Here is a 461,373-nt window from a genome sequence, read left to right as displayed (position 1 = left end):
CGGCGGCGTACATCTGACCCTGACCGGCGAGCCGTTCCGCGTCGCCGGTGGCAACGCGCTGCCCTTCACGGCGGCCCGGGACGCGGCCACCGCCCGCCGGGTGCACGAACTGCTGGCGGCGCCCGGGACTTCAGGCGACTGACGTCAGGCTCACGGCGTGCCGTTGGCCAGCACCGCGCGGACCTCGGTGACCAGGGCCGCAGCTGTTTCCACGGCGGCCGGGTCCAGTGCGGTCAGGGCGGCGGACACCCGGGCGGCGAAATCCGTGGGCGTTCGCGGCAGCGCGGCGGCCGCCGCCAGCGCACCCTTCTCGTTGACGCACCAGACACGGTGGTGCGCGTGCAGAGACTGGACCAGGACGCCGAACGCCCGGGACAGACAGAGCGAGCCGTGCAGGACGTCGCCGCTGCGCGCCGACTTCCGGGCCGCCGCCACCGAGAATCCGGCCTCCCAGGCAGCTTCCGACAGGGCCCTGCGAAGGGGTTCGGGATAGCGAAGTGTCTGCGCCCGCAGTGCGGTCAGCTCTCCGGCCGGATCGGCCAGTACGCGGCCGAGTGCCACCTCTCCGGGGTACGCGGGGGACCAGAAGCCGAGCGGATGGCCCGGCTGGATCCCCACCTCGTACCGGCCTTCGCGGCAGTCCGCCCATACGCGTTCGACCCGGTCGAGGTCACGCAGGATCCAGTCCACCGCCACACCGCCGACAGTGAGCCAGGCCCCGCCGTCGACCCAGGGACCCCACCCTCCGGGCGCCGCCACCTCGACCGGGCGGTCGGCGATGTCGCAGGCGAGCTCGGTGAGCGCGGAGAGGTCGGGGCGGCCCCGGTAGTAGAGGCCCAGGTCCCAGTCCGAGTCAGGGCGGTGCGTGCCCCGCGCCCTGCTGCCGCCGAGGGCGATTGCCCGGATGCCGGGAACACCGCAGAGCCTTTCGGCCATGGTCGCGACGGATGTGTCCACCGGCCGGACGCTACCCCCGGCAGGGCTGTCGGCGCGCGGGAATATCCTGGGGCATCTGCCGTCGGCTGACAAAGGAGTCCGAAGGTGCCGTCGATGCTCGATGCCGTCGTCGTGGGGGCGGGACCCAATGGCCTGACCGCTGCCGTGGAACTGGCCCGCCGTGGGTTCGCCGTCGAGATCTTCGAGGCCCGCGACACCGTGGGAGGCGGCGCGCGGACGGAAGAGCTGACGCTGCCCGGATTCCGGCACGACCCGTGCTCGGCGGTTCATCCGCTGGGCGTCGGATCCCCGGTCTTCAAGACAATGCCGCTGCGGCGCTACGGGCTCGAGTGGCTGCACCCCGAGCTGCCCCTGGCGCACCCCTTCGACGACGGGACGGCCGCGGTACTCGCCCGCTCGGTCGCCGAGACCGCCGCCTCCTTCGGGCCGCGCGACGCGGGAGCCTACCGGCGGCTTCTCGCGCCGTACCTCGGCAAGTGGGACACCCTGGCAAGGGACTTCATGTCCCTGCCGCTGACCGCCCTGCCGCGTGATCCGGTGACCCTTGCCCGATTCGGACTGAACGGACTTCCGCCGTCCACCTGGCTGCTGAAGCGGTTCCGTGACGACCGGGCGCGGGCGCTGTTCGCCGGGCTCGTGGCGCATGTCATCGCCCCGCTGACCGGCCTCGCCACCAGCGCCGTCGGCCTGATGTTCGCGCTGGCGGCGCACGAGGGCGGCTGGCCGATGCCGCGCGGCGGTTCGCAGTCCATCTCCGACGCGCTGGCCGGCTGGCTTCGCGATCTGGGCGGCGTCGTGCACACCGGATACGAGGTCAAGCGGCTCGACGACCTGCCGCCGGCCCGCGCGTACATCTTCGACACCTCACCGACGGCGGTCGCGCGGATGGCGGGCCTCGGCCGGGTCTATGACGGATACCGGTACGGGGCGAGCGTCTTCAAGATCGATTACGCGCTGGACGGGCCGGTGCCGTGGACCGCCCAGGAAGCCCGGCGGGCGGGTACCGTCCAACTGGGCTCCGGCAGCCGGGAGATCGCCACGGCGCTGCGCCAGGCATCGGGCGGAAGCGCCCCGGATACGCCGTTCCTGATCAGCGCCCAGCCGAGCCTGGTGGACCCGTCCCGGGCCCCCGGTGGCAAGCACGTCTTCTGGACGTACGGCCATGTCCCGCACCGCTGGGAAGGGGATCTCACCGAGGCGGTCGAGCGACAGCTCGAACGGTTCGCGCCCGGCTTCCGTGACCGGGTGCTCGCCCGGGCCACCGCAGGGCCGGCCGAGCTCTTCGCCAGGAACGCGAACTATGTCGGCGGCGATATCGCCTGCGGTGCGGCGTCGGGGCTGCAGTTGCTGCTGAGGCCCAAGTTGTCCTTGTTTCCGTACACCACGTCCCATCCGGCTGTGTACATCTGTTCGGCAGCGACCCCGCCGGGCCCCGGCGTCCATGGCATGTCGGGGCATAATGCGGCGAAGGCCGTATGGCGTCGGCTGCGCCAGGCATGATGGCTGTATGACCGCCATCACCCTGGTGCAGGGAGACATCACAGGCCAACAGGTCGACGCCATCGTGAACGCCGCCAATTCCAGCCTGCTCGGTGGCGGAGGCGTCGACGGTGCGATCCACCGCCGGGGGGGCCCGGACATCCTCGCGGCCTGCCGTGAACTCCGGGCCTCGCACTACGGGAAAGGGCTGCCGACCGGCCAGGCCGTCGCCACCATCGCGGGGCAGCTGGACGCCCGGTGGGTGATCCACACGGTCGGCCCCGTCTGGTCCGGCAACGAGGACCGTTCCGCACTGCTGGTGTCCTGTTACCGCGAGGCGCTGCGGGTGGCCGGGGAGCTGGGGGCGAAGACCGTGGCCTTCCCCGCCATTTCCACCGGGATCTTCGGATGGCCGATGGACGACGGAGCACGGATCGCGGTGCGCACGGTCAGGGAGACGGCCACGGATTCGGTCGAAGAGGTGCGGTTCGTGCTCTTCGACGACTACGCCTACGGTGAATTCGCGGAGGCCCTGGCCGCTCAAGGCTGATGTCGGATTCTCGCCAGCCGAAACCGCCGCCATGCCCAATGCTTGAACCATGCACACCGACACCGAGCGTTGCGTACGTGCCGTCCAGTCGAAGGACGCCCGCTTCGACGGCTGGTTCTTCACGGCCGTCCTGACGACCAGGATCTACTGCAGGCCCAGCTGCCCGGTCGTGCCGCCCAAGGCCGAGAACATGACCTTCTACCCCAGCGCGGCCGCCTGCCAGCAGGCCGGTTTCCGCGCCTGCAAGCGCTGTCGGCCCGACACCAGCCCAGGCTCACCGGAGTGGAACGCCCGAGCTGATGTGGTGGCCCGGGCGATGCGGCTGATCAGGGACGGCGTGGTGGACCGCGACGGAGTGCCGGGCCTGGCGGCCAGACTCGGCTACTCGACCCGCCAGATCGAACGGCAGCTGCTCACCGAACTCGGTGCGGGCCCTCTCGCCCTGGCCCGGGCACAGCGCGCCCAGACGGCGCGCATCCTGATCGAGACCACGGACCTGCCCATGGCGGACGCGGCGTTCGCAGCCGGTTTCTCCTCGATCCGCACCTTCAACGAGACCGTCCGTGAGGTCTTCGCGCTCGCGCCGAGCGAACTGCGCAGCCGGGCCGCACGCGGCAGGCAGCCGCACACTCCGGGCGCGATCTCGCTCCGGCTGCCGTTCCGGGCACCGCTCAATCCCGACAACCTCTTCGGACACCTCGTGGCGACGGGCGTCCCCGGAGTGGAGGAATGGCGGGACGGCGCGTACCGCCGGACGCTCTCCCTCCCCTACGGCCACGGCATCGCCGAGCTCACCCCGCGTCCCGACCACATCGGCGCCGTGCTCTCACTGACCGATCTGCGCGATCTCACCCATGCCATCAGCCGCTGCCGCTGGCTGCTCGACCTCGACGCCGACCCGGTCGCCGTCGACGGTCAGTTGCGCGAAGACCCACTGCTGGCCCCGCTGGTCGACAAGGCACCAGGGCGACGGGTGCCGCGCACCGCCGACGCGGAGGAATTCGCGGTACGGGCGGTGCTCGGCCAGCAGGTCTCCACCGCGGCCGCACGTACCCACGCGGCCCGGCTCGTCACCGCCCACGGGGTGCCCGTCGACGACCCGAGAGGGGGTCTCACCCATCTCTTCCCAGCACCACGGGCGCTGGCGGACCTGGACCCGGAGACGCTGGCACTGCCGCGCAGCAGACGCACCACTCTCACCACCCTCGTCGGGTCCCTTGCCGACGGAACCCTGAAGCTCGGCTTCGACAGTGACTGGGACGAAGCCCGCAGCAGGCTCATCGCCCTGCCCGGGTTCGGGCCCTGGACGGTCGAAGCGATCGCGATGCGCGCGCTCGGTGACCCCGACGCCTTCCTCCCCACCGACCTCGGTGTGCGCCGCGCGGCCGCCGGACTCGGCCTGCCGTCGACACCGGCCGCCCTCACCGGCTGCGCCGCGCCCTGGCGGCCGTGGCGCGCCTACGCGGTCCAGTACCTGTGGGCCACCGACACCCACCCCATCAACAACCTGCCCGTGTAAGGAAAATGACTCATGCCCGTCAGGCAGCACACCGTCATCGACAGCCCGTACGGCCCCCTGACCCTGGTCGGGACAGACAGCGCGCTGAGCGGTCTCTACATGACCGAACAGCGGCACCGGCCGCCCGACGAGACGTTCGGCGACCCGGATCCCCGCCCCTTCGGCGCGGTCATCAGCCAGTTGGCCGCCTACTTCGACGGCGAGCTGCGGGAGTTCACCGTGCCGCTCGAACTCCACGGCACCCCGTTCCAGGGCAGCGTCTGGCAGCAGCTCCAGGAGATCCCGTACGGCCAGACCCGCTCCTACGGAGACCTTGCCGACCGTCTCGGAAAGCCCGGCGCCTCACGTGCCGTGGGCCTGGCCAACGGCAAGAACCCGGTGGGGATCATCGTCCCGTGCCACCGCGTGATCGGCTCCACCGGCAGTCTCACCGGATACGGCGGCGGGCTCGACCGCAAGCAACGACTGCTGGCTTTCGAGAACGGAGCGTTCACCGGGCCCGCCGGAGGCGATGTCCTCTTCTGACAGCCCGCGGGACGGCCGGGCGGTGCGCCGGAAGGCGCCCCGCCCCTGTCCGGTGAGTGAGAGGGGACGCGGCCGCGCCGGCCGGTCAGCCGTGTTCGTACCTCTTCAGCAACCGGGGCAGCGCCGTACCGATGGGTTCGCGCACCACCTCTGCCGCCAGCTCGTCGTACGGCGTCGGTTCGGCGTTGACGATGATCAGCCGGGCTCCTGCATCCGCCGCGATCCCTGCCAGGGACGCGGCGGGCTGCACCTGGAGGCTGGTGCCGACCGCGATGAAGACCTCACAGGCCTTGGCGATACCGATCGACTCACCCAGCACCTGTTGATCGAGACGCTGCCCGAACATGACCGTCGTCGACTTGAGGACGCCGCCGCACTGGAGGCACGGCGGATCGTCCTCACCGGCCGCCACCCGTCCGAGCGCCTCCTCCATGGATGAGCGGGCCCCGCATCCGGTGCACACCACCGCCCGCGCCGACCCGTGCAGCTCCAGCACCTTGCGCGGGCTGAGACCGGCCAGCTGGTGCAGCCCGTCCACGTTCTGCGTGATCACCCGCACCGGGACGCCGGCCTGCTCGAGTCCGGCGATGGCGCGATGTGCGGTGTTCGGCTCCGCGTGCCAGGTCTCGCTGTCACGGCGCATCAGCCAGGAGCGGCGGCGGATGTCCGGATCGGCCATGTAGTAGTCGTAGGTGACCAGCTTCTCGGCCTCGGGATCGCGCCGCCACAGGCCGTTGGGGCCGCGGTAGTCGGGGATGCCGGAGTCCGTGGAGATCCCGGCGCCGCTGAGGATGGCGACGAGTGTCCTGTTCATGAACATGAAGGTACGGCGCTCGCCTGCTCGGAGCGACCGGATATCCGGGCGCGGGCGATGCGGCTGGTTCCGCTGCTTCGTCGGGATCCACATCCACTTGTCCACCGCGTGGGGGACGGGTTCTCGCGCCGGGAGCCCTGCCGCACGCCGAACCGGGCGTCCGAGGGCGGTCACGAATCCGGTGGGTGCGATCGCAAGGCGGAGGTGACACCGCACGTGCAACTGTTCGGGGTCGGCGGGAGTCTAGCGATCGAAGGGCTGTTCTCCTGTGAAACACCGTCCGTTCGCCCGCGTCCCAACAGAGGGTTCTCTCCATGCCGATGCCCCCGCACAACCGTCGCGCCTTCCGTGCCGCCGCCGCCCTCGGCGCCGCCGGCCTGATCGCACTGGCCGCGGCTCCCGCCGCCTTCGCCGATGAAAGCGCACCCGAATTGGTCATCGGAGGCGTCGAGCCGATCGACGGGGTGAAACCGGGGAGCATCTTCGATGCGCCGGTCACCGTGGCGAACAAGGGCACCGGAGTCGCCGACAAGGTGTGGGTCACCTACTCCGTCACCCGGGGACTCGACTTCGCGGAGGTTCCCTCCAACTGCCGCACACAGCATGTCCGGCCCTATGACGAGATGCCCGAGCGGTGGACCATGGTGTGCGCGTTCGCCCAAGCGGTGGAGCCGGGCGTCGGCTACACGCCCGAGAGACCTCTCCGTGTCAAGGTATTGGACCGCGCGCTCCACGACGAGCTGCGCCTTCGTGTCGGGGAGGACGAGCCGGGGGCAGACGACAACGGCACTCCGCCGGTGGCGGGAACCGCACCGGCGGTGAAACTGGTCGAGGGACAGGCCGGGGGCGAGGGGTCCGCGCACGTCGTCGATGTCCCCGTCACCTCGGTCAACACGGCCGACTACCAGGTGACCGGTGCCGCGTTGAAGGGGAGCGTCGGCGACACGGTGACGATGGGGGTGAAGTTCACCAACGCCGGGCCTGCCTGGGTCATGCCCAGGGCGGGGGACCGGGTCGTCAGTGTGAGGATCACGCTTCCCACCGGAACGTCGGTCGTCAAGCGCGGTCAGTTCTGCCAGGCCAAGGGTAAGGCGTATGTCTGCGGCATGCGGTCGCTCAATGACGGCAGCCACGAGACCTACACCTTCGAGCTGAAGATCGAGAAGCGGGTGGCGCACGCCAAGGGCTCGGTGGCGCTGAGCACCGAAGAACGGCCGTTCGACCCCAACAAGGCCAACGACAGGGCCGACATCACGCTGGATGTCACGGGTGCGGGGCCGAGCGGCTCGACCAGTGGCTCGGGCGGCTCGGCGGGCGGCTCGACCAACGGACCGGACGGCTCGGCCGGCGGGTCGTCGTCGACCGGCGACGACGGGACGACGACGAACGGCGGCACTCTCGCAGAGACCGGGGCCTCGGTGCTGCCGCTCACGGGTGCGGCTGCCGCGGTCGTGGTCACGGGGGTGGGCACGCTCCTCGTCGTGCGCCGCCGCCGAACGCAGAGCCTGAGCTGACGGGTCGTCCGACGCGTGGGATACCACCCGCCCCGGGCCGCTGGTCCGGGACCTCCGCACTGTCTTGATCGGTGGCGCCTCAGGCGGTTCCCGGATCCGAGCCGAACTTGCTGAAAGGCGGGCCTTCGAGCTGGGTGACGTATGGGAGGCCGTTGCGGGTGCGGAAGTAGCGGCGTCCGCCCGTGGGGCAGCCGGGGGTTCTGATCCACGGCCTAACGGCGGTCGCCCCGGCCCAGGGCGTCCTCCAGCCAGTCGAAGACGACCTCGCGGTGCTGTGGCGGAGCCATGGGCGAGCAGTGCAGCTGGGCACCGGCGGCCGCCCGCATCAGCCGGTACTCCTTGCGGCTGCGCAGCAGCTCGAAGAACTGGCGTGGCTGACCCGGATGGAAGGTCTCGTCGTCGTAGTCCAGGACCAGCGTGGGACACGGGACGCTGATCCGGCTCGGGCTGCCGGGCCCCGGTGCCCCGCATTTCGGCGCCTTCACGCAGGCGGGGCCGGTTGCCGGGCCCGGCTGCTCCTTCTGCAACGACGCGGCAGCGGATAGGGTCGGGGCGGCGCGACTGCCTGTTCGAAAGCAAGGGATAGCAAGGTGACGGACGGAGCAGTATCTGAAGCCCCACGGGTGCTCGTGGCGGCGGACAAGTTCAAGGGATCACTCACGGCGGTACAGGTCGCCGAGAGGGTTACGGCCGGACTGCGGAGGGTCGCTCCCGAAGTGCAGGTGGAGACACTGCCCGTCGCAGACGGCGGCGACGGCACGGTCGCAGCCGCGGTGGCGGCGGGTTTCGAGCGCCGCCAGGTACGGGTCACCGGTCCGCTCGGTGAGCAGCGGGACGCGGTCTTCGCACTGCGGGGCACCGTCGCTGTCGTGGAGATGGCAGAGGCGTCCGGCCTCCAGCATCTCCCCGAAGGAGTGTTCGCTCCGCTCACGGCGACGACCTACGGGTCGGGTGAGTTGCTGGGCGCCGCGCTCGACGCGGGAGCCCGCAGCATTGTCTTCGGTGTCGGCGGCAGCGCCACCACCGACGGCGGAGCCGGGATGCTGGCCGCACTCGGAGCCCGCTTCCTGGATGCGGACGGCCGGCCGGTGGGACCGGGGGGCGGAGGGTTGCGTGACCTTGTCTCCGCCGATCTCTCCGGGCTGGACGCACGGATCGCCGAGACGGAGATCGTGCTGGCCAGCGATGTGGACAACCCTCTGACCGGGCCCAAGGGGGCCCCGGCGGTGTACGGCCCGCAGAAGGGCGCCGATCCCGGTCAGGTGGCTGCGCTGGACGCGGCACTCGCGCATTTCGCCGTCGTGCTCGAGAAGACCGTCGGAGCGAAGGCGGCCGACGCCGCACGGGCACCGGGCGCGGGGGCGGCCGGAGGCATCGGCTACGGCGCTCTGGTGGGCCTCGGAGCGAGCTTCCGGGCCGGCATCGAGGTGATGCTCGATGTGCTGGGCTTCGCCCCCGCGGTGGCCCGGGCGACCCTGGTCATCACCGGTGAGGGCTCGCTCGATGAGCAGACCCTGCACGGCAAGGCCCCTGCCGGTGTCGCAGCGGCGGCCCGCGCGGCGGGCAAGGAGGTCGTCGCGGTCTGCGGCCGTCTGCTGCTCCCGGCCGACGCACTGAACAGGGCGGGAATCCGCCGTGCGTATGCCCTCACCGAACTGGAACCCGACACGGCACGCTGCATTGCCGAGGCGGGCCCGCTCCTCGAGCAGGTCGCGGAGAACATCGCGCGTGATTTCCTGCGCTGAGGCGCTGACCTGCTGTGGGGCCGGTCCCGGTCATCCGGGACCGGCCCCACATGTCAGACGGAGGCGGTCTCCAGGGCATCGGCGGCATCGGCTGCCGGTGCCTTTCCGGCTTTCTGGGTGCGCGGCGAGTGCGCCGCGGTCAGACCGAACAGCGACACCGCCACGACTGCTACGAAGGCCGCGCCCGCGATGGCGAAGCTCAGCGTGAACTGGCTCTCCGCGGGCAGCGGGGGCACCCCGGCCGGCAGGTGGGCGACGGACTTCGACGCCAGCAGGGAGGTGATCACGGCGCTGGCGATGGCGCTGCCGACCGAGCGGGAGATGGAGTTGATGCCGTTGGCGATCCCGGTCTGGTGCGGCGGAACCCCGGCCACGATGAGCGCGGGCATGGAAGCGTATCCGAAGCTGATCGCCAGGCCGATCACCATGCCTGCAGTGATCACCGAAGCGGTGGTGTCATGGGCCAGGGTCAGCCAGGTGAAGCCGATCACCCCGAAGCAGGCCCCCGCCGCGAGAGTGAAGCGCGCTCCGATCCGGCGTACCAGCAGCCCGCCGAACTGTGCGCCGACGAGTGAGACCAGCGTGGTGGGCAGCAGATAGACCACCGACGCGCCGAGCACCGAGGCCCCGAAGCCGTAACCGGTGATCTTCTCGGGCATCTGTACCAGGTACGAGACCCCGATGAACTGGGAGAACATCGCGAAGCCCAGCAGCAGGCCGGCCAGGTTGGTGAAGAGAACGGGGCGGTGGGCGAACATCTTCATGTCCACCATCGGTTCACCGACCCGGAGCTCGGTGAACACCCACACCGCCGTCATGGCGACGGCGCCGACGAACGCGCCGAGCGTTCGTCCGGAGGTCCAGCCCCACTCGTGGCCCTGCGAGATGGGCAGCAGCAGCAGGACCAGCAGGGCAGCGAGGGCGAGCGCGCCCAGCCAGTCGGTGCGTCCGCCCGACTTCGCACGGGAGGCGGGCACGGCGAACAGCACGCCGGCCAGCGCCACCACAGCGAGTCCCACGGCCAGCCAGAACACCCGGTGATAGTCGGGGTCCGCCCCCTGGGTGAGGAGCCCGGCGCCGACCAGAGCGAGTCCGCTGCCGAAGGCCAGCGTGCCACTCACCAGCGCCATGGCTCCGTGCAGCTTCTCCGGCTTGATCTCCTCACGCAGTACGGACAGGGCGAGCGGGAAGATCGCGGTGGCCGCTCCCTGCATCACCCGGCCGACGAGGAGCCAGGTCAGGGATGTCGTGGTGGCGGCGAGCACCGAACCGGCGATCATGACGAGGAGTACGCCGACGAGGGTGGGCTTCTTGCCGTGCTGGTCGCCGAAACGGCCGAGCAGTGGGGTGAAGACGGCAGCAGAGAGCAGCGTGGCCGTGGTCACCCAGCTGATGTTCGCGGTGCTGGTGCCGAGATCGGTCTGCATGATCCCCAGGATCGGGACGACCAGGGTCTGCATCATCGAGACCACCATGGCGGCGAGCCCGAGCACCAGGACGACCGCGGTCTGTCCGGGCTTCCCGGCGGGCCGCGGGGCCACCGCGTGCTGTGCGTCAGTCACGGAAACTCTTCCCACTACTTGAGGACCTTGATGCTTGAGAACTTCAAGCAATGGGGAGACCGTAAACATCAATGTTTGAGATCGTCAACTTTCCTGGAGTAAGGTGCATCACATGCCAGGAAATCCCAGGGCCGGCACGGCCCAGCTCATGGAGCTCCTCTCGGTGTCCCTGGGCGTCTACTACGGCGACTTCACCGTCGCCGCCGCCACCGAAGGCCTCACGGCCAGCCAGGGCAAGACGCTCACGGTGCTGCGCCGCGGGCCTTCCGCGATGCGGGCCCTCGCCACGACCCTCTCCTGCGACGCCTCCAACATGACCGGAATCATCGACAGGCTGGAGAAGCGCGGCCTCGTGCGCCGCGAGCCCAGTCCCACCGACCGGCGGGTCAAGAATGTGGTGCTCACCGACGAGGGCGAGCGCATCATCGACGCGATCCGCGCGAAGATGCACCTCACGCTGGACGGCCTGGCCACGCTCGACGAGGACGACCGCGCCACGCTGGCCGGACTCCTGGAGCGTGTCTTCGCGGCGGCGCCGGCCGCTATCCCCCCGACGAGCCGCTAGGCCGGTTCCGGCAGGGAAAACCGAGGGCCCCGAGTGCTCAGCACTCGGGGCCCTCGGTTGTGCTCGGATGCGCTACGGCAGTTGCGCCGTACGCGCCTCCCGGCGGTTGCCCCGGAAGGTGTTCACCCGGCGCGCGGTGGCGAAGAGCGGGATGACCGCGCCCATGACCACCTGGAGCGCGCAGCCGGTCTGCAGCAGCAGCTGTCCGCCCGGCGCGTCGAACGCCCAGGCGGCGAGCAGCCCCATGGCGCCCACGATCCAGCTGAGCATCCCCACCGCGAGGATGCCCCGCGGCTTCGGGTACTCGACCCGGCTCACCATCAGCCACGCGACGCCGATGACGGCCAGCAGCGTCGGCACGAACGGCAGCTCGAGCAGCACGATCGAGACGACCGTCAGGGCCCCGAAGGGGCTCGGCATGCCCTGGAACATGCCGTCCTTCAAGGTCACGCAGGAGAACCGCGCAAGCCTCAGCACCACCGCCAGCAGCACCACGATCGCAGCCACGGCGGCAACCCGCTGATGGGCGTCGTCCGCGACCATTCCGTACACCAGTACGAAATACGCCGGGGCGAGCCCGAAGCTGATCAGGTCGGAGAGGTTGTCCAGCTCCGCGCCCATCGGCGAGCTGCGGAGCTTGCGCGCCACGAGCCCGTCACAGAGGTCGAAGATGGCTGCCATCAGCATCAGGATCACCGCGGTCGCGGCTGAGTGCCGCGCCATGCCCGTCTCCTGGCTGCCCTGGAGATGCGGGATGAGGATCCCGGTGGTGGTGAAGTACACCGCCATGAAACCGCACGTGGCGTTACCGAGAGTGAGGGTGTCCGCTATCGACAACCGCAGTGAGAGCGGCATGTCCTCGGCGTCGTCCTCGTCCTCGGCCCCGGGGACCCAGCCGGTCTGCGTGTCCGGATCAATCACGGTCAATTCGAGTCACCCCCGCGGTGGTGGTCTGGCCGACCTCGACCGCGACATCGATACCTTCCGGAAGGTAGATGTCGACACGGGAGCCGAAGCGGATCAGGCCGATCCGCTCGCCCTGGTCCACCTTCGTACCCTGCGGGAGATACGGCACGATGCGCCGTGCCACGGCGCCGGCGATCTGCACCATCTCGATGTCGCCGAGCTCGGTGTCGAAGTGCCAGACAACGCGCTCGTTGTTCTCGCTCTCCTTGTTGAACGCCGGGACGAAACCGCCGGGGATGTGCTCGACCGACGTCACCGTGCCGGCCAGTGGCGCACGGTTCACGTGGACGTTCAGCGGGCTCATGAAGATCGCGACGCGGGTGCGCCCGTCCTTCCACGGCATGACGCTCTGCACAACACCGTCGGCCGGGGAGATGACCCGGCCCTGCGCGATCTCGCGCTCGGGATCACGGAAGAACCACAGCATGCCCGCCGCGAGAGCGGTGGTGGGCACGGCGGCAGCCGCCCAGCGGCCGGATCTGCGGGCCCGGGCCAGGCTGAGAGCGGCTGTCGCGACAGTCGGCAGAAGCCACGGCGATGCTCCGCGCGCGAGACGGACGCGGCCGCGTGGTGCAGAGGTTTGGCTGTGGGGCATGAATGACCTTCGTAGCGGATGATGCCGCGCAGTAACGGGGGACGGCGGCTTTCGGGCGATGCTATCGGTTGTGGACCACAACTGGGCAAGCCAGGAAGCCGAGTCGGCAGACTGAAGATGATAACTGGGTGTGATCTTCTTCGCTGCTATACCGCCCTGAATCGGACAATCAGCCCTGGAATCGGTACTCTTCGAGGAGTCGTCGGCCAATGATCATTTTCTGGATCTCGGCGGTACCTTCGCCGATCAGCAGCATCGGGGCCTCGCGGTAGAGCCGCTCGATCTCGTACTCCTTGGAGAACCCGTATCCACCGTGGATTCGGAAGGCGTCCTCCACCACCTCTTTGCAGTACTCGGAGGCCAGGTACTTGGCCATCCCTGCTTCGAGGTCGTTTCGTTCCCCGGAGTCCTTTTTGCGTGCCGCATTGACCATCATTGCATGCGCGGCTTCCACCTTGGTAGCCATTTCGGACAGCTTGAACTGAATGGCCTGGTGCTGGGCGATCTGCTTACCGAAGGTGTGCCGCTGCTGTGCGTAACCAATACCCAGTTCGAAGGCACGTTGCGCGACGCCGCAGCCACGAGCTGCCACATTGACGCGGCCGACCTCCACTCCGTCCATCATTTGGTAAAACCCTCGGCCCGTAACACCACCAAGTACGCGATTGGCCGGAATTCGCAGTCCATCCATGATCAGCTCGGTGGTGTCAACCCCCTTGTAGCCCATCTTGTCGATCTTGCCGGGGATGGTGAGACCGGGGCGGACCTCGCCGAAGCCCGGCTCCTTCTCGACCAGGAAGGTCGTCATCGACTTGTGCGGGGCCGTTCCCTCGGGGTGACCCTCGTCACTGCGGCACAGCACGGCGACCAGTGAGGAGGTGCCGCCGTTGGTCAGCCACATCTTCTGGCCGTTGAGTACGTACTCCTCGCCGTCCTTCACACCCTTGGACGTGATCGCCGAGACGTCCGAGCCGAGCGCGGGCTCCGACATCGAGAAGGCGCCCCGGACCTCGCCGAGCGCCATGCGCGGCAGGAAGGTGTCCTTCTGCTCCTGCGTGCCGTGCTGCTTGAGCATGTACGCCACGATGAAGTGGGTGTTGATGATGCCGGACACCGACATCCACCCGCGGGCGATCTCCTCGACGCAGAGCGCGTATGTGAGAAGGGACTCACCCAGGCCCCCGTACTCCTCGGGGATCATCAGCCCGAACAGGCCGAGCTCCTTGAGGCCCTCGACGATCTGGGCCGGGTACTCGTCGCGGTGCTCCAGCTCGGTCGCGACCGGCAGGATCTCCTTGTCGACGAAGTCCCGGACAGTGGCCAGGATTTCCTGCTGGACATCGGTGAGACCGTGGGTCTGGGCGAGTCGGCTCATGACTGCTTCTCCTGTGACTTCACGCAGTGGGTTGCACGCGGTGGGACTTCTGGGACGCCCTAACTGGCGGGTGTCGGACGGCCGGGCTGCTCGCCCCCGCGCTCCTTGATGTACGCCTCGGTCGGGACCATCACCTTGCGGCGGAACACACAGACGACGGTGCCGTCCTGCTTGTAGCCCTTGGTCTCCACGTACACGATTCCCCGGTCGCTCTTGGAGCGTGACGGAGTCTTGTCGATGACGGTCGTCTCGCCGTAGATGGTGTCGCCGTGGAAGGTCGGCGCGATGTGCTTCAGCGATTCGACCTCGAGGTTGGCGATGGCCTTGCCCGAGACGTCCGGCACCGACATGCCGAGCAGCAGGGAGTAGATGTAGTTCCCCACCACGACGTTCTTGCCGAAATCGGTGGTCTTCTCCGCATAGTTGCTGTCCATGTGGAGGGGATGGTGATTCATGGTCAGCAGGCAGAAAAGATGATCGTCGTATTCCGTGACGGTCTTTCCCGGCCAGTGCTTGTAGACCGCGCCGACCTCGAACTCCTCGTAGGTACGTCCGAACTGCATCGCTTATGCCTCCGGGGCTTCGAACTTGGACGTGCGCTGCATACCGGCGGCCCGGCCCTTGCCGGAGATGACCAGGGCCATCTTGCGGCTGGCCTCGTCGATCATCTCGTCGCCGAGCATCGCGGAGCCCTTCTTCCCGCCCGCCTCGGAGGTGCACCAGTCGTACGCGTCGAGAATCATCTCGGCGTGGTCGTAGTCCTCCTGGGACGGCGAGAAGATCTCGTTCGATGCGTCGACCTGTCCCGGGTGCAGCACCCATTTGCCGTCGAAGCCGAGCGCCGCCGCCCGCTTGGCGACCTCGCGGTAGCCGTCGACGTTCCGGATCTGCAGGTAGGGCCCGTCGATCGCCTGGAGGTCGTAGGTACGGGCCGCCATCAGGATCTTCATCAGGATGTAGTGGTACGCGTCGGCGCCGTAGCCGGGCGGCTGCTCGCCCACTACCAGGGTCTTCATGTTGATCGACGCCATGAAGTCGGCCGGGCCGAAGATGATGGTCTCGGTACGGCGCGAGGCCGCCGCGATCTCATTGACGTTGACCAGGCCCTTGGCGTTCTCGATCTGCGCCTCGATGCCGATCTTCCCGACCTCGAAGCCCATGGTCTTCTCGATCTGGGTGAGCAGCAGATCGAGAGCGACGACCTGCTGGGCGTCCTGGACCTTGGGCAGCATGATGCAGTCGAGATTCTGGCCGGCGCCCTCGACGACCGTGATGACGTCGCGGTAGGTCCAGTGCGTGGTCCAGTCGTTGACCCGTACGACCCGGGTCTTGCCCGTCCAGTCTCCCTGGTTCAGCGCCTCGACGATGGTGTGCCGTGCGCCTTCCTTCGCGAGCGGGGCGCAGGCGTCCTCCAGATCGAGGAAGACCTGGTCGGCCGGGAGACCCTGGGCCTTCTCGAGGAAGCGCGGGTTGGATCCGGGTACGGCGAGACAGGAGCGCCGCGGGCGCAGACGGTTCACGGCGGCTACGGGCTCTACGGGCGCGGTCATGCGGGGACCTCCAGAGGGTCGAGCTTGTTCGCTTTCCGGATCACTTCGACGATACGACCGATGATCTCAGTGATACCGAAGTCCTTCGGGGTGAAGACGGCGGCGACGCCGGCCTCCTTGAGCGCGGTGGCGTCGGCGTTGGGAATGATCCCCCCGACGATCACCGGAATGTCGGAAGCGCCCGCCTCGCGGAGGCGTTCCAGCACGTCCGGCACCAGTTCGGCGTGGGATCCGGAGAGGATCGACAGGCCCACGCAGTGCACGTCCTCGGCGAGCGCGGCACCGACAATCTCCTCCGGTGTCAGCCGAATGCCCTGGTAGACCACTTCGAAGCCGGCGTCACGGGCGCGTACCGCGATCTGCTCGGCGCCGTTGGAGTGCCCGTCCAGGCCGGGCTTGCCGACGAGGAGCCGGAGCCGCCCGCTGCCGAGTTCGCCGGCCGTGCGGGTCACCGCGGCCCGTACGGCGGCGAGTGGCGTGCCCTCCTCCGCGGTGACCGCCACCGGGGCGCTGCTCACCCCGGTGGGCGCACGGAACTCGCCGAAGACATCGCGCAACGCCCAGGACCACTCACCTGTGGTGACACCCGCACGGGCGCAGGAGACGGTCGCCTCGAAGAGGTTGCCGTCGCCCGCCGCGGTCGCCTTCAGGACGGCCAGGGCCTCTTGCGCGCGGGCCTCGTCCCGGTTGTCGCGCCAGGTGTGCAGCGCGGCCACGACCCGTGCTTCGTTCGCCGGGTCGACCGTCATGATCGCCGTGTCGAGGTCGGCGGTGAGCGGGTTGGGCTCCGTGGACTCGTAGCAGTTGACGCCGACGATCTTCTCGTCGCCGGCCTCGATACGGGCCCGTCGCTCGGCATGGGACGAGACCAGCTCGGACTTGAGATAGCCCGACTCGACGGCGGCCATCGCGCCGCCCATCTGCTGGATGCGGTCGATCTCCGCCAGGGACTCCTCGACCAGCGAAGCGACCTTGGCCTCGATGACGTGTGACCCGTCGAAGATGTCCTCGTACTCCAGCAGGTCGCTCTCCATCGCGAGGACCTGCTGGATGCGCAGCGACCACTGCTGGTCCCAGGGGCGGGGGAGCCCCAGCGCCTCGTTCCAGGCGGGCAGCTGCACGGCACGCGCACGGGCGTCCTTGGAGAGCGTGACGGCCAGCATCTCCAGCACGATGCGCTGGACGTTGTTCTCCGGCTGGGCCTCGGTCAGACCGAGCGAGTTGACCTGGACGCCGTAGCGGAACCGGCGGTGCTTGGGGTCACTGATGCCGTACCGCTCACGCGTCACCTGGTCCCAGATGCGGCCGAAGGCGCGCATCTTGCACATTTCCTCGACGAAGCGGACGCCCGCGTTGACGAAGAAGGAGATCCTGGCCACGACCGCGTCGAACTTCTCGGGCGGCACCTGTCCCGAGTCGCGGACCGCGTCCAGCACGGCGATCGCCGTGGACATCGCGTACGCGATCTCCTGGACCGGCGTGGCGCCCGCCTCCTGCAGGTGGTAGCTGCAGATGTTGATCGGGTTCCACTTGGGGATGCCGGCCACCGTGTACGTGATCATGTCGGTGGTCAGCCGGAGGCTCGGTCCCGGCGGGAACACATGGGTCCCGCGCGACAGATACTCCTTGACGATGTCGTTCTGCGTCGTCCCCTGGAGCTTGCCGGGGTCCGCGCCCTGCTCCTCGGCCACCACCTGATACAGCGCCAGCAGCCACATGGCGGTGGCGTTGATGGTCATGGAGGTGTTCATCTGTTCCAGCGGGATGTCCTGGAACAGCCGCCGCATGTCACCGAGATGGGACACCGGGACCCCGACCCGGCCCACCTCGCCGCGGGCGAGGACATGGTCGGGGTCGTAGCCGGTCTGGGTCGGCAGGTCGAAGGCGACCGAGAGACCCGTCTGGCCCTTGGCGAGGTTGCGCCGGTACAGCTCGTTGGACGCCTCGGCCGTGGAATGGCCGGCGTACGTCCGCATGAGCCAGGGACGGTCCTTGTGCCGTTCAGTCATCGGGGAGACCTCAGACGTTCCGGAAGCGGTTGATGGCGTCGATGTGCTTCTCGCGCAGCTCCGGGTCACGCACGCCCAGACCTTCCTCGGGCGAGAGCGCCAGCACGCCGACCTTGCCCTGGTGGACGTTGCGGTGGACGTCGTGGGCGGCCTGGCCGGTGTCGTCGAGCGAGTACACCTTGGACAGCGTCGGGTGGATCTTGCCCTTGGCCACCAGGCGGTTGGCCTCCCACGCCTCGCGGTAGTTGGCGAAGTGCGAGCCCACGATCCTCTTCAGCGACATCCACAGGTAGCGGTTGTCGTACTCGTGGTTGTAGCCGGACGTCGAGGCGCAGGTGACGATCGTGCCGCCCTTGCGGGTGACGTAGACGGAGGCTCCGAAGGTCTCGCGGCCGGGGTGCTCGAAGACGATGTCCACGTCCTCGCCGCCGGTCAGCTCACGGATGCGCTTGCCGAACCGCTTCCACTCGCGCGGGTCCTGGTTGTGCTCGTCCTTCCAGAACTTGTAGCCCTCCGCATTGCGGTCGATGACCGCATCCGCGCCCATCTTCCGGCAGATGTCCGCCTTCTGGTCGCTCGAGACGACACAGATCGGGTTGGCGCCGCCGGCCAGTGCGAACTGGGTGGCGTACGAGCCGAGGCCGCCACTGGCGCCCCAGATCAGCACGTTGTCACCCTGCTTCATGCCCGCGCCGTTGCGCGAGACCAGCTGGCGGTAGGCGGTGGAGTTGACCAGTCCGGGCGCCGCCGCCTCCTCCCAGCTGAGGTGGCCCGGCTTGGGCATCAACTGGTTGGACTTGACGAGAGCGATCTCGGCGAGGCCGCCGAAGTTGGTCTCGAAGCCCCAGATGCGCTGCTCGGGGTCGAGCATCGTGTCGTTGTGGCCGTCCGAGCTCTCCAGCTCGACCGAGAGACAGTGCGCCACGACCTCGTCGCCCGGCTTCCAGGCGTTGACGCCAGGCCCGGTGCGCAGCACGACGCCCGCCAGGTCGGAGCCGATGACGTGGTACGGCAGGTCGTGGCGCTTGGTGAGGTCGCTGAGCCGTCCGTAGCGCTCCAGGAAACCGAAGGTCGACACGGGCTCGAAGATCGAGGTCCAGACCGAGTTGTAGTTCACCGAGCTGGCCATGACGGCCACCAGGGCCTCGCCGGGCCCGAGCTCCGGCACCGGCACGTCCTCGACGTGGAGCGACTTGCGGGGGTCCTTGTCACGGCTGGCGACGCCGGCGAACATCTCGGCCTCGTCCTTGTGCACGGTCACCGCGCGGTAGGACTCGGGGAGGGCCAGGGCGGCGAAGTCCTCGGCCGTGGCGGCGGAGCCGCTGTCTGTGTTTGTCCGCGACTGGATCGCGTCCAGGATTTCCTTCACGGTTCTGCCTCCGGCGGGTGGGGGCTCCCTCGCTCGCGGTGGTATCCCCCTCCGGTTCTGGGCCGGGAGCGGGAGACGCCGGGAGCTCGGGGAAGCGCTGACGGAACGCTCCGGGGGGAGCGTCGATGCTGATGTGGAGGTGTGCCGTCGGTTCGGCGGAAAACGGGAATCGGCCGCGCCGTGGTGGGGCGCGTGGAGTGCCTGTGACGCAGGCGCCCGGGCGCGAAGACACGTGGTCTTCGGGGACAGCCGGCGTACGAAAGGTTTCTGCACGCCGGCCGCCCGGACACCTTCAACGTATGGCACCCCGTGCCAAGCCGCAAGACACTGAGTGCCAACAAATTCGCGCAGTTGTCATCCGGTGGTCACGCATGAGCAAAAACGGCCGCCCCTGGGGGGCGGCCGTCGCGTTGAGGAGTCAGGTGGATGCGGTCAGTGCCTGCGCAGTGCCTGCTCGATGGTGCGCATGACCTCGTCGAGCGGGGCGTCGGTACGCGCCACCGTCACCAGCACCTCGCCGTTGCTCTTCGCGGTCGCGGCCGGCCTGTGCTCAGCAGTGCGGCCGGCGCCTATCCCGGTGCCGAACGTGTCCCTGACGATGGCGAAGGCGTGGTCGAGCTGGGTCTCCACGTCGCCCTGGCCGTCGGCCCGCAGCCAGCGGCGCAGCACATGGTTGTGCGCGGTGACCACCGCGGACGCCGCCACTTCGGCGAGCAGCGGGTCGTCATTGCCGTCGTGCTGGTCGTGCTCGTCGAAGTGGCCCAGCAGATAGCGGGTGAACAGCCGCTCGTAACGGGCCACCGAAGCGATCTCGGCCTCGCGGAGGGTCGGTACCTCACGGGTCAGTTGGTAGCGGGCCACCGAGACCGCGGGAGACGACGCGTACATCCGCATGACCTCTTTGATGCCCCGGCACACCGTGTCCAGCGGGTGCTCGTGCTGGGGTGCCGCGTTGAGCACCGCCTCGGCCCTGACCAGGGTGTCGTCGTGGTCCGGGAAAATGGCCTCTTCCTTGGACCGGAAGTGGCGGAAGAAGGTCCGGCGGGCCACTCCGGCCCGCGCCGCGATCTCGTCGACGGTGGTCGCCTCGTACCCCTTGGCGGCGAACAGCTCCATCGCGGCCGACGCCAGCTCCCGGCGCATCTTCAGCCGCTGTGCGGCGGCGCGGCTGCCCGCCGCGGTCTCCGGGGCGTCCGGCGACGCCTTCTTGCGGACGGGGCGCCGTGCGGGGCCACTGGGCTGGGGCATGGTCCGAACGTACTGCATCTGCGCAGCAGGATGCGCCTGCGGGGGCGAGCCGCTGCCGGGTTCCAGCAGCCCGCCCCAGTCCCCGCGCGGATCAGCGCCGGGCATACTCGCGGAATCCGCGCCCGGTCTTGCGGCCGAGGCAGCCCGCCGCGACAAGGTGTTCGAGCAGTGGGGCCGGAGCCAGACCCGGGTCGCGGAACTCGCGGTGCAGCACCCGCTCGATGGCCAGCGAGACATCGAGCCCGACCACGTCGAGCAGCTCGAAGGGGCCCATCGGGTATCCGCCGCCCAGCTTCATCGCGGCGTCGATGTCGTCGAGGGTCGCGTAGTGCTCCTCGACCATCTTGATCGCGTTGTTGAGGTACGGGAAGAGCAGCGCGTTCACGATGAACCCGGCCCGGTCACCGCAGTCCACGGGGTGCTTGCGGACCTTGGCGCAGACCTCGCGCACCGTGGCGTGGACGTCGTCCGACGTGAGGACGGTGCGCACCACCTCGACCAGCTTCATCGCGGGCGCCGGGTTGAAGAAATGCATCCCGATGACGTCCTGGGGACGTGTGGTGGCGCGCGCACAGGCGATGACCGGCAGCGATGACGTCGTGGTGGCGAGTACCGCGCCCTCCTTGCACACCTTGTCGAGCGTCTCGAAGAGCTGCTGCTTGACGGCCAGGTCCTCGGCGACCGCCTCGACGGCCAGATCGACATCGGCGAAGGCGTCCAGCGAACCGGCCGGAGTGATCCGGGCCAGTGTCTCGTCGCGGGCCTCCGCGGTGATCCTGCCCTTGTCGACAGAGCGGGAAAGCGACTTGGCGATACGGGACTTGGCGGTTTCGGCCTTCTCCGGACTGCGGGCTGCGAGCACCACCTGGTAACCGGCCTTGGCGAACACCTCGGCGATGCCCGACGCCATGGTCCCCGACCCCGCGACACCCACCGATTCGACCCGGCGTCCGGTGACGGTCCCCTCGCCGTCGAGCGGGGTGAGGGCGTCGGCGACCACGGTCGCGCTCTCCGGCGCGTCGTACGTGTAGAAGCCGCGGCCGGTCTTGCGGCCGTGCAGCCCGGCATCGCTGAGCTGCTTGAGGATCGGCGCGGGTGCGTGCAGCCGGTCCTTCGAAGCGGAGTACATCGCCTCGAGGACGGTACGGGCGGTGTCCGTGCCGATCAGGTCGAGCAGCGCGAGCGGTCCCATCGGGAGACCGCAGCCGAGCCGCATCGCCGCGTCGATGTCCTCCCGGGAGGCGTACTTGGCCTCGTACATCGCGGCTGCCTGGTTGAGATAGCCGAAGAGCAGCCCGTCGGCGACGAAACCGGGGCGGTCGCCGACCGCGACGGGCTCCTTGCCGAGCTCTCGCGCGAGAGCGGTGACCGCTTCGATGGCCGGCGGCGCGGTGAGCACCGAGGAGACGACCTCGACCAGCTTCATGGCCGGCGCCGGGTTGAAGAAGTGGAGGCCGAGGACCCGCTCGGGGTGCGCGGTGTCCGCGGCAAGACGGGTCACCGAGAGAGCGTTGGTCCCCGTGGCCAGGATCGCCGTGGGCCGCACGATCGCGTCGAGTGCCCGGAAGATCTGCTGCTTGGTCTCGTAGGACTCCGGCGCGACCTCGATGACGAGATCGGCGTCGGCCGCCGCCTGCAGATCGGAGAAGGTACGGAACCGCGCGAGGATGTTCTGCCGTTCCTGCTCGGAGAAGCGCTCGCGCAGCACGGAACGGGCGGTGGATGCCTCCAGGGTGGTGACGGCGTGCCGCGTCGCCGCGGCGCTGATGTCGATACCGATGACCTCGCGTCCGGCGTGGGCCAGGACCTCGGCGATGCCGGTGCCCATGGTGCCGAGGCCGACCACGGCGATGGTGTGGAGAGGGGTGTCCATCACGGGACTCCAGGGATGAGTGACGACTGAGGGGCGCACGGAGCGCGGCCGTACCCGGGGGTACGCCGGGGCGGTCCGGGCGTGAGGTGTCGTGGTGAAAGGGCCGACGGGCCCGGTCCCGGGGCCACGTCGTACAGGCAGTACTGAACCGACGAACACTCGTGGCGGCTGCGTCACCAGGCCGCCCTGAGGGTGGTGCCAGCGGGGAGTGACCCGCTCACTTGAGAGTAACTGGCGAGTAACGAGCGCGCCAGACCTGGCCGGCTGTGATCTGGATCGCTCCCGGACACGCCCCGGTCCGCCGCTCTAGGCTCTCCGCATGGACGAAGAGTTACGGTCGCTCACGGACCGGCTGCACGATGAATCGCACGGTTCGGACGAGTACCGGCGGCTGACCACCACCGAGGACATCGAGGAACTGGCGACGGTTCTCACCGCGGCCGGGCAGCCCCTCTGGGCGCGCGAGTGCGCCGCGTTCCGGCTCGGCTGCGCCGGGGACCGCAGGGCCTTCGAGACTCTGGTGCTGCTGCTCAATCACCGGGACCCGGAGCGCTGTGTCTCCGCGGCGCATGCCCTTGCCGCACTGAACGACCCGCGCACCGCGCGCGCCGCGGCGGCCCTGGCGACAAACAGTCTGCGGACCGCCTACGCGCTGCATCCGGTGCGGCTCCTGGCGCAGCTGCGGGCGCCCGAGTCGGTGCCCGCGCTGATCCGCACGCTGGAGCGGCTGCTCGCGCCGGACGACCCGTACTGGCGGGTGGCTCTGGGGTGTGTGGACGGTCTGGGGGTGCTCGGTGATCCGCGGGCCCGGCCGGTGCTCGAAGCCGCCCTCGGTCATCCGCGGTTGGCCGCCGCAGCGTCGGAGGCGCTGATCCGCATCGCGTAGCGCACCTCGGGCACGGACGCACAGCCCACGCCGAAGGACGCTTCGGCGCCGTCGGGCAGAAAGCCGGCCTTCTCGTAGAAGCGCCGTGCCCGGTGGTTCTCCGCGAGCACCCACAGACGCAGGACCCGATGGCCCAGGCCGGAGGCACGGGCGATCATCTCGGCCATCAGCGCGCGGCCCGCACCGGTGGAGAGGTGCTCGGGCAGCACGTAGAGGGCGTACACCTCGCCGCCGCCGGTGTGCCGGACATCGGCGCGATGCGGCCCGCAGCAGGCCCAGCCGATCACCGAACCGTCCCGCTCGGCGACCACACTGACGGACCGTCCGGCATCGTCGGCGAAGCGTGCGCGGCGCAGGACCGCGTCCTGCGCCGCGTCCATGACGTCGAGATGGGACTGCGGTACGAGCCCGGCGTAAGCGTGCTGCCAGCCCCGGACCCGCACGTTCGCCACAGCCTCGCAGTCGTCGACCGTCATGTCCCTGATGTGCGTGGGCGGATGTGCCGGGCCACCCTGCCCGAGCCGCGTCGTCATGCGGCCATCATCGCCACCCCGTACCCGGCGGCGGTCCGCCGGGCGGCTCAGAGCAGGGTGAGCTGGGTGGGCTCGGCGAGCTCCGGCTCCCGAGGTACCGGGACGCGGCGCGGGGTGCCGCGCTGCGCCGGGCCGATGCCGTATTCGGCCGCCAGCTGATGCACGTGGCCGGTGATCCGCCGCTGGTACCACTTCGGCGCGTACGCCCCCTCGGCATACAGCCGTTCGTAGCGCCGCACAAGATGCGGATGATGGTGCCCGAGCCAGGCCATGAACCACTCCCTCGCTCCCGGCCGCAGATGCAGCACCAGCGGTGTCACCGAGGTCGCCCCGGCGGCCGCGATGGCCCGGACCGTCGCACGCAACTGGTCCGGATGGTCGCCGATGAAGGGGATCACCGGGGCCATCAGCACGCCGCATCCGATGCCGGCCTCGGTGAGGGTCCGCACGGCATCGAGCCGTCGCCCGGGTGAGGGGGTGCCAGGCTCGACGGTGCGCCAGAGAGTCTCGTCCACGAAACCGACCGAGACGCAGACGCCGACGTCGGTGACCTCGGCCGCCTGCCGCAGCAGTTCGAGGTCCCGCAGGATCAGAGTCCCCTTGGTCAGGATGGAGAAGGGGTTCGCCCGGTCACGGAGCGCCGTGATGATGCCGGGCATCAGCTGGTAACGGCCCTCGGCGCGCTGGTAGCAGTCGACGTTGGTCCCCATCGCGATATGCGCGCCCTGCCACTGCCGGGAGCCGAGCTTGCTGCGCAGCAGCTCAGGGGCGTTGATCTTGACGACGATCTGCGAGTCGAAGCCCAGCCCGGTGTCGAGGTCCAGATAGCTGTGGGTGCGGCGGGCGAAACAGTAGACGCACGCGTGACTGCATCCGCGGTACGGGTTGACCGTCCATTCGAACGGCATGCGTGAGGCGCCGGGTACCCGGTTCACGATCGACCGGGCGCGCACCTCGTGGAAGGTGATCCCGCGGAACTCGGGGGTGTCGAACGTGCGGGTGGTCACCGCGTCCGCACCGAAGAGCGCGGGGTTCCCCCGGGGTGCGGCGTCCCCGTCGTTCCCGGCGTTCTCCGTCAGCTGGTCCCAGCGCATGGTGCCTCCTAGGTAGCACGGTACCCGTGAATAGAACACCTGTTCCCATCGCTTGTGCAACCCGGATTTCCGTGCCGCCACCCGAGGTGATTGGCTCATCACGCGGTTCATCACACCGACCGAAGAACGACAGCTGGAGGAACTGGTATGGCGCAGGTAGAGGCCACCACGGAGCGGATCATCGCGGCGGATGCGGAGACGGTGTTCGACGCGCTGGCCGACTACAGCGGTACGCGGGCCGAGCTGCTGCCCGAGCACTTCAGCGAGTACGAGGTCAGGGAGGGCGGCGACGGCGCGGGCACTCTCGTGCACTGGAAGCTCCAGGCCACCAGCAAGCGCATCCGCGACTGCCTGCTCGACGTGTCCGAGCCCACGGACGGACAGCTCGTCGAGAAGGACCGCAACTCATCGATGGTCACCACCTGGACCGTCACCCCCGCCGGGGAGGGGAAGTCCAAGGTGGTGGTCTCCACCGTCTGGAACGGCGCCGGCGGCATCGGCGGATTCTTCGAGAGGACCTTCGCGCCCAAGGGGCTCGGCCGCATCTACGACGCGGTCCTGGACAAGCTCGCCGCCCGGGTCGCGGGATGACCGTCCGCCGGCTCTTCGCCGGGTGCCGGGGGGAGTTCATGCTCACCGGTTCGAGTGGTTTTTCGTACGGCGTAGTTGTACGCCGTAGGGGCTCCCACCGGCACTGAAGCCCCCGGCGTGCGCCTGGCGCGCCAATCGTCGCGCTTGCACCCCTTGTCGCCGAATGCGAGAAAAGGGCGGCGCAGGCGCGACGAGGGGAGCAGTACGTGGGTGGGATCACTCTGGTGCAGGACGGGCCGCCGCAGAGGCCGCGGACCGGGACGGAACAGGTCGCAGCCACCGCCACGTTGCCGCCGGTGGAGCAGGGCGAACTCGACCCGCGCCGGGTGCGGATGGTCTTCGTCGGCCTGATGCTGACTCTGCTGCTCGCGGCCCTGGACCAGATGATCGTGGCCACCGCGCTGCCCAAGATCGTCGGCGAGCTGCACGGCCTGGACAGGATGTCCTGGGCGGTCACCGCCTATCTCCTCGCCTCCACCATCGGCCTGCCCGTCTACGGCAAGCTCGGCGATCTCTTCGGGCGCAAGAGCATCTTCCTCTTCGCGATCGTCGTGTTCATCTGCGGTTCGGCGCTGGCCGGCTGGTCCAGGACCATGGATGAGCTGATCGCCTTCCGGGCGGTCCAGGGTGTCGGCGGCGGCGGTCTCATGATCGGCGTACAGGCGATCATCGCGGACGTGGTGCCGCCGCGGGAGCGCGGCCGGTTCATGGGGCTGATCGGCGCGGCCTTCGGACTCGCCTCCGTCGCGGGCCCGTTGATCGGCGGATTCTTCACCGACCACGCGTCCTGGCGCTGGTGCTTCTACATCAACGTCCCGTTCGGACTGGTCACCCTGGCCGTGATCGCCCTCGTACTGAAGCTTCCCCGGCCCACCGCCAAGCCACGCCTCGACGTGCTCGGCGCGATGCTGCTCGCCTCCGCGTCAACCTGCCTCGTTCTGCTGACCAGTTGGGGCGGCACCGAGTACCCGTGGGGCTCGCGGACCATCATCGGGCTGGGAGCGGGCGCGCTCGTGTCAGCCCTGCTCTTCGTCGTCGTCGAGCACTTCGCGCCCGAACCGATCATCCCGCTGAGGCTGTTCCGCGACTCCGTCTTCAACGTGACCGCGCTGGTCGGCGCGGTCGTGGGCGTGGCGCTCTTCGGCGCTGCCAGCTATCTGCCGACGTTTCTGCAGATGGTCGACGGGGCCAGCGCCACCGAATCGGGGCTGCTGATGCTGCCGATGATGGGTGGCGTTGTCGTCGCGTCCGTCGTATCCGGGCAGCTGATCAGCCGCACCGGACGCTACAAGCTGTATCCGGTGGCAGGCAGCGCGGTCTCGGCGGTCGGCATGTGGCTGCTGTCGCGGCTGCAGACGGACACCCCGCGGCTCGAGTACAGCATCTGGATGGCCGTCCTCGGCACGGGCATCGGCCTGATCATGCCGGTCCTGGTGCTGGCCGTGCAGAATTCCGTACCCCCCGGTGACCTCGGCACGGCGACCAGCGCCAACAACTACTTCAGGCAGATCGGCGGCAGCGTCGGAGCGGCAGTCTTCGGCACGCTCTTCGCCGGCCGCCTCACCGACGCCCTCGCGCGGAGGATCCCGGCCGGCGCGCACCTGCCCGACCCCGAGTCGATCACCCCGCAGCTGGTTCACGCGATGCCGCCGGCGGTGCGCGACGGCTACATCCAGGCCTACACGGATGCGATGCCGCGGATCTTCCTCTACCTCGTGCCGGTGCTTCTGCTCGGCCTGTTCTTCGCCTTCTTCCTCAAGGAGAAACCGCTGGTGTCCCACAACGCCCCCGCAGCCGCACCCGATACCTCCGTTCCCGCGGCGCGTGTTCCAGCAGCACCGTCCCAGCTCTCCGGTGTACCGGTCTGCGGGACGGTCCAGCACCATGACGGCTCCACCGTGCCGCGCGCCGCGCTCACCCTGATCGACATCACCGGACGCCAGATCGGGCGGGGTGCGAGCGGTGAGGACGGGCGGTACGCGCTGAGCGTGCCGGGGCCCGGCTCGTACGTCCTGATCGCTGCGGCCGGCGGGCACCAGCCGCAGGCCGTCAGCGTCACCGTCGGAGAGCGGCCGGTCGACCTCGACGTCGTGCTCGGCGGCGCCGGGCGGCTGGCCGGGTCGGTGGTCAACGCCGACGGGACACCCGTGCGCGACGCGGCCGTAACCCTCACCGACGTGCGCGGCGAGGTCGTGGCGAGCACCCGGAGCGGGCGCGAGGGCAGCTATGTCATCTCGGAGCTGGTGGCGGGCGAGTACACCCTGGCCGGAAGTGCCCCGGCCTTCCGTCCCGCCGCACTACCGGTCAGCGTGCAGGCGGCGCGTGAGACACGGCAGGACATCGAACTGGCAGGAGGGGCGCTGCTGCGCGGAACGGTACGCGCGAGCGGCGGCCGACCGGTCGAGGACGCGCGGGTCACGCTGCTCGACGCAGCGGGCAATGTCGTGGACACCCTTACCACCGGTCCGGACGGCACGTTCCGATTCGTTGATCTGTCGTCCGGCGAATACACCGTGATCGCTGCGGGATACCCGCCCGTGGCCACGGTTCTCCAGGTCGCCGGTGGCGGCCGTACGGAGCGTGATCTGCAGCTGGGGCACGAAGACTGACGGACCGTCCGGTCCCGCGTCGCGGTGCGCGCCGGGCGCACCACCCATGCGAGCCGATTCCGGCGATGCCCCGCGTGCGCGGGGCCCGGGGCCTTACGGTGGGGTTACTAACCGCAGAACCTTGCGGCCGGGAAGGAGCCTTCCACCCATGAACCTTGGTGTACCGCCGCAGAGGGCACCACAGTCGCGGGACGCCGCGGCTGGCCGCGTGCCGCTCGCCGTGGTCGTCGTCGACGCGGAAGGACTTGTGTCCCACTGGTCGACCGGTGCCCGGCGACTCTTCGGTGTCAGCAGGGAGGAAGCGGTCGGCTGCGCGGCAAGTGAACTCCTCCCGGTATCCGGGGCGTTGGCACAGGACGTGGTGCAGGGGGCGGACGGCGCCTACTCCGATTTCGGCCCCGAACTCGACACCTCGCTGAGCGGCAGCATCGCCTATCCGGCGGCGGGCCGGGCCCGGGTCGACGAGCCGCGGGGCGGCCGTATCGACGTGCTGTGGTGGGCGTACCCGCTGGTCGGTCCCGGTCCCGAGCGGCTGCTGGTGCTCGCCGCCGACGCCGCTCAGCTCAGGGGGAGCGAGGGGGGCGGTGGTCCGGACGCCGAGACCGTCGCCCCGGCGTTCGCGCTGCACACCGACTTTCCGGGCTACCAGGACCTGGCCGGGCGCTTGCCCGAGATCCTGCCGAACATGAGCGTCCACGAGGCGACCGGGATCGTCTCGCAGGTCCTCGAACTCGGCTATCCAATCCTGGAGTTCAGTCAGCGCGACCGCGTTCCGGTCACTCCGGACTGGGGGGTGCCGCGGCGCGCGGCCCGTCGATGGGCCACGAGTGGCGGGGGCCAGGGCGACGAGGGTTCCCGTCCACTCGCGGCGCCGCGTCCGGAGCTCGACCTCGAATACGCCGCGGTCCGTGAGCGACTGGAATTCCTCAACGAGGTGAGCGGCCGGATCGGCACCTCCCTCGATCTGGAACGCACCATCCGTGAAGTGACAAGCGCTGCCGTGCCACGGTTCACCGACTTCGCGGGTACCCATCTGCGCGCCGCCGTGCTGGCAGGTGAGGGTTTCCCCGACGGGCCGCCGGATGTGACCACCGTCTGGCACCGGGTGTGGGTCGAGCACAACGACGAACCGGGCCGCTGGGACGACACCGTGCCGGTCGGTGAGGCCATCGCCTTTCCCGAGCACACGCCCTTCTTCCAGTGCATGGTCACGGGTGAGCCGGTCCTCGTCCCTCATGTCGGTGAAGAGCTGAGTGCCCGGATCTCCGGCGAGTTCGAGAAGCGGGACCTGCGCCCGCTGATCAACAACCGGTCTCTGCTGATTGTGCCGTTGAAGGCCCGCGACGTGGTCCTGGGCTTCATGGTGCTGATGCGCCGGCCGGGCCGCGAGCCCTTTGACGACATCGACCGAACCACCGGCGCCGAACTCGCCGCACGGGCCGGGCTCGTGCTCGACAACGCCCGTATGTACACCTATCAGGAGAACGTCGCGGAGACGCTCCAGGACAGCATGCTGCCTCAGGTCGAAGCGCGGATGGCCGGCTGTGACATCGCCACGCGCTATCTGCCCGGGGCCCGGCTCGGCAGGGTCGGCGGGGACTGGTTCGACTCCGTGAAACTCCCCGGCTCGCGGACCGCGCTCGTGGTTGGCGACGTCATGGGCCACGGGCTCAACTCCGCAGCGATGATGGGCCAGTTGCGCACCGCGGTTTTGACCATGGCGACCATGGAGATGCCTCCGTCCCAGCTGCTGCGCAATCTCGACGACCTGGCGCAGCGGCTCGGTGAGCAGTATCTGGCCACCTGTCTCTACGCCGTCTACGACCCGATCCGTTCCGAGATCCAGATCGCCAACGCCGGGCACATCCCGCCCGTGCTGGTCCGCGCGGAGGATGGCAGGGCCGAACTCATCGAGCTTCCGACCGGGGCACCGATCGGGGTCGGCGGTGTCGCCTTCGAGACCGCGACCGTCCGGGTGCGACCGGGCGACCGCCTGGTGCTCTGTACCGATGGCCTGGTCGAGGTACGCGGCCAGGACATCGGAGATGGGCTGGCCGCGCTCTGCGCCTCCGCCGCCCATCCGGCGGCCTCGATGGACGACGCCTGCGACGCGATCATCCGGGCGCTGAACCCCAGCGATGGCCGCAAGGACGACGTGGCCCTCCTGATGGCCAGGGTGAACGGCATTCCGGAGGAGGACGTCGCGGAGTGGCAACTGGAACTCGACCCGCGTGAGGTGTCACGGGCCAGGCGGCTGGTGCGCGACCGGCTGCTCCGGTGGGGGCGCCCGGACTCGGCGGAGACGGCCGAGCTGATGGTCAGTGAACTCGTCACCAACGCCGTGAAGAACGGCCGTACCCAGCAGATCCGGCTGCGGCTGGTGCGGACCGATGCGCTCCTCTGTGAGGTCAGCGACGACGAACCGGCTCCGGCGGCGCTGCTCAACGCATCGGCGGACGACGAGTTCGGCCGTGGGCTGCTGGTGGTGAGCAGCCTTGCCCGTGCCTGGGGCACCAGCACCAATGCGCACGGCAAGACCGTCTGGTTCGAGCAGGCACTCGGCCACGTAGCGCGACCTGGGTCGAACACCTGGTGAAAGCAGGGTGGTCCTGAGGACGGAGTCCGCTCCCGCTCTTGCTTTCGGCCCGTCCCGGACGGTAGTCCGTTCTTGAGCAAATCGCTTTGAGCGGGCCGGACTTGGGAGTGCCGATGGACGTGTCACAGCAGTATCGCCAGGCATGGGAAGGCTTCTGGTCGGCCACTTCGGACACACCCGGCGAGGCGATCTGGGACTGCGACGCCTCGCTCTCGTCGGGTCCGCACTGTGAACTGCTGCTGCCCTACGCGGACATTTCGCTGCCCGTGGTCGACCTCGGCTGCGGCAATGGCACTCAGACCCGGTACCTCTCCACCGTTTTCGCCCGCGCCATGGGGGTCGACCTCTCGCATGCGGCGATCGAGCACGCGCGCCGCGCGGACCCCGCGGGGGTCGCCGATTTCGAGCAGCTCAACCTTGCCGACGGGGATGCGGTGAAGGACCTGCATCGCAGGATCGGCGACACCAATGTCTACATGCGCGCCGTGATCCACCAGAGCGAGCATGCGGCCCGCCCCGCCGTCGCCGCCGCCGTGGCGGAGCTTGTCGGGGAGAAGGGCCGTGCGTTCGTCGTCGAGCTGACCCCCGCGTCGCGGGATGTCCTCCAGCAGGCGGCACAGGCCCCGGACGGCCCGCCCGAGAAGCTGCGCCGGATCTTCGACCACGGTCTCAAACCGGCCGGCGCCACCGACGAGGAGGTGCCCGAGCTGCTCGAGAGTGCGGGGCTGACGATTCTGGCGAGCGGTGACACCGTGCTGCCGCAGACCGAGCAGATGCCTGACGGCAGCCGGATCGACCTGCCGGCCAGGTGGTTCGTACTGGCCGCCGCCTCCTGAGACTCCCGACGGCACTGCGGCACGGGACGCCGGAGTGACGCGCCGGCACCGGAGTGATTCACCGGAGCGACACGCCGAGGAGTGGCCGGAGCGGCATGCCGGATGCGAGTTGCCGGAACGCGGGGCCGGTACGGCCCGCCGCGACGACGCGCCGTACGGACACTGCGCAGCCGGTCGCCTGCACCGAAAGGGCAGCCATCGCACAGGGAGAAGGCACTGGTCGTAGGCCATAGGAGGTGAGTTAGAGGTCTAGACCAGCGATAGTTATCCACAGGCCTGGTAGCGCCGTTGCGCAACGCGTACGGTTTCGTCGCATGAAGATCCTCATCAGCGCCGACATGGAGGGCGCAACAGGTGTGACCTGGCCCGGCGATGTTTTGCCGGGCACGGCGCAGTGGGAGCGCTGCCGGTCGCTCTTCACCTCCGATGTGAATGCGGCCGCGCTCGGTTTCTTCGATGGAGGCGCCGATGAGGTGCTCATCAACGAGGCCCACTGGTCGATGCGCAACCTGCTCATCGAGCGGCTCGATGAGCGAGTCCAGCTGCTCACCGGGCGGCACAAGGCGCTCTCCATGGTCGAAGGCGTGCAGCACGGCGATGTGGACGGCATCGCCTTCGTCGGTTACCACACGGGTGCCGGCATGGAGGGCGTGCTCGCCCACACCTACCTCGCCAACTCGATCACCGGCGTCTGGCTGAACGGCGCCAGGGCCGGCGAAGGCCTTCTCAACGCCCATGTCGTCGCGGAATACGGTGTCCCCGTGGTGCTCGTCACCGGCGACGACCTGACCTGCGAGGACGCGTTGGGATGGGCGCCGCAGGCCCGTATGGTCGCGGTGAAGGACCATGTTTCGCGGTATGCGGCGGTGTGCCGCACCCCCGCGCGCACCGCATCGGACATCAGAGCGGCAGCCGCGGAGGCCGCGCCGTTGGCAGTCCGGTACGAACCGGTGACCGGTGAGCAGTTCACCGTGGAGCTGGAGTTCGACGCCGAGCATCTGGCCGGTGCCGCGACGGTGGTTCCGGGAGTCGACAGGACCGGTGAACGGCGTGTCGCCTACACCACCGGGACGATGTATGAGGGCATTCGCACCTTCAAGGCGATCACGACGATCGTCTCGTCCGCAGTGGAGGAACAGTATGGCTGACGACAGGCCCGCCGAAGCAGCCGCGCCGGATGCCCTGGCGTTCGACGAGGTCGTGGACTTCACCTCGGAGCTCATCCGGATCGACACCACGAACCGGGGCGGCGGCGACTGCCGGGAGCGGCCGGCGGCGGAGTACGTCGCGGAGCGGCTGGCCGGTGCCGGAATCGAACCGACTCTTCTGGAGCGCGCCCAGGGACGTACCAATGTGGTGGCGCGGATCGAGGGGACCGATCCGTCGGCCGACGCGTTGCTTGTCCACGGCCATCTCGACGTCGTACCCGCCGAGCCCGATGACTGGACCGTGCACCCTTTCTCCGGGGAGGTCAGGGATGGTGTCGTATGGGGGCGCGGTGCCATCGACATGAAGAACATGGACGCGATGGTTCTCGCGGTCGTCCGGGCCTGGGCACGGGACGGGGTCCGCCCCCGGCGGGACATCGTCATCGCCTATACGGCGGACGAGGAGGCCAGCGCCGTCGACGGATCGGGCTTTCTTGCCGACAGGCACCCCGGTCTCTTCGAGGGGTGTACCGAGGGCATCAGTGAGTCCGGTGCCTTCACGTTCCACGCCGGGCCCGGAATATCCATCTACCCGATCGCGGCGGGGGAGCGCGGCACCGCCTGGCTGAAACTGACCGCGCACGGCAGAGCCGGCCACGGATCCAAGGTCAACCGTGACAACGCCGTGAGCAGGCTTGCCGGGGCGATCGCCAGGATCGGCGAGCATCAGTGGCCGGTGCGGCTCACCGCCACCGTCCGGGCAGCGCTCAGCGAGACTGCCGCGCTGTACGGCATCGACGTGGACACCGGGGCCGCCGATTTCGACGTCGACGCACTGCTCGCCAAACTCGGCCCGGCAGCTTCCCTGATCGAGGCGACTGTGCGCAACAGCGCCAACCCGACGATGCTCACAGCCGGTTACAAGATCAATGTGATCCCAGGACACGCGACCGCCTACGTCGACGGGCGGACGCTGCCCGGCGGCGAGCAGGAGTTCCGGGAGACGCTCGACCGGCTCACCGGCCCCGGTGTCGACTGGGAGTTCGACCACGGCGAGGTGGCACTCCAGGCCCCGGTGGACTCCCCGACCTACGCCAAGCTCCGCGCCGCCATCGAGCGCTTCGCCCCCGAAGGGCATGTGGTGCCCTACTGCATGTCGGGTGGCACGGACGCCAAGCAGTTCTCCCGGCTCGGGATCACCGGCTACGGATTCTCGCCGCTGAGGCTCCCGCCCGGTTTCGACTACCAGGCCCTCTTCCACGGCGTCGACGAGCGGGTCCCGGTGGACGCGCTGCACTTCGGTGTTCAGGTCCTCGATCACTATCTGCGAACCGCATAGGGGAGTTGGGAGCATGGCGCCCACCGGGCCTTACGGAACCTGGCCATCGCCGATCGACGCCGCGCTCGCGGCATCGCACGACGGCAGGCCCGAATACATCGGAGTGGTCGGCGAGGAGGTCTGGTGGACCGAGCCGCGCCCGGACGAAGGCGGCCGCCGCGCCCTGGTGCGGCGGCGCGCCGACGGCGCGGAGGAATCGGTCCTGCCCGCCCCGTGGAACGTCCGCAGCAGGGTCATCGAGTACGGCGGGCACCCCTGGGCCGGCACGGCACACACCGACGGCGGACCACTCGTGGTCTTCGTGCACTTCGCCGACCAGCGGCTCTACGCCTGCGAGCCGGACAAGGGCGGAGAGCCGAGGCCGCTCACCCCGGTTTCGTCCGTGGGCGGCGGGCTCCGCTGGGTGGATCCCACCATCCACCCCGATCGTGGCGAAGTCTGGTGCGTCCTCGAGGAGTTCACCGGGGATTCGCCGACCGCCGTGCGGCGCCTGATCGTGGCCGTGCCGCTGGACGGTTCCGCAGCCGGCGACCGCGCGGCGGTCCGCGAGCTCTCCGACACCACGCACCGCTTCGTGACCGGCCCGCGGCTCTCACCGGACGGGCGCCGCGCGGTGTGGCTCGGCTGGGACCACCCCCGGATGCCCTGGGATGGCACTGACGTGATGCTGGCCGATGTCGGTGTGGACGGCACGCTCCGGGCGGCCCGCCAGTGCGCCGGGGGGCCCGACGAGTCGGTCGCCCAGGCCGGGTGGACCGCGGACGGGCAACTGCTGTTCGCATCGGACCGCACCGGCTGGTGGAATCTCTACCGCGTGGAGCCGGACGGAGGGACCAGGGCGCTCTGTGCCCGCGACGAGGAGTTCGGCGGAGCGCTCTGGAAAATCGGTCAGAAATGGTTCGAACCGCTGGACAACGGCCTGGTCGCTGTCGTGCACGGAAAGGGCGCCGCGGCCCTCGGCGTACTCGACCCGGAGACCGGCGAGCTGGTCGACGCGCCAGGTCCCTGGACCGAGTGGGCGCCGAGTCTGTCGGCGGCAGGCTCCCGGGTGTTCGGCGTGGCGGCCGGACCTCGCCGTGCGGCCGAGATCGTCGAGCTCGACACCCGCACCGGTCACACCCGGGTGGTCGGCTCCGCCCACCGGGACGTGGTGGATCCCGCGCACTACCCCGAGCCCCAGGTCCGTACGTTCACGGGTCCGCAGGGCCGCGAGATCCACGCCCATGTGTATCCACCGCACAGTCCGGACCACTCCGCCCCCGATGGTGAGCTGCCGCCCTATGTGATGTGGGCGCACGGAGGTCCGACCGGCCGCACTCCTCTGGTACTCGACCTGGAAATCGCCTACTTCACCTCGCGGGGCATCGGCGTCGCCGAGGTCGAGTACGGCGGCTCGACGGGATACGGAAGGGAATACCGCAACCGGCTACGCGGTCAGTGGGGGCTGGTCGACGTCGAGGACTGCGCGGCTGTCGCCCTCGCTCTCGCGTCCGAAGGCACCGCGGACCCGGCCAGGTTGGCGATCCGCGGCGGCAGCGCTGGTGGCTGGACGACCGCGGCATCACTGGTCTCCACGGACGTCTACGCCTGCGGCACCATCATCTACCCGATCCTCGATCTGACGGACTGGGCATCGGACGACGGCACCCACGACTTCGAGTCCCGGTATCTGGAGAGCCTCATCGGGCCACTGGCGGAAGTCCCCGAGCGCTACCGCGAGCGGTCACCCGCGCAGCATCCGGAGCAGATCACCGCACCGTTTCTGCTGCTTCAGGGCCTCGACGACGTGATCTGCCCGCCCGCGCAGTGCGAACACTTCCTGGCGCGGATGGCCGGCCGGAGGGTGCCGCACGCGTATCTCACCTTCGAGGGCGAGGGTCACGGCTTCCGCAGAGCCGACACCATGATCCGCGCCCTGGAAGCCGAACTCTCCCTGTACGCGCAGACCTTCAGGATCGCGCGCTCCGACATCCCGACTCTGGAGCTGGACGCATGACGCTGACCCCATTGACCCGGCCGGCCCGACTGAGGCCGGGATCCAGAGTGGCCGTCGTGGCGTCCAGCGGCCCTGTGCCGGAGGACCGGCTCGCCGCAGGCCTCGACATCCTGCGCGGGTGGGACCTCGACCCCGTGGTGCTGCCCCATGTGCTCGACCGCCACCCGCAGTTCCGCTATCTCGCGGGCGCGGACGAGGCACGCGCCCGCGACTTCGAGCAGGCCTGGTGCGACCCGGCGGTCTCCGCGGTCTTCTGTGCGCGCGGCGGATACGGCGCGCAGCGCATGGTCGATCTGCTCGACTGGACCGCGCTGCGTGCGGCGGGTCCCAAGGTGTTTGTCGGCTACAGCGATGTGACCACGCTGCATGAGGCGTTCGCCGTCCGGATGGGCCTCGCCACCCTGCACGGCCCGATGGTGGCAGCGCTTGCCTTCCTCAAGGACACCAGCACCCAGGAGTCCCTGCGGGCCACTCTCTTCGAGCCCGATTCGGTGCGGACCCTCGGTCTGGCGACGGCCCGCACCCTGGTCCCGGGCCGGGCGGCCGGTGTCACCCTCGGCGGCTGTGTCTCACTGCTGGCCGCCGACCTCGGTACCCCGCTGGCCCGCCCATCGGCGGGCGGCCTGCTGCTGATCGAGGACATCGGGGAGGAGGCGTACCGCATCGACCGGATCCTCACCCAGCTGATCCGCTCGCACTGGCTGGACGGCGTCACGGGGATCGCCCTCGGTTCCTGGCAGGACTGCGGTCCCTACGACGAAGTGCGGGCGGTACTGCTCGACCGGCTCGGCGGGCTGGGTGTACCGGTGGTGGAGGAGCTCGGCTTCGGCCACTGCACCACCGCGGAGACCGTGCCGATGGGGGTCCCCGCCGTACTGGACGCGGATGCCGGCACACTCACGCTCGACGTGCCCGCGCTGAGCTGACCGCTCACGACGCATCAGCCGCATCAGCCGGACCGGGTGCGCCGGCCGGGTCGCGAGCGCCGGCCGGGCCGGCTGCATCAACCGGATTGGGTGCGCCGGGGCACCACGGAGGTGCCGGGGCGCGCTGGGTAATCTGGCCGGATGTCAGCGACGACCGCATATCTCGCCGAGGGCGCCCGTGTGGGGGTACGCCACTTCTCCTATCAGGACGCGGAGGAATTCACCGCACGTGCGCGGGAGAGCAAGCTGCTGCACCGCCCGTGGCTCTTCCCTCCGGCCGACACCGAGAACTACGCGGTGTACGCCCGGCGGCTGATCGAGGACCCGACCAAGGCCGGATTCCTGGTATGCGAACGCGAAGGCGCCGAACCAGGCCGTATCGCCGGTTTCATCAACATCAACAACATGGTCGAGGGTGCTTTTCTGAGTGGAGCGCTCGGATACGGCGCCTTCGCGCACACGGTCGGCCGGGGCCTGATGGGCGAAGGCCTTGCCCTCGTGACGCGCCATGCTTTCGGTCCACTGCGGCTGCACCGGCTCGAGGTGAACATCCAGCCGGCCAACGCTGCCTCGATCGCTCTGGTGCGGCGGGCCGGGTTCCGCCTCGAGGGGTATTCGCCGGACTTCCTCTTCATCGACGGGGCCTGGCGGGATCACGAACGCTGGGCCATCACCGCCGAGATGGTGGAAGGCAGCCGTCCGGCGTCCAGGGCCTGAGCCCGTGCCGGTCAGTGGCGCTTCTCATCAGTGGCGCCCCTTACGGTTGATCTTCATCGTGTCGAGATCCGTCACAGTCGAACGCAGCGCGCCGAAGCCGTGACCGAGCCGGGCGAGCTCGGTGCTCGCCCGGTCCTCGGCGATCGCGCCGGCCATCTCGTCACCGTCCTCAGCGCCGGAGACGACCACGTAGCGGTACGAGAAGTGCTTGAGAGTACGGTCGTAGGTGAGGGACCCCTGCTCGGTGAACTGCATCTGCGTCAGCCCGTGGTCGTCCACCTCCGACAGCAGCCGGGTGCGTGACACGTCCGTCAGCCTCTCCCAGGTCCCCCGCACGATCACCCGATAGGTGTGCTGCGTGGCCATCCGTCCCGCCCTTCACTCCGCCGTGCGCCCTCCAGGACCAGGGTACGGGGCGAGTGCAGGGCGTAGGCGTCGCGCGGCGGGGGAGGCCTTTGCGTAATCCTGGCCCGAAGGCCCCCTGGTCAGACCCGCATCACCGGTGTTCCATGGTCATCGGGGGGTGCCGGGCGGACGGCGGTCCCGGCGAGTGAGTGAGGTTGCTTTGGCCACGACTGTGCGACGTGCCGTACTGACCCTGCCCGCCGCTCCTTTGGGACCGGAGAATCCGCTGCCCGCCCTGCGGCCGCTGGACGAGGTGCATACCGTGGACGCCGGGGACCGGGCCGGGATGCCGCGTGACATGGCGCGCCAGATCGGGTGGGAACCGCTGCGTACGCTGCTGCCGGCGCGGATCCTCGACGGATACGGACGGCGTCGCACCCCGACCGGGATCGACACGGTCGTGATCGAGAACGACCGGCTGCGGGCCACCGTACTGCCGGGTCTCGGCGGCCGTATCCACTCTCTGTTCCACAAGCCGACCGGGCGGGAACTCCTCTACCGCAACCCGGTCCTGCAGCCGGCCGACTTCGCCCTCAACGGTGCCTGGTTCTCCGGTGGCATCGAGTGGAACATCGGTGCGACCGGCCACACGGCGCTCAGCTGCGCCCCGCTGCACACCGCGCTGGTTCAGGCCCCCGACGGCGGGGAGATGCTGCGTCTGTGGGAGTGGGAGCGACTGCGTGATCTGCCGTTCCAGGTGGACCTGTGGCTGCCCGGGGACTCCGACTTCCTCCATGTCGGCGTACGCATCCGCAATCCGCACGAGCAGACCGTGCCCACCTACTGGTGGTCCAACACCGCCGTACCCGAGGAGGGCACGACCCGCGTGCTCGCCCCGGCCGATGAGGCCTGGCACTTCGGATACGAGCGCAGTCTGCGCCGGGTACCGGTGCCGGAGTGGGACGGCACCGACCGCACCTATCCGCTGCGCGGCGAATATCCGGCCGACTACTTCTACGAAGTCCCCCGCCAGGCAAGGAAGTGGATCGCGTCGCTCGACGCGGACGGCGGCGGCCTCGTCCAGACCTCCACCGACCAGCTGTCCGGCCGCAAACTCTTCCTGTGGGGTTCCGGGACCGGCGGCCGCCGCTGGCAGCAGTGGCTGACCGAGCCGGGCAGCCCCGGGTACGCGGAGATCCAGGCCGGCCTCGCCCGCACCCAGCTGGAGCACGTGCCTCTTGAGGGCGGTGCCGAATTCAGCTGGCTGGAGGCGTACGGGCCGCTCGACGCCGACGCTGCGGCCGTGCACGGCGACGACTGGGCCGCCGCCCGGCACGAGGTGCAGAGCAGGCTGGAAAGCGCGCTGCCCCGTGCGCGGGTCGAGGCCGCGTACGAGGAGTGGCGCCCTTTCGCCGACATCGAGCCGCACACGACGCTCTTCACCGGTTCCGGCTGGGGCGCGCTGGAAGTCCTGCGCGGCGGACACAAACTCCCCGGCACCCCCTTCGAGGAGTCCACGATCGGGGACGAGCAGCGGCCGTGGCTCCAGCTGTACCGCTCCGGTGCTTTCCCTGTCCCTCGCCGTGTCACCCCGCCCGGACCTTCGCTGGTGGCAAGACACTGGCGGGACATGCTGGAGACGGCGCCCGCCGAGCCCCTCACCGAATACCACCTGGGAGTCGCCCAGTGGCACGAGGGTGATCGCGCCCAGGCGGTCCGCAGCTGGGAGCGCGGTTTGGAACTGGCCCCGTCACGCTGGCCGCTGCTGCGCTGTCTGGCCGTGGCAGACCTGTGCGACGGCCACGGCCGGCGCGCCGCGGACCGCTATGCGGAGGCTTTCGACGACCTCTGCTACGAGCTGCGTGATGGCGAGCAGTGGACGGCGGTGACGGCAGCTCTGGGCCGCGAGGCGATCGGGGCACTCCTCGCGGTGAAGCGCACCGCCGATGCCCGCGCGGTGTGGAACAGGCTGCGCCCTCCGGTCAGACAGCGTGGCCGTTTCCGGCTCATCGAGGCCCAGTTGCTCATCGCGGAGGGCACCGGGGAAGAGGCACGCGTGATCTTCGACGGGGGCTTCGAGGTCGCGGACCTACGGGAGGGCGCGGAGATCCTCAACGAGGTCTGGGCCGCGCTCGGTACGGACGAACCGCTGCCGGATGTCTACGAATACCGGATGCGCCCCGGGCCCTGACGCCCTCATGGCCCGCCGAAGTGCACGGCAGGAAGCGCCCGGGAGGAGCCGCGCCCGGCGGCCCCGGGCTGTCACCGGCACCTCAGGCGCGGGCGCTCCAGCCGGGGTCGCGCCCCAGCAGAGCGAGAATGCGCTCCAGCGGGGCGGCCTGCGCCGCAGTACGGAGGCCCGGCGCGAAGGCCGCGCCCGGCGATTCGCGTGCGGAGTCGTCGGGTACCGCCTCGGCGATGGGGAGCCCCGCCGCCAGGATCTCCTGGTCGAAGTCGACCGGGACGCCCGCCGCCACCGCCACGTCCCAGCCGTGCACGACGCAGTCGATGTAGTGGAAGCCGATCGCGATCCGGCCGGGAAGCGTGATGCCGTCGCGGACCTCCGGTAGCCAGAAGGCGCGGTCGAGGGCTCCCTCCTCGGCGAAGGCGGCTGTGACCTCACGAGCCGACGCGGCGAACAGGCCCGCCGGGTCCGAGCCCACCGGGCGGTCGGCGAACACCGACGCGTCGCTCGTCTCTCCCCGCGCCACTGCGGCGAATCCATGGTTCTGGCCCGTCATATGCGCGAGCAGCTGCGCCAGATCCCAGCCCGCGCAGGGTGTCGCCCGGGTGAGCTGAGCGGGGCGGACCGTGCTCACGACGGCCGTGGTGACGGCCATCACCCGACGGTGCAGGGCGATGAGTCCGGTCATGCTCCGACGGCCTTCCTGTCGACGTACTCGAACACCGAGCCGTCGGGGTGTACCGCGATCAGATTGCGGCCCACCGGAGTGGGCACCGGTCCTGCGATGACTTTCGCACCGACATCGGTGAGCGTGGCCAGAGCCTCGTCGACATCCCGCACCGCGATGGTCGCCTTGACCTTGCGGAGAATCGCGAGTTCCGACTCGGGGCCGCTCATCAGCAGGAAGGCGCCCACGGCGGCGACCGATACCCCACCGCGCTCGAAGCGCAACGCCTTCGCACCGGTGAGGCGTTCGTAGAAGAACACCGAAGTCTCGAGGTCGTCGACGCAGATGCGCAGCGTGGTTCCCAGGATCTCCATGGCAGCGAGCCTAGTTGGGATGGGCGGGCCATGAGATCGAAATCCCCGGGCCCGCCTCTGCGCCGCTGACCTCCCCGCGCGGCGAACCCGCCCCCGGCGCCGCGGGCCGCCGTACGCCGGCGGCCACCCCGTGCGGGGGCGGGCCGCTCCGGGCCGGGGCGGTCACCGCTCAGGCCCCGGGCTGCTCAGACGCGGCAGAGGATCTCGCCGTGCGGGACCATGAACCACGCGTCGTCCCGTGCGCCCCACTCCCGCCAGGCGGCAGCGATCGCCTCCAGCTGTTCCACGGTCGCGTGTCCCCCTTCCACCGCCAGGCCGGCGTAGCCGGAAGCCGTGGTGCGTTCCGCCCACAGACCGCTCCACCAGGCGCGCTCCTCCGTGGTGGCGAACACCCAGTTCGTGGCCGTCGATGTGATGTCCCGCAGTCCTGCCTGCCGGGCCCAGGACAACAGCCTCCGCCCAGCGTCCGGCTCGCCGCCGTTGGCACGGGCGACCCGGTGGTAGAGCTCCAGCCATTCGTCCAGTACCGGGGACTCCGGTGACCAGGTGAACGCCCCGTAGTCGCTGTCACGAACCGCGATGATGCCGCCCGGCTTGGTGACCCTGCGCATCTCGCGCAGTGCCTGGACGGGGTCGCCCACGTGCTGGAGCACCTGGTGCGCGTGGACGACGCAGAAACTCGCGTCCGGGTAGTCCAGCGCATGGATGTCGGCCACCGCGAAGTCGGTGTTGGCCAGGGACCGTTCCGCGGCCAGGGCGCGCGCCTGTTCGACGATGCCGGGTGCCATGTCCACTCCGGTGACCCGCCCCTCGGGGACGAGCGCGGCCAGATCCGCCGTGATGGTGCCGGGGCCGCAGCCGATGTCCAGGATCCGCATGTGGGGCTTGAGCGAATCCAGCAGATACCCGGCGGAGTTGGCGGCGGTTCGCCAGTTGTGCGAGCGCAGCACCGAGGCATGGTGGCCGTGTGTGTAGACGGCCGTCTCTCTCGCCATGACAGGTCTCCCTCGTTCGACATCAGCTCATCCGAAGTGGTGTCACCACCCTAGATGTTCATGTCGGAATATGAGATAGCGATCTCAAGATATGGACGCAGAATGGGCCCGGCTCACCCGCGGGTTTTGCCCGGTAGGTCGCGGGCACCCGGAAAGTCCGAGCGGCCCGGTGGGTACCGGGCCGGAGCCGGAGCGCGCCGCACAGCCGGGTACCTGCCGCCATGCCGGGGAATCCGGCGCGCGTCGCGCCCGCCGGAGCACCGCAGAGCTGCCGGACCGGGAAAGGTTGAGACATGAGCGAGACCGACACAGCAGAACTGACCGAACTGGGGCGGCAGCTCCGCGTCGACGCGGTACGGGCCGCGGACGCGGCAGGCTCCGGACACCCCACGTCGTCCATGTCCGCCGCCGACCTGGCTGCCGTACTGCTCTCCCGGCATCTGCGGTACGACTTCGGTCATCCCGACAGCCCGGGCAATGACCGCTTCGTCCTCTCGAAGGGGCATGCCTCGCCGCTGCTGTACGCGATGTATCTGGCGGCGGGTGCTGTCGATGACGACGAACTGCTCACCTTCCGCAAGAAGGGCAGCCGTCTCGAGGGCCACCCGACACCCCGCATTCCCTGGGTGGATGTGGCGACCGGCTCGCTGGGGCAAGGGCTTCCGATCGGTGTGGGCATGGCGCTGGCGGGCAAGCATCTCGACCGGATTCCCTATCGTGTATGGGTGCTGAGCGGGGACAGCGAGATGGCCGAGGGCTCGGTCTGGGAGGCTGCCGAGCACGCCGGGTTCGAGGGCCTCGACAACCTCACCCTGATCGTCGACGTCAACCGCCTCGGACAGCGCGGGCCCACCCGCCATCAGCGCGACCTGGAGGCGTACGGCCGCAGGCTCCGTGCGTTCGGCTGGCACACGGTCGAGATCGACGGACACGACATCGAGGCCATCGACTCCGCGTACGAGGAAGTACGAGCCGTCACCGGCCGGCCGACCGCGATCATCGCCGGCACCCGCAAGGGGAGTGGTGTCGCGGACGTCGAGGACCGCGAGGGGATGCACGGCAAGCCGCTGCCCGACGCGGCAGCCGCCATCGAGGAACTGGGCGGCCGGCGCACCGCCCGGGTCGATGTGCACAAGCCTCCGGAGGCCACCGTGGCGGCCGTCAGCGGTCTCGGACGCCTCTCCCTGCCGCGCTGGGAGAAGGGCGAAGAGGTCGCCACCCGGAACGCCTTCGGGGAGGCGGTCACCGCCCTCGGCTCGGCGCGCGGCGACGTCGTGGTGCTGGACGGGGAGGTGGGCGATTCGACCCGTGCCGAATTCTTCTCCAAGGAGCACCCCGGCCGCTATTTCGAGTGCTACATCGCCGAACAGCAACTGGCCGCCGCGGCGGTCGGCATGCAGGCGCGCGGATATCTGCCGTTCGCGTGCAGTTTCGCCTCGTTCCTCACCCGCGCCCACGACTTCTTCCGGATGGCGGCCATCAGCGGCGCGGACATGAACGTTGTCGGTTCCCATGTGGGGGTGGCCATCGGTCAGGACGGCCCGTCGCAGATGGGAGTCGAGGATCTGGCCATGTTCCGCTCGGTGCACGGCAGCACCGTCCTGTATCCCAGCGATGCCAACCAGACCGCGAAGCTGGTGGCGGCGATGGCCGGAGCCGAGGGCATCCGCTACCTCCGTACCAACCGCGGTGAGAGCCCCGTCATCTACGGCCCGGACGAGGAGTTCCCGATCGGCGGCAGCAAGGTGCTGCGCTCGGGTGCGGATGACGTGGTGACACTGATCGGTGCGGGCCAGACGCTGCACGAGTGCCTTGGTGCGGCGGACATCCTGGCTCAGGAAGGCATCACGGTGCGCGTCGTCGACCTGTACTCGGTCAAGCCGGTCGATGCCGAAGCGTTGCGGACAGCGGCGGACCTGACCGGTTGTCTGGTGACGGTCGAGGACCACCACCCCGAGGGCGGACTGGGTGACGCGGTGGCCGAAGCGTTCTCGGACGGCAGGCCGGTCCCGCGCCTGGTCAGGCTCGCCGTGACGAACATGCCGGGCTCGGCGTCCCCCGAAGAACAGCTCAACGCGGCGGGCATCGACGCCGCGACGGTGGCCGCGGCGGTCCGGCTGCTGGTGGAGGAAGCGGTGGTCGGCTGACGGAGGCCACCCGGCCCGGCCCTTCCCACGCGGTCCCGGTCTCCGGGAAGGGCCGGGTGGAACGTGTCACCTGCGCGGTCGCCCGCGCTTCGTCCGCCTGCGCCGTGCTCGTCACCGGATCCGTCCGGGGCCGCTTGCGGCGGCTCACGGCATGCGCCGTGTGCCTGGAGCGAGTACCGGCCTGCTGCGCCTTCGTGCGGGATCCCGACAGGAACAACATCGAGGCCCTGCACCGGGAGTTCCCTGAGACGTCCGGGGATTCCGCCGGTCCTCAGCGGGTACCCGCGCATCCATGACCACCAGCAACGCACCCCGCGTGCGCGCAGGTAGCCGTACCGCGACGGTCCGCCGTCCAGAGAAGATCCTCCTCCCCGACCTCCCGCACGGCGGCGCCGGCGGACGTCCGGGAAGTACTGGCCCGGGCCCGCTCCGGGCCTCGGGCCGGGCTTCCCTCGCACGGCAGCGCAGGGCCGGCTCGGCGCCGGCCCGAGGCGGTGAACGGGTATGAGCAGCCAACCGTCCGAGGACAGGAATTCCGACAGCAGTATGAAGCCCGACAGCAGCAACCATCCCGACGACAGCCAGGGTCCCGGAGACGGCAACACCCCCGAAGAGGTTTCCCCCGCCAAGAGTTCCCCCGGGGACGGCTCCGACGGCGAGGATCCCGGCAAGGGTTCCGACGGCGAGAGCACCGATCAGAAGACCAAGGTGACCGTGCTGGTGGCGCTCGCCGCCAACCTCGTCATCGCCCTGGCCAAGGCGATCGGCGGTGTCTTCGCCGGCTCGCCCGCTCTGCTCTCGGAGGCCGCGCACTCCGTCGCCGACAGCCTGAACGAGGTGTTCCTGCTCTTCGCGCTGCGCCGCAGCAAGCGGCCCGCCGACCGCCGGCACCCCTTCGGCTACGGCAAGGAGCGCTTCTTCTGGGCCCTGCTCGCCGCTGTCGGCATCTTCGTCATGGGCGGTTGCTTCTCGTTCCTCCAGGGCATCGAGGCGCTTCGCGGCGGCAACGAGCAGGAGACCACCACGGGGTACATCGTGGGCCTGATCGTGCTGGGTGTGGCGCTGATCGCCGAGGGCACCTCGCTTCTGCGGGCCGTCATCCAGGTACGCGGGCAGGGTGGGCTCGGCAAGGACCCCGCCCTGCGCACCGTGATCGCCGAGGACAGCACAGCGGTGCTCGGCGTTCTGCTGGCCATGGGCGGGATGGCCCTGCACATGGTCACCAAGCAGATCGTCTGGGAGGCCTCCGCGTCCATCGGGATCGGCCTGCTGCTGGTGTATGTCGCCTACCGGCTCGGCAAGGACGCCAGGGACCAGCTGATCGGTGAGGCAGCCGATCCCGAACTCCGCGACCGGATCGAAGACATGCTCAACGAGCAGCCGGAGATCGATGTGGTGTCCTCGCTGCTCACCATGCGGCTCGGTATGGACTCGACGCTGGTGGCCGCCAGGATCGACCTGGTGCCCGGTCTGGAGAGCGAGCAGCTGGAGCTCGTCTCGATGCGGATCAAGTCCGCCATCGCGAAGACCTGGCCGGAAGCCGACCAGGTCTATCTCGATGTGACGGACGCGGCTAGAGCGGCAGCGGGCGATACACCGTGAGAGCCTCGTCGGCCTTGTCGATCCACAGCTCGGACGGTGCCTCGGTGACCTCGCCGTCGAACGCGAGCGGGGTGCCCGGTGCGAGTCCCGCTATGCGCACCCGCCGCAGCCGTTCAGCGGCGTGCACGGGGGAGCGCGACAAGGGCCCGGCGAGGGCGGCGGCCAGCAGCCGGAGGCCGGGCAGCCGGCCTCCGTGCACCACGCGTACGTCGAGCAGGCCGTCCGCGAGATCGAAGCGCCGGCCGGGCGTGGGCCCCATCCGCTGGTACATGCCGTTACCGGCGAACAGCAGCCACAGGGCGCGGTCGTGCCCGCGGAACTCGGCCCTCAGCGGCCGCTCGGAGCTCAGCACCTTCGCGGCCGCCAGTACGCCCGCGGGCCAGCCGCCGATCCGCGGTGACCAGCGTTCCCGGATCCGTACCAGCTCGGGATATACGCCGAGGCTGAAGGTGTTGAGGAAATAGCCGGGCTCACCCGCCGGTCCGCCGGGCCCGGGGGTGAAACGGCCCAGGTCGACCTTGACCGCATCACCGGAAGCCAGCGCCCGGCAGGTGTCGTGCACCTCCTCGATGCCCAGGTCGTAGGCGAAGTGGTTGAGTGTGCCGCCGGGAAAGACAGCCAGCGGGACACCGTGGCGAGAGGCGATGACGGCGGCCCGGTTGACCGTTCCGTCGCCGCCGCAGATCCCCAGTGCCTGGCCGGCCTGCGCGGCCTTCTCCAGCGCGGGGAGCAGCTCATCAGGGTCGCACTCCACCACATCGGCCAGCGGCAGTGCGTCGCGTACCAGGGCCGTCTTGGCGGCAGCACTCCCCGATGCCCTGTTGACCACCACGACCAGATCCTGACCGCCGGGAAGCTTCGGGGCGTCCGTGTGCGGCCGGCCGGGTGCGGGCAGCTGATCCCGTGTCGGGACGAGTCCCCTTACGGCGAAGGCGGCACCCACCCCGAGGGCCGCCCCGATCAGAACATCGCTCGGGTAGTGCACACCGGTGTAGACCCGCGAGGCCGCGACGCCAACCGCGAGCGGCGCGACCGCCGCACCCCAGCTTCTGGATTCCAGTGCCACTCCGGTGGCGAACGCGGCGGCGGAGGCGGCGTGCCCCGAGGGGAACGACGTGGTGACCGGCTGCCGCTTGAGCTGTCTCATCACCGGCACGGCGTCGAGTATCGGCCGGGTCCTGCGGACCGACCGCTTGCCGATCGTGTTCACCACCGCGGAGGCCATCGCCAGCGAGGCCACCCCGCGCACCGCTGCCCGCCTGGCACGTGTCGAACCGCCCATGGCGGCGATCCCGGCGGCGGCGCCGAACCACAGCACGCCGTGATTGGCGCTGCGGCTGAGCCTGGGCAGAACGGGGCCCGCACCCGGCCAGTGCCGGGTCGCGGCCGTGTGGAACAGGGCTCTGTCCCGGGTGCCGAGCCAGCCGGCCAGCCGCCGGTACTGTCCGGGGCCGGCGGGGGGAACAGCGGATGACATGGGGATCCAGCCTCTCCTCGGTCGGTACGCGGCCGGGCCGGCCCTCCCGCCACAGGAGCGAAGTGATCCGGCGCCGATGACCGATCGTCGTACCCCGTCCCCACCGGTACATGCTTTTGGTCACCCCCGGCGCGTCACCACGTGTCCGGCAATGGCGGGGAAGCGCGCCGCACGGGGTGGCGGGGTGCGGGGTGCGGGACGGCGTACGCCCCGTGCGAACCGGGGACCGGGGCCGTCGCACACGGGGCGCCCCGGTCCCGGGGCGCCCGGGGACCGTCCGTGCTATGCCTCGGTGACGCTCAGAGCCACGTCCTGTACGGAGGCATAGGCGCGCTCCGGTGGCAGGGCGGTGACCAGCCGCACCATCCGGTCGGGCGCGTGGTGCTCGTCCAGCGAGCGCAACAGGTCACCGCGACCGGCCGGGAAGGTGGCCCGGGTCAGATGGCGGGCGAGTTCGAACCGGACTTCCTCGAAGGTTCCGGTCGCTCCCGTCGCCAGCTGGGGATCGTCGTCCGCGACGGGCTCCGGATCGTTCCACTCCTCGGTGCGGGTCGAGTGCCCGGACCGCAGCATTCCCTGGAGTTCGTGCTTCATCTCGTCGTCCCTGCGGCGGCTGAGACGGTCGCTTCCTCGCTGCATGAGGTGTACCTCCAACGTTCGGGTGTCCCCGGCACGTACCCGAGTGGAGAGGCGCAAACATACGATTCCGCCGGCAGTTGTGCCGGCCGCCCGGTACGCGGGAATCCGGTGGGCAGGGGCGGAACGGAGGCCGGTGCGCGTCCGAACCGCCGTCGGGCTGCGGAAGCGGACCGACCGGCCACGGCGTTCCGGGAGCCGGCCGTGCTCACCGGCTTGGCCGAACAGACCGTGTGCCCGCCCCGGCACGCTGAGAGGTGGGCGTCGCTCTCCCGACCGGGCACCGGGACGAGCGTCCTGCCGGCCGGACCACGGGAGGTGGCGAACGCGGCGCTGCCCAGCGACGACGCGGCCGAACTGCTGCGGTCGCTCGCCCGGCCTGCCATCCGCAACCTGAGCAAGGTCCGCGAGCGATCGCCAGGACCCGCGGTCGTGGCCTGCGGAACGCAGCGCCGTGTCCCGGGAAAGGAGCTCCGCGCCACCGGCCCGCGGCCGGGTCGCCAGGTGTCCGAGCCCCCCGGGCGCGGGTATTCACGGTCGCCCACTCGGACAATCCTACGTATAAAGGTCTCGATGGATCGAAGCGCGGTGGAGGTGGCGCCATGCAGAGGACGGTTCCGGAGAGCCACGGCCCTGTGCGCTACGGGCCGCCCGCTCCCGGCCCCGGTCTCCCGGTCCTTCCCGAACTCCAGGAGGTGTTCGCCGCCGCGTCGTCCCGCATCGGGCCGGAGCCGCCCGGTGGCGGTACCGCGCTGCGGCAGGCTGCCGCGGGGTACTGGACCCGGCGCGGGCTGCGCTGCGGACCGGACGACGTGATAGCGGCCGCCGGCATCCAGACACTGCTCTTCGCGCTGCTCGCGGCCGATGACGGCGACGTGCTGGTGCCCCGCCCGTGCCCCGCCTGGTGGACTCCGCAGGCGCGGCTCCTGGGGCGGCCCGCCTACCATGTGCCGACCCCGGCGGAGTGCGGCGGCGTCCCGGATCCGTACGCCCTGCTGGAGACGGTGCGCAGGGTGCGGGCCGAAGGCGGCACCCCCGGGCTGCTGCTGCTCTCGGTCGCCGACGACCCCACGGCCACCGTCGCGCCTCCCGAGGTGGTGCACGAGGCATGTGAGGCCGCGGTCTCCGAGGGGCTGCACCTCATCAGCGACGAGACCTGGAGCGGCACCACTCACAGGCCGCACGAGACCGTGCTGCTCAGCCCGGCCGAGATGTGCCCGGACGATGTCACGGTCACCGTGGATCTGGCGGGTTCGATCACCCCGTCGGCCTGGCCGGTCGCCGTGGCCCGCTTCCCGGACACCCCTGACGGCGCGGCCCGGCGCGCGAGAGCACTCGACATCCTCACCGCACTGGGCTCCGTGGTGGCCGGCCCGGTGGCGGCGGCGGCCACCCACGCGCTGGGGGAACCACCGGCGGTGCGGGACCTCGCACGGCGGGCCGCCGTGCTGTACGCCCGGGTCGCGGGGGCCGCGCACCACTCGGTGCTGGCAGCGGGGGCACTCGCCCGTCCTCCGCAGGCCGGCCGGCACTTCTACGCCGACCTGGGCCCGCTGCGGCCGGGACTGGAGGAGCGGGGCGTCACCGACTCGCTGGAACTGGAGAACTACCTGGGCGAACGCATCGGGGCACCCACACCCGGCGGACACCGGTTCGGAGACGACCCGTACGCGCTGCGCGTGCGGTTCGCCACCGGCCCGCTGCTCGGAGCGACCCAGGAGCAGCGCCTGGAGTCCCTCAACTCGACGGAACCACTCGAACTGCCCCATGTGGCAGGCGCGTTGAGCAGGTTCGCCACGGCCCTGGACCAACTGCGGTGACCTTCGCACCGCCACCGGATGGAGCCCATCGATGACGGAACAGACAGAGCGCTCCCTCGCCGGCGCGGAGCCGCCCGCCGCCCGGCCCGAACCCGGCATCCGGACCAGGCCCCGGGCCGAGCCCCGGCCGTCCGGCGGGCCCCGGACCGACACCGTGCCCGGCGGCCCGGCGGACCCCGGCGTCCCCCGGCTCCCCGGCGGGACCCGCCGCTGGCCGAAGTCGTTCGCCGACCGGCTGACCGCGCCGCTGCCCGGCGTCGGGGCGATCGCGCGGCTGGCCAGGGAAGGCTCCATGCGTCCGCGGCCGCACGGGCTGCGCGACATCCCGCTGCTGCCCTACGAGCCCGCTCCGCTTCCTGCCGTGGACGCCGATACGGTCTCCGTCACCTGGGCGGGCCACGCCAGCTGGGTGGTGCGCATCGGTGGCCTCACGGTCCTCACCGACCCCGTCTGGTCGCGCAGAATCCTCGGCACCCCTGCCAGGATCACCCCGGTCGGGGTCCGCTGGGATGATCTGCCACCCATCGACGCGGTGGTCATCAGTCACAACCACTACGACCACCTCGACGCGCCGACGCTCCGGAGGCTGCCGCGCGACACCCCGCTCTTCGTGCCGGCCGGTCTGGCCCGCTGGTGCCGGCGCCGCCGCTTCACCCGGGTCACCGAACTCGACTGGTGGGAGTCGGCCGAGACGGGCGGTGTCCGTTTCGAATTCGTCCCCGCCCACCACTGGTCGAAGCGAACCCTCACCGACACCTGCCGCTCCCTCTGGGGTGGCTGGGTGCTCAGCGACCGCGGCGGACAGCGCGTCTACTTCGCGGGCGACACCGGATACGGCCACTGGTTCACCGAGATCGGGCGCCGCCACCCCGGAATCGATCTGGCGTTGCTGCCCATCGGTGCCTACGCACCGCGGTGGATGCTCGGTCCCGTGCACACCGACCCCGAGGAGGCCGTCGCGGCCTGCGCGGATCTGGGGGCCCGCCGGATGGCACCCATGCACTGGGGCACCTTCCTGCTCTCGGCGGAGCCGGTGCTCGAACCGCTGCACCGGGTCAGGGCGGCGTGGGAGCTCGCCGGGCGCCCGCGCGAGAATCTCTGGGATCTGCCGGTCGGCGGCTCCAGGATTCTGCAGGACGACGCCTCAAGGGTGCTCAGACACCAGCCCTGAGCCTGCGCCACACCGCCGGCGCCCCGCTCACCAGCAGGGTCAGCGCCACCGCGACGACCACGCCCTTCCAGGGTTCGTCGAAGAGCGAGCCGCCCAGGATGCCGATGAGCTGATACGCCGCTGCCCAGGCGAGACAGGCCGTGACATCCCCTCGGGCGAACTGCCGCAGCGGCATCTCGCCCAGCAGGCACGCCAGCATCACCGGAATCCGGCCGGCCGGGACCAGCCGGGAGAGCACCAGGACGGTCCTGCTGTGGTTGCCGAGTTTCTCCTCCGCCTGCGCGAGACGAGCCTGCGGTACCCGCTTGCGGAGCGCCTCCAGCCAGCGGGAGCCGTTCCTGGAGTGCACTCCGCGGCGGCCGAGCCAGTACAGGGCCATGTCCCCGATGAAGGCGGCGGATGACGCCACCAGGAACACCAGGAGCAGCGCGAAGGGCTCGCTCTGGTGGAAGGCGACCACCGCCGCCGTGCTCACCAGGGCCCCTGTCGGCACCACGGGTACCAGGGATCCCAGGGCGACCAGGAGAAAGAGGGTGGGGTAGCCGACGGCACGCTGGGTGGACTCCATGGGCACCTGGCCCACGAGTTCACTGATCACTTGGCCACCTCGGGCCGCACCTGTTCACCGTGGGCGAGCCGGTGCACGGACACCTCGGGCGCCAGCTGCGCGGCCTGCCGAACGAACTCGGCGCCCGGTGTGTGGAATTCATGCGGACGGATCCCGTCCATCCCGACCGGCCAGTACGTGCCGTAGTGCACCGGGACGGCCGACCGGGGCCGCAGCAGCGCCAGCGCCTGCGCGGCCCGCCGTGCGTCAAGGTGCTCCTGGCCGAGGAAGGGGCCCCAGCCGCCGACCGGCAGCAGCGCCACATCGACCTCGCCGACGGCATCCGCCATCGTGTCGAAGAGCCCGGTGTCCCCGGCGAAGTAGGTCCTCGCCTCGCCGCTGACGACGTAGCCGAGCGCGGGGGCGCGCTGCGGCCCCACCGGCAGCCGCCGGCCGTCGTGATGCGCGGGCACCGCCCGTACCAGCAGATCCGCGACGCGTACCTCGTCTCCGGGGGCCACCTCGGTGACGTCAAGGCCGAGCCGGCGCAGACCCGGCACGGCGCGGCTCGCCCCGCGGGGTGCGATCAGCCGGGTGCCGGGTGCCAGCCGGGCCAGCGAGGGGAGATGCAGATGGTCGGCATGCAGATGCGAGACCAGAACCGCCTGGGCGTCGGTGGCGCTCCGCGGCGGAACCGCTCCGCGGCGCCGCCGCAGATGCGCGAGTCTGCGGGCGAAGAGGGGATCGGTCAGCACCCGGACCCCGGAGTCCTCGACCGTACAGGTGGCATGACCCCACCAGGTCACATCGACCGTCACCCGCCGCCTCCTCGTTTTCTGCCCGTACCGCCGTTTGCCGTACGAGCCTATGTGCCCGCCTGCCCGGGCCGCGGCGTGGTCACCTTCCGGCGCTGTGAAAAACTGGCGCAGGGCCCGCCAGGGGTTCCGTTCGGACGGAAGGTGGCACAGGAGTGGCCTCAGGGCGGTGGCGCAGGGCGGGCAGCGCCCTGTTCCGGGTGATCGTGGTGTGGGTGGTCTCGGCGCTGACCATGCTGGTGCTGGCCGGGATCCTGCCGGACTTCCAGCTGGAGTCCGGCAGCGGAGACAGCGCCACCCGGGTCGCGATGACCGCGGGATGGGGCGCCGCCGCTTTCGGTCTGCTGACCGTTCTGGTCTGGCCACTCGTGGTGAGGGCACTGCTGCTGGTGCCCGCCCTGCTTCTCGGGCTGCTGGTCTTCTTCCTCAACGGCTCCCTGCTGCTGCTCGCGCTGCGGCTGATCCCGGACGGGCGCGGAGAATCCAATCCGGAGACCGCGATCGTGGTCGCCGCCGTGATGTCCGCTGTCGCCTCCGCCACCTCCACGTCCCTCGCGGTACGTGACGACGAGGCCTACCGGCGACGACTCTCGCGCCTCGCCGACCGGCGGCGGCGCAGGCGCGGCGACGCCGGCCGGACGGGCGGTCCGCACGGCACCGTCTTCCTCCAGCTCGACGGCGTCGGGCATGCGGTGCTGGTGCGGGCGATGGCAGAGGGACTCATGCCCACGGTTGCCGAGTGGCTGGCATCCACCCACCGCCTCGATGCCTGGCGCACCGACTGGTCCAGCCAGACCGGCGCAAGCCAGCTGGGTATCCTGCACGGTTCCAACCACGACATCCCGGCCTTCCGCTGGTACGAGAAGGACACCGGGAACCTGATGGTCTGCAACCGTCCGGCGAGCGCGGCGGTTCTGCAGCGACGAGCGATCGAACGCACCGGTGACGGCGGGCTGCTGACCGTGGACGGCGCAAGCCGCGGCAATCTCTTCAGCGGCGGCGCCGACCAGCTCGCGCTGGTGCTGTCCATGGCGGCGCGGCGCGGCAGACGCAACCGCTCACGGGCCGGCTACTTCGCGTACTTCTCCGACCCGGCCAACGCCGTGCGTACCGCGATGTCGTTCGTCGCCGAGGTCTGCCGGGAGATCGGACAGTCCTCAGGGGCCCGCGCGCGTAAGGAAGAGCCGCGGGTCAAGCGCGGCGGGCTCTACCCGTTCATCCGGGCCTTCGCGACGGTCGTGGAGCGCGACGTGGTGGTCTCCGCGGTGATCGGTGACATGTTCGCCGGGCGTACCGCCGTCTATGCCGATCTGGTGGCCTACGACGAAGTGGCACACCACAGCGGGCCGCAGAGCCGGGACGCGGCGAAGGTGCTCGAGCGCCTGGACCGTTCACTGGCGCTGATGGCGAAGGTCGCGGAACACGCTCCGCGCCCGTACCGGATCGTGCTGCTCTCCGATCACGGGCAGAGTCCCGGCCGGACCTTCGAGGGCGCGTACGGGCTCACGTTGAAGGAGTTGGTACGGGAAGGCTGCGGGCTCTCGGTGCCGCACAAGCCAGTCCGTACCGGAAGCGGTTCCGAGGCGCGCGGCGCCGTGCGCGTGGTCCTGCACCGGCCGATGCCGGACGGCGACGAGTCACTTCCGCTGCCCGGATCCGACCCGGTGGTGCTCGCCTCCGGCAATCTGGGCCTGATCTCCTTTCCGGACGTGCCGGAACGTATGACGCGCGAACAGCTCGACCGCCGTCATCCGGCCCTGCTGCCCACGCTGGCAGGCCACCCGGGCATCGGATTCCTGCTCGTCGGCAGCGAGGAGCACGGCTCGGTGGTGCTGGGTCCTGACGGGGCAGAGGTTCCGGTCGCGGAACTCACCGACGGCACAGGTCCGCTCGCGCCCTTCGGCGCGGGCGCTGCCGACGCCGTCCGGCGCACCGATACCTTCCCGCATGTCGCCGACATCATGGTCAACTCGATGTACGACCCGGACACCGGTGAAGTGCGCGCCTTCGAGGGGCAGATCGGTTCGCACGGCGGGCTCGGCGGAGACCAGTCACGCCCCTTCCTGCTCTCTCCGCGCGATCTCGGCGCACCGGCGCCCGTGGGCGTCGAGCTGACCGGTGCTGAGCAGGTGCACACCGTGCTGCGACGCTGGCTCACCGCATGCGAGGGGCCGCAGGTACCGCTCGGCACGCAGAAGGCCGGCACGCAGAAGGCCGGCACGCCGGCGGACGGTGGCCCGGCATCCGGCCCGCCGGCGACCGTCCCGGTGACGGACGGCAGGGCGGCGAACGGTGAGGTGCCGGACCTGGCCGGCTGAACCGGCCGCGGCGCGCACCCGGGGTGCTTCCCCCTGGGCACACGCCGCGTCCGGCACAGGACCCACCTGTCCGGTGCCGGATGGAGCGTCCCCGCTCCTCACAGCACGGGGGCCGTCCTTCCGGACGCGGTGACGGGCCCCGCAGCGCTCAGCCGGTGATGATCGCCGGGTCGCTCACCCCGGGCATCCCGTTCTCCACATGCCCGGCGAGCCGGCGCAGGTAGGTGCTGTCCCGGTCGGACACCACGGTCAGGTCGTACCAGCGCTTGGTGGACCTCAGGTCGACGCGGTGCACCACGCTCCGGCCTTTGCGCACAGTGAAGGTCTCGCTGTGCCCGCCGTACGCGTTGGTCACCGTGAGGTGGCAGTCGGAGCTACCGGAATTGGTCATGGTCAGCTCGACGCAGCCGCTGCCCGTCCCGTCGTGACGGGCGCTCACCTCGGGGCCGGCCGTGGACCCCGGGCCCCGGAACGTACGCAGAAAGCCGTTGGGCCCGGACACGGACAGGTCGTACGACCCCTTCGAGTAGGCCGTGTTCCAGGTGTCGGAGATCTTCTTGCCGGCCTCGGTGGTGTACGACCACGGCCCGTCCGAACGGTTCGCCGATGTCACGATGAAGCACGCACCGGCCGCGGGCCCCGCGCCGAACGTGAGGGTGAACCGTCCGGTGGAGGGCGCCGCGGCACCGTCGACCTGCGGAGCGTAGGGCAGCGGCCGGGTGGGCCTGGATCCGGTCTCCTGCTTCGGCAGGGCGGGGTCGGCGGGCGCCTTGGGCACGTAGCTGTCGTGCCGGTCGCGGTCCGGGGGCCGGTAGCCCGCGGTGTCCGGAAGCGGCACATGTCCGGTGTCCTTCAGGCCGAAGTCGAAGGCCGATGTGAGGTCACCGCAGATGGCGCGCCGCCAGGGCGAGATGTTGGGTTCGCGGACACCGAAGCGGCGCTCCATGAACCGCAGGATGGATGTGTGGTCGAAGAGTTCGGAATCGACGAAGCCTCCGGTGCTCCAGGGCGACACCACGATCATCGGCACCCGCTGGCCGAGGCCGTAGGGCCCCGCCGCATAGGCGGGGCTGCCCGGGAACCAGTCGAGCGAGGTGTCCACGGTCGAGGCGCCGCGGTCCGCCGAGGCGGGAGGGAACGGCGGCAGCACATGGTCGAAGTAGCCGTCGTTCTCGTCGTACGTGACGAAGAGCGCCGTTTTGCTCCACACCTCCGGATTGGACGTGAGCGCGTCGAGCACTTGGGAGACGTACCAGGCGCCGTAGTTCGCGGGCCAGTTGGGATGTTCGGAGAACGCCTCGGGTGCCGCGATCCAGGAGACCTGCGGGAGGGTACCGGCCTTCACATCCGCGGTGAGGATGTCGAAGTAGCCGTCGCCGCCGGCGGCGTCGGTGCCGGTGCGGGCCTTGTCGTAGAGCGGGTCACCGGGCTTCGCGTTGCGGTACTTGTTGAAGTACAGGAGCGAGTTGTCGCCGTAGTTGCCCCGGTAGGCGTCGTCGATCCAGCCCCAGGAGCCCGCCGCGTCGAGACCGTCACCGGTGTCCTGGTAGATCTTCCAGGAGATGCCGGCCTGCTGGAGACGTTCGGGGTAGGTCGTCCAGTCGTACCCCGCCTCGGCGTTGCCGAGGACAGGGCCGCCGCCCTTGCCGTCGTTGCCGACATGCCCCGACCACATGTAGTAGCGGTTGGGGTCGGTGGCTCCCATGAACGAGGAGTGATAGGCGTCGCAGACGGTGAAGGCGTCGGCGAGTGCGTAGTGGAACGGAATGTCCTGCCGGTTCAGGTGGGCCATGGTGCCCGCGGACTTGGCGGGAATCCACTGGTCGTACTTGCCGTTGTTCCAGGCCCTGTGCCCGCCGGCCCAGTCGTGATCGAGACCGGCGATGAACTGCATTCCGAGGTCTTCGGCGTCCGGGTGGTAGGGCAATACGTCCTTGGTGCCGTCCGACTGGTACCAGACCGGCTTGCCGCCGGCCGGTGCCACGGGGCGTGGGTCACCGAAGCCGCGAACGCCCTTCATCGAGCCGAAGTAATGGTCGAAGGAACGGTTCTCCTGCATCAGGACGACGATGTGCTCGATGTCGTCGACCGTGCCCGAGCGGCGCTCGGCGGGGATGGCGGCGGCGCGGGCGATGCTGTCCGACAGGGCTGAGAAGCCCGCGGTCGCGCCCGCGATCTGGAGGAAGCGGCGCCGGTTGAGCTGAGGCATGAGTGTGGGGACCTCTCGCGAAGTGAAAGCAGGAGCCAGCCGAGTGTTTCCAGATGAGTGCGTGAAAGGGAAGGGGTAGTGACGTCCGGGTGAATCCGTGCGGCACCCGCGACGAACAACCCGCCCGGTTCAGGCCGGGTTTTCCGGTGGCCGGTCACCGTGACCCGGACCGGTCGGATCGTCCGGGTCCGAGAGGACCGCAGGCCCCCAGGTGTCCGGCAGCGCCGCCGGTATCCCGGGGCCCGCATGAGGGAGCCGGCGACGGCGTCCGCACACGGGGCTTGAAATCCACGGCATGAAACCACTGCCCCAGGGCATCCGAAGATCGACACCCGTCCGAACACATTTCCCCGAGGAGATCACCGTGCTGCTCGCCCATCCCGTCATCATGCGGAATCTCGTCGAGCGCTACGAGGCCCTTTCCGTCCTGCACGCCGGGAGCGGCGCTCCCACCGCCCGACGGGAACTGGACGACGTCGCTTATCTGCTGTGCATAGCCACCGGAACGAGTGATGTCGACGCGGCGCTGATCGCCGCCGCCTGCGATCTGCCCGGGGCCCGGACCGCGGACGACTCGGTCATCGGCGACCAGCTGCCGGCCGGCCGCCCGCGTTGCGAGCCCGCACGGGGCGCGGGAGGGTCATGACAGCGAGCACGAGGAGGCCCGACCCATGCCCATCGCCACGGTGAACCCTGCGAACGGTGAGACGCTCAAGACGTTCGACGCGCTGGGACCCCAGGACATCGAGCACCGGCTTGCGATCGCCGATGCCACGTTCCGGCAGTACCGCACCACGGACTTCTCCGAGCGGGCTGCGCTGCTGAACCGCGCGGCCGACCTGCTGGAGCAGGAGCAGACGGACATCGCGCGCACCATGACCACCGAGATGGGTAAGCCCCTCGCAGCCGCTCGTGCGGAAGCCGCCAAGTGCGCGAAGACGATGCGCTGGTACGCACGGCATGCCGGGGATCTCCTCGCCGACGAACATCCGGCGGACGCGGACGCCCAGGACTCCGGCGCCGTCCGTGCCTTCGTCCGCTATCGGCCGCTCGGTGTGGTGCTGGCCGTGATGCCGTGGAACTTCCCGCTCTGGCAGGTCGTACGGTTCGCTGCGCCGGCCCTGATGGCGGGCAACGTGGGCCTGCTGAAGCACGCGTCGAACGTCCCGCAGACCGCGCTCTACCTGGGCGATCTCTTCCGGCGGGCGGGATTCCCCGAAGGCTGCTTCCAGACTCTGCTGGTGGGTTCCGACGCGATCGAGTCCATTCTGCGCGACCCAAGGGTGGCAGCCGCGACCCTCACCGGCAGCGAACCTGCCGGCCGGTCGGTCGCCGCCATCGCGGCCGACGAGGTCAAGAAGACGGTGCTGGAACTGGGCGGCAGCGACCCGTACATCGTCATGCCGTCCGCGGATGTGGAGCGGGCGGCCGCCGTCGCGGTGACGGCCCGCACCCAGAACAACGGACAGTCATGCATCGCGGCGAAGCGTTTCATCGCCCATTCGGACGTCTACGACACCTTCCTCGACCGCTTCACCACCCGGATGGCGGAACTGACCGTCGGGGACCCGATGGAGGAGTCCACCGATGTCGGCCCGCTCGCCAGCGAGCAGGGCCGCGCCGACCTGGAGGAGCTGGTGGACGACGCCGTCCGTCTCGGAGCCACCGCGCTCTGCGGCGGCGGGAGGCCGCCGGGCTTCGACCGCGGGTGGTACTACGCGCCCACCGTGCTGATCGGGATCACCGACGAGATGCGCATCCACCGCGAGGAGGCCTTCGGGCCCGTGGCCACGGTCTACCGGGTGGACAGCATCGACGAGGCGGTGGAGCTCGCCAATGACACGCCGTTCGGGCTGAGTTCCAACGTCTGGACCCGGGACGACGCCGAAACGGCCAGGTTCGTCAGGGACCTGGCGGCCGGCGGGGTCTTCTTCAACGGGATGACCGCCTCCCACCCCGCGCTGCCCTTCGGCGGCGTCAAGCGCTCCGGCTACGGCCGCGAACTCTCCGGCCACGGCATCCGCGAGTTCTGCAACATCACCACGGTCTGGTACGGGGCCGAACCGGCCGGCTCCTGACGGGGGACGGCAGGGTCAGCGAGCCGATCAGCCGGACACCGCAACGAACACAGCAAGGAAAGTGAGCACGATGGCCGACACCGCCAACCCCAACACCCTGGTCAAGGTGGCTCTCACCGGGCACTCGCACGACGACGCCGCCGCTGTCTTCGAAGCACTCCGCGCGGCCTTCCCCTCCGACCGCGCCGCGTCCGACGTACCGCAGTCTGAGGCCGACGATGCCCGGCCGACCGTCTGGACGGCAAGTTACGAGGTGCGGGAGGCCCCCCAGGGCGAACCGGCGGCCACCAGCCTGAAGGGCAGCGTCACGGCCACGGTGCAGGGCGGCTACCGGGCGGTCGACGTGCTGCGTGGCGTCCTGGAAGGTGCGTTCAGCGTGCAGGAGAAGGGGACCGCGTCCGGCGACCAGGAGAAGGAGACGGAACTCGTGCTGGAGAGCCGGTGACGGGCCTTCACACCCGTTTGGGCAGCCGCACCACGGTGAGGAAGAAATCGTCGATCTGGCGTACCGCCGAGAGAAACTGCTCAAGGTCCACCGGTTTGGTGACGTAGGCGTTGGCGTGGAGCTTGTAGCTGCGCAGGATGTCCTCCTCCGCCGACGACGTGGTCAGCACGACGACCGGGATGTCGCAGAGTTCCGGATCAGTCTTGATCCGCTCGAGCACCTGGCGGCCGTCGTACTTGGGCAGATTCAGATCGAGCAGAACCAGGTCGGGACGCGGCGCGCCGGTGTGGGCGCCACGCCGGTAGAAGAAGTCGAGAGCCTCCTCACCGTCGCGGACCACATGGAGGGTGTTGCGGATCTTGTTGTCCGCGAACGCCTCGCGCGTCATCAGTTCGTCGCCCGGATCGTCCTCGACGAGAAGAACCTCGATGGATTCCATCGGCATGGTCATGCTGTCTCTCCCTGCGATGATGCGGCGACTCGTACGACGGCTACCGGGGCGGGCAGCGCGACCCCGGCCTCGGCCGGGGCGGCGGGGGCCACCGGCAGGGTGAAATGAATGCGCGTGCCCGCGGTGACGCTGTCGTCCAGCCAGATCCTGCCGCCGTGGAACTCGACGATCTTCCGGCACAGAGCTAGCCCGATGCCGGTGCCCTCGTACTCGTCGCGGGCATGCAGACGCTGGAAGATCACAAAGACCTTCTCGGAGAACTCGGGTGGGACGCCGATGCCGTTGTCGGACACCGTGGCGTGCCATTCGTCGCCCTCACGGGTGCAGCCGACGGTCACCACACACGGCTCGTCCCGCCGGCGGAACTTGATGGCGTTGCCGATCAGGTTCTGCCAGAGCATGGTGAGGGCGGTGGGGTCCCCGGTGACCTCGGGAAGCGTGTCCTGGCGGACGACCGTGGCCCCGGACTCCTCGGTGACAGTCGCGAGATTTGCCAGTGCCCGCTCCAGCGGAGCGTCCAGAGGAACCTGCTTCCAGCCGTCGAGGACACGTCCGACCCGCGAGAAGGTGAGCAGATCGTTGATCAGGACCTGCATGCGCTTCGCGCCGTCCACGGCGAAGTCGATGTACTGCTTCCCCCGGGCGTCGAGCTCCGAGCCGTAGCGCTTCTCCAGCAGCTGACAGAACGAGGCCACCTTGCGCAGGGGTTCCTGGAGATCGTGCGAGGCGACATAGGCGAACTGTTCCAGCTCCGAGTTGGACCGCCGCAGTTCCTCGGCCTGTTCGCCCAGCAGGGCTTCACGTTCCTGCGATTCGGCGAGCGCCTCGACCAGCCGCAGGCGCATGTCCTCGACTGCCGCTCCGACGGCCCGGACATCGGACGGGCCCCCCGCAGTGATCCTCCGGTCGAAGGTTCCGCTGCGCACATCGTCGGACGAGGTGCGCAGCGCGTTCAGCGGCCTGCCCACCATCCGGTGCAGCAGCACGCTGAGCGCGAGCGCCATCAGGGCGAAGGCGACCACCAGGGCGATGAGCACCCGGTTCTGGGTCCTGCGCGACTCGGTGAGCTGCTGCCGGGTGTGCACCCTGGCCGTCTCGACATGCTGCTGCTGGAGTGCCAGATCGGTCCGCAGTTCGTCGAAGGCGGTCTTGCTCTGCTGGACCAGCGCCCTGGAACCTGCCCCGGGCCCGTCCTTGCGTACCGCGGCGATCAGCGGTTCGGCCTGCGCGCGACGCCAGTTCTGCGCGGCGAGCCGGATGCGGTCCAGGTCCTGGCCGAAGGGGCGACCGGGGCCCAGGACCCTGCTGATGTCCGCGTGATAGGTCCGCTCGTCGCGCTGGCCCTGCTCGTACGGCGCGAGGAACGATTCGTCACCGCTGAGTGCGTATCCGCGCGCTCCGGTCTCCTGGTCGAGCAGGGACTTCTGCAGCTGGAAAGAGGCGGAGCGGGCCGGCTGGATCCGGTCGACGAGATCGGACGTGTGGTCGTTGGTGCGGGTCATGAAGACCGCGCCGACCGCGGTGCAGCCGCACACCAGCACCACGAATCCGGCGAGAATCAGATGGACCCAGTTCTGCACCGACAGTCCGGTCCTGAAATCCTGCCGTGCCGTGGGGTGTCGTGTTGTTGCGATGTCACTCATGGTGCGTCGATCCCCATCCCAGATGCAGCACGGCCACGTCGTCCGCGAGGCCCCCGTAGGGTGCGGCGCCCTCGGTCGCGCCGTGGACCAGGGCGTCGACGAACGCGTCGGCCGACAGCCCCCCGTGTCTTCGGGCGAGTTCCAGAAGACCTGTCTCACCCAGCCGGGAATCGGTTCCGGTCCTTCCTTCGAACAGTCCGTCGGTGAAGAGCACGATATGGCCGTTGCCCGGCAACGGGATCTCGGTCTCGGTCCACTGAGCGGCGCCGGGCAGCAGCCCCAGGGCCATGCCACCTGCCGGTTCGTCCCAGGTCACTTCGGTGCCATGGCGCATCATGAACCCGGGGTGCCCGGCCCGGGTGACACGCACATGCCCACCGCCGGGCGGCAGTGCAAGCGAGGTGACGGTGGCGAAGATGCGCGGATCGGACCTCTCGGCGACCAGGATCTCCTCGAGGAGCCGGATCTGCTCCAGGTGTTCCATCCCGCAGAGAACGGCGGTGCGCCATGCGACCCGCAGGCACACTCCCAGGGCGGCCTCCGCGGCGCCGTGCCCTGAGACGTCGCCTATCACCGCGTGTACCGTCCGGTCCGCCGTCTGCACCACGTCATAGAAGTCACCGCTCAGCAACCCGTGCGCCCGGCCCGGTGTGTAGCGCGCCACCACCTCGAAGTCCCGTCCGCGCAGCAGAGGCACCGGGAGCAGGCCGCGCTCCAGCCGGGCGTTCTCCTCGGCGATCAGCCGGTTCGCCTGGAGAGCGGCAGCCGACCGCTCGACCTGCTTGCGCTGGAGGGCATACCGGACCGCCCGGCTCAGCGACTCCGGATCGAGCCTGCCTTTGACCAGGTAGTCCTGTGCGCCGGTGGCGACGGCAGCGAGCCCCGCCTCGGACTCGGAAAGCCCGGTGAGTACGACGATGGCCGCGTCCGGAGCCGTGCGCACGATACGGGTGACCGCTTCCAGCCCCTGCACGTCCGGCAGATGCAGATCGAGCAGCACACAGACCGGCGTGGGACAGGTACTCAGGAAGGTCTGGGCCTCAGCGAGCGACTTGCACCAGTTGACGCGGGAATCCAGATTGCTGTCGATGAGCATTTCCTCGACGAGCAGCGCGTCGCCGGCGTCGTCCTCGACCAGCAGCATGACAGCGTCGGCATCCTCAACGGCGCCTCCGTCTGTGGTCAGGAGCTCTTGGCGAGTCCTTGTCGCAGGCACCGCGGGACGCGCCGAGGCTGTCACGGACGTCTCGTACACACTCCACCCCTCACCCCGACGGCGCGGGTTTCAGGGCGCCGTACCGGCGCGAAGTCTATGCGACCCGGGCAGCGGTGATGCCCGAAGGGGCGGCCTCCGGCCGTCGCCCGGCCCGGGGCGGCCGGTCGCGGCTGCCCCGGGCGGGCGCCTGCCGTACGCCGGAGCGCGGCGCCGTACGGGAGGGTGTACGGGGACGGATGGAGGCGTGCTCCCCGGGTAGGCGACCGGCGAAGAAGCCGAGCGGGGACGGGGCTGCCACGTGACCATGGATGACGCGCCCAGCCACGGACGCGACGAGACCGAGGAGGAGCGGGCCGACCGGAAGTGGACGGATCTGCTCCAGGAACTGCGGGTCGCGCAGACCGGTGTGCAGATCCTCTTCGGCTTCCTGCTCACCGTGGTCTTCCAGCAGCGGTTCACCGGACTCTCCGGGACGGACCGCGGCATCTACACGGTGACGGTCGTGCTGGGCGCGGCCACGACGGGCGCCCTCATCGCACCGGTCTCGCTGCACCGGCTCCTCACCGGCCGGCAGCTCAAACCCCAGGCCGTCGTCTGGGCATCCCGGCTGACCCTGCTCGGGCTCGCGCTGCTGCTGTGCACGATGGCGTGTTCGCTGCTCCTGGTCCTCCGGGTCGCCCTGCACAACACCACCGCGCTGTGGCTCGTCGGCGTCATGGTCGGCTGGTTCGTGGTGTGCTGGGGCGTCATCCCCCTCTGGGCGCGGCATATGAGCCGCGATCAGGACGGGTGTGAGAGATAGCGGGGAAACCGGGGCTGCTCGAACACGAGCTGGAGGCCGTGGTCCGAGCGCCGGCGGTCACCAGTGCGGCCGTCGGCCCGGTACCCCTCAAGACCCGGGGCCACCAAGCCGGATGTGCGGGCCGCTGGTGTCGCAGCAATGGTTGGGACAGCATGCGGCGCATGGACTTGATGCCTCTGCTTTCCACGCTGACCGGTGCTTCCATCGGCATCGCTGCCACCCTGATCGCCGATCGCAGCAGATGGCGGCGCGAGGAAGCACGTCACGCTCTGGAAGTGCGGCGCGCCGCGTACGGCGAGTACGCCTCCGCCCTCAAGGACGCGGGGGAGGAGATACGGGCCGTCGCGCTGGGCGATCACAGGTCCGAGTCGGCGCGTGATGCGGCGGTGCGCGAAGTCTTCCGTGGGACCGGATTGCACACGGCGAGCGAGCAGCTCTGACTTGTGGGCCCGCCGCTCGTCGTTGCGGCCGGGAACGAGGCGTTCCACAGCCTGCGCCGGATGCGCGACGCCTATGCCCGCGGGGTCGAGGTGGGCTCCGCCGAGGACGTGGCCTTCGTCCGGCAGCGCCGCACGGCCATGGCCGAGATGCGCCGCCGTATGCGTGAGGATCTGGGCATCGGGCCCCTCGGAATCGAATGACGTCACCGCGCGTGCCCACCGCCACGACGACCACCCGGCGATCTGTGCGCTCTCGGCACCGGCAGCCGCACCGGCCGGCGGCCGCCTCGCAGCTCAGCGAGGCGGCGCACCGGGTGCGCCCGCTACGGCTTCATGGACTGCAGATAGCTCACCGTCGCCGGATCCGCCGGCAGGAACGTTTCGATGGCCAGCTCGGCCACCGTCACATCCATCGGGGTGTTGAAGGTGGAGATGGAGGACACGAAGGACAGCACCCGTCCGTCGTGTTCGATCCGCAGAGGAAGCGCGAAGCACGGGTAGGGGGCCGGATCCTGCCGGTCGTCCGGATCGTGGGACCCGGCAAGCGGGTATCCGCTGACCTCTTCGTACAGGCGGCGCAGCGGCTCGGAGCGCGCCAGCGCGACCTGGCGTTCCATCTGGTGCAGCAGATGACCGCGCCACTCCCGGAGATTGCGGATGCGCGGGGCGAGCCCGGACGGATGCAGGGTCAGCCGCATCGCGTTGAGCGGCGGGGTGAGCAGCTGCCCGGGTACCCCTTCCAGCAGCATGGCGATCCCGCGGTTGGCGGCGACCACGTTGTACATCCCGTCGACCACCAGCGCCGGATACGGTTCGTAGCCCTGCAGCAGCTGCTGGATTCCCTCGTGCAGTGCGCCCATCGAGGGGTCGTCGAGAAGCGTTTCGGCGTATCGGGGGGCATAGCCGGCCGCCAGCAGCAGCGCGTTGCGCTCGCGCACCGGGACGTCGAGGTGTTCGGCGAGGCGCAGGATCATCTCCTCGCTGGGGCGGGAGCGGCCGGTCTCGACGAAGCTGATGTGGCGGGCGGACGACTCGGCACGCAGAGCCAGCTCCAACTGGCTGATCCGGCGCTGCCGGCGCCAGCCGCGCAGCAGTGTCCCTACCCCTGTGTCGAGCGCGACAGTTGTCATACCCAGACCGTAACCTCGCAGTCACCGCTACCTGGAAGGAGCCCCGCAATGCCCGCTGCGCCGCTGTCGCGGAAGGACATCGAGGACCGGCTGCACGAGCTGCCCGGCTGGTCACTGGAAGGGGACAGGATCGCCCGTTCCTACCGGTTGCCCCATCACTTCGGGGCCACCGCGCTGGTCGTCCACATCGCCCAGATCCAGGAAGAGCTCGGCCACCACTCCGATCTGATGCTCGGCTACAACACGGTCCGGCTGACCGTGAACTCGCACGACGCCGGCGGAGCGGTGACCGAGAAGGACTTCGAGCTGGCCCGGCGGGTGGAGGAAATCGCGCCCGGGCACAGGGCCGGCTGAGCGGCCGTCGCCGTCGGACACGCGGCAGGCCCCCTCCGCCCGCCACCGGGCACCGCGGACGGCGCGAGGGCACGGATGCCCCGGCGCACCGTCCGCGGTGTTGTCCGACGGGCCGGGGTGGTCACGCGCCGAGGCTCATCGTGGCCGGGTCGGCGCCCAGTCGCTTGCCCTCGTCCAGCGCGGCGATCGCCGCCAGGTCGTCGGCGTCCAGCTCGAATCCGAAGACGTCGAAGTTCTCCCTGATCCTGGAAGGTGTCACGGACTTGGGGATCACGACGTTCCCGGTCTGCAGATGCCAGCGCAGCACGACCTGGGCAGCGCTCCGGTCGTGCTTGCGGGCAATCGCGAGGATCGTCGGAACATCCAGCAGTCCCTTGCCCTGGCCGAGCGGCGACCACGCCTCGGTGTGAATGCCGCGCTCGGTGTGGAAGGCGCGGGACTCGGCCTGCTGAAGCTGCGGGTGCAGTTCGATCTGGTTCACGGCCGGAACCACGGACGTCTCGCCCAGCAGCCGCTCCAGATGCCCGGGAAGGAAGTTGGAGACGCCGATCGCCTTGGCGCGGCCGTCGGCGTAGATCTTCTCGAAGGCCTTGTAGGTGTCCACGTAGGCGTCCTTGGACGGCACCGGCCAGTGGATCAGATACAGGTCGACGTGGTCGAGGCCGAGCTTGGCCAGCGAGGTGTCGAAGGCGCGCAGCGTGGAGTCGTAACCCTGTTCCGCGTTCCACAGCTTTGTCGTGACGAAGAGCTCGTCACGGGCGATCCCCGAGGCCGCGAGGGCCTTGCCTGTGCCCTCTTCGTTGCCGTAGATCGCAGCGGTGTCGATGCTGCGGTAGCCGGCCTCCAGAGCGGTGCCGACGGCCTCGGTGGCCTCGGCGTCGGCGATCTGCCAGACACCGAAGCCCAGCTGAGGCATCCGGACGCCGTTGTTGAGGGTGATGAAGGGGACCTTGCTCACGAGCGGTCGGCTCCTATGCGTGTCGGTTTCAAACGTGTTGGCTGATTCGTCCAGGGTGAACGATCAAGCGGCCCGCCGAATTCCCGCTCCCGCGTACGGGTCCGGTTGCCGCCTCAGTGATACAGGGCTTCGACCTCGTCGCTGTAGGCCGTCTCGATCGCCTTGCGCTTGAGCTTGAGCGACGGGGTGAGCAGCCCGTGCTCCTCGGAGAACTGATGCGCCAGGATCCGGAACGTGCGGATCGACTCGGCCTGCGACACCAGGGTGTTGGCCGCGACCACCGCCCGTCTCACCTCTGTCTCCAGATCGGGGTCGCGGACCAGTGCGGCCGGAGCCATCGACGGCTTGCCGTGCATCGAGAGCCAGTGCTCGACCGCTTCCTGGTCGAGAGTGACGAGTGCCGCGATGTAGGGCCGGTCGTTGCCGACAGCCAGACACTGGGCGATGAGCGGATGGGCTCTCACCCGCTCCTCCAGCGCCGCCGGTGAGACGCTCTTGCCGCCGGACGTCACCAGGATCTCCTTCTTGCGCCCGGTGATGGTGAGGTAGCCGTCCTCGTCGAGGGAGCCCAGATCGCCCGTCGCGAGCCAGCCGTCGTTGAGTACGGCGTCGGTGGCCTTGGGGGAGTTGAGGTACCCGGCGAACACGTTCTGGCCGTACACCCACACTTCCCCGTCGTCGGCGATATGCACCGTGGAGCCGGGGATCGGCTGGCCGACGGTCCCGTAGCGGGTGCGCTCGGGAGGGTTGGCTGTCGCTGCCGCCGAGGACTCGGTGAGTCCGTAGCCCTCGTAGATGGTGACGCCGGCGCCCTCGAAGAAGAGTCCGAGGCGCCGGTCCATCCCCGAGCCGCCGGACATCGCGTGCCGCACCCGGCCGCCCAGGGCATCCCGCACCTTCGAGTACACGACCTTCTCGAAGAACTGGTGCTGCATCCGCAGCCCCGCCGACGGCCCGGGGCCCATGCCGAACGCCTTGTGCTCCATGGCTTCCGCGTAGCGCACGGCCACATCGACCGCCTTCTCGAAGGGCCCGGACTTCCCGTCGGCCTCGGCCTTGCGCCGGGCCGCGTTGAAGACCTTCTCGAAGATGTAGGGCACCGCGAGGATGAAGGTGGGCCGGAAGGCCGCCAGGTCGGGCAGCAGGGCCCGGGCGGCGAGCTCGGGCTGGTGACCGAGTTTCACCCGGCCACGGACCGTGGCGACCTCGACCATGCGTCCGAAGACATGTGCCAGCGGAAGGAAGAGCAGCGTCGACGCCTCGTCGCCGCGCTTGGAGTGGAACACCGGCTCCCAGCGGGAGATCATGGTGTCGCCCTCGTACATCAGGTTGGCGTGGGTGATCACACAGCCCTTGGGACGTCCGGTGGTGCCCGACGTGTAGATCACGGTGGCAACGGAATCGGGGGTCACCGCCCGGCGGTGGCGGTGCACCACCTCGTCGTCGACCTGGGCGCCCGCCGCGAACAGTTCATCGAGGACACCCGCGTCCAGCTGCCACAGACGCCGCAGGTTGGGCAGCCGGTCGATCACCGAACCGATGGTCATGGCGTGGTCCTCGTGCTCCACCATGCACGCGGTGACCTCCGAGTCGTAGAGCATCCAGAAGACCTGCTCGGCGGAGGACGTCGGGTAGACCGGTATGGGCTGGGCGCCCACGGCCCACAGGGCGAAGTCGAAGAGGGTCCACTCGTAGCGCGTGCGGCACATGATCGCCACGCGGTCGCCGAAGCGCACACCGTCGGCGAGCAGGCCCTTGGCCAGGGCCAGCACCTCGTCGCGGAACTCGCCGGACGACACGTCGTGCCAGCGCCCGTCCTTCTTCCGGCCGAGGGCGGGCCGGTGTGGATCATCTTCGGCGTGATCGAACACGACGTCCGCCAGTCCGCCGACCTGGGGCGCCGTCACCATGGGTGGGACAGTGAACTCGCGCAAGTGACCTGCTCCTATGTGACGCTCCGCACAGCGCCGTGACGCTACCTCACGGTGAGGTTCGGCGGGAGAGGGCTCGGAGGGTCGGGGATGTGGCGAATTGACAGGTGTCGTCGGGTGAAATGTACCCGCATGGGCACGCCCCGGGCGCTCCTCTGACCGAACAGTAAGTTCCGGGAGCCGGAATCTCCACTGAATCTGTACGGAGAAGGCACGGCTGCCGCTCAACCCCTGTGACCTGCGCGTGACCGGTACAGGCCAACTTTTGGCCGGACGGCCGTGAGGGTGCCCGCGCGCTTCCGTGCGGACACCCTCTGTGACCCGGCTGTGCGTGGCCTGTGCGGCCGGCCCGGTCCGGGAGTTCCGGCCCTTTCCGCGACACCTGGCGCGGGCACTCACCTACGAGGAGCGCCGCCGCGCGGCGCCGTAGCAGGCGGCCCCGCGACCCGCGGCCGCTTCATGCCTGGCGGTGCAATCGGTCGGCCCCCGCCAGAATCGCCGAGGCCAGCGCGTCGGCCGCCTCCTGTGCCCGTCCTCCCTCCCGTCCGTGCAGCAGCACGAAGTCCACGTCGCCCAGGTCCGGGAGCCCCGCCCTGGCCGGGATCTGGCTGAGCCCGGGCGGGATCAGCCCCCGGGTGTGAGCCATGACGCCGAGCCCTGCCCGCGCAGCCGCGATCAGACCGCTCAGGCTGGTACTCGTGCAGGAGATGCGATAGGGGCGACCGTCTTTTTCGAGTACTTCGAGGGCGCGTGCGCGGGTGATCCCAGGAGGCGGGAAGAGGATCAGCGGGAGCGGCCGTTCGGGGTCGATGTGCAGCCGGGGGGCGCCGATCCAGGTGAGGGCGGAGCGCCACACGAGTTCCCCGTGGCTGCGGTCGGTGCGCCGCTTCGCGAGGACCAGATCGAGCCCGCCCGCGGCGAGCTGCTCGTGCAGCGTGCCCGACAGCCCCACGGTGAGCTCCAGGTCCACCTCGGGGTGTTCGGTGCGGTAGGACTCCAGGATCTCCGGCAACCGGGTCAGTACGAAGTCCTCCGACGCGCCGAAGCGCAGCCTGCCGCGGGGGCGCGACCCGGCGAAGAAGGCAGCCGCCCGTTCGTGCGCGCCGAGGATCGTACGGGCGAATCCCAGCATCGCCTCACCGTCCTCCGTGAGTTCCACGCTGTGGGTGTCCCGGGTGAAGAGCGTGCGGCCGGTCGCGTCCTCGAGGCGGCGGACGTGCTGGCTCACCGTGGACTGCCGCAGGCCGAGTCGCTGCGCGGCCTGGGTGAAGCTCAAGGTCTGCGACACGGTGAGGAAGGTGCGGAGTTGTGCCGGGTCGTACATGCTCCGAGGTTATAGCGTTCCGTGATATCAGTCAGAGTGGTATGCAGGATTCCCGATCATGGGCGCAGCGTGGACGATGGAGAGGGCACGAGCCGACTTCCGAGAGCAAGTGGAGCACATGAGCCGCCGCACGCTGCAGTTCCCGTCCTGGCTGCCGATCGACCCGTACATCCTGGCTCTGATCGGGACGGTGATGGTGGCGGCGCTGCTGCCGGCCCGCGGCACGGCCGCCGACGTGGCCGGAGGCGCGTCCACGGGGGCGGTGGCCCTGCTCTTCTTCCTCTACGGCGCGAGGCTCTCCACCGGCGAGGCGATGGAGGGACTGAAGCACTGGCGGCTCCACCTCACCGTCATGATCTGTACGTTCGTGGCGTTCCCCTTGCTCGGCCTCGCCGCCAGAGGGGTCGTCCCGGTGATCCTCACGCCCCAGCTTTACCACGGTCTGCTGTTTCTCTGTCTGGTGCCTTCGACGATCCAGTCGTCGATCGCCTTCACCTCCATCGCGCGCGGCAACGTGCCCGCTGCGATCTGCGCGGGCTCCTTCTCGTCGCTGGCGGGCATCGTTCTCACTCCGGTGCTTGCCGCCATGGTTCTCGGCAGCAGTGGTGGCGGGTTCTCGGCCGACTCCTTGCTGAAGATCGTGCTGCAGCTGCTGGCGCCCTTCCTGGCGGGCCAGTTGCTGCGGCGCTGGGTGAGCGGCTTCCTGACGAAGAACAAGAAGGTGCTGGGCTACGTCGACCGGGGCTCGATCCTGCTGGTCGTCTACACGGCGTTCAGCGAGGGTATGGTGCGCGGGATCTGGCATCAGGTCAGCTTCGTGCGGCTGCTGGGGCTGCTGGCGGTGGAGGCCGTGTTGCTGGCCGTGATGCTGTCGTTCACCTGGTACGGGGCCAAGCGGCTCGGGTTCGGCAGGGGTGACCGGATCGCGATCCAGTTCGCCGGTTCGAAGAAGAGCCTGGCGGCCGGACTGCCCATGGCGAGCGTGCTGTTCGGCGCGCAGGCCTCGCTGGCTGTGCTGCCGCTGATGCTGTTCCACCAGATGCAGCTGATGGTGTGCGCGGTGATCGCCAAGCGGCGGTCGCGCGATCCGCTTCCCGCGGAGGACGCCCGGATCTCCGTCACCCACGACGGCGGGTCGTCGGCCGAACCCGAGGCCGCTGTGCGGTGACCAGAGCGACCTTGCCCAGACCGGCGCGCGACTCGATGAGTTCATGTGCAACCGCGGCGCGGTAGTCAAAGAGCTGCGGGCCGGAGAGCTCGCGACCGGGCTGAGCGGCGCGGCCGGCTCAGGCCCGGCGCGGCGACGCCAGCAGATATGCCGAACCCGCCCGCCGGTCCGCATGCGCCGACGTCTGCCAGCCTGCCAGCTCCAGTGCCCCGGAGTACGCCCCGGAATCGGGTCCGTCCACCCGGACCGCCTCGGGCTGGACGGATTCGCTCACCAGATAGCCCCGGCAGTGACCTGCTTCCAGAGCAAGTGCCGCGGCCTGGGTCAGATGCGTGCGTTCCCACGGGCACGGACGCTCTTCCGACCGGTCGGGATTGGTGACCCGCCGCATCTCGATCAGGCCCTGCCAGGCGCTGCGGACCTCGCGCTCGCGCTCAGGGTCTCCGGCGGGATCGTCCTCGCTGCCGGTCCTGGCGCTGAACACCCCGGACGGCTCCGACGGTTCTGACGGTGCCGGGGACGGCACCAACTGGACCGGTTCGGAGGCAAGTTGCTCGCGCAGCCGCTGACCGGCCGGGGTCAGGTAGTGCCGGTGCGGAGGCCGTGGGTGGCGCAGCGCCAGACCTGCGGCCACCAGGGCGGCAAGGGCCGTGGAGGGTCCCTGGAGCAGCCCCGATTCCGGGTCGGCGGTGCGTACCACCCGGCGCTGGGATGCGGGCGGCTGATGCGTCATGTTCTCGACCGTACTGCCGGCATACGGCTCTCGTGGAGGGATGGTGCTGCGATGTGTGCACCGAACCCCGGCCCCGGTTCCAGTCCCATGCTGTGACCTTATGGCTTGTCGGCGCGGTCGGACCCCGTCGGACCGGGCCGGGTCCGACAGGATCCGGCGGGTGCAGGGGAAGCGGAGACCGGCACGGGCCCGGGGCCGGCCGGCGCAGGGGGCGCTCCCCGCCGGCCGGTCCGCCGACCCGTGCCGCGGGGCGCGTCAGACCCCGGTGTGCAGGGCGACCCGCTCGTCGCCCGCGTACACGTTCATGGAGGACCCGCGCAGAAAACCGACCAGCGTGAGACCGGTCTCGGCGGCGAGATCGACGGCCAGGGAGGACGGTGCCGAGACAGCGGCGAGAACGGGGATGCCGGCCATCACGGCCTTCTGGGCGAGCTCGAAGGACGCACGCCCCGAGACCAGCAGAATGGCCTGGGAGAGCGGGAGCCGGTCGTTCTGCAGGGCCCGGCCCACCAGTTTGTCCACCGCGTTGTGCCGGCCGACGTCCTCGCGGATGTCCAGCAGCTCACCGTCGGGGGTGAAGAGCGCCGCCGCGTGCAGGCCACCGGTACGGTCGAAGACCTGTTGCGCGGCCCGTAGCCGGTCGGGGAGGACGGCAAGCAGTTCCGGCTCGACGCGGACCGGGGGATTGTCGGCGATCGGGAATCGAGCTGTGGTCCTGACCGCGTCCAGGCTCGCCTTGCCGCACAGACCGCACGAGGACGTGGTGTAGACGTTGCGCTCCAGGGTGATGTCCGGCAGCTCCACGCCCGGAGCGAGCTTCACATCGACGACGTTGTAGGTGTTCGAGCCGTCCGCGGTGGCCCCCGCGCAGTAGACGATCGACTGCAGCTCGTCAGCCGATCCGAGCACACCCTCACTGACCAGGAAGCCCGCCGCGAGCGCGAAGTCGTCACCCGGAGTGCGCATGGTGATGGCGAGCGCCTTGCCGCCCAGCCGGATCTCCAGCGGCTCCTCGGCCACCAGGGTGTCCGGCCGGGTCGTCACCGCCCCGTCCCTGATGCGGATGACGCGGCGGCGTTCGGTGACCCGTCCCATAGGAATCAGTCCCACCCTTCGGTCAGTGCTGCTGTACGTGCTGGAAGCCGAATCGGCCCTTGATGCAGAGATTGCCGTGCGTCACCGGGTTGTCGTGCGGTGAGGTGACCTTGACGATCTCATTCTCCTGGACATGGAGGGTGAGGTTGCAGCCCACCCCGCAGTAGGCGCAGACAGTGGTGGTCTCGGTCTGCGCCGACTCGTTCCAGGTGCCTGCGTCGCGCATGTCGAACTCCGACTTGAAGCTGAGCGCTCCGGTCGGGCAGACCTCGATGCAGTTGCCGCAGAACACACAGGCGGAATCGGTGAGCGGAGCGTCGTGTTCGGTGGAGATGCGGGCGTCGAACCCCCGGCCGGCCACCGATATCGCGAAGCTGTTCTGCCACTGCTCACCACAGGCATCCACGCACTTGTAGCACTGGATGCACTTGTCGTAGTCGCGGACGTAGAGATCATTGTCGATTTTCGGCGCCTCGTTCAGCCGCGCCGCACCGGCTCCGAACCGGCCCGGCTCGGCCTGGTACTCCTTGATCCACTCAGCGGCTCGCGGCGTGGTCGACAGATCCGTCGACGAGGCGAGCAGTTCGAGGACGATCTTCCGGCTGTGCCGGGCGCGCCGGGTGTCGGTCCGCACGTCCATGCCCGCCTCGGCCCGGCGCGAACAGGCGGGGGCGAGAGTGCGGGCCCCCGCCACCTCCACGACACACACCCGGCAGGCGTTCTTGGGTGTGAGAGTGTCGCCCTCACAGAGCGTCGGCACGTCCTTGCCCGCCGCCCGGCAGGCGTCGAGAATCGTGGATCCCTCCGGAACCCGGGTCTCCCGGCCGTCGAGGGTGAACTCGATGAGCCGCCGGGGCGGCTGAAGCGGTACGGCGGTCATGTGGTGCTCCTCTCAGGATCTGCTGCTGCGTAGACACCCAGCCGGTCTATGGCCGACTCGACGGCATTCCAGGCGGTCTGTCCCAGACCGCAGATCGACGCGTCCTTCATGGCGCTGCCCACCTCGCGCAGCAGCGCGACGTCGTCGGCGGCCTCGGCGCCCCTCCGATCGAGGATCCGGTGCAGTGCCTCCTCCTGGCGGACGGTCCCGATCCGGCAGGGCACACACTGACCGCAGGACTCGTCACGGAAGAACTCGGCGATGCGGAGCAGGATCCGGGGCAGCTCGACGCTGTCGTCGATCACCAGGACCACCCCCGAGCCGAGCGTGGTACCCGCAGCGCGGGTCCCTTCGAAGGTGAGCGGGATGTCCGTCTCGTCGGGCCGTACGAACCCGCCCGCGGCACCGCCGAGCAGCACGGCCCGTATCGACTCCGGCCGGCCGGCCAGTTCGAGCAGCTCGTCGAGTGCCGCGCCGAACGGCAGCTCGTAGACCCCTGGCCGCCGCACACTCCCCGAGACACAGAAGAGTTTCGGCCCCGTCGACGTCCCGGTCCCGACAGCGGCGTACGCCTCCGCGCCCATCGTGAGGACAGGCAGCACGTTGATCAGCGTCTCGACGTTGTTGGCCGCCGTCGGCTTCCCGAAGAGTCCCTTCTCCACCGGGAACGGTGGCTTGGAGCGCGGTTCTCCGCGATATCCCTCGATCGAGTTGAAGAGGGCGGTCTCCTCGCCGCAGATGTACGCGCCCGCACCGCGCCGCAGTTCGATGTCGAAGGCATAACCGTGGCCCAGCACGTTCTCGCCGAGGAAACCACGGGATCTGGCCTGGGCGATGGCGTGTTCCAGCCTCGCCACCGCGCGGGGGTACTCGCCCCGGATGTAGAGGTAGCCCTGATGGGCACCGACGGCGTACCCCGCGATGGTCATGGACTCGACCAGCGCATAGGGGTCGCCCTCCATCACCACCCGGTCCTTGAAGGTGCCCGGCTCGGACTCGTCCGCGTTGCAGACCAGGTAATGCGGGTGGTCCGGCTGGGACGCGGTGGCCTGCCACTTGCGCCCGGTCGGGAACGCCGCGCCCCCGCGTCCGAGCAGACCTGCCTCGGTGACCTCCCGGATCACCTCGGCAGGCCCGATGCCGAAGGCCCGGCGCAGTGCGGCGTAACCGCCGTGGGCGCGGTAGTCGTCGAGCGATGCCGGGTCGACGACGCCGACCCGCTTCAGCAGCGTCAGATCCGGCCGGCCGGCCTGTGGCACCGCCATGGCGGCGGGAGGTTCGCCGGGTGCCGCTTCCGGGGCGGTGGCAGCGGAGGCGACGGTGCCGGCGGTCGCGGGGGCGACCACCGCGGAAGTCCGGCGCCGTACCACCTCGGCGGCTGCCTTCCGCGGCCCGCTGTGGAGCGGGGAGGGTGCGCGGCCCGCCGCGGACGCCGGCTCACCGGCCTGCAGCACCAGCGCCGCCGGAGCCCGCTCGCACAACCCGAGACAGGGACTCTGCTGCCAGGTCACATCCCCCTCGGTGGCCCCGGCAGCACCCAGCCGTTCCTCCAGGTCCGCGCACAGGGCTGCCGACCCGCGCACCGCACAAGCCAGATCCGTGCAGACATGAACGACTCTCGCGGGACGCGGTGCGACCGCGAACATCGCGTAGAAGGTCGCGACCCCGTAGGCATCCGCCGGCGGAATCGTGAGCCGGCGGCACAGATAGTCAAGGGCGCCCTCGCTGATCCACCCCACCCGGTCGTTGATCGCGTGCAGCCCCGGCAGCAGCTGGTCGCGCCGCTCCCGTGCGTCCCGCCCACCGCGGGCCCACCGCAGGTCCGTTTCGCTGCGGTCGTCCGCACCTTCCCAGGGCGACGAGGCAGGGCCGAGCAGTGCGTCGACCGCCGCCCTCTCCTGGTCCGTCGGCTTGCCGTCACCGAAGTGCAGGTCCACTGCGTCAGCTCCTCACGGCCGCGACAGGCAGCTTTTCGATCCGAATCGCCGATGCCTTGAACTCGGCGGTCCCCGCGATCGGACAGTTCGCCTCGATCGTGAGCTGGTTGGTGTCGACCTCGTCGGGAAAGTGCATGGTCATGAAGGCGAGCCCGGGACGCAGCCCGGGGTCGATCCACACCGGGGCGACCACCGACCCGCGCCGGGAGGTGATCCGCACCTCCTCTCCGGCCTTGACCCCGTGGGCGGCCGCGTCCTCCGGACAGAGTTCGATGTACTCGCCCCGCCGCAGCGGTGAGGCGAAACTGCCGCTCTGCACACCGGTGTTGTACGAGTCGAGCCGACGGCCCGTGGTCAGGCGGATGGGGAAGCCCTCGTCGGTCATATCGACCGGTGGGTCGTGCTTCACGATGCCGAAGGGAGCGAGCCGGCCGCGTCGTGCCGGATCGGCGTCCCACAACCGGCCGTGCAGGAAGCTCGGTTCGATCCGATCGGTGTCGGGACACGGCCAGCGGATCCCCTGATGCTCTTCCAGACGCTCATACGTCATGCCCCAGTGCTCCGGGGACACCGAACGCAGTTCGTCCCAGACGGACTGGGCACCGCCGTACTTCCAGTCGTGACCGAGCCGGACGGCGATATCGCAGATGATCTCGATGTCCTCGCGCGCCTCACCCGGCGGATCCACCGCCTTGCGCACCCGCTGCACCCGCCGTTCGCTGCTGGTCGTGGTGCCGTCCGTCTCGCACCAGGCGGCGGTCGCCGGCAGCACCACATCGGCCAGTTCGGCGGTCTTCGTCAGGAAGATGTCCTGCACGACCAGGCAGTCGAGCCGCTTCAGCCGCTCCACGGCCTGCTCGCTGTCGGCCTCGGACTGCGCCGGGTTCTCGCCGATGCAGTAGACGGCCCGGAGATCGCCACTCTCCATCGCCTCGAACATATGGGTGAGGTTGAGGCCGTACGCCGGCTGGATGACGGTGTTCCAGGCGGCCTCGAACTTGGTGCGCACCGCAGGCTCCAGGAGGTCCTGGAAGCCCGGCAGCCGGTCGGGGATGGCCCCCATGTCGCCGCCGCCCTGGACGTTGTTCTGACCGCGCAGCGGCTGGACGCCGGAGCCGTATCGCCCGACATGCCCGGTGAGCAGCGCGAGGTTGATCAGGGCCCGCACATTGTCGGTGCCGTTGTGGTGTTCGGTGATGCCGAGTGTCCAGCAGAGCTGGGCCCGTTCGGCGCGTGCGTAGGAGTGCGCCAGATCGCGGATCGCCTCGGCGGGTACGCCGGTGACCTTCTCGGCGGCCGACAGGGTCCAGGGCTCCACGTCTGCCGCGTAGTCGTCGAAGCCGGTGGTCGCCCGTTCGATGAACGGCATGTTGTGCAGTCCGGAGTGGATGATCTCGCGGCCCACCGCGTGCGCCAGTGGGATGTCGGTGCCGACGTTCAGCCCCATCCAGCTCTCGGCCCACTCGGCGGTGGAAGTGCGCCGCGGATCGACGGCGTACATCCGGGCGCCGTTCCTGATCCCCTTCAGCACATGGTGGAAGAAGATCGGGTGCGCGAACCGGGCGTTGGAACCCCACATCAGGATCAGGTCGGTCTGCTCGACCTCTTCGTAGGAAGAGGTGCCGCCACCCGATCCGAAGGCGGCCGAAAGCCCGGCGACGCTGGGGGCGTGACAGGTGCGGTTGCAGGAGTCGACGTTGTTGGTTCCCATCACGACGCGGGCGAACTTCTGTGCCACGTAGTTCATCTCATTGGTGGCCCGGGAGCAGGAGAACATCCCGAAGGCCCCGCTCGCGGCGCTGAAGCCCGCCGCTGCCCTGCTGAGCGCTTCGTCCCAACTGGCCCTGCACAGCACGCCCTCGTCGTTTCGGACCAGTGGGTGGGTGAGCCGGGCGTATGTCTTCGGCGTTCTGTCTCGCTTCTTCACGCTTGCGCTCCTCATGGTGATGATCAGCGCTCATTGCATACAGTATTCTGTAGTCGGTCCCTGAACGGAAGCCTCGCGCCAGAGGTTTGGGAATCAGGCGGCCGCGGACATCGAGCGGCCCAGCAGATCGGCGATCGCGTGCACGGTCCGCAGGGTCGGCACCGGCACATCCGTGACCCCGGCGAGTTCCACCACCGCGGCCAGCAGGACGTCGAGTTCGAGCGGCTTGCCCTTCTCCAGGTCCTGGAGCGTGGACGTCTTGTGCTCGCCGACGCGCTCGGCGCCGGCCAGTCGCTTCTCGACGGTGATGGCGGGACGGCTGCCCAGGGCGGCCGCGACCTGAAGTGTCTCGTTCATCATCACTTCGATGACCTGCCGGGTGTCACGGTGTACGCACATCTGGCGCATGGTCGCCCGGGTGAGTGCGCTCAGCGGGTTGAAGGAGATGTTGCCGAGCAGCTTGATCCAGATGTCGTCGCGCAGATCGCCCTCGACCGGGCACCTGAGCCCTCCGGCCTCCATGGCCTCGCTGAACCCGGTGCAGCGCCGGGAGACAGTGCGGTCCGGTTCGCCGATCGAGAACCGGGTCCCTTCGAGGTGCCGGACCACTCCGGGCCCGGCGAGTTCGGTGGCCGCGTAGACGACACAGCCGATGGCACGTTCGGGCGGCAGTACGGCACTGACCGCCCCGCCCGGGTCGACGCTCTCGATGCGCCGGCCCTCGTGCGGTCCGCCGTACCGGTGGAAGTACCACCAGGGGATGCCGTTCTGCGCGGCGATCACCGCGGTGTGCTGCCCGAGCAGCGGCTGGACCAGCGGCCCGCACGCCGCATAGGAGTTGGCTTTGAGGCCCAGGAAGACGTAGTCGACCGGACCGATGTCGGACGGGTCGTCGGTGGCGTGCGCCAGGGAGGTGAAGTCGCCGCGGGGGCTGAGCACCTGCACTCCGTGCCGCCTCATGGCCGCCAGATGGGGTCCGCGGGCTATCAGATGGACGTCGGCTCCTGCGCGGTGCAGCGCGGCTCCGACATAGGCGCCGATTGCTCCGGCGCCGAGAACTGCGACCTTCACGAGGGCTCTCCGTTCGGTCGAGGGTACCGATGGAAACCGAATGAATCCGGCGAACCGGAAGAAACGGGAAAGCAGTCGCACTCTGTCGACAAAATATTGTCTACAGTATGGAGCCTTGCTCGACAAGGGTGGGCGCAGCCCCTTCCGTTCGCCGGGCTTCTTCCGGCTCTGCATTCCGGCCTGTGATGTAAAGCCTCCAAGAGGAACGCCCGAATCTTGGTGCTTTACGTGCCGTCGTACCCATCGGTTGCTGACAAGACTGGAGAGCTCCAGCCATCAGCAGCAGAGGGGTCCCGGTATGACCGGTACACGCATCGCCGCACTCGGCCACTACCAGCCTGCCAAGGTGCTGACCAACCACGACCTCGCAGCTCTGGTCGACACCAGTGACGAGTGGATCCGCTCCCGGGTGGGCATCAGGACCCGCCATGTCGCAGGCCCGGAGGAGCCGGTCGACGAGCTCGCCGCGCAGGCCGGAGCCAAGGCCCTGGCATCGGCTGGTGTCGTTCCCGGCGACATCGACCTCGTCCTGGTGGCGACGTCGACGGCGATCGACCGCTCCCCGAACATGGCGGCCCGGGTGGCCGCCAAACTGGGTATGGGCTCGCCCGCCACCATGGACGTCAACGTGGTCTGCTCCGGCTTCACCCATGCGCTGGCCGTCGCCGACCACGCGGTGCGGGCCGGGTCCGCCGGGCGCGCGCTTGTCATCGGCGCGGACAAGATGGCGGAGATCACCGACTGGACCGACCGGTCGACCTGCGTCCTGGTGGGTGACGGGGCGGGCGCCGCCGTCGTCGAGGCATCCGAGGAGGAGGGCATCGGACCTGTGCTGTGGGGCTCGGTGCCGGAGATGGGGCACGCGGTACGGATCGAGGGCACACCGCCGCGCTTCGCCCAGGAGGGGCAGTCCGTGTACCGCTGGGCCACCACCCAGCTGCCGCCCATCGCCCGCAAGGTCTGCGAGAAGGCCGGTGTCACCCCCGAGGAACTCGCGGCCGTGGTGCTCCACCAGGCGAATCTGCGGATCATCGAGCCGGTGGCCGCGAAGATCGGTGCGGTGAACGCCGTGGTCGCCCGGGATGTCGTCGACTCGGGGAACACGTCGGCCGCCAGCATTCCGATGGCGCTGTCCAAGCTGGTGGAACGCCGCGAGATCCCCTCGGGCGCCCCCGTCCTGCTCTTCGGTTTCGGCGGGAACCTCTCGTACGCGGGACAGGTCGTTCGCTGCCCCTGACGCGCCCCGTGGGAACCAGCCGCGTGCCCCCAGGTGATGCGGGCAACATCACCTCGCGGCATACTGGCCATTGTGCTCGGTAGACTGTAGACGATAGCCAATTGCTCTACTGTCTTATGCCGAGGCGCCGTTGGCTTCCCCGAGGGGCCAGGAGGGGGACCGTCATGTTGTCCACAGGACTGCCGCAGGGAGCCGTACCGAAGCTGGAGCGGCCCGGACCACTGCGTGAGCGGGTGTACGAAGCGCTGCTCGAACTCATAACGACACGGGCGCTGGTGCCGGGCCAGCATCTCGTCGAGAGCGAACTCGCCGGCCACCTCGGAGTCTCCCGGCAGCCGGTGCGCGAGGCGCTGCAGCGGCTGAACACCGAGGGCTGGGTCGATCTGCGGCCCGCCCAGGGCGCGTTCGTCCATGAGCCCACCGAGCAGGAAGCCGACCAGCTGCTCTCGGTGCGTACCCTGCTGGAGGCGGAGGCCGCGCGGCTCGCGGCGGCCAACTCGGGCACCGCGGGAATCGCCGCGCTGGAGGATCTCTGCGCCAAGGGGGAGCAGGCGGTCACCGACGACGATGTGGACTTGGCGGTCGCGACCAACGCCGAGTTCCATGCCAAGGTCATGGCTCTCGCCGGCAACGTCGTTCTGGCGGAGCTGGCCGGGCAGGTGGACCGCAGGGTGCGCTGGTACTACCAGCCGGTCGCCAGGCAGCGAGGCAGGCAGTCCTGGATCGAGCACCGGGAGCTCATCGCGGCGATCTCGGCCCGCGACGAGCAGGCCGCGACAGCGATCATGCGGGCGCACACGGAGCACACTCGCACGACCTATCACCAGCGTGAGAAGGACTGATCACCAGCTGAGGAGGACTGAGCCCGCGGCGGGCGGCTCAGCGGAAGGCTCCGGCGTGGGTCTCGGCCCACTGCCGGAAGCTACGTGGCGTGCGACCGGTGAGCTCTGCGACGGCCGGCAGAACCGGTGACTCGTCCAGGGTGCCTTCCGCGTAGAAGCTGAAGAACGCGTCCACGTATTCCTGCGGCATCTGTGCGGACATCTCCGCCCTCGCCTCGTCGTCGGACAGCCCGTCGAAGTGCAGCTCGCGGCCGAGCGACTCACCGAGAATGCGCAGCCGGTCGCCGGGCAGCAGCGAATCGGGCCCGGACAGGGCGTAGGCGTGCCCCTCGTGATCCGAACCGGTCAGCGCGAGGGCCGCGACCGCCGCGATGTCGTACGGATCGATGTTCGCGACCCGCACGCCGGGAAAGGCATCGCGCACCGTGTCCCCGTTCCTCAACTGCGGGATCCAGCGCAGAGTGTTGGACATGAACCCGGCCGGGCGCAGGAAGGTCCAGGGCAGACCGGACTCCCGCACGGCCGTCTCCGACTCGATCATGTAGCGGGCGACGGCATTGGAGAGGTCGCCGCCCGGCACCGAGCTGCTGGAGAGCAGGACCACCCGCTCGACACCCGCCTCGCGGATTCGTCGCAGGGTCTCCGGCATGTTGTCGTATCCGGGGAGCAGGAACACCGCGCGCACATCGTCCAGTTGGGATGCCACGCTCACCGGGTCATTGAGATCACCGGCGGTCGAGCGGCTGAACTCCCGTACCTTCTCACCCGATCCGGTCAGCTGCCGGACAAGCTCGGAGCCGACATTGCCGGTGGCTCCGGTTACCAGAATCATAGGTTGCCCCTCGGTCGCTGTGCCGGCTCCGTATCCGCCTCATGTGTCCGGCATCGTCATTATTACGGGCTGTTGTCATCTCTGCGCCCGCGCTTTCGGCGACACGCTCGGCTGCGGTGGGCAGGACCACGGCAGCGGCCCTCCACGCGGCTCGAACAGAGCCGTGGGAGGGCCGCTTGCATGTCATCGTGCGGGCATCGGGTGCCGGACGGAGATCAGACCACTTCTCGGCTGACCGGCATCGGGTTCGGTGCGATGTCCAGCCTCCGCGGCCGTCCCGGCTGCCGCAGGAGCAGAGCGAGTGCCGCAGCCGCCATGGACACGCCACCGGCCAGCGCGTACGCACCGTTGTATCCCCAGGCGTCGACGACCATCGATCCCAGACCGCCGCCGAACAGCCCGCTGACGAGCTTTCCGCTGTAGACCAGCCCGTAGTTGGTGGCGTTGTAGTTCTCTCCGAAGTAGTCCGGTGTCATGGCCGCGAACATCGGATAGAACGCTCCGCCACCGAATCCGGAGAGGAAGGCGAAGAACAGGAACAGCCACTCGCTGTGCAGATCGCCTGCCCAGATCACACCGAACTGGGCGAGACCCAGGACGACGATCACGAAGAACAGGGTCAGCTTGCGACCCCAGAGGTCGGAGAGCCAGCCGACCACCGCGCGTCCGACGCCGTTGACGACGGCCATGACACCCATCGACGAGGCGGCGACCAGCGGCCCGAAGCCGACCTCCTTGGCGAAGTCCACCTGGAAGGAGATTCCGAAGATCGAGACACCGGCGGTCATGACCACGGTGATCCACATCAGCGGGAGCATCCCGCTCCGGACGGCCTCCTTCGGCGTGAACTGCTTCACCGCGGGTGGGTTCTTCGCCAGGCTCCTGGCGCTTTTCGTGTTGCCGGCGAAGCTCAGCGGGTCGATCTCCGACGGCCACCAGTTCTTCGGCGGGTCCCGGAAGAACCAGCCGCAGATCAGCACCGCGATGAGGACGTACACACCGATGAGGTCGAGCACCTCGTCGAAGTTCCCGGTGTCGAATGCGTAGTTGAAGATGAATATGAAGGGCAGCGAGCCGTATGCGAAACCGCCGTTCACGAAGCCCGTCTTCGCGCCACGCCGTTCCGGGAACCATTTGCCGACCATGTTGATACAGGTCGCGTAGATGAGCCCGGAGCCGAGGCCGCCTATGACACCGAATCCGCAGATCGCCAGAAACACATCGTCGAGATGGGCGAGTGCCACGAACCCGACGAGACAGAGCGCCGCCCCGAGGAACATGGCCCTGCGGGCGGTGAGTATCCCCTTCTCCCGCATCCAGCCGGCCGGGAAGGCGATACCCGCCTGGAAGAAGACCCAGACACTCAGGATCCAGAAGGTGTTGCTCTGCGTCCAGCCATGAGCATCGGAGAGAGTGTCTTCCGCCGAACCGTACGCGTACTCCGACACGCTGATGGCCATCATCGCGACCCACGGCAGATACACCATGAACTTGCGGGAGCGGCCCAGGAGATCCCGGTCCGTCTCCCCGACCCGGTAGACCCGGCCCTTGCTGTCCGTCACTTCCCGGTAGGCGACCGAACCGGTCGCCGACCGCTCGTTCTCTGTACTCATTCGTGGTCCCCTTGGTTTCGAAAGAACTGGCCAGCGCCCCCTGTCCAAACCTTTCGCTCAGAGGAGCCGGGGTCAGCCGAGCACCCCGGCGGCTCGCGCCCATCGGTACTTCGCGCCGAGCACTTCAACCGGCTTCTCCGTCGTGTACGGATAGGCCACGACACCCCGCTCGAAGAGGTACTGGCAGGCCTCCTCCACCTCCACATCCCCTGCCAGGGATGCCACCACCGGCTTCTCGATACCGCGCTCCCGGAACTCCGCCACCACGCGCGCCGTCAGCTCCGCGAACACCATCGGGGGAGTGACGATCGTGTGCCAGTAGCCCAGAACCAGGGCATGGATCCGGGGGTCCTCCAGGCCCAGCCGGATCGTCGCCTCGTAGGTCGACGGCGGCTCACCGCCAGTGATGTCGATGGGATTCCCCGCCGCTCCGAAGGGCGGGATGAACGCCTTGAACGCCGCGTCGAGATCGGCCGGGATCTCCATCAGGGAGAGCCCGTTGTCGACGATCGCGTCGGACAGCAGCACACCGGACCCGCCGGCCCCGGTGATGACGACGACGTTGTCGCCCTTCGGGGCGGGCAGTACCGGCAGTGACCGCGCGTACTCCAGCATGTCGTTCAGCCCTGGTGCGCGGATGACCCCCGCCTGCCTCAGGATGTCGTCGTACACCGCGTCGTCGCCGGCCAGGGCGCCGGTGTGCGATCCGGCGGCCCTCGCGCCCGCACCGGTACGGCCCGCCTTGAGGACCACGACCGGCTTCTTCGGAACGGTCGCCCGCGCCGCGTCGACGAAGGCCCGTCCGTCCTTGAGGTCCTCCAGATGCATCGCGATGCACTCGGTGTGGGGATCCTCCCCGAACCAGGTGAGCAGGTCGTCCTCGTCGAGATCCGACTTGTTGCCCAGCCCCACGATGGCGGAGACCCCGGTCTTCGTCGTCCGTGCGAAGCCGAGGATCGCCATCCCGATGCCCCCGGACTGCGAGGTCAGCGCGACACCGCCCTTGACGTCGTACGGGGTGCAGAAGGTCGCACACAGGTCCTGCCACGTCGAGTAGTAGCCGTAGATGTTGGGACCGAGAATCCGTACCCCGTACCGTTCGGCGATCGCCACGATCTCTTCCTGCAGGGCCTGTTCGCCCGTCTCCGCGAAACCGGAGGGGATCAGCACGGCGTTCGGTATGCCCTTGCGGCCGGTCTCCTCGAGAGCGGCGGCGACGAACTTCGCGGGGATGGCGAAGACCGCCACATCCGGCTCGCCGGGGACATCCATCACGCTCTTGTACGCCTTACGGCCGAGTATGTCATCGGCCCTGGGGTTCACCGGGTGGATCTCTCCGGGGAATCCGCCGTCCACGAGGTTGCGCATCACCGAATTGCCGATCTTCCCGGCCTCGTTGGACGCGCCGATCACGGCGACCGAACGGGGCTCCATCAGCCGCCGCATAGAGGTGAGGATCTCGGCCCTGCTGTACGTACGACGGGGCTTCACGGGCTGCGGGTCGAGGAGGATCCGCACATCCGCCGCCATCACGCCGTCCGCCGAAGCGAAGACCGGGTTGAGGTCGATCTCGGCGATCTCCGGGAAGTCGGCGGCCAGCCGGGACACGCCGACGATCAGCTCGGCCAGCGCCGTGCGGTCGACGGCCGCGCCGCCGCGCACCCCGCGGAGGATCTCTGCCGCCCGGATCGAGTCGAGCATGGAGAGCGCGTCGTCGCGGGAGGCGGGTGCGAGCCGGAAGGTGATGTCCTTCACCACCTCCACGAGTACTCCGCCGATGCCGAAGGCCACGACCTTGCCGAAGGTCGGGTCGGTGACCGTTCCCACGAGCACCTCGGTGCCGGCCGGCACCATCTGCTGGACCTGGACCCCCTTGATCTCGGCGGCCGGATCGTAGGCACGGGCGTTGGAGACGATCGAGGTGAAGGCGGCCCGCACGGCGGCGGCCGTCGCGAGTCCGGTGCGGACTCCGCCGGCGTCCGTCTTGTGCACGATCTGCGGAGAGACGATCTTGAGCGCCACCGGGAAGCCGATACGGTCGGCGAGGGCCACCGCCTCGTCGGCGCACTCGGCCAGAGCCTCGGCCGGAACGGGAACGGCATACGCGTCCGCGATCAGCTTGGCCTCGGGGGCCGTCAGCGCTTTCCGGCCCTTGGCCAGGGCGGCGTCGAGCACTGCCCGTACGACCGCTTTGTTCTGCTGCGTCATCAGATGACCCCGTTCGTCTTCAGCAGTCGCAGTTCCTCGTCGCCCAGGCCGAGTTCGCCGACGTACACCTCGGCGTTGTGCTCCCCGAGCAGCGGGGAAGTGCGCACATCCACGGGGGAGTCGGAGAGCTTCAAGGGGGAACCGACCGTGGTGAAGGTGCCTCGTTCGGGGTGCTCGACCTCGACGACGATCCCGTTGGCCGCGAGTGACGCGTCCTCGATGATCTCCTTGGTGGAGAGGATCGGTCCGCAGGGCACGTTGTGGGCGTTCAGCTGCTCGAGGACCTGCCATTTGGGCAAGGTCGACGTCCACTCCTCGATCAGCTGGAACATCTTGCCCAGCTTGGGGAGGCGGGACTCCGGGGTGGCCCAGTCGGGGTCGTCGGCCAGTTCGGGCCGGCCGATCAGTTCGCTGACCGGCTTCCAGCCGACCGGCTGGACGATCACATAGACGTAGTCATTGGGCCCGCCGGGCGCGCACCTGACCGCCCAGCCCGGCTGGCCGCCACCGCTCGCGTTGCCGCTGCGCGGCACCTCGTCGCCGAAGTCCTCGTTCGGATACTCCGCCAACGGACCGTGTGCCAGGCGTTGCTGGTCGCGGAGCTTCACCCGGCAGAGGTTCAGCACAGCGTGCTGCATGGCGACATTCACACGCTGCCCACGGCCGGTGCTCTCGCGCTGGAAGAGCGCTGCGAGAATCCCCGCGACCAGATGGACCCCGGTGCCCGAGTCGCCGATCTGCGCACCGGTGGCGAGCGGGGGGCCGTCCTCGAAGCCGGTCGATGTCATCGAGCCGCCCATTGCCTGGGCGACCACCTCGTACGCCTTGAAATTGGTGTACGGGCCCTGCCCGAAGCCCTTGATCGAGGCATACACCAGCCGGGGATTGATCTCCTGGATCACCTCCCAGGTGAAGCCCATCCGGTCGACGGCGCCGGGGCCGAAGTTCTCCACCATCACATCCGACCGGCGGATCAGCTCGGTCAGGATCTCCTTGCCGCGCTCCGACTTCGTATTGAGGGTGATGCTGCGCTTGTTGCAGTTGAGCATCGTGAAGTAGAGCGAGTCGACGTCGGGCAGGTCCCGCAGCTGCTTACGGGTGATGTCGCCGTGCGGTGCTTCGAGTTTGACGACGTCGGCGCCGAGCCAGGCGAGCAGCTGGGTGGCCGAAGGACCGGACTGGACATGGGTCATGTCGAGGACACGTACGCCCTCAAGAGCCTTGGTCATGACAGGGGCTCCCTACTTGTACATGGTCTGGTTCATGGTTCCGGGGGCGTACGCGTCCGGGTCGACCCAGACGTTGATCAGCGAGGGCTTGCCCGACTCGCGGGCGCGCCGCAGGGCCGGGCCGATGTCGGACGGGTCGCGGACTTCCTCGCCGTAACCCCCGAGCATCTGGGCGAACTTGTCGTAGTGCACATCGCCGAGGGTGTTGCCGATCCGCTCCCGTTCCGGGCCGTACTTCTGTGCCTGGCCGTAACGGATCTGGTTCATCGAGGAGTTGTTGCCGATGATCCCGACGAAGGGGAGGTCGTAGCGCACCAGCGTCTCGAAGTCCCAGCCGGTGAGCGAGAAGGCCCCGTCGCCGAAGAGAGCGACGACCTCCTTGTCCGGGCGGGCCTTCTTGGCGGCGAGTACGAAGGGGATGCCGACGCCGAGCGTGCCCAGCGGGCCCGGGTCCATCCAATGGCCCGGTGAGCGGGGCTGCACCACCTGTCCGGAGAACGTGACGATGTCGCCCCCGTCGCCGATGTAGAGGGAGTCCTCGGTGAGGAACTCATTGATCTCGCTCACCAGCCGGTACGGGTGGATCGGCGAGGCGTCCGACTTCAGTGCGGGCAACCGCTTCTCGATCGCGGTCTGCTCGGCCGCGCGCAACTCGTCGAGCCAGGCCTTCCGTTTGACCGCGCCGCCGTTGAGCCGGCCGCTCGCGGCTTCGGTGACGGACTTGAGGATCAGTCCGGCGTCACCCACCAGTCCCAGGTCGATGTCACGGTTCTTGCCGACCGTGCGGTAGTCGAGGTCGATCTGGACCACGGTGGCGTCAGGCGAGAGCCGCTTCCCGTATCCCATCCGGAAGTCGAAGGGGGTGCCGACGATGATGATCAGGTCGGCGTTGGAGAAGGCGTAGCGCCGGGAGAGCTGGAAGTGGTGCGGGTCGCCGGGCGGAAGCGTCCCGCGTCCGGCGCCGTTCATGTAGGCCGGGACGTTGAGGGTTCGTACGAGCTCGATGGCGGAGTCGGTGGCACGGGTCGTCCATACCTGGCTGCCGAGCAGGATGGCCGGTTTCTCGGCGTGCACCAGCAGATCCGCGAGCTTCTCGATGGACGCGGGATCGCCGGCCGAGCGGGTCGAGGCCCGGTACCGGCCGGCCTGCGGGACGCGGGCCTGCTCCACGGGCACCTTGGCGTCGAGCACATCGCGGGGGATCTCCAGGAAGGAGGGCCCCGGGGCGCCGTTGTAGCACTCGCGGAAGGCCATCGACACCAGGTCGGCTGCGCGCGCGGTGTGCGGCACGGTGGCCGCGAACTTCGTGATCGGCGACATCATGTCGACGTGCGGGAGGTCCTGGAGCGACCCCATCCTGTGCTGGCTGAGCGCGCCCTGGCCGCCGATCAGCAGCATGGGCGACTCCGCCCGGAAGGCGTTGGCCACACCGGTCACCGCGTCGGTGGTGCCGGGGCCCGCGGTGACCACGGCGCAGCCCGGTTTGCCGGTGATCCGTGCGTAGCCGTCGGCGGCATGGGCGGCGACCTGTTCGTGACGGACATCGACGACCTCGATGCCCTCGTCCACACAGCCGTCGTAGATGTCGATGATGTGGCCGCCGCAGAGGGTGTAGACGACTTCCACACCTTCGGCCTTGAGCGCCTTGGCGACCAAGTGCCCACCGGAAATGAGGTCCTGGCTGGGGTCGGGCATAGCGAAGTCCGTTCCCTTCGTAGGGGTGCTGGAGTTCTGTCGCGGTAGATTGCATACAGTCGACGAATACTGTATGAACCTTGTTATCCCGCATCCGGTGGGTGGTGTCCAGGGGGCGTACGGCACTTTCCTTCACAGCGAGGAAGGCAGGGACTCGTCATGGATCTGTTCGAGCACCAGGCAAGGGAACTCTTCAAGGCCCACGGCATCGCGGTGCCGGACGCCGCAGTGGTCGAAGCTCCCCGCGAGGCACGGGCGGCGGCTGAACTCCTCGGCGGTCGGGTCGTCGTCAAGGCGCAGGTGAAGACCGGCGGCCGCGGTAAGGCGGGCGGAGTCAGGATGGCGGCCGACCCGCTGTCGGCAGAACTGATTACCCGTCAGATGTTGGGGACGGACATCAAGGGCCACACCGTCCGCTCCGTGATGCTGGCCCAGCCGGTCGGCATCGAGGCCGAGTTCTACGTCGGCTACGTCCTCGACCGTGCGGCGGGCACCTTCCTCGCCATCGCGTCCGCCGAAGGCGGCATGGACATCGAGGAGGTCGCGGCCACCCGTCCGGAGGCGGTGACCCGCATCCACATCGACCCAGCGGAGGGGGTCACCGAAGCGAAGGCGGCCCGGATCGCCGAAGCGGCGAACCTCCCGTCCGGGACCGGCCCGGTACTCCAGCGGCTCTGGCAGGTGCTGACCAGAGAGGATGCCCTGCTGGTCGAGGTCAACCCGCTCGTCCGCACCGTGGACGGCCGGCTCCTCGCCCTCGACGGCAAGGTCACCCTGGACGACAACGCGGGCTTCCGCCAGCCGCGCCGGGGCGCCGGCCGCACCGATCCGCACGGCGACCCGCTGGAGGCCGCGGCCGCGGCCAAGGGGCTCAACTACGTCAAACTCGACGGCCGGGTGGGGGTCATCGGCAACGGCGCGGGACTGGTGATGTCCACCCTGGATGTGGTCGCGGGCTGCGGTGCGGCACCGGCGAACTTCCTCGACATCGGCGGAGGCGCGTCCGCCCAGGTGATGGCGGACGGGCTCGGCATCATCCTGTCCGATCCCGACGTCCGCTCCGTTCTCGTCAACGTCTTCGGCGGAATCACCGCATGCGACGCCGTCGCCGACGGCATCGTCCAGGCCCTGGAGGCGGTCCAACTGACCAAACCGCTCGTCGTGCGCCTCGACGGAAACAACGCCGAGCAGGGCCGGGCCATCCTCGAAGGCCGTGCCCATCCCCTCGTCCAGCAGGTCGACACGATGGACGGTGCTGCCCGCCGGGCCGCCGTCCTCGCCGAGCAGGGAGTCTGAGATGGCCATCTTCCTCACCGCGCGGAGCAAGGTCATCGTCCAGGGCATGACCGGCGGCGAAGGCTTGAAGCACACCCGGCGGATGCTCGCGGCGGGCACCGACGTCGTCGGCGGGGTCAACCCGCGCAAGGCCGGCCGCGCGGTCGCCTTCGACGACCGGACCGTCCCCGTCTTCGGTTCGGTGCGTGACGCCGTCCGGGCCACCGGCGCCGACGTCAGCGTCGTCTTCGTCCCGCCGCCCTTCGCCGGAGCCGCGGTCATCGAAGCGGCCGACGCGGGGATCGGACTCTGCGTGGTCATCACCGAGGGCATCCCGGTGCACGACGCCGTGGTCTTCCGGGCCCACGCCGCGGCCCGGGGCACCCGCGTCATCGGCCCCAACTGCCCGGGTCTGATCAGCCCCGGGCAGTCCAACGCCGGCATCATCCCCGCCGGCACGGCCGGCAGGCCGGGCCGGATCGGCCTGGTATCCAAATCCGGCACGCTCACCTATCAGCTGATGTACGAACTCCGCGAAACCGGCTTCTCGTCGGCGGTCGGCATCGGAGGCGACCCGGTCGTCGGCACCACCCACATCGACTGCCTCACGGCCTTCGAGGACGACCCCGACACGGATCTGATCGTCCTGATCGGCGAGATCGGTGGAGACGCCGAAGAACGCGCCGCCGCCCATATCGCGCAGCACATCACCAAACCCGTCGTCGCCTACATCGCGGGCTTCACCGCCCCCGAAGGCAAGACCATGGGGCACGCCGGAGCGATCGTCTCCGGCTCATCGGGCACCGCGCAGGCCAAGAAGGACGCACTCGAAGCGGCCGGCGTGCGCGTCGGCTCGACACCGACCGGGACGGCCGAACTCGTACGCGGACAGCTCGCGGCCCGGCGTGACGTCGCTCATACTTGAGGGCGGGTGCGTATCGGAACCGCTCCGGCCTCACTAGCTTCACCGTACGGCCGCCGCCCGGTGCGAGGGCGGCATGCCGTGCACCTGGAAAGCCACCACCTGCCCCGCCCCACACGAGCGGAGACCCAACGATGGCACCCACCCTCATCCTGAAACCCGGAACCTCCTGGTCGGACGCCTGGCAGCGCTGCCGGGCGATCGCCCCCGAAGCGTTCAGGGACGACCGTGTGCTGAACCTCTGGAACGGCCAGTGGCAGGCCGACGGCCGCGCCCTGCCCGCGACCAGCCCGGTCGACGGCAGCCCCATCGCCGGCCCGCCGCGCCTCGACACACGCACGGCCCAGCAGGCGGTCCGGGCATCCCTCGATCAGCACCGTGCCTGGCGGCACGTCCCGCTGCCCGAACGCGAAGCCCGTGTATCCGCCACGCTCGACGCCCTCACCGAACACCGCGAACTGCTCGCGCTGCTGCTCGTCTGGGAAATCGGCAAGCCCTGGCGGCTGGCCCAGGCCGATGTGGACCGGGCGATCGACGGAGTCCGCTGGTACGTGGACAACATCGGGCGGATGGTCGAAGGCCGTACACCCCTCGAAGGCCCGGTCTCCAACATCGCCAGCTGGAACTACCCCATGTCGGTGCTGGTCCACGCGATGCTGGTGCAGGCACTCGCCGGAAACGCCGTCATCGCCAAGGCGCCCACCGACGGCGGGGTCGCCTGCCTCACGCTGGCCTCCGCCCTCGCCGTACGTGAGGGCATCCCGGTCACCTTGGTCAGCGGCAGCGGAGGCGAGCTCTCCGAGGCGCTGGTCCGCTCCACGGAGATCGGCTGTGTCTCCTTCGTCGGCGGGCGCGACACCGGCGCGCGGATCGCCACGGCCGTCGCCGACCTCGGAAAGCGCCACATCCTCGAGCAGGAAGGTCTGAACACCTGGGGGATCTGGAACTACACCGACTGGTCCGCACTGTCGGCCGTCATTCCCAAGCTCTTCGACTACGGAAAGCAGCGCTGCACGGCCTACCCGCGCTTCGTCGTGCAACGCAGCGCCTTCGACGAGTTCCTCGCCGCCTATCTCCCCGCCGTCCGCTCACTGCGCACCGGACACCCGCTCGCGGTCGAGCAGCCGGCGGACGACCTGCCGAAACTGGATTTCGGCCCGCTGATCAATGCGGCCAAGGCCAAGGAGCTGGGTGACCAGGTGGCCGAGGCGATCGACCGCGGCGCGGTGCCGTTGCACCGCGGATCCAGCGCCGACGCCCTGTTCCTGCCGGGCCAGGACACCTCGGCCTACCTCCAGCCCGTCACCCTGCTGAATCCGCCCCCGTCGTCCCCGCTGCACCATGCGGAACCCTTCGGCCCTGTCGACACCATCGTCCTGGTTGACACCGAGGCGGAGCTGCTGGCCGCCATGAACGCATCGAACGGGGCGCTCGTCGCCACTCTGTCGACCGACGACGAGGAGACATACGAGCGGCTCGCCCCGCAGATCCGCGCCTTCAAGATCGGTCGCTCCAAGCCCCGTTCGCGCGGTGACCGTGAAGAGCTCTTCGGTGGCTTCGGCGCATCGTGGCGTGGCGCCTTCGTGGGCGGCGAACTGCTTGTCCGGGCGGTCACCGATGGCCCCGGGGACGAGCGGTTGCCGGGCAACTTCCCGGACTACCACCTGATGCCATGACCGGGCAGGAGCCCACCACGGTGTCGTCGCTCGGCGCAGCCGTGCGGTAGCGCACAGTGGTCCGTGGTGTGTGCGGGGTCCCCGGACTGCCGCACACACCACGCGAGCTGCCCCGCACCCGCCACTGACCACGGGAAACGCAGGTGAGACCCACCGCAAACCCCTGGTATTGTTGTCCTTGTCGCCGCGGGCAGATCAGACGTGGCCGACACACACCTGGTCCGGGTGGCGGAATGGCAGACGCGCTAGCTTGAGGTGCTAGTGCCCTTTATCGGGCGTGGGGGTTCAAGTCCCCCCTCGGACACCATGGAACGACATCGATGCGGGCCGGGAATCATCCCGGCCCGCATCGGTCGTTCAGAAGGTCGGCGGCGGGTTGACCGCGGACTTGCCGATACCGGTGCCGGGTACCTGCCATTTCCTGAAGATCTTCGCGTAGTCGCCGTTGGCGATGAGCTTGTTCACGGCCGCGCTCAGTGCCCCGGCGACCGGTGATTTCCGTGCGGTGACGAACCCGACCGGGGTGGTGCTGATCTCGCCGAGGTACTTGGTGTCGGGCACCTGCCTGGCGTCGTACCTGAGCCCCAGGGTCGGCCCGAACATCACATCCACCTTGCCGTTGGCCAGCCCCAGGAAGATCGGCGCGGCGTCCGCGAAGTACTGCACCCGGTACGGCTTCTTCCCGGCCGCGGCGCACTTGGAGGCGCCGTCGGTGAGAATCTGCTGGAAGGTCGACCCGGGGGTGGTGGCGACGGTCAGCCCGCACAGGTCGGTGAGCCCGGTGACCTTGTTGATTTTGATGTCCTTGGATCCGAGGAAGGACTGGCCGTCATTGAGGTACGTCGCGAAGTCCACCACCTTCTCGCGGGCCCTGGTGACACCGAAGTTGTCCTGGCCCACGTCGTACTTGCCGTTCTGTACGCCGGGGATGACGGTGGCGAACGTCCCGTTCTGCACCCTCCAGCTGATGCCGAGCACCTTGGCCACCGCGTTGCGCAGATCGACGTCCAGGCCCACCTTTGTGCCGTCGGGGGTCTCGCCGCCGTGCGGCAGGCCCGCGGTTCCCGGGTTGAAGGTGGTGCCCAGGGTGAGTGTGCCGCTCCTGCGCACACCGGCGGGCAGCTTCGCCTTCAGCGCGGGATCGGTTACCACCGAGGAAACGACGTCCTCGGTCGGGATGGCCGGGGACTTCGCGGCGGCGCCGGGTTTCGCGGCTACGCCCGCCGCGGCCGTGCCGGAGGAATCGCCGCAGGCGGCGAGCAGGGCCAGCCCCGCCGTCGCGGCGACGGTGGTGACAGCCAGGCGCCGGATGCGGTGGGCGAGGACTCTTACGTTGATCACGTGGTGCCTTTCGGAGGGCGGGGAGGGGTGGTGGTGGGTCACAGAACTGCCGAGAGGAAGGCCCGGGCCCTCTCGTGACGGGGGTTGGCCAGCATGTCGGCCGGGGCGCCCGTCTCGATGATGCGGCCGCCGTCGAGCAGCACCATCGTGTCGGCGACCTCCCGCGCGAAGCCCATCTCATGCGTGACCACGACCATCGTCATCCCGCTGAGTGCCAGGTCCTTCATCACCGTGAGGACCTCGCCGACGAGTTCGGGGTCCAGGGCGCTCGTCGGCTCGTCGAACAGCAGCAGTTGGGGCTCCATGGCGAGAGCACGGGCAATCGCCACGCGCTGCTGCTGGCCGCCGGACATCTGGCGCGGGTAGGAGTCCTCCCGCCCGGAGAGGCCGACCCGGTCGAGGAGTTCGCGCGCATGGGCGACCGCCTGCTTCCTGGGCGTGCCCCGTACGGCGACCGGTGCCTCCGTGATGTTCTCCAGCACGGTCAGATGCGGGAAGAGGTTGAACTGCTGGAAGACCATCCCGACCCGGGCCCGCTGCTGAGTGACCGCCTTGGGACGCAGCTCGTGCAGTCTGCCTCCGCTGTACCGGAAGCCCACGATCTCGCCACCGACCTCGACGAAACCGCCGTCCGGCCTCTCCAGATGATTGACGCAGCGCAGCAGGGTGGACTTCCCGGAGCCCGAAGGGCCAAGCAGGACGGTCACTTCACCCTCGTTCACGTCCAGATCGACACCGTCGAGGACGACGTTCGTGCCGTAGCTCTTGCGCAGCCCGCGGATCCTGACCAGGCTCTGTCCGGTGCCGCTCATGACAGCCCCGCCAGGTTCGCCTTGGTGGTGGCGAACAACGGGATGTTGTCCCGGGTGATCCGCCAGAGACCGCGGCCGCCACGACCGCCGCCGGCCCGCGCGCTGCCGCGGGCGTAGTGCCGTTCGACGTAGTACTGGCCTACGGACAGCAGCGTGGTGAGGACGATGTACCAGAAGGTGGCCACCAGCAGCAGCGGCATGATCAGGAAGTTCTGGTTGTAGATCAACTGGGCGGAGTACAGCAGGTCCTGAACGGCGATGATGCTGACGATCGATGTGGCCTTCAACAGTCCGATGAGCATGTTCCCGGACGCGGGGATGATCGCGGGCATGGCCTGCGGCAGCACGATCCGGCGGAAAATCCGGCCTCCGCCCAGGCCGAGGGCCTGAGCCGCCTCCGCCTGGCCCCGGTCGACAGCGAGGATGCCGCCCCGGACGATCTCCGCGGAGAAGGCGGCCACATCGATGGTGAGTGCCACGTACGCGGCGAGGACTCCGCTGAAGAGGTGCGCCGTGCGGAAGGTGACGAACTCATGGCCGAACGGGATGCCCAGCGACAACCGCGGGTAGAGGGAGGCGAGTTCGTACCAGAAGAGCAGCTGTACCAGTGGGGGCACCGACCGGATCAGCCAGACATAACCGAAGCTCAGCGTCCGCAGGATGCGGTTGCCCGACAGGCGCATCGCCGCGATCCCGATGCCGAGCAGATAGCCGCTGACCATGACCGCCGCAGTGAGCCAGAGCGTGAGCTCCAGGCCGTGCACGATCGATCCGCGCAGGAAGTAGCTCCCCACCACGCCCCACTGAAACCGCTCGTTGCCGACCAGGGTGTGCACGAACATCGCACACAGCACCAGCAGGGCCAGGGCGGACACCCATTGCCCGGGACGGCGCAGCGGTACCAGCTTCGCGGCGAGCAGCTGCTTGTCCGACTGCCCCTGAACCAGTGGGCGTTCGGACCCCGCGCGGGGCGGTGGAGCTCCGTCGGGTACCGCTTCGGGCGGGTCTTCCACCGGTTTGCGCAGGGATGTTTCCGGAGTAGCCATGGTGTGTGCTTCCCGTTTGGTAGGGGCGCGCGGCAGCGCGGTGCAGCGGTTGCGGGCCATGCCGCAGCGACGGGCCGGCGACCATGGAGCATCGCGAATCGGCTCGGTATGACTGGCTTGGCTGTAGAGGACCGAGGGGCGCTCCGGTCGTATCGGGCACGCCCCGGGGCGCGGCTGACCGGACCTCAGCGCCGTTCGGCGCCGTTACGGTTGGCGGTCAGCGGGCCGGGGTTGCGCCCGGACACAGCGCGCTGCTCACCCGCAGCAGATCCACATGGCGCCGGCTCACCCGCAGCTGGAAGGACCCGCCAGGGCATCGGTTGGTGCCGCAGCGTCGTGCTCGCATCTCCGCCCCCTCGATCTGGTCCGGCCTCTCGGGGCCCGCACTTACAGGACATCCGTCCTGCCCGGTCGTCACCTGGAGCACCCCACCACGGACGAGGGTTGCCGGTCAGCAAGCCAGGGCTTGACGCTGACACTCGTAACCGGCCACCACCGTAATTGCCGGGTGACGTGCAGACAATCCCTCTGGGTGTGACGGGCGTCGCTCGACGGCCTGCCGGTACGGTCCGGGGGATGCCGGGGATTGTGCCGGGCGCGGATGCGGAGTTACCGTGCTGCCAGGTTATGAGCGACAGCGAAAAGCCCTGGCTTGCTGTCCGGCAACCCTCCCGCGCGGCGGGGTGCTCCAGGTGACGACCGGGCGGAGCCGACGACGGCTCCCGCAAGCGCGAGCTCGGACCGGTGTCGGGCGATCGAGACGGAGGTGACGGCAGTGCGGCGAGTCTCCGACATGCCCGTCATCACCAAGGTCCGCAGGCGTGCCACCACGACGTACTCCAGGCGCCACATCGACCTGCAGCGTGTCGCGGGTGCGCTGTGTCCGGCGTACGCGACCGCCGCGCACTGCGGTATCTGATCCCGCTGCCCCGAACCCTCTGAGGCCGCACCACAGAACCCGGCCCGGTCCCGGTACCGGCGCTCGGCGTCGGTGTGTCTGCCTCCGAGTCCGTGGGGCATTCCCGTCCGACAGCTCTGCCCACCCCGTGAAGGGCCACCCCCGCGAAGGCCCGGCGCGGCCGCGGCGCTCCGCACAGCAACCGTCCGAGCAGGAAGCGGTACCGCCCATGTCCCGATCACCTTCAGCCCCTCTCCACCTGGCCGTTGCCCTGGACGGAGCGGGGTGGCATCCCGCGGCCTGGCGGGAGTCCGGTGCCCGCCCCCGAGAGCTGTTCACGGCGAGGTACTGGGCCGACCTGGTCACCGAGGCCGAGGCCGGTCTGCTCGACTTCGTGACCATCGAGGACTCACTCAGCCTGCAGTCCTCCCGCTACAACGAGCCGGACACGCGCACCGACCAGGTGCGCGGCCGGCTGGACGCCGTGCTGGTCGCGGCCAGGGTGGCACCGCTGACCCGGCACATCGGTCTCGTCCCGACCACCGTGGTGACCCACACCGAGCCGTTCCATGTCTCGAAGGCGATCGCCACCCTCGACCATGTCAGCACCGGACGGGCCGGCGTGCGGGTGAAGGTGTCCGCGCGGGGCGACGAGCCCCCGCACTTCGGGCGCCGCACACTGCCCCGGCTGCCGGCCGGAGGATGGGAAGAGCCGGCCGGGCAGGCACTGATCAAGGAGCTGTTCGCCGAGGCGGGCGACTACGTGGAGGTGCTGCGCAGGCTCTGGGACAGCTGGGAGGACGACGCTGAGATCCGCGACGCCGGCACCGGCCGGTTCATCGACCGGCACAAGGTGCACTACATCGACTTCGAGGGTGCGAGGTTCAGTGTGAAGGGGCCGTCCATCACCCCTCGCCCGCCGCAGGGACAGCCGGTCGTCGCAGCGTTGGCGCACCGCGCCGAACCGTTCCGGCTGGTCGCCGGATCCGCTGACATCGGCTTCGTCACCCCGCACGACAACACGGAAGCCGCGGCCGTCGTGGCCGAGATCCGGGCCGCTCAGGACGGAGCGGGGCGTGCTGAGGCGACGGTGCGTCTCTTCGGCGACCTGGTGGTCCTCCTCGACGACGATCCGGCGGCCGCCACCGAGCGCAGGGCCCGGCTCGACGAGCGTGCCGGCGCCGCGTACAGCAGCGACGCCGAGATCTTCACCGGCACACCGGGCGCACTGGCCGATCTGCTCCTGGACAGAGCGCGGACCGGGCTTTCCGGATTCCGGCTGCGGCCCGCCGCGCTGCCCCAGGACCTGGAGCAGATCACCCGCCGCCTGGTCCCGGAACTGCAGCGCCGAGGCGCCTTCCGTACCGCATACGAAGCGGACACCCTGCGCGGGCTGCTCGGTCTGTCACGCCCCGTCAGCCGCTACGCAGCGGCCTGACGTCCGCCCCGCAGCCGACGCCCGCAGAGACGAAGGACGCACCCCGATGAGCAGGCCCGTCAAGCAGATCCATCTCGCCGCCCATTTCCCCGGCGTGAACAACAGCACGGTCTGGAGCGACCCGGCAGCCGGAAGCCAGATCGACTTCAGCTCCTTCACCCATCTGGCCCGTACCGCCGAGCGTGCCAAGTTCGACTTCATCTTCCTTGCCGAAGGGCTGCGGCTGCGCGAGCAGAACGGGGAGATCTACGACCTGGACGTCGTAGGAAGGCCGGACACCTTCACCGTGCTCAGCGCGCTGGCCGCGGTCACCGACAGACTCGGACTCGCCGGGACCATCAACTCCACTTTCAACGAACCCTACGAGGTGGCACGGCAGTTCGCCTCGCTCGACCATCTGTCCGCCGGCCGGGCCGCCTGGAACGTGGTGACCTCCTGGGACGAGTTCACCGGGCAGAACTTCCGCCGCGGCGGCTTTCTCGCGCAGGAGGACCGCTACGAGCGGGCCAGCCAGTTCCTGGCTGCGACCTGGGAGCTGTTCGACTCCTGGCACGGCGACGAGATCGTCGCGGACAAGGAGTCCGGGGTCTTCATCGCGGACCCGGCGCCGGGCAGGTTCGACCACCAGGTCAGCCAGTTCGACATCAGCGGGCACTTCAATGTCCCGCGCAGCCCCCAGGGCCGGCCGGTCATCTTCCAGGCCGGGGACTCCGAAGAGGGCAGGGAGTTCGCCGCGTCGGCGGCCGACGCCATCTTCACCCGGCACGGCACCCTCGAAGCGGGACAGGCCTTCTACGCGGACGTCAAGGGGCGCCTCGCCCGCCATGGCCGCACCCACGACCAGCTGAAGATCCTTCCCGGCGTCACCTTCGTGCTCGGCGACACCGACGCGGATGCCCAGGAACGAGCGGAGGTGATACGACGTCAGCAGGTCAGCGGCCAGACCGCGATCAAGTTCCTGGAGCAGCTCTGGAACCGCGATCTGAGCTCCTGCGACCCCGACGGGCCGCTGCCCGAGGTCGACCCACTGGTCGGGGAGAACACCATCGCCCGCGGCCGGGCCAGTGTACGCATGCACCGCGATCCACTCGCCACCGCAGCACAGTGGCGGGCGCTGGCCGATGCGAAACAGCTGTCGATCCGCGAGCTCATCATTGAAGTGACGGGGCGTCAGTCCTTTATCGGCAGCCCGGCCACGGTCGCGGAGTCCCTCAACGAGTTTGTGCAGAGCGACGCGAGCGACGGGTTCATCCTCACCCCGCACCTGACCCCGGGTGGCCTGGACGAGTTCGCCGATACCGTTGTGCCGCTGCTGCAGGAACGAGGGGTGTTCCGCACCGATTACGTGGGTGGAACCCTGCGCGACCACCTCGGGCTCGGAGCGCTCGGCGCCACGCGGTCCCACCGGAGGGCGCAGGCATGAGGTTTCTGGCCATCACGCTGATCGTGCACGCCCCCGACCCCGTCACCGGTGGGCGGAAGTCCACCCAGGACCGCTTCCGGGAGGTGATCGACGATGCCCTGCTCGCCGAGGAACTGGGCTTCGACGGCTTCGGTGTGGGCGAGCGCCACGAGCGACCGTTCATCTCCTCCGCGCCGCCCGTGGTGCTCAGCCACATAGCGGCTCTCACGCGGCGCATACGGCTGTTCACCGCAGTGACCACCCTGAGCCTCCTCGACCCGGTACGCGCCTACGAGGACTACGCCACTCTCGACCATCTCTCCCGCGGCCGGCTCGAACTGATCATCGGCAAGGGCAACGGCACTGCCCAGCGCGAGCTGTTCCGGGTGACCCCGGACGACCAGTGGGAACGCAACGCCGAGTCCTACGAGCTCTTCCGGCAGATATGGCGGAACGACAGAGTCACCGCGTCGCCCGTGTTCCGCCCGGAACTCAAGGACGCCGAGGTCCTGCCCCGGCCCTACCAACAGCCGATCAGGGTCTGGCACGGCAGTGCGACCAGCCGCGAGTCGGTGGATCTGGCGGCACGCTACGGCGACCCGCTGTTCTCCGCGAACGTGACCAATCCGATCGAGCCGTACGCCGAACTCGTCCGCCACTACCGGCAGCAGTGGGAGCGCTACGGCCACGACCCGGCACTGGCCACCGTCGGTGCCGGATCTGCGGGCTTCTTCGCCGCCCGCACGACACAGGAGGCCATCGCGGCCTACCGCCCGGTGTTCGAGGGGAACGTGGCGTTCCAGAGGCAGCTCGGAGCCCAGCCGGTCTTCGCCACACTGGAAGACTTCGTCGAGCGCAGCTCCGCACTGATCGGCAGCCCGCAACAGATCATCGACAAGGTGCACCGCTACCACGAGCAGTTCGGCCACAGCGTGCTCCATCTGCAGGCCGACGCCGGTGGTCTCACCCCCACCCAGCACCGCGGGAGCCTGGAGCTGTTCCAGTCCGGCATCGCCCCCACGCTGCGCCGCGACATCCCCGATCCGCCGTGGGCCTGGGGACCGGCCGCATCCGATGAGAGCTCCGCCCCCGCGACGGGCCCGGCGCTCACCGACCACTGACAAGGAGCGCCATCATGTCCGACACCCCGCTCGCGGTACTCGACCTCGTACCGGTCTCCTCCGGGTCCACTGCTGCTCAGGCGCTGGGCAACAGCGTGGATCTGGCCCAGCAGGCCGAACGGTTCGGCTATGCCCGTTACTGGTTTGCCGAACACCACCTCAATCCCGGGGTGGCGGGCACATCCCCCGCGGTCGTACTCGCCCTGACAGCGGCCGCCACGTCGACCATCCGGCTCGGCGCCGGCGCGGTACAGCTCGGGCACCGCACCGCGCTGTCCACCGTCGAGGAGTTCGGTCTGCTCGACGCCGTGCACCCGGGCCGCTTCGATCTGGGCCTCGGCCGTTCCGCCGGCAGACCCCCGGCCGGCCGGGAGCCGGCTCCGGATGCCGCCTCCACCGTCGTCGACGGCAGGGCACCGAACGGGCTGAGAATCCCGGCCCCGTTCTCCTTCGAGCGTCTGCTGAGCTCTCCGCGCTTCGCCCTGCACAAGAACCTGCTCCAGCAGCCGAAGGCGGAAGCACCTCCCTACGAGGAGCAGATCGCCGACATCCTCGCCCTGCTGGCCGGTACCTACGCCACCGACGAAGGCGTCGAGGCCCACCTGGTCCCCGGCGAGGGCGCAGACGTTCAGGTCTGGATACTCGGCAGCAGCGCCGGGATCAGCGCGAGGACCGCAGGCGCCAACGGCCTCCGCTTCGCCGCGAACTACCACGTCACTCCGGCCACCGTGCTGGAGGCGGCCGAAGGCTACCGTGCCGCGTTCAAGCCATCGGCCGAGCTCGACCGCCCGTACGTCAGCGTCTCGGCCGATGTGGTCGTCGCCGATGACGAGGCCACTGCGCGCGAACTGGCCACCGGCTACGGCCTGTGGGTGCGCAGTATCCGCAGTGGCGAGGGCGCCATCCCCTTCCCCACCCCCGAGGAGGCCCGTGCTCACACCTGGACGGCGGAGGACCGGGCGCTGGTCGCGGACCGCACCGAAACCCAGTTCGTCGGTTCGGCGGGGCAGGTCGCCGATCAGCTGGAAACCCTGCGTGATGCCACCGGCGCCGACGAGCTGATCATCACCACCATCACCCACGATCATGCCGACCGGGTCCGCAGTTACCAGCTGCTGGCCGAGGAATGGAGGCGGCGATGACCGTTGTCACGGGCGTCGGGCGGGTACCGCGGGAGCGTGCGCACACCGCGCCGCTCCACGCCGGGTTCGAGGCCGATGCGCTGGACCCCGCCGAACTGCGCAGGGTTTTCGGAGCATTCCCGACCGGAGTCACCGCGATCGCTGCGCTGGTCGACGGCGCCCCGGCCGGTCTCGCAGCGAGTTCCTTCACCTCGGTATCCCTGAGTCCTCCGCTGGTCTCGGTATGCATCGCGCACGACTCGACCACCTGGCCCCTGCTCCGCGACCGCCCCCGGCTGGGAGTCAGCGTGCTGGGCGTCCACCAGGAAGACGCCGGCCGGCAGCTGGCCGCGCGCGGCGGTGACAGGTTCGCCGGGCTCGACTGGCGTGCCACCCCCGAGGGGGCGGTGCTGGTGGGTGGCGCGAGTGCCTGGTTCGACTGCGGCGTCGAGCAGCATGTCCTCGCCGGCGACCACGACATCGTCCTGCTGCGGATCCACGAACTGGACGCCGATCACTCGGTGGGACCCCGGATCTTCCACGCCGGCGGATTCCGCGGTCTCGAGCCGGCGCTCGCAGAACAGGCGCCGGGCGAACACCGCCCCGCCGGCACCACAGCGAACGACAAGGAGTCGACATGACCGTCCAGGAGACCGGTACGGACACCGGCAGGCACCTCGGCACAGACCTCGACAGGGCGCAGTTCGTGCAGCAGTGGGAGCAGTGGCACGACGAGCAGGAGCGGCATCTGACCGCCCCGCACGGATTCCTCGCCGTCACCAGCCTGCGGTGGCTGGACAGCGAGCCCGCCCGCTTCCCCGACGCCCCCGGCGCCTGGTCCAGCACCGATGAGGGCGTGGTGGTGCACCTGGACGAAGGCGAGGAACTGACCGTGGACGGCACTCCGGTGCACGGGCGCCACAGTTTCGGAATCCTTCCCGAGCGGGCCAGTGTGTCGGCGGTGACGGGCGACGCGGTGATCGAGGTCGCCAAGCGGGGCGGGCACGACATCGTGCGCCGCCGCCACCCGGACAGCAAGCTGCTGGCCGACCACACCCGAGCCCCGGCGTACGCCCCTGACCCGCGCTGGGCACTCCCGGGCCGCTATCTGCCGTTCGACGAGCCCCGCCCGGTGACGGTGGGTGCCGCTGTCGAAGGGCTCCAGCATGTGTACGACGCCCCGGGGCAGGTCGAGTTCGAACTGGGCGGACACACCCATGCGCTCACGGCGTTCGGCGGTCGGGACCCCGGCAGCCTGCTGGTGCTTTTCACCGACGCCACCTCCGGAGTGACGACCTACGCGGCCAACCGCTCCGTTTCGATCGCCGCACCCGACGCGCACGGAGGGGTGGTCATCGACTTCAACCGGGCGGTCAACCTGCCCTGCGCCTATACCGATCTGGCCACCTGCCCGCTGCCGCCGGCCGAGAACAGGCTGCCGGTCGCCGTCGAGGCCGGGGAGCGGATTCCGTACGAGAGGCTCGGCGGCGAGCAGGCCGCGAACAGCTGAGAGAGTGGGCGGCGCTGCGGGGGCCATGGTGCCCGCAGCCCCGGAGCCACGGCTGCCCCGTCCTCAGTGTGGAGGCAGGGCGGCCCGGACGGCTCACTCATTCGGTACGTAGTAAGGGGATCAGGATGCCGGTCTATGAATCGGTTGTGGACGCGATCGGCGGGACGCCCCTGTTCCGGCTTTCCCACCTGGGTGAGGGGATCGCCGCACCCATTTACGCGAAGGCGGAGTTCCTGAGTATCGGCGGGAGCGTCAAGGACCGCGCCGCGCTGTCCATGGTGGAGGCGGCCGAGCGCGAAGGGCTGCTGGGGCCGGGCGGCACGATCATCGAGGCGACATCGGGGAACACCGGCATCGGGCTGGCCATCCTGGGCCGGCAGCGCGGCTACCGCGTGGTCGTGGGGGTGTCCGACAGGTCCGCCAAGGAGAAGAGCGACATCCTCAAGGCCTACGGCGCCGAGGTCGTGCTGGCTCCGACGTCCCTCTCCAAGGAGCACCCCGACCACCTCTTCCATGTGGTGCGCCGGCTCGCCGAGGAGATTCCGGGAGCCTGGCTGGCGAATCAGTACGACAACCCGGCCAACCCCGACGCACATGTGCGCACCACGGGCCCGGAGATCTGGGAGCAGACCGAGGGCCGGGTCACGCACTTCATCGCGGGCGTGGGCACCGGCGGGACCATCAGTGGTACCGGCACCCACCTCAAACAGGTCTCCGGGGGGAAGGTCACCGTGGTCGGGGCCGACCCGGAGGCGTCGGTCTACAGCGGCGGGGACGGCAGCCCCTATTTCGTGGAGAGCATCGGCCACTTCGTCCATCCGGACACCCCCGAGGACATCTGGCCGGAGTCCTACCAGCGCGACGTGGTGGACCGCTTCGAGCGGATCCCGGACCGGGAGTCGCTGCTCACCGCCCGGCGGATGGCACGCGAGGAGGGGCTCCTGGTCGGCCCGTCGTCAGGGACGGCGGTGGCCGCGGCCCTGCGGGTCGCGCGTGAGCTGGGCCCGGACGACCTTGTCGTCGTTCTGCTCCCCGACTCGGGTCGTTCCTACCTCTCCAAGGCGCTGAGCGACGACTGGCTGAGGAACTGGGGCTTCCTGGAGGAGCCGCGCAGCCCTGACGACGACGAGCCGACCGTACGCTCCGTACTCGCCGGCACCGCGTCCCTGCCCGGCAGCCTGGTCACCGTCCCGGCCTCCGCCTCGCTCGGCGAGGCCCTGTCGATCCTGCGGGGCGGCGGCGCCACTGCCGCACCTGTTGTCGTCGTGCGCCCGGAACGCCCCTACGGGGTCAGTGCCACCGAGATCACCGGTTCCGTCACATCCGCATCTATCGAAGCCGCGCTCACCTCTGGGAAGGGCACGCCGGACGGTCCGGCACTCGACTGGTTCGGCGAAGCTCTGCCGACCGTCGGTGTGGGCCAGCCGCTGTCGGTCGCACTCGACGCGCTGGGCCCGGATGCACCGGCCGCGCTGGTGCTCGTTGACGGTCGGGCGGTCGCCTCGGTGCGCCGGGAGGAATTGCAGGCGGCCCATGAATCCTGCAGTCCGGCTCCCGCCGTTTCCCGCTGACACCGCGCCGAGCGATCACTGAGGACGGTCCGTCTCGCCGCGCGGACGGCGCAGACACAGCCGGCGCCGAACCGGGGGTGATCCCGGATCGGCGCCGGCTGCCCTCCGTCATCACGGCCGGCTGCCGACAGGCGACAGGGATGACCGCGGGTCCCGGATCACTTCGTTCGTCGGCCGGCTCTCATCCCTACCCCTGCGCAGAGCAGGCCGAGCAGGATGGTGAGGCCGCCGATGACCGCGTTGTTCCAGATGATCCCGCGGTCCGGATTGCTTCCCACGATCCACGGAGCGATGATCATCCACACGCCGATCACGCTCATGGCCCCGCCGAGCCCCATCATCCTCCCCGGGGCGATGGTGATGGCGAGAGCCATCAGGCCAATCGCGATTCCCATGATCAGATTGTGCGTTGCGAGCGCCGACTGATTGCCCGTGAAATGCAGTATCCAGGGTGACGCCGCGCAGTACAGCCCGACGAGGAACACCGGCGCCTCCACGGGCATCACCCGGCCCCCACCGAGCATCTGCGCGTACCTAGCCTGCATCTCCGGAACATCCGGGTGACTGCCGAGATCCCCAGTGGCGTGGGGGTGGCTGCCGAGATCTCCCCTGCTGTGCGAGACGTCGGCCATATGACTCGCCTCCTTCTCTTCGCAAGTCCAACCGCATTACGCGGCCTTTTCGTCATGCAATGACCAGTTTGCGCCTATTTTTATCTTTTGTGTAGGTCGGGCGGTGGCTCGATTTCCGTGTGCACCCGATGACGGTCCGTCGCTGTTCCGCGGAGGACGGGGTGGGGCACAGGGCGGGGCCGCTCACCGGTCCGCGCCATTGCGGGGCCGGACCCGGATCGGCGTTGCCCCGGCCGATGATTCTTCACGCCGGCCGGAGTCGGACCTCCCGTACGCACTCTCACAGAGGTGGACCGATGACCGATCTGAACGACACCCTGAAGACGCGTTCCGGCGATGGATCCGGGCCGGGAGCGGTGGGCCTGGTGGCTCGCGGTGACCAGCTCGAGGTACGGGCCGTCGGTTCGGCCGATGCCGACGGCACGACCCCGATGGCCAGGGATTCGATCTTCCGCGTCGCTTCGCTCACGAAGCCCGTCGTGGCCGCGGCGGTCATGATGCTGGTCGAGGACGGCCGGATCGCGCTCGACGACGCTGTCGAACGCTGGCTGCCCGAACTGGCCTCACCCGAGGTCGTCCGTACGCCGTCCGGCGCGGTCGGCGACGTGGTTCCCGCCGCCCGCCCCATCACCGTGCTCGATCTGCTCACCTCCCTTGCCGGATACGGCTTCTCGTCCGATTTCTCGCTGCCGGCGACGGGGCTGCTGTTCAGCGAACTGAAGCAGGGCCCGCCGCAGCCGCAGCACGTCCAGGAGCCGGACGCATGGATGGCGGCGCTGTCCCGGATTCCTTTGCTGCATCAGCCCGGTGACACCTGGCTGTACAACACCTGTTCCGACATCCAGGGCGTGCTGATCGCCAGGGTCTCGGGGCGTTCGCTTCCCGAGTTCCTGGCGGAGCGGCTGTTCGAGCCGCTGGGCATGACCGACACCGGATTCGACGTACCGGCAGGGAAACTCGACCGGTTCACCCACTACTACCGGACCGGCCCTGACAGCGGCCTCCAGCTCGTCGACGCGCCCGACGGACAGTGGAGCAGCGTGCCGGCCTTCCCGTCCGGCGCCGGCGGTCTGGTCTCGACCGTCGACGACTGGCACGCCTTCGCCCGGATGCTGCTCGCCGGCGGCACATCCGGCAACCGTCACCTGCTGTCGCCGGGCTCGGTGAAGCAGATGACCACCGACCACCTGACCCCGTCCCAGCGCCGGGCCGGCACGCTGTTCCTCGAGGGACAGGGCTGGGGATTCGGCGGCTCGGTCGACGTCGCGGAGACCAACCCCTGGAACGTGCCGGGGCGCTACGGATGGATCGGCGGAACGGGGACGGCGGCCCACATCATTCCCGCCACCGGAACGGCGACCATCCTGATGAGCCAGCTGGAACTGACCGGACCGACGCCGCCCGCGAGGATGCGCGACTTCTGGCGGTACGCCGCGGGTGCGTGAGGTGCATGCGAGCGGATTTCGGCGACCGTCGATGACGTGTCCATGCTTGTGCGGGTGGCGGCCTTCCTCTCGGTCACGTTGACCTGCCGGGCGCCGAAGCGTCACGGCGACCCCGACGGCGCCAGCGGTAGACGTCGCGCGCGGTTTCGGAACGCTGCCGGCTTCGCCGGTGGCGGTGGACGCCGGCCGGCGCGCCGACGAAGGCGCGCGGGGCACCGCGGCGGTCGCAGCAGCGGTCGGTCACCAGTCCGGACAGCGGCCCAACCAGTGGGGATCCCAACCCTCGGTGTATCCGGCACCGCTGGGCAGGCCGGTCGCCTCGGTCAGCAGATCACGGGCCAAGGTGTCCCGAACCCAGGCCAGTTCGTGACGGCTCACCAGGCCGAGCGCCCTTGTGACTGCCGCGCACGCAGGCCCGGATGCCGCCCTCGGCGGTGAAACAGGCAACCTGGGTACAGACTCCGGCGCGCAGCGTGCCGGCAGCCGGCAGGTCGCCCCGTGCGCCGCCCAGCGTCTCCCGAGCGCCATCCCGTGCATCAAGCCCGCGCAGCCGTGACTCGGTCCGTGCGGCGATGCGCCTTGCCTGGTGCTTGTTCATGTCGGTCACGTCGGTGTGCTCTCACTCGGGGCCCGGTGCTGCTGCTCCACGCCGGTGGGGGACACGAAGAGTGGTGTGACTCCAGCCGGCCGGAGCGTTCCGGTCTCCGTCCCTTTCACCGTCGCGGCCGGAAGCCGCGCACCTTTCTGTGTCCGGCCTCGCCCCAAGGAGTTCGGGTGCCGGGAGACCGGTCCGGTGTCCTGGCGGCCGTCGACCGCGGAATGCCCGGTTCGTACGTGCGGAAGTCCGCCTTCGAGTGCCGGCTTCCCGTCAGTCGGCCCCGGTTCGTTGGCCGTCGGGATGCCCTGACACACCGTGCCCACCCCGAAGGTGTACGTTCCGGCTCCGCATGGCATCGTTGGGCGCTCACGTGCCCGCGGCATGCCCGCGGTGGAAGCCCAGGGGGGTACCTGGATGAAGCTCTGCTTCCTCGTCGAGGAGCAGTACCGGCATGACGGTATGCCCCTCGACGTGGTCCGAAAGCTCACCGCGTGGGGTCATCGGGTCGACGTGGTGCGGCCGGGGGGCTCACTGCTGCGGATCTCGGAGACGGTGCGGGCAGGGACGCACGACGCCTGGGTGCTCAAGACCGTTTCCGGTGGGCCGGGGCTGACTCTGCTCGAGGCGGCGGCCGCCGTCGGTCTGACGACCGTGAACGATGTGCGGTCGATCCGCTCGGTGCGTGACAAGGCGCTCGCCGCGGTCATCGCCCGGCAGCACGGGCTGCCGGTCCCGGTGACCTACACGGCGCCGCGGGCCGCGTTGTTCGCCGACGTCCCGGGGGACATGTTCCCGCTGGTCGTGAAACCCGCCGAGGGAAGTGCGGGCCGTGGGGTGCGGCTGGTGGCGAGCCCGGAAAAGCTTGACGAAGTAGACGAGGAGCTGGCGGGCGAAGGGCGCCTGATCGCCCAGCCGTACGTGTCCAACCCGGGGTCCGACCTGAAGGTCTACTGCCTGGCGGGTGAACTGCACGCGACGGTACGCCGTTCACCGCTCCATCCTGACCAGCCGGTCGACGAGAGGAGTGTGCCGCTGCCCGCCGAAGTGGCTTCGGTCGCCGCTCAGGTCGGCGCGGTCTTCGGGCTCGACCTGTACGGCATCGATGTGGTGCTCGGCCCCGACGGCCCCGTGATCGTCGACATCAACGACTTCCCCAGCTTCCGTCGCGTGCCCGATTCGGTGTCCCGGGTGGCCGGCGCCATTCTCGATCTGGCGAAGGCGGGCAGCACCCCTCGCGCCGGCCTGGTGGTCCCGGCGCCCCGGCGTTCCGCGGCCACGGGCTCCGACGCGAGCGCGCTGATGTCCACGGCGGGCGGCACTGCCACATGAGGGTGACCGTGCTGACCGACAAGCCGGGCCACCCCCTGCTCGCCGCGACGGCGTCCGTACTGGTCGGGGCGGGGCACCAGGTGGAGTTCCTGGACCCCGGCGCCCCCGCTCCCGGCGCCCCTGCCGGTGGGGAGGACGACGGGGTTGCCGACGTCTACCTCCTCAAAGCGCACACTCCGGAGGCGCTGGCGCTGGCCCGCGGCCTCGAAGAGCGCGGAGCCCTGGTGGTGAACTCAGCAGGGGCGACCGAGTTGTGCCAGGACCGGAACCGGATCGCCATGACGGCCGAGGCGAACGGTCTGCCGATGCCCCGTACCAAGCTGCTGGACTCGTTGTCCGGGCTGCTGCCGGATTCGGGCGGGCCGTCCTTCGGCTACCCCTTCATGGTCAAGAGCCGTCACAGCCGGCGCGGCGACCTGGTGGCTCGGGTGGATCACCCCGCCGCCCTGCGCGAACTCGCCGTGGCCTGGCACGACGAGCCCGTGGTGGCACAGGAGTTCATCGCGAACAGCGGCTGGGACCACAAGGTGTGGGTGATTGCCGGGCAGGTGTTCGCCGGGGTGCGCCAGGCCCCGGTGGGGGCCCCACCGACCGGCGCGCTGTCCGCACCCGTGGTGCGCGAGCTCCCCGGCGAGTGGGCGGCTCTCGCCCTGCACGTCGGCGAGGTCTTCGGCCTGGACGTCTACGGTGTCGATCTGCTCGACCGGGAAGGCGATCCCGTCGTCGTCGACATCAACGCCTTCCCCGGCATCCGTGGTCCCGAGGGGGCACCCGAGGCTCTGGCAGCACTGATTCTGACGGTGCGTCAGCGCAGTGTGGCGTAGACGATGAGGTTGTTCACCGGGTGCCCTTGAGCGTCGAATGAGCCGTCGCAGGTGACGAGACGCAGGGCGCGGTCGTTCGTCCTGCCGTAGACCTTCTCGGTGGGGAACGCCTTCTTGCTGACGCTCTCGGTGCCGGTGACGGTGAAGTGGGCGTTCTTCCCCTGCTCGTTGCGGATCACGATGTCCGCGCCCCTGCCGATCTTCTTGAGGTCGTGGAAGACGGCACTGCCGAAGCGTGTGTCGTTGTGGCCGATGAGCACGGCGGCTCCACGCGCGCCGGGGGCCGGGCTGCCGGTGTACCAGCCGGCGGTCATGCCCTTGTCGGCAGGCGGGACTTCGACGGTGCCGTCCTTGTTCAGGCCCAGCCGCATCAGGGAACTGGATATGCCGATGGAGGGGATGGAGAGGGTTCGGGGAGCTGCGGGGTGGTCGGCGGCGGGACCGGCCGCCCGACCGGCTGCGGGGGAGGAGCCGGCCGGCGCGCCCGAACCGGCGGACGAAGCACCGGAGGAATGCACGGACTTGCCGGAGCCGGAGGTCTTGGCCGTACCGGACGAGCAGCCGGTGAGCGCGGCGAGGGCGAGGCAGCCGACGACCGGTAGTGCGGTGAATCGCCGCATCGGGTGGTGCGTACGGGACACGTGGGCTCCAGGGTGGCTTGCTTACGGACGCGGGGCGAGCAGAGAGCGAGCAGGCAGTGGCGCCACCCCGTCGCGCGGGGTGGCGCCACTGCCACAGGTGTGATCAGTTGCCGCGATGGGCGGCGGTGCGGCGCCGTACGACGACGGTGACCGCGCCCGCGAGGACGACAGCAGCGGCGGCGGACCCGGCGAGAGCCGTGGTGCCGCCGCTGTCCCCGGCCGGGCGCTCACCGGCGGCGACGCCGCCCCGAGGTGCGGGGGCCGGTGTGGCACCGGTCCGCACGGACGGGGCCGTCCTCGCAGGTGTGGGTCGCGCGGAGGGCTCGTCGCCGGCGGCCACGCCGCCCCGGGGGGTCGCAGCACGCGCGGTGGCCGGCGCGGGGGTCGGCGAGTCGCTGTCAGCCCTGGACGGCGCTGCCACCCGGCTCTTTCCGGGCGTGGACACGGGCTTGGGGGTGTCGGAGGCGAACGCCGCGCCGACCGGGGCGAGTACCGCGCCGGTCGCGACGGCGGCGAGCACAGCGGTACGCAGGGAAACACGGTGGGACATAGATGACTCCAGTTCCAGCTCGGCCTGGGTGATGCCTGGGTGCTCGTACGCACCAGGCGCCGGGCATGCCGGAAGACTGGCAATCAGTTATGAAGAAGCTGTCAGAACGCTGTGGTCATCGCATCAGCGCGTTGCTTCCGTCCCCGTGGTGCCGGTGCCGCTCGTCGCCGTAGGACCGGCCGGCAGCCGGAGCGTGAAGACCGAGCCCTTCCCCTCGGTGCTCACCGCGCTCGCCGTGCCCCCGTGTGCCTCGGCGAGTTTGCGGACGATCGCCAGACCGAGACCGCTGCCGCCGGTGCGGCGGTTGCGGGACTTCTCGGCACGCCAGAAGCGGTCGAAGACATGAGGGAGGTCCCCGGCCGGAATACCCGTCCCGGTGTCGGCGACCTCGATCACCACCTCGTCACCGGTGCCGTGGGCGCGCAGCGCCACGAGCCCGCCCTCAGGGGTGTGGCGTACCGCGTTGGAGACCAGGTTGCCGACCGCCTGCCGCAGTCGTACCGGGTCGGCGGCCGCTATCGGAACGGGTGCGCCGGGCTCCGCCGCGGTGACCGTCAGCGTGACACCTGCTGTCTCAGCCCTGGCCTGGTGGGCCGAAGCGACCTGTCCGAGCAGGTCCCCGATCCGTACCGGTTGCGGATGCAGGCGCAGCGCGCCCGCGTCGGCCGCTGCCAGGTCCTGGAGGTCGTCGATGATGTGCTGCAGTTGCACGGCCTCCTCCAGCAGTGAGGAGACGAAGGCCGGATCCGGATCCGCGAGACCGTCCTGCGCCGCCTCGAGCCAGCCGCGGATATTGCTCAGCGGGGTACGCAGCTCATGGGCGACGTCGCTGACCATCGCCTTGCGCTGCTCCTCCAGCCGGGCCCGGTGCGCGGACATGTCGTTGAAGGTGGTCGCCAGCCGGCCGATCTCGTCGTCCGCTGTGACCCGCACAGGTGTCGAGTCCTCGCCGTCGCGCATCCGTTGAGCGGCCCCGGTGAGCGCCTGCAGCGGTCGTACCAGCCTGGCGCCGGCCAGGATCGACGCGCCGACCGTGAGAGCCAGGACGAGAGCGGCCACCCCCGCGATACGGGCCGTGTTCGCCGGAGACAGATTGAACCCGGGAACGGTGGTGTCGCCCGCGTCGCCGATGAACAGCAGCGCGGGCGAGGCGACATACGAGCTGAGCTGTTCGCGGCGTGCGGTGCCTACACAGGACGCGGCGGCCCTGTCCGCCTCGCTGCTTCGGGCTGTTGCGGCGGGAGCCGGCGCGTAGGTGGGCACGGGGACGGGCGTCGCGACGCCCGTCGGTTGGTCGATGCCCCGGACCGGCTTCTGCTCAGCGGCGGAGCCCCACGACAGGTTCAGGTCCAGCTGGACACCCGGGCGGCCCTGGCGGTCCAGGCAGGCGTCGACCAGATGATTGAGCGAGGTGAGCGCCTTCTTCTCGGTGCGGGTGGGCCGGTCCAGGGCGTCGGTGCTGCACCGGGTGCCCTGGATGCGCTGCGGATCGTTGCCCGCCACCTGGATTCGGGGCCGTCCGCTCGGTGCCAGGACCACGTCGGACGCGATGCCGTAACCACTGAGGCAGGACACACTCCGGTCCGCCGCATGGCGCAGAGTGGTGCGTTCCGCCGTGGGCAGCCTGAACGGTCCGACCGCCCTCGGATCGACCCGGTCGGCGGCGGCGCCGGTGTCGGCGGCCCCCGACGACAGAGCGGAGTCCACCGAGAGGGGGTCGACGACCGCCGATGGCTGGGGCGGCAGCGCGGGCGGGGACGCGTGGGTGTCGGAGTCGGCGACCGGCAGTCCGCCCTGGGTGGTCAGCGCGATCCTGCGGCCGGACCGGTGCGCCAGCGCGCGCACGGTCCCACCGACACCGTCCCAGCGGGGGTGGCCGGCCGCGTAACCGAGCAGGGTGTTGTAGATCCGCGTGTCCGCGGTGAGGTTCTGACCCTGTTCCTGCTTGATGGCACCGGAAGTGGTCTGTACTGCGAGCCAGGCGGTTGCCGCCACGGAACAGGCCGCCACCAGCGCGGAAACGGCAAGGAGCCGCCCGAAAAGGCTCTTGTGGAGCGGTACCCGTGCGCCGCTCGTGGAGCGTCCTCTACCGCGATGCAAGCCGGGCACCCCCGGACGGGTCGGTCAGTTTGTAGCCGACGCCGAAGACGGTGAGCAGCCGGGTGGGCCGCCTCGGCGCCGCCTCGATCTTCTTGCGCAGATTCATGATGTGCACGTCGACCGTGCGGTTGCCTATGTACCGGTCGAAGCCGTGCAGTTCCTCGAGGAGCTGCTGCCGGGTGAAGACCCGGTCCGGTTCGGCGGCCATCGCGGCCAGCAGCCGGAACTCACCCGGGGTGCAGTCCACTTGCACGCCGCCGACCGACACCAGATGCCGCTGCGGATCGATCGCCAGCGCACCCACCGACAGGACGGCGGCCGTCGCCGGACTCGGCTCCACCGGGGGCCGCTGGGCGCGACGCAGCAGCGTACGCACCCGGGCCATCAACTCCCGCGGGCTGTAAGGCTTCGTCATGTAGTCGTCGGCCCCGAGGTCGAGACCGAGCAGCAGATCGTCCTCGGTGGAGCGGGCCGTCAGCATCAGCACCGGAAGTTCCCTGGACTCGGGCCGGGGTTCGGCACGCAGTACCCGGATCACGTCCAGGCCGTCCGCCCGCGGCATCATCACATCCAGGACCAGGAGGTCGGGTGACCGGTGCCGTACCGCTTCGAGCGCGGCAAGCCCGTCGCCGACGACCGTGACCGTGTGACCTTCGCGTTCAAGGTAGCGGCGTACCAGTTCGGCCTGCTTCTCGTCGTCCTCGGCGACGACCACATCTGCGCACACCCGGCCGATCGTAGATGAGCCGGCCCTACGGCCCCTTACCGCAGGGGTCGTACGGCCCGTAGCAGCTCCTGGACGCGGGCCCCGCCAGCCGGCCGGTCGGCTTCGGGCATGGCTCAGGGGCGAACACGCTGTTGCCCGGCGCGGCAGCACCGCCGACGGGGCAGGGCCGCGTGCCGCGGAGTCTTCGTCCGACGTGCGCCCCGGCACTGTGCGGCGCGAGGTGCGCGGCAGCCCTTCACGGCCCGACTTCGGCGAGCCGGCGGGTCAGGTAGTCGCGTTCGGCATCGCTGGTGGCCAGTTCGGCCGCCTGCCGGTAGGCCTGCGCCGCCTCGTCCCGCCGGTCCAGACGGCGCAGCAGGTCGGCACGGACCGCCGCGACCAGGTGGTAGCCGGCGAGCGTCCCCTTCGCGGACAGATCGTCGACGAGCGCGAGGCCGGCGGCAGGGCCTTCCGCCATCGCGACAGCCACCGCCCGGTTCAGCATGACGACCGGGGACGGCATCACCTCGGCGAGCCTGCGGTAGAGGTGCGCGATCGCGGCCCAGTCGGTCTCGGCCTCCGAACCGGCGGTTGCGTGGTACGCGGCAATGACGGCCTGCAACTGGTAGGGCCCCACGTCTGCGTGGTCGAGTGCGGACTCCAGCAAGACGACCCCTTCGTCGACTTCGCCGCGGTGCCAGCGCGACCGGTCCTGATCGGCCAGGGCGACGAGCCGGCCGGTGCCGTCCTCTCGGGCGTCGCGGCGGGCATGGTGCAGCAGCATCAGCGCGTGCAGCCCCAGCACTTCGGGCTGCGCAGGCATGAGCATGCCCAGCAGCCGCGCCAGCCGGATCGCCTCGGCACAGAGGTCGGGGCGCAGCGGGTCCGGGCCGCCTGCTGCTGTGTAGCCCTCGTTGAACAGCAGATACAGCACCGCAAGGACCCCCGGCAGCCGCTGCGGCAACAGCTCTGCGGGCGGGACCCGGTAGGGGATGCCCGCGTTCCTGATCTTGCCCTTCGCACGGACCAGCCGCTTGGCCATGGTGGGTTCGGAGACCAGACAGGCCCGTGCGATCTCGGCGGTGGTCAGGCCGGCGAGCGTCCGCAGGGTCAGTGCCACCCGTGCTTCGAGCGGGAGTGCCGGGTGACAGCACGTGAAGATGAGCCGGAGGCGGTCGTCGCCGATGCCGCTCGGATCGGCGGGCACGCCGGCCGGGCCGGCCCTCATGCCGTCCATGGCCAACTCCCGCAGTTTGACGGACTCGACGCTGCGCCGCCGCAGCCGGTCGAGTGCCCGGTTACGTGCGGTGGTGACGATCCACGCACCCGGCCGCGCCGGAATGCCGTCGCCCGGCCACCGTGCCAGGGCCTGTGCGAACGCGTCCTGCGCACACTCCTCCGCCAGGTCCCAGTCACCGGTGGTACGGATCAAGGTCGCCACCACACGTCCCCACTCCGCGCGGAAGGCCGTCTCGACCGCCTCCTCGACGCTCATCCCCGGAACGGCCGGATCTCGATCACCCCGCCCAGGGCCACCGGATGCCGGGCCGCGATGGCGATGGCCCCGTCCAGATCCGCGCACTCGATGATGTCGTAGCCGGCGATGACCTCTTTCGTCTCGGCGAACGGCCCGTCGCCGAGCAGCACCTCGCCGCCGCGTACCCGCACGGTCGTGGCATCGTGATACGGGCGCAGTTCGTCGCCGTCCAGCCGGACGCCGGCCGCGTCGAGTTCGTCGGCCCACGGCATCGGCGCGTCCTGGTCGACCCGCTCCCGCGCGTCGCGCTCGACGAGGGCGCGGTCCACACAGACGAACAGCATGAACTTCATCGCTCGGTACCTCCGGTCATGGCCCGCAGGGTCATCGTCATGTTGCGGCGCAGCTGCGCCAGCCGCCCCGTGAGCACATCCTTGTCCGGGTTGTCGGCAGCACTCTCGCGCAAGCCGGTCAACCCGGGCCCATGGGTAAACGTATGCCTCACCCGGGTGTCTTCGCCTGCCGCTCGCAGCTCGTACCGCCAGACCGATCCGGGACGGTCGACGGCACCCGTGTCGTCGAGCACCACCCAGGCGAAGACGTAGGGACGTTCCGCCTCGGTCACCACGCACTCCACCGTCGCGGCGAACCCGTCGGCGTATTCGTTGCGCGCTGTGAAACGGTCTCCCGCGCGCGGTGTGCCACCCGCCCGTTCCGTCCATGCCGCCCGGACGCACTCCGGGCTCCATTCCCCGATCCGGGTCACATCGCTGATCAGATCCCAGGCCCGCGCCGGGGACAGGCCGACGGTCAGTTCCACCTCGGTCCCGGCGCCTGCGACGAGGTCGTCCATGGTCATCTCCGTTCGTAGTCGTGTCCACACTGCCCCTACGACGAACGGCAGGCCACGGGATGGACACCTGCCGTCGCACGGATCAGCCAGAAGGCTCCGGACACCTGCAAGGACGACCGCTTTACGCTGGGCTCAGACGAAAGGGGGAAAGGGACGTGGACTCGTACCTGAGCCTGCCGGAGGTGGAGGCGCTGGCGCGCACTGCGCATGCTCAGCAGACCGACAAGGCCGGTGAGCCGTATGCCGTGCACCTCGCCGCCGTGGCGGACGGTGTGGCCGCACGCGGAGGGTCGCAGGACCAGATCGCCGCCGCCTGGCTCCATGACGCCGTCGAGGACGGGGCGCTGTCCCGGGAATGGCTGGACCGGGCCCCGCTGCCGGACGCCGTCAAGGATCTGGTGCTGGCCATGACGAAGCGCGCGGGGGAGGGGCCCGAGGCTTACGCGGCTCGCATCCGCGCCGTACCCGGCGCACTGCTGATCAAGGAAGCCGATATCGCGCACAACGCCGATCCGCGGCGACTGGACGTGCTGGACCCGGCCACCAGGGAGCGGCTGACCGCGAAGTACGCCCGGATGCGGCTGTTGCTGGGGCTCGCCGGCGGCTGATGCCCGTGCCGGCCGGACGGGCGCCCCCGGGCGCGGGCCGGCCGGAGCAGGCCTGCCGGGGGCGGTGCCGCACGGATCAGAACGGGAGGTTGAGCCAGGGGCTCGCCGGGTCCGTCATCAGGATGCGGTGCGGGGTCAGGGCCGAGGAGTACATGTGGCCGAACGACTCCTCGTCGAAGCGGAGGACCCGGCCGAGCATGTACCCGGCCGAGAACTCCTGCCACGACGTATAGGTCCTGCGGCACAACTCCCCGGCCCGGACCGTCACTTCCGCGACCTCGGCCTGCTCGGCGAAGCGGGCGCCCAGGCCCCAGCGGGCGTAGTTGACCGCACGGCCGTAGTCGTAGCCCAGCGCCGAGGTGACGAAGCCGTCCGGCGGCAGGATCCCGTCGGCGCGGAAGCGGGCCTCGTAGCGGACGATCTGCCCGATCACGGCGACAACCTCACGGATCTCGGGTTCGCCGGCCCCGCGTGCGCTCAGAGCATCGACGGCCACCCCCTGCCAGACCTGCGGGTCGGTGTGCGCACCGGGATGACTGACGGCGAGTTCGCGGCGCACCGTGAGTGCGAACTCCGGTTCCGGCGGGCTGTTGCGGCCCTGCAGCAGGTAGGACAACTGTGCCTGCCAGCCGGCCCGGTCGGTGGTGCCCCAGGAGTCGCGCAGCACCTCGGCATCGTCGAGGTAGTCGACACAGACGTCCCCGATGTCGTTCCAGAACACCTGGCGGTGCACGGCCAGATGCGTGCCGCAGGCAAGGCCGTGGGCGAGCGGGCCGTGCAGGGGACCGGTGTACTTCGTGATCAGCGCGTCGTCGTCGTGGCCGCGTTGCGGAACGTCTTTCTTGACCGCCTTCCACTTACGGCGCAGGCGGCGGGCGTCCGGGAAGCAGGCTTCGGTGGGTGTCCCAGGATTGACGAGCAGGCCGTTGTGGTCTCCACCCCACCACTCCTCGGCCGGGAGCGGCAGCGGCAGCGGGCAGGCGACGACGTGGGGGCGGCGGGGAAGCAGTTCGCCGCGGGTGAAGACGGCGAAGTACTCCTTGCCGTCAGGCGCGCGATGAGGGAGCCAGTCGGTCACCCGCTTCTTGCTGTCGACCTTCTCCCGGAGCGCGTACCCGAGTGTGTCGGCGCCCAGCAGGACGCGCAGGTATCCGTCCCAGTCGCCCCGTGACTTTGCTTCGAAGAGTGCCCGCTCGACATCTGTCGGCGGTATCCAGGCGGGTGTGGCGCCTGCTGATCCTGTGGTCGGTGTCCCCATGAGAGGTAGATCGTAATGAAGCAACCCGACGCAGTGAGCCCTGGCCCCGGAAAGGGACGCCCTCACGTTCTGTGCGCCCAGGGCGTCTACCGGGTGTGAGGGGCGGTTCGGGCCTCCTCAGCACAGCAGGAAGGAGAGCGCCGCCATGACAAGCACGGCTGCATCCACGGCCACGGCCCGGCAAAGGTTCCGAAGATCGTTCTCAGAGGTGATGCGTTCAAGCGGCGCCTTTGGCGGCTGCTTGAGGACATTCCCCACGGCGAGGCCCGGACCTGCGGCGACTTGGCGCGGCAGCTCGGAGATCCGGCGCGCGTCCGGGGGGCCGGCGCGGCGGACGGACGCAATCCGTCGTCCGCGATCGTTCCGTGTCACCGTGCGGTGGGAGCCGACGGCAGCCCGGTCGGCCGCGCGGGCGCTCTGGACCGCAAGCTCTTCGTCCTGGTTCGAAGAGCCGCCCAGGACGAAGAAAGCACGGCGTTTCCGAAGCAGAGCCTCACGTTCCGGGCCGCTGAGACGTTTACAGGATGTGACCATGCAACCTTTCGAGCAGATCGTGACCGACCACGGGCCGGTGGTCCTGCGCGTATGTCGTGCCGTGCTGGGGCCGCAGGACGCGGAGGACGCCTGGTCGGAGACGTTTCTGGCCGCCCTGAAGGCGTATCCCGACCTGCCTCAGGACGCGAACGTCGAGGCGTGGCTGGTGACGATCGCCCACCGCAAGGCCATCGATGTGACTCGAGCCGCCGCGCGCAGGCCTGTGCCGGTGGACGAGCTGCCGGAGCGTCCCTCTCGCAGCGGACGGCCCGAGGACTGGGACGGCGACCTCTGGAACGTGCTGCAGCAGCTGACGTCCCGCCAGCGTCAGGTCGTCGCCTACCACTACCTCGCCGGCCTTCCCTACAAGGAGATCGCTGTGATCTGCGGCGGCAGCGTGGAAGCCGCGCGCAGAGCGGCGGCCGACGGGATCAAGGCGCTGCGCACCATGTATCCCGCGGCCGACGACACAAGCGGCGAATCCGCAGTCGCGGCTGCTGATGACCACAGAAAACTCGAGTCCAGATCGACCGACCGGAGGGGAGCACCCCGATGATGACCGCATCCGAACCAGAGGTCGGGCGCCTGTTCGCGCCGCTTCCCGACCAGGACGAGCAGGCGATGCAGCGTCTGCACTCCCGGCTCGCGGGCCACGCGCAGCGCGAGGGTGTGCTCGACGTCGCCTACACCACGCTGGACACCCCCGTCGGGAACCTGCTGCTCGCCGCCACTGATCAGGGCCTGGTCAGGGTCGCCTACGCCGTGCAGGACCATGAGCTGGTCCTGGAACAGCTGGCCACCGGCATCAGCCCCCGCATCCTGCGGGCACCGGCCCGCCTGGACGAGGTACGACGGCAGATCGATGAGTACTTCGGTGGACAGCGCACCCGCTTCGAGCTTCTGCTCGACTGGCGCCTGTCGAAGGGCTTCCGCCGCGAGGTCCTTCACCACCTGCCCGACATCACCTACGGGCACACCGAGAGCTACGCCCAGGTGGCCGCCGCGTCCGGCAGCCCCAGAGCGGTCCGGGCGGTGGGCACCGCCTGCGCCACCAATCCGCTGCCGGTCGTCGTGCCGTGCCATCGAGTGGTGCGCTCCGACGGTACGGCGGGCGGTTATGCGGGCGGTACGGAAGCCAAACACGCCCTGTTGGCCTTGGAGGCAGCAGCATGACCACCACGGAACAGAGAGCCACGGCAGATGTGTACGCCCGCCGGGTCGCCGCAGCCGACTGGGAGGCGGTCACCGAAGAGGTCGACGCTTACGGGTGCGCTCTGCTGCCACAGTTGCTGACGCCGCGTCAGTGCGCCGAACTGGCCGGAATGCACGAGGACACGGAACGATTCCGTTCCACCGTCGATATGCGGCGCCACCGGTTCGGCAGCGGCGAGTACCGCTACTTCGGCCACCCGCTCCCCGAAGTGGTGCAACGGCTGCGTGACGAGCTGTATCCACGGCTGCTGCCCATCGCCCGCGACTGGTACCGGCGGCTCGGCCGCGACGCCGAATGGCCGGACACCCTCGACGAATGGCTGAGGATCTGCCACGACGCCGGACAGGTGCGGCCCACCCCGATCCTGCTCCGCTACGAGACCGGTGACTGGAATGCCCTCCACCGGGACATCTTCGGCGAGAAGGTCTTCCCGCTGCAGGTCGTCATCAATCTGAACGCCCCGGGCGAGGACCACACCGGCGGTGAGTTCCTGCTGGTCGAGCAGCGCCCCCGAGCCCAGTCCAGAGGTACGGCGACTCTCATCCCGCAGGGTCATGGGCTGGTGTTCACCACGCGGGACCGGCCAGTGATGTCACGGCGCGGCTGGTCGGCGTCACCGGTACGGCACGGGGTATCGGCGATCAGGTCCGGCCGCCGACACACCCTGGGCCTGGTCTTCCACGACGCGGCATGACACCGGCTTCGCGACGGGCGGCGACGGAGAGGAGAAGGACAATGCCGGACGACGACACACCGGCGGGCAGCTGGTCGCCGAAGGCCCGGCGCACGGCCCCCGGCGCGCCGCCCCGGGCGCTGACGGTCGCGGAGTGTTCCGCGCTGATGCGGCTTGCCGTGTCGCGGCGGCCCCGGCCGGTCACGGTCGTGCTCGGCTCGTCCCGCGACGGAGTGTCCCGTCGGGCCGCCGGGCAGCTGGCGTTGGCCTGGGAGGAGCAGGGCGGTGAGGTGCTGGACACCGTGCACTGGCCCGAGCAGGCCGCTTCCTGGCTGCGGCAGGCCCGGCGGTTCACGGCCGGACAGCCCGACCTGTGGATCGTGACCGGTACGCCCGCCGGATGGGTGCAGATGGGGCGCCGGCTCGCGCTGTCCACCGACTGGGCTCCGGCCCGCACCCTGGCCACCGCTTCGCTCGCCACCGACGAGCTGATCGCCTGCGGGGGCATCGGGACCTTCGATCAGCTGCGCGGAGTCCGCCGCGACGGAAGCGGCTGGGAGATCGTGCGTACGCTGTTCGTCGACCGGCCCGCCATGCCGTGAACTGCCCGAAGGCGGGGACCGTGTGCTCGGCGGACGGCAGGCGGCGCTCTCTCCCGTGATGGCTGTTGCCGGGGGCTGCCCGCACCGGACGGCCCCCGGCAACGCCGGGCGGCTAGGTGCGGGGCCGGTGCCCGTGTTCCTGCTTCGGGAACCGCTGGTCGGCGCCGGGCAGGGTCGGCTTCGGCAGGGTGGCCACCTCTTCCTTCGCCTGATCCAGCTGCTCTGCCGTGTCGTCGGGCAGGCGGGGCGGACGGCGGTGGGTGTCGGAGAAGCGGAAGGCCGATGTCAGGTCGCCGAAGGTGCGGCGGCGCCACTGGCTGATGTTGGTCTCCCGGATGCCCGTGAAGCGCTCCAGGAACTGGAGCACCGAGGTGTGGTCGAAGGCCTCGCCGGCGACCCAGCCTCCCACAGTCCAGGGTGACACGATGATCGAGGGGACCCGGAAGCCGCCACCGATGGGCAGGCCCTGGACGAACTCGTCGACCGCGCCCGCCTTCGGGGTCGGCGGAGCCACATGGTCGAACAGGCCGTCGTTCTCGTCATAGTTGAGAATGAAGGCGGTCTTGGCCCACACCTTCGGGTTGGAGGCTATGGCCTCGATCTTCTGCGCCACGAAGTCCGCCCCGGCCGCGGGGAGGTAGTCGGGGTGCTCGGACTGGTAACTGGTGGGCATGATCCAGGAGACGGCCGGCAGCCGGTCGTTGCGGGCGTCGTCCTCGAAGGTGCCCTCGGGCTGCGGGCGTACGCCTCGCTCGTAGAGCTCATCGCCCGGCTTGGCGTCCTTGAAGGACTGGAAGTTCTCCAGCATGTTGCAGCCGTAGTCGTCGTCCTGCTGGTAGACCTTCCAGCTGATACCCGCAGCCTGCAGGCGTTCGGCGTAGGTCATCCACTGATACGGCTTGGGCGCGGTGTTGTTGAGGATGGGGCCGCCCTTGGTTCCGCCCGGATCTATGGTGCCGGTCATCCAGTAGAGACGGTTCGGCCAGGTGGGGCCGAAGACCGAACAGAAGTAGTTGTCGCAGATGGTGAACGTCTCGGCCAGGGCGAACTGGAAGGGGATGTCCTCGCGGGTGTAATAGCCCATCACATACGGTCCGTTGACGCCGTCCGCCTTGCGGTGCGCCGGCAGCCATTGGTCCATCCTGCCGTTGTTCCATGCTTGGTGCTGCACCGACCAGGCATGGCTGGTCGACGGAATGGCCTGGGCGCTCGTGGTGTGGGTGTCCAGGTGGAACGGCAGCAGATAGCCGTTGGGGTTCACCGTGTCGGGCTGGTAGAAGACCGAACGGCCGTTGTCGAGCTTCAAGGCGTCGGGGTCACTGAAGCCGCGTACGCCGGAGAGCGTGCCGAAATAGTGGTCGAAGGACCGGTTCTCCTGCATCAGCAGGACGACGTGTTCGATGTCGCGCATCGAGCCGTGACGCGGCGGGCCCGCCGCTACGGCCTTCTGCACGCTGGGCGGGAGCAGCGACAGGGCTGCCGCTCCGCCCACGGCGCCCGCCGCTGATCCAAGGAGTCTGCGTCGCGTCAAATCGGCCATGAGCGTCTCCTTCTCGAGCTCGTTTCGGCCCGGGTGCCGGGCCGATCCGCACTCTTCAGGGCGGACGGTGTGTGGCGGAGGATGGATTTGATGAACATGCGGCCAATGGGCAGCAAGCGCTTCACCAAGGGCCTGAGCCGGTCGGGGGCAGTTGCGGACGCCGAGCGGCGAAGACGTCAACGAGAGATCACATTCCGTAGCTTCGCCGGAGTTGTGATCATCTATGCACTGCTGTCGGTCGTTTGTGATCACTGAAAAGACACGGAGAGTTCTCAAAGGCAGGAGAAGCGTCACCACGCTTCCTTATAGTGGGCACGCGTTGATCGTCCGGCCGCAACGCGTGAAGCCGTCGCCTCAGGAGTCCGAACGATGACGAGTCCAACTTCCTCCACGCCCACGTCCGGTGGCGGCTGCCCGGTGCGTATCGGGTCCGAAGCGGTGCCGCTCAGCGGGCCCGGATTTCACGTCGACCCCACCGGCCTCTACCGCGACATGCGTCGCGATCACGGTCCGGTGGTCCCGGTCGAACTGCCGGGTGGATTTCCCGCCTGGCTGGTCATCGGCTACCGAGAAGTCCACCAGGTCACCAGCAACCCCGAGTTGTACCCCCGGGACGTCGGGCTCTGGAACCAGTGGGAGCACATCCCCGACGACTGGCCGCTGCTGCCGATGGTCGGGCAGCCGATGCCGTCGATCTACTTCACCGCCGGGGCCGAACACCGTCGGCACTCCGCGATGGTCGTCCCTGCTCTGGAGAACGTCGATCCCTTCGAACTGCGCAGCCACTGCGAACAGTTGGCCGACCGGCTGATCGACGGGTTCTGCGACCGGGGTAACGCCGACCTGGTCGCCGACTTCGCGGTGCTGCTGCCGGTGCTGGTACTCGCCCGGCTGGTCGGCTTCCCGGACGGCGAAGGGCCGCAGATCGCCCGGGTGCTGAACGCCCTGGCCGATGGTGGGCCCGGCGCGCAGGAGGCTCACCGGCGGTTCGGCGAGCACATGCAGAACCTGCTGGCGGTCAAACGCGCCGTGCCGGGCAACGACATCGCTTCCTGGATGCTCGCGCACAAGGAGCCGTTCACCGACGAGGAATACGTCCTTGACCTGATGGCCGTCACCGCCGCCGGTCATCTGCCCACCGCCGACTGGATCGGCAACTCGATCCGGCTGATGCTCACCGACGACCAGTTCGCCGCCGCACTCTCCGGCGGCCTGCACAGTGTCCCCGAGGCGATGAACGAGGTCCTCTGGGAGGACACCCCGACCCAGATCCTCGCAGGGCGCTGGGCGGCCCGGGACACCCGGCTCGGCGAACGGACCGTCAGGTCCGGTGACATGCTGCTGCTCGGTCTGGGAGCGGCCAACACGGACCCCCTCATCCGGCAGCAGCTTTCGCTCACCGGCCTGCCGGGACAAGGCGGCAACAGCGCGCACATGTCGTTCAGCCACGGCGAATACCGGTGCCCCTTCCCGGCCCAGGAGATCGCCGAGACCATCGCCCGCACCGGCATCGAGGTGCTGCTCGACAGACTGCCCGATCTCGATCTGGCGGTGCCCGCCGATGAGCTGGTCCGGCGCCAGTCCTCCTTCCTGCGGGGGATGACATCGTTGCCGGTCCGATTCACGCCCGTACGCATGACAGGAGATCTCTCGTGAACTGTCCTCATGCCGCCGCCGCCCCCGCCACCGGCCCGGGTACCGGGACGCTCGTCATCGACCCGATGGTCCAGGATCTGGCCGGCGAGACCGCGCAGCTCGTCGCCGGCGGCCCGCTGGCCAGGATCGAACTTCTCGGTGTACCGGCCTGGACCATCACCAGGCACGCGGAGGCACGCGCACTGCTCACCGACGCGCGCCTGGTGAAGGACCTCGACGCGTGGGGACTCTGGCGCAGCGGGGTGGTGACCCGGGCATGGCCGCTCATCGGCATGATCGATGCGGGGCGTTCCATGTTCACCGTGGACGGACCCGCCCACCGCCGCCTGCGCACCAAGACCGCGCAGGCGCTGACTCCCCGCAGACTCGAGGAGATGCGCCCGGCCATCGAGCAGCTGACCGATGAGCTTCTGGACACGCTGGCCGAGCGTGGCGCCGACGGTGTCGTGGACCTCAAGTCGGTCTTCGCGCAGCCGCTGCCGATGCGGGTGGTCGGCAGCCTGATGGGGGTGGACCGGACCGATCACCCCCGCCTCGAGAAGGCGTACAAGGCCTTCTTCTCGATGCTCACCCCGCACGAGGAGCGCATCGCGCTGCTGGAGGAACTCGACGTCTTCTACACCGAATTGGTGCGTGAGAAGACGGCGAGACCCACCGACGACCTGACCAGCGCGCTGATACTCGCCGACGAGGGCGGGGAGCCGCTCACCGAGGAGGAGGTGGTGGGCAATCTGAAGGCGATGGTGGCGGCCGGGCACGAGACCACCATCGGGTTGATCATCAACGCGGTGCAGGCGCTGCTGACCCACCCGGATCAACTGCGCAAGGTGCTGGACGGCGACATCCCGTGGGAAACGGTGATCGAGGAGACCCTGCGCTGGGACACTCCCACCACCCATCTGCTGATGCGGTTCGCCACCGAGGACATCCGGGTGGGTGACGGTGTCATCCCGAAGGGCGATGGTGTGGTCATCTCCTACCGGGCCATCGGTCACGACACCGGCCAGCACGGCCCGGAGGCGGGGGAGTTCGACGTCACCCGGAAGACCCCGATCCGTCATATGACCTTCGGCCACGGCCCGCACATCTGTCCCGGCGCCGGCCTGTCGCGGGTGGAGGCCGGGATAGCCCTGCCCGCGCTGTTCGCACGATTCCCGCGGCTGAGGCTCGCCGTGCCGGACGAGGAGATCCGCAATCTTCCGGTGATGACCCAGAACGACAAGGAGTCCTTCCCCGTTCTGCTGCACGGCTGAGGCGCACCGGATGTCCGGTGCCACCCGGCGGTGGGTGGCACCGGACACCGTCGCCGTTCAGCGCTCGGACGGTTCGCGCGGGGCGCGCCAAATCCGGGTGCACACACGGCGCCGGTGTGTGAGGATCCCCGTATGCAGATCACCCGAAAGGCCCATGGGGCGTAACAGCCCGGCGCGGGTCCGCTCCGCGCGGACGCCGATACGCCCCGCCACCCGTACGGTTGCCGACCATCTCGACGCGGCCGCGCAGCGCGATGTCATGGCTCTCGAACGGTCCTCGCTGGGACCGGGGGCCGTTGCTCTCGCCCTGCGGAGCTGGAAGAAACACGTGCACGGCCCCGCGCGGCAGGTGAGCGTGGTGGCCGACGGCTGCCCCTGCTGTCACGCCGGATACAGCCGGGACGTACTGGAAACCGCCCTGCGCGCGCTGCCCCGCGGGAGCGCACGGCAGCTCAGGGCGCTCGTCCAGCCACTCGACGAGACGTTCCTCGCGCGGACCTGGCCCGACCCGACGGCACCACTGGACCGGCCCTGGTGGGAACGCCGCTCCTAGGGTCCTTTCGTCTGGATCAGGGTACGCAGGCCCGGCAGGATCCAGACGAGAGGCACTGGGCGCGCAACTCGGGCCGCGCACGCACAGAACCCGCCAGGACGGGGGTCCGGCGGGCTCTGTGCGTTGCGTGGGGCGCGGGCCGATCACCGGCCCGGGAGTCCCGGACGGGCCGTCAGTTCACCGGGGCGGTGGACCGCGCGGCCGTGCCGTCCCGGCCGCGCTCCGCTGCGGCGTCCGGTACGAGCAGCCGCTCCGCGAGATGCCCGAAGACCAGCCCGAAGGACATCCACAGGACCAGCTGAATGGCGAGTGCCGACAGGCGGAACTGCCAGAGCAGCGTGGCGGGGAAGTTCTTCGGCACCTCGTTGATCGCGGGCAGGAACGCGTACGCGAGACCGACGGCCACCAGGAAGGCGGCTGAGGCGACGACCGTTGCGTTCCAGTTGCCCAGACGCGGTGCGAGCCGTCTGCCGAGGATCACCGCGGCGACGGACAGCAGCACGCTGAGCACGATCATCAGGAAGTACAGAGTGGTGCGCTTGCCGATGGTGCCGGGGTCGCCGACGGACGGCGGATTGGCCGGGTACTTCAGGAAGGGCACGGCATAGACGGCCACCAGTGCGCCCGCCGAGATGAGCGCGGCTGTCGCCCTCGGACCGAATCCACCGATCCGGCCGAGTGCGAAACAGAACGCCAGAGCGGCGATACCGCCCACCGCCACACCGAAGATCAGGACGCCGGTCGCCAGCCCGGCTGTGGACTGCAGCGAGCGGCTCACCACTTCCATTTCGTGCTCATGGCTGTGGGCGTCCTCGAAGGCGATGGCGGAGTCCACCCGTGGCTCACCGAGCAGATAGGCGGTCACCAGGGCCAGCAGACCGGCCACGAGGCCGGCCAGCATGCCGCGTACGAGCAGCGCCCGTACAGAGATGGAGTTCATGAGGCTGGTCCCCCGGACGTCAGTGGCAGGGGAAACCGAGCAGATGGCGGCCGTCGTGCACCCATTCGTGTACATCCGTACCGGAGATGAGCGAGGTGGCACCCTGCTCGGCCCCGACGAAGTACAGCAGAACGAGCATGAGGATCCCGAAGAAGGCCGCCCAGGGGGCAATGGCCTTGAGGGAGATGGGGGTGATGGCCGGAGTGGCAGAGGTGCTCGCGCTAGGAGCAACGGAGTTTGCCATGGCAGAACCTCCTGGGGAACACGCGTCCCGATCGTGGTGCCTGAGACGAAGGTGCTGGGTCTGACTTCCCGAGAGGTACGGGTTCACAGTGGCGCGACCGTGCCGGATTTGCACCGGACTTCCGTCACACCGTCGTCATGTCCACGTGACCGTACCGCTTGACGGTCCGCTCCGCTACGGTGCCCGGCCGCCGGGACCCCGCGGCACGAGGCCTCAACTTCCATGATCTGCTGGGTTTATCGGGGCCCTACGACGCGATGGGCGCAGGCATGACAGTACGAGTGATGTTGGTCTCACCGGCCCGGAACGCCGCACTGCGTGAGGTCAGATTCGATGACGAGGGACCGCTGGACGAGGCGGGTGCCCGCAGGGCCGGGGAGGCTGCCGGTGCGCTCCCGGGGGCCGACCGGTATCTCAGTGCCCCGGCCGTGCGCTGTCGGCAGACCGCCACTGCGCTGGGACTGCCGGCGGCGCCGGAACCCGCGCTGAGCGGCTGGGACTTGGGCCACTGGCGGGGCAGGACCCTGCAGGAGCTGAGCGAGGAGGAGCCGGAAGCGGTGGCCGCGTGGCTGTCGGACCCGTTGGCGGCGCCGCACGGCGGTGAGTCGCTGGACGGGCTGCGGGAGCGGATCGGCGGCTGGCTGGAAGGTCTGGAGGCGGCAGGCGGGCGCTTGCTCGTCGTCGCCGACCCCGCGGTGGTGCGGATCGCCGTGGTGCATGCCCTCGCACTCGGCACCGAGGCGTTCTGGCGGCTGGATGTCGCCCCGCTCACCCTGACCGAGCTCAGCGGCCGGGCCGGGCGGTGGAACCTGCGATGCGGACGCCCGCTGGAGACCTGAATCACTCCGGATGCGCACCGTGCGCCGCCTCTGCGGGAATCATCGCCGTTCATGACACGCTGAACACCTCGTACCACATCAACACGGGCAGGGGCAGGACGTCATGGGTGAGCTGATTCTCGTACGCCACGGAGAGACCAGCTGGAGCCGCACGATGAAACACACCAGCTGGACGGATCTCCCGCTGACCGGGTTCGGTGAGGACCAGGCCCGCGCGGTCGCTCCTCTGCTTGCCCGGCGGCGTATCGCGCTCACTCTCACCAGCGGCCTCTCCCGAGCCCTGCGTACCGCCGAGCTGGCCGGGCTCAGCCCGGCGTTCCTCGACCCGGACCTGCACGAGTGGGACTACGGCGCGTACGAGGGCATCACCACTGCGGAGATCCACCGGGACCGTCCGGACTGGGACCTGTGGACCGACGGTGTCGCCCCCGGTCCGGCGGAGCACCCCGGTGAGAGCCCCCAGCAGGTCGGTGAACGTGCCGACCGGGCGCTGAAGACCATCGACACGGCCCTGCGCGACGCCGACCTCGACGGCCGGGGCGGCGATGTCGTCGTGGTCGGTCACGCACACTTCCTGCGGGTCCTGACCGCGCGGCGGCTCGGTCTGCCGGCCTCCGCCGGAGCGCTCTTCCGCCTGGACACCGCATCGGTGAGCCGGATCGGAACCGAGCACGACCGCCCGGTCATCGCCGCGTGGAACGAGACCCCCGCTGTCACGGCGTGACGGCGTTCACCCCCGCCGTGGTCTCCACCTCGAGCAGCGAAGCGCTCTGCCGTTCGGCCTCGAAGGCCGCATGGCCGCCGCGCAGTCCGAAGAGCCGCTTGCCGAGCAAGATGTACAGCACCGCGAGAATGTTGATCGTGAGGGTGGCGATCTTCAGCCAGCTGACCTTCTCGGTCAGCTCATAGACCTCGAGCGGCAGGAAGACGGCGGTCGCCACCACGGTCAGGTACTCGGCCCAGCGCTTCGCGCGCCACAGCCCCACACCCTCGACGATCTCGATGAGCGCGTAGACCACCAGCAGCACCGCCACCAGCACCAGCGTGGAGTGCTTGTACCCGAAGGTCTTCTGGATCGTCCCGACGACGGGGGAGTGGTCCAGGTCGTAGTGGAAGTGGCGGAACACCGGGCGCAAGACGTCGAGGTTTTCGTCGAACAGCCTGCGCACCGAGTCCTGGCTGTTGCTGAACTTCCACACGGCGACCGCGACCAGCACGATGAACACCCCGCGCAGCGCCCGCTCCACGGCGAGGAAGCGCAGAATGAATATGTCGCGCAGCACCTTGCCCCGCGGCACCAGCGGGGCCTGGTCCGCCGGCCCGGAACCATGCGGGTCACCGAGCGCGAAATCTCCGCACCGCAGACAGCGCCAGGCCTCGCCGAGACCCGTCGCGGCGCGCAGTCTCTCCCGCAACTCCGGTTCCTGCGGGGCATACGTGACGTGCCCCCGCCGTGCGCACGTCCGCCGGTCCCAGTCGATCTTCATTCTTGGTTCCCCTGTGATTACCCGGACACCGCCTCGCGCGGATGGCCGCACAGCATGGTAGGCGCCGGGCAGCGGGCCGCGAACGGCGAGTCCGTGACGTCCCGGGGGGTGACGCCTGAAGTCCGTGGAAGGCGAGGGGCACATCCGTCACGCGGGCAGCGTCGTCCTCATGTCACGCAGGACAGGAGAGGAAGATTACCGCCAACTCCACCTGGGCATGGGAACTTCTGCTCAACGGTGAACCGGTCCCTCCGGACCGCCCCGCAGCGTGGACCTGCCGGGATACTCTCGAAATCCGTTTAGGCAGCAGGGGAGGAACGATGGGGTCCCGGATGGCACGCCCGGATACTGTGCCCCTGCTGGAGCGGGAGAGCGCAATCGCGCCGGCCGCGGAAGCGGTCGAAGCGCTGTGCGGGGAGGAGGCCGCGGGAGGTCTGCTCATCTACAGCGGCGAGGCGGGCCTGGGCAAGACCGCGATGCTCGACGCGGTGCGCGAACTCGCGGCGGGCCGGTGCACGGTGTGGTCGACCCGCGGTGGTGAGGCGCTCACCTCCGTCCCCTTCCATTCGGTTCGTCAACTCCTGCAGCCCGCCCTGACGGTGCGCACCCCCGAGCAGTGCGGGGATCTGCTCGGCGACCGGTACGACATCGTGGGACCGGCCCTGGGCATCGCCCCGCCCAGTGCGCAGCACACCGACCCGCAGGGTGTCCGGGACAGTCTTGACGCGGTGGTCGCACGGCTCGCCGCCGTGTACCACCCGCTGGTCCTGGTGGTGGACGACGCACACTGGTGCGATCTGGAGACACTTGCCTGGCTGGCCGCCTTCGCCCAGCGCCCGGGTTTTCCGGTGCTCATCGTCCTCGCCTACCGCACCGGGGAAGCCGTCGGCGACACCGTGGAATACCTCCGCAGGCTCGAATCCGCCGCGGCCCAGTGCGTTTCGCTGCGGGCGCTCACCCCTGACGCGATCGCCCGGCTCTCGAGGACGGCCCTCGGTGAGCACGCGGACGATCCCTTCTGCCGTGAGGTCTGGGCCGTCACCGGGGGCAATGCCTACGAAACCGTGGAACTGCTCGCCAGGGTGCGCGATGACGCGCTCGATCCGGTGGAGGACTCCGCGGGTGCGCTGCGGGCCCTCGGTGCGTCCGCACGCGGCTCGGGCCTGATCGCGCGGCTGGAGGATCTCGGCACGGCAGCCACCCGGTTCGCCTGGGCTGCGGGGATCCTCGGCACCGACATCTCGTTGCGGCTTGCTGCCTCCCTGGCGGGGATGCCGCCCGCCGAGGCCGCCGAGTGTGCGGAGCGGCTCCGCGCCGCCCGCATTCTCACCGGCACCGACCCGATGGAGTTCGTCCATCCGCTGATCGCCGGCGCGGTCTACCGCGCCGTGCCCGCGGCCACCCGGACGGCGATGCACGGCAGGGCGGCCTGGGCGGTCACCATGGCGGGCAGGGGCGCCGCGGCGGCCGCCCGCCACCTGCTGCAGGTCCATCCCGATGACGACCCCGAACTCGTGCAGCAGCTGAGGGAGGCGGCGGCGGAGCATCTCGCGGTCGGTGCACCGGACGCGGCCAGGCGCTGTCTTGAACGAGCCCTCACCGAGCCGCCGCTGCCGACGGTGCGCGCCCACGTGCTGTACGAACTCGGCTGCGCCACCCTGCTGACCTCACCGGCCACCACGGTCGGTCATCTCAGGGCGGCGCTCGCGCAGCCGGGTCTGGACGGGGACGTACGGGTGGACGCGGTCTTCCGGCTCTCCCAGGCGCTGACCCACAACAATCAGCCCAGGGAGGCGTCCCAGGTGGCTGCCGCCGAGGCCGAGCGGACCGAACCCGGGCCCGCCCGCCGCCGGCTGCAGAGCGCGCATTTCCTCTGGGAAGGTGTGCAGGCCGTCGAGGAGGACGGTCCGGGGCGCTCCCGCCGTCTCGCCGCCATGGCCGACGGGCTCAGCGGCGCGGACGATTCCGAGCGGATCCTGCTCATCCTGCGGGCCTTCGACGCCACCGCCCGGGGCGAGAGCGCCGAGGAGATCGTCGAAATATGCGACCGTGCCCTGGTCAACGGCGGGCTGGCGCCCGGCACCGGCTGGACCAGTGCCGAGTGGGGGTTCGAGCCCGCGGCGCTGCTCGGCCTCTCGTACGCCTTCGCCGACCGGCTCGACCGGGCCGAGAGCCTTTTCGCGGGAGCACTGCGCTCGTTCCGCACGGCCGGCTGGAGCGGTGGTCATCTGTCCTTCGCCAACGCCCTCATCGGCTATGTCCAGCGCCGGCGCGGCCGGCTCGTGGAGGCCGAGAACTACCTCCGGGAGAGCCTGCGTCTCGCCGAGCGGGTGGGCAACGGCATGCCGCTGAACTGGGACGCAGCCTGCATGCTCATCGACACCCTGCTCGCCAGGGGGCGGGTGGACGCGGCGGTCGAAGTCGCCGACCGTTACGGATTCGCCCCTCCCTATCCGGCTCCGATCGTGATTCCCGACGCGCCGTCCGTCCGGGGGCGGCTGCTGCTGGCGCAGGGACGTACCAAAGAAGCCGTGGCCGAACTCGAGTCCGCGGGCGAGATACTGAAGGTGCGCGGCCGTCACAACGGGATCATGGCTCCGTGGGCCGGAGATCTGGTGCGGGCTCTGGCTGTTGAGGACCGTCCCCGTGCCGTCGAGCTGGTGGCGTACGTGCGCGATCGCGCGGAGCGGTTCGGCACGGACACCGCCATCGGTGAAGCGCTGCGGATCGCCGCTGTGCTGGAGACCGGGCAGCGGGCGGTGGAACTGCTCGGCGGGGCGGTGGCTTATCTCGAAGCGTCGCCGTGTGCCTATGAACACGCTCTCGCCCGGGTGGAGTTCGCGATCGCGGCGCGCTCAGGGCCCGATCTGCAGCGCGGGCTGGCACTCGCCGATGCCTGCGGCGCCGACGGCCTCGTGGCCCGGGCCAGGTGGGCGGCCGAGTCGGCCGGACCGCTGGGCTGACGCCGATCTGCCCTCATCCGGGGCCAGTTGACACGTATGTTCGGTCACTCCGTGTGTTTGAACGGCGGCTGACTGTGTAAAACCGGCGAGTCTATTCCTCCCGGACGCCTGCCGCACAGGGTTGGGAGAATATGCCGTCGCGGTGATCTGATCGGGCTACGCTCGCTCATTGTGAGTTGAGATGACATGTATTCATGCACTTGTTCCCACATGTCTTGATAGTTCGATTCTCCCCACCGTCAACTGCCAGAGGGATCACATGGTTCGCGTTGAGGCGCCTCCAACCGATCGGACAGCGCCGCTGGTTCGCGCGCTGCTGCTCTCCGTCGTATCGACGTCGGCAGCCACCGCCGTCGGTGCGATCGCGGTGAACCGAGCCGCCCGGATACCACTTGTGTGGGCCGGAGCGGTGGCGACCCTGGTGGTCGCCCTGCTCGTCGTCGAACTGGCCCGCCGCGGGGCGGCGTCCCGCACGCTGCACCGGGTGTACGGCGAGCGACTGTCCTTCCTGGAGCGCCGGCTCGCCGCGCACGACGCGGAGACCGTGAGGCTCGCCAAGGAGCTCATGCCGGCGGCGATCCACCGTCTCAAGCACGGTGAGTCGCCGCAGGAGGTCATGCGGATCCTGGTCGACGACAACGAGATGTACCGCGACCTGCCGTCCGCGCAGCGCGAGATCCTCTCCTCCCTGCTGGAGATCGTGGACGACGAGGAATCGCAGCGCGAGGGAGCGCAGTTCGCCTTCGTCGGCATCGCCCGCAGGGTCCAGGCCATCGTCCACCAGCAGGCCGCTGAACTGCGGGCGATGGAGGAGGACCACGGGCGGCAGCCCGAGGTCTTCGACGACCTGCTCCGCCTCGACCACGGCAACGCCCTGATCGGCCGTCTCGCGGACAGCATCTCGGTGCTCGGAGGTGCCCGCCCGGGACGCCAGTGGCCCAAGCCCGTACCGCTGTTCAGCGTGTTGCGCGGCGCGATGTCCCGGATCCTGGAGTACCCGAGGGTCGATCTGCACTCCATCGCCAAGGTCGCCATCGTCGGACCGGCCGTGGAACCGCTCATCCACGCCTGCGCGGAACTCCTCGACAACGCGACCAGGTACTCGCCGCCGCAGACCCGCGTCCATGTCACCGCCGTCGAGGTGCAGACCGGAATCGCCATCGAGATCGAGGACGGTGGCGTCAGCCTCAGTGAGGAGGCCCGTAAGCGCGCCGAGGGCATGCTGGCCAAGGCGCAGGCCGGAGTCGACCTGAACGACCTGGGGGAGTCGCCCCGCCTCGGCATGGCGGTCGTCGGCCGGCTCAGCCAGATGTACAACCTCAAGGTCGCCCTGCGGCAGTCCGCTTACGGCGGCGTCCGTGCGGTCCTGATCGTCCCCCGCGAAATGATCACCACGGGCCCCGCTCCCGGTATCGCTCACGGGATCGGCGCTGCCGGACAGCCCCGCACCGGTGACACCGGTATCGGCGCGTTCGCGGACCGCATCCCCTCGCGGGCGCCCCGCAAGGCCGCCGCACCGCAGAAACCGAAGAGCCCGGTGCCCGTTGCGCTGTCGATGGAGGACGACGTACCGGTGGTGACCGAGTGGACCCCGAACGGACTGCCGCAGCGTCGCAGCCGTCTCCGCACCTCCTTCGGTTCCGGGGATGTGCCCCCGCTGGTACCCGCACAGGCGCCCGAGTCCGATCCGTACACGCCGCCCGCGCCGGAGCCCGCGGAGAAGAAGGAGGAGCCGCAGCCCGGGATCTGGCTCGAAGCATTCACCAAGGCGGCCAACGGTGTGCCGCAAGAGCCTTCGGCCGCCGGAGAGCCCGGCGACTCCAGGGACAAGGGGGACCTGACGTGATTCAGCAGCTGGGCAGCATGGACTGGATGCTCAAGGAGCTCGCCGACGGTGTCCCCGGGATCCAGCAGATCGTGGTGCTCTCCGCGGACGGCCTGCGCATTGCCCGGCACGGTGGCGATCCGGACGGCGCCGACCGGCTCGCCGCAGCCTGCGCCGGGCTGCAGAGTCTCGCCGCGGCCGTGGCCACCGAAATCCCGGGCAGCGACGGCAAGATGCGGCTCGTGGTCATCGAGATCACCGGCGGCTTCTTCTATCTGATGGCGGCGGGCATCGGCTCGTATCTCGCGGTGCTCACCGACGAACGGGTGGACGCGGGACTGGTGGGAGCACAGATGCGCGACATGGTGGTGCGGATCGGAGCCCATCTGGCCAGCCCGCCCCGGCATGACGGGAAGGCCGGATGACGTCCCCGCCCCGACGAGAACGCCGCAAGAGCGATCCCGACTCGGGGGACCCGGAACGGCTCTACGTCATCACCGGTGGCCCGGACGGGGCCGAGCGCGCGTCGCTCGACCTGGTCACCATCGTGGTGGCCCGGGCCGACCCCTCCCCGACAGTGCAGCCGGAACAGGCCGCGATCGTACGGCTGTGCAAGTCGCCGTTGTCCGTGGCCGAGATCTCCGCCTATCTGCGACTGCCCTTCAGCGTGGTGACCGCGCTGCTGACCGATCTCCTCGCGGCCGAACTGGTCGAGTCGCGCGCGCCCATCGTCCGCGCCGCGCTTCCCGACCGGGCCCTTCTCGAAGCGGTGATGCATGGACTCCAGAAGCTCTGACACGATCGCCGGCCCCCGGAGCGAAGACGTTCTGCCCGACACCGCCACAGCCGCAGTCAAGATCGTGATTGTGGGCGGTTTCGGGGTCGGCAAGACGACGATGGTGCGTTCGGTGAGCGAGATCCGCCCGCTGACCACCGAGGAGACCATGACCCAGGCCGGGGTCGGGGTCGACGACAACTCCGGTGTGGAGAGCAAGACCGCCACCACCGTGGCGATGGACTTCGGGCGCATCAGCATCAGCGAGCAACTGGTGCTCTACCTCTTCGGCACACCCGGCCAGGAACGCTTCTGGTTCCTGTGGAACGGCCTGTTCGAGGGAGCGCTGGGAGCCGTCGTACTGGTCGACACCCGCAGGCTCGAGGTCAGCTTCGATGTGATCGGCCGCCTGGAGGAGCGGGGCGTGCCCTTCGTCGTCGCAGTCAACACCTTCCCCGACGCACCCCACCACCGGCTCGAGGCGCTGCGGACCGCACTTGACCTGCCCGAGGACGTCCCCATCGTGAACTGCGACGCCCGGCAGCGCGCGTCCAGCAGGGACACCTTGATGACCCTCATGCGCTATCTGCACTCCCTCGCCATGCGACGAGCCTGAGCGGGTGTCCGGCCCACAGGGCGCCGGACACCCGGGCCGTCCCCGTCCGTACGTAATTGGAGTGACCGTGACATCCCCCTTCGACCACCCGCTCGACACCGGCGGCGAGGCCGTTCCGCCGCCGCAGTGCCCGGCCCATGGGCTCGCCGGCACCGCAGGCCACGAGACCGGCGGTATCGGCGCCGGCGGGCTGCGCCGGCTGTTCGGTGCCGAGGCCGAGAACGACCCGATGGGTCTCTACGAGAAGCTGCGCGCCGAACACGGCCCGGTGGCGCCCGTGCTGCTGCACGGCGATGTCCCGGCCTGGCTGGTGCTCGGCCACGGCGAGAACCTCTACATGACCCGCACCCCCTCCCTCTTCTCCCGTGATTCACGCCGCTGGCGCGCCCTGCAGGACGGCACCGCGCCCGCCGACCACCCGCTGGCTCCGGTCTTCACGTGGCAGCCCATCTGTTCCTTCGCCGACGGCGCCGACCACGAGCGGCTGCGCGGCGCGGTCACCGATGCCATCGCGCGCATCGACACCCGCAGTACCCGTCGCTTCATCAACCGCTTCAGCAACCGGCTGGTGAACGACTTCTGCCAGGAGGGCCGGGCCGACCTGGTCAGCAGCTTCGCCGAGCATCTGCCGATGATGGTGATGTGCCAGCTCATCGGAATGCCGGAGGCGTACAGCGAGGCGCTGGTGCAGGCGGCCCGCGACATGATCAAGGGCACCGAGACCGCGATCGCCAGCAACGCCTTCGTGATGTCCTCGATCACCCGGCTGGTGACCGAGCGCCGCGGAGCGCCCCGCGACGACTTCGCCTCCCGCCTGATCGAGCACCCGGCGGGGCTCAGCGACGACGAGGTGAGCCAGCATCTGCGGCTCGTGCTCATCGCCGCATACGAGACCACCGCGAATCTGATCGCCAATGTGCTCCGTATGGTCCTCACCGACCCGCGGTTCAGGGCCCAGCTCAGCGGTGGCCATATGACGGTTCCCGAAGCGGTGGAGCAGACCCTCTGGGACGAGCCGCCGTTCACCACCATCTTCGGCCGCTGGGCGGTCGGTGACACCGAGCTCGGCGGCCAGCAGATCAAGTCGGGCGACGCTCTGATCGTGGGGATCGCACCCGCCAATATCGACCCCGTGGTGCGCCCCGACCCCCAGGCCTCCATGCAGGGCAACCGCGCCCATCTGGCCTTCAGCGGCGGGGCACACGAGTGCCCCGGGCAGGACATCGGGCGCGCCATTGCCGATGTCGGGGTCGACGCCCTGCTGATGCGGCTTCCCGATGTCGAGCTTGCCGTGGAGGAGCACGAGCTGCGCTGGACCAGCTCACTGATGTCACGTCATCTGACGGAGCTGCCGGTGCGCTTCGCCCAGCGCCCTCCGCAGGACGTCATGGTGGCACCCTCTCCCGCGGCGCTGCCGGCGCCGCGTACCGAGTGGGAGGTCACCACTCCCGCGGCGGCAGGGACGGCTGCCGCCCCCCGTCCGGTGGCGGCCCCGGCTCCGCAGGCGCCGCCTCCGCCCGCCCAGGCCCCGGCCGTGATTCCCGCTCAGCGCAGGGGATCGGCGCCGGCCCGGCTGTGGCGGTCACTGACCAGCTGGTGGCGGGGCTACTGACCTGACCATGCCGTCCGCCGTGGGCGACGGCATCGGAAGCGGGATCCCGGCAGGGACGGGCGGGATCCCGCTCAGGCGCGGGGGAGTGGCCGGACACTCTCCCGGATCACGATATGGGTGCCGAGCAGATGCCGCTCGGGGCCGGTGAGCTGGGCACCGTCCAGGGCCAGCCGGACCGCGGTGCGCCCCAGTTCCTCGGCCGGGATGTGGACCGTGGTGAGCCGGGGGGTCACATCCCTGGCGACCTGATCGTCGTTGTAACCCACCACCGAGATGTCATCGGGGACCCTGAGCCCGTGCTCCTGCAGGGCACGCACTGCGGCCGCCGCGCTCTCGTCGTCACCCGCGACGATCGCGGTGAAGTCCGGCCGTCCGCCGCTCTCGTCGAGCAGTGCCCCGACGATGTCGTATCCGGCTCCCCGGCCGAAGTGTGTCCCGTACACCCGGGCCGCCCCGGGGGGCAGACCGTGTTCGGCGAGTGCCCGCCGATAGCCGCTGACCCGCGCCTCGCCCGTGGTGTGGCCCGGTTCGAATCCCAGCAGCACGATGTCCCGGTGCCCCGCGCCGAGCAGATAGCTGGTGATGGCGTGCGCACCCGCCTCGTTGTCGTACTCGACGACGATCGCCGGAACATCGGGTGATGGCGCGGGCCGGCCGCACAGCACCAGCCGTGATCCCGCCGCTGCCAGGGACTGCGCGTACCGCGACATCCGGGCCCGGTACTCGTCGTCCTCGGCCACACCCCCGACCAGCACCACGGCTTCCGCGGCCTGTTCGCGCATCATCTGCACGACGGCCAGCTCCCGGGCCGGATCGCCGCCGGTCGTGCAGACCAGGCAGAGCCGGTCGCGCTTGGCGCTCTCCTCCTCCACGCCCTGCGCGACCTTTGCGTAGAAGGGGCTGGTGACCTGGGAGATCAGTACCGCGACGGTCTTGCGGCCGGCACCGGCGAGCGCGCGCGCATGCGGGTTGATGACGTAGTCGAGGTCCTTGACGGCCCGCAATACCTTGGTCCGCGCTCCGGCGGACGTCGCGTAGTTCCCCGCGAGGACCCGGGAGACGGTCGCGACCGAGACCCCGGCACGCGCCGCCACATCGCGGATGGTGACCCGCTCCCCCACCGGCACTCCCCTTGTCGTTCCATGTGTCCGGGCGTCGGCCGGGCGGCGGCGCTGTCGGCTGCCGCCCGGGGACCATACTGCCCTACCCGCTGATCAGTGGACCGCCGCGTACTCCTTCGCGAGCTCGTCGGCTGCCTGAGCGCCGCCCGCATCGCGCCACTTCCTGTAGATGGCGTCCCATTCGGAGAGCTTCCTGCGGCCGGTGATCACAGCCGATGTGCCGTCCTTGAGCATCTGGTCCAGCACCACGCCCTTCCTGGTGAGGGTGTCCGACTGCAGTCCCGCCCGGTCGTTGGGCTTCATCATCGGCATCACCTTCTGCTGCCAGGCGTGCACCCGGGAGGTGAGATCGGGCGCGCCCGGCAGGAAGAGCACGGTGGGCGCGTCGCAGAGGTAGGCGAACGGCACGTTCACCTTGTTCTCCACGAGCCCCAGCGAGGTCGCGATCGGGTTGTTCGCCTTGTCGCGCTCGAAGTGGGTTCCCTCGACGCCGTAGTGCATCAGCTGGTACTCCTCGGAACCGAACGGCGAAGCCAGCCAGTCGAGCACCCGCAGAAGCAGCTTGATGCGGCCCTTCGGCGCCTTCTTCAGGAAGGTACCGCCGAAGTAACCCGTGCTCTGCTGGTAGTTGGCCGGCCGGCCGGGCACGGAGTACGGGGGCAGCACATCGAGGGTGTACGCATCCTTGATGCCCTGCTGGGCGGGGAGCAGCGAAGCGAAGCCGTCCGCCATGGAGAGCACGGTGCCGTTGTAGAAGAGCGTCTTGATGTCGACGGTGGAGGTGGACGTGGAGTCGGGGTAGAAGTCGCCGTCCCGGTTCGTCGCGACCAGATACTCGAGCATGTCCTTGAACTGGTCGGTGCCCCACATGTCGGTGGCTCTGCCGTTCTTGATCTCCCAGTCGTTGGGCGCACCGTGCCACAGGGCATGGGTCTTGTGCCCGAAGAGGGTGCCGGACGAGGACCCCAGCGCGTACTTTCCGGGCCTGTTGGCGTGCTTGGCCACATGAGCGAATTCCGCTGCCGGCATCCCTGGTGTGTAGCCCGCCGCCTCGAACGCCTCCTGGTTGAAGAAGATCGTCTCTGCCGGCTTGGGCCGTTCGATCGGTACGCCGTAGATCCTGCCCGAGATCCGGCCGACGCCCTGCCAGGCGTAGGTGGGGATGTTGGCGAGGTTGGGGTACTCCCTGACCGCGTCGCCGGAGAGCAGATCCGACAGATCGGCGCAGCGCGACTGGACGAACTGGGCCTGGCGGGGCACCGAATGGCCGCCGCCGATATTGATGATGTCGGGGAGTTCGTCCCCGGCCACCACGGTCGCCATCTTCGCGTCGAAGTCCGCATCGGGAACGACGGTGAACTCGACATCCACGCCCAGGGCTTCGTTCATCGCGGCCCAGTACCTGTTCTGCGACGCGGGTTTGGGCGGAGTTCCGTAGGTGATCGTCAGGACCCTGATCTTCTCGCCGCTGCCGGGCTTCGCCGTCGTGGCCTTGACGAGCTTGTCCGGATAGGTGGTGTAGCCGGCCTGCACTCCGGCCGCCGTCGCGGGCAGGTCGGGCCGGGACACGGCCGCGGGTACGTAGTCCGGCCAGGGCGCCAGCTTGACGCCCTTGTTGCTGACCGATCCGCCACCGCTCGAGTCGGTGGAGCACGCGGTGAGCATCGACGGTGCCGCGAGGGCCGCTCCGCCGGCGGCGATGGAACGCAGCATGGTGCGGCGCGAGATGGGAGAGGACATGACGAGGTAACCCTTCGAGTCGGCTCTGCGGGCAGGTGATCGAACGGGGAGCGTGTGTCAGCTCTTGATGGCGCCGGTCAGCACGCCCTTGGTGAAGTACTTCTGCAGGAACGGGTAGACGATCAGGATCGGGACGGTCGCGATCACCAGTACCGCCATCTGTGTGGTCTGAGGTGCCGAGACCATGCCGGCCTCGCTCATTCCGGTGTCGGCGATCTGGGCCCCGCCCAATACATAGGTGCGCAGTACCTGCTGGAGCGGCCAGTGGCCGGAGTCCAGATAGATCGAGGCATGGAACCAGGCGTTCCAGTAGCTCACCGCGTAGAAGAGTCCGACCACCGCGAGAGCGGCCCTGGACAACGGAAGCGCGATCCGCCACAAGGTCTGCCAGTCGCCGGCGCCATCCAGCCTGGCGGCCTCGTACAGCTCTTCGGGAATCCCCTGGAAGAAGCCGCGCAGCACCACCAGATTGAAGACATTGATCAGCACCGGCGCGATCAGGGCGGTGTAGGTGTCCAGCATGCCCATCCCTTTGACCAGCAGGAAGGCGGGAATCATGCCGGGCGGGAAGAGAAAGGTGAACAGCACGAGCAGCAGTACGGGTTTGGCGCCGAAGACTCCGGGCCTGCTGAGCGCGTACGCCAGGAAGGTGGTGCAGGCGAGCGAGAACAGGGTGCCGGCCAGAGTGACGCCGATACTCACGCCGAGTGCCCTGGTGACGATGCCGCCCTGCAGGATCTGCTGGTAGGCGCGGACGGTGGGGTCGGTCGGCCAGAGGACCCAGCCGCCGTTGTCCACCACCTCCTTGTTGGAGGCCAGACTGGTCGAGATGATGACGAGGAAGGGGACGAGGACCAGGGTGACCAGGACGACGACGGCCAGCGCTTTGCCGGCCCGGGTGAGTGGCCTCGGCTTCTCCATCCAGGCCGGACGCAGGGCAGCACTCATGAGTAGATCCCCTGCTCTCCGAGCCGGTGGGCGACCTTGTTGGCCGCGTAGACGAGAAGTGCGCCGACGACACCCTTGAACAAGCCGGCCGCGGCGGCATAGCCGGTGTCGCCACCGACCAGGCCCTGCCAGAAGACGAAGGTGTCGAGGATCTCCCCGGCCTCCGGGCCGACCGACTGCCGTTGCAGCAGCATCTGTTCGAAGCCGACGGAGAGAATGTCGCCGATCCGCATGATCAGCAGCAGCACCACGACCGGCCGGATCGATGGCAGCGTGATGTGCCAGAAGCGCCGCCAGGGCCCCGCTCCGTCGATGGCGGCCGCCTCGTACTGCTGCTCGTCCACCTGCATCAGCGCAGCCAGGAAGATGATCGTGCCCCAGCCCGAGTCCTTCCAGACGACCTGGGCGACGACCAGCGGTCTGTAGGCGTCGGGATTGCCGATGATGTCGACCGAGTGCACCCCTGCATCGCCGAGCACCGTGTTCAACAGGCCGGTGGCACCCAGGACTTGCTGAAACAGCGCGACCACGATGACCCAGGACAGAAAGTGCGGAAGATAGACCACGGACTGCACGAACCGGCGCGTCAGCTCGGATGTGAGGCTGTGCAGCAGCAGGGCGATGGCCAGGGGCACCGGAAAGAAGAAGACCAGCTGAAGCACGGCGATGGCCACGGTGTTCCAGGTGGCGTGCCAGAACGCCCCGTCGGAGAACAGCCTGCTGAAGTTGTCGAAGCCCACCCAGGGACTGGTCCAGAGGCCGTCGAAGGGAATGTACTCCTTGAACGCCACCACATTTCCGGCAAAGGCGCCGTAGTGGAAGACGAGGAAGTAAGCGAGCCCTGGGACCATCAGGAGAACCGGAGTGCGACTGCTGTGGAACCGCTTCCACCACCCAAGGACGGGTCGTTGCGGGCCTTCTGACGGCTCTGTGGGCTCAGCGAGTGGCGCCACCGCCCCACCGCCGGTCCGGTCCTCTGTCACCGTCGGCACGGCAACCCTCCCGTCGTTGGATTGAGTGCGAGGAATCTAAAACGGTTACATGGACCGGTCAAGCCTCTGGCGCCCTGGAATCCTTGACCCTTGGGGAAGTACGGCCGTAACCTCGGTAACTATTGTGGAAACGGTTACTATCCGTACTACGGAAAGGCGGCAAGCGTGGCCGACAGACCGACGGCGGCACTGGCCATGGGGCCCGAGGTCGCCGAGGCGGTGCTTCCGCCCGATCTGCGGGACCGGCTGGCCCGAAGTGTCGATCTCGTACCCCTGCCGCTCACCGCTTCGCTCACCTGCGGCGATGCACGGGACGCGCTGGCCGGTACCCAACTCCTCATCACCGGTTGGGGCTGTCCCCCGCTCACCGCGGAGGTGCTGGCGGGTGCGCCCCGGCTGCGGGCAGTCGTCCACGCGGCGGGCTCGGTCAAGTACCTCGTCACGGAAGCGGTGTGGCAACGGAAGCTGCTGGTCTCATCGGCGGCGGACGCAAACGCCGGTCCGGTGGCGGACTTCACTCTGGCCGCCATCACCCTCGGCTCCAAACGAGCCCTGACGAGCGCTGCCCGGTATGCGACAGGCTGGCCCGGATTCACCGAACGAGAGGGTGCGGACGGCCGCACCATCGGCGTCATCGGCGCCTCGCACATCGGCCGGCGGGTGATCGAACGGCTCGTCGCGTCGGATGCCGGGTACCGCGTGCTGCTCACCGACCCCTACGTCGGAACGGCGGAAGCCGCTGAGCTGGGCGCTGAGCTGGTGCCGCTGCGGGAGCTCTGCAGCAGCAGCTCGGTGGTCAGCGTGCACGCCCCACAACTGCCGGAGACGCGCCATCTGTTGAGTGCCGACATGCTGGCGCTCATCCCGGACGGCGGCACGGTGATCAACACGGCCCGCGGCAGTCTCGTCGACACCGAGGCGCTGGCCCGCGTCTGCGCTTCGGGCCGCCTCGATGCCTTTCTCGATGTCACGGACCCGGAGCCGCTGCCCACGGATCACCCCTTGCTTCGTCTGTCCAATGTGCTGGTCACCCCCCATGTCGCGGGTGCCCAGGGCAGCGAGGTGCGCAGGCTCGGGCGGTACGCGGTGGAGGAGGCCGAACGCTTCGCCCGCGGGGAGCCTCTGCGTGGCGGGCTCGGGCGGGCCGAACTGACCCGGCTCGCCTGAGGGGCGGGTTCATGGCCGGAACTGTTGGAAGAGGGCGGGACAGTCGCGCCCGTGGCCTCGTTCGCCCACTGGGAGACGGGCCCGGTGGGGTCGGCCCGCCGTGAATACGCTTTCCCCGGCAGGCGGGGTCGCTCGCCGGGGGCGGTCCTCGGCGCCACTCGCAACTCCCCGGCTGCGTTGACTCTTTGAAGTCCGACGGTGGTCACGAGCCCTTGACGCAACAGTTCTTCACGGGTTAACTCGGGCCCTGAATTAAGTCCGGACCAATGCCCCGGGGTGTCGTTCGTCCCGTTCCTGACGGGTTCGCGAAAAACGAAACGCCCATAACGGGCCGCAGACCTTCCCTCCCCCCACAGCAGGAAGGCTTCTCATGAGTCACGCACTCAGTCATGGCCGCAGGCCGCTGAGCCGTCGCCTCCGCCCTGTCGCCACAGCCGTCGCGGTGGCGGCTGTGGCTGGTGGAACCGCTTTCACAGCACAGGCCGAACCGTCCGCTGCCACGCCCCCCACCCTGGCCGCGGCACCCCAGGCCGTGGCGCCCTATCTCTACAACGGCTGGGGCAACCCGCCCGACCCGGCCGAGGTGCAGCAGGCCACCGGCGTCAGCTGGTTCACCCTCGCGTTCGTGCTCAGTGACGGCACCTGCGATCCCAAGTGGGACGGGTCCCGGCCGCTCACCGGCGACGTCGACCAGCGGACCGTGGACACCGTACGCAAGGGCGGCGGCGATGTCGTTCCGTCATTCGGTGGAGCCAGCGGCAACAAGCTCGAGGAATCCTGCGCCGACTCGGACGCACTGGCGGGCGCCTATCAGAAGGTGATCGACGCCTATGGCCTCAAGGCGATCGACATCGACATCGAAGGGGATGCCTACAACAGCGCCGTCATCCAGCAGAAGACCATCGACGCGCTGAAGAAGGTCAAGGCGGACAACGCGGGACTGGTCACCTACGTGACCTTCCCCAGCGATCAGGGCGGCCCCGACGACAGCATGATCGGGCGTGCGGCGGATTCGGGGCTCGAGGTGGACGGCTGGACGATCATGCCATTCGACTTCGGCGGTGCCGGGCAGAACATGGCCGACTTGACCGAGCAGGCAACGGACGGTCTGAAGAACACCGTGAAGAGCGCCTACGGCTACAGCGACGACGACGCCTACCGGCACAGCGGGCTCTCCTCGATGAACGGCATCACGGACAACCAGGAGACCGTCACCACCGGCGACTTCGAGTCGATCCTCGCCTATGCGAGCGAGCACCACCTCGCCCGTCTGTCCTTCTGGTCCGTCAACCGTGACCGGCCCTGCCCCGGCGCCTATCCGAACGACGACACGTGCTCGGGCGTCGACCAGGACGCATGGCAGTTCACCAAGATCTTCGCCCGGTACCAGGGCTGAGAGGGGGCATCCATGAATCCCGAACAGCCCGCAGCCACGGGCGGCCACCGGGCGCGCCGCCGCCGCAGCCGGCCGGCCCCGGTGGCCGCCGCGTTCCTCCTCGCGGCCGGCGCACTCGGAGTGATCTCGGTCCAGAACGCCGACGCGGGCCAGCCTTCCCCCGACTCACGCGTCACGTCCTCCGCATCGGACCCGGACTTCGGTCCCAATGTCGATGTGTTCGACCCGTCGATGTCCCGGGAGGACATCCAGGGGCGGCTGGACTCCGTCTTCAGGGAACAGGAGAAGAACCAGTTCGGTGCGGCGCGCCATGCCGAACTCTTCAAGCCCGGCACCTACGACGCCGACGCCAACGTGGGCTTCTACACCCAGGTGGCGGGACTGGGTCTCTCACCCGACGACACGAACATCAACGGCGCGGTGCACGCGGAGGCCGACTGGTTCCAGGGCAACGCCACCCAGAACTTCTGGCGCGACGCCGAGAATCTGTCCGTGACCCCGAGCGGTGGCGCCGACCGCTGGGCCGTTTCGCAGGCCGCCCCGTACCGGCGCATGCATCTCAAGGGTGACCTCCAGCTGGACGACAGTGGCTGGTCGAGCGGCGGTCTGCTCGCCGACTCGAAGATCGACGGGCAGGTGAACTCCGGTTCGCAGCAGCAGTGGCTCTCCCGGAACACCGAGTGGGGAAGCTGGAAGGGCTCCAACTGGAACATGGTCTTCGTCGGCGCGAAGAACGCACCGCGGGGGGACTTCCCCGATCCGCCGTACACCACCGTCGACAAGGCCCCGGTGACCCGCGAGAAGCCGTTCCTCTACGTCGACGACGCGGGCGACTACCAGGTGTTCGTCCCCGCCCGGCGCACGGACAGCAGCGGCACCAGCTGGTCGGGCGGCGCCCCGGCCGGTACGTCGCTGCCCATCGCCGACTTCTTCATCGTCAAACCCGGAGCCACCGCGGCCCAGCTGAACTCGGCGCTCGCGGACGGCAAGAACCTCCTCGTCACCCCGGGCGTGTACCACCTCGACCGGACCCTGAAGGTGACCAGGCCGGACACCGTGGTGCTGGGCCTCGGCCTGGCCACCCTCGTACCGGACAACGGCATCACCGCGGTGTCCGTCGACGATGTCGACGGTGTCCAGCTCGCCGGGCTGCTCATCGACGCGGGGAGCACCAACTCCGCCACGCTGATGGAGATCGGTCCCGCCGGCGCCGGCGCCGACCACTCGGGGGACCCCACGTCGCTGCACGATGTGTTCTTCCGGATCGGCGGAGCCGGTGTGGGAAAGGCCACCAGAAGCCTGGTGGTCAACAGCTCGGATGTCATCGGGGACCACACCTGGATCTGGCGTGCGGACCATGGCGACGGAGTCGGCTGGAACACCAACACCGCGGATACCGGGCTGGTGGTGAACGGTGACGACGTCACCATGTACGGCCTGTTCGTCGAGCACTTCCAGAAGAACCAGACGATCTGGAACGGCAACGGAGGCCGGACGTACTTCTACCAGAACGAGATGCCCTACGACCCGCCTGACCAGGCGTCCTGGATGAACGGCGCCGGCAAGGGCTACGCGGCCTACAAGGTGGGCGACTCGGTCACCGGTCATGAGGCGTGGGGGCTGGGAAGCTACTGCTTCTTCAGCACGAACAGTGCGGTGGCGGCAGAGCACGCCTTCGAGGTTCCGGACACCCCGGGTGTGAAGTTCCACGACATGGTGACGGTCTCACTGGGTGGAACGGGCACCATCGACCACGTGATCAACTCCACCGGCGGCCCGTCGGACGCGGCCGGCAATGTGGCGAACCTGGTGAACTACCCCTAGGGACCGGCCCGGGTGGGCATCGCGGGCCGCGGTCTCAGCGGAACAGCGGTTCCCCTGGTGGAGCCGGCGTGGGCCTCAGGGCCGGCGCCGGCTCCTGCGCTTTCGCCGGCGGGGCCGATCCGTGATCCGCGGCGGGCGCGGCAGCCGTCGCCCTGGTGAGCAGGACCACGCCCCGGGCAGCGGCGGCGGCGCCCAGCAGGGCGAGCACCAGACCGGTCGCCCCGCCGTGCAGCCGTTCACCGAGCAGAGCCAGGCCGATCGCCGAGGCGGCGAGCGGGTTGGCGAGGGTGACCATGGCGAGAGGTGCGCCCAGACCGCCACGGTAGGCGTACTGCGAGAGCAGCAGACCGCCCGCGGCGCAGGCAGCCACCAGCAGGGCCACCACCGCCGTCCGCCAGTCGAGCGGCGGACCCGATGCGCGGTCGGTCACCGACACCGTCACTGTCTGGGTGAGCGCCGAAGCGACCCCGGACACGAGGCCGGAGGCCGCTCCGAACCGCAGGCCGGAGCGGCCTCCGGGCATCGCGGTACGCCGGACCAGTGCAAGGACCAGAACGAGGGACACCGCAGCGATCGCGAGGACCCTGGGCAGCGAGAGGGTCCGGTGCGGAGCCGCGCCTCCGGTCGTCAGCAGCAGCGCGCAGAGCCCCAGCAGGGTCAGCGCGGTGCCGCGCCATTCGACGCGGGCGACATGGCGTCCGGCCAGGTAGGCGCCCAGTGGGACCGCCGCAACCAGGGTGAGTGCGCCGAGCGGCTGCACCAGCGTGAGCGACCCGTACTTCAGCGCCGCCACGTGCAGCAGCGCCGCGGCCGCGTTGAGACCCACCGACGACCACCAGGCAGCGCTGCCGAGCATCCGCAGCAGGCCGGCCTGCGGCTCGGTGCGGGAGGCGAGGCGCTCCTGTGCGACAGCGGCCGTGGCGTAGCCGACGGCCGACAACAGCGAGAGTCCTACGGCTATGACCGAGGCGTTCATCGGCCGGCTCCCCGGCCGGTGAGCTCACCCGCGGGCTGGGGAAGAGGCAGCTCGCGGACCAGGGGCGGGCGGTCGGAGGTGTCCGGCTCCCTTGCGGCAGGCTCAGTTCGGGGATCCATCACCCGGCCCCTTTGCGTTCGTCACAGTGTTTCCGAGTCGAGGTCTGGATCACGACTCATCGATACGCCAGTGTACCGATACGCCGACGTATCGGAACACCATCGTATCGGTACACTGGCGTATCGGTACGCTGGATTATCGATGCTGCTCGTCACACCGAAAGGGAGAGCTCATGCCGCCCCAGGAGTCCGCGATGTCGTCCTCGCGTTCCAAGATCACGCCGGAGCGGGAGCGGGAGTTCTTCGAGGCCGTCATCGAGCTGCTTCGCGAGGGCGGCTACGACGCTCTGACCATGGAGGGTGTCGCTTCCCGCTCGCGGTGCGGCAAGTCCACCCTCTACCGCCAGTGGGGGAGCAAACCCCAGCTGGTGGCATGTGCGCTGCGCGGCACCCGGGGTGGAAGCGTCACGAGCATCGACACCGGTACTCTCGCGGGAGATCTGCGGGAGACGGCCCGGGCGCTGGGCGCGCACTCGGGACGTGACACGCCGTTGATGCACGCGCTCAGTCACGCGGCTCTGCAGAACGAGGAACTCCACGAAGCGCTGCGCGAAGGCCTGACCGAACCCATCGCCGCGGCCATCGACGCGATGGTCACCAGAGCGGTGGAACGCGGTGAGATGGCAGCCGACAATCCGGCACGGGAGTTCGTCGCGGCGCAGCTCATGGGTGCGATGCGGGCACGCCCCATGCTCGACGGCCAGTATGCCGACGCGGAGTACCTGCTGCGCTTCCTCGAGTGCGCGGTCCTCCCCGCCCTGAGACCGGCCGGCACCTGAGGACTCCCCGCGAACCGGCGGGCGTCGTCGAGCGGATGACGACGGCCCGCCTGCGCCGCACCGTGGGGACGGGGGCGGCGCGCTCCTCCGCCCGGAACCGGCCGACCGCCGGTTCCGGGCGGCGAGCGGCGGAGCTCCCGCGGGCCGGTCTCCGGCAGCACGAAGATCACGGCCGGGCGGCGGACAGGTCATCGCCGCGGGCGGCGGGCGCTGCCCGGTGTGCGGTGCTGCTCCGGGGTGTGGCGCCGCGGCTCACGGGTAGCGTCGTGGCACGGCGCGGCGGGGTCACGGTTCATGAGGCCGCGCGCCGCAGCATCGACCGTGAAGCAGCTGCCGGCCGCCACCGGAGCGCGATGGCCCGGCTGCGCCCCACCGATGGGAGTGTGCACCGATCATGACGTCCGAGACGTCCGGCACCCGGAAGGCCCTCGTTGTCCGCGGCGGCTGGGAAGGCCACCAGCCCGTGAGGACCACCGGCCTCTTCATATCCTTTCTCCGCGACCGCGGCTTCGCCATCGATGTCAGCGACAGTCTGGACGTGTACGCCGATGCCGAACGGCTGGCCGCCACCGACCTCGTCGTGCAGTGCTGGTCCATGGGGGAGATCACCCGTGAGCAGAGCGAAGGGATTGCCGCCGCCGTCCGCGCCGGAACCGGTCTGGCGGGCTGGCACGGCGGAATCATCGACGCCTTCCGTGGTGACGTCGGCTACCACCGGCTGACCGGCGGCCAGTTCCTGGCGCACCCGCCCGGCTACCTCGACCATGAGGTGAATGTGGTGGCCGGGCAGTCCTGTCACCCCGTCGTCGCGGGGCTCGACGACTTTAGTGTCCACACCGAGCAGTACTGGGTGTCCACCGATCCGCTGATCGATGTGCTGGCGACCACGCACTTCCGGGCAGGCGAGGAGCGCGACAGGCCCGTCACCATGCCCGCCGTCTGGACCAGGAACTGGGGCGAGGGCCGGGTGTTCGTCTCCACCATCGGCCACAAGCCGGACGACTTCGACGTGCCCCAGGTGCGGACACTCACCGAAAGGGGGCTCCTGTGGGCGAGCCGCTGAGGATCGGCATGGCCGGCGCGGGGAAGATCAGTGGTGCGTACCTGGACACCCTGGAACACCTCGACAGCGTTCGGGAGGTGCACGGCACCGACGGTTCACTGCCGGTACCCGGCCCCAACGGGTTCGAAGGGCAGGTGGAGTACCACGGCGCCGGCGGCGGGTGGGGCGTGCTGCCCGTCTCGGCAGGCCGCCGGGGAGCGGGCCGCGGAACCGGACTCGCCGATCTCGCCGAAGCACTGACCGACGGCAGGCCTCACCGGGCACCGGCGGAACTGGCCCGTCATGTCCTCGATGTGCTGCTGACCCTGCTCGACTCCGCGCACCGGGGCGGCGCGCTGCCGGTCGCCAGCGGCTGCGCCCAGCCGGAAGCGGTGTCCCTGAGCTGACTCCGCTCCCCGCGCCCGCAGCCGGTATCGTCCGCCCGGCCGGGTCGCACCGCTGGGTGCCGCTCGTTCTAGGATCGGTCGATGGTCACGGGGAACGAGCACGAAGCGATCGGCACCAGCAGGCCCGGCGGGCGCGGGGGAGCGGCGAAGAGCGCGAAGATGAAGGACGTGGCCGCGCTCGCCGGCGTCTCGCCCAAGACCGTCTCCAATGTCATCAACGGTTTTGTGCATGTCACGCCGGAGACCCGCGAGCGGGTGCAGCAGGCCATCAGGACCCTCGGCTACCGTCCCAACACGAGCGCCCGCAATCTGCGCCGCGGCCGCACCGGAATGATCGGCCTGGTCCTGCCGGAACTGAACATCCCTTACTTCGCCGAGCTCGCCGAGCACTTCCTCACCACGGCGGAGGAGCACGGCAGAACGTTGCTCATCGAGCAGACCCTGGGGGACCGTACCCGGGAGGCGGCGGTGATCGACGGTCTCGGCGACCAGGTCGTCGACGGGATCGTGCTCAGCCCCCTGGGACTGCACGGCCAGGCGCTGGCGGGACGCGTCGACACGATGCCGCTCGTCCTGATCGGCGAGCGCCCCAGCGGCGGCCTCACCGACCATGTGGCCATCGACAACGTGACCGCAGCCCGGGAGGCGGTGGCGCACCTCATCGCGGGAGGCCGCAGCCGGATCGCAGCCATCGGGGCGCAGCTCGAACCGGATGTCGGCACCCCACTGCTCCGGATGACCGGCTACCACCAGGCACTTCATGACGCCGGACTGCCGATCGACACACGCCTCGAGATCGAGACGCACCGCTATCACCGGGCGGACGGTGCGAAGGCGATGAACGCCCTGCTGGACGCGGGTGATCCGCCGGACGCCGTCTTCTGCTTCAACGACGCGCTGGCTCTCGGAGCGCTGCGCACCCTGTACGAACGAGGGCTGCGGGTTCCCCAGGACATCGCGGTGATGGGCTTCGACGATGTGGACGCCGGCCGTTTCGCGATCCCGAGTCTGAGCACCGTCGCGCCCGACAAGGCGGCCGTCGCCCGGCATGCGGTCCAGCTGCTGCTGGACCGCATCGACGCACCGGAGACGGCGGCGCGCGAGATCACCATCGGGCATGAACTCCGTGTCAGGGAGAGCACGGGCGGATGACCGCCCGCTGTGCGCGAGTGTCCCCCGCGCTGCCGGGAGGGCCCCCGGGTCAGTCCGGCAGCGCGGCGACCGCGTCGTCGGCCGACGTCCGCCACAGCGTGGTGACCGGGTCGTACACCGCGATCCCCGGGGCGGGGGCGCCGATTCCGGAGGCGGTGAAGACCCTGCCGGCGTGGGCGGGACTCGCCGCTACGGCCAGGCTCGGTACGTAATGGGCGGGAGCGGTGGTGTCGTCCGTGCGCAGGGCCGCGTAGAGAGTCCGGCCGGCGTTGATGACATGCGGTCCGCTTTCCACGGGCGGCGCTGGATTGGCCGATCCGTCCAGGCCGGCGAACGTCACCGTCGGAAACCGGTCGATGGTGCAGTTCTGCTTGCCGCGGTTGGTGACCGTGAGGAGTACGACACTCCTCGCGATGGGTGGGAGGGTGTGGGCCCGGTACCCGAGGGAGTCCGCCGCGCATTCGGGAAGGGCGTGCGGGGACGCGGCGACGGCCGGGGGGACCGGCGCGCAGACGAGGGCGGCGGCGAGGACAAGTGGGCGCATAGTTCGCATAGGTCCCCCATATCCACCACGACCGCCGATTACGCCTCCAAGCGCCCACCGTGCCCGTCCGTGTGTCGTGGTGTCAGGTCCAGCCGGAACCCGATCGGCTGGACCTGCCGCGGTCGGGATCGGCCGGCGGGACGAGGACCGGAGATGGCCCCACGGACGCGTCGCGAAGCGTACGCCGGTGCCCGCCGGGGATGGTGGGTCACCCCTCGACCCGCCGCGCGGGACCTCGCGACGGGACAGCGACCCCTCACTGACCGCCCAGGCCGGTCGTCGCCACCGACTTGACGATCTGCCGCTGGAAGAGCATGAAGACGATCAGCAGCGGAATGCCGGCCAGGATCGATGCCGCAGATGTCTGCGCGTACATGAGCCCCGAGGAGTCCTTGATCGTCGACAGGCCCACCGGCAGCGTCATCAGGCCCGGGTCGCTGGTGCTGATGAACGGCCACAGGAAGTTGTTCCAGGTGGTGATGAAGACAAAGATCGCCACGGCCGCCAGAATCGGGCGGGACAGCGGCAGCACCACACTGGCGAACACCCGCCAGCTGCCCGCACCGTCGATACGGGCCGCCTCCTCCAGTTCGCGGGGCACCGAGTCGAAGAACTTCTTCAGGATGTACACCATCGCCGGCGCCACCGCCTGCGGGAGGATCACCGCGGCGTAGGTGTCGACCAGGTTCATGGACAGCATCTGCCGGAACAGCGGCACGATCAGAATCTGCGGCGGAACCATGATCGATGCGAGAGTGGCGGCGAAGAGCGCACGGCGCCCGCGAAAGAGCGTGCGGGAGAAGGCGTATGCCGCCATCGCGGAGATCAGCACTGTCAGCGCCGTCACAGCGAGGGCGATCAGCAGGCTGTTCAGCGCCCAGACCGGGATGTTGCCCTGGTCGAAGATCTTCCGGTAGGCGTCGAGGCTGAAACCGCCGTCAGGGAACCAGCCGGTGTCCGAGCTGGCGTCGACCTCGGTCTTCAGTGAGGTGTCGATGGCCCAGGCGAACGGGAGCAGCCATGCGGCGGCCATCAGGACCAGGGCCAGTGAGGTGAGAATCCGCGTGGTGGGCCCGGTGCCCAGAGTGGGGTGCCAGCCCTGCGTGCCGCCGCGGCGGCGGGCGACCTCGCGCGGCATGGTGCTCCGCGGTGGTGTACCGGTCGTGGGTGCGAGTGTGTCCGGTGCCATGACCCGTCAGTCCTCCCTGCGCGAAAAGATCTTGAGTTGGGCGATCGAGAGGATGATGACGATCGCGAAGAAGACGTAGGACACCGCTGATGCGTAGCCCAGGCGGTAGTTGGCGAAGCCCGTGTCGTAGATGTACTCGATGATCGGTTTCGTCGAGTTGTCCGGACCGCCCTTGGTGAGCAGATAGATCTGGTCGAAGACCTTCAGGGACGCCAGCACCTGAAGTACCGCGATCAGCGCGGTGGTGCGCCGCAGCTGGGGCAGAGTGATCGACCACAGCCTGCGCCACGCACCTGCCCCGTCGATGGCCGCCGCTTCGTACAGGTGGTCGGGAACGGCCTGCAACGCCGCCAGATACAGCAGGAAGTTGAAGCCCACCGTCCACCAGAGGGTCAGCAGAGCGATGGACCACATCGCGTACTTCTCGTCGACCAGCCAGCCGATCCCGTCGATGCCGACGGCCTTCAGCATCGAGTTGAGGAGCCCGAGGTCGGGCTGGAACAACAGGGACCACACCTGGGTGACCACGGCGACTGGCAGCAGATAGGGCGCGAAGAACGACAGCCGCCACACCCATTGCCCCGGCATTCCGGTATGCACGAGCAGGGCCATCACGAGGGCCACCACGACCAGCGGGACGGACGTCAGCACGGTGAACCAGACCGTGTTCTCGAGGCTCGACCACACCTCGGGGTCGGTCAGCGCCTCGGCGTAGTTGTCCAGGCCGGCGAAGGTGTTGTCGCCGTGTCCGGTCAGGCTGGAGTCGGTGAAACTCATCCACAGGCCGTAGCCGATCGGCAGGACCAGAAAGAGCCCGAAGAAGACCAGGAAGGGAAGTACGAAGGGCCAGCCCGACGAGCCGGGGGCACCCCGGCGGGACGGACGGGCGGTGCCGGACCGTGCGGAGGCGCGCAGGGGAATGCGGAGGGAACTCATGGCGATCGCTCCTTGTCTCGCGCGATCAGGCCGGATTCGGCTTGGACAGAAGGGTGTTGATCTCGGAGACCATCTTCCTCACGGCCTTCTCGGGAGCCGCTCCGGAGATGAGCGTCAGCTGCAGGGCCTGGCACATCCGGTTCTGGAAGTCCGACCCCGCTCCGGTGAACCAGGCCTTCGGGTCGAGGGCGGGCTGGTTCGCCGCCTGGGCGTATTCGTGCTGCGGATGCAGCTGTGCGTACGCCTTCGACGCGGTGACCGGCAGATAGGCCGGAATGTGGCCGCCGCCCGCCCACGCCAGGCTCGACTTGAGCAGTTCGGCGGCGAACCGGTGTGCCTGACGTCGCTTCGCGGGATCGACGTGGTTCTGCCGGGGCAGCACGAGGGAGTGGCTGTCGGCCGCCCCCGCGGGCTTGTCGAAGATGGTGGGGAAGGGTGCGGCGCCGAGCTTGTCCTTCTTGGCGGTCCTGAAGGTGTTGAGATCCCACTCACCGTTGAAGATCGCCGGGGACTGCCCGTTGGCGAAGTCCGCGATGGCGGTGGAGATTTCCATGGTGCGGCAGTCGGGACGTATGAGCTCCGCCATGAAGCGCACCACGTCGACCGCCCGGTCGATGTCGATGCCGGCACGCGCACCGGTGAGATCGAAGGCCCCGCCCGTCTGGCTGAACAGGGTCCAGAACATCCGCCAGGCGTTGGCGCCGTCGTTGACGTGGCCGAAGACGGGCCCGAGCTTGCCGGTGTCCTTGCGGAGCTTCTTCGCCACTTCCAGACAGTGGGCCGGCGACTCGAAGGGAAGCGGCTGCCCGTCGGTCCGCAACAGCCCGGATCTGTCCATCATGTCGCGGTCGTAGAACATGATGAAGGGGTGGGTGTCGAGGGGGACGGCGAACGGTTTCCCCTCGTACAGACCGCGCTTGAAGACCGTCGGATTGATGTCCTGCCGGCGGACGCCGAATTCGGCCAGCAGGTCCATGTCCCAGGGTTCGAGCAGACCACCCGGCGCGTATCCGGGCAGCCGGGTGAGGTGCATGACCGCGATGTCGGGAGCCCGGCCGCCGACCGAGGCCATGGCGAGTTTGGTGTAGTACGGCGGTCCCCAGTCCAGCACGGTGGTGTTGACCCTGAGATCCGGAACCCGTTGCTCGATCTTCCGGGTCATGTCCTTCATCAGGTTGCCGTCCGGGCCGGCGAAGAGATTCCAGTACTGGATCTCGTCGGCGCTCGCGACGCTCGCGGCCGGCGAACCGCACGCGCCGAGCGCGGGAAGCAGTGCCCCCGCGCCGGCGCCGCGCAGCAGCGCGCGCCTCGACAGCGGGCTCATCGCCGCCGCTCCTCGTAGGCCGCCGGCCGTTGCTGGGCCGCGCGCAACCGGTCGGTGTCCAGCTTCGGGGTGCGGTCGAAGTGGTAGACACCGTTCTGTTCCTGGAAGACATCGGTGAGCTGGGTGTAGCAGTAGCCGAACATGTCGGGGTCGTCGAGCAGTACTCCGGTCAGTCCTGCGAAGCGCTGCTGGAACTCCTCCTCGGTGCGCGGACGCTGACCGTAGCCCCAGGAGACCCCGCGGTCGTCACCCGAAGAGGCCGCCGCCTCCTCCTGATTCCACCAGATCCCGCCGAACTCGCTGCAGAAATAGGGCTGTCCGCGGTACGGAACCGACCAGTCGGCCGCGCCGGGCCCCTGGTCCTGCGGGTTGATGAACGGCTCGTCCTTCGCCAGTCCGGCCATCTGGGTGCGGAACGCGGCCGGGTCCTGCTCGTAGTTGTGGGAGTCGTAGACGTCGGTCTCCACCACCCGGTGTGCGTAGCCGGAGGCGTCGATGACCGGCCGGGAGGTGTCGGCGGCCTTGGTGGCGAGGAACATCGCCCGGGTGACGTCGTCCAGCACGGTGGGCCGGTCGTGCAGTTCCTGATGGGTCTCGTTGAGCGGGCACCAGCCGACGATCGACGGATGCGAGTAGTCGCGCTCCACCGCCTCCAGCCACTGAGCCGTGTAACCGGCGGTGGGCCGCTGGTTGTCCTGTGTGGTGCGTCCTTCGCTGCAGCCCCAGTCGCCGAACTCGCCCCAGACGAGATAGCCGAGCCGGTCGGCGTGGTGCAGGAACCGCTCCTCGAAGACCTTCTGGTGCAGCCGCGCGCCGTTGAACCCCGCGGCGAACGCCAGCTCGATGTCCTTCACCAGCGCGGCGTCGTCGGGAGCGGTCATCAGCCCGTCCGGGTACCAGCCCTGGTCGAGTACCAGCCGCTGGAAGACCGGCCGGCCGTTGAGCAGCAGCCGCTTGCCGTCCACGGCGACCGAGCGCAGTCCCGCGGTGCAGACCGCGGAGTCGATCATGGCGCCTTCGCCGTCCAGCAGATCGATGTCCAGGGTGTAGAGGTGCGGATCCTCGGGCGACCACGGCCGGCGACGGTCGTCGGGTATCGCGAGGAAGATCCTCGGCGCCATGTCGAGGCCGGCCGGGACCGAGCTCTCGACCACGGTGCCGGCGTCGTCGCGGAGCCGCGCCCTGAGGCGGTGCCCGGGACGGTTGGCGGTGAGCGGGATCTCCAGATGGAAGCTGCCCGATCCCAGATCGGGGGTGATGCGCGGGCGACGCAGATGCGTCGCGGCGACCGGCTCCATCCAGACGGTCTGCCAGATCCCTGTCGTCCTGGTGTAGTGGCAGGCGCTGTTGGCGTACTCGTAGGACTGCTTGCCGCGCGCCTGCGGCCCGTGCCTGGCGTCGCGGGCCCGTACGACGATCACCGCTTCGCCGTCCCGCTGCGCTGCGAGGTCGCCCAGGTCCACGGTGAACGAGGTGAAACCTCCGCTGTGCCTGCCCGCCTCGACTCCGTCGACCCAGACGGTCGCGTCGTGATCGACGGCGCCGAAGTGCAGCAGTACATGGCGTCCGGACCAGCCGGCCGGGACCCGGACCGTACGGCGATACCAGACCGCGGCGTGGAAATCGGTGTCGCCGATACCCGAGAGTTCGGACTCGGGACAGAAGGGCACCTGGATCTCGCCCTCCAGTTCGGCGTGCACCAGCCCCCGCTCCAGACCGCTGTCGCCAGGATCGAAGGCGAATTGCCAGCTGCCGTTGAGATTCAGCCAGTCCTGCCGGACGAACCCGGGACGGGGATACTCAGGTCGCGGGACTCCGTTCGGCTGTGCGGATGTGTGGTGGGCGTGAGGCAGGGACATCGCATCTCCGGTGCGGGAGGGGTGAGTGGTCACATGTCAACACCGGATTACATCGATGTAAAGACCTCCGGCGCAGTGGATTCCGCCGAAGTGGGAGTAGGTGGCCGGCCAGGTGCAGGGCCCGCGCCCGGCCGCTGCGGACCGAGTGGCCGGGGCTCAGGCCTGTCCGCGCCTGTTCGGCCGCGCGGCCCGGCGGCCTTGGGGGTGTGCAGGTCCTGGGGGTGGCCGGCCCCGGCCCTCGCTGCCGCGGTGCACAATGCAGGCATGTCCCGAAGCGCTTCCCGGCCGCGACACCCGCAGCGATCCCGCACCCGGCAGGGGTCCCACCGCCCGCCGGCATCGACCGCGCCCTGCCCCTGTGGGCTGCCTGCCGGATACGGCGAGTGCTGTGGCCGATTCCATACGGGAAGGGCCGCTGCCCCCACGGCCGAGGCGCTGATGCGTTCGCGCTTCAGCGCGTTCGCCGTGGAGGACGCCGACTACCTTCTGCGGAGCTGGCACCCGGACACACGGCCGCCCCGTATCGAGTTCGACACGGGGCAGCGGTGGCAGCGGCTGGAGATCCTGGACACCACCGGGGGAAGCCCCTTCCACACCAGTGGCACCGTCACCTTCCGTGCCCACTGGACCAACCGGGGAGAGTCCGGAGAGCTCGGGGAGCGCAGCAGGTTCGAGCGTCACGAAGGGGCCTGGGTGTACGTCGACGGTGTCGTCGAGGAGTGAGTGGCACGTGGGGGCCGGGCCTGCGCCCCCGTCAGCAGGTGAAGTCGACCTGCTTGAAGGTGACGTAGTGGTCGGCGGTGTAGTAGTCCTCGGCGGTCTGCTCGCCGGTGATGATCCGCCGGGCGCCCCGGGTCGAGCTGCCCGGGGTCTTGACCGTGTACTCGTGGTAGTAGCCGGTGGACTGGGAAGGCAGCACACCTTCCCGGTTCTGGAAGACGACCCCGTCCTGGTCGTAGGGGAAGGGCCCGCCGGATTCGATGAGGTCCAGGGTGTCGTGGGCCTGTGAGGGCAGGGCGCCGTAACAGATGGTGCCACTCACGGTGGCGTGGGCTTCGGTCGCGAGGAGCACGGTAGGCGTGACGACGATCGCGGTGGCGACGCCGACGGCGGCAACACGGGTGCGCAACGCGCGTAGAGTGATTCGCATGCGTTCAGGATGAGGGCGTGGAGAGCTTGGCGGTAGTGATGTGACGAACCGTCACTTCCGTTTTACCCAGGCGTATATGACCCTCACAGGACCTTTACGCTTTACGCGTGCATCCGGTGGTCGCAGTGTGCCGTACGGCGGTGCGAGTCATGGTGTGGCACATCCTCTTCCCTTCACCGGCAGGCTCTGTGACCGCCTGCGACTCGAACACGGCCGGGCGCACCGGGTGGACCAGGAGCCGCCGCGGCCGGGTCCCGTGACGCCCCTGCGGCACGGGCGCCTGCTTCGATAGGCTCGGCGCCGTAAGAAACGGGTAAAGGCAGGCCAGGGGGAATTGTGACGGACCACCAGCAGGATCCGCTACGCGCCGGCGGCAGGGACGCTTCGGCGGCGGATCCGGACGTGTTCCAGCCGCTCACCGAGGAGGACCCGCGAACGGTCGCCGGCTATCTGCTCAGCGCCAGGCTCGGCGCCGGCGGCATGGGCAAGGTGTACCTCTCGTACACGCCGGGCGGACGGCCCGTCGCGATCAAGGTGATCCGTCCCGAGTTCGCCGAGGACCCCGAGTTCCGCCGCCGGTTCCAGCAGGAAGTGCGGGCCGCGCAGCGGGTGCAGGGGCTCTACACCGCGCCTGTCATCGACAGTGACACCGAGGGCCCCCACCCCTGGCTGGCCACCGCCTATGTGCAGGGGCCCTCGCTGCACGCGGCGGTCGCCGGACACGGCGCGATGCCCGCGGCGACCGTGCTGCTGCTGATGGCCGGGATCGCCGAGGCGCTTCAGGTCATCCATCACGCGGGCATCGTCCACCGCGACCTCAAACCGTCCAACGTGCTGCTCGCGGCCGACGGACCGCGGGTCATCGACTTCGGCATCGCCCGCGCGGCGGACACCACCGCGCTCACCGGCACCGGCGTCAGTGTGGGAACCCCGTCCTTCATGGCCCCGGAGCAGGCGTCAGGAACGAGCTGCACCGCGGCTACCGATGTCTTCGCGCTGGGCCAGATCGCGGCCTTCGCCGCGACGGGTGCAGCCGCCTTCGGTGACGGGCCCTCGCACGCGGTGCTCTACCGGATCGTGCACGAGGATCCCGACCTCTCCCAACTCCCTGACGAACTGCGGGAGATCGTCACCGACTGCCTCCGCAAGGACCCGGCACAGCGGCCGTCCCCCGCACGGATCATCGAGCTGTGCGGTCAGGCGTCCCAGGACCCGGCGCTGCGCCGCCCGGACGGATGGCTGCCGTCCTCGTATGCCGCCGATCTGACCCAGGCCGCTGCCCCGACTCCGCCCCCGCAGCCGGCTCATCCGCCGACGCAGACGGCACCGCACATGCCGCCGGTCCAGCAGCCGACGCAGACGGCACCGCACATGCCGCCGGTCCAGCAGCCGACGCAGACGGCACCGCACATGCCGCCGGTCCAGCAGCCGGTGCATACGGCATACCCGCAGTCCGTCCGTCCGCCCGCAGCGGGCGGTTACGCCTACCCGCCGGCCTCCGGGGCACCCGGCGGCTATCCGGTCCAGCCCGCTGCCGGGGCCCCCGGCAGCTATCCGTACCGCCCGGGCGCCGGGAGCCCCGGCGGATTCCCGGCGCCGCAGGCTCCCCATCAGCAGCCCCGGACGAAGAACCGGGCCTGGCTCGTCGTCGCGGGTGTGGCCGCAGCGGCGCTCATCGGCGGTGGTGCGTACCTGGCGGGCCAGCACGGTGAGGACAAGGACTCGCAGGGATCCCGGAACAGCGCGAGCGATACGCCGCGGTCCGGCGGCACGCACTCGGGTACAGGTGCCGCGGGGAAGAGCAGGACCCCGGCAGCGCCGAAGGCGGCCGTGTACAAGGACCTCAGCATTCCGGCCGGCTACACGGTCACCTTCGCCGACGAGCCGCCCCGCCCCGAGGATCTGGACGTGAACTACGAGGGCGACTTCGGTTACTCGGACGACCTCGTCAACGGGGAGAGCGTCACCACCAACCAGTCCAAGAACACCATGGCACTCCTGGAGTCCGGCGAGCCTGGTTCGCTGGCAGGCTGCCGCGCCAACACCCGCTACACCACGTCCATCTCCAAGGACAAGCTAGGGAAGGGGTCCCGGATCTGTGTGAAGACCGGCTCCGGGCACTACGGCCTGGTCACCGTGCACAGTTTCGCGACGCGGGACTCGCCTAGCCAGTTCGTCAGCGTGGACCTCACCGTATGGCGTAACGCGGCCACCTCCTGAAAACCGCAGCCGCCCCGGGTGTGCCCTGTCGCCGCAAGGCGTGAAGCTCCGCTGTGCCCCCGCTTAAGAAATCCTCGATGGACTTGAGCGGCCGGCGCTCGGCAGATTGGTGACCTGCCCGCCGAACGTCACCGTCACGTCTGGAGCCGCCACGATGAAGGCCCTTGTCAAGCAGCATGCCGAGCCGGGGCTGTGGCTCATGGATGTACCCGAGCCGGAGACCGGCCCGGGCGACGTGCTGATCAAGGTGGCCCGCACCGGCATCTGCGGCACGGACCTCCATATCCGTTCCTGGGACGGCTGGGCCCAGCAGTCGGTCTCGACTCCGCTGGTCCTCGGCCACGAGTTCGTCGGGGAGGTCGCGGCGGTCGGCACCGGTGTCACCGGGATCGCGGTCGGCGACCTGGTCAGCGGTGAGGGCCACCTGGTCTGCGGGAAGTGCCGCAACTGTCTGGCCGGACGCAGGCACCTGTGCCGCTCGACCGTCGGGCTCGGTGTGGGCCGCGACGGGGCGTTCGCCGAGTACGTCGCACTGCCCGCTTCGAACGTCTGGGTGCACCGGGCGCAGGTCGATCTGGACATCGCCGCGATCTTCGACCCGTTCGGCAACGCGGTGCACACCGCACTCTCCTTCCCGCTGGTCGGTGAGGACGTACTGATCACGGGCGCCGGCCCCATCGGCATCATGGCGGCAGCCGTGGCGAAGCACGCGGGTGCCCGCAACGTGGTGATCACCGACGTCAGTCCGTACCGCCTGGACCTGGCCCGCAAGGCCGGCGCGACCCTCGCGCTCAATGTCGCCGAGCATCCCGTCGCGGAGGCGCAGCGCCGTCTCGGCCTCAAGGAGGGCTTCGACATCGGCCTGGAGATGTCCGGCCGCCCCGAGGCCATGCGCGACATGGTGGACAACATGACCCACGGCGGCCGGATCGCCATGCTGGGTCTGCCCGCCGAGGAGTTCGCCGTCGACTGGGCGAAGATCGTCACTTCGATGATCACGGTCAAGGGGATCTACGGACGTGAGATGTTCGAGACCTGGTACGCGATGACCGTTCTGCTCGAGGGCGGCCTCGACCTCAGCCCCGTCATCACCGGGAAGTACGCCTACCAGGACTTCGACGCCGCCTTCGACGAGGCGGCCGGCGGCCAATGCGGCAAGATCATCCTCGACTGGACGGCCTGACCCTCCCCACCTCCTAGGAGCCCCGATGTACGAGTCCGTCCGCGACGATCTGCGCACCGCTCTCGACGAGATCCGTGACGCCGGTCTGTTCAAGCCCGAGCGTGTCATCTCCACCCCGCAGAGCGCGTCGGTCGGCGTCGCGACCGGCGAGGTGCTGAACTTCTGCGCCAACAACTACCTCGGCCTGGCCGACCACCCCGATGTCGTCGCCGCCGCCAAGGACGCCCTGGACCGCTGGGGCTACGGCATGGCGTCCGTGCGTTTCATCTGCGGTACGCAGGACGTCCACAAGGAGCTGGAGCAGCGCCTGGCGGTCTTCCTCGGCCAGGAGGACACGATCCTCTACTCCTCCTGCTTCGACGCGAACGGCGGAGTCTTCGAGACCCTGCTCGACGCCGAGGACGCCGTCATCTCGGACGCTCTCAACCACGCGTCGATCATCGACGGCATCCGGCTCTCCAAGGCCAGGCGCCATCGCTACGCCAACCGCGACCTGGCCGACCTCGAACAGCAGCTCAAGGACACCCAGGACGCCCGGCGCAGGCTCATCGTCACCGACGGCGTGTTCTCGATGGACGGATACGTCGCCCCGCTCGCCGAGATCTGCGACCTGGCCGACCGCTACGACGCCATGGTGATGGTGGACGACTCGCATGCGGTGGGCTTCGTCGGCTCCGGTGGGCGCGGCACCCCCGAGCTGCACGGCGTGATGGACCGCGTCGACATCATCACCGGCACCCTCGGCAAGGCGCTGGGCGGAGCGTCGGGAGGGTATGTCGCCGCCCGTTCCGAGATCGTTGCCCTGCTGCGTCAGCGCTCGCGCCCCTACCTCTTCTCGAACTCACTCGCTCCGGTGATCGCTGCGGCCTCTCTCAAGGTTCTCGACCTCATCGAGTCCGCGGGTGAGCTGCGGGAACGTCTGGACGCGAACACCCGGCTGTTCCGTACGAGGATGACCGAGGCCGGCTTCGAGATCCTGCCCGGCGAGCACGCCATCGCCCCCGTGATGATCGGTGACGCCGCCGAAGCGGCCAGGATGGCCGAACTGTTGCTGGAGCGGGGTGTGTATGTGATCGGCTTCTCCTACCCGGTGGTGCCGATGGGACGGGCCCGGATCCGCGTCCAGCTCTCCGCTGCACACTCCACCGCCGACGTCGAGCGGGCCGTGGCCGCCTTCATCGACGCGAGGGCCTGCGCCTGACCGTCATGGGCGGGGCGGCCCGCGGGAGCCGGCCGGACCTGCCCTGCGCGACAATGGCAGGGTGATCGACCCTCGCCGCCTGCGCATTCTGCGGGCCGTGGCGGACCACCGAACGGTGACCGCCGCGGCCGCAGCGCTCTATCTGACCCCCTCGGCCGTCTCCCAGCAGCTTGCCGCGCTGGAGCAGGAGACAGGGCACGCCCTGCTGACCCGCAGCGGCCGGGGTGTGCGGCTGACGGCTGCCGGGGAGATCCTCCTCTCCCATGCGCACGCCGTGCTCGCTCAGCTCGAACGGGCCGAGGCCGAGCTCGCCGCCTACGCGGGCGGCGCGGCCGGCGAGGTCACCGTCGCCGCCTTCGCGACCGGCATCGCGGAGGTGCTGGCCCCCGCCATCCGTGACCTCGCCGGGCGCAGCCCCCGCATCCGGGTGCGGGTCAGGGACTCCGAGGGCGACGAGAGCCTGACCCTGGTCCTCGACGGGGAGGCCGACATGGCGCTGGCCGTCGAATACCGGGGCGCGCCCCGCGAGGGCGATGTGCGCCTGGCCAGGGTCCCGCTGTACGCGGAGCCGTTCGACGCGGTGCTTCCCGACGGGCACCCGCTGAGCCACCATCCGCACATCGAGCTGGCCGGTCTCGCCGCCGACGACTGGATCGGCCCCTATCCCGGCAACCCCTGCCACGACGTGGTGCTGCTGGCCTGCGAGCAGGCCGGGTTCGAACCGCTTCTGGTGCACTCGTCCGACGACTTCCGCGCCGTTGTGGCGCTCGCGGGTGCGGGCGCGGGAGTGGCCCTGGTGCCGCGGTCGGCGCTGCGCGGGATGGAGCTGAAGGACACCGTGGTGCGCCCGGTTGAGGGCCCTGCCCCGACCCGGCGGGTATTCGCCGCGGTGCGCCGCGGGGCCGAGCTCCATCCGCTGATCCGGCCCGTGCTCGAGGCACTGGCCGGTGCGGCGGCCGGGCTCCCCACCGGCTGACACCGTCCCGGGCCGCCTCATCCGCCTGCGCAGGGGTTCCGCCGGGAGGAAGCGCCGGTGCCACGCCAGTGGTGATCGAGAGTGCCGCGGGACGCCGGCATGGAAAGCGGTTGCTGCATGGCCTCAGCCAATCCTGTGGCTGTGCGGCGGGCAAGCCTGTTTGCGGATATCCGGCTCCGGCGTGTCCGCTCCGGACCGGAGCGACGTACGGCGCGGACACCGTCAGGGGTGTCCGCGCCGCCGTTCGTCCGAGACCGGGGCCGGCCGAGTACCGGAAGGGATCAGAGCGCCGGGTAGGCGTTCTTCAGGAGCTGCTGGAACTGAGCGGAGAACCAGTGGCCCGCCAGCGGCGCGTTGGGCAGGGCTCCGGACATGCTGTTTCCGTTGCGTGCGTTACCGGTGTACGTCGGGTCGCACATGCGGTCGAAGCCCTTGCCCTCGTCATTGGAGATGGCGGAGCTCGCGCCGTCGGACTCGCCCGGCGGCTTGACCCAGACGTAGGCGTCGATGCCTGCGGCGGGAGCAGCCTTCGGCCGCTCGCCTATGCCCGCACCCGACTGGTTGCACCAGTTGCCGAGGTGGATGCGCTTGTCCGTACGGCTGCCGTCGACGTACCCGTCCAGGGTCGTCTTCGCCGCAGGCGCGGTGGGACGGGCGGATCCGCCCCAGCCGTTGCGGGATGTGTCGATCAGTGCGCCGATCTTGGAGTCGAATCCGACGCTGACCAGTTCGGTGCGGAAGGCCTGAGCGAAGGACTGCTCATCGACGTAGCGGTTCCAGTCGACCCACTTGGACTGGCGCACCGACGTGCCGTTGACCGCGTCGTTGATGGTGAAGTACGGCTCCGTGGTGGCACCGTAGTTGGCGGTGTTGGCGATGATCCCCTGGACGTCGGCGACCGTGGCGCCCGATGCGGTGGCCGCCTGGTGGAGTATCTGGGCGGTCGAGTTGAAGTTGTCGTCCCAGCCGATCCAGCCGTGGTGGCCGACATCGAGGTAGTTGTAGACGTTGCCGACGGCGCCGAGCTTGTTCAGGGCGTAACCGACACCGGTGATGTAGTTGCCGTTCGCCTTCATGGTGTCGCACTGGGGGGTACCGGTCGGGCGGTCACTGGTGTTGGTGACCAGGTTGGGCAGCGAGTCCGGCTCGATGGTCGTGACGATCCTCAGGTTCGCGTACGCCGGGTCCTTGAGTACGGCCGCGATCGGGTCGATGTACTCGCTCTTGTAACGGTCGATCTCGGTCGCGCCCAGCTCACCGTTGGAGGCGAGCGCCGCACAGTCACGGCCGGGGAGGTCGTAGATGACCAGCTGTACGACGAACGGTTTGCCGCTCGCCTGCTTCACGGCCGCGTCGAGGTGGTCGCGCAGGCCCATGCCGCCGTTCACGCCCTTGATCGCGGCGATGCGGTCGAGCCAGACGGCCGTCGGCTGGCTGGATATCTTGCTGCCACCCGGTTCCGCCGCCGCAAGGGCCGACCACTCCGGGTTCACATAGACCCCCGCACCCACATAGGGGTTGTCGACGAGACTGCCCGAAGTGGGCGGGTCCGTCGGCGGGTCGGTGGGCGGATCCGTCGGGCCGGTCGCGCCGTTGCAGGTGGTGCCGTTCACGGCGTACGACGTCGGAGCGGCATTGGTCCCGCTGTAGGAGAACTGGGCGCCGGCGCCGGCCGTGGCGCCCGCGGCGATCGACTTGTTCCAGTCGATTCCCTTGGCGGTGACGGTGGAACCCGACTGCGACCAGGTGGCGTTCCACCCGTTGGTCAGCTTCTGGTTGCCCGTGTAGTTGTACGTGAGCGTCCAGCTGTCGAGCGCGGCCGTCCCGGAGTTGGTCACCGCCACGTTCGCGGTGAAGCCGGAACCCCAGTCATTGGTGGTGTAGGTGACGTTGCACGCCACCGAGGCGGCATGCGCGGTGCCGCTCATCCCGGTCGCGGTGGCCAGGCCCGCGGCGACCAGCGCGCAGGCGGAGATCAATGCCGTACGCGTACGGCGTGGTGGGGCAGTTGTGCGGCTCATCGAAAGGGAACCTCTCATCGGAGGGAGCGCAGATGATCGCGCAACCCGGTGCCGTAGGGGGTGGGGGTGCCGTCGTAACTGCTGATCAGCGAAGGGCCGGTGGAGCAGTCCCAGGTGTTCCAGGTCCAGCCCAGATACGAGGCGTCGTGCGCGTCGAGCCAGGACATGACCTGGTCGACGTAGCCGTGCGAGCAGGTGTTCTCGCCGATCTCACCCGCCACGAACGGAACTTTGGAGATCACCGGCGTCAGCTGTTCGTTCCAGCAGCTCGCCGATGAGCAGGTGTTGAAGTTGTACGAGTGCCACGCGGCGGCCGTGTTGCCCGCCGGGTCGGCCGGCTCATGGGAGACCCACTGGCGCAGGTCGTTGGCGTAGGCGACGCCCGGGATCAGGACGAGGTTCTGGGCGCCCGCTGCTCGTACCGCGTCCACCAGGTCCTGCATACCGGCCACCTCGTAGCCGATACCGGGGCAGGTCCCGCCGTCGCGCCAGCATGTCCACGCCTGGTCGAGTGTGGTGGTGGCGCGGTCCGGATAGGGCTCGTTGAACAGGTCGAAAGCCACCGCGGGGTCGTCTTTGAAGGTGCCGGCCACCGACTTCCAGAAGGAAGGGGAGTACTGCGCGTCGGGCATCGGCTTCTGGCAGCTTGCGTGTACGTCGGCACAGCCCGACGAGTTGCCGGTGTAGGTGCCGTAGGTCCAGTGGAGCTCCACGATCGGAGTGATCCCGTGGGCCTCGAGGCGGGAGACGTAGTCCTTGACCGCACTGACGTAGTTGGCGCCCGCGTACGCGGGATCGATGTCGGCGGTGCCGAGCCAGCACTCCTCGTTCAGCGGAATCCGGACGGTGTTCACCTTCCAGTCGGCGATGGCCGCCACGGAGGCGTCGTCGACCGGGCCGTCGAAGATGCCGCGGCCCTGGACACACATGAACTCGCCCCCGGAGCGGTTGACTCCGTACAGATGACGTTCCGCGCCCTTCGCGTCCACCAGCTTGTTGCCGGAGGCGTGCAGCGCCGGCGCGGTGCCGGGGTCGGCCGGCGGCTGCGAAGGATCGGTGCCGGTGGGGCTTGGGCTGGGGGAGCTGCCCGGATCCTTGTCGCAGGTGACACCGTTCAGTTCGAACGTGGTGGGTGCCGGATCCGAACCCTTCCCGGAGGCGATGAACCCGGCGTCGACACTGCCGCCGGTCGGCAGCGCGCCGTTCCAGCTTTCGTTGGACGCGGTGACGGTTCTGCCCGACTGGGACCACTTGGCGCTCCAGCCCTGTGTCACCTTCTGGGTACCGGCGAAATCGAACTTCAGCGACCAGCTGCTGGTGGGGGCGCCGTTGTTGATGATCTTTACGCCGGCCTGGAAGCCGCTGTCCCAGGAGTTGGTGACGGAGTACTCGACCGAGCAGGCAGGGGTGGCGCCGGACGCGGTGAGCGGGGGAAGCAGTACGGCAGCCGCTGCGACGGCGAACGCGCCGGCAGCGGCGATCACAGGTAATCGTGGTGGGCTCATGGAGCGCGTCCTTACAATCCGTCATGCGCCTTTTGTGGCACATGTCACGAGTGGAAGCGCTCCCACTGGTTGATCGGGAGAGTAACCATAACCGGCTGTGCATGACAAGAGATGGAGCGAACTCCGCCCAGAACCCGCAGGAAGGGCTTCACTGTTCGTATTTCTCCCGCCCTCTTGACAGTTCTTTGGTGCGCCGTCACCTTGGGAGCGCTCCCACTGGTTCAGGAGTTGTCAGGACACTGTCTGCCCTCTGTACGTCATGGAGAGGAGCTCACGCCCCCGAACTGCCGCTGCCGGTCAGGACGGAATCCGGTCTGGGGGCCGTCGGCGTGCCGGCGGGCCCAGGAGCCCGCCGGGCACGGTCGTCACCGCCGACCGGTCACCGGTCTCCGGAGGGGGCCGGTGCGGAGAAGACGAACGAGAATTCTGCCGGCGCCGCCTGCAGCTGGTACTGCGGGAGCACTCCGGGGCCGCAGGACTGTGAGCCGATGCCCTGCTGGGCGTGGTCGAGGTTGATCCAGAGCGGGCCGTCCGGTGTGAGGTCCGGGAGATGCTGCGCCGCATCGAGCTGTTCGTTCGTCCAGCGGCGGGCGGTGAACCAGAATTCGGGTTCGCCCTCCACCCGCACACCGCCGGTCTCGACCCAGCGGACGTCCGCGCGAGCGCCGTTCTCCTGGGGGCGCAGATAGGGCGTCTGCAGATCGCCGACCGGTGCGCTCCACCGTCCGATTCTCGAAGCGGCACGGGTATCGGGATACGCCTCGCCGGGACCGCCTCCGTACCAGGTCGCGGCGTCGGCCGTGCCCGGAAGCGCGAAGCGGATGCCGAGCCGGGGGAGTGGTATCTGCCAGTCGCCCTCCGGTGTCACGGACACGGTGAGCCGCAGACGGCTCTCGTCGGCGGTCCAGCGATAGGCCGTCACCAGTGCGATGTCCCGTGCGGCAGGCGCCACCCGGGTCCGCACGGTCAGCGCGTCCCGCGTTGTCGCGACCGAGTCCAGCCGGTGCTGCATGCGGTGCAGGCCGGCCTTCCGCCAGAGCGCGCCGTAACGCGGGTCGCCCTGCCACTCCGCCCCGTCGTCGTTGTCCGTGGGGGCCCGCCACACGTCGAGACGCAGATCCCGGATGCCGACAGGGCCGACCGACCGCAGCTCGCCGGTGCGCGCGTCGAACGAGCCCGGGCCGAGCGTGATCGACCGCTCGCCGCGATGCGGCCGGCTGCCCGTCGCTGTGGCCACGGGTGGACGGGCGGCGCCGGGGAGCTGGGCCCAGGCGACTTCGTGCCGGCTGCCGTCGGCGGCCAGGGCTCGCACGGTCCACCGGGTCTCGGCGCTCCGGCCCGGGTTCGGAGCGACAGGCAGCGCCATTTCGGTGTGCTCGCCGGGCGCGAGCGCCGGTACGTCGAGTACCCCCTGCGCGACTGTCTCCCCCTCCACCTGGTACGACCATGTGAAGGAGAGGTGCGACAGGTCGAGGAAGTCGTACCGGTTGGTGATACGGACGGTGCCACGACCGCCGTCACCCTCGATCCTGACCGGCTCGATGACCTTCTTGTACTCGATGAGGCCGGGCGACGGCGTGCGGTCGGGGAAGAGCAGCCCGTCACAGACGAAATTGGAGTCGTGCAGTTCCTCCCCGAAGTCGCCGCCGTACGCGTAACCGAGCGTCGGATGAGCGAGGCCGTGGTCGATCCACTCCCAGATGAAACCGCCCTGATTACGCTCGTACGCCTCGAACAGCTGCTGGTACTCGGTGAGACCACCGGGTCCGTTGCCCATCGCGTGCCCGTACTCACAGAGAATGAACGGCAGCCGGTGCCGCTCCCGCGGTCCTTCGTCCGTACGCCGGCCGATGGCTTCGACCTCGGCGTGCGAGGCGTACATCCGCGAGTACATGTCGGTGCCGGCGCATGAGGGGTCGCCCTCGTAGTGGATCAGCCGGTCCGGGTCCCGGTCGCGTATCCACCGGGCCATGGCGCCGAGGCCACTGCCGATGCCGCATTCATTGCCCAGGGACCAGATGATGACCGACGGATGGTTCTTGTCCCGCTCGACCATCCGGGCGGCGCGGTCGAGCAGGGCCGGGGTCCAGCGCTCGTCGTCGACCGGGTTGTCCCGCCACTCCTGCTCGACGAATCCGTGGGTCTCCAGATCGCACTCGTCGATCACCCACAGCCCGAGCTCGTCGCAGAGTTCCAGAAAGGCGGGGTGCGGCGGATAGTGGCTGGTGCGGACGGCGTTGATGTTGTGCTGCTTCATCAGCAGCACGTCGGCGCGCATCGTCTCCTGGTCCAGGGTGCGGCCCGTCCGGGGGTGGAACTCATGGCGGTTGACCCCACGGAAGAGAATCCGCTGCCCGTTGACCTTGATGATCCCGTCGTCGACGAGGACGGTACGGAAACCGATGCGCAGCGGTATCCGCTCGCCCTCCGTGGCGAGCTCGCCGTCGTAGAGCCGGGGCCGCTCCGCGGTCCACGGTTCGACCGGCAGGGTCACCGCGGTCCCCGTCGCCTGATCGATGCCCAGTTCGGGCACGGTCACCCGGCCCGGCACCGCGCTGTCGATCCGCAGGGTCCCCTCGCCGGTGCGGTGGCCGTACCCGGCATGCACGAAGAAGTCCCCCGCCGCACCCTCGGGACGGTGCAGCAAGGTGACATCGCGGAAGATTCCGGGCATCCACCACTGGTCCTGGTCCTCCAGGTACGAACCCGACGACCACTGATGGACCCGCACGGCGAGGACGTTGCCCTCGGGGCGCAGCAGGGCCCCGACCGCGAACTCGTGCGGAAGCCTGCTGCCCTTGAACTCGCCGAGCTCCACGCCGTTCAGCCAGATCCGGGCGCAGGACTCGACACCGTCGAAACGCAGTACGGCGTCCCCGGAGGACGGCCACCGCGACGGCAGATCGAAGGATCGAAGATGGTCCCCGGTCGGGTTCTCGGTCGGCACGCGCGGCGGATCCACCGGGAAGGGGTAGAGGTGGTTGGTGTAGATCGGCGCGCCATGACCCTGCAGCACCCAGTGCCCGGGTACGGCGATCTCGTCCCACGCCCCGGTGTCGTACCCCGGTGCGGCGAACGACTCGTCGTGGGTGTCCGCGGCCGGCGCGAGCCGGAAGCGCCAACTACCGTTCAGGGTCAGGCTGAAGGCGTCGGATTCCTGGTACCGGGCGCGCGGCGGAAGTGCGCCGGTGCCGGGTGCCACGTCTTCGTGGTAGGTGGTGCTCATGGCTCTCCTCGGGGAAGTCCTGGCCCTGGGGCGCGTCAGCGCCGGACCGCTCTCCTGGTGTTCTGCCGTGCGGCGGCGAGTGCCCCTTCGAGTGCGAAGGTCGCGGCACCCAGACTCACCGGGTCGGAGGAGATCGGGCTCAGCACGATCTCGGCCGCGGCGAACGGCCGGGCCGGGGTGCGGGCGGCCACGGCCGTGCGCACCCCGTCGAGCAGGGGCGTGCCGAGCGCGGCGGCGACCCAGCTGCTGAGCACGATCACTTCCGGATTGAGCAGCTGGATCAGGTCAGCCACGGCTGCCCCGAGATAGCGGGCCGTCTCCCGGATCACCTGCGCCGCCACCGGGTCGCCGCCCTCCAGCGCGGATGCCAGCGCGAGGATGGTCGCCGTCTGGTCGTCCGGGTGCAGCAGCGGGCTGGCGGGGCTGATGTCCCGCAGCTGCTGCATGATGCCGGGCGCGCCCGCATAGGCCTCGACGCAGCCGCGGTTGCCGCAGTGGCAGAGCCGTCCGTCGAGCACCAGGGTGGTGTGCCCCCACTCTCCCGCGGAGTTGGTGGCTCCCCGGTGCAACGTGCCGCCGATGGCGATTCCGGCGCCCACTCCGGTGCCCAGGTTGACGACAACCGCGTCGGAGCTGCCGCGTGCCGCGCCGAACCAGAGCTCGGCGACCGTACAGGCATGCAGCGGGTTGTCGAGGTGGAGCGGGTAGGAGATGTGCTCGGCCAGCAGGCTCAGCAGGGGCACCTCGTGCCAGCCCCAGTTGGCCGCGTACACCACCGAGCCCGTCGCACGGTCCACCTGGCCCGGCATGCTGATTCCGGCGCCCAGCACCTGCCCGGGCTCGGTCCCGGACTGCTCCACGACCGATGCGATGCCCGCGGCGACATGGGCGACCACGTGCTCAGGCCGTTTGGCGCCGGGTTTCAGCACCACCGCCGCCTGCGCCAGCACGGTCAGCGTGAGGTCGAAGATCTCGACATGGACGTAGGTCTCGGCGATATCGACACCGATCAGCGCGCCCCGGGAAGGAGCGACCGCGACGAGCCCGCGCGGCCGGCCGCCGTCGGAGTCCTCGAAGCCGACGTCGGTGAGCAGGCCGAGTTCGAGGAGTTCGCCGACCAGAGTGGCGACGGTCGCCAGGCTGAGCCCGGTGACCGTCGCCAGTTCCTGCCGGGACACCGGGGACGAGGCGATGATCTGCCGCAGTACCCGGTAGCGGTTGGCCGTACGGATGTCGCGGGATGTGCCTGTGATGACAGCCCCCAGCCCTTCGGCAACACGACGGAAGGTCAGGCTATGACGCGCACCGTGTGATCGGCAAGGGGTTAGTAAAGGGGTTGTCGAAAGTATCCGGGGAAGGCCGCGCCGTCGGTCAGGGTGGCTCAGACGCCGCGAAGGACCGGGGCCAGGAACGCGTTGGTGAACTTGCCCGTCGGGTCGAGTTCCCTGGCCAGCTCACGGAAGTCGGCCAGCTTCGGGTAGCGGCCGGGCAGTACGCCGGCGGGTACGGTGAAGAGCTTTCCCCAGTGCGGGCGGGCAGCGAACGGGGCGAGCCGTTCCTCGAGAAGCCCGAGCACCGGCAGTACGGCCCCGGTGTCCTTGAGCCACGTGAAGTGGAACGCGACCGTGTCGTGTCCGTAGGCGGGGCTCAGCCACAGATCGTCTCCCGCGACCGTCCGCACCTCGCAGATCTGGAGCACCGGCGCCACGGCGTCGCGGATCGCGTCGACGGCGTGCAGCGCGGCCAGTGTGTGCCGGCGGTCCATCAGATACTCCGACTGCAGCTCCTCGCCCGCGCTCGGCGTGAACTCGGCCCGGAAGTGCGGCAGTCGCTCGTGCCACGGGCCCGGCACACCCTGCTGCTGGGTGCAGTGCACGGGTGACATCCCCGGCACGGGGTGCAGCGGGCCCGCCGCCTCGGGCGCCCAGGGGAAATCCGGCTCCTGGCCGGCGGCGTACTTGAGCCACACCTGACCGAAGCGCGGGCCGCGCCAGTCCGTGAAGAGGCTGACACTGTAGGCGGCCGATGTCACCGCCTCGACATGCTCGTCGAGCACCGACAGGGGCAGCCCGGTGTACGCGCGCTGCGCCAGCTCGAAGCCGGGCACCAGGTCCAGGGTGAGCGAGGTGACGACGCCGAGCGCGCCGAGCGACACGACGGCTCCGGCGAAGCGGTCGCCGTCCAGCTCCCGGCTCAGTGTCAGCAGCTCTCCGTCTGCGGTGATCAGATCGAGTTCGCGCACGGCGGTGGCGAGACTGCCGTTGGCCACCCCGGAGCCGTGCGTACCGGTGGCCACCGAACCGGCGACGGAGATGTGCGGCAGCGAAGCCATGTTGCGCAGTGCCAGGCCCTGCGCGTGCACCTGCCGGGCGAGCTCGGCGTACCGCACCCCCGCCGCGACACGGACTGTCGAAGCGGCTCGGTCGACGTCGATCTCGGACGGCAGGGACGCCACCGAGACCAGCGTGCCGTCCGTGTCGGCTATCCGGTTGAACGAGTGGCCGCTGCCCAGCACTCGTACCCGCGAGCCCGCCCTGACGAGCCGCTGGAGCTCCTCGACCGTGGCGGGCCTGTCCAGATGTTGTGCTGTGAAGGCGATGTTCCCCGCCCAGTTCGTCAACATTCCGGGAATGCTAGCGCCGTGGCGGGCGCCCCTGAGGAACGGGCCCTCAGTGCCGCCCCGTCTCGCCCTGGGCCGCTTCGATACCGGTGTGCAGATCCGTCGCCGCGTCCAGTGCACCGGCCGCCGAAAGGGCGAGACAGGCCAGCAGAGCCCCGGCCACCGCCCGGGCGAGGTGTCCCTGCCGTCCGGGCTTGCCCACGCCGGTCGGCCGGTGGGTCAGCAGCGCGGCGACCCGGCGCGGGACAGGCCCCGCAGTCGCGGCCAGGACGACGCTCGGTCGGCAGGCAGGCACACCGTCATGGGCGGCGAGCGCTGCGCGGCCGATGGCGCGCGCCGCCAGCGAACGGTCCCCGACCGCCCCGGCGGCCGCCTCGTCCGCGCACCGCTCCAGCGCGTACCCCAGCGGCATCCGAAGCCCTCGCAGCGCCGGGTGGCAGAGCGCGGCGAGTTCGGCCACCGCGAGGAAGAGATGATGACGGCCTGCGAGATGGGCGCGCTCATGGGCGAACAGGGCCTCGCGCTCTGCGGGGTCGAGAGCCTGGAGCATCCCCGTGGTCACGACGATCCTGCCCGGCCGGCCCGGCAGGGCGTACGCGTCGGGGCCATCGTCCCGCAGGACGGCCAGCTCGCCGGTGTGCGCGGCGGCGCCCACCAGCCGTCGCGCCTCGTGGAGCTCGGCGCGCTGGCGCAGCACGGTCCGTACCAGCGCGATGACACAGACACCGATCAGGGTGGCGGCGGCCACCGCTGCGATGACGGGGAGCGGACCGCCCCCGGACGGCGGACGGATCAGCCGGCCGAGCGCGGCGACCGGCGGCAGCCGCAGCGCGCCGGCCGTCACCAGCAGCCCCAGGGCCGCGGTCGAGCAGACACCGAGAAAGAGGGCGGTCGCGGCCAGCAGCCGTACCGCGTGCCGCGGAGCCGGCAGCTCGGCCAGCTGCCGGGCCGCGGGCACCGCGAGAAACGGCATCAGCAGAGGGACCCAGACCGCGTAGATCACTTCTCCTGTTCCCCCAGGAGGGTGCGCAGCAGCTGCTCGTCATCGGAGCTGAGCCGGGAGACGAAACGGGCGAGGACGGTGGAGCGGTCCTCCTCCTTCTCCAGCTCGGTGTGCATCCGGCGGGCGGTGAGACCGGGGGAGTCCTCGGTCGGCGTGTACGCGAAACCGCGCCCGGAGCGGGTCCGGGCCACCCAGCCCTTGTCGTACAGGCGGCTCAGGATCGTGGTGACGGTGGTGCGGGCGAGCTGCCTGCCGAGCGTGCGCTGCACATCGGCGGGGGTCAGCGGCCCGCCTGCTGCCCACAGCGCCGCCAGCACACTCGCCTCGAGCTCGCCGGACGGCCGGCGTTCGGGGGGCACCTCGGGCATCTGAGCGTCCTTCCGGGTATGTCGTCCACGGAAATGTAGACCGGCGTCCCGGGATGTCACAAACATGCGGTCCTGATCCGTCCCGTGGTCATGAAGATCGCCATTGTGGGCGGAACGGGGACGCTCGGCCGCCCCGTCGCCGAAGAACTGAGCTCGCGCGGACACGGAGTGCGGGTGCTCAGCCGCCGTTCCCAGGAGTACCGGGTCGACCTCGTCACGGGAGAAGGTCTCGAAGCCGGGCTCAAGGGCTGTGACGTCGTGGTCGACGCCACCAACAGTGCGTCGGCCTCGGCGAGGAAGTCGGCTCGGACTCTCGTCGGGGGGTCGCGCCGTCTGCTGGCCGCTGAAGAGGCCGCAGGTGTGGGCCACCACGTGTGTGTCTCGATCGTCGGTTGTGACCGGATGCCGATGGGCTACTACCGGGTGAAGACCGAACAGGAGCGAGTGGTGGAGCAGGGGCGCGTCCCCTGGACCATCGTGCGGGCCACCCAGTTCCATGGCTTCGTCGCTTCGGGTTTCGCGGCCGCCGCGCGGTGGGGGGTGATCCCGGTGCCGAAGGGCAGATTGCAGACCGTCGCGGTCGAAGAGGTGGCACGGGCGGTGGCCGGGGTGGCCGAGCGGCCGCCGCGCCGCGACCGGGTCGAGGTGGCAGGACCTGTGATCGGCGAGGTGGGTGACCTGGCCCGCGCCTGGCGGACGTCGGCCGGGAAGCGGCCACTGCTGCTGCCCGTACCGCTGCCCGGCGGTTTCGGCAGGGCGTTCCGCTCGGGGGCGGCCACGTCGGCGCATCCCGATGTGCGGGGCACCGTGTCGTTCGAGGACTGGCTGAAGGGCTGAGACTCCGGCGGAAGGCTGAGCCCCCGGGCTTGAGGGCTGAGCCCCCCGGCTCAAGGGCCCCGGTCGCTTGCGCTGCCGAGGCCGCTGGGCTCCCGTTTCAGGGATCCTCGGTCCCGGGCGCCGACCCGCGGCGCGGGCACCGGACCCCCGCGTGGCCCCGCTTCGCCGGCTTACGCGGCGAAGCCCCGGCCGTGTCCGACGTGCGGTACCGCCCGGGCACGGCCGGGGACGGAGGCGCTCAGCGGATCTGCCGGCCGGAGATCGCCCGCGCGATGACCAGACGCTGGATCTCGCTCGTGCCCTCGAAAATTGTGTAGATCTTCGCGTCGCGGTACATCCGTTCGACCGGGTGATCACGGCTGTAGCCCGCACCGCCGAGTATCTGCACAGCCTTCTCCGATGCGGCGACGGCCAGTTCGCCGGCCCGCAGCTTGGACATCGAGCCCTGGCCCGCGTCGAAGGTCTTGTCGTTACGGGCCATCCAGGCGGCCTGCCAGATCAGCAGCCGTACGGACTCGATCTCGGTCCGCAGATCCGCAAGGGCGAAGGCGATGGACTGGTTCTCGATGACGGGACGGCCGAAGGCATACCGGTCACCCGCGTATTCCAGGGCGTACTCATAGGCCGCCCGGGCGATCCCGAGCGCCTGGGCGCCCACCGTGGGGCGGCTGACCTCGAACGTCGCCATGGCCGCCTGGCCCTTCGCCCGGCCGCCCTCGCGGGCACGGGAGAGCCGGCGGTCCAGTCTTTCCCTGCCGCCCAGTAGGCAGTGACCGGGCACACGCACGTCGTCGAGAAACACATCGGCGGTGTGCGAGGCACGCAGTCCCAGCTTCTTGATCTTGCGGTTGCCGGCCAGGCCGTTGGTGTGGGGCGGCACGATGAACGCGGCCTGGCCGCGAGATCCCAGCTCGGGGTCGACCGATGCGACGACCACATGGATGTCCGCGATGCCGCCGTTGGTGATCCATGCCTTCTGGCCGTTGATCACCCACTCGTCGCTCGCCTCGTCGTAGCGGGCGCGGGTGCGCATGGCCGAGACATCGGACCCGGCCTGGGGCTCCGACACGCAGAAGGCCGCGAGCCGGGGGTCGTCCTGGTCGCCGAAACACTGCGGGACCCACTCCGCGAGCTGGTCCGGGGTGCCGGACGAGAAGATCCCGGCCACCGCAAGTGAGGTGCCGAAGAGCGCCATGCCGATGCCCGCGTCACCCCAGAAGAGTTCCTCGTTGGCGATCTGGAGGGAGAGTCCGCTGGGGTCGCCGTACATGTCGGCGAGGGACTCGAATCCGTAGAGGCCGATCTTGGCGGCCTCTTTGATGACCGGCCAGGGTGTCTCTTCACGCTCGTCCCACTCGGCGGCGGCAGGGCGCACCACCTCGGCGGCGAAGCCGTGCACCCAATCCTTCAAGTCGCGCTGTTCCTCGGTGAGTTCGAGGGAAAAGCCGCTCATGTCCGCGGTCTCCCCTCAGGCCTTGGGAATGTCGAAGTACCGGGTCAGCCCGGAGGCCAGGCCCACATCGCCGGCGATCTTGACCTTGCGCAGCATGAACAGGGTCACGGGGCTGGCGTTGCCGGACACGAGCTTGAGGAAGTCGGCGTCACCCATCACGAGCGTGAGTCTCGGCTCGCCGTCGGTGCGGCCTTCGGTGACGGTGCATGCGCCGCCCGAGATCGTGGTCTCGTAGACCACGTCGCTCTCACCGGTGATCTTCCAGCGGATCACAGCTTCGAGGGCACCCGCGCTCTCCGGGCGGAACTGCCGCTCCATCCGGCCGAAGACCTCTTTGAGGATGTGCCGGCGCAGATCCCCGCGGGTGACCTCGTTGATCTCCTTCGCCGACATGCTCTTGACGATTCCCGCGAACTCCTGTGGGGAGACGGACGCGAAGTCCAGCCCGGCCAGCCTGTCGCTGATGTTGTCCGCCACGCGTACATCCTTACTCTGAAGTAAGCTTACTTTGCAGTAAGATATGGGGTGGCGGGCGCGGCTGGCAAGCGGGAGCGCGTCAGCGGTCCGGGTTCTCCAAGGCCGTCGCACGCAGGACCAGTTCCGTGGCGAACCGGCGGTCGGGGTCGCTCAACTGGTCCCCGAAGATGCCTTCCAGGGTCCGCAGGCGGTAGCGGACGGTCTGGGGGTGCACGTCAAGAAGCTCACCCATGCGCGCCGCGGTGCCCCTGGTCGCCATCCAGATGCGTAACGTGTCGACGAGCCGTTCGCGCCGGGAGGGTGTGAGGCCGACGAGCGGGGCGAGTTCGCGGTGGGCCAACTGTTGCAGGAGGGCGGGGTCGGACCGCAGCCACAGGGTGACGAGGTGGTCTTCGCAGTACAGCGTTCCGGTCTGCGCGACAGCGCCGGATTCGGCGAGTTCGAGCAGTTGGCGTGCCCAGCGGATCGAGTCGGATGCGACACCGATCGGGACGGTCAGGCCGACGCAGGCCCAGGTTCCCGACAGGGAGGTGTCCAGCATGAGGCGCCGTTCGTCGTCCACCGCGCCCGGTATGAGCAGATGGGGCTGGGGATCATTCATATCGGCGATGACATCGCCTGCGAAAGCCCCCGCGGATACGGCCGATCTGCTGGGCAGTGCCACCATGGTGACCGATTCCGGCAGGGGCCAAGCAGCCTGGTCCGCGAGGTCCGCGATGGACGTCCGGGAGACCGGTGAGCCTGCGAGAATGAGGTGCAGGAGCCGTCGGCGCAGGGCTGCGGTGCGCTCGCCCGCCGCCGGGGACTCCACATCCAGATATCCTTCGCGGGTCACGGATTCCAATTGGTCCACATAGGCGAAGAGCGCGTCCGCGAAGCTCAGCATCAGTGCGGGGGAGAGGTTGTAGCGGCGGCCGACTCTCTTTGCCCGCCGGAGTGCCACTCTTGCCCCGAGGCGGTAGGCGCCCTGGAGTGTGTCCAGACTGCGGCCCTCGTAGGCCTCGAATCTGCCGAACCTCCGGCACATCTCGTCGCGGACCGTGGAGGACGCCGTGGGGGATGCGACCTGATCGACGAAGACGGTGAGGTTCTGCTCCACGCCGACCCGGATCGACTCCCGGTAGGGCCCGCTCAATAAGCGGGCGTACTCGGGATATGCCCTGGTCACCTCCGCCGCTATCTCCTTTATGAGACTGGGTAGTTCGGGACGCATGATCGCCGCGAACTCCTGCGGGAGAGGGCTGAGCGGTTCGTCCGCATCCGGTGAGTGTGCCGGTCCGGGCATGGTGTCTCCCCCTCGTTCCAGTACCCCGTGGGCCTGCGGTCCTGCGTCCGGTAAGCGCTCTCACGGTCGCCGGACGTCATGGGGTGCGGCTGCTGAAGATAGACCAGGGTGTGGGCGGAGCGCAGTACCCCGTACGCGGAGGGTCGCCACGTCCCAGCGCCGCGGTACTGCGGTGCGCAGGGAGGCCGAGTGCTCACTTCGGGATAAGACTCGGCGGTGATCTGCTAGTTGGAGGACAAGAAAGTAACCGCCGGTAAGACGTTGGTCCTAAATTCGCCAACTGCTATTGCGGCGTCGGGTTACCCGCTCGTAACGTCGCCATTGCAAGGTGCTCGACCGGGTGGCCGGAGTAATTCGGCACCGCGTTCCATGAAGTGAGCCGCTATGGCCGGATCGCCGTCTCTTTACGGGCGTTGCGCCGGCCTATCAGGTACGCCCCAACTTCCCGGAGGGAAATTCCCCGTGCGCAAGCTCGCAAGAAATGCCGCCACCGTCGCCGTCGCCATGGTCGCGGCAGCCGGATTCGCCGCCACCTCGGCCTCGGCCACCACCACGGCCACCTGGACGGTCTCCGGTGGTCCGAACTTCACCGGTACCGCGGGAAAGACCACGCTCACCGACACCAAGACCGGCACCCAGCTGAACTGTGTCTCGTCGTCGGCCACCGGCACCGCGAAGACCGGCTCGGGACTCTCCGGCACCGGTCTCGCGGACATCAAGACCATCAGCTTCACCACCTGCTCAGGGCCGCTCGGCATCAAGTTCACCGTCACACCGAACAAGCTGCCTTGGAAGCTCAACGCCGTCTCGTACAACGCCTCCACGGGGGTCACCACGGGTACCATCACCGGGATTTCCGCCAAGCTCAGTGGCGCCACCTGCAATGCCGACATCGACGGACCGAGCGGTGCCAACACCGGATCGGGCTCGGTGAACGCCACCTACACCAACTCCACCCACACGCTCGCGGTCAGCGGTGGAAACCTGCGTCCCTACAACGCCACCGGGTGCCTCGGCCTCATCAACAACGGTGACGCCACGACATTCGTGTCCTCGTACGTCGTCTCGCCGGCCCTGACGGTGACTTCGCCGTAACTTGTTCCCGCCCATCGCCGGACACCGGCGCCCGGTCCCCTGGGCTCCGGTTCGCCGGCCCGGGAATCCACATCGGACCTCCTTCCCCGCGAGGCTTCCCTTCAGGGGCTCCGTGGCCCCGGCCCCCCAGGGCCGCGGAGCCCCGCTGTCACGCGCGGTATACGCACCGGGAGACAAGGTGCGCTGCGGGTACTTGTCATCTCCTGACAATTCCTTGGGCTGTTCGTGCTCCCGGTGCCTATCACTTGTGTACTGCATGATTGCGAACGTAGAGTCCGCGTCCCGGTACCGCAGTGATTCTCTGAGCTCGTCGGCGTGTGCGCCGAATTGACTCATCTCCCCTTGGGAGTCAGCTATTTGCGTACAAGGAGACGTGCGATGAGATGGGCCATTGGCGGGCGAGGCATCGCACGTATCGCCGCCCTTGGGCTTTGTGCCCTGGTGGCCGGTTTCCTGCCCATGGGCGTATCGCATGCAAAGGACCAGCAAGTGAAGGCGGAGCTTTCCTATCTCTGCCAGTTCCCCTCCGGCGCACAGCGAATCGACGTTGAATTCATCGGCAGCTTTCCGGAATCCGGTGTGGCGGGCCAGGCCATTCAGCCGGGTGAGGTGACGATCGGCATCTCCCTTCCGCAGACGGTGCTCGGCCGTCTTGTACCGCTGGACTCCGACGCCGTCACCGGATCGGCCACGCTGACGGCGGGCGTCTCACAGGGCACCGATCAGGCGGTGGCCGCATGGGCGGATCTGGCTGCGGAACGGACCGTGATCCCCGAAAGCGACGACCTGGCGGTCGAGTTCGCGGGCCAGGTCCCTTCGGTGACCGTTCCGGCAGCGGGCCCGGTGGTCTTCCGGGCCGGCGCGCTCGCCTTCGAACTGGCTCCCATCCGGTCCGCGACCCCCAGCCCGACGGCGAGCCACGGTGCGCCGCCGGCCCCGCCGGCCCCGCCGGCAGCCGCCGAGCCAGTCCGGGTGAAGTGCTCCGTCGCGGTGGAGCAGGACCTGACGCTTGCCAGGGTCCCGGTGTCCGGGGAGAGCACGCTGCCCGTGCCCTCGCCCTCCGCGACGGCCGGCGGCAAGAACGCCCGCCCGGCTCCCAGGGACGCCATCCGCGTCGCACCGAGCCCGTCCGCCACACGGACCGACTGCCCGCCGTCCCCGACCGGTTCCCTGGACGTGTCCCGGCTCCCGCACCCCTCGCCGCCCCCCTTCGAAGTGCCGGACCTCGTGCCGCAGCCGCTGTGCGCGTACGCGGACGGATACACCAACGTGAAGAAGCTGGGCGAGGCCGCACTGGTCAATGACCCCTACGACGACCCCGGCATCACCAACCTCCTCACCGGCGTCCGCGTCACACTCGACTACACCCACGGCAACATCGAGGCGGACACGGTCGGCGATCTGAAAGTCGCGCCGGGCAGGTCCACGTTTCTGGCCTTCGGCTTCATGCCCACCAGCGCGAAGATGCAGTTCATCACCGACGAGCCGCTCACCATCTACTCGACGAGCCGCTTCCAGGAGCCTTTCGACGTACCGGTGGTGACCACGCTCGGCACCCACATCGGTCTGCGGATCTATGACGTCAAGGTCAATGGCGTCCCGCTCGACGTGGGAAGCAAATGCCGTACGAGCAAGCCGATCGACCTTGTCCTCAGGGGAACTTCCGATGCGCAGAGCGGAGATGTCGACGGGATTCCCGACTATGAGATCGACACGGGCGGTGCCCTCTTCGGGAAGGTCGACATTCCGTCCTTCACCGGCTGCGGAACCGGCAGTGACCTGGACCCCATATTCACCTCGGCGATCAGCGGTCCGGACAACGAGATCAAGATGATCCAGGGCGCCCCCTGTTTCATAGGGAATCCCGACAAGCCGGGGTGCAGCCCCATCGAAGTCCCGAAGCCACAGCGCTGATTCATACGTCGTCCGCACAACCCCGGGAGGTGTGATGGGAATTGAAGTGAAGGTCGAAGGACTGACCAAGACATTCGGCCGGCAGACGGTCTGGGAGGACGTGACGCTCACTCTGCCGCCCGGAGAGGTGAGCGTGATGCTCGGGCCGTCCGGCACCGGAAAGACTGTCTTCCTGAAGTCGCTGATCGGGCTGATGAAGCCCGAGCGGGGCAGCGTCCTCATCAACGGTGTCGACATGGTGAACAGCCCTGAGCGTGACATTTACGAGACACGCAAGCTCTTCGGACTGATGTTCCAGGACGGGGCGCTCTTCGGCTCGATGACGCTCTTCGACAACATCGCCTTCCCGCTGCGCGAACACACGCGGAAGAAGGAGTCCGAGATCCGCGCCATCGTCATGGAGCGGATGGACATGGTCGGCCTCGTCGGAGCCGAGGACAAGCTGCCCGGTGAGATATCGGGCGGGATGCGCAAGCGGGCCGGCCTGGCCCGCGCACTGGTACTCGATCCGCAGATCATCCTCTGCGACGAGCCGGACTCCGGACTTGATCCCGTCCGCACCGCGTACATCTCCCAGCTGTTGATCGACCTCAACGCACAGTTCGACGCGACGATGCTGATCGTCACCCACAACCTCGACATCGCTGCCACCGTGCCCGACAACATGGGAATGCTCTTCTGCCGCAGCCTGGTCACCTTCGGGCCACGCGAGGTGCTGCTCACCAGCGAGGAACCGGTGGTGGAGCAATTCCTCAGCGGGCGGCGGGAAGGCCCCATCGGGATGGCCGAGGAGAAGGACGCCGCCACTCTCGCGAAGGAGCTGCGGGAGGGCCGCGGCCCCGACCGCGCCCGACCGCGCACCATCGCGCCGCAGCTCGAGCCCTCGCCGGGTCTGCCCTCACGCCAGGCCGTCCGAAGACGGCGGGAGCGGGTCCTCTCCATGATGAGCGAGCTGCCACCGGCGGCGCGCTCCGCCATCGAGCGCAGTGACGCTCCCACCGGTGGCGGTGTGCAGACATGACCGCACAACTGCCGGTGCGGCCGTCCGGGCCGGCGCGGCCGGAGCGGCTGTCCGGACGCTCCGTGCCGAAGCGGCCGTCGCGCGCGCTCGCACCGCTGCGGGAGACCGGCAAGCTCTTCGCTCTGGGCGCCGCGGTGAGCCGGGCCGTCTTCCGGAGACCCTTCCAGGTACGCGAGTTCATCGAACAGTTCTGGTTCATCGCCAGCGTCACGATCCTGCCCGCCGCGCTGGTCTCGATCCCCTTCGGAGCGGTGATCGCCCTCCAGGTGGGCTCACTGACCGAGCAGCTCGGCGCTCAGTCCTTCACCGGCGGGGCGAGCGTCCTCGCCATCATCCAGCAGGCCAGCCCACTGATCGTCGCCCTGCTGATCGCGGGCGCCGGCGGTTCCGCGATCTGCGCGGACCTCGGCTCGCGCAAGATCCGTGAGGAACTGGACGCCATGGAAGTCATGGGCATCTCACCGGTCCAGCGGCTGGTCGTCCCACGGGTGCTGGCAACCATGTTCGTCGCCGTACTGCTCAACGGCATGGTGTCGGTGGTCGGCACGCTCGGCGGATACTTCTTCAACGTCATCATGCAGGGCGGCACTCCGGGTGCCTACCTCGCCAGCTTCTCCGCCCTCGCGCAGCTGCCCGATCTCTACGTCAGCGAGTTCAAGGCGCTGATCTTCGGCTCTCTCGCCGGCATCGTGGCCGCATACCGCGGTCTGAACCCCAGGGGCGGGCCCAAGGGAGTCGGCGACGCGGTCAACCAATCGGTCGTCATCACCTTCATGCTGCTTTTCTTCGTGAACATGGTGATCACGGCGATCTATCTCCAGATCGTCCCCGCGAAGGGGGCCTGAGCGATGTCGATGCTCGGCTGGCTGGACCGTTCCGGCGACCAGCTCACCTTCTACGTGAAGGCGCTGCTCTGGATTCCGCGCACGCTGGCCCGCTACCGCAGGGAGGTGCAGCGCCTGCTCGCCGAGGTCGTCTTCGGCAGCGGGGGCCTGGGTGTCGTCGGCGGCACCATCGGCGTGATGATCGCGATGACCCTCTTCACCGGCACGGTCGTCGGCCTTCAGGGTTACGCCGCGCTGAACCAGATCGGCACCGCTGCCTTCACCGGCTTCATCTCCGCGTACTTCAACACGCGCGAGATCGCGCCACTGGTTGCCGGACTGGCGCTCTCGGCGACCGTCGGCGCCGGATTCACCGCCCAACTGGGTGCGATGCGCATCAACGAGGAGGTCGACGCGCTCGACGCCATGGGCGTGCGCTCCATGCCGTATCTCGTCACCACCCGGATCATCGCCGGAGTGGTCGCGATCATCCCGCTCTACGCCATGGGCCTGCTCAGCTCCTACGTCTCCTCACGCCTGGTCACGGTGTTCTTCAACGGACAGTCCGCCGGTACCTACGACCACTACTTCGATCTCTTCCTCTCCCCGGACGACGTCGTCCTCTCGGTGCTCAAGGCGCTCATCTTCAGCGTGATGGTGATCCTTGCCCACTGCTACTACGGCTTCCGCGCCGAGGGCGGACCGGCCGGCGTGGGGGTGGCCGTGGGACGGTCCGTGCGCAGTGCCATCGTGCTGATCAGCCTCACCGACTTCTTCCTGTCCCTCGCCATCTGGGGAGCGACCACGACGGTGAAGGTGGCCGGATGAGCGCCCGTACGGTACGCCGCCGGTGCGCCGGCGTCGTCTTCGTCCTCGTCCCCGCCCTGCTGGCGTGGCTCGCCGTCGCGGTCTACCAGAAGGACTTCACCGACTCGTCCGCCATCACCGTGGAGGCGGACAGTGTCGGCAACGAGATGCACCCGCATGCCGAGGTCACACTGCGCGGTGTCGTGGTCGGCGAGGTCAGGTCCATCAGTTCGGACGGCACCGGTGCCCGGCTGACACTCGCCATCGAGCCGGACAAGCTCCGGGCGGTGCCGTCCGGCGTCACGGCCCAGATGCTGCCGACCACCTTGTTCGGCGAACGGTTCGTGGCCCTCGTCCCCCCGGCCGGCGCTTCCGCTCGGACGCTGAAGCCGGGCGACACCATCCCGCAGGACCGGTCGCACAACGCCATCGAGCTGGAACAGGTCCTCGACCATGTCCTCCCGCTGCTCACCGCCGTGAAGCCGGAGAAACTCTCCGCCACTCTCACCAGCGTCGCCCAGGCACTGAACGGACGGGGCGCCGAGCTCGGCGAAACGTTCGCCGCCCTCGACGCGCATCTGAAGAAGCTCAACCCCGAACTCCCCGCACTCAACCGCGACATCGCCGAGCTGGTGAAGGTGAGCACGGTGTACGGCGACGCCGCCCCCGACATCCTCACCGCGCTGACCGACCTCACCACGACCGGCTCCACCATCACCGATGAGCAGACCCGGCTCGCCGGTCTCTACGGCACGACCACCCGGACCGCACAGGACATCACGGCCTTCCTGCGGCAGAACAAGGACAACATCATCCGGCTCTCCGCGTCCGGCCGTCCCACCCTGGAACTCCTCGCCGAATACGCACCCTCCTTCCCCTGCACACTGCGCACGCTCGCGGGCTTCGTCCCCGTCATGGACAAGGCACTCGGCAAGGGCACCGACGAGCCGGGCCTGCATGTCAGCGTCACGACCGTCCCCTCGCTGGGCAAGTACGTACCCGGCAAGGACACACCGGCGTACAGCGCGAGCGGCGGACCGCACTGCTACTCCGTGCCGTACCTCGGCAGGGCCGCGCCCACGGCCGTCACGACCACGGCGCGGGACGACAGTCTCGGGCTGCCCAACTCGCCGCAGGAAAACTCACTCGTGAACGAACTGCTGGCACCGGCCATGAAGGCACAGCCGCAGTCGCTGCCCGACTGGAGCAGCCTGCTGGCCGGCCCGCTCTTCCGCGGTGCGGAGGTGAAGCTCAAGTGAAGCGCCGCAGTATCACAGGACCGCTCGTGAAGTCCCTTGTCTTCATCGTGGTGACCTCACTGGCCACCACCGTTCTCGCTCTCAGCATCGCCAACACCGGCGTCGGTGACACCGTTTCGTACCGGGCCCGCTTCACCGACGTCACCGGACTCACGGACGGGGACAGCGTGCGGATCGCGGGGGTGAAGGTCGGTCAGGTCGACTCCGTCAGGGTCGCCGGCCGGCGCACCGCCGAAGTGAGCTTCTCGGTCGAGAAGGGCCGCAGTCTGCCGGCCTCGGTGAACGCCTCCATCAAATACCTCAACATGGTGGGCCAGCGCTATGTGGACCTGGACCAGGGGAGCGGGCCCGTCGGACGCACTTTCCGCCCGGGCTCGACCATCCCGCTCTCCAGGACCACCCCGGCGCTCGATCTCACACAGCTGTTCAACGGTTTCCAGCCGCTCTTCCAGGGGCTGGATCCGACCGAGGTGAATCAGCTCGCCGGATCCATCGTCCAGGTACTCCAGGGCGAGGGCGGCACCGTCGACAGCCTGCTGGAGCACGTCGGGTCACTGACCACCACAGTCGCGGGCAAGGACAGGGTCATCGGCCAGGTGATCAAGAACCTCAACACGGTTCTCACGACGGTCAACAGCCGTGAGGCGGGCTTCAACGACCTGGTCGTCACCCTCCAGCAACTGGTGTCGGGGTTCTCCAAGGACCGTAAACCGCTGGGTGAGGCGATCACCGCACTCGGCGGACTCACCACCGTCACCGCAGGACTGTTCCAGGACGGCAGACAGCCGCTGAAGCAGGACATCGCCCAACTCGGCAAGGTGTCGGCGAACTTGGGCGACAACAAGCCGGAGCTGGAGAACTTCCTGCTGAGGACACCCGTCAAGATGCAGGCCATCACCCGCATCGCCAGCTACGGATCGTGGCTCAACCTCTACCTCTGCGAGGCCAGGGTGTCCGGCGTGACCACATCGGACGGCAGCAAGCCGCCCACCGGCCTGCCGATCGCCGATGCGAGGTGCCACGGATGAACCACCCCCGCTTCCGGCTGCCCTCCGTCAGACCCATGCGCGACCGCAGCCCGGTGGCCGTCAGTCTGGTGGGCCTGCTGATCATCGCGTTGCTCGCGTTCGGCGCCTATCGCGCGGACTCCCTGCCCTTCGTGGGCGGGGGCACGGCGTACACCGCGAATTTCAGCGAGTCAGCGGGGCTGAAGGACGGCGACGAAGTACGGATCGCCGGCGTCAAGGTCGGCAAGGTCACTTCGGTCACCCTCGACGGCGCCAAGGTGAAGGTGGAATTCAAGGTCAAGGACGCCTGGGTCGGCGACTCCAGTACCGCGGCCATCGCCATCAAGACCCTGCTCGGTGAGAAGTACCTCGCGCTCGACCCCCTCGGCACCACCCGGCAGGATCCGTCCCGTCGTATCCCGCTCAGCCGCACCACCTCTCCCTACGACGTGACGCAGGCCTTCAACGGGCTCGGCGAGACGCTCGGGGACATCGACACCAAGCAGCTCGCAAAGAGCTTCGCGACCATATCGGCGACGTTCAAGAACTCCCCGCCCGATGTGCGCACCGCGGCCACCGGACTGTCCGCACTGTCCAGAACGGTCTCCGAACGGGACACCGAACTGGCGAAACTGCTCAAGGGCAGCAAGCAGCTGACCAAGACCATCGCGGACAAGAAGGACAGCTTCCAGACACTCCTGCGGGACGGCAACCTGCTGCTCGGGGAGATACAGAGCCGCCGGGACTCCATCCACCTGCTGCTGACGGGCACCAGGAATCTGGGCACCGAACTCGGCGGCCTGGTCGCCGACAACAACGCACAACTGAAGCCGACTCTGACCGCGCTCAACAACGTCACCGCGGTCCTGCTGCAGAACCGCAAGAGCCTCGACCACGCGCTGTCGCTGGCCGGACCCTACTACCGGCTCGTGGGCAACACCCTGGGCAACGGCCGCTGGCTCGACACCTACGTATGCGGGCTCGTCCCCAGGAACTATCTGCCCTCAGGCACGCTCCCGAAGACCGGATGCGTGCCGCCCAAGGCCACAGGTGGCAGCCGATGAAGAAGTCCCAGCGCATCGTCGCGATCGGAGCCGGCGTCGCCGTGGTCGCCGCGGTGACCACCTCCGGCGTCATCGCTCTCGACAACTCGGACAGCACCCGCATCACCGCCTACTTCGACCAGGCGACCGGCGTGTATCCGGGGTCCGATCTGCGCATACTCGGCGTGAAGGTGGGCGAGGTCGACTCCGTACGGCCGGCCGGCGACGTCGTCAGGGTGACCCTGCTGCTCGACAAGGGTGTGAAGGTGCCCGCGGACGCGCGCGCCGTCGTCGTCGCGCCGAGCGTGGTATCGGACCGTTACGTCCAGCTCGCACCGGCCTACACCGGCGGGCCGCGGCTGAAGGACCGGACGGTGCTGCCCGCCGCCCGCAACGCCACCCCCGTCGAGGTCGACCAGCTGTACGCCAGCATCACCCGGCTCTCCACCGCTCTGGGCCCCAAGGGCGCCAACTCCCAAGGTGCCCTGTCCGATCTGCTCAGGACCGGGGCAGCCAACCTCGGCGGAAACGGCAAGGCGATCGGCGACTCCATCGAGCAACTGGGCAAGGCGAGCAAGACCCTCGACGGCAGCAGCAAGAACCTGTTCTCCACGCTGTCCTCCCTCGAGACCTTCACCAGAATGCTCAAGGACAACGACGGGGACGTCCGCTCGACCGAGACGCAGCTGGCCGCGGTGACCGGGTTTCTCGACGACGACAAGAAGAACCTCGGAGCGGCGCTCAAGGAACTGGGCACCGCCCTCGCCCAGGTGAAGTCCTTCATCTCGAAGAACCGCGGCAGCCTGAAGAAGAGCATCCACCAACTCGTGCCGATCACACAGTCGCTGGTGGATCAGCGGGCCTCACTCGCCGAAGCGCTGGACACCGCTCCGCTCGCCGCGGGAAACGTGCTCAACGCCTACGACCCGGTGCACCGGACTCTCGACGGGCGGGCGAACATCAACGAACTCAGCTCGGGCGTCGACCTCACCATGCCGTCGAGCGCGGGCTCCCTGAACGGACTGGTCCCCGCGCAACCCTCCCGGCTGAAGGCGCTCCCCACGCTGCCGCTGCCCGCGGCCGGCCAGGTCTACGGCTCCCCGCCGAAGTCCGCGAAGGCGGACCGGAAGCAGAAGGAGTCCGGCCGATGAGGCGCGCCGTCCCCGTGAGCACCCGCATGACGGCCGTCGCGCTTGCCGCCGGATGCTCTCTGCTGCTGAGCGGCTGCTCGGCACCCTCGTTCTCCGTCGAGGACATCCCGCTGCCCGGAGGCGCCGACCTCGGTCCGCACCCGTACCGGATCACCGCCGAATTCAACGACGTACTGAGCCTCGTCCCCCAGGCCGCCGTCAAGGTCAACGACGTCGCGGTCGGCAGGGTCACGAAGATCTCGCTCTCCCCGGACAACTGGTCGGCGAGGGTGACCATGCGCGTCAACGGCAAGGTGCGGCTGCCACGGAACGCGTACGCCCATCTCGAACAGTCCAGTCTGCTCGGCGAGAAGTACATCCAGCTCTCCGCACCCGCCAAGGAGACCGCCGCCGTCGGCCGGCTCCACGACGGACAGACCATCCCGATCACGCGGACCAACCGTAACCCCGAGGTCGAAGAGGTCTTCGGCGCGCTCTCACTGCTGCTCAACGGTGGCGGCATCAGCCAGCTCAAGACCATCAGCCATGAACTCAACCAGACGCTCGGTGGCCGCGAGCCCAAGATCCGCTCCATGCTGCAGCGCGTCAACACGCTGGTGACGAGCCTCGACAACCACAGGAGCGACATCACCGCCGCCCTGGACGGCGTCAACCGGCTCTCGGCCACACTCGCCACCCGCAGAACCGAGGTCGGGAAGGTACTCACCGGACTCAGCCCCGGCATGAAGGTGCTGGAAAAACAGCGGGGCTCGCTGCTCACCATGCTCAAGGCACTCGACACGCTGTCAGGTGTCGCGGTCGACACCGTCAACCGGAGCAAGGAGGACATGGTCGCCGACCTGAAGGCACTGTCTCCCACGCTCAGGGCCCTCGCCGACTCGGGGCAGGACCTGCCCGACTCCCTCCAGGTACTGCTCACCTACCCCTTCACGGACGAGGTGCTGCGCGGGGTGAAGGGCGACTACCTCAATGTCTACCTCGACACGACGGCGGCACCCGGCACGCAGATCATTCCGGCGATCGACCCGGCCCCGGCGGGCGCGCTGCCCCCGGACAGCGCGCCGCTGCCGCTGCCCGCGATCACCGCACCGTCCGCGCTGTCCACGAGCGGAGGCCACTGATGCTGACCCGCGCCACCCGGCTGAAGAACATCGCCTTCCTGCTGATCGGTGTCGTCGTCCTCGCGTACCTCGGTGTCCGCTATGCCGATCTGGGCCATCTGATCGGTCTGCGGGGCTACTACGTCGTGCGTGTCCAACTGCCCCAGACAGGAGGACTGTTTCCTCACTCCGACGTCACCTACCGGGGAGTGTCGGTGGGCCGGGTGGGTCCGATCAGGCTGACCGCCGACGGAGTCGAGGCCGAACTGCACATCGACAACTCGGCTCCCGTCATCCCGGCCGACCTCACAGCCGTCGTGGCCAATCTCTCCGCGGTCGGGGAGCAGTACATAGATCTGCGCCCCACGCATGACGGCAGCCCCTATCTGGAGGACGGATCCCGGATCGACGCGGCCGACACCACCACTCCGGCACCCGTCACTGACGTCCTCACCAGCGTCGACGACCTCGCGTCATCGGTGGACCCGGAGTCTCTGCGCACCGTGGTCGACGAGTTCGGCTCGGCCCTCGGCGGCCGGGGCGAAGACCTGCAGGTGCTGCTGGACACCAGCAGTGACTTCATCGACTCCGCGGACAAGGCGCTGCCCACCGACACCCGGCTCATCACCGACAGCGAGACGGTGCTGCGCACCCAGTCGGACGAGGGCGACGCCTTCACGTCCTTCGCGCACGGAGCCAAGGGCCTGGCCGGACAGCTGACGAAATCCGACACCGATCTGCGCGAACTGATCGCCACGGCCCCCGAGGCGGCCACCCAGGTCAGCGGGTTGCTCAGGGACCTCGACCCGGACCTCAGCGTGCTGATCGCCAACCTCCTCACCACGTCCGACGTCGCGGTGACCCGACAACGGGGCACCGAGGAACTGCTGGTGAAGCTGCCCGCCGTGGCGGCTGCCGGATCCACCGCGGTCACCGCCAAGGGGGCCCGCTTCGGCATGGCGGTCACCTTCTTCGAACCGCTGCCCTGTACGGACGGTTACGGCGGTACCAAGTACCGCAACGGGCTCGACACCAGCGACACAGCGGAGCTCAACACCGCGGCCCACTGCGCATCACCGCCCAGCAGCGGAAAAGAGGTACGCGGCTCGGCCAACGCGCCGGGCGGGGGCCAAGTCCCCGGAGCGGCGGCACCGGGCTCGCTGCTGCTGGGAAGTGAGGCGGGCGGCACGCTCCCGGGAGTACTCGGCCAGCCGGCGCTGCCCGCGGACGGCCCCACCGACCTGAGCGGCCTGCTCGGACTGGGAGGCAGGAGTGAGTAACAGCCGGATCCGGTCGGTGGCGTGGGCGGCGGTTGCCGCGGCAGCGCTGTTCTGTCTGTTCGCCGGGTGGGTGTACGGGCAGGCCCGCGCCGACGACTCACTGCGATACGCGACCGCACGGGACGCGGCGCTGACGGCGGGACGCACCCGGGTCGCACAGCTGAACACCCTCGACGCCGAGCACGCCGACGCGGGCCTGGCTCAGTGGCTGGACGCCTCCACCGGAGCGCTCCACGACAAGCTGGCCGGCACCAGGACAGCGGACCGAGCCGCGTTCACGAAGGCGGGGACGACAGCGCGTGGCACCGTGACCGACGCCGCCCTCACCGCACTCGACGAGCGGGCGGGAACGGCGGCGCTGATCGCCACCGTACGGATCGACATCACACCCCGTACCGGTACGCCCACATCCGACCGGAAGCGCTTCGAGGCGAAGCTCACCAGGACGGCGGACGGTTGGAAGATCGCAGCGCTCGGCGCGGTGCAGGTCGGAAAGGACAGCGCGTGAGCACGGTCGAGGACGCCGCGGAGACCGACAGCGCCACGGCAGATGAGGTGCGGCACGGCGATGACCCGGCTCCAGCGGCGGGCGCAGCGTCCCGGTCGGGCCGGCGTGGTCTCATCACGCTGCTCGTGTGCGCCGTCGTGCTGACCCTCGCCGGATCCGGCCTTCTCGTCCGCGCACACCAGCTGAGCGCATCACCGGCGGCGTCCAACGACGCGCTGACCGACACCGAGGCCACGACCCGGGTGATCGGCGACGTCAGCAGTGCGCTGGGAAAGGTGCTCTCCTACACGCCCCAGGACACGGATGTCACCGCGCAGGCGGCGCGTGAGTTGCTCGCGGGGAGGGCCGCCCGGCAGTACGCGGCCCTCTTCGGACAGGTGGGAGCGCGGGCGAAGGCACAGCACCTGACGCTGACCACCCAGGTCGTCCGGGCCGCTGTGACCCGGTTGACGGATCGCGACGCGCGTCTCCTCGTATTCCTCGACCAGGTGGCGCAACGCAAGGGCAAGCCGGCCGGAGCGGTGCCCGCGCAGCTGTCCGTGTCGGCCGAACTGCGTTCCGGCGGCTGGCTGATCACCGACATCACGGCCCGTTAGAGGAGATCGAACATGGTACGGACACCGAAGAACCCACTCACGGCGACGGCCATCGCGATGACCGTCCTGGCGGTGGGATGCGCGGGCTGGGGCGGCTGGTCCTGGTACGGCGCCGCACATGACGGTTCGGCCTCCTACGCCGTCGCACGGGACACGGTACTGGCCGCCGGGGAGCAGGCGGTGCAGAACGTGAACACCCTCGACCACCGGCGCCTGTCGCAGGGCCTCGACAGCTGGGAGGCCTCGACAACCGGGGACCTGCACAAACAACTCGCGGACGGACGTGGGCAGTTCGAGAAGCAGATTCAGCAGGCGAAGACGGTGTCCACCGCGAAGGTCCTCTCCGGCGCGGTGACCGAACTGGACGCGCGAGCGGGCAGGGCCGCGGTGATGGTGGCGCTGCGGATCACCGTCACCCCGGACAAGGGCAAACCCGTGGCCAAGGAGAGCCGGTTGCAGGGTGAGCTCACCCGGACTTCAGCGGGCTGGAAGCTCAGCGCTCTGGGCCAGGCGCCGGCCGGCGACCCCGCGACCGACTGATCCCGCGACCACCGAGAGGAGCTGAACAGATGTCGACGACCCGTCACCTGATCAACCGTCAGCGGCGTCTCGCCGCAGTGGCGCCCGCGCGGGTGCGGCCGAGCAGCGAGGCACAGGCGGCCGGCGATCTGCCCGGGGCGGAACGGCCTCGGAAGGAGCCCGACAGGCCGATGAAGGGGGAGGGACGGCTGAAGGGCAGGGAGCGTGCGCAGCTTGCGGACCGTCCGGAAACCGCAGGACCGGATGCCGGGGAGCCGGAAGGCGACGCGCGCGGCGCCGGGCGCCGGGTGCGGCTCATCGGGGGAGCCCGGTTGCCCGCGGCGCTGTGTGTCCTCACCGTCCTGCTCGGGGCCTTCGCGGCCTGGGCGGGCACGCATGCGGCCGATCTGCGGGACAACTCGTCGGCGGACAACACGGCGCTGACCGACGTCGCCCGCACGACAGAGGTCAAGGGCCAGGTCACGCAGGCCGTCAATGCCCTGTTCTCCTACGACTACGCCGACACGGCCAAGGCCGACAAGGCGGCGAAGTCGCTCCTGACCGGCAAGGCCGTACGACAGCACCGGGACATGCTCAAGGACGTACGAGCCCAGGCGGCCGAGCAGAAGCTCGTCCTGACCACCACGGTCACCGAGAGCGGCGTGCAGCTCATCGACGGCAACCGGGCGAGAGTGCTCGTCTTCGCGGACCAGAGCAACACCCGGACCGCCGCCAAGGACGACCGGACGGCTTACGCGGGAGCGATGTTCGCCGTGGACGCGGTCCGGACCGGCGGCAGCTGGAAGATCGCGAACATCGACACCTTCGCCTGACCAGGAGCGTGGCTCATGAGATATGCGGGACGGATACGACGAGGCCTGGCAGGCAGCGCGGTGGCGGCCGCGGCGATGACAGCGCTCACCGCCTCCCAGGCGCCCGGGCTCGCCGGGCACGAGCACCGGGCTTCTGCCGAAGGGCGGATGCGGTCGCCGGACGGGACCACCGCGCAGGCCGAAGGACCCACCGACGACTCGTACCACACCGAGATCCCGCCCCTCGCCACCCCGCCCGCACCGCACACCCCCGCCGACACCGCCGGCAGCGGACCCGTCTGGGCGGAGTCGGGTATCCCTGCCACCGTGCTCGCCGCGTACCGGCACGCGGAGGCGGAGCTGCGGCGCAGCGACCGCGACTGCCACCTGCCGTGGGAAGTGCTCGCCGCGATCGGCAAGGTCGAATCGGGTCAGGCGCGCGGTGGCGCGGTCGACGCGCACGGCACGACTCTCTCGCCGATTCTCGGGCCGGTCCTCGACGGCGCGGGCTTCGCCCGCATCTCCGACACGGACGGCGGGGCGTACGACGGGGACACCAGGTACGACCGTGCGGTCGGCCCCATGCAGTTCATCCCGTCCACCTGGGCGACCTGGGGGACCGACGGCAACGGCGACGGCCGCAAGGACCCCAGCAACGTGTTCGACGCGGCGCTCGCTGCCGGACAGTACCTCTGTGCGGGCCACAGGGATCTAGCAGCCCGGGGCGGCCTGGACCGGGCGGTCCTGAGCTACAACCATTCCGATGCCTACCTGCGGCTGGTGCTCTCCTGGCTCGCCTTCTACCGGCACGGAACGCATGAAGTCCCGGACGGTGAGGGGGTGCTGCCCACCAGCCCGGGGGCAGGAGGCCCGGCAGCCAAGCCGGACGACGCGTCCCGCGACAGTGGGCACGGCGACGCCGGGCACGGCGATGGCGGCATCGTCATCGGCCCCGCCCCTTCCCGCAGTCCTTCGGCCAGTGCTTCCCCGAGCGCGTCCGCCGGCGGAACCACGCCCACCCCGTCCGGCAGCGCTTCGGCAGGACCGAGCGACTCCCCGACATCGGACCCCTCGTCGCAGCCGTCGGCCTCGTCATCGCCTGGACCCGGCACCAGCAGCACTCCGCCGGAGTGCCCGGCACCGTCCGCATCGGCTTCCGCTTCACCGGACCCGGGTCCGACCGGTGTCCCGGACGACGACTGCGTCCCCGTCCCGGGGGAGAGCGGCACCCCGTCGGCGGATTCCACGGCTCCCTGACGCTGCTGCCGCAGCGCCCGTCGGCCGCGCGGGGCACGCGGCCGGACCGGACACCATCCCGGCCCGGAGGAGCAGGGCCGTGCCCGCCCCGGCCGCACTCTGCCGCTCTGTACAGGGCGCCACTGCCGGATGCTACATATTGTCCGGTCACGGGGACCCGGGTTTCGGTGAGTCTGGTGGGCATGCTGCGCAACTACATCAACGGTGAATTCAGGGAGGCGGCCGACGGCCGCACTCTCGATGTGATCGACCCCTGCACGGGCGAGGTGTACGACACCTCCGCGCTCTCGGGCGCCGCGGACGTCGACGCCGCCATGGAGGCCGCGGCCGCCGCGTTCCCCGCGTGGCGCGACGCGACCCCCGCCGCCCGGCAGAAGGTTCTGCTGCGCGTCGCCGACGTCTTCGAGGACCGGGCGGCCGAGCTGATCACTGCCGAGTCCCGGGACACCGGCAAGCCCCTTGCGCAGATGGCGGACGACGAGATCCCGCCGGTCGTCGACCAGATCCGTTTCTTCGCGGGCGCGGCCCGGCTGCTGGAAGGCCGTTCGGCCGGCGAGTACCTGGAGGGCCTGACGTCGATCATCCGGCGTGAGCCGGTGGGTGTCGTCGCCCAGGTCGCGCCGTGGAACTATCCGCTGATGATGGCGGTGTGGAAGTTCGCCCCGGCCCTCGCGGCGGGCAACACCGTGGTGCTCAAGCCGTCCGACACCACCCCCGCCTCGACCGTCCTGGTGGCCGGGATCATCGGTGAGGTGCTTGCCGAACTCGGCCACCCCGCAGGGGTGTTCAACGTGGTCTGCGGTGACCGTGAGACGGGCCGTCTGATGGTCGAGCACCCCACCCCGGCGATGGCGGCGATCACCGGCTCGGTCAGGGCCGGCATGCAGGTCGCCGCCTCGGCGGCCAAGGACGTCAAGCGGGTCCACCTGGAGCTGGGAGGCAAGGCGCCGGCCGTCGTCTTCGGCGACGCGGATCTGGCCGGGGCTGCCGAAGGCATCGCTGCCGCCGGCTACTTCAACTCCGGACAGGACTGCACGGCAGCGACCCGGGTGCTTGTGCACGAGTCGGTCCACGACGCGTTCATGACGGAGCTCGTCAAGGCGGCGACCGGGACCGTGACCGGCCTTCCCGAGGACCCCCGGACGGTCTACGGTCCGCTCAACAACGCGGGCCAGTTGTCCCAGGTGTCCGGATTCATCGACCGCCTCCCCGGCCACGCGAAGATCGAGGCCGGGGGCCACCGGGTCGGTGACCAGGGGTACTTCTACGCGCCCACCGTTGTCTCCGGTCTCCGGCAGGACGACGAGATCATCCAGAACGAGGTCTTCGGCCCGGTCATCACCGTCCAGTCCTTCACCACGGAGGACCAGGCGGTGGAGTACGCGAACGGTGTCGACTTCGCGCTGGCCTCATCCGTGTGGACCAAGGACCACGCCCGCGCCATGCGGATGTCGAAGAGGCTGGACTTCGGCTGTGTGTGGATCAACACTCATGGGGCCCTTGCGGCGGAGATGCCGCACGGCGGGTTCAAGCTGTCGGGCTACGGCAAGGACCTCTCCGCGTACGGGTTCGAGGACTACACACGTGTCAAGCACGTGATGACCGCACTCTGACCCGGTCCGACCGCCCGGAGGCCCTCCCCGTCCGGGGGAGGGCCTCCGTGTTCCCGGATCCGGTCCCGGTCGTGCCCGCGGTGCGGGATCCCTACGCCAATGGGGTCACCCGGCTACCCGGTCGGTCGTACGGCGGCACCGGCTCCTGGCCCGGCTGTCAGTGCCCGGTGCAAGACTCGCGAAACAGGTGAACGGGTCCCGGACAGAGGAGCACGCCATGCTCAGCACGCCGTTTGTTGCAGGCTCACCGAACTGGATCGATCTCGGCACCCCCGACCGGGACAGGGCCAACGCCTTCTACCGGGCTCTCTTCGGCTGGGAGTTCGAGTCCGCGGGGGAGAAGTTCGGCGGCTACGGCACATACACGCTCGACGGCAGAAAGGCCGGCGCGGTGATGCAGGTCGAGCAGGCCACGTCGGCCTGGGGGATCTACTTCCAGACAGCGGACGCCGACGCCACGGTGAAGGCCGTCGAGCGGGCCGGCGGGACCCTGGCGTACGGGCCGCACGACGTCGGCTCGCTGGGCCGCATGACCGGGTTCACCGACCCGGCCGGTGCGCGCTTCGCGACCTGGGAGCCGAAGGACCACAAGGGCCTCGACGTGATCAACGCCCCGGGCTCGTTCTGCTGGGCGGAGCTCCACACCACGGATGTGCCCGCGGCAGCGGCCTTCTACCGTTCGGTCTTCGGCTGGGAGATCAACTCGGCGCCGTTCCAAGGCGGTGTCTACACCATGGCCGCACCGGCCGGCGCCGGCGAGGAGGCGAATTTCGCCGGCTTCGTCCGGACCGAGGGGGCGGGGGAGCAAGCGGAGCCGTACTGGCTGCCCTACTTCGAGACCGACGATGTCGACGTGGCGGTGGCGAAGGTGCGGCAGTTGGGGGGCAGCGTCCAGATGGTGCCCGTCGACCTGGACGGCGTGGGCCGTATCGCCAGAGCGGCAGACCCATCGGGCGCCCCGTTCGCCCTGATCAAGGACGCCTAGCCCGCCGTGTGAGGCGGCCGCAGGATGGGGGCGAGCTCCGGTGGACCGTCCGTTCATCGTTCGTTGAACGGACATTGATCGCTGCACGGCAGGGTGTTCCCCATGTCGATCACCATCATCAACGACCCTGAGCTCGCCTGGCAGGAGCGGGCTCTGTGCGCCCAGACGGGGCCGGAGTTCTTCTTTCCTGATCCCGGCAGCTCCACCCGCGAGGCGAAGAGACTCTGCGGAATCTGTGAGGAGCGAGTGGCCTGCCTGGAGTACGCACTCGCCAAGGACGAGCGATTCGGTGTCTGGGGCGGTCTCTCCGAGAAGGAGAGGCTCAGTCTCAGACGTCGGCAGGGCTGATATCCGGGTTGCCCTCTGGCGCCGGCATCCGATCACCGCCATTCTGATGCTGCGTCATGCCGAGCGTCTGGAGGCAAGTTGAGTGGCACCGGAACTGCATACGACTATGTGATCGTGGGCGCCGGTTCGGCGGGATGCGTGCTCGCTGCCCGGCTCTCCGAGGATCCCGGTGTACGTGTGGCGCTCCTCGAGTCGGGTGGCCGCGACCGCAAGCCGGAGATCCGGATCCCGGCCGCCTTCCCCAAGCTCTTCAAGTCGCCGTACGACTGGGACTTCAGCACGGTGAAGCAGGCGGCCCTCGGCGGTCGCGAGCTGTACTGGCCGCGCGGCCGTACCCTCGGCGGCTCGTCGTCCATGAACGCCATGATGTGGGTCCGCGGCCACCGTGATGACTACGACGCATGGGGTGAGGCGGCGGGTCCGGAGTGGGGTTACGACAGGCTCCTCCCTTATTTCCGGCGCGCGGAACACTGGACGGGCCCGCGCCCCGCCGGGTCCGTCTACGGCACCGGAGGCCCTCTCCATATCTCGCCGCCCCGGGACCCGAATCCGCTGACGGGCGCCTTCATCGAGGCATGCACAGCCGCCGGGCTTCCTGAGCTTCCCGAGCTCAACACCCCCGACCACAGCGGTTGCGCCGTCACACCCCTCAACCAGCGGGGCGGGCGCCGCTGGAGTGCGGCGGCGGGGTATCTGAAACCGGCGAGGCGTCGCAGGAACCTCGACGTCTTCACTGGTGCCACGGTGCACCGCATCACGTTCGACGGTGTCCGGGCCACCGGGGTCGTGGCCGCCGGGGCAGCCGGCAGGCTGACGGCCGGGCGGGAAGTGATTCTCAGCGCGGGCGCGATCGGCTCTCCGCAACTGCTGCTGAGCAATGGCATCGGGGACCCCGACCTGCTGCGGGAGTCGGATATCGAGGTGCGCGTCGCGTCACCCGACGTGGGCCGTCACCTCCAGGACCATCTGGCGTACGCGGTGACGATGCACTGTCCACGGCCGGTCACCCTCACCGGCGCGGACTCGCTCGCCAACCTGGGCCGGTTCCTGCTGACCCGCCGGGGTCCGCTCACCTCGAACATCGCCGAGGCCGTGGCCTTCGTGCGCAGCTCGCCCGGACTGGCGGCGCCGGACATCGAACTGATCTTCGCCCCGGCTCCCTTTGTCAATCACGGGCTCGAGGTGCCCACGGAGCACGGCGTCACCATCGGAGTGGTTCTGCTGCAGCCGCAGAGCAGGGGACGGATCACCCTGTCGGGACCGGATGCCGGATCCGGTCCCCGCATCGACCCCGGATATCTGGAATCGGCGGCAGATCTGCGCTGTCTGACCGCCGGGGTACGCAGGGCGGAGGAGCTGTTCGCGGGCCCGGAGCTGGCGCAGCACGTCGACGGGCCGATGGCGGCGTATCCCGGCACGGTCGGCGACGCCCGTCTCGCCGAGTCGATCCGGTCGGGCGCGGAGACGCTGTACCACCCGGTGGGCACCTGCCGGATGGGCGCCGACCCGGCAGCGGTGACGGATCCGCGGCTCCGGGTGAGGGGTGTGGACGGGCTGCGCGTGGTGGATGCCTCGGTGATGCCCTCGATCACCAGGGGGCACACTCACGCACCGACCGTCGCCATCGCGGAGCGGGCCGCCGAGCTGATCCGCGAGGACGCCGGCCACTGACGGCGTGCGAGCGCGTGCCGCAGCGGGCAGGGGGTGGCACCAGGGACCCGGGCAGAGGCCATGGCGCCGCAGGGCATCTGGGCTGTCCCGCAGGAGCACTGGGCCGCCACCCCGGCCGATGTCCGCGATGCGGCACCCGCCGGGGTGGCGGCATACGAGTGGCGGCGCGGGGCGCCGGCGGCGGAGACTCGCGAATACCTACGAGGCGGCGGCGCGCCGGGCAGCCATCCGCGCCTTGCGGGCCGCCAGCTTCTCGTCGAACTTGGCGGCCTCCGCGTCCAGGCCGCCCATGTACAGGCCCAGCTCTTCCTGCGCCTTCAGGCCCTCCGGGCCGAGACCCTCGATCTCCAGGACCTTGAGGTAACGCAGTACCGGCTGGAGTACGTCGTCGTGGTGGATCCGCATGTTGTAGATCTCACCGATGGCCATCTGGGCGGCGGCCCGCTCGAAGCCGGGCATCCCGTGGCCGGGCATCCGGAAGTCGACGACCACGTCACGTACCGACTGCATGGTCAGATCGGGGGCGATCTCGAAAGCCGCGCCGAGCAGATTGCGGTAGAAGACCATGTGCAGGTTCTCGTCGGTCGCGATACGCGACAGCATCCGGTCGCAGACGGGGTCGCCGGACTGGTGGCCGGTGTTCCGGTGCGAGACGCGGGTGGCGAGCTCCTGGAAGGCCACATACGCCACGGAGTGCAGCATCGAGTGGCGGTTGTCCGACTCGAAGCCCTCGGCCATGTGCGCCATCCGGAACTGCTCCAGCTTGTCCGGGTCGACGGCCCGCGAGGTCAGCAGGTAGTCCCGCATCACGATGCCGTGGCGGCCCTCCTCGGCGGTCCAGCGGTGTACCCAGGTGCCCCACGCACCGTCCCGTCCGAAGAGGGAGGCGATCTCGTGGTGGTAGCTGGGGAGGTTGTCCTCGGTCAGCAGGTTCACGACCAGCGCGGTCTTGCCGATGTCGGTGACCTTCGACTGCTCCGGCTCCCACGCCTTTCCGTCGTCGAAAAGACCGGGGAAGTTGCGGCCGTCACTGAACGGCACGTACTCGTGCGGCATCCAGTCCTTGGCGACCTTGAGATGGCGGTTGAGTTCCTTCTCCACCACCTCTTCCAGCGCATACAGCAGTCGGGCGTCGGTCCACGCTTCCGAACTGCCGAGGTGGGGAGAGGTGATCGTCACGGGTGCTCCTGGGGACGGGAGTGTTACCTACGGATTCGTAGGTTACGTGTCCGTAGGTTAAGGCGGCAGTAAGGCTGCGCCAACCCCCGTTTCCGAAATGTACCGCTACGCTCCGTTATGCGTACAGGTCACGCAGGCGTACGGAGAGACAAGTCACGCAGCCTTCGAGCTTCTCGTACTCGCTGATGTCCACCGGACACGGTTCATAACCCAGATCCGCGAACAGTTCGGCGGTCTTCGGTGCGCTGGCCGCCATCAGCAGTTTGGCGCCCCCCAGCAGGACCACATGTGCTCCCGACTCCTCCGGCACCGGCAGAAACCCCGGAAACACCGACGGCGTGTCCACGAGTGGTTCGTACCCGATCACGGTGGCGTCGGGCAGCGCGGTGACCGCCGATTTGAGATGCAGCACCTTGGCCGTGGGCACGGCGACGACTCGCGCGCCGAGCGGCTCGAAGGCGGCTCGCAGCTGCTGGATGCCGGCCGCGTTGGTCCGGCCGCCGCGCCCCACGTAGAGCGTGTCGCCGATCTTGAGCACATCGCCGCCGTCCAGGGTGCCCGGCTCCCACACCCAGTTGACCGAGCAGCCGAGCCCCGCCAGAGCCTGTTCGACCGCGATGGTCTCCGGTCTGCGGGACTCCGCGCCCGAGCGGGCGATGAGCGCCACGTTCCGGAACATCACCACGGTGTCCTCGACGAACACGCCGTCCGGACAGTCCTCGGCGGGCGCGGCTTCCAGAGTCTCCCAGCCGTTCGAGCGCAGGACCTCCGCATACCGGCCCCACTGTTCCAGGGCCAGTGCGTAGTCGACCGGTGTGCGCTCGATATGCGTGACCAGGCCTTCTGCGAGGCGCGGACTCGGCCGGCGGATCAAAGCTCTTCTGCTGGGCACGAACAGGTCTCCAGGTCGGGGCGGCACGAGCGGCCATGAAGGCCGCGCCCATCATGGCCCGCATCGCTGCCGAGCGGAATCCCCGGTCACCCCCGGTCCTCCTCGCCTCCGGTCACCGTCATCGGGTCACTGCCGAGCGTCAGCCACCGGGTGATACCGATCGACTCCAGGAACGGCTGATCGTGACCGGCCACGATCAGTGCCCCCTCGTACGACTCGAGGGCGGCCGAGAGCTGCCGGACACTGGCCATGTCCAGGTTGTTGGTCGGCTCGTCGAGCATCAGCAGCTGCGGCGCGGGCTCCGCGAGCAGCAGCGCGGCAAGTGCCGCTCGGAAGCGCTCGCCGCCGGACAGCGTCCCGGCCGGCTGATCGGCGCGGGTCCCCTTGAACAGAAAGCGGGCGAGCCGTGCCCGGATGAGGTTGTTGCTCGCCTCCGGCGCGTTGCGCGCGACGTTCTCCACCACGCTCAGCGCATCGTCGAGGACATCGAGACGCTGCGGAAGGAACCGGAGCGGGACATGGACCAATGCCTCCCCCGATACCGGCTCCAGCCGCCCCGCGATCGTCCGCAGCAGCGTCGTCTTGCCCGCGCCGTTGCGGCCGACCAGAGCGATCCGCTCCGGTCCGCGCACGGTGAACTCCCCTTCGAGGCCATTCCCGTACGGCAACCGGAGATCCCGCAGGGTCAGTACGCTCCGGCCGGGATGCACCCTGGTGTGCGGCAGTTCGATCCTGATCTCGTCGTCGTCCCGCACCGCGTCCACCGCCTCGTGGAGGCGGTCCTTCGCCTCGCCGAGCTTCTCGGCGTGCATGATGCGATGCTTTCCCGCGGACTCCTGGGCGGCACGTTTGCGTGCGCCCATCACGATCTTCGGCTCACGCTTGTTGTCCGACATCTTCTGTCCGTAGCGCTTGCGGCGGGCCAGTTTGATCTGCGCTTCGGCCAGTTCACGTTTCTGTTTCTGCACATCGGCCTCGGCCACCCGCACCATGCGCTCGGCGGCCTCCCGCTCCACGGCGAGCGCCTCCTCGTACGCCGAGAGCCTCCCGCCGTACCAGCGGACCTCGCCGTCGCGCAGATCGGCGATCTGGTCGACCCTTTCCAGAAGTTCGCGGTCGTGGCTCACCACCATCATGACTCCGGACCACCCGTCGACCGCCGAGTAGAGCCGCCTGCGGGCGTACAGGTCGAGGTTGTTGGTCGGCTCGTCGAGCAGGAGGACGTCCGGCCGGGTCAGCAGCAACGCGGCCAGCCGCAGCAGCACGGACTCACCGCCCGACACCTCGCCCACGGTCCGGTCCAGGCCGATGGTGCCGAGCCCGAGCTGACCGAGGACGGCGTGTGCGCGTTCCTCGACGTCCCAGTCGTCGCCGACCGCGGTGAAGTGCTCCTCGCGTACATCGCCGGCCTCGATCGCGTGCAGCGCGGCGCGCGTGCGGGCGATACCCAGGGCCTGGTCCACCCGGAGCCCGGTGTCGAGCACCAGATTCTGCGGGAGGTACCCGATCACGCCGGTGCTGCGCACCGTTCCCGCTGACGGGGCGAGCTCACCGGCGATCAGCTTCAGCAGTGTCGACTTGCCGGAGCCGTTGACCCCGATCAGACCGGAGCGGCCCGCCCCGACCGCGAGCTGGAAGTCCTCGAACACGGACGTTCCGTCCGGCCAGGAGAAGGAAAGCGCGGTGCAGGAGATGTGCGAGGAGGGATGGGTTGACATACGGGTCTCCCGGTTGCTGGGAACGGCAGGGGGCAACGGGTGGAGACACCGCCGGGGCGCAGCGAACGCCCTGGTCCGGGAGGACAGCTCGAATACCGAGGTCACACGCGGTGCGCGCAGGTGTGGTCACTGCACGGCACGGTGTCTCAAGACCTCAGTAGCGCAATGTCCTACTCCGATCAACGACAACAGGGCCATCACAGAGTAGAACCGTCTCGGGGCGGTTGCCAGCCTATTTACTTCCGTGCCGTGCGGTCAGCGGCCGTCGCGCAGCAGTTCGGCGACGCTCCGGTCGAGATCCAGGACACTCTGTTCGTGCCCGGCGGGTACGAGTGCCTCGGTCTTCTCGAGGAAGTGGCGCAGTTCGGCGGTGTGGATGTGCACCATCGCGATGCCCTCGCGGGCGTGGAACTCCAGGACGGTCCGTTCGTAGCCGAACGGGCGGATCCGTACGTCGCCCATACCGGCCGGTGCCGAGACGCCGGCCGCCAGCAGCTCGCGGGCGAAGGCCCAGGAGACCTCGACGCCTTCGAGCGTGGCCTGCGGCGGGAAGTCCACACTGACCGCGAAGGGGTCCTTGACGTCGTAGCGCAGGGTGGTGGGGACGGTCTCCATTCGGGGTGCGGACGCGACCAGGCGAGCCTCGACGGCTTGTTCGACGGCGTACGGCATGGTCTGGCACCCTCCAAACGGTTCGGCAGGTAAGCCTGCTCCTGGAAGGTGAGACGAACTCACGCGCACATCCGTGCACCCGGCAGGGGTGATGTCCGTCACTCCGCCGACGTCATGAGGTGTCGAAGCGCTTCGACACCTACCTGGACAGCGGACGGCTGGACGTCTAGTGTCGGCATTCTGTTGCATGTCATACACGCACACTGATGTTCGAAGCGCTTCGCTGATCGTCTCTTGGAGAGCCGAATGGTCACCCTTGCCGAAGTCGCCCGGCACGCCGGAGTCTCCGCCAGCACGGTGAGCTACGTTCTCAGCGGGAAACGATCCATCTCCACTCCCACCCGTGAACGCGTCGAGCTGAGCATCCGGGAGCTCGGTTACCACCCCAACGCGGGTGCCCGCGCGCTCGCCAGCAGCCGCTCCAACATCATCGCGCTGATGGTGCCGCTGCGCACCGACATATATGTGCCGGTGATGATGGAGATCGCCATCGCCGTGGCCACCACGGCCCGCGCGCACGGCTTCGACGTCCTGCTGCTGACGGGGGAGGAGGGCCCGGAAGCGGTACGGAGGATCGCCGGCAGTTCGCTCGCGGACGCCATGATCCTCATGGATGTGCAGCTGCATGACGAACGACTCCCCCTGCTGCGTGAGTCCGAACGCCCGGGAGTGCTTATCGGACTGCCCGCCGACACGACCGGTCTCACCTGCGTGGATCTCGATTTCGCGGCCACCGGCACACTCTGTGTGGAGCATCTGGCCGGCCTCGGTCACCGCGAGCTCGCGGTGATCGGCGAGGCTGCCGCGGTGTATGAGCGGCACACCGGCTTCGCCGAACGGACCGTGGAAGGGATCCGCTCGCGCGCCCGTGATCTCGGCGTACGGGTGCTGCACCGGCCCTGTGAGGGCGGCTTTGCGGCGATGGCGGGGACCCTGGCGCGGATTTTCGACGAACGCCCCGGCACCACCGGCTTCATCGTGCAGAACGAGGCCGCGGTCGAGCCGCTGCTCAATCTGCTCAGACAACAGGGCAGGGCGATCCCCGAGGATGTCTCGGTCGTGGCGATCTGCCCCGAGCAGGTCGCCGTCCAGGCATCGGTGAGCGTCACATCCGTCGCCATTCCCGCCCAGGAGATGGGCAGACGAGCCGTCGAGCAGATCGTCGCCAAGCTCCAGGGCCGGGCCGCGGACGAAATCGAGCTGCTGAAGCCGGAGCTCACCATCCGCGCCAGTTCCGGCCCGGCGCCCGCGGCGGGCTGAGCGGCCGGTGCGGGAGGCGTGGCCGCCTGCCGGGACGGGCGGGCCGCGCCTCCCGCGGTCGCTCAGCCCGACGAGACGCTGAAGCCGTTGGTCGTGAAGTTCAGACCACCCGGTGACGACGTGATCTCATAGCCGAACTGCACATCGCCGATGGTCTCGTTGCCGATGTACCCCTTGGTGTCCTTGAGCCACTTGAGTACCGACAGAATGTTGACCGATCCCGCCGTGGAGTCCGAGGTACGCAGGAACGAGTACACGTTGTTGGCGCCGTTGCTCCCCACATACACCGTCCAGGTGTCCGAGCCGAGCGTCACCGTGCCGACGGAGCTGCCGAGCGGGCCCACTGCACCGTTGTAGTTGACCCACAGCATGATCTCGTTGGCGTAGTCGTCGTCCCAGATGTCGTACGAGGTGTTGTAGGCGCCGGATGACGGGACGGTGACGTTGTAGGTGCTGGTGAGGGAGGCCAGCGAGGAGATCGCTTTGCCGATCACCTTCTTGGCGTTGGGATACGCCTTGATGCCACCGGTGTTCGGGTGGTCGGCCGAGACGCCCCAGTTGGCGGACGAGTTGGCCCAGATGGTCTGGGTGCCGGCGCCCGAACCCCAGATGTCGTTGTAGAGGGTGTAGCCGTCCGGTGTGGTGTAGGAGCCCCACTGGTCGGACGAGGACCAGACGGCTGCCTGCGCCGGGGCGGCGGCGAAACCGATCAGCGCGGCCAGGGCTGCCAAGGGGGCGGCCAGGAGTGTGCCGGGAGTACGACGTGCCATGGGTGTTCCTTCCATGGTGGGGGGAAACTACTGCGGCCCCAGGCTGAGGACGCAGTCCACGCCGGCCGTCAGGTCCAGCAGGACCTCCGGGGTGCCGGCGGGGGGTTCGGTGGGAAGCGGCCCTGTGACCGTCAGACCTTCGCCGACGCGCAGATCCACCCGTACGGTCCGGCTGGGGCGGAGCACGGCTGTCGCCCGTCCGTCGCACCAGGTCAGATCGGCGGATGCGCCGAACCTGGTGCACACACCGCGGAGTTCGCCCTCCCGAAGCTCCGGGGGGAGCGCGGGAAGGAGTACGAGCCGGGACGGTGTGGACTGCAGCAGCATCTCGACGAGTACCGCGGGCAGGGCATGCGCGGCATCGGCGTTGAAGACGTCACGTGCCGGATAGTGCGAGCTCATCAGCGAGTCGTGGAAGAAGTCGCCGCCGAGCACCGCGCCCAGTGCGCGGGCGACCGCGCCGGCATCGCGCAGCCTGGCGGCGATCAGGGCGCGGTGCAGATGGCCGTGGGCGGAGTCGTTCTCGGGGCCACGCAGCTCGAGCGCCCGGCGCGCGGCGCCGGCGAGCGCGGGAGTGTCGTAGGGGTTGATCTCGTCCAGCGGCCAGACGGGATAGAGGTGGCTGAGATGACGGTGGTGGTAGTTCTCCGCCAGACCCGGCCAGGCCCACTCGGCAAGCGCCCCGTCCTCGTTCACCCGGTAGTCCGGGAGATTCCCGGCGATGGCGCGCCATCGCCCGGCGTCGGGATGGCCGGGGGCGTGCGCTGCGGCCGTGGTCAGGGCGTGCCGGGCCGCCGCGATGTCCATGGTGGCGTTCACCGTGCCCCAGCTCGCGTTCGCCGGACGGTTCTCCGGTGAGTAGGAGGGGGCGATCACTATCCGGCCGTCCCGTCCGGTGCGGCTGAGGAAGTCCTGGTAGAACAGCGCCACTTCGGTGAGTGCGCCGAGGAGGCGGGGATCGGTGATGCCGGTGGTCTGCGCCTGTTCGACGAGCGGGACCAGCAGCCAGTCCGCGCCCGCCGACCACAGATGCAGGGGGTAGGTGCGCTGGAAGTGCCGGGTGTGCCCGCTCTCGCCGTCGGTGTGCGAGGGCGCGACGACCCCTCGCGCCCCGAAGAGTGCACGCGCGTTGTCGCGCCAGTCCGCCAGCTGGCCATACACCAGGGCGGCATGGGCTTCGGTGACCTCGGGCAGCGCGGCAGGGGCGGCCGACGCGATCTGGAGGTTGAGATTGGCGTTCGTGGTGAAGGCGCCCGACCAGGCGGTGTCCCAGTCGCCGGTCCACAGCCCGGTCAGCCGCGGCGGAAGGACCCCGCTCGACGAGAGCAGATGGTAGCGGCCGGCCGCGAAGAGACGCGCGAGCAGCGCGGGACGTCCCGGCAGCCGCAACAACTCGGAACCGGGCAAGCGCTGTTCGTCGCCGACCGGTCCGAGACGGAGTGTGACGCGGCGGTACGCCGGCCGGTGCAGCGCCTCATGGCGGCTCAGCAGCCGCTGATAGACATCCCACGCGGCCGGAACGGCTCCGCCGGGCTCGTCCCCGGTGAGCAGGGCACGCAGTGCGGCGGCTGCGTCCGCGGTGTCCTCCGGGTCCGCTCCAGCGGGATCACGTCGCACCCGGGTGAGCAGCAACAGGCCCTGGGCGCCGTCGAAGCGGATGCCGTCGCCCGCGAAGGCGGCGGAGCCACCCTCCGCCAGCACCACGGTGACCCCGGTGAACGCGGTGCCGCTTCCCGGGTAGCCGGCCCGCAGCGTGAGCCGGCCGCCCTCCCGGGTCAGCGCCGTGCTCCGCCCGACCGCCAGCCGGGGCGGGACGCCCGGCAGGCGGTGGTCGAGAGTGAGGGCGGCCGACATCGCCGGGCTCCTGAGGTACTGGACGATCACGTCATCGGCGCGTGACACGAACACCCGGCTGACCTGCGGCCCGCACTCCGCACCGACCACGCCGGTCGAGAAGTCGACCTGACGGCGATAGCCGGTTGCCTGCCGGACAGCCTGCCGGATGCGCACCTGAAAGGCCGGATGGAAGGGCTGCACCCAGTGCAGCGGATGTTCCGCGCCGAAGCGCTCCGCCGCGGTGGTGTCCCCGCTGAGCAGGGCGTCCTGGAGCCGCCCGAGCCCGTCGGCGAGTTCCGGCGGACCCAGGCCCTCGCTCCCGTTGGGACGTACCAGCGAGTGATGACTGACGATCACCCGGTCGTCGGCCGGGTCTCCGTACACCATGGCGCCGTGCCTGCCGTTGCCGCTGAGGAAGGCATCCTGCCATCGGGTGGCGGGGCGGGGCTCCCAGGTGCCGTGAATCACCGGACGTCCTCCCGCAGAACCGCGGCGCCGTAGCGGCCGAGCTCCAACGAACCTTCCACCGCCGCGCCGGAGAGCAGATCGCGGTGGCGGCCGGGAACCGGCACGGTGACGGTCTGCCTGCCGTGGTGCAGCAGGAAGAGCAGCTCACCCCTGCGGACCGCCTCGACCCCGGCGGGCAGGCCGGTCAGCACCGGCCGGGCCTCCGCGTCGGCGGCCACGCGTGCCAGGAGATCGCGGAGCGCGCCGGGTTCGGGCAGCGTCGAGAGGTACCAGGCACGGCCGTTGCGCAGGACGGCGGGGAGACCGTCCAGTTCGCCTTCCTGGTACCTCGCCACGGTCTCGGCACCGCCGGGCTCCAGCTCCTCCGACCAGAGCGTGCCGCGGAAGCCCTCGCATTCCACGGTGGAGCCCGCGTCGAGCGGCCACCACTCCTGGAGGGTGGAGATGCCGAAGAGTTCACGCAGCCGGACGTCCATTCCGCCCGCCCTGATCCGGTCGTCCTGGTCGGCCGCTCCGGTGTGGAAACCGCTGACGAGGGTGCCCCCGCCCCTCACATACGCCACCAGGTTGTCGATCGCGGCGTCGGTGAGCAGATACAGATGCGGGATCACCACCAGCCGGTACCTGCCCAGCTCGTGTGCCGGATGGGCGAAGTCCGTGGTGAGTCCCGCCTCCCACAGGGCGCGGTGCCAGGCACGCACCACGTCGGGGTACTCGACCTCGGTGGAGATCCGGCCGTCCTGCTGGTCCGCCCACCAGGACTCCCAGTCGTGCAGCACCGCCACATCGGACGGGGTGTCGGTGCCCGCCACCGCCTCCGAGAGCCTCCCGAGTTCGGCGCCGAGCTGCTTGACCTCCTGGTAGGTGCGGCCCTGCTCGCCCGCATGGGTGAGCATCGCGGAGTGGAACTTCTCCGCGCCCTGCCGGGACTGCCGCCACTGGAAGTAGCAGATGGCGTCCGCACCGTGCGCCACCGACTGCAGCGACCAGAGGCGGTTGAGGCCGCGCGGTTTGGGGTGGTTGACGCCCCGCCAGTTGACCGGGCCCGCCGCCTGCTCCATCAGCATCCAGGGGCCGCGCGCCTGGGAGCGGGTCATGTCGCCGATCATCGCGTTGTACTGGGCGCCCCAGGCATCGGCCGGATCCGGATAGATGTCGACCGAGACGACATCCTCCTGCTCGGCCCACTTCCAGGCGTCCTGGCCGGTCCAGAACGGCATGAAGTTGGTGGTGACCGGGACCCGAGGGGTGTGCCGGGAGACGATGTCCCGCTCCGCGAGGTAGCACTCCATCAGGGCGTCGGATGTGAAGCGTCTGAAATCGAGCATCTGACCGGGGTTGCGCATGTACTGGGCGCGGCGGGGCGGGATGATCTCGGCCCAGTCGTCATAGCGCTGGCTCCAGAACGCGGTGCCCCAGGCCTCGTTGAGTGCATCGAGCGAGCCGTACCTCGCCCCCAGCCAGCGGCGGAAGTGACCTGCGGTCTCGTCGCACCAGCAGAAGGTGCAGTACTCGTTGTTGATGTGCCACATCCGCAGTGCCGGGTGTGCTGCGTAGCGCGCCGCGAGATCCTCGGTGAGAGCGGCCGCGTAGCGGCGGTACACGGGGCTGCTGGCACAGAACTGCTGGCGGGATCCGTACCAGACGGTCTGTCCGTTCTCGTCGCGTGGCAGGGTCTCGGGGTGGCGGGCGCCCATCCAGGGGGGCGGGGACGCGGTCGGGGTGGCGAGCACCACCGACATCCGGTGGTCGTGCATGAGATCCATCAGCCGGTCCAGCCAGCCGAACTCCCGTGCACCCGGGCGTGGTTCGAGTGCGGCCCAGCTGAAGACGCCGAGTGTCACGGAGTTGACGCCTGCCTCCGCCATCAGACGGATGTCATCGGGCCAGATCTCCTCGGGCCACTGCTCGGGGTTGTAGTCGCCGCCGAACAGGATCCGGTGGCCGTAGGTGTCGTACAGCGAGGTCATGGCCGCTCCCACTCAGGGTCTGCGTACTGGATGCCGCGGCCGTTGGTGCCGAGATAGACCCGGCCGTGGATGCGTGGGTCGCCGGAGATCGCGGCCCCGGTCCAGCCCCACTGGTGTGCGTCGTCGTTGATGCGCAGCCAGCTCGCTCCGGCGTCGTCGGAGCGGTGGACGGCGGTGATGGTCTCGGTGGAACCGACCTGGAAGATCGCTGGGTAGCCGGCGCTTTCCGCTGCCTTGCCGAAGCCGACGACGTACGAGGCCCAGCAGCTGCCGATCCTGGTGAAGGTGACACCGCCGTCGGTGGAGCGGTGGAGGCCGTTCCATTTCGCGGAGAGCCAGAGGTCGCCGGAGCGTCCCGGAGCGGCGGCGATGCGGAACTGGTTGTCGCCGGAGGGGAGCCCGGTGGCTCCCGCGGTGAAGGTGGCCCCGCAGTCGGTGCTGAGGAACACGGTGCCGGTGCCGGTGTCGTACGCATGGAAGCGGGAGGGGTCGACAGGGTCGGCCAGGGGGGTGGCGCCCCTGGGGAAGGACGGTACCTCGGCCCAGGAGGCGCCGCCGTCGGTCGAGCGGTGTGCCGCGTACGTGGTTCCGTCCCAGTGGATGAAGGACCACAGCAGGGTGGATCCGTCGGCGCTGACCGCGATGGGACCGGGGGCGGCCGCCGCGATCTCCGGCTGGGCCGCGAACGGCCGCCAGGTACGGCCGCCGTCGTCCGAGCAGGCGCCGTTGCTGCCGGACGACCACCCGGTGCGCACGGTGTACGAGGGCTTCAGAGCGGCGAACGCGAGTCCGGTGGCGGTGCCGAAGACCGGGTTGGACGCCATGCCCAGGGAGGGGGACGAGGTGAGTGACTCGTGGTACATCACACCGATGTCACCGAGCCCGCTGAGCAGATGGGCCCTGCCCGCGGGCGGCGAGACCAGCAGGACCACCGCGGACTCCTCGAGGCCGCGGATCTGCGGGGTCCAGCGGATGAGATCGTGAGTGGCGTAGAGGGTCGCGCCGGTTCCGTACACGATGTGTTCCGAGTCGTGGGGATCGATGCCGGCCGTCTGGATCCACCAGCCGAACTTCGCTGTGGTACCCCAGTTGAGGTAGGGCGTCCGGGAGACATCGAGGACGGCCGTGTCCTTGAGCGAGGTCCAGTTGCGGCCGCCGTCGGTCGAGCGGAAGAGCGTGTCGGTGTCCGACCACCGGTTGTTGGTCGAGACCACCAGGGTGCCCGGACGCCGCGCGTCGACGGACACTCCGCCGTAGCCGAAGGTGTCGGCGGCCCCGCCGGCCGTGACGCCGCCCGGCTGCACCGGCGTCACCTCTGTCCACCGGCCCGTCAGGGTGTTCAGCCGGTGCACCGAACCCGTGGTCTGGTCGTTGGGCCCCGCGGTGTCGGCGTAGGTGACATAGAGAGCGTGTGTCGCACGGTCGTACGCGGCACGCACCGGCACCTTCGCGGACTCCCCCGACGGCTGTCCTGGGACGGCCGCCCAGCCGGAGCCCGATCTGCGGTAGAGGGCGGTGCCGCCGTCGCCCCAGCCCGCGTACAGGGTGCGCCCGGCAGCGACGACAAGGGTGACTCCCTGTCCTGACGCGCCCTGGACGGCCGGGAAACCGGTGGCGGCCGCCCAGGTGTTCCCGCGGTCGGCCGAGGTGAGCAGTCCGTCGTGCCGGGTGCCGAGCCACAGGGTGTCACTGTCGCCGGGATCGACGAGCAGCCGCTCGCCGGTGCCCCTGCCGTTCTCGTTGGCGCCGAGCGCGGCCGGAAGCGCGTTACGGGTCCACGTCGCCCCCCGGTCGCCGGAGCACAGGACCGCGCCGTTCCCCGACGTGGTGTAGGTACCCACCGCGAGGTAGAGCCGGTCCGGATGGGCCTCGTCGACCGCGATGGCCTCCACCCCCATCAGGTTCCAGTCGTCCCAGCCGGTGCGGTCGTTGAGCGGGACCCACTGTGAGGTCCACTGTTCCCAGCGGTAGGCGCCGCCGATGTCCGTCCTGGCGTAGGCGAGTCCCTTCACACGGGGATGGAAGAGCACTCCGGTGATGAATCCGGTGCCACCGATCACCGCGGTGCGCCAGCGGTGCGGTTGTGCGGCGCTCCCGGCGGTGGCCGGGGAGCCGGACGCGGTCCTGGCCGAGGCGGCGGCAGCCGGTGCGCCGGGCAGCACAGCGGCGGCGGCTACCCCGGCACCTGCGAGGACGGTGCGCCGACGCGGCGTACGTGGGGCTTCGGTCATGACGATCGCCTTCCGGTGGGGCGCGCAATGGACACGAGCGGGCAGCCCGCCGGCCCCGACGGCCGGGAGAGCGGACACGGGAGAGCAGTGGATACGAGGAGCGGACGGACCACGGCGGAGCGGATGGGCTGCGAGGTGTGCGTCAGCCCTTGACGGCGCCGGTGAGCATGCCCTTCTGGAAGTGCTTCTGGACGAAGGGCGAGAGCACGGCGATGGGGATCAGCGCGAGCACCATGACGGCCATCTGGACGGCGAGGCTGTTGATGGTTCCGCTGCTCACGGCGGAGCCCATGGCGCCAGGCGGAACCTGATGCTGAAGCACCAGCTGCCTGAGGATCATCTGCAGCGGGTACTTCTCGCTGTCCTGGATGTAGAGCATCGCGTTGAACCACTGGCTCCAGTAACCGACCGCGTAGAAGAGGGCGATGACGGCGAGCACGGCGCGCGAGAGCGGCATCACGATCTGGATCAGAATGCGCCATTCGCCGGCCCCGTCGATGCGGGCGGCCTCGATGAGTTCCGGAGCGGTGTCCATGAAGAATCCGCGCAGTACCAGGATGTTGAAGACGCTGATCGCGCTCGGCAGGATCATCGACCAGTAACTGTCCGACAGCCCGATCCCGGTGACCAGCAGATAGGTGGGTATCAGCCCGGCGCCGAAGAACATGGTCGCCATCAGTGTGAGGAGAAGAGGACGGTGTGCGAAGGAGTCCCTGCGGCTGAGGCCGTAGGCGCACAGCACCGACACCACCATGCTGACCGCCGTACCGACAGCCGTGAGACCGAGGCTGACCAGTGTCGCGCGGGTTACGGCACCGCCGCTGAGCAGTTCCCGGTAGGCGACGAAGGTCACGGACTTCGGCCAGACGACCAGGCCGCCCGCCGCGTTGATCGCCCTGGTGTCCGAGAGGCTCGTGACGATCACCACCCACAGGGGTACGACCACCATGGCGCATATCGCGGTCAGCCCGAGTCCCTTGAAGGCGAGGCCCGCCTTGGTGGGTTCCTCCTCCCACACAGGGCGAGGTTCCATACGCAGAGCCCTCTGCAGCGGGGTTTCCTTCGGTTGCTGATCCATCAGTGTCGCGGTCATTTCTTGGCGTACACCCCCTGCTCGCCCATCATGTGGGCGGCCTTGTTCGCGGCCAGCACCATCAGCACGCTGAAGACGCCCTTGAAGATTCCGGCCGCGGCCGCGTAGCCGAAGTCGCCGGTCTTGATGCCCGTCCACCAGATGTAGGTGTCGAGGACTTCGGATGCGGAGGCTCCGACCTGGTCGCGCTGGAGCAGGATCTGCTCGAAGTCGAGATTGAGCGCGCTGCCCACCCGCAGGACCAGCAGAAGGGCGATCACCGGGCGCAGCGCGGGCAGCGTGACGTGCCACATCCGGCGCCACCGGTTAGCTCCGTCCACCGCGGCCGCTTCGTAGAGATCCGTGTTGACGGCGGCGAGTGCGGCGAGGAAGACGATCACACCCCAGCCCGCGTCCTTCCACACCGACTGGGCGGTGACCAGGAACTTGAAGAAGCCCGGATCCGTCATCAGGTCGAAACCGCCGTGTCCGTGATCCCGAAGCCACTGGGCGACCAGCCCGGCACCGCCGAACATCTGCTGGAAGACGGTGACCACCAGAACCCAGGAGAAGAAGTGCGGGAGATAGACGATGCCCTGCACCCAGGCGCGCACCCGGGTGCTCATCACGGTGTTGAGCAGCAGTGCGATCAGAATCGGGACCGGGAAGAAGAGGAGCAGCTGGGTCGCGAAGATGATCAGGGTGTTGAGCAGCACTTCCCAGAAGCGGTAGTCGTCGAAGATCCGCTGGAAGTTCTCGAGACCGACGAAGGGGCTGCCCGTCATGCCCGCGCCGTAGACGTCGTAGTCCTGGAACGCCACCACGTTCCCGAGCAGCGGGATGTAGTTGAAGACCAGCAGCAGACCGATGGCCGGCAGGGTCATGAGGATCAGCGTCCGGTCCCGCAGGAACCGCCGTCGACGGGTGATACCGCCCTGTGTCACCGGCCGGCGGTTCCGCGCCCGCGCACGCTCCCGCCGGGTCCGTCCGCTACGGCCGCCGGCGCCGGCCGCGGTCCGTGGCGGTGGTACCGCGACGTCTGCGTCCGGTTCGCCCGCCGTGCCGTTCAAAACGGTGGTCCGTGCCTTCACCGTGCGGTCTCCATGGTCGAACTCCATCCCCTCGCCGGCCGGCCCGTCAGCGACCGGCGGCCCGTCCCTGTTGTGCGGTCAGCTGCCGGAGCCGTTCTTCTCGAGAATGTCCTGGTACCAGGCGCGCAGCCGGTCCCCGCCGCTCTTCTTCCAGGTGTTCACCGCCTCCTCGAGGTCGCTGACCTTCTTGCGGCCACGGGTGATGTCCTTGCGCAGGTCGTCGAACGGTGTGTAGAGCGAGGCGTAGCGCTGGGGCTCGACGATCTGCATGCCGAAGAAGAGCGGCTTCTTCACATGGGGGGCCTGACGGGCCATCCAGCCTGCCGCGTCCTTGGCCAGCTGGGGCTGGTCGGGGTAGGCGATGGCGGGCGGCGGGGAGACGAGGTAGAGGAAGGTGGCGGGCTGGGCCTCCTGGACACCCTGCTTGGTGTACGTCGGGGTGCCGTCCTTGATCGTGTAGTGGGTGCCCTCGACGCCGAAGTTGGTGAGCATGAACTCCCGGGTGCCGAACGGCGCTGCCGCGTAGTCGGCGATCGCCAGGATTTCCTCGATCTTCGCCCTGGGCAGTCTCTTGTTGATGAAGGTGAAGATCCCGGCCGGGTCGTCCTGCCACAGAACGGGGCTGCCACCGTCGGGGCTGAAGAAGTCCAGGGCCTGCATCTCGAACTTCGGGTTGGCCGCTGCCTGCTCGGTGACCATGGTCTTCCAGCCGCCGGTGCCGTCGTTGTACATCACGACGTGGCCGCTGGTGAACCGGATCTTGGCGTCGGCGTCCTTGTTGGCCTCGGCGTCCGGGTGGACCAGTCCGGCGTCGTGCAGTTTCCGTCCGAAGGCGAGGGCTTCGCGGTACTCGGCCGTCTCGATCTTGTGGACGAGTTTGCCGTCCTTGAGCTGCCAGTAGTGCGGGGAGTCGGGGAGCACACCGAACATCTTCTGGATACATGTCCAGAGATCGTCGAACGCCCAGACCTTCTTCCTGGCGTCGGTGTACTCCTTGCCGAAGGCGTACAGCTCGTCCGCGCTGGCGGGAAGCGCGGTGGAGCCGATCAGATCCTTGCGGCAGAAGATGGCGTTGCCGATGATCGGCGTCGGCATGGGCAGCCCGCGCAGCTTGCCCCCGAAGACCGAGTACTCCCAGGCGCCGGTGGGGATGTTCGCCAGGTTCGGGTACTTCTTGACGGCGTCACCCGCGAGGTAGGGGCCGAGGTCGGCGAACCGGGAGACGATCGCGTTGCGGATCTGCCCCTGCATGTTCCAGCCGGGGATGGTGACAACATCCGGTATGTCGCTGCCCGCCAGGACCGCACCGATCTTGTCCTGGTAGGAGTTTCCGTCCTGCGGGTCGAAGTTCAGCGTCGCACCGACGGCCTTGTTCACCGCCCGGTAGTACGCGTTGTTCTTCTTCGGCACGGTGCCCCACAGCGGGGTCATGAGCCGGAACGCGGAGCCCTTGCCGGGGACCGACTCGACCGAAGTGGCCAGCGGGGCGGGCAACTTGGTGTAGCCGGGGCTTGAGCCGTTGACGGCCGGGATGTCCGGGGTGGCGGGGTTGTTCGCGACGTAGTCCGGTTCGAGCTTCTTCAGTGCCTTGCCCGATGTGGCCCCCTCCTTGTCCTTGCTCGCGCTGCCGCCGCAGGCAGCGAGCAAGGGCATCCCACCGGCCGCGGCGGCCGCGGCGACCGCTGTGGAAGCGAGGAAGCTTCTCCGGCTCGGGGCGGAGGAGGAATTCTGCGTCATTGCGTGAACCCTTCGTGGCGCACCGGGACGACACGCGGCGGGGGCGGGTCGTTCGGCTCGTGTGTCTGAGGCGGGTGTGTCCGGGTGTGGCAGACGGTTACGAGGCGGACGGCGAGGGCGGCGGGGGTGCCCGCAGAGGCGCCGCTTCGTGGCGCAGCTTTGTCGAAGCGCTTCGATGTTGCTGTGACATTAAGTGAAGGGGTCCGGACGCACAAGAGTTGTTTTCAAGAAAGCTCGGAGGTATTCCGGGCGTGTTTCGGCGCAGGGCTGTGCATGGGGCACCAGTTGTGCCCCCCGGGTGTCTTGACACCCGGCCGTGTCGCCGCCCAGCATCGAAGCGCTTCGAAGGCTCAACCTCCCACCTTTCCAAGGGGAATCGCACGTGACCGAGCACCAGCCGCCCTTCCGTGACCCGCAGTTCCCGCACAGCAAGCGCATCGACGATCTGCTCGCGCGGTTCACACTCGATGAGCGGATCGCGATGCTGCATCAGTTCACGCCCCCCGTCGAGCGACTCGGCGTGCGCGCCTTCCGTACCGGGCAGGAGGCCCTGCACGGGGTGGCCTGGATGGGGCCGGCCACGGTCTTCCCGCAGGCCGTGGGGCTCGGTGCGAGCTGGAACGAGGACCTGGTGCGCCGGGTGGGCGAGGCGGTGGGCACCGAGGTTCGTGCCATGCGCGCCCGGGACGAGCGGGTCGGGCTCAATGTATGGGCGCCGACAGTGAATCTGTTGCGCAACCCGCTCTGGGGGAGGGGTGAGGAGGGGTACTCCGAGGACCCGTCCCTCACATCGGCGGTCGCCGTCGCCTACACCCGGGGGCTGCGCGGCGACCATCCTCTGTACTGGCGCACAGCGCCCGTACTCAAGCACTGGCTCGCGCACAACAACGAGACCGACCGGGACACCGCATCGGCATCGGTGCGCCCGCGGGTGCTCCACGAGTACGACCTCAGGGCGTTCCGCGATGCGGTACTGGCCGGCTCGGTGGCCGGTGTCATGCCGGCGTACAACCTCGTCAACGGGCGGCCCAACCATGTGTCCCCCTACATCCGCGAGCAGCTGCGCTCCTGGACCGACCGGCATCTCGTGGTCTGCTCCGATGCGGGCGCGCCGTCGAACCTCGTCGACTCCGAGCACTACTTCGACACCCATGAGGAAGCCACGGCCGCCGCTCTCAAGGCCGGGGTGGACAGCTTCACCGACCACGGCACCGACTCCTCGGTCATCACCGGCCGGCTCCGCGGCGCCCTCGATCAGGGACTGATCACCGAGTCCGACATCGACACCGCCGTGCGCAGACAACTCGCCATGCGCTTCGCGCTGGGGGAGTTCGACCCCGAATCCGACCCCTATGCCGGAACCGGCCCGGACCAGGGCTTCGACACCCCCGCGCACCGTGCGCTCGCCCTCGAGGCCGCGGAGCAGTGCGCCGTACTGCTGAAGAACGACGGCCTGCTGCCACTCGCCGGCGGACAGCGGATCGCGGTGGTCGGCCTCCTCGCCGACGAGTGCAAACTCGACTGGTACAGCGGCGCACTCATCCACCGCTCCACACCCGTGGAGGGGCTGCGGGCCCGCTTCGGTGCCGACGTGGTGATCCACGCCGACGGCGCCGACCGGGTCCGGCTGAGGACCGCGGCCGGCTGGCTCCAGGTACCCGCCTGCGACACCGCGAACGAGGTGTCCGGAGCCGATGAGGGCGCGCTCGATCCGGCGCTGCTCGCGGGCCGAACCGATCTGCCTCCGCTGACCTGCGGTGACCGGCCTTCCGAGCTGGCGCTCGTCGACTGGGGCGGTGGTGTGCTCACCTTGCGGGCTGCCGACGGACGCTGTCTCTCGGTGGCGGACGACGGATTCGTCCGGGCCTCCGCCGATCAGCCCGGGGGCTGGATCGTGCAGGAGACGTTCACGCTGGAGGAGCATGGCGGCGGCCACCTCCTCAAGCACACCGGGACCGGGCGTTACGTCTCTGTCGCCACCGGGGCGGCAAGGGTTGCCGACGACGGCGATGTTTTCGGCATCGAGACGGTCGAGAGCGGTACCGATGCGGTGGCACGGGCAGCGGCGGACGCGGACGTGGTGATCGTGGTCGCGGGGAACGACCCGCACATCAACGGCCGGGAGACCGAGGACCGCACCACGCTGGCCCTCCCGCCACAGCAGGACCGCCTCTGGCGTACCGCTCACGCGGCGAATCCGCGCACCGTGCTGGTGCTCTGCTCGTCCTATCCCTACGCGGTGCCGGACGCGGACGCCCGACTGCCCGCTCTGCTGTGGACCGCACACGGCGGTCAGGCGGCGGGCACGGCGCTGGCACGGCTGCTGTCAGGCGACGTCTCCCCGGCCGGGCGGCTGCCGCAGACCTGGTACGCGTCGGACGCGGAGCTGCCTGACCTGCTGGACTACGACATCATCGGCTCGCGCCAGACCTACCTGTACTACCGGGGCACGCCGCTCTACGCGTTCGGGCACGGGCTCTCCTACACGTCCTTCGCCTATTCGCCTGTGCGCGCCAGGTGCGAAAGCGACATGGTGCGAGCCGAGTTCACCGTCACCAACACGGGCTCCGTGCCGTCCGACGAGGTGGCACAGCTCTACGCCCGCGCCGTGCGGCCCTCCGTGGTACGCCCTGCCCGGGAGCTCGTCGCCCACCGCAGGGTCCGGCTCGCGCCGGGCGCCTCGGAGCGGCTCGCGTTCGAGTTCCCGGTCTCCCTGCTCGGCCACTGGGATGTGGCGCACGGACACTGGACGGTCGAACCGGGGACGTACGAACTCATGGCCGGTGCATCGAGCGCCGACATCCGTTCCACGGCTGCCCTGACCCTGGCCGGAGACCCGGCCGGACCGCGGGACGTGCTGGCCCACGGGCTGGCGGCGGCCGACTACGACGAACAGCACGCCACGGAGATCGTGGACCGCGCCAGGGCAGCCGGCGACGCGGTGACACCGGTGCACGGGGCCGAGGGCGAACTCGTCTTCCGGCGGTGCGACTTCGGAACCCGGGCAACGGGCGTCACCGTCGAGGCGTCCGGGCGGGGTGCCGTCGAGCTCACGCTGCCGGGCAGCACGGTGACGTTCCCCGTCACGACGGGCGGCGTCTACGCGTACATGACTGCGGCAGCGGAGTTCGAGGCGTCCGGTGTGCACGATGTACGTGTGAGGCTGCGCGGGCCCGTGAGGTGTGCGCGTTTCGATTTCTCCGGCTGAGAGCCGGGAGAGAGCGGAGAGGCCCGGCACAGGACGTCCCGTCCCGGTGCCTGGCCTCTCCGCCTGCCCTGGCCCTCAGCCGGCCCCGGCGGTTACCCGGCTGTCACCGTCACCGTGCCTGTTCCCTCCGCGGTGGCCCCCTCCCACTCCACCCGGTAGGGACGATCCGTCCCCTCCGCGCCGGCCCGCAGGGCACTCCCCTCCCGTGTGATGCGGAACCGCACAGCAACCGCCCCCGAGTGATCCGGAACCGTGACCTCGGTGACTCCCGCGGGTTCGAAGGCCCGCAGTGTCAGTCCGGTCAGCCAGTCCCCGTCCGGCCGCTGGTCGTCCCCGCTCCACGGCAGCACCGTGCCGGGCCGTACGTACAGCGGCAGGCTGTCGAAGCCGTGCGTCTCGTGGCGCCACACCGGACCGGTGACCTTCTCGCCGGTCAGCAGGTGGGTCCAGGTCCCCTCGGGCACGTAGTACTCCACGTCGCCGTCCGCTGTGAAGACCGGCGCCACCAGGAGGTCGGGACCGAGCATGTACTGGCGGTCCAGCGGGCGTGTGTTGGGGTCTTCGGGGAATTCGAGCAGCATCGGACGCATCACCGGGACACCGGTCCGGTGCGCTTCGGCCGCCACCCCGTACAGATACGGCATCAGCCGGTGTTTGAGCAGCGTGAACTGCCGTGCCACGTCGACCGCTTCCTCCCCGAACTCCCACGGCACGCGGTAGGAGACATTGCCGTGCAGCCTGCTGTGCGACGAGAGCAGACCGAAGGCCAGCCAGCGCTTGAAGACCTCGGGGTCGGGTGTTCCCTCGAATCCGCCGATGTCGTGGCTCCAGAAGCCGAAGCCGGACAGCGAGAGCGAGAGTCCGCCGCGCAGCGACTCGGCCATCGCGTTGAAGGACGCGAAACAGTCGCCGCCCCAGTGGACGGGGAACTGCTGACCGCCCGCCGTCGCCGAACGCGCGAACACCAGCGCCTCACCGTCACCGCGCTCCTTCTCCAGGAGGTCGAACACCGTGCGGTTGTACAGCTGGGCGTAGTAGTTGTGCATCCGCTCCGGATCCGAACCGTCGTGCCAGACCACATCGGTCGGGATGCGCTCCCCGAAGTCCGTCTTGAAGCAGTCCACCCCCTGGTCCAGCAGGACGCGCAGCTTCCCGGCGAACCATTCGCGGGCCGCGGGGTTGGTGAAGTCCACCAGCGCCATGCCCGGCTGCCACAGATCCCACTGCCAGATGTCGCCGTTGGGCCGCTTGACCAGATAACCCCGCTCGGCCACCTCCGCGAACAGCGCCGACTTCTGCGCGATGTACGGATTGATCCACATGCTGATCCTCAGCCCGCGTTCCTTGAGCCTGGCGAGCATGCCCTCGGGGTCGGGGAACACCTCCGGGTCCCAGGCGAAGTCCGACCACTGGTATTCGCGCATCCAGAAGCAGTCGAAGTGGAAGACGGAGAGCGGGATTCCGCGTTCCTCCATGCCGTCGACGAAGGAGGTGACGGTCGCCTCGTCGTACGAAGTGCAGAAGGAGGTGGTCAGCCACAGCCCGAACGACCAGGCCGGCGGCAGTGCGGGCCGGCCGGTGAGCGCGGTGTAGCGGCGGAGAATGTCCTTGGGTGTCGGACCCGCGACGACGTAGTACTCCAGTGACTGGTCCTCGACGCTGAACTGCACCTGTCCGACCGACTCCGAGCCGACCTCGAAGGAGACCTTCCCCGGGTGGTTGACGAAGACTCCGTAGCCCCGTGATGACACGTAGAAGGGGATGTTCTTGTAGGCCTGTTCGCTGCTGGTGCCGCCGTCCGCCTGCCAGATGTCCACCGACTGGCCGTTCTTGACGAACGGGGTGAAGCGTTCGCCGAGGCCGTAGATGTTCTCGCCGGCGCTCAGCGCGAGCTGCGCGGCCATGTGGTGCGTGCCGTCCGGGACGGTCGCGAAGGCGGTACCGCGGGACTCGACGCCGGTGAGCCGGCGGCCGTCCGCGTCCAGGAACCGCAGCCCCCAGGGCCCGTCGGTGTCGAGCCGCACGGTCAGCGGGCCGCTGGTCAGCTCGGTGGCCGAGCCCTCGCGGCGGGTGCGGGCGGCCGCCGTGGTGTCGGCCCCGACCAGCTCGAATTCCGGCCCGCGGTGAGTCTTCCCGGCATGGTGGATGGTGCGTACGCCGATCACGCCCTCGGCGGGGGAGAAGCACTCGACGGTGATCAGGGGGGAGTTGAGCGTGTCGCCGCGATCCACGACGCGCTTGACCGCGGCGTACGCGGTGATCCGGTCGGCACCGACCTGGAGATCTCGCACTTCGGTCGCGTACGAGGCGCGCACGCCCTCGCGCATGAGCCAGAAGCCATCTGTGAACTTCATAGAGGTTCCTTGCGTGGTGCAGAAGCGGATCGGTCACAGGAGGCCGGGCCCGGGAGAGGCGGGCCGCACCGGTGGCGGCAGCCGCTCCTCTCCGGAACGCCGGTCCGGAACTCCTGGATGTGCGCAACACAAATTACGCGATGTCGAAGCGCTTCGATAGAGGGATGCGTGATCACCCCTGCTGCTTCACCACGGGCTTCCACAGCACCGCGCTCGGGGCGGCAGGTGTCAGGGTGATGTCCCCGTTCCAGCCGGCGAAGGACGCCTGGGGCAGGTAGTCCCGGCCGAGGAGGAAGGCACGGGTGACAGCCGTGACGTGGAGTGCGGCGCCCGTCTCGGTGACGGGGGTGCGGAGCGCGGTGATCTCCGCGATGTCCCCCGCCGCCGTGCCCGGCGGGAGCTCGACGGTGGTGGCCGCTGTGCCGTCGCGGTTGACCGAGGACGTCGGGACGCCGTGGTCCGAGCGGTAGAGCGTGTCGTCGCCGCGCAGCCGGACGCCGATGCTGAGCCCTACGCTGCCGGTGTCGGCGGCGGGGACGGCCGAGTGGGCGACCGCGATGCAGAGGTAGTTGCGCTGGTCCCCGACCTCCACGGTGGACGGGTCGCCCGGGGACTCGATCTTTCCCTCGCGGATCATCTCCTGCGCCATCACGGGGTACGTCCATGCGTTGACGTCCATCATGTGCTCGCGCGGCTGACCGGCGGGCAGGGTCTGTTCGGGGGATAGCGAGAACCGCATCGGGTCGTCGACCCTGTCGCACATGTTGTTGTTCGACGTGCACGTTTCGAGGAGCGGGCGCCCGCCCTCGTAGGACCCTGCGAACGGCAGGGTCTGGTGGTCGGGGGCCTGGTAGACACCGGTACCGGGGACGGACCGGCCGTGTGCGTCGATCTCGGTGCGGTACACCCACTCGATGTCGGTGGTGCGGCCCCAGCGGGACATCAGGGCCGGGGTGTCCGTGCCGCCGTCCTCGTTGCTCCAGATCACCGAGTACTGAAGCACCCGGTGACCGGGTGTGGTGGACGGCAGGAACTCGTGCCACATGAACAGCGGCGTATCGGTGGTGGCGCTCTGGAACTCCGTACCGAGTGCCGGAATGTTGCGGCCGTAGAGGACGGGGGCGTTGCGCAGGACCGTGTCGTCCGCGCCGTGGTGGGCGACGGAGACCGAGAACGCGCCGATCCGGGCGGATACGGCACCGGCCGGGGAGCGGTCCGCGGCGAAGGCCAGACGCAGGGTGTGATGTCCCGCGCGCAGGTGCCGTGGCCGTCGACCCGGAGGGACACCACCGCGGACTCGCTGCCGACGGTCTGCCAGGAGACACCGGGTGCCGCGGATTCGACGCCGAGCAGAGTCTCCCCGGAGCGGGAGGTGGTGAAGAGGACCGTACGGCCGGGCCCGCCGCGGCGCACGGTGACGGCGTGCCCGACAGCCGGGCCCGCCGGTCCGGCGGAGGCTCCCGCAGCGGTGGACGCTTGGGCCGGGCCCGCTATGCCGAGCGCGGCGGCCGCAGCCAGCGCGGCGGTGGCGGCCGCGACCGCCGGACCGGCCCGGCGGACGGCGCGCTTTCCTCCGTGTGCACTCATAGGTGTCCCAGCCCCTCTTCCGGTTCGCTGTCCCTCAGGTCCGTGCGGTGCTCAGGAGACTGCTGTCGTCCCCTGAACGGCAGTATGCGTGCGCACATCTGCCCGGAAAACCGTTCACACACAGCTGATTGACGTCACGTCAGGTATCAGGGACCCGGCTCGGTGTGCCGAGGAGCGGGGACGCCCGGCCCGGTGAGGCGCAGGGAGGGCAGACAGCGGTCAGCCTGCCCGGCGCTCCGTGTGCGCAATGGGGTCGGCCAGTACCTCCTGGACGATCAGCGCCGCAGCACCGCGGGCAGCGTCGCCGGCCACGGACGAGGCGCGCAGCCGGCCGCTGCCCCGGGACCAGAGTCCGGAGACCACCCGGCTGGTGAGTTCCCGGTCGGCGGCCGGCGAAAGCCACGGCATCAGGCCGCGGTAGATCCCGCCGAGCACCACGGCATCGGGGTCGAGGAGATTCACCGCCCCGGACAGCACCCGTCCGAGCATCAGGCCGGCCTCCTCGACGGCGGCGACCGTGCGCCCGTCGCCGTCCCGCGCCCGCCGCTCCAGCTCGGAGACCCCGGAGACCCCGGTGTTCTCGTCGATGCCGGCGGCCCGCAGCAGCGCGGACTGGCCCGCGTACTGCTCCAGACAGCCGCGTGAGCCGCAACGGCACTCCGGACCTGTCGCGTCCACCACCACATGCCCGATCTCACCGGCGAATCCATGGGCCCCGCGCAGCAGTTCGCCGTCGAGCACCAGCGCCCCGCCGACACCGATCTCGCCCGTCAGATAGAGAAAGCTGCGGATCCGTTCGAGGCCGCCGAACCACAGCTCGGCGAGCGCGGCGAGATTGGCCTCGTTCTCCGAACTCACCGGCAGCGCTCGGTGGTCGGGGCGGAGAGTGGAGAGCGCCTGGGCGAAGAGGCCTTCGGCAGCCACCCGGTTCCAGCCGAGGTTGGGAGCCTGCCTGACGGTCCCACCGGAGACCAGTCCTGGCAGCGCCAGCTGCACTCCGACAGGGCGCAGTTCCTGCTCACGGGCCGACTCCAGAGCGCGCGCGGCCACCCGGGCCGCACGGGCCAGCACATCGGCCGGCGGTGCGCCGCGGTTGTCGAGATGCTCGGTGAGCCGTACCCGGTCGGTGCCCGCCAGATCGACCACGCACACCGAGACGTAGTCGATGTTGATCTCGACCCCGATGCCCGCGGCTCCGGTCCTGGCGGGTTTCAGTACCGTGCCCGGGCGGCCTGCCTGGCCGCTGAACGTCTTGCCCGTCTCGGCGAGGAAGCCGCTCTCCAGCAATTGCTCCACCAGCGAGGACACGGCCGCGCGGGTCAGCCCCACCCGTCCCGCCACGCCGGCCCGGGTCGCTTCGCCCTGGTCACGGACGGCGCGCAGCACCAGGCTGAGATTGTGCCGCCGCACGGTGTCCTTGTCGGCCTTGGGCCCGAGCGGAGTGAGGTTGTTCTTCATATCGCCGCTGAGCCTATGCGACACCGCGCGCGGGGTGCTGTTCCGCCGGTGGCGACGGCCGCCGGCAGAACAGCACGTCCGGACTGTGCGTCCGGACGGCCCGTCATCGGACGTGTGCCACCCGGAACGTCAGTCCCGCGGCCCGCAGCCGGGCCAGCAGCGCATCGCCCATCGCCATGGCCGTGGTGACCTGTCCGGCCGTCGGCGGCAGCTCGTCGAAGGCCAGGCTCAGCGCGGACTCGGAGAGCATCTTCGCGGTCTCGTCGTAGCCCGGATCGCCCCCGGACACCTCGGTGAACACCCGCCGCCCGCCGCCCTCACCGACGAAGCGGGTGATGAACCAGCTGTTGCCGCGCCGCTCCGCACTGGGTCCCTGGCCCGGCTCCACCCTGCCCATCAGCCAGGATCGGGCCGGCGGCACCTGAGCCACCGCCAGGGCCGCGCCCGCGCCGGCCACCCCGCCGAGCGCCATCGGCAGGGTCTTCACCGCCGCGTAGTGGCGGTAGCGGAAGTCCGGTCCGTACCGCGGGAGCGCGACGGCGGAGCGGGCCACCACCTGGGGATCGAGCGTCGGCAGGGGCAGAGCCCAGACACCGGTCTCCCTGCTGAAGTGCGGCGTGCCCATCGGAGCCCGTGCCCGTCGGCCCACCAGACGGGGCTCGTACAGCCGCCGCTCCCGGGCGGCGCGCATCGTCTGGGGGCCGCGTCCCATCGCGGTCAGCGCGGAGGCGAAGGTCCCGCCGGAGAAGGCCGCGTTGGTACGGACGAAGCCGTCCACGTTCAGGGGCGCTCCCTCGGGGAGCTGCTGCACCGTGAAGAGGACCCCGATATCCGTGGGCACGGAGTCGAAGCCGCAGGAGTGGACCAGCCGGGCACCTGTCTCGCGGGCCCGGGCGTCGTAACGCACGTACATGGCGTCGACGAACTCCGGCTCGCCGGTCAGATCCACGTAGTCGGTGCCGGCTTCCGCGCAGGCGGCCACCAGACCCTCGCCGTACCAGATGAATGGACCGACGGTGCTCGCGACGACCCTCGCCGACTCGGCGAGCGCACGCAGCGAGTCCGGGTCACCGGAGTCGGCGTGGACGAGGGGGAGCGTCGAGCAGGCCGGTTCGATGGCGGCGAGCCGCTCCCGCAGTGCCTCCAGCTTCGCGGTGTCGCGCCCGGCCAGGGCCCAGGAGCAGTCCTCGGGTGCGTTTCTGGCGAGATACTCCGCGGTCAGTGTGCCCGCGTAGCCCGTCGCTCCGAAGAGCACGATGTCGTACGGCCTCTTCAACTTGCTCCTCCGCCGTGGGTGCCGCGCCATTGTTGGTGGCTGAGGTTAGCGTGACTAGGGCTGAACCGTACGGACCGGGAGGCCCGGATGACTGGAGTGCCCACAGCAGCCCTGAAGAAGTGGGAAAAGGTGCGGCAATTCGCACTGGCGCTGCCGGGGGCGTCGGAGGAGTTCCCCTGGGGCGAGACCGTGGTCAAGGTCAACAAGAAGATCTTCGTCTTTCTCGGTGTCACCGACGGGAGCTCTCCGCTCGGCGTCGGCGCCAAGCTCACGGGGGCGCAAGCGCATGCACACGCCTTGTCGTCGCCGGGCGCCGCGCCGTCCGGGTACGGGCTCGGCGCCGCGGGGTGGGTGCGGGTGCCGCTCGACCGGAAGGGGGCGCCGTCCGCGGCGGTGCTCTGCGACTGGGTCGAGGAGAGCTACCGGGTCGTCGCCACCAGGAGGCTGATCGCCGAGCTGGACGCCTGCCGGGCATCCTCCGGCTGAACACGGCGCCCGTGAGGTGTCTAAGCAAACGCTCAGCCAAAAGGCTTGTGCGGAGTGGAACACGTTCTTAACATCATTGATGTCACATCGGTTGTGTCACGGCGCTGGGGGCTTGATGACGGCGACAGGAAGCGGCCCGCTGGCCGGGGTGCGCGTGGTCGAACTGGCGGGCATCGGTCCCGGCCCGTTCGCCGCGATGCTCCTCGCCGACCTCGGCGCCGACGTCGTACGGGTCGACCGGCCCGGTGGTGCGGGACTGGGAATCGATCCGCAGCACGACCTCACCAACCGCAACAAGCGCTCCGTCGTCATCGACCTGAAGGCCCCGGACGGAGCAGCGAGGGTCCTGCGTCTTGTGGAGCGTGCCGACATCCTGATCGAGGGCTACCGGCCGGGGGTCGCGGAGCGGCTCGGGGTCGGGCCGCGGGAGTGCCACGCGCGCAATCCGGACCTGGTGTACGGGCGGATGACCGGCTGGGGGCAGGACGGCCCGTTGGCCCAGCGCGCCGGCCACGACATCGGATACATCGCGGTCACCGGCACCCTCGGCATGATCGGAAAGCCCGACGAACCGCCCGCGGTCCCGGCCAACCTGGTCGGTGACTACGCGGGCGGCTCGCTGTATCTGGTGGTCGGCGTGCTCGCCGCGCTGCAGCACGCACGCGCTGACGGAGGTACCGGGCAGGTCGTGGACGCGGCCATCGTGGACGGCGCGGCGCATCTGGGCACGATGATCCACGGAATGATGGCGGCCGGCGGCTGGCAGGACCGCCGCGGGGTGAACCTGCTCGACGGGGGCTGCCCCTTCTACGGCAGTTACCGGACGTCGGACGGTGCGTACATGGCCGTGGGCGCCCTCGAGGAGCGGTTCTACGACGAGTTCACCGAACTGCTCGGCATCACGGAACAGGCTCCGGCGCGCCACGACCCGGCGCGCTGGCCGGAGCTCCGGGCCGCCATCGCCGCACGGTTCGGGACCGGGACGCGCGCCCACTGGACTGCGGTCTTCGACGGCTCCGACGCATGTGTGGCGCCGGTTCTCTCTCTCCGCGAGGCCGCCGCCCATCCGCACATGGCCGCACGCGGGACCTTCGTCGAACACAGCGGGATGACCCAGCCGGCTCCCGCGCCCCGGTTCTCCGTGACACCGGGATCCGTGCGCCGGGGCCCGGCCAGGCCGGGCGCCGACACCGCGGAGGTGGCCCGCGACTGGGGGGTGCCCGGCATCGCCGAGCCGCAGAACTCCGAGCCGCAGATGTCCGAGCTGCCGAAGTCCGGGCCGCGGACCTCCGCGTCACAGCAGTCCGAGCCGCGGATCACTCATGACCGCAGGGCCGGACCTCATCAGAGGGGGAACCGTTGAAGCGCCGGATCTTCACCGCAGAGCACGAGGCGTTCCGCGAGACCGTCCGAACCTTTCTCGCCAAGGAAGTACTGCCGCACTACGAGCAGTGGGAGAAGGACGGGATCGTCTCCCGGGCGGCCTGGTCGGCGGCCGGCCGGCAGGGGCTCCTCGGTCTTGCCGTGCCCGAGGAGTACGGAGGTGGAGGGAATCCCGACTTCCGGTACAGCGCAGTCATCGCGGAGGAGTTCACCCGTGCGGGTGTGGCCGGGCTCGCGCTCGGGCTGCACAACGACATCGTCGGCCCGTATCTGACCGGCCTTGCCACCGACGAGCAGAAGCGGCGCTGGCTCCCCGGGTTCTGCAGCGGCGAGATCATCACGGCGATAGCGATGACCGAGCCCGGAGCGGGCTCCGATCTTCAGGGAATCCGCACGACGGCCGAGGACAAGGGCGATCACTGGATCCTCAACGGTTCCAAGACGTTCATCTCCAACGGCATCCTCGCCGATCTGGTGATCGTCGTCGCCAGGACATCACCCGAAGGCGGCGCGAAGGGGCTGTCGCTGCTGGTCGTCGAGCGTGGCGCGGAGGGGTTCGAGCGCGGGCGCAATCTGGACAAGATCGGCCAGAAGTCGCAGGACACGGCAGAGCTGTTCTTCAACGACGTACGCCTCCCGAAGGAGAATCTGCTCGGTGAGCGGGACGGCGCGTTCATCCATCTGATGACCAACCTCGCTCAGGAGCGCATGGGCATCGCGGTCGCCGGGATCGCGGCGGCCGAACACCTCCTGGACATCACCATGGAGTACGTCAAGGAGCGCGAGGCCTTCGGACGTCCGTTGTCGAAGCTTCAGCACATCCGGTTCGAGATCGCCGAGATGGCGACCGAGTGTGCGGTCACCCGGACCTTCCTCGATCGCTGCATCGTCGACCACTCGGCGGGCGAACTGGATGCCGTCCATGCCTCCATGGCGAAGTGGTGGGCCACCGAACTACAGAAGCGCGTCGCCGACCGTTGTCTGCAACTTCACGGCGGCTATGGATACATGACCGAGTACCCGGTCGCGAAGGCCTTCACCGATGGACGTATCCAGACAATCTATGGCGGTACGACCGAGATCATGAAGGAGATCATCGGCCGGTCCCTGCTGGCCTGACCCTCATCCGAATTCCGAAAGGCTGCTGTCTTGAGTACCGAAGCGTTTGTGTACGACGCGATCCGCACCCCGCGCGGGCGCGGAAAGGCCAATGGCGCCCTGCACGGCACCAAGCCGATCGACCTGGTCGTGGGACTGATCCATGAGATGCGCCGCAGGTTCCCCGACCTGGACCCGGCCGCCATCGACGACATCGTGCTCGGTGTGGTCAGCCCGATCGGTGACCAGGGCTCCGACATCGCCCGTACGGCCGCTGTCGCCGCCGGACTCCCGGACACCGTCGCCGGCGTCCAGGAGAACCGCTTCTGCGCGTCGGGCCTCGAGGCCGTCAACCTCGCGGCGGCCAAGGTGCGTTCGGGATGGGAGGACCTCATCCTGGCCGGGGGCGTCGAGTCGATGTCCCGGGTCGCGATGGGTTCCGACGGCGGCGCCTGGGCCATGGACCCGATGACCAACTGGGACACCGGATTCGCCCCCCAGGGCGTCGGCGCCGACCTCATCGCCACCCTCGAGGGGTTCTCCCGGCACGACGTCGACTCCTATGCCGCGCTCTCCCAGGAGCGGGCAGCCGAAGCCTGGAAGGCCGGCCGTTTCGAGCGCTCCGTCGTCCCGGTCCTGGACCGCAACGGTCTGGTCGTGCTCGACCACGACGAACACATGCGGCCGGGCACGACCGCCGAATCGCTTGCCGGACTGAAGCCCTCGTTCGCCGCGATCGGTGAGATGGGCGGATTCGACGCGGTGGCGCTGCAGAAGTATCACTGGGTCGAGAAGATCGACCACGTCCACCACGCCGGAAACTCCTCCGGCATCGTGGACGGAGCGTCGCTGGTCGCCATCGGTTCCGCCGGGATCGGCGAACGGTACGGACTCGCACCGCGGGCCCGTATCGTCTCGGCCGCTGTCTCCGGCTCCGAGCCCACCATCATGCTGACCGGACCCGCGCCCGCCAGCCGCAAGGCCCTCGCCAAGGCGGGTCTGACGATCGACGACATCGACCTGGTGGAGATCAACGAGGCCTTCGCCGGGGTCGTGCTGCGCTTCACCAAGGACATGGGACTCCCGCTCGACAAGGTCAACGTCAACGGCGGTGCCATCGCCCTCGGTCATCCGCTGGGAGCGACCGGCGCGATGATCCTCGGCACCCTCATCGACGAACTGGAGCGCCGCGACCAGCGGTACGGCCTGGCCACGCTCTGCGTCGGCGGCGGCATGGGTGTCGCCACCGTCATCGAGCGTCTCTGACCGCGTCCCTTCCCTTTCGGCCCTCACGGAGCAGCCACACCATGAGCGAGAACACCACCATCCGCTGGGAACAGGACGAGACCGGCGTCGTCACCCTGGTACTCGACGATCCCAGCCAGTCCGCCAACACCATGAACCAGGCCTTCAAGGAGTCGATCGCGGCGGTCGCCGACCGCGCCGAGGCAGAGAAGGACTCGATCCGCGGCATCATCTACACCTCCGCCAAGAAGACGTTCTTCGCCGGCGGCGACCTCAAGGACATGATGAAGGTCGGCCCCGAGAACGCCCAGCAGGCGTTCGACACGGGCACGGCCATCAAGAACTCCCTGCGCCGCATCGAGACGCTGGGCAAGCCGGTCGTCGCTGCCATCAACGGCGCCGCTCTGGGCGGCGGCTACGAGATCGCCCTGGCCAGCCACCACCGGGTGGCGCTCGACACGCCCGGCTCGAAGATCGGCCTGCCGGAGGTCACCCTCGGCCTGCTGCCGGCCGGCGGCGGCGTCACACGCACCGTACGCCTCATGGGCATCGCGGACGCCCTGCTCAAGGTGCTCCTCCAGGGCACCCAGTACTCCCCGCAGCGCGCGCTGGAGAACGGCCTGGTCCACGAGGTCGCCGGCACGACAGAGGACATGCTCGCCAAGGCGCACGCGTTCATCGACGCCCACCCGGAATCCCAGCAGCCCTGGGACGTCAAGGGCTACAAGATCCCCGGCGGCACCCCGTCGAACCCGCGCTTCGCGGCCAACCTGCCGGCGTTCCCCGCCAACTTGAAGAAGCAGCTGCAGGGCGCGCCCTATCCGGCGCCGCGCAACATCCTGGCCGCGGCGGTGGAGGGTTCGCAGGTCGACTTCGAGACCGCGCTGACCATCGAGGCCCGGTACTTCACCGAACTGGTCACCGGCCAGACGGCGAAGAACATGATCCAGGCGTTCTTCTTCGACCTTCAGGCCGTCAACTCCGGCGCCAATCGCCCCCAGGGCATCGAAGCCCGTCCGGTGCGCAAGGTGGCCGTGCTCGGCGCCGGGATGATGGGCGCCGGAATCGCGTACTCCTGCGCCCGCGCGGGGATCGAGGTCGTCCTCAAGGACGTGTCGGCCGATGCCGCGCAGAAGGGCAAGGCGTACTCGGAGAAGCTGCTCGAGAAGGCGCTCTCCCGGGGCCGCACCACCGAGGCCAAGCGGGACGCGCTGCTCGCTCGCATCACCCCCACCTCGGACCCGGCCGATCTCGCGGGCTGCGACGCGGTGATCGAGGCGGTCTTCGAGGACGTGGCGCTCAAGCGCAAGGTGTTCCAGGAGATCGAAGACGTCATCGAGCCGGACGCACTGCTCTGCTCCAACACCTCCACCCTGCCCATCACGCTGCTTTCCGAAGGGGTCTCGCGACAGGCAGACTTCATCGGTCTGCACTTCTTCTCGCCGGTGGACAAGATGCCGCTCGTCGAGATCATCAAGGGCGGCAGCACCGGCGACGAGGCGCTGGCGCGCGCCTTCGACCTGGTACGCCAGATCAACAAGACGCCGATCGTCGTGAACGACTCACGGGGCTTCTTCACCTCACGGGTCATCGGCCAATTCATCAACGAGGGTGTCGCGATGGTCGGCGAGGGCGTCGACCCCGCGTCGGTCGAGCAGGCCGCGGCGCAGGCCGGATACCCCGCCAAGGTGCTCTCGCTGATGGACGAGCTGACGCTCACCCTGCCGCGCAAGATCAGGGGTGAGGCGAAGCGCGCCGTCGAGGAGGGGGGCGGCACCTGGGCCGGGCATCCTTCGGACGCGGTGATCGACCGGATGGTCGACGAGTTCGGCCGGACCGGGCGCAGCGGGGGAGCGGGCTTCTACGAGTACGTGGAGGGCAAGCGGGCCGGACTCTGGCCCGGGCTGCGCGAGCACTTCACCCGGAGCGGCGTGGATGTCCCCTTCACCGACATGCAGGAGCGGATGCTCTTCTCGGAGGCGCTGGACACCGTCCGCTGCTTCGAGGAAGGCGTCCTCACCTCGGTCGCCGACGCCAACATCGGCTCCATCCTCGGTATCGGATTCCCGGGCTGGACCGGTGGTGTCATCCAGTACATCAACGGCTACGAGGGCGGGCTGCCCGGATTCGTGGCCCGCGCCCGTGAGCTGGCGCAGCGGTACGGGACGCGTTTCGAGCCGCCGGCGCTGCTGGTGGAGAAGGCCGGGAAGGGCGAGCGGTTCAGCGACAGCTGAACCCCTGCCGGGCCGCCTCGCTGTTCCGCGGATTTCAGCGAGGCGGCTCAGGTGCTGCGGGTCCGTCCACATACCGGGCGCGCAGCTCCTCCTTCAGTGACCGCTGAAAGGCGGTCACCAGGGCCTGCACCACCATCGGCTGCATATGGGCGGACAGCGACTTCATCGCCTCCACCGCATCCGGGTCCTGCTCGCGCTCCCGGTACGGCCCCCACACCTGGTCCTGGAAGAGCCGGGTCAGCTCCTTCGCGGCGGCCCGGGTGTGCTGGAGCATCACGGTGCGGGCGGCCAGGATCGTCTCCTGCGCGATGGGTACGTCCAGCAACTGGACGCCGAGGGCCAGCAGCCCGGTGTCGACCCGGAACCCGTCCGGTTCGCCGGCCACCCGCTCCAGTACGTTCATCGCGGCCAGCCGGTCGACGTCCCCCTCGGACAGCGACCGCCCGGCCCGGCGCTCCAGATCGGCGCGGGTGGCATCGTCCGCGCCCTCGGGCGCCCAGGACGCCACCACGGCACGGTGGATCGCCAGATCGTGCGCGCTCAGGTCCTCCGGCAACTGCTGCAGATAGCGCTCGATGGCCGCGAGCGTCATCCCGTGATGCTGCAACTCCTCGATGAGAGCGAGCCGGGAGAGATGGGCCGGACCGTACAGGCCGACGCGCCGCGGACCGATCACCGGCGGGTGCAGCAGGCCGCGGCTGCTGTAGAAGCGGACGGTCCGCACGGTCACCCCGGCGCGCGCGGCAAGCTCGTCGACGGTGAGGGCTGCCTCCTCGGTCTCCGTCCCCATGACAGTGCCTCGTCTTCCCGAACTCGATGCGGCCTATCCGGTGCAACAGTATTGCTGTCTCACCACCTCTGTGAAACCCTCCCGGCGCCTGATTCGGACGCCGCCCGCCAGCGGTCGCATACTGGAACCCGGGTGAACCGGGCAACAGACCGAATTCCCGCGAGCCACGGGGAGTGCGCGCATGAGCAGTCGTGACACCGGACCCGACCCGGCGCCGCCTCCGCCCGGCGGAGTGCTGTGGAGCGAGGTCGGCGACATCCGGGTGCTGCTCACCCTGCCCGCCGCCCTGACCATGCAGGTCGCGCACCCGGCTGTGGGCGCCGGAGTCGATGACTACTCGGTCTTCCGCACCGACCCCTGGGGGCGAGGCGAACGCTCGCTGCGTTCGATGCAGCTCTGGGTGTACGGAGGTGACGTGGCCGCTGCCGAGGGCCGCCGGCTCCGGCGGCTGCACCGGACGATCCAGGGCACCGACACCCGTGGCCGCCGCTACCACGCGCTCGCCGGACACACGTACGCATGGGTCCATGCCACCGGCTTTCCGGTCTTCCTTCAGGGCAGGAAGTACCTCGGCCGCCCCTACACCGAGGCGCAGGAGAGGCAGCTCTATGCCGAATGGCTCCAGGTCGGCCGGATACTCGGCATCAGTGACCGGGACATGCCGCAGAGCATCGAGGAATTCTGGCCCTACTACCGGAAAATGCTGGCCGACGAGATCGAGGCCACCCCGGTGGTCAGAGAACTGACCGACCTCGACACTCCGGTACCGCCCCCGGACCGGGGCCCGGCCCCGGTCCGGCTGCTGCTGCGGGTGCTGTGGCCCGTACTGCTGCCGCCGATGGCCCGGTTCCGGCGGTTCGTCACCGCCGGTCTGATGCCACCGGACGCACGCGAGGCCATCGGCCTGGAGTGGACATCCTCCCAGGAGCGCGCCCTGCGCCGCTTCGGCCTCCTGGTCAGAGCCGTGGTGCCGCTGCTGCCCGAGCGGCTGCGTTACCTGCCCCTGGCCCGTGAGGCCCGCGCACACGACCGGATCAGGCGCTTGCCCGTCTGACCAGCTCCGTCGGCATGATGACGGAGTCCGGCGGTGAGACGCTCTCCCGGTCGAGACCCCGGATCAGGACCTTGACCATCAGCCGTCCCATTCCCTCGATGTCCTGATGGACCGTGGTGAGCGGCGGATCGGTGGCCTCGGCGACATTGACCATGTCGTCGAAGCCGACGACCGCCACATCGTCCGGCACCCGCCGTCCGTGGTCGCGCAACGTCCGCAGGGCGCCCGATGCCATCAGATCGTTGGCGGCGAACACACCGTCCACGTCCGGGTGGTGCTCGAGGAGTTCGGCCATCGCCCTGGCACCGCTCTCCGCCGTGAAGGCGCCCTGGACGGTGAGCCCCGGGTCGACATCGAGCAGTACGTCCCGGTAGCCGTCGAGCCGGTCGATGCCGGATGTCTGGTCCTGCGGGCCGGCGATGTGCGCGATGCGCCGTCGCCCGAGCGAGACCAGATGCCGAACGGCCTCGCGGGCTCCGCCACGGTTGTCGCAGTCGACGTAGGGCACCGCGAGGTCCGACCCGGGGCCGGCCCACACCGGGCGGCCGCCGAACACGGTCGGGATGCCGGCCTTGTGCGTGACCGCGGGCAGCGGATCCTCGGTGTGCAGCGAGAACGCCAGGGCCCCGTCGACGTGACCGCCCGCCAGATAGCGGCCGATGCGGTCGTAGTCCCCGCTGCCCTCCACCAGGAGCAGCACCAACTGGGAGTCGTGCGCGGTCAGCTCTCGGCTGATCCCACGCAGCTGGAGCGAGAAGAACGGATCCGAGAAGATCCGGATCTCCGGCTCGGCGATGATCACTGCCACGGCGCCGTTTCGCCTGGTGACCAGCGTTCTCGCAGCGTGGTTGGGCACATATCCGAGTTCGTCCACGGCCTGGTGGACCCGGTCGACGAGCGGTCGGCGGACGCCGTCGCCCCCGTTGACGACCCGCGAGGCCGTGGCCCGGGACACACCGGCACGGGCTGCGACGGCCTCCAGAGTGGGCCGGGAGCCAGGTATCGAATCGGGCAACTGAGGCTCCTCGTCGGCGTGGCTGCTTTTGGCGGTGCGCGGCATCGCTGCGTGGAGTCAGCGTAACCACCGGCCACCCGCACAGAAAGCCGCGCCGCACCCCGGTGACGGGTGCGGCGCGGCCGGCGTGCCCGGGTCAGTGCCGGTGGGTGGAGTGCGTCCGGGCGATCTGCTGCCAGGACCGCGGGCGCACCGGCCGGACACCGGCGCCTGCGATCCGTACCTGCGCCGCTGTCGGGGCGGCCGGTTTGGCGGCCGTGAAGAGCCAGGTGTCGAAGAACGAGGCCAGCGGGGTGCCCGAGACCTGTTCGGCGTACTTCTCGAAGTCGGGGACCGATGCGTTGCCGTAGGCGTGCCCGGCGGGCCAGCCCTTGAGAATCCTGAAGAACGCGGTGTCACCGATCTTGTTGCGCAGAGCCTGAAGGGCGAGCGCGCCCCGGTCGTAGACGGCGGCGTCGAATTGGTTGTCGGCGCCGGGGTCGCCCGGTTTCACCGTCCAGAACGCGTCGCCGGCCGGATGCGACGCGTACACGTAGTCGGCGAGCTCCTGTGCGGTGCCCTGGCCCTCGCTGTCCGACCAGAGCCACTGGGCGTAGCTGGCGAAGCCCTCGTTGAGCCAGATGTCCTTCCAGCCCTTGACGGACACGTCGTCGCCGTACCACTGATGGGCGAGCTCATGGACGATCAGCGAGACGTTCGAGCCGTTGGCGAACTGTTTGGGGCTGTAGAAAGGCCGGGTCTGCGTCTCCAGCGCGTACCCGGTGGTGGTGTTCGGTACGTAGCCGCCGAGAGCGCTGAAGGGGTAGGGGCCGAAGTATCCGCTCAGCCAGTCCGCGACCTCACCTGTCCGCTCCACGCTTGCCCGTGCCGCGCCGTCGTTGTCGCCGAGGTCCTTGCTGTAGGCGTTGACGATGGGCACACCTGCCGTGGTGCTCCCGGTGGTGATGTCGAACCTGCCCACCGCCAGCGTGGTCAGATAGGTCGCCTGCGGCTTGTTGTCCCGCCAGTTGAACGTAGTGCGGCCCAGCTTCGAACTCTGCGACTGCAGAACGCCGTTACTGATCGCCTGGGTACCGTCGGGCACGCTCACCGAGACGTCGTAGGTGGCCTTGTCGAGCGGGTGGTCGTTGCTCGGATACCACCACCATGCGGATTCGGGCTCGTCCGCGGCGACCGCTCCGTCAGGGGTGCGGTGCCAGGTGGAGAATCCGTACGCAGATCTGGTCGAGGGGACACCGCTGTAGCGCACGACCACGGTGACCTGGGAGCCCTTGGTGAGCGGCTTGGCAGGGGTGATCTCCAGCTCGTGCTGGCCGGATGTGGCAAAGGACGCCTTGGCGCCGTTGACCCGTACCTCGCTCACATCGAGCAGAAAGTCCAGATCGAAGCGCGAAAGGTCCTCGGTGGTGGTGGCGAGGAGGGTCGCCGTGCCGTTCAGGAGGTCTGTCGACGGCTCGTACCGCAGCTTCAGGTCGTAGTGCGATACGTCGTATCCGCCGTTGCCGTAGGCCGGGTAGTAGGGATCGCCGATGCCCGGGGCCCCGGGCGCGAAACCGGCTGCCGATGCCGGGATCGCCAGCATGAGCGAGGCCGCGAGTGCGCCGGGGGCGATGAGTCTGCGGTGCACGGAAGCTCCAAGTCGTGGGGGTCGTGGATCTCTTCGACCCTATTCAGCCCACCATCCCCTGGCATGTCCACGGTCACTGCTGTCACAGGATCGCCATTCGGCCGTCATACGCCCCGGCCTGCCGGAGCGTTCCGGCCAACTCTGTCTCCTCCTCACCCTGTTGCCCGGAGGGCGGAGGGGGTAGCTTCCGCCTCACGGAGATGCGCAGGACCGGTTCCGGGCGTGTCCGACTCCCTGGAGAACCCGATGCCGTCCCGTATTCGTCCGGCCGTCATGGGTATCGCCGCAGCGGCCCTCGTGCTGCCCCTGATCACCGCCCCGGCCCGCGCCACGGCGGATGTGCCGCGTACCGGATTCGAGGCCGGCCACGGCGCGCACTGGACCTCCGCGCGGGAAGAGAGCCGGTTTCTGGACGTGGTGGCCCACTCGGGTGAGCGGGCGGACGTCCGGCGTATCGGTTCGACCCGGCTCGGCCGGCCACTGAGACTCGTGCGGATCGGCGCTCGTCACGCCCGGAACGTCATGCTGCTGATCTGCGGCCAGCACGGCAACGAGCCGGCCGGCCGCGAGGCCTGTCTGATCACGGTCCGCGATCTGGTCCGCGCCGACGACCGTGCCACGCTCACCTTTCTGCGCCACACCACCGTGCTCGTCGTGCCGACCGCCAATCCGGACGGCAGCGCGGCCGGCACCCGCGGGAACTCGGACGGGATCGACATCAACCGCGACCACCTCGCACTGAGAACGACCGAGGCGCGGGCTGTGGCCACCGTGATCCGTGACCAACAGCCCGATGTCATCTACGACATGCACGAGTACGAAGCCACCGCGCCCTACTACGACGATGACCTGATGACGCTCTGGCCGCGCAACCTCAACACCTACCCGGCCGTCCGTGACGAGGCGTACCAGCTCTCCGAGGGGTTCGTCAGACCCGCCGCCGCAGCAGCCGGTTTCACCAGTGGCCACTACGGCATCTGGACCGACCAGATGACGGGACGGCCCGTCAGACAGACCGCCGGGGACGGCCAGGAGGGCATTCTCCGCAACATGGCAGGCATCAAGAACGCGGTGGGGCTGCTCGTCGAGTCCCGGACGGACGCTCCGGACGGTACCGGGGCGTCCCCGGATCCGGCCTCCCGTCTGCGGCATCGCGTGGCAGTCCAACTGGCAGCACTGAAGGGGGCCTTGCGCTATGCCGACCGGCGCCGCGGCCGACTCGACGCGGTGACCGACGCGGCGCGCGCCGCAGGCCTGGACGACCGGGGGCCGGTGTATCTCGCAGGCGCGGACAACGATCCGCCCGATGCGGCGCAGATCCTGGCCGACCCGCCCTGCGGATACCGGCTCACGGCGGCGCAGTACACCCGTGTACAGGACGTACTGGATCTGCAGGGCATCACGGTGCGGCGCACGGCCGACGGCGCGGTCGTGGCACTGCGACAGCCCGAGAGGGCGCTCGTACCGCTGCTGCTCGACCCGCGTGCCGGCCATCCGCTGACGGCGGCCCGGCCGTACCACGGCTGCTGACCCCGGGGGAGTCCGCCAGGGCGCGGCCGCACCTCTTCGTGCCGGCGCGCTGCCCGCCACGGCGCGGGCCAGGAACCCACGGTACGGACCGGCTTATGGGCCTCCGCCGTCGCACCCGCCCGCCCTGGCTCAGGCCGTGTGTGAGATGCCCCGGCTGCGCTCCGGCGTCCGGCACGCACACGCGCTGGTTACCGCATGGGCCGGATTTATCCCGTATGTGCGCGATCCTCCGCCGTGCGATGGCACACGCCGGACGCCGCGGGGCCCGTCCCCCGGGCGGACGCCCCTACTTCTCGGGCACGACCTAGGATCAGTCTCCTCATGACTGCAACCCTCGTCGCCAAGAATCTCGCCGCCGGCCACGGCGACCGCTCGCTCTTCGCCGGCCTCGACCTCGTGGTCGCGCCCGGGGACGTGATCGGGCTCGTCGGTGTCAACGGCGCCGGCAAGTCCACACTCCTTCGCCTGCTCGCCGGTCTGGACACCCCCGAGGACGGCGAACTGAGGCTGTCGCCGCCCACCGCCACCGTCGGCCACCTCCCGCAGGAACCGGAACGGCGGGAGGGCGAGACGGTACGGGATTTCCTGGCCCGGCGTACCGGCGTCTCCGCAGCCCAGACGGCCATGGACGAGGCCACCCAGGGGCTCGTCGACGGGGCCCCGGGCGCCGACGACGCGTATGCCACCACGCTGGAGCGATGGCTGGACCTGGGTGGCGCCGACCTCGATGAGCGGGCCGATGAGGTGGCAGCGTCCCTCGGCCTGGCCGTCGGTCTCGACCAGCCGATGACCTCGCTTTCGGGCGGCCAGGCGGCGAGAGCGGGTCTCGCCTCGCTGCTGCTCTCGCGCTATGACGTCTTCCTGCTCGACGAGCCGACGAACGATCTCGACCTGGATGGCCTGGAGCGGCTGGAGCGTTTCGTCGCCGGCCTGCGAGCCGGCACGGTCGTCATCAGCCACGACCGGGAATTCCTGACCCGCACGGTCACCAAGGTGCTGGAGCTGGACCTGGCGCAGCAGCGGATCACGCTGTACGGAGGCGGCTACACGGGATATCTGGAGGAGCGCGAGATCGCCCGCCGGCATGCCCGTGAGGAGTTCGACGAGTACGCCGACAAGAGGTCCGCGCTGGAGGGCCGCGCCCAGATGCAGCGCGGCTGGATGGACAAGGGCGTCAAGAACGCCCGCCGCAAGGCGACCGACAACGACAAGATCGGCCGTAAGTTCCGCAGCGAGGCGAGCGAGAAGCAGGCGGCGAAGGCCCGGCAGACCCAGCGCATGATCGAACGCCTCGACACGGTGGAGGAGCCCCGCAAGGAGTGGGAGCTCCGTATGGAGATCGCCGCGGCTCCCCGTGCGGGCGCGGTGGTGGCCACCTTGCGCGACGCGACCGTCAGCCGCGGTGATTTCACCTTCGGCCCGGCGCATCTGCAGATCGACTGGGCGGACCGGGTCGCCATCACCGGAGCCAACGGGGCGGGCAAGTCCACACTGCTCGGTGCTCTTCTCGGCCGTATCCCGCTCGACACCGGCCATGCTGCCCTCGGGCCCGGCGTGGTGGTCGGCGAGGTCGACCAGGCGCGTGGCCTCTTCCACGGCACGGAGACCTTGCTGGCCGCGTTCTGCGCGGCGGTCCCCGAGACCGAACCCGCGGAGGTCAGGACGCTGCTGGCGAAGTTCGGCCTGAAGGCCGCCCACGTGCTTCGCCCGGCGACGACGCTCTCACCCGGCGAGCGCACCCGTGCGGCCCTCGCCCTCCTCCAGGGCAGGGGCGTCAATCTGCTGGTTCTGGACGAGCCGACGAACCATCTGGACCTGGCGGCCATCGAGCAGCTGGAGTCCGCGATGGACAGCTACGAGGGCACCCTGCTGCTCGTCACCCACGATCGGCGGATGCTGGACGCGGTCCGCACCACGCGGCGTATCGAGGTGGCGGACGGCAAGGTGACCGAACTCTGACCTGATGGCGGTGCCGGGCTGCCGGGTGACAGCGGCGCCCCCGGGAGCCATCGCTACGGAGGGGGCGTCGCCCCGCCGTCACCCGCGAGGGTGGGGCGGGCACGGTGTCACCAGGCCTTGGGGGCCGGTGGGGGGACCACTGCCGGACGATCGTCGCAGGTGATGGTGTTGGGGAGCTCCCACGGGGCGAGCCAGGGCCCGGTCGTGCCGCCGCCATCGTTCCCGCCGAGGTCGGTGAGCGAGAACTCGGAGCCGGCCGGCGTGAAGTGGAACGACCCGCAGTTGTTGACCCCGACCGCTCCGACATTGCGGGCATCGACGTTCTCGAAGGTGGCGGATCCGGCCGTCCGGCCGCTGACCACCGAAGTGCCCGTGCCGTCGACCGTGATGTCCTTGAAACGGACACCGGTGACCGAGTAGAGATCCCGCACCGGGAAATCGCTGACCAGCATGATCGCGTTGTAGGTGTTGTCCAGGAAGTTGTCCCCGGTCACCTGGATGTCCGCGGCGATGTTCTTCTCGAGGGCGTAGAACCAGATGGCACCGAGGCCGATGTTCCAGTTCAGTTCGTAGGTGCCCGCGCGGACCGTGGTGTTGTCGGTGATCCGCAGGCGGCCGGTGAACGCCTGCGAGCCGAATCGGGAGCCCACCTGGATTGCGCTGCCCTCGCGGACCGGATCGGCGATGAGATTTCCGGAGACGGTGTTGTCGGTGCCTCCGTAGAGAGCGATGCCGTTGGCGAGCACCGGAGTCTGCACGGTGTTGTTCTCGATCGTGTTGTCCGCGTCCTCGGTCTTCTCCGACCACAGGGCGATGGCGTCGTCGCCCGAGTTGCGGACGAGGTTGTCGGAAATGAGTGAACCGCTCACGCCGGTATGGAAGTTGATGCCGTCAGCGATCTGGTCGGCAATCACGTTGCCGGTGATCCTCAGATTCTTCATGGGGCCGTCGAACCACATGCCGACCTTGGTGTGCTGGATGTACAGGCCGTCGATGGTGGAGTCGCTGAGCGAGCCGCCGATGCCGTTCACCTGGTCGGTGTCGATGCGCTCACGCACGTCCCCCTGAATCGCGAAGCCGGACAGGTGGACCTGCGAACTGCCTCCCGCGGCAGCGTCCTTGCCGTAGAAGCCGACGCCCGAGTGGACCGATCCGTCGGGTGCCGGGGTGCTGAGAGAGACCTGGTGGCCCTTGATGACCGTGTACCAGTTTCCCGCTCCCTCGATGGACACATGGTCGACGACGATGTGGCGGTTCACCTGAAAGGTTCCCGGCGGGATGTACACCCTGAGGTGCTTGCGCTTCGCGAAGCCGATCGCCCTGTCGAACGCGCCGGCCGAGTCGCGCCTGCCGGTCGGGTCGGCCCCGAAGGCCAGCACATTCGCGGCCGCGGCATCGATGTGCGGGCGCCCCACGAGCTGTGCGTCGAGCAGGTCGACGGTCGTCGTCGCGGCGCCGGCGGGGACCGTCAGGCGCACCTTGTCACCCGCACGGTACGTACGGCCCAGCAGCAGCCGCTGCTCGTCGTAGAAGTGGTTCGGGCGCAGCGGCTTGGCGAACGCCGGTGCGGGAGTGGTGTTCCGCGGGACGCAGCCGCATTCGGTGACCCAGTAGTCGGGATGCAGCAGATCCGCGCCAGGATCGTTGGAGAACGGATACTGGTTGTAGAGCCAGGCGTACTTCGACGTCAGTGTCATGGCCTTCTTGGCCTTGCCGTTCACCGTGACGTCGAGTGGCGACGTGATCCCGCCGCCGGATACCGCGTCCGGAATGCTGTAGCGCACACTGATCGCATCGGCCGGGTCCGCCAGCGTGAACTCGACGTACTGGCCCGGCACCAGGGTGACCGCCGAACGGCCGGATGCCTCCGCCGGGAGGCTGTAGGCGTCCCGGCCGGGCCCGATGACCGTCCCATTCGTCGCGGCGCTCTCCGCCTCCTGTTCCTCGAAGCCGGTGCGGGCACCCCGTCCCGCCACCAGCGCGGGGTCGAGGGCGGCGCGGGTCACGACCGGGCCCGTGGCGGCTTGCACAGCCGTGCCGGCCAGGGCGGTGCTGCCGAGTGCCGCGCTCAGCCCCATGGTGGCGGCGGCTACCGCCGCGACCGCGGCGGCGGATCTTCGCGGCGGTCTGCCGGACCGCTTCGCCACAACTCCGGTGATGTTCGGGAACATCGGAACTCGTTTCTCTTGGGAGGACGAACCCCGGAGACGTTCGATGTGGGGCCGACGCCACAAGGGTGAGCCGACAGTAGGAGCGCGCACCCTCTTCTCACAAGGTGCATGCGAAGTATTTTCGTGTCGCTGACGTACAACTGCATTTTAATGTCGTGTTTTTGCACGAGTGGAGGCGGCGCACCGTGATGAGGCGGCACACAAACGGGTGCGGCGGCCGACAGAACCTGCCTGTCGGCCGCCGCACCCGGTGAAGCGGTGTCAGCCGCGCCTGCCCCCGCCCGGCTTCGGGTCGGTCAGACCGGCCCGCCGGAGGGCGTCCGCCATCGCGCTGTTCGCGGGAGCCGGAGCGGAGGACTGCCGTCCGCCACCTCCGCCGCCGCGCTGGGCACGGCCGCCGCCCTGCCGCGGCTGCGGAGGTCTGCCGCCCTGACCGCGCTCCCGCCGCTCTCCGGCGGCCGGCTTCGCCGCAGCCTCGTCGTCCAGGCGCAGGGTCAGCGAGATCCGCTTCCGCGGGATGTCGACGTCCATCACCTTCACCTTGACGATGTCACCCGGCTTCACCACGTCCCGCGGATCCTTGACGAAGGTCCTGGACAGCGCGGAGACATGTACGAGGCCGTCCTGGTGCACGCCGATGTCGACGAACGCCCCGAAGGCCGCGACATTGGTGACGACACCTTCCAGGACCATCCCGGGTGTCAGGTCGCCGAGCTTCTCCACGCCTTCCTTGAAGGTGGCTGTCCTGAACGCGGGCCGCGGGTCGCGCCCCGGCTTCTCCAGCTCCCGCAGAATGTCGGTGACCGTGGGCAGACCGAAGGTCTCGTTCACGAAATCGGCCGGATCCAGCGACCGCACCAGCACCGCATTGCCGACCAGTGAGCCTGCGCCCGCGGTCTTCGCCATCGCCCGCACCACGGGATACGCCTCGGGGTGCACGCTGGATGCGTCCAGCGGGTCTTCGCCGTCCCTGATCCGCAGGAAGCCCGCGCACTGTTCGTACGCCTTCGGCCCCAGCCGTGCCACATCCTTGAGCGCCTTGCGGGACCGGAAGGGGCCGTTGGCGTCCCGGTGCGCCACGATGTTCTCGGCGAGCCCCGAACCGATGCCGGAAACTCGCGAAAGCAGCGGCGCTGACGCGGTGTTGACGTCCACCCCCACGCCGTTCACGCAGTCCTCGACGACCGCGTCGAGCGAACGGGACAGCTTCACCTCGGAGAGGTCGTGCTGATACTGGCCGACCCCGATCGACTTGGGGTCGATCTTGACCAGCTCGGCGAGAGGATCCTGCAGCCGGCGGGCGATCGATACCGCCCCGCGCAGCGTGACATCCATGTCCGGCAGTTCCTGGGAGGCGAAGGCGGACGCCGAGTACACCGAGGCACCCGCCTCCGAAACCATCACCTTCGTCAGCTTCAGCTCGGGGTGTGCGGCACACAGCTCACCGGCGAGCTTGTCGGTCTCCCGGGACGCGGTGCCGTTGCCGATGGCGATCAGATCGACCGCGTGCTCCTTCGCCAGCCGTGCCAGCTTGGCGAGCGACTCGTCCCAGCGGTTCGCCGGGACGTGCGGATGGATCACATCGGTCGCCACGACCTTGCCGGTCGCGTCGACGACAGCGACCTTGACCCCGGTGCGGAATCCCGGGTCCAGCCCGAGAGTGGCCCGCGTCCCTGCCGGCGCGGCGAGCAGCAGATCGCGCAGATTCGACGCGAAGACCCTGACGGCCTCGTCCTCGGCGGCGGTGCGCAGCCGCAGCCGCAGATCGATGCCCAGATGGACCAGGATCCTGGTCCGCCACGACCAGCGGACCGTCTCCGCCAGCCAGGTGTCGCCAGGTCTGCCGCGGTCGGTCACCCCGAAGCGCCGGGCGATCATGCCCTCGTACACCGACGGGCCGGGGGCTTCCGAAGGCTCCTCGGGCTCCATGACGAGCTCGAGGACGTCCTCCTTCTCGCCCCGCAGCATGGCGAGCACCCGGTGGGAGGGCAGCGCGCTGAACGGCTCGCCGAAGTCGAAGTAGTCGGCGAACTTGGCGCCCGCCTCCTCCTTGCCGCGCCGCACCTTCGACGTGAGCCGCCCGCGTGACCACATCCGCTCGCGCAGCTCACCGGTGAGGTCGGCGTCCTCACCGAAGCGCTCGGCGAGAATGGAACGCGCACCCTCCAGGGCGGCGGCAGGGTCAGCCACCCCTTTCTCCGGGTCGACGAACCCCGCGGCGGCCGACAGCGGCTCCGCCGAAGGGTCGGACAGCAGACCGTTGGCAAGGGGCTCGAGGCCTGCCTCGCGGGCGATCTGAGCCTTGGTCCGACGCTTCGGCTTGAACGGCAGATAGATGTCCTCGAGCCGCGCCTTGGTCTCGGCGGCCCGGATCTGCGCCTCCAGAGGGGCGTCCAGCTTGCCCTGTTCCCGTACGGACTCCAGAACCGCGGCCCGCCGGTCCTCAAGCTCTCGCAGATAGCGCAGCCGTTCCTCGATGGTGCGCAGCTGCGCATCGTCGAGCATCTCGGTCGCTTCCTTGCGGTAACGCGCGACGAACGGGACGGTGGAGCCGCCGTCGAGCAGCTCCACGGCGGCCTTCACCTGCCGTTCCCGGACGCCGAGTTCCTCGGCAATCCTGCCTTCGATGGAAGCTGGGGTGGTCGTCGTGGTCACGATCCGGTACCGCCTTCTCGCTGAGCTTGAACCAGCATTGTGGCAGGCGGCACGGACAGTCGGCGGATCACACCCCGTGGCCCCTCGCGGAACTCGAGGCTCCGCCGAAGAGCCGGGCGACCGCCCGGAACGGCAGGGTGACGACGGTGGCGATCGCGCCACCGATCTGACGCAGTACATCTGCTATGGCGCTCAGCACACAAGCTCCCTTCCTCGCTTCCGGATTCGCAACGGGCTCCATGCCCGGCGCAACCCCTTACGCAGGTCGCCTTGCCGCACCGGGCGCTCGCAAACACGCGGAGCGTTCCGAGTGCGGTCAGCCGCTCAGATCTCCCGGGAACGCGCCTGCGCTCGCGGCCGTGACGAGGAAGCCCCGGCCCAGTTCGGTGAGCCGCTCCACACCCTCCGCGCCCAGGTGCTCGTACGGCGCGCTGTCGAGGCGGTCGGTGTCCGCCTCGACATCCTGGCGCAGCTGGGCCCCGGCTTCCGTCAGACCGCTCTCGGCGTCCAGCAGCCCCCGCCCGCGCAGCCGTTCCGCCGCGGCGTCCCAGTCCGTCCTGCGCCAGCCCCGGGTGGCGAGGATCCACCGCGGCGCCATCCCCTTGCCGGTCGCCGTGTGGCTGACCAGTGCCTCCAGCGGATCGAGCCCGGCGGCGAGGAGCACCGCCAGATGGCCGTCGCCCCGGTGCTCACGGAGCAGGGTCGCGGCGTGCCAGAAGGCCAGGTGCGGCTGCTCGGGCACTGGGAGATCGGCATGCGCGGCGTACAGCGGCCGGGCGTGCCGTGAGCAGGCCTCCGCCGCGCGCAGCGCCAGTCGGGCCGCTTCCGCCATCTCGTCGGAGGCGACTGCGTCGTCGCCGAGCAGCCTGCGCAGGGTGGCATCGACCGCCCGCAGCCGTGCGTCGAGCACGGTCTGCGGTGAGGCCGTCTCCCATACGGCGGGGAGGTGCCGGGCGATCAGCTCGGGGTTGAAGTTGTAGAAGGTGGCGGCGACGGTGCCGGGCCCCACAGCCCCCATCGCAGCTCCCCGCCCGGCGAAGTAGGCGGCCTGCGGATCGTCGATTCCCACCCCGGCGAGCTGCTGCGTGAAGTCGGGGGAGAAGTACAACGTGGAGTGCAGGGGATTGACGGAGTTGTGGCAGCGGCGGCCGGCGCGCGGCTGGAGGGAGGTCATGGCCACATGTTACCGACTGGTCGGTACGCATGGGAAGGCCGGTGTTGATGGCAGGAAAGGTGGGTTGTTCGTCATTGCGGCCATGAGTGGCATCGTCAAGGATGACCGTTATGACCCAGCGATCCGTGCTGGTCGTCCTCTTCGACGATCTGCAGAGCCTCGACGTCAGCGGCCCAGTGGAGGTCTTCTCCGGAGCCGGCCGCCTCCGCGGGGACACCTACCGGATCCGCACCGCGTCACTCGACGGCGCCCCCGTGCGCACGTCCAGCGGGCTCACCCTTGTGCCCGACTGCGCCCTGGCCGACGCCGTGACGCCGCACACCTTGCTCGTGCCCGGCGGCCCCGGGACCCGTCGTCCCGATCCCCTGCTGATCGAGTGGCTGCGCCTGTACGCACCGCCGGCAACGCGCATCGTCTCGGTGTGCACCGGGGCGTTGCTGCTCGCCGCGGCGGGGCTGCTGGACGGCCGGCGGGCCACCACCCACTGGTCGGTCTGCGGCCACATGGCCAGGACGTTTCCGGCCGTGCACGTCGACCCGGACCCGATCTTCGTGAGGGACGGGAAGTTCGCCACGTCGGCCGGGGTCACCGCAGGGATAGATCTGGCGCTGGCGCTGGTCGAGGAGGACTGCGGCAGGGACACCGCGCTGGCCGTCGCCCGGCATCTCGTGGTCTTCCTCAGACGTCCCGGGAACCAGGCCCAGTTCAGTGCCCAGCTCGCCGCACAGACCGCCCGCCGTGAGCCGCTGCGAACGATCCAGCAGTGGATCACCGAGCACCCGGGAGACGACCTGTCGGTGGAATCGCTGGCCGGCCGGGCCCGCCTCTCACCCCGTCACTTCGCCCGTGCGTTCCGGTCGGAGACCGGGACGACCCCGGGCCGCTACGTGGAACAGGTGCGCCTGGAGCACGCCAGACGCCTCCTGGAGGACACCACCGGCGGAATCGAGGAGATCTCCCGCGCCTGCGGCTACGGCACCCCGGAGGCGATGCGCCGGGCCTTCGTGAAGTCACTCGCCACCGCGCCGGCGGAATACCGCCGCCGCTTCCGTTCGGGCACTCCGCCCACCGACCGGCACGCCGCTATCTGAAAGGCAGCCCATGCAGACAGCCATCGTCCTCTTCGACCGGTTCACCGCACTGGACGCGGTAGGCCCCTACGAGATGCTCTGCCGGATCCCCGGCGCCGAGACGGTATTCGTCGCGGAGCGGCCCGGCCCGGTGCGCAACGACAGCGGCAGTCTCGCCCTCGTCGCGGACCGGGCGCTCGGCGACGTGAGACACCCCGACATCGTGGTGGTGCCCGGCGGACCGGGCCAGTCGGCCCAGATGACCAACGCGACGCTGCTCGACTGGCTGCGGACGGCCGACTCCACCAGCGTCTGGACGACCTCCGTCTGCACCGGCTCGCTGTTGCTCGCGGCGGCGGGCCTGCTCACCGGCCGCCGGGCGACATCGCACTGGCTGGCACTCGGCGAACTCGCGGAATTCGGCGCCGAGCCGACCGGTGAACGAGTTGTCACCGACGGGAAGTTCATCACCGCTGCCGGGGTTTCCTCGGGCATCGACATGGGTCTCGCCCTGGTGGGCTTGGTCGCGGGCGACGAACACGCGCAGGCCGTACAGCTGGCCACCGAGTACGACCCCCAGCCCCCCTACGACGCGGGGTCGCCGCTGAAGGCGCCGGCCGCGCTGGTGGAGAAACTCCGCGCCCGGAGCCGGTTCATCCTGGAGTAGTCCCCGGGGCGGGTGGCGCGGGGCTCCAGGTGAAGCGGGGCTCACGGCGCTCAAGGAAAGCGGCGACACCCTCGGCCCTGTCGCCGGCCGCGCCGGCCTGCTGCGACCAGTACGCGTCGCGGTCCACGCGGCCCTGGGCGAACTCCTTGGCAGCCGCCTGAGTCAGTTGCGAGCGTGAGACGAGCACCCGGCTGAACTCCGCCACCCGCTTGCCGAGCCCGCTCGCGGGCAGCACCTCGTCGACGAGGCCGGTGCGCAGTGCCCGGTCCGAGCCGATCAACTCGGCGGAGAACAGCAGGTATTTGGCGGTGGCTGGACCCACCAGGGCGACCAGTCTGCGGGTGGAGGGTGACGGATAGACGATGCCGAGTCTGGCGGGTGTCACCCCGAAGGACGCGCCCTCATCGGCGAACCGGAAATCGCACGCGGCGGCCAGCTGGCAGCCGCCTCCCACGCAGTAACCGCGCACGGCGGCCAGTGTGGGCTTCGCGAACGCGGCGAGAGCTTCCTCGGCGCGCACCGCGAGAGCCTGGGCGTTCTCGGCGGTCTCGTGCAGGGCCGAGATGTCCGCGCCCGCGCAGAAGGTGTTGCCCGCGCCGGTCAGCACCAGCACGCGCACGGCCGGATCGGCCGCCAGCCGGTCGAGGAGCGGGGGAAGGGCACTCCACATCCCGGCCGTCATGGCGTTGCGTTTGGCGGGGTTGTCGATGACGACGGTGGCGGCTCCGTCGGCGACGGTGTGCTGCAGCTGCGGCTCCATGCGCCGGATGCTATCCGGGCCTGCGGTACCCGGATCGTCCGGTACCCGGCCCGGGAAGCGCGCAAGGTGAATACAAAGACGTAACTGGGAGATCAGAAACAATCGGGAATTTTAATTGTTTGGCCTCATTCGATCGGATTGCGTCGATAGGCGCTGACTTCTGTTCAGCTGCTCGGTACGGACCGGTGCATTCCCAACACTCTTCGTGTGGCGACAATCGAGCGCGAGGGTGGGAGCCGGGATATGGACGGCCGCGGGAGCAACAGCCCGCCAGACCCGGAACCCGCCCGCCCCCTGCCGTACGAAGGTGTCTGGCGTTTCACCGCTCCCTCGGTCGACGCCTCCGTACCGCAGGCCAGGCACGCGGTACGTGATCTGCTGAGGCGCCAGCAGGTGCCGGTCGACGACGACTTGGTCCAGGGCCTGCTGCTGATCGTTTCTGAACTGGTGACCAACGCTGTGCGGCACGCCGCTCTGCTGTCACCCGAGGTGGCCGTGGAGGTGGCGGTGGGGGCCGCGTGGATCCGGGTGTCCGTCGAGGACAATCATCCCTACCGGCCGAAGGCCCTGGAGGCCGATCACGGTCAGACCGGCGGCCGTGGACTCATGCTGGTCCGTGAGACCGCCGCCGAGGCGGGTGGAACCTGCGGGGTGGAGCAGACCGCGAGCGGCGGCAAGGTCATCTGGGCCGCGCTGCCGCTCGCTCCCGCTTTCACCAGCCGCCGTGCGGCCCCGTCAGCTCTTTGATCGCGGGGCGCGCCGCATCGAGCACCGTCATGAACCAGGAGGAGAACGGCGCAGATGAGTGACGTTCCGCCAGCTCGGCCGCTGTGACGAAGGCCGTGTCGTCGACCTCCCCGGCATCGGGACGCAGCGGCGACCGCACCAGACCGACGAAGAGATGGTTGAACTCCTGCTCCACCAGGCCCGAGTCCGGGTCGGGGTGGTTGTAGCGGACCGTGCCGGCCTCGGCGAGCAGCGTGGGGGAGACGCCCAGTTCCTCATAAGTGCGACGGGCCGAGGCCGCGAACGGGGACTCGCCCGGGTAGGGGTGCCCGCAGCAGGTGTTGGACCACACTCCCGGAGAGTGGTATTTGCCGAGTGCCCGACGCTGGATCAGCAGTCGTCCCGACTCGTCGAAGAGGAACACCGAGAAGGCCCGGTGCAGCTGACCAGGGGCCTGATGGGCGGAGAGTTTCTCCGCCGTCCCGATGGTCGTGCCGCTCTCATCGACCAGTTCGAGCAAGATCGCTTCTGCTGCGCCGTTCGACATAACCATCCTTCGTATCGGGCGTCACCGGCTCCTCAGTCTGCCGTACAAAAGCGGCTTGTCCGCACTTCGGAGCGCGGGACGTGTCGGTGCCCCGGCACACTGAGTGCTGGGGGCACCGACCGGAATATCAGAATTCTCCGACCGCCGCGGCCCTGGCCCGGGTGATCGGGGCGCGGTGTATCCGGCGTAACGGTATTCCCCGTGGTGTTCCCGCCGCACGGCGAGCTCCTCAAGGGCACCCGGGACCACGGTTTCAGGGCGGAACCTCGGCCGCAGGCCCGGCGGTGAGCGCGCCGCGGTACCCCTCCCGATCGCTCCCGGGCTGCTTGTGCCCACCGGCACCGGTGCCCGGCGGCCGTCGCGGCCGCCCCGCTCCCGGACACAGCGCGCCGCGGAGACACTGTCTCCCGGAACGCGGGCACCAGGGCGCGGTCGGCGCCGGCGGAACCGTCGACCGGACGAGATCGAATGAACCATCCGGATAGGGGGTTCCGTAGGCCGGCGTTGACGGTACGGATCGGGTCCCGGAGTTCGTGGGAGGCGGCATGCCGTTCCGGCGGCAGCCCGTTCACCGGTCAGTGGCAGAGTTTCGCTTCGTGTTCCGCGTGGCCGCCCGGCTCCAGCTGGAAGGTGCAGTGCTCGACGTCGAAGTGATGGCCGAGACAGCCCTGCAGGTCGTGGAGCATCTTCTCGTGCCCCACCGAGTCGAGCACATCGGGACTGACCACCACATGCGCGGAAAGTACCGGCAACCCTGAGGTGATCGTCCAGGCATGCAGGTCGTGGACGTCCGCCACCCCGGGAAGCGCCAGGATATGGGCCCGCACCTCGCCCATGTCGATGTCCTTCGGCGCAGCTTCGAGCAGCACGTTGAGAGTCTCGCGCAGAAGCTTGACCGTTCGCGGAACGATCATGAGTCCGATCACCAGCGAGGCGATGGGGTCGGCCGTCTGCCATCCGGTGGTGAGGATGAGTGCGGCCGAGATCAGTACGGCGACCGAGCCGAGCGCGTCCGCGAGCACCTCCAGATAGGCGCCACGGACGTTGATGCTGTCCTTCTGCCCGTGGACGAGGACGGAGAGCGAGATCATGTTGGCGACCAGGCCGACGAGACCGAAGGCGATGGTGAGCCCGCCCGCCGTGTCGGCCGGCGTGATGAACCGCTGGATTGCCTCGTACAGCACGTACCCGCCGACACCGAGCAACAGCAGACAGTTGGCCAGTGCGGCCAGAATCTCGGCCCTGGCGAAACCGAAGGTGCGGTTTCCCGTCGCCGGACGATTGGCGAAGTGAATGGCGAGCAGCGCCATCGCGAGCCCGAGTCCGTCCGTCGCCATGTGCGCTGCGTCCGCGATCAGCGCGAGTGAGTCGGCGAGCAGACCGCCGACGATCTCCACGACCATCACGGTCAGGGTGATGCAGAGCGCGATCCGCAGCCGCACACGGTGGGCTGCCGCCGCGGTACCCGTCGGGGGCGGCCCACCGTGCGTATGTCCGTGATCGTGCCCAGCCCCCATGAAGGCCGCCTCCCGGGTCGCGAGCGTGGTCTGTCGGTAAGCCAGCTAACTACGCGGCGGGGGCACTGGGCAACACGAGAGTGAACACCGTTGTCAGCTGCTCTGACCTGCGCAAATGAGTGCAGGTCAGAGCGGTGCCGAAGCTCAGTGCCGGCCTGCCCCGGGGTGTCGCAGGCACCAGCCCTCCCAGGCCGACTCGACCATCTCGCGCACTCCGCGCTTCGCTTCCCAGCCGAGCTCGCCGCTGATCAGCGCGGCGGAGGCCACGGCCTTCGCCGCATCCCCCGGCCGCCGGGGCTCGACCACGGGTGACAGCGGCAGCCCGGAGACCTCGCCCACCAGATCTGCCAGCTCACGTACCGACACGCCCTCGCCGCGACCGATGTTGACCGTGAGATCGCCGGGGCTGTCCGAGCCCGCGACCTTCCGGGCCATCGTGAGATGGGCGTCGGCGAGATCGGCGACATGGATGTAGTCGCGGATGCAGGTGCCGTCCGGGGTGGCGTAGTCGTCGCCGAAGATCCGGGGATCCTCGCCACGCGTCAGCCGGTCGAAGAACATCGGTATGACGTTGTACACGCCGATGTCCGCCAGCTCGGGGGCGCCCGCGCCCGCCACGTTGAAGTAGCGCAGACAGGCGGTCGACAGCCCGTGAGCCCTGCCGGTGGCCCGCACCAGCCACTCACCGGCGAGTTTCGTCTCGCCGTAGGGGTTGATGGGCAGACACGGGGTCGCTTCGGTGATGAGTTCCACGTCGGGTACGCCGTAGACGGCGGCCGACGAGGAGAACAGGAAGTTCCGCACCCCGGCGGCGACCACGGCCTCCAGCAGCACCGTCAGCCCGTGCACGTTGTCCCGGTAGTAGCGCAGCGGCTGCTCGACGGACTCCCCGACCTGCTTCTGTCCCGCGAGATGCACCACACCGCTGATCTCGTGCCGGGCAAGGGTCTCGTCGAGCAGCCCGCGGTCCAGGACCGAGCCGCGGACCAGCGGCATGCCTTCGGGCAGGCGCTCGACGACACCGCTGGAGAGATCGTCGAGGACGACGACCCGCTCACCGGCGTCCGTCATTGCCCGCGCCACATGCGCCCCGATGTACCCCGCACCACCTGTGATCAGCCACGTCATATCGGCCACCCTATTAGAGGACCGTGGGGACGGCGGGCCCGCGTTTGTCGGGCGAGGCATGGATCGATCATGATGATCGAGGCAGATTGCGCACAGCCGGGTCCCGCGTAGGCGGGACGTAAACGGCCCGTGAACTCCTGCTTCCATCCATCCGATAGCCTCTGCCGACATGCCGCCCGCCCCTGCCGGGGACGGGCCGTCTCCGCGTGTGCCACGCCAGCTCCAAGGAGTGAGTTCGTCTGTCGACCGCCATCCTCACCGGTGCGCCGGTACCCGGATCGTCGCTCGAGGGCGATCTGCGGTCGCTGGGTTTTGACGTATGCACCGCAGCCGAGGCCGAAGAGACCGCCAAGCTGCTCATAGCGGCCCCCGCCGACGAGCGCGTCGCGGTCGTGGACACCCGCTTCGTCGGCCACCTCCACTCGCTGCGGCTCGCGCTGACCGACCCCCGCTTCGCCGCGGCCGCGGTCCCCGGCGCACTCACCGTCCAGCCGGAGGCACGCCCCGCGCTCAACCGTGCACTGACCGTCGCCGAACCGTCCCCGGACGTTCTCGCCGCGGCGCTGGACAGCCGGGGGACCGCCGTACAGCGGCCCGAGCTCGGCACCCTGGTCGCCGCCGTTCCCTCTGACCCGCAGTCCAGGCACGAGGCCAGGGCCGCCGTCGCCGCTGTCGACGACGAGGCCGTGCGGCTGCGTACGGCGGTGAAGTCCCGCGACGGCTTCTTCACCACGTACTGCATCAGCCCCTACTCGCGGTACATCGCCCGCTGGTGCGCCCGCCGGGGACTGACCCCGAACCAGGTCACCACCGCCTCCCTGCTCACCGCGCTGATCGCGGCCGGCTGTGCGGCGACCGGTACCCGGGCCGGCTATGTCGCCGCCGGTGTGCTGCTGCTCTGCTCCTTCGTCCTGGACTGCACGGACGGCCAGCTCGCCCGGTACTCGCTCCAGTACTCGACGCTCGGTGCCTGGCTGGACGCGACCTTCGACCGGGCCAAGGAGTACGCCTACTACGCCGGCCTCGCGCTGGGCGCGGCCCGGGGCGGAGACGACATCTGGGCGCTCGCTCTCGGCGCGATGGTGCTGCAGACCTGCCGCCACGTCGTGGACTTCTCCTTCAACGAGGCGAACCACGACGCGGCCGCCAACACGAGCCCGACGGCAGCGCTCTCCGACAAGCTCGACAGCGTCGGCTGGACGGTCTGGGTACGCCGCATGATCGTGCTGCCGATCGGCGAGCGCTGGGCGATGATCGCGGTACTGACCGCGGTGACCACCCCGCGGATCGTCTTCTACGCGCTGCTCATAGGCTGCGCGCTCGCCGCCTGCTACACCACGGCAGGCCGGGTGCTGCGCTCCCTGACCCGCCGTGCCACCCGCACCGAACGGGCGGCCGGGGCGCTTGCCGATCTCGCCGACTCGGGCCCGATCGCGCAGATCTTCAGCCGTCTCGTCCGCGGACCGCGCAGCGCCCTGCCGGTGATCGCGTTCGTGGGCGGCGCCGTGGTGGTCGCCACATCGGCCGCCGCGCCCGTCGGCAGCTGGTGGCCGGTTGCCGCCGCTGCCGTGTACGGCGTCCTCGCCGGCGTGGCCGTCTCGCGCCCCCTGAAGGGCTCGCTCGACTGGCTCGTGCCGCCGGTGTTCCGCGCCGCCGAGTACCTGACGGTCCTGGTCCTCGCGGCCCGCTCCGATGTGCAGGGGGCCCTGCCCGCGGCATTCGGACTGGTCTCCGCCGTCGCCTACCATCACTACGACACGGTGTACCGCATCCGCGGCGGCACCGGCGCGCCGCCCCAGTGGCTGGTGCGCACGGTCGGCGGCCACGAGGGCCGGACACTGGTGGTGGCCGTACTCGCCGCCGTTCTGACGGCGCAGCACACCGACAACACCGACTTCACGGTCGCGCTCACGGTGTTCGCCGTGGTCGTGGCGCTTGTGGTGCTCGCGGAAAGCATCCGATTCTGGGTGTCCTCCGGAGCACCCGCTGTACACGACGAAGGAGAACCCGCATGATCGGCCTCGTACTGGCGGCCGGCGCCGGCCGGCGTCTGCGCCCCTACACCGACACGCTCCCGAAGGCCCTGGTCCCGGTGGACGGTGAGCGGACCGTCCTCGACATCGCGCTGGCCAACTTCGCCGAGGTCGGACTCACCGAGGTCGCGGTGGTCGTCGGCTACCGCAAGGAGGCCGTGTACGCGCGCCGCGCCGATCTCGAGGCGAAGTACGGCGTCAAGCTCACCCTGATCGACAACGACAAAGCGGAGGAGTGGAACAACGCCTACTCCCTGTGGTGTGCGCGTGACGTCCTCAAGCAGGGCGTGATCCTCGCCAACGGCGACACCGTGCACCCGGTCTCCGTCGAGAAGACCTTGCTCGCCGTACGAGGCCAGGGCCAGCGGATCATTCTGGCTCTGGACACGGTGAAGCACCTCGCCGACGAGGAGATGAAGGTCATCACGGACGACGCCAGTGCCGTCCGTTCCATCACCAAGCTGATGGACCCGGCCGGGGCCACCGGCGAGTACATCGGGGTCACCCTGATCGAGCCCGATGCCGCCGAGGAGCTGGCGGACGCCCTGAAGGTCACCTTCGAGCGTGACCCCGACCTCTACTACGAGGACGGCTACCAGGAGCTGGTCAACCGTGGTTTCCGCGTCGACGTGGCGCCGATCGGCGATCTGAAGTGGGTCGAGATCGACAACCACGAGGACCTCGCGAAGGGCCGTGAGATCGCGTGCCAGTACTGACGAGGCTCATCCCCTCCCCGGTCGTCGTCGACATCCGCAGCGGCGCGCTGGACGATCTCGCGAGCCTCCTGGCCGACCAGCGGATCTCCGCCTCGGGGAAGCTCGCCTTCGCGGTCAGCGGCGGCTCGGGACAGGCGCTGCGCGAACGGCTCGCCCCGGTGCTGCCGGGCGCCGACTGGTACGCGGTCGCCGACGGCACCATCGACGCGGCGGTCACGCTGGCCGACGGCATCAAGGGCAAGCGCTACGACGCGGTCGTCGGCCTCGGCGGCGGCAGGATCATCGACGTGGCCAAGTACGCGGCGGCCCGGGTCGGGCTTCCGATGGTCGCTGTCGCGACCAACCTCTCGCACGACGGCATCTGCTCGCCGGTGTCCACGCTGGACAACGACAACGGCCGCGGCTCCTACGGCGTCCCCACACCGATCGCCATCGTCATCGACCTCGATGTGATCAGGGACGCACCGGACCGCTTCATCCGCTCCGGCATCGGAGACGCGATCTCCAACATCTCGGCGATCGCCGACTGGGAGCTGTCGCACGAGGTCAACGGCGAGGCGATCGACGGTCTTGCGGCCGCCATGGCCCGTACCGCCGGAGAGGCCGTCCTGCGCCACCCCGGCGGGGTCGGCGACGACGAGTTCCTGATGGTTCTCTCCGAGGGTCTCGTGCTCTCCGGTATCGCGATCTCGATCAGCGGGGACACCCGCCCGTCGTCCGGCGCCTGCCATGAGATCAGTCACGCCTTCGACCTGCTCTTCCCCGAGCGCGCCGGGAGCCACGGCGAGCAGGTCGGTCTGGGAGCCGCCTTCGCGATGCACCTGCGGGGCGCGCCGGAGGAATCCGGACTCTTCGCCGATGTGCTGCGCAGGCACTCCCTTCCCGTACTGCCCGCCGAACTCGGCTTCAGCGTGGACGAGTTCGTCCAGGCCGTCGAGTACGCACCCCAGACCCGCCCGGGACGCTTCACGATCCTGGAGCACCTCAACCTGTCCGCAGACCAGATCAAGGACGCTTACGCCGACTATGCAAAAGCCATCGGTAGCTGAACTCCGCCCGGTCGTTCACCCCCCGGGCGTCAAGGACCGGCGGAGTGGCGAGCACTGGGGAGGCCGCCTCTACATGCGCGAGGTCTCGCTGCGCATCGACCGGCACCTGGTGAACACGCGGGTCACGCCCAACCAGGTCACCTATGTGATGACGGTCGCCGGAGCCCTCGCCGCCCCCGCCCTCCTGGTTCCGGGAATCACCGGCGCCGTACTCGGCGTGGTGATGGTCCAGCTCTATCTGCTCTTCGACTGCGTCGACGGCGAGATCGCCCGCTGGAAGAAGCAGTACTCGATGGCCGGGGTGTATCTGGACCGTGTCGCCGCGTATCTGTGCGACGCCGCGGTGCTGGTCGGCTTCGGCCTGCGCGCCTCCGATCTGTGGGGCTCCGGACGGATCGACTGGCTGTGGGCCTTCCTCGGCACCCTTGCCGCACTCGGTGCCATCCTGATCAAGGCCGAGACCGACCTCGTCGGTGTCGCCCGTCACCAGCAGGGCCTGCCGCCGGTCAAGGAGGCGGCCTCCGAGCCGCGCTCGTCCGGGGTGGCGCTGGCCCGCAGGGCGGCCGCGGCACTGAAGTTCCACCGGCTGGTCCTGGGTATCGAGGCTTCTCTGCTGATCCTGGTCCTGGCGATCCTGGACTCCATCAGGGGCGATCTGTTCTTCTCCCGGCTCGGCGTCGCCGTGCTGGCCGGTATCGCGCTCCTGCAGACGCTGCTCCACCTTGTGTCCATCCTGGCCTCGAGCAGGCTCAAATGACCGCCCCCCTGAAGGTCGGCGCGGTCATCATCACCATGGGCAACCGCCCCGACGAGCTGCGAGCCCTGCTGGACTCGGTCGCCAAGCAGGACGGCGACCCCGTCGAGGTCGTCGTGGTCGGCAACGGAGCCCCGGTACCGGACGTCCCCGCAGGCGTACGCACCGTCGAGTTGCCCGAGAACCTGGGCATCCCCGGTGGCCGCAATGTCGGCATCGAGGCATTCGGCCCGGCCGGCAGCGATGTGGACGTACTGCTCTTCCTCGACGACGACGGGCTGCTGCCCAACACCGACACGGCCGAGCTCTGCCGGCAGGCCTTCGCCGCCGACCCCGAGCTGGGCATCATCAGCTTCCGGATCGCCGACCCGGACACCGGCGTGACCCAGCGCCGCCACGTCCCCCGGCTGCGCGCGTCCGACCCCATGCACTCCTCGCGGGTCACCACGTTCCTCGGCGGCGCCAACGCCGTACGGTCCCGGGTCGTCGCCGAGGTCGGCGCGCTGCCCGGAGAGTTCTTCTACGCCCATGAGGAGACCGACCTGGCCTGGCGGGCGCTCGACGGCGGCTGGATGATCGACTACCGCGCCGACATGGTGCTGTTCCACCCGACGACAGCGCCGTCCCGGCACGCGGTCTACCACCGGATGGTGGCCCGCAACCGCGTCTGGCTGGCACGCCGCAATCTCCCCGCGCTGCTCGTACCCGTCTATCCCGGAGTGTGGATGGTCCTCACACTGCTCCGCCGACCCTCCGGACCTGCGCTGAAGGCCTGGTTCGGCGGGTTCAAGGAGGGCTGGACGACGCCCTGTGGTCCCCGCCGGCCGATGAAATGGCGTACCGTCTGGCGGCTGACCCGACTGGGCCGACCTCCTGTGGTCTGAGAGGCTCGAGTCTGAGAGCATCGGGCGTACTTTTGGGGCCTGGCCACCTGTGCCTGCGCCCGACCCGGCAGCGCATCTTGAACACGGAAGTTTCAACTTGTGAGTGACACAACCCATGACGGTGCGGTCGCGCTGAGCGAGCGCCCGTCTCCCGACGACGGTCTGTCCCCGGCCGAGCTGGCCGGCAAGTACGGCCTGTCGGTGAGCGGTGCCCGGCCCGGCCTCTTCGCTTACGCCAGGCAACTCTGGGGGAGGCGCCATTTCATCCTGGCCTTCTCCCAGGCCAAGCTGATGGCCCAGTACAGCCAGGCCAAGCTCGGCCAGGTGTGGCAGGTGGCGACCCCGCTGCTCAACGCCGCGGTCTACTACTTGATCTTCGGCCTGATCCTGCACTCCGGCAGGGGGATGTCCCATGCCGTCTTCATCCCCTTCCTGGTCACGGGTGTTTTCGTCTTCACCTTCACGCAGAGTTCCGTGATGGCCGGAGTGCGGGCGATCTCGGGGAACCTCGGGCTGGTGAGGGCGCTGCACTTCCCCCGCGCCTCGCTGCCCATCTCGTTCGCGCTCCAGCAGCTCCAGCAACTGCTGTTCTCCATGATCGTCCTGGTGATCGTGGCGATGGCCTTCGGCAGCTATCCCTCGCTCGCCTGGCTGATGGTGATCCCCGCGCTGGCGCTCCAGTTCGTCTTCAACACGGGCCTGGCCCTGGTCATGGCCAGGCTGGGCAGCAAGACCCCGGACCTCGCCCAGCTGATGCCGTTCATCATGCGGACCTGGATGTACTCATCGGGCGTCATGTTCAGCATCACGGTCATGCTGGCCGGCAAGCCGTCCTGGATCGCCAACGTGCTGCAGTACAACCCGGCGGCCGTCTACATGGACCTCGTCCGCTACTCGCTGATCGACGGATACGGACCCGCGAACCTGCCTGCACACGTCTGGTTCGCCGCGCTGTTCTGGGCGGTCTTCATGGGTGCCGTGGGCTTCGTGTACTTCTGGAAGGCTGAAGAGAGGTACGGCCGTGGCTGAGGACAAGAATCTGGCACGCATCCCCACGGTCATCGCCGACCAGGTGCACATCGTGTACCGCGTCAACGCCGGCGGTGGCGCCAAGGGCGGCGCGACGGCGGCGCTGAGCCGGATCGTCGGCAAGGACAAGGGGGCATCACGCGGTGTCCGCAAGGTCCATGCCGTACGCGGGGTGACCTTCACCGCGTACCGCGGGGAGGCCATCGGGCTGATCGGATCCAACGGATCGGGCAAGTCCACCCTGCTGCGGGCCATCGCGGGACTGCTGCCGACCGAGAGCGGCAAGGTCTACACCGACGGTCAGCCCTCGCTGCTCGGAGTCAACGCGGCTCTGATGAACGATCTGACCGGCGAGCGGAACGTCATACTCGGCGGCCTGGCCATGGGCATGTCGCGTGAGGAGATCCGCGAACGCTACCAGGGGATTGTCGACTTCTCCGGCATCAACGAGAAGGGCGACTTCATAACCCTGCCGATGCGGACCTACTCATCGGGCATGGCGGCTAGGCTCCGCTTCTCCATCGCGGCGGCCAAGAACCATGATGTGCTGATGATCGACGAGGCTCTGGCCACCGGCGACCGCAAGTTCCAGATCCGCTCCGAGCAGCGCATCCGGGAGCTCCGCAAGGAGGCGGGCACGGTCTTCCTCGTCAGCCACAGCAACAAGTCGATCAGGGACACCTGCGACCGCGTTCTCTGGCTGGAGAAGGGCGAACTGCTGATGGACGGGCCGACCGAAGAGGTCGTCAAGGCGTACGAGAAGGAGACCGGCAAGTAGCCGATTCGCTTCACGGGCCCCGCCGGAGTTGTCCGGCGGGGCCTGCCGTTGTGCCGGTGGTACGGACCGCCGCAAAGGCGGGCACGGCGAATACCGGCCGCCCTCCCGCTGCTCCGAAAGAGTCAAGTGATCGTCAAGTCCCTCCGGAGTGGGGAAGGTTGGCGACGATTGAATTGTTGTAACAATGCGCGCCGTGCCCCGCCGACAGGCTGGTAGTTGTACAACGTAAGCTGTACCGGTGCTGATTCGCGGGGAGGACGGGGGCGACCCCGCGCCGCCAACGGCGCCACCTTGCTCGAAGGTCCGCGCGGCGTGTCCGAAAAGGGATGTATTGAGTCGGCAGTGTAGAACGGGAGATGTGACGGCAATGGCAACGGACGTGTCCCAGCTCCGAGACGCTTCCGCCGTTCCCGCGCCTGGATATGTGCGGTGACGGGAATCGGGGACGCGGGCACCGATCCTCATGCGCGCACGACGCTCGACAAGGCTGCCGACGAGAACTTTCCGGTGGCCCCGTTCTTCCTGCCGCGCGCCTGGCGTGACGACCTGATGGCCGTGTACGGCTACGCACGCCTCGTCGACGACATCGGTGACGGCGATCTCGCGTCCGCCTCCACCGAAGCCCGGCTGCTGGGCATGGAACCGGAGACGGCCGGTGACCGCCTCGCCATGCTCGACGCCGTCGAGGCCGACCTGCACCGTGTCTTCCCCGGTGCGCGGCCCGGATCGGGCGGGGCGCCGCGCCACCCCATCCTGCGCGCGCTGGAGCCCTCGGTCCGCCGCTGTGCGCTCACGCCCGAGCCGTTCCTGGCCCTGCTCGAGGCCAACCGCCAGGACCAGAAGGTGCGGCGCTACGAGACCTTCGAGGACCTCCTCGCATACTGCGAGCTCTCCGCCAACCCCGTCGGGCGCCTGGTACTCCAGATCACCGGTACCGCGAGCCCCGAGCGGATCCGGCGTTCCGACGCCGTCTGCACCGCCCTGCAGATCGTCGAGCATCTCCAGGACGTCGCCGAGGACCTCGGCCGCGACCGTATTTATCTTCCCGTCCAGGACATGAAGCGGTTCCATGTCTCGGAGGCGGACCTGGCTGCGCCGAGCGCCGGCGCTCCGGTACGCGCACTCGTCGCCCACGAGGCCGGACGTGCCCGGGAACTGCTGAATGAAGGCACCCCCCTGGTGGGTAGCGTCCACGGCAGACTCAAGCTGCTGCTCGCCGGGTTCGTGGCCGGCGGAAGCGCCGCCCTGCGGGCGGTCGCCGCCGCCGGGTTCGACGTACTTCCTGGACCGCCGAAGCCCACCAAGCTCAGCCTGCTGCGCGAGGTGGGAGCCGTCTTGCGAGGAACGCGTAGAGAGGGGTGAGCCGGACCGTGGAAGGACAGACGCCGGTATCCGGGCCCGTAGCGGCCGCATACACCTACTGCGAGGCCGTGACCGGGCAGCAGGCCCGCAATTTCGCGTACGGCATCAGACTGCTGCCCGCCGACAAGCGGCAGGCCATGTCCGCGCTGTACGCGTTCTCGCGACGTGTCGACGACATCGGGGACGGCGAGCTGGCCCCCGATGTCAAGCAGACACGTCTGGAGTCGACTCGTGAACTCCTCGGACGGATCCGCCGGGGATCAGTCGACGAGGACGACACGGACCCGGTCGCGGTGGCACTGTCGGACGCCTCGCGCCGTTTCCCCATCCCGCTCGGCGGCCTCGATGAACTCATCGACGGCGTACTGATGGACGTACGCGGCGAGACCTACGAGACCTGGGACGACCTGGAGGTCTACTGCCGCTGCGTCGCGGGCGCCATCGGACGGCTCTCGCTCGGCATCTTCGGTGAGGGGACCGGCGCGCCCGGAGCCGACCGGGCCTCCGAGTACGCAGACACCCTCGGCCTCGCCCTGCAACTCACCAATATCCTCAGGGATGTCCGTGAGGACGCGAGCAACGGACGCACCTATCTGCCTGCCGAGGACCTGGCGAAGTTCGGCTGCTCCGACGGCTTTCGCAGCGCGACGCCGCCCCCGGGTGCGGACTTCGCCGGGCTGGTGCACTTCGAGGTCCGCCGCGCCAGGTCGCTCTTCGCCGACGGCTACCGGCTGCTGCCCCATCTCGACCGCCGCAGCGGTGCCTGCGTGGCTGCCATGGCGGGTATCTACCGACGTCTTCTCGACCGCATCGAACGCGACCCCGAGGCCGTTCTGCGCGGCCGGGTGTCGCTGCCCAGCAGGGAAAAGGCCTATGTCGCGGTGCGCGGGCTCTCCGGGCTCGACACCAGATCCATCTCCCGCCAGACTGCCCGGCGGCGCGCCTGATGCCTCTCGACGTACCTCGGCTGCCGTCGGCGTCCGGACAGCAGGCAACCTCCCCGGGAGCTGACGCGTCCCTGACTTCAACTGCCTGCCGTCCGTGCCCGGACGGCGGAGCCGCGGAGGAGGGCGTATGAGGGGCGACGGCGTGCGGCCCGCACACGCGGTGGTGGTCGGCGGAGGCCTGGCGGGTGTCACGACGGCGCTGGAACTCACCGACGCGGGGGTGCAGGTGACGCTGCTCGAGGGGCGCCCGCGGCTGGGGGGACTCGCGTTCTCCTTCCGGCGCGGCGAGCTCACCGTCGACAACGGCCAGCATGTCTACCTCCGCTGCTGCACGGCGTACCGCTGGTTCCTCGACCGGGTCGAAGGGGCTGCGCTGGCACCCCTGCAGGACCGGCTCGACGTGCCCGTGCTCGATGTCGCGCCGCCCGGCGGGCCGCGGCTCGGACGGCTGCGCCGCAGCGCGCTGCCCGTACCGCTCCACCTGGCCGCGAGTCTCGCCACCTACCCGCATCTCTCGCTCGCCGAGCGGGCAAGTGTCGGCCGGGCCGCGCTCGCACTCCGCCGGCTCGATCTCACCGACCCGGCCCTGGACGAGGTCGACTTCGCGACCTGGCTCCGACGGCACGGCCAGTCCGACCGCACCATCGAGGCCCTCTGGGACCTGGTGGGTGTGGCGACGCTCAACGCCACCGCGCCCCATGCCTCACTCGGACTCGCGGCGATGGTCTTCAAGACCGGTCTGCTCTCGGATGCCGGCGCCGCCGACATCGGCTGGGCGCAGGTGCCGCTCGGCGACCTCCACGACACACTCGCCCGCAAGGCCCTCGACTCCGCGGGTGTGCGCACCGAACTGCGGACCCGGGCGACAGGCGTCTCCCGTACGGACGACGGCCGCTGGAGAGTCGCGACCGACGGCGAGAACCTCGACGCCGACGCCGTGGTGCTCGCAGTGCCGCAGCGCGAGACACATGCGCTGCTTCCCGAAGGCGCGCTCGAAGAGGCCGGCCGGCTGCTGGAGATCGGCACGTCGCCGATCCTCAACATCCATGTGGTGTACGACCGTCAGGTGCTTCGCAGGCCTTTCTTCGCCGCGCTGGGCAGCCCGGTCCAGTGGGTCTTCGACAGGACCGCGGCCTCGGGCCTCAAGGGCGGCGGACAGTATCTGGCGCTGTCCCAGTCCGCGGCCGACGACGACATCGACGAGCCCGTCTCCGTACTGCGTGCGCGCTATCTCCCGGAGCTCGAGCGGCTGCTGCCGGCCGCGCGCGGCGCCGGTGTGCAGGACTTCTTCGTCACCCGGGAGCGGACCGCCACATTCGCGCCCGCACCCGGTGTAGGACTGTTGCGTCCCGGGGCCCGCACCCGGGCCCCCGGCCTCTATCTGGCCGGCGCTTGGACCGCCACAGGGTGGCCCGCGACCATGGAGGGCGCCGTGCGCAGTGGCTTCAGCGCCGCAGGGGCCGCGCTCTCCGGACTCGGGCGTCCCCACGATCATCCGCTTCAGGAGGCGGCATGAGCATTGCTACTGGAACAAGAGGAGAGCCTGTGACCCCGGCCGCAGACACCGTCGACATTGTCGCGCTTCTGGAGCGCGGACGGACCCTGTCCTCACCGGTGCTGCGTGCTGCCGTTGACCGGCTCGCACCGCCCATGGACACCGTCGCCGCCTACCACTTCGGCTGGATCGACGCCGATGGCCGACCCGCCGACGGCGACGGCGGCAAGGCAGTACGCCCGGCGCTCGCGCTGCTGTCCGCGGAGGCCGCGGGGGCCGCGGCCGAGGTCGGAGTCCCCGGCGCGGTGGCCGTGGAACTCGTGCACAACTTCTCGCTGCTGCACGACGACCTGATGGACGGCGACGAGCAGCGCCGCCACCGCGACACCGTCTGGAAGGTGCACGGGCCCGCCCAGGCGATTCTCGTCGGAGACGCGCTCTTCGCACTCGCCAACGAGATCCTGCTGGAGCTCGGAACCGCGGAGGCCGGGCGCGCGACGCGCAGGCTCACCACCGCGAGCCGGAAACTGATCGACGGTCAGGCCCAGGACATCTCCTACGAGCACCGGGAACGGGTGACGGTGGAGGAGTGCCTGGAGATGGAGGGCAACAAGACCGGTGCGCTGCTCGCCTGCGCGGTGTCCATCGGGGCAGTGCTCGGCGGCGCGGACGACCGGACGGCAGACACGCTCGAGTCGTACGGCTACCACCTCGGGCTCGCCTTCCAGGCCGTCGACGATCTGCTCGGTATCTGGGGAGACCCGGAGGCCACCGGCAAGCAGACCTGGAGTGATCTGCGCCAGCGGAAGAAGTCCCTGCCGGTCGTCGCCGCGCTGGCGGCGGGCGGACGGGCATCCGAGCGACTGGGCGAGCTGCTCGCGGCGGATGCCAAGAGCAATGACTTCGACACCTTCTCCGAGGAGGAGTTCGCGGCGAGGGCGGCACTGATCGAGGAAGCGGGCGGCCGGGAATGGACCTCGGATGAGGCCCGAAGGCAGCACGCCATCGCGATCGAGGCACTTGCCGGGGTCGAGATGCCGGAAAGCGTACGGGCGCAGCTCATCGCGCTCGCGGACTTCGTCGTCGTACGGAAGAGATGATCGCCATCGCCAGATAAATCGCGTCGCCGGCCGGCACCCTTCTGTGCCGGCCGACGGAGACCCCAGCACAGCAGAGGAAGCACTGCACGAAGGGGAAGCCATGACAGCGACGACCGACGGAAGCCCCGGAGCCATCGAGCCCCGCGCAACCGCGGCCAGTGACACAACCGCGACCGCCGCACCTCCCCCCGTCCGCGGCCCGGTGCACGAGGCCGCCGAGGGGGCCGCGGCGCGCTCCGTCGGATACCTGCTCGACATCCAGGACGCCCAGGGCTGGTGGAAGGGCGACCTGGAGACAAACGTGACCATGGACGCCGAGGATCTGCTGCTGAGGCAGTTCCTCGGGATCCTCGACGAACGGACCGCCCAGGCCGCAGGTCGCTTCATCCGCGGCGAGCAGCGTGCCGACGGCACCTGGGCCACCTTCTTCGAGGGCCCCGGCGAACTGTCCACCACCGTCGAGGCATACGTCGCCCTGCGGCTTGCCGGTGACGCCCCTGACGCACCGCACATGGCACTCGCCTCCGGGTGGATCCGTGAGAACGGCGGCGTCGCCGCGAGCCGGGTGTTCACGCGGATCTGGCTGGCGCTCTTCGGCTGGTGGAAGTGGGAGGATCTGCCCGAGCTGCCACCCGAGATCATCTTCCTCCCGAAGTGGGTCCCGTTAAATATCTACGACTTCGGCTGCTGGGCGCGGCAGACGATCGTGCCGCTCACGGTGGTCTCCGCGAAGCGTCCGGTGCGTCCGGCTCCGTTCGCGCTGAACGAGCTGCACAGCGATCCCGCCAACCCCAACCCGGTGAAACCACTGGCCCCGATGGCGAGTTGGAGCGGGGCCTTCCAGCGCCTCGACAAGGCGCTGCACGTCTACCACAGATTCGCCCCCCGCAGACTTCGCCGCACGGCGATGAACGCTGCGGCCCGGTGGATCATCGAGCGCCAGGAGAACGACGGCTGCTGGGGCGGAATTCAGCCGCCCGCGGTGTACTCGGTCATCGCGCTGCATCTCCTCGGTTACGACATCGACCACCCCGTGATGCGGGCCGGCCTCGAATCGCTCGACCGGTTCGCCATCTGGCGCGAGGACGGCGCCCGCATGATCGAGGCATGCCAGTCCCCGGTGTGGGACACCTGCCTGGCCACGATCGCTCTGGCCGACGCCGGCCTGAGTCCCGACCACCCGGCCCTGGTCAAGGCCGCCGAGTGGATGCTGGGTGAGGAGATCGACCGGCCGGGTGACTGGTCCGTACGCCGGCCCGGACTGGCCCCCGGCGGCTGGGCGTTCGAGTTCCACAACGACAACTACCCGGACATCGACGACACCGCGGAGGTCGCCCTTGCCCTCCGCAGGGTCCGGGTGCCCGACTCCGGCCGGCTGGAGGGCGCTATCGCGCGCGGGGTGCGCTGGAATCTCGGTATGCAGTCCAGGGGCGGGGGCTGGGGCGCCTTCGACGCGGACAACACCAGCGGTTTCCCCAACCGCCTCCCCTTCTGTGACTTCGGCGAGGTCATCGACCCGCCGTCGGCCGATGTCACCGCGCATGTGGTGGAGATGCTGGCCGTCGAGGGACTGGCACACGACCCGCGCACCCGGCGCGGCATCGAGTGGCTGCTCGCCGAACAGGAGGCGAACGGAGCCTGGTTCGGGCGCTGGGGTGTCAACTACATCTACGGCACCGGCTCGGTCGTTCCCGCACTCACCGCGGCCGGCCTGCGCACCTCGCACCCGGCGATCCGCCGGGCGGTCGCATGGCTGGAGTCCGTGCAGAACGAGGACGGCGGCTGGGGCGAGGATCTTCGTTCCTACAAGCAGCAGGAGTGGGTAGGACACGGGGTTTCGACCGCCTCCCAGACGGCGTGGGCGCTCCTGGCGCTGCTGGCGGCGGGCGAGCGGGACAACAAACCGGTGGAACGCGGTGTCTCCTGGCTCGCCGGGGCCCAGGGCGAGGACGGCTCCTGGGACGAGCCGTACTTCACAGGCACCGGCTTTCCCTGGGACTTCTCGATCAACTACCACCTGTACCGGCAGGTCTTTCCGCTGACCGCGCTGGGCCGGTACGTCCACGGTGAACCCTTCGCCGCAACACGCCGGGCGGACTGATGACAGAACCCGACAGCACACCGCTTCTGATCGCCTGCGCGCTGGGTATCGAAAGGCTGGCCCTGCGTGGCGGCGACCGCAGCGGTGCGCCGGGACCGGTGACCTTCCTCCGCACGGGGATGGGCCCAGAGGCGGCCGCCTACGCGGTCACCCGCACGCTCGGCGACGGTCCGGCGCGGGACGCGGCGGTCATCGCCTCGGGCTTCTGCGCCGGTCTCTCACCCGGGATGCATCCGGGGGATCTGATCGTCGCCGACGAGACCAGGGGGGTCAGAGGCGTCACGCCCTGTGTGGGCACCGATGTACTCGCCGAGGCCCTCGCCGCCGCCCTGCCCGGGCGAACCGTGCACACCGGTCCGCTGACCGGATCAGACCATGTCGTACGCGGCCAGGAGAGGGCCCAGCTGCGTGCCACAGGGGCTATCGCCGTGGACATGGAGTCCGCGGCGACGCTCTGGAGTGCCGTAGGGGCCGGACCTCGCCCGGTTGCGGCCGTACGAGTGGTCGTGGACGCTCCAGAACATGAGCTCGTTCGTATGGGGACGGTCCGCGGTGGAATATCGGCATTCCGCGTTCTCCGTGCCGTCCTCCCAGCTTTCTATGAATGGCACCGTTCTTTGCTGCTCCCCAGGAGGTGAGCTAGATGGCCATGCCGCTCCGCCAGACCATCAGGGTCGGGACCTATCTCTTCGAACAGAAGCTCCGCAAGCGCGAGAAGTTCCCGTTGATCGTCGAGCTGGAACCACTGTTCGCATGTAACCTCGCTTGCGAGGGCTGCGGGAAGATCCAGCATCCGGCGGGGGTGCTCAAACAGCGTATGCCGGTGGCGCAAGCCGTCGGGGCAGTCATCGAGTCCGGTGCGCCGATGGTTTCCATCGCCGGTGGCGAACCGCTGATGCACCCGCAGATCGATGAAATCGTCCGCCAGCTGGTGGCGAAGAAGAAGTACGTCTTCCTCTGCACCAACGCGATGCTGTTGCGCAAGAAGATCGAGAAGTTCACGCCGTCCCCGTATTTCGCGTTCACCGTGCACATCGACGGACTTCGTGAGCGGCATGACGAGTCTGTGGCGAAGGAGGGGGTGTTCGACGAGGCGGTGGAGGCCATCAAGGAGGCCAAGAGGCGCGGCTTCCGGGTCACGACCAACTCCACGTTCTTCAACAACGACACTCCGCAGAACATCATCGAGGTGCTCAACTACCTCAACGACGACCTCGACGTGGACGAGATGATGATCTCGCCCGCCTACGCCTACGAGAAGGCGCCCGACCAGGAGCACTTCCTGGGCGTGGAGCAGACGAGGGAGCTTTTCAGGAAGTCCTTCGCAGGTGGCAACAGGCGCCGCTGGCGTCTGAACCACTCGCCGCTCTTCCTGGACTTCCTGGAGGGCAAGGTGGACTTCCCGTGCACGGCGTGGGCCATCCCCAACTACTCGCTCTTCGGCTGGCAGCGTCCCTGCTATCTGATGAACGACGGGTATGTGACGACGTACAAGAAGCTGGTCGAGGAGACCGACTGGGACGCCTACGGCCGTGGCAAGGACGACCGATGCGCCAACTGCATGGCGCACTGCGGCTACGAGCCCACCGCCGTACTCGCCACGATGGGCTCGCTCAAGGAGAGCATCAGGGCGGCCCGCGAGACCATCTCGGCGAACCGCAGGTGACGTGATGACCGGGGGAGCCTCTGACACCTGGGCTCCCCGGGCCGTCGGCCCCACCCGGACGCGCTGTCTGTCGCAGCGCATCCGGGTGGGGCCGGCAGCGGCCGTCACGGACGCACCCACGGCGGCGCGGATCACTGCCGGCGGAGGGGGCCGGGGCCGTTGTGCGGATCGTTCCATAGCCGGATCTCCGGCAGCGGCGGACGGAGGGCGCCGGGTTCCCGGTGCCGGAGTGAGCTGAACAGACACCCGAGAGGGGCCCGAGCGTGTCGATCTTGGAGGGTATCCGGGGGCCGCGCGAACTGAAGGCGCTGCCGGCGGCGGAACTCGGTGAACTGGCCGGGGAGATCAGAGAGTTCCTGATCCACGCGGTGGCCAGAACAGGCGGCCATCTGGGACCGAACCTTGGGGTGGTCGAGCTCACCATCGCGCTGCACCGTGTCTTCGACTCACCGGTCGACCGCATTCTGTGGGACACCGGCCACCAGAGCTATGTGCACAAACTGCTCACCGGGCGGCAGGACTTCTCGAAGCTGCGCACCAAGGGCGGCCTTTCCGGATATCCGTCGCGGGAGGAGTCCGAGCACGATGTGATCGAGAACTCCCACGCGTCCACGGTCCTGGGCTGGGCCGACGGCCTGGCCAAGGCCAACGAGGTGCTGGGCAGGTCCGGCCATGTGGTCGCCGTCACCGGCGACGGAGCGCTCACCGGCGGGATGGCCTGGGAGGCCCTCAACAACATCGCCGCGGCGGCGGACCGTCCTCTGATCATCGTGGTCAACGACAACGGACGCTCCTACGGGCCGACGATCGGCGGTCTGGCCGACCACTTCACCACGCTTCGCACCACGGACGGCTACGAACGCTTCCTGGCCTGGGGGAAGGACGTACTCCAGAACACTCCGGTCGTGGGACAGCCGCTCTACGAATCGCTGCACGGGGCGAAGAAGGGCTTCAAGGACGCCGTCGCACCGCAGGGCATGTTCGAGGATCTGGGACTCAAGTACGTCGGACCGATAGACGGCCACGACATCGAGGCCGTCGAATCGGCGCTGTCCCGGGCCAAAGGTTTCCACGGGCCGGTGCTCGTGCACTGCCTGACCGAGAAGGGCCGGGGGTACCGGCCCGCGCTTGAGGACGAGGCCGACCGCTTCCACACCGTGGGTGTCATGGACCCGCTGACCTGTGCGCCCCTCGCCCCGGCCGGCGGCGCCTCATGGACCTCGGTGTTCAGCGACGAGATCACCGCGATCGGGGCCGAGCGGCCCGATGTGGTGGCCATCACCGCCGCCATGCTGCACCCCGTGGGACTCGCCGCTTTCGCCGAGCGCTTCCCCGAGCGGACCTGGGATGTCGGCATCGCCGAACAGCACGCGGTCACCTCGGCTGCCGGACTCGCCACCGGCGGCCTGCACCCGGTGGTCGCCGTGTACGCGACCTTCCTCAACCGTGCCTTCGATCAGCTGCTGATGGATGCCGCCCTGCACAGGTGCGGGGTGACGTTCGTTCTCGACCGGGCCGGGGTGACCGGGGCCGACGGCGCCTCGCACAACGGCATGTGGGACATGTCCCTCCTGCAGGCCGTTCCCGGGCTCCGGATCGCCGCCCCGCGTGACGCCGATCAGCTGCGCGCCCAGTTGCGGGAAGCCGTCGACGTGAACGACGCACCGACGGTGCTGCGCTTCCCCAAGGAGTCGGTGGGCGAGCCCATCGCAGCCCTCGACCGGGTGGGCGGAATCGACGTACTGCGCCGGACCGGGCGCCCCGACGTCCTGCTGGTGGCCGTCGGCGTACTCGCGCCGGTCTGTCTGCAGGCCGCCGAACTGCTGGAGGGCCGGGGAATCGGCTGCACGGTCGTCGATCCCCGATGGGTCAAGCCGGTCGACGAACAGCTGCCGCCGCTCGCGGCCGGACACCGTATCGTCGCCGTCGCGGAGGACAACAGCCGCAGCGGCGGCGTCGGTTCGGCCGTCGGGCAGGCACTGCGCGACGGCCGCGTGGACGTACCGCTGCGCACCTTCGGAATTCCCGAGCAGTTCCTCCCGCATGCCAAGCGCGGTGAGTTGCTGGCCGATATCGGGCTCACGCCGGTCGAGATCGCGGGACGGATCAGCGCCGCACTGGAAGCCAAGGAGACGACGGAATGACGGAAGGCGCGCCGAAGGGCTTCGACCTGGCCACCCTGCTGGCCGAGCGGGGCGGCGAACGCTATGAACTGCATACCAGGTACCTGAACCACCAGCTGCCGCGCATGCTCCACACCATCGGCTTCGACAAGGTCTACGAACGGGCCGAAGGCGCGTATTTCTGGGACGCCGAAGGAAACGACTACCTCGACATGCTCGCGGGTTTCGGAGTGATGGGGCTCGGCCGGCACCATCCGGTGGTACGCAAAGCGCTGCACGACGTCCTGGACGCGTCACTGGCGGATCTGACCCGGTTCGACTGCCAGCCGCTGCCCGGCCTGCTCGCCGAGAGACTACTGGCCCACTCACCGCACCTGGACCGGGTGTTCTTCGGCAACAGCGGCACCGAAGCGGTGGAGACCGCGCTGAAGTTCGCCCGGTACGCCACCGGCAGGCCCAGGATCATCTACTGCTCGCACGCCTTCCACGGGCTGACCACCGGATCGCTGTCGGTCAACGGGGAGCAGGGATTCCGCGACGGCTTCGCACCGCTGCTGCCCGACACCGCGATCGAGATGGGCGACCTGGCCGCTCTGGAAACGGAACTGCGGCGCGGAGACGTCGCAGGCTTCGTCGTCGAGCCCATCCAGGGCAAGGGGGTGCTCGAGCCCCCGCCCGGATTCCTGCGTGCGGCACAGGAGTTGCTGCACCGCCACAAGGCACTGCTGATCGCCGACGAGGTACAGACGGGGCTCGGGCGCACCGGCGACTTCTACGCCTATCAGCACGAGGACGGCGTCGAGCCGGATCTGGTCTGTGTGGCCAAGGCGCTGTCCGGCGGGTATGTCCCGGTCGGCGCGACCCTCGGCAAGGACTGGATCTTCAAAAAGGTCTACTCGTCGATGGATCGCGTGCTGGTGCACTCGGCCAGCTTCGGCTCCAACGCCCAGGCCATGGCCGCGGGCCTCGCGGTGCTCTCGGTGATGGAGGACGAGGAGACCGTGGCCAATGCGCGGGCCGTCGGCGATCTGCTGAGAAACCGGCTCGCCGCCCTCGTCCCGAAGTACGAGCTGTTGCACGATGTGCGCGGCCGGGGACTGATGATCGGCATCGAGTTCGGACGCCCCTCGTCGCTGAAGCTCCGCAGCCGGTGGACCGTACTCCAGGCGGCCCGTAAGGGGCTCTTCGCGCAGATGGTGGTGGTGCCGCTGCTCCAGAGGCACCGGATCCTCACCCAGGTCTCCGGCGACCATCTGGAAGTGATCAAGCTGATTCCGCCACTGGGCATCGGAGAGCCCGAGGTGGACCGCTTCGTCGCGGCCTTCACCGCGGTGATGGACGACGCGCATGGAGGCGGCGGACTGATGTGGGACTTCGGAAAGACACTGATGAAACAGGCCGTCGCCAACCGATGAGCCCTCCGGCAGGCTGACGATTTTGCCTCAGAGGCAAGAAATTTGCCTCTGAGGCACTTCGCTGTCTCAATGGACGGCATGAGCAAGCCCGAGACCGCTCCTGCCGAAGAGCTCCCCGATGTCGCACCACGGTTGCGCGACATGCGCCGCCGCGGCCGTCTCACCCTGGAGGCCGCTGCCCGCAGGGCCGGCCTCTCCCCGGCGCACCTCTCCCGACTGGAGACCGGCGCCAGGCAGCCTTCGCTGCCGATGCTTCTCTCCCTGACCCGCATCTACGGTACGACGGTCTCCGAGCTGCTCGGGGAGACGCCGCCCGAGCGTGACCCCGTCATCCGTGGCGGTGACCGGGAGCCTGTGGCAGCGGACGGCTGGACCTACCACACGGCGGGTGCGCCGGGACGCGCTCTGCAGGCGCTGCGCGTGCAGGTGCCGTTCGGGGCGCAGGGCGATCTGGTACGCGTCCACCCCGGTGAGGAGTGGCTGTACGTCCTGGAAGGGACGCTGCGGCTGAGCCTCGGCGAAGCCGTCCACGAACTCGGGCCTGGGGACAGCGCGCACTTCGACTCGCTGACCCCGCACCGGATCGCCGCCGCTACCCGTGCGGGGACCGAGCTGCTCTTCGTGCACACCCTGCTGCAGAGCCCGGACCTGCACTGAACGCCGGCCGGAGCCCCGAACCCCACCGAACCGAAGGACGAGAGGTGCGTCATGTCCGTCACGAACGAGGAGAAGAAGTTCCCCAGGGGGCTTGTCGTACGGCTTTTCGCCTATCTGGTGGCCGGACACCTCTTCGCAGGTTTCGTCTTTCTGCTGTTCACGCTGGGCGCCCGGCAGTAGTCGCGCTCAGGCCGTACCGTCCAGCAGCCGGGCGCGCAGCTTCTCCCGGGTCTCCGGAGCGATCTTCAGGCCCTCGGTGAGATAGCGGTCGGTGGTGCCCCAGAACTCCTCGATCGTGGCGAAACCCGCGTCCAGGTACGCGGCGCGTGCCTCGAAGAGCGGACTGAGCAGCTCCATCACCTCGGGGGACTGCGCCGCCGCCGACTCGTCGCCGCGCTTCACGCGGTAGCGGCGCCGGGGATCGTTCGACTTCAGGTAGTCGGCCTCGATGGCGTCGCGCTCCACACCCACCGCCAGCAGTGAAACCGCTATCGAGAGACCTGCCCGGTCCTTGCCCGCCGCACAGTGCATCAGGGCGGGAACGCTGTCCTCCGCCAGGGCGTGCAGCACCCGGCTGTGCTCGGTGGTGCGGTCCCTGACGATGGAGCGGTAGGACGCGGCCATCCGGGCCGCCGCCCTGCCGTCCCCCAGGATCTCGCGCAACTCGCCGAGATTCCCGTCGCGGACCATCTTCCAGAACTCCGAGCCGTCCGCCGGGTCGGTGAGCGGGATGTTCACATTGCGCACGCCGGGCAGTTCCACGTCCTGACCGTCCAGGGCCTGGTCGGCCGCATTGCGGAAGTCGAAGACCGTGTGCAGCCCGAGCGAGGAGAGGAACGCGGCGTCGGCGGCCGTCGCCTGCGCCAGATGACCGCTGCGGAAGAGCCGGCCCTGCCGGACGCGCCTGCCGTCCGCGGTGGGCAGTCCCCCCACATCCCGGAAGTTACGCACCCCGGCCAGCTCGGGTTCGGTCGACGGGACCTGCGGCAGCTGCTGCGTCACGGGGGGCTCCTCCGGGCGTGTGATCAGGCATTGCGGTTTTTGACGATACGACATCGGTTTCCTGGCCGGACGTCCCGGTGGGAGTCGGCCGGCGGGCGGCTTATTCCGGCTTCACCCAAAGAAGCCGGGTGGCTTTTCTCACGGCCTGTCACCCCCTAAATACGGTCGCGTAGGTCACAACGCGAGGTGCAGGATGGGCGTTTGTGGCAGACGACTGGGCATTCAAAAACAGGGACATCATCGGGTCGTACGCGGCGATCGGCGACAGCTTCACCGAGGGTGTCGGCGACCCCGGACCCGACGGCACCTTCGTCGGCTGGGCCGACCGCCTTGCGGTACTCCTCGACGACCGTGTCCCCGAACACACCTTCCGCTACGCGAACCTCGCGGTCCGAGGGCGCCTGCTGGACCAGATTGTCGACGAGCAGGTCCCGCGGGCCAAGGAGCTGGCCCCCGACCTGGTGAGTTTCTCCGCCGGCGGCAATGACATCATCCGCCCGGGCTCCGACCCGGACGGCGCGGCCGAGCGCTTCGAGCGGGCGCTCGCCGATCTCAGCGGTTCGGTCGGCACCGTCATGGTGACCACGGGGTTCGACACCCGGGGTGTCCCGGTCCTGCGCCATCTGCGGGGCAAGATCGCGACCTATAACGAGCATGTCAGGGTGATCGCGGCACGCCATGGCTGCCCGGTGCTCGACCTCTGGTCGCTCAAGACCGTTCAGGACAGGCGCGCCTGGGACGCCGACCGGCTGCATCTGTCACCGGAGGGGCACACCAGGGTCGCGTTGCGGGCCGCCCAGGTCCTCGGCCTCGAGGTACCCGCGGACCCGGACCAGCCGTGGCCGCCGGAGCCGCCACGCGGTTCGGCAGCGGTGCGCCGGGACAACATCCAGTGGGCGCGCGAACACCTGGTGCCGTGGATCGGACGACGGCTGCGCGGTGAGTCGTCGGGTGACCATGTCGCGGCCAAGCGTCCGGATCTGCTCCCGTTGTGAGACGTGCGCGGCAGGGTGACCGCCTCTGATGACCGCGCCCGGACGGCGAAGAACGGCTGGGGACAGACCGTGGACAGACCGTGGTGAATACCCGCTGAAGGCGGCGTCCGCGGTGCCACGACCACCGGCCCGCCGCCGGGGACGGCCTCATCGTTCACCGGTGCATTCCCTCAGTGTCGTACCGGCCGCACATAATAGAGCGACAACGAACACCTGGAGGTCCCCGTGCCCGACTCCCGTCCTCTGCGTTCCCGGCTCCGCGCGCTGCGGCCGGAAGGCTTCGGCGCGGACCCGGACGGGGAGCGGATGGAGCGTATCCGTCGCTCCCCGAACTTCGCGGATGGGACCTTCCGCAATCCGGTGGAAGCCAGCACCAGGCCCTCCGCCTCCATGGTGGAGTTCGCCAAGGTCTACTTCCGCAAGGAGGAGAGGGTCCTCAGGTTCCCCGGCGGGACGGTGCCGGTCCACGCCACGACCATCGCCGATCTGGCCGAGCCTCCGGTCTCCGGGCTGAGACTGACCTGGATGGGGCACTCCAGCGTGCTCGCCGAGATCGACGGCCAGCGGGTGCTCTTCGACCCGGTGTGGGGCGACCGCTGTTCGCCTTTCTCCTTCGCGGGGCCCAAGCGGCTGCACCCCGCTCCGGTGCCGCTGCCCTCGCTCGGTTCCGTCGATGTGGTGGTGATCTCCCACGACCACTACGACCACCTCGATCTCCCGTCCATCCGCGCGCTCGCGGGCACCGACACGGTCTTCGCGGTACCGCTCGGCGTGGGCGCGCATCTGGAGCGCTGGGGAGTCTCCCCCGACCGGCTGCGCGAGCTGGACTGGAACGAGACCGCCAAGGTGGGCGGTCTCAGTCTCACCGCCACGCCTGCCAGGCACTTCTGCGGCCGCGGCCTGCGCAACCAGCAGCACACCCTCTGGGCGTCCTGGGCCGTCGCCGGCCCCGAGCACCGCATCTATCACAGCGGGGACACCGGCTATTTCCCCGGTTTCAGTGACATCGGCGCAGAACACGGGCCCTTCGACGCCACCATGATCCAGATCGGCGCGTACAGCGACTACTGGCCCGACATCCACATGACACCGGAAGAGGGTGTGCGCACCCACCTCGACCTGCAGGGCGGGCGGCCGCACGGTGTGCTGCTGCCCATTCACTGGGGCACGTTCAACCTGGCCTTCCACCCCTGGGAGGAACCGGCCGAGAGAACGCTGTTCGCGGCGCACGGAGCCGGGGTTTCCGCCGCCGTACCCCGCCCGGGTGAGCCGTTCGAGCCGGCCGCCGGGCATGTCGTGACGCCCTGGTGGCGCAAGGTGGCAGCGTCTCCCGAGCGTGGCTGGCCGGTCTGGCCGCCTCCCGCCGAGCATGCTCAGACGGTCGTACGCAAGACCGCCGGCGCCACCGACTAGGCGAAGGGGGGCGTCGCCCCGCTCACGTACCTTCGCCCGATCTGCGCCGGCACGGCGCACCGGCCATTTATGGGCTGCCGGGCCCCTTTTCGGTCTATGCTTGCCGTATGGCAGGCATGGAAGCATCAGTGCGGCGGCTCACACCCAAGGGCCTCGCCACCCGCGAACGCATCGTCGAGGCGGCTGCGCTGCTCATCTATGAGCACGGGGTGCAGAACACCAACAACGAGGCCATCCGCAAGGCGACAGGCGTCAGCGGGTCGCAGCTGAGCCGGCACTTCCCCACCAAGGAGAGCCTGATCCGCGCGGTGATCGCGTGGCGGGCGGACTCGGTGATCCGCGCTCACCGGATCCCGGCACTCGGCCACCTCGACAGTTTCGCCGCGCTGCGGCTGTGGGCCGACTCGTACATCGAGCGGGAGGATCTCTGCCGTGGCGGCTGCTCGTACGGATCCCTCGCCGGCGAGGTGCTCAAGAACGAGCCGGGCGTCCGGGGCGACCTGGCCGACGGGTTCGAGCGCTGGGAGGACCTCTTCCGGGCGGGGCTGCGGGCGATGAGAGACCGCGGCGAGCTCGCCGCCGACGCGGATCCGGACCGGCTGACCTATGTCCTCATGGCCGCGTTCCAGGGCGGGATGCTTCTGAACCAGGCGGCCGGGAGCGTGGAGCCGCTGCGGGCGGCCCTGAACGGTGCGCTCGCCCACGTCGAGTCGTTCGCCACCGGCACGGCGGAGAAGACCGGCCCGTCGGCCCGGAACGTGTGCCCGGGCTGATGTGCAGGGCCTGATCCCCTGGATCCCAACGACGGTTTCACCGGCTGCCGGGCCTCCGTCCGCACGCCGTTGGAACCAGGACAAGGGAGCTTCGATGACCGGGTGGCGTTGCGCCACCGGAATCAGCTTCGCTGGATGCCGGCGAGCAGGATGTCTGCGAGTCTGTCGGCGTAGTCGTCAGGGTCGATGTGGGGGTGCTTCGTTCCGAGGTACTCGATCATCATGTCGACCGCGCCTTGGTAGGTGATGGCCATCACGCGGGTGTCGAAGCCACGCAGGGTTCCCTCGGTCTGACCGCGTCGGAACAGTGATTCCTGTGCTTGGTACGTCGTTTCGTAGGTGTCGAGGGTCAGGCGCGGCGTGCCATCGGGGTGACGCAGATTGCGAACGATGTGGTTCAGCGCGGCGAGTTCTCCCCGGTGGGTGAGGGTCAGGGCCGCGGCCCGGTGCAGGGCCGCGCGGATGATGTCCGGGACGGGCTCGGTCAGGTCGAGCGAGTTCGCGATGCGTTCGCGGATGGTGGTCACCGCCGTCTTGGCGGTGGACTCCATCAGGTCGTCCTTGTCGGCGAAGTAGTGCCAGATCAGGCCTTTGGACACGCCGGCCCGCTCGGCGACACGAGTCAACGAAAGGCCGCCGTAGCCGTGGTCGGCGAGTTCCTCCAGGGTCGCGGTCATGATTTGCGCCCGGCGCTGCTTCTCGTCAAGTCGCTGCCGACGTGCACTCGACCGCGCGGTGCGTGGGGACGAAGTGGTCATGCGGTCACTGTGGCTCATCGGTCCGGCCTCAGGCGACTGTCCGGCGGTCCCGGCGAACCCGGACCGACAGGATCACAAGGGTCAGCATCATTGCGGCAATGACGAGCATCTCCGCGCGCATCCACGCGGGGAAGGTGCCAGGCAGCGCGGCCTCGAGGAGATTCACCACCAGCAGGACACCTCCAATGACGGTGAGCGCGCGAAGGCCGGAGGGGCTCCCTCTGAGTGCTGCGCGCGTCCGCAGGGGCAGCACGATCGCGAAGACGGCGACGATCACGGCGTGGCCCCATGCCTCGTCGGTCGCCAGATGCGGTGCTGTCGTTGCCAGGACGGCCAGAGTCACCAGTGTGCCCAAGGCCACCACCACGTAGGCGGCCACCAACTGCTTCACCCTCGAGAGCGATGCGGAGGCGAGCGATACCGACGCGAAGGCATCTCTTCCAGCACTATTGACCATGCGGTCAATAGTAGGCCGGTTGACCGCATGGTCAACAGGAGGCCTGTGAGGTATCCGGCCGGTGAACTCGCCGGGGGAGTGGAGGGGGCACCGGCCGGCCGAGAGGTGGCTGCGCGGCATCGCGAACGGGCCGCGGCTGCGTTCGACCTGGGTCCAGTGCGTGCGCCCGCTGCGGACCTCACAATCCGCACCCCCACAACGTCTGCTCAATGACGGAGGAATCCCTCCGGGGATCCGCAGCACAAGGAGGGAGCGGGACCATGAATACGCGCCATGCGGTCGTCGTGACAGTGCTGGGCGAAGTGACGGTGGTGGCTTCGGGCGATGCGATCACCGGCCTGTACTTCCCGCATCACTGGTACATGCCGTCCGAGGCGTCCCTCGGCACCAGGGTCGCGGTCGCGGACGACGCTCTCCTCGACAGGGCGCGGGCCCAGCTCGGCGAGTATCTCGACGGCGGGCGGACCGTGTTCGACCTGCCGACGGCGACCGACGGCGACCCGCTCCAGGAGCGGGTCTGGGCCGTACTCAACGAGATTCCCTTCGGTGAGACCACGACCTATGGCGCCATAGCGGAACGCCTCGGGAACAAGGCCCTGGCGCAGTCGGTGGGCCGGGCCGTCGGTCATAATCCGATCTCCGTCATCGTGCCGTGCCACCGGGTGGTCGGCAGCGACGGGAGACTCACCGGCTATGCGGGCGGGCTGAAGCGCAAGCAGACGCTCCTCGAACTGGAAGAAACCGATGAGGAGGAGTCCGCCAGGCTCTTCTGACCGGCCGGCCCGTGAGATCGACCAGTACTTCGCTGGAACTGAATCCGTGGCATGAACGCAGTCGATGTGAATGGCATGGCACCGACGTCCGTGCCCGGTGGTGCGGTGCAGGGCAGACCCCGCGCAGCTACCGAGCCGGCATGGAGCTGCGAGGCTCCATGTCCGAACGCGGCCGCAGCCCGGCATCATGCCCCGGTCTCGGTGCCGATCGCGTCGGCGACGGATGTGCTCGCCCGGCCGGCCGTGGCGCCCCGCGTGCGCAGGATCGCCCAGCCGACGAGCGCCGCGGCCGCAGTGGTGAGTACGAGGCCGGACACCGTGACTGCCGCGTGGAAGTCCGCGGTCTGCTGCGTACTCCAGTTCGATGTAGCGATGTTGCCGGTGAACAGCCCCGCGAGAATGGTGCCGCTGACGGCGATGCCGACGCCGGAGGTGACCTCGGTGGCGGTGTCGGTGAGCGCAGCGCCGATCGTGGTCCGATTCTTCGGCAGGCCACGGAGCACGTTGACCCCGGCGACAACGCCGACCACGCGCATCCCGGCGGCCACGAGTACGAGTGCGATCGCCACCCATACGTATCCAACGCTGCCCATCAGACTGTAGACGGCGAGCCCGAACACGACCGCTGAGGCACTGAGCCATGCGGCCCGGTCGAGACCCACACGCTGCACGAACGGATTGACGAACACACCGCCCGCGACGAGGACAACGACCTGCGGCAGCATCCCGATGGCAGCGTGCGCGGGTGACCATCCCCAGTCGAGCTGGAGTTGCAGTGTCACCAGGTAACCGAGGCCGGCGGTCGCCAGCCCGGCCGCGGCCTTGTAGGCCAGGCCGCTCGAAACCAGGGGGCGAGCGACGAGCTGGAGGTCGAGGAGCGGATGGCGCGCTGTGAGCTCGCGGAAGAGGAAGAGAAACGCCCCCGCGGCGGCAGCAGCGGTGGCCGCCCACGGTTCCCACGAACCGGTGCCCTCGTTCACGAACAGTGTGGGCGCGACGAGCGTCGGCACGAGCGTCGCCGTGCCCAGCACCGCACCGAGGATGTCCACCGGATCGCGGTTGAGACCAGCCGCTTCGTCCTGCGCGATTCCTGTGCGTACGCCGATGAATGCGAGCACCGCGATCGGCACGTTCACCAGCAGCAGCGTCTGCCACGGAGCGATCGCGAGCACGAAGCCACCCACCGTCGGGCCGATCGCGAGACCCACCAGCCCCACGGTCGAGATGAGGGTCGCAGCTCGGACGCGCAGGCTGTCCCCTTCGAACAGTCGGAAAGCCAGCGCCATCGACCCTGGGGTCGTCATGGCCGCCGCAGCGCCCGTCACCGCGCGGACGGCGATCAGTTGCTCCGCAGTGGTGACGAAAGCGGTCGCCAGACTCGCAACGCCGAGCAGTACCAGGCCGACGAGCATGATCCGCCGCCGGCCGAACCGGTCGGCCATCGCGCCGAAGACCAGCATCAACCCGCCGAACGTGATCGCGTACGCGCCCGTCACCCACTGCAGGGCGAGCGTCGAAGCGTGCAACTCGCGTCCGATCGTGGGCAGTGCGACGTTCAAGATCGAGTTATCCAGCATCTCGAACAGAAAGACTGCCGACAGTCCGGCCAGGGCCACCCATGCCTCGCGCAACGACCGGGGCGAGTCAGGGGAGCGAACCGCCGCGAGTGCGGGTCCGGTTCCGTTATGAGTGCTCACGAACACCACCTAAGATATAGAGGTCTATCTTACGAGGGTCAGGGTAAGGCGCTAAAATAAGAAAGGCAAATCTATCCAAGGGAGTACGGATGCCCGAGCGGCGCCGCGGGGCGGCACTGGAGAAGGCTCTTCTCGATGCGGCCTGGGAAGAACTCGCCGTCCACGGCTACGCCAGGTTCACCATGGATGCCGTCGTCAAGCGGGCGGGTACCAGTCCGCCCGTGCTGTACCGCCGCTGGTCGGACCGCGACGAACTCGTCCGGGCGGCCATCGTCCACACCCTGAAGGAGTCCCGCCTGGACATTCCCGACACGGGAAGCCTGCGCGAGGACGTCCTCACCCTCATGCGGGAGATCAACGGCACTCGTGTGCAGCTCGCCACCGTCATGATCGCGCATCTGGCCGCCTACTACCAGGCGACCGGAACGCGCCCCAGTGACCTGGCCGACCCCCTCACGACCGGGCGCAAGGAAGCTGTCGACACGCTCTTCGACCGGGCCGTCGAGCGCGGCGAAGTCAGCCCGGAACGCCTCACCGGGCGCATCAAGTCCCTCCCCTTCGACCTGCTGCGCCACGAATTCCTCACGACCTTCGCACCCGCGGCCGATCACGTCCTCGAGGAGATCGTCGACACGATCTTCCTTCCCCTGGTGCGCTGAGCGCGGCAGCACGCCGCCGGCGTCTGCCGGGTGCTCGCCACGCAACGCGAAGCGTGCGGGGATCCCAAGCCGTCGAACGGGTCCACGCCTGCTTCACCGCTCTCCGGGGCGGTGATTTCCGGGACGGTGATCTCCCGGTTCCGCGCGCGGCAGTGGCGCGCGGTCCACGACCGTGAACGTTTTCACCGGTGAACCGCTGTGCGGATGTTCTCCAGAACCGGCCTTCGCTCGTCACCTGATATTATGGGCTGCGAAGCCCATTTTGCTTGACCCTGGGCCGACCTGATCGGAGGCGGAAGATCGATATGACGACTACATCGACTGAGCGGGCGGTGCTCGCCGGAGGCTGCTTCTGGGGCATGCAGGACCTGGTTCGCCGCTACCCCGGCGTGGTCTCCACGCGTGTCGGCTACACCGGTGGTGACGTGCCCGACGCGACATACCGCCACCACGGCACGCACGCCGAGGCGATCGAGATCATCTTCGACCCGGAGAAGACGACGTTCCGCACCATCCTGGAGTTCTTCTTCCAGGTTCACGACCCGACCACGCCGAACCGCCAGGGCGGGGACATCGGCACCAGTTACCGGTCCGGCATCTACTGGACGAGCGAGGAGCAGAGGCTCGTCGCCAAGGACACCATCGCCGACGTCGAGGCGTCCGGGCTGTGGCCGGGGCGTGTGGTGACCGAGCTCGCGCCCGCCGGGCCGTTCTGGGAGGCCGAGCCCGAGCACCAGGACTACCTGGAGCGTTACCCGGAGGGCTACACCTGCCACTTCGTGCGGCCGGAGTGGAAGCTCCCCCACAGGGACGGCGCCGCCGCGCAGTGAGACCGGTGCCGCAGGCCGGCGCGCCGGACGGGGACGCGTCGGCCACCGTGTGACATCGGCATAATTTTCGGGCGTGCGTACGAACTCTCATACCAGAGCGGGACGCTGGGCGCGCAAGTTCGGCAACTGCGCATCGAGCGTGACGGCGTGGCGACTACTGTGAGTGGCTGCTGATCAACAGGGAGACGCGCCCAACGAGTTGGATCCCTGTCGGTGAGCCCTGGTATCCCACGTACCGAGGACGCTGATGTCTCATCTTCGCGCACCCGCTGCGCGGACGGACCGCCCGGAAGGCGGACGGCACGGACGGACGGCCACCCGTCCCGTCCCCCCGCCGGGTGCCGGCCCGGCTCCGTCCGCTCCCCGCCGACCCCGATCCGTACCACCCGCACCCGAGGCCCGCATACGGCCACAGCTGCTGCGTACCGCCATACTGCCGACCGTCGTCGCGGCGCTCAGCGGCACAGCGGCCGTCGTGTTCACGATCCACTCCGCCGGAGTGCATCCTTCGGCAGCGCTGCGCGGGGTGCTTGCCGCTTGCGCGGCCCTCGCCGCGGCAGCGATGGCCGCCGCGGCGCTGGGCGCCGACCGGGTCGCCAGAACGGTGCTCGACCGGTGCAATGTGCTGCGCCGCGCCAGCGCGCACAGCCAGGCCGATCTGCGGTCCGTGGTCGACCGGCTCCGGCGCGGGGAGACCCTGCCCGCCGGACGACCCGCACCGAACGGCTCCTCCCGGGGTGACGCCTTCGACCTGCTCGCCCAGGAGCTCGCCCGCGCGCAGGAGGTCGCCATGGCCTCCGTGGTCCAGGCGTCCCAGCTCTCCAGCAGCGTGGTCGACGAGCAGAAGGTCGAAGTCTTCGTCAATCTCGCCCGCCGCCTGCAGTCGCTGGTACACCGCGAGATCCAGCTGCTCGACGAGCTGGAGAACCAGGTAGAGGACCCCGAACTGCTCAAGGGTCTTTTCCACGTCGACCATCTGGCCACCCGCATCCGCCGGCATGCGGAGAACCTCGCCGTTCTCGGCGGTGCGATCTCCCGGCGTCAGTGGTCCAACCCGGTGACGCTCACCGAGGTGATGCGCTCCGCGATCGCCGAGGTCGAGCAGTATCCGCGGGTCAAGCTGGTACCGCCCATCGACGGCACCCTGCGCGGGCACGCCGTCGCCGACGTGATCCATCTGCTGGCCGAGCTGGTCGAGAACGCCACCGTGTTCTCCGCCCCGCACACCCAGGTGCTGCTGCGGGCCCAGCGCGTCACCTCCGGGCTCGCCGTTGAGGTCGAGGACCGGGGCCTCGGCATGTCGGTCACCGAGACGAACCGGATGAACGCCCTGCTCGCCGACCCCGACCAGGTCAACGTCGGCCATCTGCTCCAGGACGGGCGGATCGGTCTGTACGTCGTCTCGGCCCTGGCGCGCAGGCACGGCATCTCGGTCAGGCTGCAGAGCAATATCTACGGCGGTGTGCAGGCTGTGCTGGTACTGCCCGCCGGGCTGCTGGGGACGGACCAGACAGGGCTTCAGCCCGCCCCGGCGTCCGCCCGCGCACCGCAGCAGCCTGCACCGCAGCGGCCGGAGCCTGCTGCCTCCTCGCGCCGGCCGCAGCAGCCTGCCGGTGCCCCGGCGGCTGCGGACGCGCTGTCCGGGCCGCTCACGCCCCCGCCCGCGCCGCTGCCCGTACGCGAGGCACGGGGGGAGCGGCCGAACCCGGCTGCCGCCCTCCCGGGCGCCCATCACGGGCCCCCGCCCGACGGCGGCACGGGGGTGATCAGCCGCGCCGGCCCGTCCGCCACCGGCCCCGGCCCGGCCCGCGCCCCGCAACACCGTCCGGAGCTGCCGAGACGCCGGAGCCAGGAGCACCTGGTTCCCCAGCTCAAGGACATTCCCGCGCCGCGCGCGGAGGACGAGCACCCGGCGGTCCACGACCCGGGGCTCATGGCGGCGTTCCAGCGCGGCATCAGCCTCGCCGAGGCGCAGCCGGAGCGGGAGCCCGACGACGCGCCGCACACTGACGACGACACCTTCAAGGAGTAGATGCACCATGGCGAGTGATGTGCCGACCGGACATGTGTCCGATCTCGACTGGCTGCTGAGCGGCCTGGTCCAGCGCGTCCCTTTCACCCGCAACGCGGTCCTGCTCTCCGCGGACGGACTGGTGAAATCGGTGCACGGTCTCGACTCCGACAGCGCCGACCACATGGCGGCGCTCGCCTCCGGGCTGTACTCGCTCGGCCGCAGTGCGGGGGCGCGCTTCGGCGACAACGGTGAGGTCCGGCAGGTGGTGGTCGAACTCGACTCCACTCTGCTGTTCGTCTCGACCGCGGGGTCGGGCACCTGCCTCGCCGTACTGGCCGGCCGTGAGACGGACGCGGCCGTGCTCGGATACGAGATGGCGATGCTGGTGAAGAGTGTCCGGCCGTATCTGGTGACACCGCCCCGCAGGCATGCCGCCGCAACGAGCGTCACGGGGCGCTGAGCGTGTCCTTCCCCCAGGACAGCCCATGGCTCGACGAGGCGGCCGGACGGCTGATCCGTCCGTATGCGGTGAGCAACGGCCGCACCCGGCCGACAGCCGAACTCGACCTGCTGTCCCAGGTGATGGCGACCGGGACGGTGCTTCCAGGGCATCTCGGTCCCGAACACACCCAGGCGCGGGGACTGTGCGAGCGGCCGACCTCGGTGGCGGAGGTCGCGGCCCATCTGCGACTCCCCGTTGTCGTCACCAAAGTGCTGCTCTCCGACCTGATGGACTGCGGGGCGGTCACTGCGCGCGCCCCCCGCTTCGATGAAGAACCCACCGACATTTCTTTGCTGGAGGCAGTGCTCGATGGCCTACGACGACGGCTCTGATCTCTTCCCCACCGCACTGAAGATCCTGGTCGCGGGCGGCTTCGGGGTCGGTAAGACGACCTTCGTGGGGGCGGTCAGCGAGATCTCACCGCTGAGTACCGAGGAGACACTGACCCAGGCGGGCGAGCAGACCGACAGTCTCGAGGGGGTCGAGTCCAAGTCCACGACCACCGTGGCCATGGACTTCGGACGGATCACCCTCGACGAACACCATGTGCTCTATCTCTTCGGGACACCCGGGCAGGAGCGCTTCTGGTTCCTGTGGGACGAGCTCTCCGCTGGTGCGCTGGGCGCGGTTGTGCTGGCCGACACCCGCCGGCTGGTGGAGTGCTTCGGGGCCATCGACTTCTTCGAGCAGCGCGGGATCGGATTCGTGGTCGCCGTCAACGAGTTCGACGGTGCCTTCCGCTACGGAGCCGAGGAGGTCAGATCCGCGCTGGACCTCAAACCGGACATCCCGGTGGTGCTCTGCGACGCCCGGATCGCCAGTTCGGGGATCCGCACCCTCGTCACGCTCGTCGGTCATCTGCTCGACACCACACCGGCCATCAACCAGGGAGTCCATCGATGACATACGACCCGACAGGCCGGCTGCTGCTGACCCCGGTCGACCGGGAGGCACCCGCCCGGGCGCGGCGACTGCGCCGGCTCGGCCTCGGTGAGCGTGCCGACGACGCCTTCGACGATTTCGCCCGCCGCCTGGCCCACGCCACCAAGGCGCCGTACGCGATGGTCAACTTCATCGATGAGAACCGGCAGTTCTTCGCCGGGCTGCACACTCCGACCGGTACGTACTCCGGGAGCGATCTCAGTGCCGTGGCGGCCGCCGGAGGAATTCACCGCATCATGGCCCGCGATCACGGCTACTGTCCGCACGTGGTCGCGCGTCGGAGGGCGCTCGTACTGGAGGACGTCTGTGACTACCCGCGCTTCGCCGGAAACCCCGTGGTCGACGAGATCGGCATCCGCTCCTACCTGGGGGCACCGCTCATCGACCGGACGGGCATCGCGCTCGGTGCGGTGTGCGTGGTCGACACCGTGCCGAGGCAGTGGGGTCTCGCCGGGCTCGAGACGATCAAGGCAGCGGCCGCAGAGCTGGTCGCCCAGATCCATCGTCGTGAGGACGGCGGTATCTGAGACCGGTCACGCCGCGGCCGGCCCGGGGTGCATGAGGAACAGCGCTCGGGGGAGGCTCGGAAAATGAGCACCCACACCTCGGGACTGCTGCACGCGCGGGACGGCGTGCAGATCGCCACCTACAGCTGGCTGCCGGAGACCGGCAGGCCGCGCGCCCTTGTCCAGATCGCCCACGGCGCGTCCGAGCACGCCCTGCGCTACGACCGCTTTGCCCGCCACCTGACCTCCCACGGCTATGGAGTGATCGCGTCGGACCATCGTGGTCACGGTGCCACCGCTGCGGCGACCGGCGGGTTCGGTGTGGCGGGCGATGACGCCTGGCGCGCTGTGGTCGACGACCTGCAGGCCGTCGGCGACCAGGCGCGAGCCCTGCACCCCGGAGTCCCCGTGGTGCTGCTGGGCCACAGTCTGGGCTCGATGCTGGCCCGTGACTACGTCCAGGAGTATCCGGACGAGCTGGCCGGAGTCATCCTCTCCGGAACGTTCCGCAGCCTCCCCGGGCCCGGTGCCGAGTTCGAGACGTCGGTCGCCGCACTGGAGCGGGAGATCGCCGAGCACGGCCGGGAGGCACCCTCCTCCTACATCCCGGACCTCTTCGCCTCTTTCAACGGCCCCTTCGAGCACCGCACCGGTTTTGAGTGGCTCTCCCGGGACGAGAAGGAGGTCGACGCCTATGCCGCGGATGAACGCTGCGGCTTCCCCTTCAGCGCGGGCCTGGCGCTGGACTGGGTACGGGCCGTACGGAAGATCAACGACCCGTCGCAGCTGGCGCGTATCCCGGCCGACCTGCCGGTCCATGTGGTCGTGGGCAGCGAGGACCCGTGCAATCAGCGGATGACGCTGGTGTACGAGCTGCTGGAAGACTTCCGCTATATCGGCGTCGAGGATCTGAGCTGGAAGGCGTACGAAGGCGCACGTCACGAGATCCTCAACGAGGTGAACCGTGCGGAGGTCCAGGAGGACCTGGTCGGCTGGCTCGACGGCCACGTCTGACCGGGCCGCCCGACGGCGCAGGGGCAGCGTTCGCGGCGGCCGCCGGCGTGCCCGCACCGCGCTCGGCCGGTAGCGCGCCGCTCCGGACGCGAGCGGGCGCCGGACCGGCGCTGCACGCCCCGCCGCGGGGCCGCGCTCTCCGTCACCCGTCGGCAGCGCAGCGGGCCGGTTCAGGACCCCGGCCTTGCTGCGACGGCCCGGCATGGAGCGCACCCGAGGGCCGGCCGCCCTCCAGGGCGGCGGAAAGCGGTTGGTGACCACCCGTCCGGATGCGGTATTGTTTCGGTGCGCGTTCGGCCAGGGAAACCCCTGGTCACACGAGCACCGGGACGTGGCGCAGCTTGGTAGCGCACTTGACTGGGGGTCAAGGGGTCGCAGGTTCAAATCCTGTCGTCCCGACCAGTGGTTTTCACAGGTCGGAGGTCGTTTCCGCAGAGGTGCGGGGGCGGCCTTTTCCGTTTTCCACCCGGGACGAGCCGGGAGCACGGCCCGGCATGGTGGCCGGACCGTCGCAACCGGCGCGCTGCGCGGGGCCCGCCACCGGGGCGGGCTGCCGTGCCGCTCTCCCCGGACGGCGCCTCGTCATCGTCCTGACCGGTCGCGGGACCCTCTCCGTCACCGCTCGCTCCGCAGCACTGCGCACAGCCACCGCCCCGCCCACAGACGCCGGCTCGTGCGTTCCGCGCCTGTCGACGGACTGACGGGGGCGCCGGCTCATTCCTCGAAATAGGCATCCAGGACCGCGTCGAGCTGTTCCGTCCACTCCGTGAGGCGGTCCTTGCTGCCGGCCGTGACATCGGACTCGTACCGGTGGCGGTTGCGCAGATGCACGGTGACGGTGAGCCTGCGGGGGAACGCGGTGGTGCCGTACTCGACCGCGCCGATCTCGCTCCAGTCGAACTCGGCCTCCTGGTCGTCAAGGCGCAGGACGAGACCGTCGCGGTTCGCGGCGATCGTGCCCCGGCGGTCGGACGCCTCGAACTCCGCGCCGGAATCGTCGATCGCGCCGTCCCGGGCCTCGTCGTCCGTCGCGTCCTTGTCCGCTGCGGCCTCTTCCGATGCGTCGTTGTCCGGCGCGTCGACGTCCGGGGTCTTGTCGTCCTGAACCGGCGGTGATTTCTCCGGCTCGGACTCCACGGCTCCGGGCTCTTCGGGCGCCTCGTCGAGGACCTGGTCATCCACCTCCTCGGCGGCCTTGTCGTCCAGCGGCTCCTGGCCCCCGCCCCCGCGTGTGGCGGGGACGACGGACATGAGGCCGGGGACGAACGCCGGATCGGTCGCGGCGCCGTGTACGGGCGGGCTCTTCGGGCCTGTCTGCTGTTCCACGGTGCGCAGTATGGACGATGTACCTGTGTGACATCCAGCTCTGCGAGCAGCTGGGAACGCCACTGCACCTCGCAGCGGACCGGCTCGGCGACCTTGGCTGGCCCGAGCCCTCCCGCGCCCGCGGGAGGGCTCGGTCATGCGGTGCGGTATACGGGGGGATTCCGGTCAACTGACCGGGATCAGGGGTAGGAGACGACGTTGGAGGGGACGGTGGAGGTGCCGGATGTGGGTGATCCGGTGTTGTTGATGACGTGGTTGTACTGGCCCTTGCCGCCGAGGGAGACGACGAGGACGTCATGGAACTTGACGCCGGGCTTGTCGGGGACGAGGAATCCGCGGTCCTGCCGGATGGTGTCGTCCGCGGTGAAGTTGCAGTAGCTGCCGAGTCCCCAGGCTTCGTGGGTGTTGACGGAGTCGGCGACCCGGTAGGCGGCGTAGCCCTTGTTGCTGCCGTCCTGGACGGCTGCCTGGTTGGGCGGGTCGTAGGCCTTTTCGTTCTGGAAGAAGATGGTCTTCCCGTTCTGGCCGTTCCACTGAACGTCGTACTTGTTGAAGTGTTCGACGAAGAGCCCGGTGGCCAGGACGTTGTTTCCGTTGACGGTGAGCCCGTAGTCGGCCCGGTTGGTTTCCCAGCCGACGCCGGTGCCGTGGTCGGCGCGCCAGAGCCAGGTGTGGTCGATGATGGTGTTGTTGCTGTTGATTTCCATGCTGGTGGTGGCTTTGCCTGCGCCGGCTCCGCCGATGCGGACGAAGACGTCCTGGACGGTGGTGGGGTTCGCCGAGTGGTCGGCGGACGAACCGGCGGGGCCGACCTGGAGCAGTACCTGCGAGTTGACGGGCCCGGCGTCGATGAGGAAACCGGCCAGCTTGACGCCGTCGACATCGGCGACCTTCATCGCGGTCACCCCGTTGTCCGGGACGATCGTGGCCAGGCCGAGGCCGAGGACGACGGTGTCGGCACGGTTGACGTTGATCGTCTGGTCGAGGTGGTAGATGCCGGGGGTGAACAGCAGATTGAGGCCCTGGGCAAGCGCCTGGTTGATCGTGGCAGCGGTCGCGCCCGCCTTGACCACATAGAACTGGCTCAGCGGGATGGAGGTCCCCTGCGGAGCCCCGTGGTCCCAGGTGACACCTCGGGCGTTGGTGCGCTTGGCGGGCACGAACACCTTGTAGTCGTTGCCGTCCAGGTACAGGAACGGCTTCTCGCGGGAGACCGGTGTGGTGTCCAGCGTGGTGTAGGGCTGCGTCGGGAAGCTCTGTGCCGGCGCTCCCTGGACGCCGGAGAACGTCATGTTCCAGACACCGTTGGTCCAGCCACCGACCGAGCTGTCACGGGTGTACCACTGCTGCTGGGAGTACGGTCCCACGGTGCCGTCGATCTTGCTGTCGGCGATGTAGCCGCCGCTGGCCCAGCCGTAGCCGTTGGGGGCCAGGTTGAGCCCGCCCTTGACGTGCATCCGGCGGAACGGTGCGGCCTGCGCGACTGCCCAGCGGTCGGTGCCGCTCACCGGGTTGAGCGCGAGGTTCTCGGCCGAGCGCCAGAAGTTCTGGGTGGCGTTGCCGTTGAACCAGCCCGCGTCGACGGTCACATCACCGTTGAACGTGGTGTCGTCGGGATTGAGGCCGAGGCCGGCGATCGAGGTGTAGAAGCCGAGTTGGGCATTGATGTTGTTGTACGTGCCCGGCTTGAACAGCAGTGCCTTGCGGCCGTCGCCGAACTGGGCCGACTCCTGCTGGTGGAACACATCGTCCACCTTGGCCTGGATGTCGGGCGTGGACGGGTCGAAGACCGTGACGTTGGGGCCGAGGTCGCCGCCGCCGGGGATGGTCCCGCCGCCTCCGCTGCCGGTGGTGCCGTACACCTGGAACTCCCAGAGGGAGTAGCCGTAACCGGTGGCGCGGGCGGTGCCGTTCACCCGGACGTAACGAGCGGTGCCGGAGACGCTGACCGTCTCGGTGCCGCCGGCTCCCGTGGTGGTGGAGTACGCGTTGGTCCAGCTGCTGCCGTCGGTGGAGACCTGAATCTGGTAGGCCTTCGCGTAAGCGGCCTCCCACTTGAGCACGACCTTGCTGAGCGATGCCTGCGCGCCCAGGTCGACCCGGATCCACTGGGGGTCCGAGAAGGCGCTCGACCAGCGGGTTCCGTCGTTACCGTCGACGGCGTTCGCGGCCACGGTGCCGCCGCTCTCCTCGCTGGAGGCGGTGACGGGCTTGCCCTGGGAAAGCAGGGTGGGGTCGGCGTGGGCCTGCGCCAGGGGGAGGGCGAGGAGCAGCGCGGCCACCAGGACGGTGACTACCAGGGCGGCCAGACTTCGCCGTTCCGGTGGCGAGGATCTCAGTGCAACCGGCAAGCCGGTGGAGGGAGCGGACATGAGCAACTCTCCTGAGTCAGCAGGTGCGGTCGATGGTGCGGGGGAGACGCCGGGTCCGCCCGGGACGGATCGGCGACTGAAGTGCACGAGCGGCAAAGGAGAGCGCTCTCCTGCGGATTGATAGTTCCGCTGAGTTTCCGTCAGGTCAAGAGTTGTGTACATGATGAGTAAACGATCTTGAACATGAACAACAAGTAACGGTCTGCTTGCGGCTAATCAGTCGTTATGAGCCACCTGGCCAAGAGTGGATACCGCACTTGCCTTCAGGAGCTGGCGGCATTGTCCGCGGCCGGTGGGCCCCGCACCTTTCGGAAGGGTGTCGCGCAGGGGTCCGCCGGGCGGGAGGATGGGGTGGTCTTGAAGGTGCGGGCATACCTGCGATGATGTTCACGCTTTGTTCACAGATGACCCGGGGGGGCCATGGGAACCGTAGGTACCGCGCTGCTCGAGCTCAGGACGGCGCAGAAGTCCGCCAAGGGAGTGTCGCTCTACTCCCGTTATGTGAACCGCCCGGCCGGACGCTATCTGGCTGCCGGAGCGCACGCGCTGGGGCTCACTCCCAACCAGGTGACGCTGATCAGCGCCGTGTTCAGCTTCGCCGCCGTCGCCGCGGTCGCGGTGGGGCAGCCGTCGTGGGGCACCGGCGCGGCCGTGTGGACAGGTCTCGCGCTGGGGTTCGCCTTCGACTCGGCGGACGGACAGCTCGCCAGGCTCCGCGGCGGCGGCAGTGCGGCGGGGGAGTGGCTGGACCATGTGGTGGACTGCGCCAAGATCACGGCTCTGCACGCCTCCGTGTTGATCACCTTCTACCGGCACCCGGGCCATTTCGGCCTGACCGGCGACGCATGGCTGCTGGTTCCTCTCGGATTCCAGTTCGTGGCGGTGGTGACGTTCTTCGGTGGCCTGCTGACCGAGAAGCTCAAGCCGCGCCCGGCCCCCGGCAGCGCCCCGGCACCGCCGTCCGGCCTGCGGGCGGTGGCCCTGCTGCCCGTCGACCACGGCGTCTTCTGTCTGGTGTTCCTGTTGCTGGGGGCCGGGGCGGGATTTCGCTGGGCCTATGCGGCGCTGGGTGTGGCCGGCTCGCTGTTCCTGGTCGCCTTTCTCACGAAGTGGTTCCGGGAACTGAGCGCAGTTCGACACTGAACTGGCCGTCGGGTCCGAACTGGGCCTCCGGCTGGGCCAGTACGTCGAGGGCCCGGCGCAACTGGGTGCTCGACGTGTGCACCGTGTAAGGGAAGTAGACGATCTCGACGCCGACCGCGGCGAAATCCTGCTCGAGCTTGTCGCCCTTGGGGGTACCGCGCCAGTCGTCGCCCTTGAACAGGACGTCGAAGCGCACCTGTTTCCAGGTCTCGACCTTGTCGGGAACGGTCTCGACGAAAGCGGCATCCACATATTTGACGCTGCGCACGATCTCCAGCCGCTCCACCAGCGGAATCATCGGCCGGCGTCCCTTGGCCCGTTCGGCCATCTCGTCGGAGACCACCCCGGCGACCAGGTAGTCGCACTGGCTGCGTGCATGACGAAGGATGTTCAAGTGCCCGATATGGAAGAGATCGTAGGCGCCGGGCGCGTATCCGACCCGATGCGGCCTGCTCGTTGTCATGACTGAACCCCCCTGCACACCACGCCCCCCGGCGTGGCTGGAGGTACTGACGATAGCGTGCACATTCCGTTCCGGATAAGTGAACGATTAGGGTGACATCGGGTTCACCTCTGGGGGGAAGGGATCGCCGCGTGGTAGATACGCGACGCATCGATACGTCGGCCGAACATGAGCGCCGCCTGCTGCTGGTTTCAACGAACTATGCGCCGGAGCACGCTGGAATCGGACCGTATGCGACACAGATAGCCGAGCACTGGGCGGCGCTCGGTCATGAGACACATGTACTGACCGGCATGCCGCACTACCCCTCCTGGTCGACGGATCCCGCCTACGCGGGGGTCTGGCGGCGCACCGAGGAGAGGGGCGGCGTCCAGGTGCACAGGAGGCGGCACAGTGTGCCGCCCCGGCAGACCGCGGTCCGGCGCGCCCTGTTCGAGGGGTCGATCCTCCTGCACGGCCTGACGGCGCCGCCGCGGGTCCCGAGACCCGACGCGGTCCTCGCTCAGATGCCCAGCCTGGCCGGCGGGGTACTCGGAGCAAGACTCGCGGCACGGTGGAAGGTGCCCTATGTCCCGGTGGTCCAGGACCTGATGGGTGCGGCCGCCGCGCAGAGCGGGATACGCGGTGGCGACCGCGCCGCGGCGCTGGCCGAGCGCGCCGAGGGCTACGCCCTGCGCCGGGCGAGCCTGGTGGGGGTGATCCACGAGACGTTCGTCGAGAAGGTCAAGGCGATGGGGGTCGATCCCGGCCGCATCCGGCTGGTCCCCAACTGGAACCACATTCCCGGGCCTTCGCGCCCACGCGAGGAGAGCCGGGCACGGCTCGGCTGGCGCAAGGGCGACACCGTGGTCCTGCACTCCGGGAACATGGGCCTCAAGCAGGGCCTCGAGGTGCTGGTCGAGGCCGCACGGCGTGATCCGGCGCTGCGCGTGGTGCTGATGGGGGACGGCAACCAGCGCGAGACGCTGGGGCGGCTCGCGTCGGAACTGCCGAACCTGGTCTTCATGCCGCCGGCCGATGACGGAGAATTCCCGGACATTCTCGCGGCGGCCGATGTGCTGGCCGTCACGCAGCGCGCCTCGGTCCTCGATATGAGCGTTCCATCCAAGTTGACCTCGTACTTCGCGTCCGGAAGGCCCGTGGTGGCATCCGTCGCGGCGGAGGGCGGCACAGCGCAGGAGGTGCTGCGGTCGGGCGCCGGGGTGCTGGTTTCACCTGAGGACCCGGACGCGCTGCTGGCGGCGGTGCGTAGACTCGCCGCAGATCCGGTGACGGCCGACGCGCTGGGGGCGGCGGGGCCGCGTCATGTGGCGTCCCACTTGTCGAGGGACGCCGGGCTGGCGCGGATCGACGCACTGATCGAAGAGGCTTTGGGGGGTCCAGGCACGTGACGGACATGCACGCTTCCGCGGCGAGGGACGACGAACCGGATCTGCTGAGGGACCAGTTCAGGCAACTGCTGCGCTATCGCAGACTCATCGGCGCGGGTATCGGCATCGGTCTGCTCGGCGGGGCGTGGCTGGGCGTGACCTCGTCCGACAGCTACACGGCCATCAGCGACGTCCGTCTGCGCGCGCCCACCAACGACCCGTTCAACCCTGCCGTCTCGCCGGACAAGACCGTCAACATCGGCACCGAGCGGCAGACCGCGCTGAGCAACAGCGTCGCCGACGTGGCGGCTGACGCACTGGGGCTGCCGAGCGGCCACCTCGGCTCGCTCATGAAGGGGCTGCAGGTCACCAACCCCCCGCAGACCATGGTGCTGCGCTTCACCTATGCCGCGACCACGCCCGAGGAAGCGGCCCGCCGCGCCAACGCGATCGCGAAGGCCTATCTCGATCTGCGGAAGAAGCAGTGGAGCGACCTGCGGGACAGCATGGTCAAGAAGACCCGCGACCAGCTGGATCCGATCGCCCAGCAGCAGCACGACCTGGCCAAGCAGCTGGCGAACGAGGGCAGTGCGGCCTCGGACTCGGCGAGCGCCCGCTACGACGATCTGACCAGCAAGATGAACACGCTGAACGGGCAGATCGCCAGCCTCAACGCGCTCGACATGACGGCTGGAACTGTCAGCAGCAAGGCGGTGGCGCCCGCCGCTTCCGACGGTCTCGGCCTGCCCGTCTCCCTCGGGCTCGGCGCCGCGGTCGGTGTCGCACTCGGGCTCCTCGGCGCCTGGGTCCGCCTGGTCTTCGACCCCTCGCCGCGTTCGCCCGCGGATGTCGCCCGTGCGGTGCGGGCCCCGGTACTCGGCACGCTGCCGCGCATCACATCGGGCAATCTGCTGCTTGTCGGTGGCCAGGATTCGCGGCTCGCCGAGGAATACCGCTCGGTGGCCTTCCGTCTCGCCTACGACGAACGGTTCTCCGACCGCCGCCGTTTGCTGGTGGTGGCCCCTCGCGGGGGCAGCGAAGCGGCGGCGGGGGTGGCGTCCAATCTCGCGGCGTCCTTCGCCGAGACGGGCAAGGACGTCCTGCTGATCGAAGCCGACCTGCGCACCCCGTCCCTCACGGGCCGGCTGCGGGCGAACTCGACCAGCCGCCCCGGCTGGAGCCTGCCGCCCGACTCCGACGAGGCCGGCTGGCCGGGGCAGCGTCAACTTCAGGTGGACGCGGGGGAGTCCGGATCCTTCGACCTCGTTCCCGGCGAGCGGGTACGCAACGTGGCGAGGGCCCTGACCTCCGCTCGGGTGACCCGGCTGATCGAGGAGGCCGACTCCCCGAACGCGACGGTCGTGGTGCTGGCCCCGCCAGTTCTCGCCTACGCCGATGCGCTGGCCCTTGTCGACCGGGTGGACGGTGTGCTGATCGTGTGCGACCCGAGGTCCGTGCACCGCGCCGACCTGGTGAGGATCAGGGAACTGATAACCGGCGCCGGAGGCACCGTACTCGGCGCCGTGACGCACTCCGCGCCCCGCCAGCCGGGACGCCGTGCCGCCAAGTCCGGGCACCGGAGCGGAGGCCGGGCGGTGAACCGTCCGGCACAGAACGAGGAGGCCGGGGAAACCGAGCCGCAGCCTCCCGCCCAGCAGAAGCCCCGGCCCCAGCAGACGCTCATGGGGGACGGCAGCGACACAGTGGCGCTGCGCAGCGTCCGCGCGGGAGACCGGTGAGACGGTCGGCCGTCATCGCCGCATCGGTGCTCGACCAGGCAGCATCAAGTCTGACGAACATCCTGGTGCTGGTGATGGCGGCCAGGGTCTCCACCACATCCGGTTTCGCCGCCTTCTCGATGGTGTACCTCACCTTTACGGTGCTGCTCGGCCTCAACATGTCCTATGTCGGACAGGCGGTCGTGCTGGAGCGCGGTGACGCCGGGACGCTCGCGACGGCCTGCCGTTCGGCCGCGGCCTTCACCGGCTGCGCCGCACTGGGCGCGGGTGTGCTGCTGGCCGCGGGCGGCGCGGTGACCGGGGGCCGTATCGGCGACGCCTTCCTGGCACTCGGATGCGTCCTGCCGGTCGTACTGCTGCAGGACGGGCTGCGCTACTCGTTCTCGGCCCTGCAGCAGCCCCACCGGGCCCTCGCCGCCGATGTACTGCGTCTGATGTGCGTGGTGCCCGCACTGCTGACGCAGCCCCACCACGCGAGTCCGGCCCGGCTCGTCGCCGTGTGGGGTGCGTCCGCCGCGCCCGCGCTGCTGGTCGGACTGCTGCTGCTGCGCCCCTTCGTGCGGGGCGCGGCCACCCGGCTGCGCGGATATGTGCGGCGCGGTCACCTCGGCATGCGGTTCGTCGTCGAGTTCGCGGTGGGCAACGCGTCCAGCCAGCTCGCGGTGCTCGGCCTCGGGCTCTTCGCCAGCCCGCTGGCGGTCGGTGCGCTTCGGGGGGCCACCACGCTCTTCGGCCCGCTCAATGTGCTGTTCAACTCCGTGAACGCCTTCGGCCCTCCGGTACTCGGCAGGCTCGGCGGGCGCCGCGCCACCGCCCGGGCCGCCGCACTGCTCGGCTGTGTGCTGGCCGCGGTGGGCTTCGGCTGGGCAGCGGTGCTGTACGCCCTGCCCGCCCGGATGGGCCACCAACTCCTCGGCGCCACCTGGCGTCCGGCCTCCGCACTGCTCCCGGCCACCGGCAGCCAGTACGCGGTGATGGCCCTCGGGACCTGTGCGCTGGTCACCCTGAGGGTGCTCAGCCCGCGCGCCACCCTGTCGCTGCAGGTGGTCTTCTCGCTGGTGTCGGTGATGCTGATGCTCGGCGGCTACGCCATGGGCGGCGCCATCGGCGCGGCGTGGGGCCTCGCCGCGGGCTCGGCACTGAAGGCCGTCGCAGGCTGGATGCGGGTCGCTGCTCTCGGACCGGCCGCCGAGCCCGCGCCAGAGGGTCAGCGCAGCACGGCGCCTCTGTCCTGACGATACGTCATGATCATTGCGGTGCAGATCATCGCGATCGCCACCCGCCCCGAAGCCTGCAGCAGCGGCCCCCGCAGCAGGATGAACGAGTAACCCGCGACCAGCGGCACCATCAGTGAGATCAGGCTCCCGGGAGGCGCACGCCGGGTGGCCCGCCGGGCGGATCTGCGGTCCACCCGGGCCGCGGCGTACCCCATCCCGAGCAGGCCGAGGCTCATGCCCACCGGGCCGAAGTCGATCCACAGCTCCGCCCACACCGGCGACGAGAGATTGGTGTTGACCGCGCCCATCCACTCGCCGACCATCACGCCCGTGTCATGCGGCTTTCCCGGCCAGACCGAACGGGGCACCGCGAACAGGATGGAGCCCGCCAGCTGGCGGCCGTAGAGATGGCCGCTGCCGGAGCGCTCGAAGGTGATGGTGTTGGCGAACATACCGATCTGGTCGTAGTCCTTGAGCGCCAGGGGTTCCAGCATCGAGGTGGTCTCGACCGGGTGGTAGTTCTTGTCGTCGTAGCGGAAGCGGTCGGCGAACGGGAAGACCACCAGCGCCACCACGACCCCCAGGCTCAGCGCGGATCGGTACATCGCGGCACTGACCGGGAAGACGGTGAACAGCAGGGCGAGCAGAACGGTCAGGAACCAGTAACGCGGATTGGAGATCGGATTGTTGACCACGGCATTCAGCCCGGCGAGTGCGCACCAGACGGCGATCACCACCGGCGATCTGCGGGCCCGGCGTGAGGTGACCAGCCAGCGGGTGTACGCGAGAAGCGCGATCAGGGCGGGGACCGTACCGAATCCGCGGAGCAGGGCCTGGCCGGCCTGGGAGTCGGCCTGCGAGATGCCGGCCTCCGCGATGCCCGCGATGATCTCCTGACGGCTGCTGAAGAAGACAGCGGGGCCGCCCAGTTTCATGATGAACACCGCGCTGCAGGCGAAGGCCGCCGCCACCAGCAGGTAGAGCCTCCGGCGGTGCACGAGCGCCGGGCGGGTCTCCCCGCGCCCCCTGCCGCCGGGCCGGTGCCTGGCGAGCAGCGCGCCCACGTCGAAAGCCACACACCCGATGAGAACGAGTGCGATGGCCTCCGTCACGTCCGAGCGCGGGCCGACAACCGGTGTCGGTACCTTGCCCAGAACCGCCTGGGCGAGCGGGGCGACCCCCATCGCCATATAGACGAAGAGCCAGAAGGAGCCCTGCAGCAGCTTGCGGCGACTGGTCAGGATCATCCCGGAAAGCCGGGCTCCGGCGTACATCGTCAGAATGAGCTGCAGCCAGTACGCGGAGTCGTGCGCACCGTCGCCCGGCTGCACGGCGACCACCACCGGCATGGCGACCGTGAGCCCGAGGGCCAGCGGCACCGACAGAGCACGCGAGAGCAGGGTCCGCGAGGACACCGCAGGGGCGAAGCGCATCACCGAAGCGGGAAGGGGCGCAGCGGCCCCGGCCGGTGCTGCCGGTCGTCTGCCCTGATCCGTGTCCGTCGCCATCCGGCCCCCGCCCCCCGAGAAGATCCCCGCGGCCAGTCTACCGACGGCGCTCTGCCACTCGGCGTCACCCACTAGGCTGAGGCCCAGGCGTCTGGGGAGACGCCGGTGGGGGTGAATTGATGCGGAATCTCCCGGCCTTCACGCTGGCCGGATACGAAAAGGGCCGCGGCAAGCTGGTGCAGGCCCTGTGGTTCGCCGTGCTGAACACCGTCTTCATGGCGTGGTTCTGCCCCGCGGCGCTGCGGGTCGCCCTGCTGCGGGCCTTCGGTGCGACGATCGGCGAAGGCGTACTGATCCGGCACCGGGTGCGGGTGCTGTGGCCCTGGAAGCTGACGATCGGCGATCACAGCTGGATCGGTGAGGGCGCCTGGCTGCTCAATCTCGAGCCCATCACCATCGGCGCACATGTCTGCGTCTCCCAGGAGGCGTTGCTGTGCACCGGCAGCCATGATCATCGCGCCGCCGACTTCCGTTACCGGAATGCCCCGATCGTGGTCGGGGACGGCGCCTGGGTCGCCACCCGGGCCACCGTGCTGGCAGGTGTCACCATCGGCAGGCACGCTGTCGCGGGCGCGGGCACCGTGGTCCACCGGGATCTCCCGGACCTCACCCTGCAGACCGCTGACGGCCGGCGGCCGGTGGAGGAGCCCGTATGAGAGTCCTGCACGCCGTCACCCTGCACAGCCCGACCCATGCCTTCGGCGGTCCTGTGCGGGTGGCGCTCAATCTCTCCCGGGGGCTCAGGACCCGTGGACACGACGCCCGGCTGATCGCACTCGGCGACGGCTTCGACGGGCCGCTGCCCACCGAGGTCGATGGGGTGCCCACCCGGCTCTTCCAGGCCCGCAGATTCCTGCCGTTGGGCTTCAGCGGCATCACGTCGCCCGCGCTGATCGCCGCTGCCGGCCGTCTCGTCCGCGAGGCCGACATCGTCCACGTGCACCTGGCCCGCGATCTGGTGACCCTGCCGGTCGCCCTCGCGGCGCTGCGGGCCGGCAGACCACTGGTACTGCAGACCCACGGCATGGTCGACCCCAGCGAACGGCCGCTGGCGAAGGCCCTGGACGCGCTCGCCGTCCGCCGGCTGCTCCGCCGCGCATCGGCGGTGCTGTATCTGACCGAACACGAACGCAGGGGTCTCGAGGCGGTCACCGGCCCGCCCGCGCTGGACAGCACGACACGACTGGTCAACGGTGTACCCGCGCAGGAGGCGCGCCCCGTTCCCACGGGCGCGCCACGGATCCTCTACGCTGCCCGGCTCCAGGCCCGCAAGCGGCCGCGGGACTTCGTGGCCGCTGTGCCGGAGATCCTCCGTCACCACCCGGAAGCCGAATTCGTCGTGGCAGGCCCCGATGAGGGGGAACTCGCCCCGGTACAGGCGCTGATCGCGGAACTCGGGATGGGGGAGCGTGTGCACTGCCCCGGTTCCCTCTCCGGTGACGAGATGCTCGCCGAGCTGCGGCGGGCCCACGTCTATGTGCTGCCGTCGGTCGACGAGCCCTTCCCGATGTCCGTTCTCGAGGCTCTGTCGGTCGGGACGCCGGCCGTGGTCACGCAATCCAACGGGCTCGCGCGGGACATCGCGGCCTCGGGTGCGGGACGGGTGGTCGCCGATGCGGCCGGGATCGCTCCCGCCGTGCGGGAGCTGCTGGATCCGTCGGCCGGCGAGAAAGCCTCCGCGTCGGCCCGGAGGCTGGCCGCGGAGGCGTTCTCGATGGATGCGGTGCTCGACACACTGCTCGGTGTGTACGGCCGGTCCTACGCGGGCACCCAGGCGTAACAGCCGGACGAGGTGAACTTCTCGGTGCCTGCCGGGACTTTGGCGCTGAACGGGCCCTTGGCTCCGCTCGAGGGCCCGGAGGCGAGCACCTTCCCGCCCACGCCGGTGGCCCGCCAGGTGCAGTCGGCGCTGTCGGTCAGCGCGCGGTAGGTACCCGCGGCCGGCTCTTTCCGGGTGCCGTCGGGGAAGCCCGCCTCGGCGGCCTTGAGCACCGGCTTCTGGGCCGGGCAGAGAAGGGTGATGGCGGCCTTCGCGTCGGGGATGTCACCCGCGATCACCGCCCCCACCGCGGCGTCCTTGTCGTGCTCCGCGGTACGGGCCACGCGCTGGCACGTCTCCTGCCCGGTCTGCAGCACGGCGGCGGGGTCCATGTTCTTGGGCACCCGGCCGCTCAGGTACGCCTTGTCCTTCTTGCTGAAGGAGCCGGTGGCCGGGGTGAGCCGGGCATCGGGAAGAACCGGTCCCTTGGACGGCGAAGGGTCGGGGCCCGTCTCGGTCTCCGGGTCCGGGATGCTCCGGGTCGGAGCGGGGCTGTGCGAGGCGCCCGCCGCGTTGTCGTGCGACGAGCCCGACGAGCTGCTGCAGGCGGAGACGGCGATGAGGGCGGCCAGTACGGCCGCGGCAGCCGCCGGACGCCGGTGAAGTGGACGCATGTTGTGGCTCCTGTGGTACGGGCGTGCGGGGCCCGGCGAACCGGACCCCGCACGCTGTCATTGCGTTGTTGTCACCAGTGCGGCTACGGAGCGCCGAAGGTCAGCACGAGCTGCGGTGTGCCCTCGTTGGCTGTGGCCTCGCTCGACCACAGCCACAGCGGGTCCGTGCCCGTACTCGTGAGCGCCAGGCTGTAGGAACCGCCCAGTGCGGACGAGAGCGCCGCGGTGTCGAGCGATGCCGAGTAGACGGTCGAGCCGTCCGTGGCACCGCTCAGCGTGCCGAGCGTGCCCGAACCGAGCGCCGGCCGGTTGTTGTAGGTCAGCGCCCCTTCGGTCCAGGCCCCGGTGACCGGGACGACGGACTGGCTGTCCGTGGATCCGGCGCCGGACTGGGTCGAGGTCTTCACCGAGAGCCTGGCACTCTTCAGCACCGTGCCGGCCGGGGCCGACGGGAGGGTGAAGCCGAGATAGGAGGCGTACGCCGAGGTACCGCGCACGGCGAGCGAACTCGACGTGCCGTAGTTGGTGCTCGGCGCGCCCGCGTTGACGTAGCTGTCGTCGGTCGCCGGCACCGAGCTGACGGTGTCCGCGGGGGCGCTCGCCAGCTGGTAGTGGTGTGTCACCTGCTGCGAGGTGAGCGCCGACGGGTAGATCGCCGTGTCGTCGATCTGCCCGGCGAAGAAGTTGCTGGTGGGCTGCTGGGGCCAGCCGTTCAGCTGGTCACCGCCGACCCGCCAGTAACCGGTGTACGCCTGGTTGCCCGTCACGTTGTCCGAGTCCTTCAGCGCCCCGTCGACGTAGAGCTTGATGCCGGACGAGTCCTGGGTGGCGACCACATGGTGCCAGCCGCCGTCGTTGTAGGAACCCGATGTGGAGATGGTCCTCGCGGAGCCGGGGTACACACCGAAGACCAGTTTGCCGGCGTTCGTCATGTAGATGTGCTTGTCGTAGTTGCCGCTGGTGGAGGTGGTGTTGTTGCCGAAGCCGACGAGCTTGCCACCCCGGGTGGTTGTCGTCTTGAACCATGTCTCCACGGAGTACGCACCGGTCACCGTGGACCTGCGGTCGCTGTACACCACCTGGTCGCTGCCGTCGAAGCCGATAGCGGTGCTGGGTCCGTTGACGGCGGCCGGGGTCTGCCTCAGCGACGGGTCGTTGAGCTGGACGCCGCTGTTGTCGGCCGAAGACGAGTCACCGGTGAAGGGGCTGGTGGACTCGTCGTAGCGCCAGTACTGGGTGGCGCCGTCATCCAGCACGGCGCTGGGATAGGCCTCAGGGGAGGACGGCACGGTCACCGTCGTCGTGGGCGAGAGACCACTTGCGTTGCCTGCCGCGTCGGTCGCCGTCACCCGGTAGCTGTACGTCTGGCCCGCGGTGACGCTGGTGTCGGTGAAGGACATCTGCGGCCTGGACCACCACAGCGATTCGCCGTCCACGGTCTGGATCGGGGTCGACGAGCCGTTGCGGTAGACCTTGTAGGTCAGCTTGCTGTCGTCCAGGTCGGTGCTCGAGCGCCAGCGCACCTGAACTGCGCCGGGCTTGATGCTGGACGCGCTGGCCTGCGGCACACCGGGGACACCCGTGTCGGGCCCGGATGCGAAACGGGTCAGCCCCTGTGCGGGAGCGGCGTTGACGGTGGTGAACTCGCCGCCGACCCACAGGTACTTGGACGAGCCGGTGTCCGAGATGGCCAGGGCGCGCGGACCGATGCCCTCACCCAGGCCGTCATTGGTGTTCGGGAACCAGCCGAGTTTGCCCACACTGGTCGTGGGCTGGGCGAGCAGATGGTTGCGCTTGCCGTCGGGGAACTCACCCACACTGGAACAGTCATGGGCGTGCGACGCGCTGTAGAGGACGCTCTCGTAGGAGAGCACCGCCTGGGTCGCGCCCAGGCAGGTGTCGCGCCAGCGCTGGCCCAGGTCGCTGAGGTTCAGCGCGATGCGCCCGTCGAAGACACCACCGCCTGTGCCCTCGTTGCCGGTGTAGAAGCCGGTGGCGTCGGTGCCGATCGTCTTGACCACCGAGTTGGTCTCGATGAAGTTCGGGTACGTCTTGACGTTCGCGCCCGTGGTGGCGTCCACCACGGCGAGAGCGTGCGAGTTCGCCCCGTTGACGGTGAAGAAGTCACCGCCGAGCACGACGTCCTTCCCGTCGGGTGTGACCGCAACGGCCCGCCCCGGCAGGTCCACGTCCGCGGTGAACGGCCGCAGCGCCCCTGTGCTGCTGTTCACCGCCGCGTAGCGCTGACGGGCAGCGCCCTCGACGGTGGTGAAGTCCCCGCCCGCGTACACCGTGTCATCGGTGACGGCGAGCGCCCGCACGGTCGCGCTGAAGCTCGGGTGGAAGTCGGCCTTCGGTGTGCACGTCGCGATGTCGATCGCCGCGAGGCTGCTGACCTGCACGCCGTTGACGGCGCCGAAGTAGCCGCCCGCGTACAGCGTCTTCTTGTCGGGCGAGACGACGAGTGAGCGGACCGTCGCCGTGCCACTGCCGATCGTGAACGACAGGTTGCAGGAGGTGGGCGCGCCCGTCGCGGCGTTCATCGCGGCGAAGTTGACGGCACCCTGCGGTGTGCCACTGGCCCCTTCCGGAGGCCTGACCTGCGAGAAAGTGCCACCGACGAAGACAGTCCCCTGTGCCTCCGCCAGTGCCCAGACGATGCCGTTGGTCTGCCAGGTCGGCAGATCGTCCGCGGTGAACGCCACCGGAGGTGTCACCGCCGCGGCCTGTGGTGCGACGGTCACCCCCATGCCGGCAATGACGCTCAGGATGAGGGCAGCCGAAAGCCCCCGGGATCTTCCCATGTACATACCCCCCAGGCATGAAGCCCAGATATATGGCCTGATGTGGCCCAACTGACATGTATATTCGCGCACCTTGTGGCTGAAGGACACTTCATCAACCACACTTGACCAATCCGGTACCAACCGTGACCTGAGCGGTCCGCGGTTCAGCGGTCGATACGCACCGTGGCACCGGCCAACTGGTCCTCGACCTGGCGCAGATCGGCGTCCACCATGATCCGGGCCAGCTCCTCCACCAGCACCTCCGGTTTCCAGCCGAGCAGTCGCTGGGCCTTGCCCGGGTCCCCGATCAGCGCGTCGACCTCGCTGGGACGCTCGTACTTCGGGTCGTACCTGACGTACTCGTTCCAGTCCAGGCCGGCGTGCGCGAAGGCGGTCTCGACGAACTCGCGCACGGTCGCCGCGACCCCGGTCGCCACCACGTAATCCGTCGGCTCGTCGTGCTGGAGCATCCGCCACATCGCGTCCACGTACTCCGGGGCATAGCCCCAGTCGCGTACGGCGTCCAGGTTGCCCATGTAGAGGCGGTCCTGGAGCCCCGCCTTGATACGGGCGACCGCGCGGGTCACCTTGCGGGTCACGAAGGTCTCACCGCGGCGCGGCGACTCATGGTTGAAGAGGATCCCGTTGACGGCGAACATGTCGTACGCCTCGCGGTAGTTGACCGTGGTCCAGTAGCCGAAGACCTTGGCAGCGCCGTAGGGGCTGCGGGGGTGGAACGGGGTCTCCTCGTTCTGCGGGGGAGGCGTCGATCCGAACATCTCGGAGGACGAGGCCTGGTAGTACCTGGTCTCGATGCCGCTGGCGCGGATCGCCTCGAGCAGCCGCAGGGCGCCGAGTCCGGTGACATCGCCGGTGTACAGCGGCGCGTCGAAGGAGACCCTGACATGGGACTGGGCGCCCAGGTTGTACACCTCGTCAGGCCTGATGTCGCGCATCAGGTTCACCAGCGCCACCCCGTCGGACAGATCCGCGTGATGCAGTACGAAGGACCGGTTCGACTGCTGGGGGTCCTGGTAGATGTGGTCGATCCGCTCGGTGTTGAAGCTGGACGACCTCCTGACGAGCCCATGGACCGTGTAGCCCTTGGACAGCAGCAGCTCCGCCAGATAGGAACCGTCCTGCCCGGTGACCCCGGTGATCAGTGCGGACTTGCTCATACGAAATGCCCCTCCCTTGCAGACCGGCTCAGCGCCGGTCCGTCCCCCATGGTTATGTTGTGATTTGAGAAAGAAGTAAGGATCTTGTGCACGCTGACGGGCTTCGTCCTGGCATGATCCGGCCTATGACTGAATCGCTGCTCCTGCCTGAAGGCGCCCGCATATTCGTCGCCGGACACCGTGGTCTGGTCGGCTCCGCCGTGGCCCGCAGGCTCACCGCCGACGGCCATGAGGTGCTCACCCGCACCCGCACCGAGCTGGATCTCCGCGACGCCGCGCGGACTGCGGACTACCTTCGGAACACCCGGCCCGACGCGGTGGTGCTGGCTGCTGCCAAGGTCGGCGGCATCATGGCGAACAGCACATCGCCGGTCCAGTTCATCGAGGAGAACCTGCAGATCCAGCTGAGCGTGATCGCCGGCGCGCACCAGGCGGGTACCGGCCGGCTGCTGTTCCTCGGGTCCTCCTGCATCTATCCCAAGCTCGCACCGCAGCCGATCAGTGAGGATGCCCTGCTCACGGGCCCCCTCGAGCCCACCAACCAGGCCTACGCCCTCGCGAAGATCGCCGGAATCGTTCAGATCCAGTCCTACCGGCAGCAGTACGGGGCCTCGTACATCTCCGCGATGCCGACGAACCTCTACGGGCCCGGCGACAACTTCGACCTGGAGACCTCGCACGTGCTGCCCGCGCTGATCCGCCGCTTCCACGAGGCGCGCGAGGAGGGCCGGGACGAGGTGACGCTCTGGGGTTCGGGATCTCCGCGGCGGGAATTCCTCCACGTCGACGACCTCGCCGCCGCCTGCGCCCTGCTGCTGCGCTCGTACGACGGTGATGAACCGGTCAACGTCGGCTGCGGCACGGATCTCACCATCCGCGAACTCGCCGAGACCGTCGCCGAAGTGACCGGTTTCGCCGGGCGGATCGGCTGGGACACGTCCAAGCCCGACGGCACCCCGCGCAAGCTGCTCGATGTGACACGGCTGAGCTCGCTCGGCTGGAAGCCCGGCATCCCGCTGCGCGAAGGCATCGCCGCCACGTACGAGGCGTGGCGGCGCGCCTGATCCGCCGCGCCGGGATCCCGTGCGCCGGGATCCCGGGCCGCAGGCTGTGACCGGCCTCATCGACCGGTCTCCTCAGTACGCACCGCGACCGTCGACGACGGCGCGGAGCGTACGGGCCATGACGTCGACATCGCTGGTGAACGACCAGTTGTCGACGTACTGAAGGTCAAGCTGAATCGTTTCGTCCCAGGAGAGGTCCGAGCGTCCGCTGATCTGCCACAGCCCGGTCATACCGGGCCGCACCGCCAGCCTCCGGGCCTCCACCTCGTTGTAGAGAGCCACTTCCTCGGGCAGCGGTGGCCGAGGCCCCACCAGGGACATGTCACCTCGCAGCACATTGATCAGCTGGGGGAACTCGTCCAGGGACGCCCGGCGCAGCAGCCGGCCGACCCGTGTCACCCGCGGGTCGCGGCGCATCTTGAACATCGGGCCGTCGATCTCGTTCACGGCGGCCAGTTCGGCCTTGCGCGCGTCCGCGTTCAGATACATCGTGCGGAACTTCCACATGACGAACGGTGTGCCCGACTGGCCGATGCGCTCCTGCCGGTAGAAGACAGGACCCGCTGAACCGAGGCCGACCGCGAGCGCGATCACCAGGAAGACCGGTGAGAGCACAACGATCCCCAGCGCGGCGCCCGCCCTGTCCATGACGGACTTGAGCAGCGGCTGCACCCCACGGCGTACCGGTGGCACGATCCGCAGCAAGGCCATGCCCGCAGCCGAAGTCGGTTCGAGACGCTTGACGGATATCTCCACCAGGCCGGGGGCCAGAGCCAGTTCCACGCCCGCGTCGTGCAGGGCCCAGGACAGTCGCCGCAGCCTCTCTCCCGACATGGTCGCCCCGGGAGCGACCAGCACGACGTGCGCCTGCAGCTCCAGCGCTGCGGCCAGCAGGGGGCCAGTATCCGCGCCGGTGTCGGCCGGTGGGTGGAAGTCTATCCGGCCGGCCAGCCGCGAGCCGCTGGTGATCTCGCCCCCGCCGATCGCGATGATGCCGACCACGACGTACGGGTGGTCCGTGCGGCCTGCCAGATGCTCGGCCACGTCGTCTGCCGCCGAGGGCTCGCCGACCACCAGCACCCGGCTCACCACCTGCGCCTTTCGGCGTGCCGACGCGAGATGGCGGTAGGTCAGTTTGCGGCACACCAGGGTGAGCAGCAGGGAAGGCAGCAGGGCCGCGAGGCAGAGCAGCGGCCCGTGGCGCAGGTCGGCGGCCGCGCGGACCACCGCCAGCACACCCAGCAGGATCAGCCAGTCGTGCAGGACCGGCAGCGCACCCCGGGACTCGCCCATGAGCCGCCCCGCGTACCGGTGCCTGAAGGTCTGGACGCCGAGCCAGGCGGCAGCGGCGACGGCGGCGGACCGCAGGGCGTACGGCTGCCCCGCGGACCGGAAGAACAGTGCCACCGGCAGCGCGGTGCCCGTGACATCGACGAGTAGAGCGGTCGGCAGATACCAACGCGCTTTGAGGTGCATCCCGTGCTGGACTGCACCCATGCTGGTGCGGACCCCGGACGCACCTGTTTCAGGCGTGCGGACATGCCACATGTACCCCCCCGGCACGTGTTGACTGGCTTCGTCCCGTAAGTCGATTCCCCGATCGACGAACAAGCGTCGCAACAGGGAACAGTACGACAAACTCAAGGCCGCACAATGCCGTTTACGTAAACGTTGTGACCGATTGGCGCCTGGTTCATCTGGAGGCACGGTGTCGGGCTCGTGGCGATCCCGTGTAATTCGGTCGTATGATCGCTCATGCGCACGTATCCGGGCGGCCTGGGCCGGCCGGCTGACCTCATGTCCCGGCCCGAAGCCCGCACTTTGTGGGACGTGATGCGGAAGGACAGCCTCACGGTGTACGTCGCAGGTCATCACACGGGCCGCCCGTGGGCCGCCGTGCCGGTGCGGGGGTCCGTAGCCCCGGCCGGCGGCGGAGGCCTGTTGTCCTGGGGCCGCGATTCGGCTCTACTACTGCCCAAACTCCGCAACGCGGGCGGCTGTCCCGGAAGGAACGACGATGGCGGATGCGCCGGTAGGACCTCTGACGCACCGACGCCCCAGGGCGGGCACACGCCGGCTGGTGCTGCCCGGTCTCGCGCTGGGGCTGCTGCTCATCGGCCTGCTGGCCGGAAGCGGTATGGCCTGGTCGCCGATGGGCGGCGGCAAGAAGTCCCCGTCGGCCGCTGCCGGAAACGCGCCGTGGTCTGCCGAGCCGCGCACGCCCGGCCCCTCTGCCGGGGAACCGACCCAGGCCGCGCCCACCGCTGTTCCTTCACCGCGCGGCGCGCCCCGGGCCGGAAAGACGGCACCACAGCCCCGGCTCGGGACGAATCAGGCGCTGCCTTTCGACCTGCCCACCGCGGCCGTGCTGCGCACCAGTAAGCACCTGGTGTTCAGTCACTACTTCACGCCGTACCCGCTGTCGCTGGACAACCAGCCGGCCGGTCAGGACTACTACAGCCGCAACTACCTGACGGCGCAGGGTGAGAACGGCAAGCACGCGAGATACGGCGGCCTCCTCCGCGACCGTCCGCTGCCCGTGGAGCCGCAGGGCGGTGACTGGCAGCTCGCCAACCTCCGCAGGGAGGTCAGGACGGCCCGGGACGCCGGAATCGACGGATTCAGTGTCGACATCCTCTCCCTCTCCGGGCCCAACTGGGACCGGGTCAACCTGCTGCTCAAGGCGGCGGCCTCGGAGGATCCCGGTTTCCGGATCATGCTGATGCCGGACATGACATCGCTCCACACCGACCCCTCTACCCTGGCGGACGCCCTGGCGGGACTGGCGAAATCGCCGTCCGCCCACCGTCTCGCCGACGGCCGGCTGGTGGTCTCGCCGTTCAAGGCCGAGGCCCACGATCCGGGCTGGTGGTCGCAGATGACCACACGGCTCGCACAGCGGTACCGCATCGGCACGGCTCTCGTCCCGTTGTTCCTGAACTTCCCGGCCAACGCCGAGCGGTTCGCGCCGATCAGCTACGGCTTCTCCGAGTGGGGAAACCGGAGCTACACCGGGCAGGCCGGCGCGACGGCGGACACCGCTCTCGCCCACCGGCTCGGCAAGGCCTGGATGCAGCCGGTCTCGGTCCAGGACACCCGCCCCAACCAGGGGGTCTACGACGAGGCCGGCAACACCGCGACCCTGCGCACGACGTGGGGCCATGCGATCGACGACGGAGCCGACTGGGTGCAGCTCACCACCTGGAACGACTACTCCGAGGGCAGCCAGTTCGCGCCTTCCGCGCACAACGGGCACGCCTACCTCGATCTGGCCTCCTATTATCTGAGCCGATTCAAGACGGGGAAGTGGCCGCGGATCGTCCGCGACACCGTGTATCTGACATCCAGGGTCCAGTTCTCCGCGACGACACCCTCGCCCGGTGCCGAGAAGCTGCTGATGAGCCCGCGTGACGGCACCGCACCCCCGCGGGACGCGGTCGAGGCGCTCACGTTCCTGACCGCGCCGGCGACTCTCGACACGGTGGTGGGCACCGACCGGCAGAGCCATCCGGTGCCCGCCGGAGTCCGGCCCACTCTTGTTCCGCTGCACACGGGGTGGAGTTCGGCGGTGGTGCGCCGGGACGGACGGCAGGTCGCCGAGGTCGCCGCTCGGCACCCGGCGGAGAGCCGGGTGGACGTACAGGATCTCCAGTACTACGCGGCAACGAGCGGTCGTCCCGGCGCACCGTGACTCGAGTGCCGGGCAGCGGCGGACAACATGGCGGGAGGCGCCGGATACGGGTGATCCGGTGCCGCCGGTGACGAGGGTGGTTTCGTGGTCGGCCGGACTCCGTTGTCCAGCAGCGCTCGTGGGCCGCAAGCGCACCGTTACCCCGGCGCCCGGAACGGCGGCCTGCCGGGTGGAGAAGAACGCTCTCGGATGACGCTCTTCTGGGGACCCGGTGCCCGCCGGTATAAAGAATCCATGACTGCCGATGTACCGCTGCCGAGTCGTCCCGCGACTCTCGAGGACGTGGCCCGGGTAGCGGGAGTCTCGCGCGCCACCGTCTCCCGGGTGATCAACGGAACACCCACGGTGGATTCGGCGCTCCGCGGAATCGTCGAAGAGGCCGTCGCCGCCATTCACTATGTGCCCAACCGGGCGGCGCGGTCGCTGGTCACCCGGCGGACCGGCTCCATCGCCCTGGTGGTGTCGGAGAAGGAGCGGCGGACCGTCGCCGAGCCGTTCATAGGGCGGATGTTCTCCGACCCGTATTTCGGCAGAGTGGTCAGCGGGCTCCTGCAGGTCCTGCGCCCGGCCGGAGTGCAGATGGTGCTGATGCTGGCGGACGACGAGGATTCCCGCGGGCAGTTGCTGGGATACCTGCGTCAGGGACATGTCGACGGTGTGGTGCTGATCTCGTCGCACGCGGCCGATCCGCTGCCCAGGCTGTTCACCGAGGCGCGGCTGCCCGCCGTACTGGCCGGGAGACCAGGCCATTCGACGGAGCTCTGCTCTGTGGAGGCGGACCAGCGCGCGGGCGCGAGGCTCGCCGCCGACCATCTGGTCGCGCTGGGCCGGCGGCGGATCGGGACGGTGGCCGGACCGCAGGACATGCCGGCCGCCCAGGAACGCCTTGAGGGTTTCCGCGCGGCGCTGGCGGCCCATGGGCTTGCCGCTCCTGCCTGGGCCGAGGGCGACTTCACCCATACCGGCGGCGCCGCGGCCATGAAACAGCTGCTCGCCGAACAGCCCGATCTGGACGGGCTGTTCATCGCGTCCGACCTGATGGCGCTGGGGGCGCTGCCGGTGCTGTCCCGGGCGGGCAAGCGGCTCCCGCAGGACGTGGCGGTGGTGGGCTTCGACGACAGTGTGGCTGCGCTCGCCTGCGATCCACCGTTGTCCACGGTGCGCCAGCCGGTCGAGGAGATGTCCGGGGAGATGGCCAGGCTGCTGCTCCGGCAGATCAATGAGCCGGGCCGCCCCCTCCGGTCGGTGGTCTTCCCTCCCACACTGGTTGTCCGGGGGTCTGCCTGACAGCCGCCGCCTGTACAGCCGTTGCTGGCCCGCAGGAGCGGGGTGGCCGCGAGCAAGAGCAGGAGTTCCGTCCCGTACCGCCGAGGACCCGCTCGCCACTGTCGTGACGGCGGGCCCGGGCAGCGGGCGCCGAGCCCGGGCGGCACCCGGACGTGGCGCCGGTGATGTCGGACGTGAGAAGGCCCCCTCGTTCGATCAAGTCGTCTTCAACGAGGGGACCTTCGTCGTCAGGGCGACGGCAGTGGTGTTTCCGTGAGGCCTCAGGCGTCGACGACGACCCGGTGGTCGGCGGTGAAGGGCTTGCCCGCGACCAGTTCCGACTCGGTGCCGTCGGGTCCGACCGGAGTCTCCCCGATCAGCGTGACCCGGTGCAGCCTGCGCTCCACATCGAGGTGTTCGATGTCCCGCGGGGCGAGGTGGGAGGTGGCGCGGTTGTCCCAGAACGCCACGCTGCCCGGCTCCCAGCGGAATCGGACCGTGTACTCGGGGCGGGTCAGCTCCTCGTACAGCAGATTGAGGATCGCGCGGCTCTCGCGCGGTGAGACGTCCACGATGTGGCTGGTGAACCCCGGATTGACGAAGAGGCCGCGCTCACCGGTGCGGGGATGGACACGGACCACGGGATGGATGGCGACCAGCAGGTTGGCGTTGACCCGCCGGGCGTACTCGCTGTCGCCCGCCGGCTTCTCGGAGCCGCCGTACCGGTGCTCGGCGCGCAGGTTGTCGACGAAGGCACGCACCTGCGGTGAGAGCCCTTCATAGGCCGCCACCAGGTTGGTCCACGTGGTGTCGCCTCCGAACTCGGGCACGGTCTCGGCGCGCAGAATGGAACCCGCGGGCGGGTTGACCGCTGCCGTCACGTCGGTGTGCCAGCCGGAGAAGTAGCTGTACTGCCGCTTCTGTACGGCTTCCTTGAAGCCCTTGCCGTAGCGCTCCTCGTAGCGCCTCGGATCGATGGTGAAGATCTCCGGATGGTCCGCGGGCGGAGCGTCGTCGTGCGGATGGGCGTAGGTCAGATCGCCGAACTGCCGGGCGAAGGCGATCTGACCGGCGTGGTCGAGCTGCTGGCCGCGGAAGAAGACGACCTTCCACCGGTCCAGGGCCGACTGGATGGTGGCGAAGTCGTCGGCCGACAGGGGAGTGGAGAGGTCCACGTCCGAGATGTCGGCGCCGATGTGGCCTGATGCGGGGCGGGCGATAGCGTTCATGGCCCGATTCTCGGCAGGCACCGCGGGCCCCGACAATGATTGCCGACGCGGTGGAAGAAACCCCCGGCTCCCGAAGGAGGGCCTCAGGCCGAGCGTGCCGTGCGCAGATCCATCGGCCTGCGGTAGACGGCGTCGAGCACCGAAGCGCCGGCGGCGACGCCCAGCACCTGATTGCCGAAACTGCTGGTGACCACCGTGCGTTCGGGGTCGGCGAGGTGATGGGAGTGGGAGGCGGTCTCCTCGTAAAGATCCGGCAGCAGCTGCGGCAGCCGGGCCGCGGTACCGTCCGCGACGACCAGTACCTCGGGGTTGATGACATCGAGAAGCAGCGCGGCTGCCCGCCCGACGGTGCGCAGCCGTTCGCGGAGAATCCGCAGCGCTTCACGGTGCCCCTCACCGGCCAGCTCGACCAGCATCGAGAAGCGCGGCTCGGGAATGGTGCCGGAGGCGAACGCCCGCCCAGCGACGGCGAGTTCGGACACGGCTGCCTGGAGGCAGCCCCTGCGGCCGCATCCGCACAGCAGGCCGGGGTCACCCAGCGGCAGATGAGCCACGTCCCCGGCGCCCGATCTGCGGCCGCGCAGCACGGTGCCGCCGGTCGCTATCGCCGCGTCGACCACGTTGCCCGCGAAGAGCTGCACCAGTTCGGAGCGCCCGGCGCCGGCCCCGAAGAGCAGTTCCGCCCGGGCGAGCGCGCGGGCATGTCCGTCGACATGGACCGGCAGCCTGGTGCCGGCAGCGAGCGTGTCGCGTACGGCGACGTCGCGCCAGCCCAGCGCGGCGTGCTCGACGACGACACCCTGGTCGCTGTCCACCCAGCCACCGGTCGCCACCCCGATGCCGAGGACCGAACGGCCGCGTGCCGTCCGGGCGAGGAATCCGGGCAGCCGGCGCAGGATCTGTCCGAGCACCCCGGGGGCGTCCCCGCTGTGCGGCAGGCGTTGCTGTCCGATGACCCGCCCCCGCAAGTCGACCATGGCGAGGGTGGTGTGGCGCAGGGCGATGTGCGCCCCGCAGACCAGGTGATGGCCCGGATCCACGGCGACCGGGATCTGAGGGCGCCCGGCCCTTGGCGGGCCCGGCGGGGTCGGTAGCTCACGCAGCAGTCCGAGCCCGATCAGCTCCGCGATGTGCCGGGAGACCGCGGCCGGGCTGAGTCCGGTGGTGCGCGAGAGGGCGGTCCGGGCGGTCGGCCCGCTGTGCAGCACGGCCCGCATCAGGGCCGATGCCCCGTCACGTGCTCCGTGCCGGGGGTGCGGCGCGGCCGGCAGTGCCACGAGGGCGGGCGGGGCTGCGAGTTCGAAGGCGGGAGACATCGGCTTCCTCAGTGGTCGTCGGGGTGCGTTCAGCAAAGTGAGCGACCTGACAACAGGAGCGGAGCACAGAGGAAGCGGCAGTCATGCACCGATGCTGGCCGTTCGGACAAACCTCGGTCAACGGGGGCGGGTTACAGCTGTGTGGCATGTGTGCGAAGCGAGCGGAGCCACATCGATGCGTTGACATGTACGTACCGGACAGTGAATGGTATTGCTTGAAACTCCAGAGTTCCAAGCACGTCTGCGCAGACATCGCACATTTTGTTGTTCGGTACGAACGGAGAACACTCCTTTGCGGATCCTTGGAAACCGTCCCAGACAGGCGGCGGCCGCCGCAGTGTCGGCGCTGGTACTCGCCCTCACGACCCTGACCGTTCCGGCAGCACAGGCGCACGCGGCGGCGCCACCGTCCGCGGTTCTGGACACCGGCACCCGAAGCGTCACCTGGCAGAGCCCCGTCTACGCCAAGGGCACGGTCGACGCGCCGGACAAGTGCGGCACGGCCGCCGCCGACCCGGACAACGCCGTCTGTGCCCGCTTCGATCTGACCGTGAATCCGCCGGCCGGCCAGTGGGACGACAACCCGGAGGGCGGCGTCCCCGTCTCCATCCAGTGGCAGACACCCACCGACGACTTCGACATGTACATCTACGACGGGGACGGCAAGCAGGTCGCCTCCAGCGCGGGCACCGCGGACCCCGAGGCCACCGTCATCCCCAGGGCTTCGGGGACCTACCGCGTGGTGGTCGTCCCCTACGACGTCCACGACAACTCCTTCACCGGTACCGCGTACCTCCCCCAGCCGACCGACGCGGGCAGCCTCACCGGATTCAGCGGCTCACACGGCGTCTACCGGATCGAGGCGGGTGACCTCACGGCACGCGCCTCGTTCTTCACCGACGGGACGCTGCGGCTGCAGGCGTCCCCCGACGGCGACCTGGCCGATCCGCCGGGCAGCCATATGATCCGGCACCGGCCGAAGGCCCAGCCGCACACCTCGGCCTTCGACGCTGGTTCCTACTGGGGCATCCGTTCACCAGGAGTGGTGCTGCGCGTCTACAAGAAGCCTTTGACATTCGCGCTCTACAAAGCGGACAACCGCACGGTCGTGTGGGCGGAGGCCGATCCGCTGCGCTGGACGGCGGGCGGTATGCGCCAGAGCCTGAAGCGCGGCGCGACGGAGCAGTTCTTCGGCGGCGGCGAGCAGAACGGCAGCTTCTCCCACCGCGGCCAGGTGATGAACGTCGGCAACAACACCAACTGGAACGAGGGCGGCTACAACAACTCCCAGCCGTTCTACATCTCGTCGGCCGGGTACGGAGTCTTCCGCAACACGATGACTCCGGGCGCCTATGACTTCGGTTCGCCGGTGCGCACCGGACAGCAGGAACGGCGTCTCGACGCCTACTACTTCACCGGTGACACGACCTCGGTCATCGGCAAGTACACCGCCCTGGTCGGCAAGCCGTTCATGCCGCCGGTCTACGGTCTCGAGCCGGGCGACTCCGACTGCTATCTGCACAACGCCAACCGGGGCGAACGTCACACCCTGGATGCCCTGAAGGTCGCCGAGGGCTACACCGGGAACCAGATGCCGCTCGGGTGGATGCTGGTCAACGACGGTTACGGCTGCGGCTACGAGGATCTGCCGCGGACCGGCAAGGGTCTCAATGAGAGCCATGCGCAGCTCGGGCTCTGGACCCAGGACGGCTTGCCCAACCAGGCGGAGGAGGCGAAGGCCGGGGTCCGGGTCCGCAAACTGGACGTCGCCTGGGTCGGCAGCGGCTACGGCATGGCTCTCGACGCCTGCGACCAGGCCAAGGCCGGCATCGAGGACAACAGCGATGCCAGGGGTTTCGTCTGGCTGCCGGTCTCCTGGGCCGGCGCCCAGCGCTGCGGCGTGCTGTGGAGCGGTGACCAGAAACTGTCCTGGGACTACATCCGGTGGCAGATTCCCACCTATGCCGGAGCGACCCTGTCGGGCATCGCCTACAACACGGGTGATATCGGATCGATCTACGGCCACGACCCCGCGATGTATGCGCGTGACCTCCAGTGGAAGGCGTTCCTGCCGGCCGTTATGACCATGGACGGGTGGGCGAGTGACCTCACCACCAAGAAGCCGCACGACCAGCAGCCCTGGCTCGACGGTGAGCCCTACACCTCGATCAACCGCAAGTACCTTCAGCTCAAGGAGCGGCTGCTGCCGTACATGTACACCCTGTCGAAGGATGCGACGAGAACCGGTGTCGGAGCGGTGCGGCCGCTGTCGCTCGAATTCCCGGACGATCCGAAGACGCTGGGCCCGGACGCCGAGTACGAGTTCATGTCGGGCAAGGACTTCCTGGTCGCGCCGGTCTACAGCGACACGGACGTCCGCAACGGCATCTACCTGCCCAAGGGCACCTGGACCGACTACTGGTCGGGCCGGACCTACCACGGCCCGACCACGGTCAACGGGTACAAGGCGCCGCTCGACACCCTTCCGCTGTTCGTCAGGGGCGGGTCGATCGTGCCGATGTGGCCCAAGGGGACCACGTCATGGGAGACCCGGGACAAGAGTGAACTGGACTACGACATCTATCCGCAGGGCACCACGGACTACACGCTGTACGAGGACGACGGGGTGACCCGGAAGTTCGCGGACGGCGCATCGGCCACCCAGCACGTCCGGGTCCGGGCGCTCTCGCACGGCAGGGCGGCGACCAGGATCGAGATCGGCGCGAGCGTGGGCGGTTACGCGGGCAAGCCTGCCTCGCGTTCGTACCTCCTCACCGTGCACGCCGAGGACGCACCGGCACAGGTCGTGATCGGCGGCAGCCGGCTGCGGAAGCTGACTTCGGCCACCGCGTTCGCGGCCGCGGGTTCCGGCTGGTACACGGACCCCGCAACGGGAATCACGAAGATCAGGACGCCGGACCGGTCCACCGGTCACGGCTTCTCGGTCGAACTGCGGCCGTAGCGGTCGCCGGCCGTGGGACGCCCGTCAACGGGCGCCCACGGCCGGTCGCACCGGCCCGCGTAGCATGTGCCATCGGCATGAACACGATAACCATCTGGGAGATGGCCGCCCTGGCGGCGGCAGCCACGCTGGTCGGTTTCTCGAAGACCGCGGTCAGCGGGGCCAACACCATCAGTCTCGCGGTCTTCGCTGCGGTGCTCCCTGCCCGCGAATCGACCGGGGTGCTGCTGCCCGTACTGATCGCCGGTGATGTGCTGGCCGTCCTCACCTACCGGCGGCATGCCCACTGGCCCACTCTCTGGCGGCTGTTTCCCGCGGTCGCCGTGGGGGTGGTGATCGGCACCGGGTTCCTGTTCTGGGCCGACGACGCGGTGGTGCGCACCTCGATCGGCGCGATCCTGCTGCTGATGGCGTGCGTCACCCTGTGGCGCAGACGTGTCTCGGGCTCCGTCGACGAAGCGGCGGGGGCGCCCACCCGCCGCGGGCGGGTCAAGGCCCGCTCCTACGGCGTGCTCGGTGGCTTCACCACCATGGTCGCCAACGCCGGCGGCCCGGTGATGTCGCTCTATCTGCTCTCCGCAGGCTTCCGCAAACTCGGCTTCCTCGGCACATCGGCCTGGTTCTTCCTGATCGTCAATACGGCCAAGGTGCCCTTCAGCGTGGGTCTCGGCCTGATCGACGCCAAGTCGCTGTTGCTGGACGCCGCCCTGGTGGCCTTCGTGATCCCCGGCGCGATCATCGGGCGCCTGTGCGTGGACCGGATCGATCAGCTGCTTTTCGAGCGTCTGGTGATCGGGGCCACGGTGCTCGGCGGGCTCGAGCTGCTGCTGCGCTGATCCCGCAGATCCATCACCATGACCGAGCCCCAGTCCCGTCGATCGGCCTCGGTGAAGCCGGTCGCCAAGTAGAACGCGCGGGCCCGCGGGTTGCCGCTTCCGACGCCGAGATGCAGCCCGCGGACCTCCCGTTGCCGCAGCTCCTCGAGCAGAGCCGACATCAGACGCCTGCCGAGCCCGGCCCCCTGGCCGCGCGGCAGGATGTCGATGTGCAGATGGGCGGGGTAGTTCTCGTACAGCGGATCGTGCCCGGCAGGACGGGTGCGGTGAATCTGCTCCACCCGCTGCCAGTCCCGGGTGCCGTCGCCGGGATCGGAAGCCATGGACTGCGGATAGCGCAGGCGCAGCGGCGGCCACCACCGTTCCTCCAGCCATCGCTCGTGCCGGTACGAGTCGGCGGTCGCGACGACATAGCCGAGCACCCCCTGATCATCGGCGGCGACGAAGGCCAGACCGGGATCGGCGGCCGGATAGGGGCCGGCGTAGACATGCGCCAGCAGGTCGGGGTCGTGATAGAGCCCGGTGGCGTCCCGGCCGGAGTCCCCGGTGCACAGGCAGACCCGGTACATCCCGGGCAGGTCGAACGGCTGGAACGGGCGTACGGCGATGCTCATCGGACCGCCCGCCCGACCGGTCGCAACCGTGCTGACCGGGACATCGGTGGGGACAGTTCGGCTCTCATCCCCGCAGCGTAGGCGACAGGACGGCTGGATGTACGCTCTCCAGCCACCGCCGACGGCACACCGTAAGGCGCCGTGACGGTTCACGGGATCAACCGGTGGCGCGCCGCGCGGCCCGGTCCAGGTCCTCCTGCGGCAGGGCCTCCGCGAACCGCAGGCGGGGGAGCAGATCCGGCTCGAGGGTGAAAGCGCGGAAGGCGACGGCGACCGTGACGTCGTGACCGGGGCGGTGCACGATCTCGAGGGGGTCACCGGCCCGGACGTCACCCGGCTCGATCACCCGCAGATAGGCGCCGGGCACCGCTGCCCCGATGAAGCGTGCGGTCCAGCCGGCCCGCTCCAGAAAGCCCTGGAACGTCGAGCACGGGATGCGTGGGCACGACACCTCGAGGACCACGTCAGGCCCGATGCGCCAACGCTCACCGATCAGTGCCTCGTTGACGTCGACACCGAGGGTGGTGAGGTTCTCGCCGAAGACACCGTTGCTCAGCGTCCTGCCCAACTCCCGCTCCCAGGTGTCCAGATCCTCCCTGGCGTAGGCGTACACGGCCTGATCGGTGCCACCGTGGTTCCTGACGTCGTAGCAGCGGTCTCCCGCCAGCCCGACCGCGCCGGTGCCTTTGGGCCCCGGCGCGCTGACGGCGACGGGGCCGTCGACCGGCTGCTTGTCGATGCCGGTCGCGCTGATTCCCTTCCACGGATTGGGGCGGGGCCGGCCGATGTTGACCGTGAGCACCTTCATCAGCGGCTTCCCGTCGATCGGCCCAGATAGGTCAGTGGTCCGGGGTCGGCCACCGGGATCTCGTGGAAGCCGACCCGATCGTAGAACGCCCTGGCGGACGTGTTGGCCGTCACCATGCCGAGATGGACGGCCGGCACCCCCTTCTCCGCGAGGGTGTCGGTGAACCGCCGCATCAGGGCGCGCCCGAACCCGCCGCGCTGATGGCTGGGCAGCAGGTCGATATGGAGGTGGGCCGGGTACGCGGTGAGTTCGGGCAGCAGCATCCGCTCGGGACGGTGCAGCAGATACGCCATCCAGTCGCTCGGCGTCAGCGGCGGGCCGCTCGGATCGGGATACCGCTCGGCGACCGAGGGGAGCCACTCCTTGCGGAAGCGCTCGACGAACCGGGCGGTGTCCGCGGTGCCGAGGACATAGCCGACCGCCCGGCCGCCGTCGTCGACGACGAAGGCGAGGCCGGGTTCAAGCTCCGCATACGGACCGGCGAAGATGCTGGGCAGCAGATCGTGGTCCGGGTAGAGGGCGCGGGCGTCGCCGCCCTCCTCGCCGGTGCGTATGCAGACGTCGTACAGCGCCAGGCGGTCCTGCGCGTGGTAGGGGCGAATGAACGGTTCGGTGGGCACCGGGCAACTATGCGCGCCGTGAAAGCGCTCCCACAACCGGAATTACCTCTCAGGTGGCCCGGCCGGTCCGAGGCGTCAGAGGCTGGTGAGCTCGTACGCCCACAGGGAGTCCCGGTCGGCGACCCGGGTGAATCCCGCCCGGGTGAGCACCCGTTGCGAGGCCTGGTTGCCCGGGTCGGTGCAGGCCAGCACGGTGTGCACGGACGGCAGGCTCAGCGCCCATTGTGAAATGGCAGCCACCGCGTCGGTTGCCCAGCCCGCGCCGCGCGCGGACTCCGTCAGGTCGTAGCCGATCTCGGCGGCGCCGTCGGCCGGCGGACCGTGGAACCCGATCCCGCCGATCGCGGCGCCGTCCTCCGTGCGCTGGATCACGAACAGCCCCCAGCCCGGCGCGAAGACGCCCGCTTCGGCAGCCGTCATAACCATCTTCCCGGCGATCTGGGTGCCGCTGCCGGGGGCTCCGTCGAGCCAGTCGAAGCCGGCCGTACCGGCATCGGCGAGTACCGCGGCCGCGGCGGGCGACTGCTCGCGCAGCGTCAGCCGGCCCGCGTCCATGACCAGCAGGCCGTTCTCCCGGGATATACGCGCAGTCATGACGTCGGGCCGCCTTCGGGTGAGGGAGCGGAGGCCGGTGCCTCCGGAAGCTCGGTGGGATCAGTATCCACCGGCCGCCGATCGTCCCGCCGGCGCCCACCTCCGCCACAGGGCGAACGCCGTCCCCCGCTGACCTGCTGCCGGTGGCGCAGTCGTGCCTCCGTTACGATTCCCGCTCATGAGCACTCCTGACCAGAGCGAAGCGGTGGACACGGAAGCGACCGAACCCGAGGCACCGGGCCTGACGCCCCGTCAGGCCCGGCGGATACGGATAGCGGTGGCGTCCGTGATGATGGTCGCCGTCGCCGTGGTGCTCGCGGTGCGGCTCGACCGCCGGTCGTCGCTTCTGGTGGTCGCCGACTACGGACTGGCCCTGATCCTCTGCGGGGTGGTCATCGAACTCAGCCGCAGTGGCCGCACCCGGCTGGCGAGCTGGCTGCTGGGGGCCGGCCTGGTCGCGGCAGTGGCCGCCGACTGGCTGGTACTGCCCTGACCACGGCCGTCCCGGTTCTCAGGTGTTCTCGCCCGATCCGGTGCCCGATGCCGGAGCGGGCTTGATGCCCCGGGTGATGTCGTCCATGACGGACAGGGCGGGCGCCTTGGCGTTGATGTCGAAACCGGAGCGGACAACGATCAGCAGATCCTTGGCGGTGGGCGAGGGGAAGGCCAGCGACTGGACGTACCCGTCGTCGCCCTTCTTCGTCACCACCTTCCAGCGCACCAGGTAGCCCTGCCGGCCCGCGACCGTCACCGCCTCGGCCTTGAGCCGGCTGTGCGAGGTGATCCCTCCGGAGGTCTCGCCGTACGACTCCTTGGCGTTGCCCGCGATGTCCTGCTGTGCTGCGGCCTTCGCCGTGGTGGCGGAGAGCTTCAGGGCGACGGACGGGGCCGAGAACACGCCACCGCGCACACACGTGGCGGGCTTGCCCTTGTCGTCGGTGCCGGTGGCGCACTTGTACGTGCCGGTCGTCACTCCGGCCCCGACGGTCCCGGACTGGCCGGTCCATCCCTTGGGCACCGGGATGCTGATTCCGCTGGCCGCGTCCGTCGCGTAGCCGTCATCGGCCGGCGGGGCCTGCTCGCCCTGCGGATCCGGGCTCCGGCCCCCGCCGCCCCCGCTCCCGTCCGGCGCCCCGGGACGCGAGGGGGCTCCGGAAGGCCGGGCGGACGGAGTAGTGGCGGCGCTGTCCGAGCCGTGTCCTGAATCGTGAGACAGCAGGTAGAGCCCGCCTCCGACGGCCGCGAGCACCACGACGGCCGCTGTGACGGCGGCGCCGATGCGCACCCGGCGCCGGCGGACCGGCGCCGGCGGAACTCTGAGGTGGTCGGTCCACTGGCTGCCGTCCCACCAGCGTTCCTGGGCGGGGCCTGTTCCTGTATACCCGGGGTCCGAATGCCAGCCGGGAGGGCTCATCTGGGTCACGGGGGTCACCGTAGTTGGGCTGCGTGAAAATCACATGAGTCCGGGTTCCGGTGGTCCGGGCAGGGCGCATTCCGCGGTCCCTGCCGTGCACCCGGCGGATCCTGCAACGCCTTCAGCGGTCCCGGAACTCCGGCAGCGCCTCGGTCAGCCAGGAGATCCAGTACCTCTCGAGATCGATGCCGCCGCGCAGCACCAAGTGCTGCAGACGCGTCTCCGCCGAGGGGCCGGGGTCCGAGAAATCGCGCTCCTCGATCGCCAGATACTCGGCGAGCTGCCGCTGGTGCAGTCCGAGATGGCGCTCGAGTTCCGCGCCGAGGCCCTGCGATCCCACCACTGCCGCCGCCCGCAGCCGCAGCAGCAGGGGATCGCGTACCGCCCTCGGGTCCTCCGTCCTGGCCACCCAGCCGGTCAGCTCGTCGCGGCCGGCGGGCAGCACCTCGTACTCCCGCTTCTGCCCCCGGGACGGCTGCCGGGGGAGGGGTCTGATGAAGCCGGACTTCTCCAGCTTCGCCAGCTCGCGATAGATCTGCTGATGGGTGGCCGGCCAGAAGTAGCCGATCGACTTGTCGAATCTGCGGGTCAGCTCCAGTCCCGACGACGGCTTCTCGAGGAGGGCGGTGAGGATCGCGTGCGGGAGTGACATGCGGGCATCCTAGAGATCCGCGGACCTCCGGGCCGCCGCGCGGCGTCCCGGAGGGTGTCCGCTCAGAGCGCCGCGGCCAGCTCGGTGCCCTGCCGGATGGCCCGCTTGGCGTCCAGTTCGGATGCGACATCGGCGCCTCCGATCACATGCACCGAGAGTCCCGCCGCGTGCAGCGCGTCGGACAGCTCGCGCCGTGGTTCCTGCCCGGTGCACAGCACGATCGTGTCGACTCCGATGACGTCGCTCACGCCGTCGACCGTCACGTGCAGCCCCGCGTCGTCGATCCGGTCGTACGTCGCTCCTGCGACCATCGTGACGCCGCGGTGCTTGAGTTCCGTACGGTGGATCCAGCCCGTGGTCTTGCCCAGCCCCGCGCCCACCTTGGTGGCCTTGCGCTGGAGGAGGTGGACGGTCCTCGGCGATGCGGTGCGCACCGGCTCGCGCAGCCCCCCGGGGGTCCGGTGCTCGGTGTCGACACCCCACTGACGGAAGAAGACCTCCGGATCCCGGCTTGCCGATTCGCCGCTGTCGGTGAGGAATTCCGCAACATCGAACCCGATGCCGCCCGCACCGATGACCGCGACCCGGGAACCGACCTCCGCGCCGTCGCGCAGCACATCGAGGTAGGTCAGGACGCTCGGGTGGTCCAGACCCGGGATCTCGGGCGTGCGCGGAGTGACACCGGTGGCGAGGACGATCTCGTCGAAACCCTCCCCGGTCAGCGCGTCGGCAGTGACCAGCTTCCCCAACCGGACGTCCACGCCGTGCAGTTCCAGCTGAACGCGGTAGTAGCGGAGCGTCTCGTCGAACTCCTCCTTACCGGGTATCTGCCGTGCCACGTTGAGCTGCCCGCCGATCTCGTCGGCGGCGTCGAAGAGGGTGACCTGGTGACCGCGCTCGGCCGCCGACACGGCGAACGCGAGCCCCGCGGGTCCGGCTCCGACCACTCCGATGCGCTTGCGGTGCCGGGTCGGTGAGAGCACCAGCTCGGTCTCCCGGCAGGCTCGCGGATTGACGAGGCAGGAGGTGATCAGACCGCTGAAGGTGTGGTCGAGGCACGCCTGGTTACAGCCGATGCAGGTGTTGATGGTGTCGGCTCGCCCCTGGCGTGCCTTCTCGACGAACTCGGGGTCGGCCAGGAAGGGTCGGGCCATGGAGACCATGTCGCCGAATCCTCCGGCGAGCAGCTCCTCCGCCAGTTCGGGGGTGTTGATGCGGTTGCTGGTCACCACCGGGATGGCCACGGAGCCCATGACCTTCTTGGTCACCCAGGTGTACGCGCCGCGGGGGACCGAGGTGACGATGGTCGGGATCCGCGCCTCGTGCCAGCCGATCCCGGTGTTGATGATGGTCGCCCCGGCTGCCTCGATCTGCTGCGCGAGGGAGATCACTTCCTCCAGCGAGGACCCGCCGGGGATCAGATCCAGCATGGAGAGCCGGTAGATCAGGATGAAATCGGGACCGACCCGTTCGCGTACCCGCCGCACGATCTCCAGGGGGAAGCGGGTGCGGTTCTCGTACGAGCCGCCCCAGCGGTCCTCGCGGTGATTCGTCTGTGCCGCGATGAACTCATTGATCAGATAGCCCTCCGACCCCATGATCTCGACACCGTCGTAGCCCGCGCGCCGGGCGAGTTCCGCGGCCCTCACGAAGTCCTCGATGGTCTGCTCGACCTCGTCGTCGCTCAGGGCGTGCGGGGCGAAGGGGCTGATGGGCGCCTGGATCGCGCTCGGTGCCACCAGGCCGGGGTGGTAGGCGTACCGGCCGAAGTGCAGGATCTGCATGGCGATACGCCCGCCCGCCCGGTGAACGGCGGCGGTCACGGTCGCGTGCTCGGCGACCTCGGCCTCGGTGGTCAGCTTGGCGCCGCCGTCGTAGGGCCTGCCCTGCTCATTGGGGGATATCCCGCCGGTCACGATGAGTCCGACACCGGCGCGGGCGCGGGTCGCGTAGAACTCCGCCATCCGCTCGAAGCCGTCCTGGGCCTCTTCGAGACCGATGTGCATCGATCCCATCAGGACGCGGTTGGGCAGCGTCGTGAAGCCCAGGTCGAGAGGGCTCAGCAGGTGGGGGTACGGGCTCATCCGGCGCCTCCGTGCGCAGTGGTGGTGAGACCTTTCTAGACCACCCGGAACTCTTTATGCAACAAGTTGCAGAATGGGCTGCGTCACGCCGCCGGCGCCGTCGGCCCCTTACGGCTGCCGTCGGGTGGGCCTATCCTCCCGATCATGCGCGTCGCACTCTTCGTCACCTGCGTCAACGACGCTGTCCACCCGTCCACCGGCATCGCCGTCGTCAGACTGCTGGAGCGGCTGGGTGTGGAGGTCGGCTTCCCGGCCGGACAGACCTGCTGCGGGCAGCCGCAGTACAACACGGGCTACCGCAGGGAGACCGAACCGCTGGTGCGGCGGATGGGCAGAGTCTTCGAGGGGTACGACCATGTGGTCACCCCGTCCGGCTCGTGCGCGGCGATGGTGCGCGACAACTATCCGAGGATCGCCCGCAAGGGATCGGACCCGGAACTCAGCCGGGTCGCTGGTTCACTGGTGCCACGGATGTACGAACTGACCGAGTTCCTGGTGGACGTGCTGGGGGTGACCGATGTCGGTGCCTGCTACCCGCACACGGTGACCTACCACCCGTCCTGCCACGGGCTGCGGATGCTGGGGCTGGGGGAGCGGCCGCGCAAGCTGCTCGAGGCGGTGAAGGGTCTGGAACTGAGAGAGCTTCCCGGCGCGGAGGAGTGCTGCGGTTTCGGCGGCACCTTCGCCCTGAAGAACGCGGCCGTGTCGGCGGCCATGGGCGAGGACAAGGTACGCAACGCGGTGTCGACGGGCGCCGAGGTGCTGTGCGGGGCCGACAACTCCTGCCTGATGCACATCGGTGGCATCCTGCACCGCCAGGACGCCCCGCTGCGCGCCCTGCACCTCGCCGAGATCCTGGCCAGCACCGAAGAGGAGCCCCACGCATGAGCGGTACCTATCTCGGTATGCCGTCCTTCCCCGAGGCGGCCGGGAAGGCCGTACGCGACGAGACACTGCGCGGGAATCTGCGGCACGCCACCCACACCATCCGCGACAAGCGGGCGAAAGCGGTGTCGGAGCTGGTGGACTGGCCCGGGCTGCGGGAAGCCGGCAAACAGATCAAGGACCGGACGCTCCGTCATCTGGACGACTATCTGGTGCAGTTGGAGAAATCGGTCACCGCGGCCGGCGGCACCGTCCACTGGGCGGCTGATGCCGACGAGGCGAACCGGATCGTCGCGGAGCTCGTGAAGGCGACCGGTGAACGCGAGGTCGTCAAGGTCAAGTCGATGGCGACCCAGGAGATCGGCCTCAACGAGGCGCTGGAGGCCGAAGGCATCACCGCCTACGAAACGGATCTCGCCGAGCTGATCGTGCAGCTGGGTGAGGACCGGCCCAGCCACATCCTGGTTCCGGCGATCCACCGGAACCGCGGCGAGATCCGGGAGATCTTCGCCCGGACGATGAGCGAATGGGGACGGCCGGCCCCGGAAGGCCTGACGGATGCGCCGGCCGAGCTGGCCGAGGCGGCCAGGCTGCATCTCAGGGAGAAGTTCCTGCGGGCGAAGGTGGGCATCTCGGGAGCCAATTTCATGGTCGCCGAGACCGGCACCCTGGTCGTGGTGGAATCGGAGGGCAACGGCCGGATGTGTCTGACCCTGCCCGAGACGCTGATCTCGGTGGTGGGCATCGAGAAGACCGTGCCGACCTGGCAGGACCTGGAGGTCTTCCTCCAGACACTGCCGCGTTCGTCGACGGCCGAGCGGATGAACCCCTACACCAGCACCTGGACCGGAACCACCGAAGCCGACGGCCCGAAGAACTTCCATCTGGTGCTGCTCGACAACGGCCGCACGGCCACGCTGGCCGACGAGGTGGGCCGGCAGGCGCTGCGCTGTATCCGCTGCTCGGCCTGTCTCAATGTCTGCCCGGTGTACGAGCGTGCGGGCGGCCATGCGTACGGCTCGGTCTATCCGGGACCCATCGGCGCCATCCTCAGCCCCCAACTCCGGGGCATGGAAAGTGAGATCGACGCCTCGCTCCCGTATGCCTCCTCGCTCTGCGGCGCCTGCTACGACGTGTGCCCGGTGGCCATCGACATCCCCGAAGTGCTCGTCCACCTCAGGGAAAGGGCCGCCGGCCGGGGAGGCAGGGGTCATCGCCTGGAGAAAGCCGCGATGAAGGCGGCGGGCTGGGTGCTCAACCATCCCGCTGTCCTGGCCGCCGGAGAGAAAGTGGCGTCGAAGACCCGAGGCCTGCACCCGAAGCGGCTGCCGGGAGCTTCGGCGTGGACCGACAGCCGTGATCTCCCGGAACTGCCGCCCGAACCGTTCCGAGACTGGTGGAAGAAGAACCGCACATGAGCTCCCGCGACCTGATTCTCGCCCGCGTCCGCGCCGCCGTCGCCGATGCGCCGGAGGCGGCCGAGGTCTCCCGTGACTACCTCACCAGCCACACCGCCGACGATCCGGCGGCCGTCCTGGACCTCCTCCACGAGAACCTGGCGGACTACCGCGCCCTGGTCCACCGGACCCGCCCGGCCGGTCTGCCCGCCCTCATCGCGCGGCTGCTCGCTCAGCGGGGCGCCACGCAGGTGCTGGCCCCTATGGGGCTTCCGGCGCCGTGGCTGGCCAGGGCCGCGGCCACCCGCATCGATGACCGGGAGACATCGACCGCACAGGAACTCGACGCGGTGGACAGTGTGGTCACCGGATGCGCGGTCGCCATCGCCGAGACCGGCACCATCGTCCTGGACGGCGGCGCGGATCAGGGGCGCCGCCGGATCACCCTCGTCCCGGACCACCACATCTGCGTCGTACGGGCCCCCGACCAGGTGGTGGCCTCGGTGCCGCAGGCTCTGCCGCGCCTCGACCCGGCACGCCCGCTCACCTGGATCTCCGGCCCCTCGGCCACCAGCGACATCGAACTCGACCGGGTGGAGGGCGTCCACGGCCCCCGAACCCTTGAAGTCGTCCTGCTCGAAGGGTGAGGGGCGGCCGGGCCGGGCCGCCCTGCGTCAGCCGGCGGTCAGTCGCGGGGCCGACGTGCTCGCGTCGACCGGCCCGGTGAGCCCGTCGGCGAGCCGGCGGGCCCACGACGTCAGGCCGGGAATGTCGATCCGGTACGGGCCTGCGTCCGCGTATCCGGCAAGCCCGTCCGCGCCCCTGAGCAGCAGACGCGCCCCGCCCGCCGTATTGCCGCGGGCCGCGTGCGTCAGTCCCACCGCGAGCTGTGCGAGGGCGCGCCACAGGGCCCGCTCCGCATCGGGCCCCGACTTCCAGGCGTCCTCGAACACTTCGTGCGCGTGGAACGGCATTCCGGCGTCCAGCAGGGCCTGCGCGTCCCGGAGGGTCTGATCCGGGGTGCGCACCACACCTTCGGGCTGACGGTCCACACCCCGCGCCCCGTAGGGCAGGGGACGCCCCAGCCCGTCCCTGGGCCGCGCGTTGAGGGCCCTTCCTGCCGCGTCGCGATCTCGTTCGTCGTCCATCAGCCGATTGTCGCCCGGCCGGGCGCCCGCCATGAGGCGCCCGGCCGGGCGCCTCATGGCGGAGTCGGCCGTGCGCACGGAGTGCGGTATGGTTCTCATGCAGGTCGGGCCCGGGGAAACCCCAGGTCAGACGGGTGCCGGGACGTGGCGCAGCTTGGTAGCGCACTTGACTGGGGGTCAAGGGGTCGCAGGTTCAAATCCTGTCGTCCCGACGGTACAGAAGGGCTTCGAGCCCAGGTCAGGGCCCTGTCTCACTTCGGTGAGGCAGGGCCCTCGACCGTTTTCGGGGGCTGTCGTCCCACGGTTTCCTACCAGGGCCGTTGATCAAGGCCGGCCGAGCGGTACTGCCGGCTTCTCCGAGCCCGCACCGAGCGACCGGGGGGTCGGGGTGCACCTGCCGATCGTTTCGGCATGAGGTGCGGAGCCGGCGCAAACACCCGATGCCGCACGCCGGGGCAGGGAACGCCGCCGCGCGACACGGGGAACGCGGTCACCGCAACGGCGCCCGGTGCGCGTCGCACCGGCCGCCCGTCGGCCTGCGCCAGTCACCGGGGCGTGCTGAGCCGTAGCCGAAGCGGCGCGTAGACGCCGAGCGCGACGAGGAAGGCCACGTAGTACGAGAGGTCGGCGCCGTGCAGAGCGGACGCCACCGGGCCCACGTACAGGCTGGTGTTCATGAACGGCACGGCCGCGGCGAAGGCGACGACGAATGCCGCCAACGGGGGCCATCCGGACTGCGGACGGGCGGTCTCGGCGGCGAGGTCGATCGGCGCACCGAGCCGTCTCCGGGCGCGGGCACGCCAGTCGACGACGACGATCGCCAGGAACCCGGGGATCCAGTAGCCGACGAACAGCAGCACGTTCTGGAATCGGGCGGTGGTGTCGGCGGCATGCATCCAGAGCACCAGGGGGAAGCCGAGCGCGGCGGCGAGGGCGGCGGCCGCCGGGCGCGGGAGACGTACTCCGACGGTCTGCAGAGCGAGAGAACCGCTGTAGTCGTTCATGGCGTTACTGCAGAGGGCCGCCAGCGCCACGGCGAACAGCCCGAACGCACCCAGTGCCCCACCGCCCAGCACCTTGTCCACACCTTCGGCGGTCTGGTCGGTCAGTACGGACGCGCCCAGCAGACCGAGGGCCTGGACGGCCACGAAGGACACCACGAGGCCGAGCAGCGTGCACCAGAACATCCGCGGCCGCGAGGTGGTGCGCGGCAGATACCGGCTGAAGTCGCTTGCGTACGGGGCCCAGGACAGGGCCAGGCTCAGCGCGATGGTGCTGGTCAGCACGAACGCGCCGGCTCGGTCGGCTCCGTGCGCGGTGCCGTTGACGGCCGGGTGGACGCCGTCGAGCAGCCGGTGGGCGATCAGCGCGAACGCGGCGGCGAGCACGAAGGTCATGATGATCTGGAGCCGGTGGATGGCCTCGTAGCCCAGAACGCCCAGGGCGCCCTGGACCACCATCATGGCCAGCACACCCAGCCAGAACGGCCAACCGCACAGACGCGCGAGCGCGTCCCCGCCGAACAGCCCGATCAGCGCGTCCCACGCGACCGAGGACAGCCACTGCAGGATGCCGGGCACCGTCACCGCCCGGCCGAAGGCGAGCCGGGCCAGCGGCAACTGCCCGGCACCTGTCCGGCTCCCCCAGGTGCCCAGATAGGCGGTGGGCACCGCTCCGACCATGGTGCCCAGTACGACAGCGGCCAGCGCGGTGGCGAAATCCAGACCGAGGGCTATCCCCACGGTGCCGGTGAACACGCCGGTCATGGTCAGGTTCGGTGCGAACCACACGGTGAACAGGCGACCGGGACCGCCGTAGCGGTTGCTCTCGGGGACCGGCTCGATTCCGTGCGCCTCGACACGGAGGTCACCGGGGGCCGCCGGCATACGCCCGTCGAAGACGGGCTGCCGGGAGTCGGCGGGCAGCCCGCCGGGAACATGCGTCAAAGGCATGGAAGACATCCCTCCGCCAGTGCGAACTGGTTCAGGTTCGACGGGTGTGATCTCAGCCCTCGGATGGGGCACCCCGTGTCCGGTACGACGGACAGACTAACCCGATGAGGAGTTCCTCATGCAACCGTGGACGGCGATCGTGCGCGGCCGCATCGCGACGGACATTCGAGGCCGGAGAGCGGGATCTCCGGCCCGCGGCGCGCCGGCGCTCGCCGGACGATCAGCGGGGCGCGCCGCCTTTGATCGCGTGGCCGGCGGGACGGCGGCGCCGTTGACGACGGATGGGGCGGTCAGCCGTTACCCGAAGGTCCTCATGCCCTCGTTCTGCTGATGGGGCATCAAACTTTTGCACAGCGGATTTCTCCGCCGGCGGGTGCGGGCCCCGATCGGGCGGGCGCTCGGCAAAGGTTTTTCACAGGAGTCCGAATCTTTTATTGACGACGGAAAAGAATGACCCTAAGTTCCCGGCCATGCCCTCTCCGCACGAGACGGCCCCGTCGACGACGCCGGCCGCTTCGCTCGTCTTCACGACTGTGCTCTCCCGGGGTCCTCTCACCCGCGCCGAGATCGCGCGGCGGACGACACTGTCCGCTGCCGCGGTCACCAAGGCGGTGCGCCCGCTGATGGAGGCCGGCTACCTGGCCGAGGGCGCGGACGAGGCGGCCCGGCCTGCTCTCGGCCGACCGGCCAACCTGGTACGTGTGCAGGCGGGCAAGGCGCTGTTCATCGGGGTCAAGGTGACAGGCGACGAGATCATCGCCGTCCTTGCCGATCTGCGCTGCCGGATCCGGCTGGCCCGGCATGTACGGCTCACCGAACGCGAGCCGGATGCGGTGATCTCCGCCATCACCGCGCTGGTGCGGGAACTCCGCACGGAGGCCGACGGATTCGGGGTGCAGGTCCGGGGGCTGGGCATCGCCGTCTCGGGCGACGTGGACCGCGCGGAGGGTGTGGTCCGCTACTCACCCTTCCTGGAGTGGCGGGACATCCCCCTCGCCGAGACCACCGAGACCGCGACCGGACTCCCGGTCACGGTCGACAACGACGTGCGTGCCCTCACCGTCGCCGAGCAGTGGTTCGGTGCCGGAGTCGGACTCTCCGACTTCGCCCTGGTGACCGTGGGCGCGGGCATCGGCTGCGGCCTGGTGGTGCACGGGCGGGTGGTGTCGGGCGCGCACGGGGTGGCCGGCGAGATCGGACATCTGTCCATCGATCCGCTGGGCCCGCTCTGCCACTGCGGCAACAACGGGTGTGTCGAGGCCATCGCGGCGGACCCCGCGATCCTGCGCGGGGTCCGCGAGGCCGCGGGCAGGCCCGTGGCCACCGCAGCGGAGGCGCTCGACCTGGCCCGCAGCGGCGACCCCGGTGTCCGAGAGGTCTACGCTCGCGCCGGTGAGGCCATCGGCAGGGCCATCGGTTCCGTGGTCAACGTGCTCGGCCCGGAGCGAGTGATCATCTCGGGTGAGGGCCTGGCTGCCCACGACCTGTTCGCCGACGGTATCCGCGAGGCGTTCGCCGCTTCCGCCTTCGGTACCGCCGCGCAGTGCGACGTGATGACACGTCCACTGCCTTTCGAGGAGTGGGCACGTGGGGCCGCGGCCACCGCGATCCAGTCCTTCATCGGTTCGGGCGCATGGCGCTCGCGAACCGTAATCGGTCCGGATCCACAACGACTCCGCCCGGCGCCCGTCGCAGATCCGGACGGATGACAGACCGCCGCTTTCCACGCCCCGGCCCGGGCGGCCCGACCGGTACGTCACCACCCGTACCTCGTCACGGAACGAAGGGCCGGCCGCGGGGCCCGCGTCCAGGTCCTGTGACTCCCTGAACGCCCGTGCCCTGCCCGTCCACATCGCTGTCCCAGTGATCCGACAACAGGAGGTCCGGCCCATGTGGTCACCCTCGTACTCAGCCCCTTCCGGGGGTGCCGCCGGCCCCGTGCGCCGGACCATACGGAGCGGGCTGGTCCTGGCCGTCACGGCCGCTCTCGCGACGGCCGTTCCCGCCGCCGCGACCCCTGCCGGGGCGAAGGGCGCCGCCACCGCGTCCCCGGCCGCTGCCTCCGCCCCGGCAGCAACAACGGGGGACGGCTCCTCCGGCCCCGCGGCCAAGCCGTACATGGGCTGGTCAAGCTGGAGCATGCAGTCCTCCAAGTACCCGGGCCTCAATCCGGACGGTGACTACAGCTATCTGACGGAGGCGAACGTCCTCAAGCAGACGGACGCCCTCGCCGCCAAACTGAAGACATTCGGCTACGACCACGTCAACATCGATGCCGGCTGGTGGATGGACAAGGACTGGAAGTCAGGTTTCGACCAGTACGGCCGGCAGCGGCCCGATCCGGTCCGTTTCCCCCACGGCATGCAGCCGGTTGCCGACCACATTCACTCCAAGGGCCTCAAGGCGGGCATCTACCTGCCCGTGGGCCTGGAGAAGGGGGCCTACGGCCACGGCGCGGTGCCGATCCGGAACGCGCCGGGCTGTACCACCGCCGACATCGTCTACCCGGACCTGCGCACGACCAACGGCTGGGACAGCGCCTACAAGCTGGACTTCGACAAGCCCTGCGCGCAGCAGTACATCGACTCGCAGGCGCAGATGTTCGCCGACTGGGGCTACGACTTCCTCAAGCTGGACGGCGTGGGCCCTGGGTCAGCCAAGTCCGGTGACAACTACGACAACGTCGCCGACGTCGCCGCCTGGCACAAGGCCATCGACGCCACCGGACACCCGATCCACCTCGAGCTCTCCTGGTCGCTCGACATCGCGCACGCCGCCGACTGGAAGCAGTACTCCAACGGCTGGCGCATCGACACCGACGTCGAGTGCTACTGCAACACGCTTGTCAGCTGGGAGAATTCGGTCAACGACCGGTGGGACGACGCCCCGGCGTGGAGCAGCAAGGCCGGCCCGGGCGGCTGGAACGACCTCGACGCGGTCGACGTCGGCAACGGGACGATGGACGGCCTGACCAAGGCCGAGCGGCAGAGCTACATGACTCTATGGGCCATCAACAAGTCGCCGCTCTTCACCGGCGACGACCTCACGAAGCTGGACAGTTACGGTGTCTCGCTGCTGACCGACCAGGAGGTGATCGGAGTCGACCAGAACGACTCACCCGTCGCGCGACCGGTCACCACCGTGGGCGACCAGCAGGTCTGGGGCACCAAGAACTCCGACGGCAGCTACACCGTCGCCCTGTTCAACCTCGGGGACTCCCCGGCCTCCGTCACCGCCGACTGGGCATCCTTCGGATTTGCCGGGAACGCCTCCGTGCGTGACCTGTGGAACAAGGAGAACCTCGGGACCCACAAGAACAAGATCACCGAAGCGCTGCCCGCGCACGGCTCGAGGCTCTTCACCGTCAAGCCCGGCGGCACCACGCCGGCGACCAGGAGCTACGAGGCCGAGTCCGCCGCCAACACCCTCAGCGGCAACGCCTCCATCGCCGGATGCGACGCCTGCTCCGGTGGCAAGAAGGTCGGCAACCTCTACACCGGCGGCAAGCTGCAGTTCAACGACATCACGGTGAAGAAGGACGGGATCTACACCGTCAACGTCGCCTACGTCAGCGGCGACCCCCGTTCGGTGACCGTCTACTCCAACAGCGGTAACGGCACCAGCCTGAAGTTCCCCTCCACAGGTGACTGGAGCACAGCCGACACCGTCAGTGTCCAGCTGGCTCTGAAGGCGGGCTCCAACTCCGTCACCTTCGACAGCGGCAGCAGCGGTTACGCGCCCGACATCGACAGGATCGACGTACCGCAGTCCCTCTGACGCACCCCCGCGGGGCCGGGCCGCGGCCTGGCCCCGCACCTGGCGGCCGGCTTCACCCGGCCGCCCCACACGCTCATCGAGTGAGCTTCCGACGAATGGCCCCCGGCCCGCGGTCGTCACTTTCCCTCACGCGTATTTCCCGGATATGGAGTGCACAACCGTGGACATCCAGCACACCGAACCACGCGACCATCGCCCCAGCCGCCGAGGCTTCCTCACTCTCGCCGCAGCTGCCGGAGCGGCCACCGCACTCGGCGGCCTGCCCGCCTTCACCGCATCGGCGGCCCCCCTGCGACCCACCGTTTCGCCCATGCTGTCCGCGGCCGACGCCGCGAAGAACCAGCTGTGGTGGGGGGCTCCCGGCTCCGCCAAGTCGATGATCGAGCAGGGGCTGCCGGTCGGGAACGGGCGGCTCGGTGCGCTCGCGAGCAACGACCCCGCCGGTGAACTCCTGATGATCACCGATGCCACCCTGTGGACCGGAGGTCTCAACGACAAACTGCAGAGCGACGGCCAGTTCCCCTACGGCCGCGACGACTTCGGCTCCTTGACCCTGCTGGCCGAACTCACCGTCGCCATCCCCGACCACGACCTGGGCAGCGTCGGCAACTACCGTCGCTCCCTCGACCTGGCCCAGGGCCTGATCAGCACCTCGTACGACATCTCCGGCGTCACCTACCGGCGGCAGGTCTTCGCCAGCCGACCCGACGACGCCGTCGTCCTGTACTTCTCCCAGCAGGGCGGCGGCTCCTATACCGGTACCGTCTCCCTCGCCGGGACCCATGGCGAGTCCACCACCGCCGACAGCGCGGGCCGCTACGCGTCGTTCGGCGCCTCCTTGGCCAACGGCCTGAAGTACGGCGCCGCCGTCACCGCCCGCAGCAGCACCGGAAAGGTCGCCGTCAGCGGATCGTCCATCTCCTTCAGCGACTGCAAGGACCTCACCGTCGTCGTCAGCGGTGGCACCGACTACGCGCCCGATGCCGCCGCGAAGTTCCGCGACCCGTCCGTGGACCCGCAGCGCCTTGCCAGGAGCAAGGTCCTGGACGCGGCCGCTCACTCGGCGAGCACCCTGCTGCACACCCACGTCGCCGACTTCCGCTCCGTGTTCGGACAACTGGACATCAACCTCGGCGCGTCGACCGCCGCGCAGCTCGAACTGGACACCTGGGAACGAATCCAGGCGCGCTACCGGGACGACGTCCCCGACCCGGAACTCGAAGCCGCCTACCTGCAGTTCGGCCGCTACCTGATGATCTCCGGATCGCGGGGCAGCCTGCCGATGGGCCTCCAGGGTCCCTGGCTGGACGGCAACGACCCGGACTGGATGGGCGACTACCACACCGACATCAACGTCCAGATGAACTACTGGATGGCCGACCGGGCGGGCCTTTCCGACTGCTTCGACGCCTTCACGGACTACTGTCTCGTGCAGCTGCCCGACTGGACGGACCTCACCCAGCGGCTGTTCAACGACCCGTCCAACAGATACCGCAACTCCAGCGGCAAGATCGCCGGCTGGACCGTGGCCATCTCCACCAACCCCTACGGCGGTGGCGGCTGGTGGTGGCACCCGGCAGGCAACGCCTGGCTCTGCCAGAGCCTGTTCGAGCACTACGAGTACACCCAGGACCGCGCCTACCTCAAGAAGGTCTACCCACTGATCAAGGGAGCGGTGGAGTTCTGGGAGGCCCGCCTCGTCACCACGACCCTCACCGACGCGTCCGGAGCATCGCGCGAGGTCCTGATCGCCGACAGCGACTGGTCTCCCGAGCAGGGACCGCTCGACGCCAAGGGCATCACCTACGCGCAGGAACTGGTGTGGAACCTCTTCGGTAACTACCGCACCGCCACCGAGGTGCTCGGCAAGGACGCCGGCTACAGCAAGACCGTCGACGGTCTGCGTGAGCGGCTGTATCTGCCCGTGGTCAGCCCCAAGACCGGCTGGCTGGAGGAGTGGATGTCGCCCGACAACCTCGGTGAGACCACGCACCGGCACCTCTCGCCGCTCATCGGCCTCTTCCCCGGCGACAGGATCCGGCCCGACGAGTCCACCCCGAAGGACATCCTCGCCGGCGCGACGGCCCTCCTGACCGCTCGTGGCATGAACAGCTACGGCTGGTCCAACGCCTGGCGCAGCCTGTGCTGGGCCCGTCTGAAGAACGCGGAGAACGCCTACCAGCTCGTCGTCAACAACCTGAAGCCGTCGGTGAGCGGTAGCAACGGCTCGGCGCCGAACCTCTTTGACATCATGGACATGGGGGAAGGCCGCGGCATCTTCCAGATCGAAGCGAACTTCGGTACCCCGGCCGCGATCATCGAGATGCTGGTCTACTCGCGGCCCGGCCACGTCGAGCTGCTGCCGGCGCTGCCCGCCGCATGGGCGGCATCCGGCTCGGTGTCCGGCGTGGGCGTACGCGGTGGCTTCGTCGCCGACTTCAGCTGGAAGAACGGCAAGGTCACCCGGGCGACACTCAGGAGTGTCGGCGGCCGCCGTACGACCGTCCTCGCCGGCGCCACATCGAGGAACGTCACCCTCGAACCGGGCCGGTCGGTCACCTTGCGGAACCTCGGATGAGCGCCGACTCGATGCACCGCACCGGACGGAGGGAACGGTCCGCCTGGCGGGGCCGCATGATGGGTGCCGTCACCGCGTTGATCGTGGCGGTCTGCATACCCCTGACCAACGCATCGACGGTACAGGCGCAGAGTGCGGCGCCCTCAGCGGCGGCCCCGGCGGGGCAGCACTCGGTGGTGACCTGGGGCGCCGCCGCCGACCGGCAGGGTGCCGGGCCCGCCGACCGCAGCTACCGGCTGATCGTGCGCACCAGCGCCGGCGGCACGGGCATGCGCATCCGGCTGTCCAACGCCTTCGGCGACCACCCGGTGACCTTCGCGAGTGCCTACGCGGGGCTGCAGAAGCAGGGTGCGGAGCTGGTCCACCACAGCAATCGCCGTTTGACCTTCGGCCGGGCCGAGTCCGTCACCGTCCCGGCCGGTGAGATCGTGCTCAGCGATCCGCTGCCCGGAAAACTGGCCGCCCAGAGCAATCTGGTCATCAGCCTGTACGTGACGGGCGCTCTGGGACCGACGACCGGCCACGGCATGGCTATGCAGACCAACTACGCGACTGCGGGCGACCACGCTGCCGAAGAGGGCGCGTCCAACTGGACCGACCCGATGGGCTCCTGGTATTGGCTGGACGCCGTCAACGTGGAGACGTCCATGGCGGTCGGCTCGGTGGTCGCCCTCGGCGACTCCATCACCGACGGATGGGCCTCGACGACGGACGGGAACCGTCGCTGGCCCGACTATCTCTCCCGGCGGCTCCAGGCAGCGTCCGGGATCCCGGTGAAGGGAGTGGCGAACGAAGGCGTCTCGGGCAACAAGGTACTCGCGGACGGCAACGGACAGTCCGCGCTGAACAGGTTGCAGCGTGATGTGCTCTCCCAGCCAGGTGTCAGCACGGTGTTCCTGCTTGAGGGCATCAACGACCTCAAAGCACACACCGGCGTCACGGCGGACGACCTGATCGCCGGCTATCACCAGATCATCGACAGGGCGCACGCCGCGGGCAAGTGTGTCGTCGGCGCGACCGTGATGCCGTACAAGGGCTGGTCCGAGTACGACGCTCCTGGTGAGGCCGTGCGCCAGGGCGTCAACGACTGGATCAGGAGCGACGGCGAGTTCGACGCAGTGACGGACCTCGACAGGATCATGCGCAATCCGTACGACCGGCAGGAGATGCTGCCGTTCTTCGACAGCGGCGACCACGTCCACCCCAACGACAAGGGGATGCAGGCGATGGCCGACGCTGTCGATCTGCCGGCTCTGCGGTGCGACCGCTGAGCCGGCAGTCCTATCCGGTGCGGCGGGAGACGGCGCGCGTGGTACCGGCGACGGTCACCGGCCGTATCGGTCCGTCCTGACGGACCGGCCCTCCCGGTCGGCCGTCGTCCGGGAGGGTGGATTCGCGCCCTGACGCCCCGTCATGCGTCAGGGCAGACCACCCGGTCGGCACATGCTGGTCGCCGTCCCGCAGCCGGCCGGTCGCCCACACACTCACCAGGCCGGTGAGCGACAGATAGCCACAGGCCGGCCATGGGCTGCCCGAGCCGAGCGCCAGCAGCGCGGTCATGATCAGCGGAGTGACGCCGGACGCGAATATGCCGGACATCTGGTAGACGAACGACATACCCGTGTACCGGACCGGTGTGGCGAACAGGCCGGCGAACAAGGTGCCCTGGGCGCCGTAGAACCACGCGTGCACGATCCCCAGCGTGACGACGAGCGTCGCCGCGAAGGGCCAGGTACCGCCGGTACCGAAGAGCCAGAACGCCGGAAAGACGCTGACGGTGAAAGCGGTCAGGCCCGTGAGGTAGACCGTGCGGGCCCCCCAGCGGTCGACCGCGGCCCCGGACAGCGGTATCAGTACGGCCATGACGAGCGCCGCTGCGGTGACGGCGAGCAGTACCGGAGTGCGGTCCAGCTTCAGCGTCCCGGCCGCATAGGTGATCGCGAAGACGCCCCAGGTGTTGAAGGCCGCCCCCTCGCCCCACCGAGCGAGCATTCCGAGCAGGACGTGCCGGCGCGCCGCCGGGTCACGCACCACCGCCACCAGCGGCGCCGCTCTCGGCAGTTCCTGAAAACGGCGCGCGGCACGGAAGGCCGGCGTTTCGTCGATTCGAAGACGCACGGTCAGCCCGACCACGACGAGCAGCAGGCTGATGAGGAAGGCGATCCGCCATCCGTAGTCGAGGAACGCGGCTTCGCTGAGCACGTCGCTCAGCAGCGCGAACACGCCGGTACCCAGTGCCAGTCCGAGCGCCAGCCCGATCTGCGGATAGCTGCCGAACCGGCCCTTGCGCCCCGCAGGTCCGTACTCCACGGCCAGCAGCACCGCGCCGGCCCACTCCCCGCCCAGGGCGATACCCTGCACGACCCGCAGGACCAGGAGCAGCGCGGGGGCGAGAATGCCCACCTGCTGGTACGTGGGCAGCAGGCCGATGAGGGCGGTGGAGACGCCCATCAGGCCCATGGTGAAGGCCAGGGTGTGCCGGCGGCCGATCCGGTCGCCGATGTGCCCGAAGAGCAGGCCGCCTATGGGGCGGGCGACGAAACCCACTGCAAACGTCGCGAACGACAGCATCGTGCCGACCGTGCCGTCGGCCGTGGGGAAGAACAGCTTGCTGAACACCAGCCCGGCAGCCGTGCTGTAGAGGAAGAAGTCGTACCACTCCACGGTGGTGCCCAGCAGGCTGGCGAGTACCACGGTTGTCAGCCGCCCGTCGGCGGAGGAGCCCTGTTCCGGCCCAGGGGCGCCGGCCGGTGCCTGCGAGGGTGTGGGGACCGCGCTCATCGGGCGGCGAACGGGACGAAGCCCGCCTCGACGGTTTGCGGGCCTGCGGGGTGCTGCCACAGGCCGCGCTTCTCCAGCAACGGCAGAACGCCCTCGCCGAACCAGTACGCCTCTTCCAGATGTGGCACCCCGGACAGGACGAACTCCTCTATGCCGAGCTGGTGGTACTCCTCGATCAGGTCGGCGACCTCCGTATGACTGCCCACCAGCGCCGTGCCGGCGCCGCCGCGGACCAGTCCGACGCCTGCCCACAGGTTGGGGTGGATCTCCAGGTCGCCCGTGTCCCCGCTGTTGTGCAGTTCGCGCATACGCCGCTGCCCCTCGGACTCGCTGGTCGCCAGCCCTTGCTGCACCCTCTTGATGCGCTCCGGATCCATGGCCTTGAGCAGCCGCTCCGCCTCCGCCCACGCCTGCGCCGAGGTGTCCCGGCTGATGGTGTGCAGCCGGATGCCGAACCGTACGGTGCGGCCCTGCGCGGCGGCCAGTGAACGCACCCAGTCGATCTTCTGTTTCACCTGCTGCGGCGGTTCGCCCCAGGTCAGGTACACGTCGGTGTACCGCGCCGCCACTTCACCGGCGGCGGGCGACGAGCCGCCGAAGTAGATCTGCGGCGCGGGTTCCGGCAGCCGGCTCAACTCGGCGCCCTCGACGCGCAGATGCTCGCCGCTGTGGTCGACCCTTTCACCGGCCCACAGCCGCCGGACGATGTCCAGGAACTCTCCGGTCCTGGCGTACCGCTGGTCCTTGTCGAGGAAGTCGCCGTACGCACGCTGTTCGGCGGACTCCCCGCCCGTCACGACGTTGAGCAGCAGCCGGCCGTGCGACTGCCGCTGGTAGGTCGCGGCCATCTGCGCCGAGAGCGTCGGGGTGATCTGGCCGGGACGGAAGGCGACCAGGAACTTCAGCCGCTCGGTGACCTGGGTGAGCATGGCCGTGGTCAGCCAGGCGTCCTCGCACCACGCGCCGGTCGGGGTGAGCGCCCCGGCGAAGCCGAGCTGCTCCGCGGTCCGGGCGATCTGGCCCAGGTACTCGACGGAGGCCGGACGGTCCCCGCCGGCGGTGCCTGGCGTGGAACCGTGGCCGCCGCCGACGATGTGCCGGCTGTCACCGGTCGTGGGCAGGAACCAATGGAAGGTAAGGGCAGACATGCTGGCTCCGAAGGCCGAGGATGGTGTGCCGGGCATGCCGGATCAGGCATGCCGCAGTGGCCCGGCGACGTACGTTCAGGTACGCGTCAGGGCACGCAGGGAGGCACGGAGGGAACGCGGCCGCAGCGCTGTGCGCTGTGCCGTGGGGATGCGGATACGGGAGTAGCCGAGGGCCGACCGGCCCTGCGGCTCCATGGGCCCGGCAGGGGTCAGTCGCGACAGGTGGCGCTGGACTGACGGCACAGGTCGACGTGCAGGCGTCCCACAAGGAAGGCGGCGGCAGCGGTCATGTCAGGCATTGTGCGGGAGACGCCCCACCCGGTTCAAGTGCTCCCCGGCCGGCATTTCGCCAGGTGAGACGGGCAGTTGCTCCGGGTGCGGCTCTGTTCAGCACCCGATCGGACGAGCACGGGGGCCGCCGCACCCTCCACGACCGGCAGCGCCGGACGGCGTCGGCCCGCAGAACACCGTGGAAAGCCGGCCGCCGCCGGAATGGATTGTCCGGCGGCAGCGCGGTGGTGGCGGCCCCGTGTCCGGCCGTCACCGTCCCCCGGCGCTCATCACGCCCGCGCCGGGATGACGGCCGATGTCAGCGGTGGCCGACCGACAGCGGGTCGAAGGCGACGCGGGTCGTCGTCCCGTCCGTCCAGTGGACCTCGACGGTGTCCCCCTCCACCCGCACCTCGCTCACCGCTTCGGCGAGCGGGGAGGCTCCGGGTTCCGCGGTGAGGGAGGCCAGGGCGACGAGCAGCATGGCGGGCTCGGCCTCCGCGCTGAGCCGGGGCACGGATGCCCAGCGGGTGAACGCGGTGCCCTGCGGGGCCCGTACCTCGTCCCGGGTCTCCCAGCCGTGCAGTCCGAGCAGGTCGGACCTGGCGCCGTCGCGGAGCCCGGTCGCCCAGCCGGTGTGCTCCACCCGGGCCCCGTCGGGTGCCCCGAGGACCCGGTGCACCCGTAGCTCGTAGCGTCCGCGGACCACCGTGACGTTCTCCACCCTCAGCCCCGGAACCATCGGCGCGCCCGATGTGAAGACCGGGCGGTGCCACGAGCCGGCCCACCCCCACCCGTCCCCGTGGCCCGCGCCCAGCGGGCGGATGGCCCGCCGGCCGCTGCGCGCGCCCGCCACCACCACCGCCAGATGGTTGTCCGCCGCGTTCTCCCGGGCCGTCGGGCCGGTGACCGTCGAGTAGGCCTGACGGCTGTAGAGCGGGTCGTCGGGGGCGCCCGACTCGCCCTGATGCGGGCCGATGTGGTCGGTGCCGTGGTTGTGCAGCCGGACGATCCCGTCCGCCTGCGTGGTCTGCACGAGCAGTCCGGGCGCCGGCAGCGCCAGCACCCGGTCGGGGCCTTCGCTGGGCGCGCTCTCCTCGGTCGCCGTCCACAGCGGGTGGTCGGGTGGGGCGAGCAGTGAGACGAAGGCCTTGGACGCCCAGTAGGGGGACGCGGGACCCGAGTAGTGCTGGAGGGTGGCGGCGTGCGGGCCGTGCCAGCCGAGACTCAGCAGGCCGTCGTCGCCGGTAGCGCCACGGTCCAGGAAGTAGCGCAGCGAACCGCTGGCCAGCCGTCGTGAGGCACCGGGGGTCAGCGGGGTGTGACCGGTCAGCGCGCCGAGCGCCACCGCAGACGAGGCCGCGAAGCGGTAGGTCAGCGAGCGGCCGAAGTGGAGCGGCGCGCCGTCGGCCCCGAACAGCAGGGAGAAGCCCTCCAGGTGCTCGCGCAACCGTCCTCCGTAGTGCGCGGACAGTACGGGATCACCCGAGAGATACGCGTCGAGCACCGGATACAGGTGCAGCGCCCAGCCGTTGTAGTGGTCGAAGGCGCGGCCGTCGCCGTCCGCGTACCAGCCCTGTCCGCGGTACCAGCCGTCGAGCAGCTCGATCGCCCGCTCCCTGGCACGGGTCGTCTCCGCGTCGCCGCGGCCGACCGACTCCAGGAAAGCGGCGACCGAATAGGGGAAGAGGTACCAGTTGTTGGGTGCCGGTGTATGGCGCAGCGAGCCCCGCAGCCATTCCTCCGCGCGATCCTGTGTACCCGGGTCCAGCTGGTTCCACAGCCAGGGCCTGGTCAGTCGCAGGCCGATGGCGATCGACGCGGACTCGACCATCGGCTGGCCGAACACCGTGTGGTCACGGATCAGCGGCCAGGACTCCGTGTCGTCCCGGCCGGGTGTGCGAGTGCCTGCGGTGAGCCCGTGCGCGTACCGCTCCAGCCAGCCGTGCGGGTCCTTTCCCTCGGCCCCGGCGACCCGGAAGGCGGCGGCGAGGAAGGTGCGTGCGTACCCCTCCAGTCCGTCGGACCGCACCCCCGAGCCGGATGGCCGGCCCGGCAGGTCGAGCATCGCCCGGCCGGGTGTGGCCCACTTCCACGCCGCGTGCAGCAGACCGTCCGCTGCCCCCTCCCAGTGCGCCCGGGTGTAGCCGGTGTGCGGACTCAGAACGCGGTCGTCGGCGGGGAGTCCAAGAGGAGATGTCATGCGAGAAACGCCAGCCTTTCGCGGTGTACGGGGTGGGCGAAGCCGTCGCCCGCGGCCCAGCGGGCGACCTCGCCGACCGCGAGGTCGGCCAGCCGCCGCCACTCGTTGCCCTGGGAGCCCGCCAGATGCGGGGTGATCAGTGCGTTGTCGCACTCCCAAAGGGGGTGCTCCGGCGGCAGGATCTCGGGGTCGGTGACATCGAGGATCGCCCGGATCCGGTTCTTCCGCAGAACGTCCAGCAAGGCATCCTGGTCGACGACCTGGCCGCGCGAGGTGTTGACGAGTACGGCGTCCGGGCGCATCGAAACAAGCAGTTCGCGGCTGACCAGACCCCGGGTGGCGGGCAGCAGCGGGGTGTGGACGCTCACCACGTCACTCTGCGCGAAGAGTTCACCGAGCCCGGTCTGCCGGACACCGAGTGCGGCGGCCTCGGCGGCCGACACATACGGATCGTGCAGCAGCACCCGCAGGTCGTAGGGCGCCAGCAGTTCGATGACGCGCCGCCCGATGAGCGAGGCGGACAGAATGCCCACGGTGCGGCCGTAGTTGCCCACATCGGGCGGGGTGTCGAGCCAGTCGTCCCGGCGCCGCGTGGCGCGCAGGGAGCGGGCGCGTTCCAGCACGCGCTTGCCGGAGAGCAGGATCATCGCAACGGTGTACTCGGCGACCGGCAGGGCATTGGCGGCAGCGGCCGAGGACACCTCGATGCCACGTTCCCAGCAGGCTTCGGTGATGTGACCGCGGACGCTACCCGCCGTGTGTACGACGGCACGCAGCCGGGGTGCCGCTGCCAGGACAGCCGCGTCGAGCGGCGGACAGCCCCAGCCGGTGAGCAGGAGCTCCGCGTCGGCCAGGGCGGCGCGCGCCCGGTCCGTGGTCAGGTCGTCGAGCACCGGCAGCGGCGCCAGGTCACAGACCTCCGCCAGTGCTGCCAGAGATCCGGGGCCGAGTACGGCGGTTGCCGCGTGGCGACTCATAGCCGGTACGGTGCGCGGACGGGGGCGGGAGTGGGGGATGGTGCTTGGCATCGTTCTCCTGTGCGGGGAGTGGTGGCCGGGCGGGTCCGGTTACTTGACGGCACCGGCCGTGAGCCCCGAGCGCCAGAAGCGCTGGAGCAGCGCGAAGGCGAGGATCAGCGGAAGTACCGCGAGCAGTGAACCCATGATCACCACGGGGTAGTACTCGGGAGAGACAGTGGCGGAGCTGTTCCAGGTGTAGAGACCGAGACTGACCGGATACAGGTCCTGGTCGGAGAGCATCACCATCGGCAGGAAGAAGTTGTTCCAGATGGCGGTGAGCTGGAAGAGGAAGACGGTGACCAGGCCCGGTCCCAGCATCCGCAGTGCGACCCGGAAGTAGGTGGCCAGCTCGCCGGCGCCGTCCACCCGCGCGGCTTCGAGCACCTCATCCGGCACATAGCCCTGACTGAAGATCCTTCCGAGATACACGCCGAACGGGTTGAAGAGCACGGGGATGAAGACCGACCAGAAGGTGTTCACCACGCCGGTCGCCGATGCCATCAGATAGAGCGGCAGTGCGAGAACGGTCTGCGGCACCATGACGGCGGCCAGAACAAGGCCGAACAGTTTCTCCTTGTGAGCGAAGCGGTACTTGTCGAAGGCGTAGCCGCAGGCGACGCTCAGCAGGGCACCGAGCGCTGCGCCGAGGACGGCGTACAGCAGGCTGTTGCCGTACCACCTCGCGTACTCCCCACCGTCCATCGCGAACAGGTTCTTCAGGTTGTGCAGGAACGAGAAGTGGCTGGGCGAGAGCAGCTTGCTGCCGAAGAGCGAGTCCTGGTCCTTGGCCGCCGCGAGCACCAGCCACAGCACGGGCAGCAGGGTGTACAGCACCGAGACGCCCACCACGAGACGGACCACGGAGCGGCCGAGCAGCCGGGGCCGCAGCGCGGCCGCTGTACGGGAGGCACCGGTCGTGCTCATCGGGCAGCCTCCTGGGGGGAGTTGGTGCGGCTGGTCCAGCGGGTCACGCCGTAGGAGAGTGCGATCGTCAGGATCAGCAGGATCACTGAGGCGGCGGCGGCCAGACCGTAGTTGTTACGGGTGAACGCGGCGTCGTAGACGTACATGCTGGGCGAGAAACGGGAGCTGATCATCGGCGTGGACTGACCGAGCAGCATCGGCTCGGTGAACAGCTGCAGAGCGAAGATGAGGGTGAACATGGCCACCATCACGATCGACGAGCGCACCAGCGGGGCCTTGATCCTCAGTGCGATACGCACCGGTCCGGCGCCGTCGACGTGCGACGCCTCGATGATCTCGCGCGGCACGGCCTGCAGCGCCGCGTAGAAAACCACCATGTTGTAACCGAGATTGCTCCACAGTGCGATGTTCACGATCGACGGGATCACGGTGTGCACGCCGAGGAAGTCGACGGTGATGTCCGCCCTGCCGAGCAGGTCGATCACCGGACTCAGCCCGGGGGTGTAGAGGTACAGCCAGATGACAGCGGCGATGATGCCGGGCACGGCATGCGGAAGGAACAGTCCGAGCTGGGCCCATGAGCGCAGCCGCACGACTCCGGAGTCGAGCAGCAGCGCCAGGGCGAGTGCGCCGATCACCATCAGCGGTATGTAGAGCACGCTGTACAGGACGATGGTGCCTAGCCCACTGAGAAACGTAGGGTCCGTCAGCACCGCGGTGTAGCTGCGCAGTCCGACGAAGACCCGGTGCTCGGGGCCGAAGCCCAGTCCCGGCTCGTCATCACTGAAGAAGCTCAGCCATACGGCTGTTCCCACCGGGATCAGGAAGACCGTGGCGAGAAGGATGAAGAAAGGTGTCATCAGGATTCCGCACGCACCGAGTTCTCGGCGCCTGGCCGTCCTGCGTGTGGAGTCCGCCGGCCCGGAAGCCGAGGGCGCCTGCGCCTTCTGCAGGCCTGCGGCCGGCCGGAGGGAAGCGGGTGTGTTGGCGGGGCTGGTCATGGGTGTCACTTGCCTCTCTGCTGCTGGGAGGTCCTGCTGCTGAGATGTGTCCGGTGCGGGAGGTCGTGGTGCGGGCCGGAAATCTGGCACCCCGCAGCGCTGCACATCAGTTGCTGCGCTCGGTCGTGGCGAGGCCCAGTGCCTTGAGGTCCGGCATGGTGCCGCGTTGCGCCGCGCCTACGGCTTCGACGAGGGAGTCCTGTCCGTCGCTCGCCCGGGCGAAGCCGTCCTGCATCACCCTTCCGGTCGCCGTCATCCGTGGCCCCCAGACCCAGCCGTCACGTATCTTGTGCGCTTCCTTCTCGAAGAGCGTGTAGATGTCCTGGCCGCTGTAGTAGCGGCGGTCGAACGCCTTACGGCCGACGGCGACAAGCCCCGGGGCGGCCGGATACTGACTGCTGGCGCCGCTGGAGAGCCGGGCGCGCAGCGCGTCGGGATGCGCCACCTGCCACTCGATGAATTCCAGGGCCGCCTCCGGGTGCGCACTGCTCCTGGTGACCGCGAAGGTGGAGCCGCCGTGGGTGCCGATGGCGGGCTTCGCCGGGTCCCACTGGGGGATCGGGGCGATCGCCCACTGTCCCTGCTGGGCCGGGTGGGCGGACATCTGCGCCCCGGCGTCCCAGGCGCCGCTGAGCCGGACGAGAGCCAGGCCGTCGCCGATCTGAGCGTCGTTCTGCTGACTGTCCACGGCGTTCACGAACACCAGGTCCTGGTCGATGAGCCGCTGCCAGTAGGCCGCCACCCGGCGGCTCGGCCGGTCGGTGAGCGAGACGTTCCAGGCACCTCCCGAGGTGTCGAACCACTGGGCGCCTGCCTGCCAGGCGAGCGCCGCGAACTGCATGGCGCCGTCCGTGGGGAAGGTGGTGAGCCTGCGGCCGCCGCCCCTGCCGCGCACGATCCGGGCCGCATCCTCGAACTCGTCCCAGGTACTCGGCACTTCGAGTCCGTACTGCTTGAACAGGTCGGTGCGGTAATGCATCACCATCGGCTCGACATCCAGCGGCACGCTGAAGACGCGCTTCTCGAAGGTGGTCAGCCCCAGCGCCTGGGGAAGCAGTCCGGCGCGCAGCCGGTCGCTGATCATCCCTGTGATGTCACGGGCGACACCGTCGATGGCGAAACCGGGGAGCTGGGGGTATTCGATCGTGGCGACGTCCGGGGCGTTGCCCGCCCGGGCGGCGTTGCTGAGTTTCGCGTAACCGCCCTGGCCTCCGGTGGGTATCTGCTGGAAGTCCACCTGAATACGGTCATGGGTGCGGTTGAAGGCGTCCACCACTTCCTGGCTGCCGCGCAGCGCGGACCAGAAGGTGATGTGTGTGGCGCTCCTCGTTCTCTTGGTGCTGAGGTCGCGGTCACTGCCCGCTGCTGATGACGGCCCGTCACTGCCGCTGCAGGCGCTCAGCGCACCCGTCAGTGGCAGGGCGGCGATCGTGGCGAGCACGGACCGGCGGCTCTGTCGACCAGGCATGGGCGCCTCCCGCGGCTGCTGATTCGAGACACGGGGAATCCTGATCGGCTGATCGGAGTGGGTCAATAGATCGATCAAAAGGAAGTTGAAGCGGTCAAACGATCAGTTGTCTGACGGTGTCTCGGGCACGGCGTGCGCAGGGGTGTGGGCCTGTGCCGATCCGCGGACTTTCAGTACCGGCAGCAGTTCCGTCCTGCGTACCGGTGCGGTGTCGCCGGCCGGTCGCGACAGCCGGTGCAGCAGCAGTCCGGCAGCCGCCCGCCCGATCTCCGTCTTCGGGGGTGAGACGGCGGTGAGCGGAGTACTGCCCAGCCCGGCGACCACATCGTCGTAGGCCACGACCGAGCAGTCCTGCGGCACCCGCATCCCGCTCTCGGTGAGCCGTTGCACCAGCATCAGCGCGTCCACGTCGCCGTGCAGTACCGCCCCGGTGGCTCCGCGCTCACGCAGCAGCCCGGCCAGATCCAGCGGATGGGCTTCGTGCGGCGCCACGGCCGGCCGAACGGACTGCGCCCCGCCGGTCGCGTGGTGCCACGCGGGGCCAGGGCCCGGCACGGCGTCCGGAGTGCTGAGAACCACCTTCCAGTCCTCCACCTCCGGCCTGGCAGCGGCGATCTCGGCGAACGCGGCCCGCACGGTGCGCGCCGTGGGGCTGTCGTCGCGGGCCGCCAGCACGATACGGCGGTGCCCAAGGGACACCAGATGATCGATGGCGAGGTGGACCCCGTACCAGTGATCGGAACAGACCGAGTCCAGCGCGTGCAGCGCGCTGCCCGGCCGGGGGCGCCGCTCCATCAGGACGGTGGGCACCCGCACATCCGCGAGCCAGCCGTAGTCCGCCTCTTCCGAGACGGCACTGCGCCACCGCGGTGCGATCAGCAGCCCCCGCGCGCCGTCGGCCAGCGCCCGCTCCACCAGCGGCCGTTCCGCGCCCGCCGACTGCGAAGCGATGTGCAGGGCGATCCGTATCCCGGACTCCTCCAGAACGCTGCGGGCACCGTGCAGGGTCTCGTAGAGGTACGAGTGCCGCTCCGGTACGACCAGGGCGACCGCGCCACTCTCCCCGGCCGGCTCGCCGGACCGCGCGGCCGGAGCGCCGGGCAGCGCCTCGACGTCGTCCACCGGCCGGGCCACCCCGTGCCCCCGCCGCAGCTTTCCCGCGCCGGCCAGTTCCTCGACGTCGCGCCGGACGGTGACCACCGAGACCTCCAGCTCGGCGGCCAGCACGCTGACCTTGACTGCGCCGCGCGACTGCACCACCGAGAGGATGCGCTGACGCCTCAGTTCGACTGGCTCCCGCATGCTGTGGCCCTCTCGCCGTACCGCTCCGCACCGTTCGTTTGAACGCTTTGACTGAGCGTCTGTCGCAGCATAGCGACCGGCCCCCGGCTGTCCACTGCCCGCCGTCCGGGCCGCTCCTCCGTCGTGGGGCCGGGCTTCGGGGAGCCGGCCGGACTATTCGGTTGCCCGCCGGGGTGCCGCCTGCTGTACTTCGTGCGCCAGGAAATCGACCCGGGAGCTGATAATGCGCGGATCTCTCATGTTCATTCGGACAGGAATTCACCCCTATTTCGAGGACATGGAACTTCGTGCGAACACTGAACCTGGGAATTCTGGCCCATGTCGACGCCGGTAAGACCAGTCTGACCGAGCGGCTGCTGCATACCGCGGGTGTCATCGAAGAGATCGGCACCGTCGATGACGGAAATACCAGTACCGATACCCTCGAGCTGGAGCGGCAGCGGGGCATCACCATCAAATCGGCCGTCGTGTCCTTCGACATCGACGATGTGACGGTCAATCTGATCGACACACCGGGACACCCGGACTTCATCGCCGAGGTGGAACGCGCGCTGAGCGTGCTGGACGGCGCCGTGCTGGTCATCTCCGCCGTGGAAGCGGTGCAGGCCCAGACCCGCGTCCTGATGCGGACGCTTCAGCGCCTCCGCATCCCGACCCTCTTCTTCGTGAACAAGATCGACCGGACCGGCGCCCAGGGCGAACGCACACTGCGGGACATCACCGGCAGACTGACCAGGGCTGCCATCGCGATGGGCACCGCCCATGAAGTCGGCACGCCAGAAACGGTGTTCGCGCCGTACGGCCCCGATGACACCCACTTCACGGAGGCGCTGACCGATCTGCTCGCCGAGAACGACGACGCGTTCCTCGCTGCCTGTGTCGATGACCGCACCACGGTCCCGTACAGCGGTCTGCGGCAGGTGCTCGCAGTGCAGACCCGCCAGGCACTGGTGCACCCGGTGTTCTTCGGCTCGGCTGCGACGGGTGCGGGTGTGGACGCGCTGACCGCCGGAATCAGGGAGCTGCTGCCCTCCTCCGAAGGCGATGCCGACGGCCCGGTCTCGGGCACCGTCTTCAAGGTCGAACGCGGCCCGGCCGGCGAGAAGATCGCCTATGTGCGTATGTTCTCCGGGAGCGTGCACACCAGGCAGCGGCTCCGGTTCGGCCGGGACGGTGAGGCAAAGGTCACCGCGATCGGCGCCTTCGAACGCGGTACGGCCGTCGAACGGCCATCGGTTGCCGCAGGGCAGATCGGCACCGTCCGAGGCCTCGGCGAGATCCAGGTGGGCGATGTGATCGGAGAGCCGCGCAAGGGCGCCCCGCCGCGCCGTCAATTCGCCCCGCCCACGCTCGAAACGGTTGTCGTTCCCCACTGCCCGTCCGACAGCGGCTCCCTGCATGTGGCCCTCTCCCAACTGGCCGAGCAGGACCCGCTGATCAATCTGCGACAGGACGGGACGCGGCAGGAAGTCTCCGTTTCGCTCTACGGCGAGGTCCAGAAAGAGGTGATTCAGGCAACGCTGGCGAGTGAATTCGGTTTGGTTGTCTCCTTCCGCGAGACCACTCCCATCTGCATTGAGCGGCCCGCCGGAACCGGGGCCGCGGTCGAGTACATCGGGAAGGATCCCAATCCCTTTCTCGCCACGGTCGGACTGCGTGTCGAACCGGCACCGGTTGGCAGCGGCGTGGCCTTCCGGCTCCAGGTCGAACTGGGCTCGATGCCCTACTCCCTGATCAAAGCAGTCGAGGACACCGTGCGGGAGACCCTGGGCCAGGGGATGCGCGGATGGCAGGTCACCGACTGCACGGTCACCATGACGCATTCCGGTTACTGGGCGCGGCAGAGCCACTCGCACGGCACCTTCGACAAGAGCATGTCGAGCACCGCAGGGGACTTCCGCAATCTGACGCCGCTGGTACTGATGAGCGCACTCCGGCAAGCGGGCACCACGGTGCACGAGCCGATGCACCGTTTCCGGCTCGAGGTCCCGGCCGACGCGTTCGGTGTGGTGCTGCCCGTGCTGGGGCGGCTGCGCGCCGTTCCGCACACCCAGTCCGTGCACGGCGCGTCGTACCTCCTGGAGGGGGACATCCCCGCGGCCTCGGTGCACCGGCTGGCGCAGCAACTGCCGACGCTGACCAGCGGCGAGGGCGTGATGGAGTCCGTCTTCGACCACTACCGGCCGGTGGTCGCGGAGATTCCGTCCCGGACCAGGACGGACAACGATCCGCTCGACCGCAAGGGGTACCTGCTGCGGGTCGTACGGCGGGTCGCGGGGCAGGAAAGCACCGGCTGAGCGGACCGGCGGGGACAGGGCGCCCTCCTCCCTGGGGGGCGCCTACTGAACGGTTCTCGCGAGGATGCCCAGGGTGGCGCGCAGCGCGGCTTCGGGGATGACCGGGAAGATGCCCTTGTCGCGGTAGCGCTCCTCGACCTGGCTCCAGTCGTAGTAGGACGTCACCAGCGTCCCGCCGGCACTGGACTCGAGGCGGTAGCCGTACAGGTGCTTGATCGGGGGCTGCACCGTCCCGGAGATCGTCCACTCGATCAGGGCGTCCGGCTCGAGCCGGGTGATGATCACCGTGACGTCGTACTTCCCCATCGGGAAGTCATTGAGTGCCTCCCGGTCCATATGCACGACAAAAGTGTCGCCCACCTGCCGCACGGTGTTCCCGTCAGCGGACTGGAGCATGCCTGAACTGTCGATGTTCACATGGCCGGTGGGGTCGCACAGGAGGGAGAACACCCTGCTGGGGGCCGCCGAGATCTGCCGCTGGACCTCAAAGCGCTCTGTCGTCATGGGCGCCACCCTCGCACGGAGGGCAGGCCCAAAGCGAGCACGGGTCCCGCTGCCCGGATGGCCGCACTACGTCGCCTCCCGCAGCGCCCGGCGGCAGAGCGCGTCGGCGAGGCGGGTGGACTCCGGGAGGCGGTAGTCGGGCGACAGTCGCAGTGTGTGGGCGCAGGCATTGCCGAGACCGACGCGATGGCCCACGGAGACGAAGACCGGCTTGACGCCGTCCTGGGTGCGCAGCGCCCGGCCCACCTCTTCGCCCTCCTCGGTTACCAGAGGCGCGAACTCGCCCCGCCGGAGGCCGGGTTGTTCGTAGGAGAAGGCAAAGGGGTTCTTGGCGACACCTATCACCGGCAGCCCGGTCAGTACGCCCAGGTGACTGGCGAGCCCGAAGCGCCGCGGATGCGCGAGACCGTAGCCGTCGCAGACGACGAGCCCCGGATCGGTCTCGAGTGCTTCCAGCGCCGCCAGGACGGTCGGTATCTCCCGGAACGCCAGGAGCCCGGGGACGTAGGGGAAAGCGACCCGGCCGACCGCGGTGGTCTCTTCGACGACCGCCAGGGTGACGGCGTCCAGGACCACCGCAGCTGCGGCGACCACGTCCCGTTCGTCGTCGTACGCCACATCGACACCGGTGATCAGGCCGGTGCCAGGCGGGGGGCCTGGTTCGTCCAGCACCACGCGGGTCCGCAGCTCGTCCTGGATCGCGCGGGCCGCTGCCTCGTCGGCGGGAGTATCCATGGGTCCACTGTATGAGGGCCCCGCACACCCCATGGAGGCGATACGTGCTCCGGTCGCACCGCCCGAATGGCCCAGCCCCGGTGCCGGTGGGCGCCGCCGCGCGTCGAGAGTGGAGAGGTACGCCCGTAGCCTTTCCCTCCGCCACACCTCTGGAGAACCGATGACCTGCATCAATCGACGTGACATCGGCCTGCTCGTACTGCGCATCGGTACCGGGGCCGTGCTCGCGGCGCACGGGTCGCAGAAGCTGTTCGGCTGGTTCGGCGGCGGAGGCCTCGACGCGACCGCCGCGGGGATGGAGCACATGGGATTCAAGCCCGGGCGCCACAGCGCCGCCGCCGCGGGTCTCGGCGAGGCGGGCGGTGGTGCACTGCTGGCGCTGGGGCTCGCCACGCCCGTAGCCGGGGCCGCGGCCGCGGGCGCCATGGCCGGAGCTGTCGCCGTTCACGCCCCTGCCGGTTTCTTCGCCCAGGGCGGCGGCTTCGAGTACCCCGCCTTTCTGGGCTTCACAGCCGCCGTGATCGGCCTGACGGGGCCGGGCCGCTACTCACTCGACCGGGCCACCTGCCACCGCTTCGACCAGCCCTGGACGGTTGCCGTCGCCTTCACGGGCAGCGCGCTGGCGACGGCGGCCGTGGTCAGCAGGCGGACCAGGGTGCTGGCCGAGGCGAAGACCGCAGCGGACAACGGGGCGGACCCGGAGGGCCAGAACGCTTAGGGGCACAGCACAGGGCCGATGGTTACGGAATGGTGGGCTGCGGACCCGCACTCGCCGGAACGCCGTGTGCCGTCCGTTCACGGACCGTCGACCCCGTCGGCGGTCCGGTGGGGGAGCGCCGACGCCCTCGGGGGTGCGGCAAACGGGCCTCCCGCTCGGGCATCAGGGCCTCCCGCTCGGCTCGAGCCGTCGAACGGTGCGGGAGGCCCTTTTGCCCAAGCGGGCCCTGAGAGCCCCGGACCTGTCAGCTCACCGAGAGGGCGAAGATGTGGATCGCGTCCTCGTCGGGCAGTGTCACCGACTCCACGGTTTTCCCTTCCGTGAGCGGTACGGAGTTGCCGAAGAGTTTGTAGCCGACGCCGAAGTTCGCCGGGCCGTCCGGTGTGTTGCGGTGGTCGGCCGTTGCCACCGTGACGGCCCCGTAGTCGGTGCCCGCCGTGCAGCACCAGTTGGGGAAGCCGAGTTTGCCGGTGCTCCGGCTGCCGTCGGTGTAGGTGACGGTTACCGTTCCTTCGACAGCGCCCGCCTCGGCGCCGAGGAACCAGAGAGCCGGCCCCCGGCCACTGGTGCGGATGACCTGTCCCGCGGCGGAGACGTTGTCCGCACTTCCCGGCTTCGCAGCGGGAAAGGTCCAGCTCACACCGTTCTTGGTGAGCTGTGCGCCCGGTGTGACGCCGACTGCCGCGAGGGCCTGCGCGGAGTAGCTGTCGCCGTCACCGTCGAAGTTGCCCGTGGTGTAGTTGCCATCGGTGGGTGGAGCGGATTCATTGGTGACGCCGGCGTTGTTGAAGGCGGATGCGAGATCCGGGTAAGGCACCACCACCGTGTCTGTTGCCTCTCCGGAAACAGCCCGCTGTCCTGCGGCGCCCGCGCGGTAGTGGGCGGTTGCGGTGAGCGTGCTCGCGGTGGTGCCGGGGTTCGCGTCGGGCCCGGCGGACCGTACGGTCAGCGACGCGGAACGGCCCGGTGCGATCCTGCCGAGACGCGCCCGGGGCGGGGTGAGCGTCCATCCATCAGGTGCGCCGGTCGCCAGCTCGGTGCCGGACAACGCTGTATGACCGTGGTCGGCGACGCTGATCTTCCATGTCGCATGTGTTCCAGCGCCGGAGGTCCGGTGCCAACTGACCGTGGTGGCCGGTGCGGTGTGTGCGGTGGCCCCCTTGCGGACCCGGTACAGGACGGTGCCATGCGCCGGCACGTTCGCCTCGATGGTGCCGGCGGTCTCCGTCGTCCTCTTGGACCAGAGATCCCGCAATGTGTACGACGAGGCCGCCGGAAGTCCTGCTTCAGCCGCCGTGGTGGTGATCGTGCGTGCCTGATCGGAGGAGTTGAACAGAGCGACCGCCCGTTCCCCGCCGGTGAGTTGCTTCGACAGAACGTCGTAACCGTCGCCCTGCTGCACGATCCGGCCCTGCAGCCCGGTCCGGTCCTGGTCCACCGCGATGACGTCGGTGTTTCCTAGCACGGACAGGGCGTCCGGGCCGGCCTTCGTTAGATCAGCGCTGGAAATCAACGGGGCCGCCATGACCGCCCACAGGGACATCTGACTGCGGATCTCATCGCCGGTGAGCCGGGACTGTCCGGCGAGGAGGAAGTCCGGGTCGTTCCAGCGGCCGGGGCTCTGCAGATCGGTGAGCCCCACGTTGTAGTCGTAGTTGTACGTGATCGACGACCACTTGGCACGGGCACTGGCCGGCTCCATCGCGATGTCCGCGCCCTCCCGCCAGAGGTTGCCGACCTGGCCTGACCAGGAGATGACCTTGTGCCAGGTCTCCGGGGTGTCGTACTGGAAGTAGGCGGGGGCCGAGACCGAGAAGACGATCGGCCTCCTGGTGGCGAGAAGCGCTTTGCTCATGTCGGAGTAGACGGACCGGTAGACCTCCTCCTGGGTCTCTCCGGAGCCCGAGGGGACGTTGCATCCGTCCAGTTTGAGATAGTCCACCTTCCAGGAGGCGAAGAGGCGGGCGTCCTGCTCGATGTGACCCCAGGAGCCGGGGTAGCCACCGCAGGTGCTGGTGCCCGCATCCTCGTATATGCCGAACTTCAGCCCTATCGAGTGCAGTTGCTTGCCCAGCCAGGCCATGCCGTGCGGGAAGCGCTGTGCGTCGGCGACGAGATCGCCCCGGGCGTCCCGGCTGTGGGTCATCCAGCAGTCATCCGTGGTGACGGTGTCGTAGCCCTTGGCTGCCAGGCCGGACGAGACCAGCTTGCGGGCGTTGGACAGGACGTCGTTCTCGCTGATGTCGCAGCCGTAGTAGGACCAGTTGTTCCACCCCATCGGGGGAGTGGGCGAGAGGTTGGGGTACGGGGCAGCGGACGGGACGGCGCCGGGCCGTGGTGCCGGGCCGGGCGCCGAAGAAGCCCCGGGGGCACTGGCCGTGGCGCTCAGCACCAGCGCCGCGACCGTGCCGGCCACAGTGACGACCGGACGGCGGAGGGCGCGGGACGTGCTTGTTCTTCCGAGCAAGGCTGCTCTCCCTTGTTCGCACGCGCAGGGGTGGGATGGCGAACACCCTGCCGAGGAAAGCTCGTTGATGCAATATAAAGAGGGATTTCAATCAGAAACACGCATCGAAAGAGGCGACTCATCCTCCTTTCGGAGGTGATATGAGCATTGTGGTGATGGGCTACGGAGTGCGCGTGCCGGTCGGTCACGGCCGTACGCGCTATTCGATGGTCGAGCCGACGCCGGACCGCCGGTTCGTCCGGGCGGTGCAGGGGGATGGGTCGCAGGATGAGCGGTGCCGGGCCGCGCGGGCTCATGGCCACGTCCGCTCTCCACAGCGTCGAGTGCGAGCGGCGCACCACGGTGCGATGTGCGCGGAGCCGTCCTGCCCGGGCTGTCAGCATCTGCGGAAGGGGGGAAGCCCGGTGAGCAACGTCATGCGCCCGGTCGCAGTCGAGGGGGCGTCAGGGGCGTGGCAGAACCACGCGGAGACGGTCAGCGGGCGCAGGGAAGCTGGGGAAGGGCCGGGCATGGTTCACCGGCTGAACGAGCGGGACCGGCGGCCGATATGCCGGCCCCCGCCGGCCTATCGGTCGCCCGGTGAGCTGGGGACGCGGCGGCCGGCGGGTCGAGCTGTCACGGCGAAGAAGTGCTGCGGAGGCGGGTCAGGCGATGGACGCCGAAATGATGGCCGCCACCGCGATGTTGCAGGAGGCCGTGACCCATACCGCCGGGTGCGGCTCCTGCTCGACCAGGGTCGCGCCGAGCTTGCCCGGGGTGACCAGGTCGACGATCAGGAAGGCCACCGCCATCATCACGAGGCCCAGCAGGCCGAACAGGGCCGTCGACGCCAGGCCCTTGCCGAAGTCGTCGTAGGTCGTCCATATCGAAGTGAACACGATCCCGCCTATGCCGAGCAGTGCCGAGCTGAGCAGCGTGGCGGCGTTGCGGTTGCGCTCTTCCCAGATCTGCCGGCCGAGCTTTCCAGGGGTCAGCAGGTCCACCAGGACGATGCCGAGAATCAGCAGCACCACCCCGAGGGCTCCGTAGACGGCGGCGCGGCCAAGTCCGTTGACGATGTCGTTCATGGGAAAGCGTGTCTCCACTGGTCAGGTTGTTCATGGTCAAGGCGACGCAAAACTTATCGCACCCCTGTCGGCGCGGGGCAGACCAAGAACGCGGAATCTTCCGCACGTTGACCGCCGGTCCGGCCCGCCGGGCCGGTGCCACTCACATGTCTGCCACGACTCCTGCCGCAATCGCTGTCGTGCCGCCGCCCGCAACCCCGCACCCCCGGCAGTTCGACGTGCCGTGGTGACCCCTACGGCACCTCTGACCGATCAGGTCTGTGGAAAGACCGGTGGCGCTGTGGTGCCGGCCGGTCCTCGCATGTTCTGCCCGCACGAGCCCGTCGAGTTCGGGATCCTCGATGGCTGGGCTGCCGCACGGTGAGGCGTTACTCCTCACGAGCTTCGCGCTCTGGACACGGCGTGCGCCCGTGCGGTTCGGCAGTGCCGCGCACGGCTGATGAAGTGGCGGACCGTGGAGTCCTGGATGGTGCGCCCTGCGGCCCGTGTGCTCGCCTTCATGAACTGCACCGGCGAAGGGGCGGGAAATGGACGTGTTCTGCGGGATCGACCGGGCGGAGGGACACCACGACGTTGCGGCTGATGCCGACCAACGCTGGCCGCAAGCGCGGCATCGCAGAGGATGCCGAACGTCTTCACACGCTCTTCCGGCAGCCCGCCCGCCAGCCGGCCGCGGTCGAGGAGGCCATGGGCATCCAGGCATCCGGCGAACGCAAGTACGTCGGCCGCCGGTTCGTGAAGAACAACCGGCTCAACCACGCCGGCTACCTGTGGGCCTTCGCCACCCTCAGCCACTCACCCGGCGCCAACGCCCACTACAGCGCCGACGTGAGGCCGGAGACTGGCATGCCCAGCCTTGCGGCGCTTGTTCAACCGCATGCTCGGACAACTCCACCACTGCCTCCAGAACCGGGTGACCTTCGACGCGGCCATCGCTTTCCCCGCAGGGCAGGAGGCCACTGCAGGGTGACCAGAGGTGCTCGAATGGCTCATCACAGCCGGCCGGTGGAAGGACGCCGACCCGGAGATCCTGATCGTGGTGGACGCCGGATACGACGTGCCACGTCTGGCCTTCCTTCTGGAGGATCTGCCGGTGCAGGTGCTGGGCCGGATGCGCTCGGACCGCGTCCTGCGACACGCGGTCCCACCCCGTGAGCTTGCAGTTCGGGGCCGCCCGCCCCGCCACGGCGGCGAGTTCGTCTTCGGTGACCCGGCGACCTGGAACACACCCGACATTCAGACGGTGACCGCGACCCGCCTTTACGGCAGCGCCACCGCACGGGCCTGGGACCGGCTCCACCCGAGACTGACCCACCGCTCGGCCTGGACCGCCGAGCTGGGTGCCCTGCCGGTCATCGAGGGCGCCGTGATCCGTCTGCAGGTCGAGCACCTGCCCAGCGGCGCGACATCGAAGCCGGTCTGGCTGTGGTGGTCAGGCACCGCCGCCACCGTCGACCTGCTCTGGCAGGCATTCCTGCGACGCTTCGACATCGAACACACCTTCCGGCTCTTCAAACAGACCCTGGGCTGGACCTGCCCGAAGATCCGCAGCCCCGAAGCCGCCGATCGCTGGACCTGGCTGATCCTCGCCGCCTTCACCCAGCTCCGGCTCGCACGCCCACTGGCGGCAGACCTCCGACGGCCGTGGGAGAAGCCTGTCCCGCCTGACAGGCTTCTCCCCCGCACGAGTCCGCCGCGACTTTCGGCACCTCCGCACGAAGGCCGCCTGTCCAGCCGAAGCACCGAAAACCGCCCGGCCCGGCCCAGGACGCCCGCCCGGCCGCAAGAACAACCAGCGCACTGCCCGCTATGGCGTGCACACAGTTGGCAGACCAGGCTCCGCGAAGCGACGCACGAAGAAGTCAACGACCCCGCGTCCGCGCCGCACAGGTTAAAGATCAAGTTAGAGCTCGTAAGAGGATCACGGGTGTTGCGCTCCCGGTCCCAGCGTTAGGGTCCCGTCATGGAGATCATCAAGGGTGCAGGCGTGTGGACGCGCCCCGGCGAAGCGGGCAATGACTGGATCGAGCAGCTGCGGACGTCGGATCTGTCGGTGGGAACGTACTGCATCCCGGTCGGCGGGCGTGATGCCCAGAGCCCGCACACCGAGGATGAGATCTATGTCGTCACAGCCGGACGCGCCAAGATCGAAACACCAGGCGGAACGGACGAGGTGAGTCCCGGGACGGTGATCTTCGTGCCGGCCGGTGAAGAACATCGATTCACAGAAGTGGCCGAAGACCTGGTGCTGCTCGTGGTGTTCGGGCCGGCGTATGGCTCGCGCCCGACCAAGTCTTAGCCATCAGGAGGTGGCTCTTCTCAGATGTCGCCAGCAGGTCAGACTGCAGGCCAACGACAAGAAGTCATCGTGGAGTTCGACGCGCCGTTCCCAACGCACGGCGAGGCATTCGGGAGATCTCCTTGGTTCCCGTCCGAGCAGCCACGTGAGTACGTTGGGATTGCGAGGCGCCTATGCCAAGGGGGGCCATGGCGGATCCGGTGAAGGGTGTCCAGGAACCGGAGTACGTCCGGGAGAAGGTGGCCATCCCGTCTCTCGCCTATGTGAAAAAGGCGCTTCTCGTCGCCGACGAGGACCTCGCCCTGGAGATCGCCATGATGGCGGGATGCAGCCTGCGAAACGGCGAGGCGCGGGTGGTGAACGTCAACAGTGTCGTGGCGCGGGACGTCTCCCGGGTGCGTGAGCAGATCCATTCCAACACCCTGAGGCCGGCGAAGCTGAAGCACCGCAAGGTGGGGGAGTTCAGGGAGGCTCCTCTGTCGCGGTCGGTCCGGGAGACGATTGAGCGCTACGAAGCCAAACTCGGCACCACGAGCGACGGCTACCTGCTGCGTGGTCCGGGTGGCTATTTCACGGAAGGCATGGAGCGGCGCCGTGTCAAGAAGCTCTTTGCGAACCTTCCGGCGGAGGAAGGGGCGGGGATGTACGGGCTTCCGGCACTACTTCGCCTCGAACGCTCTCGGAAACGGGATCCCCATCACCGACGTAGCGGAATGGATGGGCCACAAGTCCATCGAGGAGACGTACCGGACCTACCGGCACCCGCTGCCGGGGAGTATCAGCAAGGCCGCTCGGGCCCCGGATGGCGGCCTCTGGGAAGTGGCCTGAGGAGTTGGATGGAAGGCGGAGGGGCCCGCGGTCGGCGGTGCGCAGCAGGGCCGAGCCTCTCTCACGGCGCGGAGCGCTGTGGCTGTCCGAGAGGGGGCCCGGTCCCCGGACCGATCGGGCGATCAGTGGTTGTGGACGCCGTTGGCCGAGAGGACCGGGATTTCGTTCAGGATGTGCGAGAGGGGCTCGTCAGCCTTGGCCTGCCGGTCGCCTCCCGCATCTCCTCCTGCTGTGCCCGGTGCGCGATCAGGGTCGGCGCTTCCACCGCCGAAGGCGGAGGCGGACGCGCCGGGGCCGACCACGGCGGTGCGCTTGCCGTTGTACCGGGCGCGGACGATGTAGTTGCCCCCGAAGGCAAGCCGAGGCGGTTCGGCGAGCTCATGGATGCGTTGGGTGGGAGGACCACCCCCGAGGCTTGACCGACCGAAGCCGAGGAGCCGCCCGGTCTCGGTCACCCACAGGGTGGCGCTCACGGTTGTGGGGCGTGCCGGCCAGGGAGTCCATCGCCAGATCGGCCAGTTCCTCCGCCGGAACCCTGGGACAGAGTGCGGGCGGCAGTACGGAGAGGATGTGCACCACCGTCAGCGCCCCGTGCACCATCATCTGCGCTTCGGGCTCCGACAGCTCGGGTCGGCTGGAACGCAGCAGCACGGCGCACTCCATCGCGAACCCCTCACGCACCTGCTCCAGCCATTCCTGCCGCTCCGCGGGTAGGTGCGCCATCTCGCTGGCCAGCAGCTGGGTGGCACTCGTCCGCAGTCCCCAGAGGGTGGCGTAGGCGCACAGCACCCGCCGAAGCGCCCCCTGCGCCGTCTTGCTCTCGGACAGAGCCCGCACGAGAGCGAAGTGCAGTACTTCCGCTTCCCGGTGCAGTGCTGCCTCCAGGATTTTAGTCTTCCCCGCGAAGTAGGCGAACCCTCCCACGTGTATTCCATTGAACTTTCTCATGCATGGGGCGGACTGCCACCGCGCGACTGCGGCCGGCACCGAATCCTGTGGACGTCCGGGCGGGGACTGCGTCGGCGTCTTTTCACGCCGACGCAGCCCGGTTCACGCTGGGTCAGTCGAAGTACCGTACGACGGCCTCCGCGACACAGTGCGGCTTGCCTCCGGCCCCGGATTCGACGGTAAACGTGATGACGGCCTGCACACCGCCCGGAACGTCTTCGACGGACGTGAGGTCGGCAGTGGCGCGGAGCGCTGTGCCCGCCGGGACGGGAGCGGGGAATCGCACCCGGTTCAGCCCGTAGTTGACCATCATGCTCATGGTGTCGATGCGGTAGCACTCCTCGGCAAACACCGGGAGCAGCGACAGCGTGAGGTAGCCGTGCACGATCGTCGTGCCGAAAGGGCCGTCCGCCGCCCGCGCGGAGTCGACGTGGATCCACTGGTGATCGCCCGTGGCCTCGGCGAACAGGTCCACCCGGTCCTGACCGACGGTGTGCAGGCCGCTGACTCCCAGGCGGGTGCCGACGGCGTCCCTCAGTTCGGCCGGGCTCTTGAAGACTCTCATCGGCTCGCCGTTTCCGGGCGGACGATGTCGCGCTTGAGGATCTTTCCCGTAGCGCCCTTGGGGAGCAAGTCGAGGATCCACACTTCGCGCGGGTACTTGTACGGCGCCACCCGCTCCTTCACGAACTGCTTGAGTTCCCCCGCAGTGGTGCCCGAGCCGTGGCGCAGTGTGACCGCCGCTGCGACCTCCTCGCCGAGCATGGCGTGCGGGACACCGATCACCGCCGCTTCGGCGACCGACGGGTGCTCGTACAGGACCTCCTCGATCTCGCGGGGGTAGATGTTGAACCCGCCGCGGATGACGAGGTCCTTCTTGCGGTCGACGACGAAGTAGTAGCCGTCCGCGTCGACTCGGGCGAGGTCGCCGGTGTGCAGCCAGCCGTCCTGGACGGTCTCGGCGGTGGCTTCGTGTCGGCCCCAGTACCCCTTCATGACGTTGTGGCCGCGCACGCAGAGCTCGCCCACTCCGTCCTTCTCGTCGACGAGGCGCATCTCGACGCCCTCGACCGGGGTGCCGATGGAGCCGGCCTTGCGCGGCTTGTCGGGGTGGTTGAAGGATGCGACGGGGGAGGTCTCGGACATGCCGAAGCCCTCAAGGACGGGGCACTCGAACGCGGCTTCGAAGGCGTGCAGCACCTCTACCGGCAGCGCCGAGCCGCCGGACGCGCACAGGCGCAGCGAGGATGCGTCGACGCCGTCGTGGTTCTGGCCGAGCAGGGCGGCATACATGGTGGGCACGCCCTCGAAGATCGTGATGCGCTCGCGGGCGATCGTCTCCCAGGCCGCGCCCGGCTCGAACCGGGGCAGCAGGACGAGCCGGGCGCCCGCGCCCACGGCCGCGTTCATGGCGCAGGTCTGGCCGAAGGCGTGGAACAGGGGGAGGCACCCCATGACGGCGTCGTCGGGCGTGAGCGCGAAGAGCGAGCATGCCGTGAGGTCGGCGTTGCGCGCCAGGTTCGCGTGGGTGAGCTCGGCGCCCTTGGGGACGCCGGTGGTGCCGGAGGTGTAGAGGATGACGGCGGTGTCGTCCTGGCCGCCACCGGCGGTCGACGCCGGTTCCTCGTAACCGGCCAGGAGCGTGTCCAGGGATCCGGCCTCGATCTTCACGACATGCGCCGGCGTCCCCTCGGCTCCCGCCGTCGCCCTCTCGGCCACCGGTCCGAACGCGAAGATCAGACGTGCCCCGGAATCCCTCAGGTAGTGCGCCACCTCACGTGACTTGAGAAGCGGGTTCATCGGCACCACGATTCCCCCGGCGCGCAGGACCCCGTAGTAGAGGACGGGGAATTCCAGCATATTGGGCAGCATCACCGCGACGCGGTCGCCGGGGACTACGCCCCGTTCGGCGAGCAGCGCGGCCACCCGCCCCGCGAGGTTGTCCAACTGGGCGTAGGTGAGGTGCTGTTCCCCGCTGGACACGGCGGCACGCGCGCCGTACCGATCCGCCGACCGGCTCAAGATGTCGCTGAGATTCATGAGTTCGTCTTCCGTGACGTCGAAGGAGCGGGGCATCAGCCGCGCAGTGCGGAGGAGAAGACGGCGGGCAGCCGCATGAGGCCGGGGGCGGCGGTGAACCGGGTCACGCGCTGGATGGTGGTCAGGGCGGTGCGGTTGGTGACGAAGTAGGGCGGCTTCGGCGAGAGTGACGGGGAGCCGCCGAACAGGCCGCGCGGAGCGGGGGCGAACGGAGCGCGCAGCACCGTCTTCTCGATGTCCTCGAGCAGGAACGCGTTGTGGACGAACCCGACGCCGCTGCCGATGTCCTGGCGGGTATGGCCCGGGTGGGCGCCCCATGGAGTGAAGCCGAGCAGGAAGCCGATCGCCGACCAGCAGTTGACCCCGAGCGTGCCGTAGCGCAGGTCGGCGACGGCGCGGTCCACCAGGTCCCGTTCCGCCTTCTCGGTCCTGGGATGGACGATGAGGGTGGCGCCGAGCGTGCCCGGGAGCGTGTTGTTGGCGAAGTCGACGGCGCCGGGCAAGAATTCGGCGGCCGTGGCGCCGGGAAGGCGGACGACTCCGAGGGCACTGGCGAAGACCTCGTCGGTGATCATTACGTCATCGTGTGCGGCGATGTCCGGGACCAGGACCCGGCACTCTCCCTCGCCATAGGTCTCCGCATCGGGGTGGGCCTTCAGAACCGCCGCGATACGCCGGTCCGCCCCCGGGTAGTAGTCGCCGCGCGCCGGGAGTTCACGCAGCACCGCACGGATGGCGTCGAGGAGTTTCGCGGTGCCATCCCACTCGCGGGGCAGTACGAGGATCTGGCTGGCGATGCAGTTGTGGCCCGAGTTGTTCATCTTGCTGGTGACGATGTGCTCGGCCTGGAAGCGGAAGTCCGCCTCGCTCCACGGCCCCGGGGCAACGATGCAGGGGCTGATCCCGCCGAGTTCGCTGGTGAACGGCTTGGTGACCAGCGGGGTGTCGGACGTGCGACGCTCCTCGGCACGGTCGTCGGTGCCCCAGACGATCGCGTCGTGGGTGCGGCCACTGCCGGTGACGTGGATTTCGTCGATGCCTTCGTGGGTGGCGAGGTAGCCGCCCTCGGCGGCACCGCCGTCGACGAAGCGGAGCCATCCGCACTCGATGAACTCCGCGAATATCTTCTCGAAGTGCGGGCGGACGTAGGCGTTGACCGGGTTCATCTTCGCGAGGACGACCTGGCCCTCGGCGTAGAGCTTGTGGAGGATGTCGAGGGCGGTGATCGCGGCGACATTTCCCGCGCCGAGGACCAGAGCCACGGCCGTGCGGCCGGGCCTGCCGCGGTACTCGCCCGCCGCCCGCTCGATCGCCTGCGCCGGGGTGGTTCCGGGGGTCAGCCACACCTGGGCGGTGAAGCCGTTGAGCAGCAAGGCGTCCCAGCCGGTGCCGGGGAAGACGTCGACCAGGGTTCGGTCACCGCGCTCGTGCACAGCGCCGCTCGCGACGGGTTCCTTCCCTGCGGCGATCCGGCGCAGGACGTGAAGGTACGCACCGATGTTCTGGACCACGGCCCAGGGGCCGGTGGTCCAGTCCTCGGCAGCCCAGGGCGACGCCGGGTCGTAGCCTTTGGCGTGGGCTCCGGCAGCGGCGAGTGCCGAGGCGTTCTCGATGACCTTCGGCATCATGCGTTCGAGCAGCGCGATGCGTTCGGCGAGGGGAACTGCGGTCCAGGTCCGGCTGCCGGACCGCAGCTCGGCGACAGCACGGTCCAAGACGGCGCAGTCCAGCTCGGGGGCGGTCTCTGTGCTCACAGCTTGGCTCCTTCTACGGGGGTGGGGGGATTTGCTGTACGGCCGGGGTCAGGACGCCTTGAGGGCGGCGCGCTTGCGCCGGATGATCGGCATGACGTCGCGGCCGAAGCGCTCCGCGGCGTCGTCATGCGGGTAGCCGGAGAGGCAGAAGTGCGTGCAGCCTGCGTCGACGAAGTCCAGGAGGGTGTCGGCCACTTGCTCGGGATTGCCCACGACCGCGACGCCGGCTCCCGGACGTACGCTCGAAATGCCACTCCACAGGTGCGGGGCGATGCGGTAGTTGTCCGCCTGGACGAGCTCACGCATCCGGTCCTGGGCGCGGGACTCGGTCCAGTCGCCGTTCCACTTCTGCTGACCGACGGGTCCGGCGATGAGGTCCTCGGCCGCAGCCCAGGCTTCCTCCTCCGTGTCACGGACGATGGTCTGCAGGCGCATGCCGTAGCCGAGTTGGTCGGCGCGGCCGTAGTGGGCGGCGCGCTCCTTCGCCTTGGCGATGTTCGTGGCGATGTTCTCCGGGGTGTCGCCCCAGAACAGATAGACGTCCGCGTGCTTGGCGCAGATCTCCCTCGCGCTGTCCGAGAGACCGCCGAGGAAGAACTGGGGGAAAGGCTTCTGGTAGGGCTTGGGCTTGACGACCGCTCCTTCGACGGTGAAGAACTTGCCCTTGTGGTCGACGGGTTCGTCCTCGGTCCACACCCGCTTCATCAGGGTGACCGTCTCGTCCATGATCTCGTAGCGCTCGTCGTGCTCGTGGAACATGCCGTCGGCCGCCGCCTCGCGCGGCGATCCGCCCGCGATCAGGTTGACGGCGACGCGTCCGCCGGACAGCTGGTCGAATGTACTGATCATCTTGGCGGTGACCGTGGGCGCGATCAGCCCGGGCCGGGCGGCCACGAGCAGGGTGAGCGAGGTGGTACGTGCGGCGATCATGGCGCAGCTGATCCATGCCTCGTAGCACTCGGTCTGCACAGGAACGAGGGCGTACTCCATGCCGGCCTTCTCGGCGGCCTGGGCGACCCGCACGAACATCTCCATGTTCGGCTCTATCCGGGCGGAGGGGTCGCCGAACGCGGCGGTGTCGCCCATGGTGGGGATGAACCAGCCGAAATGCAGTCCGTCGGGGGCGGACGCGGGGGCTGCAGCGGGCTGACGGGACGATACGGACATAGTTCTCTCCCTGTGTTCTCGAGCGGTGGCCACGAGCGCGACGGCGGAGATCCGTGGCGGACCGGGCTCAGCGCCCCAGGGGGAGATCTCTCTCCGTACCGGGGGGCACGGCAGCCATGATCATGCCGACGACGAACTCGACCGAGCGCTCGTCCACGCCCTTCTGTTCGATGATGGAGCGGTAGTAGAAGGAGCCATTGATCATCGCGGCGAGCAGCTCGACATCCGTGTCGGGCCGCACCTCGCCCCGGGCGATCCCGCGCTGGATGATGAGGCGCATCGCGGCCGGGAAGCGGTCGATGAACGGCTGGACCTCACCGTGGAATTCCTCGTCCTCGGTGCAGGCGGCGATCATGCCGGCCATGATGCGCCGCACCCTGGGGCTGCGGTACATCTCGCCACGGTTGCGCAGGAACTCCGTGACCTCGGCCTTGAACGAGCCAAGGTCGGGAATGTCCGCCGGTGCGACGAACCGCTCGATCGCCGTGATGAGCAGTTCACGCTTGGCCGACCAGCGTCGATAGACGGTCGGCTTGCTGACTCCGGCGCGGGCGGCGACGGCGTCGATGGTGACTGCCGCGAAGCCGACCTCGCCCCACAGCTCCAGTGTCGCGTCCAGGATGACGCCCGTGGTGCTGTCGTCCAGAGGGCGCCCACGGCGCCGTTCCTGCTGCCGTGACACGTTGACTCCCTCTGAGCTCTCCGCTGACAAACGTGACGCTAGCGTTTCGTAACTCTCATCGCAATGGGGGCGCTGCGGTTTCCTTCCGGGATCCGGACTGATCCAGCAGTACCAAAGTTTTTTGGGACCGATGTGACCAGTGAGAAGTCTCGTTTCGCGGAGGATCGTCGCGTCAGGGGTATTGACGAAACGAAACAGTGTCGTAATTCTTTCGTCTCACGCCGTAGGCCCGAAGATGCACCGGGCCGCGGTTGCGTCGGCTGCACCCCAGTCCGACGTCCCCCGAAGCCGCTGATCTGCGCGCTCGAGATGGGAGAGCCATGCCTGCCCAGTCCTCACCCCCTCCGGACGCCCGCCGCGCCTGGGCCGTGGCCGCACTCCTGTGCGTGCTCATGGCCGTCAACTTCGCCGACAAGAGTGTCCTCGGTCTCTCGGCGGACGACCTCACCGAGGAACTCGGTCTGACAGCGCGGCAGTTCGGCCTCGCCGGGAGCATCTTCTTCCTGTTGTTCGGTATCACGGGTGTCGTCGTCGGATTCCTCGGCAACCGGGTCACCAGCACGCGCCTGTTGCTCACCGTGGCCCTCGCCTGGTCGGCGGCCATGGGGCCGCTCCTGCTCTATCCCACCTTCGTGACCCTGCTGATCAGCCGCCTGCTGCTCGGTGCGGCCGAGGGCCCGACGTCCCCGGCCGCTGGCCACGCGATCCACAAGTGGTTCCCCGAGTCGCGGCGCGCCGTGCCCACGTCGCTCATCTTCGTGGGTGCCTCGGCCGGTGTCGCGATCTCCGCGCCCGTGCTCACCTACTTGATCGAGCACCATGGATGGGCCTCCGCATACTGGGCCCTGGCCCTCCTGGGCATCGCGTGGTCGGCGGCCTGGCTGCTGGTCGGGCGGGACGGCCCGTACACCACGTACGCTGCGGCGTCGGACCTGTCGCCGGCCGCGTCCACCGATCCCGCCGAGCGGCGCACGCCGTATCGCAAACTGTTCGCTGCGTCCGGCTGGTGGGGGCCACTGCTGGCGCTGGCACCGGGCTACTTCGCCATGGCCCTGTTCAGCGTCTGGGGTCCGAGCTACCTCGGCGCCGTGCTCGGCTATTCGAAGCAGTCGGTGGGGCTCCTCATCGGCTTCTACGGACTGGTCGCCGGCGCGGCCCAGATCGGTCTCAGCTGGCTCAGCGGACGGTTGATCAGGTCGGGGATGTCCACTCGATGGGCTCGAGGCGCCTATACGGGCGGCACGGTCGCCCTCAGCGGAATCCTGCTCATCGCCTCGATGGCGGCGCACCGCAGCGAAGCGTCCGCGTGGCTGATGCTGGTGGCCTTCGGGCTCGCCAACAGCATGTACACCATCGGCTATCTGCTCGTCTCCGAGACCTCTCCGGTACGCCAGCGCAGCGCGATGCTCGCGAGCTTCAACTCCGCGATGACGGCGGGCGCCGTGCTCGCGCCCTTCCTCGGCGGCCTGTTGGTGCAGCAGGCCCCCACGGAGACCGAGGGCTTCCGGGCTGCCTTCCTGCTCGCCGGTTTGCTGCTCCTCGTGGGCGGCCTGGCAGCGGCTTGGTTCACCGATCCGGTACGGGACGCCAGGCGTCTCGGCCTGCGAAACGCCGAGGCACCGATGCCGACATCCACGTCCGTCCCCAGCCCTTCCTAGATCAAGGAGTACGTCATATGTCAGACCGTAAGCAGAGCCTGGCCGCAACCTGGGACTCCGTGTGGAACCGGGGCGAGGTCGACGACCTCGACAGCCTGCTCAAGCCCGGTTACGTACGCCACTCCAGCATCGCCGACCACAGCGCCACTCAGCTCAAGGGCTCGGTCGTCGCCGCAAGGCTCGCGTTCCCCGACCTTCATGTGTCCATTGAGGACAGTGTCGCCGAGGGGGACCGCCTCGCGACCCGCTGGCACGGCTCGGCGACCCACACCGGCTCCTACCTCGGCGTCCCTCCGACCGGCCGCGCCCTCACCGTCTCCGGGGTCACCATCTCCCGATTCGAGGGCGCCACCATCGCCGAGGAGTGGGTCACCTGGGACCCGAGGGGACTGCTCGGGGCGCTCGGAATCATCTCCCTCGGCAACGCCGCCTGACCACGAACCACACAGCACAGACAGGAGTACTCCGTGAGCACCGCCGTCGCGAGCAACACCGTCGACCCGGCCGATCTCAAGGGCGTTCACCGCACCTTCGTCACCGGCGTCACCGTCGTCACCACCCAGCATGAGGGCACCCCCCGAGGACTGGCCGTCAACGCTTTCTCCAGCATCTCCCTGGACCCCCCGCTCGTCATGGTCTGCGTTCAGAAGACCTCGTCGACGTACGAATCCCTCTTTGCGTCCCGCCACTTGGCGATCAATATCCTCGCCGCCGACCAGCTCGGCGTCGCTGGGACGTTCGCGGGCAAGAGCCAGGACAAGTTCTCCGAGATCCGCTGGCACCCCGGGACCCACGGCTCACCCGTCGTCGACGGTGCGTGCGCCCACGTGGAGGCTGAGATCTGCGAGCGCCTCCAGACGGACACGCACACCGTCTTCATCGCCCGCGTCCTTGAGGCCGAGCACTCCGACCGTGCGCCCCTCGTCTACAGCGCGGGCAGCTTCTACGACGGCGGCAGGCTCGCGCCGGCAGAGACAGCCTGATCGGCTGACTCGAACCCTGTCCGTCCGTCACCTGCTGTTAGGTGCAGCGTTCCGTGTCCAGGACCGTCGAGTGCTGGGGTCTGCCCCGTTTCGCGGGCGAGATCCTCAAGCAGTACGAAGAATCGGGAGCAGGGGTGCATTTTCCGCATCCCGAAAGGCGCCTGACTGGGAAATTCCCTGGCCAGGCGCCATCCGCCTCGGTCTGCAAGAAGCAGGCGCGCCAAGGGAGTCCCAGGAGGAGGTGGCCGAGACGTTGCAGAGTCCGGGGTGTACCTGGGCTTGAGCGGACCGCGGTAGCACCAACCGTAGGCGCGAGCACCCGCCGCATCCTTGTCTCCGCGGTGCGCCTGACCAGAGGCTCCGCCGCCTTCAACACGGCCCCGGCAGAGGGCTCGGCGCCGGCCCTCGGGGGGTTGACACGCCGGGAGGCGCTGGACACAGTGAGCTGCCGTGGATCACATAGTGGGGCGTTCGGACCTGCGGGAATCGGCAACGAGCCGCCTGGCGGCGGGCGGAAGCGTGCTGCTGTCCGGCCCTGCTGGGATCGGCAAGACCACAGTCATCGCCGCGATCGCCGCCGAGGCCGAGACGGAGGCGCGGGTCTTGCGCAGTGCGCCGACACCGGCCGATGCCACAGTCCCCTTCCTCACCCTCATTGACCTGGTCGCCCCGATCGCCGATGGGTTCGCGGCATCGCTGCCGGCTCCGCAGGCCCGGACCATCGACCTACTGCTGCACCGGACCCCCGGGGGAGCCGTGGACCGGCTCGCCGTCCGATTGAGCGTGCTGGGAGCGTTCAGCGCGGCGACCCGACAGGCTCCGCTGCTGCTCGTGCTGGACGATCTCCAGTGCGTGGACGCCGAGAGCGCCGACGTGCTCGGGTTCCTGGTCCGGCGCGTCGAGGGCCGGGCGCTGCGAGTGCTCGCCGGCGAACGGGTGTCGGACCACGGGGAAGCGGAGCACCAGGCGCTGTGCGTTCCGCCCCTGCTGGAGCTGCGGGTGGGCCCCATGTCAGCGGCCGATATCGCTCAGGTGGTCAAGCTGAGGACCGCGACCGACCTCCCGGCCGCCGCACTGCGTGACATCCACGCCGTCAGCGGCGGCAACCCCCTGTTTGCCGTGGAGTTGGCCCGCGCGCTCGCCCGCCGGGGCGAGCCCTTCACAGCCGGTCGGTCGATGCCTGTACCGCGACGTCTGCGGACGCTGATGGCCGAGCGGCTGGACCGGCTCGGCGGCACCGCACGGGAGACCCTGCTCGTGGCGGCCGCCCTGGCCCGGCCGACACCCTGGCTGCTCACCCGGGCCGGACGCGGCGAGGCCGAGCAGGATCTCGAACAGGCGGCTCTTCTCCAGGTGGCCGACACCGACGAGGACGGCGTCGTGCGCTTCGCCCACCCGTTGCTCGCCGCGACCCTCTATGACAGTGCGACCGGGATCTGCCGACGCGCTGTCCACGCCCAACTCGCCCAGGTGGTGCCGGATCCGGTGGAACGGGCCCGGCACCTGGCGCTTGCCGGCTCGCAGGCCGCGGAGCCGGTGGCCCGTTCGCTCATCGACGCCGCGATGGTGTCGCGCGGGCGCGGTGCGGCTGCGGTGGCCGCACAACTGGCGTCCCTGGCCGCGGACAGAACTCCCCGGGAGACGGCCGAACTCGCTGCCGAGCGGCGGCTGTTCGCCGCCGAGTGCGCGATGATGGCCGGACTCTACGACGACGCCCGACGCACCGCGGAGCGGGTGCTCGAAACGGCCGAGCTCCCGGCCAACCGGGTTGGCGCGCGGCTGCTCCTGATCGACTCGTCAGGGCAGGCGATCGCCCGGGGCGACTCGGGCCGGCTGTTCGACGAGGCTCTGGCCGACGCCGGGGCCGACCCGGTACTCCAGGCCTCGGTGCGCGTGCGCCTGGCCTTGCGTGAACTCGCCGGCGGAAGTCTCATCGCCGCCGAGTCCGAGGCGTCCTGCGCGGCTGCCCTGGCCGCCCAGGGCGGAGCCGACCCGCAGGTGTCCCTGCGCACGGAGCGGCTCGCGCTTGAGGTGCTGGCGGCAGTGCAGACCTGGCGGGGGGACCCCGCAGCCGCCGATACCGCGGAGCGCGCTGTCGCTCTGAGCGCGGGTAGCGAGGACCTCGGTAACAGCCCCCACCTGGTGCGGGCCCGGCTGCGGTTCCTCACGGACCGACCGGCCGAGGCCCGGGCGGAGCTCGAACAGCTGATGACGGACGCCGAACGCCAAGGGCGCACCGACCACGTCTGGTCCTCCCTGGTCAGCCTTGTGGAGGTGGAAGCCCGTACGGGTAACTGCGGCCGGGCCCTGCGCCTGGCCCGCAGGACGCTGCAGCTCGCCGGGGACGCGGAGTTGAGCCGCGGTCCCGCGCTGTATGTCTCGGCCCTGGCCGAGGCTTCAGGCGGGAGTGCTTTCCGTGCGGCCGAGTTGGCCGCCGAGGGAGTTGCCGCCGCCGAGGCGGACGGCGACCGGCTGTACCTCCTGCGCAACTTGGCAGTCCAGGGCCATGCAGCTCTGGTGCTCGCCACACCGGGCGCCGCACTTGGGCCGCTGCGGAGGGCGGCCGATTTGTACCGGGACCTGCAGTTGGGCGAACCCGGCATCTCGCTGTGGCACGCGGACCTGGCGGAGGCACTGATCACCGTCGGCGAGCACGAGGAGGCAGCCGAACTTCTCGACCTGGTAGGCGCGCAGGCACGACGCCTTCGCCGCCGCGGCGTACTGGCCTGCCTGGACCGCGCCGCTGCCCTGCAGAAGGCAGCGATGGGCAACCCCGCCGAGGCGGCCGACGAGCTGCGCGCCGTCGCGGAGCAACTGGGCTCCCTGCCCATGCCGTTGGAGCTCGGGCGGACTCTTCTGGCGATCGGCCAGGTCGAACGGCGCTCCCGGCGCCGCGCCCGGGCCCGGGAGGCACTGGGTCATGCGGGGGAGGTCTTCGCGGCTGCCGGAGCCGCGCCGTGGCAGGCCCGGACGCGGGGCGAACTGGACCGGATCGGGGTGCGAACCGGGTCCTCGGATGCGGGTCTGCTCACCGATGACGAGACCCGGGTGGCGCGGATGGCCGCCGGCGGCGCGACCAACGCGGAGATCGCTGCCGCCCTGTTCGTCAGCATCAAGACCGTCGAGACCAAGCTGTCCCGCGTCTACACCAAGCTCGGCATCCGCTCCCGGGTGGGACTCGCGGCCAACCTCCCCAAGAACTGACCCTGTTCGACGCAAGGGACTCCCCTCATTCATTCGGCGTGCCTCTCTCCTAGCGTGGGCACCGCCGGGGCCGTCCCGGCTGTGGTGCCCCCTGCGCCACACCCCCAACGCCGTCGGCCGGTCCTGCCACCTGGAGTTGTACCGGCCGCCGATCCGGACCGGCCCCCGAGAAAGAGAAGCCCATGCTGCTGCGCACCATCCTCTCGCGGCGAAGAGCCCCCGCAATCGCCACGGCGCTCACGCTGATGCTGTTCGCAGTCCCGGTCCAGGCTGTGGCAGCCGCCCAGATGCCGACCGACGCCCTGCCCGCGGCAGGTGCGGACCTTGCGCTCCCGACGCACGGCGATCCCGTCCAGCGTTTCTGCGACGCCGCTTCCACTCCGGGAGAGATGGCCTGCCTGGCCGTCAAGCGGACCGACGTGGCCCAGCACCGCAGCATGGCCCCCGACGACGTGCCGAACGGCTACGGCCCCACCGACCTCCACAGCGCCTACCACCTGCCCGCCGGCCGCCAGGGCAGCGGTCGCACCGTCGCCGTCGTCGACGCGTACGACAACCCCAAAGCCGAGTCCGACCTCGCGGTCTACCGGGCCCAGTACGGACTGCCCGCCTGCACCACCGACAACGGGTGCTTCCGCAAGGTCAACCAGGAGGGAGCAGCCAGCCCCTTGCCTCCCGTGGACTCAGGCTGGGCGGCCGAGATATCCCTCGACCTGGACATGGTCTCGGCCGTCTGTCCGGACTGCCGGATCCTCCTCGTGGAGGCCGACGCGCCCTATATGGACGGCCTGGGCACCGCCGTCGACACGGCGGTACGCATGGGAGCCGAGTACGTGTCCAACAGCTACGGCGGCAGCGAACCCAGCGCGGCCGATCTCCCGGTGACGGAGGCATACTTCGACCACCCGGGCGTGGCCATCACAGCAAGCTCCGGTGACAGCGGATACGGGGTGTCCTACCCTGCCTCGTCCGCATTGGTGACCGCGGTCGGCGGCACCTCCCTGTCTCGGGACAGCAGTGCCCGCGGCTGGACCGAGTCCGCGTGGACCGGTGCCGGATCCGGGTGCTCCGCTGTCAGCGTCAAGCCGGACTTCCAGCACGACCCCGGCTGCGGCCGACGCTCTGTCACGGACGTCTCGGCGGTCGCCGACCCGGCTACCGGCGTCGCGGTCTACAACTCGTTCCAGGAAGGCGGCTGGGCTGTCTACGGCGGCACCAGCGCCGCCTCGCCGATCGTCGCCGCGGTGTACGCGCTGGCGGGGCAGCCCGCCACGGGCAGCCGCCCCAACACCTACCCCGCCCTGAGCGGGCGCGGACTCAACGACGTGGTCGCGGGGAGCAACGGCACCTGTCCGACAGCGGCCGCCTACCTGTGCGCCGCCGGTGCGGGCTACGACGGCCCCACCGGCCTGGGCACCCCGGACGGCACGGCCGCGTTTACCGACCCCGGGCCGCACGGGACACTGACCGGCACGGTCAACGGGGCCGGGCACAAGCCCGTGGCCGGTGCCACCATCTCCGTCGCGGGCGCCTCGACGACCACCGACGCGCACGGCGGGTTCAATCTCACGCTTCCCGCCGGGAACTACACCGTTGACGTCACCGCCTACGGCTACACCGACGTGGCCCTCCGAGGCGTATCTCTCCGCGACGGCGCCACCGTGGACCGCACGGTTACGCTGAAGCAGGCACCTATGACCACGATCCACGGGACGGTGACCGACAGCTCAGGACACGGCTGGCCGCTCTCGGCCACCGTGCAGGTGGCTGGGCGCCCCGGTGCCCCCGTAAGGACAGACCCCGCAACCGGTAAGTACCAGCTGACCGTTCCCCAGAAAGCCGCCTACGAGCTCACGTTCAGCGCGGTCTACCCGGGCTACCGCCCGGAACAGCGCGCTGTCACCGTCGGCGCCTCCGGCACCCGTGCGGACATGGCGCTCCACGTGGACGCGGCGAGCTGCACAGCCCCCGGATACGCGACGCAGACCGACACCCTCGTCGACGAGTCCTTCAACGACAACTCCCTGCCCACCGGCTGGACAGGCGCGGACGCGAACCCCAACGGCGGGTGGCGCTTCGACAACCCTGGCGCACGGGGCAACAACACCGGTGGCAGCGGCCCGTTCGCCATCGTCGACAGCGACTACTACGGCGCCCCCAAGCGCCAGGACACCGTCCTGCAGACATCCGCGGTGAACCTCGCCGGCGACTCCGCCCCGGTGCTGACCTTCGGCAGCGACTTCTCCTGGTACGGATCGGACACGGCGGACGTGGACCTCAGCCTGGACGGGGGCTCGGCGTGGCAGACCGTCTGGCACCAGAAGGCCGACCACCGTTTCCGGAGTGAGCGGATTCCGCTGCCGACCGCCGCAGGCCACTCGGACGTGCTGGTGCGATTCCACTACACAGGTGCCTGGAGCGGTTTCTGGGCCGTCGACGATGTTCGGCTCAAGGCAACCCGGTGCACCGCCACCCCCGGCGGGCTCCTCGTCGGCCGGGTCACCGACCGGAACACCGGTGCGGGTGTGGGCTTCGCGACAGTTGGCGCAGGCTCGGCCACTTCCGCACCCACCAGCACCGACCTCAACGACACACCGGCCTCAGGCGCCTACTGGTTGTTCTCCCCGCAGACGGGAAAGCTCCCGGTGACCGCTGTCCGCGGCGGCTACGGCACCTCCCGTTCGACCGCGCGGGTGGCCGCCGACCAGGTGTCCCACGCCGATATCGCGCTCGGCGCGGGACACATCACCGTCGAGCCCGGCAGCATCTCCAGGACACTGCCCCAGGGCCACACCCGCTCCGTGGACCTGACGCTCCGCAATGACGGGCAGCAGCCCGCGACGGTCCGCCTCACCGAGGACCTCGGCTCGTCCGGCGCGGCCTCGGCCGCCGGAACTCCGCTGCGCACGGTGACCGGCCACTTCCGGCCCGGTCCGACCGCAGTTGCACACGATCAGGCGACCGCACCGCCCGCAGCCGGCGCGAGCCCCGCACCGTCCGACTCGCCCGCCTCGGCCTGGTCGGCGGCCGCGGCTTACCCGACCCGGGTCATGGACAACCTCGCCGCGGCCCACAACGGGCGGGTGTACTCCGTCGGAGGCACGGACGGCACGGACATCCTGGCCACCGGCCAGGTCTACGACCCGGTTGCCGACGCGTGGTCCCCGATCTCCCCGATGCAGCACCGCCGCATGGGCGGCTACGGCGCCTTCATCGGCGATCGGCTCTACGTCGCCGGCGGCCTCGACCAGCTCGACGGACAGCCTCTGCCAGCCCTGGAGATCTACGACCCGAAGACCGACCACTGGTCCTCCGGTGCCCTGGCCCCCGACGGCTTCTCGGCTGCGGCCACGGCCGTGCTGGACGGCCGGATGTACACAGTCGGTGGCTGCACCTCCGACCTCTGCGGCCAGACCTCGGTCTCCTTCTACGACCCGGCAACCGACAGCTGGAGCCGCGTGGCCGACTACCCCGAGCCGACCTCCTACGCCGCCTGCGGCGGCCTCGCCGGCAAGGTCTACTGCACCGGCGGCACCACCGACGCGGGAGCGAGCAGCCACAAGACCTACGCCTACAACCCTGCCTCCGACACATGGTCCCCTGCCCCGGACCTGCCCCTGGACCTGTGGGGTGCGGGGTACAGCGTGGCCGACGGCCGACTGCTGGTCTCCGGCGGGGTCACCGGTCACAACTCCACTCTCACCAACCAGGGCTATGCCTTCGACCCGACTGCCCAGACCTGGACGGCCCTGCCCACCGCCCCGGAAACCAGCTACCGAGGCGGCAGTGCGTGCGGCTTCTACCGCATCGGCGGCGCGACGGGCGGATCCACGCTCTCCGCGCAGACCTCGGTTCTGCCCGGCTTCGACAGCTGCGGCACCACCGATGACATCGAGTGGCTCTCGGAGGACGCCACCCGCGTGGCCATCGCACCGGGCCGAACCGTCCACGTCAAGGTGACCCTCGACAGCGGCCGCACCGCCGGCCCAGGACGCCACACGGCGCGCCTGAACGTGGCCACGGACACCCCGTACGACGTCCCGCCGGTGGAGGTCACGCTGCACGTCCCAGGGCGGCACTGAGACCGCAGGTCCCCGGCACCCGGCCTGCCCTTCCCCGCCGGGATCCTGCCCGTCATTCCCCACGAATTCCGTGCGGCGGCCGATCATCGGCCGCCGCACGGGTCGGCATGCCCGCTCCACCGTTCCTACGCACACGCCACCCGTCCGATGCACGACGAAGGGGACCCGATGCACCTTCTCAGACCTCATCGGCGCCGACCTCGGGGGCACAGGCGTCTCCGGGCCTGGGCCGTGGCAGCCACCGTGGCCGTAGTCACTGCGCTGGTCCCCACCGGAGCCCTCGCGGCGCCGACGACAGCCGCCGCGGGGCCGGTTGCTCCGATAACCGAGCATTCGGCGCACCCGGTGCACCAGCTGTGCCCGGCCCCGACCAAGCCCGGGAAGATGACCTGTCTGGGCATCGCCCGTGACGACGTGCCCGGCCACATGGGCCGGATGACCGCGGACGCGGACCCGGCCGGCTACGGCCCGGCCGATCTGCGCAGCGCCTACACCCTGCCGAACGGGACGGCCGGCACCGGGCAGACCGTGGCGATCGTCGACGCCTACGACAACCCCGGAGCCGAAGCGGATCTCGCCGTCTACCGGGCGCAATACGGACTGCCCGCCTGCACCACGGCCAACGGCTGCTTCCGTAAGATCGACCAGCGTGGCGGCACCGCCTACCCGTCGCCGGACGCCGGCTGGGCGGGCGAGATCTCGCTCGACCTGGACATGGTCTCCGCGGTATGCCCCAACTGCCGGATCCTGCTGGTCGAGGCCGACGCTCCGTCGATGGAGGACCTCGGCGCGGCCGTCAACCAGGCGGTGTCCCTGGGCGCCAAGTACGTCTCCAACAGCTACGGCGGTGGCGAGGACCCTTCCCTCGACGAGACCGACGCCCAGTACTTCGACCACCCGGGCGTGGCCATCACGGCCAGCTCCGGCGACAACGGCTACGGGGTCTCCTACCCCGCCTCGTCGAAGTACGTGACCGCGGTCGGTGGCACCTCGCTGAACCGGGACTCCGGCGCCCGTGGCTGGAGTGAGCGGGCCTGGTCCGGCTCCGGCAGCGGCTGCTCCGCATACGCGCAGAAGCCCCCCGCACAGCAGGACAGCGGCTGCTCGCGGCGGATGGTCGCCGACGTCTCGGCCGTGGCCGATCCGCAGACCGGTCTGGCCGTCTACAACTCGTACCAGGCCGGAGGCTGGTCGGTCTACGGCGGCACCAGCGCCTCCGCCCCCATCATCGCCGGCGTCTACGCGCTGGCCAGCACTCCGGCCGCGGGCAGTCGGCCCAACGCCTACCCCTACGCCGCCGACTCCGGCCTCAACGACGTCACCGCGGGTGCCAACGGCAGCTGCTCCGACTCCTACTTGTGCACGGCCATAGCAGGCTACGACGGGCCCACCGGCCTGGGCGCCCCGCAGGGTGTCTCTGCCTTCGGCGCGATCGGTGACCACAGCCAGCTTTCCGGCGCGGTGACCGACCGGACCACCGGCGCGCCATTGGCCGGGGCGCGGATCACCGCCGGAGACGTCTCAGCGACCACCGACGCGCAGGGTCACTACACGCTGCTCGCCGACCCGGGGGAGTACGACGTGACCGCGGAGGCCTTCGGCTACGCCGACGCACCGGTCCACCTGACGCTGGACAAGGGCGGGATCCAAACCCGGGACTTCGCCCTCGCGCCGGTGCCCAGCGTCACAGTCACCGGCCGGGTGGCCGACGGCTCCGGCCACGGCTGGCCGCTCTACGCGGCGATCACCTCGCCGGACATCCCCGGCCGCACCATCCACACCGACCCGTACACCGGCGCCTACAGCGTGGAACTGCCGGTGCGCGACACCTACCGGCTGCACATCGCCGCTGTCTACCCGGGCTACTCGGCGGTGGACCAGACCCTCGAAGTGGGCACAGTGGACGTCGCCCACGACGTGGCGGTGCCGGTCGACGCGGTGGCCTGCAAGGTTCTCGGCTACGCCGAGCGCTTCGACGGCATCTCCGAGCCGTTCGACGGTGGCACCGCTCCGGCCAGGTGGAGCGTGCAGGACGCCGCCGGCAAGGGCCAGGTGTGGGCGTTCAACGACCCCACCGGCGGCGGTAATCACACCACGGGCAAGGGCGGCTTCGCCTCCGTGGACAGCATCCGGTGGCGCACCGACAGCCAGGACACCACGCTCGTCTCCCCGGCTGCCGACCTGACCAAGGCCGACAGCCCGCAGCTCAGCTTCAACACCCTTCTGCAGGCCGTATTCACCCCCGGAGCGAAGGCTGTGGTCGATGTCTCCGTCGACGGCGGGCAGAGTTGGCAGCAGGTGTGGGAGCGGCACAACTCCGGCGTCGCCGGTGGTCGGCAAACCGTGCAGTTGCCGCAGGCCGCGCACCAGGCGGACGTGCGGGTGCGCTTCCACTACACCGGCACCTCCAGCAACAGATGGCATCTGGACGACGTCAACATGGGGCAGCGGCTGTGCGGACCGCAACCCGGCGGCCTGGTCGTCGGCCAGGTCACCGACGCCAACACCAAGGCAGGACTGGTCGACATCAAGGTGTCTGATGCCGACCAGCCCGCCGTGAACGCCCTGAGCGTCGCCACCCCGACGGACGACGCGCTCGGCGACGGCCTGTACTGGCTGTTCTCCACCAAGGGCACGCACACCTTCGGCGCGGTCGCGACCCGTTACTCCGCCGCTTCGAAGACGGCGACCGTCGGCTCGAACGCGGTGCGAAAGGCCAACCTGGCACTGCCCGCGGGACGACTCTCGGTGAAGGCGGTGGGCCTCAGCCCGTCCGTCTCCATGGGAAGTTCGAAGACCGGCGCCCTGACCCTGACCAACACCGGAGGCGCGGCCACCACGGTCAATCTCAACGAGGACGGAAGCAAGTTCGGCCTGCTCGCCCGCCAGGGCGCCGAGTTGCAGCACCGCACCACCGACACCACTCCGCACGCCCTGGTCGGCACGAAGGTCCATGGCCCGGCCCCGATGGCTCCGGCCGCCGTCGACGGTTCGTGGTCGTTCATGCCGATGAACCCGTCCGGGATCATGGATCAGGCAGCGTCCACCCACGACGGCAAGCTCTACTCTGTCGGGGGTCTGATGGCGAACGGCATGAGCGAACTCAGCCTGACCGGCCGACTCGACGTCTTCGACGCGGCGAATGGCGGCTGGAGGAGCCTCAAGGTCATGCCCAGGGCACGTGAGAAGCCCGCGGGCGCCTTCCTCGGCGACAAGCTGTACGTGGCCGGCGGCTGGCTCAGCGGCGGTACCCGCTCGACCGACCTGGACATCTACGACCCGAAGACCGACGCATGGTCGGCTGGCGCCCCGATGCCCAAAGCCCTGGTGGCCTCCTCAGCTGCCGCACTCGACGGCAAGATGTACCTGATCGGCGGTTGCGAGGACAGCTGCGGCACCACCGACGTGTGGGTGTACAACCCCGACCTGGACCGCTGGAGCAAGGCCGCGAGCTACCCGCAGCCCACTGCTTGGGCGTCCTGCGGCGCGATCTCCGGCAAGCTGTACTGCGCGGGCGGTACCACGGACGAGCAGAGCACCAAGAAGGCCTATGCCTACGACCCGGTCCGCAACACTTGGACTGCACTCGCGGACATGCCCGAGGACCTGTGGGCCTCGGCGTACACCACGGCCAACGGCATGCTGCTGGTCTCCGGCGGCACGGGTCTGAACGGGGCGTACGTCAGCAACGGGGGCTACGCCTACGACCCGGTGGCCGGGGAGTGGACGTCGATGCCGAACACCTACCTCCCGCGCTACCGCGGGGCCGGCGCCTGTGGCATGTATGCCCTGGGCGGGACAATGGGCGGCTTCGAGCCCTCCGTCTACAGTGAGCGGCTCCTCGGCTTCGACAGCTGTGACGGTACCGATGTCTCCTGGCTGTCGCTGACCGAGCGCAAGGTGACCCTGCAGCCGGGCGAGTCGACCACGGTCTCGGTCACCCTGGACGCCTCCGCGGCCTCAATCGCCCAGCCGGGCGCCTATACCGGCTCGGTGGAGATCGGCACCGACACCCCCTACGGCTACGCGCCCGTGGGCGTGACCATGAACGTCACCCCGCCGAACTCCTGGGGGAAGATTACCGGCACGGTGTACGGGGCCGACTGCGACGGGAAACCTGCGGCCCTGACCGGCGCCACCGTGCAAGTCGACGCCTGGGCCGCGAACTACACCCTGCGGACCGACAGAGACGGCCACTATGCCCTGTGGCTGGACCGGCGCAACAACCCGCTGTCGCTGCTGCTGGCCGCGGACGACTGGCAGCCCCAGACCCGCACGGTGAAGGTGGTCGCAGGTGCCACGGTCCACGCCGACTTCACCCTGAAGTCGGGTATCTGCACCGGTCGGCTGGAGCGCTGAGCCGGACGTTGTACGACCGCGGGCCCGACGCTTCGCGCATCGGGCCCGCGGCCGTACCACCCTGGGGACCTGACTTCACGGCGATTGAGGTCGCCAAATCCCTGACCAGCAGAAACCGGATCGAGCGTGGCCGTGGAGTAGTGCGTTTTGCGATCTTGCAGGCCCTGGTAATGCGTGAGTCCGCGGTTTGAGGAAAGCGGTCCCGCGGCCCCGCCTGCTGGGCCCGCGGAAGCTTCGACGAAGTCCCTGGGGGTCCCGGTGCACCGGGACCCCCAGGGACTTCTCACGGACTTTCAAGTCTGTCCCGGGGACTTCCTAGGGACTTTCCGCCGCCTAAGAGTCGTAAAAGGATCATGAGTGGGCCTTCTTGAGGCGGCGCCAGCAGATCAGGTTGCAGGCCAACGAGACGAAGGCGTCGTGGAGTTCGGGGCGTCGTTCCCTGCGCACGGCAAGGCGCTTGAACTGGTGGAGCAGGGCGAAGGTCTGCTCCACGACGTAGCGGACTTTGCCGAGGCCCTTGATGTTCGGGGCGCCCTTGCGGGAGATCACGGGCATGATCCGGCACTTGCGTAGTCCGCGCCGGACGGCCTTGGCCGTCGAGCAGGGCGAGGGTCCGGGTGATGTCGTTGACGTTCGCCGCGGTGGTGATGACGTGGAGCGGGGTGCCGCGTCCGTCGCAGATGAGGTGGTGCTTGCTGCCTAATTTCCGCCGGTCGACCGGCGACGGACCGGTCGCGGCTCCCCCTTTTTTCGCGCGGATGTGGGAGCCATCCACGCACGCGCGGGACCAGTCGAGTTCGCCGGCAGCGTTCAGTTTCGCGAGCAGTATCTGGTGCAACTGATGGAAGACCCCGGCCTGTTGCCAGCGATCCAGGCGCCGCCAGCAGGTCTGTCCGGAGCCGAACCCCAGCTCCAGGGGCAGAAGTTGCCAGGCGATGTCCTGGTGCAGGACGTACAGGATGCCCTGCAGGCACATCCGGTCGTCCACCGGTTTCGGCCCCGGCGACCGCTCGGGCCAGGGTGGCAGCAGCGGTTCGATCAATGCCCACAAGTCGTCGTCCACGATCCACGGCCGAGTCGTCACACTCACCCGAACGATCAGATCGTCAGACGAGCCGCGCGCCGGTATCGACAACGTCACCATCGCGGTGCCAACCGACGACGAGGTCACGCCTCCTGCCCCCGGCTAGTGGCTCTGCTCATAAGGTTGGCCGGATAATGCTGCCCGGTAGGTAGTCAGCAGACTGTCTCCAGGACCTGATCTTGGATGTGGGTCGTGGAGCGCCGACCGAGTGTTCTTCCGACTGGTCAGCATGACCAAGGCTTGGATCACCAGGAGTAGCCGCTGCCGCCTCTTGCGTGAGAGCGCCCTGGCGGCGTCCGTCTTCCACTTCGGGGAGCTGCGGATCGGGGAAGAGTCAAGGACCTCCCGTGGGAGGCAGGGCACCCAGTCCGGCTAGGCGCCCGCCGGGCTCTCATCCGTTCCCTGCGGCCACGTACAGGGGGTAGGCGAAGAGGTCGTGGCAGCGCAGAGTGCGCCCGCCGACGTTGACGATCTTGTTCTCCGAGACCGACCGCACCCGGTACAGCGCCGTGACCGTGCGCATGTCGCCCTTGACGCCGCCGTTGCGCACCAGGATGTTGACCGGCGTCGCGTAGTCGTCCCGCGACGTATATATCGGACCCGGCACTCGCTTCAGGCGCCGCGCAGCGTGTGGAGCAGGACGTTGAGCGCGGTCATCATCGAGTAGGCGCGCTCGGCGGGTTCGTCGTCCCAGTAGCCTTCGAGCAGATACACGAACATGCCCGTCGCCTCCTCGTCACGGACACCCGCCGCGTCGCGCGACGACGGGTTCTCCAAGGGGTTCGACACCCATACCGCGAGCTCGCGCAGTCCGCGCGGGGCACCGCCGCCGTCCAACGTGAAGACCACCTTTCGCGCCCGCATGGTCTCCAGCACGAACGTGGCCTGTCCTTCGTCTACGTCGTCCAGGGATGCCGGGCGTGTCGTGCGCAGCTCGCCCTTCTTCCGCAGATGGCGGGTCACGGACTCCGCCAGTTCGTGGTCGTTCGCGGCGCGTTCCGCCGCCCCCTGCTGGTGTTCGACCACAGGGCCGGTGAGGCCGAGGGCGACCCGCCACTGGCGGTTCTTGACCTTCGCGGCCGTCGCGCCGATCTGCTCGGCGTAACTCACCAGCCGGGGCCGGTCGATGTACAGGTAGTCCCGGAACACGGACGATCCCTCCTCGCAGGAGCAACAGGACGTCGCCCGGGCGCTCAGCCGAGGTCCCGGCCGGTAATCAGGTGGTCGCGCGCCTCTTTCAGCGCGCGTCTCTCGGTGCGCGGCAGGGACTTCCCCTCGCGCGAGGCCAGCCATGTCTGCAGGACGGCGATGGTCTGATCGCGCGCCTCAGGGTCCCTCGGCACACCGTCGGCCATCAGGACCGCCAGCACAGCCCGGCTCACTATGCTCCGGTCGCCGGAGAACTCGCCCCGGTCCATCGCGGCGAGCGCCGCCAGACCATGCTCGAGGGCCTTGCCCCGGTCGTCGTCATCGTCCCATTCATCGCCCGACCGCCACAGATCACGAAAGGCCAGAGCCGCGTTGAAGCGGGCCATCGCCCGCAGGTCTGCCTCCTCGTCCGGCAGTAGCGCCAGCGCGCTCTCCAGATGGCCGACAGCACGCCGCAGCACGGATCTGTCGACTCCGTCGTCACTCCGCGACAGCTTGGGGAGCGCCCCGCCGAGCTTCAGGTGCGCTCCGGCCGCGATGACGGGGAAACGGGCGGCGTCGACGTGCCGCAGGATCGCCTCGCTTTGCCGGATACCCTCTTCCCGGTCGTTCGCCGCGTCGGACGACTCGGACTGGCGCAGCGCGAAGAGGACTTCCCGGGCGGGCTCGATCTCGGCCGGGTCGTCGGAAAAGGCCTGGTCGGCGAGCGCCGCGATCTCGGCGATCATCGGGGAGCCCGACCAGTGGGACTCCGTCTCCCCCTTGGCCAGCTCTCTCGCCCGCAACAGGACAATCGTGTCTGTGCCGTTGGGTTCCACCTCGCCTTCCATCAGCATCAGGATCAGGTCGTCGAAGTCGGCAGGTCTCATCCGCGTCCTCCGGTTGGCGAGTTCGGTGGGGCATGGTGCACACGCACCATGCCCCACCGGCTGCGACGCCAACCCCGGCCCGTCAGAGCACCGGCGCGTCCACCCGCTCCACCTTCTGTGTGCCGCTGCAGGTGTGGTACGAGCGGGTCGGGGATCACGTCCAGCAAGCCGTAGCCGTGGGAGCCGTTGGACCTGCTGCCTGCCTCGGTCCAGCCCTCGCCCTCGGGCTGCTTGTCGAGATGGCCGTAGCGAGGACGGTCTCGTCGGAGCGAGCGCCCTCTCCGGGCACCTCGAAGAAGATCAGAGGTACGTCTCGCTGCACGTAGCACCTCCACCCGCAAGCCCGGCAGCGGTACGTCGCGTGGCCAGGCAGCTGCCGCGTCGATGGCCCGGTCGAGGTGGCCGATGGCCTCCCAGCCGGGGTCGTATGCGGGGCTCACCGCCGGGACGCGGATGTGCTCACGGATCGCATCCCCGCGGACACCGAGCTGGCGGACGGTGCGGTCCTCCCCAATACCGCCGGAGTGAAGGCCGACGACGCCACTCCCGAGGAAGCGGAGTCCGACGTCAAGGTGACGATCCCGCGCGTCGTGAAGCCGGTGGCGACCAAGACGTGGAAGGACGGCTCCGCGGTCGCCGGCAGCGGCGAGGAGTCCACGATCACCCTCGGGGTGCGCAACAACTCATCGTCCTCCACGGTGGTCGATGAGCTGTCGGTCTCCGACACGACCGCCGAGACCTTCGAGAACTACGACTTCGAGAGCGCCTCGGTCGCGAAGTTCCCGGCCGGCGCCGACCAGGCCCACCTGGTGATCACCATCGCGGGCGGGACCCAGGACGGGCCCACCATCACCGCCCCCGGCGAGCTACCGCTGACCGCGGGCGTCGCTCCCGGTGATGTCACCGGCTTCGAGGTCGTCTTCACCAACAGTGACGGAGACCCGCTTCCGTACGACGCCACGGGCGGCAGCGTGGACGTCAAGATGAAGCTGTGGCCGGATTGCCCGGATCCGGTGTGAGGATCTGTCGCCGGTTGGCCTGCATCAACCCTCTAACCTGTACAGATCGTCATGCAGTGTCAGGGCTTGAACCCCCAGGCATCTTTGATCTCGAGATCGTAATGCGTAGATCCGTGGTTTGAGCGGGGTAACGAGTGGCTGGGCTCCAAGACCCTCAATGGATTTTCTGCTGCTCCAGCCATTTGAAGACCTCGGCCCTCTTGTACAGGACCTTGGCGTTCCTGCCTCGGCCGAGCTTGTAGCCCCTCAAGCCCAGTTTTGATGCCTCCCTGTAGACCCAGCTCGTGGACATGCTGAGCATCGCGGCGACCTCGGAGGTGTCGATGAGGACTGGCTCGACGGGCGGGCGCCTGCGCGATCGGTTGATCTCGGTGTGGCGCTCGCTGGGGTGCGGCTGCGGTTCCATGGGCACGGAGGACTCCTTGAGGCTTGCCGGAGCTGATCGCTGCGGTGGGCCGCGTTCTGCTTTGGCCGGGTTTCGAAGATCCTTGGCACTCGCCCCGTGTCTCCGAAGGGTCACCGGTCGGGCCGTGGCCATGGTCTTGGGAATCGCCGACTTCGCCGAGCCGTGATTTGTTGCTAGATTGCCGCGCTGCATCGAGCCCCCCGTGATGCTTAGGAGGGCTTCCGTGTGGTCATGGACGGCCGTGGTGCTGTCAGCTCGTCGGGGTGATGGCGATCACGGATACCCGAGGGAGAGTGCTGCGTAGACTTTGGAAGTCGTCGCGATGGGGTCCGGGAGATCGAGCGGAACCCTCCCACTCCAACCTGATGGTGCGTCAGGAAAGTCAGCAAGTAGTCAGCATGAGTCCTGAAAAACCTGAGGAACGCTGCCCGAACATGCGACTCGTTGTACGATCAGGAAACAGCCCTTGACCTGCAAAAAAGCAGGCAGGGAGCCTACGTCCAGGAGCGTCTCGATGTTGCGTACGATATTCAAGTCCAAGATCCACCGGGCCACCGTGACCCAGGCCGATCTGCATTACGTCGGTTCGGTCACCGTCGACGCGGAGCTGATGGAAGCCGCCGACCTGCTGCCGGGCGAACTCGTCCACATCGTCGACATCGACAACGGCGCACGTCTGGAGACGTATGTCATCGAGGGCGAGCGCGGCTCGGGCGTCATCGGGATCAATGGGGCCGCGGCCCACCTGGTGCACCCCGGTGACCTGGTGATCCTCATCAGCTATGCCCAGGTCGAGGACGCTGAGGCCCGTGCGTTCAAGCCGAGCGTCGTTCATGTGGACGCCGGCAACCGGATCGTCGCTCTCGGTACCGACGCTTCAGCGCCGGTACCCGGCAGCGAGCAGGAACGCAGCCCGCACGCCGTGGCCGCGACCACGGGGGCCTGATCGCCCGCGGCGGCGGAGCCGCTCCCGGCCGGAACGGCCGCGGCGTGGGAGTCTGATTCCACGCCCAGAGGATCCGCTCCCGGTAGGGACGGCTCCGGCAGCACTCCGGCAGGACTGGATTCCGGCAGGAAGAGCCCCCACTATGACGACCATCCGTGACGACCGGCCCAACGGGCGGCTCGAGGCTCTCGACGACGGCCAGGTCATCGGACGCGTCCAGTACTTCGCACTGGACGCGGAGCCTGCCGCCCTGGTCGCGGTGCACACCGTCGTGGAGCCCGCCTACCAGGGCAGGGGCGTCGCGGGGGCGCTGGTGGAGGAGTTCTACGCGACCGCCGCACGCGAGGGTGTGCCCGTCGTGCCGCTCTGCCCGTACGCGGCCCGCTGGGCCGGGCGGCACGCCGAAGAGGCACCCGTCGCGCCGCCCGAACTGGTCACGAAGGCCAGGGAACAGCTCGCGGCGGACCCGCGGAGATGGTGAATCCACCCCCTCCGGCGTCGCGCTCATGCCTGTTGCCGCCCTCCGGCGCCCACCGCCGGCCTTCCCCGGGAGGAGCGCCACAGGCCGCTGCACGCCTCCTGTTGGCGGAAAGAGCCCGGGGACTCTTCGGGGCCGGTGACCGGAACGGGTATCCGTACGGGGTGGCCCGAGTCGTGCGCGGGGTACCGGCGCCGTTGTGATCGCGCAGGCCGGGCGTCCTCGGCCGATGCGGCAGAGCGTATGCATGGCGCCGCACCGGTGCCATCCGGCCCGCGTCTGAGCCTGCGGGCCGCCGGTAGGATTGATTCGACCCGGCAGGCGCGGGCAGGCGCAGCGGGAGACATTGGTCAGGACAAGCACCCGCACCAAGGGAGGTCCACTGTGACGCACCCGTACCCCGACCCCGTGCCCCCGACCCCGGGACCGGGCGGGCCGGATCCCGTACCCCCTGCACCCACCCCGCCACCGGGCCCCGGACCGCAGCCCGGTCCGCCCGCACCGGGGCCGCGTCCCACACCGCCGCCACTGCCCGACCCCATCCCGCAGCCGCCCGGCCCCGACCCGGTACCGGAACCGGAGCCGCAGCCGGGTCCCGCGTTCGGCCGCTGACCCGCGGCGCAGGACCGGGCCGTGGGCCGGGGCCGCGCCGGGACCGCGCGGCCCCGGCGCGGGCGGTCAGCCCGTACCGGTCTCCGAGCGGTCGCCGCCCCAGAGGGTGTGGAACGATCCCTCGCGGTCGGTGCGACGGTAGGTGTGCGCCCCGAAGAAGTCGCGCTGCCCCTGAGTGAGCGCGGCGGGCAGCCGCTCGGCGCGCAGCGCGTCGTAGTACGCCAGAGCCGCCGAGAAGCCCGGTGTCGGGACGCCCTGGCGCGCCGCGGCAGCGACCACCGCGCGCCAGTCGTCCTGCGCCCCGCCGATCTCCGACGCGAACTTGTTGTCGGAGAGCAGGCTCGCCAGCTCGGGATCGGCGTCGTAGGCCTCACGGATCCGGTCGAGGAAGGCGGCCCGGATGATGCAGCCTGCCCGCCAGATCGAAGCCACCGCGCCCAGGTCGATGTTCCAGTCGTACTTCTCGCTCCCCGCGGTGATCTGGTGGAAGCCCTGCGTGTAGGAAACGATCTTGGACGCGTACAGCGCCTGCTCCACCTGGTCGGCGAAGCGCGAGGCATCAGCTTCGCTCAGCGGCTCCGTGGTGGGGCCCGGCAGCCCGCGCGATGCCTTGCGCAGTTCGGCGTGGCCGGACAGGGAGCGGGCGAACACTGCTTCCGCGATACCGGAGACGGGGACCCCCAGATCGAGTGCGATCTGCACGGTCCAGCGACCGGTGCCCTTCTGCTCGGCTTCGTCAGCGACGACGTCGACGAAGGGCTTTCCGGTCGCCGCGTCCTTGTGGGCGAGCACTTCCGCGGTGATCTCGATCAGATACGAGTCGAGTCGCCCGGTGTTCCAGCTGCGGAACGTGTCGGCGATCTTCTCCGGTGTGTAGCCGGCGACGGCGCGCAGCAGGTGGTACGCCTCGGCGATCAGCTGCATGTCGGCGTACTCGATGCCGTTGTGCACCATCTTGACGAAGTGTCCGGCACCATCGCGACCGATATGGGTCGTGCACGGCGTGCCGTCCGCGGCCTTGGCTGCGATCTTCTCCAGCAGCGGTCCCAGCGACTCGTAGGACTCGGCTGAACCTCCCGGCATGATGCTCGGCCCGTGCAGCGCGCCCTCCTCGCCGCCGGAGATGCCGGTGCCGACGAAATGGATGCCCTGCTCACGCAGGTCCTTCTCGCGGCGCCGGGTGTCCTCGAAATGGGCGTTGCCGCCGTCGATGATGACATCGCCCTCTTCGAGGAGCGGGGCGAACTCCTTGATCACGGCATCGGTCGGCTCGCCCGCCTTCACCATGATCACCAGTCGGCGGGGGCGCTCCAGGGCTGCGACGAAGTCCTTGGCGGCCTCGGTCGGTACGAAGATGCCTTCCTCGCCGAACTCGTCCACCAGGGCGTGCGTCTTGGACGCCGTGCGGTTGTGCAGCGCGACGGTGAACCCATGGCGCGCGAAGTTACGCGCGAGGTTGCGGCCCATGACCGCGAGTCCCGTGACGCCGATCTGTGCTGTGCCCTGGTGCCCTGTCGTGCCTGGCATGCGGTATCCCACTCCTGTCGCTTGCATGGAGGACGTGCGCGAAGTGTGTGTCACGGGCCCCTGGACTCCTGCTCCATGGCCTGTTCCAGGTGCCCGGGCGCCGAGTTCCCATCGTCGCACGGAGTGCCGGTCGCGGCCTGGGTGTGAGGACGACGGCGCCGGGCGTGTCATCGCGGGTACGGCTCCCGGGATGCCGTGGGCGCGGGTGGTCCCCGACAGGCGACCGGAGCGGGCGGAGCCCCGGATCCCGGACGATGCCGGGGTCCGGGGCTCCGCAGCCGGACCGGCCGCCGTGCCGGTCAGCTGCCGGCCGCGTTGAGGAGGTCGAGGACGCTCTGCTGGCACCCGTAGTCGGTGCTGCCGTTGCCCCCGCTCCAGTGCGGGCCGTACTGGTCGAGAGCATTGCGGTCGTGGACGTATGCGCTGTCCGCCCAGCGGCGCAGGGTCCCGGCATAAGGGTGGTCGGTCAACTGACCGTTCAGCTTGCCGAGTCCGCGGATATAGGCGCCCTTGAACGATGGGCCGTCGCCTGTGCAGCTGTCGCCTTCTCCGGGCTCACGCAGCACGCTGTCGGTCTCGAGCGCGGTGCTGGAGGCGCCGGCCAGGGTGCGCGCGGTCGACAGCAGAGAGGCGTCCCCGTCCGCCCGGTACAGCTCGGTAAGCCCGCCCAGTACCACTCCCTGGTTGTACGTCCAGGCGGTCTGGCCGTTGTTGCCGCAGGAGTCGTCGAGACCGTCGTTGATCATGTGAGCGCTGTTGATCATGCCGCTGTTCCGGAACCAGTTCCACTCGTTGCGGGCCCGGTCCAGATAGGTGGTGTCACCGGGGATGCGGTTGTGCAGGGCGGCGGTGAGCTGGAGGAAGAGTTCGTTGGTGATGGCGTTCTTGTACGTGCCGCTCTGGTTCCACTTGACTCCGCCGCCACAGGTGCTGGTCCAGTAGGCGAACATGTGGTCCGCGTCGGCTCGTGCGGTGCTGAGATAGCGGCTGTCGCCGGTCATGTCGTAGGCGTCCACCCACGCGAGACCCCACCAGCCCGTGTCGTCGAGGTATTCGTTGGTGAAGTTGCCTCCCTGGGCGCTGATGTTCTTGTCGTACGTCTGGGAGATGGCGTAGGTGTAGCTGCCCATACCGCTGACCCGGGCGTTGTCGATGACGGCGGTCAGCGCGTTGGCACCGGTCCACCAGCCGTTTCCCCCGAAGAGCTTGGTGCCGCGGTCGAACGACATCATCAGGGCGGTGGCCGCGGCCGTTCGCCGGTCGCCCGCGTTCCAGGTGGTGCGGGCCCACGCGGTACAGGCGATGCTGCCGCCGGCCGCCTTGCCGCAGGCGCGCAGTGAGCCCACGCCCAGAGTGTTCCAGTCGTCGACGTTGAACATCTGGCTGCGCCAGCCACTGTGCCCGGCAGGCACCGTGGTGTCGCCCAGTCTGCTGCCCGCCGACCAGGTCCTGCCCCCGTCCATGGAACGGTCCAGCCACACTTCGTCGCCTGCGCCGCCGTTGTCGATGGACGCCCAGCCCATCGCGTCGGTGTCGTCGAAATGCAGGGCGATCGAGCGCGAGGACAGCGAGGTGGTGACGGGAATCCTGTCCTGGGTACTCAGTCCGGGATCCCGGGCGTCGCAGTACTTGTTGCAGACGGCTGCGTCGATTGCCGCCGGGGGTGCCGCCGATGCCGGCGGATTCCAGACCATCAGGAGAGACAACGTTGTCAGGAGGGAGAAGAGCGCGGTGGAAGCAGATTTGATTCGCTTCATGGGGGCTCCCGAGACTATCCGGAGACTGAAGGGATGGCACTGCGGTAACGGAGAGCGCTTCCCGAAACTAATCATTGGTCGTGCTCACGTCAATGCAATCGACGGCGGTCGTGACCGTGGCCGTCCGATAGGGGACGGTATCGCTCCGGCCGACCCCGGATCTCGCTCTCCGGCGGGCCGAAAGGAGGCGGCTGTCGACCGGGACGGTTCGAAAGGTGAACCCAACTCTCCTACGGCAACAGTCTGTTCGTCGACTATTGACTCCCGCTCGCGCGCGGCGTAACACTGTGACCGCTTCGGAGAGCGCTCTCCCATGGTGTGCCGAGTTCCTCCCCCGTCCCACACAGAGCCGCATGGAGGTCCGTATGGTCCGCAGATCCACCTTCTTCTCCGGCCTGATGGTGGCCGCAGCCCTCGCCCTGACCGGCACGGGGCTCACTGCCATCGGCGCCGCAGCCAGCCCCGACTCCGGGAGCGCGCCGTCCTCGGCGGCTCACACCGGCCATCAGGCCATGAACATGGCCGCCTCGACCGTCGCGTCGGGCGACGATCCGGACGGAGACGGTTACATCTTGGCCGACCCGCCGGTCACCGGGGTCACGCCGTCCACCTTCGACCCGCCGCACGCGTACTTCCACGAGTTCCAGGCGAAGTGCGCGGTGACGCACACCGCGCCGGACGACCCGGTCGTCTATCCCGGGCAGCCCGGCAAGTCCCATGACCACACCTTCATGGGAAACACCTCCACGAACGCCAACACCACCACCGCTTCACTGCAGCAGGGCGGCACCGCCTGTCTCGCGGTCGGTGACAAGTCCGGCTACTGGATGCCGAGTCTCTACAAGGGGGACCAGAAGATCCTTCCGGTCGGCCCGCAGACGATCTACTACAAGACGGGGGTGAACGACTACACCAGCGTCCGCCCCTTCCCCAAGGGTCTGCGGTTCGTGGTGGGCAGCCCGATGCAGTCCGAGGACGAGTTCAAGAACCTCAAGGGCACGGTCGAGGGCTGGGAGTGCGGGGAGTCGTATCACAACTTCGAATTCCCGGCGAGCTGCCCGACCAGTCAGGACACCCAGCTCAACATCCGTCTCCAGGCCCCGAGTTGCTGGGACGGCATCCATCTGGACGTGCCCGACCACCACAGCCACATGGCCTACCCGGTGGCGACGGGCGCCAACCAGAACGTCTGCCCGGCCGACCACCCGGTGGCGGTGCCGATGATCGAGTTCAAGATGGCCTGGCCGGTCAACGGCGACATGTCGCAGGTGAAGCTGGCCAGCGGGCTGGGCCACAGCTTCCACTACGACTTCTTCAACGGCTGGGACGCGCCGACCCTCCAGGCCATGGTCACCCACTGCATCACCGGCGGCCTGCAGTGCGATGCCCGCGGCTACGACCAGGCGCACCCGGAGCGGGGCGCCGCGCTCAACGACAAGTACCAACTGCCATAAAACGTCGGGGCGGTGAGGGAGGGCGCTCGCTCACCGCCCCGACTCCGCCGGTACCGGCCATGCCAGTGGCGGCAGCGCGGCACCAGGCGGGGGTTCTCAGCTCTGCGGGCCCGGCGGGCACGCCCGGGTCCGCAGCTCCGCGTGCCGCGTCGTCTTCCACCCCGCCGGCGGCGCGGCACCTCCCGGGCCCAACGGGCCCGAACCGGCGCGTCCTCACCGAAACGCACTCTCCAGCGGGGTGCGCGTCCGTACGGCCAGCTCCGCGCACAGCGGCAGATCGCCGGCCGACCGTCCGGCGTGCACGGTGAAGACACCCGCTTCGGTGCGCCAGCCGTGTTCCTCCACCGACCAGTGGCGCAGAGCCGTTCCGGAGATCCGGACGACAGCCTCCGCGCTTTCGCCCGGGCGCGCATGGACGGCAGCATGGCCCGCGAGCCAGCGCACGGGACGTTCCACGGAGGTGTCCTCGCGCGCGAGATAGACCTGTACGACCTCGCGCCCCGCGCGCGCGCCGGTGTTGCGGACGCGTACCCGTACGTCGAACGTGTCCTCGCCGCCGAGTGTGTCGGGCGCGGTCAGCTGCTCGTACTTCCAGCTGGTGTACCCCAGACCGTGGCCGAACCAGTACGCGGGAGCCTGCGAAGCTCGCAGCCAGGCGCGATAGCCGATGTGCAGGCCCTCGGAATACCGCAGGGCGCCGTCGGCCGGGGCCGTGTTCAGTACGGGAACGTCGTCCTGCTGTGCGGGCCAGGTGGTGGGCAGCCGGCCCCCGGGCTCCGAGCGTCCGAAGAGGACGTCGGCGAGACCGTGGCCCGCCTCCTGCCCGGGGAACCAGCCGATCAGCAGCGCCGCCACCTCGTCGCGCCATGGGAGGGCGACCGGGCCGCCGGAGTTCACCACCACCACCGTCCTCGCGTTGGCGGAGGCCACCGCCCGCACCAGCTCGTCCTGTCCGCCCGGTAGCGAGAGCGAGACCCGGTCGCTGCCCTCCGACTCGGTCTGCTCCGTCGTGCCGACGATCAGCACCACGGCATCCGCGGCGCGTGCGGCCGAAACCGCTTCCGCCAGTGCCGCTTCGGCCGACCCGGGGGGAGGGGCGGCGGCGAGGATGGTGGCGATACCGGTGTCGGGTGCCAGCCCCCGGCGTGCCACGATCTCGGTCTCGTACCCCGCGGTGAGTGCGGCCCTGGCGCAGCGATACGGGGGCGAGACATGGATATGGGTGGGGTCGTCCGTGTCGCGGGTGAACTCCTCGTCGAGCACGGTGCGGCCGTCCACGGTCAGGGAGATCAGCCCGAAGCCGCCTACGGCGAGGGTCCATTCGCCGGTCGTGTCGGGCCGCATCAGGGCACGGATCTCCACGGTGGCCGCACCCTCCACCCTGGCCGGCTCCACGATGCGTCCGGAAAGCCGGTGCTCCGCGTGGAGTTCGGCGCCCTGAGCGTCCAGCACCCTTACCAGCACGCCCGGTTCGCCGCTGCGCGGGTCGCGGGTCGTCTCGCGGCGCAGCGGCGCGGGCCGTCGTTGCGGTGGCAGGCCGGGTACGTGGAGTACGCGCGCCGTGTGGCGCACCTGCTCCTGGATTCCTTCCAGCGGGGATACGAAGGATTCGGGGAAGACCTCGGCGCTGCCACCGCCCTGGATCCGGGGGTGTGCCGCCCGCGGGCCGATGACGGCGACCGTGCGCAGTTGTCCGGCGGCGAGCGGCAGCAGTTGTCCGGCATTGCGCACCAGTACGGTGCCTGCGGAGGCGGCCCTGCGCAGCAGGGCACGGTGGCGCGTCTCGGGCACCACGGGGCGCCACACCGGGGCATGCGTGCCGAGCGCCCCGATCCGGTCGGCCAGCCGCAGGAGCCGGCGTACCTTGTCGTCCACCGCGGATTCCGCGACCGCCCCCGCGCGTAGGGCTTCCAGCAGTGCGTCCCCCCATGCTCCGTCGGGGCCCGGCATGGCGAGATCCTGGGCGGCCCGCGCGGTCTCCGCCGTGGATCGCACGGCGCCCCAGTCCGAGACGACGACCCCGTCGAACGCCCACTCGCCCTTCAACGGCTCGGCGAGCAGCGGATGTGCCGACATGGTCGTGCCGTTCACGGCGTTGTAGGCCGACATCACGGCCTGGACGCCGGCTTTGACCGCGGCCTCGAAGGGAGCGAGGTAGACCTCCCGTAGCGCTTGCTCGCCGACCCTCACATCGACCGTGAGCCGGTCCGTCTCGGCATCGTTGGCCACGAAGTGCTTGGCGGTCGCGGCGACTCCGCCGGCCTGGATGCCATGGATCATCGCGACGCCGATGCGGGCGGTGAGCAGTGGATCCTCGGAGTAGCACTCGAAGTGCCGGCCGCCGAGCGGCGTGCGGTGCAGATTGAGTGTGGGCGCGAGAAGAACGCCGACACCCTTGCGCCGGGCCTCGGATGCGAGCAACCCGCCCATCTCCCGCACCAGTTGCTCGTCCCAGGTGGCGGCGAGCGCCGTGGGGGAGGGCAGGACGAGCGAGGTCTCCCGTTCGTCCCACGATTCTCCGCGCACGCCGACTGGCCCGTCCGATGTCACCATCGAGCGCAGTCCTATCGCTGGTTCCGCGTGGGTGCGCCATCCGGATGCGCCGGTCAGCAGGCGCACCTTGCGATCCAGGCCCAGCGATGCGACCAGGGTGTCCAGTTCTTCGTCCGTCATGACGGCCCCTCCGCGCCCACCCCTCGGAGAGCGCTCTCCCGTATCGGCTGCAAGGGTACGGTGAACCCGCGCTCTTGTCATTCCCCCTACGGCGGCCGTACTTTTGCGCCCTGCGACATGTCGTACCCGCGAGTGGGGGAGCCGAGTATGGCCGCATCCGGTCGTCATCGCCGTTATCAGCCCAGCAGAATCAACCGAGCGTCCCTGACGGTGACGGCCGGAGGGGCGGGGATCGCGCTGCCGCTGCTCACCGCCGGGTCGGCGGGAGCTGCTTCGGTGGACGTCTGGGACAAGGTCGCCCGGTGCGAGTCCTCCAGCAACTGGAAGATCAACACCGGCAACGGCTATTACGGCGGGCTGCAGTTCAGCCGGACCACCTGGCAGGCGTACGGCGGCGCCGCCTACGCGCCGCGTGCCGATCTGGCGAGCAGGCGGCAGCAGATAGCGGTCGCCGAGAAGGTGCTCCACGCGCAGGGCCCCACCGCCTGGCCGGTCTGTTCGGCGCGCGCCGGGCTCACCAGGGACGGCGCGCCGCCCAGGATCGTCGTCGAGTCGAAGAGCGTCACCAGGGCCGGGACGGAGACCGCCGGACCACAGCCCGGGCACGGCACCGGGCACAGTTCTGGGCACAGTTCCGGGGTAGCGGAAGCCGCCCGGACCGCGGTGCCGCCGAAGAAGCCGGCTCCCTCCCGCACCGGGGTGTACATCGTCGTCAGTGGTGACTCACTGTCCGGCATCGCAGAGTCCGAGGAGGTCACAGGCGGGTGGCACCGGCTCTACGCCGACAACCGCGACGTGCTCGGCAGCGACCCCGATCTGATCTTCCCCGGGCAGCGGCTGGACCTGAGCGGGCCGCGGTTACCGGAAAAGAAGGCGGCCGGAAAGCCGCGCGGTACCGGAACCGAGCCGACCGGAGTCGGAGCCGAGCGCCACAAGGTCAGAGCCGAGACCACCAAGGCCAGGTCCGCCGCGCCGCGGAAACACCGCCCGGCCACCGACCGGATCGCTCTCACCGCCCCGGTGAACGTCCACCACAGCACCCCGTACCGCGCGTCGGGGAGCTCCTGGTCCAGTGGGCACCACACCGGCATCGACTTCCCGGTCCCCACGGGTACCTCGGTGAGGGCGGTGGCCGCAGGCCATGTGGTCTCCGCCGGATGGGGAGGCGCCTACGGCTACCAGGTCGTCATCCGGCACTCCGACGGCAAGTACAGCCAGTACGCTCACCTGTCCGCCCTCAGTGTCCGGGCCGGCCAGAACGTCGGCGAAGGCCAGCGGATCGCCCGCTCGGGGTCGACCGGTAACGCCACGGGCCCGCACCTCCACTTCGAGGTGCGGACGGGTCCCGCCTACGGCTCGGACATTGATCCGCTGGCTTACCTCAAGGCAGGCGGCGTGGCCGTCTGATCCCTTCTCTTGGCCGGAGTGGCCCCGGTGAACCGTTCCACCGACGGCGCGCCGTACGGTGCGGCCACCGGTGGCCGCGGTGCCGGCTGAGGCTGCCGCACGGCCGGTGACTGCGACGTGGAAGCGGCCAGCCGCTCCGTGGTCAGCAGAATCAGCCCGCCCGCGGCGATCGCACCGCAGAAGAGGGCGAGAACGGTGCCCAGCGCGCCGTAGCGGAAATGCTCGCCGAAGAGCGTGATCCCGATGGCCGCGGCCAGTACCGGATTGACGACCGTGACCGTCGCGAGCGGCGCGGCCAGACCGGCACCGCGGTAGGACGCCTGGGAGAGCAGTATTCCGATCGCGGCGAGACCGGCTATCACCAGCAGGCTCGGCCACTCCGCGGTCGGTGTGCGGGACGTCCAGTCCACTGCGACGGTCTTGGTGAACACCGATGCCGTACCGAACGCCACCCCGGCGGAGGCCGCCAGGATCACGCTGCGTACAACCGGCCGGCGCACTCTGTGCGCGGCCAGGAAAAGGACGGCGAGGCCGCCGAACGTCGCCAGCGCCAGCACGGCCCGCTCACCGCCGGGGAGCGACGAGCTGTCCGCGCTGCCGGTCAGGGAGAGCAGTCCGGCGAGCCCGACAGTGGCCATGATCGCGCCGCGCCATGCGGCGCCGCCCGCCCGGCGCCGGACGAACACGGCGGCCATCGGGAGCGCGAACACGATGGTCAGGGCGCCCAGTGGCTGCACCAGGCTCAGCGGACCGTACGCGAGTGCCCCGACGTGCAGCGCGGCGCCGAAACCGTTCAGCGTCATCGCGACCCACCATCCGGCGTGGCGCAGCGGCGCATAGGGCCGCCCCGGGCTGTCCGATGCCACGCGTTCCTGCATGATCGCCCCGGCCGCGTAGGCGACCGCGGAGATCAGCGACAGGATCACGGACAGCGCGAGGGCACTCATGTTCTCAACGATCTCTCTTTCCGGCCGAGAAGTCGTCGTCCTCAAGCACCGACTTGTGCGTACTACCAGAGCAGTACGGCAGTCCACCGGAAGTCGTCCTCCCGGTGGTGGACCAGGTCAGCACGGATGGATCCCACGTCAGCGCCCGGGGATGGGCCGCGCCGTGCCGCCCGCGTGTGTGCAGCGGTCTTCCCCGCCGGAGGCATGTGCGTGACCATCTAGGGGCAGTCGGTGATGGACGGCATACGGATGGTGAGGGGGACCGTCATGAGAGTGGGCCTGCTCACCCGCGAGTATCCGCCGGACGTCTACGGCGGCGCCGGCGTCCACGTGGAATTCCTCGCCCGGGAGTTACGGGCGCTCACCGACCTCGAGGTGCACTCCTGGGGCGAAGGGGCGGAGGCGGGTCTGACCCGCCACCGGGCCGCCCCGGCGCTGGACGGCGCCAACGACGCACTGCGCACCCTCTCCGTCGACCTTTCCTTCACCGCCGCGGTCAAGGACTGCGAGCTGGTGCACTCGCACACCTGGTACACCAACCTGGCCGGTCATCTGGCGAAGCTGCTGTACGGAATCCCGCACGTGATGACCGCGCACTCCCTCGAGCCGCTACGCCCCTGGAAGGCCGAACAGCTCGGCGGCGGGTATGCGCTCTCCAGCTGGGCCGAACGCACCGCGGCCGAGTCGGCCGACGCGGTCATCGCGGTCTCCCGCGGCATGCGGGCCGACATCCTCTCGTGCTATCCCGCTCTGGACCCGGACGCGGTGCACGTCGTGCACAACGGCATCGACACCGGGCTGTACCGGCCGGTGTCGGGCACGGATGTGCTTGAGCGGTTCGGCATCGACCCGGACCGCCCCATGGTGCTGTTCGTGGGACGCATCACCCGTCAGAAGGGTGTCCCCCATCTGTTGCGGGCGGCTCACCGGCTGACCCCCGGAGCGCAGCTGGTGCTCTGTGCCGGAGCCCCCGACACACCGGCGATCGAGCGGGAGTTCCGCGATCTGGTCGACGATCTCCGCACCGCCCGCGACGGTGTGCACTGGATCCCTGAGATGTTGCCGCGCCCCGATGTGATCCAACTGCTCAGCCGGGCGGACGTGTTCGTGTGTCCGTCGGTGTACGAGCCGCTGGGCATCGTCAATCTGGAGGCGATGGCATGCGGCACCGCAGTTGTCGCATCGGCCGTCGGCGGTATCCCGGAGGTCGTCTCGGACGGGGCGACAGGACTGCTCGTGCCGTACGAGGGGGGCGACCCGGCAGGCTTCGTGGCCGGGCTCGCCGCGGCCCTGAACCGGGTGCTGACCGACCGGGGGCTCTCGGCCCGGATGGGGGCGGCCGGCCGGGAGCGTGCGGTGCGTGAGTTCGGCTGGGAGCAGGTGGCCCGGCGCACCGTCGAGGTGTACGAATCGCTCGCGAAGGCGAGTGGGAACAGGTAGAGGCGCGTTGGATCAAACAGGGGAGCGGCCATGCGCGTTGGACCTTCGGTACTCGGGATCGTACTGGCCGGCGGGGAGGGCAAGCGGCTGATGCCGCTCACCGCCGATCGCGCCAAACCAGCGGTGACGTTCGGCGGCACCTACCGTCTGGTCGACTTCGTTCTTTCGAACCTCGTCAATGCCGGCATCCTGCGCAACTGCGTGCTCACCCAGTACAAGTCACACTCGCTCGACCGTCATGTGACCACCACCTGGCGGATGTCGAGTCTGCTCGGAAACTACGTCACACCGGTCCCCGCCCAGCAACGTCTGGGACCGCGCTGGTATCTGGGCAGTGCGGACGCGATCCTGCAGTCGCTCAATCTCGTGCATGACGAACAGCCCGACTACATAGCGGTGTTCGGTGCGGACCATGTCTACCGGATGGATCCGCGTCAGATGCTGGAACGCCATATGGACAGCGGGGCCGGGGTGACCGTCGCCGGGATCAAGGTGCCTCGCGCCGAGGCGTCGTCGTTCGGGATCATCACCCCCGCGTCGGACGGGACACGGGTGGAGCGCTTCCTGGAGAAGCCGGCGGATCCGCCCGGTCTGCCGGGCGACCGGAACCGGGTGTTCGCCTCAATGGGCAACTACCTCTTCAGCACCAAGGTTCTGGTCGACGCCCTGCGACAGGACTCGGAGGACGTGTCGTCGGTGCACGACATGGGCGGCTCGATCCTTCCCATGCTCACCGAGCGCGGAGTGGCACAGCTCTACGACTTCGACGAGAACCACGTACCGGGCGAGACACCACGCGATCACGGCTACTGGCGCGACGTGGGAACCCTCGACGCGTACTACGACGCCCATATGGATCTGATCTCCGAGCAGCCGGTCTTCAATCTCGACAACCGGCGCTGGCCCATCTACACGCACCCCGGCCAGCTGCCCGCGGCCCGGTTCGTGGCCGGCGGCATCGCGGGGGAGTCCATCGTCAGCGCGGGATGCGTCATCCGCGGCCAGGTCACCCGGTCGGTGCTCTCACCGGGTGTCGTTGTCGAAGAAGGCGCAGTCGTCCAGGGCTCGGTGCTGCACGACAACGTAAGGGTCGGTCGGGGCGCGGTGGTCAGAGGCTCCATCCTCGACAAGAACGTGGACGTCCCGCCCGGGGCGACGATCGGCGTCAACCCCGAGCGGGACCGGGAGCTCTACACGGTTTCGGACAACGGTGTCATAGCCCTGGGCAAGGGCCGGCAGGTCTCATAGCATCCGGCGGCGCCGCCCCAGCCAGGTCTGCGCGATGACCACGACGGCCAGGAAGGCGCCGCTGACCACCTGCTGGTACGCGGAGTCCAGCGAGCCGATCTGGTTGATGACGTTCTGGATGACCTTCAGCAGCAGCACACCCACCAGCGAGCCGCTGATGAAGCCGAATCCGCCGGTGAGCAGAGTGCCTCCGATGACCACGGCGGAGATCGCCTCCAACTCCATGCCGGAGCCGAGAATGGTCACCCCGGAGACCAGCCAGGCCGCGTTGAGCGCCCCCGCCAGCCCCGCGCACACCCCGGAGAGCGCATAGACGGAGGTTTTGGTGCGGGCCACCGGGGCGCCCATCAGCGCTGCCGCGTCCTCGTTCCCGCCGACCGCGTACACATACTGGCCGAACCTGCTGCGGCGCAGCACCACCGCGCCGATCACGAACAGCGCGACGGTGATCCAGACGGGCACCCCGACACCCAGCAGTTCGTCCTGGCCGAGCTTGGCGAAGAACGACTTGTCGTCGACGAGGTAGGTCGTCGCGCCCTCGTCGGTGATGGCCAGCAGGATGCCCCGCGCGGCGAGCAGCGATGCGAGGGTCACGATGAAGGGCGCCAGCCGTGCCCTGGCGATGAGCAATCCGTTGACCAGCCCGATCAGCCCGCACACCACGAGCGGAAGCAGCAGCGCGACCAGTGTTCCGTACTTCGATCCCCAGGCGGCGAGCACACCGCCCAGGGCGAAGAGCGAGCCGACCGAGAGGTCTATGCCCCCGGTGATGATCACGAAGGTCATGCCCAGGGCGACCACGGCGAGGAAGGCCGACGAGACGGCCATGTTGCTGAGATTGTCCCCGGTGAGGAAGGTGTCGAAGCTCAGTGACGCCGCGATCACCGCCACAACAAGGGTGACGAGCGCGCCGTGCTGCTGCGCGAGCGCGCTGATCCGCTCCGTCCGGGTGGAACCGAGAGGCTCCTCCCCGACGGGCGTCGGTCCGGTCTCGATGGACTGCACGGCGGTCACCGCTTCCCCCGTTCCCGTGCCGCGTACACCGCGAGCACGATCACCACGGCCTGGGCGATCTGCGTCCAGGACGGAGGCAGATCGTGCTTGATGAGCGTGGCGGTGAGCAGCTGGATGAGGACGGCGCCCGCCACGGTGCCGCCGATCCGGATCCGGCCGCCGCTCAGCGGCGTACCGCCGACGACCACGGCGGTGATGGCGGACAGCTCCATCAGATTGCCGAGCGATGTGGGGTCACTGGCCTGCAGCCGCGCCGATGCGAGTACACCGGCGATCGCGGCGAGCACACCCGAGCACACATACACCAGGATCAGTACCCGGCGTACCGGAAGCCCCGCCAGCTGAGCGGCGGGCCGGCTGTCACCGATGGCGAGCAACTGCCTGCCGAACGTGGTGCGCCGTACCAGGAAGGCGACGACCACCGCGAGTGCCGCCGCGATCAGTACCAGATAGGGGATGCCCAGCAGATCCCCCGAGCCGAGTGACGCCATGCCCGGATCTCGGATGTCCTTGAGCTGGGGGAGGAACACCAGGGCGAGACCGCGGCCCGCGACCATCAACGCGAGTGTCGCGACAATGGGCTGGACGCCTATGAAGGCGATCAGCGAGCCGTTGGCCACGCCGATCACGATGCCGCCGATCACCGCGGTGACCAGCGCGACCCACACGCCGTATCCGAGATACAGCGAGATGAGCGAGGTGGAGAGCGCCATCACCGAGCCGACGGAGAGGTCGACGCCCTCGCTGCCGATCGCGAGTGCCATGCCGAGTGCCACGATGAGGACCGGGGCCACCTGCACGGCCTGCGTGCGGAAATTCTCCGTGGAGAGAAAGTGGGGGGTGAAGGCGATGTTGGCGAGGATCAGTACGGCCACGCCGGCGTACACCCCGTACTCCTGGAGGAGCCCGAGTATCCGGTCGCGGTCGGCGCTTGTACGTCTGAGCGCCAGGTCAGTCATGGTCCCCGCCCTTCGCGGCGATCGCGTGCAACAACTGCTCGCCGGTGACGTCGTCGCCGGCGAGCTCCGCGACGACGGCGCCGTCCCTCAGGACGACGACCCGGTCGGAGCCCTCGATCAGTTCCTCCATGTCGGAGGAGATCAGCAGGACGCCGAGCCCGTCGTCGGCGAGTTCGTCGATCAGTTTCTGGACCTCGGCCTTGGCGCCGACGTCGATGCCCCGGGTCGGCTCGTCCAGCAGCAGCACCTTGGGCTGCATGGCGAGCCAGCGGGCGAGCAGCACCTTCTGCTGGTTGCCTCCGGAGAGTTCGCCTACCTTCTGGTGCGGGCCCGAGGCCTTGATCCGGAGACGGGTCATGAAGGTCTCCACGATGCGGTCGATGCGCTTCTCGTCGACCAGTCCGAAGCGCGAGAGGCCGGGCAGCGCGGCGAGGGCGATGTTCTCCCGCACCGAGAGGCCCGGCACGATGCCCTCCGCCTTCCGGTCCTCGGGCAGCAGACTGATGCCGGCTCTGATGGCGGCCGGCGTCGATCCGGTGCGGACCGTGGCGCCGGCGACGAGCACATCTCCCGAGTCGGGCGGCATCGCTCCGGCGATGGCCTTGGCGGTCTCGCTGCGGCCCGAACCGAGCAGACCGCCGAGTCCTACCACCTCGCCGGGCCTGATGGAGAGAGACACCGAGTCCAGCGTGTGACGGATCGACAGCTTGTGTGCCGTGAGAACCGGTTCACCCGCGGCCTCATGGCTGCCGGTGAACTTGGTGAGGCCTTCGCTGCGCACCTCGCCCATCTCGCGGCCGAGCATCATCGAGACCAGACGCAGCCGTTCGAGCTCCGCGATCCGCCCCGTGTGCACGACCTTGCCGTCCCGCAGCACGGTGACCGTGTCGCAGACCTCGTAGAGCTCCTCCAGCCGGTGGCTGACATAGATCACCGCGATACCGCGCTCACGCAGCATCCGGATCACGCCGAACAGCGTGCTCACTTCGCGTGGTTCGAGGGAGGACGTCGGCTCGTCCATGATGACCACCCGGGCGTCCACCGAGACCGCCCGGGCGAGCGCCACCATCTGCTGGGTGCCGATGCCGAGCGAGCGCAGCGGGCGCCGCACGTCGACGCGTACGCCGAGGGAGCGGAGCGCTTCGTCGGCCTCGCGGTGCATCCGCCTGAAGTCGATGAGGCCGATGCGGTTGCGGGGTTCACGGCCCAGGAAGAGATTGCGGGCCACGCTCATCAGCGGAACCAGGTTCACCTCCTGATAGATGGTGGAGATACCGGCATGCTGTGCGGCCAGCGGGGTGGCGAAGGAGACCGGATCCTGACGGTAGATCAACTCTCCTTCGTCCGCCTGGTAGACGCCGGTCAACACCTTGATCAGGGTGGACTTCCCGGCGCCGTTCTCACCGATCAGGGCGTGGACCTCGCCTGCGTGCACAGCGAGGTCCACTCCGTCGAGCGCTCGGGCACCCGGGAATATCTTGGTCAGACCGGTGACGGACAGCACCGGCGGTTCGGGCGCCCCCATCGTCAGAACGCCTTGTCGATGTCGGTCTTGGCGTTGTCCTTGTTGTACTGGGTGTCCTGGATGATGATGTCCTGCGCGACCTTCTGACCCTTGGTGAAGTTGTCGAGGGTCTCGAAGGCGAGCGGTCCGAAGCGCGGGTTGGACTCCACGACTCCGCTGATCCAGCCGTCCACGATCTCCTGGACGGCGTTGCGGGTTCCGTCCACCGTGACAATCTTGACCGCGCCGGCCTTCTTGCCCGCGCCCTTCAGCGCGTTGACGGCGCCGATGCCCATCTCGTCGTTCTCGGCGTAGAGCCCGGTGATGTCCGGGTTGGACTGGATGAGCTGTTCGGTGACCTGCTGGCCCTTCTCGCGGGCGAAGTCCCCGGTCTGCTCGACGACCACCTTCAGTCCGGGTGCCTTCGCTTTGAGCTCGTCCTTGAAGCCCTTGGTGCGTTCGGTGGTGACGTTGTTCCCCGCGGATCCGAGCAGGATGGCGATCTTGCCCTTGCCGCCGGTGGACTCGATCATCTGGTCGGCCGCCCGCTTGCCCTGCTGGACGAAGTCGGAGCCGATGAAGCTCACGTAGTCCTTGCAGGCCGCAGCGTTGATCTTGCGGTCGACGGTGACGATGGGAATGTGCTTGGCGCCTGCCGAACGCAGCACAGGTCCCCAGCCGTCGGAGTTGAGCGGTGCGATGACCAGCAGGTCCGCGCCCTTGGCGATCAGGTCCTGCACGTCGCTGATCTGCTTGGAGAACTGCGACTGGGCGTTGGCCGTGAGCAGCTTCAGCCCGCGCTTCTTCGCCTCGGCCTTCATGGAGGCGGTCTCGGCGATCCGGAAGGGGTTGGCCTCTTTCTCGGACTGCGAGAAGCCGATGGTCGCGCCCTTGATGTCGAGCTTCTTGCCGCCGAACTGGTCGATGGTGCAGCTCTTCGCATCACCCGCGGTCGGGGTGGCGACGACCTGGCCCGAATCTCCGCTGTCGGATGCGGCGGTCTTGTCCTTCGAGTCCGAGTCCTCGGACTTGGCGCAGCCCGACACGAGCGCGAGGCTTGCGGCGAGACCGGTGGCGAGAATCATTCTTGTGGTCGTACGTCGAAGGAGAGTGGTCGGGTTCATGGCGTCCCCAGATCGGCACAGGCCCGTGGCGTAGGCGCACGGGAGGTGGCTCATGCGGTCAACTCGGCGTTCCGGGCCACTTTTTACAACGTTAGAAGGATCCTGTAAACCCTTCGCGCTGCGGATGGCCCGACTGGACGTCACCTGCGCCCCAGAGTGCTCTCCCGTTCCACCAGGCGGAAGTCCGCGGTCAGTTCGCGTCCGATGCCGGCGTCCGGCCGCTGGTCGGGGCCCTGCAGACTGCTGATGACGGACTCGACCGCGAGTCTGGCGATGGACTGTTTGTCCGGCGAGACCGTGGTCAGCGTGACAGCGCCGAACCGGCCCTCGGCGATATCGTCGAAACCCACTACCGCCACGTCCCAGGGCACTCGCAGACCCCGCTCGGAGAGCACCCGCATCGCGCCGATCGCGACCAGGTCGTTGTAGGCGAACACCGCGTCGGGACGCTGCCCCGAATCCAGCAGCCAGGCCATCGCCGCCGCCCCGTCCCCGCGGTCCCAGCCGCTGGTGGGGGCCACCAGAGCGTCGGGGGCGGGGAGCCCGGCCGCGGTCAGCTCCTCGCGCCAGCCGCGAAGGCGCAGGTGGGCGGGGCGATTACTGCGGTCGGTACGCGCACCGAGATAGGCGATCCGGCTGCGGCCCAGTCCGATCAGATGTCGTACGGCAGCTCGTGAGGCGGCCACGTTGTCGATCGCGATGTGGTCGTAGGGCAGGTCGTACTCACGCTCGCCGAGCAGCACCAGGGGCGCGTCATGGCTGCGGCTGCGCAGATCGTCCTCCTCCAGCTCGATCGGGCTGAGGATCAGTCCGTCGATGACCCGGGCCCGGAACCCCTGGCTGACCAGAATCTCCTGTTCGCGTTCGCCGCGGGTGTGGTCGAGCAGCACGGTGTACTCGTGCTCGGCGGCCGCGTCGACGACCGCACCCGCGAGTTCGGCGAAGTACGGGTTGCCCAGCTCGGGGACGGCGAGAGCGAGGATGCCGGTCCGCCCTTTCCGCAGGTGGCGGGCGGTGAGGTTGGGTACGTAGCCGAGTTCGTCGATGGCCTGCTGGACCCTGGTCCGCATGCCTGGAGTGACGTGCTGGTAGTTGTTCACGACGTTCGAGACGGTCTTGATGGAGACGCCCGCGCGCTCGGCGACATCCTTGAGGCTTACCCCCACTGAATCTCCCCTCCGAATGGTCTTGCACCTGGACAGCGGACAGGAGTCGTGCTGTCATGCCAACTGCCTTTCCTTCCAACGTTGTACAGACTGTTGCAACGAGCCGCCACCCTTCCTCACCAAGGAGGATCCGTGCGCATCAGAAGAAATCTGGCCCTACTCCTCGCTGCCGCTCTCGGTATCGCAGGACTGTCCGGAATGCCCGCTGCCGTCGCGGCGGCTGATCCGGCGGGCTCCGTCGAAGTCCATGGCCTCAAGGGCGACTACTACACCCAGTCGGCCCCCGGCGCATTCGACTTCGACCAGCTCAAGGCCACCGCCTTCGATCCGGACATCGACTTCCCCACACTCGAATCACGACTCACATCCGCAACCGGTCAGGCGGACGATGCCAGCATCCGGTGGACCGGAAAGATAGTCCCCGAGAAGTCCGGCGCCCACACGTTCTCGATGATCGGTGACAACGGTTTCCGGCTCTGGATCGACGGAAAACCGGTCATCGACCACTGGGTCGACGACTGGGAGAAGGAACAGACCTCCCAGCCGGTCGAGCTGAACGCGGGCCAGGCCTATGACATCAAGGTCGAGTACTTCGAACACGAGGGCGGATCGAATCTCCACCTGAAGTGGACCCCGCCCGGAGGTACCGAGCAGCCGGTTCCGCAGTCGGCCTTCCGGCTGCCCGACGGCTACTCGTACGACGGAGCCATCGCTGCCACCGTCCAGAAGAACGGCCGCAGCCTCAAGCTCGACTTCGCCCAGAAGGTCGCGCCACCGCCGGCCACGCTCGGCGACCATCTCCAAGCGGTGATCGGCGGGGCGGCCTGGCCGCTCGGTTCGATCAAGGCCGACCCGGCGGACGCCCGCAGCCTCACCGTCGCGCTCAAGGAACCCGTCGTCGGCAAGAAGGGCGGTGGCGCCACCGGACTGGCCGACATCCGCTACGACGGAAAGGGCGGTCTCAACGGCGAGGACGGCAAGGCCGTCGGGCCATTCTGGTCCAGCGGTCCCAACAACTCCGAGTACGAGCTCAGCACCAAGTGGGCCGGCCAGGTCGGCCCCTCCAACGCGCTGCCCGAGTACCCGAGGCCGCAGCTGACCCGCGACGCCTGGCAGAACCTCAACGGCAGCTGGCAGTTCGCCGCGGCCAAGGCGGGGGAGAAGCCTCCGGTCGGCAGGCAACTGGCCGAGAAGATCCTTGTGCCCTATCCCGTCGAGTCTCAGCTCTCCGGTGTGGAGCGGCACGAGGACCGGATGTGGTACCGCCGCACCTTCACCGTTCCCAAGAACTGGAAGGTCGGCAAGGACAAGCATCTGCAGCTCAATTTCGGCGCCGTCGACTGGCAGGCCGAGGTGTATGTCAACGGCAGGAAGGTCGCGGAACACAAGGGCGGCTACGACAAGTTCAGCGCCGACATCACCGACGCTCTCAAGCCGGGCCGCACCCAGGAGGTGATCGTCGGTGTCTACGACCCGACCGATGCCAAGGGCGGCGAGAACCCCCCGATGGGCAAGCAGCGTCTGGACCCGAGCGGCATCTGGTACACCCCGAGTTCCGGCATCTGGCAGACCGTCTGGATGGAACCGGTAGCGGCCGACCACGCCGGCGCGCTGAAGATCACCCCCGATGTCGCGGGGCAGAAGACCGCGGTCGAGGTACAGGGCGTGCGGGACGGTGTCCCGGTGACCGCGACCGCGTACGACGGCAAGCGCGAGGTGGGTAGGGCCACCGGCCGTACCGGTTCCCCGCTCTCCGTGTCCGTCCCGCATCCGCATCTCTGGTCACCGGATGATCCGCACCTCTATCAGCTGAAGGTAAGCGTCGGATCGGACCGGGTGGGCAGCTACTTCGGGATGCGGTCGATCGCGGTCGAGAAGGTCGACGGCACCCCGCGTACGGTGCTCAACGGCAAGCCCGTCTTCATGATGGCCACGCTCGACCAGGGCTTCTGGCCGGACGGCCTGTACACCGCGCCCACCGACGAGGCTCTGGCCTACGACCTCAAGATGCACAAGCAGATGGGTTTCAACTCCGTCCGCAAGCACATCAAGGTGGAGCCCGACCGCTGGTTCTACTGGGCGGACAAACTGGGTCTGATGGTCTGGCAGGACATGCCGGCCATGGAAGCCGGCACGAACCCGTCCGCGGCCGCCCGCGCCGAGTACGAGCACGAGATGAAGCAGATGATCGACCAGCACAGCAGCCATCCGTCGGTCGTCATGTGGGTGACCTTCAACGAGGGATGGGGCCAGTACGACATGGCGCGCATCGCCGACCAGGCCAAGTCCTGGGACCCGACACGCCTCGTCAACAGCATGTCCGGCATCAACCTGGGTGCCGACGGCGGTACCGGCGACATCATCGACGAACACGGGTATCCGAGTCCGGCCCTGCCGCAACCCGACGGCAGAAGGGCTCTGGTCAGCGGTGAGTACGGCGGACTGGGGCTGGCGGTGCCCGGCCACGCCTGGGCCGTGCAGCAGTCGTACATCGCGGTCGACCAGGCCACGTACACCGACGACTACCTCGCCAAGCTGGACGAGGTGCACAAGCTCGCCTGCCAGGGCAGCAATGGTGCCGTCTACACCCAGATCTCCGATGTGGAGGGTGAGCTGAACGGGTTGATGACCTACGACCGGAAGGTCGTCAAGCCCGATGTGAAGCGGGTGAAGGCCGCTCAGGACGCGCTGATCCATGACGCGTCGCAAGCAGTTCCGGCGGGATGCCCCGCCTCCTGACCGTCCGCAGGGCCCCGGCCCGCCCTCTTCGGGTGGGCCGGGGCTTTCCGGTCGGAACTCTTGACTCCCGTCGCACAGGAACCAACAATGATCGCGTTCTGACAACGTTGTCGAAGGAGTCCGGCGTGTCGCACCATCCGCGCGAGCTCGGCCGACGCCGTTTCGCCCAGTTGCTCGGCATCTCGGCCGCGCTCACCGCCGCACCACTCACGCTGAGCGCAGGCAGGTCCTTCGCGGCACCCGCCGCCGGAACCACCGCGCCCGACGACGTGGCCGCGACCTACCACCGGGTCCTGCTCGCCCACACCCGCTGGTCGGAGACGCAGTGGGACGCCGGACAGGGCCACTACACCGTCAAGGACTTCGGATTCGCCGTCGTCCTCGGCCATGCGGTCCTGCTGACCCGGGGCAGCTATGACGCCGATTCGGCCGGAATCGACCGTGAGACCCTGCGTTCCCGGACGCTGGCCACGATCACCCATTTCGCTGCCTCCAACCGGCTCACCGGAGGTACCGAGTGGGGTCGCAAGCTCTTCTTCGACACCACGTTCCAGTCGTACTTCATCCTTGCCGCGCGGCTCCTCTGGGACGGTCTCGACCAGGCCACCCGCCGCAACGTCGACACCATCGCCCGGGAACAGGCGCAGTACACCACCGGCCTCGGCACCGCGGATGATCCGGACTCGGGCGGCTGGACTCCGCATGGGCAGACCGGCGGTTTCCGGGGCGACACCAAGCTCGAGGAGATGGGCGTGTACGCCCAGTCGCTCGCCCCCGGCCTCGCCTGGGCGCCCGACGACGCGCGCCGGGCCGGCTGGCGTGACGCCTTCGGCCGCTGGAGCCGTAACGAGACGGGGCTGCCGGCAGCCGACCTCGCCAACCCGGCGCTGGTGGACGGCGTCGCGGTCAGCGACAACACCGCACAGAACCTGTACGACACCTTCATCGTCGAGAACCACGAGTCGTTCGGCCCCCACTACCAGGCCGAACTGTGGCGTACCTCGGGCCGCAACGCCGCACACTTCCTCACCGCCGGGCAGCCGCTGCCCGAGGTGCTGACCGCCCAGCCGAACGCCGGCCCGCTCTGGGACACGCTGCTCACCGTCATGAGCGACGCGGGCGAGCCGCTGATGCCCATGGTCGAGGACCGCGAGCATCTGTACGGCCGCGACGTCATCCCGCTCGCCTTCCTGGCCCAGGTCGTCGGTGACCGCGCGGCCGCGCGCGCCGAAGTGTCGCTCGCCGAGCGGCTGGTGGCCTATCAGGCATACCCGCCGGCCGGCCGGATGGCGAAGTTCTCCGGTGAGCCCAAGTACGAGCCCGAGGCCCGCGCCGAGATCGCCATCAGCTATCTGCTGCACGAATGGCGGGCCCGAACCGGCTCCCCGGTACGCCCGCTGAGCGAGCGTGAGCTGTTCGAGCGGGCCGGTGGCGCGCAGGACTTCTCCTCCGGGCCCGGGCTGCTGGCCCATCAGTCGCCCGGCGCCTGGGCGGCCACCGTGACCAAGCCGGGTTTTGTGAAATTCGCCTGGCAGCCCGCGCACGACGACTGGCTCTTCGCTCTCAGCGGGCACACCCCCATGTTCCTGCCGTCGACCGGCGGGAAGGTGACGGTCCGCAACGCCTTGACGTACAGCGCGGTGCGGGACGGGTTCGACGGCAGCGCGAGTCTGCTCACCTTGGACACCGGGTTCGCAGGCCTGACCACGCTTCCATCGGGAGCCGTCGTCTACGCGACCTCCGGGACCGGCCCGGGGGAGGGGCATCTGGAGGTGCGCAATCTGACCATGCCGGGCATCGCGGGCCTCGACGGCAGCCGCACCTACACGGCCGCCGACGGCAGCGCCACGGTACCGGCCGAGGACAGTGCCGCAGGTACCGGTGCGAGCGGACGCACGGACGAACTGGCTGTGCAAGCAGCGTCCTTCAGATATGTCCGGATGCAGGGCGTCACTCCCGATCCCGCCTACGGCTATTCGCTGTACGCCTTCGAGATCCGCGACGGAGCGAGGGGCCCCGACCTCGCGCTCGGTGCGTCTGCCGGCGCGTCGTCCGCCGACACCGGCAAGCAGGCATCCCTCGCGGTGGACGGTGACACCGCCACCCGCTGGGCGGTGTCCCGTACCGACCGGGGCCGGGCGGACAGCTGGTTCGCCGTCGACCTGGGAGAGGAACACCGCTTCGACCGGGTGACCCTTCGCTGGGAGTCGGCGGCCGGCCGCGCCTATGCGGTGCAGGGTTCGGCCGACGGGCGGCACTGGACCGATCTGGCGCGGTACCCGCAGCCGGACCTCCGCAGCCACGGTGGCTGGCTCGCCGTGGACGGCCGCGCGGGACTCGTGGTGCGCGGGGCGCACAACCCGCTGGCGGTGTACGGGGACACCGTCGTCCTCTCGGACGGGCCTGCCGAGCCGCTGCTCGTCGAGGGATATCCGTCGGCCGACGGGCCGAAGACCCGCGCGGCAGCCGCCCGCCCGGTTCCGAAGGCCGACAGCGCTGCGGTGGCCGTGAGCACCGCCGATGACCATCTGAGTCTCTTCAACCTCTCGGCGGAACCGGTGAGCACCCTGGTCTCCCTCCCCGGGCGGTCCGGTCAGGTGCTCCTCTACCCCGGCGACCAGACCGTCACGGCGGACGGCACGGTCTACCGGGCCGAACTCGGTGCGGGATCCGCCGTGCTGCTGCCGCCGCGTCTCGCGCTCCGTACCGATACGGGTGCCAGGATCCCCGCCGGGCTCCGCGCCGAAGTCACGGATGCGAGCACGGTCCGGCTCACCGGACCGTCCGGCCGTTATGCCGTTTCCGCAGCCGGTGGTCCGGCGGCTCGTGTGACGCTGCGCTCGGGGCGCGCCAGGGAGGTCACCGTCCCGGGCGTCACGCCGTATCCGATCGCCGATGCCGCGCTGGGCCGCACGACCTTCCCCACCGCACCGCTGCCGCCCGGTATGTCCGATCCATCGGCCGCTGTCGACGGCAGCCCGCACACCGCGTGGACACCGGGACCCGGCGGCCGCATGGTGGTCGACCTCGGTGCCGCGATGCGGCCGGGTTCGGTGCGGGTGGACTGGACCGGCGGTCGGATCCCGGCGGCGCGAGTGGAGTTGAGTGCCGACGGTCTCGACTACCGGCCCGCGGGAACGCTCGCCCCGCACGGGCAGCACGGAGTCCTGCCGACGGACGGATCGGCCCGCTATGTGGCCCTCGCCGTTCCCGACTGGGCCAGGGGCGACGCATCAGTCGTTTCGATCAGCCTCACCTGACCGGACAAGCCGCCGTACAACGATGTCAATGAACCCCGGAGGTTTCCATCCATGCATTGGACCCAACGGCTTCGCGGAGCGGGAACGGCCGTCGCGGCTGTCACCCTCCTCGGCGGAGTCCTCGCCGCACCGACGGCCCAGGCCGCCGCGTCCCACCCCGGCGATCAACTGACCGATCTGGTCAACCCGTTCATCGGCACAGAGAACGAGGGCAACACCTATCCGGGTGCCGCTGTCCCCTTCGGTATGGTCCAGCTCTCGCCGGACACCGGCCACAACACCGGTTACGACCACGCCCAGACCCAGATCCGCGGCTTCTCCAGCGTGCACATCTCCGGTGTGGGCTGCGGTCTCGGCGGTGATCTGCCGACGCTGCCCACCACGGGCGACGTCACCGAGACCGACTACGCGAAGTACGCGGCGAAGTTCAGCCACGACGACGAGAAGGCGGCGCCCGGCTATTACAAGGTGGGCCTCGACTCCGGAATCACCGCGGAGCTCACCGCCACCAAGCGCACCGGTGTTCAGCGCTACACCTTCCCTGCGACCGGCAAGGCCAATGTTCTGCTGAACGCCGGCCAGTCGCTGCACAAGACCCTCTCCACCACCGTGGAGGTCCTCGACTCCCGCACGATCCGTACCGCCATCACCGGCAGCGGGTTCTGCCAGGACACCAAGCCGTACACCCTCTATACCGTCACCCGCTTCGACCGCCCCTTCACCACGTCGGGCACCTGGAAGGACGGAACCGTCACCGAGGGCTCCAGGAAGTCCACCGGCACGGCGGGCAACGGCGCCTGGGTCCGCTTCGACACCACCAAGGACCGCACGGTCGAGGCCACCACGGCCATCAGTTACGTGGACGCCTCCGGTGCGGCGCGCAATCTGCGCGCCGAGGGCGGCAGGAGCTTCGAGCGCGCGGAGCACGCCGCACAGTCGGCCTGGGAGGACCGGCTCGAGCAGGTCCGGGCCAAGGGGGGCAGCGACACCCAGCGCCGGACCTTCTACTCCTCGCTCTACCGGTCCTTCCTCGCGCCGAACATCGGCAGTGACGTGGACGGCCGTTACACGGGCTGGGACCAGAAGATCCACCGGGCCAGGGGCTTCGACTACTACCAGAACTGGTCCCTCTGGGACACCTACCGCACCCAGACCCAGCTCCTCTCGCTGCTCGCCCCGCGTGAGGAGAGGAACATGGCCATCTCCGTCCTGAAGATCGACGAAGAGAGCGGCTGGCTGCCCAAGTGGGGTTACGGAACGGTCGAGACGAACATCATGACCGGTGACCCGGTCACGCCGTTCCTCACCAACGCCTACCAGCAGGGGCTGCTCAAGGGATACGAGGAGCAGGCGTACCGCGCGCTGAAGAAGAACGCCGACGGCACCCCGCCCGATGACTCTCCCGCGGTGGGCCGCGAGGCCAACACCGAGTACATCAAGAACGGTTTCGCGCCGTACATCAAGGACCGCCCGCACGCCAAGCCCGGTGACTCGGACTTCGACCACGGCGCATCGGCCACACTCGAGTACGCGCTCTCGGACGCGATGCTCGCCCAGATGGCGGGCGAACTCGGTCACAAGGCGGATGCCGCCCGCTATGCGGCACGGGCCCAGAGCTACCGCAACATCTTCGACCCCACGACCGGCTTCTTCCGGGCCCGTGACGAGAACGGCGCCTTCACCGGCCCGGCCGACCCGGCGCAGAGCGAGGGCTTCCACGAAGGAACCTCGTGGCAGTACCAGTGGATGGTCCCGCAGGACATCTCCGGCATGGTGGATCTGATCGGGGGCAAGGACACGGCCAACCAGCGCCTCGACTCCTTCTTCGCCTATCAGCAGCTTCTCACGGACCCGGCGAAGACGGCCCGCGACGTCTGGGTCAACGGCCCCTACGACTACTACAACGCGGACAAGTACAACCCGCAGAACGAGCCCGACCTGATCGCGCCGTACACCTATCTCTCCACCGGGCAGCCCTGGAAGACGACCGACGTGGTACACGCCGCGCTGACGCTCTTCACGGACGCCCCGACCGGCATGACGGGCAATGACGATCTGGGCACCATGTCCGCCTGGAACGTGCTGTCATCCATCGGGATCTTCCCGGTGCAGCCGGGCACCGACACCTGGGGTCTCTCGACGCCCGCCTTCGAGCGGGTCGACCTCGAGCTCGACCGCCGCTACTACCCGCACGGTCACCTGACGGTGTCCGCTCCGGGTGCCTCGGACACCGACCGCTACATCCAGTCGGCCGCTGTCGACGGCAAGGGCCACGCCAAGACGTATCTCACCACCGACGAGATCCGCTCGGGCCGCAACCTCTCCTATACGGTCGGGCCCAAGCCCTCCGACTGGGGCACCGCCCCCTCGGCGGCCCCGCCCGCCATAGGCTGACCGCACATGACGAACCGCCCGCCCCCGTATACCGGGAGCGGGCGGTTTCGCGTCCGGCTGGATCAGCCCATGGCCTTCTGGGCGGCAACGTTGGGCGCGAAGTCGCTGCGCAGCACGTCCTTGCAGTACTTCACGAACCCGGTGTTGTTCACGTACCGGGCGGAGATCCAGTTGTGGCTGCCACGGAGCCGGTACCAGACGGTGTTGCCGTCGATGTTCTGGGCACGGACCTTGCACTCCAGGCCGACCTGGGTGCGATAGGCGAGAACGCCCCGGGTGGACGAGTCCGTGCTGGGGAACTGACGCTCGTTCAGGCCGGTCGGGGAGGTGACGGTACCGTACGGCTGCGCCGGAGGAGCGGCCTGCGCCGGGGCAGCGGCGAGCAGCGTGGCACCGACGGCTGCGGCCGTGGCCAGAGCACCTGCTCCGACCGTGAGGCTCTTACGGAAGGACACGCGATGTGTGACGGTCGTGGGCAAGGCAGGCTCCTGTTCGTGACGCACAGAATCTTTCGCACCATGAAGTCCAGTGGCGCAAAAGGGACATTACTCAATAAAACGTCTATCGCTCCGACGAAACGGCGATGAGGGGCTGAACGTGTGATGCGCAAAGAAACCGCGGCCGTCATATGGGGAACACTGGGCGGATTTTGGTATCCGGCGCGACTGCGTATACCTTCATGAGTTGGTCGATGGACGACTGGGCCCCAGCGCGCTTCTGACCTGGGACTACGGCAGAGGAATTGCGATGACGGTGACAGAGGACAGCCAGGCGTTCGGCCCCGGCATCGATCCGGAGCGGCTGGCTCTCTGCCTGAGCGTGCTCGACGAGCTGGACAAGATCGACGTCGACCACCCGGACGCCATCGCCGTGCGCCGCGCCACCGCAGGCATCTACCGGACGGTGAAGCAGCGCCGCCGCCAGGACCGCCGCGCGGCCAAGACCGCACACGACAGGGCCGTCACGGAGGCCACCGCCACCGGTTCAGCCGAGCGCATCGACGACGAGACCCAGGGTGTGCTGCCGTCGTCCACGGCGAGCGGCGAGATCGCGGGGATACTCCAGCGCCCGCGGTCCTGCTACATCTGCAAGACCCGCTACGTAGAGGTCGATGTCTTCTACCACCAGCTCTGCCAGGACTGCGCGGCCCGCAACCGGGCCCGACGCGACGCGCGGACGGACCTGACGGGCAAGCGGGCGCTGCTCACCGGCGGCCGGGCGAAGATCGGCATGTACATCGCCCTGCGGCTGCTGCGCGACGGTGCTCACACCACCATCACCACCCGCTTCCCCAAGGACGCGATCCGTCGTTTCAAGGCCATGCCGGACAGCGCCGACTGGCTTCACCGGCTCAAGATCGTCGGCATCGACCTGCGTGACCCCGCCCAGGTCGTCGCGCTTGCCGACTCGGTCGCGGCCGAAGGCCCGCTCGACATCCTGATCAACAACGCGGCGCAGACGGTACGGCGCTCCCCGCAGGCGTACAGCGAGCTGATCGCTGCCGAGAGCGCCCCGCTGCCCGCGGGTGAGCTGCCCTCGTCCCAGGTCATCGGGGCCTTCGGCAGCGGCGCTCAGCTGACCTTGCCCAGCGCACGTCCCGGCGGACTGAGCGCCCAGGAGGTGACCGAACTGGCACTCGTCACCGGCTCCGCATCGCCGGCCCGGATCGAGGCCGGCACGGCGATCGACGCCGGAGGTCTCGTACCCGACCTGCATGACACCAACAGCTGGATCCAGACGGTCGAGGAGGTGGACGCCGTCGAGCTGCTCGAGGTCCAGCTCTGCAACTCCACCGCACCGTTCATCCTCATCAGCCGGCTCCGGCCCGCGATGGCCGCTGCCGCAGCCAAGCGCACGTACGTGGTGAACGTCTCCGCCATGGAGGGTGTTTTCAGCCGGGGCTACAAGGGTGCGGGCCATCCGCACACCAACATGGCGAAGGCCGCGCTGAACATGCTCACCCGCACCAGCGGTCAGGAGATGTTCGAGTCCGACGGCATTCTGATGACCGCGGTGGACACCGGCTGGATCACCGACGAACGCCCGCACCCCGACAAGATGCGGCTCGCGGACGAAGGCTTCCACGCCCCGCTGGACCTGGTCGACGGCGCTGCCAGGGTCTACGACCCGATCGTGCGCGGAGAGTCCGGCGAGGATCTGCACAGCGTCTTCCTCAAGGACTACGCCCCCGCGAACTGGTAGGGCCGGGACGACCGGCTCGGGCTCCCTCTCCTCGCTGTGTCCCATGGTCCCGCCGTGGCCCACTGGTCTCTCCACCGCGCCCGGACTGTCCCTCACGGCAGTCGGACGACACTGCACGGCACCCGAACGGAGCAGTGACCGGCGCCGGGTGCCGGAGTGCGGATCCGGGCAGATCATGGCCGAATAGACATGTACCTGAACGGCAGGCAAAGAAAACTTGGCCATCCGAATGTGACCCTATCGAGCGGAACCCCGCTCATTTGGTTATTCTGATGCGAACGGACAGCCGGTGGGGTCCCATCAGACCCTTCGGCCCGTTCTGGGACAGGCACGCACCGAGGCCGCGGTCCCGCCAGGAAAACCGGCGCCACCGCGTCCGAACTGCCCTTGTCCATGCGGTTAACGCGACACAGAGGAGTGCGCGGTGACATCAGAGACCATCACAAAGCGCGAGCAGCACCCAGCAGAACGCAGCGAACGGGCCGGCCGGCCCGAGAAGCTGCTGTGCCTCGACGTCTGGGCCAGGTCCGCCCCGATCCGGCTGGCCGGCTACGAAGACGACCTCGCCGAGCCCCACATCCTGCAGGGAATCGACTGACTCCGCTCAACGGAACGGTGCGTGGCCGGCGCCCGGTGGCATCCATTGCCGCCGGGCGCCGGCCTGCGTACGGCTCGAGCGGATCACGCGGCGGCGATCCGGCGCAGTGTCCTCCCGAGGCGGCGGGCGTAGGCCCGTTGCAGGACCGGTATCAGCGGACCCGCCACCGCGGTGTACCAGCATCCCGGCCGTGAGAAGGCGGTCACGCTGAACCAGACCGTCCCGTCTGCTGCCAGTTCGACGAGGAAGCACTCCTCACCGCGTTCCGGGTGGCGGTCCAGGGTGCCGTAGGCGAAACCCGCCGTCTCTTGTCCGTACGCCGCCCAGACCACCTGGCAAGGAGCGTCGATGCGAAGCGGCCCGATCCCCAGGGAGACCGTGAGCCGGGTGCCGGGATCGGCGCGAGGATCCGTCACGTCCATCCGGGCCCCGGTCTCCCGGTGCATGCGCCAGGTGGTGACGGCGTCGGCCGCCCTGGCGAAGACCTCACCGCCGTGCCCGATCCGAGTGCGGTGGTGCAGATGCCGGTATCCGGCCGGCAGCGGTGTCCGCCGGGTGGCGCCCACTTCCGGGTAGGTGAGGGCGCTCATCCCACGGTCTCCTTCGTCTCCTGCGTGGTTGTCTCCTGCATGCGCCGCCAGGCCAGTACCGCGCAGAGCGCGAATCCCAGCGCGTTGCCGATGCCATGCGTGGCGGCCATCCAGGCCAGTGTGGGATGCGCGATCCCGGTGGCCTCACCCAGCGCCCAGCTGAGGGCGAGCAGCATGGTGACCACCAGCGTGGCGGAGGCCGTGCCGAGCAGTCGCCGGGTGAACGGATCACGGTCGGCGGTCCGGATGTCGCGCCAGGTCAGCAGCGACACGGCCCACATCCCGGCGGTCAGTACGACGGCCCCGGCCAGTTCGGCCCAGTCGTCGATGAAGTACCCGGCGAGCACCAGCAGCGTCCCGAGGGGCACGCTCAGCGCGGCGAGTCTGCCCAGCGGCCCCGCGCCGGCCCGGCAGCAGAGCCCGGCCACCAGCGCCGCGGTGAATCCGGCGAAGTGGAAATGCGGCACGGTCAGCGCCAGGATGCCCAGCCCGAAACCGAAGAGCGGGTGGCCCCAGCGCTCGCAGACCAGAGCCAGTCCGGCCACCGACGGGGTGACCAGCGCGGTGAGCGTCGCGATCTCGGCCGGGGCCAGTGAGCGGCTGCGTGCGAGCCGCAGCGGTGCCTGGACGGCGAGCAGCATGGTGGCGGCCGCGTATCCCGCGGCGAGAGCCGCGGCGACCGGGCCGCGCGGCAGCCACAGAGCGACGCCCCCGGACGCACCGGCGAACGGCCAGAGCCGGCGGACCGGATCCAGATGCGGATCGCCGACAAGGCGCAGCCCCACCGGTATGACGACCAGCATGCCGAGCATGACGATCAGATGGACAAGCACCGACATCACGCACTCCACCCCCTGGTGAACGCATTGGTTTGAACGTGTTCAACTCTCGGTGTGAGCCTATCCGGAGACTTGAACACGTTCAAGTCGATCGCGAACGACCCCGCGAAGAATCGGACGGACCGTGTCAGAGTGACTACATGGTTGAACGGGCGCCGGGTGCGCTGTCCCTCCCCGCGGACTGGCCTGTCCACCCCGATCTGAGCCTTGCCCTCAACCGGATGGGCAGCTTCGACTGGGATCTCGGCAGCGGGCTGATGCACCTGGACCAGGCCGCTCTCGACGTTTTCGACCTGTATGCCGACGAGTACGACGGCCGTCCTGAGACCCTCGCCCGCAGGGTGCCCCCAGACGAAGCCACCCGCCTGGACGCCCGGGTCTCGCAGGCACTCAAGAACGGCAGCACGCACTACGGCGCGTACTTCCGTATCCGGCGCCGAGACGGCTCGCCGCGCTGGACCCATACGCAGGGGGTGATCCGACGGGACGGGACCGGCCGCCCGCACCGGATCATCGGCATCGTCAGACACGCGGTCCAGGAGCTGGCGGACGCATCGGTCCGCATCGCGCTGGACATCGAGGCCCGACGCAGGACGAGTGTCGTCGAGGGCACCACGGCGGCCCTCGCCCATGCCCGCACCGTGCGGGACGTCATCAACGTGCTCAAGGACTCGCGGGGCCTCGAGTACCTCGGTGCGAGCAGCCTGGTGATGGGACTTGTCGAGGTGGGGCGGATTCTGCTGGTGGCCGAGGGGCCCGAGGGAAGCTTCGTGCCGGGCACCCGGTACACCCGGGTGGACGAGCGGTACCCGATGAGCGAGGTGATCCGTGATCTCGCGCCGCGCTTCATCGACTCGGCCGAGGACTTCGCGGCCTCCTATCCCGAACTGTGGCCGCACATCGATGGGCTCGGTGTCAGCGCGGCCGCCTATCTGCCGCTCATCGCCCAGGCGCGTCCGATCGGTGCGATCGGCCTGCTCTACCGTGACAAGGTGGGCTTCAGCGCCGATGAACGCAATCTGCTGATCGCCCTCGGCAGCTCGGTCGCACAGAGCCTCCAGCGGGCCATGCTCTACGAGCAGGAGCACGATCTGGCGCAGGGGCTGCAGCAGGCCATGCTGCCACGCCGGATATCAGAGGTCCCCGGTGCGCAGGTCGCCGTGCGGTACCGCTCTGCCCGGATCGGCCGCGACATCGGGGGTGACTGGTACGACGTGATCCCGCTGCCCAGCGGCCGGGTCGGCGCGGTCATCGGGGATGTGCAGGGGCACGACACCCATGCCGCCGCGGTGATGGGCCAGCTGAGGATCGTGCTGCGGGCGTACGCCGCCGAGGGGCACACCCCGGCGACCGTCATGTCACGGGCTTCCGACTTCCTGCATGAACTCGACACCGAGCGCTTCGCGACCTGTCTGTACGCCGAAGCGGATCTGGCGACCGGTGTGGTCCAGTTGGTCAGGGCAGGGCATGTCGATCCGCTGCTGCGGGCCCCGGACGGCAGCTGCCGGCGGGTGCCGGTCGAGGGGGGACTGCCCTTGGGTCTCGCCGGTGAATTCGGCCAGCTCGACTACCCGGTGGCCACCGTGGAGCTGGATCCCGGACACACTCTGCTGCTGTTCACCGACGGTCTTGTCGAGCAGCCGGGCGCCGATCTCGACGACGGCATGCAGCGGCTCACCAGCCTGGTCCAGAGCGGGCCGAGGGATCTGCAACTGCTCGCCGATCACCTGTGCGAGGCCGTCGACGGGCATGGCGGCGAGGACGATGTGGCGCTGCTGCTGCTCCGCCGGCAGGGGCTCGACGCACCGCAGGGTTCGGGCAGGCTGCAACAGCATGTGGCGCAGTGCGACCCCGAGGCGCTGGGCTCCGCACGCCATATGGTCCGCGCCGCGGCACGCGCCTGGGGCGCCGGGGAGCGGGCGGACGAGATCGAGCTGGCGGCCGACGAGTTGCTGACCAACGCGCTGACGCACACCGACGGCGGGGCGGTCGTCACCATCAGGGTGCTCTCCGGGCCGGACCGGCGGCTGAGGGTCGAGGTCGACGACTCATCCAGTGCGCTGCCGCGGCGCAGGGACCCGGGGGAGGCGGGGGTCTCCGGACGTGGGCTGATGCTGGTGGACCGGCTCGCCGATGAATGGGGTGTCGAGTCGCGCGGCAGCGGCAAGTGCGTCTGGTGCGAGTTCACCGTTCCGGAGTGAGTGGCAATGTGATGGATACCGAATGGTAACTGTAAGTATCAGAATCGCACTTGACCGTAACCGTTATCTGGCGCTTGACTGCTGAGACCCGGAGCTGCCGCGCCCCGCAGCACTCGCCACCGACAACATCGAGGATCTGTTGAGCTCCGAGCTTCTGGCCCCGCTTGATCTCGCGTTCTGGCACCTCGAATCGGCCGGGCATCCGATGCATCTCGGGGCACTCGCGGTCTTCGCATCCGCCCCCGGAACCTCGGACGAGGAAACGGTTGCCCTGCTGGCGTCCCGCGCCGCCGCGATTCCCCGGCTGCGGATGGGCGTGCGGGACGTACTGCTCCCGCTCGGCGGCGCTGCCTGGTCGGAGGACAGGCGCTTCGACGTGCGCCGGCACGTCCGGCTCGTCGGGCTGCCGGGGGGTGACTTCGCGACCGAGGTCAACCGGCTGGCGGGAGAACTGATGGAGCGTCCGCTGGAGCGCGGGAGGCCTCCCTGGGAGATGTACGTCCTCACCGGCACGGAGGGCGGCCGTTTCGCGGTGCTCGTCAAGCTGCATCACGCCCTGGCGGACGGAATGCGCGCGGTATCGATCGGTGCCGGGATTTTCGACCAGATCGCCGATGCCCGGACGGCCGGCGAACGGCGGGTACGCACAGTGCCGCCCCGGTCCTGGATGCCGGGTCCGCACCAGGTCGCCGGATTCGCCCGGGACCGTATCGAGGAGCTCGGCCAGGCGGTCGGCATCGGCGCATCCGTGGTGCGTGCCAGCCGGTTCGATCTGTGGGGCGGCTCGCTGCTGACGGCGAGTTCCAGCGGTACCCGCCGGCTCGCCACCGCCGTCCTCGATCAGCAGGACGTCCTTCGGATCCGCAGGGAGGCAGGCGGCACGGCCAACGACGTACTGCTCGCCGTGGTCGCGGGCGGTTTGCGGCGCTGGATGCTGGAACGCGGTGAACTGCTGCCCGGCACGGACCCCCGCGCGCTGGTGCCGGTCTCGCGGCGGCGTCCGGGAGCCCCGGCCGGTTCGGGGAACACCCTCTCGGCGTACCTGCTCGGTCTTCCGGTCTCCGAACCCGACCCATGGCGCAGGCTCGGCACGGTGCGCTCTGCGATGGACCGCAACAAGGCCGCCGGGCCGCTGCGGGGTGCCGGAGCGGTGGCCGTACTGGCCGACCGGCTTCCGGCGCTCGCCCACCGGGTCGGCGCCCAACTCGCGGGGAACGCGGCACGGATGCTCTTCGACGTCCTGGTGACCAGCGTGCCGCTGCCCCGCTCCACACTGTCGCTGGGCGGCAGTCCGCTGCGCGCGCTCTACCCCATGGCGCCGCTGGCCCACGGGCAGTCGCTGGCAGTCGCGCTCTCGGCCTACGGCGGGCAGGTGCATATCGGGCTGGTGGCGGACGGCAAGGCGGTGCCGGACGCGGAACGGCTCGTCGAGTGCTTTCCCGAGGAACTGGCCGATCTGCTGAGGGCCGCGGTCGAGAGATAGCTGCACGGGTGTTGACGGCCCGTAGTGATCCGATGAATATTCGACCCATGCGGCGCACCAAGATCGGAAACAGCACGGTCGACATCACGGAACTGTCCTTCGGCGCGGCTGGGATCGGCAATCTCTACACGCCTGTCGATCCGGCGGATGCCCAGGCAGCCGTGGACGCTGCCTGGGAATCCGGCATCAGATGCTTCGACACCGCACCGCACTACGGACTGGGGCTGTCCGAGCGCCGACTGGGCACGGCCCTCCGCGACCGGCCGCGCGCGGAGTACGTGGTGTCCACCAAGGTCGGACGACTGCTGGAACCGGGCTCCGGGGTGGGCGACGACCTCTCGAACGGTTTCGCCGTACCCGCCACCCACCACAGGGTCTGGGACTTCAGCGCGGACGGAGTGCGGCGCAGCATCGAGGCCAGCCTGGACCGTCTCGGTCTGGACCGGGTCGACATCGTCTATCTGCACGACCCCGACCAGCACCCGGACGAGGCCTTCGGCCAGGCCTACCCGATGCTGGAGAAGCTGCGCTCCGAAGGCGTGGTGGGTGCCATCGGCGCGGGGATGAACCAGACGCGGATGCTCACCCGCTTCCTCCGCGACACGGATGCCGATGTGGTGCTCTGCGCCGGGCGCTGCACTCTGCTCGACACGTCGGCATTCGACGAGCTGCTGCCCGAGGCCGCCGCGCGGGGCAGGAGCGTGGTGGTCGGAGGCGTCTTCAACTCCGGTCTGCTGGCGGATCCCCGGCCCGGCGCGACGTACGACTACGCGGCCGCGCCCGCCGCTGTCCTGGATCGCGCCCTGCGGATGGAGGCGGTCGCCGCACGGTACGGCGTGCCGCTGCGGGCTGCCGCGCTGGGCTTCCCTCGCCGCCATCCCGCCGTCGCGAGTGTGCTGGTCGGTGCCCGGTCGGCCGCAGAGGTGCGCGACGCAGCCGAAATGCTGAGTCTGCCCCTGCCGGATGCGCTCTGGCAGGAGCTGTCCGAGCTTCAGGGCACGGGCGCGGCGGACCGATGACCACCGTCGACGCCCACCACCACGTGTGGGATCTGTCCGTACGGGACCAGGGCTGGATCACCGGCCGGGAACTCGCGCCGCTGCGGCGGAACTTCGGGCTCGGCGACCTCGTTCCGGCGGCTGCCGCAGCGGATGTGCGGGCCACGGTGCTGGTACAGACGGTGACTGTCGCCGCTGAGACCCCTGAGCTTCTTGCCCTGGCGCAGGAGAGCGATCTGGTCGCCGGCGTCGTCGGCTGGACCGACCTCACAGCGGCCGGTGTCGGCGACGCGCTCGCCGCCCTCCGCGAACTCCCGGGAGGTGAGCACCTCGTCGGTGTCCGCCATCAGGTGCAGGGCGAGCAGGACACCGGATGGCTGCTGCGCCCCGACGTGCGGCGCGGACTGGCCGCGGTCGCCGCGGCCGGCCTGGTCTACGACCTGGTCGTGCTGCCGCATCAGCTGCCGGCCGCCGCAAGGGCCGCGGCGCAGCTGCCCGAACTCACCTTCGTACTGGACCACTTGGGCAAACCTCCCATCGCATCGGGCAGACCGGAGCCCTGGGCTTCGGACCTGCGGGCTCTTGCCGGCCTGCCCAACACCGTGTGCAAGCTCTCCGGGCTCGTCACCGAGGCCGGAGAGGACTGGACGGTCCAGCGGCTACGCCCGTACATGGACACCGCTCTCGACGCCTTCGGCCCCGGGCGGCTGATGTTCGGCTCCGACTGGCCGGTGTGCACACTCGTCGCCTCCTACGGAGAGGTGGTGGGCACGGCGCAGCGGCTGACCGCGGAACTCAGCCCGGCGGAACGCCGGCAGATCTTCGAGTCCACCGCATCGCGGGTCTACGGCTTCTGAGGCCACACCGAGACCAGCATCTTTCCCCCGGCCGTGCGTACCTCGAAGTGGCCGATCGCGTCCGGCGGCAGCGCGGCCGCCCCGCGGGCATGCAGGGGGCCGTCCTTGCCCGCGGTCCAGGTGGCCACCGTCTGCACATCGCCGTCCCGGCCGACCGCGACCAGCGTGCAGACCGCGTGTTGCGGGGCGTCTCGCACGTCGAGGTCCACATCCGTTCCCCAGCCGGCGCTCCGCAGGGCCACCACCGCCGACACCCCGCTGGCCCGGTCGGTTCCGGACCACCGCAGCCCGTTCGCCGCACCCGCCCCGTCCCCGGCGGCCCGGACCACCGAGAACGTACCCCCCGAGGCCAGCACCACGGCTGCCGCCACGAGGGCGAGACGCCGCCGGCGGCCGGTGCGGCGACGGGCCTGCACCGCGTCGAGCAGCCGGTGGAGCAGTGCTTCGCCGATGGGGGCGACCGGCTCCACTCCGGGTGGCAGCTGCCGTGCGAAGTCCGCGAGCAGCGCCTCCACACTGCCGAACTCGCTCAGCAGTGCCGCACATCGGGCGCAGTCCGTCAGGTGTTCCTCGAAGCGGAAGGTATCCGCAGTGCCGAGGACCCCGAGGGCGTACGCGCCGACAGCGCGATGGAGTTCCAGTGGCCTCATGCCGCCGTCCTTTCCCGTCTCCCTCAGGTACGCAGCGCGCCCTGGAATCACTCACCCCCGCGCCCTGCCGGGAGAACACCTAAACTCCGGGCTCATGCTGCGCGTACTGGCCGTCGACGACGAAGAGCCGGCCCTTGAGGAGCTTCTCTATCTGCTCCGCTCCGATCCGAGGATCCGCAGCGCCGAAGGCGCCGTCAGCGCCACCGGTGCGCTGCGCATCATCGGTTCCGCCCTCGACGCGGGTCCGGGGGACGACAGCGCCGTCGACGCCGTCTTTCTCGACATCCACATGGCCGGGCTCACCGGACTCGACATCGCCAAGCTGCTGGCAGGCTTCGCGACGCCGCCGCTGATCGTCTTCGTCACGGCGCACGAGGGCTTCGCGCTGCAGGCATTCGACCTCAAGGCGGTCGACTATGTGCTGAAACCGGTCCGCAGGGAGCGCCTCGCCGAAGCAGTGCGCCGGGTCTCCGACATGGTCACCGACCGCTACGCACCCGTACTCGACACGGCGGCCGACCAGATCCCGGTCGAACTGGGCGGCGTCGTACGGTTCGTCACCGTTGCCGACATCACGTACGCGGAAGCCCAGGGCGACTACGCACGGCTGCACACCGCTGAGGGCAGTCACCTCGTCCGTATCCCACTGACTGCCCTGGAGGAACGCTGGCGCTCGCGCGGATTCGTGCGGATCCACCGCAGTCATCTCATCGCGATCGACCGCATCGACGAACTGCGCCTGGATGCCGGGGCCATGAGTGTCCGGATCGGCGCGGTCGAACTGCCGGTCAGCAGACGGCACGCCCGGGTGCTGCGTGAGCGCCTGATGCGCGGGGGCCACTGAGCGGGCACTTCCCAGCCGTTCACCGGGCTGCGTACACTCCGCGCCATGTCCGCAGAGCCCGCACCCCGACGCGAGACCGTCATGGGTGAGCCCCGGAGGGTGCGGCAGCTGCCGCGCTACCGCGCACAGTCGGAGATCGACGAGCAGACCGCGCTCGGTGACGCTTATGTACGTTCTCTGATGCGCAGTCAGCTCCGTGCCGGACTGAGCGCCTTCCTGCTGCTCGCGTTGCTCGCGGGCACCCTTCCGCTCGCCTTCGTCGCGCTCCGCAGCGAATTCGCCGTCTGGCTGGTTCTCGGATTCGGCGCGTACCCGCTGCTGGTGCTCGCCGCCTGGTGGTTCGTACGCCGGGCCGAGCGCAACGAACGGGACTTCGCCCGACTCGTGGAAGGCCGCCCCCCGCAGTGAGCCGGACCTATGCGGTGGCGGCGGTGGCCGTCGTCGTCATGACGACCGCCCTGGTCGGCGGCTTCGGGCTGCGCATCTCCCGCACCACATCGGACTTCTACGTGGCGTCACGCACGGCCGGCCCACGCCTCAACGCCGCGGCGATCAGCGGCGAGTACCTCTCGGCTGCGTCCTTCCTCGGTGTTGCCGGCCTGGTCCTGGTGCACGGCCCGGACATGCTCTGGTACCCGGTCGGCTACACCGCGGGATACCTCGTCCTGCTGCTGCTCATCGCCGCGCCGCTGCGCCGCTCGGGGGCGTACACACTTCCCGACTTCGCGGAAGGACGACTGGAATCCCGCCAGGTCCGCGCACTGGTCAGCGTCTTCGTCACCGGAGCGGGCTGGCTCTACCTGGTCCCTCAGCTTCAGGGCGCGGGGCTGACCCTGGAAATCCTGACCGGTGCGCCGGACTGGCTCGGCCCCGTCGTCGTGGCGGCCGTGGTGGTGCTCTCGGTGGCGGCAGGCGGGATGCGCAGCATCACGTTTGTGCAGGCCTTCCAGTACTGGCTCAAGCTCACCGCGCTGCTGGTCCCCGCGCTGTTCCTGGTGCTGGCCTGGCAGGGCGACGGACGGCCGGGGCTGCCGGCTGCGGCACCGGCGCTCGCCGTGTCCGCGGGCTTCGGCCGGGCCGACCATCCGCTGTACGCGACCTACGGTCTGATCGTCGCGACCTTCCTCGGCACCATGGGCCTGCCTCATGTCGTCGTCCGCTTCTACACCAGCCCCGACGGGCGGAGTGCCCGCCGCACGACGGTGGTGGTGCTCGCGCTGATCGGAGCGTTCTATCTGCTGCCGCCGGTCTACGGCGCCCTGGGGAGGCTGTACGCATCGGAACTCCCGCTCAACGGTGACGCCGACGCGGCCGTCCTTCTGCTTCCCGGCCGGGTGATCGGCGGAGCGGGCGGGGACCTGCTCGGGGCGCTGGTCGCCGGCGGTGCCTTCGCGGCTTTCCTGTCCACCGCGTCCGGGCTCACCATGGCCGTCGCCGGGGTCCTCGCCCAGGAGTCCCGGGGGGTACGGCACTTCCGTCTCGCCACGGTGCTCGCCATGGGCATACCGCTGGCCGGTGCGCTGCTGATGAACGGAGTCCCGGTGGCGGACGCCGTCGGGATGGCGTTCGCCGTCTCCGCCTCGTCGTTCTGTCCGCTGCTGGTGCTCGGCATCTGGTGGCGCCGTCTCACCCCGCCCGGCGCGATCGCCGGGCTGCTGCTGGGCGGCGGCTCCGCACTGCTGGCCGTAGCCGTCACCATGGGCGGTGCGGCACCGCACGGCTGGGCGCACACCCTGCTCGCCTGGCCGGCTCTGTGGTCCGTGCCGGTCGGCTTCCTGGCCATGGTGCTGGTGTCGCTGGCCACCCCGGGCCGTATCCCGGCAGGCACGAGCGCGGCCATGGCCCGCTTCCATCTGCCCGAGTCGATAGCGTCAGCGGGCGGAGCCCTCCGGTGAACGGGCCGGCGCTCGCCGCTCTGATCGTGCTCGGACCAATGCTGCTGATGGGCGGGTTCGTCATCGGCCGGCGCAGCGCCCGCCCCGTCCGCAACAACGGGGTCGGCACACCGGTCGAACACGCGACCTTCGAGACGCTGCACACCGCGTCGCTCGCCGCGCCGCCGCTGCGCGCGGGCCTGACCGAGGAGAGCGCCCGCAAGGCCGCCCGCAGGCTGCGCTCGCTGCTGGGCACCGACGCACTGTGTCTGACCGACGGGGAGCGTGTCCTGTGCTGGGACGGCCTGGGGGAGCACCATGCGCCGCAGGTCATGAGCCGGGTGAGCGGGCTCCTGGAGAGCGGCAGGGACAGGGCCTTCAGGAGCGACTGCGACGATCTCGACTGCCCGCTGCGCTGGGCCGTCGCGGTGCCGCTCACCGTCGACCACCGGGTGCTGGGGGTACTGGTCGCCTATGCGCCGCGTGAGTCCGCTGTGCTGGCCAGAGCCGCCGGTGAAGTGGCCCGCTGGGTGTCGGTGCAGCTGGAGCTCGCCGAACTCGACCGTTCGAGGACCCGGTTGATCGAGGCAGAGATCAAGGCGCTGCGGGCCCAGATCTCCCCGCACTTCATCTTCAACTCACTGGCCGCGATAGCCTCGTTCGTCCGTACCGATCCCGAACGTGCCCGCGAACTGCTCCTGGAGTTCGCCGACTTCACCCGCTACTCCTTCCGCAGACGCGGCGACTTCACCACCCTCGCCGAGGAACTGCACTCCATCGACCAGTACCTGGCTCTCGCGGGAGCCAGGTTCGGTGACCGCCTCGGTGTCACCCTGCAGGTGGCCCCCGAGGTGCTGCCCGTGGCCTTGCCCTTCCTGTGTCTTCAGCCACTGGTGGAGAACGCGGTCAAGCACGGCATCGAAGGTGCGGCCGGACGCGGGCGCATCACCATCAGCGCACTGGACGCCGGCTCCGACGCCGAGGTCGTCATCGAGGACGACGGAACCGGGATGGAGCCCTCGCGGCTGCGTGAGGTCCTTCGCGGCGAGGGCGGATCCTCCGCGGGCATCGGACTGCTCAATGTCGACGAACGGCTGCGACAGGTGTACGGGGACGCCTACGGGCTGGTCATCGAGACGGGCGTCGGCGCGGGTATGAAGGTGACCGTACGCATCCCGAAATACCGTGCGGGGGTGCACGGTTCATGAGCCTCGCGGTCCTGGCCACGCCGCAGGCGGCCGCGGCGCGTGTTCAGAACAAGTGGATCGCCAGATGGCCCAGTGGCAGACCCAGCTGCCAGGCAGGCGTCCACACGTGCGGTCCTTCCGCTTCGTCCGGCACCGCGCCCGGCGCGACCGCGTCCAGGTCCGCCGCCAGCAGCTCGGTGTCCTCGAGCCACTTCCAGGCGGCCCTGGCCAGGGGCAGATCGGGCCCGCCGCCTGCGGCGAGCCGGTCGAGCCGTCCGCAGACCCACTCCCGCCAGCCGCTGTCGTACGCGGTGAGCGACAGCCATTCGTTGAGCCGCGTCACCATCCGGACGCCGCCCGCCGCACCGTCCGAAAGGAAGACGGTCAGGGCGAGGGCGTCGCGCCCCGCCTGGTACTCGATCGTTGTCGGTGGCATCAGATCGCCGGTGCGCAGCAGCTCGTCGGCGATGTACTCCGCGTACATCCAGTCCATCGGCACCAGCAGTTCACCACTGCCGGTCCCGTCGGTGCTCTCGGGACGCATCCCGTCTCGCCTCTTTCATCTCTCGGCCAGGTACTGCCCAGGCACTCCAGGGAGCATTGAACCGGTGCCGGATGCGCGCCGTGGGCAGAAAGGCGGGATTGGCATCCCGGCGGAGATGATCAGGTAGGGCGTCCACAGGGCGGAGCCGCCCGGTAGCCAGGCAGTTTGCGGCTCAGGGCGCGCAGCGCGTAATGGGAACGGGACTTCACGGTGCCCGCCGGGATACCGAGGGTTGACGCCGCCTCGTGCACGCTCAGCCCGTGGAAATATATCTGTACCAGCACGTCACGGTGCTCGGGGCTCAGTGCCCGTACCGCCTGGCGTACGTCCAGTGCCGCGGCCGAGCGCTCGGTGAGGTCACCTGGGGCCGGGGTCGACTCCAGAACGTTGTCGCTGACCTCGGCCGGACGGGCCAGCCGGGATCTGCGGGCATCGATGGCCAGCCGCCGCCCCACCGTGAACAGCCAGGGCCGCATGGACTCGTACGGCCCTTCGAAGGCCTCCGGATGCTGCCAGGCGCGCACCATCGTCTCCTGCAGCAGGTCCTCGGCGCGCTGCCGGTCGCCGTACGTCAGCCCGAGCAGAAACTGCAGCAGCGCCCGGCCATGGGTGTGCTGCAGGTCCGCGAGTGCCCGCTCGTCGGCGCCGGGACGTGTCGGTGTCAGGGTCACGGGCGTATGGGAGCGCACCAGGGGCAGTGAGCGACAGCGTCCGCACACATCTCTGCGACGAGCGGTTGAACGGTGCGACGAGTGGCACGCCGAGCGGTCGCCGGCCGTACACGGCCCTTGATGCCTCACACGTGCGTCCATTTCAGCTACCTGACCGTATGGAGACTTGAAGATGCCGGTCATGCTGTTTCGAATGTAAATATGACAAATAGTAAAAGTCTCTCTCTGGTGGCGTCCGCCGCCCTTCTGCTCGCCCTCGCCGCTTGCGGTGGACCGGAACAGACCCCGTACCCGCGTGCGGACCCGGAGCGGCCCGCGCCGTCCGGCGCTGCCGGCAGCACGCAGTCCGATGTCCGCGGATTCACGCTCGTCGGAACGGGCGACGTACTCCCGCATGCCTCGATCATCCGCTTGGCCCACACGGACGCGGGCGGGCACGGCTATGACTTCCGGCCGATGCTCGCCGGGGTCGCACCGGTCATCTCCCGGGCGGATCTGGCGATCTGCCACATGGAAACGGTGTACGGGGCGAACGGCGGGCCCTTCACCGGATTCCCCACGTTCAAGTCACCGCCCGAGGTGGCAGCCGGCCTGCGTGCCACCGGCTACGACTCCTGTTCAACCGCTTCCAATCACACGCTGGACGCGGGCGCCGATGGTATCCGCAGAACGCTGGAGGCCCTGGACAAGGCAGGCGTCAAGCATGCGGGATCCGGCCGAACCGCCGCCGAGTCCGCACGCCCCGCGCTGATGCGGGCCGGTGGCGCCTTGGTGGCCCAACTCGCCTACACCTATGACACCAACGGCTTCCCGCAGCCCGAAGGCCGGCCCTGGGCGGTGCATCTCATCGACGAACAGAAGATCATTGCGGACGCCAGGGCGGCCAGGAAGGCAGGTGCCGACGTGGTGGTGGTCAGCCTGCACTGGGGCACCGAATGGCAGGAGGCCCCCGACGAGCAGCAGTTGACGCTCGGTCACCGGCTCACCGCCTCCACCACCAAGGGCAGGCCCGACATCGATCTGATCCTCGGCACCCACGCTCATATTCCGCAGGCGTACGAGAAGGTCAACGGCACCTGGATCATCTACGGCATGGGCGATCAGGTCGCCGGTGCGATGGTCAATCCACCGGACGTGGTCGACCCCCGCGGCAACCAGAGTTCCATCGGACGCTTCACCTTCGGCCCCCCGGCGGAACCGGGGCAGCGCTGGGTGGTGAAAAAGGCGGAGTTCGTCCCGCAGTGGATGGACGTGCAGAAGGGGCGGGTGGTCGCTCTCCCGGAGGCGCTGCGCCGGGCCCCGGGACGCAAGGACTACCAGGTGGCCGAGAAGGCCGTCCGGCGCGCGGTGCTCAGCCGCGGAGCCGCTGCGCAGGGCCTGACCATGGGCGAATGACGCGGACTACGGGACGACGGTGACCGGCCACCGCCCGGTCTTGACGAGGCGGACGGCGACCGACCCGACGATTCGGTGGCCGGCCGACTCCGACGCGCCGACCACCACGGCGTCCGCCTTCAGCTCGTCCGCCGCGGTGACCAGACCGTTGAAGGGATCCCCGCGGAAGGTGTGGAATTCCCACCGCACGGCGAATATCCCCTTCACCCGCTCGGTGGCTGTCCGGATCTCGGCCACCAGGCCCTCGGCGATCTCACCGGTGGTGTCGGCGACGGAGGCCCCGAGTGAGGCCCCCGCCGAGAGCACAGGCTGCACATACACGATCGCGAGCAGGGCGTTCTGCCGTCTGGCGAGCCCCCCGGCATACGCGGCGGCACGCAACGACGACTCGGAACCGTCTATGCCGACGACGATCACCTTGGGACCGTCTGTACCGCGTTCGAACTGGTGAGGCTGCTGATCTGTCACGCCAGGAGGCTATCTCCTTCCCGGTCGACCACCTACTTTCCGGCCTGCGGGAAAAGGTCGAGGAATGGTGAAGCGGTGGCGGAGATGCCCCGCCCGAACGGCGCGTCGAAGTCCCAGATGAGGAAGAGCAGAAACGCGATCAGTGCACTGAAGAGGCCGGCCAGCAGCAGCTCCTTCGCGGAACGGCGGATCTGCAGTGTGAAGATCAGTCCGACGGTGATCAAAGCGCCGATGATCAGGCCGAACCAGACCACCCCCGGCATGGTCGCGCCGGCACTCTGCCCCCGGGAACCGCGAGCGTCGTCGGCTGCGGCCACCTGGTCGACCAGCGGCTGATAGGCCTGCCCCTCGTGATCGTTCTTCGGCTTGTAGTCGGTGACGTCCCGGCGTACCTGATCCAGCAGCCTGCCGCCGCGGGCGGTGAGATCGCCGTGGTCGCCCATGTGCTTCCACTCGGTGTCCAGCACGTAGCTGACGTAGGTGCCGACATCGCTGCGGATGCGGCCGCGCACCGCTGCCGGGTACACCGCCGAGCGGGCGTCCACCTCGTGCAGTGCCTGGGCCTCCAGGCGTACCGACTCCTGCGCGGCGCTGCGTCCCTCCCAGACGCCGGCGATGGCCAGACCCAGCACGATTGCGTAGATCACGCCGATCATCATCGTCATGTACTCGATGACGTCGGGAGTCTCCGACGGGTCATCGTCGTCCCCGACCCGTCGGTTGTTGATGAACGCGATGGTCAGGACGACGGCACAGGCCGCGGCCATCGCGATCGTGAGAACAAGCCATTCCGACACAGGTGTCTCCGGCGGTCGTAGAAGCGAGCGGTCAGCGCGATGAGCGCGGGCGGAGTACGGCGACGGCGAAGACCGCGGGAGCCGTGATCAGCAGGGTGAGGGTGACGATGGAAGGACCGCTCGACGGCTTCTTGCGAACCGGCGCCCGGTAGTCGGGGAGCGCAACCGGCTTCGGTGCGGGCGGCTTCGGGCGCACCGAGGGCTTGGGTGCCGGTGGTGGTGGCGGCGGGGGCGGGGGCGGGGGCGCCGGGTGGTACACGGGAGGCGGGGGTGGAGGTGGAGGCGGTGGCGGAGGCGGAGGCGGTTTCGGGACCGGTCGGGGCGCCGGCCCCGCCGAACAGCTTCCGTTGCCTCCGCCCACCGCGATCGAAGTGGACGAATCCGCCTTTCCCGACTGGGAGATGGAGGAGTAGGAGCAGTTGCTGGCAGCCGCGGGTGCGGTGGTGGCCAGAGTGAGCCAGACGAGCCCGGCAGCGGCGAACAGCCGTGCGGCAAGCGGTATGAGCGTCCCCGGCGATCGGTACATGCCGAGGATCATGATCCGTCCCGGGCGGCAACAGTCGGGGGTCGTCGCTGATTCGCCGGAAGGGGGGAGATCTGCGGCTTTGTGTTTGAGACGGCCAACGGATGGGCGGGGCGCGGGAATTATCTCGGATCGCATTGAACGCCAGGGGCCCCGGCGCCCGTACCTAGGGCCATGTACGGCGCACACCGTGTGCCGCAGCCCCCAACAGACAGCGGGAGTACACATGAACACCTGGCGGAACGCCTCACTCGCGGTGACGGCGGTGGCAGTGCTGGCGCTGACGACGGCGTGCGGTCAGGACAAGGGCTCCTCGTCCGCGTACGGACAGACAGTGGGCGACGCCCAGCCCGCCGGCCAGGCGGCCGGGCAGCCCGGGGACGACGGCTACGGGACCGGCGGCGGGTACGGGTCCGGCAGCGGGTACGGCTCCGACTCGGACGCCAGCGCGGCAGCCAAGAAGTCGGCAGGCCAGCTGGCCGTCTGGGACAGCAAGAAGCTGGGAAAGGTGGTGACGGACAGCGCGGGGCTCACCCTCTACCGATTCGACAAGGACACCGCGAGCCCGCCGAAGTCGAATTGCGACGGCGACTGTGTGAAGGCCTGGCCGCCCGTTCCCGCAGGCAGTGTCACCGCGGCGCCCGGCGCCGACGCCGCACTCATCGGCCAGGTCACCAGGGGTGACGGCACGAAGCAGCTGACCATTGCGGGCTGGCCCATGTACCGGTACGCCAAGGACACCAAAGCGGGTGACGCGAAGGGGCAGGGCGTCGGTGGCACCTGGTTCGCGTCCGCACCCGACGGGAAGAAGGCGGCGCCCGCCGCGGCAGGCGCCGCCGCGGCGGGATCGGCGGACTCATTGCCCGGTCTCTCGGTGCGCAAGGACCCCAAACTCGGCGACATCATCGTGGACAAGCGTGGAATGACGGTCTACCGGCTGACAAAGGACTCCGCGTGGCCGATGAAGTCGGCATGCACCGGAGCCTGCCTCTCCAAGTGGCCGGTTGTCGCTCCTGTAGCGAAGAACGACACCGTGGACATCATCAAGAAGGGCTTTGTCACCTTCAACCGCCCCGACGGACTGAAGCAGCAGTCGATCAACTGCTGGCCCGTCTATACCTTCTCGGGTGACACCAAACCGGGAGACACCAATGGCCAGGGCGTTGGCGGCACGTGGTACGCGGTCACTCCCGACGCGAAACTGGTGGGCGCCGGCAAGTAGATACGCCCCCTTCTCCGGCCCGTTCCTGCACCCCCTGCAGGGCGGGCCGGACGCACTTGCCACCGGCGTGTGACCAATAACGGACCGCCAATTTCCGTTTTTGCTCGCTCTCTTGGCGGTGGATCAGTAGATTCGGCTCGAACACTGGCCATGGTCATGGCCGGACCGTCGTGCCGACTCGTTGGAGACATTGATGGAGCGTCCTGCCTGGGCCCCGCAGGGCATCGATCTTTCGGTGCCGAGTGTGTCGCGGATCTACGACTACTACTTGGGCGGTTCGCACAATTTCGAGGTGGATCGGGAAGCCGCCCGCAAAGCCATGGAGTTCATGCCGGGCCTCCCCAAGGTGATGCAGGCGAATCGCGCGTTCATGCGCCGGGCCGTCCGATACGCGGTCGAGCGGGGGATCACGCAATTCCTCGACATAGGTTCAGGTATTCCGACGTTCGGGAATGTCCACGAGGTGGCGCAGTCCATCGAACCGGAGGCCCGGGTGGTCTACGTGGACCACGATCCGGTCGCGGTCGCACACAGCAAGGCAGTACTCGAGGGCAATGACCGGACCGGCGTGCTGGCCGCGGATCTGCGCAAGCCCCAGGAGATCCTGGACAGCCCGGAGGTCGCAGGGCTCCTCGATCTGGACCGCCCGGTGGCTCTCCTGCTGGTCGCGGTACTCCACTTCATCGAGGACGCCGACGATCCGTACGCCGCCGTGGTCGCACTCCGCGAGGCGCTGGCACCCGGCAGCCTGCTGATCGTCACCCATGCGTCGTACGAGGGCATTCCCGTCCTGCAGGAGCAGGCGGGAGGCGCGGTGGGCGTCTACCGGAACATCCGCAATCCGCTGGTCATGCGCTCGTCCGAGGAGGTGGCCCGGTTCTTCGCCGGGTACGAACTCGTGGAGCCCGGCCTGGTCGCGATGCCCGACTGGCGGCCGGACACACCGGTCGACCCGGAGGACCTGTACGCCTTCGCCGGATTCGTCGGTGTGGGGCTCAAGGCGTGAACGTGCCCTACCGGAAAGCGGGATCCCCGGCGGACCAGGACAGCCCCGAAGACAGGCTGGGCCGCTTCGCGACCATCTGGAGCCGGGCCATCTTCCCGTCGACCGCCACCTCGCTCACCAGGCCCGAGTTCGAGCAGCACCTGCTGCCGCTCGCCCGCCGGCTGAGCGACGCCCTGCACGCCTGGCCCTTCGACCCGACGCCCGCGCACCGGGTCGGGGCCGATCTCGTCGCCGCGCACTGCACCGACCCGGACGCGCTCAGCCACACCCTCGGTGTGATCGACTCGTATCTGGTGCTCTACTGCGGCCGCGTCGAGGACGCTGCCGAGCTGACCCAGGAGGAGAGCCGGAACCGCTGCGCGCGTCTCCAGCACGCCCTCGCCGCCGGATTCTCACAGGCCCTGCGTGAGCGCACCCTCGCGGAGCAGGAAGCGATCGCCCGCTCCGCGCTCTCCGCGCGCAGCGCCGCGGAACAGGCCCTGCATGTCACCGAGACCCGGTTCCGCGCGGTGTTCGAGGACGCGGCGATCGGTATCGGCATCGCCGACCTCGACGGAAACATCCTGGAGGTCAACGACGCGCTGCTGCAGATGTTCGGCGGCCTCGACCACCATGTCCGCAGCCGCAAGGTGAACGAGTGGGTGCACCCCGAGGACGCCCCTCAGGTGTGGGGCCTGCATGCCGAGCTGGTGCGTGGGGAGCGCGACCACTACCGGGTCGAGAAGCCCTACTACCGCAATGACGGCACCGTTCTGTGGACCAATCTGACGGTGTCGCTGCTGCGTGACGAGGAGGGCCAGCCGCAGTACCAGCTGGCGCTGATGGAGGACACCACGGAGCGCCGGCTGCTCAACCTGCGGCTGCGCTACGAGGCGACGCACGACGCGCTGACCGGCCTGCCCAACAGAACCCTCTTCTTCGAGCGCCTCGACAAGGCGCTCGCCGCCAAGGACGGGATGCGCTTCGGCCTGTGCTACCTGGACCTCGACGGTTTCAAGGCGATCAACGACAGCCTGGGCCACTCGGCAGGGGACCGGCTGCTCGTCGAAGTGGCTGACCGGCTGCAGAGCTGCGCGACCGCGTCGTGCGAGATGGTGGCCCGGCTGGGCGGAGACGAATTCGTCGCGCTCACCACCGGCGACAACACCGCGCACGAGGTCGAGGAACTGGCCGTGCGGATTCTGTCGGCGCTGGCCACCCCCATCCGTATCGACGGCCGCGAACTGACCGTCCGGGGCAGCATCGGTGTGGTCGAGGGGCCGGCTGGCGCGCAGAGCCCCGCCGAGGTGCTGCGCAGCGCGGACATCACCATGTACCGGGCCAAGGCGGCGGGAGGCAACCGGTTCCAGCTGGCCGACGCCGAGGCGGACGCCCGTGCCATCACCCGGCACGGGCTGACCACAGCGCTGCCCGCCGCCCTGGAACGCGGTGAGTTCTTCATCGAGTACCAGCCGCTGGTGCATCTCGGCGACGGCAGTGTGCACGGCGCGGAAGCTCTCGTGCGCTGGTCCCATCCGCAGCACGGGGTACTCGGTCCCGACCGGTTCATCTCCCTCGCCGAGCACACCGGGCTCATCGTGCCGCTCGGCCGGTGGGTACTCGAGGAGTCGGTGCGGCAGGCCAGGGGCTGGCAGCAGCGGCACCCCGCTCACAACGACGGCGGACCGCTGCGCATCAACGTGAATCTCTCGCCCACCCAGCTCTACCATCCCGGCCTGGTCGCGGACACCGTCGCCGTCCTGGAGCGCACCGGGCTCGATCCCGGCGCACTCTGCCTGGAGGTCACCGAATCGGCGTTGATCGGGGCGGACGACGACCTGCTGAAGCCGCTGCGGCAGCTGGCCGAGATGGGCGTGGACATCGCGCTCGACGACTTCGGAACCGGTTACTCCAATCTCGCCAATCTGCGCAGGCTGCCGGTGAGCGTGCTCAAGCTGGACCGTTCCTTCACCCAGTCGATGCAGCAGCACCCGGCCGACCCGGTGGACCTCAAGATCGTCGAGGGCATCGTCGCGCTGGCCCACAGCCTGGAGCTCGCGGTCACGGTGGAGGGGGTGGAGACCGGTGCGCAGGCCGACCAGCTGAGGGACCTCGGCTGTGACACCGCGCAGGGCTGGTACTACGCAAGGCCGGGAGCGCCCGACCGGATTCACAGTCTGTCGCTGGCCGACGCCGTGTGACATGACAGCAGGACGTCCTGCAGCACTCGGGCGGCGCGAGGCGGTGCGACGTCGCTCCGGTGTGCCAGCGCGATCGTCCGGCGCAGCCCCGGGCGGGCCAGCGGCGTGACCCGCAGTCCGTGTCCGGCCCGGGCGGCGATCATGCCGGGTACGACGGCGACGCCAAGCCCGGCCCTCACGAAGCCGAGCACGGCGTCCATCTCGCCGCCCTCGACGGTGAAGTACGGCTCGAAGCCCTTGGCGCGGCAGGCCGAGACGGTGAGGTCCCGCAGGTCGTAGCCGTACCGGAACATCACCATGGGTTCCCCCTCGAGATCGGCGATCCGCAGGGGTGAGCGCGGCGCCGCTGTCGCCAGGGAGGAGACCACGACCAGGTCCTCCTGGAGCAGCTCGATCGTGGTGAGCGCGGGGGACGGGGTGGGCAGCGGCAGCACCACCAGGGCGAGATCGAGTGCGCCACGCGCCAGTTCCCTCACCAGATCGTGCGAGCCGCCCTCCTCGATCAGCAGCTGGATGCCGGGGTGCTGGTCGTGGAAGGCTCGCAGCACATCGGGAAGCAGACCGGTGCAGAGACTCGGCGTCGCGCCCAGGCGTACCCGGCCGCGGCGCAACTGGGCCAGCTCCTGCACCTCGTGGCGGGCCGTTTCGGCGTCGGCGAGGATGCGCAGGGCCAGCGGGAGCAGGGCCTCACCGGCGTCGGTGAGCGTGATGTTTCCCCGGGCCCTGCTGAACAGCTCGGCGCCCAGCTCCTTCTCCAGAGCTCTGATCTGCTGGGAGAGCGACGGCTGCGCGACATGCACCTCCTCGGCCGCGCGGGTGAAGTGGCGGGTCTCAGCGACCGCGACGAAGTAGGAGAGCTGGTGGAGCTGCATAGGAAGCACGATAGCCGTTGGCTATGGACATGAGCTGTTCCATGTCTTGGACCTCTGACGTGGTGCCCCCGTAACGTCTTTGACCATGGCACTGGCAACGAAGGCGGACCGAAGGCCGTCCCTGGCGCGGACGGTCTGGGGATCGACCGTCGGCAAAAAGACGATCATGGCTGTGAGCGGCCTGATCATGCTGTTGTACCTGGTCGTCCATATGCTCGGAAATCTGAAGATCTTCTTCGGTCCGGGGGACTTCAACCACTACGCCCACTGGCTGCGCACCATCGGTGAGCCGTTCCTGCACTACGAATGGGCGCTGTGGATCATCCGCGTCATGCTCGTCGCAGCGGTAGTACTGCACGCGGTGTGCGCCTGGCAGCTCAGCCGGCGTGATCTGCGGGCCCGGCCCGTCGCGTATGCGCACAAGCGCCCCCGCGCCAGCTATGCCACCCGCACCATGCGCTGGGGCGGCGTCATCCTCGCGCTCTTCATCGTCTGGCATCTGCTGGACCTCACCACCCTGACGGTGAACGACAACGCACAGGCCGGGCACCCGTACGAGAACGTCGTCGCGACGTTCGACACCTGGTACGGCGACGTCATCTACATCGTCGCGATGCTCGCTCTCGGACTGCACATCAGGCACGGCTTCTGGAGCGCCGCACAGACCCTCGGCGCGGGCAGGGCCACCCGCGACCGCCTTCTGAAGACCACCGCCAACCTCCTCGCACTGGTGCTGACGGCCGGCTTCATCTCCGTACCCGTCGCCGTCATGACCGGAGTCGTGAGCTGACATGACCGACTACTCGCAGTACGGGACCGGCACGCCGGTCGCCGACACCAAGGCCCCACGCGGCCCCGTCGCCGAACGCTGGGACACCCGCCGCTTCGAGGCCAAACTCGTCAACCCGGCCAACCGGCGCAAGCTCACCGTGATCGTGGTCGGTACCGGGCTCGCGGGCGGCTCCGCAGGCGCGACCCTCGCCGAACAGGGCTACCACGTCGTGCAGTTCTGCTACCAGGACTCCCCGCGCCGCGCCCACTCCATCGCCGCCCAGGGCGGCATCAACGCCGCCAAGAACTACCGTAACGACGGCGACTCGGTCCACCGGTTGTTCTACGACACCGTCAAGGGCGGTGACTTCAGGTCCCGCGAGTCCAACGTCCACCGACTCGCCCAGATCTCGGTGGAGATCATCGACCAGTGTGTCGCCCAGGGAGTGCCCTTCGCCCGGGAGTACGGCGGTCTCCTCGACACCCGCTCCTTCGGCGGCGTACAGGTCTCGCGCACCTTCTACGCCCGTGGGCAGACGGGACAGCAGCTGCTGCTCGGTGCCTATCAGGCACTGTCACGCCAGATCGCGGCCGGAACCGTCGACATGCATCCGCGAACCGAGATGCTCGATCTGATCGTCGTGGACGGCAAGGCCCGTGGAATCGTGGCCCGCGACCTGATCACCGGGAGGATCACCTGTCACTTCGCGGACGCTGTGGTGCTGGCCAGCGGCGGCTACGGCAACGTCTTCCATCTGTCGACGAACGCCATGAACTCCAACGCGACCGCGGTGTGGCGTGCGCACCGGCGGGGCGCCTGGTTCGCGAACCCCTGTTTCACCCAGATCCACCCCACCTGCATCCCGCGCACCGGGGACCATCAGTCCAAACTCACCCTGATGAGCGAGTCGCTGCGCAACGACGGGCGCATCTGGGTACCGAAGGCGAAGGGCGACAGCCGCCCGGCCGGCGAGATCCCCGAGGATGAGCGCGACTACTACCTGGAGCGCACCTACCCCTCCTACGGCAATCTGGTGCCGCGTGACATCGCGTCGCGCGCGGCGAAGAACGTCTGCGACGAGGGCCGCGGAGTGGGGCCCGGCGGTCAGGGCGTCTACCTGGACTTCGCCGACGCGATCGCCCGGATGGGCCGCAGGGCCGTCGAGGAGAAGTACGGCAACCTCTTCGACATGTACGCCCGGATCACCGCGGAGAATCCTTATGAGACTCCGATGCGGATCTATCCGGCCGTGCACTACACCATGGGCGGACTGTGGGTCGACTACGACCTGCAGACCACCGTTCCCGGCCTGTTCGCGATCGGTGAGGCCAACTTCTCCGACCACGGTGCCAACCGGCTCGGTGCCTCCGCGCTGATGCAGGGACTCGCCGACGGGTACTTCGTCCTGCCTGCGACCATCAACGACTACCTCGCCCGCAACCCCCGCCACGATCCGATCGACGAGGATCACCCGGCAGTCGCCGAGGCGGTCGCGGAGACCGAGGACCGGCTCAACCTGCTGCTCGCCGTCGGCGGTGACCGCACTGCCGACTCTTTCCACCGTGAGATCGGTGAACTGATGTGGGAGTTCTGCGGTATGGCCCGCACGGAGGAGGGCCTGCGCAAGGCCCTGGACCGCCTGCCCCAGATCCGCGAGGAGTTCTGGCGCCGGATCAAGGTGCCGGGTACCGGTGAGGAGTTCAACCAGTCGCTCGAACGTGCCAACCGGGTCGTCGACTATCTGGAACTGGCGGAACTCATGTGCCTCGACGCCCTGCACAGGACCGAGTCCTGCGGAGGCCACTTCAGAGAGGAGTCCCGGACCCCGGAGGGCGAGGCCGAGCGCAAGGACGACGCGTTCTCCTACGCCGCGGCCTGGGAGTTCAGCACGACCGGCGAGCCACCCGTCCTGCACAAGGAAGACCTGGTCTTCGAGTACGTCCATCCCACTCAGCGGAGCTACGCATGAAGCTCACCCTGCGCGTCTGGCGCCAGAAGAACGCGAACGCCGCCGGTGCCATGACCACCTACGAAGTCGACGGCATCGCACAGGACATGTCGTTCCTCGAAATGCTCGACACCCTGAACGAGGAACTCACCCTCAGCGGCGACGAACCGGTGGCCTTCGACCACGACTGCCGCGAAGGGATCTGCGGAGCCTGCAGCCTGGTCATCAACGGTGACGCGCACGGCCCGGAGCGCACCACCACCTGCCAGCTCCACATGCGGGCCTTCCAGGACGGCGACACCATCGACATCGAACCGTGGCGGGCCGCGGCCTTCCCGGTCGTCCGGGACCTGGTGGTCGACCGCTCGGCCTTCGACCGGATCATCCAGTCGGGCGGCTACGTGAGTGCTCCGACCGGCGCCGCACCGGAAGCACATGCCACACCCGTGCCGAAGCCGGACGCCGACTTCGCCTTCGAACATGCCGAGTGCATCGGCTGCGGCGCGTGTGTCGCGGCCTGCCCCAACGGCTCCGCCATGCTGTTCACATCGGCGAAGATCAATCATCTCAACGCGCTGCCGCAGGGCGGGCCCGAGCGAGAGACCCGGGTCCTCGACATGGTCGCGCAGATGGACGAGGAGGGCTTCGGCGGCTGCACGCTCACCGGCGAGTGCGCCACCGCCTGCCCCAAGGGCATCCCGCTGCCTTCCATCACCGCCATGAACAAGGAGTGGCTGCGGGCCACTCGCAAGGTCGGGCGCTGACGGCCGGCTGCCGGGCACGCGCCGCGGCGTACTCCGTGGCCACCGTCAGGAAGGATGCGCGGTGCGTGCGGCCTGCCTGAGATAGGGCGCGGTGCGGCTGCCCGGTGCCGCGGCCACGTCGGCCGGCGGCCCCGCGGCGACGACCCGTCCGCCCTCGTCACCCCCGCCGGGTCCGAGGTCGATCACCCAGTCGGCACCGGCCACCACGGACATGTCGTGCTCGACGACCACCACCGAGTGGCCGGCATCCACCAGGTCGTGCAACTGCCGCATCAGCACCTCGACATCGGCGGGATGCAGCCCGGTGGTCGGCTCGTCGAGAACGTACAGGGTGTGACCGCGGCGGGCACGCTGCAGTTCGCTCGCCAGCTTGATGCGCTGTGCCTCGCCTCCGGACAACTCGGTGGCCGGCTGGCCGAGCCGCAGATAGCCGAGACCCACATCGAGCAGCGCGCGCAGGACGCGGACGGCGGCGGGCGACCCGGCGAAGAAGCCGGCAGCGGCCTCCACCGTGAGGTCGAGCACGTCCGCGATGCTGAGGCCCTGATGAGTGATCTCCAGGGTCTCCGCGTTGTAGCGCGCGCCGCGGCAGTCGGGACAGGGGGCGTAGGTGCTCGGCAGGAAGAGCAGTTCGACGGAGACGAACCCCTCACCCTGACAGGTCTCGCACCGCCCGCCCGGCACATTGAAGGAGAACCTGCCGGCCCGGTAACCACGTGCCCGTGCCGCTTCGGTGGCGCTGAAGAGCTTCCTGACGGCATCGAAGAGACCGGTGTAGGTCGCCGGATTGGAGCGGGGCGTGCGGCCGATCGGTTTCTGATCAACCGTCACCAGGCGGTTCACGCCAGGCAGCTCATCGGTGATCTCGCCGACGAGAGTGGACTTGCCGGACCCCGAGACCCCGGTGACTGCGGTGAGGACGCCCAGCGGAACCTCCGCCCGCAGACCGTCGAGATTGTGCCGGGTTACCGGGCCCAGCTCCAGGTGTCCGGTGGGTGTGCGTACCGGACCCGGGGGAGCGGCGCCAGGGCCCGGGAAGAGGTAACGGCGGGTGACCGACGCCTTCACATGGGCGAGCTCGGCCGGCGGGCCGCTGTGCAGCACCCTTCCGCCGTGCTCGCCCGCGGCGGGTCCGACGTCGACGATCCAGTCCGCGCGCCGCACGACGTCCAGTTGGTGCTCCACGACGAAGACCGAGTTCCCGCCCGCCCTGAGCCGGTCCAGGACCACCAGCAGCGCCTCGGTGTCGGCGGGGTGCAGGCCTGCCGACGGTTCGTCGAGAACATAGACCACACCGAACAGACCGGACCGCAGCTGGGTCGCGAGCCGCAGCCGCTGCAGTTCACCGGAGGAGAGGCTGGGCGTGCTGCGGTCGAGGCTGAGGTAGCCGAGACCGAGCTCGGTGACGACCGCGATCCGCGCCAGCAGATCGGCGGTCAGTACCCGGGCCGCACCGTTGTCCTGCTCGCCCCCCAGTACCTCGGCGAGCGCGGTCAGCGGGAGCGCGGCGAGTTCGGCGATCGAACGGCCGGAAAAGGTGACTGCCAGGGACTCCTGGCGCAGTCTGCGTCCCCCGCACAGCGGACACGGCGCGCTCGAAAGGAACCGCTCCGCCCGGGCCCGCAGTGACTGGCTCTTCGAGTCGGCGAAGGTGTGCAGGACGTAGCGCTGCGCGCTCATGTAGGTGCCCTGGTAGGGGCGGTGGATCCGCCCTGCTTCCCTGATCGGATGCACGGTCACCACCGGCTGTTCATCGGTGAACAGGATCCAGTCGCGGTCCGCCCGGCTGAGCTCCCGCCACGGCCGCTCCACGTCGTATCCGAGGGCGTCCAGCACATCCCGCAGGTTCTTGCCCTGCCAGGCCCCGGGCCATGCGGCGATGGCACCCTCCCGGATCGACAGCGAGGGATCCGGGACGAGAAGCTCCTCGCCGGTGCGGTGGACCACCCCCAGGCCGTGGCACTCGGGGCAGGCGCCGGCCGCGGTGTTCGGCGAGAAGGCGTCCGAGTCCAGCCGCTCGGCGCCGGCCGGATAGTCGCCCGCCCGCGAGAAGAGCATGCGCAGGGAGTTGGAGAGGGTGGTGACCGTGCCGACGGAGGATCGCGAGGTGGGCGCCGATCTGCGCTGCTCCAGGGAGACCGCCGGAGGAAGACCACTGATCTGCCCGACCTTCGGTGCGCCCACCTGATGGATCAGCCGCCGGGCGTACGGAGCGACCGACTCGAAGTAGCGGCGCTGCGCCTCCGCGTAGATCGTCCCGAAGGCGAGCGACGACTTGCCCGAGCCCGAGACCCCGGTGAAGGCGACCAGCGCGTCACGGGGAATGTCCACGTCGACGCCACGCAGATTGTGCTCGCGTGCACCGCGGACGCGTACATACGGGTCATGAGGGCTTTGCATACCGAAATCCTAGGTGGTGACTTGCTGAGGGGCCTGCGGCCGCCGCACTCCCCTGGCCCCGGGCAGGTCCGGCCCTAGACGCCCGCCGGCATGCCGGCGTCCACCTCCGACGACCCGCAGCGCGCTGTCCGCCGCGTGCCTCGCGAAACGGGGAACGCGGTCCGCAGCTCGCTCAGCTGACGACGGCCGCCAGCCGGCGGTACGAATCGAGCAGGTCACCGCGGTCGTACGTGCTGGTCGTGACGAGAAATTCATCGGCCCCACTGCGGTCCAGGACCTTCTCCAGACCGTCGGCGACCTCGTCATCGGTGCCGTACAGCTGGCCCCGCTGCGCCTCATCGAAAAGGATGCGCTCCCGTTCCGTCATCCGCAGTCCGAGGATCTTCTCGACGGGGGCCAGCGGCGGGAACTCACCATGGGTGCGCGAGTAGGCAGTGGCCCAGGCCTCGGACAGCAGCAGCCTGCGGGCCTCCTCCGCTGACGCGGCCACCGCGACGGTGCCTGAGAGGATGACATAGGGCTCCTCGCCCCAAGCGGACGGCCGGAAGGACCGCCGGTAGCCGTCCACTGCCCGCAGCATCTCGTCCTCGCCGCGGACCGCCGCGATCACCAGAGGCAGCCCCGCCGCGGCTGCCACCTGTGCGCCCGCGCCGGTGGCCAGGACGAACGCGGGAGGACGCAGGCCTTCCGCCGGCCGGGCGTGGACCTGCGGGTGGGCGGACTGCTCACCGGAGAAGTACCCCAGCAGTTCGTCCAGCTGACCCGCGAAGTCCTGGGCGTCCTCCTTGCCGTGTCCGAGAGCCCTGCGGATCCCGCCGGTGAATCCGACCGAGCGGCCCAGCCCCATGTCGATGCGGCCGGGGAAGAGCGACTCCAGCACACCGAACTGTTCGGCGACCACCAGCGGCCGGTGATTGGGCAGCATCACCCCGCCGGTACCGACCCGGATCGTCGAGGTCGCTGCCGCCACGGCGGCAGCGAGAACGGTCGGTGCAGAGCCCGCGACACCGGGCACGCTGTGATGCTCCGAGACCCAGAACCGGTGGTAACCGAGCGCTTCCGTCCGCTGGGCGAAGCGCACCGTATCGCGCAGTGCCTGAGGACCGTCGTGCCCCTCGCGGGTGCGCGAACGGTCCAGCACCGAGAACCGGGTCGAGGAGATCGCAGAGCTCACACAGCATTCAACGTGCCTGCGGTGCTCGCATTCCCGGGGCCGGCGCAGTGCAGGACAACAGCAGGCCACCGGCTGTTTCCGGCCAGGGGGAGACGTTCCGCAGCGCCGGGGGACGCTCAGGAGGGCGAGGGGCGCGCCTGAGCGGCCCGCGGAGTCTCGGTGCCCTCCTCGCGCTTGAGGGACGGTGACGGGCAGGGGCGCCTTCGAAGGCTCTGGGAGGGGCCTTTGGAGGGGCCCTGTCACTCACCGTCCTCAAGCCGGAAACCGACCTTGATGCCGACCTGGTAGTGCTCGATCTGCCCGTCCACGATATGGCCGCGGACCTGTGTGACCTCGAACCAGTCGAGGCCGCGAAGGGTCTGCGAGGCGCGCGCCACACCGTTGCGAATGGCTTGGTCGACTCCTTCGTGCGAGGTGCCGACGATCTCCGTGACCCGGTAGGTGTTGTCCGACATGGCGTCGCACTCCTTCCCTCATCTCTCGGCGGTCCAGAACTCCACGGTGCCCCACCCCGGCGTACTCCGCGAGGCGTCAAGCGGAGTTCCGCACATCAGCAGGGCGGGGGAGAGCGCCGGGACGTCGAGGATCCTGGCCTCTGCCTCGTTGACCACGGTCGGCCCCGATCGACTGCACCACTTCGTGTACGTACACCCGGTGCTGACCGGTGACGACGAGTTCGCCGACGGCCGCACGGGGTGGGACGGGAGGCGTCGAGCTCGGCACAGAGCGTGCGCTCCGAGGGGACGGCGTGACCGGCCCAGCCCGTTTCGGTCAGCCCGAACAGATGCTCGCGAACCCGTTCGTGAGTGAGTACGGCGCCCGAGGAACCGCTGCGTCCGCATGCCGGGAAAAGGCGGGATCGTGTGACGGTTCCCCCTTGACCTCCATGATTGGTATGTACCAAACTCCAGCCACACCCGGTCAAGCCGTCCGCGCTTCCCCCACGTCGGGTCATGCACTGCCGTGTCCGTACGACAGAGGTGACCGCCGTGAAAACCCGTATTCGTGCCAGAAACCGCCTGGGCTCGGTCTGTACCGCGCTGCTCTGCACCGCTGCTCTCACGTCGTGCGGCTACCTGCCCGGCTCTGCCGGCCACACCACGACGGTCACGGTCTGGCTGATGAAGGACAGCGCATCCGACGAGTTCATCAAGCACTTCACCGAAGAGTTCGAACACAAGCACCGGAGCATCAAGCTGGACATCCGCATCCAGGAGTGGAGCGGTATCGGCCCCAAGGTCACCGCGGCGCTGAGAACGGGCGGCGGCCCTGACGTGATCGAGGTCGGCAACACCCAGGTCGCCATGTACGCGGACAGCGGAGCCCTGCGCGATCTGACCCTGGAGTCCGTCAGAGATCTGGGCAGCAAGGACTGGCTGCCGGGACTCGCCGACCCGGGAAGCATCAACGGAGCACAGTTCGGCATCCCCTGGTACGCGGCGAACCGGGTGGTCGTCTACAACAAGGAGCTGTTCAAGAAGGCCGGCATCGCCCGGCCTCCCGGAACCCGGGCGCAGTGGATCGAGGACACCACACGGCTCAACCGCGGTGACCAGCAGGGGATCTACCTGGCAGGCCAGGACTGGTACACCCTCTCCGGGTTCGTCTGGGACGAGGGCGGAGAGCTCGCAGTGGAGTCAGGCGGCACGTTCACCGGCGCACTCGACAGTCCGGCCGCCCTCAGGGGCATGGATTTCTACCGGCAGCTGCAGGCGCTGGGCCGGGGACCCAGAAACGCGGACGAAGCGCATCCCCCGCAGGCCGATGTGTTCGCCGACGGCGATGTCGCACAGATCATCGCCGTACCGGGCACGGCCCAGACCATCGTGAAGAGCAACCCGGCCCTCAAGGGGAAGCTCGGCTTCTTCCCCGTCCCCGGGAAGAAAGCCGGCAGGCCGGCCGCGGTCTTCACCGGCGGTTCGGATCTGATCGTCCCCGCCAAGGCCGACCACACCGACGCGGCGGTCGATGTCGTCGAAGCCCTGGCGGGGACGGAGTGGCAGACGGAGCTGGCCAGGACGATGAGCTACGTCCCCAACAAGTCCACCCTCGCCGACGCGGTCAAAGGTGAGGAAGGGACTTCCGCGATGGCCGCCGGTGCGGCGGAGGGCCGGGCCACCCCGAACTCGCCGCAGTGGGCGGCGGTCGAGGCGGACAACCCGATCAAGCCCTACATGACGCAGGTGCTCGACGGCCAGGACCCCAGGAGGTCCGCGAAGGCGGCGTCGGAGCGTCTCACGGACGAGTTGCTGGAGCGCTGAGCGACAGCGCGAACCGCCCCTCCGGGTCCGTCCAACATGGCCTCCGCGCCCCGCTGGACGGCCAATTGGGCGGCGCTGTCCCAGCGAGCGCGGAAGGGACGCAGTGCAGGCGCGCACACCGTACGGGCATGACCGACTTCCTCCACTGACCAGTTGCCGAGCTCGACTCATGGGCAACGCTCGCGGCTGCTGGGCACCGGGTCAACCGGTACAGCCAGAATGAGAAGACCTCTCCTGGTCTTCTGAGGAGGTTCATGTGTGCGACGCATGTCACCGGGGTGCAGGGTTCGCATGCGCTACTGTGCAACGCGTTGCAGCGGACGGTGGCAAGGGGGAAACATGATGCGTGAGGGACAGGGGCGGACCGGTCTTGGGCACCGAAGTCGGCATGGAATGGCGCAAGTCGGGGCGAAGGTGGCCGCCGCCGGCCTCGTTGCGGTCGTAACGCTTTCGCTGAGTGGGTGCGGGGGTGGCGGCTCGGGTGGTGCGCCGGACGGCAAGAAGACGGCCGCCGAAAAGCCGGCCGCCGCGGAACCCAAGGGCAAGGGTCTGGAGATGAAGGGCGCGGACGGCGCGGTGCTCACCATCGACTCCGTGCAGCGGTACGAGGGCGGTGTGGTGACTGTCCGCGGCGAGATGCGCAACGACGGCAAGGTGGCGCTGAACACCGACCACTGGACCGGCGGCAACGATCTGTCGCTGAAGAACGGCTACTCCTCGTCGGGCGCCTCCCTGGTGGACCTCAAGGGCAAGAAGCGCTACTACCCGCTGCGGGACACCCAGGGCAACTGCCTGTGCAACCAGTTCCACACGGTCTTCCAGCCCGGCGACACGGCCTCGGTCTTCGTCCAGTTCCCGGCGCCGCCGGAGGGCACCACGGAGGTCGACTTCGCCATGCCGACCTTCGGCACCGCTCCTGTCAAGATCACGGTCGCGGAGTGAGGCCCGCGACGACGGCACGCACCGCTGCCGCCCGGCTCGCGGCCTGCGCGCTCACCGCCGTTTACCTGACGACTCTCCTCGGTCTGTACGACGCCCCTGCGGCCCGTGCCGACCCCTCGCCCAGCGCCTCGCCCGCGCCGCCGCCCGTTCCGGTCGATCCGCACGCCGAGGTCCTGGAGCTGGAGAAGGGCGCGGAGCTGGCCCCTCCCGTGGTGGTCGACATCCTCTCGGTTTCCGGCGACCTGTCCGGCGATTCGGAGCGCGAGGAATCGAACGACGACATCAAGCTGACCCTCCAGTCCGAGGTCCTCTTCGCCAAGGACAGTGCGGAGCTGAGCGGCCGCGCCGACGGCCGGATCGCCGAGGTCGCCGAGGAGATCAGGCAGAACGGCCCGCGGAAGGTCACGGTCCGCGGCTTCACCGACAATCTGGGGACGTACGCCCACGGCAAGACCCTCTCCACACAGCGTGCCGAGGCCGTACACAAGGCGCTCGCCGCGGAGTTGGGTGCGTCCGGGACCGCCTACGAGGTGGCGGGCAAGAGCGAGGACGATCCCATCGCGGACAACTCCACCGAGGAGGGCCGGAAGAAGAACCGACGGGTGGAGATCTCGTTCGGGCGGGGGACGCGCGAGTAGGGCGCAGTCGGCCGGCGGAATCCACACCGACCAGCGGCAGGTCGGTCTCACTCCGCCGCGCGGCCCCGGCGATCAGGCCCTCCGGCGGGGCGGAGAAGACACCGGCGTCGCGCCGGACGCGGAAGCCTCCGTAGACGGTGGCTCAGGGGCCGAACTCGGAGGCATCCCGCCACTGGCCCGAACGACGTATTTCAACGCTTGTCGGGCAGGAGCCGGAACGCGGACCGGAAGCGTGACAGTTCCGCGAACGACTCCTGCCGGACAGCGCCATGCGACAGACTCATCCCGCGTCCTTCACGCTGGGTGGGTGCGCCCCTGGTCGGAGCACGTGGCCAGCTGAAGGCCCGGTGTATGTACGGCAGTTGCCCATGTCAGTGATGAGGGGCGGGGCGACATGCCGGACGCCACGTCAGATCAAGCTAGGGAGCGGTGGCGAGAATGAGCGCAAACCCGGCGTCGGAGTCGGCCCAGAGCTGATCCGTACGGAGGCCCGCACCGGCCATTTCTCCCCGCAGCCCGTCCGTGGTGAACTTCGCACTGCGCTCCGTGATCCACTCCTCTCCCGGACCGAAAGGAACCGCCAGGTCGAGCCCCCGGATCTTGACGCGCTGCTCGACTCGGCTTCGCAGCCTCATCTCGATGTGACTCTCGGCGCTGTTCCACACCGACACGTGGTCGAAGGCGTCCGCGTCGAAGTCTGCGTCCAGTTCGCGGTTCAGGACGTGCAGCAGATTCTTGTCGAACTCGGCGGTGATGCCTTGGCTGTCGTCGTACGCGCTGATCATCTCTTCTTCGTGCTTGTCCTTGACCAGGTCGGCGCCGATCAGCAGGAAGTCTTCGGGGCGCATGATGTCTCGGAGCCCGCGGAGGAAGGGGACTCGGGTCGATCGCCGGAAGTTCCCCAACGTGCTGCCGAGGAAGGCGATGAGCCGTGAGCCGTGGGCAGGCAGCTCCGGCAGGACGAGTGGAGCCGTGAAGTCGGCACGGAGTGCGTGAAGGTTGATCCCCGGATAGTCCTGGACCAGTTGGGTGCTGGCTTGGTGAAGCGCGTCCGCGCTGACGTCGACAGGGATGTACCGAAGGCCTGCCGGTCCCAGAGCCTCAATGATCAACTTAGTCTTCGTCGAACTTCCCGAGCCAAGTTCGACGAGGCTGCGGGCACCGGTCCGTGCGGCGATGTCGGTGGCATGGCACTGGAGCAACCCCAGTTCCGCGCGCCACAAGGGGTATTCCGGGAGCTGGGTGATCTGCTCGAAGAGTTCGCTGCCCCGGGCGTCGTAGAACCAGGTGGGCGCCGTGGACTTCGGGGTGCTGGTCAGACCATCGTGGATGTCGGCGTGCAGTGCCGTGGCGTAGTGCTCGGCTTCGAGGGTGTCGGTGTAGCCGTAGTTGCGGGGGCCAGTCATGAGTGCCTCTCTTCGGTCGACGCAACATCGGTGGAGTGTCGGGATTCCAGTTCGCGGGCCGATATGGCGACCCCGGCAGCCGAGGTGACCTCCCACGTTTCGGAGAGCGCGCTGACGATTGCCATGAGCATGGTTCCCATGACTTCCATGGCCTTGCCCGCGGCTGTGGGTGCACGTAGTGGCAGATGGGACGAGAGAGCAGACAGACTTCTCCCTGTCCTGGGCGAATGCGTCAGGCCGTGCGGCACATCGGCACGCAGTGCGGCGTCCGTGGCGTCCTCCGGCAGGGTGCGGGTCAACAGGAACGGGCTCACGCAGTGGGCTCCTTGAGGGGAGTGAGCAGGACATCGTCCCGGGTCGCCACCAGCAGCGTGCGGTCCGGGACCCGATGCCAGCGGGGATCGTCGTCGTAGGGCTCGGAGGCCACCACTGTGCGGCGGCCCGGTTCTTCGAGGTACCAGAGTGTGTCGCCCCAGACGGTGGCGGCGATGGACGCGCCGTCCGTCAGCAACAGATTGAGCCGGGAGCCGGACGCGGTGGCGGCCAGGTCGGTGACGGTGTCGGCCAGTGCCTGGCCCATCTCGTCCCCCTCGCGCAGCCGGTGCAGGACAAGTGCCCAGACCAGTGCCGAGTCGCAGCGGGCCTCCATGGCGAGCAGTTCGACCGCCGGAAGTGATGCGGCGAGCCCGGCGGCGCTGTCCGGCCAGCCCTTGAGCGCCCCGTTGTGGCTGAACAGCCAGCGGTCCGCGGCGAAGGGCGCGGCTGCGGCCTCACCGTCCGCCCCCGCAACGGTGGCGTCGCGCACCGCGGCCAGCAGCGCCCCGCTGCGTACCACCCGGGCCAGGTCGGCGAACGAGAGATCGGCCCAGACGGGCCCGGCGCGGCGGTAGCGGGCCGGCGCGGGATCGCCTTCGGCATACCAGCCGACGCCGAATCCGTCCGCGTTCACCGTTCCGTAGCGCTGGTGACGCGGGGCCCAGGACTGGCGCAGCAGCCCGTGAGCCGGCGTCACCAGGACCTCGCCGAGCGGCTCCGCTTCGCCCAGGCAGGCGATGTGCCGGCACATCAGGCATCCCTCGCCGTGCGGAATCCGGCGAAGATCTGACGGCGCACCGGCAGGTCCCAGTTGCGGAAGGTGGCACGGCAGGCCACCTCGCCCACCGCGAAGGCACCTCCGCGCAGCACCTTGTGGTCCGGGCCGAAGAAGACCTCCGAGTACTCGCGGTAGGGGAAGGCCACGAAGCCCGGGTAGGGCAGGAAGTCGCTCGACGTCCATTCCCAGACATCGCCGATCAGCTGCCGCACCCCGAGCGGGGACGCGCCGGCCGGATAGCTGCCCGCGGGGGCGGGACCCAGATGGCGCTGGCCGAGATTGGCGTGCTCAGGGGTCGGATCCGAGTCTCCCCAGGGATAGCGGTGGGACGTGCCGGTGTCCGGATCGTGCCGGGCGGCCTTCTCCCACTCCGCTTCGGTGGGCAGCCTCCGCCCCGCCCAGCGCGCATAGGCATCCGCCTCGTACCAGCTCACATGGATCACCGGCTCGTCGAGAGGCACGGGTTCCACGACACCGAAACGCCGGCGCAGCCACTGGCCGCCCTCCCGGCGCCAGAACAGCGGCGCAGCGAGTTCATGTCCGCGGACCAGGTCCCAGCCCTTCTCCGTCCACCAGCGTTCGTCCTGGTAACCGCCGTCCTCGATGAAATGCAGAAAGGCGCCGTTGGTCACCGGCGTGCTGTCGATGTGGAAGGCGGGGACCAGACGGCTGTGCGCGGGCTGTTCGTTGTCCAGAGCCCATGGCTCGGTCGATGTGCCCATGGTGAAGGGGCCTGCCGGAACCAGGATTTCGGCCTTGAGCCCCGTGGTGTCCGACGGAGGTGGGGCGGGGGCGGTGAGCGCGGCGGGACCACTGCGCAGCTGGTGGGTGATCAGCATGGTCTCGTCGTGCTGCTGTTCGTGCTGGGCGATCATTCCGAAGGCGAAGCCCGCGTCGACCAGCGGCCGCCCGTGCAGCGGGGTGCCCTCCAGGACATCGAGGACCCGGCCGCGCACCTCCGACGCATAGCTGCGGGCCTCTGCGGGGGCGAGCAGGGGAAGGCTGGGGCGGCTCGCCCGCGGGTGCTCGAAGGCGTCGTAGACCGAGTCGATCTCGGGGCGTATCGCCTCACGGCCGGCGACTGCCCGCAGCAGCCACTGCTCCTCCTGGTTGGAGATGTGGGCCAGGTCCCAGACCAAGGGGGACATCAGCGGCGAGTGCTGCGCCGTCAGGTCGTTGTCGTCCACGCAGTCGGTCAGGGCGCTGGTACGGGTGCGAGCAGTGGTGAGGGCTTCGAGCGCGTGCTGCCGCAGTGCCGTGGAGTCGGCGGTCATGGTCGGATGTCCTTCCCGTGGTCGAGCCCCGGCTCGGGAGACTCGGGAGAGAGGTCGAGGTCGAGCAGATCGTCGGCGGGGCAACGGCCCCGTGCGACGTAGCGGTCGGTGAACGACGCGACTGCCTCGCACAACGCGGCGGACGCGCCGATCCGGGGGAGCGCCTCGAGCGCGGCGGCGAAGCAGACCACCGCTGCCGCCTGCAGCTCGGCATCGGCGAGGCCGGACCTGGCCGCGTTGGTCCACAGCGGATTACGCGGGGCGGGCTGCGGACCGGCTGTTTCCGCGAGGGGTTTGACGGCCCGGTACACGGTCTCGGCCGCCGCCGGGTCGTCGAACAGCGCCGTGGTCACCGCGAACGGCACCATCCAGCCGTCATCGCCCGGCTGGGCGTCGATCATGCGCAGCTCGAGATGGCCGCGCGGCCGGACCGGCGGGAAGAGCGTGCTCATGTGGTAGTCGAGATCTTCCCGGGTCGGCGGCCGGGGGAGGCCGGTACGGACCCAGTCGCGGAACGTGAGGCCCTCCGGGGTCGGCCAGGGGCCCGTGTCATCACGGATGCACATGACCGGCGTGTCCAGGACATGTGCCGCCCAGTCATCCCGGGGCCCCCGGCCGTCGAACGGCGCGAGGGAGCGGACCGGATCGAGAGCGGCCCACTGGAACTGCCGGGTGGACAGCCACCCGGTCCGCCGGCCCTGCCGGTGCGGCGAATTGGCGAACGCGGCCACCAGGACCGCACCCAGCAGATGTGCCAGCTGCCAGCGCCTGCCGTATCCGAGCGGTCCGGGTTCCTCGTGCCCGATGTCGAGGCAGACCTGGATGGAGGCCGAACCGCACATCATGGCGCGGCCGGCGTCCCCGCTGCGGTCCAGACAGGCCTCCATGGCGTCATAGCGCGGCTCGTGCAGCATCCGGCGCGGCGGATGCCAGGGATCCTGGCCGATGCCGGTGAGCACCAGGCCGTGCCCGCGCAGCACGGTGCGTACGGCATCCAGATCGGCGGAGACGGATTCGATGCACTCCGTCAGGGAAGCGGCGGGGAGCGAGCTGAGCTCCAGCTGACCGCCGGGTTCGAAGGTGAGGGCTGAGGCGAGCGGCAACGCACGCACGGCGGCGTGGGCCTGCTCGATCCGAGCTGTGGACAGGGCTATGCGGGGGTCGCGAAGATCGTGGATGAGCCATTCGAGCTCGACACCAACGGTCCTCGGCGGTCCCGTCTTGAAGCAGATACATCGGAGCAGGTCCTTCGCATCCGCTTCGCTGAGCAAGGGTTGGGGCATGATCGGCTCCTTGGTCCGAAGATACCGTCAAGCACTCTCCGATGCCTTCCGGAGAACACTTCGTCCTACCTAAGCCAACGCCGCCGGTCCGCACAAGTGCGCCCGTGGCGGACCGGAATTCGCTTGCGCAGCCGCCCGCCGACAACTCACGATGTCCGCTATGAGTGCACGGCTGCGCGGTATCGCGAAGGAGACCGAGGAGATCGTCAGGGCCGGCGGATACCGGGATCCGGAGGGACGCGAGGTGTCCATCGCAGCCGAACTGGCCGCCGCTCTCGGCGGGACCCGGCTCTTCGGGCCCGAGCCGGGTCCGCCCGGCCCGGTCCCTGTCACCGGCTCCGCACCGAGCCGCACGGCCTTCGCGGTGACGGATGAGAGCAGCATCCGAGCCGCCCGCCGGATGAAGGCGGAGCGACCCGGCGCCGTAGCGGTACTGGCCTTCGCCTCCGCGCGGAACCCGGGAGGCGGCTACCTGAACGGTGCACAGGCGCAGGAAGAGGCGCTCTGCCGCTCATCGGCGCTGTACGCGTGTCTGCTGCGGGTGCCCGACTTCTACGCCGTTCACCGACAGGTGCGAAGCGCCTTCTACACCGACCGGGTGATCCACGCCCCGGGCGTCCCGGTGTTCCGCGACGACCGGGCGCGGCTCCTTCGTGAGCCACGCACGGTGGGTTTTCTGGTCTCCGCCGCGCCCAACGCGGGGGTGATCGCGGCGCGAACGCCCGATGAGGCCCACCTCATCCCCCCGGCTCTCACGACGCGGGCCGGCCGGGTGCTGGAGACCGCGGTCGCCTGCGGCTACCGGCGGCTGGTGCTCGGGGCCTGGGGCTGCGGAGTCTTCCGCAACGACCCGGCCCGGGTGGCGGAGGCCTTCCACACTCACCTGACGGGGGACGGCCGCTTCGCGGCCCACTTCGAAGAGGTGGCCTTCGCCGTGCTCGACCGGGACCCCGCGTCGGCCACCCGGGCCGCGTTCCGCCGGACCTTCGCGGGTCAGGTCCAGCCGTAGCGTTCCTTCAGCCGTTCCACGACGGCGTCGAACCGCGGCCGGTCGAGTGCGCAGGCCTCACGCCGCATCCCGTCCTCGAACACCCGCAGCACCCGGTCCAGGTCGACCCAGGACTCCCGCCCTTCCCGGTCCCAGGGGCCGGCGCCGATCGCCAGCCACTCGCGGTCACGGTCGTGCCGCTTGCTGGAGAGCCGCACGGCGAGCAGGGTGCCCGCCTCCTCACGGGCCACCACCAGCACCGGACGGTCCTTGCCGCGTCCGTCGTTCTCCTCGTAGGGCACCCAGGTCCAGACGATCTCGCCGGGGTCGGGAGCGCCGTCACGGTCGGGTGCGTAAGAGGTGTGCACCGGCCCGATGTCGTGAGGCTCGGCCTCGGTGGTGGCGTGGGGCCCGGTGCTGCCCGGCAGGTCGCCCTGTTCACTGCGATAGGTCGTCATCCGGGTCACGGTAGGACCTGGACGGACCACTCCGCTGAGCGGCCCCCGCGATGCGGCCGCAGGCTCGGTCCATGGTCATCCCGCGCACAACTCGCTCCGCGGTCCGTACCGTGACCGCGCTCGTCTGCGTCCTCGCCGCGGCGGTCCCCGCGGCCGCCACCCGTTCCTTCGCAGCGAACCCGCGTCCGGCCCCGGGATCAGGCGGCGCGCCCCGCGGCGCGACCGCGGCCCGCACGGCCTCGGCCTGGCTGCCGTACTGGGATGTGGAAGTCGCCTACCAGGATGCGCTGAGCCATGCGAGCCAACTGGGCACCGTCAGCCCCTTCTGGTACAAGATCGCGTCGGCCGGCCGTATCGAAGGGCATCCCGGCTCCGGTGACACCCGGATCATCGAGGGGCTGCACCGGGCAGGGATCGCGGTAGTGCCCACGGTCATGGATATGGACACCATGGAGTCCGGCGAGCTGGCGAAGATCCTCACCGATCCCGACAAGCGCGCGGCGCAGGTCGAAACGCTGCTGTCCGTCGCGGGCAGCCATGGCTACGACGGCGTCGACATCGACTACGAGACCATCACCCCGACCCCGACGGCGACCTACCAGAAGGTCCGTGCCGCCTACGCGACGTTCGTGACCGATCTCTGCGCGGCGCTGCACAAGCGGAGCAAGAAGTGCGTCATCACCGTCTCGGCCCAGACGGCGGGCACCGGGCGGATCTGGGACTACGCCGCCATCGGCCGCGCCGCCGACCGGGTCCGGATCATGGCGTACGACCTGCACTGGGAGAGCGGACAGCCGGGTCCTGTGTCGTCGTCCGACTGGTACGACGAGATCCTCCGGCGGGCGACCGCACTGATTCCGCCGTCGAAGATCGAGATGGCGCTGCCGGCCTACGGCTGGGACTGGCGCACCGACGGCGGTGGTGCAACCCGCAATGTGACCTGGAAGGAGGCGGAAGCGCTGAGGCGTAAGGAGGGTGCCCCCTATCAGTTCGATTCGGTCTCGGGCACACCGCACTTCGGCTATAGGGACGGGGATGTGTCCAGGACGGTCTGGTACCAGGACGCCCGGGGAACCGAAGTGCACCTGGGCGTGCTGCGGAAGTACGGAGTGCGCAACACGGGACTGTGGGCACTCGGCTTCGAGGACCCCGGGGTGTGGAAGGTGCTGGAGCGCGGCTGATGGTCCGCCGGCGGTTGCGGACCGCGCGGCCCGCCCGTTGACACCGGGCCGCGCCGGGGCAGAGACTCGGGCGAAGCCAGCCATGAACGATAGTTCACCAGGCGAACGCCGCAGAGTGGATGTGGGAGAAACCCGATGAGTATCCGCGACGTCTACATCGTCGACGCAGTCCGTACGCCGATCGGCAAGTTCGGAGGAGCTCTCTCGTCGGTGCGCCCCGACGACCTCGCGGCCCACGTCGTCAGGGCGCTCGTCGACCGCGCGCCGGATCTCGACCCGGCGCGCATCGACGATGTGTACTTCGGCGATGCCAATGGCGCGGGCGAGGACAACCGTGATGTGGCCAGGATGGCGGTGCTGCTGGCCGGGCTGCCGGTCTCCGTCCCCGGAGTCACCGTCAACAGGCTCTGCGGGTCCGGACTCGAGGCCGTCATCCAGGCGGCCCGCGCCGTCGCACTGGGAGACGCTTCGGTCGCCGTCGCGGGCGGGGTCGAGTCGATGTCCCGCGCGCCGTGGGTGCTCCAGAAGCCCGAACGCGCCTTCCCCGCCGGACACCAGCAGATGTACTCGACGACGCTCGGCTGGCGTATGACCAATCCCCGGATGTCCGACGAGTGGACGGTCGCCCTGGGGGAGGGCGCGGAGCTCATCGCGGACAAGCACGGCATCACCCGGGAGGAGCAGGACGACTTCGCGCTGGGCAGCCACGCCAAGGCCGCGGCGGCCTGGGAGGCGGGCCTGTACGACGCCGAGGTCGTCCCGTACGACGGCGTGGATCTGCTGCGCGACGAGTGCATCCGTCCGGGCTCGACCAGGGAGGCACTGGCCCGGCTGAAACCCGCTTTCCGCAAGGACGGCACGGTCACCGCGGGCAACGCCTCGCCCCTCAACGACGGTGCGGCCGCCCTGCTGCTGGTCGACGACGAGGGTCTGCGGGCCACCGGCCGTGAACCGCTGGCCCGGATCCGCGCGTCGGCGGTCACCGGAATCGAGCCACAGCTCTTCGGGCTCGGGCCCGTCGAAGCCGTTCAGCGGGCCCTCACCAAGGCGGGCAGAAGCTTCGCGGACCTCAGCACCTTCGAGCTGAACGAGGCCTTCGCCGCGCAGTCGCTCGGCTGCCTCGCCGAGTGGCCGGGCCTCGACCCCGCGGTGGTCAATCCACGGGGCGGAGCCATCGCGATCGGGCACCCGCTGGGCGCCTCGGGAGCCCGTCTCGCCGGTTCCGTCGCCCATCAGCTCGCCGCGGCAGGCTCGGGTACCGGACTCGCCGCACTGTGCATCGGAGTCGGCCAGGGGCTCGCCCTGGTGCTCGAACGCTGACGCGGCAACGCAGGCACGGGTCGCGGGGGTGTGACGAACCCGTCCCGCAGTGGAACGGCCGTTCGCTCGGCATCGGGAGCTGGGACACCGCCCTTGGCCTGGGGTGCCCCGAACGCATGCCCGCCGGCATCGCCACATCCACGAGCCGACGGTCAACGAGGGGGCGGTCGCAGCGTGCGGAGGAGCGGCCCGCCGGAAACCGGCAGACCACCCCTTCTCATCTCATCGACCGCCCGGCCACCCCTCCGGGAGGGACCTACGCGTTCTTCGCGTCCTCGACGGACTTGCGGACCTCGTTCATGTCCAGCGCGCGCGCCTGTCCGATCACGTCCTCCAGAGCGGACTCCGGCAGGGCGCCCGGCTGGGCGAAGACCGCGACATTGTCACGCACGATCATCAGCGTGGGAATGGAGCGGATCTCGAATGCGGCTGCCAGCTCCTCCTGGGCCTCCGTGTCGACCTTGGCGAAGACCAGGTCGGCGTGGCGCTCCGACGCGCCTTCGTAGACCGGGGCGAACTGACGGCACGGCCCGCACCAGGAAGCCCAGAAGTCGATGAGGACGAAGTCGTTGTCCGTAACGACATCGTCGAAGTTTTCCTTGGTGAGTTCGACCGTGCTCATGCTGGTTCCGCCTTTCCTGGCTGACCGGGGTACTCGTGCCCGCGTCAACCGCGTTGTTCTCTGACGTATTCCGACTGCCCATGTGGCCTCACGGCACACCCGGCACCAGACTGGCCCCATGACGGATTCCAGGGGAAGTACGGAGTACGACGTTGTTGTGGTCGGAGCGGGCCCGGTGGGCGAGAACGTGGCCGACCGGGCCAGGGCCGGGGGGTTGAGCGCCGCGATCGTGGAGAGCGAACTGGTCGGCGGCGAGTGTTCCTACTGGGCCTGCATGCCCAGCAAGGCGCTGCTTCGGCCGGTGACCGCGCGCGCCGACGCCCGCAAGGTCCCCGGGCTGCGCCAGGCGGTGCAGGGGCCGCTCGACACGGCGGCCGTCCTCGCACACCGCGACGAGTACACCTCGCACTGGAAGGACGACGGGCAGGTCGACTGGCTGGACAGCATCGGCGCCGACCTCTACCGGGGTCACGGACGTCTCTCGGGCCGCAGAACGGTGACTGTCACAGATCCGGACGGGGAATCCCGCGTACTGACCGCCCGGCACGCGGTGGCCGTCTGTACCGGCAGCCGGGCCGTGGTGCCCGACACCCCGGGTCTCGCCGACGCGCGGCCCTGGACCAGCAGGGAGGCGACCAGCGCCAAGGCGGCACCCGGACGGCTGGTGGTCGTCGGGGGCGGAGTGGTGGGTGTCGAGATGGCCACCGCCTGGCAGGCCCTCGGGTCACAGGTGACGCTGCTGGTGCGCGGCGGGGGACTGCTGCCGAAGATGGAGCCGTTCGCCGGTGAGCTGGTCGCCGCCGCACTCACCGAGGCGGGCGCGGATGTCAGGACGGGCGCCACTGTCGTCTCCGTCGAACGCGGCACAGGGCCGGTGACGGTGGTACTCGAAGGCGGCGAGCGGATCGAGGCGGACGAGATCCTGGTCGCCACCGGCCGGGCCCCGCGCACCGAGGACATCGGCCTGGAGACCGTGGGTCTTGAGCCGGGTTCGTGGCTCTCCGTGGACGACAGCTGCCGCGTCGAAGGCTTCGACTGGCTCTACGCGGTCGGCGATGTCAACCACCGGGCACTCCTCACCCATCAGGGCAAGTACCAGGCGAGGATCTCCGGTGCCGCGATCACCGCCAGGGCGCAGGGGGTGCCGCTCCTCGAGACGGACCGCTGGGGAGCACACTCCGCCACCGCCGACCATGCCGCGGTGTCCCAGGTGGTCTTCACCGATCCGGAAGCTGCGTCGGCGGGTCTCACGCTCGCCGAGGCCGAACGAGCCGGCCACCGCGCCACGGCCGTGGACTTCGACATGTCGGGCGTCGCCGGCGCCGGACTGTACGCGGACGGTTACCGCGGACACGCCCGGATGATCGTCGATGCGGACCGGGAGGTGCTGCTGGGCGCCACGTTCGTCGGCCCCGGTGTGAGCGAGCTGCTGCACTCGGCGACGGTGGCGGTTGCGGGAGAGGTCCCCATCGACCGCCTGTGGCACGCGGTACCGGCATATCCCACCATCAGTGAGGTCTGGCTGCGGCTGCTGGAGACGTACCGGGGATGAACGGCGGTACCGGGCGGTCCCTCGGTGTCCCGCCGGGGGGCGTCCGGCATGGGCCCCTGTGCCTCCTCGTCCGATTGTGCCTGGGTAGGGTCGCCGGCGGACGAGGAGGAAGACATCAGTACGGCACACGACAAGAAGCTCCTGGACGACCTGGCCGCCGAACTGCCGGGGAGTGTGCTCATCGGAGACGATGACGTGCTCGCCGGGATCGGCCACGACGAGGCGGAGTGGGCACCGGTCGGTAAGCCCCTGGCGGCCGTGCGGGCCGTGTCCGCCGATGAGGTGGAGCGCGTGGTGCGAGCCTGCGCCCGGCTCGCCGTTCCGATCGTCGTCCGCGGGGCAGGCACCGGGCTCTCCGGTGGCGCCAACGCGACCGACGGCTGTCTGGTCCTGGACGTCTCCGGGATGAACCGGATCCTTGAGATCGACAGCGAGAACCTGCTGGCCGTGGTGGAACCGGGAGTGGTGAACAACGACCTGAAGGCGGCGGTCGCCCAGCACGGCCTCTGGTATCCGCCGGATCCGGCCAGCGCCCCCTGGTCCACGATCGGCGGGAATGTCGCAACGAACGCCGGGGGCCTGTGCTGTCTGAAGTACGGGGTGACCCGTGACTACGTCCTCGGTATCGAGGCGGTGATGGGCGGTCCGGCCGGGGAGTACGGCACCCGGGTGCGGCTCGGCAGGCGCACCACGAAGGGCGTGAGCGGCTACGACCTGACCGGCCTGTTCGTCGGGTCCGAGGGCACCTTCGGCGTGATCACCCGGATCACCCTGCGGCTGCGGCCCGCACCGGCGGCCGACCCGCGTACGGTCGTCGGCGCGTTCAACGGACTGGTCGAGGCCGGCGCCGCCGTGGCCCTGTGCACACGGCGCGGGCTCCAGCCGGCCGCACTGGAACTCCTCGACCGCTCTTGCATGGAGGCGGTCGAGGAGTGGAAGCACCTGGGCATCGAGCCCGGGGCAGCCGCACTGCTGCTGGCCAGAATCGACACGCCGGGCGACGCCGGCGACACGGACGCGCGGGCGGTCGCGGAGGCGTTCACCGATGCGGGCGCCCTCTGGGCCGAACAGTCCACCGACGCGGTGGAGGCCGAGGCGCTGTTCGAGGTACGCAGGCTGGCCTACCCGGCACTGGAGCGGCTGGGGCCGGTCCTGACCGAGGACATCTGCGTCCCACGCTCGGAAGTCTCCTCCATGCTGGCCCGCATCGAGGAGATCGGGGTGCGGCACGGTGTCCGTATCGCCACCATCGCACACGCCGGCGACGGCAATCTCCACCCCTTGCTGATCACCCCGCCCGGCGACGAAGTGGCCAGGCGCGCAGCCCAGGCGGCCTTCGAGGAACTGCTGGAGGCGGCGATCGCGGCAGGCGGCACCGTCACAGGTGAACACGGGGTCGGGCTGCTCAAGCGTGGCGGCATGGAGCGCGAACTGGGGCCCGAGGTCTGTGCGATACAGCGCGCGGTGAAAGACACGCTCGATCCGCTGCACCTCTTCAACCCGGGAAAGGTGACAGGGGACCCCCAGACGCACCGGCCCGGCCGCTGAGACGGGCCGGTCCGTGGCAGGCCCGGCTCCGAACTCCTGGCTGGGTCACCTGTGTTCGACGCTGCGGACGGCCTCGGGCCGGGCCGCTCGGACTCTGGTGCCGGTCCGAGCGGATCTTGCACCATGAGGGACATGAAACCGCTCGGGGCAGCCGCCGCCCTCCTGTGTGCCCTGTTCGCGCTGACCACGGTGGGGTGCGCCGACCCCGCCGACGATCCGCGCGGCGTGGGCCCGGGAGCGGGCGGGCACTGAAGGATCTCGCTCTCCGGCCGGCCGCGCCATGCCCCGTTCGGCCGAACCGTGCCCCATTCGGACGTGCCGCAGAATGCGGCACGGCCCAGTAGCCGCAAGGCCTTTGGTGAACCGGATCGCTGCGCCGGTCTGCCGTCCCGCAGGTTTCGCGCCTATCGTCGTACGAACGCAGCCGGGGACGGACTGGAGGCAGTTGCTCATGTCAAAAGGCTTTATGAAATCCGGTCTTGTGGGTGAGATGTCCGCGGAGTTCGCCGGCACATTCATCCTCATTCTCTTCGGATGCGGTGTGGTGGCCCAGGTGGTCACGGCCGAACTCGGCGACCACGACAGCATCTCGTGGGCCTGGGGCCTGGGTGTCACGCTGGGCATCTATGTGGCCGGACGGCTCAGCGGAGCCCATCTCAATCCGGCCGTCACGCTCGCGCTCGCCGTGTTCAAGGACTTCTCGTGGCGCAAGGTGGGCCCCTACGTGATCGCGCAGATCGCCGGGGCCTTCGTTGCCGCCCTGCTGGTCCGCTGGAACTACACGGAGATGCTGGCGAAGTTCGACCCCGGCCACACCTTCAAGTCGCAGTTCGTCTTCTCGACCCTGCCGGGTAACGGTTCGTTCCCGATCAGTGAGTGGGGCGCGCTGCGCGACCAGATCATCGGTACCGGGATCCTGCTCTTCGTGATCTTCGCTGTCACCGATCTGCTGAACAATCCGCCGGGGGCCAACATGGCGCCGTTCATCATCGGTCTGATCGTGGTGGCCATCGGCATGGCCTGGGGCACGGACGCCGGCTACGCCATCAACCCGGCGCGTGACCTCGGGCCGCGACTGGCCAGCTACATCACCGGTTACAACACGGCCTGGCGGGATCAATACAACAACTTCTACTTCTGGGTGCCGATCGTCGGACCGCTGATCGGCGGAGTGCTCGGAGCCGCGTTCTACAGGATGCTGATCGGACGCTATCTGGCCAAGGCGGGGGAGCAGGAGCCGGGCAGGGTTCCCGCTGCCGGGGACCGCTGACCGCACACCCGGAAGCATCCGCATCCGCTCCGCCGGCCTGCCGGTTGAGCGGATGCGGCGTTTTCTCGCGCTACGGACGGCCGTCCCCGGCGCTGTCGAGTGCTGTGTGCAGAAAGGACAGCGTACGGTCCCACGCCAGCGCGGCCGCCCCCGCGTCATGGGCCTCCGGCCGCCGGTCGTTGAAGAAGGCGTGACCGGCCGGGTAGAGATGAAACACCGGCACGGTTCCCGACTGCCGCTCGATCGCCGACCGCAGTTCATCGAGTGACTCGGGCGGGACGGTCGTGTCCCGCTCTCCGTAGTGCCCGAGCACTTCGGCCCTGAGCCCGGAGAAGTCGGGGAGCGGACCGGGAATGACACCGTAGAACGGCACCGCCGCCCCGACCTTCGGGTCGTGGGCGGCGAGGGTGAGGACGAAACCGCCGCCCATGCAGAAGCCGACCGCACCCACCTGACTGCCGGTCACCTCGTCCCGGGCGAGCAACTGGGTGACCGCTCCCGACAGCAGTTCCACCGCGTGCCCGGTGGGGAGTTCGGACATCATGCGGGCC

General features: G+C 69.5%; 388 protein-coding genes, 3 tRNA genes, 5 pseudogenes and 3 riboswitches (2 of these 399 running past the window's edge). Of the genes and pseudogenes, 211 read left to right on the top strand and 185 right to left on the bottom strand.

The genetic code is table 11. The annotated features are described in order from the left end of the window. Positions 1-142, top strand: the 3' end of a protein-coding gene (locus tag OHS16_RS04695; protein ID WP_328535881.1) for an inositol monophosphatase family protein. The gene continues 698 nt to the left of window position 1, outside the view; the window shows 142 of its 840 coding nt (coding positions 699-840); its start codon lies beyond the left edge, outside the window; the stop codon is at positions 140-142. An 8-nt stretch (positions 143-150) separates the two neighbouring features. Here OHS16_RS04695 and OHS16_RS04690 read toward each other — a convergent pair whose 3' ends face one another. Further along, complete coding sequence (locus OHS16_RS04690; protein ID WP_328540716.1) at positions 151-936, bottom strand: nucleotidyltransferase domain-containing protein; 786 nt, start codon at positions 934-936, stop codon at positions 151-153. Between the two features lie 105 nt (positions 937-1,041). On the opposite strand from OHS16_RS04690, the gene OHS16_RS04685 reads away from it, so the two are divergent. Genes OHS16_RS04685 through OHS16_RS04670 form a run of 4 tightly spaced genes read left to right on the top strand, consistent with a single transcriptional unit; the run spans position 1,042 to position 5,030 of the window. Continuing rightward, on the top strand, positions 1,042-2,457 hold the full coding sequence (locus OHS16_RS04685; RefSeq protein ID WP_328535880.1) for a phytoene desaturase family protein: 1,416 nt from the start codon (positions 1,042-1,044) through the stop codon (positions 2,455-2,457). 7 nt (positions 2,458-2,464) lie between these two features. After that, positions 2,465-2,986 (top strand): O-acetyl-ADP-ribose deacetylase, encoded by a 522-nt coding sequence (locus OHS16_RS04680; RefSeq protein ID WP_328535879.1) that lies wholly within the window; start codon positions 2,465-2,467, stop codon positions 2,984-2,986. A 49-nt stretch (positions 2,987-3,035) separates the two neighbouring features. Then, positions 3,036-4,505, top strand: a complete 1,470-nt coding sequence (locus OHS16_RS04675) for an AlkA N-terminal domain-containing protein (protein ID WP_328535878.1) — start codon at positions 3,036-3,038, stop codon at positions 4,503-4,505. 12 nt (positions 4,506-4,517) lie between these two features. Next, positions 4,518-5,030, top strand: coding sequence for a methylated-DNA--[protein]-cysteine S-methyltransferase (locus tag OHS16_RS04670; RefSeq protein ID WP_328535877.1), 513 nt, complete (start codon positions 4,518-4,520; stop codon positions 5,028-5,030). An 85-nt stretch (positions 5,031-5,115) separates the two neighbouring features. Here OHS16_RS04670 and OHS16_RS04665 read toward each other — a convergent pair whose 3' ends face one another. Beyond that, complete coding sequence (locus OHS16_RS04665) at positions 5,116-5,844, bottom strand: SIR2 family NAD-dependent protein deacylase (protein ID WP_328535876.1); 729 nt, start codon at positions 5,842-5,844, stop codon at positions 5,116-5,118. A 314-nt stretch (positions 5,845-6,158) separates the two neighbouring features. Here OHS16_RS04665 and OHS16_RS04660 point away from each other — a divergent pair, with 314 nt between their 5' ends. Next, positions 6,159-7,358, top strand: coding sequence for a hypothetical protein (locus OHS16_RS04660; protein WP_328535875.1), 1,200 nt, complete (start codon positions 6,159-6,161; stop codon positions 7,356-7,358). Between the two features lie 212 nt (positions 7,359-7,570). On the opposite strand, the gene OHS16_RS04655 is transcribed toward OHS16_RS04660, so the two are convergent. Further along, positions 7,571-7,885: a hypothetical protein gene (locus OHS16_RS04655; protein WP_328535874.1), complete on the bottom strand. Its 315-nt coding sequence runs from the start codon at positions 7,883-7,885 to the stop codon at positions 7,571-7,573. Between the two features lie 63 nt (positions 7,886-7,948). Between OHS16_RS04655 and OHS16_RS04650 the strand changes: the two genes are divergently transcribed. Then, positions 7,949-9,103, top strand: coding sequence for a glycerate kinase (locus OHS16_RS04650; RefSeq protein WP_328535873.1), 1,155 nt, complete (start codon positions 7,949-7,951; stop codon positions 9,101-9,103). A 53-nt stretch (positions 9,104-9,156) separates the two neighbouring features. Here the strand turns inward: OHS16_RS04650 and OHS16_RS04645 are convergent, their stop codons facing one another. Next, positions 9,157-10,665, bottom strand: a complete 1,509-nt coding sequence (locus OHS16_RS04645) for an MFS transporter (protein ID WP_328535872.1) — start codon at positions 10,663-10,665, stop codon at positions 9,157-9,159. A gap of 112 nt (positions 10,666-10,777) precedes the next feature. Here OHS16_RS04645 and OHS16_RS04640 point away from each other — a divergent pair, with 112 nt between their 5' ends. Further along, positions 10,778-11,230 (top strand): MarR family winged helix-turn-helix transcriptional regulator, encoded by a 453-nt coding sequence (locus OHS16_RS04640; RefSeq protein ID WP_443042559.1) that lies wholly within the window; start codon positions 10,778-10,780, stop codon positions 11,228-11,230. 72 nt (positions 11,231-11,302) lie between these two features. Here the strand turns inward: OHS16_RS04640 and pssA are convergent, their stop codons facing one another. From pssA to OHS16_RS04595, 9 genes are all read right to left on the bottom strand, one after another. Next, positions 11,303-12,157, bottom strand: coding sequence for a CDP-diacylglycerol--serine O-phosphatidyltransferase (pssA, locus tag OHS16_RS04635; protein WP_328535871.1), 855 nt, complete (start codon positions 12,155-12,157; stop codon positions 11,303-11,305). After that, positions 12,144-12,791: a phosphatidylserine decarboxylase gene (locus tag OHS16_RS04630; protein WP_328535870.1), complete on the bottom strand. Its 648-nt coding sequence runs from the start codon at positions 12,789-12,791 to the stop codon at positions 12,144-12,146. Before OHS16_RS04630 ends, pssA begins: the two co-directional genes overlap by 14 nt. Before the next feature lie 169 nt (positions 12,792-12,960). Then, positions 12,961-14,166, bottom strand: a complete 1,206-nt coding sequence (locus OHS16_RS04625; protein WP_328535869.1) for an acyl-CoA dehydrogenase family protein — start codon at positions 14,164-14,166, stop codon at positions 12,961-12,963. 59 nt (positions 14,167-14,225) lie between these two features. After that, the gene (locus tag OHS16_RS04620; protein WP_328535868.1) at positions 14,226-14,729 is read right to left on the bottom strand and encodes a MaoC family dehydratase; all 504 of its coding nucleotides are present in this window, start codon (positions 14,727-14,729) and stop codon (positions 14,226-14,228) included. Between the two features lie 3 nt (positions 14,730-14,732). Then, the gene (locus OHS16_RS04615; protein WP_328535867.1) at positions 14,733-15,716 is read right to left on the bottom strand and encodes an HpcH/HpaI aldolase/citrate lyase family protein; all 984 of its coding nucleotides are present in this window, start codon (positions 15,714-15,716) and stop codon (positions 14,733-14,735) included. Further along, positions 15,713-17,725, bottom strand: a complete 2,013-nt coding sequence (locus tag OHS16_RS04610) for a protein meaA (RefSeq protein WP_328535866.1) — start codon at positions 17,723-17,725, stop codon at positions 15,713-15,715. The genes OHS16_RS04615 and OHS16_RS04610 overlap by 4 nt, the downstream gene beginning before the upstream one ends. A gap of 10 nt (positions 17,726-17,735) precedes the next feature. After that, a complete protein-coding gene (ccrA, locus tag OHS16_RS04605) occupies positions 17,736-19,094 on the bottom strand; it encodes a crotonyl-CoA carboxylase/reductase (RefSeq protein ID WP_328535865.1) in 1,359 nt (452 codons plus the stop codon). A 432-nt stretch (positions 19,095-19,526) separates the two neighbouring features. Beyond that, entirely contained in the window at positions 19,527-20,360 is an 834-nt protein-coding gene (locus OHS16_RS04600) for a TetR family transcriptional regulator (protein ID WP_328540714.1), read from the bottom strand. Between the two features lie 73 nt (positions 20,361-20,433). Next, positions 20,434-22,215: a 3-hydroxyacyl-CoA dehydrogenase family protein gene (locus OHS16_RS04595; RefSeq protein WP_328535864.1), complete on the bottom strand. Its 1,782-nt coding sequence runs from the start codon at positions 22,213-22,215 to the stop codon at positions 20,434-20,436. A 319-nt stretch (positions 22,216-22,534) separates the two neighbouring features. On the opposite strand from OHS16_RS04595, the gene OHS16_RS04590 reads away from it, so the two are divergent. Continuing rightward, complete coding sequence (locus OHS16_RS04590) at positions 22,535-23,101, top strand: adenylosuccinate lyase (RefSeq protein ID WP_328535863.1); 567 nt, start codon at positions 22,535-22,537, stop codon at positions 23,099-23,101. On the opposite strand, the gene OHS16_RS04585 is transcribed toward OHS16_RS04590, so the two are convergent. Both OHS16_RS04585 and OHS16_RS04580 read right to left on the bottom strand, forming a co-directional pair. After that, complete coding sequence (locus OHS16_RS04585; RefSeq protein WP_328535862.1) at positions 23,050-23,634, bottom strand: GNAT family N-acetyltransferase; 585 nt, start codon at positions 23,632-23,634, stop codon at positions 23,050-23,052. The two genes, OHS16_RS04590 and OHS16_RS04585, sit on opposite strands and share 52 nt — an antisense overlap. A gap of 47 nt (positions 23,635-23,681) precedes the next feature. Next, the gene (locus OHS16_RS04580; RefSeq protein WP_328535861.1) at positions 23,682-24,728 is read right to left on the bottom strand and encodes an Rv2578c family radical SAM protein; all 1,047 of its coding nucleotides are present in this window, start codon (positions 24,726-24,728) and stop codon (positions 23,682-23,684) included. A 147-nt stretch (positions 24,729-24,875) separates the two neighbouring features. Here OHS16_RS04580 and OHS16_RS04575 point away from each other — a divergent pair, with 147 nt between their 5' ends. The 9 genes from OHS16_RS04575 (at position 24,876) to OHS16_RS04535 (ending at position 37,486) form a co-directional block, all read left to right on the top strand. Further along, the gene (locus OHS16_RS04575) at positions 24,876-25,319 is read left to right on the top strand and encodes an SRPBCC family protein (protein WP_328535860.1); all 444 of its coding nucleotides are present in this window, start codon (positions 24,876-24,878) and stop codon (positions 25,317-25,319) included. Positions 25,320-25,525: 206 nt separating this feature from the next. Beyond that, complete coding sequence (locus OHS16_RS04570; protein ID WP_443042557.1) at positions 25,526-27,928, top strand: MFS transporter; 2,403 nt, start codon at positions 25,526-25,528, stop codon at positions 27,926-27,928. 148 nt (positions 27,929-28,076) lie between these two features. Beyond that, a complete protein-coding gene (locus tag OHS16_RS04565) occupies positions 28,077-30,524 on the top strand; it encodes a SpoIIE family protein phosphatase (protein ID WP_328535859.1) in 2,448 nt (815 codons plus the stop codon). 113 nt (positions 30,525-30,637) lie between these two features. Beyond that, positions 30,638-31,360: a class I SAM-dependent methyltransferase gene (locus tag OHS16_RS04560; protein ID WP_328535858.1), complete on the top strand. Its 723-nt coding sequence runs from the start codon at positions 30,638-30,640 to the stop codon at positions 31,358-31,360. A gap of 314 nt (positions 31,361-31,674) precedes the next feature. Next, positions 31,675-32,508 carry a M55 family metallopeptidase gene (locus OHS16_RS04555; RefSeq protein WP_328535857.1) on the top strand — a complete coding sequence of 278 codons (834 nt, stop codon included), beginning with the start codon at positions 31,675-31,677 and terminating at the stop codon, positions 32,506-32,508. Next, positions 32,501-33,847 carry a M20/M25/M40 family metallo-hydrolase gene (locus OHS16_RS04550; RefSeq protein WP_328535856.1) on the top strand — a complete coding sequence of 449 codons (1,347 nt, stop codon included), beginning with the start codon at positions 32,501-32,503 and terminating at the stop codon, positions 33,845-33,847. The genes OHS16_RS04555 and OHS16_RS04550 overlap by 8 nt, the downstream gene beginning before the upstream one ends. A gap of 13 nt (positions 33,848-33,860) precedes the next feature. Beyond that, positions 33,861-35,843 (top strand): dipeptidyl-peptidase 5, encoded by a 1,983-nt coding sequence (locus tag OHS16_RS04545; protein WP_328535855.1) that lies wholly within the window; start codon positions 33,861-33,863, stop codon positions 35,841-35,843. Then, the gene (locus OHS16_RS04540) at positions 35,840-36,769 is read left to right on the top strand and encodes a S66 peptidase family protein (RefSeq protein WP_328535854.1); all 930 of its coding nucleotides are present in this window, start codon (positions 35,840-35,842) and stop codon (positions 36,767-36,769) included. The genes OHS16_RS04545 and OHS16_RS04540 overlap by 4 nt, the downstream gene beginning before the upstream one ends. Positions 36,770-36,910: 141 nt before the next feature. Further along, entirely contained in the window at positions 36,911-37,486 is a 576-nt protein-coding gene (locus tag OHS16_RS04535) for a GNAT family N-acetyltransferase (protein ID WP_328535853.1), read from the top strand. A gap of 27 nt (positions 37,487-37,513) precedes the next feature. Here the strand turns inward: OHS16_RS04535 and OHS16_RS04530 are convergent, their stop codons facing one another. Beyond that, positions 37,514-37,852 carry a DUF6204 family protein gene (locus OHS16_RS04530; protein ID WP_328535852.1) on the bottom strand — a complete coding sequence of 113 codons (339 nt, stop codon included), beginning with the start codon at positions 37,850-37,852 and terminating at the stop codon, positions 37,514-37,516. 199 nt (positions 37,853-38,051) lie between these two features. On the opposite strand from OHS16_RS04530, the gene OHS16_RS04525 reads away from it, so the two are divergent. After that, complete coding sequence (locus tag OHS16_RS04525; protein WP_328535851.1) at positions 38,052-40,022, top strand: DUF5107 domain-containing protein; 1,971 nt, start codon at positions 38,052-38,054, stop codon at positions 40,020-40,022. An 82-nt stretch (positions 40,023-40,104) separates the two neighbouring features. On the opposite strand, the gene OHS16_RS04520 is transcribed toward OHS16_RS04525, so the two are convergent. The 3 genes from OHS16_RS04520 to OHS16_RS04510 form a co-directional block, all read right to left on the bottom strand. Then, complete coding sequence (locus tag OHS16_RS04520) at positions 40,105-40,704, bottom strand: TIGR03086 family metal-binding protein (protein ID WP_328535850.1); 600 nt, start codon at positions 40,702-40,704, stop codon at positions 40,105-40,107. Beyond that, positions 40,701-41,057: a VOC family protein gene (locus OHS16_RS04515; RefSeq protein WP_328535849.1), complete on the bottom strand. Its 357-nt coding sequence runs from the start codon at positions 41,055-41,057 to the stop codon at positions 40,701-40,703. The genes OHS16_RS04520 and OHS16_RS04515 overlap by 4 nt, the downstream gene beginning before the upstream one ends. Positions 41,058-41,242: 185 nt before the next feature. Beyond that, positions 41,243-42,052, bottom strand: coding sequence for a class I SAM-dependent methyltransferase (locus tag OHS16_RS04510; RefSeq protein WP_328535848.1), 810 nt, complete (start codon positions 42,050-42,052; stop codon positions 41,243-41,245). A 293-nt stretch (positions 42,053-42,345) separates the two neighbouring features. Between OHS16_RS04510 and OHS16_RS04505 the strand changes: the two genes are divergently transcribed. Both OHS16_RS04505 and OHS16_RS04500 read left to right on the top strand, forming a co-directional pair. Then, the gene (locus OHS16_RS04505) at positions 42,346-44,199 is read left to right on the top strand and encodes a transketolase (RefSeq protein ID WP_328535847.1); all 1,854 of its coding nucleotides are present in this window, start codon (positions 42,346-42,348) and stop codon (positions 44,197-44,199) included. A gap of 504 nt (positions 44,200-44,703) precedes the next feature. Next, positions 44,704-45,801 (top strand): cation diffusion facilitator family transporter, encoded by a 1,098-nt coding sequence (locus OHS16_RS04500; RefSeq protein WP_328535846.1) that lies wholly within the window; start codon positions 44,704-44,706, stop codon positions 45,799-45,801. Here OHS16_RS04500 and OHS16_RS04495 read toward each other — a convergent pair. Continuing rightward, entirely contained in the window at positions 45,773-47,278 is a 1,506-nt protein-coding gene (locus OHS16_RS04495; protein WP_328535845.1) for a bifunctional phosphatase PAP2/diacylglycerol kinase family protein, read from the bottom strand. The genes OHS16_RS04500 and OHS16_RS04495 overlap by 29 nt on opposite strands. A gap of 282 nt (positions 47,279-47,560) precedes the next feature. Next, a complete protein-coding gene (locus OHS16_RS04490; protein ID WP_328535844.1) occupies positions 47,561-47,917 on the bottom strand; it encodes a DUF2795 domain-containing protein in 357 nt (118 codons plus the stop codon). A gap of 599 nt (positions 47,918-48,516) precedes the next feature. Between OHS16_RS04490 and OHS16_RS04485 the strand changes: the two genes are divergently transcribed. Together OHS16_RS04485 and OHS16_RS04480 are read left to right on the top strand one after the other, a co-directional pair. After that, complete coding sequence (locus OHS16_RS04485) at positions 48,517-49,734, top strand: aminotransferase class I/II-fold pyridoxal phosphate-dependent enzyme (protein WP_328535843.1); 1,218 nt, start codon at positions 48,517-48,519, stop codon at positions 49,732-49,734. 31 nt (positions 49,735-49,765) lie between these two features. Continuing rightward, positions 49,766-50,905, top strand: a complete 1,140-nt coding sequence (locus OHS16_RS04480; protein ID WP_328535842.1) for an MBL fold metallo-hydrolase — start codon at positions 49,766-49,768, stop codon at positions 50,903-50,905. On the opposite strand, the gene OHS16_RS04475 is transcribed toward OHS16_RS04480, so the two are convergent. Then, entirely contained in the window at positions 50,889-51,473 is a 585-nt protein-coding gene (locus OHS16_RS04475) for a DedA family protein (RefSeq protein WP_443042741.1), read from the bottom strand. The genes OHS16_RS04480 and OHS16_RS04475 overlap by 17 nt on opposite strands. 26 nt (positions 51,474-51,499) lie before the next feature. Then, positions 51,500-52,270: an MBL fold metallo-hydrolase gene (locus tag OHS16_RS04470; RefSeq protein WP_328535840.1), complete on the bottom strand. Its 771-nt coding sequence runs from the start codon at positions 52,268-52,270 to the stop codon at positions 51,500-51,502. Between the two features lie 152 nt (positions 52,271-52,422). Between OHS16_RS04470 and OHS16_RS04465 the strand changes: the two genes are divergently transcribed. After that, positions 52,423-54,585 (top strand): phage holin family protein, encoded by a 2,163-nt coding sequence (locus OHS16_RS04465; RefSeq protein WP_328535839.1) that lies wholly within the window; start codon positions 52,423-52,425, stop codon positions 54,583-54,585. A gap of 148 nt (positions 54,586-54,733) precedes the next feature. Here OHS16_RS04465 and OHS16_RS04460 read toward each other — a convergent pair whose 3' ends face one another. Then, positions 54,734-56,794, bottom strand: a complete 2,061-nt coding sequence (locus tag OHS16_RS04460; protein ID WP_328535838.1) for a phosphocholine-specific phospholipase C — start codon at positions 56,792-56,794, stop codon at positions 54,734-54,736. Positions 56,795-57,158: 364 nt separating this feature from the next. Between OHS16_RS04460 and OHS16_RS04455 the strand changes: the two genes are divergently transcribed. From OHS16_RS04455 to OHS16_RS04445, 3 genes are all read left to right on the top strand, one after another. Continuing rightward, entirely contained in the window at positions 57,159-57,440 is a 282-nt protein-coding gene (locus OHS16_RS04455; RefSeq protein WP_328540712.1) for a DUF5133 domain-containing protein, read from the top strand. 25 nt (positions 57,441-57,465) lie between these two features. Continuing rightward, on the top strand, positions 57,466-58,872 hold the full coding sequence (locus tag OHS16_RS04450) for an NADP-dependent succinic semialdehyde dehydrogenase (protein WP_328535837.1): 1,407 nt from the start codon (positions 57,466-57,468) through the stop codon (positions 58,870-58,872). A 70-nt stretch (positions 58,873-58,942) separates the two neighbouring features. Beyond that, positions 58,943-59,317, top strand: a complete 375-nt coding sequence (locus OHS16_RS04445; protein WP_328535836.1) for a hypothetical protein — start codon at positions 58,943-58,945, stop codon at positions 59,315-59,317. A 7-nt stretch (positions 59,318-59,324) separates the two neighbouring features. Here the strand turns inward: OHS16_RS04445 and OHS16_RS04440 are convergent, their stop codons facing one another. From OHS16_RS04440 to OHS16_RS04430, 3 genes are read right to left on the bottom strand one after another with little or no spacing between them, the layout of a single operon-like run. Beyond that, the gene (locus OHS16_RS04440) at positions 59,325-59,768 is read right to left on the bottom strand and encodes a response regulator (protein ID WP_328535835.1); all 444 of its coding nucleotides are present in this window, start codon (positions 59,766-59,768) and stop codon (positions 59,325-59,327) included. Further along, the gene (locus OHS16_RS04435) at positions 59,765-61,411 is read right to left on the bottom strand and encodes a sensor histidine kinase (protein ID WP_328535834.1); all 1,647 of its coding nucleotides are present in this window, start codon (positions 61,409-61,411) and stop codon (positions 59,765-59,767) included. The genes OHS16_RS04440 and OHS16_RS04435 overlap by 4 nt, the downstream gene beginning before the upstream one ends. After that, a complete protein-coding gene (locus OHS16_RS04430) occupies positions 61,404-62,555 on the bottom strand; it encodes a PP2C family protein-serine/threonine phosphatase (RefSeq protein WP_328535833.1) in 1,152 nt (383 codons plus the stop codon). Before OHS16_RS04430 ends, OHS16_RS04435 begins: the two co-directional genes overlap by 8 nt. Positions 62,556-62,931: 376 nt before the next feature. On the opposite strand from OHS16_RS04430, the gene OHS16_RS04425 reads away from it, so the two are divergent. The 3 genes from OHS16_RS04425 to OHS16_RS04415 all read left to right on the top strand — a co-directional run bounded on the left by OHS16_RS04425 (position 62,932) and on the right by OHS16_RS04415 (position 64,070). Continuing rightward, the gene (locus tag OHS16_RS04425) at positions 62,932-63,429 is read left to right on the top strand and encodes a DUF6328 family protein (protein WP_328540711.1); all 498 of its coding nucleotides are present in this window, start codon (positions 62,932-62,934) and stop codon (positions 63,427-63,429) included. Positions 63,430-63,590: 161 nt separating this feature from the next. Further along, entirely contained in the window at positions 63,591-63,869 is a 279-nt protein-coding gene (locus tag OHS16_RS04420) for a hypothetical protein (protein WP_328535832.1), read from the top strand. Positions 63,870-63,929: 60 nt separating this feature from the next. Beyond that, the gene (locus OHS16_RS04415) at positions 63,930-64,070 is read left to right on the top strand and encodes a hypothetical protein (RefSeq protein ID WP_328535831.1); all 141 of its coding nucleotides are present in this window, start codon (positions 63,930-63,932) and stop codon (positions 64,068-64,070) included. A 122-nt stretch (positions 64,071-64,192) separates the two neighbouring features. Here the strand turns inward: OHS16_RS04415 and OHS16_RS04410 are convergent, their stop codons facing one another. Then, positions 64,193-64,999, bottom strand: coding sequence for a helix-turn-helix domain-containing protein (locus tag OHS16_RS04410; RefSeq protein WP_328535830.1), 807 nt, complete (start codon positions 64,997-64,999; stop codon positions 64,193-64,195). A gap of 48 nt (positions 65,000-65,047) precedes the next feature. Between OHS16_RS04410 and OHS16_RS04405 the strand changes: the two genes are divergently transcribed. Further along, entirely contained in the window at positions 65,048-65,353 is a 306-nt protein-coding gene (locus OHS16_RS04405) for a 4a-hydroxytetrahydrobiopterin dehydratase (protein WP_328535829.1), read from the top strand. Positions 65,354-65,474: 121 nt separating this feature from the next. On the opposite strand, the gene OHS16_RS04400 is transcribed toward OHS16_RS04405, so the two are convergent. From OHS16_RS04400 to OHS16_RS04390, 3 genes are all read right to left on the bottom strand, one after another. Next, positions 65,475-66,311, bottom strand: a complete 837-nt coding sequence (locus tag OHS16_RS04400) for an aldo/keto reductase (protein ID WP_328535828.1) — start codon at positions 66,309-66,311, stop codon at positions 65,475-65,477. 113 nt (positions 66,312-66,424) lie between these two features. Beyond that, complete coding sequence (locus OHS16_RS04395) at positions 66,425-68,221, bottom strand: AMP-dependent synthetase/ligase (protein ID WP_328535827.1); 1,797 nt, start codon at positions 68,219-68,221, stop codon at positions 66,425-66,427. Positions 68,222-68,699: 478 nt separating this feature from the next. Continuing rightward, positions 68,700-69,566, bottom strand: a complete 867-nt coding sequence (locus OHS16_RS04390) for a LysR family transcriptional regulator (protein ID WP_328535826.1) — start codon at positions 69,564-69,566, stop codon at positions 68,700-68,702. A gap of 118 nt (positions 69,567-69,684) precedes the next feature. On the opposite strand from OHS16_RS04390, the gene OHS16_RS04385 reads away from it, so the two are divergent. Then, complete coding sequence (locus OHS16_RS04385; protein WP_328535825.1) at positions 69,685-70,734, top strand: bile acid:sodium symporter family protein; 1,050 nt, start codon at positions 69,685-69,687, stop codon at positions 70,732-70,734. 118 nt (positions 70,735-70,852) lie between these two features. On the opposite strand, the gene OHS16_RS04380 is transcribed toward OHS16_RS04385, so the two are convergent. The 6 genes from OHS16_RS04380 to OHS16_RS04355 form a co-directional block, all read right to left on the bottom strand. Then, positions 70,853-71,467 carry a hypothetical protein gene (locus OHS16_RS04380; protein WP_328535824.1) on the bottom strand — a complete coding sequence of 205 codons (615 nt, stop codon included), beginning with the start codon at positions 71,465-71,467 and terminating at the stop codon, positions 70,853-70,855. A gap of 255 nt (positions 71,468-71,722) precedes the next feature. Beyond that, on the bottom strand, positions 71,723-72,562 hold the full coding sequence (gene fdhD, locus OHS16_RS04375) for a formate dehydrogenase accessory sulfurtransferase FdhD (RefSeq protein WP_328540710.1): 840 nt from the start codon (positions 72,560-72,562) through the stop codon (positions 71,723-71,725). 22 nt (positions 72,563-72,584) lie between these two features. After that, on the bottom strand, positions 72,585-73,442 hold the full coding sequence (locus OHS16_RS04370; protein WP_328535823.1) for a 2Fe-2S iron-sulfur cluster-binding protein: 858 nt from the start codon (positions 73,440-73,442) through the stop codon (positions 72,585-72,587). Beyond that, positions 73,439-75,379 (bottom strand): NAD(P)H-dependent oxidoreductase subunit E, encoded by a 1,941-nt coding sequence (locus OHS16_RS04365; RefSeq protein ID WP_328535822.1) that lies wholly within the window; start codon positions 75,377-75,379, stop codon positions 73,439-73,441. The genes OHS16_RS04370 and OHS16_RS04365 overlap by 4 nt, the downstream gene beginning before the upstream one ends. Before the next feature lie 4 nt (positions 75,380-75,383). Further along, positions 75,384-77,306: a molybdopterin oxidoreductase family protein gene (locus tag OHS16_RS04360; protein WP_328535821.1), complete on the bottom strand. Its 1,923-nt coding sequence runs from the start codon at positions 77,304-77,306 to the stop codon at positions 75,384-75,386. A 93-nt stretch (positions 77,307-77,399) separates the two neighbouring features. Then, positions 77,400-78,377, bottom strand: coding sequence for a 2-dehydropantoate 2-reductase (locus OHS16_RS04355; RefSeq protein ID WP_328535820.1), 978 nt, complete (start codon positions 78,375-78,377; stop codon positions 77,400-77,402). 298 nt (positions 78,378-78,675) lie between these two features. Here OHS16_RS04355 and OHS16_RS04350 point away from each other — a divergent pair, with 298 nt between their 5' ends. Both OHS16_RS04350 and OHS16_RS04345 read left to right on the top strand, forming a co-directional pair. Then, on the top strand, positions 78,676-79,614 hold the full coding sequence (locus tag OHS16_RS04350; RefSeq protein WP_328535819.1) for a beta-ketoacyl-ACP synthase III: 939 nt from the start codon (positions 78,676-78,678) through the stop codon (positions 79,612-79,614). Positions 79,615-79,778: 164 nt separating this feature from the next. Then, the gene (locus OHS16_RS04345) at positions 79,779-80,456 is read left to right on the top strand and encodes a GntR family transcriptional regulator (protein WP_328535818.1); all 678 of its coding nucleotides are present in this window, start codon (positions 79,779-79,781) and stop codon (positions 80,454-80,456) included. 37 nt (positions 80,457-80,493) lie between these two features. Here OHS16_RS04345 and OHS16_RS04340 read toward each other — a convergent pair whose 3' ends face one another. From OHS16_RS04340 to OHS16_RS04320, 5 genes are all read right to left on the bottom strand, one after another. Beyond that, the gene (locus tag OHS16_RS04340; protein ID WP_328535817.1) at positions 80,494-81,288 is read right to left on the bottom strand and encodes an NAD(P)H-binding protein; all 795 of its coding nucleotides are present in this window, start codon (positions 81,286-81,288) and stop codon (positions 80,494-80,496) included. 215 nt (positions 81,289-81,503) lie between these two features. Next, on the bottom strand, positions 81,504-82,901 hold the full coding sequence (locus tag OHS16_RS04335) for an OFA family MFS transporter (RefSeq protein WP_328535816.1): 1,398 nt from the start codon (positions 82,899-82,901) through the stop codon (positions 81,504-81,506). Positions 82,902-82,973: 72 nt separating this feature from the next. Continuing rightward, the gene (locus tag OHS16_RS04330) at positions 82,974-85,109 is read right to left on the bottom strand and encodes an acetate--CoA ligase family protein (RefSeq protein WP_328535815.1); all 2,136 of its coding nucleotides are present in this window, start codon (positions 85,107-85,109) and stop codon (positions 82,974-82,976) included. Further along, complete coding sequence (gene frc, locus OHS16_RS04325; RefSeq protein WP_328535814.1) at positions 85,109-86,338, bottom strand: formyl-CoA transferase; 1,230 nt, start codon at positions 86,336-86,338, stop codon at positions 85,109-85,111. Before frc ends, OHS16_RS04330 begins: the two co-directional genes overlap by 1 nt. 12 nt (positions 86,339-86,350) lie before the next feature. After that, positions 86,351-88,033, bottom strand: a complete 1,683-nt coding sequence (locus tag OHS16_RS04320; RefSeq protein ID WP_328535813.1) for a thiamine pyrophosphate-binding protein — start codon at positions 88,031-88,033, stop codon at positions 86,351-86,353. Between the two features lie 159 nt (positions 88,034-88,192). On the opposite strand from OHS16_RS04320, the gene sucC reads away from it, so the two are divergent. From sucC to OHS16_RS04300, 4 genes are all read left to right on the top strand, one after another. After that, positions 88,193-89,329 (top strand): ADP-forming succinate--CoA ligase subunit beta, encoded by a 1,137-nt coding sequence (gene sucC, locus OHS16_RS04315; RefSeq protein ID WP_328535812.1) that lies wholly within the window; start codon positions 88,193-88,195, stop codon positions 89,327-89,329. Between the two features lies 1 nt (position 89,330). Beyond that, positions 89,331-90,233, top strand: a complete 903-nt coding sequence (sucD, locus tag OHS16_RS04310; RefSeq protein ID WP_328535811.1) for a succinate--CoA ligase subunit alpha — start codon at positions 89,331-89,333, stop codon at positions 90,231-90,233. Between the two features lie 131 nt (positions 90,234-90,364). Then, positions 90,365-91,906 (top strand): aldehyde dehydrogenase family protein, encoded by a 1,542-nt coding sequence (locus tag OHS16_RS04305; protein WP_328535810.1) that lies wholly within the window; start codon positions 90,365-90,367, stop codon positions 91,904-91,906. Between the two features lie 219 nt (positions 91,907-92,125). Further along, positions 92,126-92,213, top strand: a tRNA-Leu gene (locus OHS16_RS04300). A gap of 50 nt (positions 92,214-92,263) precedes the next feature. On the opposite strand, the gene OHS16_RS04295 is transcribed toward OHS16_RS04300, so the two are convergent. The 4 genes from OHS16_RS04295 to OHS16_RS32070 form a co-directional block, all read right to left on the bottom strand. Next, a complete protein-coding gene (locus OHS16_RS04295) occupies positions 92,264-93,247 on the bottom strand; it encodes an ABC transporter substrate-binding protein (RefSeq protein ID WP_328535809.1) in 984 nt (327 codons plus the stop codon). A 38-nt stretch (positions 93,248-93,285) separates the two neighbouring features. Then, entirely contained in the window at positions 93,286-94,038 is a 753-nt protein-coding gene (locus tag OHS16_RS04290) for an amino acid ABC transporter ATP-binding protein (RefSeq protein WP_328540709.1), read from the bottom strand. A 17-nt stretch (positions 94,039-94,055) separates the two neighbouring features. After that, positions 94,056-95,105 carry an amino acid ABC transporter permease gene (locus tag OHS16_RS04285; RefSeq protein WP_328535808.1) on the bottom strand — a complete coding sequence of 350 codons (1,050 nt, stop codon included), beginning with the start codon at positions 95,103-95,105 and terminating at the stop codon, positions 94,056-94,058. 217 nt (positions 95,106-95,322) lie between these two features. Next, a complete protein-coding gene (locus OHS16_RS32070) occupies positions 95,323-95,451 on the bottom strand; it encodes a putative leader peptide (RefSeq protein ID WP_443042556.1) in 129 nt (42 codons plus the stop codon). Positions 95,452-95,483: 32 nt separating this feature from the next. Beyond that, positions 95,484-95,592, bottom strand: a riboswitch (SAM riboswitch). Between the two features lie 136 nt (positions 95,593-95,728). Continuing rightward, positions 95,729-95,842, top strand: a riboswitch (SAM riboswitch). Between the two features lie 38 nt (positions 95,843-95,880). Here OHS16_RS32070 and OHS16_RS04280 point away from each other — a divergent pair. The 8 genes from OHS16_RS04280 (at position 95,881) to OHS16_RS04245 (ending at position 104,166) form a co-directional block, all read left to right on the top strand. Continuing rightward, positions 95,881-96,024: a putative leader peptide gene (locus OHS16_RS04280; protein WP_328535807.1), complete on the top strand. Its 144-nt coding sequence runs from the start codon at positions 95,881-95,883 to the stop codon at positions 96,022-96,024. Between the two features lie 208 nt (positions 96,025-96,232). Continuing rightward, complete coding sequence (locus OHS16_RS04275; protein ID WP_328535806.1) at positions 96,233-97,441, top strand: LLM class flavin-dependent oxidoreductase; 1,209 nt, start codon at positions 96,233-96,235, stop codon at positions 97,439-97,441. 46 nt (positions 97,442-97,487) lie between these two features. Next, positions 97,488-98,864: an NtaA/DmoA family FMN-dependent monooxygenase gene (locus OHS16_RS04270; protein WP_328535805.1), complete on the top strand. Its 1,377-nt coding sequence runs from the start codon at positions 97,488-97,490 to the stop codon at positions 98,862-98,864. Then, positions 98,861-99,964 (top strand): LLM class flavin-dependent oxidoreductase, encoded by a 1,104-nt coding sequence (locus OHS16_RS04265; protein ID WP_328535804.1) that lies wholly within the window; start codon positions 98,861-98,863, stop codon positions 99,962-99,964. Before OHS16_RS04270 ends, OHS16_RS04265 begins: the two co-directional genes overlap by 4 nt. Before the next feature lie 14 nt (positions 99,965-99,978). Further along, entirely contained in the window at positions 99,979-101,106 is a 1,128-nt protein-coding gene (locus OHS16_RS04260; RefSeq protein ID WP_328535803.1) for an LLM class flavin-dependent oxidoreductase, read from the top strand. Then, on the top strand, positions 101,103-101,726 hold the full coding sequence (locus OHS16_RS04255; RefSeq protein ID WP_328535802.1) for a flavin reductase family protein: 624 nt from the start codon (positions 101,103-101,105) through the stop codon (positions 101,724-101,726). The genes OHS16_RS04260 and OHS16_RS04255 overlap by 4 nt, the downstream gene beginning before the upstream one ends. Next, positions 101,723-102,595 carry a DUF1684 domain-containing protein gene (locus OHS16_RS04250; RefSeq protein WP_328535801.1) on the top strand — a complete coding sequence of 291 codons (873 nt, stop codon included), beginning with the start codon at positions 101,723-101,725 and terminating at the stop codon, positions 102,593-102,595. The genes OHS16_RS04255 and OHS16_RS04250 overlap by 4 nt, the downstream gene beginning before the upstream one ends. Positions 102,596-102,720: 125 nt before the next feature. Then, positions 102,721-104,166, top strand: coding sequence for a pyridoxal-phosphate dependent enzyme (locus OHS16_RS04245; RefSeq protein WP_328535800.1), 1,446 nt, complete (start codon positions 102,721-102,723; stop codon positions 104,164-104,166). Between the two features lie 158 nt (positions 104,167-104,324). Here OHS16_RS04245 and OHS16_RS04240 read toward each other — a convergent pair whose 3' ends face one another. Next, on the bottom strand, positions 104,325-104,798 hold the full coding sequence (locus OHS16_RS04240; protein ID WP_328535799.1) for an SPW repeat protein: 474 nt from the start codon (positions 104,796-104,798) through the stop codon (positions 104,325-104,327). 296 nt (positions 104,799-105,094) lie between these two features. Here OHS16_RS04240 and OHS16_RS04235 point away from each other — a divergent pair, with 296 nt between their 5' ends. From OHS16_RS04235 to OHS16_RS04225, 3 genes are all read left to right on the top strand, one after another. Further along, on the top strand, positions 105,095-106,243 hold the full coding sequence (locus tag OHS16_RS04235) for a serine hydrolase domain-containing protein (protein WP_328535798.1): 1,149 nt from the start codon (positions 105,095-105,097) through the stop codon (positions 106,241-106,243). Between the two features lie 1,012 nt (positions 106,244-107,255). Next, complete coding sequence (locus tag OHS16_RS04230) at positions 107,256-108,170, top strand: ATP-grasp domain-containing protein (RefSeq protein ID WP_328535797.1); 915 nt, start codon at positions 107,256-107,258, stop codon at positions 108,168-108,170. 8 nt (positions 108,171-108,178) lie between these two features. Then, entirely contained in the window at positions 108,179-108,994 is an 816-nt protein-coding gene (locus tag OHS16_RS04225) for an ATP-grasp domain-containing protein (protein WP_328535796.1), read from the top strand. Here the strand turns inward: OHS16_RS04225 and OHS16_RS04220 are convergent. From OHS16_RS04220 to OHS16_RS04190, 7 genes are all read right to left on the bottom strand, one after another. Next, the gene (locus tag OHS16_RS04220) at positions 108,976-109,614 is read right to left on the bottom strand and encodes a class F sortase (protein ID WP_328535795.1); all 639 of its coding nucleotides are present in this window, start codon (positions 109,612-109,614) and stop codon (positions 108,976-108,978) included. The genes OHS16_RS04225 and OHS16_RS04220 overlap by 19 nt on opposite strands. Before the next feature lie 124 nt (positions 109,615-109,738). Further along, positions 109,739-110,185, bottom strand: a complete 447-nt coding sequence (locus OHS16_RS04215) for a hypothetical protein (protein ID WP_328535794.1) — start codon at positions 110,183-110,185, stop codon at positions 109,739-109,741. Positions 110,186-110,308: 123 nt separating this feature from the next. Beyond that, on the bottom strand, positions 110,309-112,285 hold the full coding sequence (locus tag OHS16_RS04210; protein ID WP_328535793.1) for a sensor histidine kinase: 1,977 nt from the start codon (positions 112,283-112,285) through the stop codon (positions 110,309-110,311). Beyond that, a complete protein-coding gene (locus OHS16_RS04205; protein ID WP_328535792.1) occupies positions 112,272-113,012 on the bottom strand; it encodes a response regulator transcription factor in 741 nt (246 codons plus the stop codon). Before OHS16_RS04205 ends, OHS16_RS04210 begins: the two co-directional genes overlap by 14 nt. 235 nt (positions 113,013-113,247) lie before the next feature. Next, positions 113,248-114,486, bottom strand: a complete 1,239-nt coding sequence (locus OHS16_RS04200; protein ID WP_328535791.1) for an RNA polymerase sigma factor — start codon at positions 114,484-114,486, stop codon at positions 113,248-113,250. Beyond that, positions 114,483-114,821 carry a YciI family protein gene (locus OHS16_RS04195; RefSeq protein WP_328535790.1) on the bottom strand — a complete coding sequence of 113 codons (339 nt, stop codon included), beginning with the start codon at positions 114,819-114,821 and terminating at the stop codon, positions 114,483-114,485. The genes OHS16_RS04200 and OHS16_RS04195 overlap by 4 nt, the downstream gene beginning before the upstream one ends. Then, complete coding sequence (locus OHS16_RS04190) at positions 114,818-115,321, bottom strand: SRPBCC family protein (protein ID WP_328535789.1); 504 nt, start codon at positions 115,319-115,321, stop codon at positions 114,818-114,820. The genes OHS16_RS04195 and OHS16_RS04190 overlap by 4 nt, the downstream gene beginning before the upstream one ends. Before the next feature lie 155 nt (positions 115,322-115,476). On the opposite strand from OHS16_RS04190, the gene OHS16_RS04185 reads away from it, so the two are divergent. After that, on the top strand, positions 115,477-115,929 hold the full coding sequence (locus tag OHS16_RS04185) for an HD domain-containing protein (protein WP_328535788.1): 453 nt from the start codon (positions 115,477-115,479) through the stop codon (positions 115,927-115,929). A gap of 76 nt (positions 115,930-116,005) precedes the next feature. Here the strand turns inward: OHS16_RS04185 and OHS16_RS04180 are convergent, their stop codons facing one another. Further along, positions 116,006-117,187 (bottom strand): DUF1266 domain-containing protein, encoded by a 1,182-nt coding sequence (locus tag OHS16_RS04180; protein ID WP_328535787.1) that lies wholly within the window; start codon positions 117,185-117,187, stop codon positions 116,006-116,008. Between the two features lie 162 nt (positions 117,188-117,349). Between OHS16_RS04180 and OHS16_RS32065 the strand changes: the two are divergent. The 5 genes and pseudogenes from OHS16_RS32065 to OHS16_RS04155 form a co-directional block, all read left to right on the top strand. After that, a pseudogene (locus OHS16_RS32065) lies at positions 117,350-117,568 on the top strand (methylated-DNA--[protein]-cysteine S-methyltransferase); the annotation flags it as partial. A 151-nt stretch (positions 117,569-117,719) separates the two neighbouring features. Further along, complete coding sequence (locus tag OHS16_RS04170) at positions 117,720-118,277, top strand: RNA polymerase sigma factor (RefSeq protein WP_328535785.1); 558 nt, start codon at positions 117,720-117,722, stop codon at positions 118,275-118,277. Beyond that, positions 118,274-118,894, top strand: a complete 621-nt coding sequence (locus OHS16_RS04165; RefSeq protein WP_328535784.1) for a methylated-DNA--[protein]-cysteine S-methyltransferase — start codon at positions 118,274-118,276, stop codon at positions 118,892-118,894. The genes OHS16_RS04170 and OHS16_RS04165 overlap by 4 nt, the downstream gene beginning before the upstream one ends. After that, positions 118,891-119,628, top strand: a complete 738-nt coding sequence (locus OHS16_RS04160; RefSeq protein ID WP_328535783.1) for a 2OG-Fe(II) oxygenase — start codon at positions 118,891-118,893, stop codon at positions 119,626-119,628. Before OHS16_RS04165 ends, OHS16_RS04160 begins: the two co-directional genes overlap by 4 nt. Positions 119,629-119,669: 41 nt before the next feature. Beyond that, positions 119,670-120,209, top strand: coding sequence for a hypothetical protein (locus tag OHS16_RS04155; protein WP_328535782.1), 540 nt, complete (start codon positions 119,670-119,672; stop codon positions 120,207-120,209). A gap of 112 nt (positions 120,210-120,321) precedes the next feature. On the opposite strand, the gene OHS16_RS04150 is transcribed toward OHS16_RS04155, so the two are convergent. Further along, positions 120,322-121,749 carry an alkaline phosphatase family protein gene (locus OHS16_RS04150; protein ID WP_328535781.1) on the bottom strand — a complete coding sequence of 476 codons (1,428 nt, stop codon included), beginning with the start codon at positions 121,747-121,749 and terminating at the stop codon, positions 120,322-120,324. A gap of 369 nt (positions 121,750-122,118) precedes the next feature. Here OHS16_RS04150 and OHS16_RS04145 point away from each other — a divergent pair, with 369 nt between their 5' ends. The 3 genes from OHS16_RS04145 to OHS16_RS04135 all read left to right on the top strand — a co-directional run bounded on the left by OHS16_RS04145 (position 122,119) and on the right by OHS16_RS04135 (position 125,211). Further along, entirely contained in the window at positions 122,119-123,405 is a 1,287-nt protein-coding gene (locus OHS16_RS04145) for a cytochrome P450 (protein ID WP_328535780.1), read from the top strand. After that, positions 123,402-124,658, top strand: coding sequence for a cytochrome P450 family protein (locus tag OHS16_RS04140; RefSeq protein ID WP_328535779.1), 1,257 nt, complete (start codon positions 123,402-123,404; stop codon positions 124,656-124,658). Before OHS16_RS04145 ends, OHS16_RS04140 begins: the two co-directional genes overlap by 4 nt. A gap of 154 nt (positions 124,659-124,812) precedes the next feature. Further along, a complete protein-coding gene (locus OHS16_RS04135) occupies positions 124,813-125,211 on the top strand; it encodes a hypothetical protein (RefSeq protein ID WP_328535778.1) in 399 nt (132 codons plus the stop codon). Positions 125,212-125,383: 172 nt separating this feature from the next. Here OHS16_RS04135 and OHS16_RS04130 read toward each other — a convergent pair whose 3' ends face one another. Both OHS16_RS04130 and OHS16_RS04125 read right to left on the bottom strand, forming a co-directional pair. Further along, positions 125,384-126,151: a CbtA family protein gene (locus tag OHS16_RS04130; protein ID WP_328535777.1), complete on the bottom strand. Its 768-nt coding sequence runs from the start codon at positions 126,149-126,151 to the stop codon at positions 125,384-125,386. Positions 126,152-126,170: 19 nt separating this feature from the next. Further along, on the bottom strand, positions 126,171-126,395 hold the full coding sequence (locus OHS16_RS04125) for a CbtB domain-containing protein (protein ID WP_328535776.1): 225 nt from the start codon (positions 126,393-126,395) through the stop codon (positions 126,171-126,173). A 269-nt stretch (positions 126,396-126,664) separates the two neighbouring features. Between OHS16_RS04125 and OHS16_RS04120 the strand changes: the two genes are divergently transcribed. Then, positions 126,665-127,234: a histidine phosphatase family protein gene (locus OHS16_RS04120; protein WP_328535775.1), complete on the top strand. Its 570-nt coding sequence runs from the start codon at positions 126,665-126,667 to the stop codon at positions 127,232-127,234. A gap of 103 nt (positions 127,235-127,337) precedes the next feature. After that, positions 127,338-127,958 (top strand): histidine phosphatase family protein, encoded by a 621-nt coding sequence (locus tag OHS16_RS04115; RefSeq protein ID WP_328535774.1) that lies wholly within the window; start codon positions 127,338-127,340, stop codon positions 127,956-127,958. Here the strand turns inward: OHS16_RS04115 and OHS16_RS04110 are convergent. After that, a complete protein-coding gene (locus OHS16_RS04110) occupies positions 127,948-128,721 on the bottom strand; it encodes a DUF2127 domain-containing protein (protein ID WP_328535773.1) in 774 nt (257 codons plus the stop codon). The two genes, OHS16_RS04115 and OHS16_RS04110, sit on opposite strands and share 11 nt — an antisense overlap. Positions 128,722-129,053: 332 nt before the next feature. On the opposite strand from OHS16_RS04110, the gene OHS16_RS04105 reads away from it, so the two are divergent. The 6 genes from OHS16_RS04105 (at position 129,054) to OHS16_RS04080 (ending at position 136,512) form a co-directional block, all read left to right on the top strand. Next, complete coding sequence (locus tag OHS16_RS04105) at positions 129,054-131,684, top strand: ATP-binding protein (RefSeq protein ID WP_328535772.1); 2,631 nt, start codon at positions 129,054-129,056, stop codon at positions 131,682-131,684. 259 nt (positions 131,685-131,943) lie between these two features. After that, the gene (locus OHS16_RS04100) at positions 131,944-133,530 is read left to right on the top strand and encodes an ATP-binding protein (RefSeq protein WP_328535771.1); all 1,587 of its coding nucleotides are present in this window, start codon (positions 131,944-131,946) and stop codon (positions 133,528-133,530) included. Beyond that, a complete protein-coding gene (locus OHS16_RS04095) occupies positions 133,527-133,934 on the top strand; it encodes a roadblock/LC7 domain-containing protein (RefSeq protein ID WP_328535770.1) in 408 nt (135 codons plus the stop codon). The genes OHS16_RS04100 and OHS16_RS04095 overlap by 4 nt, the downstream gene beginning before the upstream one ends. Continuing rightward, entirely contained in the window at positions 133,931-134,305 is a 375-nt protein-coding gene (locus OHS16_RS04090; protein WP_328535769.1) for a DUF742 domain-containing protein, read from the top strand. The genes OHS16_RS04095 and OHS16_RS04090 overlap by 4 nt, the downstream gene beginning before the upstream one ends. After that, positions 134,286-134,900, top strand: a complete 615-nt coding sequence (locus OHS16_RS04085; protein WP_328535768.1) for a GTP-binding protein — start codon at positions 134,286-134,288, stop codon at positions 134,898-134,900. Before OHS16_RS04090 ends, OHS16_RS04085 begins: the two co-directional genes overlap by 20 nt. Positions 134,901-134,967: 67 nt before the next feature. Further along, positions 134,968-136,512 (top strand): cytochrome P450, encoded by a 1,545-nt coding sequence (locus OHS16_RS04080; protein WP_328535767.1) that lies wholly within the window; start codon positions 134,968-134,970, stop codon positions 136,510-136,512. Positions 136,513-136,583: 71 nt separating this feature from the next. On the opposite strand, the gene OHS16_RS04075 is transcribed toward OHS16_RS04080, so the two are convergent. From OHS16_RS04075 to OHS16_RS04060, 4 genes are all read right to left on the bottom strand, one after another. Beyond that, the gene (locus OHS16_RS04075; RefSeq protein WP_328535766.1) at positions 136,584-137,633 is read right to left on the bottom strand and encodes a LacI family DNA-binding transcriptional regulator; all 1,050 of its coding nucleotides are present in this window, start codon (positions 137,631-137,633) and stop codon (positions 136,584-136,586) included. A gap of 93 nt (positions 137,634-137,726) precedes the next feature. Continuing rightward, positions 137,727-139,373 carry an extracellular solute-binding protein gene (locus OHS16_RS04070; protein WP_328535765.1) on the bottom strand — a complete coding sequence of 549 codons (1,647 nt, stop codon included), beginning with the start codon at positions 139,371-139,373 and terminating at the stop codon, positions 137,727-137,729. Between the two features lie 57 nt (positions 139,374-139,430). Beyond that, positions 139,431-140,321: a carbohydrate ABC transporter permease gene (locus OHS16_RS04065; RefSeq protein WP_328535764.1), complete on the bottom strand. Its 891-nt coding sequence runs from the start codon at positions 140,319-140,321 to the stop codon at positions 139,431-139,433. After that, a complete protein-coding gene (locus OHS16_RS04060) occupies positions 140,318-141,172 on the bottom strand; it encodes an ABC transporter permease (protein WP_328535763.1) in 855 nt (284 codons plus the stop codon). The genes OHS16_RS04065 and OHS16_RS04060 overlap by 4 nt, the downstream gene beginning before the upstream one ends. A 336-nt stretch (positions 141,173-141,508) precedes the next feature. On the opposite strand from OHS16_RS04060, the gene OHS16_RS04055 reads away from it, so the two are divergent. The 3 genes from OHS16_RS04055 (at position 141,509) to OHS16_RS04045 (ending at position 145,700) form a co-directional block, all read left to right on the top strand. Then, positions 141,509-142,480: a hydroxyacid dehydrogenase gene (locus OHS16_RS04055; protein ID WP_443042740.1), complete on the top strand. Its 972-nt coding sequence runs from the start codon at positions 141,509-141,511 to the stop codon at positions 142,478-142,480. Between the two features lie 370 nt (positions 142,481-142,850). Further along, positions 142,851-143,876 (top strand): chitinase, encoded by a 1,026-nt coding sequence (locus OHS16_RS04050; protein ID WP_443042555.1) that lies wholly within the window; start codon positions 142,851-142,853, stop codon positions 143,874-143,876. 12 nt (positions 143,877-143,888) lie between these two features. Beyond that, positions 143,889-145,700: a coagulation factor 5/8 type domain-containing protein gene (locus OHS16_RS04045; RefSeq protein ID WP_328535761.1), complete on the top strand. Its 1,812-nt coding sequence runs from the start codon at positions 143,889-143,891 to the stop codon at positions 145,698-145,700. A gap of 34 nt (positions 145,701-145,734) precedes the next feature. Here OHS16_RS04045 and OHS16_RS04040 read toward each other — a convergent pair whose 3' ends face one another. Then, a complete protein-coding gene (locus OHS16_RS04040; protein WP_328535760.1) occupies positions 145,735-146,676 on the bottom strand; it encodes a DMT family transporter in 942 nt (313 codons plus the stop codon). 292 nt (positions 146,677-146,968) lie between these two features. Between OHS16_RS04040 and OHS16_RS04035 the strand changes: the two genes are divergently transcribed. From OHS16_RS04035 to OHS16_RS04020, 4 genes are all read left to right on the top strand, one after another. Beyond that, positions 146,969-147,574 (top strand): TetR/AcrR family transcriptional regulator, encoded by a 606-nt coding sequence (locus OHS16_RS04035; RefSeq protein WP_328535759.1) that lies wholly within the window; start codon positions 146,969-146,971, stop codon positions 147,572-147,574. 394 nt (positions 147,575-147,968) lie between these two features. Beyond that, positions 147,969-148,637: a ThuA domain-containing protein gene (locus tag OHS16_RS04030; protein WP_328535758.1), complete on the top strand. Its 669-nt coding sequence runs from the start codon at positions 147,969-147,971 to the stop codon at positions 148,635-148,637. After that, positions 148,622-149,023, top strand: a complete 402-nt coding sequence (locus tag OHS16_RS04025) for a hypothetical protein (RefSeq protein ID WP_328535757.1) — start codon at positions 148,622-148,624, stop codon at positions 149,021-149,023. The genes OHS16_RS04030 and OHS16_RS04025 overlap by 16 nt, the downstream gene beginning before the upstream one ends. Before the next feature lie 81 nt (positions 149,024-149,104). Further along, positions 149,105-150,175 carry a LacI family DNA-binding transcriptional regulator gene (locus OHS16_RS04020; protein ID WP_328535756.1) on the top strand — a complete coding sequence of 357 codons (1,071 nt, stop codon included), beginning with the start codon at positions 149,105-149,107 and terminating at the stop codon, positions 150,173-150,175. A 49-nt stretch (positions 150,176-150,224) separates the two neighbouring features. Here the strand turns inward: OHS16_RS04020 and OHS16_RS04015 are convergent, their stop codons facing one another. The 5 genes from OHS16_RS04015 to OHS16_RS03995 all read right to left on the bottom strand — a co-directional run bounded on the left by OHS16_RS04015 (position 150,225) and on the right by OHS16_RS03995 (position 156,027). After that, on the bottom strand, positions 150,225-150,719 hold the full coding sequence (locus tag OHS16_RS04015; protein WP_328535755.1) for a DUF4232 domain-containing protein: 495 nt from the start codon (positions 150,717-150,719) through the stop codon (positions 150,225-150,227). Between the two features lie 256 nt (positions 150,720-150,975). Continuing rightward, the gene (locus OHS16_RS04010) at positions 150,976-151,908 is read right to left on the bottom strand and encodes a carbohydrate ABC transporter permease (RefSeq protein ID WP_328535754.1); all 933 of its coding nucleotides are present in this window, start codon (positions 151,906-151,908) and stop codon (positions 150,976-150,978) included. 6 nt (positions 151,909-151,914) lie between these two features. Next, positions 151,915-152,844 (bottom strand): carbohydrate ABC transporter permease, encoded by a 930-nt coding sequence (locus tag OHS16_RS04005; RefSeq protein ID WP_328535753.1) that lies wholly within the window; start codon positions 152,842-152,844, stop codon positions 151,915-151,917. Positions 152,845-152,869: 25 nt separating this feature from the next. Further along, on the bottom strand, positions 152,870-154,168 hold the full coding sequence (locus OHS16_RS04000; protein WP_328535752.1) for an extracellular solute-binding protein: 1,299 nt from the start codon (positions 154,166-154,168) through the stop codon (positions 152,870-152,872). Then, positions 154,165-156,027: a glycoside hydrolase family 2 protein gene (locus OHS16_RS03995; RefSeq protein ID WP_328535751.1), complete on the bottom strand. Its 1,863-nt coding sequence runs from the start codon at positions 156,025-156,027 to the stop codon at positions 154,165-154,167. The genes OHS16_RS04000 and OHS16_RS03995 overlap by 4 nt, the downstream gene beginning before the upstream one ends. A 264-nt stretch (positions 156,028-156,291) precedes the next feature. Here OHS16_RS03995 and OHS16_RS03990 point away from each other — a divergent pair, with 264 nt between their 5' ends. Continuing rightward, positions 156,292-156,750: a YchJ family protein gene (locus tag OHS16_RS03990; RefSeq protein WP_328535750.1), complete on the top strand. Its 459-nt coding sequence runs from the start codon at positions 156,292-156,294 to the stop codon at positions 156,748-156,750. Positions 156,751-156,781: 31 nt separating this feature from the next. On the opposite strand, the gene OHS16_RS03985 is transcribed toward OHS16_RS03990, so the two are convergent. Next, on the bottom strand, positions 156,782-157,177 hold the full coding sequence (locus tag OHS16_RS03985; protein ID WP_328535749.1) for a ribonuclease: 396 nt from the start codon (positions 157,175-157,177) through the stop codon (positions 156,782-156,784). Between the two features lie 336 nt (positions 157,178-157,513). On the opposite strand from OHS16_RS03985, the gene OHS16_RS03980 reads away from it, so the two are divergent. The 4 genes from OHS16_RS03980 to OHS16_RS03965 all read left to right on the top strand — a co-directional run bounded on the left by OHS16_RS03980 (position 157,514) and on the right by OHS16_RS03965 (position 162,757). Continuing rightward, the gene (locus OHS16_RS03980) at positions 157,514-159,397 is read left to right on the top strand and encodes a serine/threonine-protein kinase (RefSeq protein ID WP_328535748.1); all 1,884 of its coding nucleotides are present in this window, start codon (positions 157,514-157,516) and stop codon (positions 159,395-159,397) included. A gap of 154 nt (positions 159,398-159,551) precedes the next feature. Further along, positions 159,552-160,580: an L-threonine 3-dehydrogenase gene (gene tdh, locus OHS16_RS03975; RefSeq protein ID WP_328535747.1), complete on the top strand. Its 1,029-nt coding sequence runs from the start codon at positions 159,552-159,554 to the stop codon at positions 160,578-160,580. Between the two features lie 25 nt (positions 160,581-160,605). Further along, complete coding sequence (locus OHS16_RS03970) at positions 160,606-161,781, top strand: glycine C-acetyltransferase (protein WP_328535746.1); 1,176 nt, start codon at positions 160,606-160,608, stop codon at positions 161,779-161,781. A gap of 61 nt (positions 161,782-161,842) precedes the next feature. Then, entirely contained in the window at positions 161,843-162,757 is a 915-nt protein-coding gene (locus OHS16_RS03965) for a LysR family transcriptional regulator (protein ID WP_328535745.1), read from the top strand. Positions 162,758-163,038: 281 nt separating this feature from the next. Here OHS16_RS03965 and OHS16_RS03960 read toward each other — a convergent pair whose 3' ends face one another. The 7 genes from OHS16_RS03960 to OHS16_RS03930 all read right to left on the bottom strand — a co-directional run bounded on the left by OHS16_RS03960 (position 163,039) and on the right by OHS16_RS03930 (position 173,500). Next, positions 163,039-164,778, bottom strand: coding sequence for a glycoside hydrolase family 6 protein (locus OHS16_RS03960; RefSeq protein WP_328535744.1), 1,740 nt, complete (start codon positions 164,776-164,778; stop codon positions 163,039-163,041). A 14-nt stretch (positions 164,779-164,792) separates the two neighbouring features. Then, the gene (locus OHS16_RS03955; protein ID WP_328535743.1) at positions 164,793-166,283 is read right to left on the bottom strand and encodes a cellulase family glycosylhydrolase; all 1,491 of its coding nucleotides are present in this window, start codon (positions 166,281-166,283) and stop codon (positions 164,793-164,795) included. 379 nt (positions 166,284-166,662) lie between these two features. Further along, the gene (locus OHS16_RS03950) at positions 166,663-169,509 is read right to left on the bottom strand and encodes a glycoside hydrolase family 2 TIM barrel-domain containing protein (protein WP_328535742.1); all 2,847 of its coding nucleotides are present in this window, start codon (positions 169,507-169,509) and stop codon (positions 166,663-166,665) included. A gap of 35 nt (positions 169,510-169,544) precedes the next feature. Next, the gene (locus tag OHS16_RS03945) at positions 169,545-170,762 is read right to left on the bottom strand and encodes an ROK family protein (RefSeq protein WP_328540708.1); all 1,218 of its coding nucleotides are present in this window, start codon (positions 170,760-170,762) and stop codon (positions 169,545-169,547) included. A gap of 128 nt (positions 170,763-170,890) precedes the next feature. Then, positions 170,891-172,132 (bottom strand): FAD-binding protein, encoded by a 1,242-nt coding sequence (locus tag OHS16_RS03940; protein ID WP_443042554.1) that lies wholly within the window; start codon positions 172,130-172,132, stop codon positions 170,891-170,893. Positions 172,133-172,178: 46 nt separating this feature from the next. After that, entirely contained in the window at positions 172,179-173,132 is a 954-nt protein-coding gene (locus OHS16_RS03935; protein ID WP_328535741.1) for a M56 family metallopeptidase, read from the bottom strand. Next, positions 173,129-173,500, bottom strand: coding sequence for a BlaI/MecI/CopY family transcriptional regulator (locus OHS16_RS03930; protein ID WP_328535740.1), 372 nt, complete (start codon positions 173,498-173,500; stop codon positions 173,129-173,131). The genes OHS16_RS03935 and OHS16_RS03930 overlap by 4 nt, the downstream gene beginning before the upstream one ends. Positions 173,501-173,590: 90 nt before the next feature. On the opposite strand from OHS16_RS03930, the gene OHS16_RS03925 reads away from it, so the two are divergent. Further along, a complete protein-coding gene (locus OHS16_RS03925) occupies positions 173,591-174,337 on the top strand; it encodes an SDR family oxidoreductase (RefSeq protein ID WP_328535739.1) in 747 nt (248 codons plus the stop codon). Between the two features lie 238 nt (positions 174,338-174,575). Here OHS16_RS03925 and OHS16_RS03920 read toward each other — a convergent pair whose 3' ends face one another. The 3 genes from OHS16_RS03920 to OHS16_RS03910 all read right to left on the bottom strand — a co-directional run bounded on the left by OHS16_RS03920 (position 174,576) and on the right by OHS16_RS03910 (position 177,552). Next, entirely contained in the window at positions 174,576-175,790 is a 1,215-nt protein-coding gene (locus OHS16_RS03920; RefSeq protein ID WP_328535738.1) for an acyl-CoA dehydrogenase family protein, read from the bottom strand. A gap of 15 nt (positions 175,791-175,805) precedes the next feature. After that, a complete protein-coding gene (locus OHS16_RS03915) occupies positions 175,806-176,267 on the bottom strand; it encodes an SCP2 sterol-binding domain-containing protein (protein WP_328535737.1) in 462 nt (153 codons plus the stop codon). A gap of 79 nt (positions 176,268-176,346) precedes the next feature. Beyond that, positions 176,347-177,552, bottom strand: coding sequence for a helix-turn-helix domain-containing protein (locus OHS16_RS03910; RefSeq protein ID WP_328535736.1), 1,206 nt, complete (start codon positions 177,550-177,552; stop codon positions 176,347-176,349). A gap of 462 nt (positions 177,553-178,014) precedes the next feature. On the opposite strand from OHS16_RS03910, the gene OHS16_RS03905 reads away from it, so the two are divergent. The 20 genes from OHS16_RS03905 (at position 178,015) to OHS16_RS03810 (ending at position 198,362) form a co-directional block, all read left to right on the top strand. Next, complete coding sequence (locus OHS16_RS03905) at positions 178,015-178,647, top strand: hypothetical protein (protein WP_328535735.1); 633 nt, start codon at positions 178,015-178,017, stop codon at positions 178,645-178,647. A gap of 378 nt (positions 178,648-179,025) precedes the next feature. Next, positions 179,026-180,561, top strand: coding sequence for a DUF6801 domain-containing protein (locus OHS16_RS03900; protein WP_328535734.1), 1,536 nt, complete (start codon positions 179,026-179,028; stop codon positions 180,559-180,561). Between the two features lie 34 nt (positions 180,562-180,595). Beyond that, a complete protein-coding gene (locus OHS16_RS03895) occupies positions 180,596-181,582 on the top strand; it encodes an ABC transporter ATP-binding protein (protein ID WP_328535733.1) in 987 nt (328 codons plus the stop codon). Then, entirely contained in the window at positions 181,579-182,427 is an 849-nt protein-coding gene (locus tag OHS16_RS03890; protein WP_328535732.1) for an MlaE family ABC transporter permease, read from the top strand. The genes OHS16_RS03895 and OHS16_RS03890 overlap by 4 nt, the downstream gene beginning before the upstream one ends. Before the next feature lie 3 nt (positions 182,428-182,430). Continuing rightward, entirely contained in the window at positions 182,431-183,234 is an 804-nt protein-coding gene (locus OHS16_RS03885; protein ID WP_328535731.1) for an MlaE family ABC transporter permease, read from the top strand. Next, complete coding sequence (locus OHS16_RS03880) at positions 183,231-184,472, top strand: MCE family protein (RefSeq protein WP_328535730.1); 1,242 nt, start codon at positions 183,231-183,233, stop codon at positions 184,470-184,472. The genes OHS16_RS03885 and OHS16_RS03880 overlap by 4 nt, the downstream gene beginning before the upstream one ends. After that, positions 184,469-185,500: an MCE family protein gene (locus tag OHS16_RS03875; RefSeq protein WP_328535729.1), complete on the top strand. Its 1,032-nt coding sequence runs from the start codon at positions 184,469-184,471 to the stop codon at positions 185,498-185,500. Before OHS16_RS03880 ends, OHS16_RS03875 begins: the two co-directional genes overlap by 4 nt. After that, complete coding sequence (locus OHS16_RS03870) at positions 185,497-186,543, top strand: MCE family protein (RefSeq protein WP_328535728.1); 1,047 nt, start codon at positions 185,497-185,499, stop codon at positions 186,541-186,543. The genes OHS16_RS03875 and OHS16_RS03870 overlap by 4 nt, the downstream gene beginning before the upstream one ends. Beyond that, entirely contained in the window at positions 186,540-187,673 is a 1,134-nt protein-coding gene (locus OHS16_RS03865) for an MCE family protein (protein WP_328535727.1), read from the top strand. The genes OHS16_RS03870 and OHS16_RS03865 overlap by 4 nt, the downstream gene beginning before the upstream one ends. Continuing rightward, entirely contained in the window at positions 187,670-188,794 is a 1,125-nt protein-coding gene (locus OHS16_RS03860; protein ID WP_443042553.1) for an MCE family protein, read from the top strand. Before OHS16_RS03865 ends, OHS16_RS03860 begins: the two co-directional genes overlap by 4 nt. Further along, on the top strand, positions 188,794-190,053 hold the full coding sequence (locus tag OHS16_RS03855) for an MlaD family protein (protein ID WP_328535726.1): 1,260 nt from the start codon (positions 188,794-188,796) through the stop codon (positions 190,051-190,053). The genes OHS16_RS03860 and OHS16_RS03855 overlap by 1 nt, the downstream gene beginning before the upstream one ends. Continuing rightward, positions 190,046-190,561: a hypothetical protein gene (locus tag OHS16_RS03850; protein WP_443042552.1), complete on the top strand. Its 516-nt coding sequence runs from the start codon at positions 190,046-190,048 to the stop codon at positions 190,559-190,561. Before OHS16_RS03855 ends, OHS16_RS03850 begins: the two co-directional genes overlap by 8 nt. Further along, on the top strand, positions 190,558-191,157 hold the full coding sequence (locus tag OHS16_RS03845) for a hypothetical protein (protein ID WP_328535725.1): 600 nt from the start codon (positions 190,558-190,560) through the stop codon (positions 191,155-191,157). The genes OHS16_RS03850 and OHS16_RS03845 overlap by 4 nt, the downstream gene beginning before the upstream one ends. 12 nt (positions 191,158-191,169) lie before the next feature. After that, entirely contained in the window at positions 191,170-191,697 is a 528-nt protein-coding gene (locus OHS16_RS03840) for a hypothetical protein (RefSeq protein WP_328535724.1), read from the top strand. Positions 191,698-191,726: 29 nt separating this feature from the next. Continuing rightward, complete coding sequence (locus OHS16_RS03835; RefSeq protein WP_328535723.1) at positions 191,727-192,509, top strand: hypothetical protein; 783 nt, start codon at positions 191,727-191,729, stop codon at positions 192,507-192,509. 15 nt (positions 192,510-192,524) lie between these two features. Then, the gene (locus OHS16_RS03830; RefSeq protein WP_328535722.1) at positions 192,525-193,745 is read left to right on the top strand and encodes a lytic transglycosylase domain-containing protein; all 1,221 of its coding nucleotides are present in this window, start codon (positions 192,525-192,527) and stop codon (positions 193,743-193,745) included. 182 nt (positions 193,746-193,927) lie between these two features. Beyond that, positions 193,928-195,358, top strand: a complete 1,431-nt coding sequence (locus tag OHS16_RS03825; RefSeq protein ID WP_328535721.1) for a gamma-aminobutyraldehyde dehydrogenase — start codon at positions 193,928-193,930, stop codon at positions 195,356-195,358. A 217-nt stretch (positions 195,359-195,575) separates the two neighbouring features. After that, positions 195,576-196,343, top strand: coding sequence for a VOC family protein (locus tag OHS16_RS03820; RefSeq protein WP_328535720.1), 768 nt, complete (start codon positions 195,576-195,578; stop codon positions 196,341-196,343). Between the two features lie 102 nt (positions 196,344-196,445). Next, on the top strand, positions 196,446-196,691 hold the full coding sequence (locus tag OHS16_RS03815; protein ID WP_328535719.1) for a WhiB family transcriptional regulator: 246 nt from the start codon (positions 196,446-196,448) through the stop codon (positions 196,689-196,691). A gap of 78 nt (positions 196,692-196,769) precedes the next feature. Beyond that, positions 196,770-198,362: a GMC family oxidoreductase gene (locus OHS16_RS03810; RefSeq protein WP_328535718.1), complete on the top strand. Its 1,593-nt coding sequence runs from the start codon at positions 196,770-196,772 to the stop codon at positions 198,360-198,362. Positions 198,363-198,560: 198 nt separating this feature from the next. Here OHS16_RS03810 and OHS16_RS03805 read toward each other — a convergent pair whose 3' ends face one another. The 4 genes from OHS16_RS03805 to OHS16_RS03790 form a co-directional block, all read right to left on the bottom strand. Next, positions 198,561-199,541 (bottom strand): acyl-ACP desaturase, encoded by a 981-nt coding sequence (locus tag OHS16_RS03805; protein WP_328535717.1) that lies wholly within the window; start codon positions 199,539-199,541, stop codon positions 198,561-198,563. 115 nt (positions 199,542-199,656) lie between these two features. Beyond that, on the bottom strand, positions 199,657-200,433 hold the full coding sequence (gene ddaH / locus OHS16_RS03800; protein ID WP_328535716.1) for a dimethylargininase: 777 nt from the start codon (positions 200,431-200,433) through the stop codon (positions 199,657-199,659). 86 nt (positions 200,434-200,519) lie between these two features. Next, positions 200,520-202,151 carry an ABC-F family ATP-binding cassette domain-containing protein gene (locus OHS16_RS03795; RefSeq protein WP_328535715.1) on the bottom strand — a complete coding sequence of 544 codons (1,632 nt, stop codon included), beginning with the start codon at positions 202,149-202,151 and terminating at the stop codon, positions 200,520-200,522. Between the two features lie 255 nt (positions 202,152-202,406). Then, on the bottom strand, positions 202,407-202,823 hold the full coding sequence (locus OHS16_RS03790) for an SsgA family sporulation/cell division regulator (RefSeq protein ID WP_328535714.1): 417 nt from the start codon (positions 202,821-202,823) through the stop codon (positions 202,407-202,409). Positions 202,824-203,069: 246 nt separating this feature from the next. Between OHS16_RS03790 and OHS16_RS03785 the strand changes: the two genes are divergently transcribed. Then, positions 203,070-204,083 carry a LacI family DNA-binding transcriptional regulator gene (locus OHS16_RS03785; protein WP_328535713.1) on the top strand — a complete coding sequence of 338 codons (1,014 nt, stop codon included), beginning with the start codon at positions 203,070-203,072 and terminating at the stop codon, positions 204,081-204,083. 62 nt (positions 204,084-204,145) lie between these two features. Here OHS16_RS03785 and OHS16_RS03780 read toward each other — a convergent pair whose 3' ends face one another. From OHS16_RS03780 to OHS16_RS03750, 7 genes are all read right to left on the bottom strand, one after another. Continuing rightward, positions 204,146-204,853 carry a GH12 family glycosyl hydrolase domain-containing protein gene (locus tag OHS16_RS03780; protein ID WP_328535712.1) on the bottom strand — a complete coding sequence of 236 codons (708 nt, stop codon included), beginning with the start codon at positions 204,851-204,853 and terminating at the stop codon, positions 204,146-204,148. A 27-nt stretch (positions 204,854-204,880) separates the two neighbouring features. After that, the gene (locus OHS16_RS03775; RefSeq protein WP_328535711.1) at positions 204,881-207,157 is read right to left on the bottom strand and encodes a glycosyl hydrolase family 95 catalytic domain-containing protein; all 2,277 of its coding nucleotides are present in this window, start codon (positions 207,155-207,157) and stop codon (positions 204,881-204,883) included. Next, the gene (locus OHS16_RS03770) at positions 207,154-209,127 is read right to left on the bottom strand and encodes a beta-galactosidase (RefSeq protein ID WP_328535710.1); all 1,974 of its coding nucleotides are present in this window, start codon (positions 209,125-209,127) and stop codon (positions 207,154-207,156) included. The genes OHS16_RS03775 and OHS16_RS03770 overlap by 4 nt, the downstream gene beginning before the upstream one ends. Continuing rightward, positions 209,124-211,358, bottom strand: a complete 2,235-nt coding sequence (locus OHS16_RS03765; RefSeq protein WP_328535709.1) for a 1,4-beta-glucanase — start codon at positions 211,356-211,358, stop codon at positions 209,124-209,126. Before OHS16_RS03765 ends, OHS16_RS03770 begins: the two co-directional genes overlap by 4 nt. Before the next feature lie 142 nt (positions 211,359-211,500). Beyond that, entirely contained in the window at positions 211,501-212,451 is a 951-nt protein-coding gene (locus OHS16_RS03760; RefSeq protein WP_443042551.1) for a carbohydrate ABC transporter permease, read from the bottom strand. Then, a complete protein-coding gene (locus OHS16_RS03755) occupies positions 212,448-213,548 on the bottom strand; it encodes an ABC transporter permease (RefSeq protein ID WP_443042550.1) in 1,101 nt (366 codons plus the stop codon). The genes OHS16_RS03760 and OHS16_RS03755 overlap by 4 nt, the downstream gene beginning before the upstream one ends. Before the next feature lie 51 nt (positions 213,549-213,599). Beyond that, positions 213,600-215,258 (bottom strand): extracellular solute-binding protein, encoded by a 1,659-nt coding sequence (locus tag OHS16_RS03750; RefSeq protein ID WP_328535708.1) that lies wholly within the window; start codon positions 215,256-215,258, stop codon positions 213,600-213,602. 382 nt (positions 215,259-215,640) lie between these two features. On the opposite strand from OHS16_RS03750, the gene OHS16_RS03745 reads away from it, so the two are divergent. Then, positions 215,641-218,466 carry a glycoside hydrolase family 3 C-terminal domain-containing protein gene (locus OHS16_RS03745; RefSeq protein WP_328535707.1) on the top strand — a complete coding sequence of 942 codons (2,826 nt, stop codon included), beginning with the start codon at positions 215,641-215,643 and terminating at the stop codon, positions 218,464-218,466. A 92-nt stretch (positions 218,467-218,558) separates the two neighbouring features. On the opposite strand, the gene yicI is transcribed toward OHS16_RS03745, so the two are convergent. From yicI to OHS16_RS03725, 4 genes are all read right to left on the bottom strand, one after another. Further along, positions 218,559-220,820 (bottom strand): alpha-xylosidase, encoded by a 2,262-nt coding sequence (gene yicI, locus OHS16_RS03740; RefSeq protein WP_328535706.1) that lies wholly within the window; start codon positions 220,818-220,820, stop codon positions 218,559-218,561. A 172-nt stretch (positions 220,821-220,992) separates the two neighbouring features. Then, on the bottom strand, positions 220,993-221,865 hold the full coding sequence (locus OHS16_RS03735) for a hypothetical protein (protein ID WP_328535705.1): 873 nt from the start codon (positions 221,863-221,865) through the stop codon (positions 220,993-220,995). Positions 221,866-222,626: 761 nt separating this feature from the next. After that, positions 222,627-223,865, bottom strand: a complete 1,239-nt coding sequence (locus OHS16_RS03730; protein ID WP_328535704.1) for an ROK family protein — start codon at positions 223,863-223,865, stop codon at positions 222,627-222,629. 103 nt (positions 223,866-223,968) lie between these two features. Then, positions 223,969-225,171, bottom strand: coding sequence for a saccharopine dehydrogenase family protein (locus OHS16_RS03725; protein WP_328535703.1), 1,203 nt, complete (start codon positions 225,169-225,171; stop codon positions 223,969-223,971). Positions 225,172-225,228: 57 nt separating this feature from the next. Between OHS16_RS03725 and OHS16_RS03720 the strand changes: the two genes are divergently transcribed. The 5 genes from OHS16_RS03720 to OHS16_RS03700 all read left to right on the top strand — a co-directional run bounded on the left by OHS16_RS03720 (position 225,229) and on the right by OHS16_RS03700 (position 231,587). Further along, entirely contained in the window at positions 225,229-225,627 is a 399-nt protein-coding gene (locus OHS16_RS03720; protein WP_328535702.1) for an MmcQ/YjbR family DNA-binding protein, read from the top strand. Between the two features lie 115 nt (positions 225,628-225,742). Continuing rightward, entirely contained in the window at positions 225,743-226,990 is a 1,248-nt protein-coding gene (locus tag OHS16_RS03715) for a CaiB/BaiF CoA transferase family protein (RefSeq protein ID WP_328535701.1), read from the top strand. Beyond that, positions 226,987-228,129 carry an acyl-CoA dehydrogenase family protein gene (locus tag OHS16_RS03710; RefSeq protein WP_328535700.1) on the top strand — a complete coding sequence of 381 codons (1,143 nt, stop codon included), beginning with the start codon at positions 226,987-226,989 and terminating at the stop codon, positions 228,127-228,129. The genes OHS16_RS03715 and OHS16_RS03710 overlap by 4 nt, the downstream gene beginning before the upstream one ends. Positions 228,130-228,159: 30 nt before the next feature. Continuing rightward, entirely contained in the window at positions 228,160-229,374 is a 1,215-nt protein-coding gene (locus tag OHS16_RS03705) for an acetyl-CoA C-acetyltransferase (protein WP_328535699.1), read from the top strand. A gap of 41 nt (positions 229,375-229,415) precedes the next feature. After that, the gene (locus tag OHS16_RS03700) at positions 229,416-231,587 is read left to right on the top strand and encodes a 3-hydroxyacyl-CoA dehydrogenase NAD-binding domain-containing protein (RefSeq protein ID WP_328535698.1); all 2,172 of its coding nucleotides are present in this window, start codon (positions 229,416-229,418) and stop codon (positions 231,585-231,587) included. A gap of 34 nt (positions 231,588-231,621) precedes the next feature. Here the strand turns inward: OHS16_RS03700 and OHS16_RS03695 are convergent, their stop codons facing one another. Further along, entirely contained in the window at positions 231,622-232,377 is a 756-nt protein-coding gene (locus OHS16_RS03695; RefSeq protein ID WP_328535697.1) for a MerR family transcriptional regulator, read from the bottom strand. A gap of 181 nt (positions 232,378-232,558) precedes the next feature. Here OHS16_RS03695 and OHS16_RS03690 point away from each other — a divergent pair, with 181 nt between their 5' ends. Further along, positions 232,559-233,431, top strand: a complete 873-nt coding sequence (locus OHS16_RS03690; RefSeq protein ID WP_328535696.1) for an oxygenase MpaB family protein — start codon at positions 232,559-232,561, stop codon at positions 233,429-233,431. On the opposite strand, the gene OHS16_RS03685 is transcribed toward OHS16_RS03690, so the two are convergent. Further along, the gene (locus OHS16_RS03685; RefSeq protein ID WP_328535695.1) at positions 233,412-234,446 is read right to left on the bottom strand and encodes a LacI family DNA-binding transcriptional regulator; all 1,035 of its coding nucleotides are present in this window, start codon (positions 234,444-234,446) and stop codon (positions 233,412-233,414) included. The genes OHS16_RS03690 and OHS16_RS03685 overlap by 20 nt on opposite strands. Positions 234,447-234,582: 136 nt before the next feature. Continuing rightward, positions 234,583-236,073, bottom strand: a complete 1,491-nt coding sequence (locus OHS16_RS03680; protein WP_328535694.1) for a M1 family metallopeptidase — start codon at positions 236,071-236,073, stop codon at positions 234,583-234,585. A gap of 246 nt (positions 236,074-236,319) precedes the next feature. Between OHS16_RS03680 and OHS16_RS03675 the strand changes: the two genes are divergently transcribed. After that, complete coding sequence (locus tag OHS16_RS03675) at positions 236,320-237,603, top strand: M14 family metallopeptidase (RefSeq protein WP_328540702.1); 1,284 nt, start codon at positions 236,320-236,322, stop codon at positions 237,601-237,603. Positions 237,604-237,924: 321 nt separating this feature from the next. Next, a complete protein-coding gene (locus tag OHS16_RS03670; RefSeq protein ID WP_328535693.1) occupies positions 237,925-239,562 on the top strand; it encodes an ABC-F family ATP-binding cassette domain-containing protein in 1,638 nt (545 codons plus the stop codon). A gap of 107 nt (positions 239,563-239,669) precedes the next feature. Here OHS16_RS03670 and OHS16_RS03665 read toward each other — a convergent pair whose 3' ends face one another. The 4 genes from OHS16_RS03665 to OHS16_RS03650 all read right to left on the bottom strand — a co-directional run bounded on the left by OHS16_RS03665 (position 239,670) and on the right by OHS16_RS03650 (position 245,562). Then, positions 239,670-241,733 carry a glycosyl hydrolase family 28-related protein gene (locus OHS16_RS03665; RefSeq protein WP_328535692.1) on the bottom strand — a complete coding sequence of 688 codons (2,064 nt, stop codon included), beginning with the start codon at positions 241,731-241,733 and terminating at the stop codon, positions 239,670-239,672. A 261-nt stretch (positions 241,734-241,994) separates the two neighbouring features. Then, entirely contained in the window at positions 241,995-244,388 is a 2,394-nt protein-coding gene (locus tag OHS16_RS03660) for a Tex family protein (RefSeq protein WP_328535691.1), read from the bottom strand. 67 nt (positions 244,389-244,455) lie between these two features. Further along, positions 244,456-244,587, bottom strand: coding sequence for an LPFR motif small protein (locus OHS16_RS03655; protein ID WP_328535690.1), 132 nt, complete (start codon positions 244,585-244,587; stop codon positions 244,456-244,458). A 117-nt stretch (positions 244,588-244,704) separates the two neighbouring features. Further along, positions 244,705-245,562, bottom strand: a complete 858-nt coding sequence (locus tag OHS16_RS03650; RefSeq protein WP_328535689.1) for an SCO6745 family protein — start codon at positions 245,560-245,562, stop codon at positions 244,705-244,707. A 110-nt stretch (positions 245,563-245,672) separates the two neighbouring features. Between OHS16_RS03650 and OHS16_RS03645 the strand changes: the two genes are divergently transcribed. Further along, positions 245,673-246,653, top strand: coding sequence for a GlxA family transcriptional regulator (locus OHS16_RS03645; RefSeq protein WP_328535688.1), 981 nt, complete (start codon positions 245,673-245,675; stop codon positions 246,651-246,653). 10 nt (positions 246,654-246,663) lie between these two features. Then, complete coding sequence (locus OHS16_RS03640; RefSeq protein ID WP_328535687.1) at positions 246,664-247,299, top strand: DJ-1/PfpI family protein; 636 nt, start codon at positions 246,664-246,666, stop codon at positions 247,297-247,299. On the opposite strand, the gene OHS16_RS03635 is transcribed toward OHS16_RS03640, so the two are convergent. After that, positions 247,286-248,059, bottom strand: coding sequence for an enoyl-CoA hydratase/isomerase family protein (locus OHS16_RS03635; protein WP_328535686.1), 774 nt, complete (start codon positions 248,057-248,059; stop codon positions 247,286-247,288). The two genes, OHS16_RS03640 and OHS16_RS03635, sit on opposite strands and share 14 nt — an antisense overlap. Before the next feature lie 207 nt (positions 248,060-248,266). Here OHS16_RS03635 and OHS16_RS03630 point away from each other — a divergent pair, with 207 nt between their 5' ends. Then, complete coding sequence (locus OHS16_RS03630) at positions 248,267-248,806, top strand: ATP-binding protein (protein WP_328535685.1); 540 nt, start codon at positions 248,267-248,269, stop codon at positions 248,804-248,806. On the opposite strand, the gene idi is transcribed toward OHS16_RS03630, so the two are convergent. The 3 genes from idi to galE all read right to left on the bottom strand — a co-directional run bounded on the left by idi (position 248,772) and on the right by galE (position 251,977). Next, positions 248,772-249,332, bottom strand: a complete 561-nt coding sequence (gene idi / locus OHS16_RS03625) for an isopentenyl-diphosphate Delta-isomerase (protein ID WP_328535684.1) — start codon at positions 249,330-249,332, stop codon at positions 248,772-248,774. The two genes, OHS16_RS03630 and idi, sit on opposite strands and share 35 nt — an antisense overlap. A 575-nt stretch (positions 249,333-249,907) precedes the next feature. Next, a complete protein-coding gene (locus OHS16_RS03620) occupies positions 249,908-250,849 on the bottom strand; it encodes a cation diffusion facilitator family transporter (RefSeq protein ID WP_328535683.1) in 942 nt (313 codons plus the stop codon). A 144-nt stretch (positions 250,850-250,993) separates the two neighbouring features. Beyond that, on the bottom strand, positions 250,994-251,977 hold the full coding sequence (gene galE / locus OHS16_RS03615; RefSeq protein ID WP_328535682.1) for a UDP-glucose 4-epimerase GalE: 984 nt from the start codon (positions 251,975-251,977) through the stop codon (positions 250,994-250,996). A 239-nt stretch (positions 251,978-252,216) separates the two neighbouring features. Between galE and OHS16_RS03610 the strand changes: the two genes are divergently transcribed. The 18 genes from OHS16_RS03610 to OHS16_RS03525 all read left to right on the top strand — a co-directional run bounded on the left by OHS16_RS03610 (position 252,217) and on the right by OHS16_RS03525 (position 272,266). Continuing rightward, on the top strand, positions 252,217-253,992 hold the full coding sequence (locus tag OHS16_RS03610) for a DUF5941 domain-containing protein (protein WP_328540701.1): 1,776 nt from the start codon (positions 252,217-252,219) through the stop codon (positions 253,990-253,992). Then, positions 253,989-254,726, top strand: coding sequence for a phosphocholine cytidylyltransferase family protein (locus tag OHS16_RS03605; RefSeq protein WP_328535681.1), 738 nt, complete (start codon positions 253,989-253,991; stop codon positions 254,724-254,726). Before OHS16_RS03610 ends, OHS16_RS03605 begins: the two co-directional genes overlap by 4 nt. After that, on the top strand, positions 254,714-255,775 hold the full coding sequence (locus OHS16_RS03600; protein ID WP_328535680.1) for an iron-containing alcohol dehydrogenase family protein: 1,062 nt from the start codon (positions 254,714-254,716) through the stop codon (positions 255,773-255,775). Before OHS16_RS03605 ends, OHS16_RS03600 begins: the two co-directional genes overlap by 13 nt. Continuing rightward, positions 255,753-256,532 (top strand): CDP-alcohol phosphatidyltransferase family protein, encoded by a 780-nt coding sequence (locus tag OHS16_RS03595; protein WP_328535679.1) that lies wholly within the window; start codon positions 255,753-255,755, stop codon positions 256,530-256,532. Before OHS16_RS03600 ends, OHS16_RS03595 begins: the two co-directional genes overlap by 23 nt. Positions 256,533-256,540: 8 nt before the next feature. Next, positions 256,541-257,413 (top strand): glycosyltransferase family 2 protein, encoded by an 873-nt coding sequence (locus OHS16_RS03590; protein ID WP_328540700.1) that lies wholly within the window; start codon positions 256,541-256,543, stop codon positions 257,411-257,413. 99 nt (positions 257,414-257,512) lie between these two features. Continuing rightward, positions 257,513-258,442 (top strand): ABC transporter permease, encoded by a 930-nt coding sequence (locus OHS16_RS03585; RefSeq protein ID WP_328535678.1) that lies wholly within the window; start codon positions 257,513-257,515, stop codon positions 258,440-258,442. Next, entirely contained in the window at positions 258,435-259,220 is a 786-nt protein-coding gene (locus tag OHS16_RS03580; RefSeq protein WP_328535677.1) for an ABC transporter ATP-binding protein, read from the top strand. Before OHS16_RS03585 ends, OHS16_RS03580 begins: the two co-directional genes overlap by 8 nt. Before the next feature lie 429 nt (positions 259,221-259,649). After that, the gene (hpnC, locus tag OHS16_RS03575) at positions 259,650-260,582 is read left to right on the top strand and encodes a squalene synthase HpnC (protein WP_328535676.1); all 933 of its coding nucleotides are present in this window, start codon (positions 259,650-259,652) and stop codon (positions 260,580-260,582) included. Beyond that, positions 260,579-261,529, top strand: coding sequence for a presqualene diphosphate synthase HpnD (gene hpnD, locus OHS16_RS03570; protein ID WP_328535675.1), 951 nt, complete (start codon positions 260,579-260,581; stop codon positions 261,527-261,529). Before hpnC ends, hpnD begins: the two co-directional genes overlap by 4 nt. A 127-nt stretch (positions 261,530-261,656) precedes the next feature. Next, positions 261,657-263,045 (top strand): hydroxysqualene dehydroxylase HpnE, encoded by a 1,389-nt coding sequence (gene hpnE / locus OHS16_RS03565; protein WP_328535674.1) that lies wholly within the window; start codon positions 261,657-261,659, stop codon positions 263,043-263,045. Next, positions 263,042-264,124: a polyprenyl synthetase family protein gene (locus tag OHS16_RS03560; protein WP_328535673.1), complete on the top strand. Its 1,083-nt coding sequence runs from the start codon at positions 263,042-263,044 to the stop codon at positions 264,122-264,124. The genes hpnE and OHS16_RS03560 overlap by 4 nt, the downstream gene beginning before the upstream one ends. Before the next feature lie 100 nt (positions 264,125-264,224). Then, entirely contained in the window at positions 264,225-266,225 is a 2,001-nt protein-coding gene (gene shc / locus OHS16_RS03555; RefSeq protein WP_328535672.1) for a squalene--hopene cyclase, read from the top strand. Further along, entirely contained in the window at positions 266,225-266,863 is a 639-nt protein-coding gene (locus OHS16_RS03550; RefSeq protein ID WP_328535671.1) for a phosphorylase family protein, read from the top strand. The genes shc and OHS16_RS03550 overlap by 1 nt, the downstream gene beginning before the upstream one ends. Positions 266,864-266,868: 5 nt before the next feature. Then, a complete protein-coding gene (hpnH, locus tag OHS16_RS03545; RefSeq protein WP_328535670.1) occupies positions 266,869-267,891 on the top strand; it encodes an adenosyl-hopene transferase HpnH in 1,023 nt (340 codons plus the stop codon). Positions 267,892-268,154: 263 nt separating this feature from the next. Then, positions 268,155-270,035: a 1-deoxy-D-xylulose-5-phosphate synthase gene (dxs, locus tag OHS16_RS03540; protein ID WP_328535669.1), complete on the top strand. Its 1,881-nt coding sequence runs from the start codon at positions 268,155-268,157 to the stop codon at positions 270,033-270,035. Beyond that, positions 270,032-271,429: an aspartate aminotransferase family protein gene (locus OHS16_RS03535; RefSeq protein ID WP_328535668.1), complete on the top strand. Its 1,398-nt coding sequence runs from the start codon at positions 270,032-270,034 to the stop codon at positions 271,427-271,429. The genes dxs and OHS16_RS03535 overlap by 4 nt, the downstream gene beginning before the upstream one ends. Positions 271,430-271,498: 69 nt before the next feature. Beyond that, the gene (locus OHS16_RS03530) at positions 271,499-272,086 is read left to right on the top strand and encodes a helix-turn-helix domain-containing protein (RefSeq protein ID WP_443042549.1); all 588 of its coding nucleotides are present in this window, start codon (positions 271,499-271,501) and stop codon (positions 272,084-272,086) included. A gap of 51 nt (positions 272,087-272,137) precedes the next feature. Then, positions 272,138-272,266, top strand: coding sequence for a DUF6126 family protein (locus tag OHS16_RS03525; protein WP_328535666.1), 129 nt, complete (start codon positions 272,138-272,140; stop codon positions 272,264-272,266). Positions 272,267-272,272: 6 nt separating this feature from the next. Here the strand turns inward: OHS16_RS03525 and OHS16_RS03520 are convergent, their stop codons facing one another. Beyond that, entirely contained in the window at positions 272,273-273,088 is an 816-nt protein-coding gene (locus tag OHS16_RS03520) for a tyrosine-protein phosphatase (RefSeq protein ID WP_328535665.1), read from the bottom strand. A gap of 203 nt (positions 273,089-273,291) precedes the next feature. Between OHS16_RS03520 and OHS16_RS03515 the strand changes: the two genes are divergently transcribed. From OHS16_RS03515 to OHS16_RS03505, 3 genes are all read left to right on the top strand, one after another. Beyond that, the gene (locus OHS16_RS03515) at positions 273,292-274,083 is read left to right on the top strand and encodes an SGNH/GDSL hydrolase family protein (RefSeq protein ID WP_328535664.1); all 792 of its coding nucleotides are present in this window, start codon (positions 273,292-273,294) and stop codon (positions 274,081-274,083) included. A 225-nt stretch (positions 274,084-274,308) separates the two neighbouring features. Further along, positions 274,309-275,496 carry an MBL fold metallo-hydrolase gene (locus tag OHS16_RS03510; protein WP_328535663.1) on the top strand — a complete coding sequence of 396 codons (1,188 nt, stop codon included), beginning with the start codon at positions 274,309-274,311 and terminating at the stop codon, positions 275,494-275,496. Between the two features lie 107 nt (positions 275,497-275,603). Continuing rightward, positions 275,604-276,269, top strand: coding sequence for a TetR/AcrR family transcriptional regulator (locus OHS16_RS03505; protein ID WP_328535662.1), 666 nt, complete (start codon positions 275,604-275,606; stop codon positions 276,267-276,269). A 122-nt stretch (positions 276,270-276,391) separates the two neighbouring features. On the opposite strand, the gene OHS16_RS03500 is transcribed toward OHS16_RS03505, so the two are convergent. Continuing rightward, positions 276,392-276,946 carry a TetR/AcrR family transcriptional regulator gene (locus OHS16_RS03500; protein ID WP_328535661.1) on the bottom strand — a complete coding sequence of 185 codons (555 nt, stop codon included), beginning with the start codon at positions 276,944-276,946 and terminating at the stop codon, positions 276,392-276,394. A gap of 109 nt (positions 276,947-277,055) precedes the next feature. Further along, on the bottom strand, positions 277,056-277,484 hold the full coding sequence (locus OHS16_RS03495; RefSeq protein ID WP_328535660.1) for a hypothetical protein: 429 nt from the start codon (positions 277,482-277,484) through the stop codon (positions 277,056-277,058). A gap of 260 nt (positions 277,485-277,744) precedes the next feature. On the opposite strand from OHS16_RS03495, the gene OHS16_RS03490 reads away from it, so the two are divergent. Further along, on the top strand, positions 277,745-278,257 hold the full coding sequence (locus OHS16_RS03490; protein ID WP_328535659.1) for a methylated-DNA--[protein]-cysteine S-methyltransferase: 513 nt from the start codon (positions 277,745-277,747) through the stop codon (positions 278,255-278,257). A 185-nt stretch (positions 278,258-278,442) separates the two neighbouring features. On the opposite strand, the gene OHS16_RS03485 is transcribed toward OHS16_RS03490, so the two are convergent. Continuing rightward, positions 278,443-279,954, bottom strand: a complete 1,512-nt coding sequence (locus tag OHS16_RS03485; RefSeq protein ID WP_328535658.1) for an MFS transporter — start codon at positions 279,952-279,954, stop codon at positions 278,443-278,445. An 89-nt stretch (positions 279,955-280,043) separates the two neighbouring features. On the opposite strand from OHS16_RS03485, the gene OHS16_RS03480 reads away from it, so the two are divergent. The 9 genes from OHS16_RS03480 to OHS16_RS03440 all read left to right on the top strand — a co-directional run bounded on the left by OHS16_RS03480 (position 280,044) and on the right by OHS16_RS03440 (position 286,823). Further along, positions 280,044-280,613, top strand: a complete 570-nt coding sequence (locus tag OHS16_RS03480) for a TetR/AcrR family transcriptional regulator (protein WP_328535657.1) — start codon at positions 280,044-280,046, stop codon at positions 280,611-280,613. A gap of 305 nt (positions 280,614-280,918) precedes the next feature. Beyond that, a complete protein-coding gene (msrA, locus tag OHS16_RS03475; RefSeq protein ID WP_328535656.1) occupies positions 280,919-281,443 on the top strand; it encodes a peptide-methionine (S)-S-oxide reductase MsrA in 525 nt (174 codons plus the stop codon). 247 nt (positions 281,444-281,690) lie between these two features. Then, positions 281,691-283,475: an ATP-binding protein gene (locus OHS16_RS03470; protein ID WP_328535655.1), complete on the top strand. Its 1,785-nt coding sequence runs from the start codon at positions 281,691-281,693 to the stop codon at positions 283,473-283,475. A 7-nt stretch (positions 283,476-283,482) separates the two neighbouring features. Next, positions 283,483-283,917 carry a roadblock/LC7 domain-containing protein gene (locus OHS16_RS03465; protein ID WP_328535654.1) on the top strand — a complete coding sequence of 145 codons (435 nt, stop codon included), beginning with the start codon at positions 283,483-283,485 and terminating at the stop codon, positions 283,915-283,917. A gap of 2 nt (positions 283,918-283,919) precedes the next feature. Then, a complete protein-coding gene (locus OHS16_RS03460; protein ID WP_328535653.1) occupies positions 283,920-284,291 on the top strand; it encodes a DUF742 domain-containing protein in 372 nt (123 codons plus the stop codon). Then, positions 284,269-284,862 (top strand): GTP-binding protein, encoded by a 594-nt coding sequence (locus OHS16_RS03455; protein WP_328535652.1) that lies wholly within the window; start codon positions 284,269-284,271, stop codon positions 284,860-284,862. The genes OHS16_RS03460 and OHS16_RS03455 overlap by 23 nt, the downstream gene beginning before the upstream one ends. Then, positions 284,859-285,428, top strand: a complete 570-nt coding sequence (locus tag OHS16_RS03450; protein WP_328535651.1) for a GAF domain-containing protein — start codon at positions 284,859-284,861, stop codon at positions 285,426-285,428. The genes OHS16_RS03455 and OHS16_RS03450 overlap by 4 nt, the downstream gene beginning before the upstream one ends. Before the next feature lie 63 nt (positions 285,429-285,491). Beyond that, positions 285,492-286,421 (top strand): alpha/beta hydrolase, encoded by a 930-nt coding sequence (locus OHS16_RS03445; protein WP_328535650.1) that lies wholly within the window; start codon positions 285,492-285,494, stop codon positions 286,419-286,421. Positions 286,422-286,746: 325 nt separating this feature from the next. Then, positions 286,747-286,823, top strand: a tRNA-Pro gene (locus OHS16_RS03440). A gap of 312 nt (positions 286,824-287,135) precedes the next feature. On the opposite strand, the gene OHS16_RS03435 is transcribed toward OHS16_RS03440, so the two are convergent. Both OHS16_RS03435 and OHS16_RS03430 read right to left on the bottom strand, forming a co-directional pair. After that, positions 287,136-287,747: a hypothetical protein gene (locus OHS16_RS03435; RefSeq protein WP_328535649.1), complete on the bottom strand. Its 612-nt coding sequence runs from the start codon at positions 287,745-287,747 to the stop codon at positions 287,136-287,138. A gap of 179 nt (positions 287,748-287,926) precedes the next feature. Beyond that, complete coding sequence (locus OHS16_RS03430; protein WP_328535648.1) at positions 287,927-290,119, bottom strand: discoidin domain-containing protein; 2,193 nt, start codon at positions 290,117-290,119, stop codon at positions 287,927-287,929. A 420-nt stretch (positions 290,120-290,539) separates the two neighbouring features. Between OHS16_RS03430 and OHS16_RS03425 the strand changes: the two genes are divergently transcribed. Further along, complete coding sequence (locus OHS16_RS03425; protein ID WP_328535647.1) at positions 290,540-291,262, top strand: CDP-alcohol phosphatidyltransferase family protein; 723 nt, start codon at positions 290,540-290,542, stop codon at positions 291,260-291,262. Here OHS16_RS03425 and OHS16_RS03420 read toward each other — a convergent pair. Continuing rightward, positions 291,222-291,725 (bottom strand): adenylyltransferase/cytidyltransferase family protein, encoded by a 504-nt coding sequence (locus OHS16_RS03420; RefSeq protein WP_328535646.1) that lies wholly within the window; start codon positions 291,723-291,725, stop codon positions 291,222-291,224. The genes OHS16_RS03425 and OHS16_RS03420 overlap by 41 nt on opposite strands. Positions 291,726-291,910: 185 nt before the next feature. Between OHS16_RS03420 and OHS16_RS03415 the strand changes: the two genes are divergently transcribed. The 3 genes from OHS16_RS03415 to OHS16_RS03405 are packed head-to-tail and all read left to right on the top strand — an operon-like array spanning position 291,911 to position 296,069. After that, on the top strand, positions 291,911-293,116 hold the full coding sequence (locus OHS16_RS03415) for a glycosyltransferase family 4 protein (protein WP_328540699.1): 1,206 nt from the start codon (positions 291,911-291,913) through the stop codon (positions 293,114-293,116). 5 nt (positions 293,117-293,121) lie between these two features. Beyond that, complete coding sequence (locus OHS16_RS03410) at positions 293,122-294,834, top strand: polysaccharide biosynthesis tyrosine autokinase (RefSeq protein ID WP_328540698.1); 1,713 nt, start codon at positions 293,122-293,124, stop codon at positions 294,832-294,834. After that, a complete protein-coding gene (locus tag OHS16_RS03405; RefSeq protein WP_328535645.1) occupies positions 294,831-296,069 on the top strand; it encodes a hypothetical protein in 1,239 nt (412 codons plus the stop codon). The genes OHS16_RS03410 and OHS16_RS03405 overlap by 4 nt, the downstream gene beginning before the upstream one ends. On the opposite strand, the gene OHS16_RS03400 is transcribed toward OHS16_RS03405, so the two are convergent. After that, the gene (locus OHS16_RS03400; protein ID WP_443042548.1) at positions 296,042-297,559 is read right to left on the bottom strand and encodes a hypothetical protein; all 1,518 of its coding nucleotides are present in this window, start codon (positions 297,557-297,559) and stop codon (positions 296,042-296,044) included. The two genes, OHS16_RS03405 and OHS16_RS03400, sit on opposite strands and share 28 nt — an antisense overlap. 119 nt (positions 297,560-297,678) lie before the next feature. Between OHS16_RS03400 and OHS16_RS03395 the strand changes: the two genes are divergently transcribed. Together OHS16_RS03395 and OHS16_RS03390 are read left to right on the top strand one after the other, a co-directional pair. After that, complete coding sequence (locus OHS16_RS03395; RefSeq protein ID WP_328535644.1) at positions 297,679-298,215, top strand: WcaF family extracellular polysaccharide biosynthesis acetyltransferase; 537 nt, start codon at positions 297,679-297,681, stop codon at positions 298,213-298,215. Beyond that, positions 298,212-299,339, top strand: coding sequence for a glycosyltransferase (locus OHS16_RS03390; protein WP_328535643.1), 1,128 nt, complete (start codon positions 298,212-298,214; stop codon positions 299,337-299,339). The genes OHS16_RS03395 and OHS16_RS03390 overlap by 4 nt, the downstream gene beginning before the upstream one ends. Here OHS16_RS03390 and OHS16_RS03385 read toward each other — a convergent pair. The 3 genes from OHS16_RS03385 to gmd all read right to left on the bottom strand — a co-directional run bounded on the left by OHS16_RS03385 (position 299,318) and on the right by gmd (position 303,956). After that, positions 299,318-299,992 carry a hypothetical protein gene (locus OHS16_RS03385; protein ID WP_328535642.1) on the bottom strand — a complete coding sequence of 225 codons (675 nt, stop codon included), beginning with the start codon at positions 299,990-299,992 and terminating at the stop codon, positions 299,318-299,320. The two genes, OHS16_RS03390 and OHS16_RS03385, sit on opposite strands and share 22 nt — an antisense overlap. A gap of 83 nt (positions 299,993-300,075) precedes the next feature. Further along, on the bottom strand, positions 300,076-302,796 hold the full coding sequence (locus tag OHS16_RS03380) for a LamG-like jellyroll fold domain-containing protein (RefSeq protein WP_328535641.1): 2,721 nt from the start codon (positions 302,794-302,796) through the stop codon (positions 300,076-300,078). 146 nt (positions 302,797-302,942) lie between these two features. Further along, entirely contained in the window at positions 302,943-303,956 is a 1,014-nt protein-coding gene (gene gmd / locus OHS16_RS03375; RefSeq protein ID WP_328535640.1) for a GDP-mannose 4,6-dehydratase, read from the bottom strand. 125 nt (positions 303,957-304,081) lie between these two features. Between gmd and OHS16_RS03370 the strand changes: the two genes are divergently transcribed. Then, positions 304,082-305,020 (top strand): GDP-L-fucose synthase family protein, encoded by a 939-nt coding sequence (locus OHS16_RS03370; RefSeq protein ID WP_328535639.1) that lies wholly within the window; start codon positions 304,082-304,084, stop codon positions 305,018-305,020. Between the two features lie 72 nt (positions 305,021-305,092). Here OHS16_RS03370 and OHS16_RS03365 read toward each other — a convergent pair whose 3' ends face one another. After that, positions 305,093-306,517 (bottom strand): sugar transferase, encoded by a 1,425-nt coding sequence (locus tag OHS16_RS03365; RefSeq protein ID WP_328535638.1) that lies wholly within the window; start codon positions 306,515-306,517, stop codon positions 305,093-305,095. A 520-nt stretch (positions 306,518-307,037) separates the two neighbouring features. Between OHS16_RS03365 and OHS16_RS03360 the strand changes: the two genes are divergently transcribed. Both OHS16_RS03360 and OHS16_RS03355 read left to right on the top strand, forming a co-directional pair. Then, entirely contained in the window at positions 307,038-308,711 is a 1,674-nt protein-coding gene (locus OHS16_RS03360) for a glycoside hydrolase family 71 protein (protein WP_328535637.1), read from the top strand. 234 nt (positions 308,712-308,945) lie between these two features. Next, positions 308,946-309,998 carry a LacI family DNA-binding transcriptional regulator gene (locus tag OHS16_RS03355; RefSeq protein WP_328535636.1) on the top strand — a complete coding sequence of 351 codons (1,053 nt, stop codon included), beginning with the start codon at positions 308,946-308,948 and terminating at the stop codon, positions 309,996-309,998. A gap of 260 nt (positions 309,999-310,258) precedes the next feature. On the opposite strand, the gene OHS16_RS03350 is transcribed toward OHS16_RS03355, so the two are convergent. Together OHS16_RS03350 and OHS16_RS03345 are read right to left on the bottom strand one after the other, a co-directional pair. Beyond that, positions 310,259-311,206, bottom strand: coding sequence for a TauD/TfdA dioxygenase family protein (locus OHS16_RS03350; protein WP_328535635.1), 948 nt, complete (start codon positions 311,204-311,206; stop codon positions 310,259-310,261). A gap of 83 nt (positions 311,207-311,289) precedes the next feature. Next, entirely contained in the window at positions 311,290-312,522 is a 1,233-nt protein-coding gene (locus OHS16_RS03345) for an ROK family protein (protein ID WP_328535634.1), read from the bottom strand. Positions 312,523-312,814: 292 nt separating this feature from the next. Here OHS16_RS03345 and OHS16_RS03340 point away from each other — a divergent pair, with 292 nt between their 5' ends. Beyond that, complete coding sequence (locus tag OHS16_RS03340) at positions 312,815-315,484, top strand: TIM-barrel domain-containing protein (RefSeq protein ID WP_328535633.1); 2,670 nt, start codon at positions 312,815-312,817, stop codon at positions 315,482-315,484. 77 nt (positions 315,485-315,561) lie between these two features. Beyond that, positions 315,562-316,320 (top strand): sulfite exporter TauE/SafE family protein, encoded by a 759-nt coding sequence (locus OHS16_RS03335; RefSeq protein WP_328535632.1) that lies wholly within the window; start codon positions 315,562-315,564, stop codon positions 316,318-316,320. On the opposite strand, the gene OHS16_RS03330 is transcribed toward OHS16_RS03335, so the two are convergent. The 4 genes from OHS16_RS03330 to OHS16_RS03315 form a co-directional block, all read right to left on the bottom strand. Next, on the bottom strand, positions 316,251-316,934 hold the full coding sequence (locus tag OHS16_RS03330) for a GNAT family N-acetyltransferase (protein WP_328535631.1): 684 nt from the start codon (positions 316,932-316,934) through the stop codon (positions 316,251-316,253). The two genes, OHS16_RS03335 and OHS16_RS03330, sit on opposite strands and share 70 nt — an antisense overlap. Before the next feature lie 157 nt (positions 316,935-317,091). Beyond that, on the bottom strand, positions 317,092-317,742 hold the full coding sequence (locus OHS16_RS03325) for an MOSC domain-containing protein (protein WP_328535630.1): 651 nt from the start codon (positions 317,740-317,742) through the stop codon (positions 317,092-317,094). Beyond that, positions 317,742-318,362 carry a GNAT family N-acetyltransferase gene (locus OHS16_RS03320; RefSeq protein WP_328535629.1) on the bottom strand — a complete coding sequence of 207 codons (621 nt, stop codon included), beginning with the start codon at positions 318,360-318,362 and terminating at the stop codon, positions 317,742-317,744. The genes OHS16_RS03325 and OHS16_RS03320 overlap by 1 nt, the downstream gene beginning before the upstream one ends. 75 nt (positions 318,363-318,437) lie before the next feature. Beyond that, the gene (locus tag OHS16_RS03315) at positions 318,438-318,956 is read right to left on the bottom strand and encodes a GNAT family N-acetyltransferase (protein WP_328535628.1); all 519 of its coding nucleotides are present in this window, start codon (positions 318,954-318,956) and stop codon (positions 318,438-318,440) included. A gap of 178 nt (positions 318,957-319,134) precedes the next feature. Between OHS16_RS03315 and OHS16_RS03310 the strand changes: the two genes are divergently transcribed. Next, positions 319,135-319,449: a hypothetical protein gene (locus OHS16_RS03310; RefSeq protein ID WP_328535627.1), complete on the top strand. Its 315-nt coding sequence runs from the start codon at positions 319,135-319,137 to the stop codon at positions 319,447-319,449. A gap of 18 nt (positions 319,450-319,467) precedes the next feature. On the opposite strand, the gene OHS16_RS03305 is transcribed toward OHS16_RS03310, so the two are convergent. From OHS16_RS03305 to OHS16_RS03295, 3 genes are all read right to left on the bottom strand, one after another. Beyond that, complete coding sequence (locus tag OHS16_RS03305; RefSeq protein ID WP_443042739.1) at positions 319,468-320,370, bottom strand: DUF2510 domain-containing protein; 903 nt, start codon at positions 320,368-320,370, stop codon at positions 319,468-319,470. A gap of 121 nt (positions 320,371-320,491) precedes the next feature. Then, positions 320,492-321,022, bottom strand: coding sequence for a PadR family transcriptional regulator (locus tag OHS16_RS03300; protein WP_328535625.1), 531 nt, complete (start codon positions 321,020-321,022; stop codon positions 320,492-320,494). 62 nt (positions 321,023-321,084) lie between these two features. After that, complete coding sequence (locus OHS16_RS03295) at positions 321,085-323,106, bottom strand: NADPH-dependent 2,4-dienoyl-CoA reductase (protein ID WP_328535624.1); 2,022 nt, start codon at positions 323,104-323,106, stop codon at positions 321,085-321,087. A gap of 144 nt (positions 323,107-323,250) precedes the next feature. Here OHS16_RS03295 and OHS16_RS03290 point away from each other — a divergent pair, with 144 nt between their 5' ends. The 3 genes from OHS16_RS03290 to OHS16_RS03280 are packed head-to-tail and all read left to right on the top strand — an operon-like array spanning position 323,251 to position 326,035. After that, positions 323,251-323,994, top strand: coding sequence for a (Fe-S)-binding protein (locus tag OHS16_RS03290; RefSeq protein WP_328535623.1), 744 nt, complete (start codon positions 323,251-323,253; stop codon positions 323,992-323,994). Further along, positions 323,991-325,409: a LutB/LldF family L-lactate oxidation iron-sulfur protein gene (locus OHS16_RS03285; RefSeq protein WP_328535622.1), complete on the top strand. Its 1,419-nt coding sequence runs from the start codon at positions 323,991-323,993 to the stop codon at positions 325,407-325,409. Before OHS16_RS03290 ends, OHS16_RS03285 begins: the two co-directional genes overlap by 4 nt. Then, positions 325,406-326,035: a LutC/YkgG family protein gene (locus OHS16_RS03280; RefSeq protein ID WP_328535621.1), complete on the top strand. Its 630-nt coding sequence runs from the start codon at positions 325,406-325,408 to the stop codon at positions 326,033-326,035. Before OHS16_RS03285 ends, OHS16_RS03280 begins: the two co-directional genes overlap by 4 nt. 27 nt (positions 326,036-326,062) lie before the next feature. Here OHS16_RS03280 and OHS16_RS03275 read toward each other — a convergent pair whose 3' ends face one another. Further along, positions 326,063-326,536 (bottom strand): DUF309 domain-containing protein, encoded by a 474-nt coding sequence (locus OHS16_RS03275; protein WP_328535620.1) that lies wholly within the window; start codon positions 326,534-326,536, stop codon positions 326,063-326,065. Between the two features lie 138 nt (positions 326,537-326,674). Between OHS16_RS03275 and OHS16_RS03270 the strand changes: the two genes are divergently transcribed. Then, a tRNA-Pro gene (locus tag OHS16_RS03270) sits at positions 326,675-326,748 on the top strand. Between the two features lie 333 nt (positions 326,749-327,081). Here the strand turns inward: OHS16_RS03270 and OHS16_RS03265 are convergent. Then, entirely contained in the window at positions 327,082-328,488 is a 1,407-nt protein-coding gene (locus OHS16_RS03265; RefSeq protein WP_328535619.1) for a purine-cytosine permease family protein, read from the bottom strand. Next, a riboswitch (TPP riboswitch) is annotated at positions 328,480-328,574 on the bottom strand. Its footprint overlaps the gene before it by 9 nt. Positions 328,575-328,958: 384 nt before the next feature. Here OHS16_RS03265 and OHS16_RS03260 point away from each other — a divergent pair. The 4 genes from OHS16_RS03260 to OHS16_RS03245 all read left to right on the top strand — a co-directional run bounded on the left by OHS16_RS03260 (position 328,959) and on the right by OHS16_RS03245 (position 336,114). After that, positions 328,959-330,197: an ROK family transcriptional regulator gene (locus OHS16_RS03260; RefSeq protein ID WP_328535618.1), complete on the top strand. Its 1,239-nt coding sequence runs from the start codon at positions 328,959-328,961 to the stop codon at positions 330,195-330,197. A 181-nt stretch (positions 330,198-330,378) separates the two neighbouring features. Further along, the gene (locus tag OHS16_RS03255) at positions 330,379-332,265 is read left to right on the top strand and encodes an alpha-galactosidase D (RefSeq protein WP_328535617.1); all 1,887 of its coding nucleotides are present in this window, start codon (positions 330,379-330,381) and stop codon (positions 332,263-332,265) included. A 160-nt stretch (positions 332,266-332,425) separates the two neighbouring features. Next, positions 332,426-334,843: a glycosyl hydrolase family 95 catalytic domain-containing protein gene (locus OHS16_RS03250; protein ID WP_328535616.1), complete on the top strand. Its 2,418-nt coding sequence runs from the start codon at positions 332,426-332,428 to the stop codon at positions 334,841-334,843. A gap of 59 nt (positions 334,844-334,902) precedes the next feature. Beyond that, on the top strand, positions 334,903-336,114 hold the full coding sequence (locus OHS16_RS03245; RefSeq protein WP_443042738.1) for an SGNH/GDSL hydrolase family protein: 1,212 nt from the start codon (positions 334,903-334,905) through the stop codon (positions 336,112-336,114). A gap of 10 nt (positions 336,115-336,124) precedes the next feature. On the opposite strand, the gene OHS16_RS03240 is transcribed toward OHS16_RS03245, so the two are convergent. The 9 genes from OHS16_RS03240 to OHS16_RS03200 all read right to left on the bottom strand — a co-directional run bounded on the left by OHS16_RS03240 (position 336,125) and on the right by OHS16_RS03200 (position 346,959). Next, on the bottom strand, positions 336,125-337,624 hold the full coding sequence (locus tag OHS16_RS03240; RefSeq protein WP_328535614.1) for an MFS transporter: 1,500 nt from the start codon (positions 337,622-337,624) through the stop codon (positions 336,125-336,127). Next, positions 337,621-338,772, bottom strand: a complete 1,152-nt coding sequence (locus OHS16_RS03235; RefSeq protein WP_328535613.1) for an LLM class flavin-dependent oxidoreductase — start codon at positions 338,770-338,772, stop codon at positions 337,621-337,623. Before OHS16_RS03235 ends, OHS16_RS03240 begins: the two co-directional genes overlap by 4 nt. Positions 338,773-338,981: 209 nt before the next feature. Then, a complete protein-coding gene (locus tag OHS16_RS03230) occupies positions 338,982-339,062 on the bottom strand; it encodes a putative leader peptide (protein WP_328540696.1) in 81 nt (26 codons plus the stop codon). A gap of 299 nt (positions 339,063-339,361) precedes the next feature. Then, positions 339,362-341,245, bottom strand: coding sequence for a DUF2264 domain-containing protein (locus OHS16_RS03225; RefSeq protein WP_328535612.1), 1,884 nt, complete (start codon positions 341,243-341,245; stop codon positions 339,362-339,364). Beyond that, entirely contained in the window at positions 341,242-342,273 is a 1,032-nt protein-coding gene (locus OHS16_RS03220; protein ID WP_328535611.1) for a hydroxyacid dehydrogenase, read from the bottom strand. The genes OHS16_RS03225 and OHS16_RS03220 overlap by 4 nt, the downstream gene beginning before the upstream one ends. A 39-nt stretch (positions 342,274-342,312) precedes the next feature. Then, positions 342,313-343,188, bottom strand: coding sequence for a carbohydrate ABC transporter permease (locus OHS16_RS03215; protein ID WP_328535610.1), 876 nt, complete (start codon positions 343,186-343,188; stop codon positions 342,313-342,315). Further along, on the bottom strand, positions 343,185-344,189 hold the full coding sequence (locus OHS16_RS03210; RefSeq protein ID WP_328535609.1) for a carbohydrate ABC transporter permease: 1,005 nt from the start codon (positions 344,187-344,189) through the stop codon (positions 343,185-343,187). The genes OHS16_RS03215 and OHS16_RS03210 overlap by 4 nt, the downstream gene beginning before the upstream one ends. Before the next feature lie 106 nt (positions 344,190-344,295). Further along, positions 344,296-345,657 carry an ABC transporter substrate-binding protein gene (locus tag OHS16_RS03205; protein WP_328535608.1) on the bottom strand — a complete coding sequence of 454 codons (1,362 nt, stop codon included), beginning with the start codon at positions 345,655-345,657 and terminating at the stop codon, positions 344,296-344,298. Positions 345,658-345,759: 102 nt separating this feature from the next. After that, on the bottom strand, positions 345,760-346,959 hold the full coding sequence (locus tag OHS16_RS03200; protein WP_328535607.1) for a substrate-binding domain-containing protein: 1,200 nt from the start codon (positions 346,957-346,959) through the stop codon (positions 345,760-345,762). Positions 346,960-347,246: 287 nt separating this feature from the next. Here OHS16_RS03200 and OHS16_RS03195 point away from each other — a divergent pair, with 287 nt between their 5' ends. Then, positions 347,247-349,256 (top strand): translation factor GTPase family protein, encoded by a 2,010-nt coding sequence (locus OHS16_RS03195; RefSeq protein ID WP_328535606.1) that lies wholly within the window; start codon positions 347,247-347,249, stop codon positions 349,254-349,256. Between the two features lie 42 nt (positions 349,257-349,298). On the opposite strand, the gene OHS16_RS03190 is transcribed toward OHS16_RS03195, so the two are convergent. After that, positions 349,299-349,760 carry a polyketide cyclase gene (locus OHS16_RS03190; RefSeq protein WP_328535605.1) on the bottom strand — a complete coding sequence of 154 codons (462 nt, stop codon included), beginning with the start codon at positions 349,758-349,760 and terminating at the stop codon, positions 349,299-349,301. A 66-nt stretch (positions 349,761-349,826) separates the two neighbouring features. After that, on the bottom strand, positions 349,827-350,495 hold the full coding sequence (locus tag OHS16_RS03185; RefSeq protein ID WP_328535604.1) for an endonuclease V: 669 nt from the start codon (positions 350,493-350,495) through the stop codon (positions 349,827-349,829). Positions 350,496-350,655: 160 nt separating this feature from the next. Here OHS16_RS03185 and OHS16_RS03180 point away from each other — a divergent pair, with 160 nt between their 5' ends. Continuing rightward, positions 350,656-351,213: a DoxX family protein gene (locus OHS16_RS03180; RefSeq protein ID WP_328535603.1), complete on the top strand. Its 558-nt coding sequence runs from the start codon at positions 350,656-350,658 to the stop codon at positions 351,211-351,213. 244 nt (positions 351,214-351,457) lie between these two features. Here the strand turns inward: OHS16_RS03180 and OHS16_RS03175 are convergent, their stop codons facing one another. Next, positions 351,458-353,680: an NEW3 domain-containing protein gene (locus OHS16_RS03175; protein ID WP_328535602.1), complete on the bottom strand. Its 2,223-nt coding sequence runs from the start codon at positions 353,678-353,680 to the stop codon at positions 351,458-351,460. Between the two features lie 644 nt (positions 353,681-354,324). Next, entirely contained in the window at positions 354,325-354,747 is a 423-nt protein-coding gene (locus OHS16_RS03170) for a DUF350 domain-containing protein (RefSeq protein WP_328535601.1), read from the bottom strand. Between the two features lie 696 nt (positions 354,748-355,443). Between OHS16_RS03170 and OHS16_RS03165 the strand changes: the two are divergent. The 3 genes and pseudogenes from OHS16_RS03165 to OHS16_RS03155 form a co-directional block, all read left to right on the top strand. Then, positions 355,444-355,717 (top strand): annotated as a pseudogene (locus OHS16_RS03165) (IS110 family transposase); the annotation flags it as partial. Between the two features lie 3 nt (positions 355,718-355,720). Beyond that, positions 355,721-356,642: pseudogene (locus tag OHS16_RS03160) on the top strand (transposase); the annotation flags it as partial. Between the two features lie 68 nt (positions 356,643-356,710). Then, positions 356,711-357,046 carry a cupin domain-containing protein gene (locus OHS16_RS03155; RefSeq protein ID WP_328535600.1) on the top strand — a complete coding sequence of 112 codons (336 nt, stop codon included), beginning with the start codon at positions 356,711-356,713 and terminating at the stop codon, positions 357,044-357,046. 950 nt (positions 357,047-357,996) lie between these two features. On the opposite strand, the pseudogene OHS16_RS03145 reads toward OHS16_RS03155, so the two are convergent. The 7 genes and pseudogenes from OHS16_RS03145 to OHS16_RS03115 form a co-directional block, all read right to left on the bottom strand. After that, positions 357,997-358,092 (bottom strand): annotated as a pseudogene (locus OHS16_RS03145) (rodlin); the annotation flags it as partial. Positions 358,093-358,252: 160 nt separating this feature from the next. Then, entirely contained in the window at positions 358,253-358,798 is a 546-nt protein-coding gene (locus OHS16_RS03140) for a hypothetical protein (protein ID WP_328535599.1), read from the bottom strand. A 136-nt stretch (positions 358,799-358,934) separates the two neighbouring features. Then, the gene (locus tag OHS16_RS03135; RefSeq protein ID WP_328535598.1) at positions 358,935-359,387 is read right to left on the bottom strand and encodes a MaoC family dehydratase; all 453 of its coding nucleotides are present in this window, start codon (positions 359,385-359,387) and stop codon (positions 358,935-358,937) included. Next, complete coding sequence (locus tag OHS16_RS03130) at positions 359,384-360,862, bottom strand: long-chain-fatty-acid--CoA ligase (protein ID WP_328535597.1); 1,479 nt, start codon at positions 360,860-360,862, stop codon at positions 359,384-359,386. The genes OHS16_RS03135 and OHS16_RS03130 overlap by 4 nt, the downstream gene beginning before the upstream one ends. A 35-nt stretch (positions 360,863-360,897) precedes the next feature. Then, the gene (locus OHS16_RS03125) at positions 360,898-362,616 is read right to left on the bottom strand and encodes an aldehyde dehydrogenase family protein (protein WP_328535596.1); all 1,719 of its coding nucleotides are present in this window, start codon (positions 362,614-362,616) and stop codon (positions 360,898-360,900) included. Positions 362,617-362,664: 48 nt separating this feature from the next. Then, on the bottom strand, positions 362,665-363,783 hold the full coding sequence (locus tag OHS16_RS03120; RefSeq protein ID WP_328535595.1) for an LLM class flavin-dependent oxidoreductase: 1,119 nt from the start codon (positions 363,781-363,783) through the stop codon (positions 362,665-362,667). 67 nt (positions 363,784-363,850) lie between these two features. Beyond that, positions 363,851-364,465 (bottom strand): TetR/AcrR family transcriptional regulator, encoded by a 615-nt coding sequence (locus OHS16_RS03115; RefSeq protein ID WP_328535594.1) that lies wholly within the window; start codon positions 364,463-364,465, stop codon positions 363,851-363,853. 320 nt (positions 364,466-364,785) lie between these two features. Here OHS16_RS03115 and OHS16_RS03110 point away from each other — a divergent pair, with 320 nt between their 5' ends. The 6 genes from OHS16_RS03110 to OHS16_RS03085 all read left to right on the top strand — a co-directional run bounded on the left by OHS16_RS03110 (position 364,786) and on the right by OHS16_RS03085 (position 378,751). Then, on the top strand, positions 364,786-366,123 hold the full coding sequence (locus OHS16_RS03110; protein ID WP_328535593.1) for an MFS transporter: 1,338 nt from the start codon (positions 364,786-364,788) through the stop codon (positions 366,121-366,123). A gap of 17 nt (positions 366,124-366,140) precedes the next feature. Continuing rightward, a complete protein-coding gene (locus tag OHS16_RS03105; protein WP_328535592.1) occupies positions 366,141-366,557 on the top strand; it encodes an ester cyclase in 417 nt (138 codons plus the stop codon). Positions 366,558-366,590: 33 nt separating this feature from the next. Continuing rightward, positions 366,591-367,106 (top strand): flavin reductase family protein, encoded by a 516-nt coding sequence (locus OHS16_RS03100; protein WP_328535591.1) that lies wholly within the window; start codon positions 366,591-366,593, stop codon positions 367,104-367,106. Between the two features lie 450 nt (positions 367,107-367,556). Beyond that, positions 367,557-370,310: a helix-turn-helix transcriptional regulator gene (locus tag OHS16_RS03095; protein ID WP_328535590.1), complete on the top strand. Its 2,754-nt coding sequence runs from the start codon at positions 367,557-367,559 to the stop codon at positions 370,308-370,310. A 182-nt stretch (positions 370,311-370,492) separates the two neighbouring features. Beyond that, positions 370,493-374,392 (top strand): carboxypeptidase regulatory-like domain-containing protein, encoded by a 3,900-nt coding sequence (locus tag OHS16_RS03090; protein ID WP_328535589.1) that lies wholly within the window; start codon positions 370,493-370,495, stop codon positions 374,390-374,392. A 243-nt stretch (positions 374,393-374,635) separates the two neighbouring features. Next, positions 374,636-378,751, top strand: coding sequence for a carboxypeptidase regulatory-like domain-containing protein (locus OHS16_RS03085; RefSeq protein WP_328535588.1), 4,116 nt, complete (start codon positions 374,636-374,638; stop codon positions 378,749-378,751). Between the two features lie 351 nt (positions 378,752-379,102). Here the strand turns inward: OHS16_RS03085 and OHS16_RS03080 are convergent. Then, a pseudogene (locus OHS16_RS03080) lies at positions 379,103-379,814 on the bottom strand (IS5 family transposase). Here OHS16_RS03080 and OHS16_RS03075 point away from each other — a divergent pair. Then, a complete protein-coding gene (locus OHS16_RS03075; protein ID WP_328541059.1) occupies positions 379,711-379,941 on the top strand; it encodes a hypothetical protein in 231 nt (76 codons plus the stop codon). The pseudogene OHS16_RS03080 and the gene OHS16_RS03075 overlap by 104 nt on opposite strands. A 285-nt stretch (positions 379,942-380,226) precedes the next feature. On the opposite strand, the gene OHS16_RS03070 is transcribed toward OHS16_RS03075, so the two are convergent. The 3 genes from OHS16_RS03070 to OHS16_RS03060 are packed head-to-tail and all read right to left on the bottom strand — an operon-like array spanning position 380,227 to position 381,853. After that, positions 380,227-380,442: a hypothetical protein gene (locus OHS16_RS03070; protein WP_328535587.1), complete on the bottom strand. Its 216-nt coding sequence runs from the start codon at positions 380,440-380,442 to the stop codon at positions 380,227-380,229. Between the two features lie 5 nt (positions 380,443-380,447). Next, positions 380,448-380,984: a hypothetical protein gene (locus tag OHS16_RS03065; protein ID WP_328535586.1), complete on the bottom strand. Its 537-nt coding sequence runs from the start codon at positions 380,982-380,984 to the stop codon at positions 380,448-380,450. Positions 380,985-381,028: 44 nt separating this feature from the next. Next, positions 381,029-381,853, bottom strand: a complete 825-nt coding sequence (locus OHS16_RS03060) for a hypothetical protein (RefSeq protein WP_328535585.1) — start codon at positions 381,851-381,853, stop codon at positions 381,029-381,031. Between the two features lie 455 nt (positions 381,854-382,308). On the opposite strand from OHS16_RS03060, the gene OHS16_RS03055 reads away from it, so the two are divergent. After that, on the top strand, positions 382,309-382,872 hold the full coding sequence (locus tag OHS16_RS03055; protein WP_328535584.1) for a hypothetical protein: 564 nt from the start codon (positions 382,309-382,311) through the stop codon (positions 382,870-382,872). Between the two features lie 154 nt (positions 382,873-383,026). Here the strand turns inward: OHS16_RS03055 and OHS16_RS03050 are convergent, their stop codons facing one another. Then, positions 383,027-383,278 carry a helix-turn-helix domain-containing protein gene (locus OHS16_RS03050; RefSeq protein WP_328540694.1) on the bottom strand — a complete coding sequence of 84 codons (252 nt, stop codon included), beginning with the start codon at positions 383,276-383,278 and terminating at the stop codon, positions 383,027-383,029. A gap of 514 nt (positions 383,279-383,792) precedes the next feature. Between OHS16_RS03050 and panD the strand changes: the two genes are divergently transcribed. Both panD and OHS16_RS32060 read left to right on the top strand, forming a co-directional pair. After that, positions 383,793-384,224 (top strand): aspartate 1-decarboxylase, encoded by a 432-nt coding sequence (gene panD / locus OHS16_RS03045; protein ID WP_328535583.1) that lies wholly within the window; start codon positions 383,793-383,795, stop codon positions 384,222-384,224. Between the two features lie 118 nt (positions 384,225-384,342). Further along, positions 384,343-384,705 (top strand): GNAT family N-acetyltransferase, encoded by a 363-nt coding sequence (locus OHS16_RS32060; RefSeq protein WP_443042737.1) that lies wholly within the window; start codon positions 384,343-384,345, stop codon positions 384,703-384,705. Between the two features lie 675 nt (positions 384,706-385,380). Here the strand turns inward: OHS16_RS32060 and gndA are convergent. Together gndA and OHS16_RS03030 are read right to left on the bottom strand one after the other, a co-directional pair. Then, positions 385,381-386,841 (bottom strand): NADP-dependent phosphogluconate dehydrogenase, encoded by a 1,461-nt coding sequence (gene gndA, locus OHS16_RS03035; protein ID WP_328535581.1) that lies wholly within the window; start codon positions 386,839-386,841, stop codon positions 385,381-385,383. Positions 386,842-387,140: 299 nt separating this feature from the next. Then, positions 387,141-388,535 (bottom strand): glycoside hydrolase family 76 protein, encoded by a 1,395-nt coding sequence (locus OHS16_RS03030; protein WP_328540693.1) that lies wholly within the window; start codon positions 388,533-388,535, stop codon positions 387,141-387,143. Positions 388,536-388,963: 428 nt separating this feature from the next. Here OHS16_RS03030 and OHS16_RS03025 point away from each other — a divergent pair, with 428 nt between their 5' ends. Continuing rightward, positions 388,964-390,052 (top strand): DUF1996 domain-containing protein, encoded by a 1,089-nt coding sequence (locus OHS16_RS03025; RefSeq protein WP_328535580.1) that lies wholly within the window; start codon positions 388,964-388,966, stop codon positions 390,050-390,052. Positions 390,053-390,265: 213 nt separating this feature from the next. Here the strand turns inward: OHS16_RS03025 and OHS16_RS03020 are convergent, their stop codons facing one another. Next, positions 390,266-392,725, bottom strand: a complete 2,460-nt coding sequence (locus OHS16_RS03020) for a beta-glucosidase family protein (protein ID WP_328535579.1) — start codon at positions 392,723-392,725, stop codon at positions 390,266-390,268. A gap of 147 nt (positions 392,726-392,872) precedes the next feature. On the opposite strand from OHS16_RS03020, the gene OHS16_RS03015 reads away from it, so the two are divergent. Continuing rightward, positions 392,873-394,132, top strand: a complete 1,260-nt coding sequence (locus OHS16_RS03015; RefSeq protein ID WP_328535578.1) for a transglycosylase family protein — start codon at positions 392,873-392,875, stop codon at positions 394,130-394,132. On the opposite strand, the gene OHS16_RS03010 is transcribed toward OHS16_RS03015, so the two are convergent. Continuing rightward, entirely contained in the window at positions 394,102-395,079 is a 978-nt protein-coding gene (locus OHS16_RS03010; protein ID WP_328535577.1) for a DMT family transporter, read from the bottom strand. The genes OHS16_RS03015 and OHS16_RS03010 overlap by 31 nt on opposite strands. 267 nt (positions 395,080-395,346) lie before the next feature. On the opposite strand from OHS16_RS03010, the gene glgA reads away from it, so the two are divergent. Further along, positions 395,347-396,519 carry a glycogen synthase gene (glgA, locus tag OHS16_RS03005; RefSeq protein WP_328535576.1) on the top strand — a complete coding sequence of 391 codons (1,173 nt, stop codon included), beginning with the start codon at positions 395,347-395,349 and terminating at the stop codon, positions 396,517-396,519. A 30-nt stretch (positions 396,520-396,549) separates the two neighbouring features. Further along, positions 396,550-397,767, top strand: a complete 1,218-nt coding sequence (gene glgC / locus OHS16_RS03000) for a glucose-1-phosphate adenylyltransferase (RefSeq protein ID WP_328535575.1) — start codon at positions 396,550-396,552, stop codon at positions 397,765-397,767. On the opposite strand, the gene OHS16_RS02995 is transcribed toward glgC, so the two are convergent. The 5 genes from OHS16_RS02995 to OHS16_RS02975 all read right to left on the bottom strand — a co-directional run bounded on the left by OHS16_RS02995 (position 397,762) and on the right by OHS16_RS02975 (position 403,534). Continuing rightward, a complete protein-coding gene (locus tag OHS16_RS02995) occupies positions 397,762-398,772 on the bottom strand; it encodes an ABC transporter permease (protein WP_443042736.1) in 1,011 nt (336 codons plus the stop codon). The genes glgC and OHS16_RS02995 overlap by 6 nt on opposite strands. Before the next feature lie 5 nt (positions 398,773-398,777). Next, a complete protein-coding gene (locus tag OHS16_RS02990) occupies positions 398,778-399,740 on the bottom strand; it encodes an ABC transporter permease (protein WP_328535574.1) in 963 nt (320 codons plus the stop codon). Beyond that, positions 399,733-401,265 carry a sugar ABC transporter ATP-binding protein gene (locus OHS16_RS02985; protein WP_328535573.1) on the bottom strand — a complete coding sequence of 511 codons (1,533 nt, stop codon included), beginning with the start codon at positions 401,263-401,265 and terminating at the stop codon, positions 399,733-399,735. Before OHS16_RS02985 ends, OHS16_RS02990 begins: the two co-directional genes overlap by 8 nt. A gap of 2 nt (positions 401,266-401,267) precedes the next feature. Further along, the gene (locus tag OHS16_RS02980; protein ID WP_328535572.1) at positions 401,268-402,368 is read right to left on the bottom strand and encodes an ABC transporter substrate-binding protein; all 1,101 of its coding nucleotides are present in this window, start codon (positions 402,366-402,368) and stop codon (positions 401,268-401,270) included. Positions 402,369-402,508: 140 nt separating this feature from the next. Next, positions 402,509-403,534, bottom strand: a complete 1,026-nt coding sequence (locus OHS16_RS02975; protein ID WP_328535571.1) for a LacI family DNA-binding transcriptional regulator — start codon at positions 403,532-403,534, stop codon at positions 402,509-402,511. Between the two features lie 198 nt (positions 403,535-403,732). On the opposite strand from OHS16_RS02975, the gene OHS16_RS02970 reads away from it, so the two are divergent. The 3 genes from OHS16_RS02970 (at position 403,733) to OHS16_RS02960 (ending at position 411,927) form a co-directional block, all read left to right on the top strand. Then, a complete protein-coding gene (locus OHS16_RS02970; protein WP_443042734.1) occupies positions 403,733-406,273 on the top strand; it encodes a PA14 domain-containing protein in 2,541 nt (846 codons plus the stop codon). Between the two features lie 125 nt (positions 406,274-406,398). Further along, positions 406,399-409,533: a discoidin domain-containing protein gene (locus OHS16_RS02965; protein ID WP_328535569.1), complete on the top strand. Its 3,135-nt coding sequence runs from the start codon at positions 406,399-406,401 to the stop codon at positions 409,531-409,533. A gap of 51 nt (positions 409,534-409,584) precedes the next feature. Beyond that, on the top strand, positions 409,585-411,927 hold the full coding sequence (locus OHS16_RS02960; protein WP_328535568.1) for a GH92 family glycosyl hydrolase: 2,343 nt from the start codon (positions 409,585-409,587) through the stop codon (positions 411,925-411,927). Between the two features lie 62 nt (positions 411,928-411,989). Here the strand turns inward: OHS16_RS02960 and OHS16_RS02955 are convergent, their stop codons facing one another. Continuing rightward, positions 411,990-412,406, bottom strand: a complete 417-nt coding sequence (locus tag OHS16_RS02955; RefSeq protein WP_328535567.1) for an SH3 domain-containing protein — start codon at positions 412,404-412,406, stop codon at positions 411,990-411,992. 268 nt (positions 412,407-412,674) lie between these two features. Here OHS16_RS02955 and OHS16_RS02950 point away from each other — a divergent pair, with 268 nt between their 5' ends. After that, positions 412,675-414,129, top strand: a complete 1,455-nt coding sequence (locus OHS16_RS02950; RefSeq protein WP_328535566.1) for an SDR family NAD(P)-dependent oxidoreductase — start codon at positions 412,675-412,677, stop codon at positions 414,127-414,129. Positions 414,130-414,553: 424 nt separating this feature from the next. Next, on the top strand, positions 414,554-414,727 hold the full coding sequence (locus OHS16_RS02945; protein WP_328535565.1) for a hypothetical protein: 174 nt from the start codon (positions 414,554-414,556) through the stop codon (positions 414,725-414,727). 83 nt (positions 414,728-414,810) lie between these two features. On the opposite strand, the gene OHS16_RS02940 is transcribed toward OHS16_RS02945, so the two are convergent. Together OHS16_RS02940 and OHS16_RS02935 are read right to left on the bottom strand one after the other, a co-directional pair. Continuing rightward, positions 414,811-415,317 carry a DUF1990 family protein gene (locus OHS16_RS02940; RefSeq protein ID WP_328535564.1) on the bottom strand — a complete coding sequence of 169 codons (507 nt, stop codon included), beginning with the start codon at positions 415,315-415,317 and terminating at the stop codon, positions 414,811-414,813. Beyond that, positions 415,314-416,156, bottom strand: a complete 843-nt coding sequence (locus OHS16_RS02935; RefSeq protein ID WP_328535563.1) for a YndJ family protein — start codon at positions 416,154-416,156, stop codon at positions 415,314-415,316. The genes OHS16_RS02940 and OHS16_RS02935 overlap by 4 nt, the downstream gene beginning before the upstream one ends. A 140-nt stretch (positions 416,157-416,296) precedes the next feature. Between OHS16_RS02935 and OHS16_RS02930 the strand changes: the two genes are divergently transcribed. The 4 genes from OHS16_RS02930 (at position 416,297) to OHS16_RS02915 (ending at position 421,695) form a co-directional block, all read left to right on the top strand. Continuing rightward, a complete protein-coding gene (locus tag OHS16_RS02930; protein WP_328535562.1) occupies positions 416,297-418,357 on the top strand; it encodes a SpoIIE family protein phosphatase in 2,061 nt (686 codons plus the stop codon). A 139-nt stretch (positions 418,358-418,496) separates the two neighbouring features. Further along, positions 418,497-419,840, top strand: a complete 1,344-nt coding sequence (locus OHS16_RS02925) for a wax ester/triacylglycerol synthase family O-acyltransferase (protein WP_328535561.1) — start codon at positions 418,497-418,499, stop codon at positions 419,838-419,840. A 47-nt stretch (positions 419,841-419,887) separates the two neighbouring features. Next, a complete protein-coding gene (locus OHS16_RS02920; protein ID WP_328535560.1) occupies positions 419,888-420,859 on the top strand; it encodes an aldo/keto reductase in 972 nt (323 codons plus the stop codon). Further along, complete coding sequence (locus tag OHS16_RS02915) at positions 420,856-421,695, top strand: amidohydrolase family protein (RefSeq protein WP_328535559.1); 840 nt, start codon at positions 420,856-420,858, stop codon at positions 421,693-421,695. Before OHS16_RS02920 ends, OHS16_RS02915 begins: the two co-directional genes overlap by 4 nt. Here OHS16_RS02915 and OHS16_RS02910 read toward each other — a convergent pair. Next, a complete protein-coding gene (locus OHS16_RS02910; protein ID WP_328535558.1) occupies positions 421,683-422,345 on the bottom strand; it encodes a zf-HC2 domain-containing protein in 663 nt (220 codons plus the stop codon). The two genes, OHS16_RS02915 and OHS16_RS02910, sit on opposite strands and share 13 nt — an antisense overlap. 94 nt (positions 422,346-422,439) lie before the next feature. Here OHS16_RS02910 and OHS16_RS02905 point away from each other — a divergent pair, with 94 nt between their 5' ends. Genes OHS16_RS02905 through OHS16_RS02890 form a run of 4 tightly spaced genes read left to right on the top strand, consistent with a single transcriptional unit; the run spans position 422,440 to position 426,271 of the window. Then, entirely contained in the window at positions 422,440-423,189 is a 750-nt protein-coding gene (locus OHS16_RS02905) for a LytR/AlgR family response regulator transcription factor (RefSeq protein WP_328535557.1), read from the top strand. A 45-nt stretch (positions 423,190-423,234) separates the two neighbouring features. Next, positions 423,235-423,597 (top strand): hypothetical protein, encoded by a 363-nt coding sequence (locus OHS16_RS02900; protein WP_328535556.1) that lies wholly within the window; start codon positions 423,235-423,237, stop codon positions 423,595-423,597. A 38-nt stretch (positions 423,598-423,635) separates the two neighbouring features. Beyond that, complete coding sequence (locus OHS16_RS02895) at positions 423,636-425,084, top strand: sodium/solute symporter (RefSeq protein WP_328540691.1); 1,449 nt, start codon at positions 423,636-423,638, stop codon at positions 425,082-425,084. A gap of 38 nt (positions 425,085-425,122) precedes the next feature. Further along, complete coding sequence (locus OHS16_RS02890; RefSeq protein ID WP_443042733.1) at positions 425,123-426,271, top strand: histidine kinase; 1,149 nt, start codon at positions 425,123-425,125, stop codon at positions 426,269-426,271. Between the two features lie 43 nt (positions 426,272-426,314). Here the strand turns inward: OHS16_RS02890 and OHS16_RS02885 are convergent, their stop codons facing one another. Beyond that, positions 426,315-426,794, bottom strand: a complete 480-nt coding sequence (locus OHS16_RS02885) for a hypothetical protein (RefSeq protein WP_328535554.1) — start codon at positions 426,792-426,794, stop codon at positions 426,315-426,317. Between the two features lie 119 nt (positions 426,795-426,913). Continuing rightward, a complete protein-coding gene (locus tag OHS16_RS02880) occupies positions 426,914-427,465 on the bottom strand; it encodes a sigma-70 family RNA polymerase sigma factor (RefSeq protein WP_443042547.1) in 552 nt (183 codons plus the stop codon). Between the two features lie 201 nt (positions 427,466-427,666). Between OHS16_RS02880 and OHS16_RS02875 the strand changes: the two genes are divergently transcribed. Then, positions 427,667-428,860 (top strand): CapA family protein, encoded by a 1,194-nt coding sequence (locus tag OHS16_RS02875; RefSeq protein ID WP_328535553.1) that lies wholly within the window; start codon positions 427,667-427,669, stop codon positions 428,858-428,860. 6 nt (positions 428,861-428,866) lie between these two features. Here OHS16_RS02875 and OHS16_RS02870 read toward each other — a convergent pair whose 3' ends face one another. Genes OHS16_RS02870 through OHS16_RS02860 form a run of 3 tightly spaced genes read right to left on the bottom strand, consistent with a single transcriptional unit; the run spans position 428,867 to position 430,321 of the window. Continuing rightward, a complete protein-coding gene (locus OHS16_RS02870) occupies positions 428,867-429,328 on the bottom strand; it encodes a universal stress protein (protein WP_328535552.1) in 462 nt (153 codons plus the stop codon). A gap of 32 nt (positions 429,329-429,360) precedes the next feature. Further along, positions 429,361-430,125, bottom strand: a complete 765-nt coding sequence (locus OHS16_RS02865) for a bestrophin-like domain (protein ID WP_328535551.1) — start codon at positions 430,123-430,125, stop codon at positions 429,361-429,363. Positions 430,126-430,156: 31 nt separating this feature from the next. Beyond that, a complete protein-coding gene (locus OHS16_RS02860; protein ID WP_328535550.1) occupies positions 430,157-430,321 on the bottom strand; it encodes a hypothetical protein in 165 nt (54 codons plus the stop codon). A 553-nt stretch (positions 430,322-430,874) separates the two neighbouring features. Here OHS16_RS02860 and OHS16_RS02855 point away from each other — a divergent pair. The 3 genes from OHS16_RS02855 to OHS16_RS02845 all read left to right on the top strand — a co-directional run bounded on the left by OHS16_RS02855 (position 430,875) and on the right by OHS16_RS02845 (position 435,056). Next, positions 430,875-431,870: an SCO0930 family lipoprotein gene (locus OHS16_RS02855; RefSeq protein ID WP_328535549.1), complete on the top strand. Its 996-nt coding sequence runs from the start codon at positions 430,875-430,877 to the stop codon at positions 431,868-431,870. Positions 431,871-432,063: 193 nt separating this feature from the next. Further along, positions 432,064-432,876: an SAM-dependent methyltransferase gene (locus OHS16_RS02850; RefSeq protein ID WP_328535548.1), complete on the top strand. Its 813-nt coding sequence runs from the start codon at positions 432,064-432,066 to the stop codon at positions 432,874-432,876. After that, a complete protein-coding gene (locus OHS16_RS02845) occupies positions 432,873-435,056 on the top strand; it encodes a putative bifunctional diguanylate cyclase/phosphodiesterase (RefSeq protein WP_328535547.1) in 2,184 nt (727 codons plus the stop codon). The genes OHS16_RS02850 and OHS16_RS02845 overlap by 4 nt, the downstream gene beginning before the upstream one ends. Here OHS16_RS02845 and OHS16_RS02840 read toward each other — a convergent pair. Further along, complete coding sequence (locus OHS16_RS02840) at positions 435,026-435,928, bottom strand: LysR family transcriptional regulator (protein ID WP_328535546.1); 903 nt, start codon at positions 435,926-435,928, stop codon at positions 435,026-435,028. The genes OHS16_RS02845 and OHS16_RS02840 overlap by 31 nt on opposite strands. An 85-nt stretch (positions 435,929-436,013) precedes the next feature. On the opposite strand from OHS16_RS02840, the gene OHS16_RS02835 reads away from it, so the two are divergent. The 3 genes from OHS16_RS02835 to OHS16_RS02825 are packed head-to-tail and all read left to right on the top strand — an operon-like array spanning position 436,014 to position 439,412. Next, on the top strand, positions 436,014-436,718 hold the full coding sequence (locus tag OHS16_RS02835; protein ID WP_328535545.1) for a succinate dehydrogenase cytochrome b subunit: 705 nt from the start codon (positions 436,014-436,016) through the stop codon (positions 436,716-436,718). Position 436,719: 1 nt separating this feature from the next. After that, positions 436,720-438,669: a fumarate reductase/succinate dehydrogenase flavoprotein subunit gene (locus tag OHS16_RS02830; RefSeq protein ID WP_328535544.1), complete on the top strand. Its 1,950-nt coding sequence runs from the start codon at positions 436,720-436,722 to the stop codon at positions 438,667-438,669. Then, on the top strand, positions 438,666-439,412 hold the full coding sequence (locus tag OHS16_RS02825; RefSeq protein ID WP_328535543.1) for a succinate dehydrogenase/fumarate reductase iron-sulfur subunit: 747 nt from the start codon (positions 438,666-438,668) through the stop codon (positions 439,410-439,412). Before OHS16_RS02830 ends, OHS16_RS02825 begins: the two co-directional genes overlap by 4 nt. Positions 439,413-439,457: 45 nt before the next feature. On the opposite strand, the gene OHS16_RS02820 is transcribed toward OHS16_RS02825, so the two are convergent. The 4 genes from OHS16_RS02820 to OHS16_RS02805 form a co-directional block, all read right to left on the bottom strand. Next, on the bottom strand, positions 439,458-441,812 hold the full coding sequence (locus OHS16_RS02820; RefSeq protein ID WP_328535542.1) for an excinuclease ABC subunit UvrA: 2,355 nt from the start codon (positions 441,810-441,812) through the stop codon (positions 439,458-439,460). 172 nt (positions 441,813-441,984) lie between these two features. After that, entirely contained in the window at positions 441,985-442,986 is a 1,002-nt protein-coding gene (locus tag OHS16_RS02815) for an MsnO8 family LLM class oxidoreductase (protein ID WP_328535541.1), read from the bottom strand. 239 nt (positions 442,987-443,225) lie between these two features. After that, positions 443,226-443,441, bottom strand: coding sequence for a dodecin (locus OHS16_RS02810; protein WP_328535540.1), 216 nt, complete (start codon positions 443,439-443,441; stop codon positions 443,226-443,228). An 18-nt stretch (positions 443,442-443,459) separates the two neighbouring features. Further along, the gene (locus OHS16_RS02805; RefSeq protein WP_328535539.1) at positions 443,460-443,597 is read right to left on the bottom strand and encodes a hypothetical protein; all 138 of its coding nucleotides are present in this window, start codon (positions 443,595-443,597) and stop codon (positions 443,460-443,462) included. Between the two features lie 342 nt (positions 443,598-443,939). Here OHS16_RS02805 and OHS16_RS02800 point away from each other — a divergent pair, with 342 nt between their 5' ends. The 3 genes from OHS16_RS02800 (at position 443,940) to OHS16_RS02790 (ending at position 446,827) form a co-directional block, all read left to right on the top strand. Then, positions 443,940-445,247, top strand: a complete 1,308-nt coding sequence (locus tag OHS16_RS02800; RefSeq protein ID WP_443042546.1) for an extracellular solute-binding protein — start codon at positions 443,940-443,942, stop codon at positions 445,245-445,247. A gap of 393 nt (positions 445,248-445,640) precedes the next feature. Next, on the top strand, positions 445,641-446,189 hold the full coding sequence (locus OHS16_RS02795; RefSeq protein ID WP_328535537.1) for a hypothetical protein: 549 nt from the start codon (positions 445,641-445,643) through the stop codon (positions 446,187-446,189). Beyond that, positions 446,186-446,827 (top strand): OmpA family protein, encoded by a 642-nt coding sequence (locus OHS16_RS02790; protein WP_328535536.1) that lies wholly within the window; start codon positions 446,186-446,188, stop codon positions 446,825-446,827. Before OHS16_RS02795 ends, OHS16_RS02790 begins: the two co-directional genes overlap by 4 nt. A gap of 419 nt (positions 446,828-447,246) precedes the next feature. Here OHS16_RS02790 and egtD read toward each other — a convergent pair whose 3' ends face one another. The 5 genes from egtD to egtA are packed head-to-tail and all read right to left on the bottom strand — an operon-like array spanning position 447,247 to position 451,883. Beyond that, on the bottom strand, positions 447,247-448,233 hold the full coding sequence (gene egtD, locus OHS16_RS02785) for an L-histidine N(alpha)-methyltransferase (RefSeq protein ID WP_328535535.1): 987 nt from the start codon (positions 448,231-448,233) through the stop codon (positions 447,247-447,249). Continuing rightward, positions 448,230-448,547, bottom strand: coding sequence for a hypothetical protein (locus tag OHS16_RS32055; RefSeq protein WP_443042545.1), 318 nt, complete (start codon positions 448,545-448,547; stop codon positions 448,230-448,232). The genes egtD and OHS16_RS32055 overlap by 4 nt, the downstream gene beginning before the upstream one ends. Then, positions 448,544-449,299 (bottom strand): ergothioneine biosynthesis protein EgtC, encoded by a 756-nt coding sequence (egtC, locus tag OHS16_RS02775; RefSeq protein ID WP_328535534.1) that lies wholly within the window; start codon positions 449,297-449,299, stop codon positions 448,544-448,546. The genes OHS16_RS32055 and egtC overlap by 4 nt, the downstream gene beginning before the upstream one ends. Beyond that, the gene (gene egtB, locus OHS16_RS02770) at positions 449,299-450,600 is read right to left on the bottom strand and encodes an ergothioneine biosynthesis protein EgtB (RefSeq protein WP_328535533.1); all 1,302 of its coding nucleotides are present in this window, start codon (positions 450,598-450,600) and stop codon (positions 449,299-449,301) included. Before egtB ends, egtC begins: the two co-directional genes overlap by 1 nt. Beyond that, positions 450,597-451,883 carry an ergothioneine biosynthesis glutamate--cysteine ligase EgtA gene (gene egtA / locus OHS16_RS02765; protein WP_328535532.1) on the bottom strand — a complete coding sequence of 429 codons (1,287 nt, stop codon included), beginning with the start codon at positions 451,881-451,883 and terminating at the stop codon, positions 450,597-450,599. The genes egtB and egtA overlap by 4 nt, the downstream gene beginning before the upstream one ends. Positions 451,884-452,043: 160 nt before the next feature. Between egtA and OHS16_RS02760 the strand changes: the two genes are divergently transcribed. Further along, positions 452,044-452,892: a TIGR02452 family protein gene (locus OHS16_RS02760; protein ID WP_328535531.1), complete on the top strand. Its 849-nt coding sequence runs from the start codon at positions 452,044-452,046 to the stop codon at positions 452,890-452,892. Here OHS16_RS02760 and OHS16_RS02755 read toward each other — a convergent pair. Next, the gene (locus OHS16_RS02755; RefSeq protein WP_328535530.1) at positions 452,877-453,329 is read right to left on the bottom strand and encodes a type II toxin-antitoxin system PemK/MazF family toxin; all 453 of its coding nucleotides are present in this window, start codon (positions 453,327-453,329) and stop codon (positions 452,877-452,879) included. The genes OHS16_RS02760 and OHS16_RS02755 overlap by 16 nt on opposite strands. A 71-nt stretch (positions 453,330-453,400) precedes the next feature. On the opposite strand from OHS16_RS02755, the gene OHS16_RS02750 reads away from it, so the two are divergent. After that, positions 453,401-454,510, top strand: coding sequence for a glycosyl hydrolase family 18 protein (locus OHS16_RS02750; RefSeq protein WP_328535529.1), 1,110 nt, complete (start codon positions 453,401-453,403; stop codon positions 454,508-454,510). Between the two features lie 135 nt (positions 454,511-454,645). After that, positions 454,646-455,830: a thiolase family protein gene (locus OHS16_RS02745; protein WP_328535528.1), complete on the top strand. Its 1,185-nt coding sequence runs from the start codon at positions 454,646-454,648 to the stop codon at positions 455,828-455,830. A gap of 256 nt (positions 455,831-456,086) precedes the next feature. On the opposite strand, the gene trxA is transcribed toward OHS16_RS02745, so the two are convergent. Next, on the bottom strand, positions 456,087-456,452 hold the full coding sequence (gene trxA, locus OHS16_RS02740; RefSeq protein WP_328535527.1) for a thioredoxin: 366 nt from the start codon (positions 456,450-456,452) through the stop codon (positions 456,087-456,089). Between the two features lie 118 nt (positions 456,453-456,570). Between trxA and OHS16_RS02735 the strand changes: the two genes are divergently transcribed. The 3 genes from OHS16_RS02735 (at position 456,571) to OHS16_RS02725 (ending at position 460,822) form a co-directional block, all read left to right on the top strand. Then, the gene (locus tag OHS16_RS02735; protein WP_328535526.1) at positions 456,571-458,004 is read left to right on the top strand and encodes a dihydrolipoyl dehydrogenase family protein; all 1,434 of its coding nucleotides are present in this window, start codon (positions 456,571-456,573) and stop codon (positions 458,002-458,004) included. Between the two features lie 48 nt (positions 458,005-458,052). Beyond that, entirely contained in the window at positions 458,053-459,552 is a 1,500-nt protein-coding gene (locus tag OHS16_RS02730; protein ID WP_328535525.1) for an FAD-binding oxidoreductase, read from the top strand. A gap of 451 nt (positions 459,553-460,003) precedes the next feature. Next, positions 460,004-460,822 carry an MIP/aquaporin family protein gene (locus OHS16_RS02725; protein WP_328535524.1) on the top strand — a complete coding sequence of 273 codons (819 nt, stop codon included), beginning with the start codon at positions 460,004-460,006 and terminating at the stop codon, positions 460,820-460,822. Positions 460,823-460,892: 70 nt separating this feature from the next. On the opposite strand, the gene OHS16_RS02720 is transcribed toward OHS16_RS02725, so the two are convergent. Further along, positions 460,893-461,373: the 3' portion of a dienelactone hydrolase family protein gene (locus OHS16_RS02720; RefSeq protein ID WP_443042544.1), read on the bottom strand. Its footprint extends 254 nt past the window's final position; the window shows 481 of its 735 coding nt (coding positions 255-735); its start codon lies off the right edge, out of view; the stop codon is at positions 460,893-460,895.

It is taken from the genome of Streptomyces sp. NBC_00344 (genome assembly GCF_036088315.1).
In the GTDB taxonomy this organism is placed as follows: domain Bacteria; phylum Actinomycetota; class Actinomycetes; order Streptomycetales; family Streptomycetaceae; genus Streptomyces.
The sequence above is the reverse complement of the archived record's forward strand: the minus strand, read 5'-3'. Positions and strand labels throughout refer to the sequence as shown.

Excerpts from the sequence above, each read along its gene's own strand:
- OHS16_RS03990 (WP_328535750.1), top strand. The coding sequence starts at position 156,292 with ATGTCCCGAAGCGCTTCCCGGCCGCGACACCCGCAGCGATCCCGCACC.
- OHS16_RS03225 (WP_328535612.1), bottom strand. The coding sequence starts at position 341,245 with ATGACATCTCCTCTTGGACTCCCCGCCGACGACCGCGTTCTGAGTCCG.
- OHS16_RS04235 (WP_328535798.1), top strand. The coding sequence starts at position 105,095 with ATGACCGATCTGAACGACACCCTGAAGACGCGTTCCGGCGATGGATCC.
- OHS16_RS03550 (WP_328535671.1), top strand. The coding sequence starts at position 266,225 with ATGACAGAACCCGACAGCACACCGCTTCTGATCGCCTGCGCGCTGGGT.
- OHS16_RS04590 (WP_328535863.1), top strand. The coding sequence starts at position 22,535 with ATGGACGAAGAGTTACGGTCGCTCACGGACCGGCTGCACGATGAATCG.
- OHS16_RS04535 (WP_328535853.1), top strand. The coding sequence starts at position 36,911 with ATGTCAGCGACGACCGCATATCTCGCCGAGGGCGCCCGTGTGGGGGTA.
- OHS16_RS03750 (WP_328535708.1), bottom strand. The coding sequence starts at position 215,258 with ATGACGCAGAATTCCTCCTCCGCCCCGAGCCGGAGAAGCTTCCTCGCT.
- OHS16_RS03645 (WP_328535688.1), top strand. The coding sequence starts at position 245,673 with ATGACCCAGCGATCCGTGCTGGTCGTCCTCTTCGACGATCTGCAGAGC.
- OHS16_RS03770 (WP_328535710.1), bottom strand. The coding sequence starts at position 209,127 with ATGACCTCGCTGTACGACACCTACGGCCACCGGATCCTGTTCGGCGGC.
- OHS16_RS03445 (WP_328535650.1), top strand. The coding sequence starts at position 285,492 with ATGAGCACCCACACCTCGGGACTGCTGCACGCGCGGGACGGCGTGCAG.
- OHS16_RS03370 (WP_328535639.1), top strand. The coding sequence starts at position 304,082 with ATGACTGAATCGCTGCTCCTGCCTGAAGGCGCCCGCATATTCGTCGCC.
- OHS16_RS04495 (WP_328535845.1), bottom strand. The coding sequence starts at position 47,278 with ATGTCATCCGCTGTTCCCCCCGCCGGCCCCGGACAGTACCGGCGGCTG.
- OHS16_RS04055 (WP_443042740.1), top strand. The coding sequence starts at position 141,509 with ATGGGGCCCGAGGTCGCCGAGGCGGTGCTTCCGCCCGATCTGCGGGAC.
- OHS16_RS04250 (WP_328535801.1), top strand. The coding sequence starts at position 101,723 with ATGACCGTCCAGGAGACCGGTACGGACACCGGCAGGCACCTCGGCACA.
- OHS16_RS04100 (WP_328535771.1), top strand. The coding sequence starts at position 131,944 with ATGGTTCGCGTTGAGGCGCCTCCAACCGATCGGACAGCGCCGCTGGTT.
- OHS16_RS03305 (WP_443042739.1), bottom strand. The coding sequence starts at position 320,370 with ATGAGCCCTCCCGGCTGGCATTCGGACCCCGGGTATACAGGAACAGGC.
- OHS16_RS04485 (WP_328535843.1), top strand. The coding sequence starts at position 48,517 with ATGCAGAGGACGGTTCCGGAGAGCCACGGCCCTGTGCGCTACGGGCCG.
- OHS16_RS02800 (WP_443042546.1), top strand. The coding sequence starts at position 443,940 with ATGCACTGCCGTGTCCGTACGACAGAGGTGACCGCCGTGAAAACCCGT.
- OHS16_RS03640 (WP_328535687.1), top strand. The coding sequence starts at position 246,664 with ATGCAGACAGCCATCGTCCTCTTCGACCGGTTCACCGCACTGGACGCG.
- OHS16_RS04195 (WP_328535790.1), bottom strand. The coding sequence starts at position 114,821 with ATGAAGTTCATGCTGTTCGTCTGTGTGGACCGCGCCCTCGTCGAGCGC.
- OHS16_RS03075 (WP_328541059.1), top strand. The coding sequence starts at position 379,711 with ATGCCCTGCAGGCACATCCGGTCGTCCACCGGTTTCGGCCCCGGCGAC.
- OHS16_RS02950 (WP_328535566.1), top strand. The coding sequence starts at position 412,675 with ATGACGGTGACAGAGGACAGCCAGGCGTTCGGCCCCGGCATCGATCCG.
- OHS16_RS02940 (WP_328535564.1), bottom strand. The coding sequence starts at position 415,317 with ATGAGCGCCCTCACCTACCCGGAAGTGGGCGCCACCCGGCGGACACCG.
- OHS16_RS03030 (WP_328540693.1), bottom strand. The coding sequence starts at position 388,535 with ATGGTCTGGAATCCGCCGGCATCGGCGGCACCCCCGGCGGCAATCGAC.
- OHS16_RS04070 (WP_328535765.1), bottom strand. The coding sequence starts at position 139,373 with ATGTCCTCTCCCATCTCGCGCCGCACCATGCTGCGTTCCATCGCCGCC.
- OHS16_RS04540 (WP_328535854.1), top strand. The coding sequence starts at position 35,840 with ATGACGCTGACCCCATTGACCCGGCCGGCCCGACTGAGGCCGGGATCC.
- OHS16_RS03835 (WP_328535723.1), top strand. The coding sequence starts at position 191,727 with ATGTCGACGACCCGTCACCTGATCAACCGTCAGCGGCGTCTCGCCGCA.
- OHS16_RS02960 (WP_328535568.1), top strand. The coding sequence starts at position 409,585 with ATGCATTGGACCCAACGGCTTCGCGGAGCGGGAACGGCCGTCGCGGCT.
- OHS16_RS04665 (WP_328535876.1), bottom strand. The coding sequence starts at position 5,844 with ATGAACAGGACACTCGTCGCCATCCTCAGCGGCGCCGGGATCTCCACG.
- egtC (WP_328535534.1), bottom strand. The coding sequence starts at position 449,299 with ATGTGCCGGCACATCGCCTGCCTGGGCGAAGCGGAGCCGCTCGGCGAG.
- OHS16_RS04460 (WP_328535838.1), bottom strand. The coding sequence starts at position 56,794 with ATGCCTCAGCTCAACCGGCGCCGCTTCCTCCAGATCGCGGGCGCGACC.
- OHS16_RS04415 (WP_328535831.1), top strand. The coding sequence starts at position 63,930 with ATGCGCGACGCCTATGCCCGCGGGGTCGAGGTGGGCTCCGCCGAGGAC.
- OHS16_RS02820 (WP_328535542.1), bottom strand. The coding sequence starts at position 441,812 with ATGCAAAGCCCTCATGACCCGTATGTACGCGTCCGCGGTGCACGCGAG.
- sucD (WP_328535811.1), top strand. The coding sequence starts at position 89,331 with ATGGCCATCTTCCTCACCGCGCGGAGCAAGGTCATCGTCCAGGGCATG.
- OHS16_RS03060 (WP_328535585.1), bottom strand. The coding sequence starts at position 381,853 with ATGAGACCTGCCGACTTCGACGACCTGATCCTGATGCTGATGGAAGGC.
- OHS16_RS03365 (WP_328535638.1), bottom strand. The coding sequence starts at position 306,517 with ATGGGTGCAGTCCAGCACGGGATGCACCTCAAAGCGCGTTGGTATCTG.
- OHS16_RS03420 (WP_328535646.1), bottom strand. The coding sequence starts at position 291,725 with ATGACAACGAGCAGGCCGCATCGGGTCGGATACGCGCCCGGCGCCTAC.
- hpnE (WP_328535674.1), top strand. The coding sequence starts at position 261,657 with ATGAGGGGCGACGGCGTGCGGCCCGCACACGCGGTGGTGGTCGGCGGA.
- OHS16_RS02725 (WP_328535524.1), top strand. The coding sequence starts at position 460,004 with ATGTCAAAAGGCTTTATGAAATCCGGTCTTGTGGGTGAGATGTCCGCG.
- OHS16_RS03895 (WP_328535733.1), top strand. The coding sequence starts at position 180,596 with ATGGGAATTGAAGTGAAGGTCGAAGGACTGACCAAGACATTCGGCCGG.
- gmd (WP_328535640.1), bottom strand. The coding sequence starts at position 303,956 with ATGAGCAAGTCCGCACTGATCACCGGGGTCACCGGGCAGGACGGTTCC.
- OHS16_RS04520 (WP_328535850.1), bottom strand. The coding sequence starts at position 40,704 with ATGACCGGACTCATCGCCCTGCACCGTCGGGTGATGGCCGTCACCACG.
- OHS16_RS04220 (WP_328535795.1), bottom strand. The coding sequence starts at position 109,614 with ATGCGGCGATTCACCGCACTACCGGTCGTCGGCTGCCTCGCCCTCGCC.
- OHS16_RS04020 (WP_328535756.1), top strand. The coding sequence starts at position 149,105 with ATGGTCACGGGGAACGAGCACGAAGCGATCGGCACCAGCAGGCCCGGC.
- OHS16_RS04260 (WP_328535803.1), top strand. The coding sequence starts at position 99,979 with ATGTCCGACACCCCGCTCGCGGTACTCGACCTCGTACCGGTCTCCTCC.
- OHS16_RS04180 (WP_328535787.1), bottom strand. The coding sequence starts at position 117,187 with ATGGGGACACCGACCACAGGATCAGCAGGCGCCACACCCGCCTGGATA.
- OHS16_RS03410 (WP_328540698.1), top strand. The coding sequence starts at position 293,122 with ATGCACGCTTCCGCGGCGAGGGACGACGAACCGGATCTGCTGAGGGAC.
- OHS16_RS02900 (WP_328535556.1), top strand. The coding sequence starts at position 423,235 with ATGTCCGCAGAGCCCGCACCCCGACGCGAGACCGTCATGGGTGAGCCC.
- OHS16_RS02755 (WP_328535530.1), bottom strand. The coding sequence starts at position 453,329 with ATGACGACCTATCGCAGTGAACAGGGCGACCTGCCGGGCAGCACCGGG.
- OHS16_RS03910 (WP_328535736.1), bottom strand. The coding sequence starts at position 177,552 with ATGCCCGGACCGGCACACTCACCGGATGCGGACGAACCGCTCAGCCCT.
- OHS16_RS04500 (WP_328535846.1), top strand. The coding sequence starts at position 44,704 with ATGAGCAGCCAACCGTCCGAGGACAGGAATTCCGACAGCAGTATGAAG.
- OHS16_RS04240 (WP_328535799.1), bottom strand. The coding sequence starts at position 104,798 with ATGGCCGACGTCTCGCACAGCAGGGGAGATCTCGGCAGCCACCCCCAC.
- OHS16_RS03425 (WP_328535647.1), top strand. The coding sequence starts at position 290,540 with ATGGGAACCGTAGGTACCGCGCTGCTCGAGCTCAGGACGGCGCAGAAG.
- OHS16_RS03480 (WP_328535657.1), top strand. The coding sequence starts at position 280,044 with ATGCCCGAGCGGCGCCGCGGGGCGGCACTGGAGAAGGCTCTTCTCGAT.
- OHS16_RS03120 (WP_328535595.1), bottom strand. The coding sequence starts at position 363,783 with ATGTCCGTATCGTCCCGTCAGCCCGCTGCAGCCCCCGCGTCCGCCCCC.
- OHS16_RS02830 (WP_328535544.1), top strand. The coding sequence starts at position 436,720 with ATGACCGACTACTCGCAGTACGGGACCGGCACGCCGGTCGCCGACACC.
- OHS16_RS03450 (WP_328535651.1), top strand. The coding sequence starts at position 284,859 with ATGACATACGACCCGACAGGCCGGCTGCTGCTGACCCCGGTCGACCGG.
- OHS16_RS02890 (WP_443042733.1), top strand. The coding sequence starts at position 425,123 with ATGCTGCTGATGGGCGGGTTCGTCATCGGCCGGCGCAGCGCCCGCCCC.
- OHS16_RS03430 (WP_328535648.1), bottom strand. The coding sequence starts at position 290,119 with ATGTCCGCTCCCTCCACCGGCTTGCCGGTTGCACTGAGATCCTCGCCA.
- OHS16_RS03785 (WP_328535713.1), top strand. The coding sequence starts at position 203,070 with ATGGTCACCCTTGCCGAAGTCGCCCGGCACGCCGGAGTCTCCGCCAGC.
- OHS16_RS04430 (WP_328535833.1), bottom strand. The coding sequence starts at position 62,555 with ATGCTGCTGGTCGAGGACGACGCCGGCGACGCGCTGCTCGTCGAGGAA.
- OHS16_RS03220 (WP_328535611.1), bottom strand. The coding sequence starts at position 342,273 with ATGCCAAGCACCATCCCCCACTCCCGCCCCCGTCCGCGCACCGTACCG.
- OHS16_RS04155 (WP_328535782.1), top strand. The coding sequence starts at position 119,670 with ATGCCGGACGACGACACACCGGCGGGCAGCTGGTCGCCGAAGGCCCGG.
- OHS16_RS04670 (WP_328535877.1), top strand. The coding sequence starts at position 4,518 with ATGCCCGTCAGGCAGCACACCGTCATCGACAGCCCGTACGGCCCCCTG.
- OHS16_RS03985 (WP_328535749.1), bottom strand. The coding sequence starts at position 157,177 with ATGCGAATCACTCTACGCGCGTTGCGCACCCGTGTTGCCGCCGTCGGC.
- OHS16_RS03995 (WP_328535751.1), bottom strand. The coding sequence starts at position 156,027 with ATGTCCCTGCCTCACGCCCACCACACATCCGCACAGCCGAACGGAGTC.
- OHS16_RS03855 (WP_328535726.1), top strand. The coding sequence starts at position 188,794 with ATGCTGACCCGCGCCACCCGGCTGAAGAACATCGCCTTCCTGCTGATC.
- OHS16_RS04265 (WP_328535804.1), top strand. The coding sequence starts at position 98,861 with ATGAGGTTTCTGGCCATCACGCTGATCGTGCACGCCCCCGACCCCGTC.
- OHS16_RS02970 (WP_443042734.1), top strand. The coding sequence starts at position 403,733 with ATGCCCGCTGCCGTCGCGGCGGCTGATCCGGCGGGCTCCGTCGAAGTC.
- OHS16_RS03260 (WP_328535618.1), top strand. The coding sequence starts at position 328,959 with ATGCCCTCTCCGCACGAGACGGCCCCGTCGACGACGCCGGCCGCTTCG.
- OHS16_RS04230 (WP_328535797.1), top strand. The coding sequence starts at position 107,256 with ATGAAGCTCTGCTTCCTCGTCGAGGAGCAGTACCGGCATGACGGTATG.
- OHS16_RS04320 (WP_328535813.1), bottom strand. The coding sequence starts at position 88,033 with ATGCCCGACCCCAGCCAGGACCTCATTTCCGGTGGGCACTTGGTCGCC.
- OHS16_RS04450 (WP_328535837.1), top strand. The coding sequence starts at position 57,466 with ATGCCCATCGCCACGGTGAACCCTGCGAACGGTGAGACGCTCAAGACG.
- OHS16_RS02840 (WP_328535546.1), bottom strand. The coding sequence starts at position 435,928 with ATGCAGCTCCACCAGCTCTCCTACTTCGTCGCGGTCGCTGAGACCCGC.
- OHS16_RS03920 (WP_328535738.1), bottom strand. The coding sequence starts at position 175,790 with ATGAGCGGCTTTTCCCTCGAACTCACCGAGGAACAGCGCGACTTGAAG.
- OHS16_RS04045 (WP_328535761.1), top strand. The coding sequence starts at position 143,889 with ATGAATCCCGAACAGCCCGCAGCCACGGGCGGCCACCGGGCGCGCCGC.
- OHS16_RS03180 (WP_328535603.1), top strand. The coding sequence starts at position 350,656 with ATGACCTGCATCAATCGACGTGACATCGGCCTGCTCGTACTGCGCATC.
- OHS16_RS04560 (WP_328535858.1), top strand. The coding sequence starts at position 30,638 with ATGGACGTGTCACAGCAGTATCGCCAGGCATGGGAAGGCTTCTGGTCG.
- OHS16_RS03530 (WP_443042549.1), top strand. The coding sequence starts at position 271,499 with ATGGACGGCATGAGCAAGCCCGAGACCGCTCCTGCCGAAGAGCTCCCC.
- OHS16_RS02855 (WP_328535549.1), top strand. The coding sequence starts at position 430,875 with ATGAACACCTGGCGGAACGCCTCACTCGCGGTGACGGCGGTGGCAGTG.
- OHS16_RS04000 (WP_328535752.1), bottom strand. The coding sequence starts at position 154,168 with ATGAGCCCGCTGTCGAGGCGCGCGCTGCTGCGCGGCGCCGGCGCGGGG.
- OHS16_RS02910 (WP_328535558.1), bottom strand. The coding sequence starts at position 422,345 with ATGAGGCCACTGGAACTCCATCGCGCTGTCGGCGCGTACGCCCTCGGG.
- OHS16_RS03230 (WP_328540696.1), bottom strand. The coding sequence starts at position 339,062 with ATGACCGCTGCCGCCGCCTTCCTTGTGGGACGCCTGCACGTCGACCTG.
- OHS16_RS04410 (WP_328535830.1), bottom strand. The coding sequence starts at position 64,999 with ATGACAACTGTCGCGCTCGACACAGGGGTAGGGACACTGCTGCGCGGC.
- OHS16_RS03110 (WP_328535593.1), top strand. The coding sequence starts at position 364,786 with ATGCCTGCCCAGTCCTCACCCCCTCCGGACGCCCGCCGCGCCTGGGCC.
- OHS16_RS03560 (WP_328535673.1), top strand. The coding sequence starts at position 263,042 with ATGAGCATTGCTACTGGAACAAGAGGAGAGCCTGTGACCCCGGCCGCA.
- OHS16_RS03090 (WP_328535589.1), top strand. The coding sequence starts at position 370,493 with ATGCTGCTGCGCACCATCCTCTCGCGGCGAAGAGCCCCCGCAATCGCC.
- OHS16_RS04615 (WP_328535867.1), bottom strand. The coding sequence starts at position 15,716 with ATGACCGCGCCCGTAGAGCCCGTAGCCGCCGTGAACCGTCTGCGCCCG.
- OHS16_RS03970 (WP_328535746.1), top strand. The coding sequence starts at position 160,606 with ATGTACGAGTCCGTCCGCGACGATCTGCGCACCGCTCTCGACGAGATC.
- panD (WP_328535583.1), top strand. The coding sequence starts at position 383,793 with ATGTTGCGTACGATATTCAAGTCCAAGATCCACCGGGCCACCGTGACC.
- OHS16_RS04370 (WP_328535823.1), bottom strand. The coding sequence starts at position 73,442 with ATGACCGCCGTACCGCTTCAGCCGCCCCGGCGGCTCATCGAGTTCACC.
- OHS16_RS02920 (WP_328535560.1), top strand. The coding sequence starts at position 419,888 with ATGCGGCGCACCAAGATCGGAAACAGCACGGTCGACATCACGGAACTG.
- OHS16_RS02825 (WP_328535543.1), top strand. The coding sequence starts at position 438,666 with ATGAAGCTCACCCTGCGCGTCTGGCGCCAGAAGAACGCGAACGCCGCC.
- OHS16_RS04350 (WP_328535819.1), top strand. The coding sequence starts at position 78,676 with ATGACCGGTACACGCATCGCCGCACTCGGCCACTACCAGCCTGCCAAG.
- OHS16_RS03790 (WP_328535714.1), bottom strand. The coding sequence starts at position 202,823 with ATGCCGTACGCCGTCGAACAAGCCGTCGAGGCTCGCCTGGTCGCGTCC.
- OHS16_RS02730 (WP_328535525.1), top strand. The coding sequence starts at position 458,053 with ATGGGCCCCTGTGCCTCCTCGTCCGATTGTGCCTGGGTAGGGTCGCCG.
- OHS16_RS03360 (WP_328535637.1), top strand. The coding sequence starts at position 307,038 with ATGGCGGATGCGCCGGTAGGACCTCTGACGCACCGACGCCCCAGGGCG.
- OHS16_RS04440 (WP_328535835.1), bottom strand. The coding sequence starts at position 59,768 with ATGACCATGCCGATGGAATCCATCGAGGTTCTTCTCGTCGAGGACGAT.
- OHS16_RS03890 (WP_328535732.1), top strand. The coding sequence starts at position 181,579 with ATGACCGCACAACTGCCGGTGCGGCCGTCCGGGCCGGCGCGGCCGGAG.
- OHS16_RS04630 (WP_328535870.1), bottom strand. The coding sequence starts at position 12,791 with ATGCCCCACAGCCAAACCTCTGCACCACGCGGCCGCGTCCGTCTCGCG.
- OHS16_RS04640 (WP_443042559.1), top strand. The coding sequence starts at position 10,778 with ATGCCAGGAAATCCCAGGGCCGGCACGGCCCAGCTCATGGAGCTCCTC.
- OHS16_RS03295 (WP_328535624.1), bottom strand. The coding sequence starts at position 323,106 with ATGAGCCCGTACCCCCACCTGCTGAGCCCTCTCGACCTGGGCTTCACG.
- OHS16_RS04270 (WP_328535805.1), top strand. The coding sequence starts at position 97,488 with ATGAGCAGGCCCGTCAAGCAGATCCATCTCGCCGCCCATTTCCCCGGC.
- OHS16_RS03020 (WP_328535579.1), bottom strand. The coding sequence starts at position 392,725 with ATGACGGACGAAGAACTGGACACCCTGGTCGCATCGCTGGGCCTGGAT.
- OHS16_RS04620 (WP_328535868.1), bottom strand. The coding sequence starts at position 14,729 with ATGCAGTTCGGACGTACCTACGAGGAGTTCGAGGTCGGCGCGGTCTAC.
- OHS16_RS03255 (WP_328535617.1), top strand. The coding sequence starts at position 330,379 with ATGTGGTCACCCTCGTACTCAGCCCCTTCCGGGGGTGCCGCCGGCCCC.
- OHS16_RS03015 (WP_328535578.1), top strand. The coding sequence starts at position 392,873 with ATGGCCGCATCCGGTCGTCATCGCCGTTATCAGCCCAGCAGAATCAAC.
- OHS16_RS03925 (WP_328535739.1), top strand. The coding sequence starts at position 173,591 with ATGAAGATCGCCATTGTGGGCGGAACGGGGACGCTCGGCCGCCCCGTC.
- OHS16_RS03185 (WP_328535604.1), bottom strand. The coding sequence starts at position 350,495 with ATGGATACTCCCGCCGACGAGGCAGCGGCCCGCGCGATCCAGGACGAG.
- OHS16_RS03535 (WP_328535668.1), top strand. The coding sequence starts at position 270,032 with ATGACGGAAGGCGCGCCGAAGGGCTTCGACCTGGCCACCCTGCTGGCC.
- OHS16_RS02735 (WP_328535526.1), top strand. The coding sequence starts at position 456,571 with ATGACGGATTCCAGGGGAAGTACGGAGTACGACGTTGTTGTGGTCGGA.
- OHS16_RS04110 (WP_328535773.1), bottom strand. The coding sequence starts at position 128,721 with ATGAAGATCGACTGGGACCGGCGGACGTGCGCACGGCGGGGGCACGTC.
- OHS16_RS03760 (WP_443042551.1), bottom strand. The coding sequence starts at position 212,451 with ATGACCGCGACACTGATGGATCAGCAACCGAAGGAAACCCCGCTGCAG.
- OHS16_RS32070 (WP_443042556.1), bottom strand. The coding sequence starts at position 95,451 with ATGCGAGCACGACGCTGCGGCACCAACCGATGCCCTGGCGGGTCCTTC.
- OHS16_RS04215 (WP_328535794.1), bottom strand. The coding sequence starts at position 110,185 with ATGTCCCACCGTGTTTCCCTGCGTACCGCTGTGCTCGCCGCCGTCGCG.
- trxA (WP_328535527.1), bottom strand. The coding sequence starts at position 456,452 with ATGAGCACGGTCGAACTCACCAAGGAAAACTTCGACGATGTCGTTACG.
- OHS16_RS04105 (WP_328535772.1), top strand. The coding sequence starts at position 129,054 with ATGGCACGCCCGGATACTGTGCCCCTGCTGGAGCGGGAGAGCGCAATC.
- OHS16_RS04405 (WP_328535829.1), top strand. The coding sequence starts at position 65,048 with ATGCCCGCTGCGCCGCTGTCGCGGAAGGACATCGAGGACCGGCTGCAC.
- OHS16_RS03690 (WP_328535696.1), top strand. The coding sequence starts at position 232,559 with ATGAGCAGTCGTGACACCGGACCCGACCCGGCGCCGCCTCCGCCCGGC.
- egtA (WP_328535532.1), bottom strand. The coding sequence starts at position 451,883 with ATGCCCCAACCCTTGCTCAGCGAAGCGGATGCGAAGGACCTGCTCCGA.
- OHS16_RS04085 (WP_328535768.1), top strand. The coding sequence starts at position 134,286 with ATGGACTCCAGAAGCTCTGACACGATCGCCGGCCCCCGGAGCGAAGAC.
- OHS16_RS02885 (WP_328535554.1), bottom strand. The coding sequence starts at position 426,794 with ATGCGTCCCGAGAGCACCGACGGGACCGGCAGTGGTGAACTGCTGGTG.
- OHS16_RS04600 (WP_328540714.1), bottom strand. The coding sequence starts at position 20,360 with ATGCAGTACGTTCGGACCATGCCCCAGCCCAGTGGCCCCGCACGGCGC.
- OHS16_RS02745 (WP_328535528.1), top strand. The coding sequence starts at position 454,646 with ATGAGTATCCGCGACGTCTACATCGTCGACGCAGTCCGTACGCCGATC.
- OHS16_RS03825 (WP_328535721.1), top strand. The coding sequence starts at position 193,928 with ATGCTGCGCAACTACATCAACGGTGAATTCAGGGAGGCGGCCGACGGC.
- OHS16_RS03500 (WP_328535661.1), bottom strand. The coding sequence starts at position 276,946 with ATGACCGCGACCCTGGAGGAACTCGCCGACCACGGCTACGGCGGCCTT.
- sucC (WP_328535812.1), top strand. The coding sequence starts at position 88,193 with ATGGATCTGTTCGAGCACCAGGCAAGGGAACTCTTCAAGGCCCACGGC.
- OHS16_RS03505 (WP_328535662.1), top strand. The coding sequence starts at position 275,604 with ATGGCAGGCATGGAAGCATCAGTGCGGCGGCTCACACCCAAGGGCCTC.
- OHS16_RS03050 (WP_328540694.1), bottom strand. The coding sequence starts at position 383,278 with ATGGAACCGCAGCCGCACCCCAGCGAGCGCCACACCGAGATCAACCGA.
- OHS16_RS04690 (WP_328540716.1), bottom strand. The coding sequence starts at position 936 with ATGGCCGAAAGGCTCTGCGGTGTTCCCGGCATCCGGGCAATCGCCCTC.
- OHS16_RS03940 (WP_443042554.1), bottom strand. The coding sequence starts at position 172,132 with ATGTTGACGAACTGGGCGGGGAACATCGCCTTCACAGCACAACATCTG.
- OHS16_RS03470 (WP_328535655.1), top strand. The coding sequence starts at position 281,691 with ATGTCTCATCTTCGCGCACCCGCTGCGCGGACGGACCGCCCGGAAGGC.
- OHS16_RS04445 (WP_328535836.1), top strand. The coding sequence starts at position 58,943 with ATGGCCGACACCGCCAACCCCAACACCCTGGTCAAGGTGGCTCTCACC.
- OHS16_RS03265 (WP_328535619.1), bottom strand. The coding sequence starts at position 328,488 with ATGCCTTTGACGCATGTTCCCGGCGGGCTGCCCGCCGACTCCCGGCAG.
- OHS16_RS04135 (WP_328535778.1), top strand. The coding sequence starts at position 124,813 with ATGGGGCGTAACAGCCCGGCGCGGGTCCGCTCCGCGCGGACGCCGATA.
- OHS16_RS03765 (WP_328535709.1), bottom strand. The coding sequence starts at position 211,358 with ATGACCGAAGCCCCACGTACGCCGCGTCGGCGCACCGTCCTCGCAGGT.
- OHS16_RS03865 (WP_328535727.1), top strand. The coding sequence starts at position 186,540 with ATGAAGAAGTCCCAGCGCATCGTCGCGATCGGAGCCGGCGTCGCCGTG.
- OHS16_RS03300 (WP_328535625.1), bottom strand. The coding sequence starts at position 321,022 with ATGTCACTCCCGCACGCGATCCTCACCGCCCTCCTCGAGAAGCCGTCG.
- OHS16_RS03010 (WP_328535577.1), bottom strand. The coding sequence starts at position 395,079 with ATGAGTGCCCTCGCGCTGTCCGTGATCCTGTCGCTGATCTCCGCGGTC.
- OHS16_RS04550 (WP_328535856.1), top strand. The coding sequence starts at position 32,501 with ATGGCTGACGACAGGCCCGCCGAAGCAGCCGCGCCGGATGCCCTGGCG.
- OHS16_RS03700 (WP_328535698.1), top strand. The coding sequence starts at position 229,416 with ATGAGCGAGAACACCACCATCCGCTGGGAACAGGACGAGACCGGCGTC.
- OHS16_RS04395 (WP_328535827.1), bottom strand. The coding sequence starts at position 68,221 with ATGGTGACGGCGCCCCAGGTCGGCGGACTGGCGGACGTCGTGTTCGAT.
- OHS16_RS03235 (WP_328535613.1), bottom strand. The coding sequence starts at position 338,772 with ATGTCTGCCCTTACCTTCCATTGGTTCCTGCCCACGACCGGTGACAGC.
- OHS16_RS04305 (WP_328535810.1), top strand. The coding sequence starts at position 90,365 with ATGGCACCCACCCTCATCCTGAAACCCGGAACCTCCTGGTCGGACGCC.
- yicI (WP_328535706.1), bottom strand. The coding sequence starts at position 220,820 with ATGAAGTTCACAGATGGCTTCTGGCTCATGCGCGAGGGCGTGCGCGCC.
- OHS16_RS03330 (WP_328535631.1), bottom strand. The coding sequence starts at position 316,934 with ATGAGCATCGCCGTACGCCCGTTCCAGCCGTTCGACCTGCCCGGGATG.
- OHS16_RS04165 (WP_328535784.1), top strand. The coding sequence starts at position 118,274 with ATGATGACCGCATCCGAACCAGAGGTCGGGCGCCTGTTCGCGCCGCTT.
- OHS16_RS03495 (WP_328535660.1), bottom strand. The coding sequence starts at position 277,484 with ATGGTCAATAGTGCTGGAAGAGATGCCTTCGCGTCGGTATCGCTCGCC.
- OHS16_RS03840 (WP_328535724.1), top strand. The coding sequence starts at position 191,170 with ATGGTACGGACACCGAAGAACCCACTCACGGCGACGGCCATCGCGATG.
- OHS16_RS03755 (WP_443042550.1), bottom strand. The coding sequence starts at position 213,548 with ATGGAGTTCGACCATGGAGACCGCACGGTGAAGGCACGGACCACCGTT.
- OHS16_RS02905 (WP_328535557.1), top strand. The coding sequence starts at position 422,440 with ATGCTGCGCGTACTGGCCGTCGACGACGAAGAGCCGGCCCTTGAGGAG.
- OHS16_RS04015 (WP_328535755.1), bottom strand. The coding sequence starts at position 150,719 with ATGCGCCCACTTGTCCTCGCCGCCGCCCTCGTCTGCGCGCCGGTCCCC.
- OHS16_RS03525 (WP_328535666.1), top strand. The coding sequence starts at position 272,138 with ATGTCCGTCACGAACGAGGAGAAGAAGTTCCCCAGGGGGCTTGTCGTA.
- OHS16_RS04585 (WP_328535862.1), bottom strand. The coding sequence starts at position 23,634 with ATGACGACGCGGCTCGGGCAGGGTGGCCCGGCACATCCGCCCACGCAC.
- OHS16_RS03490 (WP_328535659.1), top strand. The coding sequence starts at position 277,745 with ATGAATACGCGCCATGCGGTCGTCGTGACAGTGCTGGGCGAAGTGACG.
- OHS16_RS04275 (WP_328535806.1), top strand. The coding sequence starts at position 96,233 with ATGTCCCGATCACCTTCAGCCCCTCTCCACCTGGCCGTTGCCCTGGAC.
- OHS16_RS03730 (WP_328535704.1), bottom strand. The coding sequence starts at position 223,865 with ATGAAGAACAACCTCACTCCGCTCGGGCCCAAGGCCGACAAGGACACC.
- OHS16_RS02835 (WP_328535545.1), top strand. The coding sequence starts at position 436,014 with ATGGCACTGGCAACGAAGGCGGACCGAAGGCCGTCCCTGGCGCGGACG.
- OHS16_RS03950 (WP_328535742.1), bottom strand. The coding sequence starts at position 169,509 with ATGAGCACCACCTACCACGAAGACGTGGCACCCGGCACCGGCGCACTT.
- OHS16_RS04050 (WP_443042555.1), top strand. The coding sequence starts at position 142,851 with ATGAGTCACGCACTCAGTCATGGCCGCAGGCCGCTGAGCCGTCGCCTC.
- OHS16_RS03620 (WP_328535683.1), bottom strand. The coding sequence starts at position 250,849 with ATGGGGGCTGGGCACGATCACGGACATACGCACGGTGGGCCGCCCCCG.
- OHS16_RS03595 (WP_328535679.1), top strand. The coding sequence starts at position 255,753 with ATGCAAAAGCCATCGGTAGCTGAACTCCGCCCGGTCGTTCACCCCCCG.
- OHS16_RS04125 (WP_328535776.1), bottom strand. The coding sequence starts at position 126,395 with ATGGCAAACTCCGTTGCTCCTAGCGCGAGCACCTCTGCCACTCCGGCC.
- OHS16_RS03395 (WP_328535644.1), top strand. The coding sequence starts at position 297,679 with ATGCGGAATCTCCCGGCCTTCACGCTGGCCGGATACGAAAAGGGCCGC.
- OHS16_RS03830 (WP_328535722.1), top strand. The coding sequence starts at position 192,525 with ATGAGATATGCGGGACGGATACGACGAGGCCTGGCAGGCAGCGCGGTG.
- OHS16_RS04610 (WP_328535866.1), bottom strand. The coding sequence starts at position 17,725 with ATGACTGAACGGCACAAGGACCGTCCCTGGCTCATGCGGACGTACGCC.
- OHS16_RS04330 (WP_328535815.1), bottom strand. The coding sequence starts at position 85,109 with ATGACGCAGCAGAACAAAGCGGTCGTACGGGCAGTGCTCGACGCCGCC.
- OHS16_RS04385 (WP_328535825.1), top strand. The coding sequence starts at position 69,685 with ATGAGCCGCCGCACGCTGCAGTTCCCGTCCTGGCTGCCGATCGACCCG.
- OHS16_RS03205 (WP_328535608.1), bottom strand. The coding sequence starts at position 345,657 with ATGCCTGGTCGACAGAGCCGCCGGTCCGTGCTCGCCACGATCGCCGCC.
- OHS16_RS02935 (WP_328535563.1), bottom strand. The coding sequence starts at position 416,156 with ATGTCGGTGCTTGTCCATCTGATCGTCATGCTCGGCATGCTGGTCGTC.
- OHS16_RS03105 (WP_328535592.1), top strand. The coding sequence starts at position 366,141 with ATGTCAGACCGTAAGCAGAGCCTGGCCGCAACCTGGGACTCCGTGTGG.
- OHS16_RS04575 (WP_328535860.1), top strand. The coding sequence starts at position 24,876 with ATGGCGCAGGTAGAGGCCACCACGGAGCGGATCATCGCGGCGGATGCG.
- OHS16_RS03795 (WP_328535715.1), bottom strand. The coding sequence starts at position 202,151 with ATGTCAACCCATCCCTCCTCGCACATCTCCTGCACCGCGCTTTCCTTC.
- egtD (WP_328535535.1), bottom strand. The coding sequence starts at position 448,233 with ATGACTGGCCCCCGCAACTACGGCTACACCGACACCCTCGAAGCCGAG.
- OHS16_RS04425 (WP_328540711.1), top strand. The coding sequence starts at position 62,932 with ATGGATGACGCGCCCAGCCACGGACGCGACGAGACCGAGGAGGAGCGG.
- OHS16_RS04120 (WP_328535775.1), top strand. The coding sequence starts at position 126,665 with ATGACAGTACGAGTGATGTTGGTCTCACCGGCCCGGAACGCCGCACTG.
- tdh (WP_328535747.1), top strand. The coding sequence starts at position 159,552 with ATGAAGGCCCTTGTCAAGCAGCATGCCGAGCCGGGGCTGTGGCTCATG.
- OHS16_RS04515 (WP_328535849.1), bottom strand. The coding sequence starts at position 41,057 with ATGGAGATCCTGGGAACCACGCTGCGCATCTGCGTCGACGACCTCGAG.
- OHS16_RS04130 (WP_328535777.1), bottom strand. The coding sequence starts at position 126,151 with ATGAACTCCATCTCTGTACGGGCGCTGCTCGTACGCGGCATGCTGGCC.
- glgC (WP_328535575.1), top strand. The coding sequence starts at position 396,550 with ATGCGCGTTGGACCTTCGGTACTCGGGATCGTACTGGCCGGCGGGGAG.
- OHS16_RS03670 (WP_328535693.1), top strand. The coding sequence starts at position 237,925 with ATGACTGCAACCCTCGTCGCCAAGAATCTCGCCGCCGGCCACGGCGAC.
- frc (WP_328535814.1), bottom strand. The coding sequence starts at position 86,338 with ATGACCAAGGCTCTTGAGGGCGTACGTGTCCTCGACATGACCCATGTC.
- OHS16_RS04660 (WP_328535875.1), top strand. The coding sequence starts at position 6,159 with ATGCCGATGCCCCCGCACAACCGTCGCGCCTTCCGTGCCGCCGCCGCC.
- OHS16_RS02930 (WP_328535562.1), top strand. The coding sequence starts at position 416,297 with ATGGTTGAACGGGCGCCGGGTGCGCTGTCCCTCCCCGCGGACTGGCCT.
- OHS16_RS02895 (WP_328540691.1), top strand. The coding sequence starts at position 423,636 with ATGACGACCGCCCTGGTCGGCGGCTTCGGGCTGCGCATCTCCCGCACC.
- OHS16_RS03355 (WP_328535636.1), top strand. The coding sequence starts at position 308,946 with ATGACTGCCGATGTACCGCTGCCGAGTCGTCCCGCGACTCTCGAGGAC.
- OHS16_RS04060 (WP_328535763.1), bottom strand. The coding sequence starts at position 141,172 with ATGGTCCCAGGGCTCGCTTACTTCCTCGTCTTCCACTACGGCGCCTTT.
- OHS16_RS04625 (WP_328535869.1), bottom strand. The coding sequence starts at position 14,166 with ATGAGCCGACTCGCCCAGACCCACGGTCTCACCGATGTCCAGCAGGAA.
- OHS16_RS04435 (WP_328535834.1), bottom strand. The coding sequence starts at position 61,411 with ATGAGTGACATCGCAACAACACGACACCCCACGGCACGGCAGGATTTC.
- OHS16_RS03960 (WP_328535744.1), bottom strand. The coding sequence starts at position 164,778 with ATGAGCCGCACAACTGCCCCACCACGCCGTACGCGTACGGCATTGATC.
- OHS16_RS03695 (WP_328535697.1), bottom strand. The coding sequence starts at position 232,377 with ATGGGGACGGAGACCGAGGAGGCAGCCCTCACCGTCGACGAGCTTGCC.
- OHS16_RS03390 (WP_328535643.1), top strand. The coding sequence starts at position 298,212 with ATGAGAGTCCTGCACGCCGTCACCCTGCACAGCCCGACCCATGCCTTC.
- OHS16_RS04595 (WP_328535864.1), bottom strand. The coding sequence starts at position 22,215 with ATGGACACCCCTCTCCACACCATCGCCGTGGTCGGCCTCGGCACCATG.
- OHS16_RS03735 (WP_328535705.1), bottom strand. The coding sequence starts at position 221,865 with ATGTGGCACGAGTTCCTGCCGTCCACCACACCCGGTCACCGGGTGCTT.
- OHS16_RS04675 (WP_328535878.1), top strand. The coding sequence starts at position 3,036 with ATGCACACCGACACCGAGCGTTGCGTACGTGCCGTCCAGTCGAAGGAC.
- OHS16_RS04680 (WP_328535879.1), top strand. The coding sequence starts at position 2,465 with ATGACCGCCATCACCCTGGTGCAGGGAGACATCACAGGCCAACAGGTC.
- OHS16_RS02990 (WP_328535574.1), bottom strand. The coding sequence starts at position 399,740 with ATGACTGACCTGGCGCTCAGACGTACAAGCGCCGACCGCGACCGGATA.
- OHS16_RS04505 (WP_328535847.1), top strand. The coding sequence starts at position 42,346 with ATGAGCGAGACCGACACAGCAGAACTGACCGAACTGGGGCGGCAGCTC.
- OHS16_RS03400 (WP_443042548.1), bottom strand. The coding sequence starts at position 297,559 with ATGGCGACGGACACGGATCAGGGCAGACGACCGGCAGCACCGGCCGGG.
- OHS16_RS04040 (WP_328535760.1), bottom strand. The coding sequence starts at position 146,676 with ATGAACGCCTCGGTCATAGCCGTAGGACTCTCGCTGTTGTCGGCCGTC.
- OHS16_RS03665 (WP_328535692.1), bottom strand. The coding sequence starts at position 241,733 with ATGTTCCCGAACATCACCGGAGTTGTGGCGAAGCGGTCCGGCAGACCG.
- OHS16_RS04170 (WP_328535785.1), top strand. The coding sequence starts at position 117,720 with ATGCAACCTTTCGAGCAGATCGTGACCGACCACGGGCCGGTGGTCCTG.
- OHS16_RS04545 (WP_328535855.1), top strand. The coding sequence starts at position 33,861 with ATGGCGCCCACCGGGCCTTACGGAACCTGGCCATCGCCGATCGACGCC.
- idi (WP_328535684.1), bottom strand. The coding sequence starts at position 249,332 with ATGTCGAACGGCGCAGCAGAAGCGATCTTGCTCGAACTGGTCGATGAG.
- OHS16_RS04255 (WP_328535802.1), top strand. The coding sequence starts at position 101,103 with ATGACCGTTGTCACGGGCGTCGGGCGGGTACCGCGGGAGCGTGCGCAC.
- OHS16_RS03455 (WP_328535652.1), top strand. The coding sequence starts at position 284,269 with ATGGCCTACGACGACGGCTCTGATCTCTTCCCCACCGCACTGAAGATC.
- OHS16_RS03900 (WP_328535734.1), top strand. The coding sequence starts at position 179,026 with ATGAGATGGGCCATTGGCGGGCGAGGCATCGCACGTATCGCCGCCCTT.
- gndA (WP_328535581.1), bottom strand. The coding sequence starts at position 386,841 with ATGCCAGGCACGACAGGGCACCAGGGCACAGCACAGATCGGCGTCACG.
- OHS16_RS03780 (WP_328535712.1), bottom strand. The coding sequence starts at position 204,853 with ATGGCACGTCGTACTCCCGGCACACTCCTGGCCGCCCCCTTGGCAGCC.
- OHS16_RS03380 (WP_328535641.1), bottom strand. The coding sequence starts at position 302,796 with ATGGGAAGATCCCGGGGGCTTTCGGCTGCCCTCATCCTGAGCGTCATT.
- OHS16_RS04510 (WP_328535848.1), bottom strand. The coding sequence starts at position 42,052 with ATGGCGAGAGAGACGGCCGTCTACACACACGGCCACCATGCCTCGGTG.
- OHS16_RS03130 (WP_328535597.1), bottom strand. The coding sequence starts at position 360,862 with ATGAATCTCAGCGACATCTTGAGCCGGTCGGCGGATCGGTACGGCGCG.
- OHS16_RS03720 (WP_328535702.1), top strand. The coding sequence starts at position 225,229 with ATGACTGGAGTGCCCACAGCAGCCCTGAAGAAGTGGGAAAAGGTGCGG.
- OHS16_RS04035 (WP_328535759.1), top strand. The coding sequence starts at position 146,969 with ATGCCGCCCCAGGAGTCCGCGATGTCGTCCTCGCGTTCCAAGATCACG.
- OHS16_RS03345 (WP_328535634.1), bottom strand. The coding sequence starts at position 312,522 with ATGTCTCCCGCCTTCGAACTCGCAGCCCCGCCCGCCCTCGTGGCACTG.
- OHS16_RS04145 (WP_328535780.1), top strand. The coding sequence starts at position 122,119 with ATGACGAGTCCAACTTCCTCCACGCCCACGTCCGGTGGCGGCTGCCCG.
- OHS16_RS04090 (WP_328535769.1), top strand. The coding sequence starts at position 133,931 with ATGACGTCCCCGCCCCGACGAGAACGCCGCAAGAGCGATCCCGACTCG.
- OHS16_RS04245 (WP_328535800.1), top strand. The coding sequence starts at position 102,721 with ATGCCGGTCTATGAATCGGTTGTGGACGCGATCGGCGGGACGCCCCTG.
- OHS16_RS03885 (WP_328535731.1), top strand. The coding sequence starts at position 182,431 with ATGTCGATGCTCGGCTGGCTGGACCGTTCCGGCGACCAGCTCACCTTC.
- OHS16_RS03350 (WP_328535635.1), bottom strand. The coding sequence starts at position 311,206 with ATGAACGCTATCGCCCGCCCCGCATCAGGCCACATCGGCGCCGACATC.
- OHS16_RS03135 (WP_328535598.1), bottom strand. The coding sequence starts at position 359,387 with ATGAGAGTCTTCAAGAGCCCGGCCGAACTGAGGGACGCCGTCGGCACC.
- OHS16_RS03200 (WP_328535607.1), bottom strand. The coding sequence starts at position 346,959 with ATGCGGGAGCCAGTCGAACTGAGGCGTCAGCGCATCCTCTCGGTGGTG.
- OHS16_RS03190 (WP_328535605.1), bottom strand. The coding sequence starts at position 349,760 with ATGACGACAGAGCGCTTTGAGGTCCAGCGGCAGATCTCGGCGGCCCCC.
- OHS16_RS03880 (WP_328535730.1), top strand. The coding sequence starts at position 183,231 with ATGAGCGCCCGTACGGTACGCCGCCGGTGCGCCGGCGTCGTCTTCGTC.
- shc (WP_328535672.1), top strand. The coding sequence starts at position 264,225 with ATGACAGCGACGACCGACGGAAGCCCCGGAGCCATCGAGCCCCGCGCA.
- OHS16_RS02915 (WP_328535559.1), top strand. The coding sequence starts at position 420,856 with ATGACCACCGTCGACGCCCACCACCACGTGTGGGATCTGTCCGTACGG.
- OHS16_RS03280 (WP_328535621.1), top strand. The coding sequence starts at position 325,406 with ATGAGCTCCCGCGACCTGATTCTCGCCCGCGTCCGCGCCGCCGTCGCC.
- OHS16_RS04475 (WP_443042741.1), bottom strand. The coding sequence starts at position 51,473 with ATGGAGTCCACCCAGCGTGCCGTCGGCTACCCCACCCTCTTTCTCCTG.
- OHS16_RS04115 (WP_328535774.1), top strand. The coding sequence starts at position 127,338 with ATGGGTGAGCTGATTCTCGTACGCCACGGAGAGACCAGCTGGAGCCGC.
- OHS16_RS03335 (WP_328535632.1), top strand. The coding sequence starts at position 315,562 with ATGAACACGATAACCATCTGGGAGATGGCCGCCCTGGCGGCGGCAGCC.
- OHS16_RS04065 (WP_328535764.1), bottom strand. The coding sequence starts at position 140,321 with ATGAGTGCTGCCCTGCGTCCGGCCTGGATGGAGAAGCCGAGGCCACTC.
- OHS16_RS04480 (WP_328535842.1), top strand. The coding sequence starts at position 49,766 with ATGACGGAACAGACAGAGCGCTCCCTCGCCGGCGCGGAGCCGCCCGCC.
- OHS16_RS04345 (WP_328535818.1), top strand. The coding sequence starts at position 79,779 with ATGTTGTCCACAGGACTGCCGCAGGGAGCCGTACCGAAGCTGGAGCGG.
- OHS16_RS04005 (WP_328535753.1), bottom strand. The coding sequence starts at position 152,844 with ATGAGTTCCCTCCGCATTCCCCTGCGCGCCTCCGCACGGTCCGGCACC.
- OHS16_RS02980 (WP_328535572.1), bottom strand. The coding sequence starts at position 402,368 with ATGAACCCGACCACTCTCCTTCGACGTACGACCACAAGAATGATTCTC.
- OHS16_RS03930 (WP_328535740.1), bottom strand. The coding sequence starts at position 173,500 with ATGCCCGAGGTGCCCCCCGAACGCCGGCCGTCCGGCGAGCTCGAGGCG.
- OHS16_RS04420 (WP_328535832.1), top strand. The coding sequence starts at position 63,591 with ATGGACTTGATGCCTCTGCTTTCCACGCTGACCGGTGCTTCCATCGGC.
- OHS16_RS04335 (WP_328535816.1), bottom strand. The coding sequence starts at position 82,901 with ATGAGTACAGAGAACGAGCGGTCGGCGACCGGTTCGGTCGCCTACCGG.
- OHS16_RS03210 (WP_328535609.1), bottom strand. The coding sequence starts at position 344,189 with ATGACCAGCCCCGCCAACACACCCGCTTCCCTCCGGCCGGCCGCAGGC.
- OHS16_RS02810 (WP_328535540.1), bottom strand. The coding sequence starts at position 443,441 with ATGTCGGACAACACCTACCGGGTCACGGAGATCGTCGGCACCTCGCAC.
- OHS16_RS03725 (WP_328535703.1), bottom strand. The coding sequence starts at position 225,171 with ATGGCGCGGCACCCACGGCGGAGGAGCAAGTTGAAGAGGCCGTACGAC.
- OHS16_RS04200 (WP_328535791.1), bottom strand. The coding sequence starts at position 114,486 with ATGAGCGTCGAGGAGGCGGTCGAGACGGCCTTCCGCGCGGAGTGGGGA.
- OHS16_RS04565 (WP_328535859.1), top strand. The coding sequence starts at position 28,077 with ATGAACCTTGGTGTACCGCCGCAGAGGGCACCACAGTCGCGGGACGCC.
- OHS16_RS02850 (WP_328535548.1), top strand. The coding sequence starts at position 432,064 with ATGGAGCGTCCTGCCTGGGCCCCGCAGGGCATCGATCTTTCGGTGCCG.
- OHS16_RS02795 (WP_328535537.1), top strand. The coding sequence starts at position 445,641 with ATGGCGCAAGTCGGGGCGAAGGTGGCCGCCGCCGGCCTCGTTGCGGTC.
- OHS16_RS03315 (WP_328535628.1), bottom strand. The coding sequence starts at position 318,956 with ATGACTGCGCGTATATCCCGGGAGAACGGCCTGCTGGTCATGGACGCG.
- OHS16_RS02875 (WP_328535553.1), top strand. The coding sequence starts at position 427,667 with ATGACAAATAGTAAAAGTCTCTCTCTGGTGGCGTCCGCCGCCCTTCTG.
- OHS16_RS03240 (WP_328535614.1), bottom strand. The coding sequence starts at position 337,624 with ATGAGCGCGGTCCCCACACCCTCGCAGGCACCGGCCGGCGCCCCTGGG.
- OHS16_RS04030 (WP_328535758.1), top strand. The coding sequence starts at position 147,969 with ATGACGTCCGAGACGTCCGGCACCCGGAAGGCCCTCGTTGTCCGCGGC.
- OHS16_RS03385 (WP_328535642.1), bottom strand. The coding sequence starts at position 299,992 with ATGCGTCCACTTCACCGGCGTCCGGCGGCTGCCGCGGCCGTACTGGCC.
- OHS16_RS04580 (WP_328535861.1), bottom strand. The coding sequence starts at position 24,728 with ATGCGCTGGGACCAGCTGACGGAGAACGCCGGGAACGACGGGGACGCC.
- OHS16_RS03650 (WP_328535689.1), bottom strand. The coding sequence starts at position 245,562 with ATGACCTCCCTCCAGCCGCGCGCCGGCCGCCGCTGCCACAACTCCGTC.
- OHS16_RS03310 (WP_328535627.1), top strand. The coding sequence starts at position 319,135 with ATGAGCACTCCTGACCAGAGCGAAGCGGTGGACACGGAAGCGACCGAA.
- OHS16_RS02985 (WP_328535573.1), bottom strand. The coding sequence starts at position 401,265 with ATGGGGGCGCCCGAACCGCCGGTGCTGTCCGTCACCGGTCTGACCAAG.
- OHS16_RS04490 (WP_328535844.1), bottom strand. The coding sequence starts at position 47,917 with ATGCAGCGAGGAAGCGACCGTCTCAGCCGCCGCAGGGACGACGAGATG.
- OHS16_RS03605 (WP_328535681.1), top strand. The coding sequence starts at position 253,989 with ATGATCGGCCTCGTACTGGCGGCCGGCGCCGGCCGGCGTCTGCGCCCC.
- OHS16_RS03275 (WP_328535620.1), bottom strand. The coding sequence starts at position 326,536 with ATGGACGACGAACGAGATCGCGACGCGGCAGGAAGGGCCCTCAACGCG.
- OHS16_RS03465 (WP_328535654.1), top strand. The coding sequence starts at position 283,483 with ATGGCGAGTGATGTGCCGACCGGACATGTGTCCGATCTCGACTGGCTG.
- OHS16_RS04340 (WP_328535817.1), bottom strand. The coding sequence starts at position 81,288 with ATGATTCTGGTAACCGGAGCCACCGGCAATGTCGGCTCCGAGCTTGTC.
- egtB (WP_328535533.1), bottom strand. The coding sequence starts at position 450,600 with ATGACCGCCGACTCCACGGCACTGCGGCAGCACGCGCTCGAAGCCCTC.
- OHS16_RS03955 (WP_328535743.1), bottom strand. The coding sequence starts at position 166,283 with ATGAGCCCACCACGATTACCTGTGATCGCCGCTGCCGGCGCGTTCGCC.
- OHS16_RS03025 (WP_328535580.1), top strand. The coding sequence starts at position 388,964 with ATGGTCCGCAGATCCACCTTCTTCTCCGGCCTGATGGTGGCCGCAGCC.
- OHS16_RS02760 (WP_328535531.1), top strand. The coding sequence starts at position 452,044 with ATGAGTGCACGGCTGCGCGGTATCGCGAAGGAGACCGAGGAGATCGTC.
- OHS16_RS02750 (WP_328535529.1), top strand. The coding sequence starts at position 453,401 with ATGGTCATCCCGCGCACAACTCGCTCCGCGGTCCGTACCGTGACCGCG.
- glgA (WP_328535576.1), top strand. The coding sequence starts at position 395,347 with ATGAGAGTGGGCCTGCTCACCCGCGAGTATCCGCCGGACGTCTACGGC.
- OHS16_RS03870 (WP_328535728.1), top strand. The coding sequence starts at position 185,497 with ATGAACCACCCCCGCTTCCGGCTGCCCTCCGTCAGACCCATGCGCGAC.
- OHS16_RS04190 (WP_328535789.1), bottom strand. The coding sequence starts at position 115,321 with ATGGACGACCTCGTCGCAGGCGCCGGGACCGAGGTGGAACTGACCGTC.
- OHS16_RS04010 (WP_328535754.1), bottom strand. The coding sequence starts at position 151,908 with ATGGCACCGGACACACTCGCACCCACGACCGGTACACCACCGCGGAGC.
- OHS16_RS03815 (WP_328535719.1), top strand. The coding sequence starts at position 196,446 with ATGTCGATCACCATCATCAACGACCCTGAGCTCGCCTGGCAGGAGCGG.
- OHS16_RS03155 (WP_328535600.1), top strand. The coding sequence starts at position 356,711 with ATGGAGATCATCAAGGGTGCAGGCGTGTGGACGCGCCCCGGCGAAGCG.
- OHS16_RS03215 (WP_328535610.1), bottom strand. The coding sequence starts at position 343,188 with ATGAGCACGACCGGTGCCTCCCGTACAGCGGCCGCGCTGCGGCCCCGG.
- OHS16_RS03635 (WP_328535686.1), bottom strand. The coding sequence starts at position 248,059 with ATGGAGCCGCAGCTGCAGCACACCGTCGCCGACGGAGCCGCCACCGTC.
- OHS16_RS04555 (WP_328535857.1), top strand. The coding sequence starts at position 31,675 with ATGAAGATCCTCATCAGCGCCGACATGGAGGGCGCAACAGGTGTGACC.
- OHS16_RS04285 (WP_328535808.1), bottom strand. The coding sequence starts at position 95,105 with ATGGCTACTCCGGAAACATCCCTGCGCAAACCGGTGGAAGACCCGCCC.
- OHS16_RS03285 (WP_328535622.1), top strand. The coding sequence starts at position 323,991 with ATGAGCGGTACCTATCTCGGTATGCCGTCCTTCCCCGAGGCGGCCGGG.
- OHS16_RS03675 (WP_328540702.1), top strand. The coding sequence starts at position 236,320 with ATGCCGTCCCGTATTCGTCCGGCCGTCATGGGTATCGCCGCAGCGGCC.
- galE (WP_328535682.1), bottom strand. The coding sequence starts at position 251,977 with ATGACGTGGCTGATCACAGGTGGTGCGGGGTACATCGGGGCGCATGTG.
- OHS16_RS03860 (WP_443042553.1), top strand. The coding sequence starts at position 187,670 with ATGAGGCGCGCCGTCCCCGTGAGCACCCGCATGACGGCCGTCGCGCTT.
- OHS16_RS04150 (WP_328535781.1), bottom strand. The coding sequence starts at position 121,749 with ATGGCCGATTTGACGCGACGCAGACTCCTTGGATCAGCGGCGGGCGCC.
- fdhD (WP_328540710.1), bottom strand. The coding sequence starts at position 72,562 with ATGGGACGGGTCACCGAACGCCGCCGCGTCATCCGCATCAGGGACGGG.
- OHS16_RS03820 (WP_328535720.1), top strand. The coding sequence starts at position 195,576 with ATGCTCAGCACGCCGTTTGTTGCAGGCTCACCGAACTGGATCGATCTC.
- OHS16_RS04160 (WP_328535783.1), top strand. The coding sequence starts at position 118,891 with ATGACCACCACGGAACAGAGAGCCACGGCAGATGTGTACGCCCGCCGG.
- hpnH (WP_328535670.1), top strand. The coding sequence starts at position 266,869 with ATGGCCATGCCGCTCCGCCAGACCATCAGGGTCGGGACCTATCTCTTC.
- OHS16_RS04530 (WP_328535852.1), bottom strand. The coding sequence starts at position 37,852 with ATGGCCACGCAGCACACCTATCGGGTGATCGTGCGGGGGACCTGGGAG.
- OHS16_RS03715 (WP_328535701.1), top strand. The coding sequence starts at position 225,743 with ATGACGGCGACAGGAAGCGGCCCGCTGGCCGGGGTGCGCGTGGTCGAA.
- OHS16_RS03290 (WP_328535623.1), top strand. The coding sequence starts at position 323,251 with ATGCGCGTCGCACTCTTCGTCACCTGCGTCAACGACGCTGTCCACCCG.
- OHS16_RS03170 (WP_328535601.1), bottom strand. The coding sequence starts at position 354,747 with ATGAACGACATCGTCAACGGACTTGGCCGCGCCGCCGTCTACGGAGCC.
- OHS16_RS03325 (WP_328535630.1), bottom strand. The coding sequence starts at position 317,742 with ATGAAGGTGCTCACGGTCAACATCGGCCGGCCCCGCCCCAATCCGTGG.
- OHS16_RS03245 (WP_443042738.1), top strand. The coding sequence starts at position 334,903 with ATGGGTGCCGTCACCGCGTTGATCGTGGCGGTCTGCATACCCCTGACC.
- OHS16_RS04390 (WP_328535826.1), bottom strand. The coding sequence starts at position 69,566 with ATGTACGACCCGGCACAACTCCGCACCTTCCTCACCGTGTCGCAGACC.
- msrA (WP_328535656.1), top strand. The coding sequence starts at position 280,919 with ATGACGACTACATCGACTGAGCGGGCGGTGCTCGCCGGAGGCTGCTTC.
- OHS16_RS04380 (WP_328535824.1), bottom strand. The coding sequence starts at position 71,467 with ATGACGCATCAGCCGCCCGCATCCCAGCGCCGGGTGGTACGCACCGCC.